Source organism: Flavobacterium panacagri, assembly GCF_030378165.1.
GTDB lineage: Bacteria > Bacteroidota > Bacteroidia > Flavobacteriales > Flavobacteriaceae > Flavobacterium > Flavobacterium panacagri.
In genome coordinates, this window is sequence record NZ_CP119766.1 from 2,825,904 (window position 1) to 3,287,276 (window position 461,373).

386 protein-coding genes and 2 pseudogenes are annotated in these 461,373 nt (G+C 33.1%); 173 read left to right on the top strand and 215 right to left on the bottom strand.

Annotation, left to right across the window (positions count from 1 at the left end; translation table 11 throughout):
• The first annotated feature begins 58 nt into the window (after positions 1-58).
• Positions 59-1,552: a catalase gene (locus P2W65_RS12605; RefSeq protein WP_289665990.1), complete on the top strand. Its 1,494-nt coding sequence runs from the start codon at positions 59-61 to the stop codon at positions 1,550-1,552.
• A gap of 195 nt (positions 1,553-1,747) precedes the next feature.
• On the opposite strand, the gene purU is transcribed toward P2W65_RS12605, so the two are convergent.
• The 4 genes from purU to P2W65_RS12625 form a co-directional block, all read right to left on the bottom strand.
• On the bottom strand, positions 1,748-2,602 hold the full coding sequence (purU, locus tag P2W65_RS12610; protein ID WP_289665991.1) for a formyltetrahydrofolate deformylase: 855 nt from the start codon (positions 2,600-2,602) through the stop codon (positions 1,748-1,750).
• Positions 2,603-2,722: 120 nt separating this feature from the next.
• Positions 2,723-3,442 (bottom strand): DUF4197 domain-containing protein, encoded by a 720-nt coding sequence (locus tag P2W65_RS12615; RefSeq protein WP_289665992.1) that lies wholly within the window; start codon positions 3,440-3,442, stop codon positions 2,723-2,725.
• A 410-nt stretch (positions 3,443-3,852) separates the two neighbouring features.
• Positions 3,853-4,203 (bottom strand): hypothetical protein, encoded by a 351-nt coding sequence (locus tag P2W65_RS12620; protein WP_289665994.1) that lies wholly within the window; start codon positions 4,201-4,203, stop codon positions 3,853-3,855.
• A 191-nt stretch (positions 4,204-4,394) separates the two neighbouring features.
• Positions 4,395-5,954 carry a L,D-transpeptidase family protein gene (locus P2W65_RS12625; protein ID WP_289665996.1) on the bottom strand — a complete coding sequence of 520 codons (1,560 nt, stop codon included), beginning with the start codon at positions 5,952-5,954 and terminating at the stop codon, positions 4,395-4,397.
• A gap of 293 nt (positions 5,955-6,247) precedes the next feature.
• Here P2W65_RS12625 and P2W65_RS12630 point away from each other — a divergent pair, with 293 nt between their 5' ends.
• The 5 genes from P2W65_RS12630 (at position 6,248) to P2W65_RS12650 (ending at position 14,542) form a co-directional block, all read left to right on the top strand.
• Positions 6,248-9,688 carry a methylmalonyl-CoA mutase family protein gene (locus P2W65_RS12630; RefSeq protein WP_289665997.1) on the top strand — a complete coding sequence of 1,147 codons (3,441 nt, stop codon included), beginning with the start codon at positions 6,248-6,250 and terminating at the stop codon, positions 9,686-9,688.
• 162 nt (positions 9,689-9,850) lie between these two features.
• Positions 9,851-11,092: a phage integrase SAM-like domain-containing protein gene (locus P2W65_RS12635; protein ID WP_289665999.1), complete on the top strand. Its 1,242-nt coding sequence runs from the start codon at positions 9,851-9,853 to the stop codon at positions 11,090-11,092.
• A gap of 433 nt (positions 11,093-11,525) precedes the next feature.
• Positions 11,526-11,834, top strand: coding sequence for a MerR family transcriptional regulator (locus P2W65_RS12640; protein ID WP_289666000.1), 309 nt, complete (start codon positions 11,526-11,528; stop codon positions 11,832-11,834).
• Positions 11,812-12,114 (top strand): helix-turn-helix domain-containing protein, encoded by a 303-nt coding sequence (locus P2W65_RS12645; protein WP_289666001.1) that lies wholly within the window; start codon positions 11,812-11,814, stop codon positions 12,112-12,114. Before P2W65_RS12640 ends, P2W65_RS12645 begins: the two co-directional genes overlap by 23 nt.
• Positions 12,115-12,118: 4 nt before the next feature.
• The gene (locus tag P2W65_RS12650) at positions 12,119-14,542 is read left to right on the top strand and encodes a hypothetical protein (RefSeq protein ID WP_289666002.1); all 2,424 of its coding nucleotides are present in this window, start codon (positions 12,119-12,121) and stop codon (positions 14,540-14,542) included.
• Between the two features lie 642 nt (positions 14,543-15,184).
• Here P2W65_RS12650 and P2W65_RS12655 read toward each other — a convergent pair.
• Both P2W65_RS12655 and P2W65_RS12660 read right to left on the bottom strand, forming a co-directional pair.
• Positions 15,185-16,111, bottom strand: a complete 927-nt coding sequence (locus tag P2W65_RS12655) for a hypothetical protein (protein WP_289666003.1) — start codon at positions 16,109-16,111, stop codon at positions 15,185-15,187.
• A gap of 7 nt (positions 16,112-16,118) precedes the next feature.
• Positions 16,119-20,489 (bottom strand): hypothetical protein, encoded by a 4,371-nt coding sequence (locus P2W65_RS12660; RefSeq protein ID WP_289666004.1) that lies wholly within the window; start codon positions 20,487-20,489, stop codon positions 16,119-16,121.
• Positions 20,490-20,747: 258 nt separating this feature from the next.
• Here P2W65_RS12660 and P2W65_RS12665 point away from each other — a divergent pair, with 258 nt between their 5' ends.
• The 5 genes from P2W65_RS12665 (at position 20,748) to P2W65_RS12685 (ending at position 26,467) form a co-directional block, all read left to right on the top strand.
• The gene (locus P2W65_RS12665) at positions 20,748-21,731 is read left to right on the top strand and encodes a DUF4238 domain-containing protein (RefSeq protein ID WP_289666005.1); all 984 of its coding nucleotides are present in this window, start codon (positions 20,748-20,750) and stop codon (positions 21,729-21,731) included.
• 139 nt (positions 21,732-21,870) lie between these two features.
• Positions 21,871-22,983, top strand: a complete 1,113-nt coding sequence (locus tag P2W65_RS12670; RefSeq protein ID WP_289666006.1) for a ComEC/Rec2 family competence protein — start codon at positions 21,871-21,873, stop codon at positions 22,981-22,983.
• Positions 22,976-24,082, top strand: coding sequence for a trypsin-like serine peptidase (locus tag P2W65_RS12675; protein WP_289666008.1), 1,107 nt, complete (start codon positions 22,976-22,978; stop codon positions 24,080-24,082). Before P2W65_RS12670 ends, P2W65_RS12675 begins: the two co-directional genes overlap by 8 nt.
• Positions 24,072-24,575, top strand: coding sequence for a hypothetical protein (locus P2W65_RS12680; protein WP_289666010.1), 504 nt, complete (start codon positions 24,072-24,074; stop codon positions 24,573-24,575). Before P2W65_RS12675 ends, P2W65_RS12680 begins: the two co-directional genes overlap by 11 nt.
• Positions 24,563-26,467, top strand: coding sequence for an AAA family ATPase (locus tag P2W65_RS12685; RefSeq protein WP_289666011.1), 1,905 nt, complete (start codon positions 24,563-24,565; stop codon positions 26,465-26,467). Before P2W65_RS12680 ends, P2W65_RS12685 begins: the two co-directional genes overlap by 13 nt.
• Before the next feature lie 91 nt (positions 26,468-26,558).
• Here P2W65_RS12685 and P2W65_RS12690 read toward each other — a convergent pair whose 3' ends face one another.
• On the bottom strand, positions 26,559-26,888 hold the full coding sequence (locus P2W65_RS12690) for a hypothetical protein (RefSeq protein ID WP_289666012.1): 330 nt from the start codon (positions 26,886-26,888) through the stop codon (positions 26,559-26,561).
• Between the two features lie 167 nt (positions 26,889-27,055).
• Between P2W65_RS12690 and P2W65_RS12695 the strand changes: the two genes are divergently transcribed.
• Together P2W65_RS12695 and P2W65_RS12700 are read left to right on the top strand one after the other, a co-directional pair.
• Positions 27,056-27,940, top strand: a complete 885-nt coding sequence (locus P2W65_RS12695; RefSeq protein ID WP_289666013.1) for a hypothetical protein — start codon at positions 27,056-27,058, stop codon at positions 27,938-27,940.
• A 288-nt stretch (positions 27,941-28,228) separates the two neighbouring features.
• Positions 28,229-29,410: an IS3 family transposase gene (locus tag P2W65_RS12700; RefSeq protein WP_289666014.1), complete on the top strand. Its 1,182-nt coding sequence runs from the start codon at positions 28,229-28,231 to the stop codon at positions 29,408-29,410.
• 717 nt (positions 29,411-30,127) lie between these two features.
• Here P2W65_RS12700 and P2W65_RS12705 read toward each other — a convergent pair.
• Positions 30,128-30,634 (bottom strand): hypothetical protein, encoded by a 507-nt coding sequence (locus tag P2W65_RS12705; protein ID WP_289666016.1) that lies wholly within the window; start codon positions 30,632-30,634, stop codon positions 30,128-30,130.
• Positions 30,635-30,845: 211 nt separating this feature from the next.
• Positions 30,846-31,160 carry a hypothetical protein gene (locus tag P2W65_RS12710; protein ID WP_289666017.1) on the bottom strand — a complete coding sequence of 105 codons (315 nt, stop codon included), beginning with the start codon at positions 31,158-31,160 and terminating at the stop codon, positions 30,846-30,848.
• A gap of 207 nt (positions 31,161-31,367) precedes the next feature.
• Here P2W65_RS12710 and P2W65_RS12715 point away from each other — a divergent pair, with 207 nt between their 5' ends.
• A complete protein-coding gene (locus tag P2W65_RS12715) occupies positions 31,368-31,787 on the top strand; it encodes a helix-turn-helix domain-containing protein (RefSeq protein WP_289666018.1) in 420 nt (139 codons plus the stop codon).
• 257 nt (positions 31,788-32,044) lie between these two features.
• Here P2W65_RS12715 and P2W65_RS12720 read toward each other — a convergent pair whose 3' ends face one another.
• From P2W65_RS12720 to P2W65_RS12735, 4 genes are all read right to left on the bottom strand, one after another.
• Entirely contained in the window at positions 32,045-32,431 is a 387-nt protein-coding gene (locus P2W65_RS12720; RefSeq protein WP_091491492.1) for a secretion protein, read from the bottom strand.
• Positions 32,432-32,828: 397 nt separating this feature from the next.
• Positions 32,829-33,230 carry a T9SS type A sorting domain-containing protein gene (locus P2W65_RS12725; protein WP_289666019.1) on the bottom strand — a complete coding sequence of 134 codons (402 nt, stop codon included), beginning with the start codon at positions 33,228-33,230 and terminating at the stop codon, positions 32,829-32,831.
• Positions 33,231-33,764: 534 nt separating this feature from the next.
• Complete coding sequence (locus tag P2W65_RS12730; RefSeq protein ID WP_289666020.1) at positions 33,765-34,166, bottom strand: T9SS type A sorting domain-containing protein; 402 nt, start codon at positions 34,164-34,166, stop codon at positions 33,765-33,767.
• Between the two features lie 663 nt (positions 34,167-34,829).
• Positions 34,830-35,195, bottom strand: coding sequence for a T9SS type A sorting domain-containing protein (locus P2W65_RS12735; protein WP_179007282.1), 366 nt, complete (start codon positions 35,193-35,195; stop codon positions 34,830-34,832).
• A gap of 449 nt (positions 35,196-35,644) precedes the next feature.
• On the opposite strand from P2W65_RS12735, the gene P2W65_RS12740 reads away from it, so the two are divergent.
• The 4 genes from P2W65_RS12740 to P2W65_RS12755 all read left to right on the top strand — a co-directional run bounded on the left by P2W65_RS12740 (position 35,645) and on the right by P2W65_RS12755 (position 40,403).
• On the top strand, positions 35,645-36,517 hold the full coding sequence (locus P2W65_RS12740) for an AraC family transcriptional regulator (protein WP_289666021.1): 873 nt from the start codon (positions 35,645-35,647) through the stop codon (positions 36,515-36,517).
• A 107-nt stretch (positions 36,518-36,624) separates the two neighbouring features.
• Positions 36,625-38,658 carry a M13 family metallopeptidase gene (locus P2W65_RS12745; RefSeq protein WP_289666022.1) on the top strand — a complete coding sequence of 678 codons (2,034 nt, stop codon included), beginning with the start codon at positions 36,625-36,627 and terminating at the stop codon, positions 38,656-38,658.
• A 274-nt stretch (positions 38,659-38,932) separates the two neighbouring features.
• Positions 38,933-39,802, top strand: a complete 870-nt coding sequence (locus tag P2W65_RS12750) for an alpha/beta hydrolase (RefSeq protein WP_289666023.1) — start codon at positions 38,933-38,935, stop codon at positions 39,800-39,802.
• A gap of 91 nt (positions 39,803-39,893) precedes the next feature.
• A complete protein-coding gene (locus P2W65_RS12755) occupies positions 39,894-40,403 on the top strand; it encodes a hypothetical protein (RefSeq protein WP_289666024.1) in 510 nt (169 codons plus the stop codon).
• 68 nt (positions 40,404-40,471) lie between these two features.
• On the opposite strand, the gene P2W65_RS12760 is transcribed toward P2W65_RS12755, so the two are convergent.
• From P2W65_RS12760 to P2W65_RS12770, 3 genes are all read right to left on the bottom strand, one after another.
• Positions 40,472-42,250, bottom strand: a complete 1,779-nt coding sequence (locus P2W65_RS12760; protein WP_289666025.1) for a T9SS type A sorting domain-containing protein — start codon at positions 42,248-42,250, stop codon at positions 40,472-40,474.
• Positions 42,251-42,392: 142 nt separating this feature from the next.
• Positions 42,393-43,361, bottom strand: coding sequence for a TerC family protein (locus P2W65_RS12765; RefSeq protein ID WP_289666027.1), 969 nt, complete (start codon positions 43,359-43,361; stop codon positions 42,393-42,395).
• Positions 43,362-43,686: 325 nt separating this feature from the next.
• Positions 43,687-44,703, bottom strand: a complete 1,017-nt coding sequence (locus P2W65_RS12770) for a glutamine synthetase beta-grasp domain-containing protein (protein ID WP_012024410.1) — start codon at positions 44,701-44,703, stop codon at positions 43,687-43,689.
• Between the two features lie 428 nt (positions 44,704-45,131).
• On the opposite strand from P2W65_RS12770, the gene P2W65_RS12775 reads away from it, so the two are divergent.
• The 4 genes from P2W65_RS12775 (at position 45,132) to P2W65_RS12790 (ending at position 50,908) form a co-directional block, all read left to right on the top strand.
• Positions 45,132-47,321, top strand: coding sequence for a glutamine synthetase III family protein (locus P2W65_RS12775; protein WP_289666029.1), 2,190 nt, complete (start codon positions 45,132-45,134; stop codon positions 47,319-47,321).
• Positions 47,322-47,535: 214 nt separating this feature from the next.
• Positions 47,536-48,803, top strand: a protein-coding gene (locus P2W65_RS12780; RefSeq protein WP_289658758.1) for an IS3 family transposase whose coding sequence is annotated in 2 segments (ribosomal slippage) — positions 47,536-47,875 and positions 47,875-48,803 — 1,269 coding nt in all. Because the reading frame shifts where the segments join, the coding sequence is not laid out codon by codon here.
• Positions 48,804-49,262: 459 nt separating this feature from the next.
• Positions 49,263-50,441, top strand: coding sequence for an AIR synthase related protein (locus P2W65_RS12785; protein WP_289666031.1), 1,179 nt, complete (start codon positions 49,263-49,265; stop codon positions 50,439-50,441).
• 110 nt (positions 50,442-50,551) lie between these two features.
• Positions 50,552-50,908, top strand: coding sequence for a hypothetical protein (locus tag P2W65_RS12790; RefSeq protein ID WP_289666033.1), 357 nt, complete (start codon positions 50,552-50,554; stop codon positions 50,906-50,908).
• Positions 50,909-50,965: 57 nt separating this feature from the next.
• Here the strand turns inward: P2W65_RS12790 and P2W65_RS12795 are convergent, their stop codons facing one another.
• Positions 50,966-51,586, bottom strand: coding sequence for a M949_RS01915 family surface polysaccharide biosynthesis protein (locus P2W65_RS12795; protein WP_289666034.1), 621 nt, complete (start codon positions 51,584-51,586; stop codon positions 50,966-50,968).
• Between the two features lie 128 nt (positions 51,587-51,714).
• Here P2W65_RS12795 and P2W65_RS12800 point away from each other — a divergent pair, with 128 nt between their 5' ends.
• The 4 genes from P2W65_RS12800 (at position 51,715) to P2W65_RS12815 (ending at position 57,326) form a co-directional block, all read left to right on the top strand.
• Entirely contained in the window at positions 51,715-54,000 is a 2,286-nt protein-coding gene (locus tag P2W65_RS12800) for a GH92 family glycosyl hydrolase (RefSeq protein WP_289666036.1), read from the top strand.
• Positions 54,001-54,049: 49 nt separating this feature from the next.
• The gene (locus P2W65_RS12805; RefSeq protein ID WP_434783365.1) at positions 54,050-56,353 is read left to right on the top strand and encodes a GH92 family glycosyl hydrolase; all 2,304 of its coding nucleotides are present in this window, start codon (positions 54,050-54,052) and stop codon (positions 56,351-56,353) included.
• 28 nt (positions 56,354-56,381) lie between these two features.
• On the top strand, positions 56,382-56,744 hold the full coding sequence (locus P2W65_RS12810; protein WP_289666037.1) for a hypothetical protein: 363 nt from the start codon (positions 56,382-56,384) through the stop codon (positions 56,742-56,744).
• A gap of 138 nt (positions 56,745-56,882) precedes the next feature.
• Positions 56,883-57,326: a hypothetical protein gene (locus tag P2W65_RS12815; RefSeq protein WP_289666038.1), complete on the top strand. Its 444-nt coding sequence runs from the start codon at positions 56,883-56,885 to the stop codon at positions 57,324-57,326.
• 103 nt (positions 57,327-57,429) lie between these two features.
• Here P2W65_RS12815 and P2W65_RS12820 read toward each other — a convergent pair whose 3' ends face one another.
• The 14 genes from P2W65_RS12820 to P2W65_RS12885 all read right to left on the bottom strand — a co-directional run bounded on the left by P2W65_RS12820 (position 57,430) and on the right by P2W65_RS12885 (position 70,498).
• Positions 57,430-59,286, bottom strand: a complete 1,857-nt coding sequence (locus P2W65_RS12820; RefSeq protein ID WP_289666039.1) for a M61 family metallopeptidase — start codon at positions 59,284-59,286, stop codon at positions 57,430-57,432.
• Between the two features lie 111 nt (positions 59,287-59,397).
• Positions 59,398-59,676: a DUF2805 domain-containing protein gene (locus P2W65_RS12825; protein ID WP_289666040.1), complete on the bottom strand. Its 279-nt coding sequence runs from the start codon at positions 59,674-59,676 to the stop codon at positions 59,398-59,400.
• A 121-nt stretch (positions 59,677-59,797) separates the two neighbouring features.
• Entirely contained in the window at positions 59,798-60,625 is an 828-nt protein-coding gene (locus tag P2W65_RS12830) for a sterol desaturase family protein (protein WP_289666041.1), read from the bottom strand.
• Between the two features lie 136 nt (positions 60,626-60,761).
• Complete coding sequence (gene aqpZ, locus P2W65_RS12835; protein WP_289666042.1) at positions 60,762-61,484, bottom strand: aquaporin Z; 723 nt, start codon at positions 61,482-61,484, stop codon at positions 60,762-60,764.
• A gap of 28 nt (positions 61,485-61,512) precedes the next feature.
• Complete coding sequence (locus P2W65_RS12840) at positions 61,513-61,869, bottom strand: DoxX family protein (protein WP_179007327.1); 357 nt, start codon at positions 61,867-61,869, stop codon at positions 61,513-61,515.
• Between the two features lie 87 nt (positions 61,870-61,956).
• Positions 61,957-62,856, bottom strand: a complete 900-nt coding sequence (locus P2W65_RS12845; protein ID WP_289666043.1) for an EamA family transporter — start codon at positions 62,854-62,856, stop codon at positions 61,957-61,959.
• 209 nt (positions 62,857-63,065) lie between these two features.
• The gene (locus P2W65_RS12850) at positions 63,066-64,202 is read right to left on the bottom strand and encodes a peptidylprolyl isomerase (protein WP_289666044.1); all 1,137 of its coding nucleotides are present in this window, start codon (positions 64,200-64,202) and stop codon (positions 63,066-63,068) included.
• Between the two features lie 36 nt (positions 64,203-64,238).
• Entirely contained in the window at positions 64,239-65,318 is a 1,080-nt protein-coding gene (locus P2W65_RS12855; protein WP_289666045.1) for a peptidylprolyl isomerase, read from the bottom strand.
• Positions 65,319-65,333: 15 nt separating this feature from the next.
• Positions 65,334-65,990 carry a gliding motility-associated peptidyl-prolyl isomerase GldI gene (gldI, locus tag P2W65_RS12860; RefSeq protein WP_289666046.1) on the bottom strand — a complete coding sequence of 219 codons (657 nt, stop codon included), beginning with the start codon at positions 65,988-65,990 and terminating at the stop codon, positions 65,334-65,336.
• Between the two features lie 7 nt (positions 65,991-65,997).
• Positions 65,998-67,002: a DHH family phosphoesterase gene (locus P2W65_RS12865; RefSeq protein ID WP_289666048.1), complete on the bottom strand. Its 1,005-nt coding sequence runs from the start codon at positions 67,000-67,002 to the stop codon at positions 65,998-66,000.
• A gap of 363 nt (positions 67,003-67,365) precedes the next feature.
• Positions 67,366-68,610: a voltage-gated chloride channel family protein gene (locus P2W65_RS12870; RefSeq protein ID WP_289666049.1), complete on the bottom strand. Its 1,245-nt coding sequence runs from the start codon at positions 68,608-68,610 to the stop codon at positions 67,366-67,368.
• A gap of 126 nt (positions 68,611-68,736) precedes the next feature.
• On the bottom strand, positions 68,737-69,117 hold the full coding sequence (locus P2W65_RS12875) for a RidA family protein (RefSeq protein WP_289666050.1): 381 nt from the start codon (positions 69,115-69,117) through the stop codon (positions 68,737-68,739).
• Between the two features lie 150 nt (positions 69,118-69,267).
• Positions 69,268-69,573, bottom strand: coding sequence for a chaperone modulator CbpM (locus P2W65_RS12880; protein WP_289666052.1), 306 nt, complete (start codon positions 69,571-69,573; stop codon positions 69,268-69,270).
• Positions 69,563-70,498 carry a J domain-containing protein gene (locus P2W65_RS12885; RefSeq protein ID WP_289666053.1) on the bottom strand — a complete coding sequence of 312 codons (936 nt, stop codon included), beginning with the start codon at positions 70,496-70,498 and terminating at the stop codon, positions 69,563-69,565. The genes P2W65_RS12880 and P2W65_RS12885 overlap by 11 nt, the downstream gene beginning before the upstream one ends.
• A 288-nt stretch (positions 70,499-70,786) precedes the next feature.
• On the opposite strand from P2W65_RS12885, the gene P2W65_RS12890 reads away from it, so the two are divergent.
• Positions 70,787-71,500: a hypothetical protein gene (locus P2W65_RS12890; RefSeq protein ID WP_289666054.1), complete on the top strand. Its 714-nt coding sequence runs from the start codon at positions 70,787-70,789 to the stop codon at positions 71,498-71,500.
• Between the two features lie 48 nt (positions 71,501-71,548).
• Here the strand turns inward: P2W65_RS12890 and P2W65_RS12895 are convergent, their stop codons facing one another.
• From P2W65_RS12895 to P2W65_RS12905, 3 genes are all read right to left on the bottom strand, one after another.
• On the bottom strand, positions 71,549-72,796 hold the full coding sequence (locus P2W65_RS12895; RefSeq protein WP_289666055.1) for an MFS transporter: 1,248 nt from the start codon (positions 72,794-72,796) through the stop codon (positions 71,549-71,551).
• 18 nt (positions 72,797-72,814) lie between these two features.
• Positions 72,815-74,551, bottom strand: coding sequence for a thiamine pyrophosphate-dependent enzyme (locus P2W65_RS12900; protein ID WP_289666057.1), 1,737 nt, complete (start codon positions 74,549-74,551; stop codon positions 72,815-72,817).
• Between the two features lie 300 nt (positions 74,552-74,851).
• Positions 74,852-75,379, bottom strand: a complete 528-nt coding sequence (locus P2W65_RS12905; RefSeq protein WP_289666059.1) for a hypothetical protein — start codon at positions 75,377-75,379, stop codon at positions 74,852-74,854.
• A gap of 230 nt (positions 75,380-75,609) precedes the next feature.
• On the opposite strand from P2W65_RS12905, the gene guaA reads away from it, so the two are divergent.
• The 4 genes from guaA to P2W65_RS12925 all read left to right on the top strand — a co-directional run bounded on the left by guaA (position 75,610) and on the right by P2W65_RS12925 (position 81,678).
• Positions 75,610-77,139: a glutamine-hydrolyzing GMP synthase gene (guaA, locus tag P2W65_RS12910; protein ID WP_012024443.1), complete on the top strand. Its 1,530-nt coding sequence runs from the start codon at positions 75,610-75,612 to the stop codon at positions 77,137-77,139.
• 63 nt (positions 77,140-77,202) lie between these two features.
• A complete protein-coding gene (locus tag P2W65_RS12915) occupies positions 77,203-79,119 on the top strand; it encodes a LysM peptidoglycan-binding domain-containing protein (RefSeq protein ID WP_289666061.1) in 1,917 nt (638 codons plus the stop codon).
• 94 nt (positions 79,120-79,213) lie between these two features.
• Positions 79,214-81,277 carry a PBP1 and LysM peptidoglycan-binding domain-containing protein gene (locus P2W65_RS12920; protein ID WP_289666062.1) on the top strand — a complete coding sequence of 688 codons (2,064 nt, stop codon included), beginning with the start codon at positions 79,214-79,216 and terminating at the stop codon, positions 81,275-81,277.
• Positions 81,277-81,678, top strand: coding sequence for an OsmC family protein (locus tag P2W65_RS12925; protein ID WP_289666064.1), 402 nt, complete (start codon positions 81,277-81,279; stop codon positions 81,676-81,678). The genes P2W65_RS12920 and P2W65_RS12925 overlap by 1 nt, the downstream gene beginning before the upstream one ends.
• A gap of 344 nt (positions 81,679-82,022) precedes the next feature.
• Here the strand turns inward: P2W65_RS12925 and P2W65_RS12930 are convergent, their stop codons facing one another.
• The 4 genes from P2W65_RS12930 to P2W65_RS12945 form a co-directional block, all read right to left on the bottom strand.
• The gene (locus P2W65_RS12930) at positions 82,023-83,360 is read right to left on the bottom strand and encodes a Gfo/Idh/MocA family protein (RefSeq protein WP_289666193.1); all 1,338 of its coding nucleotides are present in this window, start codon (positions 83,358-83,360) and stop codon (positions 82,023-82,025) included.
• A 209-nt stretch (positions 83,361-83,569) separates the two neighbouring features.
• Positions 83,570-84,892 (bottom strand): DUF3472 domain-containing protein, encoded by a 1,323-nt coding sequence (locus P2W65_RS12935; protein ID WP_289666066.1) that lies wholly within the window; start codon positions 84,890-84,892, stop codon positions 83,570-83,572.
• Positions 84,893-84,982: 90 nt separating this feature from the next.
• A complete protein-coding gene (locus P2W65_RS12940; RefSeq protein ID WP_289666067.1) occupies positions 84,983-86,680 on the bottom strand; it encodes a RagB/SusD family nutrient uptake outer membrane protein in 1,698 nt (565 codons plus the stop codon).
• A gap of 10 nt (positions 86,681-86,690) precedes the next feature.
• Positions 86,691-89,771 (bottom strand): SusC/RagA family TonB-linked outer membrane protein, encoded by a 3,081-nt coding sequence (locus P2W65_RS12945; RefSeq protein ID WP_289666068.1) that lies wholly within the window; start codon positions 89,769-89,771, stop codon positions 86,691-86,693.
• 643 nt (positions 89,772-90,414) lie between these two features.
• Here P2W65_RS12945 and P2W65_RS12950 point away from each other — a divergent pair.
• Positions 90,415-91,065 (top strand): sugar-binding protein, encoded by a 651-nt coding sequence (locus P2W65_RS12950; protein ID WP_289666069.1) that lies wholly within the window; start codon positions 90,415-90,417, stop codon positions 91,063-91,065.
• 15 nt (positions 91,066-91,080) lie between these two features.
• Here the strand turns inward: P2W65_RS12950 and P2W65_RS12955 are convergent, their stop codons facing one another.
• The gene (locus tag P2W65_RS12955; protein ID WP_289666071.1) at positions 91,081-92,121 is read right to left on the bottom strand and encodes a LacI family DNA-binding transcriptional regulator; all 1,041 of its coding nucleotides are present in this window, start codon (positions 92,119-92,121) and stop codon (positions 91,081-91,083) included.
• 233 nt (positions 92,122-92,354) lie between these two features.
• Between P2W65_RS12955 and P2W65_RS12960 the strand changes: the two genes are divergently transcribed.
• The 10 genes from P2W65_RS12960 to P2W65_RS13005 all read left to right on the top strand — a co-directional run bounded on the left by P2W65_RS12960 (position 92,355) and on the right by P2W65_RS13005 (position 104,834).
• A complete protein-coding gene (locus tag P2W65_RS12960) occupies positions 92,355-93,446 on the top strand; it encodes a mevalonate kinase family protein (protein ID WP_289666072.1) in 1,092 nt (363 codons plus the stop codon).
• Positions 93,447-93,452: 6 nt separating this feature from the next.
• Positions 93,453-94,334 (top strand): sugar phosphate nucleotidyltransferase, encoded by an 882-nt coding sequence (locus tag P2W65_RS12965; RefSeq protein WP_289666073.1) that lies wholly within the window; start codon positions 93,453-93,455, stop codon positions 94,332-94,334.
• 165 nt (positions 94,335-94,499) lie between these two features.
• A complete protein-coding gene (locus tag P2W65_RS12970; RefSeq protein ID WP_289666075.1) occupies positions 94,500-95,879 on the top strand; it encodes a sugar MFS transporter in 1,380 nt (459 codons plus the stop codon).
• 24 nt (positions 95,880-95,903) lie between these two features.
• Entirely contained in the window at positions 95,904-97,832 is a 1,929-nt protein-coding gene (nagB, locus tag P2W65_RS12975; protein ID WP_289666077.1) for a glucosamine-6-phosphate deaminase, read from the top strand.
• Positions 97,833-98,169: 337 nt separating this feature from the next.
• Positions 98,170-98,400 carry a DUF3820 family protein gene (locus tag P2W65_RS12980; RefSeq protein ID WP_008462478.1) on the top strand — a complete coding sequence of 77 codons (231 nt, stop codon included), beginning with the start codon at positions 98,170-98,172 and terminating at the stop codon, positions 98,398-98,400.
• A gap of 222 nt (positions 98,401-98,622) precedes the next feature.
• Positions 98,623-100,236: a CTP synthase gene (gene pyrG, locus P2W65_RS12985; protein ID WP_289666078.1), complete on the top strand. Its 1,614-nt coding sequence runs from the start codon at positions 98,623-98,625 to the stop codon at positions 100,234-100,236.
• 78 nt (positions 100,237-100,314) lie between these two features.
• Positions 100,315-102,237, top strand: coding sequence for a membrane protein insertase YidC (gene yidC / locus P2W65_RS12990; RefSeq protein WP_289666079.1), 1,923 nt, complete (start codon positions 100,315-100,317; stop codon positions 102,235-102,237).
• A gap of 90 nt (positions 102,238-102,327) precedes the next feature.
• The gene (locus P2W65_RS12995) at positions 102,328-103,053 is read left to right on the top strand and encodes a toxin-antitoxin system YwqK family antitoxin (protein ID WP_179007433.1); all 726 of its coding nucleotides are present in this window, start codon (positions 102,328-102,330) and stop codon (positions 103,051-103,053) included.
• 131 nt (positions 103,054-103,184) lie between these two features.
• Positions 103,185-104,237: a tetratricopeptide repeat protein gene (locus tag P2W65_RS13000; RefSeq protein WP_289666080.1), complete on the top strand. Its 1,053-nt coding sequence runs from the start codon at positions 103,185-103,187 to the stop codon at positions 104,235-104,237.
• 39 nt (positions 104,238-104,276) lie between these two features.
• The gene (locus P2W65_RS13005) at positions 104,277-104,834 is read left to right on the top strand and encodes a DUF4956 domain-containing protein (protein WP_289666081.1); all 558 of its coding nucleotides are present in this window, start codon (positions 104,277-104,279) and stop codon (positions 104,832-104,834) included.
• Here P2W65_RS13005 and P2W65_RS13010 read toward each other — a convergent pair.
• A complete protein-coding gene (locus P2W65_RS13010) occupies positions 104,831-106,708 on the bottom strand; it encodes a PEP/pyruvate-binding domain-containing protein (protein ID WP_289666083.1) in 1,878 nt (625 codons plus the stop codon). The two genes, P2W65_RS13005 and P2W65_RS13010, sit on opposite strands and share 4 nt — an antisense overlap.
• Before the next feature lie 143 nt (positions 106,709-106,851).
• Here P2W65_RS13010 and mnmA point away from each other — a divergent pair, with 143 nt between their 5' ends.
• From mnmA to P2W65_RS13030, 4 genes are read left to right on the top strand one after another with little or no spacing between them, the layout of a single operon-like run.
• Positions 106,852-108,039: a tRNA 2-thiouridine(34) synthase MnmA gene (gene mnmA / locus P2W65_RS13015; RefSeq protein WP_289666085.1), complete on the top strand. Its 1,188-nt coding sequence runs from the start codon at positions 106,852-106,854 to the stop codon at positions 108,037-108,039.
• A 41-nt stretch (positions 108,040-108,080) separates the two neighbouring features.
• Positions 108,081-109,688: a S8 family serine peptidase gene (locus tag P2W65_RS13020; RefSeq protein WP_289666086.1), complete on the top strand. Its 1,608-nt coding sequence runs from the start codon at positions 108,081-108,083 to the stop codon at positions 109,686-109,688.
• Between the two features lie 8 nt (positions 109,689-109,696).
• Positions 109,697-110,641 carry an NAD(P)H-dependent flavin oxidoreductase gene (locus tag P2W65_RS13025; RefSeq protein ID WP_289666088.1) on the top strand — a complete coding sequence of 315 codons (945 nt, stop codon included), beginning with the start codon at positions 109,697-109,699 and terminating at the stop codon, positions 110,639-110,641.
• Positions 110,642-110,660: 19 nt separating this feature from the next.
• Positions 110,661-111,071 carry a hypothetical protein gene (locus P2W65_RS13030; RefSeq protein WP_289666091.1) on the top strand — a complete coding sequence of 137 codons (411 nt, stop codon included), beginning with the start codon at positions 110,661-110,663 and terminating at the stop codon, positions 111,069-111,071.
• A 159-nt stretch (positions 111,072-111,230) separates the two neighbouring features.
• On the opposite strand, the gene P2W65_RS13035 is transcribed toward P2W65_RS13030, so the two are convergent.
• Positions 111,231-111,668 (bottom strand): DUF4268 domain-containing protein, encoded by a 438-nt coding sequence (locus tag P2W65_RS13035; protein ID WP_289666092.1) that lies wholly within the window; start codon positions 111,666-111,668, stop codon positions 111,231-111,233.
• Positions 111,669-111,760: 92 nt separating this feature from the next.
• Between P2W65_RS13035 and P2W65_RS13040 the strand changes: the two genes are divergently transcribed.
• A complete protein-coding gene (locus tag P2W65_RS13040; protein ID WP_289666093.1) occupies positions 111,761-112,411 on the top strand; it encodes an NUDIX hydrolase in 651 nt (216 codons plus the stop codon).
• A gap of 126 nt (positions 112,412-112,537) precedes the next feature.
• Positions 112,538-113,347, top strand: a complete 810-nt coding sequence (locus P2W65_RS13045) for a lysophospholipid acyltransferase family protein (RefSeq protein ID WP_289666095.1) — start codon at positions 112,538-112,540, stop codon at positions 113,345-113,347.
• Between the two features lie 182 nt (positions 113,348-113,529).
• Here P2W65_RS13045 and P2W65_RS13050 read toward each other — a convergent pair whose 3' ends face one another.
• Complete coding sequence (locus P2W65_RS13050) at positions 113,530-114,162, bottom strand: DUF8845 family protein (RefSeq protein WP_289666097.1); 633 nt, start codon at positions 114,160-114,162, stop codon at positions 113,530-113,532.
• Between the two features lie 8 nt (positions 114,163-114,170).
• Positions 114,171-114,665, bottom strand: coding sequence for an RNA polymerase sigma factor (locus P2W65_RS13055; RefSeq protein ID WP_289666099.1), 495 nt, complete (start codon positions 114,663-114,665; stop codon positions 114,171-114,173).
• A 155-nt stretch (positions 114,666-114,820) separates the two neighbouring features.
• Between P2W65_RS13055 and P2W65_RS13060 the strand changes: the two genes are divergently transcribed.
• Complete coding sequence (locus P2W65_RS13060; protein WP_289666100.1) at positions 114,821-117,586, top strand: carboxypeptidase-like regulatory domain-containing protein; 2,766 nt, start codon at positions 114,821-114,823, stop codon at positions 117,584-117,586.
• A gap of 4 nt (positions 117,587-117,590) precedes the next feature.
• A complete protein-coding gene (locus P2W65_RS13065; protein WP_289666102.1) occupies positions 117,591-122,123 on the top strand; it encodes a TonB-dependent receptor plug domain-containing protein in 4,533 nt (1,510 codons plus the stop codon).
• A 68-nt stretch (positions 122,124-122,191) separates the two neighbouring features.
• Here the strand turns inward: P2W65_RS13065 and P2W65_RS13070 are convergent, their stop codons facing one another.
• Complete coding sequence (locus tag P2W65_RS13070; protein WP_289666103.1) at positions 122,192-123,253, bottom strand: DUF3810 domain-containing protein; 1,062 nt, start codon at positions 123,251-123,253, stop codon at positions 122,192-122,194.
• 207 nt (positions 123,254-123,460) lie between these two features.
• Here P2W65_RS13070 and P2W65_RS13075 point away from each other — a divergent pair, with 207 nt between their 5' ends.
• Entirely contained in the window at positions 123,461-124,927 is a 1,467-nt protein-coding gene (locus tag P2W65_RS13075) for an aminoacyl-histidine dipeptidase (protein WP_289666105.1), read from the top strand.
• Between the two features lie 123 nt (positions 124,928-125,050).
• On the opposite strand, the gene P2W65_RS13080 is transcribed toward P2W65_RS13075, so the two are convergent.
• The 3 genes from P2W65_RS13080 to P2W65_RS13090 form a co-directional block, all read right to left on the bottom strand.
• A complete protein-coding gene (locus P2W65_RS13080; protein WP_179007504.1) occupies positions 125,051-125,824 on the bottom strand; it encodes a carboxypeptidase-like regulatory domain-containing protein in 774 nt (257 codons plus the stop codon).
• Between the two features lie 250 nt (positions 125,825-126,074).
• Positions 126,075-127,982: a DEAD/DEAH box helicase gene (locus tag P2W65_RS13085; RefSeq protein WP_179007507.1), complete on the bottom strand. Its 1,908-nt coding sequence runs from the start codon at positions 127,980-127,982 to the stop codon at positions 126,075-126,077.
• A gap of 204 nt (positions 127,983-128,186) precedes the next feature.
• Positions 128,187-128,765, bottom strand: coding sequence for a non-canonical purine NTP diphosphatase (locus P2W65_RS13090; RefSeq protein ID WP_289666108.1), 579 nt, complete (start codon positions 128,763-128,765; stop codon positions 128,187-128,189).
• Between the two features lie 76 nt (positions 128,766-128,841).
• Between P2W65_RS13090 and P2W65_RS13095 the strand changes: the two genes are divergently transcribed.
• Positions 128,842-130,620, top strand: a complete 1,779-nt coding sequence (locus P2W65_RS13095) for an ABC transporter ATP-binding protein (RefSeq protein ID WP_289666110.1) — start codon at positions 128,842-128,844, stop codon at positions 130,618-130,620.
• Here P2W65_RS13095 and P2W65_RS13100 read toward each other — a convergent pair.
• A complete protein-coding gene (locus P2W65_RS13100; protein WP_289666111.1) occupies positions 130,601-130,984 on the bottom strand; it encodes a ribosomal maturation YjgA family protein in 384 nt (127 codons plus the stop codon). The genes P2W65_RS13095 and P2W65_RS13100 overlap by 20 nt on opposite strands.
• A gap of 196 nt (positions 130,985-131,180) precedes the next feature.
• Between P2W65_RS13100 and P2W65_RS13105 the strand changes: the two genes are divergently transcribed.
• The 5 genes from P2W65_RS13105 to P2W65_RS13125 all read left to right on the top strand — a co-directional run bounded on the left by P2W65_RS13105 (position 131,181) and on the right by P2W65_RS13125 (position 135,135).
• Positions 131,181-132,359 carry a glycoside hydrolase family 88 protein gene (locus P2W65_RS13105; RefSeq protein WP_289666112.1) on the top strand — a complete coding sequence of 393 codons (1,179 nt, stop codon included), beginning with the start codon at positions 131,181-131,183 and terminating at the stop codon, positions 132,357-132,359.
• Between the two features lie 87 nt (positions 132,360-132,446).
• The gene (locus P2W65_RS13110; protein WP_289666113.1) at positions 132,447-133,226 is read left to right on the top strand and encodes a hypothetical protein; all 780 of its coding nucleotides are present in this window, start codon (positions 132,447-132,449) and stop codon (positions 133,224-133,226) included.
• A complete protein-coding gene (locus P2W65_RS13115; RefSeq protein ID WP_289666115.1) occupies positions 133,226-133,954 on the top strand; it encodes a hypothetical protein in 729 nt (242 codons plus the stop codon). The genes P2W65_RS13110 and P2W65_RS13115 overlap by 1 nt, the downstream gene beginning before the upstream one ends.
• 87 nt (positions 133,955-134,041) lie before the next feature.
• Positions 134,042-134,449: a hypothetical protein gene (locus P2W65_RS13120; RefSeq protein ID WP_289666116.1), complete on the top strand. Its 408-nt coding sequence runs from the start codon at positions 134,042-134,044 to the stop codon at positions 134,447-134,449.
• Between the two features lie 254 nt (positions 134,450-134,703).
• Entirely contained in the window at positions 134,704-135,135 is a 432-nt protein-coding gene (locus P2W65_RS13125; protein WP_289666117.1) for a hypothetical protein, read from the top strand.
• A gap of 53 nt (positions 135,136-135,188) precedes the next feature.
• Here P2W65_RS13125 and P2W65_RS13130 read toward each other — a convergent pair whose 3' ends face one another.
• Together P2W65_RS13130 and P2W65_RS13135 are read right to left on the bottom strand one after the other, a co-directional pair.
• On the bottom strand, positions 135,189-136,703 hold the full coding sequence (locus tag P2W65_RS13130; RefSeq protein ID WP_289666118.1) for an FMN-binding glutamate synthase family protein: 1,515 nt from the start codon (positions 136,701-136,703) through the stop codon (positions 135,189-135,191).
• A 36-nt stretch (positions 136,704-136,739) separates the two neighbouring features.
• The gene (locus P2W65_RS13135; RefSeq protein ID WP_289666120.1) at positions 136,740-137,519 is read right to left on the bottom strand and encodes an NYN domain-containing protein; all 780 of its coding nucleotides are present in this window, start codon (positions 137,517-137,519) and stop codon (positions 136,740-136,742) included.
• A 202-nt stretch (positions 137,520-137,721) separates the two neighbouring features.
• Between P2W65_RS13135 and P2W65_RS13140 the strand changes: the two genes are divergently transcribed.
• The 6 genes from P2W65_RS13140 to P2W65_RS13165 all read left to right on the top strand — a co-directional run bounded on the left by P2W65_RS13140 (position 137,722) and on the right by P2W65_RS13165 (position 143,159).
• Positions 137,722-138,171: an RrF2 family transcriptional regulator gene (locus P2W65_RS13140; protein WP_289666122.1), complete on the top strand. Its 450-nt coding sequence runs from the start codon at positions 137,722-137,724 to the stop codon at positions 138,169-138,171.
• 25 nt (positions 138,172-138,196) lie between these two features.
• Positions 138,197-138,721, top strand: coding sequence for a plastocyanin/azurin family copper-binding protein (locus P2W65_RS13145; protein ID WP_289666124.1), 525 nt, complete (start codon positions 138,197-138,199; stop codon positions 138,719-138,721).
• Positions 138,722-138,838: 117 nt separating this feature from the next.
• Positions 138,839-139,570 carry an iron-sulfur cluster repair di-iron protein gene (gene ric, locus P2W65_RS13150; RefSeq protein ID WP_289666125.1) on the top strand — a complete coding sequence of 244 codons (732 nt, stop codon included), beginning with the start codon at positions 138,839-138,841 and terminating at the stop codon, positions 139,568-139,570.
• Positions 139,571-139,753: 183 nt separating this feature from the next.
• Positions 139,754-140,977 (top strand): hypothetical protein, encoded by a 1,224-nt coding sequence (locus tag P2W65_RS13155; RefSeq protein ID WP_289666127.1) that lies wholly within the window; start codon positions 139,754-139,756, stop codon positions 140,975-140,977.
• Between the two features lie 313 nt (positions 140,978-141,290).
• The gene (capB, locus tag P2W65_RS13160) at positions 141,291-142,550 is read left to right on the top strand and encodes a cysteate-C-fatty acyltransferase (protein WP_289666128.1); all 1,260 of its coding nucleotides are present in this window, start codon (positions 141,291-141,293) and stop codon (positions 142,548-142,550) included.
• Between the two features lie 123 nt (positions 142,551-142,673).
• The gene (locus P2W65_RS13165) at positions 142,674-143,159 is read left to right on the top strand and encodes a hypothetical protein (protein WP_289666129.1); all 486 of its coding nucleotides are present in this window, start codon (positions 142,674-142,676) and stop codon (positions 143,157-143,159) included.
• Between the two features lie 349 nt (positions 143,160-143,508).
• Here the strand turns inward: P2W65_RS13165 and P2W65_RS13170 are convergent, their stop codons facing one another.
• Together P2W65_RS13170 and P2W65_RS13175 are read right to left on the bottom strand one after the other, a co-directional pair.
• Positions 143,509-144,627: a GTP cyclohydrolase gene (locus tag P2W65_RS13170; RefSeq protein WP_289666130.1), complete on the bottom strand. Its 1,119-nt coding sequence runs from the start codon at positions 144,625-144,627 to the stop codon at positions 143,509-143,511.
• Positions 144,628-144,674: 47 nt separating this feature from the next.
• Complete coding sequence (locus P2W65_RS13175; protein WP_289666132.1) at positions 144,675-145,643, bottom strand: transporter; 969 nt, start codon at positions 145,641-145,643, stop codon at positions 144,675-144,677.
• A gap of 123 nt (positions 145,644-145,766) precedes the next feature.
• Here P2W65_RS13175 and P2W65_RS13180 point away from each other — a divergent pair, with 123 nt between their 5' ends.
• The 6 genes from P2W65_RS13180 (at position 145,767) to P2W65_RS13205 (ending at position 153,686) form a co-directional block, all read left to right on the top strand.
• Positions 145,767-146,063 (top strand): DUF4834 family protein, encoded by a 297-nt coding sequence (locus P2W65_RS13180; protein ID WP_289666133.1) that lies wholly within the window; start codon positions 145,767-145,769, stop codon positions 146,061-146,063.
• A gap of 49 nt (positions 146,064-146,112) precedes the next feature.
• The gene (locus P2W65_RS13185) at positions 146,113-148,551 is read left to right on the top strand and encodes a YfhO family protein (protein WP_289666134.1); all 2,439 of its coding nucleotides are present in this window, start codon (positions 146,113-146,115) and stop codon (positions 148,549-148,551) included.
• Between the two features lie 65 nt (positions 148,552-148,616).
• Entirely contained in the window at positions 148,617-149,903 is a 1,287-nt protein-coding gene (locus P2W65_RS13190; RefSeq protein ID WP_289666135.1) for a glycosyltransferase family 4 protein, read from the top strand.
• Between the two features lie 39 nt (positions 149,904-149,942).
• Positions 149,943-151,412 (top strand): oligosaccharide flippase family protein, encoded by a 1,470-nt coding sequence (locus P2W65_RS13195; RefSeq protein ID WP_289666136.1) that lies wholly within the window; start codon positions 149,943-149,945, stop codon positions 151,410-151,412.
• A 95-nt stretch (positions 151,413-151,507) separates the two neighbouring features.
• Positions 151,508-153,157 carry a mechanosensitive ion channel family protein gene (locus tag P2W65_RS13200; protein ID WP_289666137.1) on the top strand — a complete coding sequence of 550 codons (1,650 nt, stop codon included), beginning with the start codon at positions 151,508-151,510 and terminating at the stop codon, positions 153,155-153,157.
• A gap of 229 nt (positions 153,158-153,386) precedes the next feature.
• Positions 153,387-153,686, top strand: coding sequence for a hypothetical protein (locus P2W65_RS13205; RefSeq protein WP_167365388.1), 300 nt, complete (start codon positions 153,387-153,389; stop codon positions 153,684-153,686).
• A gap of 84 nt (positions 153,687-153,770) precedes the next feature.
• Here the strand turns inward: P2W65_RS13205 and uvrA are convergent, their stop codons facing one another.
• A complete protein-coding gene (gene uvrA / locus P2W65_RS13210; RefSeq protein ID WP_289666139.1) occupies positions 153,771-156,566 on the bottom strand; it encodes an excinuclease ABC subunit UvrA in 2,796 nt (931 codons plus the stop codon).
• 541 nt (positions 156,567-157,107) lie between these two features.
• Here uvrA and P2W65_RS13215 point away from each other — a divergent pair.
• From P2W65_RS13215 to P2W65_RS13225, 3 genes are all read left to right on the top strand, one after another.
• The gene (locus tag P2W65_RS13215; protein WP_179007575.1) at positions 157,108-157,692 is read left to right on the top strand and encodes an RNA polymerase sigma factor; all 585 of its coding nucleotides are present in this window, start codon (positions 157,108-157,110) and stop codon (positions 157,690-157,692) included.
• Positions 157,693-157,741: 49 nt separating this feature from the next.
• Positions 157,742-157,885, top strand: coding sequence for a hypothetical protein (locus tag P2W65_RS13220; RefSeq protein ID WP_179007577.1), 144 nt, complete (start codon positions 157,742-157,744; stop codon positions 157,883-157,885).
• Between the two features lie 599 nt (positions 157,886-158,484).
• Positions 158,485-159,549: a tetratricopeptide repeat protein gene (locus tag P2W65_RS13225; protein ID WP_289666140.1), complete on the top strand. Its 1,065-nt coding sequence runs from the start codon at positions 158,485-158,487 to the stop codon at positions 159,547-159,549.
• A gap of 58 nt (positions 159,550-159,607) precedes the next feature.
• Here the strand turns inward: P2W65_RS13225 and P2W65_RS13230 are convergent, their stop codons facing one another.
• Complete coding sequence (locus tag P2W65_RS13230) at positions 159,608-160,270, bottom strand: endonuclease III domain-containing protein (protein WP_198857072.1); 663 nt, start codon at positions 160,268-160,270, stop codon at positions 159,608-159,610.
• A gap of 309 nt (positions 160,271-160,579) precedes the next feature.
• Between P2W65_RS13230 and bcp the strand changes: the two genes are divergently transcribed.
• A complete protein-coding gene (gene bcp / locus P2W65_RS13235; RefSeq protein ID WP_289666141.1) occupies positions 160,580-161,032 on the top strand; it encodes a thioredoxin-dependent thiol peroxidase in 453 nt (150 codons plus the stop codon).
• Between the two features lie 271 nt (positions 161,033-161,303).
• On the opposite strand, the gene P2W65_RS13240 is transcribed toward bcp, so the two are convergent.
• Complete coding sequence (locus tag P2W65_RS13240) at positions 161,304-162,764, bottom strand: TonB-dependent receptor (RefSeq protein WP_179007585.1); 1,461 nt, start codon at positions 162,762-162,764, stop codon at positions 161,304-161,306.
• A gap of 89 nt (positions 162,765-162,853) precedes the next feature.
• Here P2W65_RS13240 and P2W65_RS13245 point away from each other — a divergent pair, with 89 nt between their 5' ends.
• From P2W65_RS13245 to P2W65_RS13255, 3 genes are read left to right on the top strand one after another with little or no spacing between them, the layout of a single operon-like run.
• Complete coding sequence (locus P2W65_RS13245; RefSeq protein ID WP_289657893.1) at positions 162,854-163,618, top strand: MBL fold metallo-hydrolase; 765 nt, start codon at positions 162,854-162,856, stop codon at positions 163,616-163,618.
• Between the two features lie 12 nt (positions 163,619-163,630).
• Positions 163,631-164,134, top strand: coding sequence for a hypothetical protein (locus P2W65_RS13250; RefSeq protein WP_091491319.1), 504 nt, complete (start codon positions 163,631-163,633; stop codon positions 164,132-164,134).
• A gap of 47 nt (positions 164,135-164,181) precedes the next feature.
• Entirely contained in the window at positions 164,182-164,616 is a 435-nt protein-coding gene (locus P2W65_RS13255; protein ID WP_289657898.1) for a hypothetical protein, read from the top strand.
• Positions 164,617-164,660: 44 nt separating this feature from the next.
• Here P2W65_RS13255 and P2W65_RS13260 read toward each other — a convergent pair whose 3' ends face one another.
• The 5 genes from P2W65_RS13260 to P2W65_RS13280 all read right to left on the bottom strand — a co-directional run bounded on the left by P2W65_RS13260 (position 164,661) and on the right by P2W65_RS13280 (position 169,744).
• Positions 164,661-165,296, bottom strand: a complete 636-nt coding sequence (locus tag P2W65_RS13260) for a tetratricopeptide repeat protein (RefSeq protein ID WP_289657900.1) — start codon at positions 165,294-165,296, stop codon at positions 164,661-164,663.
• A 36-nt stretch (positions 165,297-165,332) separates the two neighbouring features.
• On the bottom strand, positions 165,333-165,977 hold the full coding sequence (locus P2W65_RS13265) for an alpha/beta hydrolase (protein ID WP_289657902.1): 645 nt from the start codon (positions 165,975-165,977) through the stop codon (positions 165,333-165,335).
• Between the two features lie 110 nt (positions 165,978-166,087).
• Complete coding sequence (locus P2W65_RS13270; RefSeq protein WP_179007593.1) at positions 166,088-166,414, bottom strand: hypothetical protein; 327 nt, start codon at positions 166,412-166,414, stop codon at positions 166,088-166,090.
• A 4-nt stretch (positions 166,415-166,418) separates the two neighbouring features.
• Complete coding sequence (locus tag P2W65_RS13275) at positions 166,419-167,669, bottom strand: dihydroorotase (RefSeq protein WP_289657906.1); 1,251 nt, start codon at positions 167,667-167,669, stop codon at positions 166,419-166,421.
• A 146-nt stretch (positions 167,670-167,815) separates the two neighbouring features.
• Positions 167,816-169,744, bottom strand: a complete 1,929-nt coding sequence (locus P2W65_RS13280; protein ID WP_289657908.1) for a BatA domain-containing protein — start codon at positions 169,742-169,744, stop codon at positions 167,816-167,818.
• A gap of 314 nt (positions 169,745-170,058) precedes the next feature.
• Here P2W65_RS13280 and P2W65_RS13285 point away from each other — a divergent pair, with 314 nt between their 5' ends.
• Positions 170,059-171,171, top strand: coding sequence for a lactonase family protein (locus P2W65_RS13285; RefSeq protein WP_289657910.1), 1,113 nt, complete (start codon positions 170,059-170,061; stop codon positions 171,169-171,171).
• A gap of 140 nt (positions 171,172-171,311) precedes the next feature.
• On the opposite strand, the gene P2W65_RS13290 is transcribed toward P2W65_RS13285, so the two are convergent.
• The 5 genes and pseudogenes from P2W65_RS13290 to P2W65_RS13310 all read right to left on the bottom strand — a co-directional run.
• Complete coding sequence (locus P2W65_RS13290; protein WP_289657911.1) at positions 171,312-172,661, bottom strand: DEAD/DEAH box helicase; 1,350 nt, start codon at positions 172,659-172,661, stop codon at positions 171,312-171,314.
• A gap of 167 nt (positions 172,662-172,828) precedes the next feature.
• Positions 172,829-173,593: a TIGR02757 family protein gene (locus P2W65_RS13295; RefSeq protein ID WP_289657913.1), complete on the bottom strand. Its 765-nt coding sequence runs from the start codon at positions 173,591-173,593 to the stop codon at positions 172,829-172,831.
• Entirely contained in the window at positions 173,586-175,286 is a 1,701-nt protein-coding gene (locus P2W65_RS13300) for an LIC_10190 family membrane protein (RefSeq protein ID WP_289657915.1), read from the bottom strand. The genes P2W65_RS13295 and P2W65_RS13300 overlap by 8 nt, the downstream gene beginning before the upstream one ends.
• A 2-nt stretch (positions 175,287-175,288) precedes the next feature.
• Positions 175,289-175,735 (bottom strand): annotated as a pseudogene (locus P2W65_RS13305) (ABC transporter ATP-binding protein); the annotation flags it as partial.
• A 207-nt stretch (positions 175,736-175,942) separates the two neighbouring features.
• Positions 175,943-176,167 (bottom strand): annotated as a pseudogene (locus P2W65_RS13310) (ATP-binding cassette domain-containing protein); the annotation flags it as partial.
• Positions 176,168-176,281: 114 nt separating this feature from the next.
• Here P2W65_RS13310 and P2W65_RS13315 point away from each other — a divergent pair.
• Entirely contained in the window at positions 176,282-177,001 is a 720-nt protein-coding gene (locus P2W65_RS13315; protein ID WP_289657917.1) for a phosphodiester glycosidase family protein, read from the top strand.
• Between the two features lie 92 nt (positions 177,002-177,093).
• Complete coding sequence (locus tag P2W65_RS13320; RefSeq protein ID WP_289657919.1) at positions 177,094-177,378, top strand: hypothetical protein; 285 nt, start codon at positions 177,094-177,096, stop codon at positions 177,376-177,378.
• A gap of 41 nt (positions 177,379-177,419) precedes the next feature.
• Here P2W65_RS13320 and P2W65_RS13325 read toward each other — a convergent pair whose 3' ends face one another.
• The 7 genes from P2W65_RS13325 to P2W65_RS13355 form a co-directional block, all read right to left on the bottom strand.
• Positions 177,420-180,275: a T9SS type A sorting domain-containing protein gene (locus P2W65_RS13325; protein WP_289657921.1), complete on the bottom strand. Its 2,856-nt coding sequence runs from the start codon at positions 180,273-180,275 to the stop codon at positions 177,420-177,422.
• Between the two features lie 284 nt (positions 180,276-180,559).
• Positions 180,560-180,865, bottom strand: coding sequence for a DUF6787 family protein (locus P2W65_RS13330; protein WP_289657923.1), 306 nt, complete (start codon positions 180,863-180,865; stop codon positions 180,560-180,562).
• A gap of 33 nt (positions 180,866-180,898) precedes the next feature.
• A complete protein-coding gene (locus P2W65_RS13335; RefSeq protein ID WP_289657925.1) occupies positions 180,899-181,333 on the bottom strand; it encodes a DUF6146 family protein in 435 nt (144 codons plus the stop codon).
• A gap of 205 nt (positions 181,334-181,538) precedes the next feature.
• Positions 181,539-182,102: a DUF937 domain-containing protein gene (locus P2W65_RS13340; RefSeq protein WP_289657927.1), complete on the bottom strand. Its 564-nt coding sequence runs from the start codon at positions 182,100-182,102 to the stop codon at positions 181,539-181,541.
• Between the two features lie 102 nt (positions 182,103-182,204).
• On the bottom strand, positions 182,205-183,155 hold the full coding sequence (locus P2W65_RS13345; RefSeq protein ID WP_091491293.1) for a D-2-hydroxyacid dehydrogenase: 951 nt from the start codon (positions 183,153-183,155) through the stop codon (positions 182,205-182,207).
• A 97-nt stretch (positions 183,156-183,252) separates the two neighbouring features.
• Entirely contained in the window at positions 183,253-184,323 is a 1,071-nt protein-coding gene (gene serC / locus P2W65_RS13350; protein WP_289657930.1) for a 3-phosphoserine/phosphohydroxythreonine transaminase, read from the bottom strand.
• A 93-nt stretch (positions 184,324-184,416) separates the two neighbouring features.
• Complete coding sequence (locus tag P2W65_RS13355) at positions 184,417-185,490, bottom strand: acyl-CoA reductase (RefSeq protein ID WP_289657932.1); 1,074 nt, start codon at positions 185,488-185,490, stop codon at positions 184,417-184,419.
• Positions 185,491-185,639: 149 nt separating this feature from the next.
• Here P2W65_RS13355 and P2W65_RS13360 point away from each other — a divergent pair, with 149 nt between their 5' ends.
• A complete protein-coding gene (locus tag P2W65_RS13360; RefSeq protein ID WP_179007620.1) occupies positions 185,640-185,990 on the top strand; it encodes a 4Fe-4S dicluster domain-containing protein in 351 nt (116 codons plus the stop codon).
• Between the two features lie 169 nt (positions 185,991-186,159).
• Positions 186,160-187,317, top strand: coding sequence for a peptidase associated/transthyretin-like domain-containing protein (locus P2W65_RS13365; RefSeq protein ID WP_289657936.1), 1,158 nt, complete (start codon positions 186,160-186,162; stop codon positions 187,315-187,317).
• An 89-nt stretch (positions 187,318-187,406) separates the two neighbouring features.
• Here the strand turns inward: P2W65_RS13365 and P2W65_RS13370 are convergent, their stop codons facing one another.
• Positions 187,407-190,109, bottom strand: coding sequence for a TonB-dependent receptor (locus P2W65_RS13370; RefSeq protein ID WP_289657938.1), 2,703 nt, complete (start codon positions 190,107-190,109; stop codon positions 187,407-187,409).
• 293 nt (positions 190,110-190,402) lie between these two features.
• On the opposite strand from P2W65_RS13370, the gene ychF reads away from it, so the two are divergent.
• From ychF to P2W65_RS13415, 9 genes are all read left to right on the top strand, one after another.
• Entirely contained in the window at positions 190,403-191,497 is a 1,095-nt protein-coding gene (ychF, locus tag P2W65_RS13375; RefSeq protein WP_289657940.1) for a redox-regulated ATPase YchF, read from the top strand.
• A gap of 363 nt (positions 191,498-191,860) precedes the next feature.
• A complete protein-coding gene (locus P2W65_RS13380; RefSeq protein ID WP_289657942.1) occupies positions 191,861-192,538 on the top strand; it encodes a TIGR02117 family protein in 678 nt (225 codons plus the stop codon).
• A 7-nt stretch (positions 192,539-192,545) separates the two neighbouring features.
• Positions 192,546-193,220: a hypothetical protein gene (locus tag P2W65_RS13385; protein ID WP_289657944.1), complete on the top strand. Its 675-nt coding sequence runs from the start codon at positions 192,546-192,548 to the stop codon at positions 193,218-193,220.
• Between the two features lie 156 nt (positions 193,221-193,376).
• Positions 193,377-194,336, top strand: coding sequence for a YihY/virulence factor BrkB family protein (locus P2W65_RS13390; RefSeq protein WP_289657946.1), 960 nt, complete (start codon positions 193,377-193,379; stop codon positions 194,334-194,336).
• The gene (locus tag P2W65_RS13395; protein ID WP_289657948.1) at positions 194,333-194,857 is read left to right on the top strand and encodes an NADPH-dependent FMN reductase; all 525 of its coding nucleotides are present in this window, start codon (positions 194,333-194,335) and stop codon (positions 194,855-194,857) included. The genes P2W65_RS13390 and P2W65_RS13395 overlap by 4 nt, the downstream gene beginning before the upstream one ends.
• Entirely contained in the window at positions 194,858-195,838 is a 981-nt protein-coding gene (locus tag P2W65_RS13400; protein ID WP_289657950.1) for a transglutaminase domain-containing protein, read from the top strand.
• A 75-nt stretch (positions 195,839-195,913) separates the two neighbouring features.
• The gene (pncB, locus tag P2W65_RS13405; RefSeq protein WP_179007638.1) at positions 195,914-197,089 is read left to right on the top strand and encodes a nicotinate phosphoribosyltransferase; all 1,176 of its coding nucleotides are present in this window, start codon (positions 195,914-195,916) and stop codon (positions 197,087-197,089) included.
• A gap of 163 nt (positions 197,090-197,252) precedes the next feature.
• Positions 197,253-199,121 carry a DNA topoisomerase IV subunit B gene (locus P2W65_RS13410; RefSeq protein WP_289657953.1) on the top strand — a complete coding sequence of 623 codons (1,869 nt, stop codon included), beginning with the start codon at positions 197,253-197,255 and terminating at the stop codon, positions 199,119-199,121.
• 140 nt (positions 199,122-199,261) lie between these two features.
• On the top strand, positions 199,262-201,982 hold the full coding sequence (locus tag P2W65_RS13415; RefSeq protein ID WP_289657955.1) for a DNA gyrase/topoisomerase IV subunit A: 2,721 nt from the start codon (positions 199,262-199,264) through the stop codon (positions 201,980-201,982).
• Between the two features lie 61 nt (positions 201,983-202,043).
• On the opposite strand, the gene P2W65_RS13420 is transcribed toward P2W65_RS13415, so the two are convergent.
• Positions 202,044-204,500, bottom strand: a complete 2,457-nt coding sequence (locus tag P2W65_RS13420; RefSeq protein WP_289657958.1) for an AAA family ATPase — start codon at positions 204,498-204,500, stop codon at positions 202,044-202,046.
• 5 nt (positions 204,501-204,505) lie between these two features.
• Positions 204,506-205,558 carry a PKD domain-containing protein gene (locus P2W65_RS13425; RefSeq protein ID WP_289657960.1) on the bottom strand — a complete coding sequence of 351 codons (1,053 nt, stop codon included), beginning with the start codon at positions 205,556-205,558 and terminating at the stop codon, positions 204,506-204,508.
• Between the two features lie 215 nt (positions 205,559-205,773).
• Between P2W65_RS13425 and P2W65_RS13430 the strand changes: the two genes are divergently transcribed.
• Entirely contained in the window at positions 205,774-207,441 is a 1,668-nt protein-coding gene (locus P2W65_RS13430; protein ID WP_289657962.1) for a hypothetical protein, read from the top strand.
• Positions 207,442-207,505: 64 nt separating this feature from the next.
• Here P2W65_RS13430 and P2W65_RS13435 read toward each other — a convergent pair whose 3' ends face one another.
• The 8 genes from P2W65_RS13435 to P2W65_RS13470 all read right to left on the bottom strand — a co-directional run bounded on the left by P2W65_RS13435 (position 207,506) and on the right by P2W65_RS13470 (position 215,616).
• On the bottom strand, positions 207,506-209,290 hold the full coding sequence (locus P2W65_RS13435) for a cytochrome-c peroxidase (protein ID WP_289657964.1): 1,785 nt from the start codon (positions 209,288-209,290) through the stop codon (positions 207,506-207,508).
• A 68-nt stretch (positions 209,291-209,358) separates the two neighbouring features.
• Positions 209,359-210,837, bottom strand: coding sequence for a PhoX family protein (locus P2W65_RS13440; protein ID WP_289657966.1), 1,479 nt, complete (start codon positions 210,835-210,837; stop codon positions 209,359-209,361).
• A 157-nt stretch (positions 210,838-210,994) separates the two neighbouring features.
• Positions 210,995-211,630 carry a 3'-5' exonuclease gene (locus P2W65_RS13445; RefSeq protein ID WP_289657968.1) on the bottom strand — a complete coding sequence of 212 codons (636 nt, stop codon included), beginning with the start codon at positions 211,628-211,630 and terminating at the stop codon, positions 210,995-210,997.
• Positions 211,631-211,632: 2 nt separating this feature from the next.
• On the bottom strand, positions 211,633-213,552 hold the full coding sequence (locus P2W65_RS13450) for a DUF294 nucleotidyltransferase-like domain-containing protein (RefSeq protein WP_289657970.1): 1,920 nt from the start codon (positions 213,550-213,552) through the stop codon (positions 211,633-211,635).
• A 145-nt stretch (positions 213,553-213,697) separates the two neighbouring features.
• The gene (locus P2W65_RS13455; RefSeq protein WP_289657972.1) at positions 213,698-214,069 is read right to left on the bottom strand and encodes a DNA topoisomerase IV; all 372 of its coding nucleotides are present in this window, start codon (positions 214,067-214,069) and stop codon (positions 213,698-213,700) included.
• Positions 214,070-214,204: 135 nt separating this feature from the next.
• Entirely contained in the window at positions 214,205-214,669 is a 465-nt protein-coding gene (locus P2W65_RS13460; protein WP_289657974.1) for a hypothetical protein, read from the bottom strand.
• A gap of 9 nt (positions 214,670-214,678) precedes the next feature.
• Positions 214,679-215,254, bottom strand: a complete 576-nt coding sequence (locus P2W65_RS13465; protein ID WP_289657976.1) for a DUF1572 family protein — start codon at positions 215,252-215,254, stop codon at positions 214,679-214,681.
• Positions 215,255-215,271: 17 nt separating this feature from the next.
• A complete protein-coding gene (locus P2W65_RS13470; protein ID WP_289657978.1) occupies positions 215,272-215,616 on the bottom strand; it encodes a winged helix-turn-helix transcriptional regulator in 345 nt (114 codons plus the stop codon).
• Positions 215,617-215,746: 130 nt separating this feature from the next.
• Between P2W65_RS13470 and P2W65_RS13475 the strand changes: the two genes are divergently transcribed.
• Positions 215,747-216,550, top strand: a complete 804-nt coding sequence (locus P2W65_RS13475) for a DNA alkylation repair protein (protein ID WP_289657980.1) — start codon at positions 215,747-215,749, stop codon at positions 216,548-216,550.
• A 65-nt stretch (positions 216,551-216,615) separates the two neighbouring features.
• Here the strand turns inward: P2W65_RS13475 and P2W65_RS13480 are convergent, their stop codons facing one another.
• From P2W65_RS13480 to murQ, 5 genes are all read right to left on the bottom strand, one after another.
• Complete coding sequence (locus P2W65_RS13480) at positions 216,616-217,188, bottom strand: pentapeptide repeat-containing protein (RefSeq protein WP_289657983.1); 573 nt, start codon at positions 217,186-217,188, stop codon at positions 216,616-216,618.
• Positions 217,176-217,490 carry a type II toxin-antitoxin system RelE/ParE family toxin gene (locus P2W65_RS13485; RefSeq protein WP_289657985.1) on the bottom strand — a complete coding sequence of 105 codons (315 nt, stop codon included), beginning with the start codon at positions 217,488-217,490 and terminating at the stop codon, positions 217,176-217,178. Before P2W65_RS13485 ends, P2W65_RS13480 begins: the two co-directional genes overlap by 13 nt.
• On the bottom strand, positions 217,475-217,705 hold the full coding sequence (locus P2W65_RS13490; protein ID WP_289657987.1) for a hypothetical protein: 231 nt from the start codon (positions 217,703-217,705) through the stop codon (positions 217,475-217,477). The genes P2W65_RS13485 and P2W65_RS13490 overlap by 16 nt, the downstream gene beginning before the upstream one ends.
• Positions 217,706-217,732: 27 nt before the next feature.
• Positions 217,733-217,954: a DUF6095 family protein gene (locus P2W65_RS13495; RefSeq protein WP_276174345.1), complete on the bottom strand. Its 222-nt coding sequence runs from the start codon at positions 217,952-217,954 to the stop codon at positions 217,733-217,735.
• A gap of 194 nt (positions 217,955-218,148) precedes the next feature.
• Positions 218,149-218,961: an N-acetylmuramic acid 6-phosphate etherase gene (gene murQ, locus P2W65_RS13500; RefSeq protein WP_289657991.1), complete on the bottom strand. Its 813-nt coding sequence runs from the start codon at positions 218,959-218,961 to the stop codon at positions 218,149-218,151.
• A gap of 169 nt (positions 218,962-219,130) precedes the next feature.
• Here murQ and P2W65_RS13505 point away from each other — a divergent pair, with 169 nt between their 5' ends.
• From P2W65_RS13505 to P2W65_RS13515, 3 genes are all read left to right on the top strand, one after another.
• Positions 219,131-220,267 (top strand): helix-turn-helix domain-containing protein, encoded by a 1,137-nt coding sequence (locus P2W65_RS13505; protein WP_289657993.1) that lies wholly within the window; start codon positions 219,131-219,133, stop codon positions 220,265-220,267.
• Positions 220,268-220,336: 69 nt separating this feature from the next.
• Positions 220,337-221,482: a helix-turn-helix domain-containing protein gene (locus P2W65_RS13510; RefSeq protein ID WP_289657995.1), complete on the top strand. Its 1,146-nt coding sequence runs from the start codon at positions 220,337-220,339 to the stop codon at positions 221,480-221,482.
• A gap of 159 nt (positions 221,483-221,641) precedes the next feature.
• Positions 221,642-224,026, top strand: coding sequence for a TonB-dependent receptor (locus tag P2W65_RS13515; protein ID WP_289657997.1), 2,385 nt, complete (start codon positions 221,642-221,644; stop codon positions 224,024-224,026).
• 210 nt (positions 224,027-224,236) lie between these two features.
• Here P2W65_RS13515 and P2W65_RS13520 read toward each other — a convergent pair whose 3' ends face one another.
• Positions 224,237-224,905 (bottom strand): ZIP family metal transporter, encoded by a 669-nt coding sequence (locus P2W65_RS13520; RefSeq protein ID WP_289657999.1) that lies wholly within the window; start codon positions 224,903-224,905, stop codon positions 224,237-224,239.
• Between the two features lie 63 nt (positions 224,906-224,968).
• Positions 224,969-225,733, bottom strand: a complete 765-nt coding sequence (locus tag P2W65_RS13525; RefSeq protein WP_289658001.1) for a class I SAM-dependent methyltransferase — start codon at positions 225,731-225,733, stop codon at positions 224,969-224,971.
• 150 nt (positions 225,734-225,883) lie between these two features.
• On the opposite strand from P2W65_RS13525, the gene P2W65_RS13530 reads away from it, so the two are divergent.
• From P2W65_RS13530 to P2W65_RS13540, 3 genes are all read left to right on the top strand, one after another.
• A complete protein-coding gene (locus P2W65_RS13530) occupies positions 225,884-227,041 on the top strand; it encodes a THUMP domain-containing class I SAM-dependent RNA methyltransferase (protein ID WP_289658003.1) in 1,158 nt (385 codons plus the stop codon).
• 146 nt (positions 227,042-227,187) lie between these two features.
• Positions 227,188-227,424 (top strand): hypothetical protein, encoded by a 237-nt coding sequence (locus P2W65_RS13535; protein ID WP_289658005.1) that lies wholly within the window; start codon positions 227,188-227,190, stop codon positions 227,422-227,424.
• Between the two features lie 19 nt (positions 227,425-227,443).
• The gene (locus tag P2W65_RS13540; protein ID WP_289658006.1) at positions 227,444-228,136 is read left to right on the top strand and encodes an aspartate/glutamate racemase family protein; all 693 of its coding nucleotides are present in this window, start codon (positions 227,444-227,446) and stop codon (positions 228,134-228,136) included.
• An 80-nt stretch (positions 228,137-228,216) separates the two neighbouring features.
• Here the strand turns inward: P2W65_RS13540 and P2W65_RS13545 are convergent, their stop codons facing one another.
• The 3 genes from P2W65_RS13545 to rlmD are packed head-to-tail and all read right to left on the bottom strand — an operon-like array spanning position 228,217 to position 230,922.
• Complete coding sequence (locus P2W65_RS13545; RefSeq protein ID WP_289658009.1) at positions 228,217-229,005, bottom strand: DUF6048 family protein; 789 nt, start codon at positions 229,003-229,005, stop codon at positions 228,217-228,219.
• Entirely contained in the window at positions 228,977-229,501 is a 525-nt protein-coding gene (locus tag P2W65_RS13550) for a DUF6452 family protein (protein ID WP_289658010.1), read from the bottom strand. Before P2W65_RS13550 ends, P2W65_RS13545 begins: the two co-directional genes overlap by 29 nt.
• 8 nt (positions 229,502-229,509) lie before the next feature.
• On the bottom strand, positions 229,510-230,922 hold the full coding sequence (gene rlmD, locus P2W65_RS13555) for a 23S rRNA (uracil(1939)-C(5))-methyltransferase RlmD (protein ID WP_289658012.1): 1,413 nt from the start codon (positions 230,920-230,922) through the stop codon (positions 229,510-229,512).
• Between the two features lie 334 nt (positions 230,923-231,256).
• On the opposite strand from rlmD, the gene P2W65_RS13560 reads away from it, so the two are divergent.
• Positions 231,257-232,132: a sensor histidine kinase gene (locus P2W65_RS13560; protein WP_289658015.1), complete on the top strand. Its 876-nt coding sequence runs from the start codon at positions 231,257-231,259 to the stop codon at positions 232,130-232,132.
• Positions 232,133-232,183: 51 nt separating this feature from the next.
• On the opposite strand, the gene P2W65_RS13565 is transcribed toward P2W65_RS13560, so the two are convergent.
• The 4 genes from P2W65_RS13565 to epsC all read right to left on the bottom strand — a co-directional run bounded on the left by P2W65_RS13565 (position 232,184) and on the right by epsC (position 235,468).
• Positions 232,184-232,582, bottom strand: coding sequence for a hypothetical protein (locus P2W65_RS13565; protein WP_289658017.1), 399 nt, complete (start codon positions 232,580-232,582; stop codon positions 232,184-232,186).
• A 91-nt stretch (positions 232,583-232,673) separates the two neighbouring features.
• Positions 232,674-233,660 (bottom strand): aldo/keto reductase, encoded by a 987-nt coding sequence (locus P2W65_RS13570; RefSeq protein ID WP_289658019.1) that lies wholly within the window; start codon positions 233,658-233,660, stop codon positions 232,674-232,676.
• Positions 233,661-233,787: 127 nt separating this feature from the next.
• Positions 233,788-234,675, bottom strand: a complete 888-nt coding sequence (cysM, locus tag P2W65_RS13575; protein WP_289658021.1) for a cysteine synthase CysM — start codon at positions 234,673-234,675, stop codon at positions 233,788-233,790.
• Between the two features lies 1 nt (position 234,676).
• Positions 234,677-235,468 (bottom strand): serine O-acetyltransferase EpsC, encoded by a 792-nt coding sequence (gene epsC, locus P2W65_RS13580; RefSeq protein ID WP_289666195.1) that lies wholly within the window; start codon positions 235,466-235,468, stop codon positions 234,677-234,679.
• 190 nt (positions 235,469-235,658) lie between these two features.
• On the opposite strand from epsC, the gene P2W65_RS13585 reads away from it, so the two are divergent.
• Positions 235,659-236,360: a DUF1003 domain-containing protein gene (locus P2W65_RS13585; RefSeq protein WP_289658023.1), complete on the top strand. Its 702-nt coding sequence runs from the start codon at positions 235,659-235,661 to the stop codon at positions 236,358-236,360.
• A 156-nt stretch (positions 236,361-236,516) separates the two neighbouring features.
• Here P2W65_RS13585 and P2W65_RS13590 read toward each other — a convergent pair whose 3' ends face one another.
• Complete coding sequence (locus tag P2W65_RS13590) at positions 236,517-236,795, bottom strand: DUF2752 domain-containing protein (RefSeq protein WP_289658025.1); 279 nt, start codon at positions 236,793-236,795, stop codon at positions 236,517-236,519.
• 106 nt (positions 236,796-236,901) lie between these two features.
• Between P2W65_RS13590 and P2W65_RS13595 the strand changes: the two genes are divergently transcribed.
• Complete coding sequence (locus tag P2W65_RS13595) at positions 236,902-237,075, top strand: hypothetical protein (RefSeq protein ID WP_184164488.1); 174 nt, start codon at positions 236,902-236,904, stop codon at positions 237,073-237,075.
• A 1-nt stretch (position 237,076) separates the two neighbouring features.
• On the top strand, positions 237,077-237,628 hold the full coding sequence (locus tag P2W65_RS13600; RefSeq protein ID WP_289658029.1) for a DUF8465 domain-containing protein: 552 nt from the start codon (positions 237,077-237,079) through the stop codon (positions 237,626-237,628).
• Positions 237,629-237,773: 145 nt separating this feature from the next.
• Here the strand turns inward: P2W65_RS13600 and P2W65_RS13605 are convergent, their stop codons facing one another.
• Positions 237,774-238,775, bottom strand: a complete 1,002-nt coding sequence (locus P2W65_RS13605; protein WP_289658031.1) for a hypothetical protein — start codon at positions 238,773-238,775, stop codon at positions 237,774-237,776.
• Between the two features lie 87 nt (positions 238,776-238,862).
• Here P2W65_RS13605 and P2W65_RS13610 point away from each other — a divergent pair, with 87 nt between their 5' ends.
• Positions 238,863-239,987: a cysteine desulfurase family protein gene (locus tag P2W65_RS13610; RefSeq protein ID WP_289658033.1), complete on the top strand. Its 1,125-nt coding sequence runs from the start codon at positions 238,863-238,865 to the stop codon at positions 239,985-239,987.
• Between the two features lie 55 nt (positions 239,988-240,042).
• Here the strand turns inward: P2W65_RS13610 and P2W65_RS13615 are convergent, their stop codons facing one another.
• Complete coding sequence (locus P2W65_RS13615) at positions 240,043-240,603, bottom strand: L-threonylcarbamoyladenylate synthase (protein ID WP_289658035.1); 561 nt, start codon at positions 240,601-240,603, stop codon at positions 240,043-240,045.
• 20 nt (positions 240,604-240,623) lie between these two features.
• Positions 240,624-241,586 carry a WaaS/CpsH family glycosyltransferase gene (locus P2W65_RS13620; RefSeq protein ID WP_289658038.1) on the bottom strand — a complete coding sequence of 321 codons (963 nt, stop codon included), beginning with the start codon at positions 241,584-241,586 and terminating at the stop codon, positions 240,624-240,626.
• A 60-nt stretch (positions 241,587-241,646) separates the two neighbouring features.
• Here P2W65_RS13620 and P2W65_RS13625 point away from each other — a divergent pair, with 60 nt between their 5' ends.
• Positions 241,647-242,414 carry a lipopolysaccharide kinase InaA family protein gene (locus tag P2W65_RS13625; RefSeq protein WP_289658040.1) on the top strand — a complete coding sequence of 256 codons (768 nt, stop codon included), beginning with the start codon at positions 241,647-241,649 and terminating at the stop codon, positions 242,412-242,414.
• Here the strand turns inward: P2W65_RS13625 and P2W65_RS13630 are convergent.
• The gene (locus P2W65_RS13630) at positions 242,395-243,168 is read right to left on the bottom strand and encodes a glycosyltransferase family 2 protein (RefSeq protein WP_289658042.1); all 774 of its coding nucleotides are present in this window, start codon (positions 243,166-243,168) and stop codon (positions 242,395-242,397) included. The two genes, P2W65_RS13625 and P2W65_RS13630, sit on opposite strands and share 20 nt — an antisense overlap.
• Before the next feature lie 159 nt (positions 243,169-243,327).
• Here P2W65_RS13630 and P2W65_RS13635 point away from each other — a divergent pair, with 159 nt between their 5' ends.
• Positions 243,328-244,074: a glycosyltransferase family 2 protein gene (locus P2W65_RS13635; protein ID WP_289658044.1), complete on the top strand. Its 747-nt coding sequence runs from the start codon at positions 243,328-243,330 to the stop codon at positions 244,072-244,074.
• Between the two features lie 80 nt (positions 244,075-244,154).
• On the opposite strand, the gene P2W65_RS13640 is transcribed toward P2W65_RS13635, so the two are convergent.
• Positions 244,155-244,970 carry a 2,3,4,5-tetrahydropyridine-2,6-dicarboxylate N-succinyltransferase gene (locus P2W65_RS13640; protein WP_289658046.1) on the bottom strand — a complete coding sequence of 272 codons (816 nt, stop codon included), beginning with the start codon at positions 244,968-244,970 and terminating at the stop codon, positions 244,155-244,157.
• 306 nt (positions 244,971-245,276) lie between these two features.
• On the opposite strand from P2W65_RS13640, the gene P2W65_RS13645 reads away from it, so the two are divergent.
• From P2W65_RS13645 to P2W65_RS13665, 5 genes are all read left to right on the top strand, one after another.
• A complete protein-coding gene (locus P2W65_RS13645; protein WP_091491209.1) occupies positions 245,277-245,906 on the top strand; it encodes a PAS domain-containing protein in 630 nt (209 codons plus the stop codon).
• Between the two features lie 138 nt (positions 245,907-246,044).
• On the top strand, positions 246,045-246,278 hold the full coding sequence (locus tag P2W65_RS13650; RefSeq protein WP_289658048.1) for a hypothetical protein: 234 nt from the start codon (positions 246,045-246,047) through the stop codon (positions 246,276-246,278).
• Positions 246,268-246,549: a type II toxin-antitoxin system RelE/ParE family toxin gene (locus P2W65_RS13655; protein ID WP_289658050.1), complete on the top strand. Its 282-nt coding sequence runs from the start codon at positions 246,268-246,270 to the stop codon at positions 246,547-246,549. The genes P2W65_RS13650 and P2W65_RS13655 overlap by 11 nt, the downstream gene beginning before the upstream one ends.
• A gap of 44 nt (positions 246,550-246,593) precedes the next feature.
• Positions 246,594-247,007: a Holliday junction resolvase RuvX gene (gene ruvX, locus P2W65_RS13660; RefSeq protein ID WP_289658053.1), complete on the top strand. Its 414-nt coding sequence runs from the start codon at positions 246,594-246,596 to the stop codon at positions 247,005-247,007.
• 126 nt (positions 247,008-247,133) lie between these two features.
• Positions 247,134-248,627, top strand: a complete 1,494-nt coding sequence (locus P2W65_RS13665) for a malate:quinone oxidoreductase (protein ID WP_289658055.1) — start codon at positions 247,134-247,136, stop codon at positions 248,625-248,627.
• 39 nt (positions 248,628-248,666) lie between these two features.
• On the opposite strand, the gene P2W65_RS13670 is transcribed toward P2W65_RS13665, so the two are convergent.
• On the bottom strand, positions 248,667-250,889 hold the full coding sequence (locus P2W65_RS13670; RefSeq protein ID WP_289658057.1) for an FUSC family protein: 2,223 nt from the start codon (positions 250,887-250,889) through the stop codon (positions 248,667-248,669).
• A gap of 201 nt (positions 250,890-251,090) precedes the next feature.
• Between P2W65_RS13670 and def the strand changes: the two genes are divergently transcribed.
• The 3 genes from def (at position 251,091) to mazG (ending at position 253,093) form a co-directional block, all read left to right on the top strand.
• Positions 251,091-251,681 (top strand): peptide deformylase, encoded by a 591-nt coding sequence (gene def / locus P2W65_RS13675; protein ID WP_109192716.1) that lies wholly within the window; start codon positions 251,091-251,093, stop codon positions 251,679-251,681.
• Between the two features lie 59 nt (positions 251,682-251,740).
• Entirely contained in the window at positions 251,741-252,226 is a 486-nt protein-coding gene (locus P2W65_RS13680; protein WP_289658061.1) for a DUF5606 family protein, read from the top strand.
• A gap of 96 nt (positions 252,227-252,322) precedes the next feature.
• A complete protein-coding gene (mazG, locus tag P2W65_RS13685; RefSeq protein WP_179004053.1) occupies positions 252,323-253,093 on the top strand; it encodes a nucleoside triphosphate pyrophosphohydrolase in 771 nt (256 codons plus the stop codon).
• Here mazG and P2W65_RS13690 read toward each other — a convergent pair.
• A complete protein-coding gene (locus tag P2W65_RS13690) occupies positions 253,090-253,773 on the bottom strand; it encodes a Crp/Fnr family transcriptional regulator (RefSeq protein ID WP_091491198.1) in 684 nt (227 codons plus the stop codon). The two genes, mazG and P2W65_RS13690, sit on opposite strands and share 4 nt — an antisense overlap.
• Before the next feature lie 203 nt (positions 253,774-253,976).
• On the opposite strand from P2W65_RS13690, the gene P2W65_RS13695 reads away from it, so the two are divergent.
• The 8 genes from P2W65_RS13695 to P2W65_RS13730 all read left to right on the top strand — a co-directional run bounded on the left by P2W65_RS13695 (position 253,977) and on the right by P2W65_RS13730 (position 262,721).
• A complete protein-coding gene (locus tag P2W65_RS13695; RefSeq protein ID WP_289658066.1) occupies positions 253,977-256,364 on the top strand; it encodes a heavy metal translocating P-type ATPase in 2,388 nt (795 codons plus the stop codon).
• A 114-nt stretch (positions 256,365-256,478) separates the two neighbouring features.
• A complete protein-coding gene (gene ccoS / locus P2W65_RS13700) occupies positions 256,479-256,670 on the top strand; it encodes a cbb3-type cytochrome oxidase assembly protein CcoS (protein ID WP_091491194.1) in 192 nt (63 codons plus the stop codon).
• Positions 256,671-256,672: 2 nt separating this feature from the next.
• Complete coding sequence (ccoN, locus tag P2W65_RS13705) at positions 256,673-258,859, top strand: cytochrome-c oxidase, cbb3-type subunit I (RefSeq protein WP_289658069.1); 2,187 nt, start codon at positions 256,673-256,675, stop codon at positions 258,857-258,859.
• Between the two features lie 7 nt (positions 258,860-258,866).
• The gene (locus P2W65_RS13710; RefSeq protein WP_091491191.1) at positions 258,867-259,061 is read left to right on the top strand and encodes a CcoQ/FixQ family Cbb3-type cytochrome c oxidase assembly chaperone; all 195 of its coding nucleotides are present in this window, start codon (positions 258,867-258,869) and stop codon (positions 259,059-259,061) included.
• Between the two features lie 2 nt (positions 259,062-259,063).
• Entirely contained in the window at positions 259,064-260,005 is a 942-nt protein-coding gene (locus tag P2W65_RS13715) for a cbb3-type cytochrome c oxidase N-terminal domain-containing protein (protein ID WP_289658072.1), read from the top strand.
• Between the two features lie 15 nt (positions 260,006-260,020).
• Positions 260,021-261,439: a cytochrome c oxidase accessory protein CcoG gene (gene ccoG / locus P2W65_RS13720; RefSeq protein WP_289658074.1), complete on the top strand. Its 1,419-nt coding sequence runs from the start codon at positions 260,021-260,023 to the stop codon at positions 261,437-261,439.
• Positions 261,440-261,452: 13 nt separating this feature from the next.
• Positions 261,453-261,902 carry a FixH family protein gene (locus P2W65_RS13725; RefSeq protein WP_289658076.1) on the top strand — a complete coding sequence of 150 codons (450 nt, stop codon included), beginning with the start codon at positions 261,453-261,455 and terminating at the stop codon, positions 261,900-261,902.
• Between the two features lie 117 nt (positions 261,903-262,019).
• Positions 262,020-262,721, top strand: a complete 702-nt coding sequence (locus P2W65_RS13730; RefSeq protein ID WP_289658078.1) for a sulfite exporter TauE/SafE family protein — start codon at positions 262,020-262,022, stop codon at positions 262,719-262,721.
• Positions 262,722-262,913: 192 nt separating this feature from the next.
• Here the strand turns inward: P2W65_RS13730 and hemN are convergent, their stop codons facing one another.
• From hemN to P2W65_RS13755, 5 genes are all read right to left on the bottom strand, one after another.
• The gene (gene hemN, locus P2W65_RS13735; protein ID WP_289658080.1) at positions 262,914-264,278 is read right to left on the bottom strand and encodes an oxygen-independent coproporphyrinogen III oxidase; all 1,365 of its coding nucleotides are present in this window, start codon (positions 264,276-264,278) and stop codon (positions 262,914-262,916) included.
• A 120-nt stretch (positions 264,279-264,398) separates the two neighbouring features.
• Positions 264,399-264,875 carry a hypothetical protein gene (locus P2W65_RS13740; protein ID WP_289658082.1) on the bottom strand — a complete coding sequence of 159 codons (477 nt, stop codon included), beginning with the start codon at positions 264,873-264,875 and terminating at the stop codon, positions 264,399-264,401.
• A gap of 99 nt (positions 264,876-264,974) precedes the next feature.
• Positions 264,975-265,322, bottom strand: a complete 348-nt coding sequence (locus P2W65_RS13745; RefSeq protein ID WP_289658084.1) for a hypothetical protein — start codon at positions 265,320-265,322, stop codon at positions 264,975-264,977.
• Positions 265,323-265,430: 108 nt separating this feature from the next.
• Positions 265,431-265,853, bottom strand: a complete 423-nt coding sequence (locus P2W65_RS13750) for a DoxX family protein (protein WP_289658086.1) — start codon at positions 265,851-265,853, stop codon at positions 265,431-265,433.
• Positions 265,854-265,975: 122 nt separating this feature from the next.
• Positions 265,976-267,604, bottom strand: a complete 1,629-nt coding sequence (locus P2W65_RS13755) for an acyl-CoA carboxylase subunit beta (protein ID WP_179004042.1) — start codon at positions 267,602-267,604, stop codon at positions 265,976-265,978.
• Positions 267,605-267,790: 186 nt separating this feature from the next.
• On the opposite strand from P2W65_RS13755, the gene P2W65_RS13760 reads away from it, so the two are divergent.
• From P2W65_RS13760 to P2W65_RS13775, 4 genes are all read left to right on the top strand, one after another.
• Entirely contained in the window at positions 267,791-268,381 is a 591-nt protein-coding gene (locus P2W65_RS13760; RefSeq protein WP_289658089.1) for a TetR/AcrR family transcriptional regulator, read from the top strand.
• A 69-nt stretch (positions 268,382-268,450) separates the two neighbouring features.
• Positions 268,451-268,909, top strand: a complete 459-nt coding sequence (locus tag P2W65_RS13765) for a hypothetical protein (protein ID WP_289658091.1) — start codon at positions 268,451-268,453, stop codon at positions 268,907-268,909.
• A gap of 2 nt (positions 268,910-268,911) precedes the next feature.
• Positions 268,912-269,220, top strand: a complete 309-nt coding sequence (locus P2W65_RS13770) for a DUF3817 domain-containing protein (RefSeq protein WP_289658093.1) — start codon at positions 268,912-268,914, stop codon at positions 269,218-269,220.
• A 7-nt stretch (positions 269,221-269,227) separates the two neighbouring features.
• Positions 269,228-269,434, top strand: a complete 207-nt coding sequence (locus tag P2W65_RS13775) for a hypothetical protein (RefSeq protein WP_289658095.1) — start codon at positions 269,228-269,230, stop codon at positions 269,432-269,434.
• Between the two features lie 53 nt (positions 269,435-269,487).
• On the opposite strand, the gene lpxD is transcribed toward P2W65_RS13775, so the two are convergent.
• The 4 genes from lpxD to prfB all read right to left on the bottom strand — a co-directional run bounded on the left by lpxD (position 269,488) and on the right by prfB (position 273,245).
• Positions 269,488-270,486, bottom strand: coding sequence for a UDP-3-O-(3-hydroxymyristoyl)glucosamine N-acyltransferase (gene lpxD, locus P2W65_RS13780; RefSeq protein ID WP_179004037.1), 999 nt, complete (start codon positions 270,484-270,486; stop codon positions 269,488-269,490).
• 329 nt (positions 270,487-270,815) lie between these two features.
• A complete protein-coding gene (gene msrB, locus P2W65_RS13785; protein WP_109192736.1) occupies positions 270,816-271,262 on the bottom strand; it encodes a peptide-methionine (R)-S-oxide reductase MsrB in 447 nt (148 codons plus the stop codon).
• Positions 271,263-271,291: 29 nt separating this feature from the next.
• Complete coding sequence (locus P2W65_RS13790) at positions 271,292-272,146, bottom strand: hypothetical protein (protein WP_289658099.1); 855 nt, start codon at positions 272,144-272,146, stop codon at positions 271,292-271,294.
• A protein-coding gene (prfB, locus tag P2W65_RS13795; RefSeq protein WP_179004035.1) for a peptide chain release factor 2 occupies positions 272,147-273,245 on the bottom strand; the annotation gives its coding sequence in 2 pieces (ribosomal slippage) (positions 272,147-273,181 and positions 273,183-273,245; 1,098 coding nt in all).
• Positions 273,246-273,396: 151 nt separating this feature from the next.
• On the opposite strand from prfB, the gene P2W65_RS13800 reads away from it, so the two are divergent.
• On the top strand, positions 273,397-274,416 hold the full coding sequence (locus P2W65_RS13800; protein ID WP_289658102.1) for a threonine aldolase family protein: 1,020 nt from the start codon (positions 273,397-273,399) through the stop codon (positions 274,414-274,416).
• A gap of 125 nt (positions 274,417-274,541) precedes the next feature.
• On the opposite strand, the gene P2W65_RS13805 is transcribed toward P2W65_RS13800, so the two are convergent.
• On the bottom strand, positions 274,542-274,889 hold the full coding sequence (locus P2W65_RS13805; protein ID WP_256871116.1) for a YbaB/EbfC family nucleoid-associated protein: 348 nt from the start codon (positions 274,887-274,889) through the stop codon (positions 274,542-274,544).
• 42 nt (positions 274,890-274,931) lie between these two features.
• Here P2W65_RS13805 and P2W65_RS13810 point away from each other — a divergent pair, with 42 nt between their 5' ends.
• The 3 genes from P2W65_RS13810 (at position 274,932) to P2W65_RS13820 (ending at position 279,422) form a co-directional block, all read left to right on the top strand.
• Positions 274,932-277,067 (top strand): S9 family peptidase, encoded by a 2,136-nt coding sequence (locus P2W65_RS13810; RefSeq protein ID WP_289658105.1) that lies wholly within the window; start codon positions 274,932-274,934, stop codon positions 277,065-277,067.
• 70 nt (positions 277,068-277,137) lie between these two features.
• Positions 277,138-278,178 (top strand): cysteate synthase, encoded by a 1,041-nt coding sequence (gene capA / locus P2W65_RS13815; RefSeq protein WP_109194804.1) that lies wholly within the window; start codon positions 277,138-277,140, stop codon positions 278,176-278,178.
• A gap of 326 nt (positions 278,179-278,504) precedes the next feature.
• On the top strand, positions 278,505-279,422 hold the full coding sequence (locus P2W65_RS13820; protein ID WP_289658109.1) for a LamG-like jellyroll fold domain-containing protein: 918 nt from the start codon (positions 278,505-278,507) through the stop codon (positions 279,420-279,422).
• A 112-nt stretch (positions 279,423-279,534) separates the two neighbouring features.
• Here P2W65_RS13820 and P2W65_RS13825 read toward each other — a convergent pair whose 3' ends face one another.
• Positions 279,535-279,738 (bottom strand): hypothetical protein, encoded by a 204-nt coding sequence (locus P2W65_RS13825; protein ID WP_289658112.1) that lies wholly within the window; start codon positions 279,736-279,738, stop codon positions 279,535-279,537.
• A gap of 282 nt (positions 279,739-280,020) precedes the next feature.
• Here P2W65_RS13825 and P2W65_RS13830 point away from each other — a divergent pair, with 282 nt between their 5' ends.
• Complete coding sequence (locus P2W65_RS13830) at positions 280,021-280,926, top strand: LamG domain-containing protein (RefSeq protein ID WP_289658114.1); 906 nt, start codon at positions 280,021-280,023, stop codon at positions 280,924-280,926.
• Positions 280,927-281,247: 321 nt separating this feature from the next.
• Here the strand turns inward: P2W65_RS13830 and P2W65_RS13835 are convergent, their stop codons facing one another.
• The 13 genes from P2W65_RS13835 to gcvT form a co-directional block, all read right to left on the bottom strand.
• Entirely contained in the window at positions 281,248-281,931 is a 684-nt protein-coding gene (locus tag P2W65_RS13835; protein ID WP_289658116.1) for a hypothetical protein, read from the bottom strand.
• A gap of 4 nt (positions 281,932-281,935) precedes the next feature.
• Positions 281,936-287,659: a fibronectin type III domain-containing protein gene (locus tag P2W65_RS13840; RefSeq protein WP_289658118.1), complete on the bottom strand. Its 5,724-nt coding sequence runs from the start codon at positions 287,657-287,659 to the stop codon at positions 281,936-281,938.
• A 42-nt stretch (positions 287,660-287,701) separates the two neighbouring features.
• On the bottom strand, positions 287,702-290,146 hold the full coding sequence (locus P2W65_RS13845; protein WP_289658120.1) for a synaptonemal complex protein 1: 2,445 nt from the start codon (positions 290,144-290,146) through the stop codon (positions 287,702-287,704).
• A gap of 96 nt (positions 290,147-290,242) precedes the next feature.
• The gene (locus P2W65_RS13850; protein ID WP_289658122.1) at positions 290,243-296,842 is read right to left on the bottom strand and encodes a T9SS type A sorting domain-containing protein; all 6,600 of its coding nucleotides are present in this window, start codon (positions 296,840-296,842) and stop codon (positions 290,243-290,245) included.
• A gap of 135 nt (positions 296,843-296,977) precedes the next feature.
• Entirely contained in the window at positions 296,978-298,384 is a 1,407-nt protein-coding gene (locus P2W65_RS13855) for a hypothetical protein (RefSeq protein ID WP_289658125.1), read from the bottom strand.
• A 9-nt stretch (positions 298,385-298,393) separates the two neighbouring features.
• Complete coding sequence (locus tag P2W65_RS13860) at positions 298,394-299,830, bottom strand: hypothetical protein (RefSeq protein ID WP_289658127.1); 1,437 nt, start codon at positions 299,828-299,830, stop codon at positions 298,394-298,396.
• 1 nt (position 299,831) lies between these two features.
• On the bottom strand, positions 299,832-301,184 hold the full coding sequence (locus tag P2W65_RS13865) for a hypothetical protein (RefSeq protein WP_289658129.1): 1,353 nt from the start codon (positions 301,182-301,184) through the stop codon (positions 299,832-299,834).
• An 8-nt stretch (positions 301,185-301,192) separates the two neighbouring features.
• Positions 301,193-302,599: a hypothetical protein gene (locus P2W65_RS13870; protein WP_289658131.1), complete on the bottom strand. Its 1,407-nt coding sequence runs from the start codon at positions 302,597-302,599 to the stop codon at positions 301,193-301,195.
• 3 nt (positions 302,600-302,602) lie between these two features.
• The gene (locus P2W65_RS13875; protein ID WP_289658133.1) at positions 302,603-304,678 is read right to left on the bottom strand and encodes a fibronectin type III domain-containing protein; all 2,076 of its coding nucleotides are present in this window, start codon (positions 304,676-304,678) and stop codon (positions 302,603-302,605) included.
• Between the two features lies 1 nt (position 304,679).
• Positions 304,680-309,401, bottom strand: a complete 4,722-nt coding sequence (locus P2W65_RS13880) for a hypothetical protein (RefSeq protein ID WP_289658135.1) — start codon at positions 309,399-309,401, stop codon at positions 304,680-304,682.
• 306 nt (positions 309,402-309,707) lie between these two features.
• A complete protein-coding gene (locus P2W65_RS13885; protein WP_026729302.1) occupies positions 309,708-310,421 on the bottom strand; it encodes a YebC/PmpR family DNA-binding transcriptional regulator in 714 nt (237 codons plus the stop codon).
• A 298-nt stretch (positions 310,422-310,719) separates the two neighbouring features.
• Entirely contained in the window at positions 310,720-312,756 is a 2,037-nt protein-coding gene (locus P2W65_RS13890; RefSeq protein WP_289658149.1) for a S41 family peptidase, read from the bottom strand.
• A 195-nt stretch (positions 312,757-312,951) separates the two neighbouring features.
• Positions 312,952-314,034 (bottom strand): glycine cleavage system aminomethyltransferase GcvT, encoded by a 1,083-nt coding sequence (gcvT, locus tag P2W65_RS13895; RefSeq protein WP_289658151.1) that lies wholly within the window; start codon positions 314,032-314,034, stop codon positions 312,952-312,954.
• A gap of 232 nt (positions 314,035-314,266) precedes the next feature.
• Here gcvT and P2W65_RS13900 point away from each other — a divergent pair, with 232 nt between their 5' ends.
• From P2W65_RS13900 to P2W65_RS13910, 3 genes are all read left to right on the top strand, one after another.
• Positions 314,267-315,112 carry an NAD(P)H-hydrate dehydratase gene (locus P2W65_RS13900; RefSeq protein WP_289658152.1) on the top strand — a complete coding sequence of 282 codons (846 nt, stop codon included), beginning with the start codon at positions 314,267-314,269 and terminating at the stop codon, positions 315,110-315,112.
• 163 nt (positions 315,113-315,275) lie between these two features.
• Positions 315,276-316,055, top strand: coding sequence for a HipA family kinase (locus tag P2W65_RS13905; RefSeq protein ID WP_289658154.1), 780 nt, complete (start codon positions 315,276-315,278; stop codon positions 316,053-316,055).
• Complete coding sequence (locus tag P2W65_RS13910) at positions 316,045-316,428, top strand: DUF3037 domain-containing protein (protein ID WP_250346941.1); 384 nt, start codon at positions 316,045-316,047, stop codon at positions 316,426-316,428. Before P2W65_RS13905 ends, P2W65_RS13910 begins: the two co-directional genes overlap by 11 nt.
• A 245-nt stretch (positions 316,429-316,673) precedes the next feature.
• Here P2W65_RS13910 and P2W65_RS13915 read toward each other — a convergent pair whose 3' ends face one another.
• Positions 316,674-317,792: a pectate lyase family protein gene (locus P2W65_RS13915; RefSeq protein ID WP_289658157.1), complete on the bottom strand. Its 1,119-nt coding sequence runs from the start codon at positions 317,790-317,792 to the stop codon at positions 316,674-316,676.
• A gap of 229 nt (positions 317,793-318,021) precedes the next feature.
• Between P2W65_RS13915 and P2W65_RS13920 the strand changes: the two genes are divergently transcribed.
• Positions 318,022-318,594, top strand: coding sequence for a Crp/Fnr family transcriptional regulator (locus P2W65_RS13920; RefSeq protein WP_289658159.1), 573 nt, complete (start codon positions 318,022-318,024; stop codon positions 318,592-318,594).
• Between the two features lie 336 nt (positions 318,595-318,930).
• Here P2W65_RS13920 and P2W65_RS13925 read toward each other — a convergent pair whose 3' ends face one another.
• From P2W65_RS13925 to P2W65_RS13935, 3 genes are all read right to left on the bottom strand, one after another.
• Complete coding sequence (locus P2W65_RS13925) at positions 318,931-319,440, bottom strand: GNAT family N-acetyltransferase (RefSeq protein ID WP_289658161.1); 510 nt, start codon at positions 319,438-319,440, stop codon at positions 318,931-318,933.
• A 551-nt stretch (positions 319,441-319,991) separates the two neighbouring features.
• A complete protein-coding gene (locus P2W65_RS13930; protein WP_289658163.1) occupies positions 319,992-320,510 on the bottom strand; it encodes a hypothetical protein in 519 nt (172 codons plus the stop codon).
• Positions 320,511-320,536: 26 nt separating this feature from the next.
• Positions 320,537-321,016, bottom strand: a complete 480-nt coding sequence (locus P2W65_RS13935) for a hypothetical protein (protein ID WP_289658165.1) — start codon at positions 321,014-321,016, stop codon at positions 320,537-320,539.
• A 425-nt stretch (positions 321,017-321,441) separates the two neighbouring features.
• Between P2W65_RS13935 and P2W65_RS13940 the strand changes: the two genes are divergently transcribed.
• The 3 genes from P2W65_RS13940 to P2W65_RS13950 all read left to right on the top strand — a co-directional run bounded on the left by P2W65_RS13940 (position 321,442) and on the right by P2W65_RS13950 (position 323,352).
• Positions 321,442-321,834: a helix-turn-helix domain-containing protein gene (locus tag P2W65_RS13940; RefSeq protein WP_289658167.1), complete on the top strand. Its 393-nt coding sequence runs from the start codon at positions 321,442-321,444 to the stop codon at positions 321,832-321,834.
• 139 nt (positions 321,835-321,973) lie between these two features.
• Positions 321,974-322,900, top strand: a complete 927-nt coding sequence (locus P2W65_RS13945; RefSeq protein ID WP_289658169.1) for a DUF6731 family protein — start codon at positions 321,974-321,976, stop codon at positions 322,898-322,900.
• On the top strand, positions 322,897-323,352 hold the full coding sequence (locus P2W65_RS13950) for a hypothetical protein (protein WP_289658171.1): 456 nt from the start codon (positions 322,897-322,899) through the stop codon (positions 323,350-323,352). Before P2W65_RS13945 ends, P2W65_RS13950 begins: the two co-directional genes overlap by 4 nt.
• Positions 323,353-323,446: 94 nt before the next feature.
• Here the strand turns inward: P2W65_RS13950 and P2W65_RS13955 are convergent, their stop codons facing one another.
• The 4 genes from P2W65_RS13955 to thrA all read right to left on the bottom strand — a co-directional run bounded on the left by P2W65_RS13955 (position 323,447) and on the right by thrA (position 329,957).
• Positions 323,447-324,652: a hypothetical protein gene (locus tag P2W65_RS13955; RefSeq protein WP_289658173.1), complete on the bottom strand. Its 1,206-nt coding sequence runs from the start codon at positions 324,650-324,652 to the stop codon at positions 323,447-323,449.
• Positions 324,653-324,828: 176 nt separating this feature from the next.
• A complete protein-coding gene (gene thrC, locus P2W65_RS13960) occupies positions 324,829-326,118 on the bottom strand; it encodes a threonine synthase (RefSeq protein WP_289658175.1) in 1,290 nt (429 codons plus the stop codon).
• A gap of 341 nt (positions 326,119-326,459) precedes the next feature.
• Positions 326,460-327,383: a homoserine kinase gene (locus P2W65_RS13965; protein ID WP_289658177.1), complete on the bottom strand. Its 924-nt coding sequence runs from the start codon at positions 327,381-327,383 to the stop codon at positions 326,460-326,462.
• 126 nt (positions 327,384-327,509) lie between these two features.
• Positions 327,510-329,957 carry a bifunctional aspartate kinase/homoserine dehydrogenase I gene (gene thrA, locus P2W65_RS13970; RefSeq protein ID WP_289658179.1) on the bottom strand — a complete coding sequence of 816 codons (2,448 nt, stop codon included), beginning with the start codon at positions 329,955-329,957 and terminating at the stop codon, positions 327,510-327,512.
• Positions 329,958-330,596: 639 nt separating this feature from the next.
• Here thrA and hutH point away from each other — a divergent pair.
• From hutH to P2W65_RS13985, 3 genes are read left to right on the top strand one after another with little or no spacing between them, the layout of a single operon-like run.
• Complete coding sequence (gene hutH / locus P2W65_RS13975) at positions 330,597-332,111, top strand: histidine ammonia-lyase (protein ID WP_289658181.1); 1,515 nt, start codon at positions 330,597-330,599, stop codon at positions 332,109-332,111.
• 48 nt (positions 332,112-332,159) lie between these two features.
• Positions 332,160-332,804: a DUF47 domain-containing protein gene (locus P2W65_RS13980; RefSeq protein WP_008462731.1), complete on the top strand. Its 645-nt coding sequence runs from the start codon at positions 332,160-332,162 to the stop codon at positions 332,802-332,804.
• A 30-nt stretch (positions 332,805-332,834) separates the two neighbouring features.
• Positions 332,835-334,175 carry an inorganic phosphate transporter gene (locus tag P2W65_RS13985; RefSeq protein WP_289658192.1) on the top strand — a complete coding sequence of 447 codons (1,341 nt, stop codon included), beginning with the start codon at positions 332,835-332,837 and terminating at the stop codon, positions 334,173-334,175.
• Positions 334,176-334,274: 99 nt separating this feature from the next.
• On the opposite strand, the gene P2W65_RS13990 is transcribed toward P2W65_RS13985, so the two are convergent.
• From P2W65_RS13990 to P2W65_RS14000, 3 genes are all read right to left on the bottom strand, one after another.
• Positions 334,275-334,796, bottom strand: coding sequence for a DUF421 domain-containing protein (locus P2W65_RS13990; protein ID WP_289658194.1), 522 nt, complete (start codon positions 334,794-334,796; stop codon positions 334,275-334,277).
• Between the two features lie 108 nt (positions 334,797-334,904).
• On the bottom strand, positions 334,905-336,272 hold the full coding sequence (rimK, locus tag P2W65_RS13995; RefSeq protein ID WP_289658196.1) for a 30S ribosomal protein S6--L-glutamate ligase: 1,368 nt from the start codon (positions 336,270-336,272) through the stop codon (positions 334,905-334,907).
• Between the two features lie 348 nt (positions 336,273-336,620).
• On the bottom strand, positions 336,621-339,167 hold the full coding sequence (locus P2W65_RS14000; protein WP_179003995.1) for an ATP-dependent Clp protease ATP-binding subunit: 2,547 nt from the start codon (positions 339,165-339,167) through the stop codon (positions 336,621-336,623).
• 257 nt (positions 339,168-339,424) lie between these two features.
• Here P2W65_RS14000 and gyrA point away from each other — a divergent pair, with 257 nt between their 5' ends.
• Together gyrA and P2W65_RS14010 are read left to right on the top strand one after the other, a co-directional pair.
• Positions 339,425-342,070: a DNA gyrase subunit A gene (gene gyrA / locus P2W65_RS14005; RefSeq protein WP_289658199.1), complete on the top strand. Its 2,646-nt coding sequence runs from the start codon at positions 339,425-339,427 to the stop codon at positions 342,068-342,070.
• Positions 342,071-342,107: 37 nt separating this feature from the next.
• Positions 342,108-343,376: a tetratricopeptide repeat protein gene (locus tag P2W65_RS14010; RefSeq protein WP_289658201.1), complete on the top strand. Its 1,269-nt coding sequence runs from the start codon at positions 342,108-342,110 to the stop codon at positions 343,374-343,376.
• Between the two features lie 65 nt (positions 343,377-343,441).
• Here the strand turns inward: P2W65_RS14010 and P2W65_RS14015 are convergent, their stop codons facing one another.
• The 7 genes from P2W65_RS14015 to P2W65_RS14045 form a co-directional block, all read right to left on the bottom strand.
• Positions 343,442-343,861 carry an OsmC family protein gene (locus P2W65_RS14015; protein ID WP_289658203.1) on the bottom strand — a complete coding sequence of 140 codons (420 nt, stop codon included), beginning with the start codon at positions 343,859-343,861 and terminating at the stop codon, positions 343,442-343,444.
• Positions 343,862-344,235: 374 nt separating this feature from the next.
• Positions 344,236-346,215, bottom strand: coding sequence for a DUF349 domain-containing protein (locus P2W65_RS14020; protein ID WP_289658205.1), 1,980 nt, complete (start codon positions 346,213-346,215; stop codon positions 344,236-344,238).
• Between the two features lie 250 nt (positions 346,216-346,465).
• A complete protein-coding gene (locus tag P2W65_RS14025) occupies positions 346,466-347,212 on the bottom strand; it encodes a lipid A phosphoethanolamine transferase (RefSeq protein WP_289658207.1) in 747 nt (248 codons plus the stop codon).
• 66 nt (positions 347,213-347,278) lie between these two features.
• Positions 347,279-348,031, bottom strand: coding sequence for a shikimate dehydrogenase family protein (locus P2W65_RS14030; protein ID WP_289658209.1), 753 nt, complete (start codon positions 348,029-348,031; stop codon positions 347,279-347,281).
• Positions 348,032-348,033: 2 nt separating this feature from the next.
• Entirely contained in the window at positions 348,034-349,428 is a 1,395-nt protein-coding gene (locus tag P2W65_RS14035) for a tetratricopeptide repeat protein (RefSeq protein WP_091491100.1), read from the bottom strand.
• A gap of 253 nt (positions 349,429-349,681) precedes the next feature.
• Complete coding sequence (locus tag P2W65_RS14040) at positions 349,682-350,875, bottom strand: aspartate aminotransferase family protein (RefSeq protein WP_289658213.1); 1,194 nt, start codon at positions 350,873-350,875, stop codon at positions 349,682-349,684.
• Positions 350,876-350,986: 111 nt separating this feature from the next.
• Positions 350,987-352,669: an OstA-like protein gene (locus P2W65_RS14045; RefSeq protein ID WP_289658215.1), complete on the bottom strand. Its 1,683-nt coding sequence runs from the start codon at positions 352,667-352,669 to the stop codon at positions 350,987-350,989.
• A gap of 288 nt (positions 352,670-352,957) precedes the next feature.
• On the opposite strand from P2W65_RS14045, the gene P2W65_RS14050 reads away from it, so the two are divergent.
• On the top strand, positions 352,958-354,826 hold the full coding sequence (locus tag P2W65_RS14050) for an alpha-amylase family glycosyl hydrolase (protein WP_289658217.1): 1,869 nt from the start codon (positions 352,958-352,960) through the stop codon (positions 354,824-354,826).
• Between the two features lie 68 nt (positions 354,827-354,894).
• Here P2W65_RS14050 and P2W65_RS14055 read toward each other — a convergent pair whose 3' ends face one another.
• The 8 genes from P2W65_RS14055 to rsfS all read right to left on the bottom strand — a co-directional run bounded on the left by P2W65_RS14055 (position 354,895) and on the right by rsfS (position 361,652).
• Positions 354,895-355,953 carry a glycoside hydrolase family 130 protein gene (locus P2W65_RS14055; protein ID WP_289658219.1) on the bottom strand — a complete coding sequence of 353 codons (1,059 nt, stop codon included), beginning with the start codon at positions 355,951-355,953 and terminating at the stop codon, positions 354,895-354,897.
• Between the two features lie 72 nt (positions 355,954-356,025).
• Positions 356,026-356,805: a superoxide dismutase gene (locus P2W65_RS14060; RefSeq protein ID WP_179003984.1), complete on the bottom strand. Its 780-nt coding sequence runs from the start codon at positions 356,803-356,805 to the stop codon at positions 356,026-356,028.
• A 7-nt stretch (positions 356,806-356,812) separates the two neighbouring features.
• Positions 356,813-357,082, bottom strand: a complete 270-nt coding sequence (locus P2W65_RS14065; RefSeq protein ID WP_179003983.1) for an acyl-CoA-binding protein — start codon at positions 357,080-357,082, stop codon at positions 356,813-356,815.
• Complete coding sequence (locus P2W65_RS14070) at positions 357,083-357,736, bottom strand: phosphatidylserine decarboxylase family protein (RefSeq protein WP_289658225.1); 654 nt, start codon at positions 357,734-357,736, stop codon at positions 357,083-357,085.
• The gene (locus P2W65_RS14075; protein WP_289658227.1) at positions 357,726-358,616 is read right to left on the bottom strand and encodes a phosphatidate cytidylyltransferase; all 891 of its coding nucleotides are present in this window, start codon (positions 358,614-358,616) and stop codon (positions 357,726-357,728) included. Before P2W65_RS14075 ends, P2W65_RS14070 begins: the two co-directional genes overlap by 11 nt.
• Before the next feature lies 1 nt (position 358,617).
• The gene (locus tag P2W65_RS14080; RefSeq protein ID WP_289658229.1) at positions 358,618-359,223 is read right to left on the bottom strand and encodes a lactate utilization protein B/C; all 606 of its coding nucleotides are present in this window, start codon (positions 359,221-359,223) and stop codon (positions 358,618-358,620) included.
• Positions 359,224-359,339: 116 nt separating this feature from the next.
• A complete protein-coding gene (gene ftsH, locus P2W65_RS14085) occupies positions 359,340-361,265 on the bottom strand; it encodes an ATP-dependent zinc metalloprotease FtsH (protein ID WP_289658231.1) in 1,926 nt (641 codons plus the stop codon).
• 15 nt (positions 361,266-361,280) lie between these two features.
• Positions 361,281-361,652 carry a ribosome silencing factor gene (gene rsfS / locus P2W65_RS14090; protein ID WP_007809313.1) on the bottom strand — a complete coding sequence of 124 codons (372 nt, stop codon included), beginning with the start codon at positions 361,650-361,652 and terminating at the stop codon, positions 361,281-361,283.
• Positions 361,653-361,747: 95 nt separating this feature from the next.
• Between rsfS and P2W65_RS14095 the strand changes: the two genes are divergently transcribed.
• Positions 361,748-362,476 (top strand): biotin--[acetyl-CoA-carboxylase] ligase, encoded by a 729-nt coding sequence (locus P2W65_RS14095; RefSeq protein ID WP_289658252.1) that lies wholly within the window; start codon positions 361,748-361,750, stop codon positions 362,474-362,476.
• Between the two features lie 310 nt (positions 362,477-362,786).
• Here P2W65_RS14095 and P2W65_RS14100 read toward each other — a convergent pair whose 3' ends face one another.
• Both P2W65_RS14100 and pyrE read right to left on the bottom strand, forming a co-directional pair.
• A complete protein-coding gene (locus P2W65_RS14100; protein WP_289658254.1) occupies positions 362,787-363,179 on the bottom strand; it encodes an SRPBCC family protein in 393 nt (130 codons plus the stop codon).
• A gap of 173 nt (positions 363,180-363,352) precedes the next feature.
• On the bottom strand, positions 363,353-363,997 hold the full coding sequence (pyrE, locus tag P2W65_RS14105) for an orotate phosphoribosyltransferase (protein WP_071637185.1): 645 nt from the start codon (positions 363,995-363,997) through the stop codon (positions 363,353-363,355).
• A 7-nt stretch (positions 363,998-364,004) separates the two neighbouring features.
• Between pyrE and P2W65_RS14110 the strand changes: the two genes are divergently transcribed.
• Positions 364,005-364,643: an NUDIX hydrolase gene (locus P2W65_RS14110; RefSeq protein ID WP_289658258.1), complete on the top strand. Its 639-nt coding sequence runs from the start codon at positions 364,005-364,007 to the stop codon at positions 364,641-364,643.
• A gap of 166 nt (positions 364,644-364,809) precedes the next feature.
• Here the strand turns inward: P2W65_RS14110 and P2W65_RS14115 are convergent, their stop codons facing one another.
• Positions 364,810-365,553: a DUF6882 domain-containing protein gene (locus tag P2W65_RS14115; RefSeq protein WP_289658260.1), complete on the bottom strand. Its 744-nt coding sequence runs from the start codon at positions 365,551-365,553 to the stop codon at positions 364,810-364,812.
• A gap of 185 nt (positions 365,554-365,738) precedes the next feature.
• Between P2W65_RS14115 and P2W65_RS14120 the strand changes: the two genes are divergently transcribed.
• The gene (locus P2W65_RS14120) at positions 365,739-366,158 is read left to right on the top strand and encodes a helix-turn-helix domain-containing protein (protein WP_289658262.1); all 420 of its coding nucleotides are present in this window, start codon (positions 365,739-365,741) and stop codon (positions 366,156-366,158) included.
• A 79-nt stretch (positions 366,159-366,237) separates the two neighbouring features.
• On the opposite strand, the gene P2W65_RS14125 is transcribed toward P2W65_RS14120, so the two are convergent.
• Together P2W65_RS14125 and P2W65_RS14130 are read right to left on the bottom strand one after the other, a co-directional pair.
• Complete coding sequence (locus tag P2W65_RS14125; protein WP_289658264.1) at positions 366,238-367,359, bottom strand: DUF4236 domain-containing protein; 1,122 nt, start codon at positions 367,357-367,359, stop codon at positions 366,238-366,240.
• A gap of 239 nt (positions 367,360-367,598) precedes the next feature.
• Positions 367,599-369,326 carry a M14 family metallopeptidase gene (locus P2W65_RS14130; RefSeq protein WP_289658266.1) on the bottom strand — a complete coding sequence of 576 codons (1,728 nt, stop codon included), beginning with the start codon at positions 369,324-369,326 and terminating at the stop codon, positions 367,599-367,601.
• Positions 369,327-369,566: 240 nt separating this feature from the next.
• On the opposite strand from P2W65_RS14130, the gene P2W65_RS14135 reads away from it, so the two are divergent.
• Both P2W65_RS14135 and P2W65_RS14140 read left to right on the top strand, forming a co-directional pair.
• A complete protein-coding gene (locus P2W65_RS14135; protein WP_289658268.1) occupies positions 369,567-370,931 on the top strand; it encodes a DEAD/DEAH box helicase in 1,365 nt (454 codons plus the stop codon).
• A 187-nt stretch (positions 370,932-371,118) separates the two neighbouring features.
• Positions 371,119-371,565, top strand: coding sequence for a hypothetical protein (locus P2W65_RS14140; RefSeq protein WP_289658270.1), 447 nt, complete (start codon positions 371,119-371,121; stop codon positions 371,563-371,565).
• 261 nt (positions 371,566-371,826) lie between these two features.
• Here the strand turns inward: P2W65_RS14140 and P2W65_RS14145 are convergent, their stop codons facing one another.
• From P2W65_RS14145 to P2W65_RS14165, 5 genes are all read right to left on the bottom strand, one after another.
• Positions 371,827-372,405 carry a PhnA domain-containing protein gene (locus P2W65_RS14145; RefSeq protein ID WP_289658272.1) on the bottom strand — a complete coding sequence of 193 codons (579 nt, stop codon included), beginning with the start codon at positions 372,403-372,405 and terminating at the stop codon, positions 371,827-371,829.
• 150 nt (positions 372,406-372,555) lie between these two features.
• Positions 372,556-373,017 (bottom strand): pantetheine-phosphate adenylyltransferase, encoded by a 462-nt coding sequence (gene coaD / locus P2W65_RS14150; RefSeq protein ID WP_091491061.1) that lies wholly within the window; start codon positions 373,015-373,017, stop codon positions 372,556-372,558.
• A 115-nt stretch (positions 373,018-373,132) separates the two neighbouring features.
• Positions 373,133-373,825, bottom strand: coding sequence for a DUF421 domain-containing protein (locus P2W65_RS14155; protein ID WP_289658276.1), 693 nt, complete (start codon positions 373,823-373,825; stop codon positions 373,133-373,135).
• Positions 373,826-373,870: 45 nt separating this feature from the next.
• Positions 373,871-374,524: a hypothetical protein gene (locus P2W65_RS14160; RefSeq protein ID WP_289658278.1), complete on the bottom strand. Its 654-nt coding sequence runs from the start codon at positions 374,522-374,524 to the stop codon at positions 373,871-373,873.
• Between the two features lie 99 nt (positions 374,525-374,623).
• Entirely contained in the window at positions 374,624-375,595 is a 972-nt protein-coding gene (locus tag P2W65_RS14165; protein ID WP_289658281.1) for a D-alanine--D-alanine ligase, read from the bottom strand.
• Positions 375,596-375,932: 337 nt separating this feature from the next.
• Between P2W65_RS14165 and P2W65_RS14170 the strand changes: the two genes are divergently transcribed.
• Positions 375,933-376,550, top strand: coding sequence for a PASTA domain-containing protein (locus P2W65_RS14170; RefSeq protein WP_289658283.1), 618 nt, complete (start codon positions 375,933-375,935; stop codon positions 376,548-376,550).
• Positions 376,540-377,583 (top strand): RluA family pseudouridine synthase, encoded by a 1,044-nt coding sequence (locus P2W65_RS14175; RefSeq protein ID WP_289658285.1) that lies wholly within the window; start codon positions 376,540-376,542, stop codon positions 377,581-377,583. Before P2W65_RS14170 ends, P2W65_RS14175 begins: the two co-directional genes overlap by 11 nt.
• 100 nt (positions 377,584-377,683) lie before the next feature.
• On the opposite strand, the gene P2W65_RS14180 is transcribed toward P2W65_RS14175, so the two are convergent.
• From P2W65_RS14180 to P2W65_RS14255, 16 genes are all read right to left on the bottom strand, one after another.
• Complete coding sequence (locus P2W65_RS14180) at positions 377,684-378,295, bottom strand: hypothetical protein (RefSeq protein WP_289658287.1); 612 nt, start codon at positions 378,293-378,295, stop codon at positions 377,684-377,686.
• 17 nt (positions 378,296-378,312) lie between these two features.
• Positions 378,313-379,536 carry an ATP-binding cassette domain-containing protein gene (locus P2W65_RS14185; RefSeq protein WP_289658289.1) on the bottom strand — a complete coding sequence of 408 codons (1,224 nt, stop codon included), beginning with the start codon at positions 379,534-379,536 and terminating at the stop codon, positions 378,313-378,315.
• Positions 379,537-379,553: 17 nt separating this feature from the next.
• The gene (locus P2W65_RS14190; RefSeq protein WP_289658291.1) at positions 379,554-380,405 is read right to left on the bottom strand and encodes a sulfurtransferase; all 852 of its coding nucleotides are present in this window, start codon (positions 380,403-380,405) and stop codon (positions 379,554-379,556) included.
• 20 nt (positions 380,406-380,425) lie between these two features.
• Positions 380,426-381,232, bottom strand: coding sequence for a hypothetical protein (locus P2W65_RS14195; protein ID WP_289658293.1), 807 nt, complete (start codon positions 381,230-381,232; stop codon positions 380,426-380,428).
• 79 nt (positions 381,233-381,311) lie between these two features.
• A complete protein-coding gene (locus P2W65_RS14200; RefSeq protein ID WP_289658296.1) occupies positions 381,312-382,175 on the bottom strand; it encodes a ThuA domain-containing protein in 864 nt (287 codons plus the stop codon).
• Positions 382,176-382,191: 16 nt separating this feature from the next.
• The gene (locus tag P2W65_RS14205) at positions 382,192-382,581 is read right to left on the bottom strand and encodes a DUF1398 domain-containing protein (RefSeq protein ID WP_289658299.1); all 390 of its coding nucleotides are present in this window, start codon (positions 382,579-382,581) and stop codon (positions 382,192-382,194) included.
• A 78-nt stretch (positions 382,582-382,659) separates the two neighbouring features.
• The gene (locus P2W65_RS14210) at positions 382,660-383,649 is read right to left on the bottom strand and encodes an alpha/beta fold hydrolase (protein ID WP_289658301.1); all 990 of its coding nucleotides are present in this window, start codon (positions 383,647-383,649) and stop codon (positions 382,660-382,662) included.
• Positions 383,650-383,753: 104 nt separating this feature from the next.
• Positions 383,754-384,596, bottom strand: a complete 843-nt coding sequence (locus P2W65_RS14215) for a maleylpyruvate isomerase N-terminal domain-containing protein (RefSeq protein WP_289658303.1) — start codon at positions 384,594-384,596, stop codon at positions 383,754-383,756.
• 5 nt (positions 384,597-384,601) lie between these two features.
• A complete protein-coding gene (locus P2W65_RS14220) occupies positions 384,602-385,465 on the bottom strand; it encodes a mechanosensitive ion channel family protein (protein WP_289658305.1) in 864 nt (287 codons plus the stop codon).
• A gap of 91 nt (positions 385,466-385,556) precedes the next feature.
• On the bottom strand, positions 385,557-385,994 hold the full coding sequence (locus P2W65_RS14225; RefSeq protein WP_057122622.1) for an acyl-CoA thioesterase: 438 nt from the start codon (positions 385,992-385,994) through the stop codon (positions 385,557-385,559).
• Positions 385,995-386,049: 55 nt separating this feature from the next.
• On the bottom strand, positions 386,050-386,511 hold the full coding sequence (locus P2W65_RS14230; RefSeq protein ID WP_289658311.1) for an SRPBCC family protein: 462 nt from the start codon (positions 386,509-386,511) through the stop codon (positions 386,050-386,052).
• Positions 386,512-386,597: 86 nt separating this feature from the next.
• Complete coding sequence (locus P2W65_RS14235) at positions 386,598-387,065, bottom strand: hypothetical protein (protein WP_289658312.1); 468 nt, start codon at positions 387,063-387,065, stop codon at positions 386,598-386,600.
• A 19-nt stretch (positions 387,066-387,084) separates the two neighbouring features.
• Positions 387,085-388,356 (bottom strand): Na+/H+ antiporter, encoded by a 1,272-nt coding sequence (locus P2W65_RS14240; RefSeq protein WP_289658313.1) that lies wholly within the window; start codon positions 388,354-388,356, stop codon positions 387,085-387,087.
• 88 nt (positions 388,357-388,444) lie between these two features.
• Positions 388,445-389,200 carry a DUF1796 family putative cysteine peptidase gene (locus P2W65_RS14245; protein ID WP_289658314.1) on the bottom strand — a complete coding sequence of 252 codons (756 nt, stop codon included), beginning with the start codon at positions 389,198-389,200 and terminating at the stop codon, positions 388,445-388,447.
• A gap of 222 nt (positions 389,201-389,422) precedes the next feature.
• The gene (locus tag P2W65_RS14250) at positions 389,423-390,163 is read right to left on the bottom strand and encodes a hypothetical protein (RefSeq protein WP_289658315.1); all 741 of its coding nucleotides are present in this window, start codon (positions 390,161-390,163) and stop codon (positions 389,423-389,425) included.
• A 65-nt stretch (positions 390,164-390,228) separates the two neighbouring features.
• Positions 390,229-391,716: a TlpA family protein disulfide reductase gene (locus P2W65_RS14255; RefSeq protein WP_289658316.1), complete on the bottom strand. Its 1,488-nt coding sequence runs from the start codon at positions 391,714-391,716 to the stop codon at positions 390,229-390,231.
• Positions 391,717-391,984: 268 nt separating this feature from the next.
• Here P2W65_RS14255 and dnaK point away from each other — a divergent pair, with 268 nt between their 5' ends.
• The 6 genes from dnaK (at position 391,985) to P2W65_RS14285 (ending at position 400,195) form a co-directional block, all read left to right on the top strand.
• Positions 391,985-393,868, top strand: coding sequence for a molecular chaperone DnaK (dnaK, locus tag P2W65_RS14260; protein ID WP_289658317.1), 1,884 nt, complete (start codon positions 391,985-391,987; stop codon positions 393,866-393,868).
• A gap of 555 nt (positions 393,869-394,423) precedes the next feature.
• Positions 394,424-395,680, top strand: a complete 1,257-nt coding sequence (locus P2W65_RS14265) for a site-specific integrase (RefSeq protein ID WP_289658318.1) — start codon at positions 394,424-394,426, stop codon at positions 395,678-395,680.
• Between the two features lie 980 nt (positions 395,681-396,660).
• Positions 396,661-397,683, top strand: coding sequence for a hypothetical protein (locus P2W65_RS14270; RefSeq protein WP_289658319.1), 1,023 nt, complete (start codon positions 396,661-396,663; stop codon positions 397,681-397,683).
• 254 nt (positions 397,684-397,937) lie between these two features.
• Entirely contained in the window at positions 397,938-398,864 is a 927-nt protein-coding gene (locus P2W65_RS14275; protein ID WP_289658321.1) for a DUF2806 domain-containing protein, read from the top strand.
• Positions 398,865-399,014: 150 nt separating this feature from the next.
• The gene (locus P2W65_RS14280) at positions 399,015-399,263 is read left to right on the top strand and encodes a hypothetical protein (RefSeq protein WP_289658322.1); all 249 of its coding nucleotides are present in this window, start codon (positions 399,015-399,017) and stop codon (positions 399,261-399,263) included.
• 71 nt (positions 399,264-399,334) lie between these two features.
• Positions 399,335-400,195: a hypothetical protein gene (locus tag P2W65_RS14285; RefSeq protein WP_289658324.1), complete on the top strand. Its 861-nt coding sequence runs from the start codon at positions 399,335-399,337 to the stop codon at positions 400,193-400,195.
• A 427-nt stretch (positions 400,196-400,622) separates the two neighbouring features.
• Here the strand turns inward: P2W65_RS14285 and P2W65_RS14290 are convergent, their stop codons facing one another.
• From P2W65_RS14290 to P2W65_RS14320, 7 genes are all read right to left on the bottom strand, one after another.
• Complete coding sequence (locus P2W65_RS14290; RefSeq protein ID WP_289658326.1) at positions 400,623-401,243, bottom strand: NADAR family anti-phage protein; 621 nt, start codon at positions 401,241-401,243, stop codon at positions 400,623-400,625.
• A gap of 20 nt (positions 401,244-401,263) precedes the next feature.
• Positions 401,264-402,322 (bottom strand): phosphoribosyltransferase-like anti-phage protein, encoded by a 1,059-nt coding sequence (locus P2W65_RS14295; RefSeq protein WP_289658328.1) that lies wholly within the window; start codon positions 402,320-402,322, stop codon positions 401,264-401,266.
• Between the two features lie 277 nt (positions 402,323-402,599).
• Complete coding sequence (locus P2W65_RS14300; protein ID WP_289658329.1) at positions 402,600-404,180, bottom strand: HD domain-containing protein; 1,581 nt, start codon at positions 404,178-404,180, stop codon at positions 402,600-402,602.
• 585 nt (positions 404,181-404,765) lie between these two features.
• On the bottom strand, positions 404,766-405,080 hold the full coding sequence (locus tag P2W65_RS14305; RefSeq protein WP_289658330.1) for a hypothetical protein: 315 nt from the start codon (positions 405,078-405,080) through the stop codon (positions 404,766-404,768).
• A gap of 199 nt (positions 405,081-405,279) precedes the next feature.
• Positions 405,280-408,222, bottom strand: coding sequence for a type I restriction enzyme HsdR N-terminal domain-containing protein (locus tag P2W65_RS14310; RefSeq protein ID WP_289658331.1), 2,943 nt, complete (start codon positions 408,220-408,222; stop codon positions 405,280-405,282).
• Between the two features lie 74 nt (positions 408,223-408,296).
• Positions 408,297-408,980 (bottom strand): hypothetical protein, encoded by a 684-nt coding sequence (locus P2W65_RS14315; RefSeq protein ID WP_289658332.1) that lies wholly within the window; start codon positions 408,978-408,980, stop codon positions 408,297-408,299.
• An 8-nt stretch (positions 408,981-408,988) separates the two neighbouring features.
• Complete coding sequence (locus P2W65_RS14320) at positions 408,989-409,384, bottom strand: archease (protein WP_289658333.1); 396 nt, start codon at positions 409,382-409,384, stop codon at positions 408,989-408,991.
• A 737-nt stretch (positions 409,385-410,121) separates the two neighbouring features.
• Here P2W65_RS14320 and P2W65_RS14325 point away from each other — a divergent pair.
• Together P2W65_RS14325 and P2W65_RS14330 are read left to right on the top strand one after the other, a co-directional pair.
• Positions 410,122-410,814, top strand: coding sequence for a HEPN domain-containing protein (locus P2W65_RS14325; RefSeq protein WP_289658334.1), 693 nt, complete (start codon positions 410,122-410,124; stop codon positions 410,812-410,814).
• 250 nt (positions 410,815-411,064) lie between these two features.
• Entirely contained in the window at positions 411,065-411,826 is a 762-nt protein-coding gene (locus tag P2W65_RS14330) for a Cthe_2314 family HEPN domain-containing protein (RefSeq protein ID WP_289658335.1), read from the top strand.
• 249 nt (positions 411,827-412,075) lie between these two features.
• Here the strand turns inward: P2W65_RS14330 and P2W65_RS14335 are convergent, their stop codons facing one another.
• The 4 genes from P2W65_RS14335 to P2W65_RS14350 form a co-directional block, all read right to left on the bottom strand.
• The gene (locus P2W65_RS14335; protein WP_289658338.1) at positions 412,076-414,595 is read right to left on the bottom strand and encodes an HD domain-containing protein; all 2,520 of its coding nucleotides are present in this window, start codon (positions 414,593-414,595) and stop codon (positions 412,076-412,078) included.
• Positions 414,596-414,747: 152 nt separating this feature from the next.
• Positions 414,748-415,068, bottom strand: coding sequence for a hypothetical protein (locus P2W65_RS14340; RefSeq protein WP_289658340.1), 321 nt, complete (start codon positions 415,066-415,068; stop codon positions 414,748-414,750).
• A 7-nt stretch (positions 415,069-415,075) separates the two neighbouring features.
• Positions 415,076-417,451 (bottom strand): hypothetical protein, encoded by a 2,376-nt coding sequence (locus P2W65_RS14345; protein WP_289658342.1) that lies wholly within the window; start codon positions 417,449-417,451, stop codon positions 415,076-415,078.
• 1,193 nt (positions 417,452-418,644) lie between these two features.
• On the bottom strand, positions 418,645-419,274 hold the full coding sequence (locus tag P2W65_RS14350) for a carboxypeptidase-like regulatory domain-containing protein (protein WP_289658344.1): 630 nt from the start codon (positions 419,272-419,274) through the stop codon (positions 418,645-418,647).
• A 153-nt stretch (positions 419,275-419,427) separates the two neighbouring features.
• On the opposite strand from P2W65_RS14350, the gene corA reads away from it, so the two are divergent.
• The 12 genes from corA (at position 419,428) to P2W65_RS14410 (ending at position 440,530) form a co-directional block, all read left to right on the top strand.
• Positions 419,428-420,501 (top strand): magnesium/cobalt transporter CorA, encoded by a 1,074-nt coding sequence (gene corA / locus P2W65_RS14355; protein WP_289658346.1) that lies wholly within the window; start codon positions 419,428-419,430, stop codon positions 420,499-420,501.
• A 66-nt stretch (positions 420,502-420,567) separates the two neighbouring features.
• Positions 420,568-422,661, top strand: coding sequence for a phosphate acetyltransferase (pta, locus tag P2W65_RS14360; protein WP_289658349.1), 2,094 nt, complete (start codon positions 420,568-420,570; stop codon positions 422,659-422,661).
• 223 nt (positions 422,662-422,884) lie between these two features.
• Positions 422,885-424,069 carry an acetate/propionate family kinase gene (locus P2W65_RS14365; protein ID WP_289658351.1) on the top strand — a complete coding sequence of 395 codons (1,185 nt, stop codon included), beginning with the start codon at positions 422,885-422,887 and terminating at the stop codon, positions 424,067-424,069.
• Positions 424,070-424,170: 101 nt separating this feature from the next.
• Positions 424,171-426,915 carry a helix-turn-helix and ligand-binding sensor domain-containing protein gene (locus tag P2W65_RS14370; RefSeq protein ID WP_289658353.1) on the top strand — a complete coding sequence of 915 codons (2,745 nt, stop codon included), beginning with the start codon at positions 424,171-424,173 and terminating at the stop codon, positions 426,913-426,915.
• Between the two features lie 244 nt (positions 426,916-427,159).
• Positions 427,160-430,189, top strand: a complete 3,030-nt coding sequence (locus P2W65_RS14375; RefSeq protein ID WP_289658355.1) for a SusC/RagA family TonB-linked outer membrane protein — start codon at positions 427,160-427,162, stop codon at positions 430,187-430,189.
• A 4-nt stretch (positions 430,190-430,193) separates the two neighbouring features.
• The gene (locus P2W65_RS14380) at positions 430,194-431,675 is read left to right on the top strand and encodes a RagB/SusD family nutrient uptake outer membrane protein (RefSeq protein ID WP_289658357.1); all 1,482 of its coding nucleotides are present in this window, start codon (positions 430,194-430,196) and stop codon (positions 431,673-431,675) included.
• Between the two features lie 72 nt (positions 431,676-431,747).
• Positions 431,748-433,121: a glucoamylase family protein gene (locus tag P2W65_RS14385; protein WP_289658360.1), complete on the top strand. Its 1,374-nt coding sequence runs from the start codon at positions 431,748-431,750 to the stop codon at positions 433,119-433,121.
• A gap of 98 nt (positions 433,122-433,219) precedes the next feature.
• Positions 433,220-433,843 carry a carboxylesterase family protein gene (locus P2W65_RS14390; RefSeq protein WP_289658362.1) on the top strand — a complete coding sequence of 208 codons (624 nt, stop codon included), beginning with the start codon at positions 433,220-433,222 and terminating at the stop codon, positions 433,841-433,843.
• 11 nt (positions 433,844-433,854) lie between these two features.
• Positions 433,855-436,155 (top strand): beta-glucosidase BglX, encoded by a 2,301-nt coding sequence (gene bglX / locus P2W65_RS14395; protein ID WP_289658364.1) that lies wholly within the window; start codon positions 433,855-433,857, stop codon positions 436,153-436,155.
• A gap of 92 nt (positions 436,156-436,247) precedes the next feature.
• A complete protein-coding gene (locus P2W65_RS14400) occupies positions 436,248-437,024 on the top strand; it encodes a glycerophosphodiester phosphodiesterase family protein (protein ID WP_289658366.1) in 777 nt (258 codons plus the stop codon).
• Positions 437,025-437,052: 28 nt separating this feature from the next.
• Positions 437,053-438,972 carry a discoidin domain-containing protein gene (locus P2W65_RS14405; RefSeq protein ID WP_289658368.1) on the top strand — a complete coding sequence of 640 codons (1,920 nt, stop codon included), beginning with the start codon at positions 437,053-437,055 and terminating at the stop codon, positions 438,970-438,972.
• A gap of 166 nt (positions 438,973-439,138) precedes the next feature.
• Complete coding sequence (locus P2W65_RS14410; RefSeq protein ID WP_289658370.1) at positions 439,139-440,530, top strand: M20/M25/M40 family metallo-hydrolase; 1,392 nt, start codon at positions 439,139-439,141, stop codon at positions 440,528-440,530.
• A gap of 186 nt (positions 440,531-440,716) precedes the next feature.
• Here P2W65_RS14410 and P2W65_RS14415 read toward each other — a convergent pair whose 3' ends face one another.
• From P2W65_RS14415 to P2W65_RS14485, 15 genes are all read right to left on the bottom strand, one after another.
• On the bottom strand, positions 440,717-441,022 hold the full coding sequence (locus P2W65_RS14415) for a hypothetical protein (RefSeq protein WP_179003317.1): 306 nt from the start codon (positions 441,020-441,022) through the stop codon (positions 440,717-440,719).
• Positions 441,023-441,027: 5 nt separating this feature from the next.
• Complete coding sequence (locus P2W65_RS14420; protein WP_179003318.1) at positions 441,028-441,480, bottom strand: hypothetical protein; 453 nt, start codon at positions 441,478-441,480, stop codon at positions 441,028-441,030.
• Between the two features lie 89 nt (positions 441,481-441,569).
• A complete protein-coding gene (locus tag P2W65_RS14425) occupies positions 441,570-442,244 on the bottom strand; it encodes a YiiX family permuted papain-like enzyme (protein WP_289658374.1) in 675 nt (224 codons plus the stop codon).
• 98 nt (positions 442,245-442,342) lie between these two features.
• Positions 442,343-443,248: a hypothetical protein gene (locus P2W65_RS14430; protein ID WP_289658376.1), complete on the bottom strand. Its 906-nt coding sequence runs from the start codon at positions 443,246-443,248 to the stop codon at positions 442,343-442,345.
• A gap of 19 nt (positions 443,249-443,267) precedes the next feature.
• The gene (gene kdsA / locus P2W65_RS14435; RefSeq protein ID WP_091497082.1) at positions 443,268-444,086 is read right to left on the bottom strand and encodes a 3-deoxy-8-phosphooctulonate synthase; all 819 of its coding nucleotides are present in this window, start codon (positions 444,084-444,086) and stop codon (positions 443,268-443,270) included.
• A gap of 848 nt (positions 444,087-444,934) precedes the next feature.
• Positions 444,935-445,387 (bottom strand): 2-dehydro-3-deoxyphosphooctonate aldolase, encoded by a 453-nt coding sequence (locus P2W65_RS14440; RefSeq protein ID WP_179003323.1) that lies wholly within the window; start codon positions 445,385-445,387, stop codon positions 444,935-444,937.
• Between the two features lie 16 nt (positions 445,388-445,403).
• Positions 445,404-446,087, bottom strand: a complete 684-nt coding sequence (locus P2W65_RS14445) for a lysoplasmalogenase (protein ID WP_289658382.1) — start codon at positions 446,085-446,087, stop codon at positions 445,404-445,406.
• Positions 446,088-446,096: 9 nt separating this feature from the next.
• Complete coding sequence (locus tag P2W65_RS14450; protein WP_289658384.1) at positions 446,097-447,368, bottom strand: sterol desaturase family protein; 1,272 nt, start codon at positions 447,366-447,368, stop codon at positions 446,097-446,099.
• A 64-nt stretch (positions 447,369-447,432) separates the two neighbouring features.
• Positions 447,433-447,708, bottom strand: a complete 276-nt coding sequence (locus P2W65_RS14455; protein WP_057118487.1) for an ATP-dependent Clp protease adaptor ClpS — start codon at positions 447,706-447,708, stop codon at positions 447,433-447,435.
• Between the two features lie 37 nt (positions 447,709-447,745).
• Entirely contained in the window at positions 447,746-448,579 is an 834-nt protein-coding gene (prmA, locus tag P2W65_RS14460) for a 50S ribosomal protein L11 methyltransferase (RefSeq protein ID WP_289658388.1), read from the bottom strand.
• Between the two features lie 188 nt (positions 448,580-448,767).
• On the bottom strand, positions 448,768-449,520 hold the full coding sequence (tpiA, locus tag P2W65_RS14465) for a triose-phosphate isomerase (RefSeq protein WP_179003327.1): 753 nt from the start codon (positions 449,518-449,520) through the stop codon (positions 448,768-448,770).
• A 107-nt stretch (positions 449,521-449,627) separates the two neighbouring features.
• A complete protein-coding gene (locus P2W65_RS14470; protein WP_091497065.1) occupies positions 449,628-450,125 on the bottom strand; it encodes a TlpA family protein disulfide reductase in 498 nt (165 codons plus the stop codon).
• Between the two features lie 330 nt (positions 450,126-450,455).
• Positions 450,456-451,124 (bottom strand): alpha/beta hydrolase, encoded by a 669-nt coding sequence (locus tag P2W65_RS14475; RefSeq protein WP_289658392.1) that lies wholly within the window; start codon positions 451,122-451,124, stop codon positions 450,456-450,458.
• A 146-nt stretch (positions 451,125-451,270) separates the two neighbouring features.
• Positions 451,271-452,371 (bottom strand): BT_3928 family protein, encoded by a 1,101-nt coding sequence (locus tag P2W65_RS14480; RefSeq protein WP_289658394.1) that lies wholly within the window; start codon positions 452,369-452,371, stop codon positions 451,271-451,273.
• 83 nt (positions 452,372-452,454) lie between these two features.
• Positions 452,455-452,997, bottom strand: coding sequence for a DUF1599 domain-containing protein (locus P2W65_RS14485; RefSeq protein ID WP_179003330.1), 543 nt, complete (start codon positions 452,995-452,997; stop codon positions 452,455-452,457).
• A 217-nt stretch (positions 452,998-453,214) separates the two neighbouring features.
• On the opposite strand from P2W65_RS14485, the gene folP reads away from it, so the two are divergent.
• From folP to P2W65_RS14500, 3 genes are read left to right on the top strand one after another with little or no spacing between them, the layout of a single operon-like run.
• Entirely contained in the window at positions 453,215-454,036 is an 822-nt protein-coding gene (gene folP / locus P2W65_RS14490) for a dihydropteroate synthase (RefSeq protein ID WP_289658396.1), read from the top strand.
• A 15-nt stretch (positions 454,037-454,051) separates the two neighbouring features.
• Positions 454,052-454,504: a hypothetical protein gene (locus P2W65_RS14495; protein WP_289658398.1), complete on the top strand. Its 453-nt coding sequence runs from the start codon at positions 454,052-454,054 to the stop codon at positions 454,502-454,504.
• 27 nt (positions 454,505-454,531) lie between these two features.
• Positions 454,532-455,164, top strand: coding sequence for a hypothetical protein (locus tag P2W65_RS14500; RefSeq protein ID WP_289658400.1), 633 nt, complete (start codon positions 454,532-454,534; stop codon positions 455,162-455,164).
• Between the two features lie 49 nt (positions 455,165-455,213).
• Here P2W65_RS14500 and rlmH read toward each other — a convergent pair whose 3' ends face one another.
• The 8 genes from rlmH to P2W65_RS14540 form a co-directional block, all read right to left on the bottom strand.
• Positions 455,214-455,687, bottom strand: a complete 474-nt coding sequence (gene rlmH, locus P2W65_RS14505; protein WP_289658402.1) for a 23S rRNA (pseudouridine(1915)-N(3))-methyltransferase RlmH — start codon at positions 455,685-455,687, stop codon at positions 455,214-455,216.
• Positions 455,688-455,920: 233 nt separating this feature from the next.
• Complete coding sequence (locus tag P2W65_RS14510; protein WP_289658404.1) at positions 455,921-456,223, bottom strand: antibiotic biosynthesis monooxygenase family protein; 303 nt, start codon at positions 456,221-456,223, stop codon at positions 455,921-455,923.
• Positions 456,224-456,396: 173 nt separating this feature from the next.
• Positions 456,397-457,812: an amidohydrolase family protein gene (locus P2W65_RS14515; protein ID WP_289658407.1), complete on the bottom strand. Its 1,416-nt coding sequence runs from the start codon at positions 457,810-457,812 to the stop codon at positions 456,397-456,399.
• Between the two features lie 220 nt (positions 457,813-458,032).
• Positions 458,033-458,317 (bottom strand): GNAT family N-acetyltransferase, encoded by a 285-nt coding sequence (locus tag P2W65_RS14520; protein WP_289658409.1) that lies wholly within the window; start codon positions 458,315-458,317, stop codon positions 458,033-458,035.
• Between the two features lie 5 nt (positions 458,318-458,322).
• On the bottom strand, positions 458,323-458,718 hold the full coding sequence (locus P2W65_RS14525; RefSeq protein WP_289658411.1) for an OsmC family protein: 396 nt from the start codon (positions 458,716-458,718) through the stop codon (positions 458,323-458,325).
• 3 nt (positions 458,719-458,721) lie between these two features.
• A complete protein-coding gene (locus tag P2W65_RS14530) occupies positions 458,722-459,603 on the bottom strand; it encodes a pirin family protein (protein WP_289658413.1) in 882 nt (293 codons plus the stop codon).
• 190 nt (positions 459,604-459,793) lie between these two features.
• Positions 459,794-460,138, bottom strand: coding sequence for a hypothetical protein (locus P2W65_RS14535; RefSeq protein ID WP_289658415.1), 345 nt, complete (start codon positions 460,136-460,138; stop codon positions 459,794-459,796).
• A gap of 36 nt (positions 460,139-460,174) precedes the next feature.
• A complete protein-coding gene (locus P2W65_RS14540) occupies positions 460,175-461,275 on the bottom strand; it encodes a DNA alkylation repair protein (protein ID WP_289658417.1) in 1,101 nt (366 codons plus the stop codon).
• Positions 461,276-461,373 lie beyond the last annotated feature (98 nt).

Consider the following 461,373-nt stretch of genomic DNA (forward strand, 5'->3'; position numbering starts at 1 on the left):
TTTATGAATATGCTAAAGATAAGTTTGTATATTTGGTAAAACATTAAAAATCAGCATTATGGAATCGAACAAAAAATTAACAACTGCCACTGGAACTCCCGTTCCGGACAATCAAAACATTCAGACTGCCGGCCCTCGCGGCCCCGTTTTATTACAAGATTTTTGGTTTTTAGAAAAGATGGCGCATTTTGACCGTGAAGTAATTCCAGAAAGAAGAATGCATGCCAAAGGATCTGGCGCGTACGGAACTTTTACTGTTACTCACGATATTACAAAATATACCAGAGCCGATCTCTTTTCTGAAATAGGAAAAAAGACTGAAATGTTTGCTAGATTTTCAACAGTAGCGGGCGAAAGAGGTGCTGCAGATGCAGAAAGAGATATCAGAGGTTTTGCTTTGAAGTTTTATACCAACGAAGGAAACTGGGATTTGGTAGGAAATAATACTCCTGTATTCTTTTTTCGCGATCCAATGAAATTTCCAGATCTGAACCATGCTGTAAAACGTGATCCAAAGACCAATTTAAGAAGTGCTGATAACAATTGGGACTTTTGGACATTATTACCAGAAGCTTTACATCAAGTGACCATTGTAATGAGTGATAGAGGAATTCCAAGATCATACAGACAAATGCATGGATTTGGAAGCCATACTTTTAGTTTTATAAACAGACAAAATGAGAGACATTATGTAAAATTTCATTTTGTAACACAACAAGGAATTGATAATCTTTCTGATGAAGAAGCAGCAAAACTAGTTGGAGGAGACCGTGAAAGCCATCAAAGAGATTTATTTGATGCGATTGAAGAAGGAAACTTTCCGAAATGGAAAATGTTTGTACAAATTATGACAGAAGAACAAGCAGAAAATTATCGTTTTCATCCTTTTGATTTAACGAAAGTTTGGTTGAAAAAAGATTTTCCATTGATTCCTGTGGGAGAATTTGAATTAAATAAAAATCCAGAGAACTATTTTGCGGAAGTAGAGCAGGCAGCGTTTAATCCGGCGCATGTTGTGCCAGGAATTAGTTTTTCGCCAGATAAAATGCTTCAGGCGCGTTTATTCTCTTACGGAGATGCACACCGATATCGCTTGGGAGTAAATAATTTTCAGATTCCTGTAAATGCTTCAAGATGCCCGTATAATACCTTCCACAGAGACGGCGCAATGCGTGTCGACGGAAATAACGGATCTAAAAAACACTACGAACCCAACAGTTTTGGCGAAATGGAGGAACAGCCAGAATTTAAAGAACCGCCTTTAAAACTTCATGGCGATGCTTGGGCGCATAATTTTAGAGATGATGATCAGGATTATTTCACACAGCCAGGATTATTGTTCAATTTATTAACTTCTGAGAAAAAACAATTGTTGTTTAAAAATACGGCAGCCCAAGTTGGCGGTGCTCAGAAATTTATTCAGGTTCGTCATATCAGGAACTGCTTTAAAGCCGATCCTGCGTACGGAGAAGGCGTAGCAAACGCTTTAGGAATGACTATGGCGGAAGTAGATGCCTTTGATGATCCTAGATTGGCAATTGTTGTTAGATAAGGTTCTGAGAGGCTAAGATACTAAGACGCTGAGATACTAAGCTGCTAAGCTTAGAGTTATTCAATAGTAAACCCGACAGGTTTTAAACCTGTCGGGTTTCTTATTTTTAGATTATAGTTGTCAGACTGAGCGAAGTCGAAGTCTTTGAGCTAAAGAAAAAAACTTAGTATCTCAGCATCTTAGAGTCTTAGCGACTTAAGAAAAAACCACTGTCTTATTACTATAAACCATTGTCTTTCTCTCGGCATGCAATTTTATTGCCCTTGCTAAAACAATACGTTCCAAATCACGTCCTTTCATGATAAAATCTTCTACAGAGTGAATATGTGAAACTCTTGCAATATCTTGTTCGATAATTGGCCCTTCGTCTAATTCTTCGGTTACATAATGACTTGTGGCACCAATGATTTTTACACCGCGTTTAAAAGCCGAATGATACGGTTTAGCTCCTGGAAAAGCAGGCAAGAAAGAATGGTGGATATTGATAATTCTATTTTCGTAAAGCGAAATCAATTTTGGTGTAATGATCTGCATATAGCGTGCTAAAACAATAAAATCGATATTGTATCTTTTTAATAACTCAATTTGTTTTGCTTCGCCTTCTTCTTTATTGTCTTTGGTGAAAGGAACCAAGTGATACGGAATTTCAAATTTCTCTGCAATAGATCGTAAGTCATCATGATTGCTTATAATAACTGGAATTTCAATATTCAATTCGCCAGCGCTGTAACGTCCTAAAATATCAAAAAGGCAGTGGTCGTATTTAGAAACAAACAAAGCCATTTTAGGTTTTTGTTCCTGACTGTATAAATCCCAAGACATATCGAATTTAGAAGCTAGAGTTTGGTCAAAATCTTCTTTAAAACCTTCAATTGTAATTTCAGAATTAGCAAATTCACATTCCAATCGCATAAAAAATACGTTTTGTTCTACGTCAACATGCTGGTCGATATAGGTAATGTTTCCGCCTACCTGAGCAATAAAAGTAGTGACAGATGCAATAATGTTTTTTTGGTCTTTACAGTGAATTAAAATGGTTATTTTTTGCATTTCAAGGTTTTTTTTTGGTTTAAGTTTAACCGCAAAGTTCGCGGAGGTTTACGCAAAGCACGCTAGTATTTTCTTTGCGACCATAGCGTAAATCTTTGCGAGCTTTGCGGTTAAAAAGTTTTATTTCCCGTCTTGCAGAGCAAAAACCTTTTGCAATAAAGGCGTTGTTCTGGCAGAAATGTTATTTCTTATTTCTTTTTCTTCAACAGCAATCATTTTAAAAACACCAGATAAGGCTTGATTGGTTGTATAATCAGTCAAATCTGGATTTACTTTTTTTACTAATGGAATCGTGTTGTATTTTGTTATAATATTTTTCCAAACCGCATCGGCTCCAACTTTTTCGAAAGAACTTTTAATTACAGGATTAAACTTTCCGTATAAAGCCGTTGTTGTGCTGTTTTGTAAGTAGCTTGTTGCAGCGCTGTCGTTTCCTAAAAGGATATTTTTAGCATCTGTAAAACTCATATTTTTAACAGCCGTAACAAAGATTGGTGTAGCTTCTTTAACCGCATCTTCAGCTGCGCGGTTCAGCATTTTGATTCCTTCATCGGCAAGTGAACTTAAACCTACTTTTCTTAAAGTAGCATCTACTTTTTGTAATTCTTCCGGCATTAATATTTTTACGGCTTCATTTTTATAAAACCCGTCAACAGCAGTTAATTTGCTAACTTGTTCTGTAATACCTTTGTTTAAAGCTTCTTTCAATCCTGAAGCAATATCCACAGTTCCTGTTGTTGGAAGCTGAGATGCTATTTGAGGCAGTTGATTTAAAGTCTGTTGAACCTGTGCGCAAGACGTTAGAGAAAATGTAACGGCTAATAGTAAAATCTTTTTCATTATTGGGGTTTTATTTAAGTTTCAAAAATAGTACTTATTCAAAAATAAAGCCACAATTTTATATGTTAGACTGCAACATTTTGTGTTAGAATTAACAAAATATTTCCAGTCTCAAAGATAAGCAGGTCAGTGGGATAGTATAAGTTTGATTTTAGGACAATATTTCCTAAATAGTATCATTTTTATAAATTCTGAATTCTGTTTTGAAGAAGTTTTTTTGTTGGTCTTAAAAATAATTTAAAAACGATGTGCTTTATAGTATAATTCGCTTTCAGTCTGTATAAAGGTTTTTAGCCACAAATTGCACAAATTTCCACAAATTAATTCGTGAAAATTTGTGCAATCTGTGTTTAAAATTAAGCTTTTCAGAGTCTCCGAATCAAAGCTATGCATTTCAAAACTATAGTGCTTTAGTTGTAAGATAATCTGGATCGTGGATTGTAAACGGGTTTGTTTGTATTTAAATCTTTTAAAATAGTATCGGTATAATCTTTACCGCCTTTAATTAGATAATAAAGCGATTTTAATACATAAATTGGGCCATACGGAAATATGCGCCAGCCCGCAGATAGATTGATAAAAAAATGTTTTAAAGCATATTTGAAAGTACTCTCGTTTGGACGGATAAAATAAATATTGGATTCCTTAATTCGTTTCACCATTTTAGAAATTATAAACGGAAAAATAATAAACTTTGCTCCTTGCTGAATTAAAACGTTTATTTCGAACATTGTTAGGCCTTCGATATTATTTGTTTTCATAATAGTTAATTTTTAAATATTATAAATCAGTGGTATAATTTGAGTGCAAAGATCTTAAGATCTGGAAAAGTTTTTTACCTGTAAACGGTTTTAAAATAATGAGTTAAGATTTTTTTATTCATAAACTAGATAAAAAAGTGAGAATTTATCTAAAGTAGATAAATTCTCACTAAGCATGAATAGAATTATTTTTATTGAGCGGCAACAGCGCTTTCGCCAGTTAACTCTTTATCTTTTTCGTATACATCCTGAAAGAAACCAATTTCTCCATTTTCATTTACTAAAGAAGTGAAATAGGTAATATAGATAGGTACTTTTTTCGACAATTTAAAGCTGTTTTCTACTTTTCCAGCCATTGCTTTGTCAATTTTGGCTTGTGTCCATTCTGGATAATCCTGTAACATTGCTACTGCTAATTCTTTAGCCATTTTTACATTAATGCAGCCATGGCTGAAGGTTCTTTTTTCGAAATCAAAAAGTGTTTTAGAAGGTGTATCGTGCATATAAATATCATCAGAATTTGGAAACATAAATTTTACCAATCCTAATGAGTTATCTGGACCTGGTTTTTGTCTTACTTGTCCGTTTACCATTTCCATATTTTTTTCAGCAAGATAATTTGGATCTGATGCTATTTTAGATCGTAATTCATTTTGAACAATGCTTTGTGGAACTGTCCAATAAGGACTGAAAACGATTCTGTCAATTTCTCCATTGAAAATAGTAGTTTTAGTTAGAGGAGCTCCGACAAAAACAGGTGAAGTTAACTGTATTTTTCCATTTTTAACGTATACCATTTCATAAGAAGGTACATTAACCAAGACATATTCATCGCTCGCTGCAATTTGAGCAGCAATGGCACGGCATCTTTCCATGTTCAATTTTAAAGTCTCCATTTTCTCAGAAAGCGGAATATTCATTTCTTTAATATGTTCTTCTGCAAGAATATAGTTAGGTTTAAAACCGTTGCGGACTTTGTATTTCATTACAGCGTCCATCAATTCACGGTCGTAAACATCACTTTTAGAATCCTGTTTCAAATCACCTAATAAATACAAACGAGTTCTAACTTGCGAAATAGTGCTGGAAACGGCATCTGGGCGCAAATCCTTATAAGGAGATTCTGCAGGGACAATAGGTTTCCATTTGTGTGAACGGTCTAATTTTTTGTATTTTTTCAAAACATCTTCCAGTTTGTAATATTGGTCGTATTCGACTTTCGCATCAAGATTTGTAGCTGCAGAAGACTCTTCAATAGTGCTGTAGTTCAAGAAATCTTTCAACATGTCATTATAAGACAATTTTTTCTTGTCTGCATTGCTTTTTTTAGTGTATACCACATAAAGAGAACTCAAAAGCATGTCGGCGTCTGTTTTAGAAAGATTGTTTTCTGACGAAGCATCAAAAAGCTTATCAATTTCATTTTGGTAAGGGATTACTAAATCGTTAGTTTTTTTTGCTTTCTCGTATAATACAGAACCAAATTCGTTGATTTCGTCTTCATCAAACCAAATACTTCCTAAAGTTCTGTTTTTATATAAGGACATTACATCTGATTTGTATTTTTTTAGATCAGAATACCTTTTAAAGAAATCATTAGCTTTCTCGATATTGGCTATATCAGTCTCATTGTTAAAAGCTAAAGTGGTCGAAGTTTTTTTATATGAAAGAGTATTGTTTTCAATTCTGTTATAAGAAGATACAAAGAAACTCAAACCTAAAATTACGGTGAATGAATAAAATGTTCTCATTTTTTTAAATTTTTACGTTTTTACTTTTTATGGGTAAGCTTTGGTAAAAATTTGGGGGCTTTTCTACATTGCTAAATTACTTTAGAGCACCTTAAAACATGTTTCCTGATTTTATTTAAATGTTGCGAAATTGCCATGTCTTTAAGCTTTCTTTAACTATATCAATTAGTTACGTAAATTGTTACCCTTTTGGTTCACGAAATCGATTTATTTTTGTTAAGATAAGCTTAGAGTGGTGATCGAATATTAAAATATTTTGTAAATTGCCTCCATAAAATTATCATATTCATAAAATGGAACAACAAATACCATATATTCCTAAAAATAAAGTAAGAATTGTCACTGCTGCTTCACTTTTTGACGGACATGATGCTGCGATCAATATTATGCGTCGTATCATCCAGTCTACAGGAGTTGAGGTAATTCATCTTGGTCATGATAGAAGCGTTGAAGAAGTGGTAAATACCGCTATTCAAGAAGATGCCAATGCTATTGCGATGACTTCTTACCAAGGAGGACATAATGAATACTTTAAATATATGTATGATCTGCTTCGCGAAAAAGGAGCAGGACACATTAAAATCTTTGGCGGCGGCGGCGGTGTCATTCTGCCAAGCGAAATCGAAGAATTACATGAATATGGTATTACCAGAATTTATTCTCCAGATGACGGACGTTCTTTAGGACTTCAGGGAATGATTAATGATTTGGTGCAACTTGCTGATTTTCCTATTGGAGACAAATTAAACGGAGAAATTGATCATATCGAAAGCAAAACGCCAACAGCCATTGCGCGTTTGATTTCTTCGGCAGAAAATTTTCCTGAAATTGCAAAAACAGCTTTTGATAAAATTCACGAAATTAATTCTAGTTCAAAAATTCCAGTTTTAGGAATTACAGGAACGGGTGGTGCCGGAAAATCATCTTTAGTAGATGAATTAGTTCGTCGTTTCTTAATTGATTTCCCAGAAAAAACAATCGGATTAATTTCTGTTGATCCTTCTAAGAGAAAAACAGGAGGAGCACTTTTAGGAGACAGAATCCGTATGAATGCCATAAATAATCCTCGTGTATATATGCGTTCGCTGGCAACACGTCAGTCGAATTTGGCTTTGTCTAAATATGTAGCCGAAGCGATTCAGGTTTTGAAAGCAGCAAAATACGATTTGATTATTTTAGAAACTTCAGGAATTGGTCAGTCTGATACGGAGATTATGGATCATTCTGATGTTTCTTTATATGTAATGACGCCAGAATTTGGAGCAGCAACACAATTGGAAAAAATCGACATGCTTGACTTTGCTGATTTAGTGGCTTTAAATAAATTCGATAAACGTGGAGCGCTGGATGCTTTGCGTGATGTAAAAAAACAATATCAGCGCAATCATAGTCTTTGGGATAAAAGTCCAGACGAAATGCCCGTTTTTGGAACGATCGCTTCGCAGTTCAATGACCCTGGAATGAACACGCTTTACAAAGCGATTATGGATAAAGTGGTAGAGAAAACTGATTCAGATTTGAAATCGACTTTTGAAATCACTAAAGAAATGAGCGAGAAAATCTTCGTTATTCCGCCGGGAAGAACACGTTATTTATCTGAAATCGCTGAGAATAACAGAAGTTATGATGAAACAGCCATTTCGCAGCAAAAAGTAGCTCAAAAATTATACGGAATTTTCAAAACCATTGAATCTGTTTCTGGAAAAGTTCCTCAAATCAATAAAGCGGGAATCGAAGATTCTTCTGTTTTAGCAGCAGGATTTCAAGAACACGATGAAAACAGAATCTTTTTAAATCTTTTACTCAATCAGTTTGATAAAGTAAAAATGGATTTAGATCCGTACAATTGGGAAATTATTCTGAATTGGGATGAAAAAGTGGCGAAATACAAAAATCCAGTTTACTCGTTTAAAGTTCGTGATAAAGAAATCAAGATTGCAACGCATTCTGAAAGTTTGTCCCATTTACAGATTCCGAAAATTGCTTTACCTAAATATGAAGGTTGGGGGGATATCTTGCGTTGGAATTTACAGGAAAATGTTCCTGGCGAATTTCCGTTTGCTTCGGGATTGTATCCGTTTAAACGGGAAGGAGAAGATCCGTCGAGAATGTTTGCGGGCGAGGGCGGACCAGAAAGAACCAACAAGCGTTTTCATTATGTAAGTGCTGGAATGCCTGCAAAACGTCTTTCAACTGCTTTTGACAGTGTAACTTTATACGGAAACGATCCAGATTTGCGTCCGGATATTTACGGAAAAATTGGAAATGCGGGAGTTTCAATCTGCTGTTTGGACGATGCCAAAAAATTGTATTCAGGTTTCGATTTGGTTCACGCTTTGACTTCGGTAAGTATGACCATTAATGGGCCTGCGCCAATGTTGTTAGGTTTCTTTATGAATGCGGCAATTGATCAGCAATGTGAGATTTACATTAAAGGAAATGATTTAGAAAAAGAAGTTGAAGCTAAGATCAACAAATTATATAAAGACAAAGGAATCAAAAGACCGAAATACCAAGGAGAACTTCCAGCAGGAAACAATGGTTTAGGTTTAATGCTTTTGGGTGTTACAGGAGATCAGGTTTTACCTTTGGATGTTTATAATGATATTAAAGCCAAAACGTTATCGCAGGTTCGCGGAACGGTTCAGGCTGATATTTTAAAAGAAGATCAGGCGCAAAACACTTGTATTTTCTCAACCGAATTTGCTTTGCGTTTAATGGGTGACGTTCAGGAATATTTTATTACTAAAAACGTTCGTAATTTCTATTCGGTTTCGATTTCAGGATATCATATTGCAGAGGCGGGAGCGAACCCAATTACGCAATTGGCGTTTACGCTTTCAAATGGTTTCACTTACGTGGAATATTATTTGAGCCGTGGCATGAACATCAACGATTTTGGGCCAAACTTATCGTTCTTCTTCTCGAATGGAGTAGATCCAGAATATTCAGTAATTGGTCGTGTGGCACGTAAAATTTGGGCAAAAGCCATGAAAAACAAATACGGAGCCAACGAAAGAGCGCAAATGCTGAAATATCATATTCAGACTTCCGGGCGTTCGTTACACGCACAGGAAATTGATTTCAACGATATCAGAACGACTTTACAGGCGTTGTACGCGATTTATGATAACTGTAATTCATTGCACACCAACGCTTACGACGAAGCGATTACAACACCTACAGAAGAATCGGTGCGACGTGCCATGGCGATTCAGTTGATTATTAATAAAGAATTAGGTTTAGCGAAAAACGAAAACCCAATTCAAGGTTCGTTCATTATCGAAGAATTAACCGATTTAGTGGAAGCGGCAGTTCTTCAAGAATTCGACAGAATCACAGAAAGAGGAGGAGTTCTAGGGGCAATGGAAACGATGTACCAAAGATCTAAAATCCAAGAAGAAAGTTTGTATTACGAAACTTTAAAACATAACGGAGATTTCCCAATTGTGGGAGTAAACACGTTCCTGAGTTCAAAAGGTTCGCCAACAGTTATTCCGGCTGAGGTTATTCGTGCCACAGAAGAAGAAAAACAATATCAGATTACGATGCTGGATAACTTGCATAATTTCCACGAAGCAAAAGTAAACGAACATTTAAATGCTTTACAACAAGCCGCTATTAAAAACGAAAACTTATTCGATTATTTAATGGAAGCCACAAAGGTTTGTTCTTTGGGGCAGATTACTTCGGCGTTGTTTGAAGTTGGTGGGCAGTATAGGAGGAATATGTAGTAAATAATATTTAGATAAATTCGTATGAGCATAAATGTAGTGTTTACAATGCTTAGTGAAATATCGGAGTTTGACTAAATTTATATTAATTTGCTTTTGGTTGTCTAAAGGTTGGCTAATAATCATTTATGGTTATCTTTGATGTCTTAAAATTTAAAGATTATGGCGACCTTAAAATACTTACTTCAAAGTAAAAGTGCAAATTCAAATATTTATGTTCGCTATTCGATAAGTAGAACTTCAGTTTTTAAACGGAAAACGGGTTTTGTAATTAATCCAAAAGATTGGAGCGAAGACAAATCGCAACCAATTCAAAAAAACGAGGAGTTAAAAGCTTTAAAGTCTAAATTAGATAAATTAGCCATTTTTATAAATGATGCTTATAATAATGCAATAAGTAAAGGTGTTGAATTTACGGGTTCATGGTTACAACTTCAAATAGATTTATTCAACAATAAAATCGTTGTTGTTGACTTGGATATATTAACTAATTCTATTGATGAATATATTGCTAGTAATGAAAATTTAAGAAGTGGTTCGATTAAAAATCTAGAAAATCTTAAAAAGTTTATTTCAAATTATGAAAACGATTATTTGAAAGGAAAGCATGTGCTCATTAGAGATATTGATTTGAATTTTATTGATACTTTTAAAAAGTATCATATTAGTAAAGGTCGTTCTGTAAATTACATAGGAACTTATATTTCAATCTTAAGAGCTGTTGTTAATAAGGCTTCATTAAGTGGTATTCCAACACATCCTCAGTTTAAACAAATTAAGGCTATTAAAGAAGTCAAAGAACCTGATGAAGTTATTATATTAAACGAAGCGGAACAAGAGCTAATAAAAAATGTACTTTTAGTGCGTGATGCTCATATTAATGCTAGAAAATGGCTTTTATTGGGTTGCTTAATTGGACAGAGGTCAAGTGATTTACTTAATATAACAGAAAAGAATATAACAGATATTAAGGGTATGAAAGTCATTGAATTGAAGCAACAGAAAACAGGAAAACTGGTTGCAATTCCGTTGCTTCCAGATGCTCTTGAAATAATCGAAAATGGAATGCCATATAAAATCAATTTAGAGCATTTTAATAAATACAGTAAAGAGGTGTGTAAAGAAGCTGGAATTAATGCAATTGTAAAAGGGAAGATGCGCATCGATGGTAAAAGAATATTAACGGCAGGATTTTACAAAAAATGGCAAGTTGTCAGTTCTCATGTTTGTCGACGTTCTTTTGCAACTAATTTTTACGGGAAAATCCCCACGCCAGTTTTGATGAATATTACTGGACATAGTACCGAAGGTATGTTTTTATCTTACATAGGGAAAACAACCTATGACAATGCATATCAAATGTTAGAATATTTTAATAAGCTCGAGATTGAAACAAATGCTTAAGCAACAAGAAGTGCTGAGAAAAGAATAAATGCAAGACTCTAAAAAACACATTAATAATGTTGAGTCGATTGTTATAAATTTTTAATAAATAATCTGAACCGTTATCATACATTATGATAGCGGTTTTTTTTTATCTGAATATGAAGTTTTTAAAATTACTCATTGATTAACTCGCGTTTGTGTTAGGAAAATACTTTCAATTTGTTTTTGCAATATTTGTATTTTTTGCTATTAACAAGTTTTATATGGTTAAAATATTAAAATTAATTATGTTTATTAAGTTTATTTTAAATGATAAATCGGTATAAGTGTTAAATAATTAATTTTCAAATATAAATCAGTGTTTTTTTAACAAATAACTGTTAAAATAGGTTTTCGCCAAGATAGATACTGCAAGGGATTCAACTAAGTATCCTTGTTAAATCTATTCATAATGAAAAAAAACGTTAAAGTTAACAGTAAAAAACAGCAGGTGCTGTTAGAGATTATTCTTAATGAATTACTCGTGGTAAAAGAAAAATTACACGTTCAACAAATCAAATCAAATGTGATTACTCAGAAACCTCAACAGGTCAACATCTTTGGACTTGCTGAATATTTAAATGAGTCGCCACAAGCAATTTTTTTAAAAGTCAAACGAAAAGAATTGCCCTACACAAAATTTAAAAATCAAACAATATTTAATGTTGATGAAATTGATCTGTTTTTGGAAATTACAAATGACAATAATACTAACTGCTAAAGATAAAAACATGGTACAAACTCAAATTATACTAAATGGAATAACAATTGAGCAGTTAGCAGAAGCTTTAGCGCCGTTGTTGCAAACTAAGATGATTAATTCACAACAGACATTCCCTGAAAATATTACTAGAAAACAGGCTTGCGCAATTCTTAATATAGGATTAGCCACTTTGTGGAAACATACTAAGGAAGGTAAATTAACCTCTTACGGAATTGGTAATAGAATTATGTATAAGCGTGACGAGGTTCTACAAGCGCTTAAACCTCTAAATGTTTAAATATATGGGATTTAATCAAGACAACTGTGAAAGCGTTAATAACGCTACTGTAGACATAATTGAAATATGGGAAAAAGACTTTAAAGAAAAAGTAAAACGTAAATTCAAAATTACAAAAGCAAAATTTACGATAGATGACGCATTATTAAAGGGTGCAGAGATTATTAGCAGGCGAGATGAATCTTTTTTGAAAGCACGTCACTATTTAACTGAAAATAACCCAGAAAATAATGCTTTAATTAAATATATGACGGCTTTTATTGAATATGATACTAAGCTAAACGAAAAGTATTATCCGTACGATATTGATGAACTTAATTTACTATATGAAAAAAACACAAAATTTGATGAAAAAGGTGCTAGAAAAAAAGTTTACAATCGGTTTAATATACTATCATATAAAAACTATGTGATTTTTATGGTGTTGAAACTAGACGGGCAATATGATGCCGATTTAGATGATGAAATCTTTCGTGTTACAACAAGTGATAACAGAGAATATAATCCGCTTACAAAAATACCAAAGCAATTACGTGCATTTTTACCTTTTCGAATTAAAGAATATGATATTAAAAGTGCATTTCCAACATTCATTGATATTGAGCTTGAATGCAATCATAGACACAATATTTATGAAGTGATTGGTAAAAAAGAATTTGCGATGGCATTTAATGCAAACAGTGCAGTTGGTGATGAAAAATGGTATCGAAAAAATGTAAATATACTTAAGAAAGTATATGGAAGTAATGCTACGTCTGTCTTAACAATGGAAAGATATCAAAATAAAGGAAAAGCATTTAGAGATTTTGCAAAGCTCGAAAGGCAATGTATTCATGAATTCATAGAGTTAAATAATATAGAAAGTTGTGTAAGATTACACGACGGTATTTTTGTAGTAGAAGGTACTAAGTGTAATATACTGAACATTGGAAAAGTTCAATTCGTAGAAAAAAAATGTCTTCCTCCCATAAAAAGAGAAGGCGTGCCTAATTTGTTTTATCATTTCAATGATAAAGGTCAAACCATTATTACACCAACATCTATTGCTGATTATTTTATACAAGAAAATTTTCAAAGAATATCAACTAAAGCAGATAGAATAATTATTTTCAAAAATACTAATAACGTAGTAGAGCCATTTAATGTAAACACTGATCTATTATCAACTTTAAAACTTGGAATTATTGAATGTGGACAACAACGAGATAAAGTTATGAGTGAGATTTCGATTAAATACGATCTTATGATTAAACCAGCGTTACGTCTTATTGATCCAAAAGAATTAAAACTTTACAGAGATTCGCGAAGTAAGTTTGGATTACCATTCAAAAATGGTTTCTATTTAATGGATAAATCAGCACAAATTGAGGTGAAAGATTATAGTGAAATTGACGGTTTTTTTCCAAAGCACAAAATACAGGAACATGAATTTAAGTATACTGATGAGGTTGGTATGTTTGAAAGGGTTGTGCAGAATGTAAGTGATAATGATACCTTAGCTTTTCATTCTATGTTAGGATATTTGGCTCAATCATATAAAGATTCGAGTTGCTGTCCAGCAATTATTTTAAGTGATAAAAATGCTGATAATGTTAACAGAAATGGAGGAAGAGGAAAAACTTTATTTTTGAAGGCATTACAACATGTTTTGCCTGTAATGATAAAAGGTGGTTTAGAGTTTGATCCAAAATATACACATGTTTTTGCTGATCTTGAATCAGAAATACAATTATATGTTGTGGACGATACAATAGCTGGTTTTAAATTTGAGCAAATTTATACTCAAATTACTGGAAGTTTAGTATGTCAAAGAAAGGGAGTTAAAGCAGAAACGATACCGTTTGATTTATCTCCAAAATTTGTTTTTACGACAAATTATTTAGTCGGTCACAACAAAGAAAATAACTCAACAAATAGACGTTTTATTGAGTATCAATTTAATAATCACTATAATCAAACTAACACGCCAAAGAAGGAATTTGAATGTACTCTATTTGAAGATTGGGATAAAAATGAATGGAATCGATTTTATTCTTTTATTTATCGTTGTGTTGCTGTTTACTATAAACATTCAATTATTTCTCCAGTTTACAATAAAGAGGATGACAATTATAATATACTTTTTAATGATGCTGTAAAACAGGAGGTGTTTGATGTTGTTATGAAAGAGGTTATGCGTAAGAATAATGAATTTACTGTAAGTGTTTTCTTGACTGAATATGGAAAACTAGATCATATACACACTAGTCCTAAATATTTTACAAATAAGAACACGAAGTTATATATTGATTCATGGTTTAATAAACAATTAAGTATTAACGATAGTATGAAATGTTGGACATACAGGAAAGATAAAAGAAAGTGGTTTCTCAAAGATAATATGTCATTGAATTCATTATTAGAAAAATTTGTTCAACACTCTGAATGATTGTAAAAATGTTATGTAATATTACTATTAACTTACATTGCCCTTTACATGTGTGAACCTTTGTATTAATTGATTTCTTACATTAATTACACTTAAAATATAATATTGACTTTAAAAATAAAAATGGTGATTATAGAAAACTTATATTTTGCATATTTAATTATGTTAATATAAGTTTTCGTTTTTATGTCATTACTGTAATTTTGTTTTTAATGTGTTTATTATTAGTTGTTTAGTATTTGTTTTTTGTGTAATGAGCTGTGTTTTTATTCCCTATCTTCATATAGTTACTCTTAATAAAAAAGGTAAAAGGAGAGGAAAAAAAATATAATATCAGTAAAAATAGCTTTCATCTGTAGATTATTATTCACTTTTATTTTTTCGATTTAAAGAATCATTTATTATAAGATAAATCTGGCTAATCGGAAGTGCTTGTAATAGTTCTTTTAACCTTTTTACAACTGTATAAGATTTCTTGTTTGGCATTATCCAAAAAATTATTATCAGTAATAAAATAAAAGACAATATAATTAATAGGTTAATTGTAAAGGGAGGAAGCTGACTCATTGCATTTTCATTTATTGTTGAGTCAAATTTATAGAGATATAAAAAAGATATCCGTTCCTACGCGTTCCGGAACGCCTAACCTAACAATTTTGAATGTGGAATTTTAAATCCTTCTTTGTCAAATGTTTTTTGACTTTCAATAAATTTTTCGTCATCTGGATTTAAATATTTTCTTAATGTATCTTCAGTTCCTTCGACTTCAAAATTTTGTCTGATTAATTTAGAAAATGCGGTATAATTTATTTCTCCATTTCTGCCTTTTGGCGCATCCAAGTATCCGTTTTGAGCAAGTGTGCCCAGGACAAAACCGATATGAGTTCTTTTGCCAGTCCATTTAATTTTTGGATTTATTTCTTTAGATTCTTTTATGTCCACTATCATATTTTGAATTTTGATTAGTTCGAGAATGAATTTATATCCGATCAAAAACAATGATAAAGGTAAATTACTTAGAGTTTTGAATCTTTTCAAATGAAATTCATTAAAGTAAAAACTTTCAATATATGTTGTTTTTATGTTTTCATTCTTAAAATCAAAATTGCTAAAAAGAGTCGATATCTTATTACCTATTAAAAGATCATCAAAATGTATTTTAGAGATATGTTTATAATATAAATCTTCAACCTCAGCATTATCTAATAAAAATGAAAAATATCTAGATTTTTTTTCATCAACATAAAAGTCAGACTTTAAAGTTTTTAATTGAATCTTGATGGCTTCAATATTAAATTTTATGAATGAATCAAAATTGTCAGGGTCTGATGTTGAGAGATTTAAGTAAATTTCACTTAGTGAATCTTGATAAAGTTTTTTTATTTCTTTAATTATCTCTTCTTGTCTTATTTGAATTGTTTCTAAACTTTTTTCATAATAATCCTGATTTTCATATTCCACAAGTACGTAATTTTCTACATAATCTATATCTTCGGAACCAGCCAAGATGATAAAATCGAAATAATAATTTTTCCCCAATGCTTTAATAAATGATTTAACTATTTTCATAAAATTGTTATTTTGCTACTCGAATGTTTGGATTTCCATAAATATGCATTGCTAATTTACCTTCGGGTACTATAAAAGCTGTTGAAATATTTTCCTTGTAGTCTCCCAGATCTAAATTAGCAATATGTACAGCTTCTGAAATCTTATACCCCTCATTAAAAGAATTCAGAAAGCTTTCCAACCAATAAGATGGAATAGTTATATCTAAACGCCAAAAAGGAGCAATTACGGCTTTATATCCAAGAGCAAGAATGTCATGACATAGTGAAGAAACACCCTGTGCAAAAAAATCTTCATTGACAACACCAGAATTGCAAATAAATAATATTGCTATTTCTCCATGTCCAAATAAATATTTTGTATCAATAATGGCACTTTTTGAATCATGATTTGTATAAATACCTTTAAAGTCCATGAATCCTAATTCGCCATGAGCTAAAAAAATATTTACATCTGTGTCAATTTTTTTCTTTAAGTGACGAGATGTTAGAATGTTTGTTTTCTGTTTTTCCAGTACAGGTTTTATATTTTTAAAACTTATGTTTATTGGGATATCTTCATCTTCAATTGGTATCCACGCGGTAGAGGTGAACTTTTCTTTTATTAAATATTCATTACTGTTTTTAATAAACCATTCTAATGAAATGATATTTGTAAAAGGAACCTTTGAGTTTAAAAAGTCACCTTTATTTATTATTAAATTTGATGAAAACTCTGAAAGATCAATTGAAGAACAAAAGAAAACTTCTTCATAATTTTCAGTAATCTCAAGGTCAGTGAATGCAAATGTTTTCAATGCATTTCGATAAGCATCATCTTGCGCTCCAAGATCAAAGTAATTGTTAGAACTGAAATAGAAGTCTTTCTTTGATTTTGACCACAGTTTCATTTGTTTGATATCCCATTTTTTTAATTCTTTCAATGAAATATTTTTTTCACTATTTATTGTTAAAACATAGATATTCGAGTTAAGATTAAATAGCCAAACCAAGAGATGATCTTTGGTTAGAATAACTTCTCCATTGATGTAAGTTAAATAATTATTTAATTTACTTATTATTTCTTTATCAGGTTCAGGTGTTGATTTTACAAGAGTATTAAAACCGTGATACTTGTTATTGAAAGTAAGATTGTTGTCGTTAATTACTATTCCACAAAGTAATACACCTTCAATGTCTTCTTCTTTTAATGCTTGTGATAGTAAATTTTTTGTTTGAAGTTCTAAGTGCTTAACTTCAAATTTAAAGTCATTTGAAGAATTTGTTTCAAAAACACTTATCAGTGAGTTTATTAGGTTTTTTTTATTGTTTTCTTCATCTCCAAAATGTTGCGCTAGAAGAGTTGAAACTATATTTGGGTCTATATTGTCTTCTAATTTTGATATAATATTTTCAAGTTGTTCATGAGATTTTATATGAAAATGCTCTTTGTAGCGCTTTAGATTATATAAATAATTTAACCAAGGTATAATACCGTTGTCTTTAAAAGATATTATCTCGTTTATCTTTTCATCAAGATATTGTAAAGACTCATCAACTATTTCAGGTTTCTTGCTTGCAATTTTAAAAATACCTAAATAGTAACTTAATTTAAATTTTTGTTGATCATATGCTTTTAGTTTGAGTTTATCAATTGTTTTGTTAAGGTTTTCCATCATTGGAAAAAAATTGAATGTTCTGTAGAATTTTAATGCATTGTGCAATAAATCATTTTGAACAGAATATGTAAAGGTTTTATATCTTGATAACGAAGTGTAATATAAAGCTCCATAAATAGATGCCTCATATGGACTATTTTGATAGATAAAACAATTGAATAGTAATCCCCAACCATAATAGTGTTTTTCTTCTTGTATTGAGATTACCAAAATTTCTTCGGAAAAATTTCTAGCTCGTTGATATTTGTTGTTAAAATTAAGTGTATCAATGAAGTTGTGACATAATGTAAAAAACTCATAGTCTAGTGAGTATTTATTTTTAAAAGCCTTTATAATTGTTATTTGTAAAAGAAAATCTTCGATCTTTTGATCAGTAATTTTTTCAGGCTTTAACGTGTAAAGAATATTTAAAGCAACGGAAATTATTTTTTCTTCTTCTTCTTTTGTAAGAAGGTTTTCGGGTATAGTAAAATCATATAACCTAAATAAATTGGAAGGTTTTGATTGGAAGATTTTGGTCAACAATACAAAGAATTCGTCGGGTTCACAGCTAACCAAATGAAATGGTTTATCTTCAGTGATATTCAGATATGAAATATTTGAAAATGATTTGTTTAGAGAATTTACCATATGTGCAAAACCTTCAATCTTACATTTTCGAATAATTTCTAATAAATCTGATTTGTAGACTGATATGTCGTATTCTGCATATGCTATTTGATTTAGAATGTTCGAAATGGAGTATTCTATAGATTCGTCGTATAATTCTTTAGTTCGCTTATCTAAATCGTAGTAGTATTTATTATTTAGGGCATTTTCAAGAATTACCAAACGATTAGCTATATGGTCTCCCTCGTCAATTTTGTCGATTGCCTCAGTTATTATTTTTGGAATAAAACCTTCTGGTGTAAGGTTAATTTCTTTCCAAATCATTCGCTCCCGAATAACACTAATTGGCGGAGCGAAGGATAGAAAATTTATAAAGTTGTTATTAAATTCATTTTCGTCTTTATAATAAGTTATCTCTGCATATTCTTTTTGTATAGGTTGGTTATTCTCGTAAGAAAACAACCCTCTTTTAAGACTTCCTGATTCTATGTAATTTGTTAATAATGAATAGTCAATAATTGATATTCCATTAATGTTGAGATTTGAAAATTTATTGTAGTTAGAAATTATTACAGGAACTATTTTTTTTTCCGAATAATAATCTGATAGGACTTCCATTTTTTCGACTAATGAAAATGTAGATTCAGAAATTTCCAAAATTGCATTATGTATTTCTTTTGACTCTATTGGAAAATCAAAACATTTTGTTTCTATTAGAATATAGTAATCTTGAAGTTCAAAAAATAGATTATTGTCAAGATTAATTAGGTTGTGTAAATGATTAATTTCGGTTTTTTTAAAATTGAATTTTATTTTCAGTGCTGTTAGCTCTTCCTCAATGTAATTTTTTAAAATTTGCGCTCTCTTTTTATTATCGTGATTTGCTTCGAGTAATATTTGCTCATATAAGAGTGTATAATTGGGTGCGGACAATGTTGAAATACAGAAATATATATCATTGTTAACATCAAATAAAGGTCTTCTCCAAAGATATGGTCGATCAGAACTAGAAGTTAAAGCTTTCAGAATCTTTCTTATCAATATTTCATCAAAATTTGTACATGTTTTTAAGTAAGTGATTAGATGATCTTTTCTAATTTTTGCTGGAGATTGATTAACGGATGTTTCTTTTGAACTTAAAGTTTTATTTTTAAATAAAATATAGGTTAATTCAACAATTGGAATTAAAGCGCTATTTAATTGCTCAAGAGTTAATCCGTCATAATATTCTAATTTTTGATTTTGGTAATGATAATATTTACTTAATAAATGTGTAGAGATTGACAAGTTTACATCTGTTTCATCAATTGATCCCGTCACTAAATTTATATAGTCTGAACTAATTTCGCAGTTTGTGATGCCAATCTTTTTTTTATTCAACTTTTTGTAAATATATGATAGTGGTAATCTTAATTCATAAAAGTTACTATGTGTTCTGATTTCAGATGCATGGTTTAGTAGTTTTATCCATTTTATTCCTGATATAATTTTTAATACTTCTGAGTTTTCACTTTCCTCTAAATTGCCATTTTCATAGATTAAAATTGCGTATGCGGATTCTATGTTTAAAAAAATATTTGCATAATTCCATATCAAATAGAAAAATTTTCCCAATTCTAAGTCAGTAAAACTAATACGCGGATAGTAATCTGTGTTAGTAGGATTCCATTTGTTGAATAGTGATATTAAATACCCCAAAATATCACCGCCTACTTCAATCATATGTTGCATTGAAACTTCTGAACCATCTTCTGAAATAAATTTTGAAAATTCAATATCACCTTGGTGAAAAGCTATTTTTCCTCCCATCAATTGTTGGGTAATTAAAGGTATGATCTCGAGATGATTTTTGTTAATGCTTTTAAAAAGAAAATCTAGTAATTCATTCTTTGTAAAATTCATTTCTAAAAAACTATCAAAAATGTAATTTTGAATTTCATTTGAAATCTTATTGCAATCTATAATAAAATTTATAATGCTTGTTTCATTTTTTGAAAATTCCTCTCCGTTTTCAGATATTATTTTTTCTGGGTTAAAATCTTCTGAAAAAGGATTTGCAAAATCATATTTTAGGATATTTAGAAGCTTCTCTGATATAGCGGACTCTGACATAATTTTTAAAGTTTTATCAAAATAGAAAATACCAATTTACATTTTATATTGTTTGTCATACTATTTTTATAAAAAAAGATTGGTGAAAGATGTTAGGAATTTGATAGATTTAGTAAATGAAATAATAAGTAAGATTTAAAAGTAAAACCAATTTATTATTTTGGTATTTTATAATTAGCAGATTGTAATCAAAAAGATTGTAAGAATAAAAAACGAAAAAACCGAGTATTGTGTAATTGTTATAATCCATCAATTAGTATGTCAGAATTAGTTAAACGACAACATTTTGTTCCTAGAACTTATCTTAAACACTTTGGAATTTTAAGAGGTAAAGAGTTTTTAATAAATGTACTGCCAAGTTCTGAAAATGATATGACTAAAGTATTTCAGACAAATATCAAGCGGATTGCTTTTGAAAATAATCTTTACACTATGCCAGGCGAAACAATTGAACAAAAAATGGCAATTGAAAAATTTTATGCAGATGAATTAGAACAACATTATGATAGGATTTATCAGATATTAGTTGACCCAACTAGAAATACAATAACTTCTGAGGAACGAGATTTAATTATCTCAACAGTTGTAACAATGTATTATAGAACTACAAAATGGGTTAACCTTAGTAAAAACCTGATGAGCAGAATTTTTTTTCAAATGTTTGAAATTTGTAAAGAAACTGGTAAAGATTACTTTATGTATGAAAATGAAAAAATTTCTATTGCAGGCAAGAGTCTTGAAGAGTTTTCAAAAGAATTTAATGATACCCGTCAACCTTTAATGATTTTAGAGCAATTAGAAACAGCTTATAAACTAATTGCTTTACGAACTAAATTTGATGCAATTGTTGTCGCTAAATTGAATAGTGAAAATTGTGAATATGTTACTAGTGATAATCCTGTCATTGCAAGCAATCCATCTGGCGAAAGATTAATCCCTTTTAATCACGAAAATTTATTATACTTACCTTTAGACTCTAAACATATGCTTATGCTAATCCCTGAAGTTGTAGAAGGTAATGAAAATAAAATTTTTAGAAAGTTATACAACGATTATAGAAGTAAATTCTCTAGGATAACTTCTAATTTTCAACAGATGGCAAATTCGGAAAATTTTATTTTCGGATCAGAAGCAAGTCTTCATTTGTATTTAAAAACGAAATCTCTAACGGAAGATCCCTTAACAGATAAACAAATTAGTGATCCCAATATTATTGAAAAAATTTTATCTCAAATAGATTAAAAAAGTTACCAAAAAAAGAATCATTTGTTTATCTAATACGGTTTTCCGTAATAAAAAGATATTAAATTCTTTTACATTTGAAAATATTTTTTTTACGCTTTTTTTTTATTAAAATTTAATTTTATTACTTCTGAATCCAATGATATTAAGTGAAACAATAGATCCTTTAACCAATATTATTAAAACTAAGATTCTAATTTTACCAGCACACCATGGTGACTGTTTTATTGTTAAAACATTTGATAAACAACAAAATGAATTTAACATTCTGATAGATGGGGGTACAGCAAAAACTTTTGAAGATGTTTTGAAGAAAGAACTTAAAAAGATTTCTTTTATAGACATTGTTGTTCTCACTCATATTGATTCAGATCATATTGCTGGATTAATAAAATTTGTTAAACATGCATTTTTTAAACCAAGTCAAATAGGTAAATATTGGTTTAATTCCAGAAATATAAAATTTATAAGCAAAGGTGATAATATCAGCAGTGGACAAGTTACAACGTTTGAGGAATTATTGATTGATAAAGGCGATATTAAAGACAAGTTGGAGGAAGAAATTATTATAGGAAGTAAACCAATGTTGCCGGAAGGAATCAGTATTGAGATCATTTCCCCTTCTAGAGAAATACTTGACAAATTGTATTTAAAATGGCCAGATTTAAGTAGTGAATATTTAAAAAAAATGGAAGATATAAGTATTTCTTCAACGGTTAAACCTTCTCAAATTGATCGTGGAACTCTACAAGATTTAGCATTACTAGATGATAGTCCTGATAAAGATATAATGGCTGATATTATTAATAGCTCGTCAATAGCTTTTATTTTGAAAACTTTTGACATGAGTATCTTGTTTCTTGGAGATGCACATCCTCATTTAATAGAACAGATTTTATCAGCTAAATATTCAATAGAAAATAAATTAGTGGTAGATTATGTTAAGATATCACATCATGGTAGCAAAAACAATACGACAAATGCTCTTTTGGATATGATAGACTGTGATAAATTTATAATCTCAACAAATGGAGGTAACTCAACTCATACCCATCCTGATAGAGAAACAATCGCCCGTATAATACATCATCCTGAAAGAGTAAAATCGAAGTATAATAAGCACCGTAAGATTTACTTGAATTATAAAATAGATGCTATTGAAAAAAAGGCAGGAAAATTCATATGCGATTCAGATAAGGAGGTTGGAAATTGGGAATTGGTTGAAAATACAAACATTTTAGAAAATGAATGAAGCAATTTTAAGTAATCTCTGTGTAAGAATAACAATTATAATCAATAATAAAGAAGTTAATCACGGTACGGGTACTTTAGTGAAAGGCAAAGAAGGCTTTTTTGTAATTACGGCGCACCATTGTATTTATGGTGATAAAAATGAATACGAAAATGTTAATATCGGAGAAATAATTATAGAAAAACAAACAGCTTTTAATGCCCCTTTTTATCGAATTGAAATTGATAGAATAACAGCATCAAATCCCAATGATGATTGGGTTATCATTAAAGTGAAATTACAAAATGAGGATGAATTGTATGCAAATGTAATGGTTTCGAATAGTTTTAACATTAATAATCCTGTGCATTTTTTGGGATTTCAATTTGTGAATAGGGAAGAATATAGGTCATTTAAAAGTAGAGTTCTCAACGAAATATCTGGTAAAGAATTTCGTATTACTTTAGCAGATCAGGATAATTTTAAAGGAGGTGCAGATGATGCAAAAGGGTTATCTGGGAGTGGAGCATTCATTTTAAATGATGGACGAATTTATCTTGTAGGACTTCTAAAAAAGGTAAAGGGGGATGAAGCATTTAATAATGATATTAAATGCTGTGCAATAACTGATATTGCACATGAGATTGGTCTTGATCTTATGGATATAAAAATAGATAATTCGATAGATAATTGGGGAAGTGATCAATTTGGCGAAATTATAGTTACAGATGTAAGAGATTTGATTGAAAAAATTAAAGCTGTTAATAGTAGTTTTTCTCAAACTAGGATAGATAGGCTTTGTCGTCAACTTGCATTAGGGAAATCAGAATTGGCAAATATTTTTGAACGCGATATGAGCGCAATAAAATATAGAATTTTCGAGGAATGTCAAGAGGTGTTGGAGAATTTTGTTGAAGAAAATTCAGGTGCTGTTTTATCAAATAATCAAATTGAGGATCTGATAGGTAGTTTTACGAATAAAGGAATTGAGATTATCAGAGTTAAATCGAAAAGGTATAGATATCCTAACCTAGATGATAATTTGATACGTCAGATTGTGTTGGATCTTATTAATGAATGTTACCTTTCTTTTGACAAACAAGGAATATATGAAAACTAGAAACTCAGCAAAGAAACGATTAATGTTTATTCAGAAAGAAGATTACAATTTTCTGGCATATAGCACAATAATATTATTGTATAAATTGAATTGTACATCTGAGTCTAATAGATTTAGAGATTTTAGAAAGATAGCCTATCTCGTTGATTTTATAAATGAAGGCGGAATACCTGATGACTTCTCACAAAAAGACCTAACAAATATTTATGTTAAGGCACAAATAAAGAAAAAACTAATGCATCATCTAGTTATAATTTTAAAAAATAAAAACTATATCAAGGTTTCCTTAAATGAATCTTCAAAAACCATTGATCTTTGGCTTAATAAAGAGGAAGTACCGACAGATTTTTTTGACGAGGTAATCTTTCAAAAAGAAATGCAGAATGTAAATGATTTGAAGAGTGTCATGACAGCAGGTATAAGAAGCATTACAATTAAGAAATTAGTAGAGAAGATTTTCAACAAAAATAATGTATTAACGTGGGAAGTTTAATTATTAAAAAGGTCAAATATTCAGGTGAAAAATACTCTTATGAATCTCCTGAATTACAAGAAGGAATTAATGTAATCCTTGGAGACAATGATTCTGGAAAAAGTACTTTTAGTTATTTTATTGAATATGCACTTGGCGGAAAAGTAAAACCTTTTGAAGATGATACTGATGGATCACGTTATTCATTAATTATAGAGGATGTAAATAATTTTGTGCAAATTGATGTTCTAATTGATCAAACTCCTTATTCCATTAAGAGATTCATTAATCACCAAGACATTTTTATAGATAATGGAGACATAATAGAGAAATTTCCCATTAATAGAAAACCAGGGATAGCTATTTTTTCTGATTGGCTATTAGGAAAACTTCATATTCCAGTATTTGAAATGTATCTTGGTGCCTCTCATTGGTATTTTAATTTTAATGATCTTTTTAGGCTACTTAACTACGATCAAAATACAGAACCAAGAAAGATTTATAAATCTCCAGTTGCTGAAAATTACATAGCAGATTCAATTATTATTAGAAAATCAATTTTCGAAATTCTTTTAGGAATTTCATCTGCGGAATACTTTAAAAAACTTGATATCGCAAAAGCGGCATTAAAAAAAAGGGATACTGCGAAAGCTTTATACGAAAATTATAAGGCAAATCATGAAATATATGAATCAAGTGATAAGCTCAATGAAATTAAAAATGAAATTTCCATTAATTTAAAAAATTTAGAACTTGAACGTGATTCATATTTAAGGAAAGAAACAAATGTTAATGACAAAATAGGAGAATTATCCGATATACAAGCAAAATTATTATCTCTCGAATTAAGAAACTCAGAAGATAGAGTATTTCTTAGCACGCTCCAAAATGAACAAACAAAAGTAAATCAGTTACATTATAATTTAGAACAAGAGATTTATCAGATTCAAAAAATTATTTTCACACATGACAAATTAGATTTGTTTTCAATGGAAGTATGTCCATTTTGTATGAATAAAAAAGATGTCGAAGAAGGTATTTGCATATGTGGATCAAAATTCAATGATGATGATTATGAAAAATTTGTTTACCACTCCAGTGAATATAAAGAGATTTTGTCTCATAAAGAGAAAAGTATTAATGCTATTACTCTGGCAAAAGAAGCTTATCAAAAAGATATAGATGAAAAAAATCAAAATATTCTCAATAATTTATTGCTTATAAAAGATTATACTAATAAGTTAAAAATAATAATTGAAACAGCGGAATTTGCTGGAAATACGACAATTGTAGATGGGTATAATGATAAAATTCTCAAGTTGAGAGAAACCTTATTACAAATAGACTTCAGCTTAAAAACAAGCTCTCAGTTGGCAGAACTCAAAAAAGATTTTGACGAAAAAAACAAAAAATTTGCAATCGTTCAAGAAGAATTGAAGAAGGCAAAAGCAGAATATGACAAGAATAATTTGAGTACAATTGAAGAATTCAATACTGTTTATAATGATTTATTATCTAAGTCTTCATATGAAAGCACTAGTGCTCATATTGATGAAGATTATATGCCATTTATAGATAACCGCGAATACAAAGCTAAAAGTGGTGATGTTCCTAAACGATTAATGTACTACTTTACAATTTTAAGCCTTGCGCTTAAGTTATCTTCTGTAAAACATCCTAGATTCTTATTAATTGATACTCCAGAAGATTCTGGAATAGATACAGATCATCTAAATCAAAATTTAGAGCTATTAGAATATGCTATTCACTTAGGTAAACAGAAAGATGGTAGGATAAACAGTTTCCAAGTAATTTTAACTACAGGATATGGTAAATTTCCAGATTCATTTGAAAAATATGTTGTAGAAAAATTTTCAACAAAAGAAAATAATTATATTTTAAAGCCTAATTGAATAATCGGTTATAAAATATAATTTCACTATAAATCTCATGTTTTTTTTTAGAATGTAACAAGTAATGTTATACCCTTCTATAGTGATAATATTAATGAGATCTATTTTTTAGGAGTAGATTATATTCTTCTAAGAGTTTTAAATATTTATTTTTCCAATATTCAGCTTGCGACTCATCAATTTGATAATCTGTTGTTGCTTCAGCTATGGCTTTATTAAATGGAGAAAATTCTTTTATTTCTTCTTTGAAATCATAATGAATAATCTTTCCTATTTCTAGTACTAAATCTAAAGAAACATTACTGTTTTCAAATAAAAGATACATCCATCGTCTACTTTTAGATAATCTTTTGGCTACTTCACTAATTGGAATTCCGCTATTATAAACTGCTTTCTTAATTATTTCTCCTCTATGTTGCATAATTCAAAGATGGATACTTTGTTGTGAAATTATTTTCACTAATATTGCACACATATGTGTATTAATTATTGTTTTTACTATATTTGTTTTAAAATATTATTCATTTGTGTGAAATAAATGTGCAAAAAAAATGGATTAATATTTAAACTTTTTAAAACAATATCAATATGAAAAACACATTACTATTATTTTCAATGACTTTTGCTTTTTTACAGCAAATCCAATCACAAACTTCACAGGAATTATTAGAAAAAAAACAAAACGAATGGAACTATAGTTATTGTGTAAACTGTGCAGAAAACCCATTTACATTTGATCAAACAATAATTAAATATTTTATTGCTAATGTCTATGATAAAGATAATAGAAATTCATTTGGAGCTAGTCGAGATGAAAATGATTCGGACGAAGAGTATAAAACTAAAGTTGCTGTTGCAAAAACAGCAATCATTTCTATGGAAGTTTTTACAGACTCTACTGCATCCAAAAAAATAGGGGTAGTGAAATTGAATCAAATTTTACCAACAGAGATTTTTGTAATGGTAGCTTCTAAAGAATATTATGGACAAAAAATGTTGAAATCCTTGAAAGATAAAAAAATATATGTGATAAATGATTATGCATTTGATTTTAGGGATTATCATTATACTAGCGGTGGATCGGTTGTTAAAAAATATACTGACCCCCAAGCTCTACAAAAAGAAAAATTAGCGGTTGCAAATTATCGTATAATGTTAAACAATGCAGTATCTACTGTTAATCAAATAGAATCCATACAGAAAAAACATACATATCAAAGAGTTAATCAATACGGGCACGTAATAGCGACTCACTATGACACTACTAAATTTACACAATTGGAGGTGGTATCGTATAAAAAATTACTGAAAAAATTAAAAGAACAACGTGAAAATGTAATTACAAAGAATAAGGAAAAAGTTGGAAATAAGTCATTGCAATATGATTTACTAGATATATCAGATTTTGGAAAGCAAACCAGAATAGAAGATGCTTATCAAACTTACATTAATGATTTTGGATATATCGAATAACTTTAGATTATTAGATTCAAACACCCATTACCATTGGGTGTTTTTTTTGCCTTAATCTGATATGACAAATTAATAATTATTTGTATAATTTTTGAATCAAACAAAAAAAAGAAAAAAAATAAAGATAATGATGTACATGTTCTATCATTTATTTTAAATCTGATAAGATTTTTTTAGGTGTAATTTAAATAGTATTTAAAAGCTAATGATTTGGTATTTAGTGTAATGTTTACTTTTAATAATTATATTTCTTAAATTCACATAAGAACTTAATTTGAATTTTAAGAAATGGAGAAGATAAGAGTTTTTGATAAGAATTTTAAAGAACAAGCAGTCAAATTAGGATTTGAAATAGGTCTCACAAAAGGAGCAAGAGAACTTGGTATTTATCCTTCCTACATGGGGAAATGGAGAAAGGATTTTCTTGAATTTGGTTCATCAAGTTTTTGCGGTCGTGGTTCAACAAAATTAAATCCGGAGCAAATAAAATTTTGTAAACTAAAGAGAAAGCTAAAAAATGAGCTTAAAGAGTCAGAACTTAAGCTTGAAATTTTTAAAAACGGAAGTAAATATATTTCGCAAGGAAGATTAATGCTTTATCAATTTATGGAAAATAATGCAGAAAAGTATACGATTGGGAAAATGTGTAAAGTTTTTGGAATCTCTTATCTGGCATATACGAAATGGAAAAATCAGGTTCTTTCTCCAAGGCAACGTAGAAATCAATTATTAAAGGAAGAAATAACTTCTATTTTTTATGAATATAAGGAGTTATATGGTGTTCCAAGAATTACGGCGGAACTCCAAAGTCGTGGATTTAAAGTGAAAGAGGGACGAATTTATATGTATATGAAACAACTAGGACTGGTTAGTAAAATTAGAAAAGATCGCAGACCTAAAACAAGTATATGTTATAATCCTTATGCTTTTCCTAATATCTTAAATCAAAAATTTAAAGTTGAAGATTCGTCTAAAGTTTGGGTCTCGGGCATAAGAAGAATAAAAACGGCAAGTGGACTCATAGCCTTAACAATTATTATGGATTTATTTGATAGGAAAATCATAGGATGGAATTTAAGTTCTAAAATGAGTACTCAAGAAACTACTCTTCCTGCGTGGCAAATGGCGGTTAAAAACAGAAAAATAAATAAGGAACTAATCTTCCACTCGGATCGGGGTGTTCAATATGCTAATAGAATTTTTACTGACGTTCTAGACTCTTATAATTGTGTTAGGAGAAGCATGAGTCGAAAAGGAAATCATACTGACAATTCAGTCTGCGAGAGTTTTTTTACTTCTTTTAAGGGTGAATTACTTGCGGGTACTAAGTTATTAACTAGAAAACAGATGAAAGGAGAAGTATACCAATACATTGAGAATTGGTATAATAAAAAAAGAAGACATTCATTTTTAGGCTATAAAACAATCGAAGAATTCAATCAAAATTATTTAGCACTAACCGATAAATAATATAAGGTTACTGAAGATTTTCTATTTTTTTCTCTATTAACGATTTCATATGTTTGTGAATATTTTACAATTATCTTTACCCAAACAATTTGATTAATTAGAAATTATAATTGATAATTTAACAAAGAAAATATTTGAAAGTTTTCAAGGTGAAATCTTATGATTATAACTATAGGGATTTGATATAAATTACAAATATTTAACTCTTTTTTATAGTTAGTTTTCTAATGGTTGACTAGAATATTAATTTGTATTAGTAAAATCAAGCATAAACAGCATAGAAGGAATATGTAAAAAATGCATTTTTGAATGTCCGAAATTATCGGACGTTTGCTCAATATGTAGAGCCTCTTAGAAATGAGAGGCTTTTTGTTTGAATGAATATTTAAATAAGGCCGAAGGCCTATAATCATCCAGCATTGGGCAACGCCCAATGTTTGCAATAGATTCCAATTAAGAAAGCCCTGAAAGGGCGTAAGCTATTAGATAAAGATAATGGCTATCGCCCTTTCAGGGCTTCGGTTTGTATTGGGTTTTGTGTAGAAGGGTGTTCGGGTGTTCAGGGCGTTCTCTAATAGGGCGTTGCCCTATTTTGGAGCTGTTAGCCTTTCAGGCTTTTTTATGTAGGCTTTTAATCAATGCGGGATCAAGACGCTTGTGCCATCAGAATAAATTAATTATGTAAGACATCCGTTGTGATTATAGATTGGTTAATTATCAAACAATTGACACCATATAAATTAGATTTTGGTTAACAACATCTTGAAAAAAAGCATTCAATTGTTTAAAAGAACCAATAAAATATTGGACAGTATAATCGTCCTGCTCTATATCATCAATATTAAAATATTCAAAAAAACTACCCTGATTTATTAAAAATGCTTCAAGGCTATTTCCTATATTCCATGTAGTGGTTAAATCTAAGTCTAATGGTAATGTTTCTAAAGAAGGCAAAACTTGATTATTTATAAATGTTATTACCTGAGGCAAATCGTTCAATGGTAAATAAACATTTAAATCTTCGTCAGTTAATCCTTCTAATGGCATGTCAGTTTCTAATTTATAATAATATTCACTGACCATAGCTTTATAGAGTTCTAATGCTAAATCTTTATTGACCGAATAAGCATAATACAAGATTGCCCCATAACTATCAAAATCTGTGTAAAATCCTGGTGCATCTGAATTGTCATAATCAACCTCTAATTCTATTCTTCTAGGCATTTTATATTCTATTTCTTAGTCGTTAAACAGGCGTAAAAATACAAACATATTTAAGAATTATTTTCATTATTCAATAACAACAAAAATCCTATTATCAAATATAGCCCGTGGTTTCAACCACGGGTACACAATACAGGTAAGACAATATGACGTTCCCGTGGTTGAAACCACGGGCTATGTGTATACCGTTTTCGAATAGTAAAGGATAAAATCATTCAACAACCTCCCCAACAAACCCCAAAAACTCCATTTCATCCATAGGAAACAAATGCAAAATTGTTTCTAAAACCAGAGAAACATTAATAGCAGCACTATTATCTTTCTTAGAAAAATTATGCATATCATTGTCGAGCGCGAGAATACATAATTTTAATAAATCGGTAATAAGGCAGCCGAGTTCTAAATAATTAACGACTTTAAATTGAACTGTATAAGAATTGGATTCATTTGTGGGTTTTAGCGTTGTAAAATACATAGCGGTTAATTGTTGTAGTTTTTGTAAAGTTTCGGTTTCGTTGGCTTTCATGATAATGTGGTTTTAGTTAGTATCTTGTTTTTTACTTCACAATTGGGCTTTTATAAAATTATTATAAGAAAAATTGTACTTTTGTTTGATTTGGCGAAGAAAGAAATAGAATTTTACTGTACCAAATCATTTTTATCTGTATCATACGGCAAAAAATCTGTTTTTTACATTTTACGAATTTTGACACTTTATTATTATCTTTGAATTATGAGCACACTAACAAAACCAAATCATATAGGACGAAAAATAAGCCGTATTCGTGAACTTCGTGATATGAAGCAGGAAGCTTTGGCGCAGGCTTTAGGAACAAACCAGCAGGCGATTTCGGCTATGGAAAACAGCGAAACCATTGATGACGAAAAATTGGTTGAGGTTGCAAAAGCGCTTGGTGTAACGGTTGAAGCCATCAAGAATTTTTCAGAAGACGGTATGATAAATTATTTTAATACTTTTAATGAATCAGTATCTGATAGTAGTTTTGGAAGTATTCATAATAATAAATGCACTTTCAATCCATTAGATAAATTAATGGAAACGGTAGAAGAAAATAAAAAGCTTTACGAGCGTTTGCTTCAGTCGGAAAAAGAAAAAATCGAATATTTAGAGAAACTGCTGAAAGAGAAATAGTCAGTCTTTTAAGAATATAGAAAACCTCTCAGAAATGAGAGGTTTTTTGCTATAAATCGTATATAAAAAAATCTGCTAAATCTGCGTGAGACAAAACACGAAATCTTTGTAGAGTTTCGAGTGTGATCTTTCCTTCGTCAAGATGACAAAACTATGCGCTTATTTATGGTAAAGAGTAGAAAACAAAACAAAAAAAGCAGTTCTCCTGGTAATAGAACTGCTTTTTAAAAACTTTTTTCTTTGGGGACAAAAAAGGCTTAGCGACGGAAAGATGGACTGTGATTAACAGTTTCTTCTAACTTCACTGCCTTTACTTTTTTTGCAGCAACTTTAATTTCGTGTTTCGAAACTTTGTCGTTTGCTTTTACTTCTAGAACATAAGTTCCAGCAGGAAAACTTTCCAAACTAATAGTTTTAGAAACTTCCAATTTGTTTGCTGCAGACTCTCCAGCATAAAGTAAATTGTGATTCTCATCAAAGATAGAGAAAGATGAATTTTCAACAGTGTCTAAAGTAAAACTCATTACTTTTCCGTTTCCTGTTTTAATGTTTAAAATAAAGTCACCTTTTCCATCAAGGGCATAGGTAAAAACAGTTGCTAAAAAAAAGGCAGCAACTAAACCGGCTTTGGTAAATTTTGTCATGTTTTTTTTTAAATGTTAATTACTAAATGTGGAACGAGCAAAACTACAAATACAAATTCAATTTTTAGCAATAAAAAGCCGTTTTCAAACACTTAAGTTGCTGAATTTTAAACTTTTTTGAGTTTTGTTTGAACTATGTACGTAAATACTGGGCTCGCGGTTTTTTGATTTTTGATGTTTTTTAGTATTTTTTTTAAACTTTTTTTCGCTTTAAAACGCAATCGTTTGAATTAGTAAGAATATATTTTCAGGATATTATTTTGTGTAAAAAATACATTTTATATAAAACAAAAAAAAACAGCTCCATAACCAACAATGAGCTGTTTTCTTTTCTTCAAACAATAAAATATTTTTAATCTTAACCTTATTTTATACCTTTTATGTGAAGTATAAAATTTTAACGTGCAGCCACGCTTGAATTTTTAGCAAAACCTGCTTTGTAAACAGATGAAATTGCAGTTCTAGATAATGAAGCATTATCATCGATTTTAATTTCATATTTTGCTTTTTTGATGCTGTCTTCAACTTCTAAAAAGTAAGTTCCTTCTGGAAATTCTTCTAAGCTGAAAGTTCTTAAAATTCCTTCTTTACCAGTAGCATTTTCAGAATAAATAAGAGTTCCTTCTTTGTCATAAATGGCTAAGTTCGCTTTCTGTGTTCTGTTAAGTGCGAAAGTGATCTGTTTTCCATTAGCTTTTAATACATGAAGATTAAATTCTCCATTTCCATCAATTGCGTAAGTGCTAATTCCTGTGAAAAGCAATGCCGCCGCTAAACTCAATTTTGCAATCTTTTTCATGGTACTTAGTTTTTAAATTATTAGTTCTAATTCTCTGATGCTAAATTACTTATGATATACATGAAAAAACGCAACTGTATTTTCCAATTTCTATGCTATATTCTCATTTACGAAACCGTTATAGGTTAAAACTTGAATTATTTTTAACGTTTTTGTTAATTCAGTTATTATTTTTTAATGTTTTGCTTGATTTTGAATTTACTTTGGGTTAAGAATTTATTTACATATAAGACTGTGTAGTTTAACCGCAAAGTACGCAATCCCGATAGCTATCGGGATACGCAAAGCACGCTAAGAATTATTATGGGCAGAGGTTTAAAAAAAACGAAAAAGTTCGCAAAGCTTTGTAAAAAAAACTTTGCGACTCGATAGCTATCGGGATTACGTAAAGCTTAGCGTACTTTGCGGTTAAAAAAAAAGCAAAAAAAAACAGCTCAGTAACCACAAAGAGCTGTTTTTAAAACTTTTGAAAGTTTTTAACTTACTAACTATCTAACCTCACTTTTTATACTGTATGAGAGTATAAAAACTTTTTTAGCGTACTGCTACGCTAGTATTTTTAAAATCTGCTTTGTTAACAGATGAAACTGCTTTTTGAGATAAAACAGTAACGGTGTCTGTTACAGCGATTTCATATTTTGCTTTTTTTGTATTGTCTTCAATTTCTAAAAAGTAAATTCCTTCTGGGAATTCCTCTAAGCTGAAAGTTCTTAAGATTCCTTCTTTACCTGAAGCAGTTTCAGAATAAATAAGAGATCCGTCTTTATCATATATAGATAAGTAAGCTTTCTGAGTCTGATTAAGACCAAAACTGATTAATTTTCCATTAGATTTGATCACGTGAAGATTAAAATCTTCCGCTCCATCAACTGCGTAAGTGCTTATTCCAGAAAAAAGCAACGCAGCTACTAAACTCATTTTTGCAATCTTTTTCATAATACTTAGTTTTTAAATTAATAGTTCTAATTCTCTGATGCTAAATTACTTCTGTTGTAAGTAAAAAAACGCAACTATATTTTCCTATTTATATGCTATATTTTCATTTACGAAACCGTTATATGTTAAAATTTGAGTTATTTTTTATCGTTTTTGCTGATTCGGTTATTATTTTTCAATGTTTTTCTTGATTTTTAGTTTACATTGGGTTAAAGATTTATTTGCAAATTGTAGGAAATTTTTAAGTTGTTGTCCCGATAGCTATCGGGACTGAGATACTAAGGTTCTAAGTTTTTTACCTGTATTGTGTATTTAACCGCAAAGGGCGCAAAGATTTTTTGCTTAAGATTGTGGATACAAACGCAAAGTTCGAAAAGCTTTCTCAATTCTAAGCTTTGCGAACTTTGCATTCTTTTAAAAAAAACTTTGCGTCCCGATAGCTATCGGGATTGCATAAATCTTCGCGTCTTTGCGGTTAAAAAAACTTTGCGGTTAAAATAAAAAAGTAAAGAGCAAAAAAAAACGGCTCAGTAACCACAAAGAGCCGTTTTTAAAACTTTTGAAAGTTTTTAACTTACTAACTATCTAACCTCACTTTTTATACTGTATTAGAGTATAAAATTTTAAGTGCCGTGAAGAATTGCACTTAACCTTAATATTTTCTTAGTAAAGAGAAGTAGTTCCTTTTGAAGACAAAATAGAACTTTTCGCATTTACAGTAATATCGTATTTTACTTTTTTGTAATTATCAGCAACTTCTAAAATATATTTTCCTTCTGGAAATTCTTCTAAACTGAAAGTTCTTAAAATTCCTTCTTTACCAGAAGCATTTTCAGAATATAGAACGTTACCATTAGTATCATATATACTGATAACTGCTTTTTGTAATTGATTAATTCCAAAAGCAATTACCTTGCCATTTCCTTTTAATACATGAAGATTTAACGCTTCATTTCCATCAATTGCATAAGTACTCATTCCTGTTAGAAGTACTGCACATACTAAACTTAATTTCATAATCTTTTTCATATTCTGTAGTATTTAAATTCTTAGTTCATTTTGTTGAGGCAAAGTTAGAGCAGCAGTTGTGTTATTTTAACAACTATATTTTCCAATTTATGTGCTATATTCTCATTTACGAAACCGTTATAGGTTAAAATTTGATTTAAATCTTATGTTTTTGTTAATTTGATTGTTTTTCTTCAAAGTTTTGTAATAATTGAATGCTTCTTAAAATTTCTATTTTTCTTACAAAAATTAACATATTTGTATTTATTCGGGTTTTAAATAGGATTATTGAAAAAAATGTGGAGAAAAAAAATGAGACATGAAAAAAAAGTCGGTTTTGGTGTGAATTTTTCAATGTTAAGAATGTTATTTTAATGTAAAATTCGCATTTACGAAACCGTTGTAGGTTAAAAATTAGATTATTTTAGGTGTTTTTGTTAATTTTGCTATTATTTTTTAAAGAAATTATCATGAAGACAATTGCCCCAGCTCTTGAAGTGATAACTAACTCATACGGAAGTTCTTTTACCTATACCAAACACGCCGAAAAGACCAATAGTAAAGCTCATTTATGGCATTATCATCCAGAGATTGAGTTGGTTTATGTAAATGGCGGGGCGGGCAAAAGACAAATAGGAAGTCATGTTTCTTATTATACCAATGGTAGTTTACTTTTAATAGGAGCCAATTTGCCCCATTGTGGATTTACAAATGAAAATACGGGAAATACAAATGAAACCGTAATTCATATTAAACCTGAATTTTTAGGGAACGATTTTTTTATTGCTCCTGAAATGAAAAAAGTTCAGAATATTTTGAATCAGGCCAAAGGCGGTATTGCTTTTGGCGGTGAAACAAAAAAAAGAATAGGAAAGAAAATCGAAATGATGGAGAACGAATCTCCATTTCAAAGATTACTTACGCTTTTAGGAATTTTAGATGAATTAGATTCTTCCACAGAGTCTACAGTATTAAATGCTGATGGTTTTTCATTAGAACTGCAGACTCAGGATAACGATCGTATGAATGTGGTTTTCAATTTTGTGAAAGATCATTTTCAGGAATCTATTTCAATAGACGAGGTTTCGAGTCTGGTAAGCATGACTACGCCTTCTTTTTGTCGTTATTTTAAAAAAATCTCCAATAAAACATTTACAGAGTTCGTGAATGAATATCGTTTGGTACATGCTTCTAAACTTTTGGCAGAGCAGCCAATAAGCATTAATGAGGTTTGTTATGAAAGCGGATTTAATAATTTCAGCCACTTCAGCAAATCGTTTAAACAATATACAGGAAAAAGTGCGTCGCAATATCGTCACGAACATAAGATTATTATAAAATAGTCATTCATTATAATGTTATAAAATTTATATTTACTCTCTTTTAGTTTGAGAAAACTAACAAAAGCGTGAATATGATAGATTTTAACCTAATCAAATTTTATAACTAAATGAATTTATTCAGAAAACCTATTGCATTCCTTATAATAGGAGTGACCTTTTTGAGCTGTAGTAAAAAAGAAACGGATTTTCCTGATCCGCTTATTACAAATCGCGACACAACGATAAGTCCAGCTGTTGATTTTTTCAATTATGCAAACAATGGCTGGTTTAAAAAAAATCCTATTTTAAATACTGACAGCAGCAACGGAATTGGGCGAATAGTTACGGATACTATTAATGAGCAAATTAAAAGTATCTGCGAAAATGCGGCTAAAGAAAAAAACACTAAAGGAAGCAACAAACAGAAAATTGGTGATTTTTATGCTTCTGGAATGGATACTCTTGCAATCGAAAAAGCGGGTTTAACTCCTTTAGACTCTCAATTCAAAAAGATAAACGATATTAAAGATGTTCCTGCATTGGTCAATGCAATTGGGTATTTGCACACTATTGGAGCAAATCCAGCATTCTCTTTTTATGTTTCTCAAGATGATAAAAATAGTGCAAAATTTGTTTTATATTTTGGGCAAGGCGGTCTTGGAATGAGGCAGAGAGATTATTATTTGGATGCTGATAAGAGAAACGTTGAAATTCGTAAACAATATGTATCGCATTTAGAAACAATGATGCAGTTTATGGGAGATGATAAAACTGCTGCCGTAAAAAATGCCGCTACTGTAATGAAGCTAGAAACGGAGCTTGCAAAATCTTCTAGAAAATTAGAGGCTTTACGTGATCCCATTGCCAATTACAATAAATTGACAGTAGATCAATTTAATAAAACTACACCAAATATTGACTGGAAAAAAATGCTTCCAGTCTTAGGTATCCCCAAAGCAGACACTGTAATTGTTGCGCAGCCTGAGTTTTTTAAGGCTTTAAGTGCAACGTTAAAAAGTTATTCTGTTGAGGAGTGGAAAACCTATTTGAAATGGAATCTTTTAAATAATTACGCTGCTTATCTGCCTAATAATATTGAAAAACAGAATTTCAAATTTTATTATACTATAATGAATGGTGTAAAAAACCAGAAACCAAGATGGAAGAGGGTTGTGGCAGAAACGGATGATTCGCTTGGCGAATTAATCGGACAAGTTTATGTTACGGATTATATGCCGAAGGGAGTGAAGGAAAAATTAGAAGAGATTGGAAATAATATCCGTGATGTTTTTGCTACGCATATCAAGAAATTAGATTGGATGAGCGATGCAACCAAACAGAAAGCATTGAATAAATTGAGTAAAATTGTAATGAAACTTGGGTATCCAGATAAATGGAAAGATATGAGCCAGCTTTCAGTTGACAGAAAATCATATTGTGGTAATGTTATGAATGCCAATATTTGGGATTATAAATATATGATTAATAGATATGGGAAGCCAGTTGATCGAAATGAGTGGGGAATGCAGCCTCACACTTATAATGCTTATTATAATCCAAGTAATAACGAAATTGTAATTCCAGCTTGTAATATAATTGTTCCTGGATATGAAGGACGTATGCCAGATGATGCTATTTTATACGGTATTATTGGAGGTTCTTTTTTTGGACATGAAATTACGCATGGTTTTGACGATCAAGGAAGTCAGTATGATGAAAAAGGAAATTTGAATAATTGGTGGACGGCTGAAGATTTGAAAAAATTTAAAGCAAAGACCAAGCTGATTGTTTCGCAGTATAATGCATTTACTGTTTTAGGTAAAAATGTGAACGGAGATGCTACGCAAGGTGAAAATATTGCAGATTTAGGAGGTGTTGTAATGGGGTATGAGGCATTTCAGAAAACCAAACAATTTAAAAATAAAGAAAAAATCAGCGGTTTGACACCAGAGCAGCGCTACTTTTTGGCTTATGCATATTCGTGGATGATTAACAGAAGAGATGAATCAAAAATTAACCAGATCATGACTGATGTGCATGCGCCCGAACAATTTAGAGTTAATGGTCCTTTGAGTAATATCCCTGAATTTTATAAAGCCTTTAATGTGAAAAAAGGAGATAAAATGTATCAGCCAGACAGTTTAAGAGTTGTAATTTGGTAATATTTTATGTTATAGATTAGCAGATTAAAATGAGTTTTTTAGCCGCGGATTCCCGAATTTTATTACTATTAATTCGTGAATTCGTGGCTGTTTTTTTTTGGACGATTCGAATTGATATGTATTAATATGCTAAAATTTACAAAATTCATTTAGAGCAAAAAAATAATCATAAAATTCATGAATTCGTGGCTGTCTTTTTTTGAAGCGAAGTCAGGTGGGATTATTCTGAAAAAAGGTATATTTACAAACCCTAATCAGAAAAAAATAGATCAAAATGAAGAAATTTAAAATGCTATTGTCTGCATTTTTGCTTTGTCTTACCACGATGACGTATGCGGCAAAAGTAGACACTTTACAAGTTGCGAGTACTGCAATGGGTAAAACTTACAAAGCGGCAGTAGTTTTGCCAAATTCTTATGCTAAAAGTAAAACTGCTTTTCCGGTAATGTATTTATTACACGGCGCTTATGGACATTTTAGCGACTGGTTAAAAAATACGCCAAACAAAAAATTGGTTCATAATCTGGCTGATCAATACAATATGATAATTGTAATGCCGGAAGGAGAAACTTTTAGTTTTTATTTGGACAGTCCTGTAAACAAAGAAAGTCAGTTTGAGACTTTTATTACACAGGAAGTGATTCAGAAAGTGGATAAAACCTATAAAACAATTGCCAATAAAAACGGAAGAGTGATTACAGGACTTTCTATGGGCGGACATGGTGCTTTATATTTGTCGGCTAGACATCCAGATTTGTTTTGTGCGGCCGGAAGTATGAGTGGAGCCGTAGATATGAGTACAATGCTCAACAGAGATTCGTCTGCTCAAATTGTGAAATTGATGCAGCCTGTTTTTGGAGATAAAAGTGGTAATACAGAATTGTATGAGCAAAATTCTGTGTTAAGAATGGCAGATAAATTAAAATCTAATAAACTTCCTTTGATTATAGATTGTGGTGTAGATGATTTTTTAATTGAACCCAACCGCGAATTACACAGACGATTAGTTTATAATAAAGTAGACCATGACTATACAGAACGTCCAGGGGCACATACTTGGGATTATTGGGAAAACTCACTTCCGTATCATGTTTTATTTTTCAATAAAATACTACTTAAAAATCAGGTAGCTCCGAAAAAATAAAGGTTTTTTTGTCTTAAAATAAGCTGAATTACTTTTTTTGGTTTAATTTTTGGAATACCTTTATAGTATAATCCTTAAAAAAATAAAAATTATGAAAAAGATACTTACACTATTCGCTGTTGTTGGAATGATGGCGTTTTCGAGTTGCTCGAATAATGATGATGATGTAGATTATGATACTATTGCAGAGGTTTATGAAAATGTTGCGCCAAACTATTATAATTTTACAAATGCTAATGGTTATGCTGTTACATTTAATTTCCCTAGTCCTATATATGATTCGGATGTAGTGCTAGTTTATCGTTTTGATGGTACAGATACTGGTGGTAGGCCAGTATGGCAAGCATTACCAGAAACTTATTATTTTGATAATGGAAGTAGAGATTTTTCTTTAAAATATGTTTTTACTTATAACTATGTAAATATTTATTTGGATGGAAATGATCAGGCAACTATTCCTTCAGACTATAGATTAAATCAAATTTTTAGAATTGTTGTAGTTCCTGCTAGTTTTGCAGCTTCAGTTGATAAAACTAATTATTTGGAAGTAATGAAAGCTGCTAAGTTAACTGAAAGTCAAGTACAGAAAATTAAGCTTTAATATTTGTAATGACACAATAAAAAAGGAAATCTTTAAGATTTCCTTTTTTATTTTAAATGAATGTGCTTTTATTGTTTTATAAAAGTTAATTTAGTACTACTTGTTGGAGTTGATTGAATATTTATAAAATATACTCCCATTGGTAAATTTGAAATGTCTATACTTATTAAATATGGAGTTATAAATGAGACATTATTTGAATTGACAGTTTCTCCCATGCTGTTAATAATGCTTACAAAAGTAGAGTCTGATCTGTAGGCAAATTTTTTATTTTCAATATTTATAATTGAGCTTGCTGGATTTGGGTACAAGCTTATTTCTGGATATTGATTTAATGAATTTAAATTTACCTCATTACTATATGATGTCGGTTCATATGAGTTTTCTCGAATTGTTAAGCGTCTATAGTTATAAGTTATAGGTGTTGACCAAGAAATTTCTCCACGTCTACTATTTGAAACAAGTAGAAGTGGTGCTGGTAGGTAATCTTTGGATGTTGCTCCGGTTATATTGATCCAATTACCGATGTTGCCAGAGTTGCTATCGATAGATTGGCTTTGCCATTGATATTTTAGGTATCCGTTTGTTTCAGGTGTTGCATCTGAGCCAATAATCAAACTTGGTGGATCAATAGTATTTGAGGGTGATATTATAAGAGTTTGATCACAACAAATCGTGTTATTTTTACGAATAGTTCGATATACTATTTTTAAAGTATTGCTTGCTCTTTTTATGTTTTGATAGGTAGCAATTCTTCTTAGTAAATAATAATTGTCCTCTGCTTCGTCTATATCTGTAGGAATAAAGGATTCTAAATTATATGCGTGATTACTATTTATAGTTATCCATTCATTTTTTGCAGTATTTATTTTTTTGTATTGCCATTCAAAGCTCTCAATACTTGTGGTAAGATCTCCTCTTTGAGGAGTGTGATTAGGATTTTGTAAGATGTTTAAATTAACTTGTCCGCCCTGTCTTGTTCCAAATATTTGTTTTGGATTGGTTGCCATAATTTCGAAATAACCTTTTGAATCTACAGGTGCATTAATGGAAATTTCGTTTGTGACTATTGGAGAAGGAACTACTGTAATAGTAATAGCATTACTTTTGTTGGGAAACGTATTTCCGTAAACGTAACCTAAGCTTCTTTGCACTGTGAAGTTTCCAGGTTCTGTTATGTAATCTACAGATAAGGTTTGGTTTATATTATCTAATTCTATAATATCTCCCTTGTATTCCCATTTAGCATTGATGCCATAAGGTTCGTTTTTGTAAGGGTTTAAAAATACTGATCCTTTGTATGGTTCTGGCTTGTCTCCTAACCTTATGGTTTGATTACAGCATAATGTGTTTGAAATATTTGCTGGGTTAGGAGCGTCAGCAGGAGGGTTTAAGGTTGTTCCTCCGGTCATAGTGGCATTTTTGATTACTGCTAAATTTGAACTTCTATATATGCTGCCTGTTGAGGTTTTGTATTCTGCAAAAATAAATCCACCAGTAGTTAGAAAATCATTCCAATACAAGTTTATTATAAAGCTTTTGTTTGCAACCTGTCCGCCGTTGAAAAGAAGGTTGCCGGTATCACCACCAGCAGCTACATTTGCATTTGTTATGCTTAAGTTTGTATAATATATTTTAAGTGTACCATAATCATTAACAGTCGCATTACTTGGAAATTGAACTTTAACTCCTAATGAGATAGTTGAGTTTGGAGTGGAAGCTAAATTAATAGGCCCGGAATTTACATTGCTTCCATTTACAGCAGTTGGTGTTAATGTGACAGTTTGTGAAAATAAAAATGTGTTAAATAATAAGGCGAAGATGAGAATTAAGTAATTCTTTTTCATAAATAAATTAGTTTAGATTAAAAGCCTAAAATAAGTATTTATATGTAATTTCTGCTTTTTTAAATGTTAATTGTGAGATAAATTATATAAAAAAAAGAAATCGTAAGATTTCCTTTTTTATGAATATATAAATCATGAATAATTACTCTTCGCTTGAATCATTTAAAACTTTTTCTTCTCCAAATTTTAGAGAAACCAAAATTCCAACTAAAAGAGAAAGTGCAATAAATCCTAAAGAAGCCCATTCTGGAACGTGGAAGAAATCATGTAATAACATTTTTAATCCAACGAAAGCTAAAATGGCTACCAAGCTGTATTCTAAATAACTGAATTTTGCCAGCATATTGGCCAAAAAGAAATACATAGAACGCAATCCAAGAATAGCAAAAATATTAGAGCTGAATACTAAAAATGGATCTTTAGTAATAGCAAGAATTGCAGGAACGCTGTCTACGGCAAATAAAACGTCCATCACTTCGATTACAATTAAAGCTACAAATAATGGAGTTGCTGCTTTTTTTGCAGTTTTGGTCGAAATGAAAAATTTCTCTCCATCCATTTCAGATGTAATCGGCATCACTTTTCCTAATGTTTTGTATACAAAAGAATCTTTGGGGTGAAAATCTTCTTCTTCTCCAGAAAAAAGCATTTTTATGGCAGTGAATATTAAGAAAGCGCCAAACAAATAAGTTGTCCAAGTAAATTTATTGATCAGCATTACGCCAAAGAAAATCATTAGACCGCGAAAAACTATGGCTCCTAATATTCCCCAGAATAATACACGATGCTGGTATTTCTGCGGAATTTTAAATGAAGCAAAAATAATAGCGATTACAAAAATATTGTCGACACTTAAAGAAAGTTCAATTAAATAACCTGTTATAAATTTCATTGAAGCCGCCATTGGCTCCAGTTTGTCTGGATTTTCTATATAATCAGTTGTGTATAGCCAGTAAATTACTCCTGAAAAAAGAAAAGATAAGGTAACCCAAACCAAAGTCCATTTGCTGGCTTCTTTAGTACTTATAATATGTGGTGTTTTGTTGAAGACACCAAGGTCTAAAGCAAGAATAAAAATTACAGCAAGTAAAAAGAGTGACCAGACTATCATAATTGTTTTTTTTAATGATATACAAAGATAAGTTTTGAACTTTAACTTAAAAATTAAATTTAGCTTTAAAGTTAAGTAATGTTTGTTATTTGTAAAATGTTAATTGTTATAGAGTTATGAGGTTTTTTCGACAAATGTCGAATCTTTAGTTTAGAAAGAAATAGATTTTATAATGTCATGAACTTTGTCAAAGTTTTAAACTTTGACAAAGTTGAAGGATGGCCTTTTTTTAATTAAAACCTGTCGGGTTTGGTTTAACAAGGCAAAAAAAAAGTGCCAACAATTTAATGCTGGCACTTTTTGAAGATATATTGTAAGCTTTGAATTATAGCGCTGATTTAACAGTTTTGATAATTCTAGCCGCAATTTTGTAAGGGTCTCCGTTTGAAGCTGGTCTTCTATCTTCCAACCATCCTTTCCATCCTTTTTGAACAGTCATCAAAGGAATTCTGATAGAACATCCTCTGTCTGAAACTCCATAAGAGAAATCGTGGATAGAAGCAGTTTCGTGTTTACCAGTTAAACGTTGGTCGTTGTAAGCTCCGTAAACCGCGATGTGCTCAGCAGTAACAGGACGGAAAGCTTCGCAAATTCTTTCGTAAGTTGCTTGGTCTCCACATGTTCTTAATACTTCGTTAGAGAAGTTAGCGTGCATTCCAGAACCATTCCAGTCTGTATCTCCTAGAGGTTTTGGGTGATATTCAATATAGTAACCATATTTCTCAGTCAAACGGTCTAATAAGTAACGAGCAACCCAGATTTCATCTCCAGCTTTTTTAGCTCCTTTAGCGAATAATTGGAATTCCCATTGTCCGCAAGCAACCTCTTGGTTGATTCCTTCAAAGTTAATTCCAGCAGCGATACATAAATCAGCGTGCTCTTCAACTAATTTTCTACCGTGAGTGTTTTTTCCACCTACTGAACAGTAGTACATCCCTTGTGGAGCAGGGTATCCTCCAACTGGGAAACCAAGTGGAAGTTGTGTTTTAGTATCCATGATGAAATACTCTTGCTCGAATCCAAACCAGAAATCATCATTATCATCATCAATTGTGGCTCTACCGTTAGATGGGTGCGGCGTTCCATCAGCATACATAACTTCAGACATTACTAACCATCCGTTAATACGTGTTGGATCTGGATAGATTGCAACAGGAACTAATAAACAGTCAGAAGATCCACCTTCAGCTTGTTTTGTTGACGAACCGTCAAATGACCAATTTCCAAGTTCTTCTAATGTTCCTTTGAAATTTTCGTGCTCTTCAACTTTAGTTTTACTTCTAAGATTTTGAGTTGGTTCATATCCGTCTAACCAAATGTACTCTAACTTAATTTTAGCCATAATAATATAAATTTATTTTTTTTGTTTTTTCGCTGGGTCAAATATAGATTTATTTTTTTAGTCCTAAAAATTAGGGGGCTATTTTGTTTTGTGAAGTATAATTTTTTAGAGAAGCGCAATTTTGTTGGGGGTATATTTTAAAAAAAGTAATTTTATATGCAATAAAAATATAAATTCGTAAAAATAAAGGGTGGTTTTTGAATTTTTAGGTTAAGGAATTGTGAAAAAATGTTTATTTAATGGATAGTATTGAGGTATTTTGTTATATTTCTTTACAACCTCTTCATTATTCTTTAAAAAAAGGAGTTTCTGTTGAGAAATCCTTTTAGAAAATTCTCCTTTACTAGTTAAAAATGGGCACTTTATTTGTTTATATTTGCAGATCATTTTTTATATGAAAAATAATACGAATTTTTAAAATTATAATCATGTCAACATTACGTTTCCAAGCTTTGCAAGAAGCTTCTAACAGAAAGCCGGTGCATTTTGAAGAAATTGGTCGAAAATCAAATCTTTTCGGATCAAATGTGTTTAACGAGAAAGCAATGAAGCAGTATTTAACTTCTGATGCTTTTAAAGGAGTAAGAGATGCGATTCAGCATGGAACTAAAATAGACAGAAAATTGGCAGATTATATTGCCATGGGTATGAAAGAATGGGCTCTGGCAAAAGGAGTTACGCATTATACACACTGGTTTCAGCCTTTAACAGGAACAACTGCAGAAAAACACGATGCTTTTTTTGAAACTTCTTATGACGGAAGTGATCCTGTAGAAAAATTTGGTGGCGCTCAATTGGTGCAGCAAGAACCAGATGCATCAAGTTTCCCGAATGGTGGAATCAGAAATACTTTTGAAGCCAGAGGTTATACAGCATGGGATCCAACATCGCCAGCCTTTATATATGGAACAACTTTATGTATTCCAACTGTTTTTATTGCTTATACAGGTGAAGCTTTAGACAACAAAATACCTTTATTAAGAGCATTATCTGCTATTGACGAAGCGGCTACAGAAGTTTGTAAATACTTTGACAAAAATGTAAAAAAGGTTACAGCAACATTAGGATGGGAGCAGGAATATTTCTTGATTGACAAAGCGTTGGCAAATTCTCGTCCTGACTTGATGATGACAGGAAGAACTTTATTAGGACATACTTCTGCAAAAGGACAACAATTAGACGATCACTATTTCGGATCGATTCCAACTCGTGCGCTTACTTATATGAGAGATTTAGAGCAGGAATGTATGTTGTTAGGAATTCCGGTAAAAACACGCCATAATGAGGTTGCGCCGAATCAGTTTGAGTTGGCTCCGATTTTTGAGGAGACAAACCTGGCTGTTGATCACAACTCTTTATTAATGGATGTAATGCAGAGAGTAGCAGAACGCCACGATTTTAAAGTATTATTTCACGAAAAACCATTTAAAGGTGTAAACGGTTCTGGAAAACACAATAACTGGTCACTGGCAACAGACACTGGAGTAAACTTGTTAAGTCCAAGTAAAACGCCAATGAGCAACTTACAGTTTTTGACTTTCTTTATTAATACAATTAAAGCAGTAAACGATAACGAAACTCTATTAAGAGCGTCTATTGCCACTGCAAGTAACGATCACAGATTAGGAGCAAACGAAGCACCGCCGGCAATTATGTCGGTATTTATTGGGGCACAATTGACAAAAGTTTTGTCTGAGTTAGAAAGTGTAACAACAGGAAAACTTTCGCCAGAAGAAAAAACAGACCTTAAGTTAAACGTTGTTGGGAAAATTCCAGATGTATTATTAGATAATACAGACAGAAACAGAACTTCTCCTTTTGCTTTTACAGGAAATAAATTTGAGTTCAGAGCTGTTGGTTCAAATTCAAATTGTTCTAATGCAATGACTACTTTAAATGCAATCGTAGCAAAACAGTTAATCGACTTTAAAAATGAAGTAGAGAATCTGATCGAAAATAAAGACATGAAAAAAGATGATGCGATCTTTAATGTCTTAAGAGAATATATCAAACAATCTAAAAAAATCCTTTTTGAAGGAGATGGTTACAGCGAAGCTTGGGAAAAAGAAGCTGTAAAAAGAGGTTTGAGTAACTTTAAAACAACTCCAGAAGCGATTAAAGCTAAGGTTTCTAAACAAGCATTAGACTTATTTGAACAGTTAGGAATCTTTAATCACGTTGAAGCGGAAGCACGTTACGAAATTGAATTAGAAGAATACACTAAAAAAATCCAGATTGAAGGAAGAGTGTTAGGAGACATTGCAAGAAATCATGTTATTCCTACTGCAATTCGCTATCAAAATACTTTAATTGAAAACGTAAAAGGCTTAAAAGAAATCTTTGGAAAAGAATTTGAAACTATTGCAAAAGAGCAGATTACTTTAATTAAAGAAATCTCTGGTCATATTGAAGGAATCAATTCTAAAGTATTGGCAATGACAAACGAAAGAAAAAAAGCCAATCAATTGACAGATGCTCAAAAAATGGCAGAAGCTTACTGCAATAAAGTGAAACCATATTTTGATGAAATCCGTAATCACTGTGATAAATTGGAATTATTAGTAGATGACGAAAGCTGGACATTAACTAAATACAGAGAGTTATTGTTTACAAAATAAACAATGTAGATTCATATTTATTGAAAAAGCTGTCTGAAAAGACAGCTTTTTTTTACGCTTCGGAGAAGTGTAATATTTATAGAAAACAAGGAATGATTACAATATAAAAGCTCCAGCGGAGCGACATATTTTTATACTCTTGATATGTCGCTCCACTGGAGCTTTTTTATTTGGTGTCTCGTCCTAAAAAAAGTTGACTATAATTAAATAAATTATGTCAATAGAAAGAGAAGAATTAAAAAAAGTATGCGCCCCTAAAATTTACAGTGAGGTCTTCAAAAAACAAGTTGTAAAAGAATTTGAACAGGGTTTGTTCACAAAAGCGGAACTTCGCCGACGTTATAATATTTCTGGAAACAGCTGCATACCGCGTTGGTTAAAAAAATATGGTAAATTTACATATCAAGATAAATTAACCATCGGACGTCCAATGAAAGACCCTCAATCTCAGCGTATAAAAGAACTTGAAGCACAATTGGCTAAAAAAGAGCAGGAATTATTAGTCTTTAAAAAATTTATTGAAATAGCCGAACGTGAGCTAAAAGTCGAAATTGTAAAAAAGTCTGGTTCCAAGCAGTCCAAGAAATAAATCATATCTACAGGATTAGTCCATGTGAAATATGCAGATTGTTTGGATATAGTAAGCAGGCTTATTATAAAAGAAAATCACTTTTATTAAAATCAGATTTAAACCAGGAGAATCTCAGATGTTTAATAATGTCCGTGCGCCAAAAACTTCCAAAAACCGGAGGCAGAAAATTATATTACATGCTTAGGGATGATTTAAAGAAGCATCAAATAAAAATTGGCAGAGACAAATTATTTGATTTTCTACGAGGAGAATATTTGTTAGTTCCTAAAGTTCGAAGATATTATAAGACAACAAATTCAAGGCATTGGATGCGCAAATATCCAAACTTAATTAAAGAAGCAGAGATTAACAGACCCGAACAGATTTGGGTTGCGGATATTACCTATCTTAGAACTAGAGAGAAAACACATTACCTGCATCTAATAACTGATGCTTATTCCAAGAAAATTGTCGGTTACAATTTATCAGATAATCTAATGGCGAGTTCCACATTGGAAGCCTTAAAAATGGCTGTTGCCAATAAAAATAAAGATAGTAATCTGATACATCATTCAGATAGAGGATTGCAATACTGCAGTAAAGAATATACGGAGTACTTAATTAAAAATAATATTCTAATAAGCATGACTCAAAGTTATGATCCTTATGAAAATGCAGTTGCAGAAAGAGTAAATGGTATTTTGAAAGAAGAATTTGGACTGTTTGAAACCTTTGAAGATTTTAAAGCCTTAAAAAAACAGGTTCAGGAATCTATCTTGTTTTACAATCAAATCAGAGTACATTTATCAATAAATATGCTTACTCCAAATCAGGCACATTTACAAAATCAAGTTAAATTGAAAACATGGAAAAAAATAAATCGGAACAAAAGAAATCTTGTTCCGATTTAATTAATTTTATAGTATATAATCTAGTCAACCTTTTTCAGGACAACTCATGGCTTATCTAAATTCTATACATATTTTACTCCGTTGGAGTTTTACAGAAAAAGATAAAATGAAAATAGAAAGTAAATTCCTGTTTTTATTTTTCGTGAATTTCGAAGTTCATCGGGATAGTCTTACAGTTTATCGAAAAGATGCTAAGTTGTTGAAAATATGTGTTTTCGCTTAGCAATCGTTTGGAGAAGTTTTCTAATTTTGATTCTGATTTTGAGACTAAATCAATTATTTCAAAGCAATTTTGAAAAGATAAAAATAGCAAGCCAAAAGCTTCATAACCAATTTTATTTAGGGAAATCGGCGGAAGAATCCATTCTGCCGATTTTTTTTATGAATCAAATAATCGAATAAGTCAAAGAATTAAAAAAAGGGATTATCTTTGCACCACATCAACACAAACTAATTTTCATGAGTTCAGATTCTAGCAAAAGGTACGCGCAAAGAGGTGTTTCGGCATCAAAAGAAGATGTGCACAACGCCATTAAAAATATTGACAAAGGTTTATTTCCGCAGGCTTTCTGCAAAATTGTTCCCGATTATTTAACGCAAGATGCAGAGCACTGTTTGATTATGCATGCTGACGGAGCAGGAACAAAATCATCTTTGGCTTATATGTATTGGAAAGAAACTGGAGATCTTTCTGTTTGGAAAGGAATTGCTCAGGACGCCTTAATCATGAATATTGATGATTTATTATGTGTTGGAGCAACTGATAATATCTTGCTTTCTTCGACTATTGGTAGAAATAAAAACTTAATTCCAGCTGAAGTTATCTCAGCAATCATCAATGGAACAGAAGAATTAATCAACGAATTAAAATCTTTTGGCGTAACCATTCATTCAACAGGAGGTGAAACGGCAGATGTTGGAGATGTGGTTCGTACTATTATTGTAGATTCTACAGTAACGGCTCGCATGAAACGTTCTGATGTGGTAGATAATGCAAATATTAAAGCAGGTGACGTAATTGTAGGTTTGGCATCTTTTGGACAGGCAACTTACGAGAAAAGTTATAATGGCGGAATGGGAAGCAATGGATTAACATCAGCACGTCATGATGTTTTCGGAAAATATCTGGCTAAAAAATACCCAGAAAGTTATGATGCAGCTGTTCCTGAAGAATTAATTTATTCAGGACAGGTAAATCTAACTGATGAAGTTGAGAACAGCCCAATCAATGCAGGTCAATTAGTGCTTTCTCCAACCAGAACTTACGCACCAATTATCAAGAAAATTTTAGATAAATATACTCCAGAAGATATTCACGGAATGGTACATTGCAGTGGAGGAGCACAGACAAAAATTCTTCATTTCGTACACAATTTACACATAATAAAAGATAATTTATTTCCAGTACCGCCATTGTTCAAATTAATCCAAGAGCAATCTAAAACCGATTGGAAAGAAATGTATCAGGTTTTCAACTGTGGTCACAGAATGGAATTATATGTTCCAGAAAATATTGCACAAGATATTATTGAAATTTCAAAATCATTCAATGTAGATGCGCAAATCGTAGGTAGAGTAGAAGCTTCAGATGCTAAAAAGCTTACTATTACGAGCGAATACGGAACATTTAATTATTAATTTTTAAGATACAAAGAGGCAAAGGTTCAAAGTTGCAAAGGTTTGATCTTTTGTTTGAAATAATCTAAGAGACACACAAAAGTGTGTCTCTATTTATAAATTTTAGAATTATGTACGAATTACTTTTTTGGAGATATCTAGACGAAATTTACCTGAACAATCAGGAAGTTTATGAAGCACTTATTGAAAAACAAGAAGTGGAAGGTTTGGCCGTTCTTCAAACAGAAGTAATTGTAAACAGAATCAATTCTATTTTTTCAGATTGGGAAAGAGTTGACGAAGACAGCTGGAAAAATCCAAAAGGAAAAGGAGCTTTTCAAGTCATCACAACTTCACAAAGCATAAAAATTGACTGCTACGGCACAGAAGGAAAAACCATGAATAAACTAGTAGATATCATGGAAGAATTCAAATGCCCGCTTTATGATCCGCAAGTTCCAGAACGTTACGATGAAATGAGTGAGTAGGTTTTTTGTTTCAAGTTTCAGGTTTCAAGTTTGAAGTTTTTGAAATAGGAATTTCAACTATCCATCTTTTAAAATCAAATTCTGTTCTTTTCTAAGTTTTACCACTAACTGATCAATAGATGTTTTGATTTTCTGCGGAAGCGTATTCCAATTTTGGTCTTTTTTGAAACTTCTGCAATAATCTAGATCACATTCCACCGCGCGAATTACATATTTTTTGTTTTTGTAAACTGTAATAATTTTTACGCGTCTTATTTCTCCATATTCCGTTTTACTTCCATAAACAATAACGGGATCAGTATAACCATCTCCATCAAGATCTGTAGTAGTGCAGTATTTTGTCCAGAACCAAATATTCGTTTCCTTCGGATCGTAATTTTCTAATAAATCGTTAATTCGCCATTTTTCTAAAAAACCTCCGTGATCATTGACCACACAAACGGCTTGAATTTTGGTATTTAAAGTATCTTTATTAGAAATCGTTTTTTGATTTTCGGCTAAAACCAATTCAAAAACACCACCTTTATCCTGAAATTCAAAAGCGCTGTAAATAGGAAAATCAGTTGTGTTTTCTAGTTCTCTTTCTTTAATCTCTTCTTTGGTCAGTTTTTGACTTTCTACTTTTTGAGCGAAACAGCCAATAGAATTCAGTAACAGAAATAACACTATTTTTTTCATTTAAGATTTTCTTTTAAGAAAGCTAAGATATTCAAATAGAATTTAAGTTTAAATTTTTAAAAAACATGATTTTATTGTAATTTTCTAACCAAAAGTTACATTTTTAAATTTCTAAAACTAATCCAACTATGAGGTTATTAATACTTTGTTTCTTGTTCTTTTACAGTCAGTTTATTAGTGCACAAAAAATTGTGACAACAGAAATTAATGAACCGGTAGATTTTGTATATCCATTAATAGGAAGCGATTCTAAACCTGGTCTTTCCAACGGAAATACTTATCCAGCAATTGCATTACCGTGGGGAATGAATTTTTGGACACCGCAAACAGGAAAAATGGGCGATGGCTGGATTTATACGTATGCATCAGATAAAATACGCGGTTTTAAACAGACACATGCACCATCTCCTTGGATGAATGATTACGGTCAGTTTTCGATTATGCCCGTTACTGGGAAACCTGTTTTCGATCAGGATCAAAGAGCAAGTTGGTTTTCGCACAAAGCAGAAACGGTGAAACCTTATTATTACAGCGTTTATCTAGCAGATTACGATGTAACAACCGAAATTACACCAACAGAAAGAGCGGCTTATTTTAAATTTACTTTTCCTCAAAATGATAAATCATATGTTGTAATCGATGCATTTGACAAAGGATCTTATGTAAAGGTTATTCCTAATGAGAAAAAAATAATTGGTTATTCTACTAAAAATAGCGGTGGAGTTCCTTCCAATTTTAAAAACTACTTTGTAATTCAGTTTGATGAGGCTTTTGAAGAAATCAATACTTTTAGCGATAAAACATTAAAAAAAGAACTAGAGTTAACTGCAGATCATACTGGTGCTGTCGTTGGTTTTAAAACTAAAAAAGGACAAGTTATTACCGCAAAAGTGGCTTCGTCTTTCATTAGTTTTGAGCAGGCAGAATTGAACCTAAAAGAAATTGGTTCTGAGAGCTTTGAGACAATCAAACAAAAAGGAAGAGAAATTTGGAATAAAAAACTAGGAACAATTATTACAGAAGGCGGATCATTAGAAAAAAATAAAGTTTTCTATTCGTGTTTGTACAGAACAATGCTTTTCCCAAGAAAGTTTTATGAATATGATAAAGAGGGAAAAATAGTGCATTACAGCCCATATAACGGAGAAGTTGTTCCAGGGTATATGTTTACAGATACAGGATTTTGGGATACATTTAGAGCGTTGTTTCCTTTGCTCAATATTTTGCAGCCAGAACTAAATTCGAATATTCAGGAAGGATTATTAAATGCTTATAAAGAAAGTGGCTGGCTGCCAGAATGGGGAAGTCCAGGTTTGCGAAACGTGATGATTGGAAACAATTCGGCATCGGTAGTGGCAGAAGCTTATCTGAAAAACAAAGAAAAATATAAGTATGACATTGAAACATTGTATCAAGCTTTAATTCACGGTGCAAACAATGAAGGGCCATTAAAAGCGGTTGGAAGATTTGGAGTTGATTATTATAATAAACTAGGCTATGTTCCTTATGATGTTTCTATAAACGAAAATGCGGCAAGAACTTTAGAATATGCTTACGATGATTTTTCTATTTATCAACTCGGAAAAGCATTAGGGAAACCTAAAAAAGAAATTGAGCTTTACAAAAAGAGAAGTTTAAACTATAAAAATCTTTTTGATCCAGAAACCAAATTAATGCGTGGTAAATTGGCAAACGGAAAATTCATGAGTCCGTTTAATCCGTTTAAATGGGGAGATGCTTTTACAGAAGGAAACAGCTGGCATTATACATGGTCGGTTTTTCATGATATTGACGGTTTGATTGATCTGATGGGAGGAAAAACTAAGTTTGTAGAAAAATTAGACGAAGTCTTTTCACTAGAACCTATTTTCGATGAAGATTATTATAAAGATGTAATCCATGAAATCCGAGAAATGCAGATTGCTAATATGGGACAATACGCACATGGAAACCAGCCAATTCAGCACATGATTTATTTATACGCTTACGCGGACGCGCCTTGGAAAACACAATACTGGGTTCGTGAAACTATGAATAGAATGTATAAACCCACTCCTGATGGTTATTGCGGAGATGAAGATAACGGACAGACTTCGGCTTGGTATGTATTTTCGGCATTAGGATTTTATCCAGTTTGTCCAACTTGTAACGAATATGTTGTGGGAACTCCTTTGTTTAAAAAAGTGACGATTAATCTGGAAAATGGGAAACAAATTGTAATTAATGCGCCAAAGAATAGCTTGGATAATAAATATATTCAGAAAACCTCGTTTAATGGAACTGAATATGATAAAAGCTATTTTACACATCAGGATTTAATGAATGGTGCGGTGATTGATTTTGAAATGAGTAATTCTGAAAATAAGACTGGAAAACCTAAAACAGCTCCGTTTTCACTTTCTAAAACAAAATAAATTAAACCTAAATATGAATAAAAGTAATCTTGCAAAGTTTTTTAAAAGCATGTTGTCTCTGTTTTTAATGTTGAGTTATTTTAATGAAGCTTATGCACAAAAAAAATCAGATAATCTTAAAAATCTAATTCAGTATGTTGATCCAATGATTGGAACGGCAAGAATGGGACATACTTATCCTGGTGCAACCGTACCTTTTGGAAGCGTACAGTTAAGCCCAGAAACCGATACGATTGCTTACAGCTTAAACGGAAAGTATAATGGCGAAGTTTATAAATATTGTGCTGGTTATCAGTATGAAGATAAAACAATCGTAGGGTTCAGCCACACGCATTTCAGCGGAACAGGACATTCTGATTTAGGTGATTTTTTAATTATGCCGACAACGGGAAAATTACAACTAAATCCAGGTGTTGCTTCGAAACCTTTATCAGGTTATAGATCGGCATTTTCACATGCAACAGAAAAAGCAGAACCAGCGTATTACAGCGTTTTTTTAGAAGATCATAAAATCAAAGCAGAATTGACGGCAACAACCCGCGTTGGAATGCATCAATATACTTTTCCAAAGTCTGATGACGCACATATCATTTTGGATTTAACTTCTGGAATTTACAACTATGACAAAAAGAATGTTTGGACTTTTGTTCGAATAGAAAATGACACTTTGATTACAGGCTATCGCCAGACCAATGGATGGGCTAGAACCCGAACTGTTTATTTTGCCATGTCTTTCAGTAAACCAATCAAAAGCTACGGACAAGCGGCACAGGAAAAAAGCGTGTACAGAGGTTTTTGGGGAAGATTTGACCAAACCAAAAATTTCCCAGAAATGGCAGGGCAAAACTTAAAATTGTTTTTTGATTTTGATACTAATGAAGCGGAAAAAATCAAAATAAAAATGGCTTTGTCTCCAGTGAGTTCTGCAGGAGCTTTAGAAAATATGAAAAAAGAAACTCCTGATTGGGATTTTGAAAAAGTAAAAAAACAAAGTCAGGAAATCTGGAACAAAGAACTGAATAAAATTCAGGTAGAAACAATTCAAAAAGAAGATTTGGTTAATTTCTACACTGCGATGTATCATGCATTTCTCGGCCCTACAGAATACATGGATTTAGACCGAAATTATAAAGGTTTGGACATGAATGTTCACAAAGCAGAAAACTTTACCAATTATACCAGTTATTCGCTTTGGGATACGTATCGTGCTTTGCATCCTTTCTTTAATATTGTCCAGGCAAGACGAAATGCAGATATGGTTAGTTCAATGCTGGCACATTCTGATCAGAGCGTACATAAAATGTTGCCAATCTGGGCGCATTATGCTAATGAAAACTGGTGTATGATTGGATATCATTCTGTTTCTGTTGTTGCAGATGCTATCGTAAAAGGCAATATTAGTTTTGATGCAGAAAAAGCACTTCAAGCTTGTGTCAATACGGCAAAAGTTCCGTATTACGACGGATTAGAATATTATATGAAACAAGGTTACGTTCCAGAAGACAAAAACGGAGCTTCGGTTTCTAAAACTTTAGAATATGCTTATGATGACTGGGCAATTGCGCAAGCAGCAAAGAAACTGGGGAAAACAGATATTTATAATGAATTCATTAAAAGAGCTGAAAACTATAAAAACGTTTATGACGCGAAAACGGGTTTTATGCGTCCAAAATTAGCTGATGGAACTTTTAAAAAAGAGTTTGATCCGCTTGATACGCATGGACAAGGTTTTATTGAAGGGAATTCGTGGAATTACAGTTTGTACGTTCCTCATAATCCATCAGAAATGATTAAGATGATGGGAGGAAACGATCATTTTAAAGTTCGTTTAGATTCGTTGTTCAATATGCATCTTCCGGATAAATATTTTGAAAATACAGAAGACATTACAAGAGACGGAATCATTGGAAATTACGTTCACGGAAACGAACCTTCTCACCACGTTGTATATTTATACAATTGGACAGATTCGCCATGGAAAGCGCAAGATAAAATCAGAATGATTTTGAAAAAAATGTATCGTAACGGAGCAGATGGTTTAGGCGGCAATGATGATTTTGGACAAATGAGTGCTTGGTATATTTTCAGTAGTTTAGGATTTTATCCTGTTGCACCAGGTTCTGATGAATATGCTTTGGGAAGTCCGCTGGTAAAGAAAGGAACTTTCAATTTAGAAAATGGAAAAAGCTTTGAAGTCGAAACGGTAAATCAGTCTGATAAAAATGTATTTGTGAGTAAAGTACTTTTGAATGGAAAACAATTGGATAGGCCATTTTTAAAACATGCAGATGTAATGAATGGTGGAAAAATTACATTTTATATGAGTGGAAAACCTAACAAAAAAGGATATTAGTTTTTTGACTTAATAAAAAGCTTTTAAAATGGAGAATATTATAATTGAAGATGTACTATTTTGGATGGATGGAGGGACGATAACTTTAAAAATGAAAAAAGATTCTTCAAATTTTTATGAGGTTGAATTTGTTCAAAAAATGATATTGGAGAAAGGAATAAGAAACCCTGATAAACGAGATCCCGGTAGTCTTTTGCTGAATAAAAAAGAAGTTGAAATTCGGTCTCCCTTAGAAAGACAGCTTCTTTTAGAAATTAAAATTGCTGAATTTGGGGCGGGGGTTGCTGTAAAAGAAAGAGATTCTATTAAAAGAGCAATATTGGAAGCCATAGATTTTGTGGAATCGGAAGATTACATAAACATTGCAAAAAAAGTAGGTCGCATAAAATGAAAAATACATATGAAAAATCTAACAGATTTTTAAAACCTGTTAGGTTTACTAAAAATAGTAATTAATATAATTTGTGAATTCGTGGCAAATAACAAAAAAACTTCACGAAATTTGCACTTCAAATAAAGACAAGTAAGTATGAAAATAAATTTAAAATCAGGAATTGATAAACTGCTTTTCGGAATGAAGCAGCATGATGTAACAGCGGCTTTAGGAAAACCTGATAAAAACTATAAAGACGAAGATGATAATGTGATTTTTGTATATAATGCCCACAAAATCAGATTGACATTTTATCAAGAAGAAGATCTGAAATTGGGATATCTAGTAGCTTCAAGTAATGATTTAGAAGTTTTCGGATTCAAATTAATCGGAAGAAAAATTGCTGATGTAAAAAAAGATTTAGCAACAAAAGGAATCACAAAATACAATCAGGAAACTTTTGATACTTTCGAAAACTATTTTAACGAAGACAACTGGTTTATCCTTCAAACAGAATTTGATGAGGTTGTAAAATTCGAAATAGGAGCAATCATAAATGATAAAGATGAATTTGACTGGAAATTTCCTGTAAAGAAATAATGTATCAAAATCTTTTTCAAGGTTTTAAACTTTAACAAAGTTCTTAGAATGTATAAAAAAAACCGACAATCACTTGTCGGTTTTTTTATGTCTTTAAAAGAAATTATCCTTTTAACCATGCATTTTTAAGTTTCTCTTTTGAAGCATCAGTAGCTTTAAAAGTTTCAGCTTCTTCGTAAGGTAATTTTACAGTTCCTTTTATAGTTTCTTCTTTAGTACCACGCTTAATTTTTAAAGTGATTGGATCATTTTCTTTCCAGTTTTCACTTTCAGTAATTAAATCATAAATGTTATCTAAATTGTATGATTTGTTGTTTACTGATAAAATTTTATCACCGCCTTTTAAGTTAAGGCTTTTGAAGAATTCAATTGATTCTGACTCTGGACGAACAGTAATTTCTTTTGTCGCTTTGTCGATAGTAATGTTTGGAATTTGCCCTTTAATGAATGGATTTCCTGGTTTTTTCTCAGTTGCTTTTCCTACACCAACTTTAGCTAGATAGAAATCGTAAGGAATTGGAGTTGTTCCTGCTACATATTTGTTTAGGAATTCACCCACTTCAGGATACGTTAAAGAAGTGATTTTAGCAAAAAGTTCCTCATCATTAAATGGTTTTTCAACACCATATTCGCTAGATAGTTTGTGCATTAAATCTAAAATACCTCTTTCTCCGTTGCTTTTCTCTCGAATGATGATATCAATACACATTCCGATTAAAGCTCCTTTTTGATATACATTTAAATATTGATCTTTATATGGCTGCTCTAATACATTTTTACTCATTACAGTAAATGACATCGTATCATTTAATTGTTTAGCCTGCTCAATTTTATCAGCGATACGAGTGTAGAATTCCGCTTCATCGATCAAGCCCTGATTGATTTGGAAAAGGTTTGCAAAATATTCAGTAACTCCTTCGTACATCCATAAATGCTCAGACATTTTTGGTGCATTATAATCAAAAAACTGAATTTCTTTTGAGTGAATAGTTAATGGTGTTACGATATGGAAGAATTCATGAGAAACTACATCTTTCATCGTTTCTACCAATTTTTCTTTAGGCATAGATTCTGGTAAAACTACTGTTGTAGCAGTTGGATGTTCTAAAGCTCCAAAACCATGTGCATCGTCTTTTGCCATGCTTGATAAATATACTAAAACACTATACTTTTTAGTAGCATTTACTGGACCTAAGAAGTTTTTCTGAGCAGTCATCATTGTTTTCATTTCCGGCGTGATGCTTTCTGCAGTATATTTTCCAGTTGGAGAATAAACAGCAATCAGAATATCCATTCCGTTTACATTAAATGTAGTGTAATCTGGTTTAGCATACATAATAGGGTTTTCTACCAAAACAGCATAACGAGAAGTTTTAAATACATCTGATGTATTGCTTGCATCTTCATCTGTCATTGAAGTCGCTCCCCAAAGCGTCTCTGGATGCGTAATAGTAACTTTGTAAGGAACATCTAGTTTGTCTTGAAAATATCCGACAAAACCATGTGTGTTTACCATGAAGTTTTTGCCAGCATCAATGTTTGTTCCCGCAGGAGAGAAAACATCATCGTTTCCAAATCCAGTTCCTTTTTCAGTATCGAATGTATCGTTTACTAAATAAGTAATTTTTTTTAAAGTTTTTGCATTTGAGATTGACCAAGAATTATCGTCAATTCTTTTTACCGTCAGAGCGTTTCCTTTAGCATCGAATGCTTTGAAATCTTCAGAGTATTTTCCGTAATTATCTGTAGAATAAGTTCCAGGAACAGTTTTAGGAATGCTGTAAACAATTTCATCTGTTTTAATGGCTGGAGGAGTAACAGTTACTAAAACTTTATCGTCTTTTACGTCAGTTAAATTAATGTTCACTTCTACCGTATTGCTTTTAGCGGCTCCAGTGCTACCTGTTTTACAGCTCCAAAAAGTTACCGCTAGAGCTAAGGTGTAAAGTATTTTCTTCATTTGTATATGTTTAGTTAATTGTATTTGTAACAAAAAGTATCGAAAAGTTACTAAAAAATTACATTAAATTAAAAAATAAAAAAAGCTCCTGAAAAACAAGAGCTTTAAATCTTAGTCGAATTTATTTTTTATATAATACTTTCCATCCAAATCTTCATCAAAATCATCTATTTTTATTGGTTTTGGTTTTGGTTTATTTGCAACTGCCTTCTTTTTCCACATCTCAAATTTTTCAGCAGGCATTTTCTTCTTCATGATTTCCAAGACTTCTTTTTCTGCTAATCCAAATTCTTTTTTAATAATTTCAAATGGATTTTTTTCTTCTAAAGCTAACGAAACAAGTTTCTCAGTTTGTTCGTAAGTTAATTCTTTGCGGCTACTCTTTTTCATCTCGTGAAAATTAATTCAAAATAGGGTGTTAATTATTAATAGATTGATTTTCAATTTCTGTATCAATATTAAAAAAAAAAATAATATGTTGGTTCAGTAGAGTCTAATTTTTTTAATGATTTTAACTGTTTTTGAAAGATCGTGATTTTTGAAATGGTATTTTTAACAGATTCTTCAATTCATTATTTTCTTCAGGCTTCATATGAGTATCTACGCCATAAACGAGCTGTTCTTTAGGTAATGAAGTAAAAGTTCCAAAAAGTCTGTCCCAAATGGAGAAAATATTCCCATAATTACTGTCGGTATAGGGAACAACATAATGATGATGTACCTTATGCATATTGGGGGAAACAATAAAATAACTAAGGAATGTATCTAATTTTTCAGGAAGAGAGATATTAGCATGATTAAACTGTGAAGCCACTACAGATAATGATTGATAAAGAAAAACCATCCACATTGGTGCACCAACGATTAAAACTCCAATAGTTGTAAATACAAAGCGAATAACACTTTCGCCGGGATGATGTCTATTGGCTGTTGTAGTATCAATCCAAGTATCTGTATGATGCACTAAGTGAAACTGCCACAAATATTTGAATTTATGTTCGACATAATGCGCTAGATAAGCACCAATTAAATCGAGAAGCAATAATCCTACTATAGCGTAAAGCCAGATTGGTATTGGAGAAATCCATTGTAAAAGCCCAAAATGATGTTCGATTGTCCATTCGGCTGTTTTGATCAGAATAAAGGCCAAAATGAAATTGACTATAATGGTAGTGAAGGTAAAGAAGAAATTTATTCCAGCATGCGGCCATTTCTTGTACTGCATTTTGAATAAAGGAAAAGAGTTTTCAATTAGCCAAAAAATGGTGATGCCGCCAACAAGAATCAAGCTTCTATGAGTGGATGGAATTGTACTGAAGTAAGAAATAATTTCGTTCATAAATACTAATATTTTTAGTTGAAACACTATTTTTCTTTTCGATTTTATCCAAAAAAAAAGAGAAAATCAAATATAAATATATCTGATTTTCTCTTTTAAAATAAATTATACAGTAATTTTTATTATGAACTAATTTTTATAAAACTATTTTTTCGGGTTCTCCTTCTTGCTGTAATAGATTTTTATAGATGAATCCTGCCACGATTGCACCCAAAATTGGAGCTGCCCAAAAAAGCCAGACTTGAGATAATGGTTCGCCTCCTGCAAAAACTGCCTGAGAAAGCGATCTTGCAGGATTTACAGAAGTATTTGTAATTGGAATACTGACTAAATGAATTACTGTTAGTGTTAAACCAATCGCAATACCACAAAAATTACTATTGGCAAATTTGTCTGTTGCGCCAAGAATAATTAAAATAAAGAACAAGGTAAGGACAAATTCTGCAATAAAAGCAGCCTGTAAAGAATAGCCGTCGGGAGAAAATGCTCCAAAACCATTTGATGCAAATGCTCCAGCTTTAGTGTTGTCAATTGCAAAACCAGCTTTTCCGGACGCAATAGTATACAATGTACCTGCGGCTGCAATTGCTCCAATACATTGAGCTATTATATACGGAACAAGATCTTTAATTGGAAATTTTCCTCCTGCCCATAATCCAAAAGAAACTGCGGGATTAAAATGCCCTCCAGAAATGTGTCCAACTGCATAGGCCATTGCTACTACTGTGAGACCAAAAGCAAGTGCAACACCAGCAAAACCGATTCCTAGTTCTGGATAACCAGCTGCAAAAATGGCACTTCCGCAACCACCAAAAACAAGCCAATAAGTTCCGAAAAACTCTGCAAATAATTTTTTCATAATAAAATAATTTAATGGTTAATGAATGTTAGTAAATATATTGGTAAGCCCAATAAATCAAAACTAATTGTAAAGGTAAACGTACAAATAAAATCCATCTTGGTAGACCAAAACCTGCTTTTTTATTTTGAAGCATATACACATTTGCAGGAAATACAGCTATTAATAAGGCTATAATTCCCCAAGCAGCAAAACTTCTTGTAAAAGGCAGGATTAGGAGGATGCCTAAAATTATTTCGGCAGCACCACTTAAAATATTTATTAATTTGGGGTTCTTAAATGCGGGAGGAATGATTTTAAGATACATTCCAGGTTTTCTAAAATGATTGATTCCTGCCAATATATAAAGCATAGCCATTAAATATAAATGCCAGGGTGAAGTCATGATATCTAATTGTTTATCACGAATTTATAAAAAAATTAACAATTATTGCATTACAAGAAAGTTTTTTTTGAAAATGCTTATTTTGGGTTATCTTTTTCGCTTGAAATTTACATTCATAATAATTATGGCAAGTATAATTAACACAATTCCAATCCATTGAGAAAAGACTACTTTTTCGTTTAGGAGAACAAATGCCATCATAACCGAAACAGGCAATTCTAGAGCAGAAACAATACTTCCTAATCCAATACCAGTTAAAGGAAAACCAAGATTCATTAACATTGGCGGAATAATAGTACCAAATAAGGACAGTACAATTCCCCATTTAAGAAAAATATCAAGATTAAAGGTTGTTTCCTGAGTGGCTAAAGCGAATGAAAATACAATAATTGAACCTCCCAAAAGCATATAAAGACTCCTCTGTGCAGACGAAATTTCGGTTGCGACACGATTGGCAGTAAACATAGTGGTGGTAAAAGAAGCAGCCGCTAAGATTCCCCAAACTAAACCGCGCCAATCTAATGAAATATCATTTTTCATAATATTGGTGGCTAAAACGGTTCCGAAAAGCACAATGAATACAGCAATGACCTTTTGCTTTGAAGGCAGTTTTTTTTCTAGAATCATTTCTAGCAAAACTCCCATCCAAACAGTCTGCATTAATAGAACGATTCCGATCGAAACAGGTATATATTTTACAGCCAAATAGTAAAATAAGCTTGTCATACCTAATGAAGTTCCTGCAAGCATTAAACTGAAAATATTTTTTGGAGTAGCTTTTATCGTTTTATTTTTGTTTTTGATTCTCTGAAAAAGATTGATTAAAAGAATACCTGTAATTCCGTAAATGAATTGTGAGGTTGTTACTTCTGCAGTTGTGTATCCTTCAGAATAGGCCATTTTTACAAAAGTAGCCAGCATTCCATACGTTGTAGCGCCTAAAGCAACGAAAAATACACCTTTTAAAATATTATTTTGTGGCGTCATGATTTATTTGATTTGAAAAATTAAGCCGGCAAAGGTAAGTCATTTTGTTTAGGATTTTATCGTACTATGTTGAGAATAATAATTTATTTGTAATAAAATTGAATTTAGAAGCTTTCGATTATGAATTCTGTAAAAAAGAAAAGCCATCAATTTTTTTCTTGATGGCTTCTATATTTTATAAAGAATTAGAATTTTTATCTTCTAAGTTATTAAGGCTGATTTTGATACGTTTCAATTTCGAAAATCAAAGTAGCATTTGGCGGAATTACACCTCCAGCGCCTTTTTCGCCATAAGCCAAGTTAGACGGAAGGAAGAAAGTAGCCTTTTCTCCATCTGTCATCATATCTAATGCCTCGATAAAACCAGGAATCATACCATCTTTTTTACCAACTGCAAAAGGAAATGCTTTATAACCACCTGCATTATCTCTGTTTGCATCATATTTTCCGTACGCTTTTGCTACTTCAGCCATACTGCTGTCAAAAAGAGTTCCATCTTCAAAGTATCCAGCATAGTGGAAAAAGATGTTAGAACCTTCCGCACCTTTAACACCAGTTCCTTTTTTAGTAATTACATATTTTAAACCAGAGGCAGTAGTAGTAGCTTTTGCTTTTGTTGCAGTAAAATAAGCTGCTTTTGCAGCAACTACTTTTTTAGCTTCTTCTTTCTTTAATTCTCCTTGTTTCATTTCATCACTAAAAACTTTTACAGCATCAAATTTCTTTGCTGCAGCACCTTTACGTGTGATGGTAATTTTAGTCATAATGTCATCTTGAACAATTTTATTTACATTGTCCATTCCAGAAACTACATGTCCAAAAATAGTATGTTTTCCATTTAGCCAAGGAGTATCTTTATGAGTGATGAAAAATTGGCTTCCGTTTGTAGCGGGGCCAGAATTTGCCATAGCTAGAACACCGCCTTTTTCAAATCTCAATTCATCTACAAATTCATCTTTAAATGCATAACCAGGATCTCCTGCTCCAGTTCCTTGAGGATCTCCTCCCTGAATCATGAAGTCGTTGATTACTCTATGGAATTTTAAACCATCAAAAAATGGTTTTCCTTTTAAGCGCTCTACTTTTACATAAGGGTTTTTTCCTTCTGCTAAAGTGATAAAGTTAGCCACTGTTACAGGTGCTTTTGTGTATTCTAAAGAAACTACAATATCTCCTTTTGAAGTAGAAATGGTTGCAAAAATCCCATCACCTGGATTGGTACTTGGTTTCGCAGCCGGTTTTGCAGTTGTAGTTGTTTTGGCAGCTGGTTTAGCAGCTGGTTTTTTTGTTTGTGCTTGAATATTTACTACTGCTAAGCAGAATAAAAATAAGAATTTAAACTTCATTACTTTTTAGATTTAAGTATATGATTATTAATTTATTTATGGTTTTTCCAATAATTGAACTTCGAAAATGATATTAGCATTTGGCGGAATTACGCCTCCTCCAGCACCAGTTTCTCCATAAGCTAAATGGCTTGGAATAAAAAGAATTGCTTTGTCGCCAATAGAAAGCTGTTCAAGACCTTCAATAAATCCAGGAATTAAACCCGTTTTGCTTCCAGCTGTAAATGGAATTGCACTATACGCTTTTGCTTCTGCTCTTGCAGCATCAAATTTGCCAAATTGTTTTGCTGTTTCTTCACTGCTGGTATCAAATAAAGTTCCGTTTTCAAGAAAACCTGTATAAGCCACGTATAATTGAGTTCCTATAGCAGGTTTTTTACCAGAACCTTTTTCAGTGATTACATATTCTAAACCACTTGCTGTTTTAGTTGCTTTTGCTTTAGAAGAAGCGTGAAAAGCTATTTTTTCTTTCTGAGCTTCAGCATATTTTGCCTGCTCTTTAGCGATATCAACAAAGTAATCGTGAAATACTTTTACGGCATCAAACTTTTTAGCAGCTTCTCCATTTCTAATAATAGTTACAGCAACAATATTGTCGCCTTGAACTACTTTGTTTACTACCTCTTGTGTTTTTTGATCTACTACATGACCAAAAATAGTGTGTTTATTGTCTAGCCACGGAGTTTCAACATGTGTAATAAAAAATTGGCTGCTGTTTGTTCCAGGGCCATTGTTTGCCATTGCCAGAACACCAGCTTTGTCAAATTTTAAATCTGAAAATTCATCTTTAAATTTATAACCTGTATCTCCAGAACCAGTGCCCAATGGATCTCCAGTTTGGATCATAAAATTTTCAATAACTCTATGGAATTTCAAGCCATCAAAAAAAGGTTTCTTTTTTAGGTTTTCATGTGTCACAAATTCGTTTTTACCTTCAGACAGAGTTACAAAGTTGGCTACAGTAATTGGTGCTTTTTTATAATCTAATTCTACGATGATGTGACCTTTCTTGGTTTCGATGTCGGCATATAAACCATCTGGCAGATTGCTGTGATCGTCTTTACAAGAATAAAATGAGCTAACGGCTATTAGTAATAATAAAATAATCTTTTTCATTTTAAGATATTGTTTTTATGGAGTTAATGTATCTTTTTTTGCTGGAGTGACAGGTTTTGGCACAATAGGTTTTGGCGCAGCGGTTTTTGGAGTTTGTGCTCCTGAAACTGTTGTCTGTGCAGCTGGATCTGGAACAAAATTTCTAAGTGTTACTGTAACGATTAAGGATTCGTTTGGACCAATTTTTTTGTTGTCTCCATGATAACCATAAGCACTGTGAGATGGAAATAAAAAGGTTACTGTCTCGTTTTTATGCATTCTTTTTATTCCATCACGTAATCCCATCATGATGTCTTGTTTGTCGACATAATAAGTTTGCGGGCCAAGATCTGAATCAGAATAAATAATGTTTCCTTTTATATCTTTTACTTCCATATTGAAGTAAGCGATATCACCTTTTCTAGGTGCTGCAGTTTCCGTTTCGTTTCTTTCTTCGTAATTAAACCAATACCCTTTTGGAGTGGCATAGTATTTCACTTTAGGATTACTTTTGATGATTTTTTTAATGACGTCTTCTTCGTTAGCCACTAATTTCTTATTACGATCAGCAGATTTTTTCATGAATGTTCCCGAAGCTCTTGAAATAGGTCTTCTGGCTTCCTCAGGATGTTTACAGCCAAGAAGCAAGACAGCAAAAAGTAAGCTGTAAATAGTAAGTTTTAGGTTGTTCATGATTGGGCTATAATTTTAGTTTTGTTACTAAATTTTCAAATTTCTTTACTGTTTCTTCCATTGAAGTTTCAGATCTTCCGCCAGCCGCATTGCTGTGGCCTCCGCCATTAAAATGGTCTCTCGCAAATTGATTCACATCAAAACCTCCTTGAGAACGGAATGAAATCTTGATGATTCCTTCGTCTTTATTTTCAATAAAAATAGCAGTAAAAACGATATCTTTTATACTTAAACCATAATTAACAATTCCTTCTGTATCTCCTTTAACATAATTAAAAGAATCAAGTTCTTCCTGTGTAAGAGTAGTGTAAGAAGTTTTATGTTCTTCAAAAATCTTCATATTCTGCAAAGCTCGGCCTAATAACTGTAATCTGCTGAAAGAGCTGTTGTCGAATAATAATACTGGAATCTGTGTGTTTTCAACTCCAAGATCAATTAATTCAGCTATAATTCTATGAGTGTTTCCTGTTGTGCCTGGGAAACGGAATGAGCCTGAATCTGTTAATATTCCTGTATAAATACAAGTGGCAATGGTTTTATCGATATCTTCTTTTTTGTCTAAGAAATTGATAAAGTTATACACCATTTCACAAGTTGATCCAAAAGAAGTATCAGAATACGTATAAACGGCATAATCATCAGGTTTTTGATGATGATCAATCATTATAAACGTTGCTGTAAGCTTTTTTAGTGTATGCTCCATTTCGCCTGTACGGTGAAATGCATTAAAATCGAGAGTAAAAATTAACTCTGCATCTTCTAAAATTTTGGTACAGTTTTCAGTATCTTTTTCAAATATTTTAACGGTTTCTGATCCTGGAAGCCAAGCTAGAAAGTTAGGGAAATCATTCGGCGCAATTACGGTTGCCTGATGATTGTTTTTTATTAAAAAATGATATAGTCCTAATGTCGAACCCATTGCATCACCATCTGGCCCTCTGTGCGGAATGATAACAATTTTCTTTGGGGTCGCGAGTAATGACTGAATTGCTTGAATGTCTTGTATTTTCATAGTTTGCGAATTTACATTTTTTTCATGTAATGCTGAAAATATTTTTAGTATTCGCTTTGAGTGGTCAGTGCTCAGATTTTTTAGTGTTCAGTTGAGTTTTATAGGTATTTAAAACAGTTTAGTATTGGAAATTAATTTTGTGTATTAAGTTTGAACGCTGATGAAACGGATTCGCTTTCGCGAAAACGCTGATGAAACGGATTTTTTATTTTAGGTTTTCAAATTCCGTAGGAATGCTCATTTTGTAGCAACGGATTTTAATCCGTTGAAAATAATTGGTTCTTATGCCAAAGTTCCATAGGAACGATCCATATGGATAGGAATTTGAATGTGGTTGTTCAGTCTAGTATTAGATTTGGAATTTCAAAAATTAGAATTTAATCTCTGATACAATTTGTATTTCGCACCTTTTACAATCTGTGATTTATAAATGCCAACAGAACCAGAAGAAAAATAAGCAATCGTACAACCAATGGCAATAAATAATCCTGGAGCAATCCCGAATAATTCTATTCCCATAATGGTGCAGGCGATAGGAGTGTGGGTTGCGCCAGAAAAAACTGCAACAAATCCGACTCCCGCTAAAAGGGCAATCGGCATGGGAATTACAAGGGATAAAGCACTGCCTAAAGTTGCCCCGACAAAGAACAAGGGAGTTACTTCTCCGCCTTTAAAACCAGCTCCTAAAGTGAATCCGGTAAATAATATTTTTAATAGAAAATCATACCATTCGTTTGGATTGGAAAAAGAATCAACAATTACGGGAACTCCTAATCCAGAGAATTTTGTGAATCCAAGGCCAGCAATTGCGATTGCTAAAACTGCGCCGCCAATTACAGGACGAAGCGGTGGGTATTTAATGTTTTTAGAAAAAAGAGAACCCCAGAAATGTGTGCTTCTTGAGAATAATAAGGCTGCAAATCCAGACAAAATTCCAACAATGAGTGTAAAAAGGATATTGTTTAAAGTAAGTTCAGGAACAACAGGTATGCTGTAGTGTGTATGTTTTATTTCCCAAAATTCTACAGTGAAATAAGCGGCATAAGCAACTAGAAAAGAAAGTAAAATGCTTTTGAAATTGATTTTACTAAAATATAAAACTTCCAGAGCAAAAATAGCGCCCGCTAAAGGTGTTCCAAATACAGAAGCAAAACCTGCGCTAATTCCGAGAATAATTAAAATTCTACGTTCTGAATTATCGAGTTTGAATATTTTTGTGAATTGGTCAGCAATGGCGCCTCCCATTTGTACGGCAGTTCCTTCTCGTCCAGCAGAACCTCCAAATAAATGCGTAAGCAAAGTTCCTAGAAGCACTAAAGGAGCCATTTTAAAGGGAATAACCTTTTTTGGAGATTCATATTCTTCCAGCAATAAATTATTTCCTTTTACTACCGATTCTCCCCAATAATAGTAACTCGCCCCAACCAGAAATCCACCAAAAGGCAAAAGCCAGACAATCCAATCGTGCTGTATTCTAAACTGTGTTACCCATTCTAAAGAAACTAGGAAGAAAGCAGAGGCAGATCCTGAAAATATACCAATTAAAGCACAGATAATAATCCATTTTGGAAGAGAAAGCAGGAATTGTTTTGAGTTTTGGGAAGTCATTTTAAATTTTGAGTATATTTTTTTGCCACGAATTACTTCGTCTATTCGCTGTCGCTCGAGTCACAAATTTAAAGAATTGAATTCTTTTAGTGCTAAATAATTCGTGAAATTCGTGGCAGAAAAATATTATACTACAGCAGTAAATTCGATTTCTACCAAATATTCTGGCGCAACTAATTTACTGATTCCGTAGAATCCTGTAGTTGGTTTAACATCTTTAAAAAAAGCAGAGTGGGCTCTGGCAACTTCTTCAAAAGTAGAAACGTCTGTTGTGAAAATTCTTGTTCTGATAACATCTTTCATGCTTACATTTAAATCTTCAAGAACTTTTTCAACTCGCTCTAAAATATTATAGGTTTGAGCATAAGCGTCATCAGCTTTTACTTTCTCGCCGTCGACAATTGCTACAGTTCCAGAAACTTCAACAATATTGCCAATTCTTACGGCACGGCAGTATCCCATTTTGTCTTCCCATGGAGATCCAGTTAGGATGTTTTCTCTTTTCATTTTTTATATTTTTCGAATTTGATTATTGGTTTTTATAAGAACAAATTCAGGTTAATTAAGATGTGGCAATTTAAGAATTATGCTTTTCCCAGCCATTAAAAAAAGCTTGAAATCAAGACGAAAATCAAGCTTTTTTGTGATATTAAAATGTTACTCTGTATCTTTTTCTTCGTACAAACGCAGTTTGTTGCTGACTACGTTTAGATTATACTGTAAGGTTTCAATTTTGTTTAACAAATGAGCAATAGCATCAATTCCTTCCAGATTAATTTTAAGGTCGTAATGCATACGAATCATTTTTTCTACCGTTGGAAGCTGTTCTGGTTCCAGAAATTCATCATTTTCTTCTGTAATGATTTGAATTAAACCATAATTATTGAGCTCGGTTATAAAAGTGTTTTCAATTTCGTGATACAAACAAAACTGTTTTATCTGGATTAGGTTTTTACTTTTCATGATTTCTTAGTTTTGCTAGTTCTTCAAATAATTCTTTCTCTTTATCTGATAATTTTGTAGGAATTTTTATGGAATAGGTGATGTATAAATCGCCAAATTCATTTTCTTTTTTATAAACTGGAAATCCCTTTCCTTTCAATTTTATTTTTGTCCCTGGCTGTGTTTCTGCAGGAACTTTAATTTTTACTTTTCCGTCAAATGTATTGATATATGTTTCTCCTCCTAGAATTGCAGTATATAAATCAAGCGATGCTTCGGTGTATAAATTATTGCCTTCACGTTTGAAATCAGAATTATTAGCAATTAAAAAAGTAATGTATAAATCACCGTTTGGCCCACCGTTCACTCCAGGCCCGCCATGATTTGGAATCTTAATAATCTGTCCGTTTTCAACACCTGCAGGAATCGTAATTCTAATATTTTTACCATTTACAGTTAAGTTTTGTTTGTGTGTTGTATAAGCGGCTTTTAAATCTAATTCTAATTCGGCATTAAAATCCTGTCCTCTATACTTTGACTGTGATCTGCTTCTTCCGCCACCGTACATGGAATTGAAGAAATCAGAAAAATCACTTCCAGAAAAATCACTTCCAGAAAAATCGCCTCCTTCAAAACCAGAAAAACCTTGTCCGCCGTTACTTTGCTGTCTAGAATATTGTTGCTGATCCGGGTCGTAGCCGGCTTTTTCAAATTCATCAGCATGTTTCCAATCTTTTCCGTATTTGTCGTATTTTTTTCGATTTTCAGGATTGCTTAGAACTTCATTAGCTTCATTAATTTCTTTGAATTTTTTTTCAGCTTCTTTATCATTCGGATTCAAATCAGGATGATATTTTCGAGCTAGTTTACGATATGCTTTTTTAATATCAGCTTCAGTTGCAGATTTTGTCACATCCAATACTTTATAATAATCGATATAATCCATTTTTTTTGCGGTTTTATCAAGGGTAAAATAAAGTCTTGAAGTTAAGAATAAGTTGTTAATTATCAAAATACTGAATGCTTTTGTAAAGACAGTTTTTGGAATTTAGCATTTTAAAATTTTGAATATTATTTTTTACAAATCAAAAAATCTTGGCAGGTTTTTTGATTCCAAAAATTAGCTTAATTTAATGTTATAAAAGTCCTAAAGTTGCACTGCCTAACTAAATTGTTTTATTTTTGTGATGCTGGACTATTAATTATAAAAGCCGATTCGATAAAAACGTATTCAATGAAGCATATTTTATTTTTCATATTATTTTTTACTGCATTGTCAGTATCAGCCCAAGGTGAGTTTAATTCTAAATTCAAGGCTATTCCAGCTCCAAAATTTAGTGCAAAACCTAAAAAAACTCCAATTCCTGAGGTTAAAGATCCGCAGGCTGATGTGAGCGATATACCAAGTATAAAAACACCCAATGTTTTTGAAAATACGACTATAACTCCAAAATCTAAATTTCAGATTGGAGAAGAAAAAAGCAAATTTACCATGTCGACTGAAACCGATTTTGCCAATCCAGGTGATCGTTATGTGGCAAAAATGGAAAAAGATTTAGACAAAGCCTTAAAAGATGCTGGATTAAAAGAAGGTCGTGGTGTTTTGATAAAGAAAAATATATCGCTAGGAGATTTTAAAACCAAGTCGGAATATTTTATTGTAAAGTTTCGTGATTTTGGTGCAATTGACGGAGATTTGGTAAAAATATCCTCAAATGATCTTGTTATTCGAGACCGACTTTTGTTAGATGCAAGTTATCAGTCAGTAAAAATCAATCTAGCCCAGGGTTTTAATAAATTAGATTTCGAAGCTTTAAATATAGGAACACTTGGAGGTAATACTGCAGAAATTCAGGTTTTAGATGATAAAGGCAACATAGTTACTAGCGATTATTGGGATAATCTAGCTGCTGGATTTAAAGCTTCAATAGTCGTTACAAAAGAATAAGATAAGACCAGTTTCTCGATCTTATCTTTATTAATCCTTGCTTTTGTTTTATGCAGTAATTTTATCAGGCTTTTCACCCTCGCCTGTTTCTTTCAGTAGAAAACTTATTAAAATAGCTATTGTGATTCCAACAATCCAAAAAAGGCCAGCTTGTTGAAAGTGATTTGTTTTATCCACTGTACTATGAAGCGTTTTACCAAATAAATGACTGAATAAAGGACTTAAAAGTGTTGTTACTCCAAAAGTTATAAAATTAATAGCTCCAGTAGCGCTTCCTTTTACATTATCAGGATTAGCTTCTTTAATTATGGAATAAGGAATCATGGCAGCTCCAGATGCTACACCTAATAAAAACATGCTGTATTTAGCTGGAAATATATTTGGAAAATATAGCAGCTGTAATAAGGCGAGAATCATCATTAAAGCACCAAATACTAAGACAGGTTTTCGTTTGTTTATCTTATCAGTAATATATCCTAATAACGGACACCCAAATACCCAGCCAAAAGCGACCATTGCGCTCGAAATTGTAGCGGTATGAAAGTCAAACGTACGGTCTTTCTGGAAAAAATCAACTGCCCATGTCATCGCGAATATAGTTGTTGGGGCAAACAAAAGTCCCGAAATAATACCACAAAACCAAGATTGTGGATTGCTAAAAACAATTTTATACGGTTCTAGCAGACTCTGTTTCTTTGCTGTATTTTTATCTACCGCATTTGCAGGAGTTATGAACCAAAGTCCAAAAGCTACAATGATTGTAAAAATTCCACTGAAGAGCCAAAAGTTATTGATATTCATACCTTCTTCGATCAAAGGACCTACAACAAATTGTCCTGCCGATCCTCCAAGCATCCCGAGACATTGTGTAAAACCAATTGCAGTGGCAAGTGATTTTGAAGAGAATCCTTTACTGGCAAGATATACGCAGCCTGGAAAAGCAAAAGCACATCCAGCACCTTGAAATAACCGACCAGTAACACCACTAAACTGATTAGAAATCATAAATAGCAAGCAGCCAATTCCTAAAATGAATGCTCCAGCAAAGAGAGAATATTTTGCTCCAAATCGATCCAAAGCGATCCCGGCTATTAAACTGCAGGTCGAATAAGTATAATAATAGGTTCCAATGATTTCTACTAACCTGATTTCATTAACAGAAAAACTCTGCGAAAGTTCTGGAAACATGACTGCCGGAGCAGATCGTATTACATAATCTAAAAAATAGAAAATCAAACCAAATATCCATGCAATTACATAGTATTTGGTGTACGATTTTGTGGTATTTATATCCATAATTATTTTTGATTAAGCTTAAATGCCTTCTTTTAAATGTTTGTAATTGGATTTAATGGTGTCTAAAACTTCTTCCATTTTACCACCCAGCATTAATCTTGTCATTGATTTTGCCATACCAATAACTTGTTCCCATTCAACTTTTGGAGGCATCGCCAGTGCATTCGGATTGGTGAAGATATTTAATAAGACAGGTCCGTTATGACGAAAAGCATTCTCAATTGCTCCTTGAACTTCTTCAGGTTTGTGAACATTTATGCCCTGAAATCCCATTGCCTGAGCAATTAAACCAAAATCAGGATTTACCATATCCGTTTCGTTATCGGGTAAACCATTCACTTCCATTTCGAGTTTTACCATTCCTAAAGCACGATTATTAAAAACAATAATTTTGATAGGAATATTGTATTGATGAATCGTTGCTAAATCGCCTAAGAGCATAGATAAACCTCCGTCGCCGCACATTGCGATGACTTGTCTTTCTGGATGTGCCAAAGATGCTCCAATCGCCATTGGCATTGCATTAGCCATTGATCCGTGATTAAAAGAACCTAGCATTTTTCGTTTTCCAGTTCCTTTAATAAAACGCGCTCCCCAAACGCAGGTCATTCCTGTATCTACAGTGAAAACTGCATCTTGAGAAGCCAATTTATCAATGATATGAGCCACATATTCGGGTTGGATAGTGTCTTCTCCGCCATTGTCATTAATATAGGTATTCATGTTTTCTTTTACGCTGGCATATAATTTAAGCTGTGCCTGTAAAAAACTATCATCGGTTTTAGATTCTAAAAGAGGTAATAAGGCTTCAATTGTATCGGCAACGTCGCCGCATAATCCCATGTAAAGATTGGCTCTTCTTCCTAAACGTTCCGTACTGGTATCAATCTGAATAATTTTGTTGTCGGAAGGCATGAATTTATCATACGGAAAATCAGTTCCTAATAATAGAACCAAATGGGACTCGTGCATACTATGATAAGCAGAGGGCTGACCCAGCAAACCAGTCATTCCTATTTCGTTGGGATTATCAGGCTGAATGCTCATTTTTCCTCTAAAAGAATATCCAACAGGAGCTTTGATATGATGTGATAATTGCACAACCTGATCGTGTGCTTTCTCAGCTCCAATACCACAGAATAAAGTTATTTTAGTGCTTTCGTTGATTACTTTTGCTAATTGCAGCAGTTCGTTGTTTGAAGGCCTAATGACAGGATTGCAATGAAAATACTGTGTTGAAATATTGCTATCAACTGCTTTTAATTGAGAAACATCTCCAGGCAAACCAATAACAGCAACGCCTTTTTTGCCTAAAGCATGTTGTATGGCTGTTTGTATAATACGAGGAGCTTGCTCGGCAGTCATAATCATTTGATTGTAGTAGCTGCAATCGTCGAAGAGTTTAATAGTATTGGTTTCTTGAAAATAATCCATTCCCATTTCACCTGTATTAATTGTAGAAGCGATTGCTAATAAAGGAACATGAGAGCGATGTGCATCATACAATCCGTTGATTAAATGAACGTGGCCAGGACCGCAGCTTCCAGCGCAAACCGCAAAACCATCTAATTCGGCTTCGGCTGCTGCGGCATAAGCTCCAACTTCTTCGTGCCGAACATGAATCCATTTTATCTTGCCACTCCTGCGAACTGCATCATTAAAATGATTTAAACTGTCGCCAGTGACCGCATAAACGCGTTTTACTCCAGCTTCTACCAACATGTCAACTAATTGTTCAGCAACTATTTTACTCATGATTATATTTTTAAAATTAATATTTCGATAGTATAAACATTGGCTTTGGTTTAGTTTACTTTCTTAATACTATATTTTAAATACATGTGGTTAGGATGTAAAAGTAATATTGGTATAGTTCTATAAATTTAAGGAAAAGATTTGTTTTAAAAGTTTCTAAAATGCTAAGATTCTGAGATGCTAAGTTTTTTTATTTTAACTTGTAAATGAAAAAGGTTCAGAAGAATAAAATCTATTCCTCTGAACCTCTATATTTAATAATCTTAGAACCTTAGTATCTTAGTGCCTTAGCATCTTAGATTAAAATGGATCTGCCGTAACTCTAAACTTCATGTCTGCTTTTACAGTAACATCTTTTGTTAAAGTTTCTTTTAAGGTTACCTGAGTTCTAATTTTGTAGCTGTCTGCTTTAATGTATTGATCTAATTTTTTATCGGTACAAATCAAATCGATTGAATTTGTAGAGACATTAATATTGTCTTGATAAGCCAATTCTATTTCATCCGAATTTGTGGTTGAAATAAAGATATGAACTGATTTTAAAAATGTAAAAGTTTTGTCAGAAGGATCGCTAATAGATAATTTTAGCGATCTGATTTTTACATCTTTTACTAAACTTGCTTTTGTTTTGTTGTTCTCAAATTCAGCCGAAGAATTGGTTGTAACTTCCGGAGTGATGATTTCCGAAGGCAGATTGATTGGGGAAGTACTCTGGATTTTAATCGAAGTTGAATTAGAAATGTTGAAGCTTAACAAATCATCAACCGTGTTACACGAGCTTAAAAAAATTGACAAGAAAACTGTCAAGGCAATAAATTTTGATTTCATAGTTAAATTTAATTGGGTTTTTCGTTAGATACGAAATAAAGTGGTTTTTGGATTTTTTGCGAAGATAATAAGTTGTTAAGATTCTAAGTAACTAAGTTTTTTCTTTTTTTTAATAAAAAATAAAACTCAGAATTTTAGTGACTTAACATCTTAAAAGCTCCGTTGAAAAAAAAAATATTTTTTTCAACGTTCCGATTTTTCAATTTCGAGAATAAAAAGTATTTTTGCGCATGCAACACAACGTACTTATTTTAGATTTCGGATCGCAATATACTCAGCTTATTGCGCGTAGAGTTCGCGAATTAAATATATTCTGCGAAATTTTTCCTTACAATCACATTCCAAGTGATTTATCAAGTTATAAAGCCGTAATTTTAGGAGGAAGCCCTTTCTCTGTTAGAGGAGAAGATGCGCCACATCCTGATTTATCGCAAATTAGAGGTAAAATGCCTTTACTTGCTGTTTGTTACGGAGCACAATATTTAGCACACTTTAGTGGTGGAGAAGTAGCCGCTTCAAACACAAGAGAATACGGAAGAGCAAACTTGTCTTATATTAAAGAAGGTGAAACTTTCTTTGAAGGAGTTTCAGAAAACAGCCAGGTTTGGATGAGCCATAGCGATAGTATCAAAGCGCTTCCAACAAATGCGGTAAAATTAGCAAGCACGCATGATGTAGAATATGCAGCTTACAAAATAGAAGGCGAAACTACTTATGCAATTCAATATCATCCAGAGGTTTATCATTCTACTGATGGAAAAAAGATGTTGGAAAATTTCTTGGTAAAAATTGCTGAAGTTCCTCAAAACTTTACTCCAAATGCTTTCGTTGATGAAATGGTAGCAGAATTAAAAGAAAAACTAGGAAACGATAAAGTAGTTCTTGGTTTATCTGGAGGAGTAGATTCTACTGTAGCAGCAGTTTTATTAAACAAAGCGATTGGACAAAATTTATATTGCATTTTCGTTAACAACGGACTTTTGCGTAAAAACGAATTCCAAAATGTATTAGATCAATACAAAGGAATGGGATTGAACGTAAAAGGTGTAGATGCTGGAGATCGTTTCCTTGGTGAATTAGCTGGAATCAGTGATCCAGAAACCAAACGTAAAACAATTGGTCGTGTATTTATCGAAGTTTTTGATGATGAATCACACTTGTTAGAAGATGTAAAATGGTTGGCTCAGGGAACAATTTATCCAGACGTTATTGAGTCTGTTTCGGTAAAAGGACCATCTGCAACTATTAAGTCACACCATAACGTGGGTGGATTGCCAGATTATATGAAATTAAAAATTGTAGAACCGCTTAGAATGTTGTTTAAAGACGAAGTTCGTAGAGTTGGTGCTACATTAGGAATAGATCCTGAATTATTAGGAAGACATCCTTTCCCAGGACCAGGATTATCAATCAGAATTTTAGGAGATATTACTCCGGAAAAAGTACAAATTTTGCAAGATGTTGATTCTGTATTTATTGAAGGATTAAAATCTTGGGGATTATACGATAAAGTTTGGCAGGCTGGAGCAATTTTGCTTCCTGTAAACTCTGTTGGAGTTATGGGCGATGAGCGTACTTACGAAAAAGTAGTAGCGCTTAGAGCTGTAGAATCAACAGATGGTATGACTGCTGACTGGGTTCACTTACCTTACGATTTCTTGATGAAAGTATCAAACGACATTATCAACAAGGTAAAAGGCGTGAATCGTGTTGTTTACGATATTAGTTCAAAACCACCAGCAACAATTGAGTGGGAATAGTAGCATATTTTAAAATTAAGGTCTTACATTTGTAAGGCCTTAATTTTTTATAACCTACTATTTATGAGAGAACTTTTAATAATTTCTCTTGTCTTTATTTTGTCTTTTAACAAAATAATTGCGCAAGATTCAATTATCGAGCACAAGATTCAAAAAGGTGAAACCGCTTATTTTATTGCCCAAAAGTATAAGGTTTCTTTAGATGAGATTTACAAACTCAACCCCGAATCGCAAAACGGAATCAAGGATAATCAAGTTTTAAAGATTCCAGTTCATCCCTCCCAACAAATTAGTACAGAAAAGCAGCAAACTCATATTGTTGCACCAAAAGAAACACTGTTTGGTTTATCAAAACAATATCATGTTTCGGTAGAAGCCATTCAAAATGCCAATCAGGAAATTCTTGCTGGCGGACTTCAAATCGGACAGGAATTAATTATTCCTCAAAATTCAGATTATTCCTCTAAACAAGAAAATGCTATTTCTTCAAAAACAATGCATCAGGTTGTGGCAAAAGAATCTTTGTTCAGTATTGCCAGACAATATAATGTATCGGTTCAGGATTTAGAAAATCTTAATAAAGACATTTTAATTAATGGATTGCAAATCGGACAAACCATTTCAATTCCTAATAAAAGAAAGACGTTGGATGGAAGAGTTCGTGTCATCAATCAGGAAACTGTTTTTCATGTTGTTGAGCCAAAGGAAACCAAGTTTTCAATTGCAAAGAAATATAGAATTTCAATCGATCAGTTAGAATCACAAAATCCTGAGATCGTAAACGGATTAATTGTTGGAAATAAATTAGCCATTAATACGAAAGGAATTCAGCCAGCAAACGAAAGCGAAGAACTAATGTTGGCTTTGGCTGAAAAACAAGTTGTGGTTGAAAAAACAAAAGCCAAAACAGTTGAAATTGAAGATTTGAAAGACCGTTTGGTTGTTCAGAAAGAAATGAATCAGAAAATCATAAAGATTAATGATTTGAAAGTGAATCTGAACGATATGAATGGTTCTAAAGAAAACTCGGTCGAAAAACTGCGTCTGGTTTTAGAAGCTAATAAAAATGTACAGGATGTTTTAATGGCAAAATTAGATTCACTCGTTACTTCTATGAACAATGATTTGAAAGAATTAAAGCGAATGGATATTTTGAATGTAGACGAATCAAAAAGATTAGAAAAACAATCTTTTGAGGGCATTAATAAAACCAATGAATTGTCTTCTCAATTAAAAAAAGAATTGGCAGAAAATCGAAAAGCATATGCCGGTTTAATGAATAAAGTAGAGAAAATTGCGGTTGAAGAAAATCAGGAATACAAAAAGAAAATCCGCGAAAGCGAGAAAAAATCGAATACAGAACCTTTGCAGCAACGTTTATCTTTAGAAGAAATTAAACGATATAAAATAGAGCAGGAGAAAGGCGATGCGCAAAATCAGCTTTTAATTGCTAAAATTGATTCATTAGACAATCAGAAAAAAATTGAGGTAAAAAGACATATCAGCAAAGCTTCTTATTACAGCATGGAAGCCCGAAAATTTGACGATAAATTGGCTTTGGTTAAACTGAAAAAATACCAGGACGAAGTGGTCAAAAAACAGAATAAAGATAATACTGTCGAAAATTCGAAAACAATTTCAGTAGAAGAAATGAGACAGGAATTGAAAGACAATCCGTTAAGACCTGATAAAACAGTAAAAGTAGAAGTTTATGATAATCTTAGAGAAGTTTCGAATGGGTATTACTTAGTTTTGGGTATATTTACAGACGCAGTTGAGCGAGATAAGCTTATTATGAAACTCATTGATTCTGGCGATTTTAATGCTAGTTTCTTTTTTAATATTAACAGTCTTTCGTACTATGTTTACAGCGATAAATTCGAAAACATGGAAGAAGTACTTTATAAATGCAAGAAAAAAGAAGAAGATGAGTTATATAAAGAAATCATAATTGCTAAAGTAGAAATCGATTTGAGATGATTTTTGAATGGAGAGACAAACGGCTCGAATTTTGCTTTGGAGTAAATCTGTGAGATATTTTTGAATTAGAAATTAAATTGTTTTAAGCCATATTATGAAATACTATTTAACATTATTCTCCCTTGTATTTTTTATTAGTTCAAGTGCTTTTTCGCAGGAAAAAGTAGTGAAGTATAAAGTATCAAGCGGCGAAACGATTAATCAGATTGCCCAAAAATTTAAGGTTACGCCTTATGATATTTACAAACTTAACCCAGATGCCAGAACGGGTTTAAGTGCAAATACAGTGTTGTTAATTCCAACTGCGGCAGGAGAAGTGAAAAAAGATGTTGCTGAAACCAAAACCGCGGTATCTTCTGGAAAAGATATTATTCATGAAGTACAGCCTAAAGAAACATTTTACAGCATTGAGCACAAATACGGAATTTCAGATGAAGCTTTAAAAGCGGCAAATCCATTTTTAGAAAAAACAGGTGTTCAAATTGGACAAAAACTGGTAATTCCTGCTAAAGGATCTGCTCCAAAATCGACAGCAAAACCTGCAAAAGAAAAAGGTGCTGAAAAATATGTGTATCATGATGTACAGCCAAAAGAAACCAAATTTGGTATTGCAAAACAATACAATATTACGGTTGACGAATTGGAAAAACGCAATCCAGATATTGTCGCAAATTTACCTGTTGGTTACAGATTGACCATTAAAGGAACTGCTCCAAAAACGGATAATGCTCCAGCAGAAACAATAAAACCTGCTGAAAATAAAAAGCCTGCTGAAACTTCTAAAAAGGCGGTAACTTATATGGATTATCAAGTGAAACCGAAAGAAACCTTGTATAGTTTATCACGTACTTTCCATTTGAGCCAAGATGAATTAACAGCGCTTAATCCGTCACTTTCTGAAGGTGTAAAGGAAGGAATGGTTTTAAAGGTTCCTACTGGATATTTAGCTCCAGTTGCGATTGTTGCAGCTCAGGTACCAGCTGAAACTTCAAGTAGTAAACCTGTAGAAAGTACAGGCGGCGGTATTAGAATTATCGATAAAGTGAAATCAACAGAAAATGATAATGTTGAGATTGTTGAATTAACTAAAAAGAGAGGCGCAAATGAGCGTAAAAAAGTAGTTTTATTGCTTCCGTTTAATTTAGCAAAAGTACAAAGTGATACTTCTGGAACGGCTAATAGAATTAAAAATGATAAGTTCTTAAATATGACTTTGGATTTTTATTCTGGTGCTATGATGGCAATCGATTCTGCTAAAACATTGAAACTTCCAATTGATGTTGCTATTTATGATTCTCAGGAAACTAAAACAAGTTCTAATGTTTCGGGATTAATTACTAAACTTCAAGACGCTGATGCAGTAATTGGACCATTTTATCAAAATAATGCCGAAGCTGCTGCAAATTCGCTTCGTTTGTATAACGTACCTGTGATTTCGCCATTATCAAAAGATAGCGCAAATCCAATTGATAATTTATACCAATCTATTCCTGCAAATGATGTAATCAGAAATTCGGTTTTTGATTATATGCGTTCTAAAAATGGAAATATTGTAGCAGTAGTTGATAAGAAAAAAGAATCGATTATCAACTATATCAAGCAAAATCAAAGAGGAGTTGCATTTGCCTCTTTAACCGAAACAGGTGGTTTGGATGCGGCGAATTTAAAAAGCTTATTGATACCAAATCGAATGAATTATGTAGTGATGGAAACTGGAAATACAGCAATGGTGAAAGCTACAATAAAGGCTTTACTCGATTCTCAAAAAACATGTCAGGTGCAATTGGTTATTTTGGAACCAAACAGTACATTAGATACAGATGAAATTAATTTTGATAATTTGGTTAAGCTGAAATTAATGTATCCATCTGTAACTCGTGAAAGCGACGAGCAATCGGTTTTAATTTATGAAAAACAATATCGTCTTAAAAACAAAGCCAATCCAACGACTTACGCAACAAGAGGATTTGATGTAACGTTTGACACAATGATGCGTTTAGTACAAGGGAAAACATTTCAGGAAACAGCTGATTTGATGACTACGCAGCAAGTAGACAATAAATTTCAATATTATAGAAAAGAAGATGGAGGACACGCTAACAAAGGGGTGTACATCTTATATTACGATAGTGACTTAACTTTAAAAGTAGCAAATTAATGACATCAAAAGTAACCTATTTAGGCGATTTAAGAACAAGTTCAATTCACGTGCAGTCAGGAAGCGAAATCATTTCTGATGCACCATTAGATAACAACGGAAAAGGAGAAGCTTTTTCTCCAACAGATACTGTGGCAAATGCTTTGGCAAGCTGTATGATGACGATTATGGGAATTAAAGCCCGTGATTTAGAAGTTGATTTTGTAGGTTCAACTGCTGAAGTAACAAAGATTATGAATGCTGAACCAAGAAGAATTGGCGCAATCGAAATTGTTTTTAGTATGAAAAGCAACGCCGATGAAAAAAGTAGAACAATTCTAGAACGCGCAGCAATGACTTGCCCAGTGTTTTTAAGTTTAAGCAGTGAAATCGAAAAGAAAATTAGTTTTAACTGGAACTAATTTTTAAATGAATATTATAAAGCAAGCTGTCTCGAAAAGACAGCTTTTTTTATAAGCTTCGGAGAAGCGTCATATTTATAGCAATTTTATTTACCACCTAGAATAAAGCTCCAGCGGAGCGACATATATTAAAGATTGTCAAAAAATATGTCGCTCCGCTGGAGCTTCGTGTTGTCACGTCTTTTCTTTGCTATAAATATGGCGCTTCTCCGAAGCTAATTTTCAAAATTAAACAGGGTGTTCAATATTTTGAACAGCCATTTTTATTTCATTGAATAACATAAAAACAGACAAGAGAGCGATTTTTTATTTCGCCCTCTTATCTTCTATAACTAACCAAATATTTATTCTGAAAATTCTAATTTTTTCAACTTATTCCATCCTCCACGAGTGAAATCTGGAATTTCAACAGGAGCAGAATTATTGTCTAATGAAATTTCGGTTAATGGACCCAAGCAAGACCATTCTGCCAAATCGTAAACATCCATATCTAAAGGAAGTCCTTTTTGGAGACAGTAAATCAATCTGTAATCCATGATAAAATCCATACCGCCGTGACCGCCAACTTTTTTAGCTTGTTCTTCGATTCCTTTTGTTATAGGATGTTTGTATTTTTCCATTAATGCTTTTTTCACTTCTTCAGGAACAAAAGAGTGTGCGTTTAATTTTTCGTGGTTTGGTTTAACATCATCACTTAATTCTTTTCCATCTAAAGCATAACCTTCTAAAGGATATTTATTTGCAAAACCTTTAGTGCCGCTCAATTGATACATTCTGCTGTACGGACGAGGAGAAGTTACATCGTGCTGAATCTGGATTGTTTTTCCATTTTCAGTACGTATCATAGTCATGGTATGATCTCCGTTTCTAAAATCTTTAATTTCTTTTCCAGATTTTTCTTTGATGTAAGCAGGATTTCCGACCGCTTTTGTATCCATAGAAACCAAGAAATTCATTTTGTCGCCACGGTGAATGTTTAAAGCCTGGCAAGCTGGTCCCATTCCGTGAGTAGCATATACATCACCTCGATGTTTGATGTTGTAATCCATTCTCCAGTTGTTCCAGTATTCTCCCCAGAAAGGCTGTAAACCATGAATATAAGAACCTTCAGCATGAAGAATTTCTCCAAAAACACCTTGTTGTGCCATGTTTAAAGTGGTCAATTCGAAAAAATCGTAGACACAGTTTTCTAACTGCATACAGTGTTTGCGAGTTTTTTCAGAAGTATCAATAAGTTCCCAGATTTCTTTCATTGTTAAAGCTCCCGGAACTTCAATAGCAACGTGTTTTCCGTCCTTCATAGCTTGAACACCAATGGATGCGTGATGAAGCCAGTCTGTCGCAACATAAACTAAATCTACGTTTGGTAAAGCCGTAACTTTTCTCCAGGCATTTTCGTCTCCGTAGAATTCTTGTGCTTTTGGAAATCCAGCTTTCGTTAAAATTTCATTTGATTTTGCTGTGTTTTCTTGTGTCATATCACATAACGCCACAATTTCAACACCTGGAATATGTGTCATACGTTCTACGGCTCCTGGACCGCGCATACCAAGTCCGATAAAAGCAACACGAACCGTTGGAATCGCTGGCGATGCCAAACGTAAAACATCGGTTTGACCTTTAGCGCGTGCTGGAGTTTTTGTTTTTATCATTTGAGCCGATGCAAATGTTCCCCACAACATAATGCATGCGACTAAAATGAAATTTAAATTACTGGTTTTCATAGTTAATTTGTTTTTAAATGTTTTGATAGTTTTTATACTATCGGAAATACTGAATTTTTTATTTTTTTGAATCTTTTACCATTAAGAAATTAAGTTCATAAAGCTTGGCTTAAATTACTTAATGTCTTAATGGTAAAAAGAAAATTAAGCCTAATTTTAAACATGTATTACGGTAAATTATTAAAATCTATTTCTGGTTTTTTATTGTTGAGAGGTCTTGTAAAGTTAGTTTTTGGTATTGTATAATGATTGAAAAAACCTCCATTTTTTAAATAGAAAAAGCCTTCTTCAGATCCACAGGCAAAATCCATACGATATTCTTTAACTCCTGTATTGTCATTGGTAAATCGAACAGTATTAATTTCTGTCCACTTTCCTTTTTCGTCGCAAACCCATTGATTGTTGAAGAACACTTTACGAGATAAATCGCCTTGTTCCGGAATAAAATTTTCTAAGAACGAGTGAAACCTCTTTAAATACGTATTGGTTTCTGGACGTTTAAAACTGGCAATTAGCATCCATTTGTTTGCTTCTGGAGCGAAAAAATACGCGGTATATGTTGTAGTATTATCTCCGTTTGGAAAACCTCTAAGTAAGAATTTATAAGTTGTACCTGCTTTCCAATTGTACTTTAAATAGCTTTGTCCGCCAGAACCTTCGTTTCCAAATTCTCCTGTATGCACATTTTCGCCTTTTTTAAGCATTTTGATTTTGTGTGATTCTGGAATACTGTTTGGGTCATCGGTACTAAATGGACTCCAAACCGAAAACAAAACTCTTCTTTCGGTTGGCGAGTTTACTTGAATTCCGAAATAACCTTCGCCAAAACCATTTGCCATAAAATAAGAACCAATTTTGTCTTCGTTTTCAGGAACGGTAATTTCATTGTAAAACCATTCTGCATTTATGTTTTCTGGAACAGGATAGTTTAAGTGAACAGATGGGCCGCGTCGTCCCCAATGATAAAAATTACCTTCGTTATTTGGAACATAAGAAATTTTTCCTTCGTAATCAGCGCTGGAAATTTTTAATCTATTGATGGATGGAAAACGATCCCCGCTTTTACTAATTCCTTTTATTTTCAGTGCCACATAACCTTCCTGATTGATTTTCCAATTTCCAATGACAACTGTTTTCTTTGAAGTATTGAAAGTAACTTTTTTGGCTTCATTAAGGATTGAAAATTCTATCTCCGATTTTCCGAAAACTTCCACAGATTCTTCTACAGCAATCTGAAAAGTTCCCGGTTTAAAAATTCTGAAATAAACAGTAAAGGTTTCGGCAGCATTTTTCCAATTCTCGATTCCGTTGTCTGTGATCGTGTTGTTGTCTTCTAAATGTTTAGAGCTGTATGCATTTCCTGCCAATGGTAAAGAAATCTCCGTTTTCGGATTTTTCAGAGCATTGTTTTCTATATCAGTTTCATTGTGATCTGCACAAGAAAAAGATACAAGTGAAAAGGCTAAAATCAGGTTAAATAAATTTTTCATTAGTAAGTATTGAATGATTAACTTTTTTTAAACCTCTCTAATCTTTACAACTAGAGAGGCTGTTAAAAACAATAAACAAATCTAAAACGATTATGGGTTTTGGGTCAAAGTACCCGGATAAGCATTAATTTCTGATTGCGGAATGTATTGCACTACTCTTAAACTTGTTGCTGGAACGTCATTCATTGGTAAATGCGGGCCAGGATAACGACGCGTCATAGTTTGTCCGTTTCGGTACACATCATAACCACGGTGTGCTTCAAAAGCCAATTCTAATTGACGTTCTTCATCAATTCTTTGTACAGCGTTTGTACTGTTTAAAGAAGTATAACTGCCGCCTATAATGGCTCTTTCACGAACCTTATTTAAATTGGTTAAGGCGTTGCTATAATCTCCTTTTTTGGCATAAGCTTCAGCAAGATTCAAATACATCTCGGCTAATCTTGAAATAATAGGAGAGTGTAAGTGTGAATCATTATCCTGAAGCGAACATTTTGTAATATAGTACATTGGGTAAACACGGTTCAAAAGCATCATGTAATCTTTTTCGCCAGTATATGTTTTTCCTTCGTACACAATTGAATATTGATTTTCTGCAGCATTTACAGTTGTCAAATTGTAATTTGTAGCTCCGATAGTTATGAAAAAAGAACCATCAGGATTACGTTTTAAAGGTTGCTGCATGTAGTTGTATCCTGTCTGTGTTCCTCCAGCATTAAAGACATCATAGATAAAACGGAAAGCTTCTGTTTTGTTTCCTGCAGCATCTGTAGCATATTGCGGATCAATAAAAGCCCAGCGTGCGTCATTTTTTCCTCCCGCTTTGCGAAGTAAATCTAGATATTTAGCGCTGGCATACATTTCTCCCCAGCCTTGCCCTTGAATGTTGGCATACATACCGCCAATTCCGTAATAGTGATCATAACCAGAGAATTCAGATGCAACTTGTTTTACTGCAAAAATAGTTTCTGTTTGTTCTGGAGCATCAGGTGCATAAGTATTGTATTTCATGAAACTCGCACGGCTTAATAAATTGTAGCGACCGCTCGCAATTACTTTATTTGAATATTCAATAGATTGGGTTGCATACTCTTGATTTGGCGATTCATAAGTACCGCTCATATACAAATAGATTCTAGAAAGCATTGCCTGAGCCGCTTCTTTTGTTGCGTAAGCGGCAGTCTTATTTACATTCATTAATGATTCTGCTTTTTTCAAATCATTGATTGCTTGGGTATAAGTGTCTTTTACAGTTGAACGGTCTGGCAAAGTCAAATTATTTAAATCTGCCGGAAGACCATTTACAATTGGAACCCCCAAATTAGTTTCAGGAGATTGCGCATAAGGTCTTCCATAAGTTTTACACAAATAGAAATAAATCATTCCTCTTAAATAATATGCTTCTCCCAATTGCTGATCTACAGCATCACTTTCTCCTTCTTTAATAATTTTAATTAAATCACTTGATTGTGAAATAATTTTATAACTGTTGTTCCAAAAAACAGATAAACGTCCGTTATTAGTAACATGTTGATAGGAAATAAAAGAATAAAAAGCATCAGTAGACGTTCCTCTAATCATAATATTGTCTCCAGGATATTCACCAACTCTGTGCATCACGTCAGACCAGCCTTTTAGCTGTGCATAACATCCGTTCAATAAAACTTCAATTGAAGCCTCTTTATCTTCCTGAATTTTATCTTGTGTATAAGAATTAAATGGCTCTCTGTCTAACTCACATGAAGACAGGAAACTAATTGCTGTAAATAATAGAAATATCTTTTTCATGATTTTGCTTTTAAAGAGTTAAGTTAAGTCCTAATACCACTTTTCTTGTTGAAGGATAGACCTGTGAGGCAACTCCAGAAATTACATTTTGTCCAGTTGCACTATTGTAATTAGGAGGAAGTTCAGGATCAACACCAGAATAATGTGTGATCGTAAATAAATTTTCTCCAGCGATGTACAATCTTAAATTTGAAATATAAAGACTTTCAATCGGCATGTTGTAACCTAAAGTAATGCTTCTCATTTTAAGGTAAGTTCCAGTTTCTAAGAAACGAGAAGAAGCTTTATTAGAGTTGCTTGGGTTGTTGTAAATAGCCTGCGGATGTGTTGCAATATCTCCAGGTTTTTCCCAACGGCTCCAGCCGCTATGTAAATTCATTTGATTACGGTCTGTATAAGCTCCATCCGAATCAAATTCTGCTCTAGCATAATTGTAAATTTCCCCGCCTACAGAGTAACTGAAAATAGCTGCGAAATCAAAACTTTTATAATTTAAATTAGTAGAAAATCCTCCAAAAAAATCAGGCGTATAGGCTCCTATTACTTTTTGGTTTTTAGAAGCCGCAGCATAATCATAAGTTTTAACACGAGCTCCGTTTGCATCTGTCGTCATCCATTGCGGTTTTCCATTTTCTGGGTCAACACCAGCCCATTCTGTTAAGTACCAGCTATCGACATCTAGTCCTGGCGTAAGCAGTTTTGAGGCAGAACCAGCAATACCACTTCCATCACCTACAATGATTTGTGTTTTACCACCATAAAGACTGGTCACTTTATTTTTGTTTGTTCCGATGTTCGCATCAACAGACCATTTGAAATTGTCGTTTTTAATGATGTCAACATTTATAGATGCTTCAAAACCTCTATTATTTACTGCTCCAACGTTTCTCCAAATACTGGTTACCCCAATTACACCTGGAAGCGGTACTTGGTATAAAAGATCAGAAGTATTTTTATTGTAATAATCTAAAGTAATATTGACGCGATTGAATAATCCGATATCCAAACCAATATCGCCCGTATACGTTTTTTCCCAGCTTAAATCAGGATTTCCCAATTGTGAAATTAAAGCGCCTGGATTTTCATTGTAACTTTGAGAGAAAGAATACAATGGCAGGTGCGGGTATAAGCTGTTTGGTCTGTTTCCTACCGAACCATAACTCGCTTTCAATTTTAGATTATTAATGAAATCGGCATGGAAAAAGCTTTCCTTATGAATGTTCCATCCACCGCTTACAGAAAAGAAATTTCCATATTGAGCATTTTTCCCAAAGTTTGAAGCTCCGTCACGACGGAAAGAAACTTGTGCCAAGTAACGGTCATCATAAGAATAATTCACATTAGACAATAAAGATTGAACTGCCCATTGCGATCTTCCACCACCTACTTTTTCTGGAACAGCGGCTGCATCAGCAACGATAATTCCCGGCGGAATTCCAGTTGCGATTCCGTTGCTGTATTTAGAGTTGTATTCGTTCCATTCATAACCTGCAACAGCATTAAAACTATGTTTGTCGAAAGTTTTATTAAATCTTAAAAGTTGGTTGCTATAAACTCTGTTATAATTACTGAAATAATCCTCAATTCGTCCTTTAACTGCTAATCCAGATGAAGATCTAGGATCAGAATAATACGTTGAAGTGTAATTTCCAAAAATGTAATTATTAACAGAAGCAAAGGTCAGCCAGTTTGTGAATTTAATATCAAAATCCATATTGGCACGAACTGTATAACTTTCAGATTCGCCATAATTCCATTGTAAATCATACAAATAATTAGAGCCCGTTGTATTTACCCAAGTTGGATTTGGAGCATTTCCAACCAAAGTACCATCCTCTAAATACGGGCTATCCCAAGGCATATTTCCGTACAATGCACCTACAGAATGCTGTTGGTCAAATGTAGTTTCTTTGGTTAAGTTTATTTGAGGGCGTAAAGTAAACCAGGTGTTAGGTTTGTACTCAAACTTCATTAAACCATTGTATTTTTTGTATTCATACCCTTTTACAGCGCCTGTTTCATCATAATATCCTAAAGAAACATAACTTTTAAAATTATCGCCACCTCCGCTGATAGACAAATTGTAGTCGTTCGCTATCCCTGTTTTGGAGCCATTGTTCCACCAATCGTAGTTTTTGTTTCTTAGTTCTGGAGTCCACCACCAAACATTTTTAAAATCTTCTTTGTTGGCGAAAGAATCATATAAATCATATAATTCAGCGCCATTCATAATACTGAAATTTCCGTTGTTGATTGTAGTCATTGCCGTTCTTGCAGAAAAACTAATAGAAGGTTTTCCTTTTTTACCGCTTTTGGTAGTGACAACAATAACTCCGTTTGCACCTTGAGAACCGTAAACGGCTGTAGAAGCGGCGTCTTTAAGAACAGTAAGGGTTTCAATATCTGCTGGATTCATATTTCCAGAACTGTTTCCAACAATTACGCCATCAATAACCCATAACGGATCTGTACTTCCGTTTACAGTCGTTCTACCGCGGATAATGATTTTCCCGACAGAGCCCGGCTGGCCTCCGCCTGTGTTTACAAAAACACCAGTAGCTTTTCCAGCCAGCATATTTTCTACAGCTGGAGTAGTAATATCAACGATTTTTTTGTTGTCTAAAGTTTGAAGAGATCCTGTTAAACTTTCTTTTTTTACTTTGCTGTATCCCACAACGACTACTTCATCCATTTGCTGTCCAGCTTCTTTCATTGTGATTTTTAATGAAGAATTACCTGCTGGAACTTCTTGTTCCTGCATTCCAAGGAAAGAAAACACTAAAATTGTGGAAGCATTTGGGACTTCGATAGCAAAACTACCATCCATATCGGTTTGAACACCGGTTTTACTTCCTTTAATCACAACATTAACTCCAGGGATTGGAGTTCCTTTTTCGTCTACAACTTTCCCTTTTACAATTTTTTGAAATGCCAATAAACTGGTTTTGTTTGAATCGATTTCACTAATTGGTGCTGCAGTCGCTGCTTGAATACTTAAAGACAACAATGAAAATAACGCCGTTTTTAAGCTTTTTTCAAGTACTGAATGCATTCTAAAAGTTCGAGACTTTTTAGCGAATACTTTTTTCATACTCTGGTTAGGTTTTGGTTAATAATTGAGTTTTTTGTTTAGTTGATTTTTTTCTTTTCTACAGATTAAAATTTTGGTTTTGTTGACGTTTTTGAATCACTTTTTTTAACTGAAAATGATCAAAAATTGATGCAAAAAACATCGTTTAAATTCTAATTGTTTGACGAAACTATAGATTAAAAAATTATAAAACAAGAAAAAACACAAAAAATGTGCTCGAACACATAAAATTTATGTTCTCGAGCACATTTTTTATGTTACTGATTTTTTTTGACGCAAAAAGTTGCTGATATTCTAAAATAAAATGTAAAATTGACAGTTGTCTGATTTAATCGGATTGTTAGCGGGAAGTTTTCTTTTTTAAGGAATATAAAGTGCTTTTTGTTTTTACTAATAATTCCGCAATTGTTTATTTCTAAATCTAAGAATTAATTAAGTATTTTCAAGATTAAAATGTATAAGTTTTTTCTTTCTCTAGTTTTTTAATTAGAGAATCAGGGGAAAACAAAATTAGATTTTATGAAAAAGTTTGTCTTATTTAGCGTTTTTAAAAAGAGTTACAAGTAAGAATTTTTTAAAAGGTAAAATAGAAACTTTAGAAACACGCTTTTTGCTTAAAAAAAATAAAATAAAAACCTAGAAAATGAGTTCAGATTTAAAAGCCTACAAAGTCAATTTCGTTAAACAAAATGAAAAAATAAACATTGAAAAACTAGATGCTGATTTTTGGGAAAAAGCAAATTGCCTGACCGATTTTTGTTCGCCTTGGAAAACAGAATCATTTTCGAAAATTGAATTTAGAGCCAGATGGAATGCTGCTTATTTGTATTTCAATTTTCAGGTTTTTGATTCTGAAATTTATATTGATCGAAAAGACAATTCTACAGACAGTATTTGCAATTCAGATCGTGTGGAGCTTTTTTTTAGAAAAGATGAAAAACTAAGTCCCTATTACTGTTTGGAAATGGATGTAGATACTCGTATTTTAGATTTTGAGGCTTATCCAAAATGGAATTTTGATTACGATTGGAAATGGCCAAAAGGGCATTTAGAAATTTATTCGTTTAAAAATCCTAATTCATTTACTGTTCAGGGAAAAATAAGCATGACTTCGCTTAAGGAATTAGATTTGATTCAAAACAATGTTATTGAAGCAGGAGTGTACCGAGCTAAATTCTCAAAAAATGAAAATTTAGAATACGAACCAACATGGATTTCCTGGGTTAATCCTAAAACGGAAGAACCAAATTTTCATATTCCTTCCTCTTTCGGAAAATTTATTCTAGAAGATTAAGTGCTAAAAAGAGAGTTAGTAAATATAGAAATCGGCATTTTCAACATTGATAATATCAATTGGCAGTAAAATGGTTTCGGGAATTTCTTTGCTGTATAAGAAATGTTCTGCCAATGTGCTTACGCCTAAATAAGCCTGTCTTTTTTGATTTTGATGAATCAAGAAATGCAGTAAGCCTTCGTTTAAGTAATTGACATTTTTTTCGATTAAGTCGTAACCAATCAAAGCTATTTTTTTGTCTTTTAAACTGGAAAGAGTTGTGGCAATTTGATACGCTTTTGAAGTTGTAATGAAAATGCCTTTTAAATCCGGATTTTCGTCCAAGAAGTTTAAAAATTTGCTTTCAACATTTGGGTGTTTCAGTTTTAGAGTGGTCAATGAAAAAGCATCTAGTTTTTTTTCTTCAAAATAACTTTTAAAACCTTTTTCTTTTTCCTGCATGTGGACGGCATTCTTCAAGCTTTCGTCAATATGGACAATTGCGATCTGGCCTTCAGATAAAATTAAGTTCATCAAACTGGCAGCAACTCGGCCGCTTTTATGAAGATCCTGACCGACAAAACATTTTACAGTATTGGATTCAATTTGATTATTGAAAGTATTGACAATTACATTGGACTCCTCGTAAACTTTAACCGCTTCAATGGTTTCTTTATGAAATACTGGCGCAATTAACACGGCATCAGGTTCAAGATTTAATACTGCGTCGTTAGCATTTACAAAAGATTTTTTGCTTTCTGGATTAAAATATTGAATGGTAATATTGACACTGTAAGGTTTAAATTCTTTTACAGCATCCTGAATCCCGTTGACACAAGGAAGCCAGTATGAATCTATTTCAGGATCAGGAAGGAGAACGCAGATTTTATAAATTTTGGTGTTTTTTAAATTTCGTGCTATTAAATTCGGTTCATAATCAATAACATTTAAGACCTCATTAATTTTTTCCAGCGCAGCAGGAGAAACCTTTCCTCTATTATGCAAAACCCTGTCGACAGTTCCTTTAGAAACGCCGGCCATTTGCGCAATGTCTTTAATAGTATATTTTTTATCCATATAAGCAAATATATAAATTACATTTAATTTTTCGGAATATACTTTGGATGAATTTTAAAAATGTGCTCGAGAACATTTTTTAGTGTGTTCGAGCACATTTTTTATTGATTTATTTGTTTTATCAAAATATAATCTATAGTTTCGTACAATCAAAACCCAAAATCAAAGTAAATTTACTAATCAAAACATACTTTAAAACACTGGTTTTTAGTATTATAATAGCTTGTTTTTAAATGAGAAAAATTACAGCTTCAGCGCCGGGGAGAACATGCCTTTTTGGAGATCATCAAGATTATTTAGGACTGCCTGTTATAGCCTGCGCTATAGATCGAAATATAAAATTAATTGCAAAGGAAAATCAGACCGATACATTTGTTCTCAATATGATTGATATTGACGAAATTCGGATTATTGATATTCATGCTGCATTCGAAAAATTAGAACCACGAGATTATTTTGCTTCAGCATTGCGTGTTTTGCGTAGATATGGCTGTAAACCCACTACAGGTTATACTATAACGATTACGGGAGATATTCCAATAAATTCAGGCACATCAAGTTCTTCTGCTTTATTAATGGCTTGGATTCGCTTTCTGATAGAGGCTTTTGGGATTGATCATGAAGTGACGCCAGATTTCCTTTCCAAATTAGGGTACGAATCGGAAGTTTTAGAGCATGGAGAACCTGGTGGTATGATGGATCATTTCAGCATTGGCGTTGGAAATATCGTGTATATTAATACTAAAAAACCTTTTTCATTTGATGTAATCGGAACCGAATTAAAAGGTTTGATAACGGGAGTTTCAGGAGTTCCAAAAGAGACAATTGGTTTAATCGGCGAGTTAAAAGGAAATGCTTTAATGGCCATTGATATCGTCAAACAAAATTATCCTGACTTTGATTTAAATACGTCTGAAGTTAAAGATTTGAATCAATATCGCAATTGCCTTCCAGACAGATTAATTCCTTATTTTGAAGCGGCAATTAAAAATTACCATTATACGAAAGAAGCATTAATTGAATTTGAAAAACCAGTTTTAGATCTTAAAAAAATTGGTGCTTTAATGAACGGTCATCATGAAGTATTACGTGATCTTCTCAAAATAACAGTTCCAAGAATTGATGCCATGATCAATGCCGCTTTGAAAGCCGGAGCATACGGCGCAAAGATCGTGGGTTCTGGCGGAGGTGGAAGTATTGTGGTTATTGCTGATCCTAAAAGTGAAGACGAGGTAATTGAAGCAATCTTAAAAGCTGGTGCTGAAGAGGCTTATGCTGTAAATGTAGATCCAGGAGTACGAATTATAGATAATATTGAAATTTAAAATACAATGCACGACAATTTAGTAATTCTAGCCGGCGGAGCTTCTTCTCGAATGAAAAAAGAAGCGGTTTTAGATAATTTATCTCCAGAAGAAATAGCGCAGGCTAATGAAAGAAGCAAAGGTTTAATTGGTGTCGGCGCAAGCGGAAGACCTCTGTTGGATTATCTTTTATGGAATGCCCAAAAAGCGGACTACAAAAACATTTATATTATTATAGGAGAACAAGGCGATTTGTTTAAAGAGTTTTACGGAAGCCAGATGAAAAATAATGATTTTCATGGTCTTAACGTTTCGTTTGCTGTTCAATATATTCCAGAAGGGAGAGTAAAACCATTTGGAACTGCCGATGCTTTGTTTCAAGCTGTAGAACAATATCCGGAGCTTAATTCTCAGTTTTACTCGGTTTGTAACAGTGATAATTTGTATTCGGCAGAAGCCTTGCGTGCTTTGAGAGAAACAGAAAGTCCGAATGCTTTTATAGGTTATGACCGCGATGCAATGGATTTTCCCTTAGAACGTATTTCCCGTTTTGCCATTGCAAAATTAGATCAGAATAATCAGTTGCTCGATATTTTAGAAAAACCTTCTAAAGATGTTTTAGAACAATACAAAGACTCAGAAGGTAAAATAAGAGTAAGTATGAACGCTTTTAAGTTTAATGGCAAAACATTGTATATTCATTTAAAGAATTGTCCTGTTCATCCAGAACGCGATGAAAAAGAATTGCCGACAGTACTTTTAAACTCCGTTAAGGAAAATCCGAATACTACGATCGGAATTCCGTTTTCAGAGCATGTTCCAGATTTAACGGCTAAAGAAGATATTGCCGATGTAAAAGCATATTTAGCAAAATATTACCCTGATTTAAACTGGAATAGCAAAAATTAACAAAACTTTCATATCTAAATTAGAAATTAAGGAAATTTAATGTACTACTTTTGTTTTGCAAAAAAAATGCAGATATTTGCATAAATTACGCATAAGGTAATTAAAGCGTTGATTCTAATTTAGATTTTGAAAGAACTAAATCTATAACTAATCAACCCGAAAATTATGACAAACATTCAAAGTACATTACAATTAGAAAGAAAAAACACCCTTGTTCCAATGGTGATTTTGACTTTATTGTTTTTTATCCTAGGATTTGTAACCTGGCTGAACGGGCCGCTAATTCCGTTTTTTGAATTGGCTTGCGAATTAACTTCTTCTCAAGCCTATTTCGTGACTTTCGCATTTTATATTGCCTATTTTGTAATGGCTATTCCATCTTCTTATATTATTGAAAAAGTGGGTTATAAGAATGGAATTTCCTTAGGATTATTGATAATTGCCGCTGGAGCATTTATGTTTTATCCTGCGGCTGCAAGTCGAACATTTCTCTTGTTTTTATTAGCCTTATTTGTAATGGGAACTGGTCTAGCGGTTTTGCAAACGGCTTCAAATCCTTATGTTGTGGTAATCGGCCCAAGAGAAAGCGCGGCAGCAAGAATCAGCGTTTTGGGTATTGCTAATAAATTGGCAGGATTTGTGGCGCCGATTGTGTTGACTGTTTTGGTCTTGTCTAATATGCAGGACTTCACGGCTGATAAAATCGCTTTGATGGATGAGGTTTCGAAAACAAATGCTCTAAATTCTCTTGCATTGCAATTACAAAGACCGTATCTTTATATGGGTTTGATTATTACGGTTTTAGCTTTATTGGTAAAATTTTCTCCTTTGCCGGAAATTGATTTAGATGAAGAAGGTAATGTATCAAATCTGAATATTTTTAAACAAATAAAAAACGCATTTAGACATCCGCAGCTAGTTTTAGGAGTAATCACTTTAATGTTGTATTTGTCTGCCGAAGTGTTGGCTGGAGATTCGATCGGAGGTTTTGGAAAACAGCTTGGCGTTTATGGAGACGAAGGGAATTTTTATTTGAAGCTAACTTCGTTTACCATGTCGGCAATGGTTGTTGGGTATATATTAGGGATTGTTTTAATACCCAGATATGTTTCGCAGGTTACGGCTTTAAAAGTGTCGGGCATACTTGGAATAATACTGGTTTTGACAATTGTTTTAATATCGCCTAAAATAATAATTGCATTTGCAGGAATTCAAAATATGCCAGTAGTTATTCTTTTAGTAGCATTGCTGGGATTAGCAAATGCTTTGTGCTGGCCGGCGATTTGGCCAATGGCTTTGCAGGATTTAGGAGGATATACCAAGATTGGAAGTGCGATTTTGATTATGGGAATCATTGGTGGTGCCGTTTTTCCATTATTCTATGGAATGATTACAGAAAGCATCAATTCGTCAATCGTTGCAAAAAATATGCAAAACGTTTCAAGGAGTGGCAATCAGATAGCTTATTTAATGTTATTGCCTTCATATATAATGATATTGTTTTATGCTGTAAAAGGACATAAATACAGGAAATGGAAAAGTTGAACAAAAAATAAAAATTAATATATCATGTTAAAAAGTAAAATCGACAAAGCAACAGGTTTCGAAAAACGATTCGAAAACATCAACACAGTTGTTTTTGAAAACTCCACAGAAGCTTCAAAAGAAGTAGCGCAGGAAATTGCAGCTTTAATCAGAGAAAAACAAAAAGAAGGCAAGCCTTGTATTTTAGGTTTGGCAACAGGTTCTTCTCCAAAAGGATTGTATGCTGAATTAGTACGTCTGCATAAAGAAGAAGGTTTGAGTTTCAAAAATGTAATCAGTTTTAACTTGGATGAATATTATCCAATGGAACCAAATTCAATCAACAGTTATGTTCGTTTTATGAAAGAACTTTTGTTTGATCATGTCGATATTTTACCTGAAAACGCTCATGTTCCAGACGGACTTTTGACAAAAGAACAAATCGCTGATTACTGTCACGAATATGAAGCTAAAATCGAAGCTTTAGGCGGAATTGATCTTCAGGTTCTTGGAATTGGAGGTAACGGACATATTGGTTTTAACGAATCTGGTTCGCTTCAAAACTCTAAAACTCGTTTGGTGGCACTAGATCATATTACAAGAGTTGCAGCAAGTAAAGATTTTTATGGTTTAAATAATACACCAAGAACTGCAATTACACTTGGAGTTAAAAAAATCATGGAAGCAAAAAGAGTGATCTTATTGGCTTGGGGAGAAGGAAAAGCAAATATTGTAAAAAAATCGGTTGAGGATGAAGTTACCAATAGAGTTCCTGCGTCATTTTTGCAAGAACATAACAATGCTGTTTTTATTTTAGATAAAGAAGCTTCTTCAAAATTAACTAGAATCAATAAACCTTGGTTGGTTGAAAAAATTGTTTGGACAGACAAGTTAACTCGTAAAGCAGTTTTAGGATTAGCATTAGATCTTAAAAAACCAATTTTAATGCTTACAGATGCAGATTATATCGAAAACGGTATGAGCGATTTGTTGGCAGATTCTGGCCCAGCTTACGATACTAATATTAAGATTTTTAATAAATTACAAAATACAATTACAGGTTGGCCAGGTGGAAAACCAAATTCTGATGATTCTAATCGTCCAGAAAGAGCAGAGCCAGCTAAAAAACGCGTATTGCTTTTCAGTCCGCATCCTGATGATGATATTATTAGTATGGGAGGAACTTTCATGCGTTTGCAAGAGCAAGGACATGAAGTGCACGTTGCTTACCAGACTTCTGGAAATATTGCGGTTGCTGATGATGAAGCACTTCGTTTTGCAAGATTCGTAATTGATTACAACGAGAAATTCGGAATCAAAAGCGAAGAAGCAGATAATATCTACAAAAAAGCAGAAGCATTTTTGCAAAACAAAAAGAACAGCGAAATTGATATCCCAGAAGTTCGTTACATCAAAGGTTTAATCAGAAAAGGAGAGGCGAGAGCGACAAGTTATTTTGTGGGTCTTCCAGATTCTCAAATTCACTTTATGGAATTGCCTTTCTATGAAACTGGTACAATTGAGAAAAAACCAATTGGGCAAGAAGATATTCAGTTGACAGTCGATTTAATTGAAAAAATTAAACCACACCAAATTTATGCTGCTGGAGATTTAGCAGATCCGCATGGAACGCATAAAGTTTGTTTGGATGCTATTTTTGAAGCGGTAAAAGTTTTAAAACCAAAAGAATTCATGAACGACTGCTGGTTATGGTTGTACCGTGGAGCTTGGCAGGAATGGGGAATTGACGAAGTTGAAATGGCGGTTCCAATGAGTCCTGATCAGGTTTTAGCAAAACGTCATGGAATCTTCAAACACCAGTCTCAAAAAGATGGAGTGGTTTTCCAAGGAACAGATGCAAGAGAGTTCTGGCAGAGAGCAGAAGACAGAAACCGCGAAACAGCTCAATTGTACCATCAGTTAGGTTTGGCAACTTATGCGGCAATGGAAGCTTTCGTGAGATGGCATTATTAAAAAGATGCTAAGATGCTAAGGTTTTGAGATTCTAAGTTTTTTTTCTTAGTATTTTAGAAGTAAGTAATTAGTTGAATAATATTTTTGAAGCAGGAAAGGAGAACGAACTATGTTCTTTTTTCTTGCTTCTTTTTTTAAGATACTAAGGTTCTAAGATTCTGAGGTTCTAAGTTTTTCAGTCTATGTCTGCATTTTTGTTGTAAACTGTAAACTGTGACCGAGACTGAAAACTATTTTTTAATCTGTGGCAAAAGAAAAATAAGTAATAGCTTTGCATAACGAAGCAAATGCAGAAGTCTATTTTCTATATTCTAGCTTCTTTCCTCTCTGAAAAAAAATGGATCAAGACAAAAAACAACTCATAAAATTAGCCCACACCAAAATGCCATTCGGTAAATACGAAGGAAAATATTTAATTGATTTACCTGAATATTACGTGGTTTGGTATCATAATAAAGGTTTTCCAAAAGGAGAGCTTGGTCAGCAGTTGCAATTGATTTATGAATTGAAATTGAATGGCTTGGAAGAGTTGATTCGAAATATCAAAAAACAATATCCAAAGCCTTAAAAAAGTATTTTTAAATTGTTAAGGTTATGGATTATTAATTGCGAATTTTTAGCTAAAATCATAAAATTCTTTCGTTTTATAAAGTCAAAACTTAAAACCTTCATTTAAATTAAAAGAACTCTAAAATTTTAAAAATTATCTCATTCTGGAATTGATAAATTGTCTAATTAAATTTGTACTTTTGCCAAGTTTTTTACACAACTACTTACAAACAACAGCAGAATGAATCAAACAAAATATATTTTTGTTACAGGAGGTGTGACCTCTTCATTAGGAAAAGGGATTATCGCGGCATCTTTGGCAAAATTGTTACAAGGAAGAGGATACCGTACAACTATTCAGAAATTTGATCCATACATTAACGTTGACCCAGGAACTTTGAATCCTTACGAGCACGGAGAATGTTATGTGACAGATGATGGAGCTGAAACTGACTTAGACTTAGGACACTACGAGCGTTTCTTGAACGTTCCTACTTCTCAGGCTAATAATGTTACTACAGGAAGAGTTTATCTTTCGGTTATTGAAAAAGAAAGAAGAGGAGAATTTTTAGGAAAAACTGTTCAAGTTGTTCCTCATATCACAAACGAAATCAAAGACAGAATGCAATTGCTGGGTAAATCTGGCGATTATGATATTGTAATTACTGAAATTGGCGGAACTGTAGGGGATATCGAATCTTTACCTTATATAGAATCTGTTCGTCAGTTGGTTTGGGAGTTAGGTGAAAATAACGGAATTGTGATTCATTTGACTTTAGTTCCTTATTTGGCTGCAGCAGGGGAATTAAAAACAAAACCAACGCAGCACTCTGTTAAAACTTTAATGGAAAGCGGTATTAAAGCAGATATTCTGGTTTGTAGAACTGAGCATGAATTGTCTCAGGAATTACGTCAGAAATTAGCTTTATTCTGTAATGTGAAGAAAGAAGCAGTTATTCAGTCAATTGATGCTTCTACTATATATGAAGTTCCAAATTTAATGCTTGAAGAAGGATTAGATGTTGTGGCTTTAAAGAAATTAGATTTACCTAAAAAAGCATCTCCAGATCTTAAAAACTGGAATACTTTCTTAAAAAGATTAAAAAGCCCAAAACAAACTGTAAACATTGGTTTGGTTGGGAAATATGTAGAAATGCAGGATTGTTACAAATCTATTTTAGAGGCGTTCATTCATGCAGGAGCTGCAAATGAAACTAAAGTAAACGTAATTTCTATTCATTCAGAGCATATTAATGCTGATAATGTAGAAGAGAAATTAGGAACTCTTGACGGAGTTTTAGTTGCTCCAGGTTTTGGAGAAAGAGGAATTGAAGGAAAAATTGAAGCAGTTCGTTACGTTCGTGAAAATAACATTCCTTTCTTCGGAATTTGTTTAGGAATGCAGATGTCTGTTATCGAATATTCTAGAAATATTTTAGGTCATAAAGAAGCGAATTCTACAGAGATGAACGATAAAACGCCTCATCCGGTTGTGAATTTAATGGAAGAACAGAAAAATGTAACCGATAAAGGAGGGACAATGCGTTTAGGTGCTTGGAAATGTGATATTAAACCAAACACTTTAGCGTACAAAATTTACGGAGAAAAAACTATTTCGGAGCGTCACCGCCACCGTTATGAGTACAATAATAAATATGCAGATGAATTGCAGAAAGCAGGCTTAAAAGCTTCTGGAGTAAATCCTGATACAGGTTTAGTTGAGATTGTTGAGCTTGAAAACCACCCATTTTTTATTGGGGTACAATACCACCCAGAATACAAAAGTACAGTTGCAAATCCGCACCCTATTTTTGTAAACTTTGTGGCAGCTGCAGTAAATGCGCATAAAAAATAATAATTCATTCTAAGAGGTGTAACTTTTAAATCAAACTAATTACTAATAACCTCAAACGAATAACTTTTTTAAAAAATAATGGAAGAAAAAAAATTAGACCTCAATTCGATCATTGGTTTTGTATTGATATTTGGAATCTTGATTTGGATTTTTTATCAAAATCAACCTTCTGAAAAAGAAATTGCTGCTGAAAAAGCCAAGAAAGAATTAGTAGCTAAACAAGAAGCACAAGCAAAAGCTGATAAAACTAAAACAGCATCACTACCAGTTGTTGCCGTAACTCCTGGAGATACAGTACAATTGGCTCAGTTGCAAAAAACTTTAGGAGGATTTGCTTATTCTGCAACGCTTCCTTCTGCAAAAGAAACTTTTACTACAATTGAAAACGAAAAGCTTAAGCTTAAAATCGCTAACAAAGGTGGTTACATTGTTGAAGCTACTTTAAAAGAATTTGAAAAGTTTAAAAAAGGTTCAGGTCAGTTAGTTGAATTAATTAAAAACAACAACTCCAACTTAAATTTACAGCTTCTTACTACAGATAATAGAACATTAAATTCTAAAGATTTGTATTTCGAACCAACATTAGAAAAAATTGGTGCAGACCAAGTTTTATCTATGCGTTTAAAAGCTGGAGCAAATGAGTTTTTGGAGTATAAATATATCTTGAAGCCAAATGATTACTTAGTTGGTTTTGATATTCGTTCTCAAGGTTTAAATAAAGTTTTAAATTCTGCTAAACCATTAAATTTAGAATGGGATTTAAAAACATACAGAAACGAGAAAAGTGTTTCTTACGAAAATCGTTTTGCTGAAATTAACTATAAATATGGAGATGCAAAATACAGTTATGTAAATAGTCATGGACAAGGAAAAGAAGAAACTCCTGAAAAACTAAGTTACGTAGCATTCAAACAGCATTTCTTTGCCACTATTTTATCTACAGAAAAACCATTTGAGACTTCAAAATTGCAGTCTGATGATTTAGTTAAAGATGAAAAGATAGATACTGTTTTTACTAAACAGTTTAGAGCCAATTTGCCTTTAGCGTTTTCAAACGGAGAGATCGATTACAAAATGAATTTGTATATGGGTCCTGTAGATTATAAAACATTAAAAGCTTACGATAAAAATTTCGATAAGATCATTCCTTTAGGATGGGGAATTTTTGGATGGATTAACAAATTAATCTTCATTCCATTATTCGGTTTCTTAAGTTCAACTATTGGATTATCATTAGGAATTGCGATTATCATTTTTACGATAATTATCAAATTGGCTATGTCGCCAATTACGTATAAATCATTCTTGTCTCAGGCTAAAATGAAAGTTTTAAGACCTGATATTGCAGAGTTGGGAGAAAAATTCAAAAAAGACCCAATGAAGAAACAACAGGAAACAATGAAACTGTACAACAAAGCAGGAGTAAACCCAATGGCAGGATGTATCCCGGCATTGATTCAGCTTCCGTTTATGTATGCTTCGTTCCAGTTTTTCCCTGCAGCGTTTGAATTAAGACAAAAAAGTTTCCTTTGGGCAGACGATTTATCCTCTTTTGACTCTGTCGTAAAATTACCTTTTAATATTCCATTGTACGGAGATCATATCAGTTTGTTCCCAATTCTGGCAGCAATTGCAATTTTCTTCTACATGAAGATGACTTCAGGAGATCAGCAAATGGCAGCGCCTCAGCAAGAAGGTATGCCGGATATGGCAAAAATGATGAAAATCATGATTTATGTTTCGCCATTAATGATGTTAATTTTCTTCAACAGTTACGGTGCTGGTTTGAGTTTGTATAACTTTATTTCAAACTTAATTACAATCGGAATTATGTTTGTTATTAAGAATTATATTGTAGACAGTGAAAAAATTCACGCTCAGATTCAAGAAAACAAACAAAGAGAGCCAAAGAAACCAAGTAAGTTCCAACAGCGTCTTCAAGAAGTAATGGAACAGCAGGAAGCTGCAAAAGCTCAAGCTCAGAACAAGAAAAAGAAATAATTCTAAATAAAAAAAATCTCGATTTATCGGGATTTTTTTTTGCCAATATAATTTATAATTCAGATTTTCGTTAAGCTTAAAAAATATACTATGATCTCTAAAAAAATCATTCTCGGATTACTGTTTCTAAATGCATTGGTTTTAAATGCACAAACAGATATTAATAAAGTTGATGCTGCCGGAAAAAAAGACGGACTTTGGAAAGGTACTTATGCCGAATCTAAGCGTCCGCGTTATGAAGGAACTTTTAATCACGGAAAAGAAACAGGTCTTTTTAAATTTTTTGATGATACTAAAAAAGGAGATGTAATCGCAACAAGAGATTTTAGTACCAATGACGGGAGCTCGTATACTATTTTTTATGACCAAAATAAAAACATAGTGAGCGAAGGAAAAGAAATTGGAAAATCTCGTGACGGAGAATGGAAATATTATCATAAAGCTTCAAAGGTTTTAATGACTTCTGAAAATTACAAAAACGGAAAGCTGGAAGGTTTGAAAACTATTTATTATCCCAATTCAAAAGTGGCAGAAGAGATGATGTATAAAAATGGTTTGAAAGAAGGAGCTTATAAAAAATTAGGGCAAGACGGAACACTTTTAGAAGAATCTACTTTTAAAAATAATGAATACAATGGTGATGCTGTTTTTTATGAATCAGATGCTTCAGTGGCATCTAAGGGGAAGTTTGTAAACGGTAAAAAAGCAGGAATCTGGCAGTTTTATCAAAAAGGGAAATTGATAAAAGAAGTAAATATGAGTGATCCTAAAAATACTAATAAAGCTTCTGAGAAAGGGCCAGCTCCTAAAAAATAATAGATGCAATAATTCTACCGAAAGGACTTAAATAATTTTTTTAAGTCCTTTTTTTGTGCTATCGTTTTTTTTTTTGATTTTGTTTTTATGTAAGTAAAATATAGTAAGTTTATAATCTAAATCAAACCTATATGAAAGTTAAAAGTCTACTATTTTTGTTCTTAATGTTTACAGGTATTTATGCACAAAATAAAGATGAAGCAGATAAACTTGTAGAATCTGGTATAGTTCTTCATGATAAAGGTGATTATGAAGGAGCAATTAAAAATTATAATAAAGCTTTAGAACTAGATAAAGACAATTTGTTTGCTTTAATTGAAAAATCTTTAACATTGAATTCTTTAAATAAATTTGATGAAGTTATAGCTATTTCAAAACATGCTATTGTAACTCATCCCGAAAGCGGACTTCAGAATGTTTACGTTAATTATGCTAATGCGTTAGATCATTTAAAGAAAAATGAAGAAGCATTAAAAATATACGAAGAAGGAATTCAGAGATTTCCAAATTATTATCAATTGTATTTTAATAAGGGGATTTGTTATGCGAATTCTAATAATAGTTCAGAAGCTCTTTCCTGCTTTCAAAAATCTTTGAGTATAAATCCAAAACATGCTGGTTCATTAAATGCTATCGGGATATTAGAGACAAATTCTAATAGAATTCCTGCTGTTATGGCCTTTTCAAGATTCTTAATTGTCGAACCGCAAACAAGCAGATCAAAGAAGAACTTTGAGAATTTAAAAAGCTTAATGATGAAAGGCGTGACTCAAACAGGTGAGAAAGCAGTAACAATTAATATCGATGCATCAACACTTCCAGATTCTACAGGAGTTAAAAAAGAAAATGATTTTTCTGCTGCAGATTTGATACTTTCTATGAGCGCAGGTTTAGACTTTGATAAAAAGAATGTAAAAAAAACAGATGCAGAGAATTTTATACGAAAGTTTGAGGTTATTTGTGCCTCATTAGAAGAGACAAAGAATGATAATACAGGCTTTTATTGGAACTTTTTAGCGCCATATTTCATCGAAATGAAAAATAAAAAGCTCATTGAGCCTTTTGCGTATATCGCGTATGTGGATTCAGGCGAGGAGGATGTTGCTAAATGGCATAAAAAGAATCAAGATAAATTGGATAAATTTTACGAGTGGTCCAAAAACTATAAATGGACTACTAATTAGTAAATTGTTTACATTTGAGTCATCAATTTATTCTAACCTATGGATTTAAACGAACTTTTAGGACGATTTCTTCTTTTGTTTTTTTCGATTTTGGTTTTGTATTTTTTCTCCAATAGAAAGGATAACGCCACTATAAATCCATTAATGGTTATTGTTGGTCTTTGTACTTTTTCGCTTTGTTATTTATTTACCAAAATTGAAATCGGAGTTGGAATAGGATTTGGATTATTCGCTATTTTTTCAATACTTCGTTTTAGAACACAGTCTTTTACCGTAAATGCGATAATTTTTCTTTTTGCGACGATTACATTGTCCATTTTAGATATAATGTATCCGTTTGAAAAGATTGAATTATTGCTTTTCTTTCAAATAATTATAATTGGGTTCTATATTGTCGCTTCAATTATTGTCAATAAAAAAGCTTCAAAATATCTGAATTCAGTCGATTTGAAAATGCCTCTTGACGATAATTTTTCTTTAAATTCAGAATACATCCGAAAATCAATTCAGCAGAAAATTAAAATTGAAGAATTTGATTTTAGAATTGTCTTAATTAACACTGCAACAAACGAAATAGATGTATTGGTTTTCTATTAATCGTTAAACGGACGAACCTGTTTGATATATAAATCTCTCTTTTCGCCAACGATTTTAAATTCGATATCAACAGGATGAAATTGGTTTTTACGCCAATAACGGTACATTTTTTCTTCAATTTTCCTGCTGACATTAAATAGGTTGCTCATTTCTTTTCGACTTAATAAAGGTTCATTATTATTCAAATTAGAATTGGAGGTGTAATCAATGTCAAAGTCTTTGTCGTCTTTTCCATCATTAAAATGATAAGCCACAAATTGTTCGCAGATTTCGCCTTTTTCTGGTTTTACAACAGAGTTTTCTCCTTTTTGAATATTAACTGTGATTCCTGGGAAGTTTTGTCTGAAAAGGTTTTTAGTAATAATAACACCATTGGCTAATTCGTCTGGAAAGGAACGATGCACTAAAACGCCCATTGCAATATTCTGCTGATCGATGCCAAAAAGTTCTCTTTCATTATACGAAGCTTCATTCCAAACGCTTGCCCAAACCTGTTTGATTGCCTTTTCGAAAGTTTTGATAGAATCTCCTAAAATTCCTGTTTTCGAATCATACAATCCTGCACCATTAAAATCGTCTAAATCTTCTGCATTGGTTGACGATCTAAACCTGAAATTTTTGAATTTAGCTTCTTTAAAAGCTAGATTTAATTTTGAAATTAATTCAGGATTAATTGGTTCTTTTTTAATGGCATCTCTAATTTTTTTCAGTTGATTGTTAATCCAAACTGTCGAGTCTTTTTTTGGAAAAGCTAAAAGTGCGGCAATTAATGGAGAAATTGAAGTTTTCTGAATGTGCTGTGTATAAAAATAAAAGGGAATGGCGTGAGCATTTTCTGGAACTTTAAACGAAATTTCTTTGGAAATTGCGATCAAATAAGCCATGTTTTGTGCTTTGGAACCAATGTAATTTACGCCTTTTTTTGGAATTTGAGATAAATCAACTAATTCGGTTATAGTGTTATCAATTAGGAGTTTTTTCTTTTTTCCAATTGTTTTTAGACTGATTTTTTTAGTTGTTTCCTTGATGTAAAAAGTATCAATGGCTATTTTTAATTCGACTTTTTTAGAAAGAAGACTTTTGATATTGTTGTCTTTTTCAATATCTGTATAAGCCATAATCGGAATCTTTCTGTTTTTACCTAAAAGAACCAAATGACTCAAAGGCGTTTGAAGTTCGTTTACAATAATTCCTCTTACATTTGGAAGAATATCGGGTGTTCCATTCAAAATGATGATTTCGTCCGGATTTGGTTTTACAGTTTCTAATTCTTTAAGATTGTATTTTTTGAGAATTCCGACATTTGTTCCTCGAACGACTTCCTGATATTTAATTTCTCCAAAAATATAATCCGATTTCACACACGGAATTTTAAATTTATTTTGCTGAAACCATTCCATCATTTGTGGATTATTCAAATAAAATTTTAATTTCATGCCGATAAAAGTGGAAGTTCTGACTAAATTGAAAAATCGTTCAATTAATGCAATCGGCATGTGGTCGGAAGCGGCAAGTTCAAAAATCCATTTATCAGTTCCTTTAATATGGTTTAGATTTCCGAGCAAAAAATCTCTGTCTTTTTGAGTATCGCTGTAGTTTTGATTATTAAAAATATCCAAATCAGAACTGTAGCCTAAATAATTGACAGCGAAATCAAAATGCAGTAAAATGAGACTGCTGTTGAAATAATACATTTTTTGCTTTCGGAGATCATACACAACTTTAACCGATTCGATATTGGAGAATTTATCAGACAAAGGTTTACCTCGAAATGCTTTGTAAGCCTCATAATCTGGAAGAGAAGAGACAAAACGCTGCGCACTTAAATTAGTTAGTACAAACAAGAAAAATAAGCTGTAAATGTATTTTTTCACGTTACATTGAATTGATGATTAAATGTAATTAAAAAAGCAATAAGTTTTATCTACTGCGGGATTACTTAAAGTAATGCAAACCTTTGTGAAATTTTCTATTATTTGGCGTACCTTTGCAACCTTAAAAAATCAAACATTTTAAAATGAAACGAGTAGTTGTTGGACTTTCAGGTGGAGTAGATTCTAGTGTTGCAGCATATTTATTGCAGCAGCAAGGGTACGAAGTTATTGGTCTTTTTATGAAGAATTGGCACGATGATTCGGTTACTATTTCAAACGAATGTCCTTGGCTGGAAGACAGTAACGATGCTCTGCTTGTTGCTGAAAAACTTGGCATACCGTTTCAAACTGTTGATTTGAGTGAAGAATACAAAGAAAAAATCGTGGACTATATGTTCAACGAATACGAAAAAGGAAGAACTCCAAATCCTGATGTGCTTTGTAACCGCGAAATCAAATTTGATGTGTTTATGAAAATCGCTTTAAGTCTTGGTGCAGATTATGTAGCAACAGGACATTACTGCCAAAAAAGCGAAATCGAAGTGGACGGAAAAACGGTTTATCAGTTGATTGCTGGAAATGACGTTAACAAAGATCAATCATATTTTTTATGCCAATTGTCGCAAGAACAATTATCAAAAGCGTTATTTCCTATTGGAGCTTTGACCAAACCAGAAGTACGCGAAATTGCTGCTGAAATGGAATTGGTTACAGCCGAAAAGAAAGATTCTCAAGGTTTATGTTTTATTGGAAAAGTTCGTCTTCCAGAATTTTTACAGCAAAAATTACAGCCAAAAGAAGGTAAAATTGTGCAGGTAGATAAAAACGATCCGATTTATACTGCTGTAAAATCAGCTGCACTTTCTTTGGAAGAAGAATTAAAATTAGAATCTCAAAAATTAGAATATCTTCCAACTATGGGAAAAGTAGTTGGGAAACATCAAGGTGCCCATTATTTTACCGTTGGACAAAGAAAAGGTCTAAACGTAGGAGGAACTACAGATCCTTTGTTTGTTATTGCTACAGATGTTGAAACGAATACTATTTATACTGGTTTATCGAGTTCACATCCTGGATTATTTAAAAAAGCCCTGTTCGTTGGAGAATCTGAAGTACATTGGATTAGAGAAGATTTAACACTGAAAGCTGGGGAGAAAATGGAAGTAATGGCGAGAATTCGTTACCGCCAGCCTTTGCAGAAAGCAGTTTTACACCAATTCGAAAATGGAATGTATGTAGAATTTGAAGAACCACAATCTGCTATTACAGAAGGACAATTTGTTGCTTGGTATTTAGGAAATGAATTAGCTGGTTCGGGAGTAATTTCTTAGCTTTATACTTTATTTGGAAGTGATTCCATAAAAAGTATGCTATGAGATATAACTTTACTTTTCTTTTAATACTTCTTTCATTTACTGTTTTTGCACAGGAAGAGGCTTGGGTTTACTTTAATGCTAAACCTAATGCACAATTATTCTTCAATAATCCGCTGGCAGAACTTTCTCAGAGAGCTTTAGATCGAAGAACGAATCAAAACATCGCTCTAGATATTACTGATGCACCTTTGGAAACTTCGTACATTGACCAAATTAAGGCAAGTACAGGAATAATGGTCATGGCACAGTCTAAATGGTTGAATGCGCTTCATATTCGCGGAACGCAAGCGAATGTCAATGCTTTAAAAACATTAGCCTTTGTTCAGAAAATCGAATTTGCAGACAGAACTTTAAACACTACGGCAAAAAAAGTTTCTGAAACTGCTATAAATCAGACGAAAAAACAATCAAAAACTGCTATCGATTATGCTTATGGTAATTCGGGTAATCAAATTCAGATGTTGAATGGTCAGGTTTTACATCAGCAGAATTATACTGGAGAAGGGAAAATTATTGCGGTTTTAGATGACGGCTTTCTTGGGGTGAATACGATTCAGCCTTTTGAAAATCTTAGAAATAATAATAAAATTCTAGGAGGTTATGATTATACTACACGAAATGCTAATTTTTACGCAGGAGGTAATCATGGAACTTCGGTACTTTCCACCATGGGAGGTTATAAAGAAAATGCTCTGATCGGAACAGCTCCAAATGCATCGTATTATCTTTTTATTACAGAAATTGATGCTTTGGAAAATCCTCTTGAAGAATCACTTTGGGTCGAAGCAGCAGAGAAGGCAGATGCTTTAGGGGTTGATATTATTACAACTTCACTGGGATATTTTAATATACGTGATGAAGTCAGGTACGATCATACTTACAGTGATATGAACGGAATTACAAATTTTATTTCGCGTGGTGCAGAGACAGCATTTAGTAAAGGAATTTTGGTTTTGGCATCAGCTGGAAATGAAGGGATTAAAACAGAAAAACATATTGGGTCTCCTGCCGATGCTGTTTCTGTATTGGCAGTTGGATCGGTTACGGCTTCTAAAGTAAAATCAGGATTTAGTTCAATTGGGCCAAGTTATGATGGCAGAATAAAACCTGATATTATGGCGCAAGGAACTCTGGCAGTAGTTTCTGATGTAAATGGAAATATTGGTACAGCAAATGGAACTTCTTTTTCGTGTCCCATCATGGCAGGAATGGTGGCTTGTTTATGGCAGGCTTTTCCATCCAAAACAAACAAAGAAATCAGGCAGATGATTTTAGCTTCTTCCGACCGATATTCAAATCCAGATAATAATTATGGTTACGGAATTCCTAATTTTGGAACTACTTTAAGTGCGGATAATTTTATAGCCGAAACTGCTTTTTCTGTGTATCCAAATCCTGTTAAAAATACCGTTACTTTTTCTTTTCTAAATGAAAGTAATACAGCATCAGTAACAATTTATTCGGTTTTAGGACAGAAATTGATAGAAGAAAAAATAAATAATTCAAATCCAGTTCTTTCTTTGCAGACCTTACAAAGCGGTCTTTACTTTTACAGTTTTGATGCCGAAAATCTGCATAAAACAGGAAAGATAGTCAAGCAATAATTTTCTTAATGAATAAAATCACACAGCTTTTTAATATAAAATATCCAATCATTCAAGGAGGAATGATTTGGAACAGCGGTTATAAGTTAGCTTCAGCAGTAAGTAATGCAGGAGGTTTAGGGCTCATTGGCGCAGGTTCGATGTATCCTGAGGTTTTAAGGGGACACATTCAGAAATGTAAAAAGACAACAGATAAACCTTTTGGAGTTAATATTCCGATGTTATATCCTAACATTGAAGAAATCATGAATATTGTAGTGGAAGAAGGCGTAAAAATCGTTTTTACTTCGGCTGGAAATCCTAAAACATGGACTTCATTTTTAAAAGAAAAAGGAATAACGGTTGTGCATGTTGTCAGCAGCAGTGTTTTTGCTTTAAAAGCGCAGGAAGCAGGCGTTGATGCTGTTGTAGCAGAAGGTTTTGAAGCTGGAGGTCATAACGGACGTGAAGAGACCACTACACTGACTTTAATTCCGATGGTGAAAGAAAAAATTAAAATTCCATTAATTGCCGCTGGAGGAATTGCAACCGGAAGAGGAATGCTGGCTGCAATGATTTTAGGTGCCGATGGAGTTCAGGTTGGAAGCCGCTTTGCCGCTTCTGTAGAATCTTCTGCACACAATAATTTTAAAGAAACGATAGTTAATACTCAAGAGGGAGGCACTCAATTGACATTGAAAGAATTAGCTCCTGTTCGATTGGTGAAAAATAAATTTTTTCATGATGTTCAGGCTTTGTATGAAAAATGTCCTTCTAAAGAAGATTTAGTACAGCTTTTAGGAAGAGCACGAGCCAAAAAAGGAATGTTTGAAGGAGATTTGGAAGAAGGAGAATTAGAAATTGGACAAATTTCAGGACTAATTCATGAAATCTTGCCAGTCGAACAAATTGTTAAACAAATGATCGCCGAATTTGAAGCTGCCAGCAAAGAAAAGGCTACATTTGAGTTTTAATTATCTGCAAGAAATATTTATGAATTCTCTACGCACTTATATAGTATTATTGTTTTTAGCTTTCGGATTGCAACAGGTTCAAAGTCAGTCTTATCATTTTAAAACTTCAGGTTTTAGTGTATTGCAGAAAAATGAAAGAGGAAAATGGGGACAATGGTCTAACCTAGATTTAGTAAATCTTTCTGTTGTTTTAGATACGGATAAACATAGAATTGTGGTGTATTCGCAGGAAATTCAGCTTTTCAATATTTTAGATTATATCGAAAGAGAAGAAAATGATACTGATATTGTATATTCTTTTATGTGCAAAGATAATGACGGACGAGAATGTAAGCTTTCAATCATTACCCGTAAAAAACAAGATTTTAGAAAACAGCTTTATATCAACTATGACGATCATATTATTGTTTATAATATTTTTACGGTATAAAAGTTTCTGAGATACTAAGATTCTAAGTCGCTAAGTCTTTTGAGCTTTTTAAAATAATAAACCCGACAGGTTTTTAAAACCTGTCGGGTTTGCTATATAAAAAAACTTAGCATCTCAGAATCTTAGTATCTCAGCCCCGATAGCTATCGGGGTAGCATCTTAGACTTCAACATCCTTAATAAATTCATCGTACTCTAAATAAAACATCTCAAGAGCATGCATGTTTTCGTTGAAAAAATCAAAAATTATATCCCATGTGTTTTTATTACTAAAACCAACTCCTGTTTTTTCAACCCAAATTCGGCTGATGGTTTTACCGCTTTCCAAAGTATAATTTTTTTCGAAAACCAAATCTTTAATGAATTCTTCTTCCAGAATACTTTTTAAAGTTTCCAGTTTTTCGAAGTAAGCCGTTCGTTTTTCGTCGCTTCTATGTTCAATGTCAATTAAAACCTGCGCTTTTTTATTGTCAACGTAAAATTTAAAAGAGAAGTCTTTTATTTTGGTATCATAAAGAACCCATTTTCTTGGATACTTTTCGGCAAAAGCTACCCAAAATTCTCTTTTAATTTTTTGTGATTCTTCTCTGCTGTACATTTTTTAAGGCTTTAATTTTAGAAAACTTGCGGTACTGCGTTTTCTGGAGTATATTTATGTTTTATTTGAAAGTACAAAAATAAGCTTTGATTATGAATTTTCAAGATTTTTTGAAATATGTTCCCAATATAATTCCAGTTAAACTGCCAGCAGTAGAATCACATTTGAAAATGGCGCCAAAAGAACGTATTGAAGGTTTAAAGAATCTTGATGTCAACGCATTAAATCCTAGAATGGCTGGTGTAATGATGCTGTTTTATCCCAAACAGGAAAAAACACATTTGGTTTTGATTGTTCGAAATACATACGAAGGCGTTCATTCAGCACAAATTGCTTTTCCAGGAGGAAAGTTTGAAAAAGATGATTTTAATTTTGAAAATACGGCTCTTAGAGAGACTCACGAAGAAATAGGAATTGAACGAGAGAAAATAGAAATCGTTAAAAACTTTTCTCCCATGTATATTCCGCCAAGTAATTTTCTAGTGCATCCGTTTTTAGGAATTGCAAGAGAAGAACTCTCATTTTATCCTGATATTAGAGAGGTTGCAGGAATTATTGAGCTTCCTCTGTCTGTTTTTTTAAATGACGAAATTATTATTGAAGCCAGATTATCAACTTCTTATGGCGCTAATATTTTAGTTCCTGCGTTTAATATTCAAAATCATGTGGTTTGGGGAGCAACGGCAATGATTTTGAGTGAATTGAGAGATGTATTGAAAATGACATTTGAAAAAGATATATAGAAATGTTTATTTAACAATTTGATATTCATTAGGATAACTTTAATTCCTAGAAAATGTTTAAAACTATTGCTGAAAGAATAATTTTTGTATGTTTGCGACCTAACAAAAAATAAGATACAAGTAGTTATGGGATTGTTTAAACGAAATCCTTTTGGGCATATATTATTCATCAAGAAATGGTTAATCCGTATTTTGGGTGCCATGACACACAGAAGATATAGAGGTTTTAATGATTTACAGATTGAAGGATCTGAAATTATTAAAAGTCTTCCAGATACTAATGTCTTATTTATATCCAATCATCAGACTTATTTTGCTGATGTTGTAGCAATGTTTCATGTGTTTAACGCAAGTTTAAGCGGACGTCAAGATAATATTAAGAACATTGGTTATCTGTGGCAGCCGAAAATGAATATTTATTACGTTGCCGCCAAAGAAACCATGCAGGCTGGTCTATTACCTAGAATTCTAGCTTATGTTGGAGCCATTACGGTAGAACGTACTTGGCGTGCAAAAGGTGTCGATGTCACTGAAAAAAGAGAAGTAAATCCGAACGATACTGAAAATATTAAAATAGCTCTTGCAGATGGATGGGTTATTACTTTTCCGCAGGGTACTACAAAATCATTTAAACCTGTTCGTAAAGGAACTGCTCATATTATCAAACAGCATAAACCAATTGTTATTCCAATAGTAATTGATGGTTTCCGCAGGTCTTTTGATAAAAAGGGTTTACGTCTTAAAAAGAAAAATATTCTTCAATCCTTCATTATAAAAGAACCGCTTCAGATCGATTATGAAAATGATACAATTGACGAAATTGTAGAAAAAGTAGAATACGCTATCGAACAGCACCAGTCATTTTTAAAAGTAATTCCTGCCGAAGAAATAAAAGCACAGGAGGAACTTAACAAATTGAGACAATGGGATTATTAGAGTTTTAGATTTTAGTCCCAAAGCCTCGGGATAGATTTTAAATTTGTTTCTAAATTTTCAGGCTGAGCGAAGTAGAGTCTTCGTTTATAAAGAGTTATAATCAAGTTGAGAAAACGCTGTATATTTGAGACTTAGAAAAAAATAGCATCTCAGTATTTCAGAACCTTAGCATCTCAAAAAAATTAAAAATCTATTTTCTTCAGCTCTTTGTAATTTGCATACAATCTTCTCAATAATGTTCCGTAGATAACTCTATAGAAACACCAGAACAATCCAAAGAAGCCTAAAATAACTAAGAATAAAAGACCTATCGTAACAAACATAGCTTTCCCGTTTGCGGCTAACTTTTCTCTAAAGAAATCCATATCTGGATTGTACACAAAAGCAATAAAAAAGCTAAATATGCTCGATACTATAAGCATTCCTAGATTATACCAAACGTAATACTGTACGGTTTTACGTGTTCTTAAAATAGCACTCATCAAAGACCGTGTAGCCACTGTAGTTGAAATAGTAGTGTAGTTTTTATAGAAAATATAGACAAAGATTAACCCCACCAAGCCATTGAAATAGTTTAAGTATTCAATTGTGATTATCATTTCAGGATGTTTTATTTTTCGTAAAAAGTCATCTGTATTGATAAAAAAGTTAGAAAGAGTCCAAAACGAAATCTCCAAAATACTGATAATTAAAATCCATTTTACAATAGAAGATGATTTTCTGTGAATCATCTTGTAGATTTCATTTTCAGAAATTTGTTGAAAAGAACTTGCGTTCTTTTGCCAGTCTTTTTTTAGTAAATCCAGTTCTTTCATAATAATTTTTAAGGATTTAGTATTTTTTTAAGTTTCCCTTTAATTCTGTTCATTTTCACACGTGCATTCACTTCACTGATTCCGAGGGTTTCAGCTATTTCTTGATAATCTTTGTCTTCTAAATACATAAAAACTAATGCTTTTTCGATGTCATTGAGCTGGTAAACGGCTTTGTACATCAATTTTATCTGTTCTTCTTCTTCATAGTTGTAATCAACATCTCTAACAAAATGCTGATGACTTTCATAATCTACGGTAGATATTGTTCTTTTGGTTTTTCGGTACAATGTAATCGCAGTATTTAAGGCTACGCGATACGTCCAAGTAGAAAATTTACTGTCTCCTCTAAATTTTGGATAAGCTTTCCAGAGCTGAATGGTTATTTCCTGAAACAAATCTTTGTGTGCGTCTTCGCTATCAGTATATAATCTACAAATCTTGTGGATTATATTCTGATTTGCCTGCAATTGCGCAACAAATGACTGTTCTAGATTTTCGCTCATATTTGTATTAGTAGTACTGCAACCAATTTTGTTACAGCTTTAAAAATAAAAAAAATATACGAAATAGAAATATTAGTATTATTCTTGTTTTTTTTTTTGATCGTTTCCAACCTTTTGCAAAAAATGGTTCTCTATATAAAAAACAGCCAGCCCAAATGAAAAAACTATTACTCTTACTTCTTATAACCACAGCCAGTTTTTCGCAAAAAATCTATAAAGGTAATGTAAGTGAACAAGGAACTCCCGTTCCAGGCGTATCTGTATGTGTAGTAAATACTTCGAGATGTACATTTACAGATTTTGATGGAAATTATTCTATAGAAGTGAAATATGGTGATAAACTCCGTATTAGCTATCTTGGAATGAAAACACAAATTATAACAATTGGGGCTAATATGAAGTTGGAAAGTGATAATAATGTTGCGCCAATAATAAGTGATGATTATTTAGAGAATTTAAAAAAGCCAAAAGATTCTATAAAAGCAACTCGATCTTCGGGCGATTATTATTTTGATCTTACTGATTACCTCTACAATCAGACTTTAATGAAAATCAATCGTGATAATTCGGGGGTTTATAATGCTAAAACATATCATGAATATTCGAAAGCAGCATTTCAGGTCAATCAGGAGTTTGTTTATTCCATGCCAATGCGTCTTCCAAAATATCAGAATCAATTTGCACAAGGCAGAAGCTTAAATGGCGATTTGACTTACCAATCACCTCAAACCAATGAAATTTTCAGCTGGGGTCCAGATGTCAGCACTTTACAATATTCTGCCAATCCTTCCGAGTATTATCCGCAGGGTGATATTATCAATAGAAATGCTACAAGCGGAAATCCATTACAGCTTTTTAATTCAAATAACTTTTTTCAGAATACGCAGGACAATAAAGTATCTTTTAGCGCACAAATTGAAAGTCCAAAGAGAAATACTTTTAAGATTGATTTTGGATATAAGACTGGAAATACTGTAATTCCGACGAGTCGTAATAATGAAATTACTACTTCTTTAAAGTATTCCAGAACGCTTTCTTACAATAGTACAATGGATGCGATTTTGTCATATAATGATTTTGAAAACAATTTCTCCAATTCAAATTTTGGAATAAATAAAGTCATTTTTGGGAATGCTGTTACTCCAATTCATTTTGATAATCATTTTGCTTCAACCTTATCAAATGGATTACAGAGAAGTTATGCTGCAAACGAGAACAATCCGTATTATTTGATAGAGAATAATTTAGATCAAAATAAAAGTAAAACAATTTCCTTCAATTTTAATCATATTTATTCCTATGATCATTATTCGAATACACTTAACACTAGCTTTCAATCGTCAGAAATTAAAAATAGAAGCGGTCAGGGATTTTATCTTGCGGCAATTAATACACCAAATTTTGACAAGAGATCTGAGGGATTTAGAAGCTTTTCTGTTTCGGATGTTCTTAGACGCAATTTTGGATATATGAAATTTATAGAATCTAAAATCGATTTTAGATTACAGCAAAGAGATTTAGATCGTACTTTTTACTCTAGTTTTATAGTACCATCGGATATTCCTAATAATGGATCAATTCATGATAAAATCGATGTTTTGCAAAAAAGATTTGAAATTTTGTACAACATAAATGGTGCATATTATTTTAGTAATGCTTTAGGATCGAATGAAGAGTTTATACTGAAAGCAGGTTCAAATTTAAATTATTCCTCTACTGTAAATAATAATCTTTTGTTCAACTATTCAGGTGCTGCCGAAATGAAAAGATTGTTTAATACTTCTTTGAATTTTACAGCGAGTCACACTTTCACACAGACAGAACCATCACTACAAAACAATAATCTGAATTTTAATTCTTTACAATATCAAGTAAGCCAATTTAAGCAGCTGAGAAATAATTTGGAGCTCATAACACCAAAGAATGCAATTCCAACAAAAGAGAATATTACAAATTTAACATTTTCATATAGAGCTGCTTATTACTGGAATTTTTATGTAGAATATTATTATAAAAATGTTCAAGATTTGTATGCGCCAGTTTCTAATCTTAATTCTTTTACTTGGTCTCCAGATGTAAATTACAAACAAAATGGACTTGAATTTGAAATTGAGAAACAGACAGAACGAAGCAGAGATTTTAATTATGGTTTCAATTTGAATTTTACGTATTACAAAAACAAAGTAACAAGCTTAAATAACAATCAAACCAGAATCCCATTTGCAGGTTTTGCAGATGTCAATAAAAACTATATTGTAGGACAGCCACTTGGAGTTCTTGTTGGAAGTGGGTATTTAAGAGATCAAAATCAAAATGTAATTGTTGATAATGATGGTTTTCCGATGGTAGATTCGCAGCAAAAGATTTTAGGAGACCCGAATCCAGATTTTGTGGTTGGCTTTTTTAATTCGTTTCGTTACAAAGATTTTAGTCTGAATCTTTCGTTCGACTGGAGTAAAGGCGGAGAAATCTGGAACGGAACGGAACAGACTTTAAATTATTACGGAAAATCGCAATTAACAGGAAATCAAAGAGCTGTTACAAATTATGTTTTTAATGGAGTTACACCATCTGGCGATGTAAATACCAAAACAGTTTCATTTTACGACAGCAATCTTCCCGTGGAACAAAACCGCTGGGTGCGATATGGTACTTCTGGTGTAGCCGAAGATGCTGTTCAAGATGCCAGTTATTTTAGGCTCAATTCCATCAATTTAGCGTATACAAGTGATTATGGCATTTTTAGAAATAAACTAATGTTTACCATTTCTGTTTTTATGAATAATGTTTTTGTTGTTGCCAAAAGTAAAACGGCATTTAGTAACAATGCGATGTTTGGTTCTATAGATACTAGCGGTTTAGAATATTTCAACTCGCCAATGATGAAAAGTTTCGGTTCTTCTTTAACTATAAAATTTTAAGATGATGAAAAATATACTCTCAATATTGTTTTTGCTGTTATTTACAACTCTTACAGCTCAAAACATAGAAGCCGACTGGAACTCTGTTTATAAAAATTCTAATACAGAAAAAGTATATGTGCAGTTAAATAATGTACTCTACAATCTTGGTGAAACTGTATTTTTTAAAGCATTTGTTACCGAAAACGACAATAGACCTAGTACATTAAGTGCCTATTTATATGTTGATATTTTTCAAGGCAATAAAAAAGTAATTAGCCAGAATTATGAAATAGAAAATGGCAGTGCCGTATGTTCCTATAAAATTCCACATGATGCCGCTGCTGGTTTGTACAAAATATTAGCGTATACTAAAATTCAAAACCAGTTAGCTGAAAATATTTTTGAGAAAACCTTTTTTGTTCAAAAAGTAGTCTCTCCAAGAATTTTGATGACTCTGGATTTTAAAAAGAAAGCTTACGGAAAAGGTGAAACTTGTGAGGCCGATTTTGTACTTAAAAATCTGGAAAATGAGCCAATTCGAAATTATGAATTTCGATACGATGTTTTTATTGCAGGAAAAAAAATCGATTCATTGAAAGGAAAAACGGATGATTTAGGGAAAGCTGTGGTTCAATTTAAATTACCGGAAAATTTAGATTCTAATGATGGAATTCTAAATGTAATGCTTGATTATGATAATTTTAAAGAATCGGTAACACGTTCGATCCCAATTAATTTAAACTTTGTTGATTTACAATTTTTAGCAGAAAGTGGGAATTTGGTTTTAAATGAACCATCATCGTTATGTTTTATTGCTAAAAATGAATTTGGACTTCCAATGGATGTTGCGGGATTTATTGAAGATGAAAGCGGAAATAAAATCACAGATTTTAAAAGTATTCATGATGGAATGGGAAATGTAATCCTAAAAACAGAAGGAACTAAAAAATATTTTGCTGTTGTAACTTCTCCTTTTAAATCGAATGAAAAAATTACGCTGCCAGTCGCAGAAGAAAATGTATTTACAATAAATGCTAAAAAGAATGCAGAAACAGTTTCGCTGCATATTTACGCTCCATTGAAAATTGAAGGTCAAGTTTTGGTTAGAAATCTTGCTCAAATTTGTAAAACAATTAATCTGAATCTAAAAAAAGGATGGAATACTATTGAAGTCAGTACAAAAGATTTTCCTGTTGGAATTCATTCTTTTTCTTTATTGATAAAAGAGAATGTTGTCGCCGAAAGATTGGTTTTCCTAAACTATCAAGATGGGCTAAAAATAGAAATTAAAACCGATAAAGAAACGTATTTGCCTAGAGAAAAAGTAAATGTTTCAATTGTGACAAAAGACAAAAATAATGCGCCTATTCCGTCAAGTTTAGCTGTTTCTGTAGTCGATTCAAAATTACTCACTTATATTGATGATAAACAGGATAATATTTTGTCTTGGCTGTTTCTTGGATTTGAATTAAAAGGCAAAATACATGAACCAAGATTTTATTTTGATGACAATAAAGCTCAGGAAATAAAAGAAGAAGCAATTGATTTGCTGTTGAATACACATGGCTGGAGAAAATACAATCAAGAGAATCTTCAAAATTTAATTTCAGAAGTAAAAAACAGCATCCTGCCAGAACAAAACAAAGGGATAGCAGGTTTTGTTACCAATCACAAAAAAAGAGGCGTTTCGAAAAAAGTACTTCTTTTTTCAGATACTGGTAAAGTCTTCGAAACAAAAAGTAATTCTGGTGGTTATTTTGTGTTTAATAAAGTTTCTTTTTCAAGCTTTGCTTATTTGGTCGTTGAAGGAAAAAGCAATAAACAATATGTGATAACAAATTCATATACAAATAGTAATGAATTTTTGGCAATGAAAGATACGCTTAAAAATAAAATACCTTTAGAAGTAAGTTTTAGGCCGGCCGAAACAAAAGAAACCATAACAGAAAGTGGTCAAATTAGAGGAACTCCAATCGTATTGTCATCAGATTCGGCTAATTTATCAGAAGTAGTAGTTGTAGGTTATGGAAGTACTAACAAAAAAATGATTTCTGGTGCTATTGTAAAAATAAACGCTGCAGATATCACTAATTCTTTAAGCGGAAGAGCAGCAGGAATTCAAATAACAGAATCTTCTGGACAGCCGGGATCTGCAGACAAAGTTAGAATTAGGGGATTAAGTTCAGTTTATGGAAGCAGAGCGGGAGGGCAACCTTTAATTGTTGTAGATGGAATTCCATACGTTAATAATGAAAATTCCTCTGTTTTTGGCAATTTATCGGTAAATTCAATAGAATCAGTTACAATTCTGAAAGATGCTTCGGCAACAGCGATTTATGGATCTTCTGGTAATTCAGGCGTAATTTTAATTACGACGAAAGGTAGAATGTTTCAAGGAAATATTCTTTTAGGAAAAAAACACAAATACTCTTTTCAGCAGATAAATAAAACTTCGGCTAAAGTGATAAGTGTAGCAGAAAGATTTTATGTGCCAAAATACCAATCTACAATCGTTGAAGAAAAAACAGATTTTAGAACTTGTATTTACTGGAATTCAATTATTCAGACAGATAAAAACGGTAGGGCCAATTTTGAATTTTATACTTCAGATGATAATACTTCTTTTAAAATTCTAGCAGAAGGAACATCTTATAAAGGTGATTTAGGCAAATCGGAAGCTGTTTTTGCTGTAAAAGAGTTAATTCAAACCGATGTAAAAGTGCCACTTTATGCTTCGCAGGAAGATGTAATTTTAGTACCGCTTTGGCTGAAAAATAATTCAGACAAGAACTTAAACTTAACGTATAAAGTTAATTTTTATGAACAAAAGGATTTAGTTGAACAAACCTCTTCTGTGGGACTAAAACCAAATGAAACAAAAAGTATTACTATCAAATTAATTGCGTCTAAAATTGGAAGAAATATACCATTGGGAATCGCCTTAACTGGAGACGATTATAAAATGACTGTTAGAAAAACAATTGATGTCTATTCAAAGGGATTCCCTGTAAATATTGATATTTCTGGGGTAAAATCTCAAACAGCAGCGTTTGAAATTCAAGATGCATTTCCAGGATCAATTACCAGTGATTTTAAATTGTTTTATAATCCATTTTCCGCCATTTTCAGTTCTCTTGAAGGAATGATGCGTGAACCTTACGGCTGTTTTGAGCAGGTTTCTTCCTCAAATTATCCTAATATTATGGCGATGCAATTGCTTAAGTTTAAAAACATGTCACCAGAATTTAAGGAACGTGCTTTGAAGTATTTAGAAGTTGGATATAAAAAGCTTAAGAATTACGAGTCCAAAGGTGGTGGTTTTGAATGGTATGGAGGCAATCCAGGCAATGAAGCATTGACTGCCTATGGGTTATTGCAATTTCATGAAATGAAAGAGTTTGTCAATGTAGATCAGAAAATGATTGACAGAACTATAGAATGGTTGAATTCCAGAAAAGATGATAAAGGCGGATTTAGTCAAAATCCGGGTAGATATGGTTTCTCAGGAATAAAAAGTACTGTGAATAATGCCTATATCGTTTATGTTTTATCTGAAATTGGAAAAATGGATATCGAAAAGCAGTATCAAACGGCTTTGGAAGAAGCTTTAAAAAGCAAAGATTTATACAGAATGGAACTAGCTGCTTTAGCCGCATTTAATTTGAATAAAATTCCAGAATACAAATCGCTTATGAGTTTGATAAAAGCCAAAATGGATAAACAAGTTTTTAATCATTTAGAAGCAGAACAAACCGTTATCAATAGTTACGGCAAATCGATGAATATAGAAATTGCTTCCTTGTATGCCATTGCTTTATTGAAAGAAAAAGAAATTACAGAGGAAGTCACAAAAACTTTAAATTTTATTCAATCTTCCAGAACATCTTATGGATTTGGTTCAACGCAAGCGACTGCTTTGGCATTAAAAGCAATTACAGAATTTAATAAACTTTATATTAATACAGTAGCGGTTAAACAAGCGGTAATGAGTTTTAATGATGAGACAATGGATTTATCTCAAAAGGATAAAAGTGGAAATTTAGCTTTAAATGATTTAAAAATAAAAGAAGGGAAAAATAAGTTTGATATTCAAATTCAGGAAGATAATATAATTCCTTATACTTTGCAGATTCAGTACAATACGTACACACCAATTAATTCTAAAGAATGTAAATTGTCTTTAAAAACAAACGTTTTACAAAACAAAGTAAAAATAAGCGAAACGCTTAGAGTTCAAATTGAAGTTGAAAATAAAACCGCAAAAGAAGTTTCAAATCCAATTGCAAGAATAGGAATTCCGGGTGGACTGACTCCAGAACCTTGGCAACTTAAAGAATTAGTAGAAAAAAATGCTGTGGATTATTATGAAATCTTTGGCAACGAATTGGTGTTTTATTTTAGAAAATTGAACGCTAGAGAAACCCGTAAAATTAATGTTGATTTTAAAGCTATTGTTCCAGGAGATTATAAAGGAATTGCTTCGTCAGCTTATTTATATTACGAAAAGGAACACAAAAATTGGAATAAAGGTTTAGAAATTGAGGTTTTACCTTAATTCAATAAGTTGAATATCCTAACAGGTTTTCAAAACCTGTTAGGTGTTTTTGATTTCAGATTGAAGAATTAAAGTTTTTTATCTCTATAATAATTAATCATCAAATCAATAAACTTGCTGTAGCTTTCCATTCCGTCTTTCTGATTGTTTGATTTTAAGAAATTATCATAGAGAAAATGGAAACCTTCGTCAATAAAAGTGTCGTATTTTTTCCAAAAATCTTCGCTTTCTTTATAGTTTTTCAAAATTCCGGGATGAACAGTTTTCTTTAATTGATTAAAAACGTTCTCATTTTTGTATTTCCAGATTCCTAAACAATAGCGTAAAACAAAACTGTATCCAGAATATTGGTAATATAAATTATCATTTTTAACTGAAGCCAAAACACCAATAAAGTTACACTCGTTTTCACTAGCGTATCCAATCTGATGTGCCATTTCATGCGAAGTGGTGACTGGAAAATTATACATTGGAAGTAAATAGTTTATCTGTGCTTCATTGGTAAATGGATTTAAATAACCTCCAAATCCCATATAAGTTAAAGGCAAGCTAAATAAAGATTTTTTTACGCTTAAAGTTTCATATTTGAAATATGGATATTCGTTTGCCAAATTATCATAACCGTTCAAAATCAGATCAAAAGATTCTTTTTGAGAATAAGGAAACACAATTTTTTCACTCTTATTCTTTGTAATGGCAAGTTGAATTTCATTTGTTTTTACTATTAGCCTTTTGGTAAAAGCATATAGATCAGCATCTGAATATTCTCTTTTAATTTCCATTTTTTCAAATAGAGGTTTGCGATAATAGTTGAAAGCCCAAAGAAGATGGAAGAAAAAATAAAAAACAGAAATTTTTCCTAAGATTGTTAAAAGATTGTCTTTCCAATCTGTCCTCCAATTTTTTCTGATTCTCCAAAACCATCCAATTATAGATAAAATTAAAAGTGCATAAATACAATCGCCAAGAGAGAAAGGAATTTTCCCCAAAGCTATTCTCGAAAAATGCGAAATTCTTAGAAAGAGATTATTGCTGTAAAAGCCTTCTACATAATCTGGAAAATACCTCAGAATTCTTAAAAAGATAATTTGAACTAAAAGAAATAAGGGAAGAATATATTTTGATTTCACAGTATAAATTTTGGATTCGTAAATATAATTACAATTTTGACTGATAAAAAAATGTTGGCGACGAATTGCACGATTTTTCACTAATTACCAGTTTAATGTAGCTTAGAGCCATTATAATTTGTGCTAATTCATATAATTCGCGGCTAAAAAAGCAATTAAACTTTGTAACTTTGAAGCGCTTAATTGTTAAACATCAAACAAAATATAATGAGTCAAGAAATAAGAAATCTGGAACCAAAAGCACTTTGGAATAAATTCGCAGATTTAAATGCTGTTCCGCGTCCATCAAAGAAAGAAGAGCGCGTAATTGAGTTTATGAAAAACTTTGGAAGCAGCTTAGGTCTGGAAACTTTTGAAGATGAAATTCGAAATGTAATTATCAGAAAGCCTGCAACTCCTGGTATGGAAAATCGTAAACCTATCGTAATGCAAGGACATTTGGATATGGTACACCAAAAAAATGCAGATACAGTTTTTGACTTCGATACTCAGGGAATCGATATGTATGTAGATGGAGACTGGGTTCGTGCTCGTGGCACAACACTTGGAGCCGATAATGGGTTAGGAGTAGCGACTATTATGGCAATTTTAGAAAGCAAAGATATTCCGCATCCTGCGATTGAAGCTTTGTTTACAATCGATGAAGAAACTGGAATGACAGGAGCTTTAAATCTTAAAGGAGGTATTTTACAAGGACAGATTTTATTAAACCTAGATACGGAAGAAGATGATGAAATTGATATCGGATGTGCAGGAGGAATCGATGTAACAGCTACAAGAACGTATCATGAAGAAGAAGTTCCAGAAGCTTCTGTTGGATATACGATTACGGTAAAAGGGCTAAACGGAGGACATTCAGGAATGGATATCCATAAAGGTTTAGGAAATGCCAATAAAATTATGAATCGTTTATTGTTTGATGCATTTGAAAACTTCGGTTTACAAATTGTTGAAATTAATGGAGGAAGTCTTCGAAATGCAATTCCGAGAGAAAGTGTTGCCAAAGTAATCATTTCTCAAATGTTTGATGAAGCATATGTTTATGATATGCAGGAAATTATTGCTGATATAAAAGCAGAATATAAAACAACTGAGCCCAATTTAACGATTGAAATTGTAAAAGGAGATTTACCTGAAAAAGTAATGGATCTTGGTGTTCAGGAAGGAATTATCAGAGCAATTTATGCGGCGCAGAATGGAGTATACAAAATGAGCGCTGATATGGCTGATTTGGTTGAAACTTCTAATAATATTGCTCGTGTAGTTATAAAAGATGGAGAAATTTTGGTTGGATGTTTAACACGTTCTTCTGTTGAATCTTCAAAATTTGATTTGGCTAATTCTTTACGTTCTGCTTTTGAATTAGTAGGATGCGAAGTAGAACTTTCTGGTTCTTATCCAGGATGGACTCCAAATGTAAATTCTGAGATTTTGGAAGTTTTAAAAGAGATTTACGAAAAGCAAAACGGAGAACAGCCTAAAGTTGTAGCTTGTCATGCAGGTTTAGAATGTGGAATTTTAGGCACTAATTATCCGGATATGGATATGATTTCTTTTGGGCCAACAATTCATGGAGCACATTCTCCAGATGAAAGAGCAAGTATTTCTTCTGCTCAGAAATATTGGAAATTTGTTTTAGAAATTCTTGAGAATATACCAGTTAAGAATTATTGATCAGTGGTCAGTTTTTTTAGTGATCAGTAATCTGGAAAACTTATAGTAAAAAAAGGAGTGATTTATCACTCCTTTTTTTTTGTATATACTGACCACTAAAATCTGACCACTGATCACTTAACTTTAGTTTCTTTTCAAAACTTTATACTGTTCATAACAAGCACTAATGGCATCCATAATCTGCAAATCATTTGCTGTTTGAATGAATGAGTCAGAATAGTTGCATCGATGCATGATTTCGGGGATTTCGTCTTTGCTGATCCCTAATAATACTGCAACGGTTTCACGATCGTATTTTGATTCTAAAAGTGTTCGTACAGTATCATCCTTTTTCATTTCCTTCAATTTCTTGAGCTCTTTACCATTTTTTCCGAAGAAATTATAAAGCATATCGGCGGGATTGAAGATGGATCCTAAGACTTTACCAAAAGCATTTGGAGCATATTCTCCTGCTTCATAACCTTGAGTAAGACCAGAAATACTGTAACGATAATTTTCTTTTGTTGGAATTAATTTAGAGTCAATTTCAAGATAACCTGTTAAGGTAAACGGAGCAATAATAACTTCTTCTAGAGCAATTGCTTTTTCGGTAAGCTGAATTCGTGTTACTTTGTTTTTGATCCAGTCATTTGTAACTCTAATTCTAAGAGATTGGAAACCAAGAATAGAAAAATGCAGTGTATCATTGACTTGCACATCAATTTCAAAATACCCTTTTTCGTCAGATTTTGCACCACGAACTTTGTTGGTATTAATAATGTTTACACCTGCTAAGGGCTGTTTGCTGTTGTCGTTAATAATGTAACCTGAAACTCTTTGGGGAACCGTTGGCTGCGTATCTTGCGCAAAACCAATGTTAGCCATAAGAATAAAAAAGAAAACTGCGAAATATTTCATATCCTGATTTAAAGCTCTAAAAGTAGTAAATCGGGATTAAATATCTCGCAGTCTTGGAATTTAATTATAAGAAAATTAACAAAGGCTGCAGTATTGTTTTTTTGTGTTAAATAAAAAGAGATGGGGAAGATTAAGTTATATTGTTTTGGATTGAAGAGCTCATCATAGCAAAAAAAATCTATGCATAAAAAAATCCCAAATTCCAATTATATCTGGAATTTGGGATTTTATATTTTAAGAAATTGAAATATTAATCTCTTCTTGGTCTTCTTGGTCTAGACGAATCACCAAAGCTTTCAGAACGTCTTGGAGCTCTGTCTGAGCCTCCGTTTTCGTTTCTTGGAGCAGAACTTCTAAAACCACCTTCTCTTCTTGGAGCTGATGAATTTCTATCACTTCTGAATCCGCCTTCGCGTGAACCTCCGTCTCTTGAAGAGTTTCTATCGCTTCTAAATCCGCCTTCACGTCTTGGAGCAAAATTTCCTTCTCTTCTGCCAGAATCACGTCTTCCACCACGGTTGTTGTGGTCACGTCTTCCACCGCCATCATTTTTAGAAATCTCAACATTAATACGACGACCTTCTAATTGTACGTTGTTTAAAACGTCCATTACTTTGTCTGTATGCTGTGGATCAGTATTGAAGAAAGAGAATCCTTCTTTTACGTCAACTTTAAAGATATCATCACGACCTAAGTCTAATGTTTCTTTCAAGTAATCTTTTAATGACATCCAGTCGAAGTTATCTCTAGAACCGATATTCACGAAATAACGAACTGCTCCGTTATTGTTGAATTCTCTTGGCTCAGAATCACCTCTTTCGCGTCTGTCTGAAGATTGAGTAGAAATATCTCTGTTCTTTTTGTAATAAGCAATGAAACGGTTAAATTCTACTGAAACCATTTTCTTAATCAATTCTTCTTTAGATAAATCTTCAAGAACATTGTTAATTGCTGGTAAGTAGTTGTCAATTTCGTGATCAACCTCAGTATCTTTAATTTTGTTCGCTAAGTGCAACAACTGAATTTCGCAGATTTCGATTCCAGAAGGAATAGTTTTTTCTTCGAATTTTTGTTTGATGATTCTCTCGATAGAAGAAATTTTACGTAACTCACTTTTTGTGACAATTACAATAGAAGTACCTAATTTTCCTGCTCTACCAGTACGACCAGAACGGTGGTTGTAAGTTTCAATCTCGTCAGGTAATTGGTAGTTCACAACGTGTGTTACGTTATCAACATCAATACCACGTGCAGCAACGTCAGTAGCAACAAGCATCTGAATTTGTCTTCCACGGAAAGATTTCATTACACCATCACGTTGCGCTTGAGATAAATCTCCGTGTAACGCAGCGGCGCTATATCCATCTTCAATTAACTTCTCAGCAATAGCTTGAGTGTCTCTTTTTGTACGACAGAAAACTACAGAGAAAATGTCTGGGTTAGCGTCAGCTAAACGTTTTAACGCTTCGTAACGATCACGAGCATTTACTAAGTAAAATTCGTGAGAAACTGTAGATGAACCAGAGTTTTTAGTTCCTACAGTGATTTCTAATGGTTCGCTCATGAATTGTTTTGCAATTCTGGCAACCTCTTGCGGCATAGTTGCAGAGAACAACCATGTGCTTTTTTCATCTGGAGTATCTGATAAAATAGATACAATGTCATCATAGAATCCCATGTTTAACATTTCGTCAGCCTCATCCAAAACACAGTAATCTATGTTTTTAATGTTCACTAAACCTCTGTTAATCATGTCTTGCATTCTTCCTGGAGTTGCCACAATAATTTGTGCTCCTCTTTTTATTTCTCTTGCTTGTTCTGTTATACTAGCTCCTCCGTAAACTGCTACCACATTAATACCTTTTTCGTATTTAGAGTAGTTTTTAAGTTCGTTAGTAATCTGTAAACATAACTCGCGTGTTGGCGATAAAACTAATGCTTGTGTATTTCTGTTGTCGGCATCAATTTTTTGAATTAGCGGAAAACCGAAAGCTGCCGTTTTCCCTGTCCCTGTTTGAGCCAACGCAACCATATCCGTGTCTTTTTCCAATAATAGGGGAATCGCCTTTTCCTGTACCTCTGACGGATTTTCAAATCCTAGATCTAAAATCGCCTTCAGTAACGATTCATTTAATCCTAATTGTTCAAATTTATTCATATGTGTTTTTAAAATAGGGTGCAAAATTACTGTTAATTATTCAGATAAACTAATGCAATTTCAAGAATTATGTATTTGTTATGATTTGATTATCAAAAAGTTACGATTTTGGTAAAATGATTTTTTATAAGAAATCAAGAATTTGTCCCAAAAACACGTCTTAAAATGTAAAAATTAAGTATTAAAATGTTGTATTTTAAACAATTATTTTGTGGTGTTCAGGAAATCAATTAGTTGCTTAACCGCTTTTCCGCGATGACCAATGGTGTTTTTTGTTTCCAAAGGCAGTTCTGCAAAGGTTTTGTCAAAATTTTCAGGTTTAAAAATTGGATCATATCCAAAACCATTTGTACCCGTTTTGCTTAATGTTATTTCGCCTTTTGCAATTCCTGTAAATAAATATTGTTTTCCGTTAAGATTTAAAGTGATAACGGTTTTAAATTGGGCGTTGCGATTTTCTTTGTCTTTTAATCCGTCCAAAAGTTTATTCATATTATCGTCAGCATTTTTCTGTTCGCCGGCATAACGTGCAGAATAAACTCCAGGTTTGCCATTTAAAGCATGAACTTCTAAACCTGTGTCATCTGCAAAACAATCATAACCATATTTCTGGGTTACATAATCTGCTTTTAAAATCGCATTTCCTTCAATGGTATCTGCAGTTTCTGGAATATCTTCCAAACAATTAATATCTTCTAAACTTAATATTTTAATGCTTTCAGGAAGCATACTTTGAATTTCGGCAATTTTATTTTTGTTGTTTGAAGCGAAAACGAGTTTCATAGCATTAAGTGTTTAAATGATTTTCAACACAAATTTAGAATTCTTATATTTGATATGTTAGCTAAAATTCAAATAAATGCAATTATCAGTACTTTATAAAAAAATCCTGCCTTTTGTAAAGCCTTACAGAAAAATGGTAATTGCGACTTTACTGCTTACGTTTTTAGGTTCCTTTGCAGCGCAGGTAAATGCTATTATTTTAAAATATACGGTTGATACAATTAATACTTTAATGGTGGCGCATGAACCATTATCAAAAGGATTTCATCTTTTGGGAATTATTAGCATCGTCCTATTGACAAAAGAGTTGGTTAATTCTGTTGTGCAATTTGGACAGAAATTCTATGGAGAAAAACTCCGCATCTTTATTACACGTGATATTTCTCAAACCATAGTCGAAAAAATCTTAAGCTACAGAATGGAGTTTTATACTTCTGATGAAAACGAAAGCGGTAAATTACAGACCAGAATTGATGCCGGAATCAGCAGTTTGACACGATTGGTTCAAAACTTCTTTATTGACATTCTACCTTTATTTGCCAATGCGTTTGTGGCTTTGGTTATTATGTTTTATGCTAATGTTTATGTGGGGTTGGTAAGTTTGTGTATTATTCCGATTTACTTTTATATTAGCCAGTTACAGGCAACGAAACTAAGCGGATTCAGAAGAAGAATGCGTAATTATCGCGAAACTAAGAATAACGGAATCATAAGTCTGATTGAATCTATAACGGTGATTAAATCTTTTGTGCGAGAATCTACAGAAGCCGATCGCCATGAAAAGATTCAGTATGAAATGACCGAAAATCAGTTGGAAACCCGAAAAACCAGTTTTATTTTCGAAAGCATTAAAAGTTTTGTGGAGCAAATTGGAGTTGTAATTATAATTATTCTGACCGCTTATTTTGTGTTGAATAATCAAATGACAATTGGCGCGATCATGTTTCATATTATGTTATTCAATAATGTTTCGTCTCCAATTAGACAATTGCACCGAATTTACGATGAAGTCAATGACGCTTTAATTTATTCTGAAGGTTTCTTTGATATTTTGGAAGCCGAAAAAGAAAAAGAAACCAGCGGTACTTATATTCCAGAAAAAATCGTCGGATTAATAGAAGTAAAAAATGTTGATTTTATTTATCCAAACGGAACTCAAGCTTTGTTTGATATTAATTTTACGGTTAAACCGAATGAAACTTCTGCTTTAGTTGGATTGAGTGGTGCAGGAAAAAGTACCATTATTAATTTACTGGATAAGTTTTATCTTCCATCGTCAGGGCAGATCTTTTTAGACGGAGTGGATTTAATAGATTACGATACCGATTTCCTTCGAAAAAATATAGGTTTGGTGCTTCAGAAAAACCATATTTTTAAAGGAACCGTTGCCGAAAATATTTTATACGGAAATCCTGAAGCTTCGCATGAAGAAGTCATTGAAGCGGCTAAACAAGCTTATATTCACGAACAAGTGATTCAATTGCCAAAAGGTTATGATTCTGATGCTCATTTGCTTTCGGGCGGACAGCAGCAGCGAATTGCAATTGCGAGATTGTTTCTCAAAAATCCGCCAATTATTTTCCTTGATGAACCAACAGCAAGTTTAGATGCGATTGCCACAGAGCAAATTAAAAAGTCTTTAGATGCTATCAAAAAAGATCGAACTGTAATAATAATATCGCATAGTATTTCCCAAATAATAGATGCGTCAAATATTATTGTTTTAGAAAAAGGAAGATGTGTCGAAAAAGGAACTCATGACGAATTATACGATAATAAAGGAACCTATTATCAAATTTTTATGGCAATGGCCAACAGTTTAAATATTGATAAAATCACGCAGACTTTCGATTAAGAAAATTCAAAGTAAATTTTTCTGCAATAAAAGCTACAAAGATTCCAAATGTATATGCAATAATATCTTCCCATAAAAATCCCTGTCCCAAAACATATCTTCCAAAAAGAGTTTTTCTGAGTTCTACCATCCATTCACCTTGATACAATTGTAAAAATTCAATTGCATAACAAATCAACAGAGAAAGTAATGCAATTAAGAAAGCATTTTTAAACGGAAGAAATATTCGAACTAAAAAATATATCATTATAGCATAAAGAAAATCGCCTATCCATAATGGAATGAAAGAGATTTTTCTAGAAAGAATTCCAAGGAAAATGATGGAGAAGAAAATTATGGTGTAGTAGATTCTTGGTTTTTTCAAGTTTAGAAAGGGTTTATTTAAAAGCAAATTTATATTAAAATATTGGTAACCGCTCTTTGTCAAAGTTTAAAACTTTGACAAAGAGAAAATTCAAAAGATGTGCATCAATAATCCAATTCTAGGCATCTAAAAATACAAAACCTAAATGGATTCACTTTATTTCCTAAATTTATCGATTAAACAAACTATCAACCACATGAATACAAAATTTTTCACTTTGATTACCGCTTTGTTTCTTTTAGGAAATCAAGGTTATTCTCAAAAAGACAAAACGTTTAATATTAAAAAACAGCTGGAATATTGTGCAGAACAAGCTTCTAAAACATTAAAAGTAATTCCAAATGACGGTACTTCGCCACGAACAGTTCCGAATGGAAGCAGAGAATGGAAATTTGTTGGTTATAAAGACTGGACAAGCGGATTCTGGCCGGGTGAATTATGGTTTTTGTATGAAGCGACGAAAGATAAAAAATGGGAAAAAGAAGCAGATAAGTTTAGTCGTTTTTTAACTCCTTTATCAGTCAGTAAAGCGGGTGATCACGATTTAGGTTTTCAGGTTTTTAATAGTTTTGGTAACGGTTACCGATTGACTAAAAATCCAGAATACAAAGAAATTATCCTGAAAACTGCTGATACTTTGGCGACACTTTTTAATCCAAAAGTGGGAACCATTCAGTCTTGGCCTCATAATAAAATGGGCGGTCACAATACAATTATTGATAATATGATGAATTTGGAACTTTTGTTTTGGGCATCTAAAAACGGTGGAAATAAAAAGTTGTATGATATTGCCGTAAAACATGCCGAAACTACCATGGCGAATCATTTTAGACCTGATAATACGTCTTATCACGTTATCATTTATGATTTTGAAACCGGTAAAAAAATAAAAGGAAGAACAGCTCAAGGATACAGCGATGATAGTATGTGGGCACGTGGTCAGGCATGGGCAATTTATGGTTTTACTATGACTTATAGAGAAACAAAAGATGATAAATTTTTAGACTTCGCTCATAAGTTAGCAAGAGTGTATTTGGATAAATTAACCACAGAAGATTTAGTTCCGTATTGGGATTTTAATGCACCAAATATTCCGAACGAATCTCGAGATGCTTCTGCTGCTGCAATTGTTTCTTCTGCGCTTTTAGAATTAAGTGACTATACAAAAGATAAAAATTTAAAAAATGAATATTTAGCAAAAGCGAAAAAAATGATCGTTTCACTTTCGGATCATTATCAGAGTCATGATGTCAATTCAGCATTTTTATTACATTCAACGGGACATAAACCAGCAGGAAGTGAGATAGATTGTTCTATAAATTACGCAGATTATTACTATCTAGAGGCATTATTAAGACTTCAGAAAATAAAATAGTTTGCGGTTTGAAACATTTGCAAAAGCTTTAAAAAAGTATATTTTTGTAGTAAAAATTTTGCAGTGTAAATGCTTAAAAAAAAGACTATGATTAGAAAAATTACCCAAATTCTATTGACCTTAACTATTTTACTGTCTTTATCAAGCTGTAGAGATACTAAACAAAAGATTCAGGCATTTGTAAATTCCTATAACAATTCGGCGGCTAATTATAGTAATGACATGATTACTTCGACCAAAGCAAAAGCATTTCTTGATCAAAAAAGAATTGAGATTACGATGGAGACTATGGTAGAACAGAATGAAAACAATAAATCTGTTTATGGACAGCTATTTCCAGCTTTTTTAAAGGAAATGTTTGCAACAGATAAAGACATCAGAGAATTAACTGATGAAGGTGTCGTAATTCAAATTGATTTTCTGGCAAGTGATAATACGTCGATTGCTGAATTCAAAATTGATAAAAAAGAGCTTGATGCACTCATTAAAAAGAATGCAGGAAAACCTAAAGTGTCATTGGAATCAGTAGCGTCTAATACTGATTCTCAGCTTCAGGAAATAATAGTTGTGATGAATAGAAGCATGCCAATAAAAAATGGCGATGGAAGTACGATTATAAAAATTTATCTGAACAAGGAAAATCAGCTTGTTTATCAGGTTGAAATGCCTCAGGATATTTTGGCATTGTTAAAAGATAAAGCAACAAATTCTTTGGTAAAAGAAAGCATCCTAAGGGAAGGTAATATTCAAAAAGTAGGTGCTATGATAAAGCCTTATAATATTAATGCTATAAAGTATGAGTATTTAGATGCTAAGGGGAAAATTGTTAACAGCTTAGTTTTAACAGAAAAAGATCTTAAGTTATAATGAGTGAAGAATCAACAAGCTGGAAAACTATTTTAAGCATTGTTTTTGTTGTAGTAAGTTTAGCAAGACTTATTTCAACCTGTTCAGACATGAATAGGAAAAATAATTCGAGGATTAATGATATCGATGTTAGTCCTTATATTATGACGCAAGAAAAAGCTGAATCTCTAGCGGAACAAAACAGAATAAATATTCAAATTGCGCAGTTTGAAAAGAATAGGCGTTCCAATAATTTGTTTTATAAAAATTATGTAGCATTAGATAGTCTTAGCCTATTGGAACTGGAAGATTATGGAGTTTGCAAACTAAAAAAAGATACGTTGGTTTTTATTGATATAAGAACACAATTAAATATCCCAAAAGAGTATTTTCTACAAAACAATCACGACGATTCTTTGCGTATAGCTATAAAATCTCCTAGAAATTTAACGATTTTTGTCCATGATTTTGAGACTAAAGAAAGTGTAGAAAACAGCTTTAAAAGCCTGAAGAGATATAGTAATCTTAAGAAATTTAAAATAGAAAATACTTTAGATATGGCTAAGGCTGTGTCGTATCAAATTTCTAAAGAAAACAAAAAGTATAATGGTTATGCTATAATTTTTCAAAATAAAGGAAGAGATTATATGACGTTTTTTGAATTTGAAAGTACGACACTTTCAGAGGATTTGATAAAAAATAAAGCATTCGATTTTTTAATTCAAAATGTAAAACAGAATAAAAAGTAACCGTTTTGAAGTAAAAGTTTTTTTAATTGAATTGTTAAAAAATGTCAATTTTAATCATTAAATTGGATGGAGTTAAAAAGTAAAATTATGAGAAAGAAAATAAGCCAGATTGCCTTTGCGATAATGATAGTGGTAATGCTTGTAAGCTGTAAAAATACCAAGCAGAAACTTCAAGAATATGTTGTTACCTATAATAAAAGCATTGCTCCTAGTTTTAGAGCTGATAATGTAACACTTACTACAGCAAGAGGTTATATTAATGATAGTAAAATTGAATTGCGCTTTGAAACCGATTTAGAACAAAGTGAAAAAAATAAAGTCGCTACGTCTATAGCATTTATAAGAATGATAAAATTGATGATTGAAAAAGATCAGATTCCAAGACAATTAATTGAAGAAGGTGTTCAATTTGATGTTTATTTTCTGGCAGATGATAATACTGTTTTAGCTAAGGAAGTGCTAACAGGAGAATCTCTTAAATATTTGTTGAAATAATATGACGGTCTTTGCTTCATTTAATTCTTACATATTAAAAGCCGCTTTAAATTTAATTTAAAGTGGCTTTTTTGTATCTGCCGTTTATTTTTAAGTGTAAAATAAACCTTTTATTCTTACAATTTTATCTCGTTTTGCTTTATAAATGTTTTGTATTCAAGTAATTAGAGGATGTTTTTTATCGATTAGATGTTGTTTTTATGTTATAAATTAATTATGTTTGAGTTAAAAAATAACTATAAAACCAATAATTTATGAAAAAAATTACCCAAATCGCATTCGTGCTAACCTTCGCATTATTTTTAATCAGCTGTAAAAACACCAAGCAGAAGATCCAAGAACATGTAAGCACCTACAATAATTCTTCTTCGATTAAAGGCCATGGAATTACCAGTACAGCAGCAAAAGCTTTTCTAAATGACAACAAGATTGAAATTAGAATCGAAACGAACTTAGAAGAAACAGATGAAAACAGAGCAGCCTACAAAGATTCATTTCCAGATCTATTAAGAGAAATGATTAAGAACGATCAAATCTCTACAGAATTAATTAATGAAGGAGTATCTTTTGATGTTTACTTTTTAGCTTACAATAATGCTATTTTAGCACAGCAGTTAGTAAACAAAGAAGAACTGGCGGTTTTAGAAGGAACAGCAGAACCAAATAAAGAAACAGCAAAATTGTAATTAGAAACAGATTTTAAAAAAGCCCCTTCAAGAATTTGAAGAGGCTTTTTTATTTAAGAGAACTGAGTAACATTTTTTAAATTATCAGGAAAATACATATCCGATAGATTAGCAAATTCGTCGCCTCTCATGAAGATGTTAATGTCTACATCAGCAAAACTGTTTTTTCCAGCGGCGGCTAAAAGTTCATTAGCAGAATGAAGTGTATTTTTATGAAAATGATATACTCGCTCAGATTTATCTGTTACAACCAAACCTTTCATCAGCATTTTGTTTTGAGTTGCAACTCCTGTCGGGCATTCGTTATTATGGCAACGAAGCGCTTGAATACAGCCTAAAGAAAACATAAAACCTCTCGCACTGTTACACATATCTGCACCAAGCGCTACGGCATGTAAAATAGAATAGCCCGAGATAATTTTTCCGCTTCCGATAATGCGCATTTTATCACGTATTCCTAAACGAACCAAAGTTTGATTAACAAAAATTAAAGCCGGCTCAAAAGGCATTCCAACACCATCAGCAAATTCTAAAGGGGCGGCACCTGTTCCGCCTTCAGCGCCATCAACTGTGATAAAATCAGGGTAAATATCTTCATTAATCATTTCTTGGCAGATGGCTTCAAATTCTGCTGTATTTCCAATACACAATTTAAAGCCAATTGGCTTTCCGTTTGACAAATCACGCAGTTGTTTAATGAAATGAATTAATCCTTTGGCATCAGAAAAGGCATGATGTCCAGGAGGAGAAAGAATCATGGTATGTGGCTGAACACCTCTAATTTTTGCAATTTGTTCTGTGTTTTTAGCGGCAGGTAAAACACCTCCATGACCTGGTTTTGCACCTTGAGAAAGTTTAATTTCAATCATTTTTACATTTGGAAGATTGGCTTTCTCTGCAAAATTTTCTGGACTGAAATTTCCTTCTGCATCACGGCATCCAAAATATCCTGTTCCAATCTGCCAGATAATGTCTCCGCCTCCTGCAAGGTGAAATTCGGTTAATCCGCCTTCTCCTGTGTTTTGGTAGAAATTTCCTTTTTTAGCACCAATATTGATAGCACGAACAGCATGTTCGCTTAACGATCCAAAACTCATGGCCGAAACATTAAATAAAGAAGCTGAGTAAGGTTGTTTACAGTCTTTTCCGCCAACTAAAACACGAGGTAATTCTTCGTTTACTTTTGCAGGGAAAATGGAATGTTTAATTCCTTCGTAATTTTCTGTATTTAAATTCAGTTGCGTTCCAAAAGGAGTGCTGGAATCAATATTTTTAGCTCTTTGATAAACTAGTGAACGCTGATTTCTAGAAAAAGGTTTTCCGTCTGTAGATCTTTCGATAAAATATTGCTGAATTTCTGGCGCAATCATTTCAAACAAATACCTGAAATAACCTAAAACAGGGAAGTTTCTTAAAATGGCATGTTTTTGCTGAGAGGCATTGTAAGCGCCTACAATTAGCAAAAGCGGAATAATAAATACGAGTAAATAACCTCTTCCAGTGTAATAATAAATTGCAAGAACAATTACAAACAATAAGAATCCGTAAATAAAGAATTTCTTTCTCATGTTTTTAAAGAATTAAATGGTAATAAATGCGATAATTTAGTTGAATCTTAAACGTACATAAACGTGTTTGATTCCTTTTTTGTCCGATTCTCTTTCATCAATTTCCAGAATATCAGTCAAAGATTTCAACATTGGAGTGAGCTTAGAAAAACCATAATTTCGGGGGTCAAATTCAGGTTTTTTCTTTACGATTAAGTTTCCAACGTCTCCAAGAAAAGCCCAGCCATCATCATCTTCTATATCTTCGATAGTGGCTTCGATAAGTTCAATGGTTTGTTTGTCAATTTTGTGTAATGCTTTTTCAGCAGGTTTTTCGACAGGTTTTTTGGTATCCGCAGCCGCGACTTTTGGTTTTTTCTTTTGAGTGGCTCCGTCTAAAACTTCAATATAAATAAATCGGTCACAGGCTACAATAAAAGAACTTGGAGTTTTCTTTTCTCCAATTCCAATTACTTTCATTCCAGATTCTCTTAAACGAACGGCGAGACGTGTAAAATCACTGTCACTTGAAACAATGCAGAATCCGTCTAATTTTCCAGAATACAACAAATCCATTGCATCAATAATTAAAGCAGAATCTGAAGAATTTTTTCCAACTGTATAACTATATTGCTGAATAGGAGTAATGGCGTGTTCAAGTAAAACACCTTTCCAGCCATTTGCATTGGGTTTTGTCCAATCGGCATAAATACGTTTGGTTGTTGGTGTTCCAAGCTTTGCAATTTCTTCCATCATGCCTTTTACATTACTATACGGAACGTTATCGGCATCGATAAGAACAGCCAATTTTAAATCTTTTGAGTTGCTTAAAGGCATTTTTTAGATATTAGAAATTATATACTTTCAAAGTTAAAATTAAAAATCATTTTTATATGAATTTGCGGAGGAATAAGTAGAATTATAACTATTAATTAGTTTCATTATAAATAAGGTTTTTTGGTAAGAAAACTAATTAAAGATAAATTTGTCTTTTATGTAAGATTTAAATACATTTGTAAAGAAATAATGTAAGGATTGTATGTTTTCAAAAGCTTGTGAATACGGAATTAGGGCTTCTATTTTTATTGCAACCAAATCTTCTGAAGGAGTTAGGGTTGGAATAAAAGATGTAGCAAAAGAAATAGATTCGCCGGAACCATTTACTGCGAAAATCATGCAGATTTTAACCAAAAATGGAATCATTCATTCGGCAAAAGGAGTAGGAGGAGGTTTTGAAGTTTCAAATCAAGCCTTGCGTTCTGTAAAATTGATTCAGATTGTAGATGCAATTGATGGTGACTCCATTTATAAAGGATGTGGAATTGGTTTAAAAGAATGTTCCGAAGTTCATCCTTGTCCTGTGCACAATCAATTTAAAAAAATACGGGAACTTCTTTTGGCAATGCTCACAACTACAACATTAGAAGAATTGGCACTTGGTGTAAACTCAGGAGATTTTCATTTAAAAATCTTCAATCAAAACAAATAGAATTTTATAATTTAAATACTTAATAATGAATAAGACGATTAAAATTTCGATGGTAATGCTAATGGGATTTTTAGCAGTAACTTCTTGCGGTAAAAAAGAAACAGCGCCAGCAGAATCTACAGAAGTTAATGAAACTTCTACAGAAGGTGAAGCAGCTCCAGTAACTTCAACGGAAGAAAATGTATTAGTTATTGAAGGAAATGACCAAATGCAGTTTAATGTAAACGAACTGAAAGCGGTTGCAGGAAAACCAATTAAATTGACTTTGAAACATGTTGGACAAATTGCGAAAGAAGTGATGGGGCATAATTTAGTTATTCTTCAAGAAGGAACAGATCAAGCGGCTTTTGCAGTAAAAGCAAATGATGCCAAAGCAACAGATTATATTCCGGAATCGGAAAAAGCTTCAATTATTGCTCATACTAAATTACTAGGAGGCGGAGAAGAAGATACAATCGAATTTACTATTGATAAAAAAGGAAGTTATCCTTTCGTGTGTTCTTTTCCTGGTCACGTTGCCCTAATGAAAGGCGTTTTAATTGTTGAATAGATAAATACTAAAAACTCCAATCTAAATTGAGGTTGGAGTTTTTTTAAAACACAATAAAAGACAATTTTATCTTTTATTGAAATAAATTGATTAATATTAAAAGTAATTTTTTGAAAGATGGAAAATTTAAAAGAAAAAACAATAGGATCATTTGTAGCTGAAGATTTTAGAACAGCAGCTGTTTTTTCCAAATACAGAATCGATTTTTGCTGTAAAGGAAACCGAACAGTAAATGAAGTCTGCGAAAAACAAAATATTGATGCAGCTACTTTATTAGAAAATATTCTGCAGGTTGCGCAATCTGAAAATAACGGAAGCATCGATTTTAATTCCTGGCCGTTAGATTTATTAGTCGATTATATCGAAAAAACACATCATCGTTATGTGGAAGAAAAAACGAATGTTTTAATTCCGTTTTTAGATAAATTGTGTAAAGTTCACGGTGCTAATCATCCTGAATTATTCCGAATTAATGAATTGTTTATTGGCTGTGCAGGAGAATTAGCGCAGCACATGAAAAAAGAAGAGTTGGTATTATTTCCTTTCGTTAAACGAATGGTAAAGACCAAAGAATCTGATGGCATTCTGCATCAGCCTTCTTTCGGAACTGTGTCAAATCCTATTGCCATGATGATGCATGAACATGATAATGAAGGCGAACGTTTTAGGGAAATTGCAGCATTGACGAATAATTATACACCGCCAGCAGATGCCTGTACTACTTACAGAGTCACTTTTTCAATGCTTAAAGAATTCGAACAAGATCTTCATAAACATATTCATTTAGAAAATAATATCTTATTTCCAAAAGCAGAAGTTTTAGAAAAAGACTTTGTTGAGGTAGAGTAAATGGTTAATTTAATTAATTCGAAAAACACTGATGATAGTCTTTTAAAATGATAATCGTTGGTGTTTTTTATTTAAAGAAATGTTTTTAAACAATATAAGTAATGTAAGAAATTATAAGTTTGCTTAAATGAACTTACATTGCTTATATGGTTTAATTGTAAGACTTGCTTAAAACGTAACAATATGAATTCCCAAAAAGTTTGGATTGTCTGCTGTTTTTTTAATTTTCTAATTGCTTGTTTTTTCGGATTAGTAATGCGGTTGATGTATCTTTTTCCGATTTATTTTCTAAACTATAGTTTTTTGCTTCATGCACATTCTCATGTTGCGATGTTGGGCTGGGTTTATTTGATGGTTTATGTTTTGGTTGTTCATTTTTTTATTCCAAAAGAAAAAAGTCAGAAACCAATTTACAACCGATTATTCTGGCTGACAGAGTTTTCGGTTATCGGAATGATGATTGCTTTTCCAATCCAAGGGTATGCTTTGTTTTCAATTATTTTTTCAACGATGCATATTTTACTGAGTTACATTTTTTGCTGTTTGGTTTGGAAAGATTGTTCTAGAGGAAAAACATTGGCACAAAAACTTTTATTTACTTCAATGCTTTTTATGATTCTGTCAACCTGCAGTGTTTGGTGTTTAGGACCTGCGGTAAATGCTTTAGGAAAACAAAGTGCTTTTTATCAAATTGCGATTCAGTTTTTTCTTCATTTTCAGTTTAATGGATGGTTTATTTTAGCGGTTTTAGCTTTGTTTTTGAAGCAGTTTCAAGATAAAATAGATGCGGTAAAGTGTAAGAAGTTTTACTTCGCACTAGTCGTTTCAACGCTTTTAACGGTTTCTTTTCCAATACGTTGGTTTGTAGGATACGATTTATTGAACTTTATAAACGCTTTTGGAGTTTTGGTTCAATTTTTAGCTTTTATTTATTTCTATAAATTGTTAAAACCTCAAATTAATCACTTTAAAAATAGTTTAGATAAAAATACAAAAGAGGTTTACAGTTTAGCTTTATACTCTTTGTTTTTGAAGGCCGGAATTCAGTTATTGACTATTTTTCCAAACCTTACCGAAGTTTCACATCAAATTCGATATTTTGTTATTGGATTTATTCATTTAACGACTTTAGGAATCATCACAGGTTTTTTATTTGGGATTTTACTTCAAAATAAAATGCTTTCGGCTAATTCATTAATCTTAAAAACAGGAATAAAGTGTTTTATTTTGGGGTATATCGCAACCGAAGTTTTGTTGTTTTTACAAGGCTGGCTTTTCTTTTTTGGAAAAGGGACAATGGTATACTATTATCAAAGTATTTTGATTTTTAGTCTTCTCTTAGTTTTAGGGTTGATTCTAATTATAAAATCTCTTATAAATAAAAAACAAGATCAGATTTCTGCCTAAAATCTTCTCTTGTTTTTATACTAATTCAAAATATTTAAAAACCTTAAAGTGTAGAATGCTTCCCTAAAGCATCTACGGCTTAAATCTGGCACAAAGATAAATCACAAAATTTTAAATAATTGTGATAAAAATCATAATTAAAGTATAATTGTCTATTTACATTTAGAATCTATGAAAGTATAAATCAGGGTAAATCTTGTTAAAATTTTTATGTTGAATATTTTTTAATAAAAATAAATGACACTCTGAATTTTAGAAGAATAATGATTATTTTTGCTCGCTGATTAAGTTAAAAAAATTACTACATTATATTATGGTAAAAGATTTATTCGAAAGAATTCAAGAAAATAAAGGTCCTTTAGGAAAATGGGCGTCACAAGCTGAGGGATATTATGTTTTCCCAAAATTAGAAGGTGAACTAGGACCAAGAATGCAGTTTCATGGAAAAGATATCCTGAACTGGAGTTTAAATGATTATTTAGGTTTAGCCAATCACCCAGAAGTTCGTCAAGCAGATACAGATGCAGCAATTCAGTTTGGAGCAGCTTATCCAATGGGAGCTCGTATGATGTCTGGACACACTACTTATCACGAACAATTAGAAAATGAATTGGCTGAATTCGTAATGAAAGAATCTGCTTATTTATTGAATTTTGGTTACCAAGGAATGGTTTCGATCATTGACGCTTTGGTTACTAAAAATGATATTATTGTTTATGATGTGGATTCACATGCTTGTATCATTGATGGTGTTCGTTTACATATGGGTAAACGTTTCACATACAAACACAATGATTTGGAAAGTATGGAGAAAAACTTGCAGCGTGCTACTAAAATGGCTCAAGAAACTGGAGGAGGAATTTTATTCATTACTGAAGGAGTTTTCGGAATGCGCGGGCAGCAGGGAAAATTGAAAGAAATTGCAGCTTTAAAACAAAAATACAATTTCAGGTTATTAGTTGATGATGCACACGGTTTTGGTACACTTGGTAAAACAGGAGCTGGAGCAGGTGAGGAGCAGGGAGTTCAAGATCAGATTGATGTTTACTTCTCTACTTTTGCAAAATCTATGGCCAATATTGGTGCTTTTGTAGCAGCTGATAAAACAGTTATTGATTATTTGAAATACAATTTACGTTCTCAAATGTTTGCTAAAGCTTTACCAATGATTCAGACAATTGGTTCTTTGAAACGTTTAGAGTTATTGCGTAAATCTTCAGCAATTAAAGACAAACTTTGGGAAAATGTAAATGCATTACAAAATGGTCTTAAAGAAAAAGGATTTAATATTGGAGATACAAATACATGTATTACACCAGTTTACTTGGAAGGAAGTATTCCTGAAGCAATGGTAATGGTAAACGATTTAAGAGAAAATTATGGTATTTTCCTTTCTATCGTTGTGTATCCAGTTATTCCTAAAGGAATTATTTTATTAAGAATGATCCCAACGGCTTCTCATACTTTAGCAGATATCGAAGAGACTTTAACTGCTTTTGAAGCAATTCGTGAAAAATTAGTTAACGGAACTTATAAAGAAATTGCAGAGCGTACTACTGTGGACGTTTCGTAATTATTTTAAAAATAAATTTTCCCACATGGGAATTATGTAAAAAAATCCATTCTTATACAGAATGGATTTTTTTTTATTTGAGCTAACTTTATTTTTATAATCAACAAAATAAAAAAGACAAGTATGAAAAAAGTGATAACAATAACGACTCTGATTTTGATAGTTCTTTCTTCCTGTAAAAAAGAAACTACTACGACGGAGCCGGTACAAATTACACCAAGCCCGCCAAAAGAAGCTGAAATTGTAGAACCCGCTGGAGATCAATGTTATGCTTGGAAATCGAATGGAAGTGTAATCGAAATGAGTTTTAATGTAAATTCCCATCAGGAAGTAAACGGAAAATTGAGCTATAATATAGTAGGAAAAGATAAAAACGAGGGAAGTTTAATTGGAAATATGAAAGGAGATACTTTAATCGCCGATTATACGTTTATGTCTGAAGGGGTTTCTTCTGTTAGAGAGGTTGCCTTTCTGCAAAAAGATGGTGCTTTTATTGAAGGTTACGGTGATGTAGTTGAAGCAAATAGTAAGTTTTCCTTTAAAGATAAAACCAAATTAAAATTTGATGCAAAAAATACTTTATCAAAAGTAGATTGCAAAGTAGAATAAAGATAAATGAAAGTGACTATGAAGTTAAAAACCATTCGTTTGGGGGCGAATGGTTTTTTTTGTTTTATGATTTAGAGGTTCTTTTCAGATTTAAGTTTACTTATATACTCACTTGAAACTCCATTCCAATAACACTTTATACATCTTTGATTTTCAAATTTATGATTACAATTTTCATATTCATACAAGAGATGTGCACATTCAGGACATAGATTTTTCATTGGCGAAGAGTCTTCATAAAATTCGCTTGTACATTCGTCACAAATAATTATTGTAAAGTTATTTTGATTCACATTAAGTATGTTTTGTGACTGATTACTAAAAAAACTGTTCACTGAACACTAATAAATTAAAGATTCTTCAAATAAGTCTTTCTCTGACAGTGAATAATCGGGTCAAAGTTTTTCCAAAGCAAATGAATAGCATTATTTTCTAATAACTCTGGAGTTCTAATACAGTTCTGGATTCCTTTTTCTGAAAATGTTTTAAAATACTCATCAAAAATAATAGCAGTAACTCCTTTGTTTTGGTATTCTGGGTGAACTCCAATAAGGTAAAAAACAACATCTTTACTATGTTTTCTAGCTTTTAACAATTGCAAAAAGCCAAACGGAAATAGTTTTCCTTTTATTTTTTGTAAAGCTTCGGTAAAACTAGGCATTACAATACTGAAAGCCACTAAATTATCATCTTTATCCACTACAAATTTGATGTATTCAGGATTAATGAAGCTAATGTATTTCTTTTTGAAGTACTCTTTTTGAATATCAGAAATAGCTACAAATGAAGCTAGTTTAGCATACGTTTCATTAAACAGATCAAACATTTTGTCTACATGGGGCATAATGTCTTTTGTTTTAGTAAAAGTAAGGGATTTAAGTTCGTAACGTTTTTTTATTAATGCTTGTGCTTTTTGGAAAAACTCCGGTTTTACATTCGAAAACGGAAATATACTTTCGATATATTGTTTCTCTACCTGAAATCCTAACTGCTCTAGGTGTGTTACATAATAGGGATAATTGTACCAAGTAATCATAGTTCCAACCTGATCATATCCTTCAGTCAAAAGGCCTACTTTGTCCAGATTAGAGAATCCCATTGGGCCTTCAGCGTGTTCTAAATTGTGTTTTCTTCCTAATTCAAAAACCTTGTTCAATAGAGCTTTTGTAACTTCAATATCATCAATCACATCAAACCATCCAAAACGTACTTTTCTTTTATGCTGATTGTTAACCTCAGACCAATTGATGATAGCAGTGATGCGACCAACAATTTTGTTGTCTCTGTATGCCAGATAAAAATAAGCTTCAGCATTATCAAAAGCAGGGTTTTTGGTCTTGTCAAAAGATTCTAATTCATCCGAAATAATTGGTGGCACCCAATATGGATTTTCTTTATACAATGAAAAAGGAAATTTGATGTATTCGGTTAATTCTTTTTTGCTTTTGGCTTCTTTAATTGTGATCATTAATATGGTATTGGTAGTCTCTTTAAGGAGTCTTTATTTATTACTATTTATTCGTATTTTGATTTACGTCTTCTTTCTTTTTCTTGATAATCGACACTCTTTTCGTTGTCAGGGTTCTTTTTAGCTCTATCTTTATTTTTTGCTTCAATCACTTTTTCTTTGTACCAGCCATCGTATCGCCATGATATTCCAACACCGCCATACAAAATAGAAGGCGTGTTTTTGAAGTTAGTACTTATAGAAGCATCAACCTGCATGTTGGAAGAAAGGAGATATGCAGCGCCGCCACGAATGATAGAATCACTGTAAAAGTCACTTTTGTATCCTTGGTTTTCAACGAAACCAGACCATCTGTCGTTAAATCCGTGGGTCAAAGTTAATACATATCCGTAACTTGGATAATCTGTACCAATATAATCTGCAATAATATTGGTTACAAAAACCCAAGAACCACCTCCAAACAAGTTTTGTGTTATTAAGGAAACTTTTGGAGAAATAGCACCGTCAGGCGAAAAATAATACGGATTATCTGCCCCAACAAAATTAGCTCCTGCAAAAACAGAAACAGCTGGAATCAATTCGCGCCATTGAAAATTACGATTGGCTTTATAGCTGTAAATGTTAACTTCTTTTTTATAGTTTTTGTAAGGATCATAAATTAAATATTTAGCTCCTAAAACAGTCTGTCTAAAATTATTTTTCTTGTAACTGGTGTAAGGAGTATCATAATTTGCCATTTGATACTGCACATCCAATACAAACTCTAGTTGTTCAAGAAAAGCGCCATAGCGAAGCGTAAAATCGGTGCCAAATCCGCTGGCATCATAATCTAATAAATCGTGTTTTTCTTTGATGCCGTAAACACCAAGCTCTGCTTGAATTACTGATTTTCCAACACCATAGGCAGACATTGTTTCACCTGGACGATTGGAATTGATGACATCAGTATATTGTGCAAAAAACAATTGTGGAATAAAAAAAAGTACCGGGGCGAGTAAGTTTTTAATTTTAAACATATAATTTTTTTTGGGTTAAAATATAATAACGCATATCAAATGTACATATTTTATTATTTATTTAAGATTCATATTTTATTTTTAAACAACGGATTTATTAATTTTGAAAAAAATTATAGAGTTATGCAAGAAGCGTCATTATCAAGTTTAAGATATATTATTGGGATTATTGCCTTTTATTATCTTATGAAATTTTTGGCTAGAATTTTTTTGCCTGTACTGGTAAAAAAGGCTGTTGAAAATGCAAGCGAAAATTTTCAGAGGCAGCAACAACAATACAATCAACAGAATCAAAATAATAGCTGGCAGAATACCAGCAGAAATAATAATGATGAAATAATCATTAATACTGCTAATGCTAAAAACCCGCGCGAAACCAAAAAAGTGGGAGAGTATGTTGATTACGAAGAAATAGATTAGATTTGTGTCCTGAAATATTAGGATTCATTTTAACCCAAACCAGCCAAAATTGAAAATAATAAATAAGTACTATCCGCATGCCCTTGTTATACTGGGCTTTATTCTCGTTTCATTAATTTATTTTTATCCAGTTCTGCAAGGAAAACAAATTTTCCAGTCAGATATTGCTCAATACACCGGAATGGCAAAAGAGCAGAATGACTTTAGAGCGATGGAAAATGCGGAACCTTATTGGACAAATTCTGCTTTTGGTGGTATGCCTACTTATCAGCTGGGAGCCAAGTATCCGTATGATTTTGTTGGAGAAATTGATGATGTGCTTCGTTTTCTTCCACGTCCTGCAGATTACTTGTTTCTATATTTCTTAGGCTTTTATGGTTTATTATTGGTTTTAAAAACAGATCCGTTAAAGGCTTTTATCGGCGCTATTGCATTTGGTTTTTCAACTTATCTAATTATCATTTTAGGAGTTGGTCATAATGCCAAAGCACATGCAATTGCATATATGCCTCTTGTGGTAGCTGGATTTATACTCGTCTTTCAGAAAAAGTACGTCTGGGGAGGTTTGCTCACTATGTTTGCCGTGGCATTAGAAGTTAATGCCAATCACTTCCAGATGACCTATTATCTATTAATTTTCTTGTTGATACTTTCAGGTTATTTTGCTTTTGAATTTATAAAAAATAAAGAATATAAACCGCTTTTAGTTTCAATCGGTACACTTGCCATTGCTGGTATTTTTGCTATTGGAGCGAATGCTGGAAATTTACTGGCGACAAGCGAATATGCTAAATTTAGTACACGAAGCAATAGTGAATTAACTTTCAATCCTGATGGAACAAGAAAGACAAATGAAAATGCTTTAAGCCGTGAATATATTACGGAATATAGTTATGGAATTGCAGAGAGTTTTAATCTTATTGCACCTAGGCTTTTTGGCGGGTCAAATCACGAAAATTTAGGAAAAGAAAGCAGGATGTACTGCTTTTTTACAGAGAGACGAGCTTCTGAAGCTGAAGCGAAGCAATATGCTTCAAGCATGCCTACTTATTGGGGAGATCAGCCTATTGTTGCTGCTCCGGCCTACATTGGAGCAGTAGTGTTTTTTCTTGCCGTTTTAGCACTTTTTATAGATGATAGAAAAATTAAGTATGTTTTTCTCGGAGGGGCTTTGTTTTCTTTAGTGCTTTCTTGGGGTAAAAACTTCCCTTTATTGACTGATTTCTTCATAGACTATATTCCTATGTATGATAAATTTAGGGCAGTATCGTCTATTCAAGTAATTTTAGAATTATGTTTCCCTGTTTTGGCAGTTATGGGAATTCAATCATTTTTTAAAGCCAAAGATGAACCTAAATTGCAACAGAAAGCATTAGTTCAAACAGGAGTTTTTGGACTTGGGGTAATTTTTATTTTAGTAATTGCCAAACAATTATTTAATTTTTCTGGAGCAAGTGATCAATATTTAATGCAAAGTTATGGGCCGGATTTTGTTGATGCACTAAAAGAAGACCGTGTAACGATGTACTATGCAGATTTACTGAGAACAGGTTTTCTAATTGTATTGACGTTTCTAATTCTATGGTTATTCATAAAAAATAAGCTTTCTCAGACTACAACTTTAATCATTGTGGGAATTGTAATGATTTTTGATTTGTTCTTTATTGATAAAAAATATGTTTCTGCTAAGGATTTTGTAAGTCCAGTTCAGATTGCGGCTCCTTTTCAGGAAACCGAAGCAGATTACAAAATTTTGGCTGATACAACACATTATAGGGTTTTTGAATTAAATGGTAATATGTCAAGTGCAAGAGCTTCTTATTTTCATAGTTCAATAGGTGGTTACCATGCAGCGAAACCTCGTAGAATGCAGCAGCTTTTTGATTACCAGATCGCTAAAAATAATCTTGAAATACTTAATATGCTAAATGTTAAGTATGTAATTCAGACAGATAAAGAAGGAAAGGATATTCCAACCATTAATCCAGATGCGAATGGAAATGCTTGGTTTGTGAGTTCTGTAAAATTGGTGAACAAAGCAGATGATGTAATGAAAGCGCTGAATACTTTAGACACGAAAAAAGTAGCTGTTTTTAATGTTCATGAACACGAATCTAAATTCCCAAATGCTCGTTTAAAGAAACCTTGGGATGCGACGGGGACAATTAATGTTGTAGAGTATAAGCCAAATTACATCAAATATAAATCAGAAAATGAAAAAGATGGTTTAGCTGTTTTTTCTGAAATATATTATAAAAATGGCTGGAGTGCTTATGTCGATGGTAAATTGACAGATCATTTCCCTGTTGATTATGTTTTAAGAGCAATGGAAATTCCTGGTGGAAAACATACTATAGAATTCAAATTTGAGCCTCAGGTTATTAAAACTGGAGGAACAATTACTTTAATTAGTTCAATTGGGATGGTATTGCTTTTAATTGGTGGAATTTATTTCGAAAAATTCTTTCGCAAAGATGCCCAAAAGTAATTAAGTCTTTTGCGAAACTTCGCGAACACTTTGTGAATCTCTGTGAAATTGAATATAAATCCTAAATGGAACAAAAAAAACTCTTAATAATTACCTATTACTTTCCACCAGCTGGTGGTCCAGGAGTACAGCGTTGGTTGAAATTTGTAAAATATCTGCCAGAATTTGATGTACAGCCAATTGTTTATGTTCCAGAAAATCCAACTTATCCTATTGTTGATGAAGGTTTGGTAAGTGAAATATCAGATAAGGTAATTGTTCTAAAGAATAAAATTTGGGAGCCTTATCAATTGGCTTCTGTTTTTTCAAAAAACAAAACAAAAAAAATCAGTTCTGGAATTTTTCCTCAGAAGAAAAAACAGACTTTTTTAGATAAAACATTTCTGTGGGTTCGCGGTAATCTTTTTATTCCAGATGCTCGTGTTTTTTGGGTAAAACCTTCTGTTGCTTATTTAGAAAAATATATTCAAGAAAATAATATTGATACAATTGTTACTTCTGGACCACCGCATAGTCTGCATTTAATTGGTTTAGAATTACAAAAAAAATTAAACGTAAAATGGTTTGCTGACTTTCGTGATCCTTGGACAACGATTGGTTATCATAAAGCGCTTCGTTTGTCTTCTTATGCAGAAAAGAAGCATAAAAATTTAGAGCATAAAGTTTTAAATGCTGCTGACGAAATTATTGTAACTAGTAAAACAACAAAAGCTGAATTCGAAGTCATTACAAACAGACCAATTACAGTTATTACAAATGGTTATGATGTTGAAACTGTCGAAAAACAAACTTTAGACCGTAAATTTACGTTAGCTCATATAGGCTCTTTTTTATCAGACAGAAACCCGACTTTTCTATGGGAAGTTTTGGTAGAATTACTTCAGGAAGTTCCAGAATTTAAATCTCACTTAGAAATTAAATTAATTGGAGCTGTAAGTCAGGAAGTATTAGATGCAATAAAAGAGCATCAATTAAATGATCATCTGAATTTAGTTGGATACGTTTCTCATAAAGAAGCAGTTGCCCATCAAAAAAAAACTCAGGTTTTACTTTTAATTGAAATTAATTCTGAGGATACCAAAAGCATTATTCCCGGAAAATTATTCGAGTATATGGTGTCAAACCGCCCAATAATAGCGATTGGACCACAAGGTTCAGATTTTGCAGATATTGTGACACAAACCAATACAGGAGTATTTTTTGATTATTCTGAAAAAGCCAAGTTAAAAAGTGTAATTTTGGACTTTTTTAATCAGTTTTTGGAAGGGAATTTGCAAGCGTACGGAATTGGTTTACAGCAATATTCCAGAAAAAATCTAACCAAACAATTAGCACAACTGATTAAGAAATAATCAATTGAAAATTTAAATTCTACAATCTAAACTCAAGAAATGGGTATTGTCTTAAATCAGTCTTTTAAAAATACTATAATTACATACATTGGTTTTGGTATCGGAGCCATAAATACATTATATCTTTACCCAGTTTTTCTTGGTGCAACTTATTACGCTTTAACCAATTATATTACTTCTGCAGCGAATGTGATCATGCCTTTGTTTGCAATTGGAATGCAGAATACTTTAGTAAAATTTTATTCACAGTATAAAACTGAAGAAGAAAGAGAACAGTTCCTTTCTTTTACGGCATTATTTCCAATCTTAATGTGTATTCCTTTAGGGCTAATTGGAATCTTTTTCTATGATGATATAACAGATTTTGTTTCTAAAGAAAACCCTGTAGTCCGTGAATTTATGCTTTTGATTCCGTTTATAGGAATCTGTATGGCGTATTTTGAAATCTTTTATGCTTGGGCAAGGGTACACATGCATTCGGTTTTTGGAAATTTTATAAAAGAAGTAGGTTTAAGGTTGCTTTCAACTTTTGCATTGATAGGTTTGTATTTTAACTGGATTAGTTTGGTTGAGTTTGTGTACGTCACAGCAGCTATATATTTTTTAGCTTTTATAGTAACAATGTTTTATGCGTTTTACATTAAGAAGCCGAATTTCCAGATTACAATTCCTGAAAATGTAAAAAGTGTAATGGAGTATACTTTCTATATTATTCTGTCTGGAAGTGTAGCCAATTTGCTTTTGGATGGCGACAAACTGATGCTGAATCAATATATGAAGATTGAGAATATTGCTTATTATTCTGTTGCAACTTACATTGCTTTGGTAATTTCAGTTCCAAGCCGTGCCATGCATCAAATTGTGTATCCAATTACGGCTAAATTGATGCATGATAACAAACATGACGAATTGAATCAGTTGTACAAAAAAACCTCTATCAATCTGCAGATTGTCGGCGGTTTTGTGATGCTTTGTATTTTTGTCAATATTAATCAATTGTACGAATTGGTTCCAAAAGAATACAGCGGTGGAATTCCAGTGGTTTTTATGATTGGTTTGTCTAAGTATTTTGATTTGATTTTGGGAAATAACAATGCTATCATTTTTAATACAAAATATTACCGAATGGTTTTGTATTTAGGTTTGATGCTAGTAGTTTTGACCGTCATTTTAAATATGATTTTTATCCCAATTTTTGGGATTTTTGGTTCGGCATTTGCGACACTTTTATCAATTACTTTATACAGTTTGGCTAAATTGCTTTTTGTGGTTAAAAAACTTCACTTGTATCCTTTTACGGAGCAGACAATTTATTCCATGCTTTTAACTTTTGCATTGTTTTTAGTTTTTTATTTCTGGGAATTTCCATTTTTTCAGTTAATTAGTATTGCTTTAAAATCGATTTTAGTTACCATTTTATATTTGTATTTGAATTATAAATTCAAAATTTCTCCAGACATCAATGGTGTTATTGATTCTATTTTTAAGAAGATCGGGATAAAAATTTAAAGCGTCACTGTAGGAAAAATAAAAGTAATTTAAAAAAGTAACTTTTTTGTTTTTATATTTGTTAGAAAGGATAACTAATTTATTTCTAGTAGAATATGAAAATAAAATTACTTAAGTTATTAGCTTTATTTCTTGTTTGGTTTTCTTGTTCGGTAATGTTGGGACAGAACAAAAATCTGAAGATTCCAGATTCATCGATAGTAAAACTTAAAGGTTATCCTGTAAGTCCTTTTAAAGACACGCTTTTTTATGTGTATAATAATGTGGGATCATTTCCTGCTAAAGAACGGGCGGAGTATATTTCCTCTAAAATTAAAAGACTTTATAATGAATCTTTTTTTGAAAAAGATTCTCTCAAAGTTATTCCTTCTGATGTTTCTTCAGATATTGTTTATAAGAATGATTTAGTACTAATGTCGGTTTTGGAATCTGATGCTAAAGCCGAAAATCAAACGGTATCTTTTATTGCCAATCGTAATTTAAAGATAATTAAAAGCGCTATAATTTATCAGAACGAGAATTACTCTCAGCTTCCTAAGCGTTTTGGATATACTGCTTTGTTGGTTTTAATTATTGGCTTGATCCTGTTTTTGGTTGGTAAAGTGTTTAATCTAATCAAAAAATATATTATTAGGAATAGAAAAAAATATTTTAAAGGCGTAAATTATAATACAATAAAAGTATTATCTCCAGAAAGACAGCAGATTCTATTTTTAAGATTTTTTGGTTTTGTAAAAATAGCCTCACTTGTACTTATTGTTTATTTATCTCTTCCGGTTTTATTCAGTATTTTTCCAGCAACAAAAGAATATACCACTACACTTCTTAGATGGATTTTAACGCCAGCTAAATCGGCTTTAATGGGATTTATTGGTTTTCTGCCAAGTCTATTTACCATCATCGTAATTGTGATTATTTTTAAGTATTCTTTAAAAGTCATAAAATTTTTCTTTTACGAAATAAAATCTGAAAACATAAAAATTGATGGATTTTACAGCGATTGGGCACTTCCAACATTTAATATCATTAGATTCTTGATGTATGCTTTTATGCTGGTCATTATTTTCCCGTATTTACCAGGTTCAGATTCTCCAATTTTCAAGGGAGTTTCAGTATTTGTGGGTGTTTTGTTTTCTCTTGGATCTTCAAATGCTATTGCCAATATGGTGGCAGGATTAGTAATTACTTATATGCGTCCGTTTAAAATTGGCGATTATATTAAAATTGGGGATGTAAGCGGAGAAGTTATTGAAAAGACAGCTTTGGTTACAAGAATCAGAACTCCAAAATTCGAAGATATAACGATTCCTAATGCAACGGTTTTATCCAGTACCTCTACAAATTATTCTGCAAATACTAAACATTCTACCAATGGTTTATTAATTCATACTACGGTAACAATAGGTTATGATGTTCCGTGGAAGGACATCTACGCTGCCTTAATTGAAGCTGCTTTGAATACCGAAATGATAGAAAAAGAACCAAAACCATTTGTACTTCAAACCAGTTTAGATGATTTTTATGTTTCTTATCAGATTAACGTTTATACGAAAGAACCAACTAAACAACCTAGGATTTATTCGTCATTGCATCAAAACATACAAGATTCTTTTAATGCTGCAGGCATAGAGATTATGTCACCACACTATAATGCTTTAAGAGATGGAAATGCGACCACACTTCCGCCAAATTACTTAAAAGAAGATTACGAAGCGCCCTCTTTTAATTTGAAGAACAAAAGTTAAGAAATTGAAAATGAGTTATTAAATAATAAATTTTAACATGTATTTATTTTGTAATTAATTAGATAAAAATTAACTTTAGACTGAAAATTTAATACTACTTACAAGAATTTGCAGAATTATTTCTAACAAAATCATTAAATGTAGGTATTTTTTTATTTTTTTAGTTTGAGTACTTTTGCAATAAAATGTGCAAGAAAAAGTTTATGGATTAATGTAGTATAGAATAATTATGAAAGACAATCATCTCAGCCAGGAACAAAGCATGCAAGTATTTTCAAATATGATATCAAACAAAGTTCATAATGGATTTACGTTAGAAGAAAGAAACGATGAATTCCTTTTCGCGGTTTTATCTAAAGGGGGAAAAGTAGTGAATCACAGTTTAAATTTCATGATTTTTTGTTTAACTCTAGGTTTATGGTCATTTGCTTGGCTGTATTTAACCTTTGAGGCATCAAAACAAAAAAAGATTTTAGTAGCTATTGACGAAGATGGTCTTCCTTTTGAGGAAAGATGCTTGGTAGCGTAAAGATTAAAAAGAGAAATAAAATAAGAAAAGCCATAAATACAAACTAATCAATTGTATTTATGGCTTTAAAATTTTTAGATCATTTTATAATTTATCTTTTAAATAAATTCCCGTTACCGATTCTTTTACTTTTACAATCTCTTCTGGAGTTCCAGATGCTAGTAAATGTCCTCCATTTTCTCCTCCTTCAGGGCCAAGATCCAAAATCCAGTCGGCACATTTGATTAAATCCAGATTATGTTCAATCACAATAATAGAATGTCCTTTTTCTATCAAAGCATCAAAAGAAGCCAATAATTTTTTAATGTCATGAAAATGAAGTCCAGTTGTTGGTTCATCAAATACAAATAATGCTTTGTCTTTTGTTGCCCCTTTCACTAGAAAAGAAGCTAGTTTAATACGCTGTGCTTCACCGCCTGAAAGAGTAGAAGAGGACTGTCCCAACTGTACGTATCCTAGACCAACATCTTGAAGAGGCTGTAATTTCTGAGTGATTTTAGATTGTTTATTTTTTTCAAAAAAAGTAATCGCATCATCAATCGTCATAGTTAGAACGTCGTTGATATTTTGATTATCAAAAGCCACTTCCAAAATCTCTTTTTTGAAACGTTTTCCTCCGCAAGTTTCGCATGGAAGCGAAACATCGGCCATAAAGACCATTTCGACGTTTATAGAGCCTTCTCCTTTACAGGTTTCGCATCGTCCGCCATCAACATTAAAAGAGAAATGTTTGGCCTGATATCCTCTTATTTTGGATAATTTTTCTTTTGCATATAAATCTCTAATATCATCATAAGCTTTGATGTAAGTTACAGGATTAGATCGCGAACTTCTACCAATTGGATTTTGGTCGACGTACTCGATATGTTTGATTTGAGAAAAAGAACCTTTCAGTTCACTGAACTGTCCTGCTTTTTCGGCAGCACTTTCCAGTTTTTTCTGCATTGCAGGAAATAATATTTTTTTAATTAAAGTACTTTTTCCACTTCCAGATACACCAGTTACAACGGTCAAAACATCTAATGGAAAAGTAATATCAATATTTTTTAAGTTGTTCTCGCGTGCGCCAACAATATCAATATGATTTTTAAATTTTCTTCGTTTTTTAGGAACAGAAATTTCTAAATTTCCATTAAGATATTGAGAAGTCAAGGAATCTGATTTTAAAATTTCATCATAAGTTCCTTGAGCTACTAGTTTTCCTCCAAAAGTTCCAGCTTCAGGGCCAATATCAATAATCATATCGGCTGCTTTCATGATATCTTCATCGTGCTCCACCACAATTACGGTATTTCCTAAATCGCGAAGGGAAAGTAATACTTTAATTAATCTTTCAGAATCTTTTGGGTGTAGACCAATACTTGGCTCATCCAAAATATACATCGATCCAACTAAACTACTGCCAAGAGAAGTAGCGAGGTTAATACGCTGCGATTCTCCTCCAGAAAGTGTTGCTGAATTTCTATTTAATGTAAGATAATCTAATCCAACTTCACTTAAAAAAGATAGACGATTATTAATTTCGATCATTAATCGTTTGGCAATCTGCTGTTCATAAACATTTAATTCGATGTTTTTAAAGAAATTAACTAAATGTTTTATTGGTAAATCAACCAGATCAGAAACTGTTTTACCGTTGATTTTTACGTATGAAGCCTCTTCACGTAAACGCTTGCCTTTACAGACATGACATTTGGTTTTACCGCGATAGCGTGATAACATGACGCGGTTTTGAATTTTGTAATTTTTCTCTTCTAATTCTCTAAAGAAATCATTTAATCCCTGAAAATATTGATTTCCTGTCCAGATTAAATCTTTTTGTTCTTCGGTTAACTGAAAATAAGGTTTGTGAATAGGGAAATCGAATTTATAAGCATGTTTTACAAATTCATCTTTGTACCAGCTCATGCTCTCACCTCGCCAAGGATAAATAGCACTTTCAAAAACCGATAAAGAAGTATTTGGAACAACCAGATCAGCATCAATTCCAATGATATTTCCATACCCTTCACAAGCTGGACAAGCTCCGTAAGGATTGTTGAAACTGAATAAATGAACGTTTGGTTCTAAAAAAGTGATTCCATCTAATTCAAAATTATTCGAATAAGAAAATCTTTTATTTCCATTTAATTCTTGTAAATAACAAATGCCTTTTCCTTCAAAAAATGCAGTCTGTACAGCATCTGCAAGACGATTATAAAATTCCTCTTCTTCTTTAACAACAATACGATCAATAATTAATAAGATATCTTTATTGTCAAACTGATGTAGGTCTGAAGCCGAAAATTCGTCCAAACGAATCATTTCATTATCAACTAAGATACGGGCAAAACCTTGTTGTAAAAGTATTTTTAGTTTATCTTCTAATTGTCTTCCTTCTTCGAGATGAATTGGAGCAAGCAAAAGCCATCTACTGTCAATCGGGAGGGTTTTGACATCTGCAATAACATCGGTTACCGTATTTTTTTTGACCTCTTGTCCAGAAATTGGAGAATAAGTACGACCGATTCGGGCAAACAAAAGTTTGATGTAATCGTATATTTCTGTAGATGTACCGACAGTAGAACGCGCATTGGTAGTGTTTACCTTTTGTTCAATTGCAATTGCAGGGGCAATTCCTTTAATATATTCTACTTTTGGTTTATCTAAACGGCCTAAAAACTGACGTGCATAGGATGATAAACTTTCTACATAACGTCTTTGTCCTTCGGCATATAAAGTATCAAATGCCAAACTTGATTTTCCAGATCCTGAAAGTCCTGTAATAACGACTAGTTTGTTTCTCGGAATGACCACATCTACATTTTTTAAATTATGTACTTGTGCTCCTTTTATTATAATATTTGATTTTGGGTCTATTTTCGAAAGATCAATTTGCATAAAAAAGTCAATTTTTACAAAAGTAATCAATTTTGAATTGGGTTTTGTTAAGGATATAGTTCCAAATTTTAACTATTTTATCATAAAAAGGAACATCCTTAGGAAGAATTTTTGATTAGAAATTTTGAAAAAACAACAGTATTTAAGGAAGTAACAGATCAAAATAAAACAATTAGGAAAAATAACAGCAGTCTTAAAATAAATTATTGAATAAAAAATTGTAATTTAAATCTAGATTTTAAAAGGTTTAATTAATAATTTACTGATTAATTTTTAGCGTTTAAAGCCTTATTTTTAAAGGGATTCTGCTCATTCTTTTTTTGTGGTTTTTTAGCCTTTTCAATGTAAAATTTAAGTTTAATTTACTTTAATAAATGTTTTACTTATAATTATTAGCAATTTTATTTGCTTTTTAGAACATTTATTTGTTAAATTTGGACACAATATTAACACAACTCAAAAAAAAGATTCGCCTATATAAAAAAACTACTTTTTAGAAAATTACTCCAAATTTTAAAATTAAAACTAAAAAGGTAGAATTATGGCTGATCTGCATACTCCAGACGCTCTATTAGTGAAAAATTATGTTGAAGGCAGTGAAGCTGCTCTTGCAACATTAATTAAAAGGCATGAATCTAAGATATATGGTTTCATATATTCTAAGATTGCTGATAGAGATATTTCAAATGATATTTTTCAAGATACATTTATTAAAGTAATCAAAACTTTAAAAAGCAATTCTTATAACGAAGAAGGTAAATTTCTGCCTTGGGTAATGCGTATTTCTCATAACCTGATCGTGGATCACTTCCGTAAGACTAAGAAAATGCCAATGTATAGAGAAACAGAAGAGTTTTCTATTTTCTCTATCATGTCAGACGATGCTTTGACTATAGAAGGCAAAATGATAGTGGATCAAGTTGAACTTGATTTAAAAAAGCTAATTGAAGAACTTCCAGAGGATCAAAAAGAAGTTTTGGTAATGCGTATGTATCAAGATATGAGTTTTAAAGAAATCTCAGAAATTACTGGTGTCAGCATCAATACAGCATTAGGAAGAATGCGTTATGCATTAATGAATTTGAGAAAAATAATTGAAAAACATCAAATTATTTTAACCAACTAATAATATTTTGGTAATAAGCTCGTTATACTACTATAAAACATTTTACAGTATGGCGAAAATTTACTCAAAAAAAGCATTAGCTTCTAAAAATCTTAAACCTAATAAAGAAGTAGTTTCTTTTATTTTAAACTATTCACAAGCTTTGACTGTAGTCAAAATTGAGGATAAAAGTTTCGAGATTATAGCTAATTAAACAGCCCACTGCTCCTGTCGGATGTTTAGTAAAATAAAACCAAATGGTCGTTTTGGTTGATAAGCTCACTATTTGTATCACACATACAAATAGTGAGCTTTTTTATGTAAAAAAAATCTTTAATTTATTTCTTCATACTCAAAATTTTTAAATTTCCCCTCGGTATAATTTTTTATAAGGTTTTTATATTAGTTTTTATAAGTTTTGTTAAAATTTAATATTTTGACTTGATTTTATATGTTTATTTAGTTTTTAATTCTATTTTAGTTAAAAACTAGTTTTTTATTCAGTAAAAATGCTATTACAGAGGTTTTTTCGTATTGTAATATAAGTCAGAGTTTTTTACTGAGAAGAGTAATGAATTAAAAATTAAATACTTAACCCAAAACCAAATTGTTTATGAAGAAAAATTACCCTACTTTATTTAGTTAAGTTTTTGCTCATTTGATTTTAAGCAGAGAATATTTGTGCCAGAAAATATTTTTTGCTGCTAGTATAGCCGTTGAAAATAATTTTTAAGCCAGTTTTAATTATTTCTCACTGCTACTACTTTAGAAATAAAAAGAAAATCATTTAACCAATCAAAACTTAACCGCAAAATGAAAAAGAACATTAGAATGCTATCCTGCTTATTACTAATAAGTGTAGGTATGTTTGCACAAAAAGACCGAATTAAAGAAGCGCAATCTTTGTATGATAAAGGAAAAAGCGAAGAATCTTTAGCTATTTTAAACAAAACAGAATATCTCATCTTAAATGCCTCAAACGAAGATAAATCGGATTACTATTTTTTAAAAGGAAATGTTTTAAAGGATTTAGCTTTAAAAAATGTCGATGCGGCCAATAATTTTACTTTAGCCTCTCAGGCTTATCAAGATGTGTTCCTATATGAGAATGAATCTGGTAAATTTAAATCGACTGTTAAGGCTAGTATGGCTTTAAAAGATATGAAAGCCGGCTTGGTCAATGGCGCAATGGCAGATTTTAAGGCTGGTAAATTCAAAGAAAGTGCCGATAAAAGTTATAAAGTGTATTTGTTTGATAAAAAAGACACACTAAACTTATGGAATGCTGCCTCTTCATCCATGAATGGAAAAGAGTATAGTGCGGCAATTACGTACTATGAATTATTAAAAAAGATCAATTTTACTGGAAAAGGAGTTCTGTATTTGGCTACTAACAAGAAAACAAAAGAAGAAGATGCTTTTATTTCTCCGAAAGCCAGAGAATATGCTATTCAACAGGGACTTTACGAAAAACCAAGAACAGAATCGGTTCCATCTAAAAAAGTGGAGGTTAATAATAATTTAGCTTATTCTTATCTAGAAAGAAAAGAGTATCAGAAAGCTGAGGCAGCCTATAATTACGTATTAGAATTAAATCCTAATTTTATAGATGCCTATATTAATCTAGCTTACTTGAAATTGCAGATTAAAAAAGATTTAACAGATGAAATTGCGGCTTTAGGAACTTCTAAGGCAGAAATGCAGAAATATGATAAGTTAAGCTCTGTAAAAGATGATGTAACAAGAAGTGCAATCCCATACTTGAAAAAGGTGTTGGCCATAGAACCTAAAAATCAAGATGCAACCAAAGTGTTATTAGGAGTTTATAGAGCTCTGGATATGACTGCCGAATACAATGCTTTGAAAGCAGGAATGTAGTTTTTTTAAGTTACAAAGATGCAGAGATACAAAGGCACAAAGTTTTTTTCTTTGTGCCTTATTTTTTTGAAACCGTTTTTTCCAGCTCTTCAATCAGAGATTTTTTTCCAACCGTTTTAGTAATAATATCTTTTTCTAAGCTCCAACCGCGTGCCGGCGAATATTCACGTCCGTACCAAATAATCTGAAGGTGTAAATCGTTCCACAAGTCTCTTGGAAACAGTCTTTTGGCATCTTTTTCTGTTTGTGCTACGTTTTTTCCATTCGATAAATTCCATCGGTACATTAATCTGTGAATGTGTGTGTCAACTGGAAATGCTGGAACTCCAAAAGCCTGAGACATTACTACGCTTGCCGTTTTATGACCAACAGCAGGCAAAGCTTCAAGAGCTTCAAAACTCTGCGGAACTTCTCCGTTATGTTTTTCAATCAAAATCTCAGATAAGCCGTGAATTCCCTTCGATTTCATTGGTGACAAGCCACATGGACGAATAATTTCTTTAATTTCCTCTATCGACATTTTAACCATATCATAAGGATTGTCGGCTTTTGCAAATAACAATGGCGTAATTTGATTGACACGTACATCAGTACATTGTGCAGACAGCAAAACTGCAATTAGAAGTGTATAAGGATCTTTGTGATCAAGAGGGACAGGTATAGTAGGATAGAGTTCTTTTAATTTGTCAATAACAAATTGCACACGAGCTTCTTTATTCATTTTAGTCTTTTTAATCCCGTAAAAATAGTATAATTTTGATGATGTGCCTAATCCGGCTTTTCGTTTCAACTCCTCATTGTGTTAGTAACATTTTTAAGTATTTAAAAGAGCTTCCGTTGGTCGCTTTTTAAATACAAAAAATGTAAACTACCACAATTCCGGGGTTTTCACTGCAATCCGGGGCATGAAAAAGTTATAAGTTAATAAATTATGGGTTAAGAGTAAAAAAAGCCTAAAATCTATACTCTTTATTCTATATTCTTTAAAAAAAATCTAAAATCAACAATCTAAAATCTAAAATAACAAGATATGACAACATTAAAAGCAGGAGATAAAGCACCCAATTTTTCAGGAACAGATCAGGATGGAAAAGCACATAAACTAGCAGATTACGCTGGGAAAAAGCTAGTAGTTTTCTTTTATCCAAAAGCAAGTACGCCGGGCTGTACCGCCGAAGCTTGTGATTTAAGAGATAATTTTGAGCGTTTTAAAGCCAATAACTACGAACTTTTAGGCGTAAGTGCTGATAGCCAGAAAGCACAATTAAAATTTAAAGATAAATACGAGTTTCCTTTCCCGTTAATTGCAGATGAAGATAAATCAGTGATAAATGATTTTGGAGTTTGGGGGCCAAAGAAATTTATGGGAAAAGAATACGACGGAATTCACAGAACTACTTTTGTAATCGACGAAAAAGGAATTATCGAGGAAGTAATCGAAAAAGTAAAAACAAAAGAACACACTTCGCAGATTTTGAAATAGAAGCTTTTTTGTTTCAGGTTTCAAGTTGAAAGACTTTGTCTATAGTTTTACCGCAAAGCACGCAAAGTTTTTTATTCAAGTTTGTGCGTAAACGCAAAGTCCGCAAAGCTTTATCAACACAAAGCTTTGCGGACTTTGCTTTTTATAAATCTTTCTTATCAAAAAAAAACTTAGCGTACTTTGCGTTAAAAATTCGTTCAGTTTAGAACCTGAAACTTGAAACAAAGAAAACTTGAAACAAAAAAAAGCCTCCATAAAGAGGCTTTTTGTATTATATATTTTGTTCTAATTCTTTCTGCGGATGATATCCAAAAAGATGATGTTCTTTGATGATTTCTGGAATTCCAGGAGGAAGCATTGGTTCCCAGCCCGTTTTTCCCTGATTAATCATTTTAAGAACTTCTCTAGAGAAAACATCAAGAATAGTCGGATCGTAATCTTCAATATCAACTACTTTTCCGTTGAATTTAAAGAACTTGTACAATTCTTTCATTCGCGGATGAACTTTTAAGTTGTTTGAATTCATTAATTCACCATTTTCATCTAGCATCGGATACAAGAAAACTTTCATATCACGATAGAATAATTTTCCGAAAGCTTCTAAGATTCCACCACTTAAATGACGATAATATTTCTCGTCAAAAATATCAACAAGGTTATTTACACCCATTGCCAGTCCCATACGAGCTTTAGTATAATTAGCAAAGTATTCAACCACTTTGTAATATTCCTGGAAATTCGAAATCATTACGGTTTGTCCAAGCGAACAAAGTAATTCGGCTCTATCCATAAAGTCACGTTCGTCAATTTCACCATCCGAACGTAAGTTAGAAAGTGTAATTTCAAAAACAACTAGTGTATTGTTTTTCTCAACCTTATTTTCTTTAAGAAACATTTCTAATGACTTCTCATACATGTCCATGTTTACTTTTGTAACCGGACGAAAACTTCCTCTTAAAGCCAAAAGGTTCTTTTTGTATAAGATTGCTGCAGGTAAAATGTTTTTCCCTTCAGGATTAAACATTACGGCATCTGTCATTCCGTTTTTAACCAACTGCAAACTCATCAAACGGTTGTCAACGTCAGCAAAACGCGGACCGGAAAAGTTAATGGTATCGATCTCTAATTGATCTTTGTCTAAGTGATCGTATAAGTAACGAAGTAATCGTTTTGGATCGTTGTATTTGTAAAAAGCACCGTAAATTAAGTTTACACCTAAAATTCCAAGTGTTTCTTGTTGTAATCTTGCGTCGGTTTCTTTAAAACGAATGTGAAGAATAATTTCGTTGTAGGCTTCGTCTGGTTCAATTTGGTATCGAATTCCAACCCAGCCGTGACCTTTGAATTGTTTGGCAAAATCTATTGTAGCAACCGTGTTAGCGTAACTGAAGAAAAGTTTTGTTGGGTGTTTTTCTCTGCTCAAACGTTCTTCGATAATCTGACCTTCATGTGTCAGCATTTTTTTCAAACGTTCTTCGGTAACATATCTACCGTCGTTTTCAGCACCATAAACAGCGTCACTAAAATCTTTGTCATAGGCAGACATTGCTTTTGCTATCGTTCCTGATGAACCTCCGGATCTGAAAAAATGTCTAACTGTCTCTTGTCCAGCGCCAATTTCAGCAAATGTTCCGTAAATATTCTCGTTTAAATTAATGCGTAAAGCTTTGTCTTTTATAGAAGGAATCTGTTCGATGACCTTGTCACCTTTGAGTTTTATTTCTGTACCCATTTTGTTTTAAATAGATTTGTTACAAAGTTAGTAAATTAGGAGTCTAATGAAAGAGAAATAATCTATTTTTGTAAAAAAATTAAGTTCAATTGAAGGTTTATTTTTTAGGTACAGGTACTTCTCAGGGTATTCCGATTATCGGGATCGATCATCCAGTTTGTAAAAGCACTGATGCTAAGGATAAAAGGCTTCGTGTATCCATCTGGATTACATGGGACGAACATTCTTATGTAATAGATTGCGGTCCTGATTTCAGACAGCAGATGCTTTCCTGCGGGTGCAGAAAACTGGATGCAATTCTTTTTACGCACGAGCATGCAGATCATACTGCGGGCTTAGATGATATTCGTCCATTTAATTTCAGACAAGGCGAAATTCCGATTTACGGACACCAGCGTGTTTTGGATAATTTAAGACGTCGTTTCGATTATGTTTTTGAAACGGTAAATAAATATCCCGGAGCGCCAAGCGTAAAAACGATCGAGGTTGAAAACAATATTCCGTTTGCGATTGGAGATAAAACGGCTATTCCAATAAATGTAATGCATGGTGAATTGCAGGTCTTTGGTTACCGAATAGACGATTTTGCCTATTTGACAGATGTAAAAACAATCGATTCAACCGAAACAGAAAAGCTTAAAGGTTTAAAAGTTTTGGTTGTAAATGCTTTACGTGTTGAACCTCATGATACTCATTTTAATCTTCAGGAAGCGCTTGATTTTATAAATCTTGTAAAGCCTGAAAAAGCTTATTTAACGCATATCAGCCACGTTTTAGGTTTTCATGAAGAAGTACAGAAACAACTTCCGGAAAATGTTTTTCTGGCTTACGATAATTTAGAAATTACCATTTAATTATACCACACAATGAAAAAATCCTTAATGCTTTATCTTTTTATTTTAGCCATTTTAATGAATGTTTTTACTTATGCATTTTACAGTGGAGAGGTAAAATTTGCGCAAAATAGATATGATAAAACTACTAAGAAGCTCAGAGATAGTATTAATCTAGTGAAAACGCAATTAGCAGAAGCTGATTATTTTTCTTTGGAACATAACGAAAATGCTCAAAACTACTTTGATAACAGTGCCTCAGGTGGAAAAGTAATTCTATACGAAAAACTAATTCCGGTTGTAACTGAAAAACTATTAGACTTTAATTCAAATCCAAAAGGAAATCCGTACACGGGACAAGACCAGATTGGACCGACTAAATTTATCATCAATAAGGTAAAAATTTTAAACCACAGATGGATTATTGCAGACTACAGCAATGGGGAGTTGTGGGGAGAAGTCTTATTAAAATACTTTGTGGATAACGACGATAATATTACCTTTGAAGTAAATCAAACTTGGTTATATCAAAAATAGGATTTTATAATCCTATTTTTTTTGCTCAATTTAAAACTATTAGGATTATGAAAAAGATTTTTTTGTTTTTGATTATTGCGAGTGCGTTTTCTTGTGGAAAAAAAGTTTCTCAGGAAAATAAAGAAAATAATAGCGTTCCAAAAGAGCCTCAAAAAGAAACTGTCATAGGCGGAGATTCTGATTCTCACGGCTGTAAAGCTTCTGCAGGTTACACTTGGTCTGAGTTGAAAAAAGAATGTATCCGAGTTTTTGAAAATGGCACAAGATTGAATCATGCTGAAGATGGAAAAACATATTCTACGGTTTCGTATGTAATTTTTGACGGAAATAAAGCAGAACTTTTCTTAGATACTCAAAAAGAATCCATCATTTTAGAAAGAAAATCCGAAGGTGATTCTTGGAAAAAAGATGATCTAGAATTAATTCCGTGGAAAGGATATGTTTTGAAGAAAGATGGGAAGATAATTTATACTGGAGAATAAACTTTAGTTTTCAGTCGGAGTCTCAGTAGGTAACTTAGAACTTTTCAAAGTTTTTTGTTTAATATTTGTTCTAGAAAAACATCTCTTTCGGAAACAATACCTAAATGTTTGTGGTAACGCAATCCTGAAGTTTCTGTCTGAGCATTTTCATTCGCTAATTTGGCAAATTCTTTTGCAATTTCTTTTTTTGAATTATGATAATTTAGAATTGCTAGGATTGAGAACACTTTGTATTTTTCTATAGGAAACAATAAACCAGATATTTTATCTTCTAAAATTTTTTCTACGTTTAGATATTCGTGAGTTAATTGATTTTTTATTATCAATTCTGAGTAACCTAAATAAGACCCAGTTTGTACGTTAGGATAAACTTCTTCAAAATCAATAGATTTTTTATAATACTGTAATGACTTTTCAATATTTTTTTCTAGTGAAAAAATCTCTCCAAAAGTATTATAGACAGAACTTTTATTAAAGTTATCATTTGGGTATTCATCAAGAATTTTTTGAAGTAATTCTTTAGCAATATTTAATAGTTCAGGTTCTTTAGTTTCAACCAGTACAATTGCTTGAATTTTTAGATATTGTGCGCGTCCATCTTTTCTTGCACGCGCCAATTTGCTGAAGAAATGTTCTTCATCTTCTTTTGTCCAAGTTTTTTTTCGATACCAATCTGACATGCCTTTTTTACTTAAAATTGTTGCTAAGACTCAAAACTATAAAGCTAACCAATTCTTAAAATCAAAGAAATTCTGCGGAGCAACACCATGTCCAACTGGATATTCTTTATAAGTAACCGGAATGTTTAGTTTTTCTAAAATCGCAGGAGTTTTTCTAGCCCATTCAATCGGAATAACTTGATCTACAGTCCCGTGGGAAGCAAATATTTTTAAGTTTGTAAAGTCATTATTTTCAAAACCTTCTTTGATGATTTCTTCATTAAAATAACCACTCATTGCCACAACTCTCTGGATTTTTTCAGGATATGAAAGAGCTGTTGCATAACTTAAAATAGATCCTTGGCTGAATCCGATTAAAGTTACATTGTTGGCGTCAATTGGATAATGTACTACTAATTCGTCAATAAAATTAGCAATAATATCTCTTGAAGTTTTTGCTTGTTCATTGTCAGAGAATTTGTTTTGATCTGCATCAAAGTTAATGGCGTACCACGCGTAAGCTCCGTATTGCAAATCGTAAGGTGCTCTTGCTGAAATTACATAATAATTATCAGGAAGTTCGGAGGCAAAAGAAAATAAATCGGCTTCGTTGCTTCCGTATCCGTGTAATAACAATAAAAGCGGGTTTTTGTCTAAAATTACTTTTGGTTCTTGTATTTTATATTCTAAAGATAGATTCATTTTTTTAGTGTTCAGTGTTCAGATTTTTAGTGTTCAGTTTGGGCTTTGTCAAAGTTTGAAACTTTGACAAAGTTTTGGAATTTGGATTTTTTTAATTGGAATCTAAAAATCTATCCAATTTTTTTAAACCATTTTTGAAATAATTCTCCCACTAAAGGAATCGGTTTCATTTGTCCTTGAATAGCATTAAAAATACCAAAAGTCCACAGAATAGAAATGCAGATCCACATGGGGAAAGTGATGTAAAAGCTATCGAAATTGCTAACGATTGCTCCAAAAGAAATAAAGGTTAAAGACAATCCTAAAGCCTGGCGGATATGAAAAGAAGCAAAACTGTTTTTGTTTTCAGAATTCATGCTCATGGCAATCAAAACACCAACAATCAGAATATAACTGGTAATGGCGATTGGTTTTCCTTCTTCGACTGAATTATTCATTGTATTATTTTGTAACAAGTTGATTTTGATTTAAAATCCCATAAACAGAACCTTTTATTTCTGTTCCTAAAAAGGCAGAATTTTTAGATTTTGAAAGAATGTTTTCTTTTGTAAAAGTTGATTTGTGTTCAGGCGTAAAAAGTGTCAGATTGGCTTTTGCACCTTCTTCGATTGTATTGTTTTCAAGACCGAAAATAGCTCTTGCTGAAGTTAGTTTTGCAATTACAGTTTCTAATGGTAAAACGGTTAATAATGCTCCAAAAGCACTTTCTAATCCAATCGTTCCGTTTTTAGCTGTATCAAACTCCATTTTCTTGAATTCAATATCAATCGGATTATGATCTGAAGTAATGGTGTCAATCGTTCCGTCAGCAACTCCGTTTAAAAGAGCTTGTCTATCCACTTCAGTGCGTAATGGCGGCGTTACTTTAAAACGCGTATCAAATCCGTCCAGTTTTTCATCTGTTAAAACTAAGTGATGAACAGAGGCACTACAAGTTACATTCAAACCTTTTGTTTTCGCTTCTCTAATCAATTCAACCGATTTTGCTGTAGAAATCGTTGGAATATGGAGTTTACCGCCTGTGTATTCTAATAAAAATAAGTTTCTTGAGATTTGCAGTTCTTCCGCAAGATTCGGAATTCCTTTTAGACCTAATCTGGTAGAAACAATTCCTTCGTTTGCCACACCGTTTCCTTTGATGTTTGGATCCTGTGAATAAGCAATAACCAAACCATCAAAATCCTGTACATATTGTAAAGCGATTTTCAGAATATTGGCGTTATCAATACTTTTGTTGTAATCTCCAAAAGCGATTGCACCGGCATTTTTCATATCAAAAAGTTCAGCCATATCTTTTCCTTCACTTACTTTTGTTAAAGCGCCGATTGGAAAAATTTCTGTTGCAAAACCATTTGCTTTATTTTTCACAAAACTTACCTGAGATTGATTGTCAATAATTGGTAAAGAGTTAGGCTGTAAACCAATTGCTGTAAATCCGCTTTTTGCCGCAACATTTAATCCGTTTGCAATGGTTTCTCTGTCTTCGTAACCTGGTTCTCCAAGAGAAACACTACTGTCAAACCAGCCTTGAGAAACGTGAAGATCTTCGAAACGTACAACTTCAGCATCGTCGTTTGGAAGCGAAACGCCTATTTTTTCTATTAAACCATCTGCAATTAAAAGATCAACGGTCTGATTGTGAAACGGACTTTTAGAGTCGATAATTTTGGCGCTTTTGATGATTATTTTCATATGTAGAGAAATTTATTTTTTATTAAAAGATTCCGCTTTGTCATTTCGACGAAGGAGAAATCTCACTAGATATTCCGTTCCAAATGTTCTCAGCATGTGTGATTTCTCCTTCGTCGAAATGACATACTAAACGAATAATTTGAAAATTATTTCACAAATTTTATAATTGCCATTTCTAATGCTAAAAATAACAGTGCAAAGATAACAAACCATTTCCAAATTTGGCTGTCAGTTCGCTCAGTTTGTAGGGTGTTAAAAATAGTTGATAGGGTATCGGCAGTTTTGAAATCTGAAACCACATTGGTGTTTACCTGACTCAGATCGCTTTCAGTTCTGTTGTAATTAAAACTAATGTTTTCGACCCATTCTTTTTTATCGAAAATTCCATAATTGCCAGCCGTTTCAGGGAAATCATTAAAAGTTAATTTAACTTTATTGTTTAAAATCTGCTGAACCGGAATAAAAGAATCTTCATTTCCTTTAACTTCCAGAATAGCATCTTTAGTCAAAAGAACATCCACAAAATAAGGCTGATTATTTCCAATGGTTAAAGCATTTACACCTGTTTTCTGATTGTTCTGTGCTATTTTATAAAACAATGGAACAATCAATGGCGATTGCTGAAAATTAGAATTAGTGCTATTTATAGGAGCTGTAAAAACTGTTATTCCTGCAACCTGATTCTGAACAGCAGTGACAAATGGAGTCTGATCTTCAAATGAAAGAACAGCAGGATAAGAACTTGAAACCGCAAATGAACTGTTCACTTTCGGATATTGAAAATTCGAGATTTTATTTTCAAAAACACCTGAAAACAAAGGATGATCGAAGTTGATTTTAGTGATTAATTTGCTGTTGGTTTCTAAATTCCCAAATTGAACTTTTCCAAAATTACTCAGTAAATTATTCAAATTAGAAAGGGAACTTTTCTCAGAAGGAATCACAACCAGATTGCCGCCTTTAGAAACAAACGCTTTTAAAGTGGTCTGTAAGGCTTGCGGAATATCAATTAATTCATTTAAGATAATTGTATTCTGCTTTTCTAAACTGTTGTAATCTAAAGTGCTAATGGAATAATTGTGATAATTGAATTCATCAGGAGTGTAGATTCTCGATAAGAAATTGCTTTTTTCAGGTTCTCCAATGCTGATAACATTTGTTTTTTTGTTTTTAGAAATACTGAAAAACAATTTATTATCATAAGTCAAACCATTATCTTCAATTGCTACATAGCCGTGAAAAGCTTCTTTTGGAATCGTGAAATTGATTTTCTTTTTCTTTGTGTCAAAATTGACAATCGTTTTGGCAATCAGTTTGTTTTGATTGTATAAAGCAGTTGAAACAGGTTTGAAATCTTCACCATAAGCGGATAAGTTTATACCAATTTCATAGAAGTTTTCCAAAGTCTGATTGATGTAAACACTGTCAATTGAAACGTTATTTTTTTGCTCCGCTTTAGGAACTATAAAGTATGGTTTTTCTTCAAAATCTATATTATGAATGTCTTTTTCTTTCAAACCAACTGCATCGGTGATAATAACAATATCTTTTTTATGCGCTGATTTATGTGCTTTGATTTTAGCTGTTATAGCTGAAAGATCAAATGGAGAAGCGCTGTATTTTAAGTTTTGTAAAGCACTTTTTGAAGATTTAATATCGGTATTCCAAAAATTTTCAGTGTTGGTTAAAAGTGAAAACTGCGTATTTTCGGGAGTATTTTCAAGCAATTCTTGAACCGCTCTTTTCAATAATTCGCCTTTTTTTCCTTTTGCCTGCATACTGAAGGAATTGTCCAGAACAATATACATTTCGTTTGAAGCATTTTTACTGTCAATAGCTTCAAAAAACGGTTGTGCAAAAGCTAAGATGATGCAGGTTAATAATAATAAACGAGTGGCTAATAAAAGCCTTTTCTTTATTTTAGAACTTTTACGAGTCTGAATGGCAAGTTCTTTTAAGAATCGAACATTGGTAAAATAGGAAGTTTTAAAACGTCTTAATTGAAATAAGTGAACCAAAATTGGAACGATCAATAAAAACAGAAAGTATAGAATTTCGGGATGTTTAAAATGCATTCTGGCTTCGATTTACTTCACTACGTTTTGTTTTTCGCGAAGATGCTCGTCAAAAATACGAATTAAAAATTATTTTAAACCATATAAGTTCATGTAAGAAATTATAAGCACTGTAGATGAATCGGAAAAAAAATACAGTTGAAACCATATAAGTTCATGTAAGAGATTATAAGTTGGGTTCTAAAAGCTAAGATGAACTTATATAACTTATATGGTTAATAATAAAAATGTAACTTTTGTAATTTCTTTTGTAACAATCAAGCGGTTTCAGAACAATATTATTCCTTATTTTAGCTGATTAAAAAAAACAAACTATGAAAAAAATATATTTAATCTTATTTTCAGCTTTATCCTTGACCACGGTAAAAGCTCAAAGTAAGTTCAACTTATTAGTGGGAACTTATACAAATACCTGTCAAAGCAACGGAATTTATGTTTATGAATTCGATAGTGCAACAGGTGCTTTTAAAGTAAAAAATTCCTCTGAAAATGTAATTAGTCCGAGTTATTTATCGGTTTCTGCAGACAATAAATTTATATATGCCGTAAACGAAAATGGAACTCAAAGTGCGGTTAGCGCATTTGGATATGATGCAGCTTCTGGTAAATTGAAATTTTTAAACTCAAATGCTTCTTTGGGAGCAGATCCTTGTCATTTAATTAATGATGATAAAAATGTAATTGTTGCCAATTATTCTGGTGGAAACATCGTTGTTTTTAAGAAAAATCCAGATGGAAGCATTACGGAAGTGCAGCAGTTAATCCAGCACGAAGGAAAAGGGCCAAACGCAGCGCGTCAGGAAAAAGCACATGTTCACATGGTAATGTTTTCTCCAGACAAAAAGTTCGTTTTGTCAAATGATTTAGGTTTAGATAAAATATTCATTTATAAATACAATCCAACTTCTAAAAACGAAATGCTGACATTAAAAGGAAGTGTTGACGTAAAACCAGGAAGTGGTCCAAGACATTTGACTTTTAGTAAAGACGGTAAATTTGTTTATTTGGTTCAAGAATTAGACGGAACATTAACAACATTAAGCTACGACAAAACAGGAAATTTAAAAGTAGTTGCTGAAACGAGTATTCTTCCAAAAGGATTTAAAGGCGGAACAGGAGCAGCAGCAATTAAAATTTCGCCGGATGGAAAGTTTTTATACGTTTCTGATCGTGTAGATGCAAACTCTATTTCAGTTTACAAAATCCAAAAAGATGGTTCTTTAGAGTTGGTAGAACAGCAAAGCACTTTAGGAAAAGGTCCAAGAGACTTCGCGATTGATCCAACAGGAAATTACCTTTTAGTTGGTCATCAATACACAAACGATATTGTAATTTTTAAAAGAGATAAAACCACAGGGAAAATTACTGATACTGGAAAAAGAATTGAATTGTGTTCGCCGGTAGGTTTGGTTTTTACGAAGATTTAAAAAGAAGTCGCTAAGTTACTAAGAGAAAAGACTCAAAGATTAGAAGTGAATAACACTTATCTTTGAGTCTTTTATTATTTAAAAACTAAGAAAAAAATCTTAGAACCTCAGTACCTTAGAATCTTAGCATCTAAAAAAGATTATTTTCCGTCTTTTTTCTTCTTAGCTCTTGTTTTCAACATATTTCTGTTAACAGAACCATGAGTTTTCTTTTTGGTTTTGGATGGACCTCCAAGATTAATTTTTTGGTTCTTTTTAGATTTTTCATGAAAAGCACCATCTCCTTCTAATTTCGGTTTCTTCATTAAAAACTTAATAGGCTGTCTGTCTTTTTCAGGGCCAATTAATTTATCTGAAATTTCCACTTCCTCTGGAAGAGCAGCGATTTTAAGTTCTTGATTCATTAAAACTTCTGCTTCAATTTTGTATTCTTCTTCACGAGGTGTTACAAAACTTATTGCAGTTCCTGTTGAGTCTGCACGGCCTGTACGACCAATTCTGTGCATGTATTGTTCTGGTAGTTCAGGAAGTTCGAAATTGATAACGTGCGAGATATTAGAAATATCCAAACCTCTTGCCATAATATCGGTAGTAATAAGTCCGCGAAGATTTCCTTCCTGAAATTCAGCCATTGCGCTCAAACGATAATTTTGAGATTTATTAGAGTGAATTACTCCAAACTGACCTTCAAATAGTTCTTCAATGCGCGTGTGAAGCATATCCGAAATCTTTTTATTGTTTACGAAAATCAGGATGCGTTCCATGCTTTCGTCTGTTTCCAATAAATGTTGAAGTAAATTTACTTTTGTATTAAAGTTTGGAACGTTGTATGTAATTTGTGTAATTTTTTCAAGTGGAGTTCCTGAAGTTGCCAAAGTAACTTCTTCAGGAAAATCAAAATAATCATTTAAAATTGCATCAACTTCATCCGTCATTGTTGCTGAGAAAAGAATATTTTGACGTTTGGTTTTCATCATTGCCAAAAGTGCCGTCAATTGCGTACGGAAACCCAAATTCAGCATTTCGTCAAATTCGTCGATAACTAGTTTTTGAGTTTCATCAAAACGAACAACAGCGTCTAAAGCTAAATCCATTGTTCTTCCAGGCGTTCCAACTAAAATATCAACTCCTTCGTAAACGGCTTTTTTCTGCGTATTGATGTTTACACCACCATAAATTCCTAAAGTTTTAACCGACATGTATTTTGTTAGTTTTTCTACTTCATCTACAACCTGAACAACTAATTCGCGGGTTGGAACCAGAATTACAATTTTAGGAGTATTAGTATGGGTAAACTTATATAATTTTAAAAGCGGTAGTAAATAAGCAAATGTTTTACCAGTTCCGGTTTGCGCAATTCCCATCATATCTCGTCCGGAAGTAATCACTGAAAAAGATTTTTCCTGAATAGGAGTTGGCGTAACAAACCCTAAATCGTCTATTGCTTTTTGTACTGATTTTGGAAGATTAAATTTTTCGAAAGTGCTCATTTGCTTTAAATTTTGTGCAAATGTACGTTAAATTCATGGTTTTTTGTTGAATTTATAATTTTAGATGTCGTATTGTCGCCTTTAGCGAAGTCCAAGAGTTCTTCCATTAGAGAGTAGCTTCGACTTCGCTCACCCTGACAAATTGCTATTTTTGCATTTTTTGTAGTTTAAAACCCTTCAAAAACGCCTAATCCAAATAGGGCAAAATCATATTTTACAGGATCATTGGCGTCCATTTCTCTTAATTTAGTGTCTAATTCCAATAAAGCTTTGGCATCATTTTGCTTTCGCGAAAGAATTCCAAGTTTGCGGGCAACATTTCCAGAATGAACATCCAACGGACAAGATAAAACAGCAGGCGAAATAGTCTTCCAAATTCCTAAATCGACTCCTTTCGCATCTTGACGAACCATCCATCGTAAATACATATTAATTCTTTTCGCTGCGGAATTATTTAAAGGATCCGAAATGTGTTTTTGAGTTCGGGCCAAATGATCTGTTTCGAAGAATATCTTTTTGAATTCGCTGATGCTCTTTTGTAAACTCTCTTTTTCCTGATTTTTAGCAAATACATTTTCCAATCCATTGTGGTTTTCATAGATGCTTTTTAAACCTTTTATAAAACCAGCAAAATCATTTCCGTTGAAAGTTCTGTGCACAAAAGTTTCTAGTTTTGCTAAATCTTCCTCACTATGAGACATCACGAAATCGTAAGGCGTGTTACCCATTAATTCCATCATTTTATGCGAATTTTTGATAATCATTTTGCGGTTTCCCCAAGCAATGGAAGCGCTTAAAAACCCTGCAATTTCGATATCTTCTTTTTGAGTAAAAAGATGCGGAATCTGAACAGGATCACTTTCAATAAAATCCTGATTATTATATTGAATGACTTTTTCGTCTAAGAATTCTTTTAGTTCTGTACTATTCATTTTTAGTAACTTCTTTGGAATAAAATCCGTCTTTTAAATTATTGGTGCGCATTTGCGGTCTATAATGAAAATATTTTTCAAAATATTCTATCTGCACTTTATTAATGCAAGGTAAATCGCCATTCCCATTTCCCCAGAAAAAATTATTATTTTGAGGAGAATTGTATTTTAAATTTCCTACTTGAATAGTTTCAAACGTGGTGCTGTTTTTTGAATTGGAATAAGGAAAGATAATATTTTGGCTGGAAAAATTACTGATTTCCATCAATGATTTGTTATTGGCAAATTTACTCAGATTTATGGAGAAAAATAGAACAATAACAACAGGAATTAAGGAAAACATTATTAGGATATTAATCACTCTGTTGTTTTTTATCATGCATATCAAACAGAAAAGAGAGAAAAATAAAATGTAATTAAGGAAAAATCGGTATTGCGGAGAGGTTATCAAAAGCAGAATCAATTGTATTACCATGACAAAATGAATACTCCAAAGGGCCTTTTCATTTTTAAATTTCAAAATAAAAAAAGGCACAATAAGAATCAGAAGAATACTGATTTTATTAAATACACCATTAAGTTTTGGCATTGTGATCCATCTAATGAATAAATCCCAAGAAGACATCAAATTATATTTTTCAGGAGTTATGAAATAGCCATAACATTTAAGTTGTTCATAGTAAAAGCTCTGAATGGAATTTGGTATAGCATAATCCATTGAAAGAGAAGTAAAAAGATTTGACGGAAAAGCTACTGTACCAGATATAGTCAAATTTTTTACAATAAATAAAGAGATTATAATGATTGAAAGTAAAGCAGGTTTTAATAATTCTTTGAATATCGATTTGAAATGAAATAGTAATAAGATAATAGGGAAAACAAAAAATGTTACAGTGGTGTTTTTTATGTAGAACAAAAAAAGTGCTAAAATAACCAACAGATTGAAAGTTTCACAAGTTAATTTTTTTAAGTTTTCTAAGAAGTAAAAAAAGAAAATAAACGAAAAAACATAAACTGGAATATCGGGAGAAGGTGCACTGATAAATTGAAAGAACAAAATATTAAATAGAGGAAACAATCCAATAATTAAATAATTTGAGTTGTTGTTTTTGAAATAGTCATTCAGTTTTTGAATAGCAAAAAGGTTTCCTAAAAGCAGACAAAAACCGCTTAAATCATTAAAATTTTTATATAAAAAAGAGAAATTAAAAGCACTTTGGGTAACGTGCCATCCGCTGGTTTGTCCTAGAAAAAGATGAAGGTTTGCGAGTCCTTTTACAAAACCATATTCATTAAGCCATTTTATGGTTTGAATGTAGTAAGATTCATTGTCAATGACAAAAGGAATAGAAGCGCATTGAGCTAAAATCAAAAATGTTATGATGATTAAAAAAGCTTTTAGAGCTTTATTTAATTGTGTCAATTCAATCCAAAACACCTTATAATGTTCGGTGATTGATTTTTGAAATCCAATGTATAATAAAATGTTAGTTAGCAGTAAGAAAACATGAAATTCAATGTTTATTCTCCCAAAAATAGCCCAAATACTCGCTAAAACCGTAACTAAGAATAGTCCGAAAATAGAAGTGATGACAAAGTTTTTGTTTTTTAACTGAAAAAATTTTTCTGTTAGAAAGCCTAAGTTTATTGTTGTAAAAAGAATATAGATCCAGCTGATTACAATTAAAACCATATTTAGGAGATAATTTGCCCATCTGACATTACTAATTTTCTGTCGGCCATATTAGCTAATTCTTCGTTGTGAGTCACAATAACAAAAGTCTGTCCGAATTCGTCTCTTAGCTGAAAGAATAACTGATGCAGGTTTTCGGCAGAATGAGTGTCCAGATTTCCTGAAGGTTCATCTGCAAAAATAACATCAGGTTTATTGATTAAAGCTCTAGCTACTGCAACGCGCTGTTGTTCTCCGCCCGAAAGTTCGCTTGGTTTATGATTGATACGATGGGAGAGTCCTAAAAAAGTAAGCAACTTTTTTGCTTCAGCTTCGGTTTCTGAAGTTTTTTTACCAGCAATATAAGCCGGAATACAAACGTTTTCTAAAGCTGTAAATTCAGGTAAAAGCTGATGAAACTGAAAAATAAAGCCTAGGTTTAAATTTCTGAAATCAGATAATATCCTGTCTTGTTTGCTTTTCTTTTTGAAATAACGGTTGTAGTAAAAAAGCATTGAAAATATAGGCAGAAATAAAACCACGCTTAACACTATTCTCAATGTGTCGTCAAAAATTTTAGTTCTAAAAAATAATAAATATACAGCCAGAAGTACAATATAAATAGATCCAGTCCAAGTAATTATTTGGAATGTTTTTTCTTCTTTCGAATTGCTTTTTTTGATGTCTTGCAATTCAAGAACATTTTTACCATTTATAGTTAAAGAAGAACCTGGAGTATAATCTGGTTTGTCTAGAGTACCTAAAATCTGGAGTAACGTAGTTTTTCCAGCGCCTGATGCACCAACAATAGAAACAATTTCGCCTTTCTTAATATGTAAATCAACTCCTTTTAAAACTTCAAGTTTATCGTAGAATTTATGTATGTTTTGTGCCTGTATCATTTAGTGAAACTGTTTTTACAAAGAAACGAAGAATCTAGCGATATAAAAATGAGTTCTAAAAGAATTTTATGAAGTAATAAATTTTTATATTTAGCTGAAAATAATAGTATAAAAATGAAATTCAGAATTGGTTTATTTGTGTTTGCAATGGCATTTAGTATTGTTTTTGTTTTTGCAAAACAAAGTAACAATGATTCTTTTTTAACTTATCAAGTAGATGTTAAAAAACAAAATTTGAAACTGTTTTGGAAAGATGAAAATAGTAAGCGCTTTGGAAGCATTGAAAATCTTAAACTTTGGACTGAAAAAAAGAGCTTAAAATTGGATTTTGCTATGAATGCTGGAATGTATGATGCCAATCATTCTCCGCAGGGACTTTATATTGAAAAGCAAAAAGTACTATCTCCTTTAGATACCAAAAATGCAGACGGAAATTTTTATTTAAAACCCAATGGCGTATTTTTTATCACAACTAAAAAAAACGCGGTAATTTGTACTACAGAGAATTTTAGGAATAATAAAGAAATAGAGTTTGCCACACAATCTGGTCCAATGTTGGTTATTGATGGTCAAATTCATGCTGCTTTTAAAGAAGGATCTAAAAATCTAAATATTAGGAACGGAGTAGGTATTTTGCCAAACGGAAATATAGTTTTTGTGTTATCTAAGAAAGAAGTTAATTTCTATGATTTTGCTAATTATTTTAAAAGTTTGGGGTGTAAAAATGCACTTTATCTTGACGGATTTGTATCACGTGCTTATCTTCCGTCACAAAACTGGATTCAAACCGATGGAGATTTTGGTGCATTATTGGCCGTCACAAAAAATGGATAGGAAAGTGGGAATTTAGAAATTAAATTTAATAAAGAGATAAATATCTTTTCTGAATTATTTCTAATTTCGATTAAACTCAAATAAGACTTAAAATGCAGGACTTAGAGGCTATAGAAGATAACAGAATGTCCAAATTGATTATAGGTTTAATTTTGGATGGAATTGGTATGCTGACTTATTCTGTTTTTGGATTGGGAGAATTTGGAGATATAATTTGGGCACCAATTGCAGGTGTTATTATGACTAGAATGTACAAAGGAAGAGTAGGGAAGGTCGCTGGATTTTTGACTTTCTTGGAAGAAATACTGCCCTTTACGGATATTATTCCTTCATTTACATTGACTTGGATTTATACCTATTTTTTTCAAAAGAAATAAAAAAAGACGGCTTTAAATAAACCGTCTTTGCTATTCTTGATTTATTGAACAATTATCTTCTTTATATATTTTGTTTTTTTAGTTTGCGGATCCGTCAATTTAATGATAAAAACTCCTTTAGAATGTAATTGAATAGTTTCCTGGGTATTTCCTCTAATTTTTTGTTTTAATAATTCTTTTCCAGAAATATCAAAGATTTTAAGGTCTGAAATTTCTGTTTCTTCATTATCAACATATACAGAAAATGTTCCGTTGCTAGGGATTGGCCATACACTGAATGAATCTTTTGTTGTTTTCGTTATTTCTTCAGTGCCTAAATGGACAGTTTGTCCGCTCACAATATTTACTTTACGTTTCATTGTGCCTCCTTCAGAATCGGTAACCGTAAATTCAAAAGAAGATAATCCGTTTGAAGCTGGAGTAAAAGCTACTATGTTTGTATTAAGTGTAGCGTTTCCATTTACCACATTTGAAATTGCATAAGAAACACCGCTGGTAAATCCTCTGGATAATTTTTGAATATTAATGTCAATTTTGGCACCTTGCGTAGTTTCGTAATGCGGTAATGACATCCATTGCAGGTATTTGTCCAGATTCGTGTATCCGTCTTGATCGGTGTCTGCATTTGCGTCTGAAAAATCTCCAATTGCAGAATTTACATTAGTTCCAATTATAGCTTCCCACCAATTAGGAAGTCCATCTTGATCAGTATCCCAGTTTGCATCTCGAACTACAGTTGGATATGTTTCAAATCCGCCAACATCAGCTTCATTATCAGGGAATCCAGGTTTGCCGGTTACACTTCCAACAGCAGAATAAGTCCCGTTTAAAGTTTCTGTGATGATTCTTTGGTCGTGATCATCAAATTCCGGTTGTGTACATCCAACATCAGAAAGTACAATTTTATAAGCATTTTTTGCAGATTGTGTGGTGACATAAGAAGGGAAAAACGGTGCATTTACAAAGTTTTCAAATGTTACAGTCACTCCAGAAGCTCTCCTTCCGGCAGTCTGATTGCTTTCGTCAAAATAACCTGGCATTACATTTCCGCTGAAATAGCATTGTTGTGTTCCAGTTCCTGCACCTTCATTTTGCTGATTAAAAGCAAAAAATGTTTTGGTTCCCGCTCCTGGTTTATAGTAATTGTTTACAAAATTAACCTCTTTCGTTCCGCCATCAGTTGATCTTGCTCCCCAGTTGTAAACGACATTATTGGTAATGTCCATTTTTCCAGCATAAGCACCGCTTCCGTCTAGTCCGCCACCAAGACTCCAGTTACGACCGTAACAATGTGCCAATAAGTTATGATGAAAACTTCCAATATCGCCTCCAATTGTAGCGGCATAACCGTGTTCTGTTCCAGCAGGATAATTTTGATGATTTGCTGCGTTTAATGCCTCAGAAATAAGTGTTCTTTGAAGGGTTATATTTTTGCCTGATCTAGAACTGAATGACTCATCAATTGTCCAGCTAATAGAGCAATGGTCAATAATACTGTTATCAGCACCAGTAAGTCCCATTCCGTCATAAGTAGGTCCTGCTCCAACACGAACTCTTAAATTTTGAACAACAGCATCATTTCCAGTAACTCCAAAAGGAGCAGATCGAATACAGATTCCTTTTCCTGGTGCCGTTTGTCCTGCAACTGTCACATAAGGCTGACTTAAAACCAAACGAGATTGCAGCTGAATAATCCCTGAAGTATTAAAAATAATTGTTCGTGGACCAATATCATTAGTTACAGCTTCACGGAAACTTCCTGGGCCGCTGTCATTTAAATTGGTTACGGCAACTACTTTTCCGCCACGTCCTCCACGGGCAAAACGTCCATATCCTTCAGCATCTGGAAAAGCAAGCTGTGCAGGACGAAAACGCCATACATTTCCTTTTTCAACTCCGTTGGCTAAAACTTCATCTACACGCCAGTAATAAGTTGCGCCAGTATATAATACGTTAACTTGGAAAGAATTATTGGCTAAAGCTTGGTTTCCTTTGTACTCTGGCGAAGATGGAGTTGCATTGTTGACAGCATTTTGATCTGTTCCAAAATAAATATTGTGAGAAACGGCATTTGCTGCGGCTGTCCATTGCAATAATTTTCCTCCTGAAGACAATTCAACATGTTCGTCATTCTGTTTCGGATTTGGATTGGTGGCTTGATAGAAAATATTAGGCGTATTAAGTTCGAAGCCATTAAATATAAAGTTTTTTACATTTTCTGTACCCGAGGTTTCTGCAGCTAGCAGGATTATGACATCATTTCCAGCTGTTGCTTGAAATTTTAAATAAGTAGATTTGGCATCGGCAGTTTTAAGTGCTCTTACAGACGGAATTAAATTATCTACAACCAAGTTTCCGTTAACAGAAATATCAATTGGACTAAAATTATTTCCAGTTGGACTATCTACATTATTGAAAAAAGCTAGTAGCGTATGTTCCCCAGTTGCTAGTCCGCTTATTTTAAGTTCTATTTGTGCACCTTGATTGGCAGTTGTTCCTTTAACGGTTAAACCGTCACTAATTAATCTTGCATAATAAGGAGCTTGGATTCCAGCTTTATACCAATTGGTTCCTAAGGCGTCTCCCTTATCTCCAACTCTTGTTACAGTAAAAGTAACACCGTTTTCGGTATAAGTGCTGGTATTTCCAGAAGCAATTACCCAAGCAGTATAATCGGGATCGTTAACTTCTGCTTTAGGTCTTCCTGACTGGTCAAAGTCAATTTTAACGATTGGATTTTGGGCAAAAATCTGGGGCATAGGCACGATGAGGCAGAGCATTGCCGTTATCACGGAAAGTTTTAAGTAATTTTTCAGCATTTCAATGGTGGTTTGGTTAGTAAGTAATAGTTTTAATTGTTTAAATAGCTGAATTTCAGTATTTAAATAATTTTTCATTATAGTAAAGTTTGTTATTGCCTAAAACAAAACTATCCTGCACCATCCTGTTCTGTATGATGATTTTTTAGAAAAATAATGTAAAAAAATGTAATGTGTTTTTTTAATGCTGAATTACTGAAATGTTCGCATTAGATGATTAAAGGGATTGCGTACGATAAAGACTATTTAGAAACAGAAAATTTCTAAAATTCAAGGAATTTGAAATAATTTAAAAAAAATATAAACAAGAATCTCTAAGCAGAACGGTTTGTTTAATGATAGAAGAAAATAATAGTCAAGAATTAATCTTTAAAAAGGAATCCAAGTCCCATTCTTTTGAGCATTTTTTTTTCGAAATTCCAAAAGAAACGGAATTGTCCAAAAATGGTCCCGATGGCAACTAATAAAACCTGATAAACAGGAAGAATGATTAATAAACGAATAAGAGTGAACCAAACGGCTCCTAAATCTTCTTTATGTATTCCCACCCAGTCACAAAAAGGTCTAGAAATCCATGCAGATGCCGATCCGGTGATGGCAAAAACAATAAGTATAATTATGGCTTGTAGGTTGGAAGTAATTCCCCAGCGTTTTTTAAGTCTGTTCATTATTTATTTATAATCATTACAAATATACTAACATTATCTTACTGGAACGTATCCCGCGAGTTTTTGTTTGTAAGTATTTTGAAAATAAATCATATAATTATAAATCAAGTAATTTACTTCGTATCCATAATGAATTTGTGGTTGGTAATCTATTCTCATTTCATATAAATTCGGATCGTATCGGTTGGGTTGTAAAACTCTAATGTTCCATTCCGTTACGTATTGCTGATTTTTGTTTTCCAGAAAAGACAAAGAGTGATAGTTTCTTGGAAAAGCTCTTGAGGCAAGCCAGTAATTAAAACCATTGTCTATTATGATAACTTCATATTCCAAAGAATCATTTGCTATTCTAATGGTATCTGACTGCTTTTTGTTTGATGCATTATCATTGTTTGCAATATTTTGCGAAGCGGTGGAGCAGGCAATTATTGTTGCTAAAACAACTAATATGGAAATGCATTTTTTCATGTTATAAATTTACAAAGAAATGCTGGGAAAAAGTTAAGAATTAACTTTTTTTAAGGTTATAGGGAGCTGGGATTCTGAAAATCTACGTTTTCAATTAAGCACAAAAAGCTGTTTATTTTATAAACAGCTTTTTGTGTGATTATGTTCTTAAAAAGCTAAGGATGAAATCCTTATTTTATGGGCGTCTCAGTACCTTAGGGCTTTTTTACTTACTTCCAAACAGTTTTCCGATAAATCCAGCAATACCGCCTTTACTTTTAGTAACTACTAAAACATCGGCTACATCTACTTTTCCGTCGTTGTTTTGGTCTAGTCCAAACTGCATTCCATATTTAGAAATAGTGTCCATAATTCCTGAAGCTTGTCCGCTATTTCCAGAAATGGAATTGATGATATCGGTGATCTGAAAACTATTGTCATTTGGATCTTTTGCCTTATTAACCAAAGAACCTAAAATCTGCGGAATTAAATTAGACGCCACTCCGTTTGAATCTGCACTGCTAAGTCCAAATTTTTGACCCAGACTGCCACTTAATTGCTGTTGGATCTGCTGTACCACAGGATTGGAACTGTCGATAGAAGAATTTCCATTAAATAATCCAGCAATTTGATCGGTTCCGCCTTCAGAAACAATTTTTTTTAATCCTTCAAAAATTGAATTACTTGTTTCACTGATTACGGCTTCGTTATGTTCGTTAGGAACAGCGTTGTTGTTTACCACTGCATCGCCTCCATATTGTTGTACTAATTGGGTTAATTGTTCAAACATGATTTTTAGGATTTAGATTAGAACTCAAATTTAAACAAAAAAAGAAAGGGATTTATTAAACAATGTTAATAAATCCCTCGCAAGTAATTTAATTATAGTTAATTAGCTTAACAAAGTAATGATTTGTGATGCTAATTCAGTGCCAATTCTATCTTGTGCTTCTCCTGTTGCAGCTCCAATATGCGGCGTCAAAGAGATTTTAGAGTGCATTAAAATTGCCATTTCTGGTTTTGGTTCGTTTTCGAAAACGTCTAAACCTGCAAAAGCAACTTTTCCAGAGTCCAAAGCTTTTACTAAAGCTACTTCGTCAATAACACCTCCACGAGCACAGTTTACAATTCCAACACCATCTTTTAAGATCTCAAATTCTTTCTCTCCAATGATGTATCCATTTTGAGCAGGAACGTGTAATGTAATGAAATCTGCTTCTTTAAATAAAGACTCTAAAGATTGAGAAACAATTTTAGTTGTAATAGATTGTCCGTCGAAAAATTCAACTTTTACATCAACCTCAGGGATAAAACTATCAGCGGCAATAACTTTCATTCCTAAACCAAGAGCCATTTTTGCAGTAGCTTGACCAATACGTCCGATACCAACAATACCAAGAGTTTTTCCTCTTAATTCAGTTCCGTTAGCATACGCTTTTTTCAAACCGTCAAAATTAGTATCTCCTTCAAGAGGCATGTTTCTGTTAGAATCATGTAAAAAACGAACACCGTTAAATAAGTGTCCAAATACTAATTCAGCAACAGATTCTGAAGATGAAGCAGGAGTATTGATTACATGGATTCCTTTGCTTTTTGCATAATCCACATCGATATTATCCATACCAACACCGCCACGTCCAATGATTTTAATTCCAGGACAAGCATCGATAATATCTTTACGAACTTTAGTTGCACTACGAACTAAAATTACGTCAATGTTGTTTTCGTTTATATAGTTAGCTACTTGTTCTTGAGCTACTTTTGTAGTGATCACTTCAAATCCACCTTTTTCTAAGGCTAGAATTCCACTTTTAGAAATTCCGTCATTTGCTAATACTTTCATTGTATGTATTTTGTTTGTTTGGTTAATCATTTAATTGATTAAACCAATTTTAATTTTTTTCTTTTTTTGTACTGTAAACTATGACTGCGACTGAAAACTAAACTTTAGTTTCCAATGCTTTCATTACATCAACTAAAACCTGAACGCTTTCAATTGGCATAGCGTTGTAGATAGAAGCTCTGTAACCACCAACAGAACGGTGTCCAGGCAATCCTGAAATTCCAGCTTCTTTCCATAAAGCATCAAATGTAGCAGTATGGTCAGGGTTTGTTAATAAGAAAGTTACGTTCATGTTAGAACGATCTTCTACATTAGCTGCACCTTTAAATAATGGGTTTCTGTCGATTTCAGCGTAAAGTAATTCCGCTTTAGCGTTGTTTAATTTTTCAACAGCAGCAATTCCACCTTTTTCTTTAATCCATTGTAAAGTTAAAAGAGAAACATAAACAGCAAATACAGATGGAGTATTGTACATACTTTCTGCTTTGATATGTTTAGCATAATCTAACATACTTGGAATTGTTCTTCCGTTTTTGCCTAAGATTTCTTCTTTAACCACAACTAAAGTTGTTCCAGCTGGCCCCATATTTTTTTGAGCACCTGCATAGATTAAGTCGAATTTAGAGAAATCTAATTCACGTGAAAAAATATCAGAACTCATGTCGCAAACAACAGGAACATTAGTTGCTGGAAATTCTTTCATTTGAGTTCCAAAGATAGTATTGTTGCTTGTGCAGTGGAAATAATCAGCATCAGCTGGAATTTCGTAACCTTTTGGAATATGTGTGTAATTGTCGTCTTTTGAAGAAGCAACAACAATAGTTTCACCGAAAAGTTTAGCTTCTTTTATTGCCGCAGTTGCCCACGTTCCTGAATCTAAATAAGCTGCTTTTCCGTTTTCTTTTAATAAATTATAAGGTGCCATTAAGAATGCTGTACTTGCACCACCTTGTAAAAATAAAGCCTGATAACCTTTTCCCTGAAGTCCTAATAATTCTAAAGCAAGGGAACGAGCTTCCTCCATAACTGCAACGAAATCTTTACTTCGGTGCGAGATTTCAAGGATAGATAAACCTGAATCATTAAAATTTAAAATTGCTTTTGATGCCTTCTCAAAAACTTCCTGAGGTAAAATACTTGGTCCTGCGCTGTAGTTGTGTTTTTTCATGGTTGTTGTTAATAGTCGAAAATTTTAAAGACGCAAATTTCGTCAATAAGAGCCGAAAAAGCGTTAAAATATTCGAAATAATTAAACAATTTATTACTTTGTTGTTAACAAAAACGTTATAGTATCGACATTATCTGCGTAATCCCACAATTGCGGTTTTTGCGTTTCGCCAAATGCAATGTTGTTTGGTGTTAAACGATTGCTTACAATACATTGAATTTGTTCCGAATCGTTTTCGAGACGTTTTTCCAATTCTTCTAGGTTTTCATAGTACTCATAAAAAACGCTCGAGATAGGAGAGGCGTAGCTTGCGTCTTCTTTTATAGTCAGAAAACCGTTATCTAATAACTTGAAATTACTCATTAAAAACACCGCTTTATTATAGTCATAATTATTAGCGTATTTTTCATAATGAATAACATCCTGATATTTGAACATAGCCTGAAAAAAGGCGTCAAATGAGTAGTCTTTTGGAACAAAAAGTTTCGATACATTACGGCATCCTAAACCAAAATATCTGAAAATATCTTCTCCTAAATTCTCTAATTCTTCAGTAGATTCTTTTCCGGTTAAAACGGCTGCTGAATTTCTGTTTTTACGAATGATTGAAGGCTTATCTTTAAAATAATATTCAAAATAACGAGCTGTATTATTACTTCCAGTTGCAATTACAGCATCAAAATTCTCCAGTTTTCCTTCTACAAAAGTGATTTTGTCTTTAAGGTTTTCATCGACAGCAATTAAATATTTTGCTAAAAAAGGCAATAAATGCTGATCGTTTGATGATGTTTTAATTAAAGCTTTGTTGCCCGTTATTACAACTGATAAAAAATCATGGAATCCGACAAGAGGAATATTTCCTGCTAATATCAAAGCAACTGTTTTCTCTTTTTTATCCGCCTGAGTAAATTCTTCTTTATATTTAGAAAGCCATTTTTCAAGGTTTTCTTCCGTTAAAGCTTCTGCCCAAGATTGTATCGAAAAATAAACTTGTTCTGGCGTGTACCATCCATTATGAGATTGCGATAAATGAATTAGTTTTTCAAAATCGTCAAAAAAGATATCGTTATATAAAACGCTGGATTTTTGTATGGATCCTATTTCGGAGAATTGACTTAAAAAATTTCCTAATTCAACAAAAACACTTTTTTTTGTTTCTAATGTCATAATGTTTGTTTATGAATTGTTTTGATTGTAATTTTGCACAAAAATAAGCATAATTAAGTCGAAAGTCAAAAGTCATCAAATCAAAAGCTATTCTTGTTTTTGTTTTGACTTTAGAACTTTAAGACTTTTAACTTTAAGACTAATATACGATGGCAATTATTATAACTGACGAATGCATCAACTGTGGGGCTTGCGAACCAGAGTGCCCAAATACAGCAATATATGAAGGAGCAGATGATTGGAGATATAAAGACGGAACAAGTCTTTCTGGAAAAATAGTTTTACCTGACGGAACTGAAGTAGATGCAGATGATGCGCAAACTCCAATTTCTGATGAGGTTTATTATATTGTACCTGGAAAATGTACAGAATGTAAAGGTTTTCATGATGAACCTCAATGTGCGGCAGTTTGTCCAGTTGACTGCTGTGTGCCAGATGATAATCACGTTGAAGACGAAGAAACTTTATTAGAAAGACAGGCTTTCCTGCATGGGGAATAAGAATTTCTTGTAAATAAAAATAGAATCCTGAGCTAAAAACTCGGGATTTTTTTTTACCCTGAAATCAGGTATTTATTAAAGTTAGTTTCTTGATAACTAATGTTTTATTTTTTGACTGTTGCTTTATTGTTAGAAAATTAATACTTTAGTTGAAAATTTAACAATGCCTATGAAGAAATTACTACTTTTATTTGTCGTTTTGCTCAGCTCCGTAAGTGTTTTGGCACAAAGTGAAGAATATTCTGTTGTTGTAAAAGATATCGAAACTTTATTGCCGATAGAAAATGTTACTGTGGTTATTCTAAAGACCAAACAGGTTTTAATGACAAATGAAGATGGAAAAGTCACTTTTGTTTTGAGCGGCGGTTCTAATGTAGAAGTTTCCGAAATGAACTATGAAAATCTTACAGTGCGCTGGGCTTCATTAAAAGAAAGTGGATTTGTAATTTATCTTAAAAACAAAAAAGAAAACTTAGACGAAGTAGTAGTTTCTCAGGAAAATCTTCAAAAAACACTTCAGAGAATTGTTTCAAATTCCAAAAAGAAAATAAGTATTTCACATCGTTTAAAAGTATATGTGAGAGAATTTTTTATGCTGGATAATCAATACTCGTATTATAATGATGGATTAGTAAACTTTCAATTCAATAAAAACAATACTACAACTTTATTGGTAGAACAGAATCGGTCTTATGGACTGTTGGAAACTGATATCAGTGCTGATTTAATGGGGTATAATTTGAATAATATAATGGAAAATTATTCAAATTTTAAATATTTTGAACCTTTACTGGATGCTAAGGCAAAGAAAGAATATGATTTTACAGTTAAAGGACATTCGAAGAATAAGGATTATTATGTAATGTCTGTTACGCCGCTGGACAAGGCAAAACAAGCTGTAGATAATTTTGAAATTATTTACGATCCAGAAAAGAAAATCGTTTTAGAGTTTACGATTTCTGTAACTCCGTCAAATCTGGATAAAATTGAAGAAAAGACTGGTGAAGGAGACAAAAACATTACCAAATCGTTTGTGAATGTGAGTTACCGTTTGGATGGAAACGATTATTATATGCTGAGTTCAAACGAAGAAATTGGCTATACACTTATTGGGAAAGAGAAATCTAAAAATATTCAAGTTAGAAACAGTTTTGTAACAACAGGTTTCAATAAGCAGAATTTTACTTATAATGAAAGTGATGTTTTTAAGGAGAAATCGCTTTTTAATAAAAAGAATAAAATCTTAACCAATTATTGGGATATATCTGGTTTTACAGCCACCGATGAAGAAAAAGCTATCATCGCTTCATTAGAATTTAAATTGTAATTAAATAAATAGAAAAAAAATCCTGAACGATATAAAGTTCAGGATTTTTTGTTTTGTCTAGTTGATTGAAGTCGAAGACCTTTTTAGATTTAGAAATTAAATCCAAGTCTCGCATAGTAATATGCTCCGTTGAACCCCATTTGAACAGCATCCCAATAACCTCCAGCTTCAACCCAGTCATCTTGCTGATCAGGATAGATGTTAAGCAAGTTATTGGCACCTATGCTTATTTTAGTTGATTTAGAAACTTTAAAGCCTAAAGTTAAATCGGTTACGATTTTCGCTCCATAAGTATCTGTAGCTGCTTTCTTTTGATTTGCAAATACCTGAGCATCTGTTTCTGATGGATCAGTTCTATAGTCTTCTGGATCTTCATCCATTTGGTAATCTAACAATTTTACCTCGCTGAATCTTGTAAAAGCCAACCCGGCATCAAACCATTTTCTGCCGTAATTTAGGTTTAAACCAAATTTATTTGGCGGAGCAGAAGCTAATAAAAAAGCTCTGTCACGTTCTCCAAAAAACGTTTTTTCGTCTAAATCACCATTTTTTACTTTGTCAATTTTCATATCGTTGATATTTCCAACTAAAGTGGCACCAAATCTATTTTCGTTAATGGTTTTCTTCCAAGCCAAAACAACATCAAGGCCTGTAGTTTTGGTATCAACACCATTTACAAAAAATTGTGCTTTGTCTACATTCATTCCTAAAGCTGTGGCATCAAAATAACCTGTTAATACAATTCTGTCTTTTACATTAATCATATATCCATCAACTGTTGCAGTGAAATCTCCAAAACTGGCAGTAAAACCTAAAGAGGCATTAACCGCTTTTTCTTCATTTAGTTTTTGGATTCCAAAAGCTCTTGTTATCGGGCTGTCATTCGGAGCCAGTAAAACTTCTGTTGCACCTCCAGAACTAAAGTTTGTAAAACGCAAATTATAGTAAATCTGTGCTAAAGAAGGCGCACGGAAACCAGTACTTACAGAACCTCTTAAATTAATCTTATCTGTCAATTTAAGTCTTGACGCTAATTTACCATTTACAGTGCTTCCGAAATCACTGTAGTTTTCATAACGCACGGCACCGCTCACCATCCAAGCTTCGGTGACGTCTAATTCTGCGTCTGTATAAAGAGAGAAGTTGGTACGGTCTTTATTTACTTCATTCGCTGGGCTGTATCCAGGGAAACCTTGTGAACCGCCTGGTCTCGGTTCTCCTGAAATTGGGTCAATTGGAGCACTTTGTGTAGTTGGATCTGTAATTGGAACTCCGTTTGTGTCGTAGGTTGCGTAAGAACCTTCTTCACCAGCAAAAATTTCAAATTGTTCTACTCTAAATTCAGCACCAAAAGCAAGGTTTAAACCTCCTAAAATGTCGCCGTAATTTTTTGATAAATCCAGATTGGTTGTGTTTTGAAGTAAACTATGTCCACCTGCATCAAATTCTGTAGGCGATCTTTCTTCAAGAGAAGCGTTTAGTGTGCCTTTTATATCGTAATGAAATTTGTTTTTTCCTAAAGTGTTACTGAAATCCCATTTCCATCCGCCGGAAGTTTCTGTTCTAATTCCTGCAGCAATAGAATTGTCATTTATTTTAGAAGTGATTCTAGGGGTAAATCCGCCTGGGTAGATAGCTTCAACAACTCTTTCTCCATCGTTTCTCGTAAAAGCATAAGCATCAGTATCTCTAAAATTACTTCCTCCAAAAGCATAAAATTGTGTTTTGTCTGAAATTGGAACGGCAAGATTTACAAATAAGTTTACGCCTTGAATTTCGGCTTCACCAAAACCTTTTCTAAAATCAAAACCTGGTCGTAATGTTTTGTTTTTATTTAAAAATTCACCTGTAACATTTACGAAACCTCCTTTAGTTCCAATAGGAGTTCCGTAATTTGCAGATACTTTAACAGAACCTCCATCAAAATCCTGATTTTTGCCAAATGAATTTCCATATCCTTTTTGGTCTAATCTGTATCCTTTAGTATTGGCAGTTCCTTCAGGAAAATCTCCTTTGGCATCCGTATTAAAAGCTCCATAGGTTATGGCACCCGTAAACTCTTTTACATTGTCATTTGTTACAATATTAATAACGCCTGCGATGGCATCAGAACCGTATTGAGCGGCGGCACCATCTCTTAATATTTCAATTCTTTTGATGGATGCGGCTGGAATGGCATTTAAATCTGTACCGGTATTACCACGTCCACGAGTTCCGAATAAATTAATAAGAGACGATTGATGTCTTCTTTTTCCATTAATCAAAACCAAAGTCTGATCTGGTCCCATACCTCTTAGTGAAGCTGGGTCAACGTGATCGGCACCGTCAGAACCAGATTGTTTATTGGCATTAAACGACGGAGCAACGTATTGTAAAAGTTCATTGATTTCAAGTTTACCGCTTTGTGTAGTCACATCTTTTACGTTGATTACATCAATAGGAACGGCTGAGTTCACAACTGTTCTTTTGGCATTTCTAGAACCAACGACTACAACATCATTTAATATTTGCCCGTCACTTTCGCTTAGTATAACGTCTACTTTGTCTCCAGAAACGGTTTTTTCAACAGTTGAAAATCCCATATAGCTAAAAACTAATGTGGCACCCTCTTTTATTTTTATTCTAAAACTGCCCTCAAAGTCGGTCGATACGCCATTTGATGTTCCTTTTTCGACAATATTAACACCAGGAAGTGGGTTTCCAGATTTGTCTTTTACAAGACCCGAGACCTCTTTTTGCGCAAAGAGAAATGCTGAATTCAGCAGAAATAGTAATAATGCAATCTTTTTCATGGTTATTGGTTTATTGATTTGTTTTTTGTTGATCAGTTTTATAAAATTAATGTTTTTTAACAAAAAATTAATAAATTGTTTAAAAATTTAGTCAAATAGCTTTAAAATTATATTATTGAACATTTTTACTTCGCGCAAGAGCTATTAAATCTTATATTTGCAAAATTTTAAAGCCAAAAAATATCATTTTGGCAGAAACAAGAAAAACGCGTAAAATCATAAGGCATTAAAATACAACGTTTAATGTTTTAGGCTCAAACAAAAAGCCGAATAAAATAAATAGAAACAAACAGATGAAAGCAGGAATTGTAGGATTGCCAAATGTTGGAAAATCAACATTATTTAATTGTTTATCTAATGCAAAAGCGCAGAGTGCTAACTTTCCGTTTTGTACAATCGAACCTAATATTGGTGTTGTAAACGTTCCAGATCCAAGAATCAATAAATTGGAAGAATTGGTAAAACCAGAGCGCGTTCAAATGGCAACTGTTGATATTGTAGATATCGCAGGTTTGGTAAAAGGAGCGAGTAAAGGTGAAGGTCTTGGAAATCAGTTCTTAGGAAACATTAGAGAGTGTAATGCTATTATTCACGTTTTACGTTGTTTTGACAATGATAATATTGTACACGTTGACGGAAATGTAAATCCAATTCGTGACAAAGAAACTATCGATATCGAATTGCAGTTAAAAGATTTAGAAACAATCGAAAAACGTTTAGAAAAAGTAAAACGCGCTGCAAAAACAGGAAATAAAGAAGCTCAGACTGAGGAGGCTTTATTAAATAGAATTAGAGAAGCTCTTTTGCAGGCTAAATCTGCTAGAACAATTATTCCTCAAAGCAATGATGAAGAAGTTCTAATGGAAGGTTTTCAATTAATTACAGCAAAACCAGTTTTGTACGTTTGTAATGTTGACGAAAGTTCTGCTGTAAACGGAAACAAATATGTTGATCAAGTTCGTGAATTAGTTAAAGACGAAGATGCTGAAGTAATTATTCTTTCAGTAGGAGCAGAGGCTGATATTACAGAATTAGAAAGCTACGAAGAGCGTCAAGTTTTCCTTGAAGACATGGGATTAACTGAGCCAGGAGCATCTGTTTTGATTCGTGCTGCTTATAAATTATTAAAACAACAAACTTACTTTACTGCTGGTGTAAAAGAAGTTCGTGCTTGGACAATCAATATTGGAGCTACTGCGCCTCAAGCAGCAGGAGTTATCCACACTGATTTCGAAAAAGGTTTCATTCGTGCAGAAGTTATCTCATACGAAGATTATGTTCAATACGGTTCTGAGGCAAAAGCAAAAGAAGCTGGGAAATTTAAAGTGGAAGGAAAAGAGTATGTTGTAAAAGATGGTGATGTAATGCACTTCCGTTTCAATGTTTAATTTTTTTTCTAGAGAATATAGAATAAAGAATATAGAATAAAGAATATAGAATAAAGAATATAGAGAATAGACTAAAAAACTGCTGGAGAGATTCAGCAGTTTTTTTATGTTCAAAAAGTAAAACACACCGTTTGTCATTTCGACTGAAAGGAGAAATCACACTCGTGAATCTGCAAAGAGAATCGTCAATCTTTGTCGAGTTTCTAGTGTGATTTCTCCTTTCAGTCGAAATGACAAATTAGTGCGCTTTCGCGAAAGCGAATCTATAAAATCAGTTTTCCATTTTCACAGTTGAAAATTTTTGGCTTAAAAATTGGTTACAGAAAAAATAACCAATTACTAATCTAAAATCAACCAATTAAAATGCTAAAAAAATCATTCAAAATTTTCGGCTGGACACTTTTCGGAATCTTTAGTTTTCTTGCTTTGTATGTTACAGCAGTTCTTATTATTTCAAAAATCGGAGTAAACTCAGATGTTGTTCAAGTCGAGGAGCAAAATGCAATTCCAATTTACATTCTTTCCAATGGCGTTCATACGGATATTGTTGTTCCAATTAAAAACGAAATCAAAGATTGGCGAAATGAAATTCAGTTTAATCAAACTCAATCCAGAGATTCTTTAATGAATTTTATTGCTTTTGGCTGGGGCGATAAAGGTTTTTATCTAGATACGCCGGAATGGTCAGACTTAAAAGCGAGCACAGCTCTAAAAGCGGCGTTTGGGGTGAGTTCTTCCGCCATGCATACTACATTTTTTAAACAGTTGAGAGAAGGTGAAGACTGCAAACGAATTCTGGTTTCAAAAGAAAATTACCAAAATTTAGTCCATTATATTTCTGATAGTTTTAATAATCCAGTTCATCCAGAATGGATTCAAGGTCACAGCTACGGAAAAAAAGATGCTTTTTATGAAGCCAAAGGAAGTTATAGTCTTTTTTATACTTGTAATACATGGGCAAATAATGCACTAAAAGCAGCGAATCAAAAAGCAAGTTTATGGACAGTTTATGATAAGGGAATTTTTTGTCATTATAAATGACCTTATCATGAAAAGAACATTTTTGATTATAATCATAACGATAGTAATTATTTCCTGCAAAAAAGCAGATGCTCTAGCTTGTGTAAATTGTATGTCTTTTTATTTTGAAAATCCACAGCCTGAAAAAGATTCCGAATTAGATCGTTTTCCAAATAGATTTAAAGGACTATATGCAAATAATGATTCAACTTTTATTAGAATTGAAGAAGATAGAATTTTGGAAGAATACTTCCGCAAATTTAAACTTCATAGACTTGCATTGGATTCGTTAAAGACAGAATATGATATTGTTGATGGCAAATTAATATCAAAAGATACAAAAGAAAAATATGATATGCTTTCAAAAGGCGATTCAATAGAATTAATACAAAAGCACATAGGTACTTTGTTTAGGTTTTCACTTTATCAAAAAGCAAAACGAATGGATGGTCAATTAATTCTGAGTAGAAAAGATTCTATATTTTGGGATATTCAAATTTTGTCACTTCAAAATAATACCATAAAATTTAAAAGATTTTATGAAGGACAGGATTTGAAAAAACTTGATTCTGTCACTAAGATAAAAGGGAAAATGCTCGATTCGATTTCATATTTAATCAAGCCAAGTAGAAGTGAGTTCAAAAAAATATTAAAAATTAAAAAGCTAGGTTACGATCGGGACTTTACAAAAGTCCTGAAATAAATAATATTCCGCCAGGAATAAGAAAAAATATTCTGTTAGGAATATCTCATCGGTAGACCTCGGATATATGGGAAAAATATAAAATTCCAATAAAAATCAAGAATTAACGAATTTTCATTATTGCGTAAATTTGAGTGAATATCAAAAAATCAGCAAATGAAAATCAAAAATATATTCTCCAAAACATGGTTTCTTTTAAAGAATACCTTTTTAGAATTTAATGATGATAATGCAATTAAACTTAGTGCTGCACTAGCGTACTATACCATATTTGCATTACCGCCTTTGTTAATTATTGTTATCACAATCTGTGGTGTCTTTTTTGGAGAAGAAGCGGTAACTGGCGAATTGTACGGACAAATAAACGGTTTGGTAGGTAATGGCGCGGCGACACAAATTCAGGAAGCTATCAAAAATGTGCAATTATCCGGAGATAATGTTTTTGCAACTGTATTTGGAGTTGTAATGTTGTTAATCGGAGCGTCGGGAGTTTTTGCCGAGATACAAAGTTCTATTAATTTTATTTGGGGACTCCGTGCAAAACCGGATAAAGGAATTAAGAAATTTATTCAAAACCGTTTGATGTCATTTTCTATGATTGCTTCTGTTGGTTTTTTAATGTTGGTCAGCCTTTTTATAAGTACAACTTTAGACTTGCTTAGTACGCGATTAAAAGTCTATTTCCCTGAGAGTACGGTTTATTTATTTTATGTAGTTAATATGATTATTGTACTGGCAAGTATCAGTACTCTTTTTGCTATTATTTTTAGAACATTGCCAGACGGGAAAATAAGATGGAAAGATGCTTTTATAGGATCAGGAGTTACTGCAGTACTTTTTATGATTGGTAAATTTGCCATTGGCTTTTATTTAGGCAGTTCAACAGTAGCTTCAGTTTACGGTGCGGCTGGTTCTGTGATAATAATTCTGGTTTGGGTTTATTATTCGGCAATAATTCTGTATTTTGGAGCTGAATTTACGAAGGTCTATGCTAAATCGTACGGAGGTAAAATTTATCCGAATGAATATTCAGTAGAAATAGCAAAAGAGATTTACGAAATTGACGAACCCAAAAAAGAACCAATAGAACAAACACTACAAAAAGAGAAGCCATGAAAATTATAGCATTTGGAGGAAGTAATAGTACGCAATCTATCAACAAACGTTTCGCGACTTATGCATCAAGTTTATTTGAAAATGCAGCTGTTGAGGTTTTAGATCTTAACGATTTTGCGATGCCAGTATTCAGTGTTGATTTGGAGAAAGAAATCGGACAGCATGAAGTGGCGAAAGCTTTTTTGAGTAAACTTAAAGAAGCTGATGTTTTAGTGGTTTCTATGGCAGAAAATAACGGAAATTATTCTGTTGCTTTCAAAAATGTTTTCGACTGGAGTTCCCGAATTGAAAAAGATGTTTTTCAGCACAAACCAATGTTGTTATTGGCTACTTCGCCAGGAGGAAGAGGCGGTGCATCTGTTTTAGGAATTGCACAAAATCTTTTTCCTCGTTATGGTGCAGAAATTAAAGGAAGTTTTTCATTGCCAGCATTTGGCTCGAATTTTGATTTACAACAGAATAAAATTTCTAACATTGAGTTAGATCAAGAACTGAAAGATATTATCAAATCAAATTTCTAAATGCCACAAAAAAAGATTGCCCTAATTTTATTTTTACTAAATATCTTTTTTATCAATTTTACTTTTTCTCAAAAGATTAGTGAAGTCGATAAAATAGTTGCTAAATACCCTAAAAGCTTTGACAGCACCGAAAAATTAGCAGAAAGAATCGAAAAAGATTTTGATTCGGATGCTGAACGCGCACGTGCTATTTACAGCTGGATTGCTTTCAATATAAAATACGATTATAATATGTATTTAAATCCTCCGAAAGTTCAGGGTTTCAGCTATTCTTCAGAAGCTGAAAAACAACAAAAAATCAAACAGCTCAACGATAATTTAATTCAAAAAGCTTTTAAATCTAAAAAAGCAGTTTGTGAAGGATTTACGGCTTTGTATCAGCATTTGGCTTCCTTGATGGATATTAAATGCGAAATAATCCGCGGTGATTCTAAAATTTCACCGAGAGATATTGGTCGTAAAAATACATCATCCAATCATGCCTGGAATATGGTTTTGATTGATAAAAAATGGAGATTGATTGATGTAACTTGGGGACAAGGTTATTATGACAGCAGTAAAGGCAGAATGGTAAACGATTTCAACCCGATTTATTTTGATACCGATCCAGATTACTTTTTTGCAAAACATTTTCCAGATTCAGGTACTTATTTAGGAAAGAGGTTAAGTAAAGAAGATTTTTTAAATGGGCCTTTAATTTATAATACTACAATTGAGAATGATTACAAAATCAAATCACCAGATTCGGGTATAATTGAAGCCAGAAATGGAGATAAAATTACATTTGAAATCAAAAATCTTTCGAAATCAAATCAGGTTTTTTACGTGAATAAAAAGAATCAGGCTGTGAAAGTGCAAAATCCGAAAGAGAAACGAGGCGGTTTGGAATTTCAAATTACAGTTGATAATAATGTTGGTGAATATATTACTGTTTTTGTAGATGGTAATAGTGTTGTTTCTTTTAAAATAGTTTCGAAATAAAAGATTAGAATTTAGATTTTTCTTCTTTTGTTAAAATTGCCGTACCTTAGCAAGAATGATCCGAATTTGAGCGTTATGGAGACAACTTTTCTGAAATCAATCTTAGATAATGATTTCTATAAATTTACGATGCAGCATGCTGTAATTAAACTTTTTCCAAAAGCAAAAGTTCGATACGGATTTATAAACCGAGGCAAACATATTTTTCCTGAGGGATTTGCAGCATTACTTCGAAATTCTGTTGATGCTTTGGCTGATCTTCGTTTAACAAAAGAAGAAAAGCATTATTTAGCACACTATTGTCCTTATTTGGATCCTACTTATTTAGACTTTCTGCAAGGTTACAGTTTTGATCCATCAGAAGTTCAGATTAGTCAGGAAGGTTCAGAAATAAAAGTTACTGTCGAAGGATTTTGGTACAGAACCATTTTATGGGAAGTCCCTTTGATGGCTTTGATCTCGGAGCTTTTTTATAAATCAAATCATTTAATTCGCCTGAATGATGAAGCAATAAAAAATCTTACTAAAGAGAAAATTGATAACTACAACAAACTTGGGGTTTCTATTTTAGAGTTTGGCACAAGACGCCGTCATTCTTACGAAGTACATGATTTAATAAATGAAACACTGCGAACAAACGGAGGGCATAGTTTTATTGGTACAAGTAATGTGCATTTTGCAATGGTCAATAACCGAAGACCTTTAGGTACGCATGCACACGAATGGTTTATGTTTCATGCAGCACAATATGGTTTTCAGGTGGCGAATTTTATAAGTCTAGAAAATTGGACAAAAGTTTACGGCGGTGATCTTGGAATCGCTTTAACAGATACTTATACTACAGAAATATTTTTCAATCAGTTTGATAAAAAATATTCAAAACTTTTTGACGGTGTTCGACACGATAGCGGCGATCCAATTGAATTTGCTCAAAAAGTGATTTCGCATTATACCAAAATGGGAATAGATCCAAAATCAAAAGTCATTGTTTTTTCGGATTCTCTCAATTATGATAAAGTAAAAAAGATTGCCGATTTTTGTCAGGACAAAATAAAAATGTCTTTTGGAATAGGAACAAATTTTACTAATGATGTCGGTCTTCCAGCTATGAACATGGTAATCAAATTAACGGATACAAAACCGGATAATATACATTGGCAGGGAGTGGTAAAACTTTCTGATGAAAAAAACAAAAACACGGGAACGCCCGAAATGATTGCTTTGGCGAAAGAAGTGCTGGGAATCAAATAGTATTTTTTTGCTGAAAAAGCAGTTTTTCCATAATTTTGGCGCCTTATTTATTTTAAAATCAATTTAAATAGATTTTAAACTGTTATTATTCATAACAAAAAAGAAATACGCTTTCATTTTTTGCTGAGAAATGGTACATTAGCAAAAAATCCTAAATTCATTTATGCTAGAGCAAAATCAATACAACGAAGATAATATTCGTTCACTCGATTGGAAGGAACATATTCGTATGCGTCCGGGTATGTACATCGGGAAATTAGGGGACGGATCATCACCGGATGATGGTATTTACATTCTTTTAAAAGAGGTTTTGGATAACTGTATCGACGAGTTCGTTATGGGAGCCGGAAAAACTATAGAAGTATCTATAAAAGATAAAACAGTTTCTGTTCGTGATTATGGGCGCGGAATTCCTTTAGGAAAAGTAGTCGACGTAGTTTCGAAAATGAATACCGGAGGAAAATACGATTCTAAAGCTTTCCAAAAATCAGTTGGTCTAAACGGTGTCGGAACAAAAGCAGTAAATGCGCTTTCGAATTATTTTCGTGTAGAATCGGTTCGTGATGACAAACAAAAAGGAGCGGAGTTCTCTGCTGGAAATTTAGTTTTAGAAGAAGATGTAATTGATACAACCAAACGTAAAGGAACAAAAGTAGTTTTTACGCCAGACGAAACAATCTTTAAAAATTATAAATTCCGTTTAGAGTATGTAATCAAAATGGTCAAAAACTATTGTTACTTAAACAATGGTTTGACTATTATTTTCAATGGCGAAAAGTACTATTCAGAAAACGGACTTCGTGATTTATTAGAAGAAACAATCAGTGAAGAAGATTTAGAATATCCGATTATCCATTTAAAAGATCATGATATTGAGGTTGCGTTAACACACAGTAAAACGCAGTACAGCGAAGAATATCACTCTTTTGTAAACGGTCAGAACACCACACAAGGAGGAACACACTTAGCGGCGTATCGTGAAGCGGTTGTAAAAACGATTCGTGAGTTTTACAATAAGAATTTCGAAGCATCAGACGTTCGTAAATCGATTGTGAGTGCGATTAGTATTAAAGTGATGGAGCCGGTTTTTGAGTCTCAGACCAAAACCAAATTAGGTTCTACCGATATGGGTTCTGATGATGGAACACCAGCAGTTTCTGTTCGTACGTTCGTAAATGATTTTATCAAAACAAAACTGGATAATTATCTTCATAAAAATCCAACAACTGCGGATGCTTTATTGCGTAAAATTCTTCAGGCAGAACGTGAGCGAAAAGAATTATCAGGAATTAGAAAACTGGCAACAGATCGTGCTAAAAAAGCGAATCTTCACAATAAAAAATTAAGAGACTGCAGAGCGCATCTTCCTGATACCAAAAACCCAAGAAACTTAGAAAGCACGCTTTTTATTACCGAGGGAGATTCGGCTTCCGGATCGATTACAAAGTCGCGTGATGTGAATACACAAGCAGTTTTCAGTTTGCGTGGTAAACCTTTGAATTCATACGGAATGACTAAAAAGATTGTGTATGAAAACGAGGAATTCAACTTATTACAGGCTGCACTTGATATTGAAGATGGTTTAGAAAAATTACGCTACAACAATATAGTAATCGCAACCGATGCCGATGTCGATGGAATGCACATTCGTTTACTTTTAATTACTTTCTTTTTACAGTTTTTCCCTGAGTTAATTAAAGAAGGACATTTATATATTTTACAGACACCACTTTTCAGGGTTCGAAACAAAAAAGAAACAATTTATTGTTATTCTGAAGAAGAAAGAAAAGACGCAATCGAAAAGCTAAAACCAAAACCAGAAATCACCCGATTTAAAGGTTTGGGAGAGATTTCGCCAGATGAGTTTAAAAACTTTATCGGAGATACAATTCGTCTTGATCCAGTTATGATGGATAAGCATACTTCGATTGAACAGTTACTATCTTTCTATATGGGGAAAAACACGCCAGACAGACAAGACTTTATTATCAAGAATTTGAAGGTGGAGATTGATGAGCTGGAGGAGGCTTAAAAAAATCTGTGACACTGTTGTGGAAATTTTAAGTAAAAAAAACGCAGTCAGTGTCTGCGATTTTTAATTGATGAAAAACCTAGTCACTGACTGGGGAATTTTAAAGAATTAAATTTTAGTATTTATACTGAAGAATATATATGAAAGACGAAGAAGACGATAACATCATTCCAAACGACGACGAGAATAATCAAGATGAAAACCTGATGGATGACAATCAGAATGGAGATGACGATGAGATTATCGACGTAGATGCCAAACATTTTGAGGGACAGCATTTTTACGAAAACCAGGAAGAAGAAGGCGAGGACGTTATTACCAAAGTAACTGGAATGTACAAAGACTGGTTCTTGGATTATGCTTCGTATGTAATTCTGGAACGTGCAGTTCCTGCAATCGAGGACGGATTCAAACCGGTTCAGCGTCGTATTATGCACTCTTTGAAAGAGTTGGATGACGGTCGTTATAACAAAGTTGCCAATGTTGTTGGTCACACTATGCAGTATCATCCACATGGAGATGCTAGTATTGGTGACGCCATGGTTCAAATTGGTCAAAAAGATTTATTGATTGATTGCCAAGGAAACTGGGGTAATATCTTAACAGGCGATGGAGCAGCTGCTTCGCGTTATATTGAGGCACGTTTATCCAAATTTGCTTTGGAGGTTTTATATTCTCCAAAAATTACTGATTGGGGTGTTTCGTATGATGGACGTCGTGCAGAACCAAACAATCTTCCTGTAAAATTCCCATTGCTTTTGGCACAGGGAGCAGAAGGTATTGCGGTTGGACTTTCTACAAAAGTACTTCCTCATAACTTTAATGAGTTAATTGATGCTTCGATCAAGATTTTAAAAGGAAAACCGTTTACGCTTTACCCAGACTTTATGACTGCCGGTATTGCCGACGTTTCGAATTATCATGATGGAATGCGTGGCGGACGTGTGCGTGTGCGTGCTAAGATTTCGCAGTTAGACAAAAATACATTGGTGATTACACAGATTCCGTTTTCAACCAATACATCGAGTTTAATTGATAGTATTTTGAAAGCCAATGAAAAAGGTAAAATCAAAATCAAAAAAATTGAGGACAATACTGCTGCCGATGTTGAGATTTTAATTCATCTTTTCCCAGGCGTTTCGCCAGACAAAACTATTGACGCTTTGTTTGCTTTTACAGCCTGTGAAACTTCTGTAGCGCCTTTAGGTTGTGTTATTGAAGACAATAAACCGCTATTTATAGGGGTTTCTGAAATGTTGAAAATTTCAACACACAGAACGGTTGATTTGCTTCGTCAGGAATTAGAAATTCAATTAGAAGAATTAAAAAATAAATGGCATTTCTCTACTTTAGAAAAAATCTTCATTCGTGAAGAAATGTATATTGATTTCAAATTGTACGGTGATAGAGAATCACTTTACAAATATTTATACGATCGTTTTGAGCCTTTCAAAAAATCATTCGTTAGAGAAATAAATGACGACGATTTACAGCGTTTGACTCAAATCCCAATGATTCGTATTACACGTTTCGACTCTGATAAAGCTGATGAATTGATTTCAAGGTTAGAAGAAGAAATGAAAGAAGTAGAGCATAATCTAGAACATTTAACAGATTTTGCAATTGCTTATTTTACCAAATTAAAAGAGAAATACGGAAAAGGACGCGAACGTCAGACAGAACTTCGTGTTTTTGATAACGTTGAGGCTACAAAAGTAGTTTTAAGAAACACAAAACTATACGTAAACCGTGAAGAAGGTTTCGTTGGAACGAGTTTAAAGAAAGATGAATATGTAGGCGATTGTTCTGATATTGATGATGTTATCGTGTTTTTACGAGACGGAACATTAATGATTACAAAAGTAGATGCCAAAACATTTATTGGAAAAGATATTATACACGCCGCCGTTTTTGATAAAAACGATAAACGTACCATTTACAATATGATGTATCGTGATGGAAAATCAGGGCCTTCATACATCAAACGTTTCAATGTTACTGGTGTAACACGTGATAAAGCTTATGATTTGACGAACGGAACAAATGGTTCGCAAGTGGTTTATTTCTCGCATAATCCAAACGGAGAAGCTGAGGTTGTAACTATTTTACTGCGTCAGGTTGGAACGATCAAGAAATTGAAATTTGATATTGATTTTGCTAAACTGGCTATTAAAGGTCGTGGTTCTAAAGGAAACTTAGTTACCAAATATCCAATCAAGAAAATTGAATTAAAGGAGAAAGGTATTTCAACGTTATTGCCAAGAAAAGTTTGGTTTGATGATACTGTAAAACGTTTAAATGTTGATGCAAGAGGAGAATTATTGGGCGAATTTAAACCAACAGACAAAATCTTAATTATTAGTCAGTCAGGAAAATTAAAGGTTATTATTCCAGAGTTATCAACTCACTTTGAAGAAGATATGATTGTACTGGAAAAATGGAAACCTAAAAAACCAATTTCTGCGATTTACTACGATGGAGAAAAAGAGCGTTATTTTCTGAAACGTTTCCTTGTAGAAAATGAAGGAAAAGAAGAAAGTTTTATTACAGATCATCCAAATTCGCAGTTGGAGATTGTTTCAACAGATTATCGTCCAGTTGCGCAATTGGTTTTTGCTAAAGTAAAAGGCGTCCAAAAAGATGATTTACATATTGACGTAGAAGACTTTATAGCTGTAAAAGGTTTTAAAGCACTTGGAAATCAATTAACAACAGATAAGCTAAAACAAGTAAACTTATTAGATCCGCTTCCTTATGAAGAACCAGTAGAAGAAGTCCCAGAAAGACCAGAAATATCAGAAGATGATCCTGTAGAAACAGAATTAGATGATGATGGCCAAATAGGTTTGGTTTTAGAATAAAAATAGAAAACGCTAAGAATTATTTCTTAGCGTTTTTTTGTTGTTTTTGAAATCGTTAATATTAATTTTCAATAATTGTAATTTCTCCTTTAATCCATTTTACTTCATTATTTTCAATAAGAACAGAAATGGTATCTCCGTTTTGTACTTCACCAGAAATTATTTTTTTGGCAAGAGGTCTTCTCAGATGGCTTCTTATAATGCTTTTTATTGGTCTTGCTCCATACTGGGCATTAAACCCATTTTCGACAAGATAAAGTTTAGCTTCCATCGGTATATTGACTGAAATATTGATGTTTTTCAATAAATCTGTAAACTCTTTTTTAAGATGTATTTCGAAGATTTTTAAGGCATTCTCTCTATTGATAGGAGCAAAAGGAACAATTTCGGTTAGACGTCCTAAAAATTCAGGTCTAAAATAATTCCCCATAATTTCCATTAGAGAATTTGAAGTTGGAATTTCGCTGTTATTGAAAGTTTGAACAATATGATCTGCGCCAATGTTTGAAGTAAAAAGAATAATAGCATTCGAAAAATCTCCTTCTTTTCCTAAGCGATCATGTAGTTTGCCTTCATCCATGATTTGAAGAAATATATCAAAAACAGAAGGGTGTGCTTTTTCAATTTCATCGAATAAGACAATCGAGTAAGGTTTTTGTCTAATCTTGTTTATTAATACTCCTCCCGCCTCGTATCCCACATATCCCGGAGGAGATCCAAGCAATAAAGCTACAGAATGTTCTTCCTTAAATTCAGACATGTCAAAACGGATAATAGCATTTTCATCCTGAAAAAGAAATTCGGCTAAACTTTTGGCTAATTCTGTTTTACCTGTGCCTGTTGGGCCAAGGAAAAAAAAAGACGCAATCGGCTGTCCTGCTTTGCTTAACCCTGATCTTGATTCTAAAATAGAACCTGAAACAGTTGCAATGCAATGATCTTGTCCAATGACTCTTAAACTTAAAGTCTCTTCAATTCTATTTAGTTTTCCAATCTCCTCATTCTTTAGTTTACCAGTAGGAATCCCCGTTTTCTTAGATATTATAAGTGATAAATCTATCGGTTCAATATGAGAACGTTTGTCTAATGCTTTTACTTCGAGATTACTTATTATGTTTTCAATATGTTTTATAATAGACTCTGAAGTTTCAAATTTCTTAGTACCATCCTTTTCATCAGTTGTTATTAAAAATGTAGTTTTATTTATTAAGTCAGCTAGAAACCAGTTGCATTCTTTCATTAACTGCTCTTCTGATAGTTCTGAATCGTTATTTTTTAAAACATTAAGTCTATCAAGAATTGATTTTTTTTCCTTTAAAAAAGTTTCTCCCGACGTTTTTAGAACAGACATCGTATGATCAATAAGGTTTATAGCCGATTCGGGAAGGCTTTTCTCTTTTAAATAGCGTCTTGATAATCTAATAGATTCTGAAATAGTTTCGTCGTCAATTTGTATTTTATGATGTTCCTGATAGATCTTTATAGCTTCACGAATCATTCGGAATAAATTTTCATCATTAGATTCTTCCAGTTTTACAATTTCAAACATTCCTGAAAGTCCTTGTTCTTTTTCGATTCTTTTCGAAAATTCATCAATTGTTGTCGTGGCAATAATATTTAATCCTTTTGACATTTCACCCTTTAGAATATTAGACACACCAGAATTACCATCGTTTTTGTCCAATAAAGTATGAATTTCTTCAATAATAAGAATGTTTTTTGGAAATTGCTGTAATTCCTGAATACAGTTCTTTAAGCGATCTTCAATTTCGCCTTTGTATGATGCTCCAGCAATAAGCGAAGGTAAATCAAGTTCAAAAAGCTGCGTTTTATTTAGGACTTCTGGAACTTGATTATCTATTATATTTTGGATTAAAGTATTAATCAGAATTGTTTTTCCAATACCGTGATCGCCAATTAACAAGACATTTGGTTTGGAAAAACGACATAGAATTTCTTTGATCATATTTAACTCCGTTTCGCGTGCAATTGCTAGAATTCGTTTCTTCTTTTCGATATTTCTATGAATGCAATATTTACTCAAAAAGCCTTTTTTTATTTCTTGCTTAGAAATAATTTCATTTTGTGGAATTATTTCTTTTTCTTCCAAAAGCTCATTTCTGGAAATTGGATAAGACTTCATCTGATCAAAACTAAAACCCACGCCGGGAGAACTTAAAGCAATAATAATAGCATACAGACTTATTTCATCTTCATTTAGTGCAATCCTTAGAGATTCGGCTTCTTTTATAATATCATCAATCAAATCACTAGGTTCAGCATCGAGAACATTAGTCGTTTTTGGTTCTTCTTCCATTCGTACCTCTGCCCATTCATCCAGATAATAAACATCTTTACCCATTTGTTCAAGACGTTTTAAAAGCGATAAGTCTCTATTTAAAATTGCTTTTAAGAGATGTGGTGCAGAATAGAATTTATTGGAGTTATTCTTAGCAATTTTTTTAGCAATTTCAAAAGCAGTCAGTAATTCTGTACTGAAGATATTTTCTTGTTCCATAGTAATTAATCTTTAACCCAGATCATATATTTTTTCACCTTGTAATTAATAGACAGTCCTTTTACACAATTAGTAATCTTGTCTTTATTAAGGCGAATAGATTCTATTTTTATTTTTTTCCCTTTAATACCGGAACAAAGCTGTGCAAATGTCAATAGGTCTCTATCATTTTTAACGACGGGAACTTCAAGGTCATCACATAAAAAGTCAGTAAAATCATCTTTTACTTTACTGCCTTCGGCGACTTTGTTTAATAAAATTTCGAATTGATCTTCAGATATTTTGGGAGCTTTTTTGATATTTTCAATAGTATCCTTTTGTGTTTTGGCTCTTGGCGCCACAGGAACATATTGCAACATATCTTCGAGCGGATCTTTTTTAACAGAACCTCTGGGCAAAGAGAAAGATTCTGCATTTTTTTCATAAACATACGAAGTCACATCCAATGGATTTGTTTTTTTAATTACTCTTGGATGTACATAAATCACTTTTTTAGCCACACGACTAAAATCACCATTAATAACAAGAGTTATAGTTTTTTCTCCTGGAGTTGAAAAAGTATAAACAGGATTTGAAGAGGTTTCTATAATACCCCTTCCTTCGCCAAATCCCCATTCCCAGGTTTTAGCTTCTGGAGAAATTGAACTAAAATACGTAGACTGTCCTACCGTAATCGTTTTAGAAGCAATGATTTGCGGAGTTCCTAATTTGTCGAGAAGATATTTATCTGTTAAAACCAGTTCCCGTGTATGAGTGCATTCGCCATTTATGGTAAGTGTTACAATATATTTTCCTGGATTTTTATAGGTATGAAAAGTATGTCTCCGAATATCTGCAGTTGATCCGTCTCCAAAATCCCATTTCCACGATTTTGCATTATGAGTTCGGTCATAAAATTCGATAGGTTCTTCACTTTGCGAATGATCAGATAATATATAGTACTTAACATCATCACAATCGACATGTTTAAAAAATTGTATTAGAAAAGATACAATTGCTATAAGTAGAATAATACTAAAAAAAAGTACAATTCTGTTGTCTATTTTTTTAATCTTCATTTTGGCAGGTATATATGACAAAGACAAAAATAGGGTTATTTATTTTAATATTATATGTAAAATCTTATAAAAAAATAAAATAATATTTTATATTTGTAAATATATACCTATTTAGTGGCACTGGTCGCAAAATGAGAAATACCACTTCTATCTCATTTTCCAGTTATAAAGAATCTAATTCGGACATTCAATTTTCTAAACATTAATACTAAAAAATGAAGCAGTTATTTGTTCTGTTGCTTGTTGCGATATGCTTAGGATGTACAGGGAAAAAGTACATTTCACAAATTCCTTTTAAGTACAATTACTCATTAGAGTTACTGAAAAAGGAATCAGAGATGGAAGAAAAAGGTTTAAAGAATAAAACCATAGTAAATGATAATTCTGAGAATCTAAGTGATGAAGTTTTGTATCTGAAGGAAAAATATTCAATTGTACTGGCTGTTATGCCCAATAAGATCACAAATTATAAGCTTTATTCTTATTTCGATTCCTGGATTAACACTCCTTATAAAGAGAAAAGTTTTTCTAAAAACGGAATTGATTGTTCTTATTTTTTGCAGTCTCTGTACAGTGATGTTTATAAGGTAACGTTACCCAAAGTTTACGCAGATGTTAAGAACATTCATCAAAAAGAAGTTTTTTATTACTATTTAAAACAGATGAGGTGCTTTTATGATAATCTTGAGATACAGGTTGAAGAAGGATACAATGTTCCTTTTGAGCACTTGGATATCGAAAATATTATCAATCGCAATTATACCAACCTTAGCGGTATAATGCAGGAAGTAAATGAGTTTTATTCGGATCACTTTTATACGTTAAAAGGAGAATTAAAATATAAACCTATTAAAGATTATGGTCGGGAATATTCTTGTTTTGAAGAAGTTACGAAAGAAAATGGAAAGCATATTATTTGGGTAAAGTTGGTTTTTCCTGAATCGCTGGTACCTCAAATTATAGATAATATTTCATTTGTAGTAAATTGCTTTCCAGTAATCAATAAAAGAAAGCATACAATCAGGAAATCTCTTGACGGTTTCTTGTCTTATGTAGCACTCGAAACGGGTAATAATATCTATTTAGATTTAGATTCTGTTATTGATTCATCTGAGGATCACTACGAAATAAAAGAGTTTAATGAAGGTATTTTAGAAGAGGGCTGTGCAGTTTTAAGAACGGGTGGAGTATCGCGATTCGATTCAAGAAGCGCTTCCGAATTATTGCAAAATGTTCTAGATCTTCTAAAGGATGAGAGTTCCTCTTTTGCTGGTATTGGTAAAGATTTTATAAATAGTTCTTTGGTCGAAATCAACCAATTGCTTGCCTCTGTTCAGCAACAAGCCAAGGAAAAAGATTTTTCTAAAACTAATGATCCTTATTTAATGATTAAACCTAAAAATGATGGATCTGAAGGAAAGAATTTTGCTATAAACTATTGGTCAACCTGTGCCGAAGAAGGAAATGATATCAAAGCAGGTACAATGTTAGAATGCAAAGACACCTTTTTTATAAGTAAAGACGTGACCCTAATGACCAACACAGTTGGAGGTGTAAATAAACAGACCAATAAAGACAGAATCCTCGCTTATAGAAATGCCTTATTAACCCGTGGCAGAATTGTAACTTTTGCCGATATTAAAGCTTTTGGATTTAATCATTTTAAAGGTTCAATAGATGATATTCGAATTGAAAAAGGTACTCGGAAAGAGATTTCTGTAAAAGCTGGTTTTAGCCGAACAGTTGATATTTATATCAAGACAAATCCTGAAGAAAAACAACATTTATCCAATTCGGAGTGGGAGTATTTGTGTGATAGCTTTTTGAAAAACCTTAAAAGTAAATCCTCAAATGTCTATCCATACCGCATGTTTATAGATTAGAAATAGAAAACGCCGAAAAATATATTTTTCGGCGTTTTTGTTGAATTGAGGTTTTATTTTGGTTTTACTGGTATTTTTTATCCGTAAGTGTTTTCATAAAAGCAACAAGCGCTTTTTCTTCTTTGACAGTCAAATTCAGTTTATCGAAAGGCAGTGTTTGATTTTCTACTTCGTAACCCAAACCAATTCCGCCTCCTTTATTGTAGAAAGAAACGACTTCTTCCAGCGTTTTAAAAACTCCATTATGCATATACGGAGCTGTAACAGCCGAATTTCTAACCGTTGGCGTTTTAAAAGCGCCAACTAATTGTGGCATTTGATTGTATATATAACGTCCTTTGTCTGGGCTTAATTTCTTTCCAGAAGCTTCACTTGGAGTTCCAATAACTTCGTGTTCGGTTTTGGAATAACTTGGCGGAACTGTTCCATTAAATAAAGGTGTAAAATGGCAAGTAGCACATTTTGCCTTTCCCATAAACAAATTCATTCCCTCAATTTCTTCGTTGTTTAAGGCATTTTTGTTTCCACGTATGTATTCATCAAATCTCGAATCGAAAGCATTTAAAGAACGGACATAACTGGCAATGGCATTTTGAATCTGCCAGGCTTCTGTTTTTGCGTTTTTTGGATAGGCTTTTTTAAAGAGCGCAACATATTCTTTGTCTTGCTGAATTTTGGCATGAATGTTTTCCATTGAGCCGTGCATTTCATCTTTATTCTGAATCACATCAACACTCTGTTTTTCTAAATCCAATTGGCGCATATCCCAAAATTGGGCATTCTGTAGAGAGGCATAGGTTAGAGTAGGAGTATTTCGTGGTAAATTCATTCCAGTCAAGGATACGTTGGTTTTTAAGCCGTCTGTAAAAGCCTTTTCAGGATTATGGCAGGTTGCACAGCTTCGGTCATTGTTTTTGGAAAGACCTTTATCATAAAATAATTTTTCTCCTAAAACCGCTTTTTCTTTGGTATAATTATATTCTTCAGAAAGTACAAAAGCATTTACATCAAAAGCATCTTTGTCAAATAAAGTTTCAATTGTGGGTTTTAGCGGACTGTTTTTCTTTACATTTTTGATATTTTCTTCTTTCTGAAAAGCTTTTAAATTTTTAGAAATCGGATTGAGGTATTCGCTAATAAAAACAGCACGATTAAAAGCATTGAAATTAGTATTATCAGTACAATACTTTTGTGCTTTTTTAGTGATTTCTTTTAAAGCAGATAATGATTTATTATTAGCATTAATTTTTTCAAGTGTTTCTGGAATAGAAATTAAGCTTTCTCCTGCTTCCGGAATTGAAGACTGTAAAATTGGACTATCAAAACCGGTTATTCCCAAAGCAATAACTCTGAAAACATTCTGCTGAATGGCATCCAAAACATAATCGTCACTAATAGTAATGACTTCAAAAGTACTTTCAAGCTGTTTAATATTTGCTTTAAAAATATTCAATTCGCGTATTAAATCTTCTTTGTTTTTGCTGTCATATTCCGGATAAATCATTTCTTCCATTACCTGAAAACCATGAGGCTCAAAAGATCTGTTTTCTTCCAGTTCCATTTCGTCCAAAGCAGGGCCGTTCATAAATCTGGCAGTTTCAGGAATAAAATATTCAATTGCCCATTCGACTTTCTTATAAGCCAGACGTGATTTTTTAAATTGAGCTATAATTTCTTTCTGCGGTGAATTGTTGGATACAAGTTTATGAAACTGAACAATTTCATTATTCAGTTTACTTAAATCAACAAGAAGTTCTTGTTTAATGGTTGGTTTCGAAGCTTCATTTTCTTTGCAGGAAAAGAACAGACAAAGTGCAAAGAATAAAAAAGTAAAGTGCTTTAATTTCATAATAGTATTATAATAGCAACAACCCTTATCGAAAAATAAGGGTTGTTTTAATGATTTGAATGAAATTATTATCGTTGTACGTTTCTAATAATTACAGTTTGTCCGCCCTCTCTATTGCTTTGAGTTCCCGAACCGTCAGCATTTTCAAAGTCTTTATTCTGCCAAGTGTGAGGATGGATATTTACCGTGAACGTATCAGGAACACCAATGATATCTGAAATATCTTCCATAGCACCATATTCCCAGCTTCCAAATTTCATTTCTCCAGATTGGTTGTAAAGCGTATTCCAAGCTACATCTGTTCTTTTGTGGTTCATATTTAACCACGCTTTGTTCTGTTTTGTAGCGATATTATATTGCCAGATATAAGAATCGTGTTTAGCATCGGCATAATAACTGTCGCCATCTTCCTGAATGTAAACGAAGTTTTCAGTTACACATAAGTTATCCGGATTGATAATTCCAGTTCCTGGAGTACTGTCGCCTTCAACAGCTAATTCTAGAGTTCCTTTCAATGGATCTGAAGCATCCAATTTTAGTTTATAAACTCTTCCCCACATCGTATATCCGTCAACTGGAGCATTGTTTGTTGCCTGACCTGTAGCTGTAAAGTAAATTTCTCTATTATTGTTTGCACTTCCTTTTCTGTAATCTACATCTTCAACTCTTGAAAAACGAATCGCTTTTAAGTCATTAACGGTTGTATTGATTACAGCTCCTGTTAGATTTTTAGCATTTGGAATTTCAACAAATTCAACTGGATAAGAATTGTTTAATGTAATAGTCGTTTCAACCTGATTTCCGTCAGTTCTTTTTAAAGCGTATAATTTTCCGTTAGATAAATCTCCAACTGTACTTACATACATGATCAACTGACCAGCACTTACGTGAGAAGTTGCATATGATTGATCTTCTCCAATTAAAATCACTGTTTTTCCTGGATAAGCTTCTTTTGGAAGTGGAACAGCGTTTTCCATACTAGCTTTTCCTAAAGCAGGTAAAACCCTGTCTTTTCTGGCTTTATCTGAAGCTAATCCTAACGGATTAATTCCGTGAACCATACTTTCCTGACCACTTTCTCCTGCAGTTAAAAACATAGGGCCAAATCCGTGAATTTCTGGAGTTGCCAAAGTTGCAGAACACAAACGTGTTAAACCTCCAACACCATCAACGATGTAATCGCCTTTTACAGGTTTGAATGTTTTATCTAAATATACTCTGGAAACAGACTGAATAATTTCGTGATTGGTAATCATAATGTAACCATCTCCGTTTGGATCTCTCATTAATCCCGCACCATCTGGCTGTGGCCCGTATTTAAAGGTAGGAGATTGTGGAAGAACATCTGTACTTGCAATTAAAGTGCTGATTTTTAGGTTTTCAAAACCAGGCATTGCGTATACAAACGCAGGAATTTTAGATTGTGAAGTAAAATCGATGTTGGCATTAACATCGTTTTTCGAATCTTTGTCATCATTTTGGCAGCTTACTAAGGAAAGGCTTGCTATTCCAAATAAAGCAATAGATTTAAGAAGGTTAGTTTTCATAATTGTTTCTGTTTTTTTTTTGATAGAACAAAGCTATCTCTCTAAAACAAAATACAGGTTATGTTAATTTTTTCTTAATGCTAATAATTGTAAGTCTTGTATTATGAAATCGTAAATTTAAGATTGTGAATGTAAATTTAAGACTCTTAAAAAAATCTTAAAGAGGTTTAAAAAGCTGATTCAAATTGGTTGCTTTCTTCTCTTTTAGCTTCTTTACAATCTTAAGAAATGCAATTGCAGTTATATAAGCATCGCCTAAAGCAGTATGTCTGTCTTTTTTTGAAATATCAAATTTATCAGCTAAATCATCCAAAGTGTAATGATCTTTTCGTTCAAATAAATGCGACTGAATCAAAGTCTTTTTATATAAATAAGCAGTGTCTAAAGTTTTATTGGTTAATTGAGGAAGTCCGTTTCTTTCCAAAGCTTTATTAATCATGGTAACATCAAAAATAGTATGATGTGCAATAATAATAGAATCTCCCAGAAACTCTAAAAACTGTTGTAAAGCTTCGAGTTCTGTGGGACGTTTTACCAGCAGATCTTTTAAAATACCATGAATTTGTGCTGTAGTTTTGTCATAATGTTCTTGTTCAAGATAGACTTCAAAGCTATTCTGAACATTAATAATTCCGTTTTGAAGAACTAGTGCGCCAATGCATAACATTCGGTCGTTATCGTAATCAAAACCAGTAGTTTCAGTATCTAAAACCACAAAACGAGTTTCTTCGATTGTGACGCTTTCATCAAAGAAATTATGTTCTTCTTTTTTCCAAAAATTGAATAAACTCATTATTATACCAGATTTGAGATATTAAAACGTACTGAAATTAATTCCTGAAGCTCTTTAATGGTTTTAAAAGTACGTTTCAGTTTAATCTTTTCCATTTTCGTTAAAGATTCCAATTCGATAAACTGACCCGAATCATGATGTAATAATCCTTGTTTGGTTCTGAATTTTAATAAGGCTTTAAACGAATACGAACACGATAAATACAATTCTCTGTTATTAGGTTCCAGTTCAGCCAATTTTTCAAAACGTTCTGCCGTATTACTTATTCCTTTTACCGAATGAGATAAAATTAAAAGACGTGCGGCGTCGGTTAAAGGCATTAAAGCTCTTCGTTTAATGTCAAAGTTGTCTTTGTTAGCCCCGTCTTGTTCCACCAAAAATTGTCTGAAGAAACCAGTAGGAGAAGGACTTTGCAAAGCACCACTCACCAAATGCATATAAAAAATCGGATTCGCTTTTACGTTTTCAAAAATAGAATCAGATAATTCGTTTACGATTTCAGAATCGCCATACGTTTTGCTGTAATCAAAGAAAATGAACGACAGTAAAACTTCATTTTTACCAGGATTGGTGATCCAGTGATGCACCTGAGCTTTCCAGTCGTCAAGGCTCATACACCATTTTGGACTCGACGCCATCATATCGGCCGGGCAGTAATCGTAGCCAATTTCAAAAAGACCTTTATTAACAAGTCCGGCAAATTTTAGGAAATAGATTCTGGTTTCATCCCTAAAAACTTCGTTTACATTTTCATATACAATAGCATTATCCTGATCGGTGTGAAGCATTTGTTCACCACGTCCCTGACTTCCAAGTGCCAGCCAGGCAAATTTTACAGGAGGCGGACTGCTCATTTTTTCGATACAAATTTCGATAACGCGAGTTGTACAGGCTTCATTCAGTTCAGTAATGATTTTAGTAATCAAAGTCATTGGAATATTTTGATCGAGATAACCCTGAAGCAACTGCATGATTTGGTTGCGAATCGGCTTTATTTCCTTAATTTTTTTGGTACGTTTTAACGCTTTTATCAAAACGGCAGGATTGTTTCCAAGCGCCACCATAACGTCATGCTTCGATAAAATTCCGACTGCTTTGGTATTTACCGTTCCGTCTTTCGTTAAACATAAATGACTGATATTACTTTTCATCATCGCCATTTGTGCTTCGGTAACCGTCATTTTTTTAGGATATGTAATTACCGGTTTTGTCATTATCGTTTCGGCAGTCGTCGTAATCGGAAAATCGCCGGTAACAATTTTATTTCGAAGATCTTTATCGGTCAAAATACCAATCGGAAGCATTTCATCTACAATCAAAATCGCTCCAACTTTCTTTTTACTCATAATCTTAGCAATTTCCTTAACTGTTGTTGAAGGACTGCAGGTTACGATTTTTTTAGAATATTTTATCGGCGTTAAATCAAAGGAATGATTGTTAGAATGCAGATTTTCATTCAACAGATCATCACCATATAATTTGTCTTTATGAATATCAGAATACGGATTTCGCGTATTAGAAGCATAACTTTCAATCAGGAAATTACCAACATTTCGGTTTTCCAATGCGTAAGGTTTAAAAACAGCAATCGGAATAGCGTATAAAATACTTTCTTCATGCGCTACCGCTTCCATAATATAGTTTTCCTGCGCTAAAAGCGGGCGAAGCCCAAAAATATCGCCTTCATCACACATATCCAGAACGGTATTTTTAGTGCTTTTTTTCAAAGCAACTGCACCTTTATGTACCACATAAAACGAATCGTGTGTTTTATCGTTTTCAGCAAAAATTACCGAATCTTTTTCTTTATATATAATTGAAATCTGTTCAGACAGCTTTTCTAAATCTTTCTGATGCAAAAAATTAAACGGCGGATATCCTTTTAAAAAGTCAGCAACTCTCTGCGAAATGGTATTTTTCATGTGGCTAGATTAAAGTCCTAAAGTACTATTTAAAATAGAAATGTAAAAGAAACACATTATAATAATTTGCCACAAAGGCACAAAGTCCCAAAGAAATAAATCCTTGGCGTCTTTGTGCCTTTGTGGCAAAAAAAACTTATATAATTTAATAGACTCTATGAACAGTACCGCGTTGCTTTTCTTCAGAGCCAACCAAGCCAAATTCAAAAGTATAAGAATCTTTAGAAGTCGTTAAAATCTTCATGCTGATAGCTTTTTCTTCCGCCATGTTTTTTGGATGTTTTTTCTGTAGCACATATTCGCAATCACTTACCCAGCGAATGGTTGCTGTATCTGTTTTCCCTTCAAAAGTTTCGATTTCAATATCCTCTTTGCGTTCAAAAAAAGTCGTTTTTTTAACGCCGTTTACTTCTGTTTCAAATTTGAATTTTCCGGTTTTAAAATCTTTGCAGTTGTGTTCTGTATTATAGCATGAAACTAAAGTTAGAACAGGAAATAAGAATAGTATTTTTTTCATTTTAATTAAGTTGTTTTTTAGGAGCTAATCCCGCTTTCCATTTTAATCTTTTTATTTTTAAAGAAAAAATAAAAAGGATTTCCATTGCAATCGGGGCTAGGGCATTAGGATAACAAGAAACACTTGTATTATAATCTAGACTTTTTGAATATAAAATTCTTTGAGTTTTTTAGATTCTTTCACTTCTTCTCTCATTTCCTCTTTAGATTCGCTTTTTGAAGCTTTTGGCCAAATATGAAAACCTCCTTTTGTCATTGCTAGAGCTTGTTGAAAAATGTTTGGCGAAAAATCAGCAAAAAAACTCAAGTCTTCAGGATTATCCCAAAGCCCCCAAATGCCGTTTTCGTCTATATCTCCAGCATAATTAATGATATGTGTTGGATAAGTTTTGACCATTTTCAGTTTAAATTGTTCCAAATTATAAGAACCGTTCCATCGAAATGAGTCCACATCATCAATTCCGGAACCGGTAATAATTGAATTCGCAAAACTTAATTCAATAGACATTTTATGTTGTGAAGGTGAATTAGAGTAACAATAAAATCCTTCCCATTCGCCACTAGGCAGAAAATGATGCGTTTCGTTATCTTTTGATTTCATGTTTGGGGATTATTTCAATCTTTTTAATTCCTCATCGGTAAAGTTCTTGATTTCTTTTTCTTTGGCAAACTTTTCAGCATTATAATTTCCGGATTTATTCTTCGGAATCGATAAACTATTCCATTCGCTGTTTTTTAATTGTTTGGCATAAAAAACAATCTGACCAAGATGATACGGATAATGTGCCAATTGACGATTGATGGCTTCAATTACCGTATGACCTTCATTTCGAATATAAATAATTTCCGAAAGCTGTTCGGGTTTTAAACTTTCTAAAGCATTTTCGAGACAATTCCAACCTTTGTTCCAGACTTCCAGAACTTCTTCTTTAGATTGTAAATCGTTTTCAAATTCGGCATCGCGGTTTCGCCATTCTTTTTCACCGTCAGAAGTTAAGAAATTCGTCCATCGCGATAGCATATTGCCAGAAATGTGTTTTATAATGGTTGCAATGCTGTTGGTATCATCATTAAACGAAACAAAAAGCTGTGAAGGCTCAAGCTGATCAATCGCTTTTTCACCAAGCATTTTATAATACAAAAATTGCTTTTTGGCACTTTCTAAATAAGATTCATCCGTTTTCATGGTGCAAAGATTTTGGATTATAGCTCAACTTTATTTTCAGAAATCAATATTTTCCCCCAATCGTTTAGTTTCCAGAGAATTTCTACTAATTGTTTTCCTGTTTCGGTCAGAGAATATTCAACTCGTGGCGGAAGTTCATTAAAAGATTGTTTTATCAATATGCCATCTTCGACCATTTCGCTTAATTGCTGGTTTAAAACCCGTCGATCGACTTTTGCAATGCCTTTTAAAAATTCGCTTGGTCTTTTTTTACCTTCATTAATCTGCCATACAATAGGAATTTTCCATTTTCCGCTAATGGTGTTTACAGCAATTTCTAATGGACAAATTTTATTTTCAGTACTTCGTTCCTTTGTTTGCATAAAATTGACTTTTATATCCCTATGGGATAAAAATATGCGGTATTGCCAGTGTTATCAAGCTTTCCGATATTTACAAAAATAATCAAAATTTTAAGGATAATAGAGGATTGATTGTGTCAAATTAAAAACTATGAACGAAATAAAACGTAAAGGAGCGCGATCGACAAAAGATATTCCGACTTCAGTTTTAGAACAGCTAAATAAAGGTGAAATCGAAACAGCCAATCTGGTTGAATGGCTTGCTGTGAATCAAACTAAACTTTTAGAAAATGTTTTGAAAGAGTCTGACCGAATGGACTATCTGGAACCTATTTTAACAGATATCAGAAATTTGAAAAAACAAACCGTAAATACTATAAATGAAGCAATAGGAACAGGAATACTGACCGAATCAATTCTTAATAAGGATACTGAGATACTTTCGATAATCTCGAAACATAAATCGGATTTGGTTCGATGTTGGTCTGCTTATACAATTGGAAAAAAAGAAGAGTTGACAATTGAAGAAATGTTACAGCAAATTCAGTTTCTGTCAGCCGATAAACATTTTGGTGTCAGAGAAATTTCATGGCTGGCAATTCGCTCCAGTATTATAAAGAATTTAGAGGAAAGCCTTGAAATATTATTAAGTTGGACTTCCAGTGAAGATGAAAATATCAGACGTTTTGCAACTGAATCAATAAGACCGAGAGGAGTTTGGTGCGAACATATTGAACAATTGAAAAAAGAACCGGAATTAGGTTTAAAGATTTTAAACGCCTTAAAGTCTGATTCTTCTAAATATGTGCAGGATAGTGTAGGGAACTGGCTTAATGATACCAGTAAAACAAGACCCGATTTTGTAAAGGATTTAAGTGAAAAATGGAAAACCGAAAGTCCGACAAAAGAAACGCTCTACATTATTAAAAAAGCATTGCGGACAATTGAGAAATAAGTTTTTAAGCCACGAATTCAAGAATTATTTTTAGATAAAATTCGTGAATTCGTGGCTTAAAAAAACTATACAATTTTAATGTCATATTTATCCAAAAGCCCAACAATTCCCTCTGTAGAAAATTGCGCTTTTTTCATCGGATTGAATTCGGGATCAATTTTGTAATTATACGCCGTTTTGAAATTGACTCCGGCTAGTTGTGTTTCGTTAAAAATAGCACCATCAAGATCGCAATTGTCAAAAAGAGAACTCGTTAAGTTGGTTCCAATAAAAGTGACTTCTCTTACCGAAGAATTGATAAACTTGGTTTTAGGCATTTTTTTATTCGAAAACAAAGCATAATCCAAAGCACAATCTTCAAAATAAACCTGAAATAAGAAATCGTCACATTCATTAAAAGCGATTCCAAGAAGTTTGCAGTTTTTAAAAGTAACATTCTTTAAACTCGTTCCTGCTAAACTTGTCATAGACAAATTACAGTCGATAAATTCGCAGTCTAAAAAAGTGTTGGAACCAAAATTACTGCTCGAAAAATCACAGTTTTTAAACACACAATCTTCAAACTCCCGATTGTTTATTTTTTTGTCGATGTAAACAACTTTCTCGAATGTTTTCTGAATGTGAATTAGACTTTCCATGAATATTTTTTAGGTTTTTGTGCATTGTGACGAACTCGAAGTATGTAGATACTTTCTTTCGTTATTTGATAAGAAACAGCATAATCGTAAACAGAATAAACTCTAAAACTCCCATCATTATTGGTTTTTTGTTTATCAAGTTTATAGATTTCAGGTTGTGTTTTTAGTATTTCAGTACTATCAAAAATAGTATTGACCACTTTGTCAGCAATAGTGAGGGATTTGCTTTCAAAGAAAATGTAAAAATGAATGTCTTCTAACTGGTTTAAAGCATTGCTTGACCAAATTATTTCCTTCCCCATTTTTTTGCAATTTCTTTAGCTTCATCTTCGGTATAAAAATTGCCTTTTTTTATATTATCTAAGGCACTTTCAATATCCATATTATAAGATGCATCTGAATCAATTGTGGTATTATTTATTGATTGTAAAAGATGCTTTAGTTTTTCAACAAAAGAAGGATCTTTTACTTTATCAATTTCTTGATGAATCCAGTTTATTTCTGCTTGTATATCCATAACAAAGAATTTTAGTAAAGATACAAATTAGTCATTAAATATACCTTTCATAATAATTTTCAATCCCAAAAAGATTAAAAACATTGAGCTAAGGCAAGCCACAATTCCAATTCCTAAAACAAGGTAATGCCAATTCGTATGCTGATTCATAAAAGCATTATAAATCATTGATGGCCCCAAAAACATCAAAGGCAGAGCGCCCGTTAGATATTTAACTCCTTTTCGTAGTAATTCTTTATTTGTTGCCATGTTTTTAGTTTCAGGTTTCAGGTTTTTTTAGTTTCAAGTTGCTGGACTTGTATTTAACCGCAAAGTTCGCAAAGTTTTTTTACATTGAAAACTTTAAATAAAACACAAAGTTCGCAAAGCTTAAGAAAAAACATTGCGAACCTTGCGTAAATCTTGGCGAACCTTGCGGTTAAACTACCAAGTAGTAAAATTCTTTACTTATTATAATTATCAACAGCATTTCTCACGCTGCCATATTTTTTTAATAATTCTGAAGCTTCCTCGTAAGAAACGGGAATTTCATCCATAATCATTTTTACACCACGGTCAACCAGTTTGATATTGCTTAACTGCATATCGACCATTTTGTTTCCTCTCACTTTTCCAAGCTGAATCATGGCAGCGGTTGAAATCATATTTAGAACTAGTTTCTGAGCTGTTCCTGCTTTCATTCTGGAACTTCCGGTAATAAATTCCGGGCCAACGACAACTTCAATAGGAAATTGAGCTGTTAAAGCCAACGGACTTCCTGCATTACAAGTAATACAACCCGTAATAATATTGTTTTGATTACAAGCTTCTAAACCGCTGATAACATAAGGAGTTGTTCCAGAAGCAGCAATTCCAATTACGACATCATTAGAATCAATATTATGATTTTGAAGATCGATCCAGGCATTTGTAGTACTGTCTTCTGCATTTTCTACTGCACGTCTTATGGCTGTATCTCCTCCCGCAATGATACCATTTACCAAATCAAACGGAACTCCAAACGTAGGAGGACATTCTGATGCGTCAACAACACCAAGTCGGCCCGAAGTTCCTGCACCTATATAGAATAATCGGCCTCCTAATTTTAATTTAGAGACGATCTGCGGAATTAAAGCTTCTATTTGTGGCAAAGCTTTTTCCACCGCATAAGGAACAGTTTTATCTTCTTGATTAATGTTTGATAACAATTCATGAACAGACATTTTTTCTAAATGTTCATATTTTGAAGATTGTTCCGTAGTTTTCGTAAATGTCATTTTATCATTATTTAGACTCGCCAAAATTAATATATTTTATCCCAATCTTGCAAAGTTCAAAGGTTTATAATCTTCATTTTATTTGTTTTTTTGTTATTAGAGACGATTTTTTATAGCCATTGTTACACCGGCTAAAATATTATATTTGTTTATTATTTTAACTAAATAAATGGACAAATTAGATTTATTACAGGGAATAGCTCGAATTTCGGTTTTCGTTTCTTTATTGCTTGCCTTTTTTTTACTCACTGTAAAAACCGAAAATAAACTGGCAAATCGGTTGTTTGCTTTCTTTTTTATTTTCTCCGCAATTGATCTCAGCGGTTTTTTTATGTATTTGTATACCGAAGATCACAGAAGTCTAGAAATTTTCAGATCAACTTTCTGCTTGTTGGCAATGCCTATATTTTACCTGTATGTATTGGCTGTCTGTTATTCTGATTTTAAGTTAAAATGGAAACATTTATGGCATGTATTGCCTTTTGTTGTTGTCAATTTAATTTTTATTCCGAGAATATACATGCGTATTAACGAAGGAAGTTTTATAGGTGTTCTCAATCAGATGTCGGAGATTTATTTTATTCAAGTCTTGATTGAATTTCAATATGCATTTTATATCATCAGTGTTTTTCTGATTTTGAAGAAGTACAAAGAAATCTATTTAGAAAATTATACCAATGCAAGTATAGCAACATATAAATGGCTTTTTCAGATGACTTGTGTTTTTCTGGCAGCGCATTCTATTGTAGCTCTAAAAAATATAATACGCTATAGTGGTTTCAGAGAGATATTTCTTTGGGCTAATGTCTTGGTAGGCAGTATTGCTTTATTTGTAACCTGCTGGTTTATCATGAAGGCGTTAAATCATCCTGAACTTTTTAGAGGAGTTAATTCTAAGTTGAAATTGACTAAAGATATCCTGCCTGATGTCGAGGAAAAATCAGAATCTGTAAATGTGCAGAATGATTTGATTAATACTCAAATTGTTTCATTGAAAAAATATATGAGCGAAAAAGAACCTTTTCTGGATCCCTCGTTGACTATACAAGAATTAGCAAATCAAATTAATATACCAGTTCGTGATTTGTCTATTTTGATTAACCATCATATGAAACAGCATTTTTTTGATTTTGTGAATGAATATCGTATTCAGAAAGCGATGTCTATTTTAAAAGACCCGTCTAAAAATGAGTTTACAGTTCTAGAAATCCTTTACGAAGTAGGCTTTAACTCCAAATCTTCTTTTAATACTTCTTTCAAAAAATACACCAATCTAACTCCGACAGCTTACAGAAATGCTTCCTAATAAAGTCTTGCCTCTGTAAATACGAAGAAAGACTAAAATAGTATATTTGTTGAATAACCTATAGAAAGAATGATGAATATAGACGGCCTTTTGAATGTTATGAGCTGGATTTCAGTTTTTGTTTCGTTATTACTAGCATTCTTTTTACTCACTGTAAAGACCAAAAATAAGTTGGCAAACAGGCTTTTCGCTTTGTATTTGCTGTTTTTTGCAATTGATAATATTGGGATTTTTATTAGTGATGATTTTGTGAAATCCCATTTTAATTTGGAATTTTTCAGATGGACTACTTGCGCTTTGACACTTCCGGTTTTCTATTTGTACATCGTATCAGTTTGTTTTACGGATTTTCGCTTAAAAACCAGACATTTACTTCATGCAATTCCATTTATTATTACAAATGTGGCATTTACTACAAGACTCTACCTTTTGAGTGATGCTGAAAAAAGACAGTTTTATGACCATCGCAGTCAAATGCCAGAATTGTACGGTTTTCAGTTAATGTTAGGTTTTCAGATTGTAATTTATAGTATTGCGGTTTTTTTTGTTTTAAAGAAATATAGAGAACTCTATCAGGAAAATTATGCGAATCCTAAAACTTCTATTTTCAAATGGTTGTTTCAGTTAGCTGCCGTAGTTTTTGCTTTGTATTATTTATCGATGGCAAAAAATAGTCTGCGATATACAGATTTCAATTCACTATGGATTTGGGCCAATGTTATGATGCAGTTTTTGGCCTTAGTAGTGACCTGCTGGTTCGTTTTGAATGCGTTGAATTATCCAGAGCTTTTTAGAGGTATCGATTCAAAATTAGAACTGACAAAAGATATGCTGCATAAGCATAATGAAACGGTTCAAATAAAAGAGAATCAAAATGAAGCGATTGCTGCACAAATAGCCGTATTGAAACAATATATGAATGAAAAAGAGCCATTTCTTGATCCGTCGCTTACCATTCAGGAACTTTCGAATCAGATTGATATTCCTGTTCGGGATTTGTCCATTTTGATTAATCATCATATCAATCAGCATTTTTTTGATTTTGTGAATGAATACCGTATTCAAAAAGCCATGAGTATCTTGAAAAATCCTTTAAAAAATGATTTGACTATTTTAGAAATTTTATACGAAGTAGGTTTTAATTCGAAATCATCTTTTAATACCTATTTTAAAAAATATACCAATTTAACGCCGACAGCTTATAGAAACACTTGAAAATAAAGGTTTTGTAAAAAGTCGAACTTCAACTCTAATAAAGTCGAACCAATTTCTTTAGCAGAAAATGGTTCGACTTTTTTTTCTCGGTCGAAATCCGAAAATTTCTAAGGCAACTTTGCTTCAAATTAATCGAAACAAGTTTAAAAATTAGAAATCATGAAAAAAGTAACTCTTTTAATCTTTTTAGTATTGCCTTTATTTTGTTTGGCACAGTCATTTAAGTTAAAAGGAAAAATAGCCAGTGAAAAAACACCTTTAGAATGGGCAGATGTTTCAATCTTAAATTCAGAAGGGAAAATTATTGATGGAACGACAACTCAAAAAGAAGGGGTTTTCGAAATGAATCTTAAAAAAGGTTCGTACCTGATAGAAATAACCCTTTTAGGATTTTCCGATTACAGAAAAGAAATCACTGTTGAGAAAGACATAGATTTAGGCACAATTATTATGATTGGAACGGCAACAAATTTAGGAGAAGTTGTAATTCAGTCTAGAAAAAAGACAATCGAACAAAAAATAGATCGATTGGTTTATAATCCAGAAAATAATGCAACAACTGCTGGAGGCGATGCTTTAAGCGCGATAAATACGGCGCCTGGAGTTGTAGTAAAGAATAATGCCATCAACATATTGGGAAAAGGAGTTTCGAGAGTTATGATTGATGGAAGAATGGTGGAATTAACGGGAGAAGAACTGAATAATTTCCTAAAATCTATTTCGGCAAGCGATATTAAAAATATTGAAATCATAAGTAATCCATCTGCAAAATATGAAGCTGAAGGAGATGGAGGATTGATTAATGTGGTGATGAAAAAAGGAGCTCGCAATTCATGGAAAAACACCACTACGGCTTCATATGATCAAAATAAGTACGGAATTTATGCTTTAAGAAATAATTTCTTTTATAATAAAGATAAGTTTCGATTTTCGGCTAGTATTAATGGAAAAGCAGGCTATAGAAATCTAGAAGAAACGCTTGATATGTATTTTGTTGAAGGGCCTTCGAAAATGAAAGCTGTAACAAAATTTAATGAAGAAAGCCTATCTGGAAAATTGGCTTTAGATTATGATTTTTCAGAGAAAACGACAATTGGTTTTCAGATTTTAAAAGATAAAAGTAATCCAGATTTCGATTCAAATATTCGAATTAATAACTATAATGCTCAAAATGAACTAAGTAATTATATTCTTAATGAAAGCTTTTTAGACAGAAAATCTGGTAATCAGACTTATAATTTGCATTTAATTACAAAACTCGATTCTTTAAACCGTAAACTATCTTTTGATGCTGATTATTTTAGTTATAATTCAAAATTTGACAGAGATTTTATTGCCGATAATTATGAAGCAGACGGAACTTTTGTTGATGTAAATCAGTCAGGTAGAAATCTTTCGAGTCAGAATATTGATAATGTGAGTTTCAAGGCAGATATGGAACATCCGCTTAAAGCATTGAATTTATCTTATGGAGCAAAAGTGAGTTTTACAAAAAGTAATAGTGATGTGGCTTTTTACAATACGATTACAGGAACTCCGGAATTAGATCCTAATCAGACCAATCAATTTAGGTATACAGAAAATAATCAGGCGGTTTATATAAACGGAGATAAAAAAATCAATGAGAAATGGAATTTTCAATTGGGATTACGTTTAGAAAATACACAGACAAAAGGTTTTTCTGAAACGTTGAATCAAGAAACCATCAATAATTATTTCAAGTTGTTTCCAACCTTTTTTGCTTCTTATGAGAAAAATGAAAATAATAGATTTAGTTTCAATTATGGAAAGAGAATTCGCAGACCTGGTTTCTCGATGCTGAATCCGTTTCGAGTTTATATTAGCAGTAATAGTTATTCAGAGGGAAATCCGTTTTTGAAACCATCTTTTAGTGATAATTTTGAATTAGCACATTCCTATAAAAAAATCTTGAGAACCAGTATTTTCCTGAATGCAATTACAGATGGTTATGGCGTAATATTTACCTCAAATCCAGAGACGATGACACAGATTATTTCGAGAGAGAATTATTTTAAAGGTCTTAATTACGGAATTGGAGAGACTTATTCGGTAAGTTTTGCAGATTGGTGGGAAAGTGAGAATTCATTGTATCTTTTAGGTTCAGATATTAAATTTATAAAAGATATCAATGCAACGCCTGTAAACGGTCTTCAGCTAGATTTTTCAACGAACAATTCCTTTTCATTAGGTAAAACAACAAAACTGCAGCTTGATTTCAGTTATACATCGCCTTATAAAAGTGGCTTGTATGATACAGGTTATACGTCGAGTTTAAATATTGGATTTAAACAAGATTTGCTGAATAAAGCAATGCAGATTTCCTTTTTGATAAATGATATTTTCTATACTTCTTATTTGAAAAATGATGTTTCGATTGTAAATGGAGTAAAACAAGTTTACAGTCAAAAAGAAAGTAATCGATTTGCTCGTTTAACGGTGGTTTACAATTTTGGAAATAATAAAATCAATGTAAAAGAACGCGCTTTTGGAAATCAGGATGAGAAGAAGAGAACGGGGAATTAAATTAGATAATTAGTCAATTTGATAATTAGATAATGATTTATCCTAACAGTCCCGAAGCTTCGGGACTGTTAGGTATTTTTTTATCCGTTTTTTTGCGTGAGGGATAGGAGGAAGCTACCGAAGTAGCCCGGATAGCCCGACCGAATTTGCGAAAGGCGCACATAAGCGGTTTGTTAAATAGCGCCTTTTGTAAATTTGGGCACGCCCAAATTATAAAAAGAATGCTAATAAAATTCCGAGAACAATCATGGATACTTTGGCAATGTTGAATTTGTGTCCTTCACTGCTTTCAAAGATAATTGTAGAGGATATATGAAATAGAATTCCGATTACAATGGCTGTAATTTCCGTGTAATAATCGTTTAAAAAAGATAAATATTCGGAGGCAATTGTACCAAGCGGTGTCATGATGGCAAAAACCAGCATAAAAGCAAAAATAGCTTTTTTGTTTAAGTCGGCATTGATGAAAAATGTTGTCAGAATTACGGCAATCGGTAAATGATGAATGGCAATTCCGATGGCTAAATCATGATGATGACTTACAGGAAAACCTTCTAAAAAGGCATGAATACACAAACTAATAAAAAGAAGCCACGGAATCTGAGACATTTTTGCATGTCCGTGAACGTGTCCGTGTTCGGCTCCTTTGGAGAAAAATTCTAAAATTATCTGAAACAGGATTCCGACCATGATAAAGATTCCTATTTTATGATTGTGAGAAGCATAAACTTCCGGAAGTAAATGCATCACAGTTAGAGACAATAAAAAAGAACCGCTGAAAGCCAGTAGTAATTTTAAATTGGTTTTGCTTTTGGGTTTAATAAACAAAGCCACACTATATCCTAAAAGTACAGAAAGTAAGGGTAGTAGATAATTCATTTAGTTAAGTTGCTATCTAAAAAGTAAATGGTTGTTTTTTAATGATATAAAAGCGATACTAATTTACTTAAAAATCATGATTAATCTTTCGCTTTCGGTTTTATGGAATTTTTTGAGTTTGTAATCTCCAAAAATGTCGAGAAGATAAATTCCCGCTTCCTCCATTAATTCCTGAAAATCTTTTAAAGTTAAGGCTTTTACTTTTTCTGTAAAATGATATTTTCTGCCTTTGTCTTCAAAATCAATTTGTTTGAAAATATGACCGTCTTCGACATATCTTTTGATGTGGAAATCAATTTCGTCAACGGTTTTGGTTTCTTCGGGAACCAGATTTTCGATTACGTTGGCTACGTTCATAAAATCGATAACGGCAAAACCATATTCTGAAAGGCTTTCTTTAATTGCTTTTAAAGTGGTCAGGTTGTCATCGTAGTTTTCAAAATAACCAAAGCTGGTAAACAAATTGAAAATGGCATCGAACTTTTCTTCAAAAGGTTCGCGCATGTCGTGCACTTTAAAATGCAGGGTTTCGTTGCTGTTTTTGCTGGCTTCGGTAATACTGTTTTCAGACAAATCGGCGCCCAGAACATCAAAACCCAACTGATTTAAATAGATAGAATGACGACCTTTTCCGCAGGCTAAATCCAATACTTTTGCTTTTTCGGGCAAATTCAGATAGTGCGTTAAATTGTCCATGAAAACCTGAGCTTCACGATAATTACGATCCTTGTAAAGAATATGGTAATAAGGCGTATCAAACCATGAAGAATACCAGTTTTGATTGTCACCTTCCTGATTCGGAATTGATTCGTTATGCGTTACAGACATTTATTCTATTTCAATTAATTTAAAGTCCGGCAAATTTAGTGTATTTTTGCCGAAAAATAACTATTTAGCAACGATACATTGTTGCATTATGTGAGATGCATTATTTTTTGCATCTTTTAAATTTTAGTTTTTTTTAATTTAAAAGAAAAGATGGAAGAAAATTTTAAAATGATTGCCAAATGTTTTTTTGGCTTTGAAGAAATATTAGAAAAAGAACTACGTACACTTGGAGCTCAGGATGTTGAAAAAGGTGTGAGAATGGTGAGTTTTAAAGGAGATAAAGGTTTTATGTACAAAGCTAATTTATCTTTGCGTACGGCTCTTAAAATCTTAAAACCCATTTATTCTTTTAGAGCAAATAATGAACAGGCCTTATACAAAGGGATTTCGGGTTTAAATTGGTCTAAATACCTAAATGCGAATCAGACTTTTGTAATTGATACGACAGTTCATTCTACTTATTTCAATCATTCAGAATTTGTTTCTCAAAAATGTAAAGATGCTATCGTAGATCAGTTTAGAGAAAGAACAGGACAGCGCCCAAGTATTGATAAACAATATCCAGATTTACGAATTAATATTCATATTGACAAAGATCAGGTTTCTGTAGCCTTGGATACTTCTGGAGCTTCACTTCATCAGCGTGGTTACAGAACGGCTACAAATATTGCTCCAATTAACGAGGTTTTAGCAGCAGGAATTCTATTATTATCAGGATGGGATGGACAAAGCCATTTTCTAGATCCAATGTGTGGTTCCGGAACTTTCTTGGCAGAAGCAGCGATGATTGCGTGTAATATTCCGGCAAACATCAACAGAAAAGAATTTGCTTTTGAAAAATGGAAAGACTGGGACAATGATTTGTTTGATAAAATCATTGACAGTTTAATGAAAAAAACAAGAGAGTTTCATTATACTATAAAAGGTTTTGATAAAGCACCAAGTGCAGTAAGCAAAGCAAAAGATAATATTAGAAATGCCAATTTGGAAGATTATGTGACTATTCGTGAAGATAACTTTTTTGATAGCGAAAAAGAAACGGAAGGAAAACTTCACATTGTTTTCAATCCGCCGTATGATGAGCGTTTAGATATTCATATGGAACGTTTTTACGCAAGTATCGGCGATACATTAAAGAAAAATTATCCTGGTACAAATGCCTGGTTTATTACGGCAAACTTGGAAGCGTTGAAATTTGTAGGATTAAAGCCTTCCAGAAAAATCAAACTTTTTAACGCAAGTTTAGAAGCACGTTTGGTTAAATATGAAATGTACGAAGGAAGCAAGAGAACGAAATTTCAGGTCTAAGTTTCTAAGTTTCTGAGATTCTAAGAATTTTAGTCGACTGAAAAAGTATAAAGTACAATTTAAATAATTTAAGTTTCTGCTGTTTAGGTTCTAAAGAAAAAACTTAGCATCTTAGTATCTCAGAATCTTAGCAACTCTAAAAAAAAATGTCAAAACTACAAGTAAGAGCTTTTTTATATCAATTAGGATGTTTTGCAGTCCTATTTTTAGCGTTCCGATTTTTAATCGCCGCTTATACTGGGCTAACTGGAATCTGGATTCCGTTGACTGCTTTTGTAATTGGAACTATTATTGGGCCGAAATTTCAAGCAGCAAGAACTAAAGACGGAGAGAAGCTTTTTATGAAATGGCTTTTTATAAAAGGAATTAAAGAAATAGGCTAATTAAAATCTAATATAATTTATGAGGAAAATTGGACTTATCGGCGGCATCAGTTGGGTTTCGACATCAGATTATTACACTTTAATTAATAAAGGAATAAATGAAAAACTCGGCGGATTGAATTTCTCCGAATGTCTGATTTACTCGTTTAATTATGCCGATATCAAAAAGAATAACGACGCCAACGATTGGGATTCGACTTTTAATATGCTTTTCAAAGGCTGTGAATTTCTAAAATCGGGTGGGGCAGAAGCGATTGTTTTATGTGCAAATACGATGCATTTAATAGCCGATAAACTGCAAGAAGCGATTGATCTTCCGGTTATTCATATTGCTGAAGAAACAGCCAAAGCGATTCAGAAAAAAGAAATTAGAAAAGTTGGATTGTTGGGAACAAAGTTTACCATGGAACTGGATTTCTTTAAAGATAAGCTTTTTCAAAAAGGAATTGAAACCATAATTCCAGTTTCTGAAGAAGATAAGGATTTTATTCACTGGACTATTTTTGAAGAATTAGGCAGAGGAATTGTAACCGAGGAAACAAAGAATCGTTATTTGGAAATTGCCAATAAATTAATTCAGAATGGTGCTGAAGGAATAATTTTGGGCTGTACAGAGATTCCTTTAATAATTAAAGAAGGAGATCTTAAGGTTCCTATTTTTGATACTACTTTGATTCATACACAAGCAGCAATTAATTTTCAATTATCATAAAAAAAAGCTCAAATTCGAACTTGTTTGAATTTGAGCTTTTTTTAATCTTAGTGTCTTAGAATCTCAGCATCTTAAAAAAACTATTTCTTTTTAGGAGCAGCTTTCTTTTCAGGAGCCATTATTTTTTTCTTGTAAATCGGAATGAAATAAGAAACGGTGTAATTGAATCCTACTCCAAAACTTCCATCATAAGTTCTGTTGAATCCAGGGATATAAAGATTGTCAAATCCGCTTGGTTTTTTGTTTGTAGCCAAAAGTTTTAACTGTACGCCAAAACCAACAAATACATTATCGAAAACCTCAGCTTTTAATCCCATAACTACTTCCAGCCAACTAGCAGAAAGCCCACTGTATTTTTGGTTTACTTCTAATGAAGGCTGTTCGCCCCAATATGGATTGGGATTGTATATTTTATAACTGTTCAAATCTTGGCTGAAAGCACTAAAACCTCCACGTAAACCAATTGTGATTTGGTTTTCCATGTCAAGCCAGTTTTCATAAAAATTATAATCAAATCCAGCTTTTAGGTAACTTCCTGATGCAGAAGAATTTAATCGATCATCATCTGTAGTTTTATTTTCATAACCTAATTCTGCTGCCAGATAATACTTTTTAGTTAGTCTCCAGTCTCCAACAAATTCCACCCCTTTATAATCTTTATCATAAAAACCACGAGTAAGTTTATACAAGTCGACCCCAACACGAAGCCCATAGCGATCAGTTTTGATAACGCTGTCTTTTTTAATTTCTTGAATCTTAGGTTTTGCAGTTTCAGTTTTCGGTTTAGGAGCATTTGTTTCCTGAGCTTGCCCTAGAAACATTGATAGCAAAAAGCAAAAACTAAAAAACGATGTTAATGTGTGTTTCATCTTCTGATACAATGTTTCTATTTAATACATTAATACTTAGCATCCAGTTAATGCCATCAGGATCAGTACGAACTACTGGAATCGCCTGATCCAAAGTAAAGTTCATTTTAAAACCACATGCTCGTGAAACATAAATGTTTTCACGAGTATATGTAAAAGTTAGAATATCCGTATTTCTACTTGTCGCCCCGGCGTTATAGGTAAACTCATAGGTAGTAGTATTAGCATCTGTTCTTAACGGAATTGAAATTTTACTTGTATTTACATAATACTGAGTACTATCCGTTGCACTTTCATTAAAAATGATTGGATTTGTCTCATCTTTTCCTTTTACTGTCATATTAACAACGGGAGCAGGAGTTGTAGGGTCAATATCTTTGTAGAATGTAATAACCAATCTTGGAGTTGTTGGTGTATTAGCATCGCATATATCATCTTTCTCACAGCTGGATAAGCCGAAAGTAAAAATTAGTAAAATTGAAACGAGTTTTTTCATGTATATTTTTATCGAAGTTCTAAAAGTACAACATTTTCAACGTGATGTGTCTGCGGAAACATATCTACAGGTCGTACGCGCGTAACTTTGTATTTTTCATCCATTAAAGCCAAATCACGAGCCTGGGTCGCAGAATTGCAGCTTACATAAACGACTCTTTTTGGAGCAATTTTTAAGATTTGTTCTACTACATCTTTATGCATTCCGTCACGTGGAGGATCTGTAATGATAACATCAGGTTTGCCGTGCTGTGCAATAAAGGCTTCGTTGAAAACGACTTTCATGTCTCCAACAAAAAACTCACAATTGGTGATATTATTGCGTTCTGCGTTGGCTTTTGCATCAAGGATTGCCTCAGGAACACTTTCTACACCAATTACTTTTTTTGCCTTTTTAGAAACGAATTGTGCAATTGTACCCGTTCCAGTATATAAATCATAAACGGTTTCGTTTCCTGTAAGGTCAGCAAAATCTCTTGTGATTTTGTATAACTCGTATGCCTGATCTGAATTGGTTTGGTAGAAAGATTTAGCATTAATGCTGAATTTTAGCCCTTCCATTTCTTCTAGAATGTAATTTCTTCCTTTGTACAGAATAACATCCTGATCGTAAATGGTATCATTTGGTTTTCCGTTTACGACATATTGTAATGAAGTGATCTGTGGAAATTTCTCGTATAAATGATCCAAGATTAATTCTCTATTTTCTTTGTCTTCTTCAAAAAATTGAATTAAAACCATGATTTCTCCTGTAGAAACGGTTCGAATCATTACGGTTCTCAACAATCCAGAATGCTCTCTAGGATTGAAAAATGCTAAATTATGCTCGTTTGCAAAAGTGCGTATTTCATTACGAATGGCATTTGAAGGATCTTCCTGTAAATGACATTTGTTAATGTCAAGAATTTTGTCCCACATTTTTGGAATATGAAATCCTAAAGCATTTCTGTTACCTAAATCTTCTGTGCTTCCTATTTCTTTTTCAGTTAACCATCGGCTGTTAGAAAAAGAAAATTCCATTTTATTTCTATAGAAAAACTGTTTATCAGAACCCAAAATATCTTCGAATTCTGGAAGTTCAATTTTTCCTATTCTTTGTAAGTGATTTTTAACTTCATTTTGCTTAAATGCAAGCTGCTGGCTGTATTTCATATTCTGCCATTTGCATCCGCCGCATACTCCAAAATGCTCACAGATTGGATCTACTCTGTAATCTGATAATTCGTGAAATTTTACGGCTTTACCTTCGTAATACGCCTTTCTTTTTTTGAATGTTTGTACGTCAACCACATCTCCAGGCACTACATTCGGAATAAATATTACTTTACCGTCAGGTGCTTTGGCTACTGAAACTCCTTTTGCACCAGCATCAAGAACTTGAATTTGATGAAAGACAACTTTGTCTGTATTTTTTCTTCCCATAGCGCAAAAATAAGCCTTTGAAAACTTTTACAAATTTAATTTTACAAATTTTTTAGAAATTCATCAAAAAATTAGTTTAATCGAGGATAAAAGCTAATTTTGTTTTGTAAGAAACCCCACTAAAAATACAAGTTTAACCTACTATTATTGCCTCCTTTTTATGAAGTTGTACCACAAACTCTCGAAGATCAGCTTTCTTAAAAAAAGTTATGCTTTTAAGTTCCTTTTTGTTGCTTTTATAGGTATTCATATCCCTTTAATTGGAATTTTATTTTTTGTACTGTATTTTAAGCATAGTATTTCGCCTACTTCAATTCTGATCTTTTCGTTAATTATGACATTACTTGCTACGGCAATTACACTTTTGGTTTTAAATAAATTAATTACGCCAATAAAAAAAGCTTCGAAAGCATTGGATGATTATAGAAGTTCAAGAAAGATGTCTGTTCTTCCGACAGAATATACCGATGAGGCTGGATTACTTTTGTGTAATATTCAGGAATCAATTTATGAAGCGGAGAGTTTTATAAATGAAAAACAAGATTTGGTTTATATGCTTTCGCATGATTTAAAAAACTTTGCAGGAAATCCGCAAGGATTAGCCAGATTAATAATCAGTGAGAATCCTTCCGAATCTGTTGTAAACCTTGCTGAATTAATCTGCGAATCAACTGATCTTCAGTTTCGATATATAGAAAATTTTATAAAACTGCTAAAAGAACAGGATGAAGTCGTTAAAGTAAATCCTGAAATAAAAACAGTTCTATTTCCTAATATTCTTCCGTTTATCAATGAACAGGTTGAACAGCGTTTATTTGACAAAAATATAAAGCTGAATTTAGTTTTGGAATGTGTTGAAGCTAAACTTAAAATTGATGAAGGACTCCTGATTCAGGTTTTAGTTAATCTAATTAGTAACGCGGTTAAGTTTTCTTACTTTGACAGTGAAATTAAAGTCCGAATTTATTCTGAAGACTCTAAATTAATTTTGACAGTAAAAGATAGCGGTATTGGTTTTGATAAACATCAAATAGAAGAATTATTTAAAAAATTCACTAAAATGAGCCGACTTGGAACGGCAAATGAAAGTTCTACGGGAATTGGATTGTATTTATGCAAAAAAATAATAGAACGTAACAAAGGCCGATTGAGCGCATCCAGCGACGGAAAAAACAGGGGAGCTGAATTCAGAATTGAATTTGATATTTAATAAATAAAGGTTACTAAGATTTTAGAATCCTAGTAACCTAAGTTTTTTTTATTAATGTGTAATATTGTTGTAAATTAAAGTCGGTTTTTCATTCACGCATTCGATACCTGTTGGAGGAGGCATCATAACGCAGTCAAGAGCATAATAAACTCCCCATTTTGCATCAAACTTTCCCTGAGCTTCCTTGTACTTATCAATTTTTTGCTGCAAAACAGAAACGTTTACAGTTTTATTATAGATAATGTATCCTGAACAAAGAGATGCGCCAAATTTCACAAACGTCCATTCCTCTGGATTGGTGCAGGATTTCGAGTTAATTTGAGAATAATCTATAATTTCCTGATACATTTTATCAAGTCTTGCTTGTTCTTCCTCTCTTGAGCTTTCATCTTTGCTGCAAGAAGTTATAATCAGAAAAATTGCAAATAACAAATAAGATAATTTCTTCATGTTTTTATGGTTTATTGGTTAGTATTTTTATAACTAGATTCAATAAACCATAAAAGGTTGCGTGTTTATGAGAGAAAAAACTTAAATAAACTTACCAAAGCTGATGTACAGCAGGTTTTATAAGGTTATTGTAAATTTTATTCATTTCTGAAATCTGTTCTACAGTTAATTTAGGAGTATCATAAACCGATAAATTAGATAAAACATGATTTACTTTTGACGCACCTGGAATGATACAGCTGATTTCGTTAAAACTTAAAATCCACTGTAATGCTATTGGAGCAAGATTTTGAGCTTCTGGAAATAATGCTTTCAAAGCTTCAACTGCTTTTAATCCTAAATCATAATCAATTCCTGAAAATGTTTCGCCTTTATCAAAAGCTTCTCCGTTACGGTTAAAATTACGGTGGTCTTGAGGCTCAAAAGTTGTTTTCTCGCTGAATGTTCCTGTTAGAAGTCCGCTGGCTAATGGAACTCTGGCAATAACTCCAATATCTTTCTTTTTTGCTTCTGAAAAAAACAATTCAGAAGGACGCTGACGGAAAAGATTGAAAATAATCTGAACCGTTGTTACATTCGAATATTCGATTGCTTTTAAAGCTTCTTCTACTTTTTCAACGCTCACACCAAGATTAAGGATTTTTCCCTGTTCTTTTAATCGGTCAAAAAGTTCAAATATTTCAGGGCGATAATATACTTCTGTTGGCGGACAGTGCAGCTGAATTAAATCTAATGTTTCTAATCCAGTTCGTTTTAAACTGTCTTCCACAAATTTTTGAAGTACTTTTGGTGTATAGCCTTCATTTACATGTGGATTGATTTGGCGTCCGCATTTTGTAGCCACAAAAATGCGTTCTGATCGGGATCGAACTACTCGTCCAACGGCAGTTTCGCTCAATCCATTTTCATAAACATCAGCAGTATCGATAAAGTTTACACCATTATCTATGGCAGTATTCAAAAGTTCGTCAGCTGTTTTATTATCAAAACCCGATCCCCATTTTCCTCCAACCTGCCAAGTACCAAGTGAGATTTCAGAGATATTAAAGTTTGTTTTTCCTAGTTTTCTGTAGTTCATTTTTTTTCTTTTTAGTTACAAAGAATCAAAGAGACAAAGTGACAAAGATTTTTTGTTGAAAAGATTCAAAGTTTTTTAATCAGTTTAAAAACCTTTGTCACTTTGTCTCTTTGCAACTTTGAACCTTTTAGTCAAATAAATCCGAAGACAAGTAGCGATCACCTCTATCACAGATAACGGCAACGACAACTCCAGATTCTAATTTTTCGGCAATTTTTAAGGCTACTGCAACAGAACCTCCGCTGCTCATTCCTGCAAAAACGCCTTCTTCTAATGCTAATCTTTTGGTCATTTCTCGGGCTTCTTCTTCGCTTACATCAACAACCGTATCTACTTTAGAGGCATCAAAAATTTTCGGAAGATATTCTTGCGGCCATTTACGGATTCCAGGAATTTGAGAGCCATCGCTTGGCTGCGCACCAATGATTTGAACATTTGGATTTTTTTCCTTTAAATAAGTCGAAGTTCCTATGATGGTTCCTGTTGTTCCCATTGCAGATACGAAGTGAGTTACAGTTCCTTCAGTATCGTTCCATATTTCTGGCCCAGTTGTTTTATAATGTGCTTTCCAGTTATCGTCATTAGCAAACTGATTTAGCATTAAATAACCACCTTGTTCGACTTTTTTATCTGCATAATCACGTGAACCGATAATTCCTTCGCTTGCAGGTGTTAGAATTACGGTAGCGCCGTAAGCACGCATAGTTTGTGTACGTTCTTTTGTTGAATCTTCAGGTAAAACCAATTCGATTTCTATACCAAATAATTGCGCAATCATGGCAAGTGCAATTCCAGTATTACCGCTGGTTGCTTCAATTAATTTATCTCCTTTTTTGATTTCGCCTCTTTCTAAGGCGGCGGCAATCATATTGTATGCAGCTCTGTCTTTTACGCTTCCTCCAGGATTGTTTCCTTCTAGTTTAAGTAAAAGTTTTACATTTTTATTTTGAACCAAATTGACAGTTTCCATCAAAGGAGTATTCCCAATTAGGTTTAATAATTTCTGTGGACTCATTTTATTTTTTTTCTTTTATTTTAACTTCAGTAGTAGTGGTATTTAATACAATAGAATCTTCAGGAATAGATTTAGTCACCCATGCATTTCCGCCTACAATACTATTTTTTCCAATTACAGTTTCGCCTCCTAAAATTGTAGCATTAGCATAAATGCAGACATTAGCCTCGACTGTTGGATGTCTTTTTGCATTTTTCATTTCTTTGCTTACGCTTAACGCACCCAGCGTAACCCCTTGATAGATTTTTACATGTTTTTTAATCACAGTTGTTTCACCAATAACAATTCCTGTAGCATGATCAATAAAGAAAGGCGATGCAATATTAGCACCAGCATGAATATCAGTTCCTGTAATCCTATGTGCGTATTCGCTCATTAAACGGGAAAAAAGAAGTAAATCCAGATGATATAATTCGTGGCTTAATCTATAAATCGCAATGGCGTAGAAGCCAGGGTATCCTAAATAAACTTCATCGATACTGTTTGATGCAGGATCGTTTTCTAAAATATATGCAGCATCTTGATTCAATTTTTCTAAAACTCCTGGAAGTTTTTCAAGAAATCGATCCCAAATCGATTCGCATAGATTTTCAGGTTTCTTGCAAGCCAAAACAGCAATTTCCTTAAAACGAAATTCGAGTTCATCAATGCTGTCATCTAAGGCTGCATTAGAATCAAAAAGAGTATAAAAAAGTTTTTCTGTAAAGTCTTCGGTTTTGGTTTTAATGCCATAATTGATATGCGAATGACTTTTTAAAGCCCTTATATTTTGTATGATAGTGTCTTTTGTCACAATGGTAAAAATGAATGAATAATTTTGGAACGTTAAAAGTAAGGCGTTTTTTGGAAATAAAGTCACGATTTAACTAAAGAAATTTTCTTCAGAAAGGCTCATTTGTGATAAAAAACGAATTAGAAACTGTTCTTTTTTATGCAATTCTTAAGAAGTTAATTGCGTAAATTAGCTTTCAAAACAAATTAAAATGAAAAACAGCCAGACATTTAAAAGCGCCATTTCGGGACTTTCTTTTGCTGATAGCGAGAAAGTTTATGGTAAATCGATTCATGACCCTATTTTGGGGTTAATTAAAAAAGAATTTCCAAGTTTTAATGATGATGATTGTATCGCCGTTAATGAATTAAATGTCTATCGTCAAAAATATATTTCAAATTATCTTTCAACAGAAATCGGGGCACTTTCGGCAATGGAGAAAAATGTTATTTCTTCATTAAAAGAAGATAAGTCGATTGTCAGCATCGTTGAAGATGAAGAAGAAACCCGTAATTTAGGACAAAGGGTGGCAGATAAAGTAGCCGATTTTGGCGGCAGCTGGACTTTTATTATTTCTTTTGTTGTTTTTATTACCATTTGGATTGGTTCGAATGTTTATATTTTTTTAAATAAAGGTTTTGATCCATACCCGTTTATTCTTTTAAATTTAATTCTTTCCTGCGTTGCCGCTTTGCAGGCTCCGGTAATTATGATGAGCCAAAATCGTCAGGAAGAAAAAGACAGAAATCGAGCTAAAAAAGATTATATGATTAATCTAAAATCGGAATTAGAGATTAGAATGATTCATGATAAAATAGATCATTTAATTATGCATCAGCAGCAAGAATTAATCGAAATTCAGAAAGTACAAATCGAAATGATGAATGATATTCTGGATCAGATTAAGAGATAAATGTTAATGAAAATTTCAATCTTTTTAAATTCCAAATCCCAATATCAATCTCAAAAATGAATATCAATTTAAAATATTCTAAAAGAAGTCAAACAAATATGTAAAAAGAAGCAAATTTAAAAAAAAGGAGCGAAGCGACCTTTAGAAAATCTAAAATCAAAAGTGTTTGAAGTAATATCCTCCAAGCATAAAAATGAAGTTTAGAACTGCTATTCTCCAAATGATTTTTTTATAATTTCTTGACTTATCAAAAAAATGAAGAGCTGCAAAAGCAAAGAGTAAAAGACAGGAATATAGCGCTGGATACATTTTAAAAGCTGCTAAAAACTGCCCTTGAAAAAGTAAGAATAATGACCGCTGAAAACCACAGCCCAGACAATCAAAACCGAAGATGGTTTTGAAAAGGCAAGGGATCATATATTTCTCTAAAGTCATGGTAGATCTTTTTGCAATTTTACTAAAAAAATACGACAAACCTTTGAAATAGAATAGAAGTACTATTTGAAAGTTTTATACTTTTGAAATCTTAAACTTTGAATTAATGAAAGCTTTTAAAATAATAATAATGATTCTTGCAATTTCGGTAGCGCTATATGAGCAGGTTTCAGAAGAAAAAAATATTTACATCATGATTGTTGCAATTGTGGTTTTTATGTTTGGAATGATGCAGCTGAGCGCTAAAACCCCAAGTAAAAATAACGATAAAGAAGAGTAGGATGCTGGTAAAAGGAGATAAGGTTTCTGTATTGGATGAAGCTATTAATGGAACAGTAGTTTCTGTGAAAAATAATGAGATTTTGATTGAAACTGAAGATGGATTTTTGATGACATTTTTAGTCAATGAATTACTTAAGATTCAAGATTCCAGTAATTTAATGAATTCTATTAAAAGAATTAATTTAGATGAAGTGTCAAAAGAGAAAACAGAACCCAAACCAAGAAGTTTTGTTAAAGAAAAGAAGGAAAAACGAGATGTAGGAGTTCCAGAATTTGATTTGCATATTGAAAAATTAGTACCAAATAAACGTGGGATGTCCAATTATGATATTTTGACACTGCAGACAGAAACGGCAAAAAGACATATCGAATTTGCGATTCGAAACCGCATTCCTAAAATTGTTTTTATCCATGGTGTAGGTGAAGGAATTTTGAAAGCGGAATTGGATTTTCTATTAGGAAGATACGACGGAATAGATTTTCAGGATGCCAATTATCAAAAATATGGACTTGGAGCAACTGAAGTTTATTTTAGGCAAAACAATAAATAAAATAAAATTTAACCTTTTTAAATCGGTTGTTTTTGAAAATAAAAACGTCTGTTTTTCGAAACTGATTTTAGTATTTAATCAGATAGAAAAACAGACGTTTTTTTGTAGGAATCTAAGAGTTGTTTATAGAATGAAAAACTCTTTTTTACAGGTTAGTTTCAAACCTTCCAAGGAAGAACTCAGTTGGAAGTTTAAAGTTGCTTTTACCTTTTAACATCGTCACATTTCTTAAAGTAACCGTATGGTAGTAAGTGTTTCCTACCAATGTTGTGGTTACTTCTATTATACCGCTTTTTTCAGCTTCGCCAGTTTGTCCTGTCCAATCTTCTCCAATTGCTGGACTCGCTGGAAAGGTAGTGTTGCAAAAATAACTTGAAGAAAAAGAACCACTGTCTTTTGCTACAGCTTTGTAATATAATTTGTTTGTAGTTGTGGTCTGATTTATTAGACCAGTTCTAGGTTTTCCAGTAGCAGTAACTTCGTTTTTTATTAATTCAGGATCAAGATTATCAAGCATAATAAAAAATGCAGCACTAAAATTATATACTCGATTTAGACCGTTGTTTGTACAACGCCCAGCAGTTTCGCTGTCAAATACTAAACTTGCAGGAACATTCGTAGTAGTGCTGAATGTACCAAATGGGTATGTTGGATACGTTTGAGGTTTTGAGCCAGAAATATCGAAAGTGATATTTTTAAAGCTAATATCGTGGTTGTAACCAGTAAGCTTTGTGCTTCCATCAGCAGCAAGAACTGGATCTTTTTGTGTTGTATTGATAACAATTTTTCCAGAAGTAGCAATCCATTCATCCGTTACTTTAGGTGTACTAGGTGGAATAATTCCGCAAATATTATCGGATACTAATGCACCATCGTATGCTCTGTAAATAGCACGATAGGTTCCCTTTCCTCCAGTAGGAATGTCATATTCGTACTCACCTGTATCTTCTTTTAAGCCAGCATTTGCAGGCATTTGAAGTAAAAAAGCCTCCTGAGATTTTAATTTATACAATAAAGTGACATCATTATTTTGAGTACAGCTAGTAGGATCAACACTTTCGAAGTTTATTTCTTGAACAGTTAAATCTCCGTCATCACATCCATTCAGTAAAAAAGCAAATAATATAAGGGAAGCGTATTTTTTCATCGTAAAATTTATTTGGGTCAAAAATAGTGAAAAAAATGGCAAATGATATTGAAGATTTGACAATTGATATTTCTTAACTTTGCAGTAATGAAAAAAGTATATCTAGATAATGCCTCAACAACAGCAATGCGTCCCGAAGTAATTCAGGAAATGACTAGAGTAATGCAAGAGGATTTTGGTAATCCGTCGTCTACACATAGTTTTGGACGCAATGGTAAAACAATATTAGAACTTTCAAGAAAAAGTATTGCCAAACATTTAAATTGTACGGCTCAAGAAATTATTTTTACTTCTGGAGGAACTGAAGCCGATAACTGGATTTTGCGTTCAGCTGTTGAAGATTTAAAAGTAGAGCGAATAATTACTTCAAGAATAGAGCATCACGCTGTTTTGCATACTGTTTGGGCACTTCAAGAAGAATACAATATCCAAGTTGATTATGTAAATGTAAATCCAGATGGAAGTTTGGATTTGACCCATTTGTCTAATTTACTTTCAGATGAAAAAAAGACATTGGTTAGTCTAATGCATGTTAACAACGAAACGGGAACCATTTTAGATTTGGATCGTGTTGGAGTTATCTGCAAACAGTATAATGCTTTATTTCATTCTGATACAGTTCAGTCTATCGGAAAAACTGAAATTGATCTGCAAAAAACTCCTGTTGATTTTATTTTGGCTAGTGCACATAAATTTCATGGTCCAAAAGGAATAGGATTTGCTTTTGTTCGAAAAAACTCTGGTTTACAGCCTTTGTTTTTTGGCGGAGAACAGGAAAAAGGACTTCGTGCAGGAACAGAACCGGTTCATCAAATTGCTGGGATGGCAAAAGCCTTGTCTATTTCTTATGAAAAACTGGAGGAAGAAAGAGCTTATATTTCCGATATCAAAAATTATCTTATTGAGCAGTTGGAAATTCATTTTCCCGATTTTAGGATTAACGGAAAAAAAGATGACTTTTATAATATCATCAATATTATTTTGCCTTTTTCATCCGATAAAACTTCAATGCTGCTATTTAGTTTAGACATGAAAGGAATTGCGGTTTCTAGAGGAAGCGCATGCCAGTCGGGAAGTATTAAACCTTCACATGTTTTAAACGAAATGCTTTCGGAAGCCGATTTAAAACTGCCTAATCTCCGAATTTCATTCAGCCATTATAATACCAAAGAAGATATTGATTGGCTTATTGAGAGTTTAAAGGTTGTTTAAAGTTTCAGGTTTCAGGTTTCACGTTCTGTACAAAACTTGAAACCTGAAACAAAAACTATTTACGAATCACTTTTACTTGAGAATCATTCGTTAATTTAATGATCGTAGAAGATTTTCCGTTGATTTTGTCTTGGTATAAGTTTACGACATAATCTACACCATTGATTATTTCGGGACTAATATCTTTAAAAGCAATTGGTGTTGGCTGTCCAGAAATATTTGCAGAAGTCGATACCAAAGGTTTTTTCATTCTCTCCATTAATTTGTAACAGAAAGGTTCTTTAACCAATCGAACTCCAAGAGATTTATCTGCTGCAATAATATTTGGAGCTACATTTCTAGCATCATCAAGAATTAATGTGGTTGGTTTATCTGATAAATCCCAAATTTGCCAAGCAACGTCGGGAATGTTTTTAAAAACATTGTACATCATTTTTTCTCCATTCATCAAAACAATCATGCTTTGTGTTTCCGCACGCTGTTTCAATTTGTAGATTTTAGCAACAGCTTCAGCATTAGTAGCATCACACCCAATTCCCCAAACAGTGTCTGTAGGATAAAGAATGATACCGCCATCTTTAATAACTTCGTATGCTTTTATTATTTCTTCGTTCATTTTTTTGTTTTTTTGTCTGCTTATTCGTTGTTTTTTAAATCAAAAACCGTCTCAATCCAATTTTCTAAAGTATATTTTTTATAAATATCTTCTGGGATTGGTTCGTAAGGAGAGATGAAAAAATCAGCGTCAAATTCTATATTTTCTTCGTCAATGACTAATATGTTTTTGGGATTGTAGAAGTCGTAATTAACTATATTCGGATTGGTTGTAATTAATTTTTTTTGCAATCCGATACTTTCAAAAACTCTAAAAGTTAGTCCGTTTTGTTCTTTACGATGAATGTCTAAAAGAAATTTAGAATCATCTACATATTTATTGACATCATCAATGTGAATGTATTTTGAAATGAATTCGATATTAGGATTGTTACCTTTATTCTTCTTATCATAAATAATAATTTTAGAGGTAATTCCTTTTTTGTTCAGTTCATCGGCTATCTTAGCTATAGTTTTAAATCGATTGTCTTTAGAGCTAATATTAAAAACATCATATTTAAAAGCTTTTTCTGGATTTAATTCAGATTCGCTGTAAATATAATTGGTGATAAATTTTAAATTATACTTTTCAGAATCTTCTTTTTCGAATGAATAGACTTCGTCAAAATTAGGAAGAATCGGAATTATTTTAGGGCAGCGGTAAATATTGTCATTAAAATAAGCAATCGATTTTTTGGTATATTTTTTAAACTTTAAAATCTCTTTTGGATCAATAAAATCGCCTTTAATCGTTAGAACGACGTCTTGTGTTTCTCCAAGCGCTTCTAAACGGTTATTTATTTCTTTTCCGAAATGAATATTCTTAATATTTTTTTTAAATAATGCTTTAAGGAAAAAATTATAAATACGATATGAGAAATTAGGGTATTTGTACTTAAAAGTATTAAAATCAATATGGTTCACAGTATGGCCTCTTTTTTCTAGAGCTGTAACTATATTATGGTTGTATCCCCAATTATCATGACTAATTATTGTAATTCGCATTTATGAATAATTTTATATTATAAGTTCGTAAAACTAATTAAATTTGCCGAAACAATTTTTATGATTTTCAGATTAAATCAGGAATATGAGAAATCCAAACATATTCTTCTAGGGTATATTAATTCTTTTGAATCTAAAGGGCAGGATTTTATTGTTGGACAACGAAATAAAATAAAGCTCTTTGATTTAGACGATAAAAAAATTAATGTTAAGTCTTTTAAAATACCGCATTTAATAAATAAAATTGCCTACAAATATTTTAGAAAATCAAAAGCAAGACGTTCATTTGAGTTTGCAAATAAACTAATTGAATTTGGAGTTGGAACGCCAAAACCAATAGCATTTGCCGAATTTTATTCTTTCTTAGGATTGGATAAAAGTTATTATATATGCGAACAATTAGATTGTGATTTGACTTATAGAGAGCTGATAGAGGTTGAAAACTATCCAGATCACGACACTATTTTAAGACAGTTTACAAGATTTAGTTTCAACTTACATGAAAAAGGAATAGAGTTTTTAGATCATTCTCCTGGAAATACTTTAATTAAAAAAAATGCAGAAGGCAATTACGATTATTTTCTAGTAGATTTAAATCGAATGAAGTTTCATAACAGCATGACTTTTGAAATGCGAATGAAAAACCTTAGCAGATTAACTCCTTTAAAGGAAATGATAGAGGTTATGAGTAATGAATATGCTAAGTTATACAAAGAAGAATCTGAGCAAAAAATCTTTGATACACTTTGGAAATATACTTCAGATTTTCAAGAAGGTTTTTACAGAAAAAAAAGAATCAAAAAGAAACTTAAATTTTGGAAGAAGTAAGTTCTTTTAATTTTATATATCGAATATAAACGCTGTAAGCATTGAGATAGCAAATTATGATTCCTTTTATACCGTCTAAAAAGCCTAAACGGATTATAAATTGGTATAAAAATTTATAGGAAGGATGTAAAAACGGCATTAAAAAAGTGGATTTTTGTCCTTTCTTAAACTTTTCGATCGCTTTTAACGTACCGTAGTTTATCATTTTTAATTTGTAATCGTGATAATTTTTATAAGAGTAATGAATGATTTTGTTTTTCGTTTTCTCTATTGTTCCGTTTACCAGCAGTTTTTCATGAACTAATTTTTCTTCTACATAACTGCATTTCGATTTATCAAAAAGCCTGAATATCTTATCTGTCTGCCAGCCGCTGAATAGAAGGTTTTTATTTTTGAACTTGAAGATTCTGTATGTTAAATAAGCACTTGCTGATTTAGGATTTTGTAATATTGAAATAATCTCAGATTTTAGTTCAGGTGTTACTCTTTCATCCGCATCAATAAAAAGTACCCAATTGTAAGAAGCTTGTTGAAGTGCAAAATTACGCTGCGTTGTAAAATTTTCGAATTTGTTTTGAATAAGGATAACGTTTTTAAAACTGTTTACAATTGCAACTGTTTTATCGTTACTAAACGAATCTACTACAATAATTTCATCTGCAAAATCTAAATTTTCAAGTAATGATTTTATGTGTAATTCCTCATTTAAGGTTATTATTAATGCAGATAACTTTTGTTTACTAGAAAAAATCATTGGGTGGTACTTGTTATTTTTCTAATGAATAACATTCGTTTGAATTTATATTGTGAGCTAAATTACAAACTATTTTTAGAAGTACACAATCGTGGGAAGAATAAGAATAAAGTAAAATAAAAAATTATATTTTTGTGTTCAAATAAATTAAAATTTAGCATGGCAATAAGCGGATTGGTTATTACTTTCAATGAAGAAAAAAATATAGGAAAATGTATAGATGCTCTATTTAAGGTTTGTGATGAAGTTATTATCGTAGATTCTTTTAGTAAGGATCGTACAGTAGAAATAGCTACAGAAAAAGGGGCTCAAGTTATTCAGCAGGAGTTTTTAGGAGACGGACCCCAGCGTACGCACGGATTGCCTTTTTGCAAAAACGACTGGATTTTAAATCTGGACGCAGATGAATTCTTGGATAAAGATGCAGCTGAATTCATTCTTACCAAAAAGTATTTGGAAGGAAATTACGATGCCTTTAGTTTTAGAGTAAAAAACTTTTTAGGAAATAAATTAATTGATTTTTCAGGATGGTACCCTGATCATAAGGTTCGTTTCTTTAATAAACAAACAGCTCATCCATCAGATTCTAAGGTGCACCAGAAAGTTGTAACTCAAAACGAGAAAAAGGTCTCAGTACATATTTTACATTACGGCTGGGATTCTTTGGATCAAATTATTGCCAAAAAAAATCAATATTCAGGATGGCATGCACAGCAATTGTATGATCAAGGGAAACGAGTAAATGCGTTTAAACCTGTTCTTAACGGATCTGTTGCTTTTATCCGATGTTACTTTTTTAAGAAAGGATTTCTTAATGGTGTAGATGGTTTGTCCATTGCAATGATTCAAGCTTTTTTCTCTTATATGAAATATGCGAAGCTTATAAAGCTTCAGAAAAAAGAGTAAATAAAAAAATCCAAATTCCAGTCATATTATAGAAAGGAATTTGGATTTTAAAAATTGAAAATTTCTATTACTTATCGATATTAAACAGCAACATCGTACTCACGAAGTGCATTGTTTAAAGAAGTTTTTAAGTCTGTAGATGGTTTACGAGTACCAATGATTAAGGCGCAAGGAACTTGATATTCTCCTGCAGCGAATTTTTTAGTATAACTTCCAGGAATAACTACTGAACGAGCAGGAACAAAACCTTTCATTTCAACTGGCTCGTCACCTGTAACATCAATAATTTTAGTAGAAGCAGTTAAACATACGTTAGCACCAAGAACAGCTTCTTTTCCAACGTGAACACCCTCCACAACGATACAACGAGAACCGATGAATGCACCATCTTCGATAATTACTGGAGCAGCTTGTAATGGCTCAAGAACACCACCAATACCAACACCACCGCTTAAGTGTACGTTTTTACCAATTTGTGCACAGCTTCCAACAGTTGCCCAAGTGTCAACCATCGTTCCTTCGTCAACATAAGCACCAATGTTTACGTAACTTGGCATTAAGATAACACCACTTGAAATATAAGCACCATAACGAGCAACAGCATTTGGTACTACACGAATTCCTTTTGCAGCATAATCTCTCTTAAGTAACATTTTATCGTGATATTCGAAAATACCAGATTCCCATGTTTCCATTTTTTGGATTGGGAAATACATAACCACTGCTTTCTTAACCCATTCGTTAACCTGCCATTTGTCACCAACTGGTTCAGCAACGCGTAATTTTCCAGCGTCTACCAATTCGATCACTTCTCTAATAGCATCTGTAGTTGCAGTTTCTTGTAATAAAGCTCTATTTTCCCAAGCTTGTTCAATTATAGTCTGTAAAGAATTCATACGTTTAAATTTTTGGCAAAGATAGCGTATTTGTAGAAAAGCAGAAAAGCAAAACGACTTGAATATGTTACAGATTTAACTTTTTGTTTCTTATTTGTAAACTCTCTAGAGTTTTAGTCCCGAAGCTTCGGGAGTAGATTTTGGAATTTGAAATTTTTGAATTGGATTTTATTTTTTTAACTACCGCTAAAAGTTTTTTTTGTGTCAAAATATGACAAAAGTCAGATTTTCTATTTTTTCTTCTCTCTAATTTCGCATCATTGAAAAACATTCCATTCAATACATTAATCATATAAGCAGTAAAATATGAATCAAGAAAATCACCTTCAGAACAGAGTCATAATTGACAAAGAGGTAACTTGGGATAAAACACAAGTTATTATGAGTAAAACAAATGCATTTGGTATTATCGAATACGCCAACGAAGTGTTTGTAGACGTTTGCGGTTATGAAGATTACGAATTAATGGGACAGCCCCATAACATTATTCGTCACCCAGATATGCCAAAAGTTATTTTTAAAGTGCTTTGGGAAAATCTAAAACAAGGGAAAAACTTTCATGCTATTGTAAAGAATTTAGCAAAGTCTGGAAGATATTACTGGGTTATTACGGATTTTGAAATTGCCCGAGACGAAAATGATGTGATTGTAAATTATTTTGCCAGAAGACAATCTGTGCCACAAGAGGTAATTGCAATGCATATTGAGCCCTTATACAAAAAACTATTGCAAATTGAAGCGGCAAGCGGCGTTGAATTCAGCGAAAAATACTTAATCGGATTTTTAGAAGAAAAGAAGAGAAGTTACGTTGAATATATTAAGGAGCTGATTTTCGAAAACGAAAAAGCACAGTCTAAATTTGCGAATTACAATGCAGAAGAGGATGGAGAAGAGGAAGAGCATAGAGGTTTTTTCGGCCGTTTATTCGGAAGATAAATTTGAGTTATTTTTTAGGTTTGAATATTTGGATAGAGTCCGTCTTGAGTTTTTTCGAGGCGGATTTTTTGCTTTTACGTCCAATTTAAAAAACATGAATTTAAAAAGGTTTATATTTGTATGTAAAATGGAAGTATTATGGAAGCGATTAGATTAGAGTTTCAGCCAGAGATTAGAGAGAAAGTGCTTAAGTTATTAAGTAGATTTTCACCTAATGAATTGACAATTATTGAAGAAGATTCTGATTTCGAAAATGATAAAGAAAAAGTGCATGCAGCTTATACTAAATTAAAAAGTGGTAATGAAAAGTTGTATTCAATAGATGAAGTTGATTCTATTTTAGATAATACATTTTCGGAATATGATAATTAAAATTTCGAATGAATTTTTAAAATTATTAAAAGAACAAGTTCATTATATTTATAAAGATAAACCCAAGGCAGCTCTAAAGTTTAGGAAAGATTTGCTTAGAAATATTAAAAAAGATTTAAAACATCCTTTTCTCTTTAAAAAATCTAGATACTTTGAGGATGAAAATATTAGAGATTATGTTTTTAAAGGTTACGTTTCTGTTTATGAGGTTGATGTCGAGAATAATATTGTCGTCGTTTTCGGTTTTATAAAATATAAAGACACTCTTTAAAGGATTATAATTTTACTTTCTATCTTTTACAAAAATTTCAAAACATGCCAAGAATTCTCTCCATAGATTACGGACAAAAACGAACAGGAATTGCTGTTACAGACGAAATGCAAATTATTGCATCAGGTTTGACTACAATTCCAACACATACCTTGACTGATTTTTTAAAAGATTATTTTGCAAAAGAAAAGGTCGAAGCTGTTCTAATTGGCGAACCTAAACAAATGAATGGCCAGCCTTCAGAAAGTGCTTCTGTAATTAATGGATTTGCAAAACATTTTTCGAACATTTTTCCCGATATGAAAGTAATTAGGGTAGATGAGCGTTTTACATCTAAAATGGCATTTCAAACCATGATCGACAGTGGTTTAAATAAAAAGCAGCGCCAGAACAAAGCTTTAATAGACGAAATTTCGGCTACAATTCTGCTTCAAGATTATCTTTCCTCAAAAAAATAACACTCTTCGTCGGATTTTTTGTTTATAATTTAATGGTTTTTAGAAAATCCTAACTTTTATCTTGTAAAAATTAGTTTTTTTTTGCAATTAAAAAAGTACCTTTGCACTTTAAATAAAAATACTGTTATGCCTGACGAAACCATACGTTCAAATAGTGATGTAGTACTCATTGGCGCTGGAATAATGAGTGCCACTCTTGGAGTAATTTTGAAAGAATTACAACCGGATATAAAAATTGAAATTTACGAAAGATTAGATGTTGCCGCAGCAGAAAGCTCAGATGCTTGGAATAATGCAGGAACAGGACACTCCGCTTTTTGTGAACTAAATTATACTCCAGAAAAGGCAGATGGCAGTATAGATCCTAAAAAAGCAATAAGTATTGCTGAATCATTTGAGATTTCTCGCCAGTTTTGGTCGTATTTAGTACAGCAGAACAAAGTGCCTTCTCCAGAAAATTTTATTAAAAGTGTCCCTCATATGAGTTTTGTGTGGGGAGATAAAAATGTAGATTATTTAAAAAAGAGATTTGAAGTACTTCAAAGTAATCCGATCTTTTCTGATATGACTTTCAGCACCGATTTTGAACAGCTTCAAAAGTGGATGCCGTTGGTAATGGAAGGACGTACTGCTGATGAAAAGTTAGCAGCCACACATATGGAAATTGGTACCGATGTCAATTTTGGTGCTTTAACCAGAAGCATGTTTAGTTACTTAGAAAAACTGGATGGTGTTTCTTTATTTTTTAATCACGAAGTTAAAAAACTGAGACAACGCGAAGATAAATGCTGGAGAATAAAAATTAAAGATTTATCAACTGGAAAAATTCGTAAAGCATACACTCAGTTTGTTTTTATTGGTGCAGGTGGAGGTTCTTTGCCTTTATTAGAAAAAGCAAATGTGCCAGAAGGAAATGGTTACGGCGGTTTTCCAGTAAGTGGACAATGGCTGAAATGTACTAATCCAGAAGTTATTGCAAAGCACCAGGCAAAGGTATATGGAAAAGCAAGTGTTGGAGCACCTCCAATGTCTGTTCCTCATATTGATACCCGAGTAATTGATGGAGAAAAAGCATTGCTTTTTGGGCCGTTTGCAGGGTTTTCTACGCGTTTCTTGAAAAATGGTTCTTATTTAGATTTGCCAATGTCAATTAAACGTAACAATTTAATTCCGATGTTAGCTGCTGGATACCATAATATTCCTTTGACTAAATATTTGATTGAGCAGGTTCGTCAGTCTCCAAAAGACAGAATGAAAGCTTTACGTGAATATTTGCCGACAGCTCGTTCTAAAGATTGGAAACTGGAAAAAGCAGGACAGCGTGTTCAGGTAATCAAAAAAGATGAAAAAGAAGGCGGTGTTTTAGAATTCGGTACAGAAGTAATTAATACACACGATGGAAGTTTAGCTGTTTTATTAGGTGCTTCGCCAGGTGCTTCTACAGCAGTAGGAATTATGGTGGATTTGATCGGCAGATGTTTTGCTAATCAAATTAAAACACCAGAATGGGAAGCGAAATTGAAAACAATGATTCCTTCTTATGGTCAGACTTTGAATGATAAGCCAGAACTTTTAGCAGAGCTTAGAAAACATACAGCAGAAGTTTTAAAAATAAAATAAGCTTCTTTTAAATTAGATTAAAAAGCAAATCCAGATGAATTAATCTGGATTTGTTGCTTTTAGATCGGTTGTGTTTTTTAGGATTTTTTCCGCGAGGTTACTCATCCAGATTAACTGCTCGATAACCATTGAAGCTTCCTGCATTTTGGCCTGACGGGTTTCTTTATCCAATTCATCATCTTCTGCTAATCGGGTAAAGTTTTTTCGCTTTAATTCTTCAAATTGCAGCGTCACATCTTCTTTTTCAAAAAAGGTATCCGTCAAAATTGTTTCGTTTCTTAAAACGGCAATAGAATGATCTAAATTGGCTAAAATGGTTTTGATGATATAATTAAAAGAATCTGAAGCCGATGTAGTCTGATGTGATTGAATATAAGTGGATAGCGAAGCCAAAGCAGATAATAATGAGTGATTTAAAACCACTAATTTATTAACCAAAGGCATCGTTTTCTGTTTCGATTTCGGTTCCTGCATCATACGCTGGAAAGAAGTCATTAAATTTCCAATTTCCACAAAAGCATTTTTCCTAGCTAATCTGTAAGCCGTCGGAACTTCTCCTTTTTTATTATAAAAATCGGCAATCTCTTTGAGGTAGTTTCTATTGGCTCGAATGGAGTTTTCGATATGAATCGGCGTATTGATAAATTCCCAAGCAGGCCATAAAAACTGATTGGCAATAAAGGCTAATATCGCTCCAGCAAGAGAATCCAATATTCTGAATTGTATTACTTCGTTGATGTCTGGCGTTAGAATTCCGTAAATAAAAACCACATACATTGTCACAAAAGTGGCACTGATTTTATAGTTAATCTGGGTAAACGAAATCCCTAAAAGCATACAAATAATAGAGAAAATGCTGAGCGCAACATGGTTCTGAATGAAAGATACAATTCCGAAAGCTAAAATCCCTCCTAAAACAGTTCCGAACATTCTATGGTAGGATCGCTCTTTTGTCAATCCGTATCCTGGACGCATGATGACCACTATCGTGAGCAGAATCCAATAAACATTTTGAAAAGGAAGTAGCTGTCCAAGGAAAAAACCAATTAAAATGGTGATGGTTAATCGTAACGAATGTCTGAAAATCGAAGAAGAATAAGATAAATTTTCAATTAAAGTTCGAAGCGGATAATATTGAGGAGTTAAGAATTTCTCCAGTTCTTTGTCTTTATCTTTTAGTTTGTAAGACTGCATGGCCAAAGAAAGTGCACGCTGAATAATTTTGATTTTACCAACTTGATTTTTGGCGTATTTCAGCATATTGGTCAGCATCAAAACACCTTCGGCAGCATCTTCTTTTCCTAATGTTTTTTCATAATCAAAAATAGCAAATTCCAAAGCATCCAATTCGTTTTTCAAATCTTGTTTATCGACGTAAACACTAATATGGTTCACATTTTTGGATAGCTTTTTTAAGGTAGAAGCCAGTTTGTAAGCGACATTTTGATAAGTTCTTAAAACATCAGGATGTTTCGCAAATTTTTCATGAAGTTTACTATGGTCAAAAGAAGTATAAAGCGCCAGTTCCTGAATTTCAACCAAAGTAATAAAGACCAAAAGCATTTTCCTGTTTTGACTCGTGGTTCCAGATGCATTTTGATTTCCAATGAGCATTTTTCGTAGATCTTCATGAATAAGATTCAATTCGACCTGCACAGCCAATTGTTTTTCAATAATCGCTTGTCTATTGGCTTCCGGACTCCATAAATCGCCTCTTAGTTTTAAATACTTGGCAGTAAGTTTGATTCCTTCTGCAATTTGCAATTCAACATATTTATAAGGTTGTACAAAATGAAATACCAATGATACAATTAGGTATAAAATTCCTCCAATAAATATAAAACCAGAATATTCAAAAGCTTCGACTCCTTCGTGTAAATGTCCAAAAGAAAGTGAAATGGATAATAGAGCCGAGAATGAAATTAAAGTCGCACGCTGTCCATAAACCGAAATCATCGAACAGGCAAATAATAGAAACCCTAAAAAAGGATAAAATAATACAGGATAAGGATAAGCAAGATTGACTAAAAGATTTACTCCCGATACTATAAAGGAAGCAGCAATTAATCCTTTTATTTTATGAATTAAAGAACTCGGAATATCACTAGGGTACGTATAAAAAGCACCCAAAGCGATTGTAAAACCAATTTCAAAATGACCTAGAAAATTTAAAACTAAAACAGGAACAACAGAAGCAATAGTTACTTTAGAGGCATTCAAAAAGGATGTGCTGTTTGTAAATTTTGAAATTTTATCAATCATAGAAAGCGGTTTACTAGCAAAGGTAAGAATTGTAAGAGTGATTTTGGCACAATTATAGCTGAGATTTTCCACGGTGAGGAAAAAATATAACATAATAGACTAATAGAATTATTCATTGACTATTTTTTACTATTTTTGCCAGCTGAAATATCAGAACTTTAATTCTGTTTTTGCAGCACCTAAAAACAAAAATAAAAACAAATGATTTTACCAATTGTAGGATACGGTGATCCTGTTTTAAGAAAAGTAGGGCAGGACATTACGCCAGAATATCCAAACCTAAAAGAAACGATCGCAAATATGTACGAGACTATGTATAATGCGTACGGAGTTGGGCTTGCTGCACCGCAGGTTGGACTACCGATTCGTTTGTTTGTTATTGATACAACACCTTTTAGTGATGACGAGGATTTACCTTCAGAAGAACAAAAAGATTTGAAAGGCTTTAAAAAGACTTTTATTAATGCTAAAATTGTTAAAGAAGAAGGAGAAGAGTGGGGTTTTAATGAAGGATGTTTGAGTATTCCAGATGTGCGTGAGGATGTTTACAGAAAACCAACGGTTACAATTGAATATTGTGAAGAGGATTTTGTAATGAAGACTGAAGTATTCGACGGTTTAATTGCTAGAGTTATTCAGCACGAATACGATCATATTGAGGGAATTTTATTTACAGATAAAATTTCGTCTCTTAAAAAACGTTTGATCCAAAAGAAGCTTAAAAATATTACTGAAGGAAAAACGTTTCAGGAATATAGGATGAAGTTTTTTGCGGCCAAAAAAGGAAGATAAGTTTTCTAACTACTTAGAAACAAAAAATAAATCAAATTCTTAATACAAATTTTAATAAAATGAATTTAACGAAAATTTTAGCCATTTCAGGAAAACCAGGTTTATATGAATTGAAAGTTCAAACTCGTACAGGTTTTGTGGCGGAATCATTAATTGATGGGAAGAAGATTACTGTAAATCTAAAAAGCAATGTAAGTTTATTGTCTGAAATTTCGATTTATACTTATGAAGGCGAAAAACCATTAACTGAAGTAATGCAGCAAATTGCCGTTAAAGAGAACAAAGGACAAGCGATTTCTCATAAAGAAGACAATGCTACTTTAGCTGCTTATTTTAAAGAAATTCTTCCAACTTACGACGAAGAAAGAGTATATCCTTCAGATATTAAAAAAGTATTAAACTGGTACAATACGCTTCAAGCGAAAGGATTAGTAACAGATTTAGCTCCTGCTGTTGAAGAAGCTAAAGAAGAAGCTCCAGTTGCTGAAGAAAAACCTAAAAAAGCTCCAGCTGCTAAAAAAGCAAAAGCTAAAAAAGAAGAATAGTAGTTTTTCTTTCAATATAAATCAATCCTGTTGAGATGTTTCTTGACAGGATTTTTTAATTTTACCAAATAAGCTTTAAATTTAAAAGACTTCAAAATGAATAGAGAAAACCAGTTAAAAGCGTTTGAAAGATTATTAAACATTATGGATGAACTTCGTGAACAATGTCCATGGGATAAAAAACAAACGCTGCAGACCTTAAGACATTTAACAATCGAAGAGACCTACGAACTGGGAGATGCTATTCTGGACAATGATTTGAATGAAGTTAAAAAAGAATTAGGCGATCTACTTCTTCATATTGTTTTTTATGCTAAAATAGGAAGTGAAACTAATGATTTTGATATTGCCGATGTCTGTAACGAAATCTGCGAAAAGTTGATTCACCGTCATCCTCATATTTATGGAGATGTCAAAGTGGAAAATGAAGAAGAAGTCAAACAAAACTGGGAAAAACTAAAATTGAAAGAAGGTAAAAAATCAGTTTTAGAAGGAGTTCCGAGAAGCCTTCCCGCTTTGGTTAAAGCAAGCAGAATTCAGGATAAAGTAAAAGGAGTAGGTTTTGATTGGGAAGAACCGCATCAAGTTTGGGATAAAGTACAGGAAGAATTACAAGAATTGCAAGACGAAGTAAATTCTGGAAATCAAGATAAAATTGAAGACGAATTTGGAGACGTTTTGTTCTCGATGATTAATTACGCTCGATTTTTAAAGGTAAATCCAGAAGATGCATTGGAAAGAACCAATAAAAAATTCATTAAACGCTTTCAATACTTAGAAAGTAAAGCAGGCGAATTAGGAAAATCTTTATCAGATATGACACTTAGTGAAATGGATGTTTTCTGGAACGAAGCTAAGAAACTTTAGTTTTCGGCTAGTTTTTTTAAAGCACGAACATTTTTAAGCATAATCTTTTTACCGACCAATTCAATCAATTCTGATTTGTTAAAATCAGATAATAAACGAATACAGCTTTCGGTTGCAGTACCAATAATTCCTGCAAGTTCCTCTCTCGTTAGTTGAACTTTCAGGGTTTTGTCTGTATCTTCTCCAAAAGCTTCGTGTAATTGAAGTAAAGTTTCAGCCAATCTTTGTTTCACTGTTTTCTGAACTAACGCAATTTTTTCATTTTCAGATTCTTTTAAATCTTCGCAGACAGACTGCATCATATTTAAAGAAAACTGATTATTGCTGTTAAAGAAATTGATGATTTCGGCTTTCGGAATAAAACAAACTTCCATGTCTGCAATCGCTTTTGCCGTTAAGTTTGCCGGCTCATTGCTAATCATCGAACGCTGTCCAAGAAGTTCTCCAGATTTAACCAATTTTACGATTTGGTCTTTTCCGTTTGCACTCAATTTGGAGAGTTTACCAACACCATCTTTCACACAAAATACTCCATTGGTAACTTCGCCTTCTTCAAAAATGGCTTCACCTTTTTTAATTTTGTAAGTGGTTTTACTGCTGGCTAATTTTATAACTTCTTCTTTGTTAAGGGCTTTTAAAGAGCTAAGCTGGCGTACAATGCATTGATCACATTTATTCATGACAATATTTGTTTGGGACAAAATTAAAAATATTTAAGAGTTTTAGCCATTATTATATCGTAAAATTATTATAAATTAGAATTGTTGCTATTTTGAATGCTCTTAGTCAGGTTTAATTGGAATTCAATTTAGGTATAACATGACAATTATCATCTTAATAATTGTGCTTTAATTGGAAATTTGTCGCAAATAAAAACAAGTTTATGAGGGAGCAAAGTTGTTTTCATTGTGGTTTAACTATTGAACAAAATGAAGAAATTGATTTCGATGATAAAAAGTTTTGTTGTGCCGGCTGTAAAACAGTGTATGAAATTTTCAGCAGCAACGATTTAACCTCTTATTATGATTTCGAAAAATCGCCTGGTGCCACACCACAGGACATTGCAGGAAAATACGATTTTTTAGATAACGAAGCCATACTTTCAAAAGTATTGGAGTTTCAGGAAGGAAATACTTCGATTGTTTCCTTAAATATTCCCCATATCCATTGCAGTTCTTGTATTTGGATTTTAGAAAACCTAAACCGATTGCAGCCTGGAATTAGTATTTCTCAGGTTAATTTCCATGAAAAAAGAGTTCGAATTACGTTCAATTCAGATACAGTTTCTTTAAAAGAAATCGTGTATATGTTGAGTTCAATTGGTTACGAGCCTTACATCAGTTTAGAAAATTACGAAACAGGAAAAACAAAAGTAGACAGAAGTTTAACCTATAAATTGGGCGTCGCTTTTTTCTGTTTTGGTAATATCATGCTGCTTTCGTTTCCGGAGTATTTCGAAATGAAAGAATTCTGGTTAGATAGCTACAAACCGTTCTTCCGATTATTAATATTTCTTTTAGCACTGCCAAGTTTTTTATATTCAGCAAGCGGATATTATGTTTCGGCGTATCACAGTATCAGAACTCGAATGCTGAATATTGATATTCCTATTGCGCTGGGAATTATCGTAATGTTCATTCGAAGTACTTATGATATGCTTATGGATCACGGGCCTGGGTTCTTCGATAGTTTAGCCAGTCTGGTGTTTTTTATGCTGCTTGGTAAAATGTTTCAGATTAAAACGTACAGTTTCTTAAGTTTCGAAAGAGATTTTAAATCCTATTTTCCAATTGCTGTAACCAAAATAAATAAAGACGCTTCAGAAGATAATGTTGCCATTTACGATGTTGTTAAAGGTGATCGTTTATTGATTCGTAATCAGGAATTGATTCCGGTTGATGGAATTTTAATCAGCGAAAGCGCCGATATTGATTATAGTTTCGTGACAGGAGAAGCTGTTCCGATTACCAAGAAATCTGGAGATAAAGTTTTTGCAGGCGGTAAGCAGATTGGAAAAGTAATCGAAATGGAAGTTTTGCATTCGGTTTCTCAAAGTTATTTAACCCAACTGTGGAGTAACGAAATTTTTCAGAAAAAAGTAGATCAGAAACACAAGACCATTACAGATGCAATAAGCCGTTATTTTACCCCTATTTTATTGCTGATTGCATTTGCTGGTTTTGGTTATTGGATTTCTATAGATGCCAATATTGCTTTTAATGTTTTTACAGCGGTTTTAATTGTGGCTTGTCCATGTGCATTGGCACTAACGGCTCCGTTTACTTTTGGTAATATTTTGAGAATTTTAGGAAAGAAGAAATTCTATTTGAAAAATGCTGTCGTAATTGAGCAGCTTGCAAAAGTGGATACAATCGTTTTTGATAAAACGGGAACGATTACAACCAACAAAAAATCAAATATATTGTATGAAGGAAATACTATTTCAGATGAAAATAGTGTTCTGATTAAGAATGTTTTACGTGCTTCAAATCACCCTTTAAGCAGAATGCTGTATGACTTTTTGCCCGAAACAAAAAGGATTAATGTTTTTGAATTTCAGGAGATTACTGGAAAAGGGATTTTGGCTGTTGCCGAAAATAAAGAAATTAAAATTGGTTCAGGGCAATTTGTGGATAATTTGGTTTCTGATGGTTCCGAAATTGAAAAAACGGCTTTGCATATTAAAATTGATGGAATTTATTTCGGAAGATTTGTTTTTCAAAACCAGTATAGAGAAGGATTGGAAATACTTTTTTCAAAACTGAATAAAGACTACGAAATCAAAGTACTTTCTGGAGATAATGATGGAGAAAGAGCCAATCTTGAAGCTATTCTGCCCAAAAATACCGAACTAGTATTCAATCAAAAACCAGATCAGAAACTCGAATTTATAAAAAAACTTCAGGAAAACGGCAGGAATGTTATGATGGTAGGAGATGGTTTGAATGATGCTGGAGCATTGGCACAAAGTAATGTCGGAATTTCGATTTCAGAGAATGTAAATGTCTTTTCACCCGCTTGCGATGCCATTTTAGACGCTTCAGAATTCTCACGTTTAAATTACTTTTTAAAGCTTTCTCATAAGGCGATTTTTATCATCAAGATGAGTTTTGGCTTATCATTGCTCTACAACGTTGTGGGACTGACTTTTGCGGTTACTGGAAACCTGCTTCCGATAGTTGCAGCAATCATTATGCCGTTGAGTACAATTACCATTGTCAGCTTCGTTACTTTTATGTCTAACTATTTCATTAAGAGTAATTTAGAATAATTTTAAATAATTCAAAAGATATTTTTTTTATTTTTATTATTCTTCTCTGAGCATGATAATTATCATATTTTAAACGCCGATTGCCTAGTAATTTTGTTAACATAAATTTACGGTATGAGTGTTATTTATCTTTTAATTTCAGTAAGTATTTTCGTAGCAATTTGTTTCTTTATTGCTTTCATTATTGCTGTCAAATCTGGCCAGTACGACGACGATTATACACCTTCAGTCAGAATTCTTTTTGACGATGAGACCAAAATTATTTCCCAAAATAATAATTCACCAATCGAAGAAAAACAAGTATAATTATGGAAATGGAACAGTTTTATTACGACAACAAAATTGTAAAAAAATTCATTTACGCCACAATACTCTTTGGAGTTGTGGGTATGTTAGTGGGGCTTACCCTTGCGGTAATGTACCTTTTTCCCAACATCACAGATGGGATCTCGTGGCTTAGCTACGGCCGTTTAAGACCATTACACACCAACGCTGTTATTTTTGCCTTTGTGGGTAATGCCTTCTTTGCCGGAATGTATTATTCTATGCAGAGATTGCTAAAAGCCAGAATGTTTAGTGATTTTTTAAGTAATCTGCATTTCTGGGGCTGGCAGTTAATTATTGTTGCTGCAGCGATTACACTTCCTTTAGGTTATACTTCTTCTAAAGAATATGCAGAATTAGAATGGCCAATTGATATTGCAATCGCGTTAATCTGGGTGGTAATGGGTATCAATATGATTGGTACCATGTTGCGCCGTAGAGAGCGTCACTTGTATGTAGCAATCTGGTTTTATCTAGCAACATTTGTAACAGTAGCGGTATTACACATTTTTAACAATATTGAAATTCCGGTTTCAGCTTTAAAAAGTTATTCTGTTTATGCTGGAGTTCAGGATGCATTAGTGCAGTGGTGGTATGGACACAATGCGGTAGCTTTCTTCTTGACTACTCCGTTTTTAGGATTAATGTACTATTTTGTGCCAAAGATTGCCAACAGACCTGTTTACTCTTATAGATTATCAATTATCCACTTTTGGTCTTTAATCTTTATCTATATCTGGGCTGGACCTCACCATTTATTATATTCTGCATTGCCAAACTGGGCTCAGAATTTAGGAGTAGCTTTCTCAGTAATGCTAATTGCTCCATCTTGGGGAGGTATGATTAATGGACTTTTAACGCTAAGAGGTGCTTGGGATAAAGTTCGTGAAGAACCAGTTTTAAAATTCTTTGTAGTAGCAATTACAGGATACGGAATGGCAACGTTTGAAGGGCCGATGCTTTCTCTTAAAAATGTAAATGCTATTGCGCACTATACAGATTGGATCGTTGCCCACGTACACGTTGGAGCTTTAGCTTGGAATGGTTTTATGTCATTTGCGATTATATATTGGTTGATTCCACGAATGACAAAAACAGATTTGTTCTCTAAGAAATTGGCAAACTTCCATTTCTGGATTGGTACTTTAGGGATTATCGTTTATACAATTCCGTTATATGTAGCTGGTTTTCAACAAGCTTCTATGTGGAAACAATTTAATCCAGACGGAACTTTAACTTACGGAAACTTCCTTGAAACTGTAACGGCTATTATGCCAATGTATTGGATGAGAGCTATTGGTGGTACTTTGTACTTAGTTGGTATGCTGACATTGGTTTATAACATTATCATGACAGTTAAAAAAGGTTCCCCAGTAGAAGATGAATTAGCTCAGGCTCCTGCTTTACAAAGAATCAGTAGCGGAAGAGTAAGAGGAGAGAAATTCCACTCTTGGTTAGAAAGAAAACCAATTCAATTGACAATCTTGGCTACAATCGCGATTTTAATTGGAGGTATTATTCAGATTGTACCAACGATTATGGTGAAATCAAATATTCCGACTATTTCAAGTGTAAAACCTTATACGCCATTGGAATTAGAAGGACGTGATTTATACATTAGAGAAGGTTGTGTGGGTTGTCACTCACAGTCAGTTCGTCCATTCAGAAGTGAAGTAGAACGTTACGGAGTACAGTCAAAAGCGGGAGAGTTTGTTTACGATCATCCATTCTTATGGGGATCAAAACGTACGGGACCGGATTTATTAAGAGTTGGTGGTAAATACAATGATAACTGGCACTTCAATCACATGTGGAATCCGCAAAGTACATCTGCAGGATCAATTATGCCAGGGTACAAATGGTTATTTGACAACAAACCTCTAGATATTTCTTTAACACAAAAGAAAATGCAAGCCATGATTTCTTTAGGTGTTCCTTACAGTGCAGAAGAAGTTGCAAATGCACAAAAAGCGTTGAGAGATCAAGCAGTTAAAATTGAAAAAAGCTTAGAAAGCGATCCTGACTTTGTAAAAAGTTATGAAGACAGCAAGAAAAAAGCGGCTGCAAAAGGAGAGCAATTCGTTCCAATGAACGAAAGAGAAATCGTTGCTTTGATTGCTTACATTCAAAGACTTGGTACTGATATTAAAGTAAAAGAAACTACTAAATAACAGCATTATGTTCGAACAAATAAAACACAATATGGAAACAATATCGGGTGTAGAATTATACCCGATTATTTCCCTCTTGATTTTCTTCTTCTTCTTTGTAGGATTAGGCTTTTGGGTATTCTCTTATAGAAAAGATAAAATTCAGGAAATGAGTAGTATTCCTTTAGATGAAGGGCTTGTTGTAATTACAAAAGAGATATAAAAATGAAAAAGTTTTTCCCAGTATATGTTAGAGTACCGTTGATTTTCTTCATCGTCTTTGGTTTGATGGAGTATTTCGTAGACTCAGGTGACAGAGCAGCATTTATAAAATACCCAATGGTGTCGCTGTTTTTATTTGTCTTCTTGTTCATTTTAATTGCAATTGAGATTACGCTTAGTGCTGTAAATCGTGTCATGTATCAATTAATGACACCAGAAGAAAAAGCGCAAAAAGAATATGAAGAAAGCCTTAGTTTCAAAGAGAGCACTTGGTTTAAAGATTTAATGCAGAAATTAACTAAAACATCTCCAATTGAAAAAGAAGGCGAGTTGTTAATGGATCATGATTATGACGGAATCAAAGAGCTTGACAATAATTTACCGCCTTGGTGGGTGTATTTGTTCTACATCTGTATCATTTTCGGAGTTATTTATGTAATTCGTTATGATGTTTTAGGAGCTGACAATCAAGAAATGGAGCTGAAAAAAGAAATGGCTCAGGCGAAAATTGATGTTGAAGAATACCTGAAAACTGCTCCAGATTTAATGGATGAAAAAACGGTTGTTTTGCTTACTGATGAAGCAAGTTTAGCAGTAGGAAAAGAAATCTTTACCACAAACTGTGCAGCTTGTCATAGAGCAGATGCAGGAGGGCAGATTGGACCAAACTTGACAGATGATAAATGGATTTTAGGAGGTGGAATTAAGAATTTATTCCACACCATTACAAACGGAGGCCGAGATGGTAAAGGGATGATTTCATGGAAAGGAACCTTAAAACCAAAAGAAATCCAGAAAGTTGCGAGTTACATTTTGTCTTTACAAGGCAGTAATCCAAAAGATCCGAAAGAACCGGAAGGAGAGGTTTGGGTAGATGAAAGTGCCCCAATCAACGATGCAACAGCCGTTGCACCCAAAATAGATACCACAGCAGTTAAAAAATAATTAGAATACAATATCATGTCAAATTTACCAGACGAAGCGTTTAGAGATACCATTGGAACTATAGATGAAGGTGGTAAACGGAAATTTATTTTCCCTAAAAAACCGTCTGGTAAATTTTACGATTACCGCAAAATTGTCAGCTATGTTTTATTGGCAATTCTATTCATAAATCCGTTTATTAAAGTAAATGGAAACCAATTTATGATGTTCAACGTTTTAGAACGTCGTTTTAATATTTTTGGATTTCCTTTCTGGCCTCAGGATTTTTACCTCTTTGTAATTTCAATGCTTATCGGCGTTGTATTTGTACTCTTGTTTACAGTTGTTTTTGGAAGGATTTTTTGTGGCTGGATTTGTCCGCAGACTATTTTCCTCGAATTGGTTTTCCGCCGAATAGAATATTGGATTGATGGAGATCGTGGTGCGCAATCCCGTTTGGCAAGGCAAGAATGGAACGCGGAGAAAATTAGAAAAAGACTTCTTAAATGGACTATTTTCTTTGTGATTTCTTTTCTTATTGCCAATGTGTTTCTGGCTTATTTAGTTGGAAGCGACAAATTGTTTTTAATGATAGAACAAGGTCCAATTGAGCAGGCAAGTAATTTTATTGCACTTCTTATTTTTACAGGTGTTTTTTATTTTGTTTTTGTTTGGTTCCGTGAACAGGTTTGTATCATTGCTTGTCCCTACGGAAGGTTACAAGGAGTTCTTTTAGATAATAAATCAATTAATGTTGCTTATGATTTTGTACGTGGAGAAAAAGAAGAAGGACGTGCAAAATTCAAAAAAAATGAAGATCGGGCATTAACAGGAAAAGGAGATTGTATTGATTGTCTGCAATGTGTTCATGTCTGTCCAATGGGAATTGACATTAGAAATGGAACACAGTTAGAATGTACCAATTGTACAGCCTGTATCGATGAGTGTGATCATATAATGGAATCGGTTGGATTGCCAAAAGGACTTATTCGATATGCTTCTGAAGATGAAATTGCTAAAAAAGAACCTTTCAAATTTACTGCAAGAATGAAAGGATACACTGCAGTTCTCTTTATTTTATTGAGTATTTTTGTTGGAATGCTATTTTTAAGAACTGATGTTCAGGCAGTTGTTTTACGTCTTCCCGGACAATTATTTCAGCATAACGGAGATAAAATAAGTAATGTTTACACCTATAAAATTGTAAACAAAACGATGAAAGATTACAACGATATTCATTTTGAGCTAATTGATCAAAAAGGCGAAATTAAGAATGTTGGAAAAAGACATTTTAAAGTAGCTAAAGAAGGAATTTCTCAAGGAACATTATTTATAGAAATAAAAGAAGTTTTATTAGAAAGTGATAAAACAAAAGTAAAAATAGGAGTTTACAATGGTTCTGAACTCATAGAAACAACCACAACAAATTTCTTAGGACCACGCAGTTTTAATTAAAAATTATAGTATTATGAAAATTAATTGGGGTACCGCAATTGTCATCGCATTTGGATTGTTTATGACATTTATATTGTATTTTGTTTTTGAAGTACAGTCAAATTCTAAATACGATAATGATTTGGTCGTCGAAGAATACTACAAACACGACACACATTTTCAGGAAGAAATGGCTCGAATTCAGAATGCACACGATTTACAGCACAAACCATCTATCAAATATACAGATAACGGCGTAGCTGTAACTTTTCCTGCTGGATTTGAAAGTGATAAAGTACAAGGCAATATTTTGTTATACAGACCTTCAAACAAAAAATTTGATTTCAATACTAAAATTGCTTTAACCAATTCTTCTATACTCATTCCACAGAAAAAATTAATAAAAGGACGCTGGGATGTTAATATGGAATGGCAGTATGAAGGCAAAAAATATTTAACTAAAGAAGTGATTTACGTCAATTAATTTAGGTTCTAAAGATTTGATCCGCTAGGATCAATTCATCGGTAGAAAAAAAATATCCATAGATAAATTGTCCTGTAGGGACACGTTATGAGGATTTGCAATTAAAAATTAATTAATATGTTGTTTTCAGCATTCATATTAGGTCTTATCAGTAGTCTGCACTGTGTTGGCATGTGTGGGCCTATTGCCATGATGCTTCCTGTTGACAGACAAAATGAAGCCAAAAAAGTAACGCAGATTTTGACTTATCATTTTGGAAGATTAACTGCTTACGCTACAATCGGATTAATTTTCGGATTGTTAGGAAGAGGTTTTTTTCTTGCGGGATTACAGCAGAAAATGTCGATTATTATTGGTGTAATTATGATTATTGTAGTCTTGATTCCAGAGAAAAAATTTGCGAATTATAATTTTTCAAAACCAGTTTATAAAATCATTTCTAAAATTAAATCAAACCTTGGAGCTCAATTTAAAAATAAGAGTTATAAATCTCTTTTTACAATTGGTCTCTTAAACGGATTTCTGCCTTGCGGGATGGTTTATGTTGCGCTGTTTGGAGCAATTGCAATGCAAAGCGCTGGTTTTGGGATTCTTTATATGCTCTTATTTGGAATCGGAACGATCCCATTAATGACCATTGTAGTGTATGTAAATTCATTACTAAAATTGCCTTTCAGAAATAAAATCCAAAAGGCAATTCCATATGTGGCTGTAATTATTGGAGTTTTGTTTATTCTTAGAGGATTAGGACTTGGAATTCCATATATTTCTCCTTCTAATATGAGTTTATTTGTACAGCAGACTCCTAACTGCCATTAAACATTGAGTATAATTTTTAACACATAGAAACATAGATTTCATTATCGCTAAAAAGGTATTTCCCTTATTGAAATAAAACAATAGCTATGTGTGAGAAATATATTTCTCTGTATTATTCTTTATTCACACTAAAAAACTATGTTTCTATGTGTTTAATATTTTTTGGACACAAATGATTAAATCTTAATTTATTTATACAGTCATCGAAAACAAGTTGGTTTCCGGTGACTTTCTTTTTAGATGTAAATCGAAAGCCATACAAATATTACGTACAAAAGGCCTTCCTTCTTCTGTGATTTTAATTGAATTTTCTTCAATAACAATTAAACCATCATTTTCTATTTCTTGTAAAGCAATTAAAACTTCAGGAAGTTCTGAGAAATTTAAAGATTCTTTTGTCCAGGAAGTCTGCAGTTCGCAAGTTAAATTCAGAATGTGTTTTCTAATAATTAAATCTTCTTCATTTAAAATATGTCCTTTTACAACTGGTAGTTTATCCCATTCTAATAATTGGTAATAATCTTCTAGATTTTTAGTGTTTTGGGCAAAACTATACCAGCTGTCACTAATCGAAGAAACGCCTAAACCAATCATTACTTGTGTTTTTGAAGCACTATATCCCATAAAATTTCGATGTAAATTACCATTATGAGCGGCTTTATATAAACTATCAGCTTCTAAAGCAAAATGATCCATTCCTATTTCATGATAACCGTTTTGCGAAAGCAATTTTTTTCCTGTTTCATAAAGCTGTCTTTTTTCGGCATCTTTTGGCAGGTTTTCGTCGTTAAAGCCACGTTGTCCGTTTCCTTTTATCCACGGCACATGAGCGTAACTGTAAAAAGCCAATCGATCTGGTTTTAAAGAATTTGTTTTTTCAACCGTATCTATAACATCTTCGATAGTTTGAAATGGAAGCCCAAAAATTATGTCATGACCTATAGAAGTATAACCAATTTCCTTGGCCCAAAAAGTGACTTTAGCAACATTATGAAACGGCTGAATTCGGTTAATGGCTTGCTGTACTTTTGCAGCATAATCCTGAACTCCAAAACTCACTCGGCGAAAGCCTAAATCATATAATTTTTTTAATTGTTCGTGAGTAGTATTATTGGGATGTCCTTCAAAACTAAATTCATGGTTTTCAGCTTTTACAGCATAACTGAATATTCCATTAATCAGCAATTCTAGGTTTTCTTTAGAAAAGAATGTAGGTGTTCCGCCTCCTAAATGAATTTCTTTAATAACAGGTTTTTCGGGAAGTATTTTACAGTACAAATACCACTCTTTTAAAAGTGCTTTAATGTAAGTTTCTTCAACAGAATGATTTTTGGTAATTCGTTTGTTACATCCGCAGAAAGTACACATGCTTTCACAGAAAGGCAGATGAATATATAAACTAATTCCGTTTTTTGAATTGCTTTCAGAAAATGATTTTTGTAAAGAAGTGATCCATTTTTCAGTTGTGAAATCAGCTTCGTTCCAATACGGAACTGTCGGATAACTTGTATATCTTGGACCAGGGACATTGTATTTTTGTGTCAAAGAGATTTTCATAATGACGGATTTAGTTTACCTCAAAATTAAAACTTCGATGACCGACATAAAATGACAAATATCATATAAAAGACAAAAAAAAGAGGCTCAATATTGAACCTCTTTAGCTGAATTAAATAACTAACGTGAAATAGAATCTTGGATGATTTTATGCCATTTTTTCGCAAACTGATGATCTTGATACACGCTTATTTGTTTAATGCGGTCATCATCAAAATCATAGAATGGAATTGTAATCTTTTTAGATGTTTCTTTATCTTGAAATTCGAAATCAATTTTAATAATCGTATCCGAATTTGCATCTGTAGTCGGAATCAATTTGCAAGAACTAATTGTGTTTAAATCGACAAATATAGATTCCTGCTGATTTGGATTGAAGTTCATTAAAATGAACTTGTTATTTTTTTGATCCAATGTCAAAGTTTTATTATTAATTGATTCTGTTAAATCAAAACTCTCTGGATTAGAAGGATTGAATCTCTTCTTAATATTTAAGATTCTCGATTTACTGGCAGCGCTTGAGCGAGCAGAAAAATATACTGGAATTGCGACAATAATTAAAATCACAATACCCATAATGGTTGTTGTAGTTTCCATGATGTTTTTAATGAAATAAATAAAATGATGTAAACCCGCATTCAATTAGAAAATGGTTGCAGTTTGAAGAATTAATCTTCGGCTAAAATCAAGTTTTATTTACCAGAAAAAATGGAAAGCATAGAGTATGACTAAAACCTTTTTACTTTGGGTTGTAAATAGTTTAGTGTATGCTGTGACAGTAGTAACAGTTTGATGCTGTGGGATAAGCGGTAAAAATGAATCCAAGCATTTTAGTATCCCAGACGAATAGCTTTTGATGTTTGCTGCAAATTGATAACTGCCTTGCGGCTGAATAAATGCAGACGAATCTCCAGTCTCTCTACAGAAATTGGTATCCGTTTTTTGTGTATCATTTATATGCACAGAAGCCGTGTCTGCTTGATAAGCAAACAAACCTGCAATCAAAAGTGCAATAAATATAACGGTTTTACGAATCCAATTCATGTCGGCGAATTTAAGTCATAAAACACAATTAATGAAATTTTATAGAATTAATTAACAAACAAAAATTATCCTCAGCTTTTTATGGAAAAAAACTGAGGATTTATAAGTTTATTGTTGCATTTTGAAATAATAATCTGCAGAATGTTTACCGCTTCCATAAAACAAGAAGAAGATGCAGACTAACAAAACCACTATAGCTAGAAGTAAGCTTTCGGAGTGCATTTTGCCCATGAAATTTACGAGAACAGCACCAAATAAAATAGGCAATTGAGCCGCAATTGCCAAACGGGTTAATAGTCCAAAAATAATCATTATACCACCAATCATATGAGCAGGAGCAATGTAATGCAGCATAAACATTCCTCCTCCAAATTTATCAATAGGGGAAATTAAATCATGCAGGTACTGAATATTGGTGACAAACGAGACACCTTTCATAAATAAAAATCCACCCAAAACAATACGTACTAGATCAACTGGTAAATAAGTGTGCGAGTTCGCCCATTTATTCAAACTTTTTACATTTTCCATGATGTTGTGTGATTAAAAATTGTATATAAAGTTACTAATTTTTGATCATATATGTATTTTAAACAGTCTTAAAATAAGTTTTTCGCTTTTTATTTAACGTATCGTTGTGAATTATTTAATTGTTAAACCTGAATTACACCCAGGTTAAATGGTTTTTGAATAGGAGCATGGTTCGCAGCTTCGATTCCCATTGATATCCAGGTTCTAGTATCTAATGGATCTATGATAGCATCTGTCCAAAGTCTTGATGCTGCATAATAGGGAGAAGTCTGCTCGTCGTAGCGCGCTTTTATTTTATTGAAAAGTTCTGTTTCTTTAGCTTCATCAATGATTTCTCCTTTCGCTTTAAGCGAAGAAGCTTCAATTTGTGCTAAAACTTTTGCGGCTTGAGTACCACCCATTACGGCTAATTCTGCACTTGGCCATGCAAAAATTAATCTTGGGTCATACGCTTTGCCACACATGGCATAATTTCCTGCTCCGTATGAATTTCCGACAATAACAGTAAATTTTGGTACTACAGAATTACTTACGGCATTTACCATTTTAGCACCGTCTTTAATAATACCGCCATGTTCCGATTTTGAACCAACCATAAATCCGGTTACGTCTTGTAAAAACACCAACGGAATTTTCTTTTGATTACAATTGGCAATAAAACGAGTCGCTTTATCGGCACTGTCAGAATAGATTACACCGCCAAACTGCATTTCGCCTTTTTTCGTTTTGACCACTTTACGCTGATTGGCTACAATTCCAACTGCCCAACCATCAATTCTGGCATAACCAGTTATAAGAGATTGTCCATAACCGTCTTTGTAAGCTTCAAATTCTGAATTATCAACCAAACGTTTGATGATTTCCATCATGTCATATTGTTCCGTTCTGGCTTTTGGAAGAATTCCGTAAATATCGTTTGGTTCTAAAGCTGGTTTTTCCGCTTTGATTCGGCTGTAGCCTGCTTTGTCAAAATCACCAATTTTATCTACAATATTTTTGATTTTGTCTAATGCGTCTTTATCATCTTTCGCTTTATAATCGGTTACGCCTGAAATTTCACAGTGAGTTGTGGCACCGCCTAAAGTTTCATTATCAATAGTTTCTCCAATTGCTGCTTTTACCAAATAACTTCCCGCAAGGAAAATACTTCCCGTTTTGTCTACAATCAAAGCTTCATCACTCATAATTGGCAGATAAGCACCGCCTGCAACACAGCTTCCCATGACGGCAGCAATCTGTGTAATTCCCATACTGCTCATTTGAGCGTTGTTTCTAAAGATACGTCCAAAATGTTCTTTATCTGGAAAAATTTCATCCTGCATTGGCAGATAAACTCCTGCGCTGTCTACAAGATAAATAATAGGAAGTCGGTTTTCCATAGCAATTTCCTGTGCACGAAGGTTTTTCTTTCCTGTTATTGGAAACCATGCGCCGGCTTTTACGGTAGCATCATTAGCAACAACAATACATTGTTTCCCTTTGATGTAACCAATTTTCACCACCACACCGCCAGATGGACATCCGCCGTGTTCTGGATACATTCCTTCTCCAGCAAAACCGCCAATTTCAATACTTTTAGAATTTTCGTCCAATAAATAAGCGATTCTTTCACGAGCCGTCATTTTACCTTCGGCATGCAGTTTTTCGATACGTTTTTCGCCTCCGCCTAATTTTACTTTAGCAAATTTTTGTTTTAATTCAGAAAGGAGCAGTTTATTGTGATCTTCGTTTTTATTGAAGTTTAAATCCATGATATAGTATTGATTTTACAAAATAATGTTGGCTAATTTACAAAATCAATTGAAATAAATGAGTGGCTTTAGGAATTAAGAAATAGTTTGTAAATGTTTTTTTGATGTATTTTTCAAAATAGGCAGTAGAAGTATAAATCAATTATTTTTCTTTATTTTGCCATTTCATACTAATTAGTATTTTTTATGTCAAAAGCGGCAAATACGAGACTGAACATTCTTCATAAAGCCTTTGAGTTGATTTATACCAAAGGCTATCAAACTACAAGTATTGATGAAATCATTGCCACTACACAGGTTACGAAAGGAGCTTTTTATTACCATTTTAAAACAAAAGACGAAATGGGAGTTGCTATTATTGAAGAAATTCTGAAGCCAACTATGCAGGAACATTTCATAAAACCAACAGAAGCTTCTCAAAATCCAATTGAAGATTTTTATAATATGATTTCGTATTTACTGCTCGAAGATCCTTTTCTGCAGGTAAAATATGGTTGTCCAGTTGGCAATCTTACGCAGGAAATGGCGCCATGGAATAACAGATTCAGTGAAGCTTTAGCGGAATTGGTTGATCTATGGAAAAAGACGATCATAGATTCAATCGAAAGAGGAAAAGAGTCGGGTTTAATCCGTAAAGATGTCGCGGGAGAGCAAGTGGCATTTTTTATCTTATCAGGCTATTGGGGAATACGAAATTTTGGAAAACTCCAAAATGATAATTCGTCGTATCTCGTTTATTTAAAAGAACTTAAGAGCTATTTGAATGGCTTGAAGTAAAATTATTTTTCAAAAACATACTAATTAGTATGTTTTTAAATATATTTGCATTGTCTAAATCAAAAAACAATGTATCAAACACTTTTAGTCGGCCATTCTTTTATGCGATGGCTTGTATTGTTAAGCTTATTGTATTCTATTTTTATTGCTTACAAAGGTTATTCTCAAAAACTTCCTTTTACTAAGAAAGCTAATTTATTAAGGCATTGGACGGCTACTATTGCTCATATCCAGCTTCTTTTTGGAATATTGGTTTATCTGCAGAGCCCGATTGTGAAATATTTTTGGAGAAATTATAAAGAAGAATTTCAAAATCTGGATGCTTCATTTTTTGGACTAATTCACATTGTTTTGATGTTAGTTGCTATAATCATCATCACAATTGGTTCCGCTTTAGCGAAAAGGAAACTTTCAGATCAACAGAAATTCAAAACGATGTTAGTTTGGTTTTCTATTGCCTTAATCATCATTTTTATTGCCATTCCTTGGCCATTTTCACCTCTTGCGAATCGACCTTATTTTAGATAATTATGAAAAATTTATTTCAAACAAATACCGGACGTTTAAGAATTATTGGGTTTCTTGAAGGCACATCACTTTTGATTTTACTTTTTATAGCAATGCCAATGAAATATATTTTTGAAATGCCGTTTCTAACAAGACCTGTAGGAACCATTCATGGCGCTCTGTTTTTGCTTTTTATATTTAATGCTTTAAGTGTTGGAGTAGAGCAGAATTGGAAATTTAGGGATACAACTTGGAAAGTGCTTTTGGCTTGTGTAATTCCATTTGGTACTTTTTACATTGATTATAGAATTCTAAGTAAAATTCAAAATTAGTGAAGTTATGATTTTTGTATTCAAAACAAACGTTGACAGCATTTCTAAAGTGAAAAAAGTTACGCCAAAACTAAATCAGTTATTTCCCAATTCAAAATGGAATTTTGATCTAGAAGATTGTGATTATATTCTACGATTTGAGTGTAAAGATGATATTATCGAAAAGGTAATTTTCTTAATGAAAGTAATTGGCTTTGAATGTGAAGTATTATAAAAACAAAAAAACATCCGTAGAAGCGGATGTTTTTTATATAAATTATAATTGAATTATTTTTTAGGTGCACAAACCATTCGTTTTAACATTGCCCATTGTTTTAGGGCATCACGAGCTTCAACTGCAGGATAACCCAGCATTGTTTTTCCAGCAGGAACGTCTCCAGTTACACCAGATCCTGCGCCAATGACAGCTCCGTCTCCAATAGTGGTGTGATCTTTTATAGAAGCGCTTCCGCCAATAATAACACCGTTTCCTAAAGTTACAGAACCTGCTAAACCACTGTTTCCAGCCATAATACAGAACTTTCCAAGTTTGCTGTTATGTCCAATTTGAACTAAATTATCTATTTTACAGCCATCTCCTAAAATTGTAGAACTGAATTTTCCGCGGTCAACACATGAATTTGCGCCAATTTCAACTCCGTTTCCAATGATTACATTTCCAATTTGCGGTATCTTTACTAGTCCTTTTTCACTGCAAGGGCGAAATCCGAAACCATCTGCTCCAATGGTTGCGTTTGGATGAATGATACAATCACTTCCAACATGACAACGCTCTCGAATCACTGTTCCAGACCAGATAATAGTGTTTTTCCCAACTGTGGATTCGTCTAAAATAGTGACATTTGGATAGATTACTGCATTGGCACCAATTTCGACTTTTGGCCCAATATAGCAGCCAGCACCTATTTTGGCACCTTCGCCAATTACAGCGGTTTCATCTATAGTAGCTGTTCTGTGGATATTGTTATGAAAAATTGGAGTCGGCGGAGCAAAAAGAGCAAGAATTTGGGACATTGCCAAATCGGCATTTTTTACTTTTATAAAAGCACGATTTTCTCCAGGTTCAATCGAAATGTCTTCGTTGACTACAGCAATGGATGCATTAGAAGTCGACCAGTATTTTTCATATTTTTTATTTCCAATAAATGAGATTTCTGAAGTCGTTGCTTTTTCTAATTGTTCTGTGGCGTTTATGGTTTGTGAAGTACTGCCGCAAATTACGCCATTAATAACTTCATTAATTTCTTGAATTGAATAGAATCTCATTGACAAATTTAATAGATTGTGGGTTATTTTTTGCCAAATAAAATGAATTACATTCTAATTACCTAATTAATTTTTTCGGTTTCTTAATAAAAAAATAAAATAATAATGTAATTTTTGAAAAATTAACATTTAAAATATTAATTTAATGAGAGTTTTTTAAGGTGTTGAATGGCTGTGACTTAGATTTTGAGTAAAATCAATTCGAAATTTAGAAGAAAAAATAAATTATTTAATTGTTAAGTGATGGCTTACATTTGTTTTGTTAAATCACTTAATTGTTGATAGTTATAAAAAAAGCGATTCACTTTTAAGGAATCGCTTTCTGTAAATTATTCTTTAATTTTTGATAAAGAAACTGCGTTTATACAGTAACGTAAACCACTTGGTGGTGGGCCATCTGGAAAAATATGTCCCAAATGTGCGTCGCATACGTTGCATACCACTTCAACACGAACCATTCCGTAAGATCTGTCAGCATGATATGCGATAGCATTTTCTTTGATTGGCTGTGTGAAAGAAGGCCATCCTGTTCCTGATTCAAATTTTTCACTTGCATCAAAAAGAACAGTTCCGCAGCACTTGCATTCGTAAATGCCAGGATCAAATAAACTGCATAATTCAGAGCTAAAAGATCTTTCGGTGCCTTTTAGACGTGTTACCTGAAATTCTTCTGGAGTTAAGATTTGTTTCCATTCTTCCTCCGTTTTTTCCACTCTTTTTTCAGGAGCTGGATTTCCTTTATTTGTAAAATGAATTACATCTGCCCATTTTATCATAACTATTTTTTTTAGTAAATATGAAAAGTTTAATTGTCAAAAGGGTAATTTTTATAACGCTTATATTCTCCGGTTTCGCAATTTATTTTAACTACATACTGTTTTAGATTTCTAGGAACTAAATCATTAGGAAGCGTTCCTGATTCAGTTTCTTCGCCAAATACATAATAACTATCTTTTGGGCCAACTTCAATTCCATTAATTGTAGTAGATCTAAAAACCTGATTTTTCCTTTTTTCTTTTAGGATTCGTTCGGCATCTTCTATTTTTATATTGCTCTTTTTTGCAAAACCATAATATCCAGCACTATCAGATACACTTATCTTTTTAATATGTTTGGATATTTCAGGGTTTATCCAGCCGTTTTCCCTGAAAAGTATTGGACTTAGCAGAAGCTCATTGTTAATTGTAGGATTGTCAGAAAATCGGCAGTCATGGCTTCCGACATATCCTGTCATTCCATAATGTAAGTAAGCGTAATGATGGTATCCCGAAATGTAATAATGTAATTTGTTTTGTGTAGTAACTACAATCGTATCAGTTTTTAAAAATGATTTGTAAGGAATATTAATTGATTGGTATTCGTTGGAAGAAGTTTTTTTATTAAACCCATTTTTAATTATTGTGTCATGGATAAATTTCCCTTCTCTTATGATCTGGAATTTAAGAATACTGATTTCGCTTTTCTTGAATTTTGCAAATTGAATCTCAGGTTGTTCAGTAATAAATTTGATGGAATCACATTCTTTTGAGAATGTGATTCCATCAATTTCGGCTTGTTTTTTACGGCTATTTAATGACCAAAAGAACCATCCAATTATTATTGCTAATAATATAAATACTGTGCCTGTAACTACTAAACAACCTTTGATGTATTTGTTCATTTATTCCTCTTCTTTCTGTCCCATCATCATTAAATAGGCTTTAAGGAAAGCGTCAATATTTCCGTTCATTACGCCATCGACATCGCTGGTTTCGTAACCTGTACGAACGTCTTTTACCAATTTGTAAGGCTGCATTACGTAATTACGAATCTGAGATCCCCATTCGATTTTCATTTTTCCAGCTTCAATATCAGCACGCTGCGCTTGTTGTTTCTTTAACTCAATTTCATACAATTGAGAACGAAGCATTTGCATAGCACGCTGTCTGTTATCTTGCTGAGAACGTGTTTCAGAACACTGAATCTGGATTCCAGTTGGTTTGTGAACCAATTGTACTTTTGTTTCGACCTTATTTACGTTTTGTCCACCAGCTCCACTCGAACGAGAAGTTGTAATTTCGATATCGGCAGGATTAATGTCGATTTCGATACTGTCGTCAACTAATGGATAAACGTAAACCGATACGAATGATGTATGACGTTTGGCATTACTGTCAAAAGGTGAAATACGTACCAAACGGTGAACTCCGTTTTCTCCTTTTAAATATCCAAAAGAATAATCGCCTTCAAATTCTAGAGTTACGGTTTTAATTCCCGCAACGTCACCTTCTTGAAAGTTCAGTTCTTTTATTTTGTAGCCATAACTCTCTCCCCACATCATGTACATGCGCATCAGCATTCCAGCCCAGTCGCAACTTTCAGTTCCACCGGCTCCAGCAGTGATTTGAACTACAGCGCTTAAGCTGTCTCCTTCGTCAGAAAGCATGTTTTTGAATTCAATGTTTTCAATGTGCGATTGTGCGGCATTGTATTGTTCATCTAGTTCATCAACAGTAAGTTCTCCTTCTTTGTAGAAATCATAAGCCAGCTGTAATTCTTCTGTTAAAGAAACGGCTTTGTCATAATCTTCGATCCATTTTTTCTTGTTTCGAAGATTTTTTACAATGTTTTCGGCTTCTTTAGGATTGTTCCAGAAGTCGGGTGCAAACGTTTTTTCTTCTTCGTTGGCAATTTCGATTAGCTTGGCATCGACGTCAAAGATACCTCCTCAACGCACCAAGGCGCTCCACAATACCTTTTACTTGTTCGGCTGTTGTCATAAATTAATTAATAGGTTTTATATGTTTTTTATCAAAATTACGTTAATTTGGTCTATAGAAACGAGCGAGTTAAATTTTACTAAAACTTGCTGAGAATAACTATAAGTAATACGTAATTTTGCATACAAAAATAAGATATAGTTTTTAGAATATGGAAATAAATTTAATCAGCGATACCATAACCAAGCCTACTTATGAGATGCTGCAGTATATGTTTAACGCCCATGTTGGTGACGATGTATACAAACAAGACCCAACGGTGATTGAATTAGAAAACAGAACGGCTGAATTTTTTGGTATGGAAGCTGGCCTTTTTTTTCCGTCTGGAACTATGGCTAATCAAACTGCGATTAAACTGCATACGCAGCCGGGAGAGCAATTAATTGCAGATAAATATGCTCATGTTTATCATTATGAAGGAGGAGGAGTCTCTTTTAACAGCGGGGTTTCCTGTTGTTTAGTTGATGGGAATCGTGGGATGATAACAGCGGCACAAGTTGCAGCGGCAATAAACGATCCAGAATTTTATCATAGTCCGTTAACCAGTTTGGTTTGTGTCGAAAATACAACCAATAAAGGAGGTGGTGCTTGTTATGAATTAGAAGATTTAAGAGAGATAAAAAAAGTTTGTGACGCCAATAACCTGAAATTCCACATGGATGGCGCTAGAATCTGGAATGCTTTGGTGGCAAAAAGACAAAATCCCAGAGAATTTGGAGCTATTTTCGATACCATTTCGGTTTGTTTGTCAAAAGGATTAGGAGCTCCAATTGGTTCTGTATTGCTTGGAAGTAAAGCTGATATCTACAGAGCGTTGAGAATCAGGAAGATATTGGGAGGAGGAATGCGTCAGGTTGGGTATTTAGCGGCTGCTGGATTATATGCTTTAGCTCACAATATTGAAAGACTAGCTGAGGATCATCGTCGTGCGAAAGAAATAGCTAAGGTTTTAAGTACGAAACCTTGGATCGCATCAATAGAACCTGTAGAAACTAATATTTTAATTTTTTCATTAGCTGAAGGTTACAGTGATCAATTATTGATTGAAAAATTAAAGCAGAAAAATATATTAATAAGCTCACTTGGGTATAATAAACTTAGAATTGTAACGCATTTAGATTATAAAGAAGTAATGCATACTTATGTAATTGATACACTTTCCAAGTTTTAGACAAAGTGACAAAGTGACAAAGGTTCAAAGTAACAAAACTTACAAAAAAAGACGCATATTGCGTCTTTTTTGTTTTTTGAGTAAGAAGAAACCTTTGTCCCTTTGTAACTCTGTATCTTTGCCTCTTATTTAAACAAATTATCCATCCCAGGAATAGAAGGCATATCCATTCTTGCAACGGCGTCTAATTCTCTTTCATTAACATTTGTTGCTTTTTCAATTGCTTTGTTTAGAGTAACAATTAAATAATCTTCTAATTGCTCTTTATCTTCTAAAATAGAATCGTCAATAGAAATTGATTTTATTTTTCTGCTTGCAGTGATAGTAACTTTTAATAATCCGTCAGCGCTTTGTTCATCAATCAAAACTGTATCCAAACGCTTTTTTGTATCTTCAATTTTTTGTTGGGTCTCTTTAAGTTTACCCATCATTCCCATTAAATCCATTTTTGTTGATTTTTTAAATTGTTTCAGACAAAATTAGTATATTGCTGTGTTAATTCAATAGAATATTTTATGAAAAAATTAATTTTGTTCTGTTGGCTTTATGCTATTTTTGCGACTTCATATTTAAAAATTAATGCTCAATCAATGCAAAATGATATATCGGCTCCAAAGGCCAAAATAATTCCAAAAACATTAAAAAAACATAAAGAATCCAGGATTGACAATTACTTCTGGCTGAATGATAGAGAAAATTCAGAAGTAATTGATTACCTAAATCAGGAGAATGCTTACTATGAAAATATGACTTCTCATACAAAATCTTTAAAAGATAATTTGTTTGAAGAAATGAAAGGAAGAATCAAAGAAGATGATTCTTCGGTTCCTTATTTTTATAATGGATATTTCTATATTACCCGTTTTGAAACAGGGCAGGATTATCCCATTTTTGCCAGAAAAAAAGGAAGTCTTGCGGCAACAGAAGAAATTCTTTTTAACTGTAATGAGATGGCAAAAGGACATGCTTATTTCAAATTAGGAGGTTTAAGTATTAGTCCGGATAATAAATTTGCCAGTTTTGGGGTAGATATTGTCGGAAGAAGAATTTATACCATTCAGATTAAAAATTTAGAAACTGGTGAAATTTTAGCTGATAAAATAGAAAATGTTACAGGAGCTTCAGTTTGGGCAAATGACAACAATACTATTTTTTATGTGAGACAAGATCAGGTGACGCTGAGAGCTGATAAAGTTTTTAAACATAAATTAAATACAGCTTCAGAAAAAGATGTTTTGGTTTTTGATGAAGTTGATGATACTTTTAATGTATCAATCAGTAAAGAAAAGTCAAGAAAATATATCGTTATTGGTTCTGGAAGTACTTTAACAACAGAATACAGAATATTAAATTCAAATAATCCGGACGGAGAATTTGTTGTTTTTCAACCACGAGTTCGCGGATTAGAATATAGTATTTCGCACTATGAAGATTCGTTTTATATTTTGACGAATAAAGATAAAGCGACCAATTTTAAATTAATGAAAACGCCTGAAGATAAAACGGGAAAGAAAAACTGGGTAGATCTTATTCCGCACAGAGAAGATGTTTTATTGGAAGATATTGAAATATTTAAAAATTATTTAGTTGTAGAGGAACGTTCTAATGGTTTAAATCATATCCGAATTATGCCTTGGAATGGTGAACCAGATTATTATCTTCCTTTTGGCAGTGAGACGTATAACGCATACACTACAACTAATGTTGATTTTGATACCGATATTTTACGTTATAGCTATCAGTCATTGGCAACACCATCTTCTGTAATTGATTTTAATATGAAAACTAAAACCAAAGAAATCTTGAAAGAACAAGAGGTTTTAGGTGGGAAGTTTGATAAAAAAAATTATATCGAAGAAAGAGTTTGGGTAACAGCCAGAGATGGAGTAAAAGTCCCAATTTCGATGGTTTATAGAAAAGGACTAGAGAAAAATGGTAAAAATCCGTTATTGCTTTATGCCTACGGTTCGTACGGAATCACGATGGATACTTATTTCTCTTCGACAAGATTATCGCTTCTAGACCGCGGATTTGTTTACGCTATTGCGCATATTCGTGGAGGAGAAGATTTGGGAAGACAATGGTATGAAGATGGAAAACTGTTAAAAAAGAAAAATACCTTTACAGATTTCATTGATTGCTCTAAATTTGTAATAGACCAAAAGTACACTTCTTCTGATCATTTGTATGCAGAAGGGGGATCGGCAGGAGGTCTTTTAATGGGAGTGATTGTAAATGAAGCTCCTGAATTGTATAACGGAGTCATAGCTCAGGTGCCTTTTGTAGACGTAATTACCACAATGCTGGATGACAGCATTCCGCTTACAACTGGAGAGTATGATGAATGGGGAAACCCAAACAAAAAAGAATATTATGATTATATGTTGTCGTATTCACCTTACGATAATGTAAAAGCACAGGAATATCCTAATATGTATGTGTCTACAGGATTACACGATTCGCAGGTACAATATTGGGAGCCAGCTAAATGGGTTGCAAAATTGCGAGATTTAAAAACAAATAATAAACTTTTATTTTTAGATACGAACATGGACGCAGGTCATGGCGGGGCTTCGGGACGTTTTGAGGCTTTGAAAGACTTAGCAAAAGAATTTAGTTTTTTATTAGATTTAGAAAAAATTAAAAGCTAATTAGATTTTTTTTGTTAAATTTGCAACCTATCAAGGTTAATTAAAAATGCCCTTGATTAACTATTTTTTTATGAAAGAAGAAATAACCGCTTATAATAATGTTTTAGAGTTAATAGGTAACACCCCGCTTATTAAACTAAATAAAATTACCGAAGAGTTAGAAGGAAATTTCTACGCAAAGGTAGAAGCTTTCAATCCAGGTCATTCCTCAAAAGATAGAATAGCATTGTATATTATTGAAGAGGCCGAAAAAAGAGGAATTCTATCACCAGGAGATACCATTATCGAAACCACATCTGGAAATACAGGATTTAGTTTGGCAATGGTAAGCATTATTAAAGGTTACAATTGTATTTTAGCAGTAAGTTCAAAATCGTCTAAAGACAAAATTGACATGCTGCGCAGTTTAGGAGCTAAAGTATATGTCTGTCCCGCTCACGTTTCTGCAGATGATGAAAGATCATACTATAATGTAGCAAAACGTTTACACGAAGAAACAAAAGGTTCAGTTTACATTAATCAATATTTTAACCAATTGAATATTGATGCTCACTACAACACTACAGGTCCAGAAATCTGGGAACAGACAAAAGGACAGATCACACACTTAATTGCTTGCAGCGGAACAGGAGGAACTATATCTGGAACTGCAAAATTCTTAAAAGAAAAAAATCCAAATATTAGAATACTAGGAGTTGATGCTTTTGGTTCTGTATTGAAAAAATACCACGAAACAAAAGAATTTGACAGCAAAGAGATTTATCCATATCGTATAGAAGGTTTAGGTAAAAATTTAATCCCATCGGCTACAGATTTTGATATTATTGATAAATTCATGAAAGTAACCGACGAAGAGAGTGCGCACTCAGCAAGAGAAATCACTCGTAAAGAAGGTTTATTTGTTGGATATACTTCTGGAGCAGTAATGCAGGCTATAAAGCAATATGCTGAAGAAGGCGAATTTACAAAAGACAGTAATATTATCGCTATTTTCCCAGATCACGGTTCTCGTTACATGAGTAAAGTATTCAGCGATGACTGGATGAACGAACAAGGTTTCTTTGATAGTGTTAACGAAGAAGAAGCGCAAAAAATTGAATTCGTAAAGTAACTAGTTACTTTTTTAAATATCAAACTCCATTCGTATTTACGAATGGAGTTTTTTTATGACCTAAAATTTAAAATAAAATATTAGGTATTTTATTAAAATAGCGTATTTATACGTAAGAAATTAGTAAGTTGATTAAATTTTGACTTGTATTTTAGTAATATCGTTAAAAGTGTAAAAATGTATTTTGACGATATAAAATATCCGAAATTGTTTATTTTAACGAGTATTTCTGTAGGTTGTCGGAAATATTTCCGCTCCAATTCATAATAATCTAGTTTAGCAGTATTAAAATAACCTTAGTTGTTTAATCCCTAAAATCTATTATTATGAAAAAATTACTACTCACAGTTTTGTTTGTAAGTTATTTGAATGTTACTGCTCAAACACCGATTCAGGAATTTAACTTTAATGGTACTTTAAATAATACCGCCAACACCACTTCATTTATGGGAATCGATAATTTCGTTGCCGACAGGGCAGGGGAACTTAGAGGAGCCCAAAGATTAAACAATAAAGCGCTAGAAGCTGTAATAGACAATTTGCCACAAGGTAAGAGTGCTAGAACAGTTAGTATCTGGGTGAAATTCAATGATATTTCAAACGCAAATTATATTTGGGGATACGGAAATGCTTATAATGCACAATACTGCGGTTTATTACAGCAGGGAACTTCTTCGTCTAACTCCGATTTGAGTTTGGCGGCTTGGGGAGCTTCTAATGATGTGATTGTTTCTACTCCGTTAGAAAAATATGTTTGGTACAATTATACAATTACTTATGAAGGAGTAACTTCCAAAATCTATCGTGACGGAAAGCTGTTGAAATATCTTGAAGGAATGACAAGAGCTACAAACGGTACTATTTTTAGATTAGGCGAAATTAATACTACTATTGGGATTAATGCGGATATAGATGATTTAAAAATCTACAATGTAGCTTTAACTCCAGAACAGGTAAAAGATCTTTATGAAAGCGGAAAACCAGTTGTTGCTGTAGCAGCTGCTCCAACTGTGGAATTGAAAACGTCTAAAACTGTCGCTGCAAACGGTAAAACGGCGGCTAAACCGGCAAGTGGAAAAATAATAACTACAAGTGATGTTAGTGGTGCTGTAAAAAATATTGAAGTCTACTCACAAGGTCAAAAAATAGAAGGAAGTAATGCAATGAATATTAATGATCTGCCAGAGGGAACTTATTTGCTAAAAATTACTAGTTCTCCAGCCAAAAAGATTACTTCAAAATAACAGTTTTTACTTAGTTTTTAATTTTAGTTAGTTTGTATTGTTGCGAAAGCAATGTAATTTTTTGAAATAGTAATCAAAAAAACCTTCTGAAGCTCAGAAGGTTTTTTATTGATTATCTTTTTTTCTGCTGGCCTGGAGCATATGCTTTGGCGCTTTGGCTTCCTGAAGCTTTTTTAGCTTGTCCTGGCGGGATTTTTTTTCCTGTAGTTGCTGGTGTCGCAGTATGGGTGTGCGTGCTGCAACTTATAACACTTAATACTAAAAATAAAAGTACTAAAACAATAACTGCGATTCTAGTGATTTTTGATGTCTGCATTTGGGGTAATTGATTGTTAATTCTCGTGACGACAAATATAAATTTTAAAGTAGAATTAATGAAATAACAGTCCAAAAAGTCTGATTTTTGAAATTTGTGAGAATTATGCATTTATATGTAGGAATTCCTTGGTAATGCTGAATTAAAATTATAGTTTTAACAAAATTTGTAAAAATTCAATTAGAGTTTTAATAGGCTGAAGTATTGTAGTTTAAATTCTTTGAAAAAAGAAGATTTTCATTCAAATACATTGAAAAATATACTTTTAATATCTTTTTATATATGAAAAAATTATTACTCTCTTTAATGTTTGTAAGTTTTTTGAATACAAATGCACAAAATCCAGTGCAGGAATTTACTTTTAATGGGAATATGAATAGTGCTGATAACACCATTTCATTTTTAGGAACTCCTGTTTTTGTAAATGATAGGATGGGAACTCCTAAAAGTGCTTTACGACTTACGAATAAAGCATATCAAGCAGTAGTTGGAGATCTTCCGCAGGATAATAAACCAAAGACTTTTTCTGTTTGGGTAAAGTTTAATGCGGTCACTGCAGCTAATTATATTTTGGGTTATGGAACAGCTGTAAATGGACAATATTTTGGACTGATACAACAACCGGCTGTTTCTGGTAATTCCGATTTAAGTTTGGTAGGCTGGGGTGATACGAACAATGTAGTGGTGTCTGTACCACTTGTAAAAGAGACTTGGTATTTTTATAGTGTTACTTATGATGGAAATGTATCAAAAATATATCGTAATGGAGAATTGCTAAAATCTCTAGAAGGTATACAACGTTCAGCAAAAGGGTATATTTTAAATATTGGAAAACTGAATACGGCAACCAGTATTAATGCGGATATTGATGATCTTAGATTATATACTGTTGCTATGACAGATGAACAGGTGAGAGAAGCTTATAACAGTTCTAAACCAGCTGTTTCGACACCAGAACCGCAAGCAGCGTCTTCAGTAAAAAAGGCGGTTACGGCTCCAGCAAAAACTTCGGCTCCAGCTCCAGCAGCACCTGTTATAGCTTCTTCAAATGAAGCTAATAAAGGCGGTAAAAATATCGAGGTTTTCTCGCAAGGCAAAAAACTAATAGGAACTGATGCTTCTAACATTGCTGATTTGCCAGAAGGAACTTATTTGATTAAAGTGACGAATGGAGCTCCTCAAAAATAATTTTTGAATTTTATATAAGCAAAAAGCCTTCTGAAATTTCAGAAGGCTTTTTGTTTTTAGCTTAATACGCTAATTACAATGAATAGAACTACGAGTGCTATTATGGCGTATCTTGTGATTTTTGAGGTTTGCATTTTGTGATTGTTTTTTAATTATTCTTTTTCAAAGATATGTAATTGATTGGCAGTATCTGAAGCATAAATTTTATTTTCATTTACTTGTAAATCTTTGAATATTCTCTTTTGTGTGATTCATGATGTCAAATCGAAGGATTTATACAGTAGCGAGGGATTCTAAATAGCTATTAGATACTTTTTATCATTACAGATTATACTTTGGCTCAATTGTTTTTAATCTTTCTTTTAATCTTTCATAGTAAGGTATCCACTCATCCAATCTATATTGTTTGTCATAATAGATACTATCCACGAATTTTATTTTTTCTGAAAAATTAATGTCATTACATAATTTGGAAATAATAAGTCCTTGCCAAAAATATTCAGGGCCATTACTTGCCAAAATATCTGACCATAATTTTCCAGCTTCTTGTAGATTATTCATTTTCTTAAGAATATTAGGAATATAAGAGTATTCTTTGTAATAGCTAAATCCAGTATTTTCAAAAAATGAAATAATACTATTACAAAACAAATTACATGCTTCGTTAGTTTGAATAGGATTCTTTTGAGTATTATATTCAATTTTACCCGGCGATTTAATAGTAGAAAAAAATAAACCTCCTTCTATATATGACGATAAGTCCATGTTAGGTAGTCCTATCTCTAAAATATTGTTTGATACCTCTGGTAGCCACATGTAAGATCCGAACTCATGGTATCCTTGTGATTTCCAGTTGAATCCACAGATAATAGCCGCATTATCTATGTGTTTTACAAATAGAGATGAATTTGCTTGATCTCTTTGTTCAAACTGATTGTCGTTAAAGAAAGGCTCTATTAGTGATAATATAAGTCTAACTTGTTCATTTAGTTTTTTTTCTGACATAAAATTATTTTATTGATGCAATAGATATAATTTCAGTATTTGAGACGCTAGTTGTTCCATGATCATAGATTTTTATTATTTTATTCTTCGACACAGGAATAAGTGTATTCGCAGCTATGTATTCTGTACCATTATAAAATACACTAAATTTTACATTCATTGTCTTTGTTCCATTTAATATAGCTCCAAATCCTTCTTTCTGTCTATCTGTATAATCAGTTGTTTTACTTAGCTTATTCTCTACGATAACAATATCTTCTATAAGTTGTGTGATCAGATTTTTCTTTACGAATAGAATATCCGCTTTCATAAATCCTCCACTTGTAGTAAGTGCTACTTCTTTTAAAATAGTATAACTTTCTAAATCTGATATCCCCAATGTGGATTTCAAACTAATAAATAACTTACTACTCTTATTCTCAAGTTCTGTGGCAATATTATTACTTAATTCTGTTCCTTTTTGCGAATACCCTTTAAACTCTTCAATTCTTTGGCTTCTTCTTAACCATTTTTCTACCAATTCGTTCAGACCTGATTCACTAAGCATCGCACCTAAATCGACAACATCGGCTCCTTCAAGTTTGTGGTTTACAAAACCACGTACATACCTTTCATTATCTGTATTATTTATGAATGTTTTAAAGATATCGTCGTTATTTACATCGTCCAAAAATTTCTTCAAGGCAGTGCTTTCGTCATTATCTGTAAACATTGCAATCAGTTTTTGTACATTATCTTTTTGCTTATTAAATATACTAAGATAGTTATAATTAACTCTTACATATTTAGATTCTTTCTCCTGTAGAGTTAGATTTTCCCATGAGGACAAAATACTACGGTTTAAATTGGCTATATTATTTTGAATGGTATTATTATTTCCTGCACCGTTTATATCTTTTAGGAAATTCAGTAGTTTTGGATTGTCCATAAGCAATAAATAATCCATAACTTCATTTACATTTGTTTTGGTTAAACCTTCACATAGTTTGGTTATACCAGCATTTGGGCCAGTCTTTGCAATTAATTGCTCAAATTTTTTACATGTAGCTTGATCCTGTTTAGTACAAGCTGTACAGTTTGATGTATTTGGATTTTTTACAGTGGCAAGTACACTTGCTAATGTTAAACCTTGATTTGGATCGAATTTACATACAAATTCATATATGTCTTGTGCTAGATTCTCTGCGGGTTCTTTGAAATAACAAATAATATTGTCTCCTTTTATATAACTTAAAATATCAATATTTCCTACTTTAGTTATCCCAACTTTACTCTGAAAAATAGAACCTGCTTTTCCTTCTACTAATGTTTCTACTTCATTTAACATTGTTTCGCTAATTGCTCGTACATTTGGCTCAACGACTTCAGTAATAGCTTTTGATGTAGCTTCTTTTACTGTAGCTAGTTCAATTTTTACTACAAATTTATCTGCTGCTTTTACCATAGGCATTTGATGACTAGCAAAAAACAACATTGTACCAGCTGTAGTTTTTCTAATGAAAGAGCTGATGCTAGACTTTGCAAAATTGTTTTTTATTGCAACTCTCTCTAGAACGTTTGTGATTTTTTGAGTTACTCTAGTTCCCCAATTTTGATTCGTTGCATACACAGAAAGTGCTTTAAATGGAATAGCAAGAATTGCGCCTTTTAAAGCTGCATATGCGCTTTCGCTTATTTCTATTTGGCTTAAACTTTTACCGCTTTGGATCTGTTTTATTATATTATCTCCAAAACTATAGATAGTGGTTGCTAAAATTATATTTTTGTCATTTATCAGAGTATTAGTAGCACAAGCTAAAGTAGCATTGGCCATTGATAGAGTTTCTGGTTCTTCTCCTTCTTCTTTTAAAATTCTATTGATTCCATATTGCAAAGCCAAATCAACAGAAGCTCCTACAAGACATTTTTTTAGTGATTCTTGTGAATAATATTGAGCCAAACTTTCTGTAAGTGTTTGTAAACCAACAGCTGTTCCAGCTTCAGCTATAGCGATTCCAGCCATAGGCGCTAAAATAGCTCCTAGATAGAAATTACCAACATCTGGTGTATATTGTCCTCGACGAAGTGATACATCTGTTAAAGAACAATAGTTTCCTTCTGTAAGTTTTGAAGTTGTATTACCAGCTTTTTCCAGTGCTATTTCTACTTTAAGATCTCCAGAGGCAGTTATGTTATTTGTGCCCATGTAAAGCCAAAAATCTTTTATTTCATGATCTAATAAAACTTTATTGTTTGACTTTATTAAATATGGTTTTGCATTATATCCTGAATTAGCATTGAAATAGCTATGGATCTCAGTACTATTTTCTCCTACAGTAAACTTTCGATATTTAAAGTCATCTGCGGAATTTCCACTTTCGCTACGATTCACTGAACCTTGATTTGTTAAAGCAAGGGCTTCGTAAGTAAGAAGAAAATCAGATTCTGAACTCTTCATATAGTTAGCTATAACCTGTAAACGTTCCTTACATAAAGCTTCACTGTCACTTGGGCAGGTATTATGTAGTAAAACATATTTTGAAGTATCTAAGCTAGGATTTTCATATTCTTCTTTAGATAATTTTCTAATAACAAAATAATAATAACATTCATTCCTAATAAGTAATAAAAATGGTTTGTCCGCATTTGCATCACTATAAGCATTTGTGTAAGACATTCCAGATCCTTCTTGTACATAAACACCTCCTTCTTTTGGATCGAAGTTATAAGTCTTTCCATTTGATTTAAAAGAAAATAATGTTCCATTTGAATTTGGATATTTTTGAAGATCACTAATTGATGGAACATTCAATGCATCTTGTCCAGCTATATTAATATTTATGGAATTAGCATCAGAATCTCTAAATCTAAATGGTTTATGATTTGGCATTAAGAAATTATTCCTGTCCGAAATTTGCGCCCCCGAAGAACTCTTCTGAAACCCATAAAATTTCCAACCACCACTATGAATAATATCCCAATCGTTGTGTGATAATACAGTACCAGTTCCATAATCCATTAAAAGATCTGTTTTCCCTGATTCTCCTGAATTTGAGAAAGGGTGTTTTAGACCGAAAATTCCGTGGCCTAGTTCGTGTGCCGCGGTTCTTAAGTCTCCACTATTGAACACAAAGGCATACTGACCACCAAGAGGCATAAAACCTTTGTAAGCATTTTGACCAGCTTTTCCAGTGTATAAAACATAATACGTTTTATCATTGTATTTAAAATCGGTATTAGATTCTATTTGACCGATAATGCTGTTTTGATCATCTGTATAAACATTAAAAATGTCACTATCTCCACATTTAATTTCATTTGGCAGTGTACCAATAGTTACCTTTTGTGTCGTTACCTCAAACTGAATTCCGACTTTATTGTAGATGTCGTTTAGGTATTTTTTTGCTACACTAGCATCTGGTGTATTTGCACCGTTAATACTGATAAATGTTACATTTATTGCCGCTTTTTTAGTTAAATCCCAAACGTTTACTTTACCTGCAATTTCAGATTTACCTTGGACTGTTTTAGTAGAATCCTGCGGATTTTTTTCTTCTTTGCCTTTTACTGTCGCAATAATGCTGTATTTACCGAATTCAAATTTTTTGGTCAGTTTTATTTCAGCCTGTGTCTCATTTTTCCATTCAAAATCGACTTTTTCTCCTGCGCTGGTTTTAAAAATAATATCCTTTTGGGATTTACCATTTTTAAAAGTAGCTTCAGCATAAACAACTTCTTGGTGTTTGCTGAATAAATCAGATACGGCTTTATAATCTACGTTATAATTGCCTCCTGCAGCCATAGGGATTGTTTCGTAAGTCTGTAAGATCTTTGGCGCTCCATTTGCCGGCATCTTGTCATAGGCATACTTATTACTAACAGTCTCGGTAAGGCTGTTGGAGAATTTAATCACTACGTCTTTCGATGATATTTGAGTGACTTCACCGCTGCTCGACACGCCATTTGTATTTGAAGCAACTGCTTTTCCGCCATCAGCTCCTTGTGAAATAGTAGGTTCTCCTTTTCCATTTGCAGGAATTGTCACTGTTTTACCATCTTTATCGGTAAAGACGCGCTCATAAGGTGATTTTGCTAGTGTCGTAACTGCTCCATTTTCTCCTTTTATAGTTACAGTTCCATCAGGATTTAAGGTTGCCGATTTCACAACATAATCTAATGTTCCTTCTACAGGCTTACCATCGCTTCCAAATACATCGGTAAGAATTTGATCACCATCAACCATCCCTTTCCATTCAGCATCATAAGAAGCAATAATCTCCCCAGAAATCAATTTAAAATCGGTATTTAAGCCAATATTGTTAAATGTGATTCGGATGCGGGTGTTTTCTCCAATGCTTCCTTTAGATTCTCCGTTTTCGTCTTTTCCAGCGAGTGCATCAGCAGCGTCAATTAGTTTTCTGAATTTTTCAAGGAAAGGGAAGGTTACATAACCGTCTCCAGAAAAAGTTCCGTTGCTTCCTGTAGCATGAAGTACTACTACAGGGAAATCTCCTGCTGCAATTACATCATTTGGAAAAAGTGTTGCTAACGGACTAGTATTGGCTAAATCGGCAGGATCTGGTTTTATACCACAGCCTTGAAAAGCAATTTCGTCTCTAACCAGAGTTTGAAATTCTTTGACTGTACTGTGAGTATATTTTCCAACATCACAAGAGGCACCAACGCTATATTCGTAAGTTGTATTTGGTTTTAAATTACTAATGGTAACTGATTCTCTCGGAGTCACGATTTTATACCATTCTGAATCGGCATTTTTTTCGCGATAGTTTACTTGATAATCAAAATTATCAAGGTTTCCTGACCAAGTTACTTTTGCCTGATTTTCACTGATTCCTTCTACATTTATTGCAAGCGGAGCGGTACAGAATACTTCGTAATCGAAAGAATAAATTTCGCTGAATCCATTATTTTTAAATACACCAACTTCTTCTGCACCCAAAAGTGCTTTTGCTTTTACTCTCCAAGCATATCTTTTTCCTGGAATTAATTGCGGTTCAGATACGCCATATTGCAGCGTAGTTGATCGTGTAGTGGTTGTAAATAGAGGAGGTGAGTAGGCAAATGCGTTTTGTATAGGTGTGTATTTGTCCCAGATTTCTACTAATGAAAACTCATATTCAACATTACTTACGTTAATTTGTCTTGGAGTCCAGCTGAATACAATGTTCTGAATATTCTGCTGCATTATTGAAGCATTGTTCAAAGGCAGATTTAGAAACGGCGGATCGTTCTGGAAAATGACAGTTGTTACGCTGGTTTTCTTCGAAAGCTTTTTGTTCGTCGCAAAGTCATATACCTCAACAGAAAACGTATAAATACCTTCTGGAAGCGCCTGTGCATATTGGTTCGGATTTATGCCAAGAAGGTTTTGATATTGAAAGTAAGGTGCTAAATCTACATTAGTCAACTGAAGCGGTACTCCTCCTTCTAGGAAAAGATCATGCGCTCCGACTACAAAATCGTTGGTCATTAAAGAAATAGACTGCCCTTGGAAATAACATTTCAGTCGGATTTGACGATTAGAAATAGTTAAATCGTTTAAAGCAATCTGCACTTTAATGGGACTATTTATGGTAGACGCATCGGCATAATTGCTTAAGTAAATCGGTGAAGGCTGTGTGATCTGCGTACTAATGGTAACTGGATAGGTTTGCGCTATACCAGAAACTATTGCCGAAAGCCAAAACCCAAGGGTTAAGAATAGTTGAAATTGTAGTTTTTTTAGCATTTGGGTGTATTTATAACTATTATACTTTAAAATCTTTTTCTCTTAATATTTTAATTCGATTGAATCGTTTACAGCTTTCTCTACTGCCAGTTGGTGATAAAACGGAATTATTTTTTCTTCTAACTGTCTGCTGATTTCTTTGTCTTCTTTTTTATCCTTATTTAATTCAAAGAAATTGCTGGCTTCCTGTTTACTGAAAGCAGCCATTGATTCGTTATTTTGTAATTCGTTTTGTGGTAATTTGGCCAATAAAGCAAATTCTTTCATCATCCATCTGTGGTTGATTAATTGTTTTTCTGCTGTTTTGCTTCTTTCTACCAATTTTTGATACCTCTCTTTAGCCACCTTATCTTTAGCTTCTTCGCTGTTTACACCATGCATTTTGTCTGTATTGACACGACCGATTGCAGCAGTATAAACTTGTTCGATATGCTGGTCTTTAGCAGCGATTTCACGATTTAATTTCTGAATAATATCATACAGTGCATTGTTGTATTGAGAGACCATTTCCTTATTAGTATTATATTCATCCAGATAATCCAATACTTTTTCTTTGAATTCTTTATCTTCCAAAGTCATTCTAGCGACGTCTAAACGTTTATCCAGTTTCTGTAATTCTGTTTCAGGCAAAGGCCTTAAAGCATTTTGAAGCTGTTCGAGTTTATTGATAATCTCGCTTTTTGTTCCTTCTAAAACAATATCGTTGGAAGAAACTTTCAGTCTGGTTTCTGGAGTTTCTTCTTCAGTTACTGGTTTTTCTTCAACTCGTTTTGGACGGAGTTTTATTTTGTCAAAAGAATAGGTATAAGACAAGGTTGCGGTTAAATCATTGTTTCGAACAGTTTGAGAACTGCTGAAAAGTGTAATAACGTTTAAGCCCATGTTATGTTTTTGCATATAAATGTAAGTACCATTTAAGCGAATATTAAAAACATCATTGACTTTATCTCCATTACTAAAACTGCTGTTGTAGCTAGTAGAGAAAGAAGTGTTTAGTTTCTTTTCGTAAAATTGTTTTGTAGCACCAATTGTTGGCCCTAAAATTAAATTATCGCCAACATCCAGTTTTCCGATAGTACTATTAAAAGAAGCTGTAAGATTTAGGTCTTGCTGCGGATAACCTAAAATATAGGAAAGTCCAGTGTTGTAATAGGTACTTGCACCGCCAGCAACCGTTTTTCCTTGTTGCTGATTTACGGCATCCTGCATGCTGAAATTCGCACTAAAAGCCTGTTTTCTAGTTTTATCATTCTTTAAAAGATAATTAATGGTAAGCGCGGCATTCTGATTGACTTGTCTGAAATTTAAAGTATCTAAAAACTCATATTGATTGGTTTGATTAATGTAATCAAATTGATTGCGGCTATTGGTGTACGATTGAAAATTAGAATAATTAAGATTAAAATTTAATTTTTGATTGGCTCTAAAATCTGCACTGATAGAGGAAACCAATCTCTTCATCTGACTTTGTTTTTGTTTGTCCAAATTGTCTTTTTGTAAACCTAAATTCAGGTTTAAGCTCAATTTGTCTTGGTATAAAGTCTGTGAAGCATTTACAGTAACATTTTCTAAATCATTATTAAAATAATACCCTCCAAGTGTTCTGTAGTTTGGATCAATACGTTCGTAACCTAAACCTAAAGTTCCTTTTCCTGCAGGATAAACCAATTGTCCTTTTAGTGCTTTGTAACTTGTAGTTGTTGGGTTTGATTTTAAAAGCAAAGAAGAAATATTCTGAGCTTTGGTGTTTCCAGTCTCTCTTGTGTCTTCTGTAATACTGCTGTTTGCAAATTCGGTTTGTACTTGTAATTTCTGAAATAATTTAAAAGAAGTTTCAAAACTAATTGCAGCATTTTCTTTTGGCGAAACACCCAATTCAAATGGAATAGGAATGGATAGAGAATTTACCTCATCTTTTGCTTTAAAAATGGTAAGTCCAAGATTAATTTTTTCCAGAGCATATTGTGTTTTAAATCCGTAACCCATCCTTTTATAAGTTGGAACAAGTTCTGTATTGATAGCGTCGTATTCACTGCTTCGTAGTAAACGCCCATACATTGCACTAATTTTGAATTTTCCCTGTGGCGTCAGATCAACTCCCAAACCTGTAAACTGATGTCCAGCTAAAGTATAAGGCGAAAAAGTCATGCTCACGTCTCCAATGTGTCCGGTAATCCATTTATAAGATGGATGAATACTCAGACGGTTCATGAGCACTGGTCTATTGTAGCCAAACTTTTGATTGGTGTATGAAAATGAAAACGGGATATTGTACAAACTGGCAATATTTACATTGATGTTTCCGTTCAAGAAATAGGTAAAAGGATCTCTGGCGGCGTTTCCGGAATAAAATACTCCATTGGCCGAAGCACCTCCAGAAACGTTTATTAATTTGGCTTTTCCTAATTCTTCAACATTGAAATTCTGAGCAAAAGTGACAGTATTACACAATAATATGCTGAAAAATAATATTCTTTTTAAATTCATTATGATAAATTCAAGGCAATGAAATAGGGAAGGAGTGACCTTTTATTTCGAACTGTTTTATTTAAAAAATTGACTTTTTGATCTGTTGTTTCGAACTTATTGTATAATTAGTTTTCTGAGTTTTGTTCCCTGCTGTGATTCAAACAATACAAAATAAATCCCCGATGAAAGTCCGCTTAAACTAAAATTGAACGAATAAGCATCTTGTCCATTTCCATTTTTGGAAGCAATTACAACATTATTATTAAGGTTATAAACTTTTACGCTTGCCGGCATTACTTTATCCAATGTGGCATCAACAGTAAATATTCCGTTTGATGGATTCGGATAAATTTTTATATCGAATTTTTTCTGTAAATCAGTATCGTCTGGATCTTCGTATTCGCCTTCTGTTACTACAATCGTTTTAGTCTGATAAGCTGTGCATCGACCCTTTTGCGTATTTATGGTAATATCATATTCACCAGCTTTAGTAAAACTCATTTCGGCATAATCTCCATTATTAGTTGTAATAACAGCTTCAGCAGGCAGTTTCCATTCCACTTTATCAGCCTTTGGATTACTGATATCGATAATGATAAATTTCTCATTTACGAACACTTGAGATGACATAGCAAACTCAGCGCTGATATCAGATTCCTGACTTGAAATATTGATGGTATCTGTTGCCTGACAGCCTAATTTATTGGTTACAACAAGTGTATAGTTGGCTGGTTCGGAAACTGTAATAATTGGGTTCGTACTTTTGAAACCTTTGTCAGAAGTCCAAGCATAAGTTGCTTTATCATCGTCTATAGTACCATTTATGGTAAGACTTTGTTTGTAACATAATGTCACATCTTCACCTAAGTAAATAACATCTTTTGGCGGATTTACAATTGTATATTTTCTTAGAATAATACAGCCTCTAGCATCTGTAATTTCCAATGAATAATCGCCTGCAGCTGCATTACTTAATTTATTCGTTTTTTCACCTGTATTCCACAGATAAATATATGGAGCTGTACCTGCAATTGGTGTTACGGTAATAGTTGCATCAGAACCTTCATAACAAGTTGGGATTTTGATTACTTCGGCAGCATCTAAATGAGCAGGCGCAGTTAAAGTGATCGATTTTGTAATGCTGCATCCGTGATTATCTGTCACAACAACAGAATAATTCCCTGGTTTTACATTCTGAATACTTGCCGTTTTTGCTCCATTATTCCAAGAATAACTGTATGGCAGTGTTCCTCCAGTTGGAGTTGCATCTATTGTCCAGTCTTCGAAATCCCCGCAGCGTACATAATCAGCAGTCAATACATTAGTAAGAACTTCTGGTTCGGTTACAATTAGAGTTTGGCTTGTTGCTAAGTTTCCATTAGAATCCTTTGCAATTACATAATAAGAACCTTTTCCAATATTGGTTAAAATAGTACTTGTAGACAGAACATTAGTATTACCGCTTTCAAACCATTGATACGTATAATTTTCTCCAGGTTTCAATAGACCTCCAGTTGTAGTAGGTCTTAAACTTCCGTTTTTATCTCCATTACATAAAACAACATTTTGTACGCTAATTGTAGTTTCCAATAAAGGTGGTTCAGTAACTTCGATTAAAGGAGAACTAAGAGTACATGCTTTAGCATCAGTAACTGTGATGTAATATTTACCAGCAGCTAAATTTACAGCGTTAGCATTCGTTTGATTTATAGCTGAACCGTCCGCTTTAAACCAATTGTAAGTATAATTTCCATTGGCACCTTGAGCAGTTGTACTTATTGCCCCGTTATTTAAACCTTTTCCTGTTGCAGGAACAGATACAATATTGATAATCTCTAAAGCAGTTGGTGATGTAATTTTTACTGTTGCATCTGTACTTGCGCACTGCTGTGTATCTTGTACCTGAAGTGTATATTCGCCATCTGCTAAACCAGTAATAATAGTTGAAGCTGCATTTGCAAAATTGGTCCAGTCTTGAACTAATGTACCATTGTTAAAGTATCTGTATCTAAAAATTCCGTTTCCTCCTGCAGCAGTAATGGTAATGGTTCCGTTACTGTCTCCTAAACATTTTACAGGTTCTTGAACGGTACTGAATGTTACAAGATCTGGCTGTATAACAGTAAGTGGAGCAGTAGTAACTTCGATCGCTTTTGTATCTTTTACTACAGCATAATAATTTCCAATTTTTACATTAAGTAATTCTGCATTATGTTCGTTTGGTAATAAAACATTGTTTCTGTACCATGAAATTGTTTTGGTACCAAAACCTCCATTTACAACAGCTTTTAAAATTCCGTTATTAGACTCAAAACAAGTAAGAACTTGAGTCTGACTGATGGTTATTGTTAAAGGATTATCTGTAAAATCAAAATCGGTATATTTGGTACATCCTGTATCATCCTGAACAGATACATAATAATGATCTTTGATAAGACCAGTAAAATCTACCATTTTTGCCGAAGTATTTGAGATTGTTTCTAAAACAGTTTCATTTCCAAGAGCATCTTTTTTATAAAGTTTGTACTCGTAATTTGTTTTTCCTCCTTTAATTTCAAAATGTAAAGCACCGTCGTTTCCATTTGCAGCAGTTGGATTTTGATACGTCATTCTATCAATTTCAAAACCAAAATCTGCCGGCTGACTAATTATTATATCACTTAATAAACCTACGCAATGTGTCGCATCATTTGCATTATAATTTGCATCACGAACTTCTACAGCATAAACTCCTTCAAACAAAGCATTTAATGATGTTGGAGTAAAGTTTTCATAAAGATTTGTAGCAGGATTTTTCTTTTTCCATATATAAGTATACTCTGGAGTTCCATTTACAATAAAAGGAGTTCCGCCAGTAACAGTAACAGCAATTGAGCCGTCTTGTCCGCCATAACAGCTTACATCTATTTTTGAAGCCAAGTTAACGATAACTGGAGTTGGCTGTTGAAATAGGACGTCAATAGTATTAGAATCTACTCCTGCAATATCTGTGGCTGTAAGGCTGTAATCTCCGTCTGCGATATTGGTAAAATTTGCAATATTTCCAGTTATTGTTGTGATAGCTCCGGTAGCTTTATTTCTGAATGTATAGGTATAACTTCTACTTGCTTGACTCTGATTGTAAGAAGCTCCTCCAGTCGCAGTAGCATTTAATGAACCCAATAATCCATTACATTTTGCTTGCGAATGTGTTTCTGTCAATGCAGGTCTTGTTGGCTGAGGTACGATGTAAGTATCTCCAGTTGGACAGCCTTTAGAATCTGTTACCAATAGAGTATAAATATCAGCAGGAACATTGTTTAAAGTTGGACTATTAGTTCCAACAACTGTTCCTAAACTATTTTTCCACTGATAAGTATATCCTGGAGTTCCGCCCAATACCGTAACCACAACTTTTCCTGTAGAAAGTCCAAAACCAGTTGTTGGAGTAATAACAGAATTTGTGATATGTACAGACTCAGCTGGCTCTGTGATTTCGATAACTTGCTCACCAGTCTGACAGCCATTTGCATCTATAACTTTTACGATATAACTTCCTTTTAACAGGCCAGAGATAACTCCAGTTTGATTGTTTATGGTACCGCCGTTTGAAACAATAGTGTAAGGTTTTGTACTGTCAGAATTTTTTGTTCCTCCTGTGATATTTAATGTAATGGTACCATTATTACCTCCATGGCAAGAAACATGCTGCGGTGTATAACTAAAAGCTAATACATCAGGCTCTGTGATGGTAAATGTATTGATACCAAAGAGATCATTATCGTGTTGGTCTTTTACACTAATTGTATAATTTCCTGCTTCTAAATTTGAAGCTTTTGAGCTTGTTGATGTAGTACCTACTACTTCAGTTGAGGTATGTTTTTTTCCGTTGCTATTGTTCAGCCATTCAAAAGAGTATCCTTTTACACCCCCTTTTACAACTATATTATATTCTGCCGATGCATCTCCATTACATAAAATATTTGTGTTTGGAGTTTGAGTTAAACTGTCAACTTCTAATTTATCTGGCTCAGTTATAATATAGGTTTGCTCGAATGTACAAAGTTTTGAGTCGGTTATGATTACAGTGTAAGAATCTGCCCCAATTCCGGTCAATACTTGGCTTGTTTTTCCTGTCATTATTGTTTTTCCAATTCCTTTATACCATTGATAAGTATAGGAAGGTGTTCCATCTATAGCGGTAATTTGAATGCTTCCGTTTTCTCTGCCGTATCCATTAGCATTTATTTTTGTAAAAGAAGATATCTTTAAAGGTTCTTGCGGTTGGGTTATTATAATTGTAGCTCCAGGAAAAATACAGCCATTAGCATCTTTAATGCTATAGGTATAACTTCCAGCGGTTAATTGAGCTGGGTCTACAATTCTTGAGGCATCATCAACATCTATCCAAGTAACTGTATATGCTCCTGTTCCACCAGTAATATTTAGTGTAATTGTTCCATTATTGCCATTAAAACAACTAACATCGGTTTTGGTCACTGTAGATGCAATGGCAGGTCTTTGTGTTAATTCTGCAATTTCAAGTTCTCTCGAAACATTTACATTATCAGTTACAATAACTTTGTAAAATCCAGCATATAGATTTACGGCCTTATTTGTTGTTTGAGAAGAAAGTATGGCATATGCATCTGATGCATTTTCTTTATAAAACCATTGATAGGTATATTGATTCGGACTTATTGGAGTACCGCCAGACGCAAGAACTTCGATACTTCCATTATTCCCTCCATAGCAGTTTACATCAGTTTTATTAACAAAAGCAACTGCCAATGCTTTTAGAGTAATTGTTTGAACGGCTGTTGTACAGTTATTAGCGTCTTTAACAGATACTTCATAGACACCTTCTCCTAATCCAGTTACAGGACTTGTTGTATATGATGTACTAATATTGTTTTTCTTTAAAATATAAGTATAGCTGCCTGTTCCTCCAATTGCATTAATAGTAATTTCACCATTATTTGCACTTAACAATGTTGGCTGTTTTTGTCCAATACTTGATATTAAAATTTGACTTTTTTGACTTATTGTAATATTCTGCGGACTTGGAAATGTACATCCGTTTTGATCTGTAATTAAATAAGAATAGGTACCAGCTGGTAATTGTGTAGCGGTTACATTTTTCGAAGCATCATTAACATCTTTCCAGACAACAGTATATGGTGAAATTCCTCCTTTAATGCTAAGTGTAATAGTTCCATTGCTTTCTTCATAACAAATGACATCTGTAAAAGTTGATGTTGCCGAAAGTGCTTCTGAAGGTTCGTTTGTAATAGTAAAAGTTCTATCAACCTTGGTATTATCATCGCTGACTTCTACTCGATAAGATCCTGCACCAGCTCCTGTTATTTCGTGGGTTATCATGCCTGGAATTTCTGTGCCGTTTTTATACCATTTGTATTTATAGCCGTTTAAAATAGTTGTTCCACCGCTTACAGTTATAGATAAAGAACCTGTTTCTGCGCCAAAACATTTAATGTTTTGTTGCGTATAATTTTTTATGTTTAGGGCTTCTAATGTAATTGGTCCAAGGATTTTTTGGCATCCTGATGATGAGGTAATAGTTACGTAGTAGGTTCCAGTTGATAAACCGTTTATTTGACTTACATTTCCACGGGTAAATGCGGTGTCACCAACTTTTGACCAATTAAAAGTATAATTTATAGTGGTTGAAGGATAGTTCCCTCCGCTTAAATTAATTATGTTTATAACACCATCATTATTTGCAACCGTTGGCTGATTAAAAGAAAAATCTGCTTTCAGTTCAGCTGCTGGCTCGTCTATTAAAGCATTACCTGTTATTGTACATCCATCATCCGTAATTGTATAGCTATAATTTCCGGCTATATCCGTTAATGTTCTTCCATTATCTGTAATCACCCCTGCAGTAGTTTTATTAGTCCACTCAACTATATATCCTGTTGAAACACCTGTTATATTGAGTGTGATACTGCCTTTTCCATTTTTACAAGTGGCGAATTTTGTGTCTGGATTAGCTTTAATTTCATCTCTTTCAGTTATAGTAATTACATCAGATTCTCCTTTGTTATTAAATTTATCAATAACAACTAATTTATACACTCCTTTACCTAAATTCGTAGCTTTCTCTCCTATTTGATTATCTTCAAAATTGCCAATAGAATTTCTCTTCTGCCATTGATAAGTGTACAAAGGTCCTCCGTTATCAAATGGAATTCCATTAGTTAGTCCTTGTTGTGTTAATTCTGCCTTCTCGCCAAAACATTTGATATGGACATCATTAATTTTGTTTACAATGATCGCTGGTTGCTTGGTGATAGTAAAACTTGGCTGTAAAGGAGCAACGCAGCTTTTAGAATCTTGTATAGTTGCAGTATAAGTACCTTCATCTAATCCGGTTATAGTGACCTTATATTTGTTAGATTCATAATTAATGGAATAATTATCAGGACTTAAAGTATAACCAGCAGTTCCTTTTTTAAGTGTAACTGTATAGGGATTACCGTTAGTAGCTGGTGTTCCGCCTGAAATAGTAAATATGATTTTACCATCAGCTGGATTATCTGGATTTGGAGCTGAAATATTAGATTTTATTTCAGAAACTTTTATAACTTCAATTGCCGCAGGATTTGTAAACGTTACTTTTCTAGCACCATTATTCAATGCACCTATTGCAGCTTCTTGGGAGTATCCCACAATACTTATGAAAAGAAATAATTTAAGTAGATGTTTTTTCATATATTTTTATTTGGAGCTTTATGTTTTTTCAAGCAAATCCTTGGAATGCTTTTATATCTTTATTAATAACAGATTTAAAAATCCGGTTTGATCTATTTTTAGTATATCACTGTGTATGTTAGTAAACATTAATTTTTAAATGTTCTTTTCGATGCAGTCTTTGCTGTCAGTCACTTTTATTTTGTTTTCTGCATTAGGATTAAGATTTCTAATATGATAAAAATCATCACCCTCTTTAGTTGGAGTAGGTGTTACTAGATTGTTATCTACATAAAATTTATAAGTACCTGTTCCGCCACTAACTTTCATTTTTACTTCGACAAGATCATTATTACATAAGGGATCAACCAACGGTTCTATAACAAACTTGACAGGTTCAGGATTTTGATATAGAAAAGGTGCTCCCATGGTAAGTGTTCCTTTTTTTACTCCATTAACAGCAGACTGGTATTCGATTACATATTCTCTATTTTCAAGATTGGTGTTTGCTGGTATGTTAAAAGCATATTTATACCAGTTCGTTCCAGCGTCGTAGGTTAAAGTAGTAACTTCTGGCTGTTCTAGCATAGGCGTAACTTGTGCCGGTCTCGGATAAGGAATTAAATGCAGTATAGCTAAAGTTTCACCAGTTTCTAATTGTCTGTCAAAATAGGCAACCAAATTTGTTACATCATCTTTGTAACAGGTTGGGTTTTCAAATGTCCTATGTTTTAAGATTACAGTTCCAGGTTTATAATTGATACGATAAGCATCAGTAAAAGAGCGATCTGAATATCCCAGTCTAAAATCAATAGGACCAAAGTGATTGACATGATTCTCACCTAATAAATTCTGAATGGTAAAACTTGGATTAGTTGTATAATTATAACTATCAGGAACATCAATCCAAGTCACTTTGTTATCTAAAGAGTACTGCCAATGATATGCAGCAATTGGAAACCTATTGGTTGCAGGTCCAGGCGTTACAGCAAAAAAATCTACTTGCTGGCCGGCAATATATTCAGGGATACCAGAAGGATTAACTTTTGAAATTGATAATCCATTTGGCCTGAATTTACCTAGACGCACTGTTCCCAAACAAATCATTACATTTGGCCCAATAGAATAACCTCCTGCGTTACCACCTTTTATTCCATTTTCAATTCCATATTCATTGTAATTTCTTCCATTATAATTAATACCTTTTTCAGATATATTTTGATCCACTATTAAATTACAAGGTGTAGAGCCACTACTACCACAATAACAATTCGCACTTAATGACAAATTATATGTGGCTAGGGCTGGTACTGTATAAGTTTTGGTTGTAGCAGTAGGCTGCATAACTTCGCTCACTATAGTTGTATAAGGATAAGACATTTTTAGATACCATGTGTAAGATCCAGGTTCACACCTTGTAGCGGTAGGCGGAACTACAACACCTCCACAATTGTTATTGTTTCTTGTATATTGCACTTCAACGGTATAAGTAAGACCAGTTAAAGTCTGTCCAAAACCTTTCAATGTTAGTAGGATTATAAAAAGAATGTAAAGTTTTTTCATATTGGGGGATTAATTTTTTTCAATACAGCCATTGCTGTCAGTTACTTTTATATTATTATTTGCTGTGGGAATTAAACCTCTTATGTGGTAATACCCATCTTGTTCTTTTTCTGGTTCTGGATTGGTCTGTTGTACATCATCAACATAAAACATATAATCTCCGGTACCACCTTGTACATCAATTGTTATTTCGACGGTTTGATCTGCGCATAGAGGATTATTGGCCTCATTAATGTCAAAGGAAATAGGTTCTGGTTCTGTGTAAATAATGTTATCTGTCTCTGGTGAAAAAGAAAAACCTTTACTGGCATTGTTTTCAAAAGCCTGATATCTTATTTGATATGTTGCTCCGGGGTTTAAACCTCTAAAATTCGACAAGGTATAAGTAAAAATGTTTGAGGTTTTTTCATCAAATGTCTTAACGACACCATTTCTTGTATCACCTTCAGTGAAAAAAGGATAGGAGATGGGTGGAGTCGAATCGGGTAAATTTGTGACAGGGTTTACTGCTTTTAGTTGAAAGAAACGAAGTTCTTCGCCTGTTTTTAAATTTCTGTCAAATGTTAAAGTTATTTCACGAATATTATCTCCATAACAAAGAGGAGGTAAATTATACTCAAGTTTAGTAATAAGAGGTGCACAAGCAGAATAAATTAGAGGAAATTCTAAACCATTTGCGAAAACCATTGAATTGTAACCCATTCTAAAATAAATGGTTTTACCGATATAGTCTAAATGATTACTGCCTAAAATATCAGAAATTGTAAAATCTGGATTCGAAACGTGAAATTCGACTGGAACATCTCGCCAAGTGTTTTTATTATCTAAAGAATATTGCCAATTGTATACTTCCATCGGGAATCCTTGAGGATAAGCGAACACACCAAATTGTTCATTAGCACAAATAGTTTTAGTACCGCCAGCAGGATCTCTGTTTGGAGGTAAGAATAATGAAACATTAGGTTTAAAACTTTGGACATAGAAATTACCTGCATAAGTTGTTATTAACTGATGATTCTTACTAGGGTTTATTAAATCGTCAAATTCTATATTTTGATCACCAGTATCTACAGAATATAATGTCCGTCCATAAGCATTGTAAATTGAAACATCTATAAAATAGTCTATAAATGAATTTTCTGCCAATACATTTTTAAAATTTATATAGGTTAATTGAGGCCCGCTGGTTCTTTTAAAATAATAACCTAATGCATTATCAATGTAGCTATTTCCACTATTATCACTGCTGTTCATTTTAATTAATCTACTGCTGTTGCCATTTAGTCCCCAAGCCAGATATTCTTGCGAAAATGAGGGATAAGTTGAAAGGTATTCTTGCCTTTTCTCATCAGTAGGCTGACGCTCGTAAGCAATAACGATATCATAAGTCTGCCCAAATGAATGAGAAACAAAAACGAATAAAAGCAGTAAAAATAATTTTTTCATATTATACCTTTTTTTCAAAGCAATCGTTAGTATCAACTATTCTAATATCATTTGCTGCTGCAGGATTTAAACCTGTTATATAATAAAATCCATTGTTTTGATTTTTTGCAGCGTTTACTTTTTTACCATCTACATAAAACTCATAACTTTTTGTGCCACCTATTACTTCTATTGCTACTTCTACAAGTTCATTATTACATTTTGGATTATCTGCTTTTATAATTTTAAATTTTACAGGCTCATATTCTTCATAAGTAAAATTTTGTGCTTTAGGAGATATAGAAACTCCTCGTGTAACATTATCTTGAAATGCCTGATATTTTACTTGATACATTGACTTATCAGTTAACCCTTTAAAATTGCTTAAAGTGTAGGTAAAAACGTTAGGTGTCTTTTCTTCAAACTTTTTAATTAAACCATTGTTAGGGTCACCTTCAACAGTAAATGGAAAAGATACAGGTGGAGTTCCATCAGGAACATTTGTTGTTGGATCTACAGCTAATAACTGAAAATATCTTAATTCTTCCTGTGCATATAAATTTCTACTAAATGTAACAGTGACATTAGGTACATTATCCCCATAACAAAGAGGTCGTGAATATTCTATTTTACTTACGATAGGAGCGCACGGAGAATATAAAATGCCAATAGGTGTTACATTTCCATAGGCAATTCTGAGATAAATAGTTTGATTAAAATAGTTATCATGTGTAGCAGGTAACAGTTCGTTAATAGAAAATCTGGTAGTAGCAACATCATTAGTTTTTATGCCGTTAATATAAGCTGGAACATCTACCCAGCTTGCTTTATTATCTACAGAGTACTGCCAATGATAAACTTCTGGAGGAAAATCGGAATTACCAGAAATAAGTTCAGTAGGAAAAGCAGCCAGATTTACCTGACCACCAGCACAAATTGAATTAGGATTGGCAGTGTCAAGATTTTTAATAGCAACATTGGGTTGAAAACCATCAATTGCAAATCTTTGATAGCCTTTACAATCCCAGATGGTTACACTTTTGGCTTTTATTAATTCAACAAGACTAAAAGTTTTACTTAAAGTAGGATCGCAGCTTGGAGATGAAGTACAATCATATGCCCAAACTTTAAAATCAAATCTAGTAGGGTTTGTTTTAATAGTATAGGGTTTATACGAGATATTTGGAGGATATTGTGAAGCATTTGTAGTTTCTCTTAAACTAACTGATGGAGTAGCCTGTATGTCTAACTGCCATCCATGTACTCCATCGGTACAACGGGCACCTTGGGAGCTATATGAATAACTAAAGGAATAGGTCTGTGTCTGTCCTTTAATGGTTAATAATAAAATTAATATTGTAATAAACTTTTTCATATTTTAATCTATTTCTCCATACAATTATTACTGTCTGTGATGGTAATATTATGTATAGATGTACTGCTTGTCGGTAATTCAATTTGCTGAAAACCTGAACGTGTTTCAACAGTTTTTCCATTTACAATGGATGTTGTCACTGTTGTTGTATTTGTAAATCGAGTTTTTGTCTGTCCTCCATCCAAAGAATAATAGTAGTATTCTCCTGAACCTCCACGAGCAGTTATTTTAACAATGCCTGAGCCATTATAACATACCGGATTCGATGCTTCTAATTCAAAAGTTAAGGGAGCAGGATCTTTAAAGGTAAAATTCTCAGAAGCTGGCGAATCTACAATTGCCATGTTTTTGTCATTTTTAAACGCTTGATATTCTACTTTATAAATGGCATTATTTTCTAAACCATTTAAATTTGATATGGTATAAGTAAAAGTATTTGGTGTATTTTCTTGAAAACTTGTTATTAATCCATTGTTTGGATTTCCTTCTCCATAAGAAGGGTAGGGTACAAAAATGTTCTGAGGTAGTCCAGTTACGGGATCTAGACCTACATCTACTCTTTTTATTTGAAAATAACGCAATTGCTCCCCAGACTCTAAGTTCCTGTTGAAAGTTAAGACAACATTTGGTATCTCACCTCCGGTGCATAAAGGAGCAGCGTATGCTATATTGGTTACTTCCGGCGAACAATGATGATAATCTATACTTATAGGTTGATTGTCATTAAACTCAGTTGTATTACTATATTTTGCACCAATTTTTATTAATATATTGCCTTTATTTAAAGCAGGATTTCTTTCCAAATCTCTTTCTATAAGTTTTTCAATTTTAAATTGCGTATTAAGTCCACTAAATTCTATATTAGGGTTGCTCCAGCTTTGTCCTCCATCTAAGCTATAATACCAATAGTATTCTGCATTTGCAGGGTAATCATTTTGGGGTGATGAAGAATAACCAGTTGGTGTAGCAGTTAGTCTCACTTCATCTCCAAAACATATATTAGTAGTAGATGCTTGAATCTGCATATGAGGTTTTCCTGATTTTATGGTAATGTATCCCGAAATAGGACTATTGTTATAAGGTTCTTTTGCTATAAATCCAGCTTCTCCACCTGCATATACAACATCTTCTAATGTATAATTATCAAATTCAGCATATTGAACACCTCCTTGTCCATAATTGGGCAAAATATAAAATCGATATTCACTTGCAACAGGTATTTCAAAAGTTTCTTCTATAGTACTTCCCGTAAATTCACTTTGTATTTCCGTACGATATTCTCCGTTATATTTTACCTCAAGCCACCATCTAAAATTACCAAGGTAAGATTCAGATTTGATTGTGATCGTATAGTACTTTTGAGCAAAAGAGCCAGTACTACAGATGAGTAATAATAATAACAAGAGTTTCTTCATATCTTAAAATTTCACCGTGTAAAAATCCATTTTCGACATTCTACCATCCTTAGCTACTGCTCTAATACCGTATTTGTAATTAGTATTTATGGTAATTGTCGGATCAGACAAACGCTTTGTTTTTCCTGTAACGATTTGAATTAACTGTAAAGCATCTTTATCAGAAGATTTATAGATTTCAAAGCTTTCTACCTCATTGGAATAATCCCAAGACAAATCAATTGTATTAATTGTTTTATTTACTTGTGCAAAAAATCCTTTAACAGGAGGAAGCAGGGAGTATTTAGGAATAAATAAATTTAGAAATGGCGAAGGAATTGAAACTAAATTGCTTTCATCTTTTGCATATATGGCATAGGAATAAGTGTTCCCTTCTATGGCATTCTTATCCTGATATTTTTCTTCTTTATTTTTAGTTTCCAAAATTAAACTCCAATCCTGCTGGTCATTCTCTCTTCGGTATAATTGATGAACGGCTACATCATCACTTGAACTATTGGCCCATTCTAGAAAAACAGCTCCATCTTTTATTTCATATTTTGTAAATACAGGCGAAGCGGGAGGAATTAAATCGGGCTTTTTTAATATTAAAGGCTCTGAAAAAACAGACATATTATAACGATAATCGACTGCAATAATCTTATAATAAACTTTACTATTTAATGTTTTGATAACAACTTTATCCTCAAAAGTATTTGGTTCGCTTGGGCTTATAGTTAATTGGCTGTATTCTTCATCAGGATTGTATGCTTTATAAATTCTGTAACCTAACATATCTTTTTCCCTGTTAGGTGTCCAAGTTAATTTAACAACACCTAAACTGTCTATTGTCCCTTTTAAGCCAATCGGTTTAGCAGGAGGAATAGAATCTACAGGCTGTACCAACATTGGAAAAGAGGTTCTGCTATTTCCATTTTTTCCTACGGCAGTCAGCGTAAAATAATTGCTTGGCAGTAATTTATTGTAAACAACATTTCTAGATTTAGGTGAAATGTTTTTCACAACAGTGGTATATTTTCCACCATCCTCATCAGAACGGTTAAGTTCAAATCCAGTAATTTCATTATTTCCCTCTTCAGGAAATTCCCAGATTAAGTTTACGGTTGTATCGTCTTTAAATTCTTTTACAGTAAGATGAGGCACGTATTTTAGTAATTCTTTACCTTTCCCAGAAACAATATCTGAGTAAGGGCCAAGTTCTCCAAAAGACGAAATACCTTGAATTCTATAACTGTATGCGGTATTATTAGCAATAGAATCAATATAAAATATTCTATTATTATTTGAATTTTCCTGACTTAAACTGGTGTAAGGTTTGTCAGTAATTCTCTTGAAATTTTGCTTATCTGTTGATCTTTCAATGTAATAACTGCCATAAGCATGTGATAAAATCTTAAAATTCCAGCTCAGCATAGCACTTTTATCTGTAAAATTGGCTGTAAAATCTATCGGTTTAGGCATTGGTTCATAATCTTTTAAACCAACAAATACACCACTGTATAAAATCTTCATTTCAGTTTCAGGCACATTTGAACTGACTCTGTAAATGTATTTCTCATTAGGTTTAACTGTATTATCTTCAATACCTAATCCCGCTTTTTTGGCGATTTGAAAATCTTTATCAGCACTGTACAATGCAAATGTAAATCTTTGCTGTGTTTCTTCTGATAGGTTTACGATTGCCTCCATATTATCAGCTCCTGTAACTGCAAAGTCTTCACCATAAAGTGCCTGTGCTACAATAGCCGCATCGTCATTTGTTTCAATGATTTTTTCCCATGCTTCAATAGGTTCCGGTTTTAGCACTTTTGCCAAAACCACTTTTTCAGGATTTGCAAGGGTTTTTTTATCTCTTGTAACTGTAATTCTTTCGATTAAATACCCATATCGGTTTAGTTTTTTCCAAGCAATAGGATCATTAACAGCCCAACGTAATAAAATTTTATCTTTTTGAACTCTTGCTATAAGTTGTATACCTATTTCTTTATTGTCTTGTACGGTATCTTTTGCCTGTTTATCCTGTGCATTAGATATTCCAGTTGCAATAAAGAAGAGAATAAGTAAAAATTTAAAATTCATATTAATTTGATTTGTTGAATGTAAAAATTGAGCTTGTTCCAGATTGTCCTCCTGGTAATGTATAAACCAATTTTATGTTATAAAGTCCTTTTTTAATGTATGGAAATTCTCCATTGATGATATAATCATATTTAGCAATCATAGCCTGATTAGCTGTGTTGTAATATTTATTGACAATTTTATATCTTAAATCACGGAAATCATTTTTATAATAGAATGGTAAATTATAACGATATGGCAAATACTCTTTCAGCATAAAACTATTAGGATTGTTTAAAATGTAATCCTGATACCATACTAATGTTTCAACACCTTTCGTTGGAGGAATTCCTAACAAGGCTGTATTTCTATCAAATTTTAAATCATTTTCTAAAGGATATCCTTTATAGATTAATGGATAGATTTCTTCTTTATAATAAGTATCATCTAATACAGCTTCGGTATTTACCAATGGAACATTTAATGTTTTAGCATTTCCAATCAATTCTATTTCATCAAATGGTTCTGTCGAATTATTGTGTGATTGAAGTGCATGAACATCCATGTAAATAATTTCTACCAATGTCTGTTTTGGCTTTTTTGCGGCCATTTTCTCTTGAAAACTATTGTACTGGCTAGTATTGAAATTATATTGTAATAACTCAACGCCATCGCCACCGACAACTGTTTCAGCTAGTTTATTGTCCTTAACATCTACATTAGCATCTGCTCCTAAATCTTGTTTGGTATAACTTTCTGTTAAATTTCCGTTGGCATCTGTTTTGGTTTCCAAGGTCATTAAGGTTAAATTATACGGTTTTGCTGTTTGTAAAGCAGGGATATCAATACTTACCTTTTTAAGTGAACTATCATAAGTTAATGCTGCAGTATCTGTTTTGGTTCCCGTTTTATAAAATGCTTTTTGAGACTGTCCAGGTTTTAATTCAAACAAATAAGTTTGTCCTTGTTTTAAAACTACATAAGCCTTCTTACTTTCATTTTGGTAAACATATTTTTGATCAAAAACAGGGTAGCAATAAGCAATATTACTCACAGGAATATTGTTTGGAGCAGCTCCCGTAGAGAAATTTCTAGTTTCTGTTTCCATAGCAATTTGTCCTTGATCGGTTATGGTTTTCCAAGCGCCATTTGTATATTCCTGAAAACTTACTTTTACAGTTAAGACCAAATCTGAATGCTGTGGTAAAACTTCAACAGAGTTAAAACTAGCCAAATCACCTCTTTCATTCCAACTTACACTTCCGGCTACTGGTACACCATCTTTTTTAATAGTATATTCTTCAAGTTTTAATCGGTATGTTTTTGTGCCCTGATCATCTTCAATTTTAAAGTTTTTGTCAACTGGCATATTAAAACCAACTTGCGGAACAGTAAATACGTCTACGTCTTTGGTACCTTCTGAAGGTTTAATATCAGCAATTGATTTTAAGCCATCTAAAGGATTAGCATTTATAAATTCACATTGTTTTCCAAACTCGACTTTAAATCTAAAACTTCCTCGCACCATGCCACCGAGCAAATCAAATGAACCGGCCATATAACCCCGAATCCAGAGGGGATTTGGTAATTTGGCCTGCAGTAAAACGGCACCGCCACCTTTTATGATGGATATTTTTTTCTTTACAAAGAATAATTTTACATTGATTCCAAGTTCTCCTTGCATGTAAGCATAAGACTGGCCATTAGCATACCATCCGTTAAGACCAATCTGCCCTGATCCTTTACATGCGGCTTCACCATAGTCTTTTACCATAATGTCAAAACCGAATCCGCAATCGAAACTAGCATAAAACATTAAGAAACTGATATTTCCTGTACTTAAGCTAAAATCAGAACCAAATGCGAAACCTTTACCATTTCCAATACTATTTTCGTCTCGCATATAATCGAGTGTAGCGACATCTACACCTAATAATTTGGCAACAATTGGAGGAGGAGGAGGGCTGGCAGGAATATCATCTCCAAGCATAAAGTAACCTCCAGCTTCTACAGCAAGAGATCCAATGGCAAGTTTTATTCCTAATCGATCCGTAGGTGTACCCATACGAATGTACCATTTGTCTGGAGCGAAGTGTAAAACTGCCCATCCAGCTCTGTTTCCAGAAGCTCGTCCTTTAATAAAACCTCCTGGAGTATCGATATATAAATCAAAAGATCCATGAAGAGTTTTTAGTCTAAAGTCATATTCTATCGCGGCAAAGGCATTAATTCCCATTGAAGTTTGTACTTCATTAGGATAAAAATCTTGAGCGGCTTTCGATAAATTGGATGTTTTTAGAGCCTCAACAGCTACTTTTGAAAGTAACGCTTCACTTTCTGTAACGGCTTTTAAAGCACTTGTTAATTCTTCAGGAATAGGTATTTTAAATGGCTGCATTACGTGGCCTTCTCCGTAGATACTGATCCTGTTTATACCACCATGTGTATTAAATGCAATTTCAAAACCACAGCCTCCCCAAAAAGCATCGGCAGTTGCAGTTCCTGCAAATTTGATCATGGCTTTTACACCAAGACCAGAATCAGCGTCGGGTACATAATTAGATCCAGAGGCAACAAATCTATTACTGAATCCATCTTTTTTCATTTTATAATATGCACCACCGCCAAAACCTTTGAAAGTGATGGCTCCAGCAGGAATATTAAGATTGTCGACCATGGCATCAACATACCAGTATCTAAAAGTAGTTGACCCGAAAATAGCATTGGCTTCTACTTTTATACCTCCTGTAAAGTCGGCACCAAGCATTCCTTTAAAACCATTTCCGTAAATAGGATCATTGTCCAAAATGGTAATACTTCCTTTAAACTTTACCCCTCCAAGATCGGCAGCAAGCGAGATGGTTTCAAATTTAAGATGGTCGTATTTCCACTTTTGAATCCCTTCTTCTTTGCCGAATTTCCCAACGACATAAAATTTAGTCTGGCCATTAAACTGATTTTCCATCAAGTTAACGGCAATGTCGACTTTTAAACTGGCACTTTCATCAGTGGAGACTAAAGCAATTTCATTAATGGTTACAGGGAAATTGCTGACAGTCGAACCATCATTTTGTACATTTTTATATCCAAAATAATCTGCGCTAATATATGGAGAAACGGTCTGCAGCATTAAGTTTTGAAAGATCAGTCCTTTAAAAGATACTGTTTCTTTCTTTTCGCCAGTAGCAGATGTATCGTTGGAAGTTGTTTTTTCTAACGCAATTGCTTCTTGGGCAGTAATAGGTTTACTGCTTGCATTTAGTGATAGCGTACCGTATAGAACTGCTTTAGGTAAAAATTTACCTTCCTTTACCTTTATTTCAACGTAGGAGTTTTTTTCTATAACCGCTGTTCCTTTAAATGCTTGGAAGCAGAGACCATTAGATACAGACGCATTTAAAAGATATTCATCATTTAATGGATCTATTATGGCTTTATAAGCGAGTTCAGATCTTGTATTTCCGGCACATTTAGAGCCTTGGCTAGAAACAGGTAAAAGGATATCACCGCCAAATCCAGCGGCAACTAATGAGTTTGCTCTTAGCGTCAAACTGATATCATTAACAGAAATCTGCCATCCAGACGCATTTCCTTCGTCAAGACTTAAGATGTTACTTGCGGTAAAGGTACCAGAGACTCCTACTCGGTCTATTAATAAGTTACTGGCTTCAAATGTTAGTCTTTTATCACTTCCTTTTTTCTTAAACTCTTCAGGGAGAATTACTTTTAGGGATTTAACGAATAAACCTCTCCATAAATTTTCGTTTCCAGGAACGAGATAATCTTTTTCATAATCCTTTGGCCAGACTACAGAAGTAGAGTTTCTAATGTCACTAAAGTCTAATACAGCAGTATTTAACTCAAAACATAAACTTTTTTTAGAAGATGCTAATTTAAATTTAGGAAGAGAAAGTTCTACTAAAATATCGTTCCAGTTGGTAACTACAGTTTTAAAACTTGCGGTTACTCTCTTAGGACTGGGAATTATATTATATTGCTCATCAACAGGTTCAAGTACATTTCTTGAAAATTCATAATCAGCCGTAATACCAAGTTCTTTGAAACCATTACAGTCAATAGTAACATATGTTTTGTTTTCAATGTTACCAGTTTTCATGTCCATTCCTCCTTTTAAGATCAGAAGTGAACTCTCTCCAAACATCTTTATCGGAAAATCGCCTAACAAAACTAAATTAGTGTCTCCAACTAGACCTCCTTTATGAGATAGCTTGATATTATTGGCGCCAAAGAACAACTCCTTCATCTTACCGCTAGAATCACCTTGTGGTATAATAATTCGAACAAAAGCAGTTAATTCAGTATATGTAGGTGTGAATTTCGCACTGCTGATTCCAAGCATATATTGAATACCTCCAATTGTTTTCTTGATACCAAGAGGAAGCATCGATAATTTTTTGGGTTCAAGAAAATCGGTAACATTGCTGTTTTTTTCGATTTCTTCGAAAGTAGCTTTTGCTTTATTTAAATTGTCATTGGTCTCCTGAGTTACGGGGTAATTTTTCTGAATATAACTATCAGTAAATTCGCTTTCAGAATTTTGACGGTATTGAAAAGGTTGAGAAGCTAAATTAAGCGCACTGTTTGAAATAACGTTATTTGCTGGAAGAGACTTCTTCTTATTACTTATTGTATCAAGATAAGTATGAGAAAAACTATTAAAACTTACAAGAAATAAAACGAGACTTAATACAAAAGAGGAAAACTTTGAAGTAATTTTTTTCAATTTATAGTAGGTTTGGTTATGTTTTTTTTGGGAAAAGGGGATCAACTATAGATATGATTTTTAAGAGAAAAGTTTTGTTTTTGTATACAAATTCGGTTTCTAATCTTTTAAAAATCAAGTAGTTTAAAGAGTAAAGTTTCTATTCATATTTAATATTTTTTAGTTAGTTTAAAACGTAATAGACTGTTAAAATTTTGCCAAAAGTAAAAATTAAATTAAATAAATCCTTATGGTTTTCCACATTTTAGAAAAAAAAAGCTCCAGAATTATCTGGAGCTCAAATATTTTTAGTATATTAATAATATACTATTCCTCTTTCATCGTATGATAAACGTTCATTACGTCATCATCTTCTTCGATTTTTTCGATTAATTTTTCAACATCAGCGATTTGAGCTTCAGTTAATTCTTTTGTGATTTGCGGAATACGTTCAAAACCAGAAGACAAAATTTCAAGACCTCTGTTTTCTAATTCTTTCTGTAAAGCACCAAAACTTCCAAAAGGAGCATAGATTAAGATTCCGTCTTCATCTTCAAAAACCTCTTCAGCACCAAAATCGATTAATTCTAGTTCTAATTCTTCAGCATCAAGACCATTGTTAGCAATTCTGAAATTACAAGTATGGTCAAACATAAATTCAACAGAACCTTGAGTTCCCATTGTTCCGTTACATTTGTTAAAGTAGCTTCTAATGTTTGCAACTGTTCTGTTATTGTTGTCAGAAGCAGTTTCAATTAAGATCGCAATTCCATGAGGAGCATATCCTTCAAACAAAATTTCTTTATAGTTAGCGGTATCTTTATTACTGGCATTTTTAATCGCGCGCTCCACATTGTCCTTAGGCATGTTGGCGGCTTTCGCATTTTGTATAACAGCTCTTAATCTAGAATTAGCGTCTGGGTTTGGCCCGCCTTCTTTAACAGCCATTACGATATCTTTACCAATTCTGGTAAATGTTTTGGCCATTGCTGACCAACGTTTCATTTTTCTTCCTTTTCTAAATTCGAATGCTCTTCCCATTTCTAATTTTTAGTTTTGTGATGCAAAAATACGGTTATTCCTTATTTTTCCAAAAACAAAATTGCTCTTTTTTTGTTTCAGGTTTCAGGTTGAATGGCTTGTGCTGTTTTTTACCGCAAAGTTCGCAAAGGTTTTTTATTTAAGGTTACGCTTATAAACACAAAGTTCGCAAAGCTAAATGGATAAAGCTTTGCGAACTCTTTTATTTTATAAATTAACTTAAAAAACTCTTAGCGAACTTTGTGCAAAAAAAAACTTCTCTTGAGATTAAACTTGAAACTTGAAACTTGAAACAAATCTATTTAGCCCCTCCATTAAATTCATTAATAATATTGACAGCTTCATTCAGATAGGGATTCGTTTTAAGGTTATCCATTTGGTCTTGATTAATCGTTTTGTCTGTTGGGAAAGCCCCCAGTAAAAGCTGATTGACGCTCGAATTGTAAACATCCAGCGGGTTATTTTCATCATTAAAAGTATTAATCTCTGTCCAAAGTGCGTTTAATGTCTTTTTTTGTTTAAAAACCGCATCTAAAGTCATTGGAACTTCGGCTTTTGGAGTATTGACAAGCTGATCAATTTTAAGGTTGATCTTTTTTATGTTTTTAAAGAAATAATTATCAGAAAGTCGTGCAGAACTGTTTTTAGCAATTTTATCAATCAGATTTCGTTTAACATAAGTTTTATATTTTAAAAACGGCTGAAGACTATCATTTTTAATTGCAGTGGGAAAATCACTTTCTTTTTGATAAATATCTTCATAAAATTCTGGCAGGACAACATCAGGTGTCACGCCAACATATTGATGACTTTTTCCCGTAATGCGGTAAAACTTATTAATAGTAATTTTCAAGAAATCTGTATTTTTTGTTTCATCAAGAGGTAAAATAGTCTGCATTGTAGCTTTTCCAAGAGTACTACTTCCTAATAATAAAGCACGATTATAATCCTGCATAATAGAAGAGAAAAATTCACTTGCCGAAGCAGTATTACTATTAATAAGAACCACAATTGGCCCTCTGTAAATAACACCTTTAATAGGATCATTAATAACCGATTTTTCTTGATGATTATCTACTACAATCGAAAGAGGACCATAGTCCACAAACATGCCAGCTAGTTTTATGGCTTCTTCCATAGAACCTCCTCCGTTATCAATTAAGTCAATGACTAGTCCTTTAATATTGTCACGTTCCAGTTTTATAACTTCACGGGCAACATCATCAGCACATCCTTTACGGCTGTTCCCATCTAAATCAGCATAAAAACTCGGAATTTTGATATACCCAATTTTACTGTCTTTACCGATTATAAAACTGAATACCGAATTTTCTTCGTCTTTCATGACCTTTTTTTCGATATAAACATCAAAACTTTTCCCCGAATTACGTTTCAAAGTAAGGGTGATATGTTTATTAGCTTCAGATAAAATCATAGTCGAAATGGATTCCAATGAAGCACAGGAAACTTGAAGTGTCTCTTTTTGATTGGAAATAGAAATAATCTGATCGCCTTTTTTTACTTGCCCAGTTTGATACGCAGGCCCTTTTGGATCTACTTCATCAATAATAATTTCGTTTTTGTCATTAAGATTAACCGTCATGCCAAGCGATAAATGTTCTTTGGATAAAGAAGCCATAAAGCTGTTTTTAGAATCATCACTAAAATAAGCAGTATGCGGATCAAAATAAGTACAAAAGAAATTATACAGTTTTTCCTCCTGTTTGCTGTCAGTATCTAATAAAGTGGAAAAACGACAGATTTCATTAGTAAGAATTTTGTCTTTAGAAACCTGTTCGATTGATTTGAAATTGGCCTTAATAGAATCTAAATTATCACTGGTTTCGGCAATATCATCTAATATTTGATAACGCAGTTTTTTGATCCAGACTTTTTCCAAATCTTCCTTTTTCAAATAGAAGGCAAAAGATTTTTTATAGAAACGAATTGTATCTTTTTTTGCATAGTCAATTGGGATGGTCTTAATTTTTTCAAGGACTTTTTTAGTTCGCAAAAGACCATTAACGTATACCGCTTTAATATCAGTGAGAAAGTTGCAGTCGTTCTTTAGAATTAAATCATCAAGATTATAACGGTATTTTTTTGCCAGTTCATCATATTCGCTTTTATAGAAAATATTGCGTGAAGGATCCAGTTCGTTAATGAGATTGTCAAAAACAAATACAGAAAGGCTGTCATCAACAGGTTTAGGTCTAAGATGTTCAGCTTGAATAAGCGCATTTATTTTGTTTATTATTTCACAAGTTTCTGCGCTGTTCTGACCAAAAAAGATAGTTGATGTCAGCAAAAAAAGGAGTAGTGAAATTTTTTTCATAAACGGAAATTCAGTGTTCATGATTAAAGTTACACTAATTTTTTTACAAATTATAGTATTTTATTGAAATATCGACGACCAAAAGTTTTTCTCCATGAAATACATATATCCATAGTTTTATCCATATATTTGGAGTACAGCACAAAAAAAATGCATTACAAACGTAATGCATTCTTTGTATATAGGTTTAAAAAATTATTTCTTGTAAAAAGGCAGTTTTACCACTTTTGCAGGAACATCATTTTTTCTAATTCTAATAAAAATATCGCTGTCAACAGCACTGTTCGCTACAGTAACATAACCTAAACCAATCCCTTTGTTCATAGTAGGTGACATAGTTCCAGAAGTTACAATTCCAATTACAGCTCCAGAACCATCAACAATTTCGTAATCGTGTCTTGGCACTGCGCGCTCCTGCATTTCAAAAGCAACCAGTTTTCTAGTAACTCCAGCTTCTTTTTGTTTTTTAAGAGCCTCAGAATTAGTAAAATCTTTAGTGAATTTTGTAATCCATCCTAAACCAGCTTCCAGCGGAGAAGTCGTATCATTGATATCATTTCCGTACAAACAGAATCCCATTTCTAAACGTAAAGTATCACGAGCGGCAAGACCAATTGGCTTAATTCCGTAAGAAGCACCAGCCTCAAAAACTTTGTTCCAAACCTGTTCTACCTCATCATTTTTGCAGTAAATTTCAAATCCTCCAGAACCAGTATAACCAGTAGCTGAAATGATTACGTGTTCAATTCCAGCAAAATCACCCACTTCAAAATTGTAGTAAGCAATAGCTGACAAATCTACAGAAGTCAAAGCCTGCATAGCCTCAACTGCTTTTGGCCCCTGAATTGCTAAAAGAGAATAATCATCAGAAAGGTTTTTCATTTCAACACCCAAATCATTGTGAGATGAAATCCAGTTCCAGTCTTTTTCAATGTTAGAAGCATTTACAACCAGTAAATACTGCTCTTCTTTCATTTTATAAATAATCAAATCATCCACAATGCCGCCTTCATTATTAGGAAGACAAGAATATTGCGCTCTTCCAATAGTCAAAGTTGAAGCATCATTTGAAGTCACTTTTTGAATCAAAGCCAAAGCATTTGGACCCGTCAGCAAAAATTCACCCATATGCGAAACGTCAAAAACGCCCACACCATTACGAACCGTTTCATGTTCAGCATTAACCCCTTCATAAGTAATAGGCATGTTATAACCAGCAAAAGGAAGGATTTTTGCTCCTAAACCTTCATGTATGTGCGTAAGCGCAGTATTTTTCATTGTGTTGTTTTATAAAATTGTTCTGCAAATCTATTCAAAAAATATCTAATTTGAATGGCTTAAATTATAAATTTCGCAATAATTAGGAGCTATTTCCTGCTATCCGCTATATCTTTTTGTTTTTAAAGAAAAAACAAAAAGGATGTCGCTACTATCAGGGCTAGGGGTGACCGTTAAAAAGAGATATTAGTGATTTCAATTTTTTGTAACTTTAATGTATAAAAGAAGCCAGATGAAGTCTCCGTATTTAATCACAAAAGAAGAAATCTTAAAGATATATAAACCCGTAAATCCTCACGCACACAAAGGAACACAAGGCCACGCCGTGATTATTGCCGGAAGTTATGGAAAAGTTGGAGCAGCAGTTTTGGCTTCAAAATCCTGCTTAAAATCAGGATGCGGATTGGTAACGACTTTTATACCCAAATGCGGTTATCAAATCCTTCAAATTTCGATTCCAGAAGTAATGACGGTTACTGATGAAAATACCAATTTCATTACCAACATTCATGTACCATTGATTCCTCAAGCCATAGGGATTGGTCCAGGAATCGGACAGGAGCTGGGTACACAGAAAGCGTTATTTGAATTTTTAAGAACCAACAAAGTTCCTTTAGTCCTCGATGCAGATGCTTTAAATATTATTTCGCAGAATTTATCATGGCTAGAATTAGTTCCTGAAGACACAATATTGACACCTCATCCAAAAGAATTAGAACGTTTAATTGGCAAATGGAATTCAGAGTCCGAAAAATTTCAAAAAACAATCGCTTTATCAGAAAAATATAAAGTCATTGTGGTCATGAAAGGCGCGCCGACATTTATCATCAACAGAAATTCAGTCTACGAAAACACCACAGGAAACGCAGCTTTGGCAACAGCAGGAAGTGGTGATACCTTAACCGGAATCCTAACAAGTCTTTTAGCACAAGGTTATGAACCCAAATATGCCTCAAAATTTGGAGTCTATCTCCACGGATTAACGGCAGATCTGGCTTTGCCGAAAACAGGTTATGAGTCTTTTACAGCTTCTACAATTATTAAGTATTTAGGAAAAGCCTTTTTGAGTTTGGTTTAACCGCAAAGAGCGCAAAGGTTTACGCAAAGGACGCAAACATTTTTATCTTAATGCAGAATTTGCGAGATTAAAAAAAACTCTGCTCCCGATAGTTATCGGGATTGTGTAAACCTTTGCTCCCGATAGCTATCGGGATTGCGGTTAAAATCATTAAGTTTGTAATATGAAAAATTTCGACTTAAGAACAGTAAATGTCATGCGTTATATAACGCCGCTGCGTGAAGGCGGTTCTTTACCCGCTTTAGCAGAAGCCGATGACGACTTCAAATATGTATTAAAATTCAGAGGAGCTGGACACGGCGTAAAAGCTCTTATAGCCGAATTAGTCGGCGGACAAATTGCAAAAGCCCTAAAATTACAATTACCGGAATTGGTTTTCGCCAATCTAGACGAAGCTTTTGGAAGAACCGAAGCAGACGAAGAAATTCAGGATTTATTGCAAGGAAGTCAGGGATTAAATCTCGCGCTTCACTTTTTATCCGGAGCTATTACTTTTGATCCTGCCGTAACGACTGTAGATGCTAAATTAGCCTCACAAATTGTTTGGCTGGACGCCTATATTACCAATGTTGACCGAACTTTCAAAAACACCAATATGCTGATCTGGCATAAAGAATTATGGCTGATTGATCACGGAGCTTGTTTGTATTTCCATCACTCTTGGAACAATTGGGAACAGCATGCTAAAAGTCCGTTTGCCTTGATAAAAGACCACGTTTTATTGCCACAGGCCTCGCTTTTAAAAGAAGTTGATGCCGAATTTAAAGTCATTTTAACGCCAGAAATTTTAGAAGAAATTGTAAATACAATTCCAGTTGATTGGTTGCAATGGGAAGATGCAGACGAAACGCCAGAAGGATTACGAAATGTATACCTGCAGTTTTTAAAGACAAGATTAGAGAATTCAGAAATATTTGTAAATCAGGCTCAAAATGCAAGATAATCATTTATACGAATATGCTGTGATTCGTGTTGTGCCAAGGGTAGAACGCGAAGAATTCCTGAATATCGGAATCATTTTATTCTGCAAAAAAGCCAAGTTTATAAAGGTTCTTTTTCATTTAAATAAAGAAAAAATCCAAGCTCTTTCGGCTGACTTTGATATCGAACAATTAGAATGCAATCTAACATCATTAGTAAAAATAGCCAACGGAGCCAAAGATGGCGGACCAATTGCCGAGTTTGAGATTCCAGAACGTTTTCGCTGGTTAACCGCAATTAGAAGTTCAGCAATCCAAACTTCGAGACCTCACCCAGGATTAACTCAGGATTTGGAAAAAACCGTGCAACGTTTGTTTGAAGAGTTAGTACTTTAAAAAGTGGCAAAGGTTCGGAGAGGCAAAGTGACAAAGGTTTTTATTTAACCGCAAAGAACACAAGGGTTTTGGCTAATGAGATTTTTTATAAAACGCAAAAGTTCGCAAAGCTTTGTGTTAATCTTTGCGAACCTTAGCGTAACTCTTTGCGTTCTTTGCGGTTAAATAAAAAACCACGAACTGCATTTATCGCAATCCGTGGTTTTAGAAACTAAACTAACTCACTATTTGCTATCCGGAGTCAATTAAAAAGAGCCACAGATATTACCGCCCAAAGTTGCTCCTGCATTGGCAGAAACATCAGCTTTTACAGCTGTTTTATTCAGTTTTACGATTGTGTATGGTGGAGTAAAAGCAGTACCGCTTCCAGCTTGATTGCCTGATACATTTGTAAATACGTTATCTGTAGCAGTAACGGCAGTATAACCGCTCATTAAATCGATTGGATTTTTTACCCCTTCAAAAACATTGCTTTCCACGCGAATACTAGCTTCAAAACCAGCAGCAATGCATTTATTGCTTACAGTACTATTAAAGAAACTGTTTACAATATGTACTTTTCCAAAACGAACTCTTGGCATTCTTTCTTTACAGCCTGGAGCCCACCAGCATCTTGCAAAAGTGATTCTCAATTTGCCACGGTCACCAGTAGCACCGTCGCTAGAACCAATTAAGTTAGAAAATCTATGATCGTCTGTTCCTCCAGAACCTCCAGCTTTTGGCGCTTTTAAGTAACCGAATTTCGTATAAGAAACCGTAATATAATCTGATTTGTTTTTGATGTCGAAGTTTCCATCAACACCATCTCTAAATTCGCAGTGATCCACCCATACATTGGTACATTCGTCCAAAATAGCATTGTCCCAGCCATCAGTATCATAAGCGCCTGGTCCTTCAAAAATTAGGTTTCGAATAATGATGTTTTTACATCTTTTAATGTTGATGATTCCCGAAGCATCTTTCGTCTGATTGGTAGAAACCAATTTAGCTCCGTTTGCACCATAAATCGTTTTTCCAGTCTGATCTTGGAAAGATAATCTTGTTGTAACGGTAATAGTTCCAGAAACTTTAATCACTTTTACAGAACTGCTTTCAATTGCCGATTTCAATTGAGCGTAAGTAGTAACAGTAGTTTCTGCTGCAGAACCTCCACCCGTTGTATTTCCGTTTTGAGAAGCCCAGCCTGGAACTTCAGCGCAGTTTCCAATTTTTGCGGTTGTGTTTGTCGACACAGGCTCAATTGCAGCTTCACTTGTTGGGTCAATACTTGCTTCAGTGTTTGAAGCAATTTCTTCAGAATTACAAGCTGTAAATCCGAAAGCCAATGTTAATAGAAACATTGAAATTGTTGTTTTAATTTTCATAAGATAAGTTTGGGGTTTATAAAATTTTTAACGATGCAAATCTGCTTAATAATTAGAAGATAAAAGTTGAACAAGTTCAAACTTTTGTAAAAAAATATACTAAATATGTTTTTTTAACAGTTGTTAATTTACAAAAATGCATAAATAGTGTACTTTTACGTAATCGATTACATTATTTAAGCCCCTAATAAATAATGAATTGAGACAAACCCCAACAAAAAACCACAATATGTACAACCTACTAAGAAAGAGCATTGAGCGAAAAATTCCGCTCACTGACGAAGAATGGGACATAATTGTCTCTAAAGCCGAGCTCATAAAGCTCAAAAAGAATCAATTTCTACAGATTCAAGATTCCAACAACAGTTATGAAGGTTTTATTTTGAAAGGCTCATTCAAGACCTACATTTTAAATGAAAACGGAACAGAAAGCGTTATTTTCTTTTCATTTGAAAACGAATGGATGTGTGATCTGGGAAGTTTCTACCATCAAAAACCAACCACTTATAATATCAAAGCTATTGAAGAAAGCGAGATATTGGTGATTAGTAAAATCAGGAAAGCACAATTGTTTGAGAAAATTCCAAAACTAATGCAGTTTCACGTTTTAATGATCGAAAGAGCCAATGTTGCTATCCAGCAGCGGCTTTTAGATGTTTTAAACAAAACGTCGAAACAGCGTTATTTGGACTTTAAAGAACGTTATCCGCAGAAGATAAGTTCGATAAACAATAAGAACCTGTCATCGTATTTGGGCGTTTCACACGAGTTTTTATCGAAGATTAAGAGAACGGTTTCTTAATTTAGAGGTTCAAAGGTTCAGAGAGACAAAGTGACAAAGGTTTTTTCACGCAGATTTTTCATAAATCTGTTCAGATCTGCAAAATCTGCGTGAAACAAAATATCTTAACACATTAATAGCAAATAAAAAGTTTACATTCTTTTTAGATAAAGTTCTATCTAATATGTCATTTCGAACGAGAAATCTCCGTAAGTAACTCCGCAAAGTATATCGCCAATCTTTGTCGAGCTTCTCGCGGAGATTTCTCGTTCCTCGAAATGACATACTGTGTGTTAACTTGGAATAAAAAACTTTGCGAACCTTTACGCAACTCTTTGCGTTCTTTGCGGTTAAACTCTACGTAAGCCTTTTCTCCAAATAAATAAACTCCAAAGGTTCTTCAGAAACCGTAATATGAATACCGCTTTCAGGAAAGGCTTCTCTTTTGCCTGTATCAACATAACCGTGGCGTTTGTACCAGGCAATAAGTTCTTCCCGAACCGAAATAACGGTCATAATAATACTCGATAATCCTAAAGATTTTGCATGATTTTCGGCTTCAGCCAAAAGCTTTTTCCCGATTCCGCTGTTTTGAAGTTCCGGCGAAACCGTCAGCATTCCTAAATACAATTGGTTTTCTTTTTCAACCAATAAAACCGAACCAATAATTTTGTCGTTTTCTGTAAATTTCAGAATGGTATTTTTAGGATCCAGAAAGATTTGGGTCATTTCTTGTTCATCAGTTCTTTTTCCTTCCAGTAAATGAGCTTCGGTTGTCCAGCCTTTTTTAGAAGATTCTCCTCTGTAGGCTGAGTTGATTAAGGTTGTTAATGCAGGAATGTCTTCGCGTAATGCTTTTGTAATCATGGTAAGCGTTCTGTGATAGGGTATGTTTTAAACGAATTGTTTCCAGTTTTAATTGGAGAAACAAAATTACATTAGAAAAATGGCTTTCAGCAGAATTATCGTTTAATATTCTTTGGTTTTCGATTTATCAAATAACAATAGGTAAGGTGAGAGGATAAAACTAATGCCAAGCCAATGTTCCAATAAATCTCAAAGTAGGCAAAAGCATTATACAAACAAAAAATAGAATTTTTGACTTCATCTACAATTTGAAAATGAAGAGGAAAAACAAATAAAAAAAGCATCAGAAAAATAGATAGAACAGTAAGACGTCCATATTTTATTTTATAATAGTCTACTACGCCGTAAGATAACATTTGCATGACTAGTATAATTAGAAAAAATCCTTCCATAATTCTTTATTTAAGCTTTTATATACGATTTATATTTTTCTTACTTTCAAAAATTTATTAAATGTAAGGAAATATTTAAATAAAAAATATTGAAGAATATCGAATTGAAATTCTTATTATTTCTAATTCTTTATAGATGTTTTTTTGTGAATTGATTGTTTAATCAGTTTTAGAGGAATTAGTATTCAAATTTTCTAAAAACTGTATAGGATCACTTAAAAACTTTGTTGCATTTGAAATTTGAATACTTTTAAAAATGTCTTCTAATTTTGGTTGAAAAATTTCTCCTTTTAAATCAATCAAAATCAAGCGATTTTTTTCGTAAAGGTTTAAAATGGATTGTAAAACAGCAGAAATGTTAGAAGCTTTTCTTAAATCAATTCGAAATTGAAAACTTTCAATTTTTGATTTATCATCGCTTAAACAAATACAAGCATCATTATCTTCCTCCTTATTTCCATTTCCTTTCCAGTTTAAATAAGTCTCATTTCCCCAATTCGCTTTAGGAATAATTTGATCAAGTTCAGAAATAATCGAAGGAATGTCGCCATTAAAATTTGTCCAAAAAGAATCCGTATCTGGTAAATATTCTGTTTTATTATTTTTAAAAATACATTCGTAATTACTATCAATTGAATCTTCTGGAACTACGAGTAAAAGATATTGCCAAATTGCCATTTTTATAATGGTATTAAAATTTAATACTATTCAAATATTCCCCAAATACGTTTGTCGTCAACAATCGCATTTGGATTCTCTTTTATTCTTTCTGAAAAAAGATCAAAGCTTCCATAATTGCTCCTCATTTTATAAACAATTAATTTGCCGGCATCATTTATAATTATTTTCCAAACTCTTCTTTCGTTTATTTTAACAGCTGTTCTTCTGACTTCAGTAATCTTAGACAACGAATGTTTTGCTACAGGATCTTTTCTCGTTATTTTGTACAAATAGTTTTCGTCAAAATAAAAAACAGAACGGTTTAGAAAAAAATACTCTAAACCATATAAAATCATAACTGGACGAGCCGATATTCTTGTTAATGTATTAAAATCCAGATTGGTTCTTTTCTTAAATTCATTTGCTCTTTTTTCTTGGATGTAATCTATAAAAGACAGGATTCTTTTATAATTTAAAATTGCCAAAACAAGCAGAGCTAAAACAACAATAATTTTAATGTTCATGTAAAATGTAAATTGAAGATTGAAATATTCGAATCAAACATAATGAAACAATTTAATTTTATAAAGGCAAAAACACAAATTCCGACTAAAAAAATGAAACACAGTTTTGTAAAGATTTTATATTTGTTGGGAGCTAAAAAATGAATTGCCTACAGCTTTAGCTGTAGGAATAAAGTTGTATTAGAAAATGGCTTTAGCCAAAACTGTTGCGGTCTTTGGCTAAAGCCGAATTTAGTATGAGAATAGCAAACCTCCAGCTAAAGCTGGAGGCAACTTATTTTACTATTGTAAATAAATATTGGTTTGTAAATTGTAAGTTTGACAAACAATAGTTTATAAAGATTATGAAAAGCGTATCTTACAAAAACACCTCTGTTTTTTACCGAAATTAATTTTCGTTTAAGAATTTTAAATATCTTTGAATTATGAGTACAGCAATAAAACCAAAACATATCGGCAGAAATATAAGCCGTATCAGAGAGCTTAAAGATATGAAACAGGAAGCACTGGCGCAGGCTTTAGGTACAAACCAGCAGGCGATTTCGGCTATTGAAAACAGCGAAACTGTAGATGAGAAAAAACTAATTGAGATTGCAAAAGCTCTTGATGTTTCTGTTGAAGCGATTGAAAACTTTTCAGATGAAGGTGTTATAAATTACTTTAATAGTTTTAATAATAATGTTGTTACGACAGGTAGTATTTTTGCAACAAATTGTACTTTTAATCCTTTAGATAAAGTTGTAGAACTTTACGAACGTTTGGTGCAAGCTGAAAAAGATAAAGTGGAGTATTTGGAGAAATTATTGAACGGGAAATAAATATTTTTTGAAGATATATTAAAATGAGAAGAGACCTTTGATGAGGTCTCTTTTTGTGTTACTGAGTCTGTAGAATAATATTTAAAAATCGATATATTTTGCGTAAATTGCTCAACTCAAAATATATAATAATTGTAATATGGCAACAAAGAAGAAGAAAATTGAATTTTTTAAAGTTAAGGTTTTAACTATGGAAGATTTACCAAGTGAAATTTCATTTGCTGAAATTTTAATGATTGAAGTATTACAAAATGTATCTTTGACTGTTAAAGGAAAAGATGTCGAACTTAAAATATTAAGAAATACTGAAAATTATATTGTCGGTTTGTTAGAAACAAATCGTGATGTAAACGTTCCTCCTAAAAAGCATAAAGCTAACAGAACATTTTCTCGTATTGGTTTAGAAGTTGAAGAAGGATTAGCGTATGCTAACGTTTTTCTTTATGACAAACGACGCAATATTTTAATGTATGAAGCTAATAAATCAGGTTGCTATGTGGAACACTTTGTTGATTTTATTTACTTAGCACTTCAAGAATCGGAATCCGAATTATTTAAAACTTTCTTAGTGAAATTTGAGGTTATTCTGACTCATGATGAATATAATAGGATTTTGAATTTTGGGTTTCATAAATCTATTGAGGTTGAAATAGCAAAGCCAGATCGAATTGTTGCAGATTTTGAACATCAAAATAATGCATTATTTAATGCTATTGAAAGTGGTCGTCAACTAAACTCATCAAAAGTTTTTGCTAAATTTGAGGTTGAAGGACGTCCAAATAAAGGAGAAGGATTAGCAACTTTAAGTATTAGGGATGTTTTGGATAATGCTGCAAGATTAATGCAAGGGCGTAATAATGAAAATGTAAAAAAAGTTATCGTTTCAGGTTATGAAGCAGGCTCTAAAAAATTAAAAAAAATTGATTTAGTAGCTGACCGTTACTTTAAATTTATTACGTTAGATGAGCCAAGAGAACATACAGATTTATTAGAAAACCAACGTGCTCAAGAAATTATGCAGCTTCATATTAGTTGTGAAGCTGATTTTGATAGAATGTTTTTATGAATAGAAGTATTGCATATTGGATAGAAAAATTACTTGGTTATATTTGTGGTTTAATTTTTATAATTTTATCTTACAAATACAACGATATTTTTTCGTTTGTATTAGATGCAACTTTTTTAGATAAAGTAATTTCAATATCATCCACATTATTTGGATTTTTATTAGCGATTTTGACACTTATTTTACAAGGAAATAGTCCGACTGTAAGTGCTATGAAACGTCATGGGAGCTATAATAGATTGATAAATTTCAATAAATCTACCGTAATTTCAGCACTAATTACTTGTGCGTTATCTCTTTTAATATCATTCTGTACTTCAATAATTAATCATGTATTTCCTGAAATGTTAAACTTTTTAGCATCTTTAAATTTGGGGATATTTGTTAGTATTGTTGTAAATACTTTACTTTTTACATTGATTTTTTATAAGATAGTGATTGCAGATCAATAATTTTTTTTACTAATTAAACTTTAAATTTATTATCCCGCTCGTGGACGTTTCAATTAGTTTTGAATTTCTTTGGTTTTATGAGCAATATGCTTTTTTATTTGTCATAATGTAATGCTATTATCTCAAGTAAAACTTTTTTATTTTCATCCTGAGGAAGTCTAAATACATAGCTAAATGAAGATTCTCCTTTTTGTCCATTTGAGCTAATGTAGTATTCGTGATTTGTAACTTCACTTTTAATTGTGCTTAACACGTTACTGAAGTCTTTATTCGTAACAAATAGAATTAAAGCGGTTTTTGAATCGCGCCACGTCAAGTACCTATCGAATAATTGAGAAATTGCCTTTAAAAACTCTGAAGTTCCGTGCCAAAATTTGCATTCTGCAACAAACAAATTACTATTATCATTGGCATATTTAAGTATAATATCTGTCTTTCCTCCACGATTAAATGTTTCTCCTGTAGCGGTTGTTCCTTCATACCTTGTTTCTAGAAATAGTAATATTTGATCTCTTAGAGCTTCTTCATCTTTACCCTGATATATCGAAGGCTTTTTTTCCATGCTTTTACCAACATCATATATTACTTTCAAAATATCATTATACGTATTTATTGCCATGCTCGGCTCACTCGAAAACTCCTTATTTTTGGATACTTTAGGTTGTGGAATATCTTTTTTAGTAATAGTTGGAATTGTAAAAACGTATTCAGTGTCTTTATTAACGTTAACATTTATAGCAGCAAAAAAATCATTTTCCTGTTTGAATTTATTTTTTTCATTTTGAAATGCTGATTTTACAGCATTTTCAAAACTACCTTTTATAGATTGGACATTATTATTAATTCTCTCTAAATTATCAAATGCATAAGAGTAGGCTTCGAATTTTACTCTATTAAATTCTCTAACGTCTTGTTTATAAATTGAAAATGAAAATGATACTAGATTATTTTTCACATTTATGTCATAGCTTGTATAAGTTGTTGGATTTGGTTGAACAAAAAATAATTCTTCACTTCCAGTAAATTGATAACTCACGTTAAAGTAATACACTTCAGCATCGAAATATCTCCCCCAATCATCTCTTACTTTCTCTATTTCTTTTTTCGGTTCTGAAACTGATTCAGTTTCAAGATAAATCTTTAATGGTTCAAGTCTATATTTTTCGATTAAATATTCAATAAATTCATCCTCATCGATTTTAAGGATATAATCTTTTCCCTTAGATAATATTTCTTCCCTTATTCTGCCAAAATGTTGACTTGGGAAATCCAACCAAGAAATACCTGAAAATGATTTCATTCTTTTAAATTTAATACAATAAGGTGTTGATAATTAAGTTCTCTCGTTCTTCAAATATAAGTGTTTTTCATTGCTAATTTTTACGGATTTCCGTAGTCGATATATTTTTAGGGTAGTGCAAATAAAAAAGCGAGTAAAATTTTTTTACTCGCTTTAATAATTTATTATGTGTTTTTTTATCCCAAGAAGCTCTTCAACTCCTCATAAGTCCCAATCCTCACACTAAATTTCTCCTCATTAATAACACTCTCAATTTGAGCAGGAATCGGAAGCGTAATTCCTAAAGCAGGTTCAACAACATCCAAAAACTTAATAGGATGCGCCGTTTCTAAGAAGATACCAATCGCATTAGGATGTTTCTCCAATTCTTTTTTCAAACCTAAATAACCAACAGCGCCGTGCGGTTCTGCGATATAACCATCTGTGTTATAAATGTTTTTTAGAGCAACTAAAGTTTCTTCATCCGTATAGCTATAAGAAGAAAAGTCTTTTTCGAAAGCTTTTAAATCATTGTTGTATAATTCCTGAATTCTAATAAAGTTGCTTGGATTTCCAACGTCCATGGCGTTAGAGATTGTTGCTTTAGAAGGTTTAGGGTCGTAATTTCCGTTTTCTAAGAATCTTGGTACCGTGTCGTTTACGTTTGTAGAAGCAACGAAATGTTCAATAGGTAAACCTAATTTCTTTGCCATAATTCCGGCGCAGATATTCCCGAAGTTACCGCTTGGACAAGAGAAAACCAAAGGTTTGTTTTGGCTTTTCAACGCTTTGTAAGCAAAGAAGAAATAAAACATTTGCGGTAACCAGCGCGCAATATTAATAGAGTTGGCAGAAGTCAGGTTTTTATGCGCCAAAGTTTCGTCTAAAAACGCTTTTTTTACCATATCCTGACAATCGTCAAAAACACCGTCAACTTCAAGTGCTTTAATGTTTTGCCCTAAAGTAGTCAATTGTTTTTCCTGAATATCGCTCACTTTTCCAGACGGATATAAAATGACAACATCAACACCGTCAACGCCTAAAAATCCGCTGGCAACGGCTCCGCCTGTATCTCCAGAAGTCGCTACTAAAACGGTATTTTTAGCGTCTTTTTTATCTTTATTAAAATAACCCAAACAACGCGACATAAAACGTGCTCCAACGTCTTTAAAAGCCATTGTAGGCCCATGAAATAATTCTAACGAATAGATTCCGTTTTCGACTTTCACCACCGGAAAATCAAAAACTAAAGTCTCGGCAATGATTTCTTTTAATTTTTCTGCAGGTATTTCATCGCCAACAAATTGTTTGATCGCTTCGTAAGCGATTTCTTCGTGGCTTAAACTTTCGATTTTATCAAAAAAAGAAGGATCAAGAGGTGTAATACTTTCCGGGAAATATAATCCTTTGTCAGTGGCTAATCCTTGTATAACAGCTTCCTGAAAAGAAACTTTTGGGGCATTATGGTTTAAACTGTAGTATTTCATTATTTTAGATTTTTGACTTTAGATTTTAGATTTTTTGGAACGTAAATCCCAGAGCTAAAATTCCAAATTCCAATGGTTTGTGTTTATTTAACCGCAAAGAGCGCAAGGAATTGGTTTCTTTTGAAAACGCAGAGTTCGCAAAGCTTTGTGGTTATTTAAATATTGTTTTTTTATTCTAATAGTTAATTAAGCGTATTTTTTGTCATTTCGAGGAACGAGAAATCGCACTCGGAAATCCGCATAGAAATTCGCCAATCTTAGTCGACAAACTAGTGTGATTCCTCGTTCCTCGGAATGACAAACTTTATCTGATATTCTTTTTACTTAATACATTTCACATTTTACAAAATGCGAACACCATCTGGATTAATTTTCGAAACGTGAATTTCATACGGTAAATTCATTTTTTCGTAAACGTCGCTCATGGCTTTTGCTATTTTTTCGGCGGTCTCTTTTCCTTTGCTTAAAGCGAAAATCGAGGGGCCAGAACCTGAGATCCCGGAACCTAAAGCACCGTTTTCATAAGCCGTTTGTTTGATTAAATCAAATCCTGGAATTAAAACGCTACGAACTGGTTCAACGATTTCGTCGTGAAGTGATCTTCCAATTAAATCATAATCTTTAGTGTAAAGACCAGCAACCAATCCGCCTACATTTCCCCATTGCATGATAGCGCTTTTTAGAGAAACGTTCTGTTTTAAAACCGAACGGGCATCAGACGTTTTTAACTCAATCTGCGGATGAACCACAGTTGCGTACAATTCTTCAGGACTGTCAATTCTAATGATATCCAAAGGCGAATAACTTCTAACCAAAGTAAAAGCGCCTAAAAGGGCAGGAGCAACATTGTCGGCATGTGCGTTGCCGCTGGCTAATTTCTCACCCTGCATTGCAAACTGAACCAAATCTTTACGAGAATAAGGTCTTCCTAATAATTCATTAATTCCGAAAACCGCTCCGGCAGAACTTGCCGCACTGCTTCCGATGCCGCTTCCGGCTTTGATGTTTTTATAAATTTCGATTTCAAATCCGAAATCCAATTCGTCTAAAGTTTCCAGCATTGCCAAAGCCGCAACTCCAGAAACGTTTTTCTCGGTTTCCAAAGGCAAATCGGCACCGACAATTTTAGTGATTCGAACTCCTTTTTGATCGACTTTTCGAACAATCATTTCATCGCCCGCATTGTCTAAGCAAAGTCCCAATACGTCAAATCCGCAGGAGAGATTGGCAATTGTAGCGGGACAGAATAATTTTATTTCTTTCATTTTTTTGGTTTTTGCCACGAAGGCACAAAGTCACAAAGTTTATTTTTATAGTTTCTGAGATACTAAGTTTCTAAGATGCTAAGTATAAAAAAAACTTAGAAGCTTAGCGGCTTAGTGTCTTAGCGGCTAAACATTACCTATTCGAATAACGTCTGCAAAAATTCCTGATGCTGTAACCGCTGCTCCAGCTCCAGCTCCTTTGATCAATAAAGGCTGATCTACGTAACGATCTGTGTAGAACAATACGATATTGTCTTTTCCTTCTAAATTATAGAAAGGATGATCTTTTGGAATAAACTGTAAACCAACGCTTGCTTTTCCGTTTTCGAATTGCGCTACGTATTTCAATCTTGAATCTTTGGCTAAAGCTTCGTTGTAAATACCTTCAAAATGAGAAGCGTGTTTGATTAACGAAGCAAAAAAGTCTTCGTTGTTTGTTGTTGCTAAACAGTCTGCAGGTAAAAACGATTCGTTTGCAATCGCGTCGATGTCCATTTCATAACCACTTTCGCGAATTAGAATCAGGATCTTACGAGCTACGTCGATACCGCTTAAGTCGATTTTTGGATCTGGTTCTGTGAAACCTTGAACGCCGGCTTCTTTTACCACATCGTGGAAAGAATTGTCTTTGTCAAAATTGTTGAAAATGAAATTCAAACTTCCAGATAAAACTGCTTGAATTTTATGCACTTTATCGCCAGATGCAATCAGATTTTTTACCGTATCTATAATTGGCAATCCCGCACCAACATTCGTTTCAAATAAAAACGGAGCGTTATATTGACGAGATAAGCTTTTTAGTTTTTTATAATTGTCGTAAGCAGATGAACAAGCAATTTTGTTGCAAGTTACAACGGCAATACTTTCTTTTAAGAATTTCTCGTAAGCTTCCGAAACTGTTGCATTTGCTGTAATATCCACAAAAATGCTGTTACGTAAATTCAGTTCTTTGGCGCGTTTGATGAAGGTTTCAATATCGGCATTTTGTCCTTCGCTTAAAGCGGTATCCCAATTTTTTAAAGAAATTCCGTCTTCGTCAAAAAGCATTTTTCTTGAGTTCGATAAAGCGATAACGCGGACATTAATCTTTAAATTGTCTTTTAAGAATTTCTTTTGGCTGTGAATCTGTTCGATGAATTTTTCTCCCACATTTCCAACTCCCATTACGAATAAATTCAGCTGTTTTGTGTTTTCTTCGAAGAAATTTTCATGCAGTGTATTCAACGCTTTTTTAACATCTCTTTCGTTGATTACAGTGGAAATATTTCTTTCAGAAGCACCTTGTGCAATCGCACGAATGTTTACGTTGTTTTTTCCTAAAGTGCTGAACATTCTACCGCTTAAACCTTGGTGATTTTTCATGTTTTCACCCACCAAAGCAATAATGCAAAGATCTTTTTCTACATAACAAGGGTCGATTTTGTTCTGAGAAATTTCGATTTCGAATGCTCTATTGATCGCGGCTTCGGCATTATCTGCATCCGAATTTAAAATTCCGATACAAATGGAATGCTCAGAAGAAGCCTGAGTAATAAAAATGACATTGATTTTTTCTTGAGATAATACTTCAAACAAACGTCTTGAAGAACCTGCAACTCCAATCATTCCTGGGCCTTCAAGGGTCAAAAGCGAAATGTGATCAATATGGCTGATTCCTTTTACGACAGTATCTTTTGAAAGAACAGTATCAGAAATTAAAGTTCCTACCGCTTCAGGTTCAAAAGTATTTTTGATTAAAATTGGAATGTTTTTTCTTAAAACCGGCTGAATTGTTGGCGGATACAAAACCTTGGCACCAAAATGCGACAACTCCATTGCTTCCTGATAAGAGATATTCGCAATTGGCTGTGCTTGTTTTACAATTTTTGGATTTGCAGTAAACATTCCGTTTACATCAGTCCAGATTTCCAATTGTGCTGCATCTAAAGCTCCTGCAATAATTGCTGCAGTATAATCTGATCCTCCGCGTCCTAAAGTCGAAGTGATTCCGTCTAAAGTCTGCGCGATAAATCCAGGTAAAATATTGATTCTAGATTTGTTTTCGGCAAAATATTCTTGAATTAGTTTATTTGAAACTTCAAAGTTTACCGCAGCTTTTCCGAAATTATTGTCTGTTTTGATCAATTCACGGCTGTCTTTGTAAACAGCATCTTTGTCAATTTGCTGATATGCCTGAGCAATAATAAATGACGAAAGCAATTCTCCAAAACTTAATATAGTGTCGGCAGTTCTTGGAGATAATTCTCCTAATAAGAAACAGCCGTCCAATAAAGTCTCTAAGTGATTGATAATTCTTTTTACATGACTTAAAAGACTGCTTTGCTCACTTACCGGAATTAATTCTTTAAGTGTGTCGAGATGTTTTTTCTCGATTTCAGCAACAACTTCTCTAAAGCTTTCATCGTTTGCCGCCGCTTTTGCTGCTGCAGACTGCAATAAATCGGTTACTTTGCTTAAAGCGGATACGACTACAACTAATTGATCCTGTTTTGCTTTCTGATTGACAATGTCAAGAACGAGTTTTATATTTTGAGCATTGGCCACCGAAGTTCCGCCAAATTTTAATACTTTCATTTTTTGATATTTTTTAATAAGGTGCAAAGATTTTAAGTAACAAAGGTTCAAAGGTTATTAACTGTGAACTGAAACTGAAAACTGCGACTTTTTTTTCTTTGTAAATGTTTTTTATGTATCCAATAACTCTCTTCTTTCAAGAAAAAAGTATAGATAACCTGGATTATATGTAAAAATGTATACCCCTAAGGGGTAGTAGTTGTTGTAGTAGAAATAATGGTAGCAGCAATTGCAACTCTAGTTGGAGTTGTCATTGTAGATTGATATTTTGTGCTGTTACTTTTCATTTTTGATTTTTCAAAAGTACAGATTTTTATAAGAGTTAAAAACCTAAAAAGGCTTTTTGCGAATATTTTAATAATTCAAATCCCAATAATTCATTATTGAGCATTTGTTAAAATTAAACAGGCTAAATTGAGGTTTTGACATATTTGGTATTCTATTTTTTATTGTTTTTCTTTTATAAAGAGTTGAATTCTAATTAAAAAATGATGAAAAAGCCATAAGAAAAGAGAAGTTTAGCTTTGAGAATAAATTAAAAGCATAGAATGGCTTTTGTTGAAATTTTAATTATTGTGATAAATTGTTGCTTTTTAATATTGATTTGTTGAATTTTGACGTCTTAAATTGAAAAACATCATGAGAGAAATCCATTATATAAGTACTGAAACGATTACTTTAGAAACACTACACGAGATTTTATCCAATAATAAAATGCTTGAATTATCGGAAGAAGCTAAAGTAAATGTGCAGAAATGCCGTGATTATTTAGATAAAAAAATGGAATCACATACAGCGCCCATTTATGGTATCAATACTGGTTTTGGTTCGTTGTATAGTGTGAAAATCTCAAATGAGAATTTATCTAAGCTTCAAGAAAACTTAGTGAAATCTCACGCTTGTGGAACTGGAGAAGAAGTTCCGTCTGAAATTGTGAAAATGATGCTTTTGCTGAAAATTCAATCTTTAAGCTACGGACATTCCGGAGTGCAATTGAAGACTTTAGAGCGTTTGGTTGATTTTTATAATAATGATATTCTGCCAATCATTTATACTCAAGGTTCACTTGGAGCTTCGGGAGATTTAGCGCCTTTAGCTCATATGTCATTACCTTTAATTGGAGAAGGAGTAGTGCTTTTTGAAGGGAAGAAAACAGCTTCTGCTGAAGTTTTAAAACATTTTAACTGGGAACCAATTGTTTTACAGTCCAAAGAAGGATTGGCTTTGTTGAATGGAACGCAGTTTATGAGTGCTTATGGAGCTCATATTTTGATTAAAGCTTATAAATATTCGTATTTGGCAGATTTAATTGGAACTATTTCTTTGGAAGGTTTTGATGGAAGAATCGAACCATTCAACGAATTGATTCATTATATACGTCCGCACAAAGGTCAGATTATAACAGCACAAAGAATTACTGAATTCTTAGAGGGAAGTGAAATTATTGCTCAAGAAAAGAAACATGTTCAGGATCCGTATTCTTTCCGCTGTATGCCTCAGGTTCACGGAGCTTCAAAAGATGCGATTGATTATGTTCGAAAAGTATTCAAAACCGAAATCAATTCGGTTACTGATAATCCAAATATATTCATAGAAGCCGATCAGATTATTTCTGGCGGGAATTTCCATGGACAGCCTTTAGCTTTAGCTTTAGATTTTATGGCAATTGCTTTGGCGGAATTAGGAAGTATTTCTGAAAGAAGAACCTATCAATTAATTTCCGGATTGCGTAATCTTCCAGCATTTTTGGTCGATAATCCAGGGCTAAATTCTGGTTTAATGATTCCACAATATACTGCAGCCAGTATTGCAAGTCAAAATAAACAATTGGCAACTCCAGCAAGTATTGATAGTATTGTTTCCAGTAACGGACAAGAAGATCATGTGAGCATGGGAGCCAACGGAGCTACAAAAGCCTTACGAATTTTAGATAATTTAGAGCGTATTTTGGCGATAGAATTGTTGAATGCTTCACAGGCAATTGCGTACAGAGAACCGCTAAAATCAAGCGATTTTATCGAAATGTTCTTAAGCAGTTACCGCGAAGTGGTGCCTCTGGTAAAAGAAGACAGAATCTTACATAATGACATAGAAAACACGGTGTTATTCCTAGAGAGTTTCCAAATAGAAAACGATTTGTTAACAATGGCTTAACATTGCAAAATATTATTGAAGTAATTTTGCACTATCAAAAATAAAACAATGTCAATAAACAGTATTTTCCAATTTTTAGTGCCGAAAGACAAAAAATTCTTTCCACTTTTTGAAGAGGCTTCTAGCAATTTAATTGAATTAGCTTCTAACTTACACGAAGCTGTAAATTTACCATTAAAAGAAAGAGAAATTCTTTTTCAAAAAATTGACGAATTAGAACAAAAAGGAGAAGACATTACCCGTCAGACTAACCTTGAGTTAAGCAGAAACTTTATTACTCCATTTGATAGAGAAGATATTCACACGTTAATTACTTCAATTGACAACGTTGCAGATTATCTTCACGGTGCATCTAGCCGTATGAGATTGTATCAAGTTGATAAGATTACAAAATCTATCAGAAAGATGACAGAAATCAACCTTGAAGCTTGTCAAAACATTGACAGTGCAGTAAAAGAGTTGAGAAACTTACAGAATTTTAAAGTTATTAAAGATGCGTGTGCTAGAATTAACAAACTAGAAAACAAATCGGATAACGTTTATAACAAAGCAGTTTTTGAAATTTTTGAAAACGAAACAGACGCTAAAAATATCATTAAATATAAAGAAGTGTTATCTGTTTTAGAATCAGCAACAGACAAATGTAAGAGTGTTGCGAACATACTAGAATCTATTTCTGTAAAACATTCTTAATTCAATTTTTCATTCTGAAGTTATAATCTTATGACTATACTTATATTAATTATAGTACTTGCCTTAATTTTTGATTACATCAATGGTTTTCATGATGCGGCAAATGCTATAGCGACTGTTGTTGCAACAAAGGTTTTGACACCTTTTCAGGCGGTAGTCTGGGCAGCATTTTTTAACTTTCTAGCGTATTGGGTTTTTGGATTTGGTGTTGCGGATACTGTTGCTAAAACAGCGGATACAATGCAAATTGATCTGGTGGTGATTTTAGCTGGTGTAATTGCGGCTATATGCTGGAACTTATTGACTTGGTGGTTAGGAATTCCTTCAAGTTCTTCACATACTCTTATCGGTGGTTTTGCTGGTGCGGCGGTAGCACATGCCATTGCAATTCATGGTTTTTCAGGTTATGTTGGAGCAGACGGAGCAACACATCATTGGTACGATATAGTGAGTTGGTATAAGGCTGGAAAAGATGGCGGAGTGCCTTCTGGAGTTATTATCATTATTGCTTTTATTGTTTTAGCGCCTTTGTTGGGAGCTTTGGCATCCTATTTAATCTCTATTTGGTTGTTAAATGCATCTCGTAAAAGTATTGGGCCAAAAATATTTACTATTGCATTAATGATTGCAACTATTTGGTTTGTTTACGTGCAAATGATTCCTTATGAGGAAATTATAAAAGATGGGCATAAACCTCGTTTTGCTTCTTCAGTTTTTTGGAGTGTTGCTTTAGAGCCTCATAATATAAAATGGCTTTTGGTTGCATTTATTGTATTGACGGTAAGTGGTTTTTGTTTGATTTTTAGCAGTTTGAATCTTCATCAAGCAGATGCTGCTTTGAAAAAAATGCAATTACTATCTTCTGCGGCTTTTAGTTTAGGACATGGAGGAAATGATTCGCAAAAAGTAATGGGTATTATCGCAGCAGCGGTTGTTGTTTATATTAATACAAATCCAGGTGTTCACATGGATCCTTGGTTAGATGTAGTTCTTCCTTCTGAAGACGGAGCTTTTAAAATGCCACCTTGGATTCCGTTAGCATGTTATTCTGCCATTGCAGCAGGAACTTTAAGTGGTGGATGGAAAATTGTGAAAACAATGGGATCTAAAATTACAAAAGTAAGTTCGTTTGAAGGAGTTGCCGCTGAAACAGCTGGTGCTTTGACACTTTACTTTACAGAACACTTAAAAATTCCGGTAAGTACAACACATACTATCACAGGATCTATTATTGGAGTTGGATTAACAAAACGTGTTTCTGCCGTAAGATGGGGAGTTACCGTTAGTTTAATCTGGGCTTGGATCTTAACTATTCCAATTTCAGCTTTATTGGCAGGTTTGGTTTATTTTATTCTAAGTGTATTTATTTAGTAAAATGATTATGGTAAAATGTTAGATCTGAATCGCATTTTTATCTAGATATTTAAAAGCCGATTTCTTTTTGAAATCGGCTTTTTTGTTTTTGTAATATTATAAATTTTGTAGATTCTTGCGATTGTGTTTTCGTTTGTAATGTGTCTGTTTAAGATGCTTTTGATCTGCAGAAATTATACTTATTGTTCCGTCAATTTCCAGCATGGCAAGTTTGACATCGGTAAGGTGTTCTAAACCATGTTCTCGTACCGCTTCTTTTAATTCGTCATGCGAGATGTCTAATCTGCTTAAGGCTTTGAAATCTAGTTTTCCATCATGGATTAAAACTTCAGGTTTGTCAAGTAATAAATTGCTTATAGTTTTAGAGTTGCGGGTTAATTTTTTAATTGCAAAATTGATTACGAATAAAACCAGTGCTGCAACCAATCCGCCAAGAAGGCTCGTATCTGGGCCAACCATTGCATTTTGAACTGAGTTGCTAATTAGTAAAATTAGAATAATATCGGCAGTGTTTAATTGTGAAAGTTCTTTTTTGCCGAATATTCGTAAAGCAATCGTCATGAAAAAATAGACAGCTGCACTTCTGATGATTATATCTAAATAAGGAAATTGAATCATTTTACTATTTTTGTTTTATTAAAGTTAAATAAAAAAGCTTTGCCAAAGTTTTAAACTTCGGCAAAGCTTCTAAATTATGAATCGATAATTAAGTTTAAATGAACTTAGTTATAATTTGAAATTCTTTTCAATCGCTCTAATCATTTCTCCAGCAACATCTTTATTGGTTGCACCTTCGATGCCTTCTAGGCCTGGAGAAGAGTTTACTTCTAATAATAAAGGACCTTTGGAAGAACGGATAATATCAACACCAGCCACTTTTAAATCCATTGCTTTTGCTGCTTTAATGGCGATCTTTTTTTCTTCTGGAGTTACTTTTATCACAGATGCGGTTCCGCCCAAATGAATATTAGCTCTGAATTCGCCTGGCATGGCTTCACGCTGAATTGCGGCAACCACTTTTCCGTCAATCACAAAACAACGAATATCTTTTCCGTTAGCTTCTTTGATGAATTCCTGAACTAAAATGTTAGCATTTAAACTTTTGAATGCATTGATAACACTTTCTGCGGCTTTTTTAGTTTCAGCTAGAACAACCCCTTTTCCTTGTGTGCCTTCTAATAATTTTACAATTAGAGGCGAACCTCCAACCATCTTGATTAAGTTGTCTGTATCAAGCGGAGAATTAGCAAATCCTGTAGTTGGAATATCTATGCCGCTGTTTAGTAATAGCTGTAAAGAATATAATTTATCTCTCGATTGCGTAATTGCTGTAGCTGAATTCAGAACAAAAACCTTCAAAGCTTCAAACTGACGCGTTAAAGCACAGCCATAAAAAGTAATGCTTGGTCTGATTCTCGGGATAATAGCATCAAACTCGTTTAGGATTTTTCCGCCTCTGTAGTGAATTTCAGGTTTTTTGGCGTCCAATTTCATATAGCATTCTTTGATATTTAAGAAATGCATTTCGTGCCCGCGCATTTCGCCGGCTTCCATGATTCTTTTGTTGCTGTATAATTCAGGATTGCTGGCTAAAAGGCCAATTCGTAAACCTGTTTTTGCTTTTTCTGAATTTTGATATAATTCTTTAAGGGATTCAGGAGTAGGCTGTCCTAAAAGGTATTTTTGCTCTGGATCAACCAAAACCCTTCCACTCATGGCTTCGCGTCCTAAAAGCATTCTAAATCCCATAGAATCGCGGTTAGTCAAAGTCATTTCGATTGGCCATTTAGTATCGCCAATTTTTAAACTGGTTTGAATCACATAACGATGTTCTCTAAAACCGCTTGAGCTTTTAACGATTCGTTTGTCAACCAAAGGTGCTTCACAATGAATAATAGTTTTAATATTATTCTGAATTGGATTAATGTCGAATTTAACCCAATTGGCATCATTTTTTATAAAAGGAGCTATGTTTAAAGCGTGCATTGCCGAAGTTTTAGCGCCGGAATCAACACGAGCTTTGATTGTCGGGATTCCAAGTTCTGGAAATGAGCACCATTCTTCACTGCCTAAAATGACTTTGTTTTGAAGCATATGTTTTTATTTAGTTTTATGATCTGTTGGCTGTAATTATTTTAAACGCATAGAAGCATAGTATTTGAAACTGCGTAAAAGGCGTTTCACTTGTATAAATTCACATAGTTTGCTATGTGTTAGAAACTAGTTTCTTTCGATTTTCCTTTCTTTAGTAAAGTAAAAATCTATGTTTCTATGTGTTTAAATGTTTTTTTTAATTTCACTACCCAACAGGTTTTGTTATAGAATTTAAATCCAAAAATAGCTATTTGCTTTTATTAAAGATAGTGATTTTTACAAAAAAAATACCCGTTAAGTTAGGAAAACGTAACGGGTAGGTTATTTCTGTTATAAATTTTAACTAATTTATTGATTCGTCGGCTCTTCGGCTTTGTGGATTTCAACTGATAATTCTTGAGAATCATCTTTTAAGTCCATTAAGATTTCATCGCCTGAATGTATTTTTGAAGTGATGATTTCTTCAGCTAACAAATCTTCAACATATTTCTGGATTGCTCTTTTCAGCGGTCGAGCTCCAAACTGCTTATCAAAACCTTTTTCAGCAATAAATGCTTTTGCTTTTTCTGTTAAGCTTAGTTTGTATCCTAACTCTGCAATACGAGAATATAGTTTTTTCAATTCGATTTCGATAATCAAATCGATATCAGCTTTTTCTAGTGCGTTGAATACAATTACGTCATCAATTCTGTTTAAGAATTCAGGAGCAAAAGTTTTCTTCAATGCATTTTCGATAATGCTTTTTGAATTTTCATCAGCTTGAGCTGTTCTTGCAGCAGTACCAAATCCAACACCTTGTCCGAAATCTTTTAACTGACGAGCACCAACGTTAGATGTCATGATGATGATCGTGTTTTTAAAGTCAATTTTACGACCTAAACTATCAGTCAAATATCCGTCATCTAAAACCTGAAGCATCATATTGAATACATCTGGGTGTGCTTTTTCGATCTCATCTAAAAGTACCACACAGTATGGTTTTCTGCGAACTTTTTCAGTTAATTGACCGCCTTCTTCGTACCCGACATATCCTGGAGGCGCTCCAACTAAACGAGAAATCGCAAATTTCTCCATGTATTCACTCATGTCAATACGAACTAAAGCATCTTCAGAATCAAATAATTCTTTTGCTAATACTTTAGCTAATTGTGTTTTACCAACACCAGTCTGACCTAAGAATATGAATGAACCAATTGGTTTATTAGGGTCTTTAAGTCCGGCTCTGTTGCGTTGAATAGAACGTGCAATTTTAAGAACTGCTTCGTTTTGACCAATTACTTTGTTCTGAATTAATTCAGGTAATTGAGCTAATTTATTGCTTTCTGTCTGTGCAATTCTATTAACAGGAATTCCAGTCATCATCGAAACAACATCGGCTACATTATCTTCTGTAACTTCAATTCGGTTGTTTTTAGAATCTTCTTCCCATTGTTCTTGTGCGATAGCTAAATCTTTTTCGATACGTTTTTCATCGTCGCGAAGTTTTGCTGCTTCTTCATATTTTTGTTTTTTAACAACCATATTTTTAAGCTCACGAACTTCTTCCAATTGACGCTCTAAATCCAAAATCTGTTTTGGAACATCAATGTTGGTGATATGAACACGTGATCCGGCTTCGTCCATAGCATCAATAGCTTTGTCTGGTAAGAAACGCTCAGACATATATCTGTTCGTTAATTTAACGCAGGCTTCGATAGCTTCTGGAGTATAAGTTACGTTATGGTGATCTTCGTATTTGTCTTTTACGTTGTTCAAAATAGCGATCGTTTCTTCAACAGATGTTGGTTCAACAATAACTTTTTGGAAACGTCTTTCTAAAGCACCGTCTTTCTCAATATATTGTCTGTACTCATCAAGAGTAGTAGCACCAATACATTGAATTTCTCCTCTAGCTAAAGCAGGTTTGAACATGTTTGAAGCATCAAGTGAACCTGTCGCTCCTCCAGCACCTACAATAGTATGGATTTCATCAATAAAAAGAATAATATCATCGTTTTTCTCCAGCTCGTTCATTACGGCTTTCATTCTTTCTTCAAACTGTCCTCTGTATTTTGTTCCAGCAACTAAACTTGCTAGATCTAGAGTTACAACACGTTTGTTGAAAAGGATACGAGATACTTTCTTTTGAATAATACGTAAGGCAAGTCCTTCTGCGATAGCAGATTTACCAACCCCAGGTTCTCCAATAAGAAGTGGATTGTTCTTTTTTCTACGGCTTAGAATTTGTGAAACACGTTCAATTTCTTTTTCGCGTCCTACAACTGGATCTAGTTTTCCTTCTTCGGCCATTTCTGTTAAATCTCTCCCAAAATTATCTAAAACTGGAGTCTTAGATTTTTTGTTTGACTTATTGGCGGGATTATTAAAACTACTTTCTTTTAGACTGTCATCTTGTCCTGAATCGTCATTATACGATTCGTTTCTTGGCAAGTTTTCTAAGAATTCTTCTTCGTTTGGAGTCATATTTAAATACTGTTCTTTAGCTACATCATAATCTATTTTTAGTTTATTCAGTAACTTGGTTGTTGGATCGTTTTCGTTGCGTAAGATACATAACAGCAGGTGTGCCGTGCTTATTGATGAACTTTGAAATACTTTTGCTTCAAGAAAAGTGGTCTTCAGGGCTCTTTCGGCCTGTCGGGTAAGATGAAGGTTTTTCTTTTCTGCATTTACTTCAACGCTCAGGTTAGCAGGGCTCAGTATTTCTACCTTTCTGCGTAAATGATCTAAATCGACTGCTAGGTTATTAAGTATATGAATAGCTTTTCCGTTACCATCTCTTAAAATGCCCAGCATGAGATGTTCAGTACCAATAAAGTCGTGGCCCAAACGTAGTGCCTCTTCCTTACTATACGTAATAACATCTTTTACTCTTGGTGAAAAATTATCATCCATAATATATAATTGGTATTGTAAATTTAGTGAATTACTGTTTTAAAAACAAAAACCGTACCTGTCAAGATCTCCTGACAGCTAATAGACGAAAAAAAAGAGAATAAAAGCGTTAAAAAACGCTTAATTTATTAACTAAAAGCCAAAATAAAGTTGTTAATAAATCATTTAAATAAGTGTAAGGAAATAGCTGAAAAAATTTTAAAAAAACGTATCTTGGCACGCTTTGAAACTATTATAATTATTTAATATAACAACTTATGTCTGAAGGAGAAAAGTTAATTCCTATTAACATTGAAGATGAAATGAAATCAGCTTACATCGATTATTCGATGTCTGTAATTGTATCAAGAGCACTTCCTGATGTTAGAGATGGCTTGAAACCAGTGCATCGAAGAGTTCTTTATGGAATGTATGATTTGGGAGTAACTTCAAGATCTGCCCATAAAAAATCTGCAAGAATCGTGGGAGAGGTTCTGGGTAAGTACCACCCGCACGGAGATACCTCTGTTTACGACGCAATGGTTCGTATGGCTCAAGAGTGGAGTATGCGATATTTATTAGTTGATGGTCAAGGTAACTTTGGATCTGTCGATGGAGATAGTCCAGCAGCAATGCGTTATACTGAGGCTAGAATGCGCAAAATTTCTGAGGAAATTATGGCGGATATCGAAAAAGAAACTGTTGATTTTCAGCTAAATTTTGACGATACCTTATATGAACCAAAAGTAATGCCTACAAAAGTTCCTACTTTATTAGTAAATGGAGCAACAGGTATTGCAGTTGGTATGGCAACTAATATGCCACCACACAATTTAACTGAAGTTATCAATGGTACTTTAGCGTACTTAGATAATAATGATATTGAAGTTGACGAATTAATGACGCATATTAAAGCACCAGATTTTCCAACTGGTGGTGTAATATATGGTTATGAAGGTGTTCGTGAAGCTTTTAAAACCGGTAGAGGACGTATTGTAATGCGTGCGAAAGTTGGTTTTGAAGAAGTGGATGGAAGAGAATGTATCATTGTTACAGAAATCCCTTATCAAGTTAACAAAGCCGAAATGATTAAACGTACGGCTGATTTAGTTAACGAGAAAAAAATTGAAGGTATTGCGAATATCCGTGACGAATCGGATAGAAATGGTATGCGTATCGTTTACATCTTAAAACGTGATGCTACGCCAAACGTAGTTTTAAATACCTTATATAAGTATACTTCATTACAATCTTCTTTTAGTGTAAATAACATTGCATTAGTAAAAGGTCGCCCACAAATGTTGAATCTGAAAGATATGATTCATTATTTTATTGAGCACCGTCACGAAGTAGTCGTTAGAAGAACGCAGTTTGAATTGCGTAAAGCAGAAGAAAGAGCTCATATTTTAGAAGGTTTAATCATTGCTTCTGATAATATTGATGAAGTAATTGCGTTAATTAGAGGATCTAAAAATACTGATGAGGCAAGAGAAAAATTAATCGAAAGATTTAAGCTTTCTGATATTCAAGCTCGTGCAATTGTTGAAATGCGTTTACGTCAGTTAACAGGTCTGGAGCAGGATAAGTTAAGAGCTGAGTATGATGAATTGATGAAATTAATTGAGCATTTAAAAGCTTTATTAGCAGACATTAATTTAAGAACAGATTTAATTAAAGAAGAGCTGACTGAAATTCGCGACAAATACGGTGATGATCGTCGTTCTCAAATTGAATATTCTGGAGGAGATGTAAGTATAGAAGATTTGATTGCTGATGAGAATGTAGTTATTACAATTTCACATGCTGGTTACATCAAACGTACAAACCTTACAGAATACAAAACACAAAATAGAGGTGGAGTTGGACAGAAAAGTGCTGGAACAAGAGATCAAGATTTCTTGGAGCATATGTTCGTAGCGACAAACCACCAATATATGATGTTCTTTACACAGAAAGGAAAATGTTTCTGGATGCGTGTTTATGAAATTCCTGAAGGAAGTAAAACAGCAAAAGGTAGAGCAATCCAAAACTTAGTAAACATTGAAAGTGATGATAAGGTAAAAGCTTTCATTTGTACGCAAGATTTAAAAGATAAAGATTATATCAATACGCATAATCTTGTAATGGTGACAAAACAAGGTCAGGTAAAGAAAACTTCTTTGGAGAAATATTCTAAACCAAGAGCGAATGGAGTTGCGGCTATTACAATTAAAGAAGGTGATGAATTAATCGGAGCACAGTTAACGAACGGAGAAAGCCAAATTATTATGGCTGTTAAGTCTGGTAAATTGGTTCGTTTTGAGGAGACTAAAACACGTCCGATGGGAAGAACTGCTTCTGGAGTTCGTGGAATTACTTTAAAAGACGAAACCGACGAAGTAATCGGAATGGTTACAGTTGATAAAAATGATATTACTGAATCTCAAATCTTAGTGGTAACTGAAAATGGATATGGAAAACGTACCAAATTAGTTGACGAAGATGGAGAAGATGTTTATAGAATTACAAACCGTGGAGGTAAGGGTGTTAAGACTCTTAATATTACGGAGAAAACAGGTAAATTAATTTCTATCAATGCAGTTACAGATGCAGATGATTTAATGATTATCAATAAATCTGGATTGACTATCAGAATGGCAATTGAAGATTTACGTGTTATGGGACGTGCGACTCAAGGTGTTAGATTAATTAACCTTAAAGGAAAAGATTCTATCGCTGCCGTAACTAAAGTAATGAAGGATGATGTTGAAGAAGTAGTTGTGGATGAAGATGGAAATGTAATTGAGTCTGCAATTGAAAGAGTGAAGCCAGATTTAGAAGTTCTAGAAGATGATGGAACTGTTGAAGATGACGACGATTCTGATGATGAAGTAATTGATGACGAAGATGACGCAGATTCTGAAGAAGAAGAGTCAGAAGAATAATCAAATTATATAAAAAATTAAATACAAATAAATCACTATGAAAAGTAAATATGTAATACTAGCATCAGCATTACTGATCTCTGTAGCTACGTTTGCTCAAAAAGATCAAATTAAAAACGCTGAAAAGGCATTAAAAGGCGGTGACGCTCAAGGAGCAATTACAATCCTGAAAGATGCTGAAAATTTAGTAGTAAATGCTAAAGATACAGAACAGGCACAATTTTATTTTGTTCAAGGAAATGCTTATTTAGATCTAGCAAACAAAAAAGTTGAAGAAAGTAAAAACTTAATTGCAGCAGCTGAAAGCTATAAAAAATTAATTGAAGTTGAAAAAGCTTCAGGAAAACAAAAATTTTCTACTCAGGCAGCTACTTCCATTACTAATATTAAAGGTCAGTTGATTAACTCTGCAATTGCAGATACTCAAGCGAATAAACATGTAGACGGAGCAAAAAAATTGTATGACGCTTATGCTTTAGATAAAAAAGATACAATTAATTTATATTATGCTGCTTCAACTGCTGTGAATGCACAAGATTTTGATTTGGCTTTACCAATGTATGAAGAGTTGAAAAAATTGAACTATTCAGGAAAAGGAACTTTATATTTGGCTGTTAACAAAGCGAACAGTAATGAAGATAACTTTGCCAATGCAAAAGATAGAGATCTAGCTATAAAATTAGGAACACATGAAAAACCTAAAACAGAAGCAATTCCTTCGAAAAGAGGAGAAATCTACAAAAATTTAGCATTAATCTTAGTTCAAAAAGGACGTACTGAAGAAGCTAAAAAAGCAATCGCAGATGCTAGAAAAGCAAATCCTGAAGATACTTCTTTGATCTTAACTGAAGCTAACTTATACTTAGAGACTAAAGATTTTGACATGTACAAAAAATTGGTTGGAGAAGCTTTAGAGAAAGATCCAAACAATGCTGATTTAGTATTCAATTTAGGAGTAATTAGTGCAGGTGCAAAAAACAGTGCAGATGCAGAGAAATATTACTTAAAAGCGATTGAAATCAATCCTAACTACACAAATGCGTATTTGAACCTTGCTGCTTTAAAATTAGAAGCTGAGAAACCAATCATTGATGAAATGAATAAGTTAGGTACTTCTGCTAAAGATATGAAGCGTTATGATGTATTGAAAGCGCAGAGAGAAAATGTTTTTAAAGGTGTAATTCCTTATCTTAAAAAAGCGAATGAATTAGATCCTAAAAACGAAGATGTTTCTAAAACATTATTAGGAGTTTACAGTGCTCTTGAAATGACTGCTGAAGCTAAAGCATTAAAAGCTAAAATGTAATAAGTTATTCTTAAGCATAAAAAAAACCATTCGATTTTGAATGGTTTTTTTATGCTTAATTTTTTTTAGCTAATTAATTCAGCCGATAATGTAATTGTAGTGTTTAATAATTTAGAAATCGGACAGATTTCTTTTGCTTTATTGGCTGTAGCTTTAAACTCTTCTGCTGAAATTGAAGGGACTTTTCCTTTTAAATCTAAATGAATTAAAGTGATTGAACCGTCTTCAAAAGTCACTGTTGCTTCTGTAGTTAAATCATCAGCTGTAAATCCGCCTTCGTTTAATAAAAAACTTAATTGCATTGTAAAACAGCCAGAATGCGCTGCTGCAACTAGTTCTTCTGGGTTTGTGCCAACACCATCAGCAAATCTTGTCTTGAAAGAGAGTTGTGCATTATCTAAAGTGGTACTTTGAGTACTAATAGTTCCTGTTCCTTCCATACCGGTTCCTTTCCAGTTGGCGTGTGCTTTTCGTGTAAATTTCATTTGTGTGGTATTAAAATTAATAAAATGTTGTATTGTTTAATTATCAAATGATAATGTGGTAAATCAAATATAATCAATATTTTACAGAATTGTTTTATAGAATTTAACTAGAATGTTAAGTTTTTTGGATTTTTGTTTGGAGTGGGTTTTTACCGCAAAGCACGCAGAGTTTTTTTTGTATTTCGTATTATTTAAGAAAGAAAAGTTCGCAAAGTTTTACGTAGATAAAGCTTTGCGAACTTTTTATTTACCAACATAACCACTTAATAAAATAAATCTTTGCGTGCTTTGCGGTAAAAGAAACATTTTAGATATAAAAAAAGGTGTAATGAATATTTTCACTACACCTTCTATGATTTGCTTTAACTCAGTTCTTATTCCTGACCTAAGTTTCTTAGTTGTTTCAGTTTATCTTTCCAAACTTCAAGGCTTTCTTTGTGAATAGCGATGTTTTTGCGAACTTCTGTTACAATAGAGTTCTCTTTTTTAGCATTTTTAGTATTAGTGAAAAACTGAATATTGTTTTCTAATTGGAAAATTTCATTTTGAACTTCTTCAATTTTACGCATAATAAAGATTTTTTCATTATCTAATTTACGAGTATCATTGCTATCTGATAAAGAATCAATACGATTTGCAAAACGCATCATTTCGGATTCTTTTTTGCTTAAGCTTAATTTTTCGAAAAGAGCATCTAGAATTTTATTGAATTTTCCTTCTATATGGCGTCTTGAAAAAGGCACTTTTCCAAATCCTTTCCAAGTTTCAATATGTGCTTTTATAGCGTCTAAATCTGTTTTGTGGTCTCCAGTTAGCTGAAAAGCTCTTAACGTGTCTAAGTAAGCTTTTTTGTTATCAAAAGCGGCTACTTCTTCGCTGTTTTCTTCAGATTTATGTTCTTTTAATTTGTCGAAATAATGATTGCAGGCATCTTTAAATTCTTTCCAGATTTTATCTGAATATTTTTTAGGAACGTGGCCAATTTGTTTCCATTCTTCCTGAATTTGTTTCATTACAGGAGTTGTAGATTGAAAATCGGTACTTTCTTGCAATTCTTTTGCTTTGGCTACAAGAGCAAGCTTTTTATTTAAATTGTCATTTTGATCTTTCTTAATGTCTTTATAGAAAGAATTTTTGAAAGCATTAAAGTTTCTAACAGCGGTTTTAAATGCTGCCCAAGTCTCTTCGTTTACTTCTGACGGAACTTTCCCAGCAGCAAAAAACTCATTTCTTAATTCTTCTACTTTTTGAATTTGTACAAGCCATTGCGAGTGAGAATTTACTTTTTCGGTACCTAAAACCTCAATTTTAGAAATGATTTCTTTCTTAATCTCAAGATTTTGCTGTTCGTTAGCTCTTTGGTTTTCAAACAAAACTTCTCTCTTGTCGTGTATCTTTTTAGTTAGCTCGCTAAATTGATTCCAAATTGCATCACGGTGTTCTTTAGAAACCGGCCCGATATCTTCTTTCCAAATTCTGTGTAAATCCTGTAACTCACGGAAAGATTTGTTTACATCTGTATCGTTCACTAATTCTTCGACACGTGCAATGATTTTTTGTTTTAATTCTAAGTTGTGTTTAAAGTCTAAATCTCTCGCTTCACGATCTAAATGAAGATAATCATAGAAATTCTCGACATGGAAATGGTAATTGTTCCAAACATGGTTGTATTTGTCTTTTGGAATTGCACCAGCATTTTTCCATCTTTCTCTTAATTCATTAAAATGCTTAAGAGTATCTTTTATATTTTCCTGTGGATTAATAAGCTCTTTTAATTCCTCAACTATTGCCAGACGAGTTTCTAAATTTGTTTTTAGATTAGTTTGTAAATGCTTGAAATGAACATTTCTTTTATCTCTAAAAATATTATAATATTCGTCAAATTTTGATTTTAAAGGTAAGTGGTATTCAAATTCTTCATTTGGATCTGTGTTAGAAGCCAGAAACTCTTCTTTCTTTTCCTCCAAAAGATGATGATATTGCAGTAAGAAAGCTTTTTTGATTTCTTCAATATGATCTTTTACGGACATTACTTTGTCTGTATTAACCAGTTTTTTTAATTCATCTACAAGAGCATCTAAAGAAAATGTATTATAATCCTGCATTGGAATATCATGACGTTCTTTTAAAGTCTCGTCTTCACTTTCGGCTGCATTTGAATTGGTGATCACATCCAATGCTTCTTGATGCGCATTTTCAGTAGTATCATCGCTATTTTGAGTTTCTGAAGTTGAATTCTCAACTAAAGTTTCAGGATCAGATATTTCAATTGCATCATTTGCTGTAGCATCATTGCTCTCGATTCCTGATTTTCCGTCTGCATCATGCAGGTTATCATTCTTTTCTTCTAACATCTTTAAAATGTATAAGGTTTTTATTTTAAACAGAGCGAAAGATAGTAAAGGTGTTTCTAAATACAAAATAAATCGCTTGATTATGCTGTATTTTAAGACGAAATTCCTATTCTTTGCACTTATTAGCTGTTATGTTGAATAGCTTTTGATTGAATAACTGAGGTATCCATAAATTCAAAATCTGCATTCTTTTTTTGATTATTACTGTAAAAATATAAATTAGTAAGGTTCTATTGATTTTTTTCTTTGACTAGAAAAGAATCAAAACGCCCATTTCAATTCCAAAATTGTAGGTTCTGTTTGTACCAAATCCTGCACTGGGGTGTATGTAGATTAAATTTGTAGGTGTTATTTTTCTTCCGAATTCAACGAAAGCATTGTTTTGAAAACCTTCAATCATAGAATTATATCTAAAAGCGACATCTCCTGCGACCCAATTTTTTCCAAAAAAATGAAGAACAACATTTTCAAAGACGGTAACACTGATGTCGTTTCTATCATTTTGACCAGCAAAACTTCCTTGATATTCTAGAGTTGACAACCATAGAAATTTTTTCTCAAATAAATATTTCCCATAAACTACGGCAGGCATTGCTACCCATTTTCCAGTTCCAAAATTTGGATCTGCCGCAGTATTGGCATACACTCTTGCTCTTACTGCAATTCCATTTGTATTTTTCATGTAAGGAATATAGCTTATTCCCATACCAACGTCTCCAATTGCTGTTTTGTTTAAAGAATTGGTATTTGCAGAAATTAATGGAAGATCAAAACGTAAATTCCAAGCTTTATTTCCAATTGGAAGCAGAACACGTAATTGAGTAGTATTAAAAGAGCCGTTGTCGGTATCTAAATACTCATCAAAAAGAATTATGGTCTTTAGGAAATAATGGTAACGCGGCTCTGAGAAAGGACTTTGTAAGGTATCATTTTCTTGAGCAGAAAGGAGATTGTGAAATAAAAAAAATAAAATGCTAAATACTTGTATTTTTATCATAACCACCTGTTAATAAGTGATTTAAAAATACAAAAAATACATTAACATTTTATTTTTTACTTCTTTTTATTTGTTCCAGATTTTCCAAGCTTTTTCTGCCTGAAAAATCAGCATGTCGTGACCGTTTTTTATCACTGCACCTCTTTCTTTTGCCAATTTTAGAAAAGTAGTTTCGGCCGGATTGTAAATTAAGTCGTAAGCAATATGTTTTTCTGTAAAAAACTCATACGGCAAGTTTGGACAAGCGTCAATATTTGGGCTTGTTCCAACTGGCGTACAGTTAATTATGATTTGGAAATTATCAAAAGTAGTGGCATTGATCAAATCGTAATCGATAATATTTTCTTTGGCTTCTCTGGAAACAAAAGTATACGGAATACCCAATTCATCTAGAGCAAAAGCAACACCTTTAGAAGCACCGCCTGTTCCCAGAATAAGCGCTTTTTTATGATGTGGTTCTAAAAGCGGTTCTAAAGACTTTTTAAATCCGTAATAATCGGTATTGTAGCCTTTTAATTTGCCACTTTTAGTGAATTTTATAGTATTAACAGCACCAATTAAAGAAGCTTTTCGTGATAATTTATCTAAAAATGGAATAACTTGTTCTTTGTATGGAATAGTGACATTTAATCCTTTTAAATCTGGATTATTTTTAATTAATTCAGTGAAATAATTAATTTCTGAAATGTCAAAATTCTCATAGCTGTTACCAGCAAAAACTTCATTATTAAATTTTTCTGTAAAATAACCTTTTGAAAAAGAATAACTAATGTTACGCCCTAATAATCCAAAACGTCTTCTTAATAAAATATCAACCATTCTTATTTACGATGTTTTTCTATGTAATTTTTTACTGTTTTTTTTGACCAAACCACAGGAAATAAATCTTCAATTAAGATATAGTTATCAAAATTAAGACGTAAGCCATTGCTTAAGTGGAATTTAGCTTTTGTGGTGTCTTGAATCATAAAGTACAATCCAGCCAAACGATATTCGATTTCGTTTTCCTCAGGAAAATATTCCGACGCTTGTAACAAAGTCTGAATAGCACTTTCGAATTCTCCTAAAAACTGCAGAATATCAACCCAGTATAACCAAGTATCTAATGCATAATCTCCAAACTCAACCGCTTTTCTAAAACCGAATTCGGCTTCTTCAAAGAAATTCATGTGTTTGTTGATTGTTGCATATCTTTTCCAGTACAAACGATTCTGATTGTCAATTGCCAAAGCTTTATTGACAAAGAACAATGCTTTTTGATAGTTTTTCTGACGAAGGTGAAAATCTGTTATCGCAATCCATCCTTTATCTAAAAGAGGATCTTCATGAACAGTCTGGTTGTAGTATTGAATTGCTTTCGCTAAATTTCCTAGTTTCTCGTAACATTTTCCAATTCGAAGAAGAGCGTAAGATGTTGCGTCGTCCAGTTCTATTGTTCTGTTATAGCTTTCAATTGCTTCGTTGTATTTTTTCAGACGTTCATAGGCTTTCGCTTTTTCCATAAAAGCCCCTAAGAATTCGTCATCAATCAACGTTGCATAATCAAATGCTCGAATTGCATTTTCGTATTCTTTTACGCCATAATGAAGACGTCCAAGCTGATGCCATGCAATTTCACTGTACGGATTTCTGTTGATATATTCGTTAAGATATACAATAGCTTCCTGATTTTGATCTAAAAACTCAAAACAATACACTACGTTATAAAGCGCAGATTGATCTTCTAGGTCTTCTTCAAGACATTTGATAAAATTCTCTTTTGCCAGCTCGAGATTATCCATAAAAAGATATTCCATTCCAATTAAGTTATACACATCAGCATAATCGTCAGTGTACTGCAACGCGATTTTTAACAGTTCGACTGCTTTCTCGTGTTGATCTCTTTTGGAACAAATATTAGCTTTTTGGATGTAGATTTCCTCGTTGTTAGGTTCAATTGCGTACAGCTCGTTCAAAAGCTTTTCGGCCAGATCGAGTTTGTCATCATAAACCAGCATTTCTACTTGTACTAATTTTAAGCCTGTAGATTTTGGATGTTGGTCTAATGCAAGTTTTAAGGCCTTTTTTGCTAAATTAGCCTTACCTATATCTAAATAATGAAGAATGATTTCTTCGAATTCTTCAGAATCAAAAAAGAGTACTTTGTTCGTTTTTAACATCGACTCAAATTTGGATAGGGATAGGTTATAATCTTCTTCTTCGTTGCTTAATTGCATACTTCGTATATTTGAAATTAGCCTGATATAAATTTAGGCAACCATATAATTGCTGTAAGGATAAGAAATTAATTGTTTTGAACAATTTAATTAACAATATATGGCGTTTTTTATTCGATTTTGGGAAGAAATCTCTCTTGTTGTCAAGAGATTAGCTTCGATTTTGTCTATTTTCTATTAATGCTGAAAATGTCTTAATGAAATTAATTTCCAGATAAAACAATATTATTCTTTTGAAAAAATCTGAAGTTCTTTATTTAGTATTCTTTTTCATTATTTCATCCATTACTCCTAAAATGATAGAACAGCCTTCGCGAATTTCATCTTCTGAAATAGTAAGTGGAGGTGTAATTCGTATCGCACATCCTTCAAATAAAAGCCAGAATAATATCAATCCTTTGTCTTGACAATTTAGAATGACTTCGTTGGTAATTTCAGCAGATTCTGTCATCGCAGCCAGCATTAATCCTTTTCCTCTAACTTCTGTTATCAAAGGATGTACCAAAAGCGATCTGAAGAGTTTTTCCTTCTCCAGAGTTTCTGCTATTAAATTTGTTTCAGTTAATTCCTGCAAAGTAGCTAAACAGGCTGACGCAATGACAGGGTGACCACCAAAAGTGGTAATATGACCTAGTTTTGGATTTTCGGTTAAAAGATCCATTCTTTCTGCAGATGCGGTGAAAGCCCCAACAGGCATTCCGCCTCCCATTCCTTTACCCATTACTACGATGTCTGGAACGACATCATAATTCTGAAAACCAAATAGTTTTCCTGTTCTTCCAAAGCCTGGCTGGATTTCGTCGACAATCATTAAAGCACCCACTTCTTCGCAGCGTTTTTTGACTTTTTGAAGGAAGTTATTTTCGGGTTGAATAAAACCAGCACCGCCTTGAATAGTTTCTAAAAGAATGGCTGCTGTTCGAGTCGTTATTTTTTGTAAATCTTCTTCGTTATTGAAAGTGATAAAATCTACATCGGGAAGCAAAGGTCTAAATGCTTGTTTTCGTTCTTCAAACCCCATAACACTCATGGAACCCATAGTATTTCCATGATAGGCGTTATGACATGAAATTAGCTGACTTCTTCCAGTGGTTCTTTTGGCTAATTTTAGGGCTCCTTCAATAGCTTCTGTCCCCGAATTAACTAAATAAGTTTTATTAAGTGATTCAGGCAGAAGCGAAGCCATCATTTTGCAATATTGAACGGCTGGACTCTGCGAATATTCTCCATAAACCATTACATGAGAATATTTGTCCAATTGATCTTTTATCGCCTGATTTACTCTTGGATGCTGATGCCCAAGCGTGCAAGCTGAAACTCCGGCAACGAAATCTAAATATTTTTTATCGTTTGTGTCGTATATGTAAGAGCCAATAGCATGCGAAACTTCCATTCCGAGTGGGTAAGGAGAAGTTTGTGCTTGGTATTTTATAAAATCTGGATTCATTTTTTTTAAAGCTTCTAAGTTACTAAGATGCTGAGATGCTAAGTCAAGTCTCGGTTTTCGGTCTCAGTATTCAGTTGTTTAGGGACTGAAAACTGTGACTGCGACCGAAAACTATTTTTTCTTAGGTGTTATTGCAGGTTTTACAGCGGGTTTCTTCTTGTCGTAATCTAAAGTTTCCTTCCTGACTTTCATTGGGACATTTTTGCCTTTTTCTTCTTCCTCTTTCCCTTCTTTGATCAGTTTTTCATTCATTTCATTTTCTTCTGCGGTGAAAATATCGTCTTTGGACTTTATTCTTTCATCGCCCCGCCATATCATTCCTCTCAGCTTTCGTGCATTTTCAGGAAGTTCGTCTTCGGGGAACATATCACCATCCACATTGTTAAAAAGGGTAAGCGTTTCAATTTTATTATTTTCCAAAATCAAATTGATTTTACTGCTTACACTTTTATCAATTCCAACAAGTTCGTTTTGATCATTCCGGCTGTAATAAATAACTTCTGTATTTTTAATTATATCGACATCATGTAGTTTTCCATCCCGAAATTTTCCAAACAAATTGAGCCCCTTGACTTGATTATATCCGGCTCCGAGCGTATCTTTTGAGATGAGAAAAGTATTATTTAAAACTTTTAACGAATCTAATTTTCGGGTATTATTATCACCAATTAGATGCATGACATCACCAGTAATCTGATTTTCTGCATTCCAAAGAATCGGGTTTCCAATCAATTTAGTTAAGGCTATTTTAGAATCTGAATGTATGGAATCACATTTTCCGCTCATATCGATTTTAAAGAAACGAACATTTTTATAGGCTCTTAAAATTCTTTCGCCTTCTTTTCCAGTAACCATTAATTTTTGGCCATGAATATAAACTGAGTCATTTTCAACTAAGTTAATGGCAACGGCTCTTTTAGTGACAAACATAGAATCTTTTAACTTGAAAAGCTCTGCGTAATGTCCTTTTACAATTCCTTTGTTAATAGAATCCGTAATTTTGACATTTCGTGTCGCCGATGCAAATTCGGTATTTCGGTTATAAAATAAACTGTCTCCTTCTATACGCCGATCGTCATATTTGATATACGATTTTCGGAGAAAATGGGCTAAGTTTTTCTTTGTGTCGTAAAAACCTTTTTCGGTATAAATGTAATTTTCTTTACTTGTAATAGTAGAAGGCCCAAGCAGATAAGTATGACCTGAATTGCTGTAATAATCCAAATGATTTGACTTGATTACATATTTAGGATTGGTAATAACTACTTCTGTGAGAAACTGAAACTTCTTTTGTTCGGCATAATATCTTCCGGATTTGCTTACCAAAGTATTATCCTTGTTTACAATCGTTCCTTTGGTGTTATAGAAAGCTTCCTGAACATTTCTGTCAAAATTAATCGTGTCAGTGCGTAAAGTAGCATCAGGTGAAGTTAAAACGGCATCTCCTGTTGCAAAAGCTTTTTTTGCATTCCCGCTATACTCAGCGTATTTACTGTTTAAGAATAAAGTATCACCCTGTACTAATTGTACATTTCCAAAAGCTTTTAAATAATTCTCTTTTTGAAAAAAATAAGCTTTGTTGCAGGTAAGTACAACACCGTCATGATTTATTTTTACGTTTCCAGTTAGCAACAGAGCATCTGGTGCATTAACCTGATCTACATCAGAATAATCAGCATTCTCGATGACGATTGTTTTAGGAGTTTGTGCAGGTTTTTTTTTTGCTTGCGCGAAAGTGAATTGAACGCTTAAAAAAGACAGACAAATAAATATGAAAAAGAGTGATTTCTTCAACTGATTAAATTTTTGTCAAATTTATGAAAAAGGTTAGAACCTGTGGTGGATATTAGCATTAATTTATAATAAGTCATTAACAAGAAAATTGGAGTGAGAGTCATTATTTTATTTTTCAACAAAACCTTGAACTCTCACGTTGTAGTTGTGTTATTTTAGTTCGAAAACGATGTAAATGGAAAAGAAATGCTTTGATTTTTAAAAAATGAGTTATTTTTAGAGACTTGTTCTGATGCCTTTATTGAGGTGTTTAGAATTTAAAACGCTATATTTAGATTAACCCAATATATGATAAGCAAAAGATTAATTACAGCTGGAATTACATTAACTGTACTGTTTTCAGCATGTAAAACACAAGATTTAAAAATGAGTACAGCAAAAGAAGAGACTGCAGCAGAAAAGAAAGTAGTAGTTTATCAAGTTTTTACACGCCTTTTTGGAAATAAAAATCAAACCAATAAACCTTGGGGAACCATCGAAGAAAATGGAGTTGGAAAATTTAACGATTTTACAGATAAAGCACTTCACGAAATAAAAGATTTAGGTGTTACCTATATTTGGTATACTGGCGTACCTCATCATGCGCTGGTACGTGATTATACAGCGTATGGAATTTCAAATGATGATCCTGAAGTCGTAAAAGGAAGAGCAGGTTCTCCTTACGCCGTAAAAGATTATTACAATGTAAATCCCGATTTGGCTGTTGATCCAGCCAAACGTCTTGAAGAATTTGAAGCCTTAATAAAACGTACTCATAATGCAGGTTTAAAAGTAATTATTGATATTGTTCCCAATCATATTGCACGAAAATATGAAGGTAAATCCAATCCTGTTGGCGTAAAAGACTTTGGGGCAGATGATGATGTTTCGGTGGAATACAAAAGGGACAATAATTTCTACTATATACCAAGAGAACATTTTGAAATTCCTGATGGAGATATTCCATTAAACGGAGAAAAAAATCCGCTTGTTGATGGAAAATTTGATGAAAATCCTGCAAAATGGACAGGAAATGGTTCTCGTAAAGTAAAACCAGATCAAAACGATTGGTATGAAACTGTTAAAGTGAATTATGGCGTTCGTCCTGATGGCAGTAAAGACTTTCCAGAACTTCCAGCTGGATTTGATCAAAAATCGTACAAAGAACATTTTGCTTTTTGGCAGGAGAAAGACGTACCAGATTCTTGGAAAAAGTTTAGAGATATCGCTTTGTATTGGACAGCGAAAGGAGTCGACGGATTTCGCTATGATATGGCCGAAATGGTTCCTTATGAATTTTGGAGTTATATGAACTCTTCAATTAAAATGAAGAATCCAAATGCTTTTTTATTGGCAGAAGTTTATAATCCGAATGAATACCGCAATTACATCCGTTTAGGGAAAATGGATTATCTCTATGATAAAGTAGAAACTTACGATAAGCTGAAAGATATTATTCAGGGAAAATCTTCTCCAGATGAGTTAAATGATATTCAAAAAAGAATGACAGATATTGAACATCATATGCTTCATTTTTTGGATAATCATGACGAACAGCGTTTGGCTTCGCCAGAATTTGCAGGGAGTCCAGAAAGAGGAAAACCTTTAATGGTAGTTTCGGCAACATTGAGCACTTCGCCAACTATGATTTATTTTGGACAAGAAGTAGGGGAGGCTGGAAATGAAGATGCCGGTTTTGGTAAACGCTCCAGAACCTCTATTTTTGATTATATCGGTGTTCCAAATCATCAGCGTTGGATGAATGAAGGAAAGTTTGATGGAGGACAACTTTCTGAATCTGAAAAACAACTTCGTGATTTTTACAAACGTTTATTGAATTTTACAATCAACAGTAGTGCTTTGATGGGAAGCTTTGAAGAAATTCAATCTGCAAACCGTCAAAATACGAATTATGATGCGTTGTTGTATTCTTATGTTCGCTGGTCAGAAAAACAAAAACTAATTGTAATTGCTAATTTTTCTTCAGAAAAAGAAAGTGAATTTGAATTAAAAATACCTTCTTCTGTGATTTCAAAATGGAATCTAAAAGATGGTTCTTATGTGCTTGTAGATAAATTATATTCTGTCAGTAAAACTTATCTTAATGTGAAAAATGGTGAAGGTTTAGCACGAGTTAAAATAAAACCTTCTGAATCGTTTATTTATGAAGTAAATTAAATCAATATATTTTTTTAAACTAAAACTTGCTTGGAGACTTATTGTTAGATCTAAGCAAGTTTTTTGTTCTAAACTTCTTTTAAAAATGTGAGAATTTCTTTGATTGAAAACTGCGCTCCGCAGACAAATTCGTCAGAAGCGCCATAATAAACAGTCAGTGTATCACCGTCAGGTTCTATAATATGGCCATTTGTAAATACCACATTTCCGAAAAATCCGCTCAATTCATAATCTGTTGAGGGAAACATAATAGGAGCTTCGGTTCTTGAAATGACTTTGGCAGGATTTTCTAAATCTAAGAGAAAAGCGCCCAGACAATATTGATGAGCTTCATTTGCGCCATGATAAATCTCGAGCCAGCCTTTTTCTGTTTTAATAGGTGCTGCACCGGCGCCAACTCTTTTACTGTCCCAATTTCCTTTTCTGGTTTTAATAATACATTGATGATTTCCCCAATGAAGACCATCGGGAGATGAAGCAATCCAAATGTAATTTCCGCCAATATCTACACTGCTTGGACGGTGTAAGGCATAAAACAACCCATTTATTTTTTCTTCAAAAATAGCGCAGTCTTTATTATGAGGAGGGAAGATCAGTCCGTGTTTCTGGAAATTTTTCCAGTCGGTTGTCGTGCGTAAACCTACACCAACGCCATTGCTGGATACAGAAGTAAAAGTTAAATAATATTTTCCTTCAATAAGAGAGACACGGCAGTCTTCAATTCCGAAAGTTTCCAATATTCCTTCGCCTATTAAATAAGGATAGTTTTCAGGTTCATAGAAATGTTTTCCATCTTTGCTACACAGTAAGCGAATGTGTGATAAAGTGGTCAAGTAATCGATTCCTTGATAGTTAATTACTCTTGCGTCAGTTGCTGTAAGTTCGGGATGATCTTTTAGAATTTCTATGATTTCGATTAAACCATTTTCTGTAAGTATTGGAAAAGAAATACTATTTTCAGCTTGTTTTGGTCTCTCAGCAACTCTTACGGCCAGCCAGATTTTGTTTTCAAATTGAAATACACCGGGATTTAAAAGACAGGTAATCTCTAATCCTTCTCTGCTTGGAGGTAAATCTGATGGCGATAATAAAGGGTTTTCTAAAAAACGATTTGCAATATCTTTCATGTTATTCGTGTTTAGAGTTACCCTTAAGGTATAAAAAAAAGCTGATACTTTGTTTGGTATCAGCTTTTTGTTTTATACTTTTTTGACCTTTTTAAGCGCTTCTACATAATATTCGTTCACTTTTTCCCAATTAATATGGTCATAAAAAGCGTCAATATAACTTCCCTTTCTGTTTTGATAATCCAGATAATACGCATGTTCCCAAAGATCAATTCCTAAAATTGGTGTTCCTGGAATCAGAGCATTTTTCATTAAAGGATTATCTTGGTCTTGTGTCGTGGTAATCTGTAATTTTCCATAACGATCTACTACTAACCAAACCCATCCCGAACCGAATTGTTTCTCAGATTGTGCTTTAAATTGATTGGTTAGGTTGTTAAAAGAACCAAACTCTTTATTAATAGACCCTGAAAGCGTATCTTTTGGAGTTTGCTCTTTTGGAGTTAAAATATTAAAATAAAGTGTGTGATTGTAATAGCCTCCAGCGTTTTGACGAAGTTTAGCGTTATTTAAATCCATCTTTTTTAAAATATCCTCAATTGGCATATTTTCAAATTCTGTAGAAACAATTTCTTTATTGAAATTGTTTGTGTACGAAAGATAGTGTTTAGAATAATGCGTTTCCATGGTCAGTGATCTTATTGCAGGAGAAAGACCATCATAAGCAAAAGGCAGTTTGGTCATTTCAAAAGAACCGGGATCAGCTTTAACTTCATTAGGTGAGCCTATAGTGATTTTCTCTTCTTTTGTTGGAAGGGGAACCTCAACTACTTCTGTCAGCTTGTCTTCTTTACAGGAAAATAATAGTAAAAATGAAGCTAAAGCAGTAAAAAGAACAACGTTTTTCTTCATAATGTTTTTATTTTGATGTTAATGAATTAATGATCTCAATGTAATTTTCTTTCGCTTCGTCTACAGATATATGACTAATCTGCATCCAAGCATTGGTTTTGAAAGCATCTCTCAGATCAAAATTTTCAGATTGATTGTAGACCGCAGTTCCAAAAGTAGCCTGTTTATAAAACGCGTAAAGCCTTAACTGCACATCTTGTGGCAGTGAAGCCTGAGTCATTGTCATAGCAATTTCTACAGCTTCAGCAAAACGAATATCTAAATCTTTATCAGCCATTTATGCCTTTGTAGCAATAATTGTTTTTCCGCCAATCGCTTTTTGGTTTAATTCAACGTTGATTGGTGTACCTAAAGGTAAAAATAAATCTACTCTTGATCCAAATTTAATAAAACCAGCATCTGTTCCTTGAACAACCTGCATTCCTTCTTTAGCATAATTTACAATTCTACGGGCTAGTGCACCAGCAATTTGTCTGTATAAAATAGCGCCAAAAGTTTCGTTTTCAATAACAACTGTAGTTCTTTCATTTTCTTCACTAGCTTTTGGATGCCAAGCTACAAGGAATTTTCCAGGGTGGTATTTGCTGAATTTAATGATACCATCCATTGCGTAACGCGTTACGTGTACATTGATTGGCGACATAAAAATTGAAACCTGCAAACGTTTATCTTTAAAATATTCTCCTTCATAAACTTCCTCGATAACCACAACTTTTCCATCAACAGGAGCCAGAATATGATCACTGTTTCTAATTGCAATTCTTTTAGGGTTTCTAAAGAATTGTAAAATAATGATCAGAATTACAAGCGCTGCAATTTGAACAAGCATTCTAAGCCAATTGATATCTATAAATCTTTCAGCAATTAAAAGTACAGCTACAGTAAATACAGTACCTAGTAAAATGGACGGGCCTCCTTCTTTATGAAACATAATATAAAATTTGATAAAATAAAAATATAATGGGTGCTACAAATATAACACTATCTAATCGATCTAAGATACCTCCATGTCCAGGCATTATCGAACCGCTGTCTTTTACACCTGCAATTCTTTTAAATTTGGACTCAATCAAATCTCCAATAGTGCCAAAAACACTAACAATTAAAGCAATGATTGTCCAAATTAAAATAGACATATTGCTAAACTCAGGTTTAGGTTGAATGTAAAATTTAGAGATTAAAAATCCTGCTAAAGCAGCAAAAACTACACCGCCAAGAAAACCTTCAACTGTTTTTTTAGGAGAAACACGTTCAAATAATTTATGCTTTCCCATTGATTTCCCAACCAAATAAGCAAAAGTATCATTGGTCCAGATTAAAACAAATAATCCAATGATGATTTTCGGATTGTAATCGTTTGTTCCAAATGAGATTTTAACAATAAATATAAATGGAAGTGTAATGTATCCTAATAAATAGAGGTATTTAGAAGAAGTGCTTATCTTTTGAACAGAGTCATAAAATAAGAATATGATGCATTTAATAGAAACCACAATTGTAATCGCAAGAAGAATTAGATCCAGCTGTTTAATATTGGTTTCTAAACTTATGTTTGTGTTAAATGAATCGTTAAGGTATTTAGTTGTTTGTTTATTATAATGGCTTACAAGAATTGTAGAGGTATAAATCACTAAACCAAAGAGTATGGAAAATACTTTGTTTAGATTTACAATATTCGAAAATTCGTAAATTGTAATGATTAGGAAAACACCAAAAAGGACAATGAAGCTTTCAGTTGAAAACAGTATCGAACTAAGTAATAGAGCGATATAAACAGCACCAGAAATGGTTCTCTTCAGTGTTTCGTTCATCTTAAAGGTCTTCTAAAAGCAATAAATAAAGATTTTTAGCAACACTTCCGTATTGCGTAAAGTCTTCTTCTTTTGCTTTTTCGAAATATTTTATTGTAGTGATGTTAGTAGGTATGTCTCTGTCGTACTTACGCTTTATAGCACTTAAACCATCACTCTTCATTGGAAGAATCTGACTTGTTGTAGCTATAATAACAATATTCGCAGGTAATTCGTTTGGTTTATTTTGTCGAATTTGTTTAGATGAAAATAGAATAGAACCTTCGTCTGCTATTAGATTTTCACAGCTTGCTAATAAGAATTTAGGTTTAGAAGGTGCAATGTAAAATAGTTTATTTTCGTCTAATAAACCAAATAGAGCAGGTTCATAGCATAAAACTTCTTGTTCAAACCAGTCATTTTCTTCTAAAATGTTTTCAAACTGTTCAGTAACCTCACTTTTGTTTTCACAGTACAAGAATTTACCTCCATTTTTCTTAAAATTGAAAATAAATTGTTCGTCTAAAGATAAATGACTGTTTTGGGCAGAGGTGCCTGCATATTCGCTTTCGTTCTCTTCATCAGAAGGGGCTTCACTCGAGCCAAATATTTTTTTGAAAAAATTCATTTTTTATATGAAATGCTTTACATGTTAGTTGAAAACGTTCAAAGATAAAAAAATCTTAATTCAAAAGGCTATTTTGAATTAAGATTTTAAAAAATTATTACGTTTTTCGTAATTATTTATGAAACTACTTCTTCTAGATTTTTATCAAAAGTTCGTTTTCCAAATATGTTTTCTAAGTCATCTTTAAAGATTACTTCTTTTTCAATCAGAATATCAGCAAGTTGGTTTAACTTGTCTTTGTTTTCTTCTAATATATGAATCGCTCTCTGGTATTGTCCTTCGATTAATTCTGAAATTTCAGCGTCAATGATTTTTGCTGTTTCATCAGAATATGGTTTAGAGAAGTTATACTCGCTTTGTCCAGTTGAGTCGTAGTAAGTAACGTTTCCAATTTTATCGTTCAATCCGTAAATTGTTACCATTGCACGAGCTTGACGTGTTACTTTTTCTAAATCGCTCAAAGCACCAGTAGAAATTCTGTCAAAAGTTACTTTTTCAGCAGCTCTTCCGCCCATTGTAGCACACATTTCGTCTAACATTTGATCTGTTCTCACGATTTGTCTTTCTTCTGGTAAATACCAAGCAGCACCTAAACTCTGTCCACGAGGAACGATAGTTACTTTAATAAGAGGTGCAGCGTGCTCTAACATCCAGCTTACAGTAGCGTGACCAGCTTCGTGAATTGCAATTGCTCTTTTCTCTTCGGGAGTGATGATTTTGTTTTTCTTTTCAAGACCACCAATAATTCTATCTACAGCATCAAGGAAATCTTGTCTGTCTACAGCTGGTTTGTTGTTACGAGCAGCAATAAGTGCAGCTTCATTACAAACGTTAGCGATATCAGCACCAGAGAAACCAGGAGTTTGTTTTGCTAAGAAATCTAAGTCAAGACCTTCTACTTTTTTGATAGGAGCTAAGTGAACTTTAAAAATTTCAGCTCTTTCTCTAATGTCTGGTAAGTCTACAAAAATTTGTCTGTCAAAACGTCCAGCACGCATTAAAGCTTTGTCTAAAACATCGGCTCTGTTGGTTGCAGCCAGAACAATTACGTTTGAGTTTGTACCAAAACCATCCATTTCTGTTAGTAATTGGTTCAAAGTGTTTTCTCTTTCGTCATTTCCGCCAGACATATTACTTTTTCCTCTCGCTCTACCAACAGCATCAATCTCGTCAATGAAAATGATAGCAGGAGATTTTTCTTTGGCTTGTTTGAACAAATCACGTACACGTGAAGCACCAACTCCAACAAACATCTCTACGAAATCAGAACCTGATAAAGAGAAGAAAGGTACTTGAGCTTCACCAGCAACCGCTTTTGCCAATAAAGTTTTACCAGTTCCCGGAGGTCCTACCAATAAGGCTCCTTTTGGAATTTTACCTCCAAGGTTTGTATATTTTTCTGGATTTTTAAGGAATTCAACAATTTCTTGAATTTCTTCTTTAGCACCTTCTAGACCAGCTACATCTTTAAATGTGGTTTTAATGTCTGTTTTCTCATCAAACAATTTTGCTTTAGATTTTCCAATATTGAAAATCTGTCCACCTCCGCCAGCGCCTCCGCCAGACATTTTACGCATGATGAAAATCCATACACCCACAATGATGATGATAGGAAGTAAGCTGATTAAAATATCGCTCCAGTTATTTTTTTGAAGGAAATTAAAATCTTTTAGTTTTCCTTCATTAACTGCTTTTTCTAGTTTCGTCTGAAAAATTTGATCATTACCAATTTCCAAAGTATAATGTGGACCTTTGTTTGGTTGTTTGAAAATATCTTCGGCAACTTTTTTATTCGCTGGATCTTTAAGAGCAGCGGCATTTAAATATACTTCAGCTTCAGCCTTATTGTACACAATAACTTTATCAATCTGGCCTTTTTCTAATAAGGTGTTGAATTTAGAAGAAGTTAATTGTGCAGGCTCGCTTAAGCTAGATCCTCCTGTAGCAAAACTTATAAATAAAAAAACTAAAAGTATTGCGGTGTATATTAACCAAGGACTTATTTTAAATTTATTCGGATTTGGATTATTATCTTTAGCCATTTAGTGAAAGTTTCTTTAGTATTTGTTCTCGATTGTAGTTATTTTGGCATCGCCCCAAAGGCTTTCGATGTTGTAATACTCGCGGATATGCTTTTGGAAAACGTGTACAACAATGTGTACATAATCCATTAAAACCCATTCTGCGTTATCTGTTCCTTCTACGTGCCAAGGTTTATCTTTTAAGTCTTTTGATACTGTTTTTTGAATTGAGTTTACGATGGCGTTAACTTGGGTATTTGAGCTACCGTTGCAAATTACAAAATAGTCGCACACAGCAGTATCTATCTCTCTTAAGTCAAGAATATCGATATCATTTCCTTTTACTTCCTCAATCCCTTTGATTATGTTCGCCAGTAGAACATCATTATTAATCGTCTTTTTCGCCATGAATTATTTTATATGTGAATTTGTAAAGTTACCAAATTTTGTGATTATTTTTGATCCTTAACAAAATATTAAATTAAGTTATTCAAATTATTTTAATGAAACTAATCAAACTCGATGCCATAGATTCAACAAATGATTTCCTGAAAGCCTTATCAAGTCAGGATGAACTGGAGAATTTCACAACGGTAACAGCTGAAAATCAGACAAAAGGAAAAGGCCAAATGGGTGGGAAGTGGAAGGCTGAAGCTGGTAAAAACTTAATTATGAGTGTATTGGTGAAGGATTTTCTGTTTGACAATGAAAAGGTTTTTGATTTGAGTGTTGTGGTTTCTTTAGCTGTCAGTGAAGTCTTAAAATTTTTAAATATTCCTGATATCTGTATAAAATGGCCAAACGACATTCTGTCATATAATAAGAAATTAGTTGGCATATTAATCGAAAACACCATAAAAAGCGATGGCAGGATCGTGTCAGTTGTTGGAATCGGAATCAATGTCAACCAAACTAATTATAGTGAATTACCAAATGCGTCTTCCCTTGCTGTAATTTCTGGTAAATTTTTTGAAAAAGAAGAGATTGCTTTTCTGATTGTAGAAAAAATAAAAGAAAATATCGCACTATGGCAGACTTCTTCTTCAATTTTATGGGATCAGTATTTTAATTCTTTATTTAAAAAAGGAATTCCAATGCCTTTTAAAAACTTAAATGATCAAAATTTTATGGGAATCATTCAAGGCGTTTCTCCTATTGGAAAACTGCAGGTTTTGTTAGAAGATGATTCTATTGCAGAGTTTGAGATTAAGGAGGTAAAGATGCTTTACTAAGAGTTACAAAGGGACAGAGAAACAAAGTTACAAAGGTTTTCTGTAGATACTCACTACAATGCGGTTAATGTATTTATGTAATCTCGCAAAGGCGATAAGTTGTAAAGTTCTATAAATTAATCTGTATAAATCTTTTTAAATCTGCGTGAAAATTCTGTGTGTTTGCGGGGAATAAATCTGCTCAATCTGCTTAATCTGCGAGAGAAAAAACTCTTTGCCTTAGCGCCTTTGTGGCAATTAAGGCAAAAAAAAGCCCGATCTTTAAATCAGGCTTTCAATGTTATAATTCGCAATTAATAATTTAGTATTATTAAAGTTTGTTCATATTGTTTGCTAAAGTTTCAATAAACTTGCCAATAGGCCCTTTAACCATCATGGCCATCATAGCGTTGAATTCACCTTCAAAAAACAATTGAACAGCACTTTCTGAATCAGAAACACTATCAATATTTGAAGTCAACGTAAACGGAAGTTTATCACTTGCAGCACCCAAAACAATTTTATTTGGAGCTACTTTGGCTTTCATTTTTAATTTGATTTCAGGCATTCCTTTTAATCCAAAAATAAAAGAGTCTTCACCAGTCACTTCAAATTTAGCAATGTTATCCGGCATTAATTTTTCAAAATTCTTAACATCAGTCAATTGATCGAATAAATCTTGAGCTGATTTCTGAACAGTAACTTTTGGACTTTCTAAGTTCATATTGTTTTTTGTTTTTTTATTTTTTACCGCAAATGCTTTACCGCAAATGTTTTTTTACCGCAAAGGACGCAAGGTCTTTTTTGTTTTACTTTGACTTTATTTAAGTTCGCAAAGCTGAAACTTTGAAATAAATTCCAAAATAAGAGCAGTGCTACTTTTAGAAAATCTAAAATCTATTCCTGTCCCCACGTTGATGGACTTTCGTTCCATTCCAGTAAAGTCGATTGCTGATCTTCTGTAATGTATTGTTTTTGAACTGCTAAGTCTAATAAGTTTTCGTAGTTGCTTAAAGTAAATAAATCAATATTTGCTTCTTTGAAATTTTCTTCTGCAACACCAAAACCGTAAGTAAAAATAGCTGCCATTCCTTTAATGTTTGCACCCTCGCTTCTTAAAGCTTCCACAGCCATCAAACTGCTTTTTCCTGTGCTGATTAAATCTTCAACAACAACAACATTTTGTCCTTTTTGTAAAAAACCTTCTACTTGGTTTTGTCTACCATGTTTTTTTGGCTCTGGACGTACATATACGAACGGAAGACCTAAACTTTCGGCAACCAAAATTCCAACTCCAATGGCTCCAGTAGCGACACCAGCGATTACATCAGGTTTTCCAAATTGTTTTTCGATGTTTTTGGCAAATTCATCACGAACATAGTTTCTGATGCTCGGAAATGAAAGAATTAACCTATTATCACAGTAAATAGGAGATTTCCAACCAGAAGCCCATGTAAAAGGATTTTCGGGATTCAATTTAATTGCATTTATTTGCAAAAGCAATTCGGCTGTTTTTTCGGCAGTATCTTTATTAAAAATCATAGTACAAATGTATAAAGTTTTTGTAAACGACAAACCACTTTTTTTGACAAATGAAATCTCGAAAGAAACAGATTTCCAATTGTTCTTGTTGGAGAGTATTGATATCGAACAGCTTATCATAAAAATTTTTCAAAATAAAATTCAAAAAGCCATTCTATATCATCCCGACGAAAGTGAAATGATGAAAACCCTTAAAGCTAAAATTCCCGTGAATAAAGCGGGTGGAGGCTTTGTCTACAATAAGAAAGGCGAGGTTCTGTTTATCTTTAGAAACGGAAAATGGGACTTGCCAAAAGGCGGTATCGAAAAAGGGGAAGACATCGAAGCGACGGCTATGCGTGAGGTAGAGGAGGAGACAGGAGTAAACCAGCTTCGTATTACGAATAAACTTCAAAAAACCTATCATATCTTCAAACGCAACGGAAAATACAAATTAAAAATCACGCATTGGTTCGAAATGTTTTCTGATTTTGAAGGAACACCACACGGTCAAATCGAAGAAGGAATCGAAAAAGTAGCGTGGTTAAACCCAGAACAAATCAAAGAAGCACTTAAAAACTCCTACGAAAACATTAAATTGTTATTCGAAGAAGATAAAAAAGTTCCAGTAGATTTCAAGACCAAAAAAGAAAACTTAGAATCTTAGTCCTCAGCATCTTTAAAATAAGGGCGTGCCACCAATAAAAAAAAGACCTAATCAACTTTGCGTTCATTGGGTCTTTTTTTTATTGCTGTCGGGCTATCCGCGCTACTTCGGTAGCCAGCTTCTATCCCTCACGCGGGCAATCGGTTCTAAAAGATTGTTTAGAATCTTAAGAATTATTACCGTTCAGATTTGTCAAAAGATTATCTTCATTAAAAATAGCATTAATTACATTTCCATTTTTTGCTGCTTTAACTTCATTTCCATTCGAAGTCAATTCGTAACCTTTTTGAGAAAGATAATGGGTAAAAGCATTTTTATGATTCTGAATTTCAAATGTCGAAATCAATTCTGGGAAAACCGTTAAAATTCTAGAGAATTCCTCACTTTCAACATTGTCAATTGCATCAGATTTAATCGTAACCACCATGGTTCCCTGACCATAATTTCCAAGATAATAACCGCTTCCATCAAACATTTCAGTGGCAATCATTCCAATCAAATGTAAATCATTAGGAACAGCGTCGAATTTGCCAACAGTCAATAAATCGATATTATTTTCTTCTCCATATTGTTTTAATAAAAGCGCCTGTTTCATAACAGATTCTGCATAACCGCCCGCTTTATTTTCCCAAAGCCAAAGCCAGGTTTCAGAAGAATGCGAAAAAGAACCCAGAACCTGCATTGGAAAAGTGAGATTATCTCCAAAAGTTATTTCTTCGGCATCCATATTAACATTCCAGGAAAGCCCGCCTGTTATTTCAAAAAGATTTCTTTGTTTTTCTAAAGCCAAAGCGCCATATTTTTCTAAAAAATCATTCTCAGACACAAAATGTTTACCGCCATTTTGCTGCTTGTTAGTTGATTCAGTATTTTCTTCTTTCTTTTTAAAAAGATTATTAAATAGTCCCATTTTTTTATGATTTTTTAGAATTTTAAAATTGATGTTTTCAAATATAGGACTTTTAATATAAGTCAGAAAAACATTAATTAAATTAAAACCATTAATTAGTCTGGCACTTTTATACAATTTTATGTTTTTAGCTATTTCATGTGGCAAAAATCGTATTTTTGTTTAACAAGTAATACTTTTGAATTATGAGCACATTTGCAAAACCAAGCCATATAGGAAGAAAAATAAGCCGTATTCGTGAACTTCGTGATATGAAGCAAGAAGCTTTGGCTCAGGCTTTAGGAACAAACCAACAGGCTATATCTGCTTTAGAAAACAGCGAAACGATTGATGATGAAAAGCTAAAACAAATTGCAAAAGCTCTAGGAGTAAGTGTTGAAGCTCTTAAGAATTTTTCAGACGAAGCGGCAATTAATTATTTCAATAATTTTTATGATAATAGTGCGCAAGGACAAATATTAAATAACTCTTGCAGTAATCTTACTTTTAATCCTTTGGAAAAGTTGATTGAAGTTTACGAAGAAAATAAAAAGCTTTACGAACGTTTGATTCAGGCTGAAAAAGATAAAGTGGAGTATTTAGAGAAGATATTGAAGGATAAATAAGTTTTTTTGTTCTTTCTGGAATTTAAAAAAGCCTAATAAATTTGTTTTTATTAGGCTTTTTGATTTGGTTTATTTGAAATTAATTAAGATGTTTTAAAGACTTTATTGTCGATTGGTAATCTCTAAAGGCTTTGCCAAACTCTTCGGTAAATTCATAATTACTAAATTCGTATTCTTCATTTAATCCAGTATTTGTTCTAAGTTTAATTTCTCCATAACGTACTACAGGAATTTGATAATTTCCTTTAAATCTTTTGTCGGGCGTTCCATTTTTATTAACTTTTGCCCAAGTTCGATCAATTATTTTAGAGTCTTTAGGAATAGAACCGGTTTCAGTAAATCTTACAAAGCTTTGACTAAAAATTAGTTCATCAATTCCAATTAAAGCAAAATTTGTATTGTTAGAATACATAACGATAAAACTTGGATAGAAATATAAATCTGCACCATTGGCATTCTGAAAATATAGAGCATTAAAATCTGATTTTACATCTGGAAGCGATTTTATGGCAAATCGAACATCTCGCTTCCTTACTAAAGTACTTGCAGAAGATCTGGTCGCAACTCTATCCTGATAATGTGCGCTTGTAACATCCCAAATTTTTTGAGAAGTTATTAATTTCTTAAACGCTTCTACAAGAACTTTATACTGATTCATAATTTCCGCATCAAATTCTATATCAAGTTTAACAAAACTATTTGCTATTTGTGCTTTTGTTTGAGTTACAACTTCTTTCTTTGTTTGTATATCTATTTTGATATTTTGAGGAATATTTTTTTTAACTAAGCCATAAACTAAAAGATAGCTTAAGCCAAGTTTTAATTTTGAAGTTTTCAGTGAAGTTTGGATTTTTAGTAAATCTTTTTTTAAGTCTTTTCTTTGTTGATTTGCTAAAATGATTGCTTCTTTAATTCCTTGCATATTCTGACTTGTAATTTCATGAATATCAGAACTGAAAATATTATTGGAGAGTTCTAATGTTTCATTGTAGATTTCTGCATTAAAATTTGAATTTGATGAAGACAATCTTTGTCTGTTGGTAATTCCTAATACTGGAATACTGGTATTTAAATAACTTCCAGAACTTCCAAAAGTCATATTTGCTCCTCTAACGCCTATTGAGGTTGAAATACCCTTTTTGCTAACATTAAGATGAACTCCCGGAATAATTTTAATACGTTTACGAAAACTCCAAGCCATAATTTTTTACTTTTTGAATTAATGAATATTCAAAAATATAAACATGCAATGTGGGAAAATTACGGAAATCCATAATCTATAATAGAAGCTTGAATTTTAAATCACTTATCAATTTTGATATTCAACTTTGACAACGATTTAAACGCACAGCTTTGCGTTCTTATCGCAAACAAAACCCAATTAAATAAAAAAAACTTAGTGCACTTTGCGTTAAAAAAAAAATCAGACATAAAAAAAATCTACAAAACACGATAAACAGGATACTGCAAATGCGCCTTTTCATAATAAACAGAATGTTTGTAAATCCAATCCAACTGCGCTTCTGAATTTTTAGCAAAAGAAGAATCGTTTTGTTTTTTAGCTTCTAATTCTGCTTTTAGAGACGGGTTTTCTTTTAAAAGTTGTCCAGCCGTATCTTCAAAAATATATTCAGAATAATGTTCTTTTTGCTGTAAAATAGGATCGAAGAAATTCCAGTTAAAGAACGAATCAACACCTTCTGGCTCAAAAGCTTCTACAAGATATTTTACACCTTTTTGGTTGGTTGGAACAATGTAATCTCCTTTGGCGAAAGCCATTTTAACGATTTTAGAGGTTACGGTTGTGTTTCTATGTAAATAATGTCCTTCATAAGCAGATGGAACGGTTTTAAAATCGGCAATTCTATAACTTTCGACTTCTATAATCGTGTCGTTTTGAATTGGTTTAAATGAGATATTATTGTTTTTCAAAAGGTCAATAATATTCCAATAACCTCTTGGAATAATATAAGCCGTTGGAATCACCACTTCTTTAACCGATTTAAATTCTTTGATGTACGGAACGTCTTTTTTATACGGTTTTGTTCTGTCGTAATACAAACGATTTCCGGTTGTGGCTTCGCTTTTTTTGTAACCCGCTTCATATCCTAAAAACGAAAAAGTGGTTGCTTTTGTGCTGTCCAATTCCCATTTTAAAGTGTATGCTTTTTTAGGTTGGTATTGCTCTAAATTCTTTATTCTTAAATCTTTTATCTTTAAATAATTCGCATCAGTAAAATCCAAAGTCGATTTCATGTATTCGTATGTCATTTTAACACGTTCGGCATATTTTTTCAGCATGTGCGTTTCGACCACAAAACCAATCGTATTGAACAGCGAAGTATAACCCGTTGTATATCGCGGACTGTCTACAAACTGCCCAAAACCTTTGTCTGGTGTATCTTTAAACGAATCGACATAAGGCGTAGTTTCAATTTTCTTTTTCTGAAGATCTTTTACCAAAGCTGGCATCATTTCGTTATTCATAAAATCTCCCAAAACTGTTCCAAGTTTGTTGTGCTGCGTCATGATGTATGTCAGTTTATATTGATAATCAGAACCGTTGCTCACATGATTATCAATAAAAACATCGGCATTTATTTTCTGGAAAATCTCCACAAAACTCTTAGTATTTCGTGTGTCCGATTTCATCATATCACGATTCAAATCATAGTTTCTCGCATTTCCTCTAAAACCATAAACTTCAGGGCCATCCTGATTGGCGCGTGTTGTCGAATTTCGGTTTAAAGCCCCGCCAATATTATAAACAGGAATCGTAACCAAAACAGTGTTTTTTGGTGCTTTCATTTTTCCTGTTGCCAAATCTCTGTAAAACTGCATAGTAGCATCGATTCCGTCAGGTTCTCCTGCATGGATTCCGTTATTGACAAATAGAACTGCTTTTGTTTTTTGTATTTTATCAAAATCAAATTCTTTGTCAGGATTAAAGGTAATCATGTGCAAAGGTTCGCCAGAATCGGTCAGTCCCATTTCTTTCATTTGAATGGTTGGAAAATCATTCGCCAGCATTTTAAAATAAGCAATCGTTTCAGCGTATGAAGCCGATTGATTTCCGTTTCCTTTCTCAAAAAAAGTATCGTATTTTTTATTATTCTGAGCGAAAATAGCAATGCTGAAAAGCGAAAGGAGAAATGTGAAAAGTTTCATGATTTTGATTTTAATGCGAATCAAATATAAGTTTTTTACTTCAAGTTTCAGGTTTCAAGTGGATATGCTTTGAAGTTATTTTTCTCTCGCAGATTTTGCAGATTTTGCGGATTTTTTATTTTAATATTTAGGATTTAATCTGCTTAATCTGCAAAATCTGCGGGAAACAAAATTAAACAGCATTCAAATCTGAACATTAAAAACTGTAAACTGCCAACTATTTTTCTCTACTTTTGCAGAATGAATAAAAAACACCATTCCAACGATATACTTTCGAATTTAGGCATTGAAAACCTAAACGAAATGCAGGAAACTGCAAAAGAGGTCATTCTTCACGATAATAACACTTTATTACTTTCTCCAACAGGATCTGGAAAAACATTAGCATTTTTACTTCCCGTTTTAGAATTATTACAGCCTGAAATCTTATCGGTTCAATGTTTGATTTTGGTTCCGTCGCGTGAATTGGGGCTTCAGATTGAACAAGTTTGGAAGAAAATGGGAACGCAGTACAAAGTCAATATTTGTTACGGCGGCCATTCGATTGAAACCGAAATGAAAAACTTAAGCAATCCGCCGGCAGTTTTAATTGGAACGCCTGGAAGAATTGCAGATCATATAGACAGAGAAACTTTTAGAACAGATAAAATTCAGACTTTAATTTTAGACGAGTTTGATAAATCGCTTCAATTAGGGTTTCACGAACAAATGTCTTTCATTATTGGGAGATTACCGAAAGTGAATAAAAGAGTTTTGGTTTCGGCAACTTCAGATATTGAGATTCCAAAATATACACGAGTTGTAAACCCAACCGTTTTGGATTTTATTCCAGAAGAAGAGGAAAAAGAAAACCTTTCGATGAAAATGGTGCTTTCGCCAGCCAAAGATAAATTACAGAGTTTGTTCAATTTGATTTGTTCTTTACAATCAGAATCGGCTATTATTTTCTGTAATCACCGAGATGCTGCAGAACGTATCAGCGATACTTTAAACGAAAAAGGAATCTATTCGGTTTATTATCACGGCGGCATGGATCAGGATGAACGTGAAAGAGCTTTAATTCAGTTTAGAAACGGAAGCGTTACCTATTTGGTTACAACAGATTTGGCGGCCAGAGGATTGGATATTCCGGAAATGAAACACGTTATTCATTATCATCTGCCTTTAAAAGAAGACGAGTTTACGCATCGTAACGGTCGGACAGCCCGTATGCAGGCAACAGGAACGGCCTATATTATCATTCACGAAAGTGAAAAACAATTCGATTACATTGATTATGAAATGGAGGTTTTAGATGTTGAAGGAAATGTTTCATTGCCAAAACCACCGCAATTTCAAACGATCTACATCAGTGGCGGAAAGAAAACGAAACTAAATAAATTTGATATTGTAGGTTTCTTTTCGCAAAAAGGAAAACTAGAAAAAGACGATTTAGGTTTAATTGAAGTAAAAGATTTTGTTTCGTTTGCAGCGGTTAAATACAATAAAGTAAAAGACCTTTTGAAAAACATCAAAGAGGAGAAAATGAAAGGCAAGAAGTTTAAAATCGAAGTTGCCCGAAATGTGATCAAGAAAGCAGAGGAGGAGAAAAGAGGAAAGTACTGATTTGTAGTTACAATAGCTATCGGAATCGGAATTTAGATTTTTAAAATTTATCTATCTGTATTTCAGTATTTTATAATTGTGTAACTAAGTTTTACAATTTTATGTTAAAAAAATAATGGTTTGATAGGTGTTTTTTCAATATTTCTATGTTTTTTTGCTACAGAAAATTGTAAACCCCAAATTCATTATGAAAAACATTATTACCCTTGCTGCTATGTTCTTTAGCTTCGTTTCGTTTGCACAAGTTAAGGTTCTTGAAACTGTTCCTGTTGAGAAATTAGGGAAAGTAAACAACAATTACATTCAAAAAGTTGGAGATGAGTACACGGTGTATTACACTATTATCCAAAGTGATGAGGATTCTTCAAACCTAAGAAAATTTTCATTCAAAAACATCGATAATGCATATAACAACCTTTATAACATTATTGTTGGAGGATTTACAGCAACACCTTTGTATGATATCAAATTAGAGTTACCAAACAATTACATTTGGTTACATTATACAGGAAATGTTGTTCCAGACAAAGCAACAGTACAATTTATGGTTTCAAGCAAAGAAAGAGATGCAGATACCAACAACGTTTCTGAGCCATTCGTAAAAGACCAAATCAGTAAATTATTCCAGAAATAATTTTCTTCGAGAAATAAATATTAAAAAGCCCGTTCTGTTTTATGAACGGGCTTTTTTTATGTTTCAAGTTTTATATACTTTATGGGTAGATTTACCGCAAAGGGCGCTAAGTTTTTTTATTTGTGAGGCTTTTAAAAAGCGCAAAGTTCGCAAAGCTTTGCGTTAACAAAACCTTGCGAACTTCGCGTAAATCTTTGCGTGCTTCGCGGTTAAACTAAAATCTTAGAATCTTAGCCACTTAGAACCTCAGCATCTTTTAAATTATATCTTCTTAACGTACTGTGTAATAATCACAATCTGCTGTCCATCTACTTTTCCTTCGATATATTCAGCGTTTTCGTGGTCTAAACGAATGTTTCTCACAGCAGTTCCTTGTTTGGCAACCATGCTTGATCCTTTTACTTTAAGATCTTTAATTAAAACAACAGAATCTCCGTGTTGTAGTACTACGCCGTTGCTGTCACGGTGAACCAATTTATTTTCGTCATCTTCTCCTTCGCCTGTTGCTTTTGCCCACTCGAGAATATCTTCTTCCAGATACATCATGTCAAGCAATTCTTGAGGCCATCCTGCAGCGCGCATACGACTTAACATTCTCCAAGCTACAACTTGAACGGGAATATTTTCATTCCACATGCTGTCGTTTAGGCATCTCCAGTGATTTAAATCTACGTTGTCGGGATTTTCAATTTGGTCAATACAAGTGTTACAGGCAAATACAGATTCATCAAGGCCTCCTTTTCTAGTTGGCAGTACTTGATAAACTTTTAAATTCTCTTCAGCACCACAAAGCTCGCATTTAGCGCCACTTCGTTTGCTCAATTCTCTTTCGATACTCATTTTTTGGTGTTTATTTTGAAAATGCGAAATTACTTATAATTTGCTTCGCTTGCAAGTTTATGTTTGGGTTTGAAAATTCTTAAAAAACCGTTTGAAAGTTCTATTCTTTTGAAGCACAAAATCTATGTATTTCAAGAACCTTTTTATGTTTTATTTTTCTTTTACCCTAACGGCTTTTGGAACCAATTGTTCATATTCACCACCATGACGCAATACATCGCGTACAATGCTTGAACTGATAAAAGAGGTACTTGCGGCAGTCAACAAGAAAACGGTTTCGATTTTCGAAAGTTTTCTATTCGTATGTGCAATGGCTTTTTCGAATTCGAAATCGGCTGGGTTGCGAAGACCTCTTAAAATAAAATTGGCTTTTTCTTTTTTAGCTAAATCAATTGTTAGTCCTTCGTAGGTAATAACAGAAACTTTTGGTTCGTCTTTGAAGGTTTCTTCAATAAAGCGTTTTCTTTCTTCTAAGGAAAACATGTATTTTTTTTCGGCATTGACACCAATCGCAATTACAATTTCATCAAATAAAGGAATTCCTCTTTTGATAATGTCTTCGTGTCCAAGTGTAATAGGGTCAAATGATCCTGGGAATATAGCTTTTCGCATTTTTTTTTAGTTTCTAAGGTTCTGAGATGCTAACATTCTAAGTTTTATTAGGATTGTGCAGCATCTTATTTTTTCTTTTTTTTGGAATTTGGTATTTTATTTTTGGAATTTAAATCTACGTTATTCTTTTGGTATTGATGGAAGGAACCCATTCGTCTTTATGGCAGTCTTTACAAGTGGAAGTTCCTTTTTTTAATTTTTCAGTATTACCGCAAAAGGAACAGGAATACACTCCGTCTTCTGGAATAATTTTATTTTTTTTCTCAAAAAGCAAAGGCAGAATTGGTAATCCGTAGCCAACGTCTTTGTCTTCATAATAAAAAACACTGATTTCGCCACTGGTTTCAATAAAAGCGTGTTTTACTTGTCCTAAATGCTCAATTGATTTGATTCGTAATTCTGCGAAAAATTCGTCTTGTGCCAAAGTTTCTTTCCTAAAACTCGTTATAGAAAACTTTCCGTCGTTAATCAGACATTCGGTTTTGCCTTCTATAAATTCCTCGAATTTTTTGCTTTTTCCGGTAAGCCAAGTGACGGTTCTGTACAAAATGATTATAGTAGTAAAAACAATGGCTGCTGGAAGAATTCCAACATCTTCATAAAACATCGGATCGCCTGCTGCAGAACCTAATGCAATGATAATTACAGTTTCAAAAATGGATAATTGTTTTACACCTCGTTTTCCTGCCAGTTTTAATGTCAGTAACAAAATCGTAAACATAACAGTCGAACGAAAAATCACTTCCAGAAGAAAACTTTCTGGTAAGCTGTTAAAAAATAATCTATCCCATTCGAATATTTGGTTCATTTTTTTTGAGGTGCTAAGTTGCTAAGGTTCTGAGATACTGAGTTTTTATTTTGTGACTGGAATTTTGTATTCCGGTTTTTGTATTTCTAATGGATATTTTGCTCGCCTGATTTTTAGTATTTCATTATTTTCATAAAGCTGGATGATTGCTTTTTTTGAATAAGAAACTTTTCGATCAGAGTAGTTTTCATTTTTATCCAAATCATCTACTTCATAAGGCAGATAAGCATCAAAATCATTATGTGTTGTAAAAATACTGTCGGTTGTTATTTTGTCTATTTTCATAGTTGAATAATAACCGTTTGAGAATTTTAAATTATAGACATCTCCAACTTCTGGTTTTTTTATTAAAACAGCGGTTTCATTATTGTTCTTAATATAAACGTTTATGCTGTAAACAATAGCTAAAAATATTATAATACTTCCAGAAAACATCCAGACTGCACTTTCTAATTTTTCATTTCGTAATTTTTCTTGTGCGCCTGAAGATAAATCATCATAATCAAATAAACTTTGGCATTTATCACATTGTATATTTACATATTTTCCAACAGGAAAAAGAGGAATCGTTGTAATATGAGTATACCTTTTGTATATACTAAAATGTAGCGTATTGAAATTGCTACATTCAGGACATTTTTCATTTGAAATTATCCCGTTTTTTACATTTGAATCTCGAGTTCCAACTAGAAAGAGCATATTTTATTTAAGGTTCAGAGAGGCAAAATTTAAATTTTTCTATAAAAAAATAAGGTTCTGAAATCTTAATATCTTAGAATCTCAGAACCTTAGTATCTTTTAAGCTAAAGCTAACTCAATTGCATTTGTAAACAAATCTTCCAGAGAAATTCCTGCTGCTTTTGCTTGTTGCGGAATCAAACTTTCTGTTGTTAAACCTGGAATAGTATTCATTTCAAGCATGTGAGGTTCGTCGTTTACTATGATGAATTCACTTCTGGAGAAACCTTTCATTTTTAAAACTTCGTAAGCGCGTTTTGCTGTATCACTTACTTTTTTAGTTAATTCGTCAGAGATTCTTGCTGGCGTGATTTCTTGTGATTTTCCTTCGTACTTGGCTTCGTAATCAAAGAAATCATTGTCTGATACAATTTCGGTAATTGGTAAAACTTTGATTTCGCCTTTGTAGTTAATTACGCCGACAGAAACCTCAGTTCCGTCAAGGAAACTTTCGATGATGATTTCGTTGTCTTCTTTGTAAGCTACTTCAATAGCAATTGGAAGTTCAGCCTCAGTTTTTACTTTTGAAATTCCGAAACTTGAACCTGCTTTGTTTGGTTTTACGAAACAAGGCAATCCTACTTTTTTAACGATTTCAGTTGTATTGATTTCGTCTCCTTTGTTCAAATAATAAGAAACTGCAGTTTTGATTCCGTATGGTTTTAAAACCGATAATAAATCTCTTTTATTGAATGTTAGAGCCGATTGGTAATAATCGCAAGAAGATTGCGGCATTCCGATTAATTCAAAATAAGCCTGCATTAATCCGTCTTCACCTGGAGTTCCATGAATGGCGTTGAAAACACAGTCAAAAGTGATTTTATCGCCATTTACCGTTACAGAAAAATCATTTTTATCGATTGGGAATTCGGCATCTTTATCGTCTACATAAACCCATTTTTCTTTGAAAATATGAATTCGGAATCCGTTGTATTTTGTTTTGTCAAGATATTGATACACGACATTCCCGCTTATTAAAGATATTTTGTATTCGCTGGAATAGCCGCCCATGATGATGGCAATGTTTTTCATGTTTTTGTTTCAGGTTTTAATTTGTTTCAAGTTTCAGGTTTCAGGTTTCAAGTTTTGTTACGATTGTGAAAACTGATTGTTGAATCTTTTTTATTGAGTATATGATTTTTTAATAAATAACGTTCTTATGAAACCAAGAGTTCTAGCCCTGATAGAAGCGACATCCTTTTGTGCCGGGGTTCGGCGCAAAAGATACAGCGGATAGCAGGAAACAGCTCCAAAAAATTGAAATCAGGAATTTTAAAAAATCCAAATCCCAAAGTTCTTTGTTTTAAACAAAATTATCATTTTTTTTGAAACGAAATACTTTATCTTTGTCGCTATTAAAAATAAATTTATGAGTTTACGAAAGTATTTAACAAGCCGAGTTTTTTTCTTGCAATTGCTTGCAGCCGCAGCTATTATCGCGGTAATTGGTTATTTATTTATGCATTGGTTGACTTTTACGACCGATCACGGACACGAAATCGAGGTTCCGAATTTGTCTAAATTAACTGAGGAGCAAGTTGAAAATAAATTGGACGAATTGGATTTAGATTACGTTCTATTGGATAGTGTTGATTACAGAAGTGAATACCCAAAATATAGTGTTGTAGAACAGGATCCGCTTCCAGGAACAAAGGTTAAAGTGGGCAGAAAAATTTATATTAAAATCAATGCATCTGGATTCTCATCTGTTAAAATTCCTGATTTAATTGAAAAAACATATCGTGAGGCAGTACCAACGTTGAAAGCGTTAGGACTTGAGCCAGGAACGATTACGTATATTCCGAATCTTGGAAAAGATATGGTTTTGGAAATGCGTTTAAAAGGAAGAAACTTAAAAGTAGGAGACCGTGTTTTGAAAGCGTCTAAAATCGATTTGGTTTTAGGTGACGGAAAAGCAAGTTATGTAGATGATAGCCAGGCAGACAGTACTGCAGTGCCTGTAGAAACCCCACAAGATGAACAATAATATTGAAGAAAATTTAGATCTGGAAGACGAATTATTTGAGCATTACAGATTTGAAGTCCCAAAAGGTCAGGCGTTTTTACGTATTGACAAATATTTAATGTATTTGATTCCGAATGCCACACGAAATAAGATTCAAAACGCGGCAACTAATGGAAATATCTTTGTAAATGATATTCCGGTAAAATCAAATTACAAAGTAAAACCTCTTGATGTGATTACGGTTATGCTGTCGCATCCGCCGTTTGAAAATCATATTCTTCCTGAGGATATTCCGCTGAATATTGTGTATGAAGATGATGCTCTTTTATTGATTAATAAAGAGCCGGGAATGGTTGTACATCCAGGTCACGGAAATTATACCGGAACTTTGGTAAATGCTTTGGCGCATCATTTTGATAATCTGCCAATGAACAGCAGTGAACGTCCTGGTTTGGTGCACCGAATTGATAAGGATACTTCCGGGCTTTTGGTGGTTGCCAAAACAGAAGCTGCGATGACGCATTTGGCAAAACAGTTTGAAGCTAAAACTACTGAGCGTGAATATATCGCTTTGGTTTGGGGGAATGTTACTGAAGAAAGCGGTACTATTGAAGGAAACCTTGCCAGACATTTAAAAGACCGTATGCAAATGGCGGTTTTTGATGATCCTGAAATAGGAAAACCAGCGATTACACATTATAAAGTTTTGGAACGTTTTGGTTATGTGACTTTGATTTCTTGTAAACTGGAAACTGGAAGAACCCACCAGATTCGCGCGCACATGAAGCATATTGGACATCCGTTGTTTAATGATGAACGTTACGGTGGTCATTTAATTTTGAAAGGAACTACGTTTACGAAATACAAACAGTTTATAGAAAATTGTTTTAAAGCTTTGCCTCGTCAGGCGCTGCATGCAAAAACGCTTGGATTTGTTCATCCGAATACGGGAGAATTAATGCGTTTTGATACGGAGTTGCCAGACGATTTTAAAGAATGTATCGAAAAATGGCGTAACTATGTGAAGTCGCATAATACGGATGAAGAAAATTAAAATTGGATAATTTCTTAAACACAAATTCCACTAATTTGCACAGATTAATTTCGTGTAAATTAGTGGAATTTGTGTTTTAATTATAGTTGTTCTATTTTATTTAAATAGTTTTAATTTTTAGGTCTATTATTTTTACTTCTCCGTTGGTTATAAAACCTAATTTTCCTGTTTGGCTTAGGTTTTTATTTTCTAAAGAACATTCTAAGGAAGTTTTATTGTCTATTGAAAATAATAATTGGTTGTTTTGAACTTTAATTTTTACAGAATACCATTTGTTGTTTTGCAGTTCAATAGGTTTGCTGAAAAGGCTTTTTCCACCTCTTTTACCATATTCGTTACTGTTTATGTCATAAACACCTTTTCCAATTACGATATTTTGATCTATTTGATAAAGATAGGTCCTGATGTAATTTCCTTTTTCTAAATTCAACATGACTTCGAATAAAGATTCCTTGGTCATATTGGCTTTAAATTCTATTTCATAGTTTTTTGGCAGTTTCTTTTTTGATTCTAAAACACCCCATTCTGAAGGAGATCCAGTTCCGATAATGGTGTCATTTTTTAAAATCCATTCTTTTGAATTGATTCTCCAATCTGACTTTAATTTTGAAGATGTATTAAGAGTATATTCTTTTTTTACTGTTGAAATTGTACCTGAGCAGGAAAACAATAACAGCTGTAAAAGAAACACTATAGAAATCTGGTTTCTCATTTTAATTTATGTAAATATTATTTTAGTTGTCCAGTCGAACCTGTTTCAGCTGGTAGAAGTTCAAATACTGAAGTAGGAGCGAGGCCTTGTTCGATTCTATGTGAAACGTACAAAATAGATACGTTTGTTTCTTGTTTAATGGTATTGATTAACTGAATTACTAAATCTACGTTTTCATCATCTAAACCTTCTACAGGTTCGTCTAAGATTAATAAAGGCGGGTGTTTTAAAACGGCACGAACAATTAATCCAACTCTTTGCTGACCGATAGAAAGATCAATGAAACGTTTTTTACGTAAATGTGTCATTTCGATTACTTCCAGCCATTGCGTTACGATATTTTTTTGGTGTGTTGTAGGTTCTGTATAAAGTCCGATTTGGTCAAAGAAACCTGAAAGAATCATTTGTTCCAACGTATGTCCTTTTTGAAACAAATCCATCATTGCAGTGGTATAAATTCCGATTTGTTTTTTGATGTCCCAAACGCTTTCTCCAGTTCCTTTTTTTCTTCCGAACAAAAATAAATCCTGCCCAAAACCTTTTGGATTATCTCCTGTGATTAAGGATAAAATAGTACTTTTTCCGGAACCGTTAGGCCCAATTAACTGCCAGAATTCGCCTTGTTTGATCGTCCAGGAAATGTTGTCGAGAATCTTTCTTTCTTCATAACTTACCGAAACATTTTCTAGTCTGATTAATTCATCGTCAGGAAAAGTATGGATTTCAGTTGCTTTTGGAATTGCCGTTGTGTTTAATGTTTTGAAATGATTTTCACTTTTTACAAACGGATGCAGTTCGAATGTGTTGTCTTTGATCTGCGCTTTGTTGGGAACAAATTCCAATACATCAACTGTACGGTTTAAAAGCTGGATAATGGCAATATCATTGGTTAGATCTTTTAAAGAATCGGCTAGTATGACTCTTGAAGCCTGATCTAAATGATCAAAAGGATTATCGAAAATAATGAAATCTGGTTTTTGATTGATGCAGTATTTCAAAAACTCTTTTTTGCGTTCGCCTGAAGAAAACGTTCTTAGCTGTCTGTTTGAAGTAGTTGAAGCTTCAACGCTGTCGTATTGAAATTCTTTTTCGATGAATTTTTCGATGGCAATATCAGAAAACAGTATTCCTTTTTGAGTGTTAAAAATGGCTAATTCTCCAGTTGCTTCTCCGTTTAATATGTTGTCTATTAGCTTTTTTTTATTTACCTGATTAGATAAAAGTATATCCCAGTGTTGCATTGTAATTTTATAAAGTATTATTTATTCTCTTTTAGTGCCATTTCACGCTCGTTTCTAGACCATTCGCTCCATGATCCCACATATAATTTCGGAATTGGAAGTCCAGCGTAATCCATCGCTAATAAGGTGTGACAGGCTGTAACTCCTGATCCGCAATGTACAATTATGTTTTCGTCTTTTTTATCTCCAATTACAGATTTGTATTTTTGAGCTAATTCTTGAGAAGACTTAAAGAATCCGCTTTCATCTAAATTTTCAGTTAGCGGAATATTAACTGCTCCGGGAATATGTCCTGCAATTAAATCCAATGGTTCTGTAAGTCCGTCGAATCTGTTTTTATCCCGAACATCAATGACAAGATTTTGATCGTTTTTACGAGCTTTTTCGACTTCTTCTATACTGGCTAATGGTAACTTCCATTCTTTAATTGGGTATGTTGTTTTCTGATATGTTTCAGTTCCAGAATTTGTTGGAAAGTCATTTTGTAATGCTGCTTGGTAACCACCATTTAAAACCTGAATTTTTTCGTGTCCAGCGGCACGCATCATCCACCAGAATCTTGCAGCGAAATTAGAACCATTTTTATCATCGTAAACAATAATATGATCTGATGGCGAAATTCCTAATTTTGAAAGTGTTTCTGTAAATTGTTCTATAGTTGGCAATGGATGTCTGCCTCCATTTGCTGGATTTTCCGGAATAGAAGCCAAATCCAGATTTAGATCTACAAAACGAGCGCCTTTTAAATGCTCTTTTAGATAAACTTCAAAAGCATTTGAACCCGCTCTGGCATCAATTAAAATAATTTCAGAAAGAGTGAGCTGGCTTAATTCTTCAGCGGAAATTATTGGAGAAAGAGTAGTAGACATTTTTATTGTTTTTTAAATTGTTAATCGGCGAAAGCCTGACCATAAAAAATTAAAAAAGTATTGCTTTTTTTGTCGTATCGTAAACATTCCCAATTATTGTAAACGGCACTGGTAGCAAAACAAAGCGTATTCGCTAGGTTTGTTTTTGACACATTTTTGGCGAAACATCCATCTTTTAATATAAAATTTTCATCTTTTGATATATCTGTAATTTTAAGATATGAAGATTCTAAATAAGACTCTATGCTTTTTTCAAGATAATCTTCATTGCTAATCAAAAATTCATTTGCAAATTGATAATCTAATGTTCCAAAAGAGTAGAAATTACAATTGGCATCTTTTAGACCATTTATGACTTTTATATCCTTATACAATTCAGCATACGTTGAAGATTTTTCATTGTAGAGCAGAATTGAAATTTTTTCATTCTTTTTGTCATAAACTATAAATGCAACGTCATTGCTGTTTTCTTGAAACAAGCTTCCTTTTGCAATAGAGAGTAATTCATAATTGTGATTCTTCTTGAAATAAGATTGTTGTTCTGCGTCTATTTCTTCAATCAATTTATTATGAATATTAAAAAAAATCTTTTTTTCAGAAAGTTGTTTTAAGCTTTCTTTTTCTCTTTGTATACGATCGTTGTCTTGAGGATTATCAAACGTAGAAACTTGATAATTTACGCTTTCAGATTCCTTTTTTTTATTAATTATTTGTGGTGATGTTTCTTTTTGTTGATTGTCTTCTTTATTTATTTTATTCTCCTGCTGTTTTGAGTTGCAAGAGATTATTAGTAATGTAAAAAGAATTAGGGCAATTTTATTTTTCATTCAATTTAAATCTTAGTGACGGTATTTATAATAGTATTTATTAAGGAATTATAGTAAATAAAGACTATTTGAAGAGTCTTCACTGAACCTGTTTTTTTGAATTACCAAGCCAAAGCAATGCGTTCAAAATCATTTGGCTTTGTGTTTTATTTTCAAACGTGTACGATAATGTTTTGTTAGTTCCGCCTTCATAATCAATGTCGTTATGTCCCATGTTTACGTACAGCATTTTGTATTTTTTATTCGTCCATACAACAGGATAATAACCGCTGTGCCAAATTTCATGTGCTTTTGGCCCAGTTCCTAACGGAAAACTAGATTGGTCTATAGCTAGTAAAATTTCAATGTCAGGATTTTTAGTTAAGTCGTTAGACCAGCGATACCATTCGTTTGGAGCTGAACTAAAAGTCTTAGGAAGATTTTTAGTAACAGGATGCTGATTTTCTACGCGTAAAACCGCCGAAGTAGGTCTCCAGGTATTACTACCATATTCGTCGGAACCTAAAAAAATATTATGATACCAATTCCAATCCTGATTATAACTCGAATTATTCAAAGCGAAAGCAGCAAAATGAAATCCGATAAAACCACCGCCATTTTCCATATATTTTTGAAAAGCTTCTCGTTGTTCTTTCTTTTCAGGTCGTGTGTCCAGAAACAAAACAACCTTATATTGTGCTAAAAATTTTGCGTTTAGATTATCCCAATTGCTGGTTGAATCGTATTGAAAATGATTTTCTTGAGCTAATTTCGGAAAATATTTATTGGCTTCATGAACAAAGCTGATATGCGCCTGATCATTTTTAGCGGTATAAAAAGCAATGACTTTAAATTTTGGTTTTTCTTTTTTGTTTTGAGAAAATCCAAGGAAAGAAATTGCTAATGCAAAGATGTAAATACTTCTTCTAAAAGTGGTTTGGAGGTTTTGGTTAGAAATAATCATGAAATAAAATCAAAAATTAGCTTGGAATTTTTTCGATCAAAATTTCATTTTCAGCTTTGTCAAAATAAGTGCAGGTCATTTCGACGATATCTACACGCCATTTTGCAATTCCGCATTGAGCACAATGATTACAAAAAGTCATATAATCGGTTTCGCCATGCTGATGTTTTACTAAAAGTTCTATAAAAAGTTCTTTGTTTGGAAAATCGGCTACTTTAATTTCAGGATATTTTTCTTCGGCCTCAGCGGTATAATTATTTAAGCCGTAATAAACAACGCTTCCATCATGAACGTAAGTATCATATCCTTTTACACCTAAAATAATTAAATCCTGAATGTAATTTGGAAAATCTGCACCGGATTTTACTTTTGAGTGAGCTTCTTTTATTTGGTCTATTGTAAACATATTTATATAGTTTTTTAGGTTAGGTTTTTTTAGCCACGAATTTTATTAAAATAATTTGTGAATTCGTGGCTAATGAAATTATTTCAAAAATACGATTAATGCTTTTATAAATGAATCAAAAGATTCAATATGTGGTAAATGTCCGGTGTTCGGAATTTCTACCAGTTTTGAATTCGGAATTGCTTTTTGCGTTTTTTTACCTAATTCGGCATAATTTCCCATTGTTTTTTGAACTTCGGCAGCAACTAAAGGTTTTCCTAAAGCGGTTTTATCTCTAGTTCCAATTATTAAAAGTGTTGGACTTTTAATGTTTTTAAATTCATATAAAACAGGCTGAGTAAAAATCATGTCGTAAAGAAGGGCGGAATTCCAAGCAACTTTATTATAATCGGGAGCAGTTGTCCAACCCGCGCCGAGTTCTGCCCATTTTTGATAATCGGCATTCCATTTACCATCGTAATAATTCGCCATTTGATACTTTTTAATACCCTCATAATTTTGTTTCAGTTCCGATTCGTACCACCAGTCAACAGGTTTATAAGGCACAATTAATTTCCAGTCTTCTAAACCAATTGGGTTTTCTAAAACTAATTTTTCTGTCGTTTCAGGATATAATAAAGCAAAACGAGTTGCCAGCATTCCGCCCATAGAATGGCCTAAAATGGTGGTTTTTTGAATTCCTAAATGGTCTAAAAGTTTTTTGATGTTTTGAGCTAATTGCTGAAAAGTATATTGAAAATGATCTGGTTTTGTTGATTTTCCAAAACCAATCTGATCCGGAACAATGACACGAAATCCTTCTTTTGTCAATGTTTTTATAGTAGTTTCCCAATAAGCGCCGTTGAAGTTTTTTCCATGAAGCAGTACAATGTTTTTGTTATTGTAATTATCAGGTTTGATATCCATATAAGCCATCTTAAGTGCCTGACGCTGATTGCTTAATTCTAAAAAATGAACAGGAAAAGGATATTCGTAATTCGTTAGATTAATATCTAATTGTTTGATTTTCTGCTCTTGTGCCAAACAAAAAACAGGCAATAAAAGTATGAGGAGTTTTAAGTTTTTCATTTAAAAACGGTTTTTTATTAAGGAACATAAAATTACCGCTATGCATTTTTAAAACCAAAAAATACACTCTTAAAGTTATTACAAAAAAGTGATTGAGTTAACAATTAAGCCATTACAGCAACTATGTTAAGGGCAATGCAACCAAGATCTTTGTCACCGATAATTTCCACTTTTTCCAGTGCTTCAATTGGCGACATTCCTTTCGAAAATAAAAGCCATGCATCTTGTGGATTAATTTTGACAGTTGAAGTAGGACTGTTTTCTATAGAATCAATAAATTCCCAATTATTTTCTTTTTTAATGATGTTCCATTGTCCGCCAATTTCTGTTGTTGCAATTAGACACACAATTGTACCATTTGGAGCTTGTGTGTTTCTATAGGTATGCGGTAAAGCCTGAACAAAAGTCTCTATAAACGGATTAAACAATTCTTTGGTCATCAAAGCGGGTTTTCCTACAGCATCTCTAATCTGTTGTTGATGGAGGAACTTTTCGGTATATTCTCTTGCAATATGAAACCAGTTTAACGAAGTTTCCTGTCCGGCCCAAGCCACTGAAAATATTGCATTTTCAAATGAGTTTAATGTTTGTAAATGATCCGAATATTCTTTTCCTGTGCTCTCCAGTAAATCAATCAGTACATTAGGACTCAGTCTTTTTGTAGCATTCGTCCAAGTCATATTCAGCTGGTTTAAGAAATCGACTAAGTCTTGATAAGAATTAATATTTTCTGGATTTTCTCCAAAATAATGATCTCTGGAAATAGATAATCCTCTTAAATTTCCGTCTAATAAATGGGATGCAATATCTTTAACCTTCCATTTTTTTGCTACAGTTTGGGCATTCCATTCTTCTTCTGTTAATGATTTTAAAAGATCGATTAATAAAGTGTCCAGAATAGGGAAGAGATGTAAAGTCTGAATCGGAATTATTTCTGAAGATTTCATTTATTTTATTTTTGATCAGGGATTTTGAAATCGCTATTTTTTAAAGTTACAACGCGCTGTGGGTATGGAATATCAATATTATTTTCGTCAAATCTTTTTTTGATGCTTTGCAGTAAATCACAATACATTACAAAACCGTCTGTAGAATTTTTTGCCCAAGCCCAAGCTTTTAGATTGACGCTCGAATCGGCTAAAGCCACTACGCGTGCAACTACCAAAGGAGTTTTTTCTTTTTTGGCTTCAGCAGTTCGGGTATCAATAAAAAGGGGATGTTTGGCTATTTCATCTTTCATTATCTCCAATGCTTTTTCCATGTCAGAATCGTAACCAATCCCGATTTCGATTATTTTACAGCATTTGGTATCATGCATATTGGTATTGACAATAATCTGTGCACTGATTACAGAATTCGGGATTATAATTCGGTTGTTTTCGGCATCTTTCAAAACAACCTGTCGCAGATTTATATCTTCGACGGTTCCAACAAAATTATTGATAGTAATTTTATCATTGATTTTAAAAGGTTTGAAAATCACTAAAAAAATACCGCTTACAATGTTACTCAACGCTTGCTGGGAAGCCAGACCGGCAACAAGAGAAATAACGCCGGCACCCGCTAAAAACGAATGTCCGATGATTTTAAATTCAGGAATCTGAATTAGCGCAAAAGCAAATCCAAGAATATAAATTATCGTTATGACTAAATGTTTTAAGAATTTAAAACAAGTCGCATCATAATCTTTATCGAATTGTTTTCTGTATAAAAGATAACGGAGTGCTCTGTCTGTAACTGCACCAAGAATAATAGTGGTAATTGCAATTATGGCAATGATAATACCGATTCTAAAGTCTTTTATATAGTCAGTCATATTTTCTGATTTTAAGAAAAAAAATCCAAAAAACAACTGATCAAATATTGCTTTTTGGATTTTATAAAGTTAAGATAAAATTCTTTGTTTTTTAGAGTCCTACGAAATCATCGCTTTTCGGAAAAATACTTAAAGCCTGAATAGCGATTTCAGGAGTTGGAGAAGCCAGTTTACGCAGTTTAGTGTCCATCCAGGCTCCGTCAACCGTAATAGTGGCACAAAGGGTATCATCTTCTCTTCTAAACTCGTGAATGATTGACCAGCGCGAAGCATCGGCTTTCATTTTTGATGTTTTGGTATGGATGAAGATCTTATCCGAAAGTTTTAATTCTTTCCTGAAAACACATTCTTCTCTAAATAAAACAGGCCCAAAACCTTGCGTCTGCATTACTTTTAGAGTAAGTCCCAGTTCTTCAAGGATTTCGATACGATGCTGTGCACCAAAATCGTAATAAGCACTGTGACGAACGTGAAAATTTGGGTCAAGATCTGACCATCGAAAAGATATTTCTTTTGTAAATGAAGCCATTTTGTAATTGTAATTTTAATTTGAAACCGAAATTACGAATAAAAAACGAGTTTTGTTAAGGTGTCATTTTTGATAATTCAATCTCTAGTTTATCAAAATTCTCTTCATTCTTATCCACAACATAAGGTTTTAACTTTTGGCATTCTTCTTCTGTTTCAAAAAGCATTTTAAAAACCAATTTTGTCTCATTTTCAGAAATAGCTTCAAAGGTCGTCAGGATTTGAAAAAGTGGTTTTGAGTGACGTTTCCAAGCAATAAGATTCGGTTTTTCTATTTTGATGAATTCAACATCATTTTCATAATTTCCTTTTTCTGGACCATGCATGGTAAAAGTCCATTTTCCGCCTTCGCAAAAATTAAATTCATGAAAAGTATTAGTAAAACCTTTTGGTCCCCACCAATTTTTCAAATGTTCTGGAGTACTCCAAGCCTTAAAAACAAGTTCCTGTGGAAAATTTAAAACTCTCGTAGTAACAATTTCTGAATCTGGTGTGGTGAAAAGAATCTCTGAAGCCATTTTTAAAAATTTTTAATTTGATTGTCAAAGGTTTGGTAAAGGTAGTTCTATTTTTGATAAAGAATTAAAGAGTTGATTTTCAAATTTTAGATTGTTTCCAGATTATCCCATTCGTACTCTATTTTGTTGACTTTTAAATAGTATGGAATTAATAATAAAATTTCCAGTCTTAAAGAAAAATGCCCATTTCCTACACTAAAAGGAAGTATAAAAAGTGAAGCAATACAAATTGCAATTCCGACAACAGCATCTATTTTGGCAATCATAATAGCATTAGGTTTTTCGAACCAAAGAGAGTAGGCGGCAAATGCTTTTAAAAGCATAACGGAAATAATAAAGAGCCCTGTTCCAGAATAAGCTCTGTCGGCTGAAAATCCGTAAAGAGATAAATTTACGCTTGGGACAAAAAGATTTGTAATGAGCGAACCTACAGCGCAAACGCCCATGATCATAAAAATCCAGCAGAATACTTTTATCCACCAAGGCAATAATTTACGTCTTATTACAACTGGTTTATCAAATTCATCAAATTTACTTTTTAGTTCTTCTTCCATGGTTTTGTTTTTGGTTAGTTTAAGATTGTATTTGTTCTGGTTTAGAGTTTAATTTTTTGACAATCCAAGGAAGGGTAAGTCCTTGTCCGATAAGGGTAAAAAGTACAACGGCTACAGAAATAAAGATAATGGCATTTCTTTCCGGAAACGGAGTTCCATTTTCTAGAAATCTAGGAAGCCCAATGGCGATGGCAAGAGATACTATGCCCCGCATTCCCGACCAGCCTAAAATGATGCTGTTTTTGAAATCCAGAAGAGCATCTTCGCTGATTTTTCTTTTTCCTTTACGAATTTTTTTGAAGCCTTTCTGAAGGTTGATTTTTTGAAGAAATATTCTGATAAACCTAATTAGTAATGCAACAATGGTAATGATAAATGCGTAACCAATGTAAGGCAGTATCATATTGTCATCAATATCTTTTAATACGTATCTAAAATTAAGCCCAATTAAGATAAAAATTAATCCGTTTAGCAAAAAGATAATAATGTCCCAAAGGTTTCGCGAGCTATTTTTTAAGCTCTCAGGGAATATCTTTTTACTAAAACGGGCAATGGCTAATCCTGAAATTACAACAGCGATTACTCCAGAAACATGCAGATGTTCTGCAATTAAATAGGTTACAAAAGGCATTAAAAGCATAAAACTAATAGTGACATTTGAATTTTTATGCACTTTTTTCAAAATAACGGACAAAATTTTGGACATTACAAAACCGACTAGAAACCCGCCTCCTAATAATATTATAAATTGCAATGTTGCCTGCCAGATTATAAAAGCAGATCCCATTACGGCGGCAACTGCAAAGCGATAAGCAACTAATGCTGATGCATCGTTTATCAAACTTTCGCCTTCTAAAATGGTTATGGTTTTATGTGAAATATCAAGTCCTTTTGTGATGCTTATAGCGGCAACAGCGTCGGTTGCAGAAAGAATTGCTCCCAATACAAAAGCGAGAGGCCAAGTTATATTAGGAATCAAATAATGGGCAACAACAGCGATCCAAAAGGTGGTAAGAAAAACCAAAGTTATCGCTAAAGTACTAATGGTGCTGATGTTTGTTTTGAAATCTTTTGGCGAAATATTAAACGAAGCATCATACAGAAGTGGAGGAAGGAACAATAAAAAAATAATCTCGGGATTAATCTCTATTTCATTCATTGTTGGAATAAAACCAATTCCAACTCCTACAATTACTAGTAGAATAGGGTAAGGTAATTTGGCTTTATCAGCAAAGGCAGATAATCCGATAACTATGGCGAGTATAAATATAATGATGCTGTAGTTTTCCATTCTAAAAGCTATGTTTTTTTTAGATTATAATTGAGTAGAACGAAAAGTAATTCTCCTTTTAAACTGCTATTTGTAATGTTTTAATTTGTTATTGATTATTGCCTTTTAGATAAGAAATAAAACTTCTACGAATATCAATTTTTGTAATGATTTCATCCCATAAATGAGTATTTCCAAGCCAGAAATCTGGATTTCTATTTTCATCTATACCATTGATATGTATATCATTGAATTCATATTCAATTAGTTCAAGTTTCTCTGATATTTTTTTCTTAGTGCATTTAATAGGCGTAGTGATTCCATCTATTTCTTGATTATGTCTTATATTAATATGTGTAATTTTTCCTGAGTAGATATTCCCCATTTTTTTTAAAAAATCAAAAAAGTCATCATGACTTTCATCTCGTCGAGAGATAAAACAAATTTGATTAGCCTTTAATAATTTTTGATTTACTTTTTCAAATCTTTTTTTCATTATGTTATTGAAGGAATTATTGTCATCTCCAATATTTTTGTAATGAATAGAAGTAATGTTGTTCTTAACATCAAGATACCAATTTGAGTTTTGTTGATGTTCTGAAAATTCAGTAAAAAAATCAGTAAATTTTGATTGATACAAATGAATAACAGTTTCTAAAGAATAATGCATCATCCAATCTAAAGGATTCGCACATAATCTTAAGTCGTGATTTTTTAAGTAATGTGCGGGACGACAAGCATCTCCAATGCTAAAAATGGCATCAAATACAAACTCTTTTTTTTTGTTAGTAGTATATTTTCTTTTCAAAACAATAAAACCGTAAGGCAGAAATGTTTTTAAGGTCTTTATTATTTTTTTTTTCATTTATCCTTATATTTTTTCCTTTTTGCAAAATTTGACTTGAAAAAAAACTGACTGGCAGAAAATTAATTTTTTCAATTTTACGAAAAGATTATATAAAATGTTTTTTAGCGAATATAAACGTATTAAGTTTTAAAAAAATCAATCGCTTTATTTATTTTGATTTTTGAGTATTGATATACTTTAAATCCTTGTTTTATTGAGAAAATATAATAAAAGAACCTGTTAATTTAAATCGGTAATAGAAGTTTCTTCAAAAAAAAGAGGTTTCTTTTTTATTTTTGTTGTTTTAGATGTTGTAGGTTCATCTTCTGTCATGGTATTGGTTTCACTTGTTATTGATTCTTCTTTTTCAAAATCATAAATATGGCTGGAAACTTGGCCAGCACCTCTAAAGTATGTCTCCATGTGAGTAAGGACAAGTCCGCTTTCCAAATATTTAAATGCACTTAAAAAAGTACCGCTCGCTCCATCGCCATATAGATTGATATGTAGTTCACCTTTTTCAATCTTGATTTCTTCGGTATCATATAATTTATAATCATGATCATTATATTCTACTGGCATGGTAACGTCAGAAACTTTATCTAAACGATATGTTTTATCTGAGTTCTGTAAAAGAATCAGCATAGGTCTTTTGGCAGTCTTGACATCTTTGTGTTTTAAAACAATTGCAATATCTTTTAGATCATCATTGTTTAAATCGCCATGAGTTTCATACTGAATTTCGTAAATATCAAGTTTTGGAAGGAAATCAGATGCTTTTTTTCCTGTTTTGGAATAGGTAATATCTGCTTCTTCAGGATCATTTTCTTCGTACTCTTCGCCATTTTCTTCAAATTCTTTTTTGGCTGGAAGGCTGTCGATAACTGCAACATTATCTGAAGTGGTTTTGTTGTCTTTTTTGCAAGATTGTATGGTGAAAACAAGTAAAAAAGACAGTGTATATAGGATTCTGTTTTTCATTGATTTGGACTTTTAGTATTTTTCAAATATAAATTATTTCTTGTAAGATTTCTAAGTGCAAATGTCTATTTGTTTTCAGTCAGCTGTTTTTCTAAATTTTGAATCTGTGATCCACCGCTTAGTTTTTTGTTTAAAATAGCCCCATTTTCATCCACTAGAAAATGCCACGGAATAGCAAAAGATTCACTGCCAAATATATTTCGTAAATCACCATCTAATTTTTCATTTGCTCTAATATGATATCCTTCTAAGTTGTAAAAATGAGTCATGTCGCGCCATTGTTTATCCTTGTTTTCTTTGTCTATCGAAATGTAAACCATGGTAATATTTTTCGATTTCAGCAAGTCGTACAATTTTGGATTATCTTTAAATTCAGCTTTACACGGACCGCACCAAGTTGCCCAAACGTCGATATAAAATGGTTTTCCGTTCAGATTCTTTACGAGATCTTTTACGGAGTTTAGGACATCAGTATTTTCTACAAATTTTACTTTTTCATTTAAAGGTTCCTCTTTTTTCTTGTGAAAAGAAAGAATAGGAATAATTACAGGTTCTAGAAAATGGATATAAGAACTTGAAGGATATTCTTTTTTAAATTGTTCAAAAAGTTTTATAAGTTCTTGTTCGTAATTATTATTGATTGCTTCGTAATAAATATAAGCAGCAAAATAATATTCCAACTGCTTTCCAGATAAATATTTTTTTGCATTATCAATATTATGCGTATGAATAAGTCCTTTTTTATGAAATTCAGTAAGAATTACAGTATCTATGTTCTCTAAAATTAATTCATTATAACGTAAATAATTTTCAGCATAAAAATAAAACCACGGAGATTTTAAAAGCTCTGGATTGCTTACTGGATTTGATTTGAAAATTGTGGCCCAAAGTTCTGTGTACTGACTTTTATTTAAAGTATTCTTGTTTCGGGATTCATTTAAATAGTTAATAAAAGCGAAACTTCCCTGTGCTCCTTTATAGAAATAATCTCTGTCTGTTTCGACGAGACGGTAAAAATCTTTAGAAATGACTTTTTCTTTCAAAAGATCTTTAAAGCCTTGTAGTTCATTTATGTTGCTTTCTTCCAGTTTTTGTTTGATTACAGATGGAATGCTGTCTTTGCTGTATTTTCTGGATTCGAGTTCAAAATGTCCGCCTACAATCATATTTCTGTTCAGAATTTGATTGTATAATTGCTGTCCTTTTGCATTTTTAGATTCAACAGTAAATGGATTTTTAGCATCTTCAGTGTTAATATGAACTTTATAAGTCATGCCGGGCTCAATTATTAAAGTTCCATATGATTTGTATTTGTAAGATAAATCAATAAAACAGGTTTGATTTAGTTTGAGATTGATTTGAAAATTGCCTGAAGAATCCGGCTGGACAGAATCTGTAAAACCGAAATAATCAATGCCGCCAATTGGCAAAGTATATTCTATTATTTCAGGAATTTTTCCGTTTATATTTCCTAAGATTTGAATACTATTTTTGTTCTGGGCTATAACTAATCCAGGAAACAGAACGAATAAAACTAAATGGAACCATTTCATTTTTTCAATTTTAAGGATTTTAAAAGGATCTCAAATATAATTTTTTTTGAGAGAAATTAAACAGTATTATTGGGTTAATTAGTAAATAATGACATGTAAAACAGCGATATGCCAAGAATGTCAGGTTCTAAAAATGCCATGTTGGCAGATGATTTTTAATGAGTCAACATGAAAACTGACAATTTTATTTAGTTTTTTATATTGGCACAAAGATTGACTTATGCCACCTGAGTTAATAAAATTAAATCAAAAATTAAATATATAAAAAATGGGTAAAATAATCGGAATTGACTTAGGTACGACGAACTCTTGTGTTTCTGTAATGGAAGGTAACGAAGCAGTTGTTATCCCTAACGCAGAAGGAAAAAGAACTACACCATCTATCATCGCTTTTGTTGAAGGTGGAGAGATTAAAGTAGGTGATCCTGCAAAAAGACAAGCAGTAACGAATCCTACAAAAACGATTGCTTCTATTAAACGTTTTATGGGACACACTTTTGCTGAAACTCAAGATGAGGCAAAAAGAGTTCCTTACAGTGTTGTAAAAGGGGACAACAATACGCCACGTGTGGATATTGATGGTCGTTTATACACTGCTCAAGAATTGTCTGCAATGACACTTCAAAAAATGAAAAAAACTGCTGAAGACTATTTAGGTCAAACAGTAACTGAAGCAGTTATTACAGTTCCTGCTTACTTTAACGATGCGCAACGTCAGGCTACAAAAGAAGCTGGTGAAATCGCTGGTCTTAAAGTTATGCGTATCATCAACGAGCCAACTGCTGCTGCACTTGCTTACGGATTAGATAAAAAAGGAAACGATCAAAAAATTGCTGTTTACGATTTAGGTGGAGGTACTTTTGATATCTCTGTTCTTGAATTAGGAGACGGTGTATTTGAAGTATTATCTACAAATGGTGATACTCACTTAGGTGGTGATGACTTTGACCAAGTTATTATTGACTGGTTAGCTGACGAATTCAAAACTGAAGAAGGAATTGATTTACGTTTAGACCCAATGTCATTACAGCGTTTAAAAGAAGCTGCTGAGAAAGCTAAGATTGAATTATCATCTTCTGCTGAAACAGAAATCAACTTACCTTACGTAACTGCTACTGCTTCTGGACCAAAACACTTAGTGAAAAAATTATCTAGAGCTAAATTTGAGCAATTATCTGATTCTTTAGTAAAACGTTCTATGGAGCCAGTTGCTAAAGCATTAAAAGATGCAGGTTTATCTACATCTGATATCGACGAAGTAATCCTTGTAGGAGGTTCTACTCGTATGCCAAGAATCGCTGACGAAGTTGAAAAATTCTTCGGTAAAAAAGCTTCTAAAGGTGTTAACCCTGATGAGGTTGTGGCTATTGGAGCTGCTATTCAAGGTGGAGTTTTATCTGGAGACGTAAAAGATGTATTGTTACTTGACGTAACACCTCTTTCTTTAGGTATCGAAACTATGGGTGGTGTATTGACTAAATTAATCGAGTCTAACACAACTATCCCAACTAAAAAATCTCAAGTATTCTCTACTGCTGCTGATTCTCAACCATCTGTTGAAATCCACGTATTACAAGGAGAAAGAGCAATGGCTGCTGATAACAAAACTATCGGTCGTTTCCACTTAGATGGTATTCCACCAGCACCAAGAGGAGTTCCTCAAATCGAAGTAACTTTCGATATCGATGCTAATGGTATCATCAAAGTTTCTGCAACTGATAAAGGAACTGGAAAATCTCACGATATCCGTATCGAAGCTTCTTCTGGATTAACAGCTGAAGAAATCGAAAAAATGAAAAAAGATGCTGAAGCTAACGCTGATGCTGACAGAATTGCAAAAGAAAGAGCTGAGAAATTGAACGAAGCTGACAGTACTATTTTCCAAACTGAATCTCAATTGAAAGAGTTAGGAGATAAATTGACAGACGATCAAAAAACAGCTATCGAATACGCTTTAACTGAATTGAGAATGGCTCACCAATCTCAAGATCTTGATGCAATCCAAAAAGGATTAGACAATGTAAATGCAGCTTGGAAAACAGCTACAGAAGCAATGTACGCTCAAGGTGGTGAAGGACAGCAAGCTGCTCCACAACAAGAGCAGTCTTCTGGAGATAACGTGGAAGACGTTGAATTCGAAGAGGTCAAATAGATTTGATTAATATCGATTAACATCGGTTAATAATAAGTGCTAAACCGCTGTAAACTTAATGTTTACGGCGGTTTTTCTTTTTTCTTTTTTATTGTTTCTGCTCTTTTTTAATCGTTTTTCATCATATATTTGTACCACATTTGCACCGGCACTTAAGTGGAGACAAAGTGTCTCTTATGTATACTTATTGTACCTTAATAAAGGGAAATAGGCGATGAAAAAAGAAAAATAAAGAATGTCTTTTTGCGGGGAAAAATTCCTTCAGTTAATCTTGGAACCCGCCTTGTAGTGATTGACCGCAAAATCATGCCCTAGATGTTTGCCATTTACAACAGACTTACTGCCGGAATCTAAAAGTGCACTGAAGAAAAAATTATACAGACTTGAAAAAGAGGACTGCTATTCCATTAGCGAAATAGCTGAGAGATTTCAGATATCTGAAGGTTTGGTCTACATCCATATCCGGAAATATTCAATACCAATCAGACAGAGCGGAAAGTATGTATATGCTCCAAAAATGGAAATTGATAACTTGTATAACAGAAATGATTTTGTATGAAACAATTACTGAAAACCAAGGCGACTGTGCGTCTTCGAAAAGCAGAAAACAAAAATGAATGGTATGTTTACATAGAAAGCTATCCTGTTGAGGTTTCTGGAAAGAAAACTTCCCAAAGAATCCGTGAATATATAAGTAGATCCGTGACAACAGTGGAGTGGGACAAAAAAAGAACCGCCCGAACAGACGCAGAGGGAACAAAATCCTACAAACCAAAGCGCAACGATAACGGAATAATAATGTGCAGAAGCGATAGCGACCGTGAAATAATGCTGTATGCTGACGGAATCCGTAAAGTTCGACAGAAAGAATATGATAATAGAGATCTATACAGTGATGCTGAGAGTGTATTAGTTGAACAGAAAGAAAAAAGGAAGGAGGATTTTATTAAATACATTGCAGCTTTGGCGGCTAAAAGACACGCTCGAAGTTCAAAATCTGTACAGATCAATTGGAATCGTACCAAAGAATTTTTAAAAAGCTATTCAGGAGGCAGCCTTATATTTTCTAAGATTGACTACAGAATGGCACATGATTTTAAACTGTTTTTATTAGCTGCTCCTCTAGAAGGAAATAGAAAAGGAACTATTTCCAGCAATACTGCGGGAGCTTATTTTTCCATATTTAAAGCGGCTTTGAAACAGGCTTTTATCGACGGATATTTAACGGTTGACTTATCTTCAAAAATAAAAGGCATCCCGGAACAGGAATCAAGACGTGAATATCTGACCATTGAAGAATTGAATGTACTGGCATCAACAGCATGTGAAAAAGATGTTCTTAAAAGAGCATCACTTTTCTCAGCGCTTACAGGACTGAGACATTCCGACATTCAGAAGCTCCGCTGGAAAGAGATAAGTTTGGAAGAGGGTATTGCCAGACTTCACTTCACGCAGAAAAAGACAAAGAGTGTTGAATATATGCCTATTGCTGAGCAGGCTCTTCAGCTCTGCGGAGAACCGAGGCTTCCCCGGCAGCTTGTTTTTGAGGATTTGACAGACATATCGTGGATTTCACGCCCTCTGAAAAAATGGGTTGAATCTGCAGGCATTAAAAAAAATATTACCTTCCACTGCTTCCGCCATACATTTGCAACATTGCAGCTATCAAGCGGGACAGACATTTATACGGTCAGTAAAATGCTGGGTCATACCAACCTAAAAACTACTGAAATCTATGCAAAAGTGGTTGATGAGAAGAAAAACAGAGCTTCGCAGGCAATACAATTGGAATCTTTAAAGAAAAAAGAGTAATAAAAAATAAAGTATTTCGAAAAACATATTGCAGTTTATCTGTCTGTTTTTTTAGTCTGCGTTTTTATCGGCATAATCGGAAGACTGGTGCTGCTGGGAAAAGATGCTGATAGAGCAGGATTCGAACTTTAAGCTTGGAACCTATTTATTTCGTACGTTTGTTGTTTTTTTAAACAGTGGTACCACGATTTTGTCGAGTGGATGAACTTTAATCGTTCAAACACTTTTTAAGTACGCAAGTTTATTGTAATAAGCATTATAATTCTGTTTATGTATTTAAGAAATGTACTTTTTTTCTTATATATTTAAAAGAAAAACGTGAAGATATTTTTGCAGGGTTCTGTCGCATCTGTCAAAATCAAATTTAAGTGATATAATAGTTAGCCCGCCAATAGCCGTGGACGGGGAATGGCTGCAGGTAATGGTGGTGGAATCCAAGAATTTTGGGTATGTGAATGCGAAGTTTGTGTATAAGCTGTAGCCTTGTATCTGATGAAGAAAGCCTATATGTAATATAAAATTATTCATTAAGGCTGATGATATATTTTTTTTGATTTTGGCTGGCAGTCGTTACGATTCTTAAGAGCGTTTGAATTATTGGAAAAAAAACTGATTTTCTAAATGAGAGTGCTATCGTTTTGAATCTTTCCTGTCATTTTTTCGTTATACAAAGCAATTGAACCAGAAACCTTTATTGTTGATAACTCGTTTAGGAAGAGAAGCAGCGCGTGCTTTTAGGCATATAAACAAACGAAAACAAATATATCAGTGATAATTAGTTTTCAAAATTATTTACAATCAGAGAATAAGAAACATGAAATCAGTTATGCCACCAGAAATGCTTCCTTTTTTTGGTTGATAAATCGTTCTTTGACCCAGCTAAAAAACTATCTATCTTTGGAATAGCATTACTTATCGTTTACTCTACAATAGCAATCATTTTCCTGTTATTAATGACAGTTAAATTAAAAATTATTTTTATGTCAGGAATTAATAATATTACCAAGTCCTTGACTGAGACTTTAAAGCAGTCAGATTTAAAAGGTTTAACTGCTGAATATGGTGAAGTATTTCTTGATTCATTTTTAGCTGAAGGAATAGCAAAAGACATTCCAATTCTAAATTCTATAATTGCAGCTTTTAAAACCACTGCAAGTGTAAAAGATATGCTGTTTGCCAAGAAGATTGTGCGCTTTCTTACCCAGATAAATGATATCCCGGAAGAAGAGAGGGAGAAGATGATAAACGAAATTGATGGATCTCAAAAAAACAGGATAAAAATAGGAGAGAAGCTTTTATATATTCTGGATAAATGCGATGACCATGAAAAAGCAGAATTAGTGGGCATACTCTTTAAGGCATTTTTACAGAATAAAATAAGTTACAGCGATTTTTTGCTCTGCAATCTTGTTATTGAAAAGTGCATAATCAGCGAGCTGGAAGTATTTGTCTTGGATGAAGTTATTGAATACAATGTGGAGGAATATTCCGAATATCTTAACTGGGGGCTCGTCAATTTCGCCCCTTTCAACATAGATATACAGAAGGTAAACGGTTCTTCATATCAGCCCGAATACGAATTGAAAGGGAAGAAATTGTCATTAACCACCAGTAATGCCGGAAATATCTTAAGGGATACACTGAAAAAGCAGATTACGCAATCAGTTCTTGGAGAAGAGCTATGCATGCTGCCTGTAAATGATGTAGAAGAGTATTTACGCACAATATTAGCTAAATACGAGAACGATGACACCTACGGTATGTTATGGCAGGTTCGAATGGTGTGTGCAGCCCAGCTGTGCAGGAATGCAAACGTCAGTTATGAAGAATATGAGAAGTTTATAAAGTTGATTGTAGCAGATAATTTAGGACAGTTAAAGTTTTTTGAAAATTATATCAGCAGATATGCAAGACGTATGTTGCGTGAAAATATTGTATTCGATCGACAGAAATGGCAGAACTTTTACAGTAAGCTGTTTACTGCCAAGGGACACGTTTTGTAAATCAATCTAGGTAATGTTCATGAAAATTTATATATCATTGTGTTTCAACTAAATTTGTAAAAAAAACTCTTTTAAAATAAATTATTGGTATTCATTTAAACCTCTTTTCCACTAATCAAATTTCTTATATTTGAGTTTGTTAGGTAGATGTTTTTATAAGTAGATGTTTTTATGTGGTACATTAGTACTTGTTGCTTAACAATAAATTTAGACTTGATAGATTAATAGTTTGTTCCAATTTAAGAAATAAAGAAATGGGAGGAATTACATTATTTGAAGGGAAGCCGATTGAAAAATTAATCGAAGTTATCAGCCAGGGTATCGGAACTCTGTACAGACCTCGGGCAATAAGGAAAGAAGCCGATGCAGAAGCGTATAAATTGGTGGTTCTGGAGAAAGCCAAAGCCAAAGCCGCTGCAGAGAAAAGCCTTGTTGAATTTGAAATGCTCGGTGTAATGGAACAGAAAATTTTATATCGTGAGCAGAAGAAACAATTGAATCTTGAAAAGATTATTGAAATTGCTGCCGAGCAGATAAATCAGGATTCGCAGGTTAATTCTGAAAAGGTGGATTTCGACTGGACGACAAGATTTTTTAATCTCGCAGAAGATATTTCAAATGAACAGATGCAGGAGCTGTGGGGAAAAATACTCTCGGGAGAAGTAAAAAAGCCAGGTTCGTTTTCGTTAAGGACTTTGGAGCTTTTAAAGAATATTTCTAAAAATGAGGCTGAAATTTTTACAAAATTTGTCCAGTTAAACGTAAGGCACAGCAGGGGGCACTTTATTCCTTACATTGACCAGAATACCTTTGAGGAGTATTTTAATATTTCCTATTCAGAAATTCTGCTGATGTATGAAATAGGACTGCTTTCAAGCGGACCTAATATTGGGCTGCATTTTCCAGCTTTAGAGTTTCCCAGCTTAATGTTGTATGAATTCGGAACTACGGGAATACAGGTAACCACTGCCGCACACGACAGACCAAACAGCGTCGCTATATTGTCTCTTACGCAAATCGGATTAGAGCTTGCTGCGCTGATACGTTTTGAAAGAAATGAACAGAATATAAAGTATCTCTGCAAAGCTCTAACTACTCCCTACACCAAAATTATACTCGGAGAATTAGTGAAAGAGGCGGGGCAGGTAAAGCTAAAAAATGTATTTGAATATAAGCCTTAAACAATATGATATTAATGATCAAATATTATATGATTGTTTTATATTTTAAAGTTTTAAAATATAAAAGAGTCAGGGGGGTATAGGATGAAGAGTTTTTAGAAGTGAAAATGTATAGAGTAAGAATTAATCGATGATAAAATTAATTTGAGTGTGAGAGGAATCGTAAGGTATGTGAATTCACAAAAAGGGTTGTGCGCTATTGAAACAGAAACAAATAACTTTACAATCTTTGAAGATTTTGATGAAGGTTTAGAAGTTGGAGATATTGTCATGGGCAATTTGGAAAATCTGGGAGGAGAAACGCTATATAATAAGACACAGGGAATAGAAGTTGATGGCTGTATTGAAAATTTCGGCTGTAGCAAGGATCAGTTAGAAACTCAGCTTAAGTTGAAATAAAGCAAAAAAATACCTACTAAGAGTTTTTGAGTAATCGGGTTGTTATATTGACGATTAAAATCTATAGATAAATGAAAGAAGTATCAAGAAACATCCCTGCAGAAGTAAAAAGAATTCTTAGAAAAGAGGTCAATTATGGCTGTCCTATTGAATCTTGTGGCAGCCCTTTTCTAAGTTATCATCATTTTAATCCTCCCTGGCATATTGAGAATCATCACAACCCAGAAGGCATGATTGCATTATGTCTGCATCATCATAAAGCAGCTGATAATGGGGCTTACACTAATACACAATTAGAAGAATGTAAAAAGAAACCATTTTTATCTGGAAATGATATGCTGCTAGGAGAGATAGCTTTGAAAAGAGAAAATATTTTATTCGATGTCGGAGGCAATTATTATTTGGGAGCATCTGAAATTCATCTTCGTAAAAATGAAAAGCTGATTTGGCTAGAATTTGACGAGAAGGGACACATTATGATTAATCTTGAGATCAAAGATAAGGGTGGTGAGCCAATTTTTTCCATGATAAATAATGACTGGATAATATCAACCTCTTTAAAAGACATTGAGAGTCCGCCTGCCATGAAAATGGTCAAGTTCAGCGATAATGAAAAAAATATTAGATTGAGCATTGAATACAAGATCTATTCATTAGAAAGTTTTATAAGGGAATACCAGACTATAATCGACATAAGAAGAATTTATGAAATTGTGCAATCTCTGCCCAAAAATGATATAGTTATTTGTAAAGTAAGAGGTCTTCTGCAGTATCCTTTTCATATTCATTTTAAAGATGGCCAGACCAATTTTAGAAATCTTAAAGGTCCCTTTACTATTAACGGCATCTTTAAGCTTGCGGAAGATGCTACAATGGAATACTTTGAAATTAAAGACGCCTTTACAATCGGTGATGGCACTCTGATAAAATAAAGGTACTGCTTTTTGGTGCAAGGCTTACGGCTGTATTTTTTTAGTCTTAATCTCAGTCTTCTATTACAAAGCTTTTTTTAGTTAGTTAGTTAGTTAGTTAGTTAGTTAGTTAGTTATTGGTTTTCTCTCTGGTTTTTTATATGTGATTTTCTTTATTTTGATTTTGACCGGTGATAGTGCAGTTGGTAGGAAAGATGATTTATATAAGAAGGAAAATGATCTGACTTACTCTTTGAGATTTTATAGAAAGCAGCGGTTAATGTTAATTGCATTTTTTAATCTGGTAGGATTTAAGGCTTTTTTAGAAAGTAAAAAAGCCTGAGAAATTTAGATTTCCAGGCTTTTTGCTGTTTGATGCTTTTTGCATCAATTATTTTCTTAAATAGAAGATTTTGATTTTTAACCAGACAAAGTTTAATCAGTTAAATTATGCATAATCCAAATCAAATAACAGATGGTTCTCGTATTCAACCAGTGGATTGCATACCGTATCAATTTCCGACCCGTAAAGATTGAATCCGTGTATATTCAAGGGCTCAACGCAGTTGATGCAGTTGTCGTTAAAAACATACTCTGATCTTAATTGCATCAACAGCCTGCCTAGTGCATTTTTTCCCTTTAGTTTGCCATTTCCCTCAGGAACGACAGCCCAATCTTTATCCTTATTGGATAATTCAACGATAGGCGCATTGCCGGTCCTTTCCAATAGTTTGTAAAACTTCTCAGAGTTTTGCGATAACTTAACTTTTAAAACCCAATACATGATGTCGTATTTCACCATTTCCCAGTCCTGTCTGGTATAAGAATTGAATTTGCGGCTGACCATTTTAGCGGTCATCGGACTATTCTGAACGATGATTTCTTCCTGGATGTGGGGAAACAGAGGATATCGGCATGCCTGGTATAATGCTTCGGCGGAGGGTATAATTATATCATTAACGCGTAAAGAATAACCGGGTGCCATATTGGACAGCCCCCCGAATTCTTCTTTAGTGCTTTTAAAAGATATAACATCAGAACTATTATATGTTCTTTCAGATATTTTCATACTGCAAATTAAGGAAAAAATTAATTAATACCCCTATTTCTCAAGCAAAATAATGGAATCCAGTCATGGCCGGGGACATCCCACCAAAATACAACGGGACATGTATTGGAAATATTTCTCCACGTGAAAAATAAAGTGCCGGTCCCTAGGGTGCGATGCGATTTTACGGTGTCTCCCAGAGGCCTTTTTCTTGGATCGGGATTTACTTTCTTTATTTTTTTGATCAGATCCAGGCCTTTTTCCAAAACTATGCTTTCAAAACGCACTCTGTTTTCCGGACTTGAAAAAAAAGTTTCTTCAAAAGGCAGGTTTGCCGGTCTAAAAGGGGCAATTTTTGAGTTTTCCGCTTCAAGTGATGCCAAATACTCCAATACCTCTTTTGACTGTTTTTCGATAGGATAGATACAATTGAGCTTTTGTTTTTCTGCAACCCATTTAGTTTTAAGCTGATTTTCAATTTTGTAGTCAAACCCGACAAGCAGAAAATTTTGAATTTTATCGTCAAACTGCTTCATTAGGCCCCATTCCATATTTTCATACCCAAGCTGGTGATAGCAGAACAGGCTTATGGCAATGGTCTTCTGCTTATTCAATACCTCATCCAGATTATTGTTTTCAGAAAACCAGTTATGCAGATCTTTATAAATTGTTCCGCCCGTTGCCAAAACATCGTCAAAGTAGATGTAATGTTTTTTGGGCTGATCTATTAATAATTCATAATTTACTCCGAACCGTTCATCAAGAATCTGCTTCACTATTGCAATGATCTCCTTTTGGCTTTTTTCAGCCTTTTGAGTATCGATGAAATGTGTATTGTTGATAAATTCCTGCATGGTGGCATACTTGTAGAAAGTCTGGAATCTGACCAGACGTTTTTCAAGCAGTTCCGACGCTTTGCTTTTGGAGATGTATATTTCAGGCAGAAAATGAAGCAACTCGGAAAGGACAAATTCCGCACTGTCATCAAATTGGCCCGCCCAATCCATTATATGTTCTACCGACATCCTATAGTCGGTCTCAGGGGTATCGCAATGGTAGTCCTGTAAAATCTTAAATATCCTTTCGGCGGTTTCCTGCATTTATGTTAGTTTTCAATAAAATATAAATGTATAATATTGTTCTTTATGGTACAAGAAAGAAAATTCAATATGTTGAAATTACAAAAGAAATTTAGACTCGTGCCAGCTTTCTGCTCAGTAAAACATAAGCATTCCATTTGAAATTATCATTTGAACTGATCTAGCATTAAATCCGGGGAAATTGCATTAATTCAGAAGCTTAAAAATTATATAGGCAACTGCATTAATATCCCATAACTTAAAGGCCTTCCTGTTTTTTTTGCTTTCGGATTCGGAATCAGGTATTTGCATACTTTTCCAGCTCAGAAAGTTCAGATGAAACACTGTCCAGAATAGTTTTCTTTTTCCTTTCGAAATCATTGGAACTTGTAAATGTCCTTCTTAAGTAGATCCTAACCATTACAACATTCATATTCATCAGCGAGAATTCTTTACTTACATTTTCCCATTGCGCATTAAACTGATAACTCCCTTTGCTTTTTTGCGCAATTATGATACATTTTATATCCGAATCCTTGAAGGTCTTATTTTCATAAATATCAGTAGTTGCAAATATATCCTCTGTAACAAAAGGTTTTAATTTTTCATTTATAGCTTCCTTTATTTTTTCTATTTTATCAAAGTCATCGAAGTTGTCTTTAGTCAATATAATTTTTGCCTGATAAACCCGCTTGAATAATTTTCTCTCCAACAATTCTTCAAGAACCTCTTTTTCAGAGTCCCTAATAGTCACATCCGTTTTTGCAGTGTCATTCAAAAAAACTTCATCACTGTTTTTAATGTAAAAATCCATTAACTCCTGTATCGTTTTACTCTTATTCAAAAGCTTGGTACCTAATGTTTTACTTGATGCGCTCGCATAAGCGAGCATTGTATTGGCCGATCTGTTTGTTTTATGGAAATACACCTGGTTATATAGGTGGGTTCTGGATTGGATAAATCTCAGCATGGAATCCAATCCGCTTTCCTTATACGCTAGATATACATTATCATGAGCATCTTTACTAGCCATAAATGAAGCGAAAATCCTATTGATATCGTAGATACCGTAGGTCACTCCGGAGAAATAGCTATCCCTTAAAAGGTAATCCATCCTATCGGCATCAATTGGAAATGATGTGATGATGCGGGAAAAGAAAGAGGTGTAATTATTCTCTTTTGAATCGATAAACTCATCCAGATTTTCAAAATCAGGTTCAATCAATTTTACGATCCTTTCAGCAGATAGGCTTTCAATTACAATCTTGGCCGAGGGTGAAAATTTATGTTCATCGGTTATGTGCTTTGTCTTTAATTCGTCAATAAGAATAAAAATAAATGCGCATGAAATGATTTCATGCTCCACTTTATTTTTATTGGCCGCAATCAGCTTTTCAAAACCTAAATAATAATTTTTGAGCACAGTTGAGTCTTCCACAATCTTTAGAAAAGCATCCTTACTTATTGCGAATTTATCGAAAAGATGTGATAGCGGGCCATGCCCGATATCATGCAGAAGAGCAGCCAATCTTAATTCTTGATAAAAAAACTCCTCCCGATCCTCTAGATTATTAAGATTATAGAAGCTGCTCTGTCCTTTAATGGAATACTTTTCTTTTTTTTTCTGCCCGGTTGCAAAGTTTTCCTTGCAGGAATCAAATATTTTTCCTGCTAAATGCATTACTCCTATAGAGTGTTCAAATCGTGTATGATTTGCCGAGGGAAAGACATAATATAAAAAAGTGTTCTGCTTCACTTTTCGTAACCTGGTGAAGATGGGATGTTTTATAATCCATTTTTCAATTTCTGAAAGTTTGATATCGCCGTGTAAAGGATCAAGAATACTTCCATAGTAATTATCTCTGTAATTGTAAATCATAATATTGCATTTAATATAAATCGTTGTTTTTCTGAAAAAGCAGCTCTAATTGCCCGTATAAATTAATAAGTCTTTTTATTCCTCTCAGCCATGATCGCTGGAATTTTTTTCAGGAATATTTTACTAAGTTCCTGGGCTTTGCAGCATATGGCAAAAAAATGGAGACAGATTAATCTGCGAATTTTCTTCATCTTGCGAAGCAAGCTGCCTGTAATTGGGACTGATTTTATTTTTGCTGCAAGATTGCGCGTAAAAATAAATACTTTTTCAGGGCTGGAATAGAGGGTTTATACTTGATTTTTCATTATAATTAAAGGATTTTTCTAGTTTTTATGGGAACCTAGCAAGGGTTTTAATTTTTTGGCCAGTTCAATTTCAAATATCCCGATTAAGGTCTTCAGCTCTTCGTCGAGAACTATGTAGTTTAATTTTAGATTGCCATACAGAAAGGTGTCGTACCAATAGGTCAGCTGAAGGCTTCCAGTCTTGCCATTTACAGAATGACCCAAATGGTTGACGAATCTGTAATGGAATTTATCCTTCACTTTACCCACATAAAGAGTCCCTTTGGATTCTCTTTGGATTTTAGGTACCTGCAATTTTTCTATTTTCAATAAGTCCGTTTATGCTTGCAAGTGCCTGCTGCAAAGTTTCATTTTTTAGTTTTGATGTATCGAAGCTGAACCAATATAAGACCGGTTTGTTTTTTGGCAAACTGTCATATAGGTCTTTAAATTCTGTGCATTTTGAAAACGTCTGGGTCTGTCTGAAGTTCTCAGCAAGGTAACTGCTGTCAATATCGATCGATTTGACCTCCAGGTCATTTTTTGCAAGAGCATCAAGATATGCGGTCAATTTATTGATCTGGTTGTTAACGATGTTTTGTATGGTTTCTTTCATGCTCTTCGTTAAATTTATTTTTTGTCATTTGCAGTTTCCAAAGCCTTCTTGTGCTTACTGTTTCCGTTTTGGTTTTACCCTTTCGCCGGAGTTAAGCTTTTGACTGTAACTTCTACATTGATGATAGAAATGTGGCAATACAGAAAATCAGGATTATTGGCAGTGAATATTCTGCTGCTGCGTTTTTTTATTTTAGAATTTAGCGCTCATACTTTTTTAGTATGTCATCGATGTCACTTTCAAGCATTTTGTATAGCCAGCTTCTTATGACGCAATTTTCCTCGAGTTTTGAAGCGCTTATTCCCTCGAATATCTGCACGTTATATCGATATGAATCTTGGACCTTAAGGATCAGTTCCATTGAGAAATGCTTTACACATATGATTCCTTGTTCGGCAAATGCCTTTTCTTCCTCTTGGAAACCTTTGAAATAAATACCGAAATCACCTGAATCAGAATGGCGGTAGCCAAAACCACCCCACTGCAGGATGTCATCATCCTTAAGGTAAACAATGTACTCGTGCGGCATGGTATTGTAGAATTCAAAAGAATCTTTTAAAGTCGGAAAATTGTATTCCACAAATTCCTTGTAACAGGATTCCAGGTGCCTGAAAAAGCTTGCGGTATATTCCTTGGCCTGACTTTCACTGAACTGGACCGTCCGCATGCGGTTGGAATTCTGCATCCTACTATGATGGTACGTTTCTTTTGTTTCCTTTAGGGATACATCGGCAAGCGGCAGATAGTGTGCGTCAATCTGACGGTAGCCCTTCTTAAGCAGCAGATCCACTATCTTTGAAAGCCCCTCAAATGGCGGAACATGGCCCTTTGTTGTGAATTTAGGAATCGGAAGGTTTTCCGATATGGTTCGTTCAATAATCTCCGCCAGTTCCTCCCGTGCAATATTTTTATATCTGTAATGCTCTCTGATCTTAAAGAGATTTAACCTGTTTTTCAGATCCAAAAGGTCAATAGGGTAAATCTGCTCATATCGGGGCATGTAATAATCTTCTATTTTGTAGCTGTAGTTCAATTTTTCATGATAGTGATACACTATGGCCGCCAGCTGCTCGAAAAGAAGCGTATCTGAGCTGAAAGTAGGGATGGATTCTTTGCCGATTATTTCCCGAAGCTGGCTGAAAATAGACTGTGTTACAATTGTCTCATTGTCTTCCACCAATAGAGAGATATTGCTTGTTCTGTATGATTTGGCGCCCGTCTGTAAAAAAGGATTGTTTTTGTATGGAGCTTCAAAAGGATTACGGAGGTTAAGATGTACCACATTGTCAATGCTTTTTTCCGATAGTGGAAATAAGGCATAGCCATCGCCTTTGATGAGGTCTTCCGGCAGTATAATACCGATTTCTCCTGCTGTATGGGGAGTAAACTTTTCCTTGAAAGCGGAAAAATTTTCGTCCAGATAAGAATTATAGGCAGAAAGGTAGGACAGGCATTTGTCTTTCTTAAATGAAACCAGTGTACTTTTATGGGAGTGGGAAGCATTTTCAATGTAAAAGTCAATTGCGCTTTTGCCAATATGGTTTTGATAGAAATGGGTGAGGACATCATAAAAGTCGCCATTGCTTTTTTTATCCAGTTTATAAATTTGGAAGCAGATGGCGTAATCGCGGATTTTCGAGTAGTAGAATGATACATTATAAGAATCCTCATTGTTGGATCTGATCAGGATATTTCGGGTGAACAGGTCTTCCGGTATTTTTTGGTCCAGAGCATAGTTTAGCCTCTCAATGATATGGTTGACATCTATACCGTCATTATTATGAACTTCCGTATGCGAGTAGGTATAATCCAGCAGCAGGTTTGCAATTGCGCAAAGCGTTCTTGTTCCGGCCTCAAAGCCAATCTCTGTTTCTTGAAGGGTCTGTTTGAGGTATTTTGCAATAAGTTCCCTGTCGCTGATCTTTTCAGGAATCTGTTTTTCCGCATAGACTTCGCAGAATATCTTTAAAAAGAATCCGTTCCTTAATTCGGGAAAGAGTTTATCGGAAATGTCACCTTTGAAACCAAATTCCGTCTGATACAGGGGAAGAATGGCCGCTAATTCCTCATCAGTGAAATCAGTCAAATGATAGCCCGGGTTTTTCAAGCTGCTGTTAAATCTATGGAAGCTGTCCGCTTCCTGATAAAGCTGCGTAGGCTTATTTTTGATTTTAAGGACGGTGTCCCATATATTGGTTTTGCAGCTGATAATTATCTTTATTTTATCAACATGTTTTGCAATTAGAGCCATTTCACTTAATTCTTGGGCAATGCTGGAATTGGTGCTTTCATCAACGGCATCGATGAATATGAGGACGGTTTTGCCTGCATAACGTCCCATTTCATCAAGTTTTTTCAGAGCAACATCTTTTTCAATCCTGCTTGAAAAAGCTAAATTGAGGTCCTGGGCAATGCACTCTGTGGGAGAAGTGATGATGGCACAGTTATAGAAGAATACAAAGAAGTCCTCCAGTTTCTGCAGGGCGAGAGAGCACATAGCATTGGTTTTGCCTACTCCAGCATCGCCCACCAGACCAAATACGGAATCACCAGAAGCCACAAAGGTTTCAAATACATCCCCCAGATCTTTTCGCTGTACGTAAAGTTTTTTGATAAATTTGGCATAGCGGCTGTCGGAATCGCCGATGATCATGCCCATGCGGTCATTAACCTGCAGTTCACAGAAGGCCCTCAGATTTTCAGGAGACATGGCAATGAAGTTTTTCAAAGCCTCATATCTGAGCTTTAAATCCTCATCTGAAGACAATGAGCATTCATTTCTCCAGAAAGCCGATTTTTCTGAAATGCAGCCCGATAGCTCTTCTTTGGTAATGGAATCATATATTTTAGTCAAGGCTCCGTTTGAGACTATGGTGAAAGGCGCTATTTCATCCAGCAGCCTTGCATAGGAAATTCCCTGATCCCGATCCGCATCCGTAAGCTGTTTGGACTCCGCTTTTACTTCAATGACAAAAAGATTTCTGCCATGCCTTTTAATGAGCATATCAGATCTGCCTGTTGCATGCTTGTTTCTTCCAAGACGAATGGTAAAGGAATCTTCAAAGGTTATTTCTGAAGGATCTATTCCTAAATCCTTTAAATAGGGCAGCAGGATTCTGCCTGTAATGTCAAATTCACTCATAGATTTTTAAATCTGGTTAAGTCTTTGCGGGCGGGCAATGCGTCTTTCAATTGCGTTTTGTGGCGTCTTCTGGATCACAAACTGTGATGGATAAGTTTAATGCCGAATGCCTCGCAGCTTTCCCTGTAATGCTGCAGAATTGACCCATGAGTGGTATACAGCATGTGTATTGAAGGAGGATCAGCATTGATGGCTGGTGCTGGCCAGTTGGTAAAAGTGGTAGGCTCTGCATAACCAACGAATGAAAGTTCTCTCCTAAAGCCCAGCAATTCCCTGATGGTGCTTTTCTCCAATGTCGTGTTTTTGCATTCAATTGCAATGAGGATCTCTTCGGGTTCAGGTCTGATCTGCACACCTGTTGCTATCAGGGCAATGTCAAGTTCATGATAGTCACCGCGCTGCTTTATCAGAGTATTCGCTCTTCTGCTTCTGCTAATAGTAGAGAAATAGATGTCGGTGAAGAGCTCTGCGACAGGACGACCACCCTGTGAAATTTCGAAATAAGGATAGTTGCGGTTGATTGGGCCGCCTTTCTGTTTAAGATGCAAAAAGGTTCCAGTGCCGGCAAGCGTTACCGTTAAATTTTCATCGACTGCGAGCCTTTCTATAACTTCCGCCAGCACAGACGCCTCATAGAGTTTTCCGGTCAGATCTGTAATATTTAAGAGGCTAAGTGTACGGGCTGGTGTAATATTCGCATGTCTGTTGAGCACGTCTGCAATATTGTCTTTTATCTCATCGATTTCTGCTGTAGTCATCTTTGCTATTATATGTTTTTTAGTATACTTTCACGAACCATACCGAGCATATGGTAAACCTCAGAATAGTTGGGAAGGCGGGACAGGTCATACGGCTCCGATTCGCCAGGTAGCTCGGCCATAATTCCTTCTATTTTTTCACCATTGAGATTTTTATTGATCTTTGCAATTATTCCACCGTAATTTTCATTAGAGTTGTTTCTGAAAAGCTCAATGGTCTCAGAAAGAAAATCTACAAGCAGACGTTCGGGATCAGGGCCTTTTGGATAGTAGCTCCGCTCAGGGTCGTACTCAAATTTTTCTTGCAGCCTTTTGTTGGCCTGTTCTGCAATAAAGAAAAAACCGTTGCGTTCCAGCTGGTTTGTTAAAAATAATCTTAGTTCTATGGCTTCTTCTGGTTTCATTTCTAAATAGTCTCAGGTTTTTAAATTACTTCAAATCAAAGTGCCGTATGATGGGCAGCAAATCAAGTGCATAATCAATGAATAATCTTAAAAGCAAAATTTAAAATTGTAATTAAGGATTTTGACAAGATATATGATGATTAAAACGGCTCCAAACGGGCTATATAGCTACGCATCTAAAATATAACTTTTATTGATACATTAAAAATAATGATTGCTAGAAAAATTCTTTGGAAGATTATAAATAAGGTTGATTCTTATAAAGGCCAGTTGAAAAAGATGCTTTATAATTTTACCGCATATAATCGTATCAATTAACAAAGAAAGAAGAGTATTATGCTGGAAAGAAAATAAACTGCATGCCTGCATTGAATAAATAAATTTATAAAAGCAAGATGGTTAATTATTCCTGAATTGGCTAAAACAATAAAGGGAGCCACTGCTTTTTCAAATGATAATATTTTAATTCTTTAATTAGCCATAATTCTCATGAATAAAATGCAGTATTGTTTTATGGAAAATCTTTTCAAAATAGTAATTATATACCGTTTCAGGATCAAAGATCCTTAATTTCCGGAAGGCATACAGTTATCTCAGATGTATTGTTTAGGTTCGGCCTTGTATTAAAAGCTTATAAATGGAATTATTTTTAACTGCGCAGAATTACTGCGTACTTTTGAAGTAGCTTTGGCCACAGATAAGTATAATCGATTTTCTAAAGTATAAAATGTAATGTTATGGGAAGACCTTTTGATTTTATGGAAAAGTTATCCGCTGGATACACGTTTGTCGACCTCGGATACCGGGATTATATTGCTGCCCGCTTTTTGCTGAATAACGATTTCATAGTTCAGGGATTGGCACTTGCCAGTACAGCAGTAGAAAAATATCTTAAAGCTGTAATCGTATTTAACCTTCAGGAAAAAGAATGGTACAATTATCATTTTGACAGATTTGAGAAACTCAAAAATCTGCTGGGTAAAGTTAACCGTGATGTAACCGAAGAGTTCGATTCCCTTTTCGTGGCAATACTTGAAAAAGCATTTAAGATCAGATATTATGATAAACTTGAAAAGCCGATTTATATAGGGTTTTATATCAATCAATTTATAGGGGAACTAGATTACACAATCAACTATTTGGAAACGTTCATTTTTAATACTCAAAGTGCCGGACAATCCATGACCGATTATAGTAAAGCAGTCAGAAATAAAGATTCAGGTCTCTATTATAATAATTTTGTGCTAAATAATAAGAATAAGAAAGATTTTATGGAAAAACCTGACAAAGGATTTTCCTTATACCTTAGCATAGGCCCAGTGATCCAAAAAGAAGAAATTACAAAAGGGGGAAGTACAAGAAATAGTTATGACGGACGAATAGCGGAATTCAGGGAGTTTGGATCGGATTTGATAATGGACCAGCTGTGACGGTAAAAGTGTCAGCTGAAAAAAAACAGTGCTAAGAGAGTGCAGATGGAATGAATTAAATCCGAAGGCAAATCATCAGGTAAAGTCTCTTTTGAAAAATATCGGCCCAATGACAAGCCAGTTTTATATTACGGACGATTTGTTCCCCCAGTTAGCCTCCACTGTGGCGAGAGATCAGAAAAATTTGGCTGGTGCGGTAACAAACAATCCAGAGTACTATAACATTACAAGCCACTATAAAAAATGCTAAATGGAAATAACAGAATTTAACGACAAATTAGTTAAAGAATTTTTTGAAATTGTCAACCGCACAATGGAAGAGGTTCATGAACATCCAGATTACAGCCGGTCTGGAAACAATCATCATTTATTAAGCCCTGAAGGAAAATATGCCAATAAAGTTTTTGGCATTTATTTGAAAATTAAAGAAATTAAAGAAGATTTGAGAAAAATAGAAATTTTTCTCCGCCGTTTTCCATTAAAAAAATTTTATGAAGAAAATGAAATTTCTCATCTAGATTATATTAAATACCATACCGAAGTTTTCTATCACAAATCAAATACTCTCCTAGATTTGTTCAAATTATTTACAAATGAAGTATATGAACTTGGCTATTCAGAAAAAAAATGCACTTGGAACAATTTAATGAAATCGGAAGCGGTTAAAGACTCATTATCAATAAAAGTAATAGAATATTATCATAAAAGTTTTGAACACATTATCGAAGCCAGAAATTTGAATACGCACCGCGGAATATTCAAAGATTCCAAAAAAGATGATATAGAAGCTCCAATGATGATTTATAAAAATTCAGAAAAATTTAATTTGGAATTAAATGAAGTATTCAGAAAAATGATGCCCAAATTTTTATTGGAGTATAAAATCAAAAAATACAAAAATGAAAGATTATTGTTCATTAAAAGCGGAAATAATGCAGCGGAACAATATATCAATTTTTTTATGAACGTAACTCTCCCAGAATTTTTGAACAGGGCTAAAGCGAAGCAGTAGCGGCTTCTACGCCACTTCTTGCGCAATTTAGGAAATCAGCACTGACCCCGTTTTTACTCATTTCTGTCCAGGACAAAATAACAGTTTTGGAGGACGAAGACGTGGCAATGGGGTATTTTTAATACAATGCTTTAGCATATGCAAATACATAATTCCTATTGCTTTTACACTTAGCTTATAATTAGGTTTTTAAGTGGGATTTGTGACTTAAATAAAGAATTTAGCTGTACTTTGGTTTTAAACCATTAGTTAATCTAAATCATAGTCTGTTTTGCTCTCGTAAAAAGCATCTATGAAATTTTTTAACGTAGTTTTTTGATCCTTATCCAGATTCAGCATGTCTAAGGCTCCTTTATGAAGCGCTTTGCCTATAATATAATTCAATTCATTTTTCATGACATAATCAAAGTCATTCCTTGTAATGTTTGGTACAATGTTACGCGAATTGATATTTACAACAATGCTTTCAATTTCAAATATGGAAGCAGAGTACGGAAAATTAAATAAGAAATCCTGTATTAGAACATTGCGGACAAACAATTCTTTTCTTTTCTTATCTTTGTAACGGTACATATATGTTTCACCTTTCTCGAATGGAAGGTACAATTCATTTTTTCTTCCTTCAAAAATATTGATTTCTTTTTCAAAAATAGATGTTGAGCAATTTTCAGTATGTCCCAATTCTACCAAATCGGATAAGGTTAATTTGTCAAAGAGGCAGGAAGTATCATCGTCCATGATACAGGAGTAGATTTTGTATTGAAAATCCTTATGGACAATTACGGCAATCCATCTTAATTCGCGGTCCAATTTTTCAATTACATCATTAACATCCGAATCGGTAAACTTTATGCCGTTTAAAAAACGTTCTTCCATTTCGGCATCAACAAGCGGAATAGACATATATTTTATATTATTATCAATAATGAAGTCGTCCATTTCCAGTACAGTATTTTCATCAACTTTTTGTAATCCGTCATCGTCATTGTAACAGTACAATTCTCCTTCGAAATCTAAATCATCAATTTTTAAAGCATAATTTTTTTTCTCTTTTATGATTATTTGGCCCTCAATGTTCTTAAGGTAATTACTTAAATTAATTTCCACAAAATCCGAAGAAAATGGAGTTCGGATCGAATTAATTATTTCAGTAGCGACTTGAGTCTGTTTGTTGATTAATTCTATTGAAACACCATCGGTTAAAAAGTATCTCTTCATGAAATCATGAACATTGTCAAACTTATTGGAGAAGACTTTAATGAAAGCATTATAGTTTAAAATCACTTCAGTTCCATCAAAATTGAAATCATCAATCTGGGTAAGTGACGTATATTCATTATTTTTTTCCAGTTCAATTGTTATCTTATGCCTGGATTTAAATTTTCTTGTGATCACTTTAACATTATCTGAAAGCATAAAGCACGACAAAAATCCAATCCCGTAATTTCCGATCGGATTATATTTAAAATTTCTCAATTTAAAATCCCAGGAATTGTAGTATGAAACGCCTATGTTCAAAAAATGGTCTTTAATAATTTCCATTGACATTCCCATGCCATTGTCTTTAATAATGACCATGTCTTTGATTGGATCCAGTATTATTTTAATTTTTGGATAGAATCTCTCATTTCCGAACTCATAACTTTCTTCCTCTATTTCTTGCCTAACTTTGCAGGAGTCAAATGAATTTTGAATTAATTCTCGTAAACCTAAGTTTTTGTTGCCATAAATTTTTTCTCCCATCAGCAAATTGCTAATAGCCTTATAATCTAGCGTCATTTTATAGTCAGAAAAACTGAAGCCGTTGGGTTTTATATTAATTTCTGGAGATGGATTGTAAAGTAAGTTATACTGGCTGGACATTTTGTTGACTAAGTCCATGGAATGAGTTAGTTCGTCCTTTACCCAGTCAATGTACGATAATATTTTCCGGTGTATGTTAGCATTTTCTGATGTTCCGTGAAATACGATTTTCTTCTGATTGGTAACTTTATCAAATTCAATTTTTTCTGTATTGGAAATAATAAAATGCTGCTTCCATTCCGATTCACTTTGCCCGACAGGATTGATTGATTTAAACAAAGTGTATGGAGTTCTGCTTGAGTCGATGTCAAGGATATCAGCTAATCTTAAAATACAGGCTATATACTGTGAATTGAAATGGTACCGGCCTTTAATCTCTCTCTGCGTTAAAGACGATTTTAGCCAGTCGAAATTTTGTGTATGACTTTCACATATTGAAGCTAGTTCGCCAACAAAATTTTGGCTTGAAAGGTCTGGTATGCGGAAATGATCTTTAAGAACTTCATGTATGAATTTCGCAGAAAGAGATGAATGGAATTTTCGGACATATTCTTTGAGCGCCGCTTCTTCGTCATTCCCCATTACTTTCTTCATGGATGAATATTTAATGTCGGAAAATACCAATTGGTCACTTTTAATTAAATCAATATCTTCCTGACTGACTGCCATCCCTACATCATGTAGTAATGCAGAATATACTAAAAGGACAATTTCTAACTCATCCAAAAGAGAAATATCATGAATCAGTTTAGCCATATATTCCATAATTCTGAAAGAATGCTGTGTGTTGTGCAGCGTGTAGTTATCAAAAATCGTAGGTATACGATCATCTAACAAATTACAAACCTTATTGTATACAGCCTTAATTTCCGGTAAAAATTCACTATTCTGAAGATGTTTAATTAATATTAAATCTTCTATAGCTATCCTTGAGTCTAATTTTAATTTATTGTTTTGTACCTGCATATTTTTTAATGTTCTATAAGCGTATGGGCTAAATGGCAAGAGTAATTTATTATGGATATTAATTTAAAATTATTGGCAGTTCGCTTTATATCCTTATTGATGAGTGTAGATTCCATTTGGGAAGTATGTTCACAATTATGGAAACCTCAGGATTAAAAATCTTCATCTTCAATTATAGTTTCATCCTCTTTTAATATATTTGAATTAAAAGAATCAAATATATCGTCAAGAGTTTCCTTTATCAATTTTATTTTTGAGTCCTGTGAAAGTAAGGAGAGAGAATCGACATATCGTATTTCCAGCTTGGTATCCAATTCAAGTAAAGCTGTTAGTTTCAAAATCAAAGGATTTAAGTCGATATCTCCATTGGTAGTTAAATCGACTGATGGGAAGGAAAGGGTCCCGTCCTGTGGATCGAAATTAATTGTGATTTTATCCTGTTCAATTATATTTGATACAATTATGTTGTTCATAGCTTGATTATTGTATTATTTTTTTGATATTATACTTTCTGGCTCTTTGTTCAAAAATATACTGGCCACCGTCCAGTACATTGCAGATTTCTTTTTGATGGTCTTTTTCCTCTAATACGAATTGCTCGTATTCGATTATGTTTTCATTATTAGTGCACATTATGACGTTTTCCGCATCACCATATACCACAATAGATGGATTATGGGTGACTAGGAAGATCTGCTTTTTAAATTTTAAAATTCTGATCAGATTGATAAGTTTGTCAGTAATGAATTTGTTTCCCAGATTATCTTCAGGCTGATCAATAAAAATTATTTTTGAAATGCCGCTTCGCAGAATTGTTTCCAGATATTTCTCGGAATTGTAGCCAGGCGAATTGTTTTTAGAGGTGCTTTCCTCGGAATATTTGAGATATTCGGTTGGCTTATCGAATGATTCTAGTATGCTTTTAATGTTAGTATAGGTTTTTTTTGAAAGGTTTTCGGCAGAATTTTCGTTTAAGTTTTTTATTTTCACTGCGCCTAATGCTAGTTTAATAAGGGCTTCATATAAATTCAGGCTGTTGTTTACACCGCTTATGCCATCAAAGACTTTCTCTTTTAGAATTTCAGTGCTTTCAACTTCCAGCACTACGGTAACTTCATCGTTAATGGCAATTTCCTGAACTCCTCCATAACTGTAATTTTCGAAATGGATACAATGGTCACGAATCTGCAGAGCAATGTCAAATGCCTCGGAAATATTATTTTTAAGGATTGCAAGCCTTTGATTGGATGCTTCTTTTTCCCTTCCTTTTAAATCCAAATTTGCATTTTTGCTTACAATGACATTCTTAACTTCTTCAATAAAATTTTCTTTTTTGCTGTATTCGTTTTTTAAATTCTCAAATATACCTTTCTTATTTTCTACTAATTCTTTAAAAGCCTTAATTATTTTTTGTTCTTCGACTGTAAACGTCCAGTTCTCATTAACCTCGAATTTTTCAGCATTTTCAAGAAGTACGTTGATGATATCATCCGAGCTTTTGAACGAGTCCGTCATGCTTTCAATCTTTTGAATACTTTTGAAAATGTAGCTCGAATCAAGAATAGAAGTGATATCTTTATCGTGAAAAGTGAAATTTGAGTTTAAAACATCATATAATTTACTATACAGTGAAGTAAGTTCATCAATAATATTAATTAAATCTTGTTTTTTAGTTTTGAAAAACTCTAAAGCTGTCTTATAGTTTTCAATTTCTCCCGATTCATTAATCAAATCTTTTAATGATTTATTTTCAAAATAATTTACAATGTCGCCCTGATTGATGTAAATGATATCGTGAGTATTATAACTGATCATATTCTTGTAGTCATTATCCAAAAAGCTTTTGACATTCGCATTGCTGATATTTATACCGTATTTTTCGATCTGGCTCTTTCTGTTATTTATTTTCTTCCCCAAGATATTAAAAAGCAGGCTTTTGCCGCTTGAACGGCCCCCAATAATTGCATTTAGGTTTGGGCTGAAGGTTATTGTTGTATCTTTAATAATTGGACTGTCGGTAAATTCAATGCTGTGCAGGAAATTGTCAAATCTCTGTAAGACTTCTACTTCTGAAAATTTCTTTATCCTGGAACTTGGATCAATGAATGCAAATCTGATGGATTCAAATGTAGGTTTTCCTTTTATACAGTAAAACTGGTGGTCATCCCCATCCTTATTAGTGCATGGATATTTATTACAGTTATGATTGTCTGAAAAATTGATATACGGGATATCATCTTTTTCCTTAAAATCCAGTGTTTTGATTCTATCGAAACCTTCGTTATATCTTTGTCTGGCACTTTCTTTCACTTTTTCAAACGCACTCGGCATAAGAAGCACCATCTGCTGGCATAGTTTCAGGTCATAACTCATGTAGGGATCCAATATGCTCTTTGTATTCCCTGCATGCGGTATGAAGAAGAAATTTAAATCATTGAATAAGTCATATAGGTCATCTATAACAATCTTTCTGTCGGTCAATACGCAATTTTTCTTGGCATACAAATCTTCTATTTTTTGCGAGATTGTCTGAACGCTCTCAAAATTGTCATTTTCGAAAATGATGACACTGTGGTAGGTAATCGATTTGCCTGATTCTGGCACTTCAATATCAAACTCGCATCCAATTAAGAGCTTTGGATCTCCCACGGCGTAATTGTCGTAATAAACTTTGTAAGCATCAATATTTATAATATTGTGGTCAGTTAATGAAAATAACTTTACATCGTTCTCAATTAATTTTTGCTTGAGGACAAGTATATCAAAATTTCCTTGATAGTCATTAGTTTTAGTTTTTTTACTAAAATCAGTATGGATATGTAAATCGACCTTAAACCAATCAGAATATTTTTTCATTATTTTAATAGTACGTTAGTAAATTCTTTATGCAAATATTGAATTTCAGCATTTAAAATTTTTATGGAAAACCATAATATGAACAAGTAATTTCAAACTTATAGATTACGGTTAACATAATCATAAGTATTAATACTTGTTTTTTGATATCAAGGATAAGATTTGGTATCGTCCAGATTTTTTTAATTTGATATCTCACTAAAATTTATAATCAAAATATTAGGATTATTTTGCTTTAACCTCTTTAGCATTTTCCATTATGAAGCTTTCTTGATATTGACTGCTTTCTCTTTTAATAATTACAGATGGCTATAAAATGGATAGCTTATTAAATCCCCCGTGATTTGGAATTTTTAAGCTCAGCATTGAACATGCTTGAGGTTAATAGTGAGGAAGGTTTTTGATTTGTTCTACGTGGGTGTCGATTCCTATGTAGAAGCAGCTGTGAACTTTTTCTGAAAGATAAAAGTATAAAATCTATTAAATTTTTTCATTCGAAACGGATAAAGAGGTAGCCAAGATAGCGCCCGCTGTCTGCTGCATGTACATAACGGAGTGTGCTTTCTCTCCATGCGCCCTTCGGAACTTATAGCACTCCTAATCCTTTATCGAGCGTTTTTCCCTTGCTTTAATTTATAAGTATTTCGAGTTAGTTATGTTTTTATTTTTTATTTTGAACAGTGAGGAGAGATTGATGAGAATAGTAGGTTGCTTATTTAATATATTACTATTTAATTTTGTTATCAAGACATTAGCCCTAGAGTATATAAAGTTTCGAACCTAAGCTTGTAAGGATTTTATTTTACTGGATTTCTGTTTTTTAAAATGCAATGTGCCACAAATCTGCCATTAAAATTTGAGCAGTTTTGAAGATGATCAAATTAAATTTCTGATAATAAGTTTGTTGAAAAACTGGAATGTAAATAGTATTTAAAGTTTTGATTTTTAATTAAGTAAATCTTTTTTTGATTGGGAAACTTTTGAGATCCAATGAGTGGACAAATCTTTAATTTAGTAGTCTTTTTACTCGTTATTTTGCAGATTTATTTGTACCTTATTTGTACCATTGCTTTGTAATGTGCCGTTATATATAGGTTTGTTACTTTTGAAGAAGTAAAATAATTCTTTAGTATTAAGAAATTAGTACAAAGTATTAAGATAGAAAACCGAGTCAGAAATGGCTCGGTTTTTTTTTAATCTTCATTTTCTGATTTGATTTTCGAAATAATTATAACTCCTGGAGTTGGCACGTGTGTTAGTTTTATTATGATTTTATGTTTTTTTCTAAGTCTGAATTCTCTAGTTTCGTAACCTATAGATTTGCATATTAATACATCTCTTTTTTTTCCTTTAATCGTAAATTCACCATTAAAATCCGTTGTAACAAAAGTTCTAGTTCCTTTTACATTTACTTCCACACCAGGAACTGGCATGTTGGTTTCCGTATCATATATGGTTCCTATATACTCGACGATAGGATTTTTGCTATCCTGCTGATTTGTTGTTTGTTCTATTCTAGGTCTTCCTTGTGCTCTTGCAGTGTGATTTCCTAGACCCAATAAAGCAATAAAAGTTGCCGCTGCAATTACCCAAATCGATTTTTTCTCTTTAGGAAATATATAACCTCTTTCAACCTGAGAAAGTCTAAAACGGCCACATGAATTTTTATTGTAAGCAGCAATAATTTCCTTGTCTGAAGATTTTGTAAAATCAATCACATTTTGTTGACATACACTGCAAAATTTTCCTTTTTCTGCATGTGACATTTCCTTCCAATTTTCATGGCATGGTTCCGGAATGGAGATTTTTATTTTATGATTCATCTTTGGCGCTTATTAATTAACAAAATTCATAACTTAGATTTTATAAAAGTAATTTTTTTTTAATTTTCTATTTTAGAATTTCTCATCAAACTGATAATTGTCATTTCTTCTTCGAATTCTTTTTCGTAATATTACTATTGTAAATTTTTTTGAATGAGAAAGATCAAATACAAGAAAGGACGTAAGCTGCAACACATTACATTAGAGTACACAGGCACACACAAAGAGCACGAAACCGAAATGCAGCTTTTTGTATATGATGATGAAGATGTTGTTGAATATGATAAGTTTACGGTTCTTGCCTTGAATTCTTGTTTTGATTATACTAAAAACAATTGGTTAAATGTTCATGGTTTAAATGACATTGGTTTGCTTAAAACAATTGGGGCACATTTTAAATTGGATGATTTCCTCTTAGCTGATATTTTAAACACAACCAAAAGAACCAAATTAGAAGAACAGCAGAATGTCTTATTCTTCAATATAAAATCCCTTTTACCTTCTGAATATTCAGATAATATCAGTGTTGAGCAGATTAGTTTTATTCTAAAAGAAGGTATTCTAATTTCATTTCAGGAAAAACGAAGCGATTTTTTTACACACATTCGCGAGCGTCTTCGTACGCATGCGGGAATTGTACGAACTAAAAAAGTAGATTATCTCTTGTATTTGCTTTTAGATGCCGTTATGGAAAATTTCTATATTACGCTGGAAGATGAAGAAGATAAGATTGAAGAATTAATCAATATAACTAAAAAAGAAGCTAAACCGGTAATTTTAGAAAAAATTGAAAACCATCGTGATAATTTAAACTTTTTAAAACGTTCGATTGTGCCGTTGCGAGATTCATTATATTATCTGAAAACGATTAAAGATGATGATGAAAATAACGGTCTTATACAGAGAGAAACGTTTAATTTCTTTGTAAGACTTCATCAGAAAAGTTTAGAGCTCTTAGAACAGATAGAATCGGATATGAGTGCATTGGAGAGTGCTTCTAATTTTTATTTCTCAGAACAAAGCCGAAAAATGAACGAAATCATGAAAACGCTGACAATCATTTCGGCCATCTTTATCCCGCTTACTTTTATTGTTGGAGTGTACGGAATGAACTTTGAATACATGCCAGAACTCAAAATGAGAAATGGCTATTTTGTGGTAATGGGCATAATGCTTTTACTAGTTGTAGCTTTGATTGTTTATTTCAAAAAAAGGCGCTGGTTTTAACGTTTGTTTCTGTAAAAAAAGAATGATTTCTATTAAATTTGTTATTTAGAATAAATATAAATAATTATGAGTAAAGCAATATATATAGCCACTAGTGATCACAATAGTGGTAAATCAATTATTACACTCGGTTTGATGAGTATCTTAATTGGTAAAACGGCCAAAGTAGGATATTTTAGACCTATCATTGAAGATTTTGTTGATGGCGAGGTAGATAATCATATTCAAACTGTTTTGTCTTATTTTAACCTTGATATTCAATTTGAAGATGCTTATGCAATTACGAAAAGCAGATTAATCAAGAAAAAGAATAAAGGAAAAATAGGAGAGGTTTTGGATTTAATTATTGAAAAATACAAAAAGCTCGAAGAACGATTTGATTTTGTTTTAGTTGAAGGAACAAGTTTTACAGGAGAAGGGACTTCAATTGAATTAGATTTGAATGTTTTAATTGCCAAAAATCTTGGAATTCCAACCATAATTATAGGGTCGGGAGTTGGAAAAACTTTAGAAGAATTAGTAGATAGTTTGTACTTGGTTTACGATTCATTTAAAGTAAAAGAGGTAGAAGTTTTATCTGTTTTTGCTAATAAAGTACAACCCGAAAATATAGAATTGGTTACCAAAAGCCTTCAGAAAAGTCTTCCTCCAAATGTTTTAGTTAATACGATTCCGCTCATATCAAGTTTGAATAATCCAACGATGCAGGAAATTGTAAACGAATTGGATGCAAAAGTTTTATTTGGAGAAAATTATCTGAATAACGAGATCGGTCATTACAGTGTTGGAGCGATGCAGTTGCATAACTATTTGGTGCATCTGCATAATAATGCTTTAGTAATTACTCCTGGAGATCGCTCAGATATTATTTTGGGAGCTTTGCAAGCAAATGAATCGGCTAATTATCCAACGATTTCAGGAATTATCCTAACAGGAAATATTGTTCCTGAAGAAAGTATTTTAAAACTTATTGAAGGACTTTCTGCCATTGTACCCATTATAGCTGTTGATGGTGGAACTTATCACATTACAAACAAAATTGGATCGATTAAATCGGAGATTTATGCCAACAACACGCATAAGATTGAAACTTCAATAACTACTTTTGAGAAATATGTCAATAACGATGCTTTATCAGAAAGATTAATCACTTTCCAAGCAGAAGGTATGACGCCGAAAATGTTTCAATACAACATGGTTAAAAGAGCGAAACAGCACCGAAAACATATTGTGCTTCCAGAAGGAAATGACGATCGAATTATTACGGCTGCTTCAAGATTATTAGACATGGATGTAGTCGATATTTCGATTATTGGAGATAAAAAACAAATAGAAAATAAGGTTGTAGAACTTGGAATTACATTCGATTTTTCTAAAGTAAATATCATTAATCCGATAGAATCTGAGTTTTACGAAGATTATGCAAATACATATTATGAGTTGAGAAAAGCCAAAAACGTAAGCATTACAATGGCAAGAGATTTAATGGAAGATGTATCGTATTTCGGAACCATGATGGTGTACAAAGGCCACGCAGACGGAATGGTTTCTGGAGCGGCTCATACGACACAGCATACGATTTTACCAGCGCTGCAATTCATTAAAACCAAGCCAAATTCATCTGTTGTTTCTTCAGTATTTTTTATGTGTTTGGAAGACCGTGTTTCTGTTTTTGGAGATTGTGCCATCAATCCAAATCCAACTGCAGAACAATTGGCAGAAATAGCTATTTCATCAGCAGAATCAAGTGCTGCTTTTGGAATTGAACCAAAAATTGCCATGCTTTCATATTCTTCTGGAGCTTCTGGAAAAGGAGATGAAGTAGAAAAAGTTCGAACTGCAACCGAAATTGTAAAAGAAAAAAGACCTGATTTAAAGATTGAAGGCCCAATTCAGTATGATGCTGCGGTTGATTTAAGTGTCGGAAAAAGCAAAATGCCAGATTCTGAAGTAGCAGGACAAGCAAGTGTATTAATTTTCCCTGATTTAAATACAGGAAACAATACTTATAAAGCTGTTCAAAGAGAAACCGGAGCTTTGGCGATTGGTCCAATGTTACAAGGTTTAAATAAACCCGTAAACGATTTAAGTCGTGGCTGTACTGTAGATGACATCATCAATACAGTTGTCATTACAGCGATTCAGGCACAAGGAATGTAAATTCATTAACAATTAAAAAATAGAACGCGGATAAGACAGATTCGCTATCGCGAAAACACAGATTTGCACAGATTTTATTTTGATGAAATGAAAAATACGTTTTAATCCGCGTCTTTACGAAGTAAATCAGGGTCATCTGCGTTCTAATTCAACAATAAAATTTCTGTCTTCGAGAAGAAAACTTAGCATCTCAGAGACTCAGTATCTTAGCAACTTAAAAAAAATGAAAATACTTATAATAAACTCAGGAAGTTCCTCAATTAAATATCAATTAATGGTTATGCCGACAAACGAAGTAATTTGTAGCGGTATGATTGACAGAATTGGTTTAGAAACTTCAAATATAACCTTTAAAACAGCTTCCAATTCATTGGAAGAAATACTACCAATGCCAACACACAAAGTAGGTTTACAGAAAGTTTCGGATTTGCTTTTAGATCCAGAAAAAGGAGTGATTAAAACGACTTCGGAGATTGCAGCAGTTGGACATAGGGTAGTTCATGGAGGAAGTTATTTTTCTGATACGACCATCATTACAGAAGAAGTTAAAGAAAAAATTAAAGAGCTTTCAGAGTTGGCGCCTTTGCATAATCCCGCACATTTGGTTGGAATAAACGTTGCTGAAGAAATCTTTTCAGATGCCAAACAAGTGGCTGTTTTTGATACCGCTTTTCACCAGACCATTCCAGTTGAAGCACATAAATATGCGATTCCGAATTTCCTTTTAACTGAGCATAAAGTTCGTGTTTATGGTTTTCATGGAACAAGCCATAAATATGTTTCAGAAAAGGCTATTAATTACTTAGATAAGAATTCTAAAATCATTACGATTCACTTAGGCAACGGTTGCAGTATGAGCGCTGTAAAAGATGGAAAAAGTATTGATACCACAATGGGATTTTCGCCATCAAATGGTTTAATTATGGGAACTCGCGCTGGGGATATTGATCAGTCGGTTATCTTTTATTTAGTGAAAAATCTTGGCTACACTCCAGACGAAGTGAATTCTATTTTGCTAAAACAAAGCGGAATGCTTGGTTTAACAGGTTACAGCGACTTAAGAGATATCGAATCTAAAGCTCAAGAAGGAGATAAAGACTGCAAACTAGCCTTATTGATGAATGCGTATAGAATTCGAAAAACAATTGGTGCTTATGCGGCAGCTTTAAACGGTTTGGATGCTATCATATTTACAGCAGGAATTGGCGAGAATTCGTCATTTATGCGTAATTTAATCTGTACCGATATGGATTATTTCGGAATTCAAATTGACGCAGGAAAAAATCAAATTCGTTCTAAAGAATTGAGAGAAATCAACTCAGAAAACTCAATTGTAAAAGTGTTGGTTGTTCCTACTGATGAAGAGTATGAAATCGCCAATCAGGTTTTTCAGTTGCTTGAAAATTAAATATTAATTCTAATAGTTCAAAAAGCTTCTCCATCGAGAAGCTTTTTTACTTTTTAGAAATTAAATTTTTGTGAGTATCTTTGAGTTTTAATCTGAACATATTGAAATCGATACTTTTAAAATCAGTTTTCTTCTTTTTCATCGCTTTACAACTTCAAGCACAAGAATTACTTCCTTTCGTAGAAAATTACAGCAAATCCGATTATCAGGGAGATAATCAAATTTGGAATGTAGTTCAGGGAAATGATGATGCGATGTATTTTGCTAACAATCACTATTTGCTTCGCTATGATGGAGTAAAATGGGAAAAATATACACTACCGAACAAAACTATTATCAGATCCATTCTTATTGAAGGCGATAAAATATATTCTGGTTCGTATAAAGAGTTTGGCTACTGGTACCGAAAAGACGGAACTATGCATTATGTTTCGATTACCAAAAATCTAAGATTATTTGATGAAAGGGATAATGAAGAAATCTGGAAAATTTTCAGATTTAATGGTTCGCTTTATTTTCAATCCTTTAATGATGTCTTTATTTATAATGGAAAGACAATCAAGAAAATTAAATTTCCTTTTCTTATTTCGTACTGTTTTGCTGTAGATAAAAATCTATACGTGGCTTCTGTTCAGGACGGAATTTTTAAAATGAACGATAAGTATATTTCAAATCCTAAAGGATGGAATGTTCTTAAAAAGACAGTCGTTCATGCTATCGAAAAACATGAAAACAAGACCTATATATTTACTCAGAAAAAAGGTGTTTTTGTCGTAGATAAAGATGGCTTAAAAAGCTGGGACAATCCGATAAATGAAACTTTGAAATCGGCTACAATAAATGTTGCTAAATTTATAAAAGGAGAAAAATTAGTTATTGGAACAGGGAATCGAGGCATTATTATTTTAGATCTCAAAAACAATACCTATAAAAATATTGAACGAGATAATGTTTTGATGAATAACTCAGTGCTGAGTTTAGGATTTGATAAAGAAAATGATCTTTGGGTTGGGTTGGATAACGGAATTGCACATGTTGAGGTCAATTCACCGATTTCTTTCTTTTATGACAATTCGGGACTTTTAGGTTCTGTTTATTCTGTTGCAACTATTAATAAAGGTTATTTAATCGCGTCTAATCACGGAATATTCGAATACAGTTCAGGAAAATTTAATATGATGCCCAATACACAAGGTCAGGGCTGGAATATTTCATTAATAAACGGGAAGTATATTATTGGTCATAATGATGGTACTTTCTCTTATGAAAATGGTTTGCTGACCAAGATAAATGGAGTTAGTGGAGGCTGGAATATGTCCAAGAGCAGTATTAATGATACCTATTTTCAGTCTACCTATAGCGGTATTCTGGTTTATGATAATCCTTCAGATCTTTCACATTATAAGATTATCAAAGAACTTGCAAAACCTATAAAATATGTAGCGCAGAATAAAAAAAATGAAATTTGGGCTGCTGATAATTATCGCGGTTTGTATCGTGTTGTATTAGATGATAATTATAATACTTTGAAAGTTGAAAATGTCACACAGCAAAGTAAAATAATAAACGATTTTGGGATCAAGATTTTTGAATTCAGAAAAGAAATCCTTTTTCTGATTAATAATGTTTGGTATACTTATAACTCGATTGCAGGTAAATTGGAAGAAAACGAGCTGTTTAATGAAAATTTTAAAAATGTAACAGACATTGTTTCTATAGACGAAGATCACTTTATGGTTTTGCAAAATGGCATATTATACCATATTTATGTTGAAGGAAATAAGTTTATCTGGAATATTATTCAAGAGAAATATTATAAAGGAAAACTCATCAATGAAAATTTAAGAATCTTTAAGAAAGATAATTATTACTTGTTTAATCTTGACGACGGATTTATTTCGCTTAAGCTAAAATATGAGAATAAACAAAACTCTAAAATAGAAATTGAAGCATTCAGCAATAATGTTTTAGTTCCGAATGAATCCAAAATTAAATTCAATACCGAATTAAGAATAAATGCCATTTCGGGAATTTATGGAGCAAGTAAGCCTAATTTATTTTATAAGTTAGATAAAGGGAAAGACTTTTTTTCAATTTCTGACGGATTGATTATTCTAAACAATTTAAGTAGCGGGAATCATTCTGTAGAGATATTTAAGCATGACGGAGCAACTTATGAAAAAGTTTCTGTTTACAAATTTAAAGTAGCAGAGCCTTGGTATTTCTCTTTTTGGATGATCCTTCTTTATTTATTTGTAATCGGTGCGGTCCTATTTTTCTATTACAGATGGAATAAATTTAGATATACTCAAAAATTAAAGCTACAGGCTGAAGAATTAAAACATCAGAGAGAAATCCTGGAAATGGAATTGAAAAAAGAAAATGAGCTCAATCTTCAGGAATACGAAAAACATATTTTAGAATTAGAGCTTCAAAGTAAATCTTCTGAAGTAGCAGGCAAATCGTTATCAATTGCGAAGCAGACAGAAATGATTGATAAAATTCAAGGAATTCTAGAAACGGAAAAAGATTTTTCTAAACTAAAAAGCGAAATTAAAAAAGCAATAAAGATTAATGAAGTAAATAAGCACGAATGGGAAATATTTGAAACCAATTTGAATCAGATCCATAATGAGTTTATCATCAATCTTTCTAAAAAATATCCACACTTGACTCCAAAAGATATTAAGCTTTGTGTTTATCTTAAAATGAACCTTTCTTCTAAGGAAATTGCTCCTATGATGAACATCTCTTTTAGAGGTGTAGAATTGCATAGATATCGTCTCAGAAAGAAATTAAACCTCACACAAGACGAAAACCTGTCGAAGTTTTTATTAAGTCTGTAAGATTTGATTTTATTTTTTGCAGATATTATATTTTTAGATATCTATTATTACATATTTCTAATACATCATTACTACATCATAACGTTATGTTAAAGAAAATTTACTAATGTTTATTTTGTTGATAATCAATTATATAATCTTAAAATTTAACATAATGATGTAGCTGTGTTGTAGTGGTAATTGATGTACTACAACGTTGTAATTGTTTAATTTGGCTCTACTAACTTAAACGATTACGTACTGTATGAAAAATTTTATTTTTAGCTTTTTAGCACTCTTGTTGCTGCCTACATATATGATGGGACAGGCACAAGCAATTAAAGGAAAAGTAGTAGACAGTAGCGGAATGGGAGTTCCGGGAGCCATTATTAGTGCTTCAGAATCCAGAGCTTCTGCTGATGCTGACTTCGATGGTAATTTTACCATTAATGCTAAAGTTGGAGAAATCCTAAAAATCTCTATGCTTGGTTTCGATGCTGTTTCTGTACCAGCAACAGCAGGTCAAATGACTATTACATTAAAAGAAGCAGGTGATACTGCTTTAAAAGAAGTCGTGGTTATTGGTTATGGTACAAGAAAGAAAATTGATAATACTTCAGCAATTACTTCATTAAAAGCAGAAGATGTTACTAAAACAAAAGTATTAAACGCTTCTCAGGCTATTCAAGGTAAAGCAGCTGGGGTACAGGTTACTTCTTCAGATGCTCCAGGAAGTACGCCTTCTGTAGTGATTAGAGGTTTAGGTACTGCATTAGGAGGTAGAAATCCTTTATATATTGTTGATGGAATGCCAACAGAAAACATCAATAATATTAATACAAATGATATTACTTCTTATGAAATCCTTAAAGACGCTTCTTCTCTGGCTATTTATGGTACAAGAGCGGCAAACGGGGTTATCATTATTACTACTAAAAAAGGTAAAGGTGACAAAGTTTCTGTAGAAGTTGAAAGCTTTGGCGGTATCAGAACGCCACTTAAAAAAGTGAAAATGGCTGATGCGAATCAATATGCAAGCTATACTAACGCAGCTTTAGGAACAAACAGATTCTCTACAAATCAGCCGATTAATACAAATTGGTTTGATGAAATTACAAGAACTGGAACTTACACTCAAAATAATATTTCTATTTCTGGTGCTACAGAAAATGTGAAATACTTTTTTAGTGCAGGAAACTATCAAGAAAAAGCGGTTCTAAACGGTTTAGATTACAGCCGTACAAATTTTAGAAATAATAATGAATTTAAACTTTCTAAAAAGATCACTTTAAATCAGAACTTTAGCTTCACTTCAGCTAATTCTACACCAAAACCATTAAGCGCATTTACAAATGCATACAAACAATCATCAATTGTTCCTGTACGTTTTGCAAATGGTCAATACGGTGCGCCTTTTGCAGATGGAAATGGAGTAGCAAGTCCAACAGGAAATTCATTTAACAATGTTGGTAATCCTGTAGCACAATTAGATTTCTATAATGAAGAGCAAAGAAGTATTACACTTCAAGGCGGTTTGAAATTGGATTATGAAATCTTAGAAGGTTTAAAATTCACATCACAATTTAATGGTGAATATTACACTTGGAAAAATTACAATTTTGAGGATACTAAAAATGTTTGGCTAGCGGCTAATCCAACTCGTAAAGATGCTGATTATTCAAGCACAGATCCTATCAATTTATTGACTAGAGGTAGAGAGCAATATTTTAATTGGAACTTATCTAACTATTTAACTTATAATAAAGTATTTGCTAAAATTCACGATGTTGAATTAACTGCTGGTATTGAGACGTCTGTAAAAGGACCAAGAGAAAAATTAGTTATTACTAGAAAAAATGTAAGCCCAGATTCGAACTATTGGTCTTTATATAATGCAACAGATGCAAAAGGTGTAGATTATTCTGGAACTGTTACGAATTTACAAGATATCGTATTTAACGAAAGTAAATTGGCTTCTTATTTTGGACGTGTTCAATACAAATTAATGGACAGATATTTAGTAACTGGAACTATTAGACGTGATGGATCTTCAAACTTTGCAAAAGATTACCGTTGGGGAACTTTCCCATCTGTAGGTCTTGGATGGATTATGACTAAAGAAAGTTTCTTGTCAGATATTAAAGGAGTTGATTTAATTAAATTAAGAGGTAGTTGGGGTAAATTAGGAAACCAAAATGTACCATTAAACAGCCAGAGTTATAATTCTGGATTAAACAGTTATTTAGGAGGTTCAATTTTATATGAAGGATCAAGCATTACCTCTCAAATTGATCCAGCTTTAACATGGGAAATTACAGAAGAGTCTTCTGCGGGTATTGATTTCGAATTTTTAGACAGCAGGTTAAAAGGATCATTTGATGTTTATAACAAAAACACAGACAATGTAATTTTATATGTAAAACCTTATCCAACTTCAGGAATCACAACAGCTTCTCCTTCGCACGTGGGTGAAGTTTCAAACAAAGGTTATGAAATCTCTTTACGTTGGGATGATAAAATTACTGAAGATTTAAGCTACTGGGTTGGAGGTAACTTCTCTCACAATAAAAATGAACTTACTAGTTTAAAAGATGTTTCGTTATCTCAAGTTATTGGAGGTAATTTAGGAAATGGTCAGGATACTAAATTGTTATACAACAACTCTGTTGGTCAGCCATTAGGTAGTTTTTACCTTTATGAATATGCAGGTGTAGATCCAGCAAATGGAAATATGCTTTATTATAATGCTGCAGGAAATAAAGTAACTCAGGATGCTTTATCTGCAACAGAAGATAAAAAATATGTAGGTTCGATTTTACCAAAAGTAAACTATGGAGTTTCTTTAGGATTAGTTTACAAAAACATTGATTTCTCTGTTGATGGATACGGTACTGGTGGAGCTAAAGTTTACAATGGTAAAAAAGCACAGCGTTTTGGAGGTGAAAACATAGAAGCTTCTATGACAAGCAATTATTGGACACCAACAAATACAACAGCACCAAATCCAAGACCATTTAATACTGTTCCTGTTGCTTCAACTTATTATATGGAGTCAGGTGATTTCTTTAGAATCAACAACATTACTGTAGGATATAAACTTCCTTTAAGCGGTGATCAATTTATTAGTTCTTGCAGAATTTATCTTAATGCAATCAACCCATTCATTACACAGAAATTTTCTGGATTCTCTCCTGAGCTAAATGCAGATGGAGATCCTTATAAACTTCAAGGTATTGAATTGGATGCTTATCCAACATTAAGATCATTTGTAATTGGTGCTAATTTAAAATTTTAATATTATGAAAAAGATATATATATCAATCTTCGTTTTAGCAGCATTTACTTTTACTGGATGTGCTGATGATTACCTAGATGTTAAACAAACAGAAACTATTTCTACAGATGATATCGAATTGTTTAACAATGACAACGGAGCAAAAACTTTTGTGACTTCAATCTACAGTAAATTCTTAGATTGGGATATGAGTTCATTCGGATGGATTGGATTAGCCAGTATTACATCTGATGATGCTGATAAAGGATCAACTCCAAGTGATACTGGTACAGATAAAGATGTTTTAGATGCCCTAACTTATAATGCATCAAATCCATCTGCTGAAAGTACTTTTAATGCAAACTATGACGGAATCAACAGATGTAACCAAGCATTAGCGATTCTTCCTAAATTAGATAAAGCTGATCCTGCATTAAGAGAAAGATTAATGGCGGAGGCAAAATTTTTAAGAGCTTTTATGTATTTTACTTTAGTGAAATGTTATGGAGGTGTGCCAATTGTAGATCATGTATCTAGTCTTCCATTATCTGCAGAAGATAAAGCCATGCAGTTAACTCGTAAAACAGCTGCTGAAGTTTATGCTTTTATTGAAAAAGATCTTACTGAAGCTGCTGCAGTTTTACCAAATAAATCGCAGTATGCTGATGCTGAAAAAGCAAGAGCATCAAAAGGAGCTTGTTATGCTTTGTTGGCAAAAGTTAGTTTGTATCAGAAAAAATGGCAAAGTGTTGTTGATAATTGCAACTTGGTTACAGGATATATTATTTCTCCAGATTATGCTAAAATGTTCAGGCTTGAAGGAGAAAATGACGGAGAGTCTATTTTTGAAATAAACGGAAATGGTGCAGTACCAGCTCGTGGAATTCAAGGATATTCTAATACTCAAGGTGTTCGTGATGCATGGGGATGGGGATTCAATCAGCCTTCTCAAAGTTTGGTAAATGCTTATGAAACTGGAGATGTTAGAAAAGATGCAACTATCATTTTTAGAGGAACAACTTTATATGACGGAAGAGTAATTCCTCAAATATATGATAAAGATGGTAATGTAGATACTACGCTTAATCCGAGATATAACTTTAAGGCTTATTCTTCTGCTTACACAAGTGCATGGGAAACAGATGCTAACATTAAATATTTAAGATACGGAGAAGTATTATTAATGAAAGCGGAAGCTTTAAATGAATTAAATCAAACTTCAGAAGCAATTTCATTATTAAACATAATCAGACACAGAGCTGGTTTAGGTGATACTCCAGCAACTTCTCAAGCGGCGGTTAGAACTGCAATCTGGAAGGAAAGAAGAGTTGAATTAGCATTCGAATTTGACAGATTCTTCGACTTAGTGAGAACTGGTCAGGCAAAAGATGCTTTTACAGCAGACGGAAAAGTATTTACAGTAGGTAAAAATGAATTGTTCCCAATTCCAGCATCATTTATTTTGATTGCTGAGGGAATGTCTTCTCAAAACCCTGGATATAATTAATTATTCTTTATATCACTTCCTTCTAGTTTCTAGAAGGAAGTGATTATTTATTACAATCTCAAAATCTTTATAATGATTAGAATTTCAGTTTTATTTTTAGCTTTTACTTTTTTTGGTTGCGGTAATACCGATAAATCAAAAAAGGATGTACAGGAAAATACTTCTGTTGTTGCTGCATTAACAGATGAACAGCTATTAGATGCTGTTCAAAAACAAACTTTTAAGTACTTCTGGGATTATGCTGAACCAAATTCTGGATTGGCCAGAGAGCGTTACCATCCTGACGGAAATTATCCTGAAAACGATTCAAATATTGTAACAACAGGCGGTTCAGGTTTTGGATTAATGGCTTTGGTTTCAGGAATGTCTCAAGGATATATTACAAAAGAACAAGGAGTTGAAAGACTAAACAAAATTGCAGATTTTTTAGGCAAAGCAGATCGTTTTCATGGAGCATGGTCACATTGGATCGACGGAAATACAGGAAAAGTAAAACCTTTTGGAACCAAGGATAACGGTGGTGATTTGGTAGAAACCTCATTTTTGGTTGCAGGAATGATTACAGTTCGTGAATATCTTAAAGATGGTTCTGAAAAAGAGAAAGCAGTTGCTCAAAAATTTGATGCACTTTGGAAAGGTGTAGACTGGCAATGGTATACTAATCATAAGAATGTTTTGTATTGGCATTGGTCGCCAAATTATGCCTGGCAGATGAACTTTCCTCTACAAGGATATAATGAATGCCTGATTACTTATGTAATGGCGGCATCTTCACCAACTCATTCAATTGATGCAAAAGCGTATCATGAAGGATGGGCAAGAGGCGGAGAAATAGTTTCTCCAAAAACAAAATACAATCTGCCTTTAATTTTAAAGCATAATGGTGCTGAAGAATTTGGCGGGCCTTTATTCTGGGCGCATTATTCTTACGTTGGTTTAGATCCAAATCAATTAAGTGATAAATATGCTAATTATTGGGATTTAAATGTAAATCAGACCAAAATCAATTATCAGTATTGTGTTGAAAACCCTAACAAAATTCCTGGATACGGCCCAGAATATTGGGGATTAACAGCATCTTATTCTAGAAATCCTGATGGTTCTATTGGATATAATGCACATATGCCAAGCAATGATCAAGGCGTGATTTCGCCTACTGCAGCAATCAGTTCAATTGTTTATACGCCAAAAGAGTCTATGACTTTTATCCGCAATTTATACGAAAATCATAAAAAAGAAACTTGGGGAGATGCGGGATTCTACGATGCACTTAGTTTAGGAAATAAATGGGTTGCAAAACGTTATCTGGCAATTGATCAAGGGCCTGAAGTAGTGATGATTGAAAATTACAGAACAGGTCTTTTATGGAAATTATTCATGAATGCACCTGAGGTAAAACAAGGTTTAACAAAACTTGGATTTAAATCTGGGAAATACGGAATCTAAGAATTCACATGAAATACAAATTAGCTTTTTTATCTCTTTTATTTTCTTTTTTCGGCTTTAGCCAAAGCGAAACAACTGGGAAAATTAATACCGTCATAATGTCAAAGTATGAACTTGGTTATGTTTTGCATAAACCAAAAAATACTAAAGAGAAAAAGCCTTTGATTGTTTTTATTTCTGGTGATGGAGAAAAAGGAACCGATCTTGAAAAAGTGAAAGTTCATGGTCCTTTAAAATATTTAAAAACACACCAATTGGATGCTTACGTTCTGGCTCCGCAGTGCAAAGAAGATGAAAATTGGGATATAGAGTCGATTTATCAGCTGATTCTAAAAATTCAGAAAGAGAATAAAATCGATTCAGAAAGAATATATGTTACTGGTTTGAGCTCAGGAGGTTGGGCTTCTTGGAATTTGGCTTTTGCACATCCGGATCTATTTGCAGCAAACGTACCTGTCGCTGGTTTTGTAGATTTAATTCAGTTAGAACACGCTTGTGAAATAGCCAATATTCCAACCAGAATTTTCCACGGACTATTGGACGATGTAGTAAATGTAAATTATGCCATCACGATTTACAAAGAATTGAAAAAATGTAATGCAAAAGATGTTAAGCTGACCATTTTTGATGATGCAAATCATGACAGCTGGACAAGAGTTTATGATAATCAAGAAATCTATGACTGGATGTTCCAGCAGAAAAAAACGAATACAAACAAATAAATAAATTAGGAATGAAAAACAAATTAGTCTTACTTTTTTTAGGATGCGCTGTTTTGGGTTATGCTCAGAAAAAGCCTTCTAAAAATACAGTGAAAATTAAACCCAAGTCTGAATTTGTGGCGGAATTAATGTCAAAAATGACATTGGAAGAAAAATTAGGGCAGTTAAATTTACCAACTTCGGGCGATATTACTACAGGGCAAGCAAACAGCTCAAATGTTGCAAAAAATATTGCTGAAGGTAAAGTGGGCGGTTTGTTCAATATAAAATCAGTTCAAAAAATTAAAGAAGTACAGAAAATTGCTGTTGAACAAAGCCGTTTAAAAATTCCATTGCTTTTTGGTATGGATGTTATTCACGGTTACGAGACAACATTCCCAATTTCGTTAGGATTATCTTGTACTTGGGATATGGCTTTAATTGAAAGAAGTGCGCAGATTGCAGCGAAAGAAGCAAGTGCAGACGGAATCAACTGGACATTCTCTCCAATGGTTGATGTGTCTCGCGATCCAAGATGGGGAAGAGTTTCTGAAGGTTCAGGAGAAGATCCGTATTTAGGAAGCCAAATTGCGAAAGCAATGGTTAACGGATATCAGCAGCACGATCTTTCTAAAAACAATTCAATTTTAGCTTGTGTAAAACACTTTGCATTATATGGTGCTCCAGAAGCTGGACGTGATTATAACACAGTTGATATGAGCCATATCAGAATGTTCAATGATTATTTCCCTCCTTACAAAGCAGCAGTTGATGCAGGTGTAGGTTCGGTTATGGCATCTTTTAACGAAGTGGACGGAATTCCAGCAACTGGAAACAAATGGTTAATGACTGACGTTTTAAGAAAACAATGGGGCTTTAAAGGTTTTGTGGTAACCGATTTTACAGGAATTCCCGAAATGATCGAACATGGAATGGGGAATCTTCAAGATGTTTCTGCTTTAGCATTAAACGCTGGAGTTGAAATGGATATGGTTGGAGAAGGTTTCTTAGGAACTTTAAAAAAATCTTTGGATGAAAAAAGAGTTTCAATCGAAACAATCGACAATGCTGTAAAATTGATTTTAGAAGCAAAATACGATTTAGGATTATTCCAAGATCCTTATAAATATTGTGATGAGAAAAGAGCTAAAACGGAGATCTTCACAACTGATAGCAGAAAAGAAGCGCGTCAGATTGCAGCGCAGTCTTTGGTTTTATTAAAAAACCAAAATCAGTTATTGCCTCTTAAAAAATCAGGGACAATTGGTTTAATCGGGCCGTTAGCAGATGCGAAAGAAAACATGCCGGGAACTTGGAGCGTAGCTACAAAAATGGAAAATGCGGTTTCATTATTAAGAGGAATCAAAGAAGTTGCTGGAGCAGGAACTAAGGTTTTGTATGCAAAAGGAAGCAACTTAGATTACGATGAAACGTTTGAAACTAATGCAACCATGTTCGGGAAAACATTACATCGTGATGCTCGTTCAAAAGAAGAAATGTTAGCAGAAGCTTTAAAAGTTGCGGAACAGTCAGATGTAATTGTGGCAGCTTTAGGAGAATCTGCAGAAATGAGTGGAGAATCTAGCAGTCGTACCAACTTAGAAATTCCACAAGCGCAGAAAGATTTATTAAACGCTTTATTGAAAACAGGAAAACCAGTTGTTTTAGTTTTATTTGATGGACGTCCGTTAGTTATTACTGACGAAGAGAAATCAGTTCCAGCTATTTTAAATGCTTGGTTCGCAGGAACAGAAGCAGGTTACGCTATCGCTGATGTTTTATTTGGAGATGTAAATCCATCTGGAAAATTGACTTCAACTTTCCCAAGAAGTGTTGGACAATTGCCAATTTATTATGCACACAAAAATACAGGAAGACCGCTTTCTAACACTGAAGGAAAATTCGAAAAATTCAGATCAAATTATATTGACGAAAGAAACGAGCCATTATTCCCATTCGGATTTGGATTAAGCTACACGACTTTCGATTATTCAAACTTGAAAATTTCTTCAGATAAAATGAATTCGACGGGAAAATTAAAAGTAACTGTTGATGTAACAAACACTGGAAATTTTGACGGAAAAGAAACAGTTCAATTATACATTAGAGATTTAGTTGGTTCTGTAACAAGACCAGTTAGAGAATTGAAAGGTTTCCAAAAAATAACTCTTAAAAAAGGAGAGAAACAAACAGTAAGTTTTGACATTACTGTAGAGGATTTAAAATTTTATAACTCTGATTTACAGTTCGTAGCAGAGCCTGGGCAGTTTGATATCTTCATTGGAGGTAATTCAAATGCCGATAAGAAAGTTAGTTTTGAGTTAACTAAATAGTTGGTTTATTGATTAGTAATTAGCCCTTCGCGTGTTTGGTTAGCGAAGGGCTTTTTTTCTGAAATAAAAAATCAATTTTAAAAAGGAATGAAATGAAGAATTTTAAAATAGTAAGTTCAGTTGTTTTTGTGCTTGTTTTTTCTTTTTGTAATGCACAGAAAAATGCGATTGTAGCACATCGTGGCGCGTGGAAAAAGAATAATCTGCCAGAAAACTCCATCGCATCATTAAGACATGCAATTGACTTAAAACTGCCAGGATCAGAGTTTGATGTTTGGAGAACCGCTGATGATTCGCTTGTGATCAATCATGATGCACATTACAATAAAATGCTGATTGAAGAAACGAATTACGCCGATTTAATCAAGTTTAAGCTTTCTAACGGAGAAAAACTTCCAACGCTTCACGAGTATATCTCAGAAGGAAAAAGAAACAATAAAAAGACTCTTTTAGTCTGTGAAATAAAACCATCAGAAATCAGTAAAGAAAGAGGACAAAAAACGGGTGTAGCAGCAGTCGAAACCATTAAAAAAATAAAAGCCGATAAAAACACCTGCTACATCAGTTTTGATTATGATATTCTAAAAGCAATCAGAAAAGTGGATGCTAAAACTTCACTGCAATATTTGGAAGGAAATAAATCTCCAAAAGAAGTGAAAGCAGCTAACATCAATGGTGTCGATTATCATTATTCAGTCTTTCAAAAACATCCAGAATGGATTCAGGAGGCAAAAGATAATAAAGTGATTTTGAATGCGTGGACTGTAAATGAAGCTGCAGATATGGATTGGCTTATAGAACACAAATTCAATTACATTACAACAAATGAGCCCGAACTTTTAAGCGAAAGATTAAAAATCAAAAAATAATCCTGAGCTTACTAACATCTATCAAACAATGAAAAAAAGATATAAACTGCCTGCATTGCCAATCTTATTTGTGATTCTTTTTAGTCACAGTCTTTTGGCACAAAAATTAGGTAAAACGGAATGGTTTGATCCTAATAAACCAGCAACTACATATTGTAATCCAATTAATATTGGCTACAATTATACCACTCACAATCACAATGGAATTCCAGAATCTCGTCGTTCAAGCGCTGATCCTGTTATTATAACTTACAAAGGAGAGTATTATTTATTTGCCACTAATCAAGCAGGTTTTTTCTGGAGCAAAGACATGTCAGATTGGAATTTTGTTTACGGAAGTTTTCAAAGACAGCCGGGAGACGATGATCAATGTGCTCCTGCAGCTTGGGTTGTAAATGATACCTTATTTTACGTAGGATCAACTTGGAAAAGAGACCATCCCATCTGGAAAACTGCCGATCCAAAATCAGGAAGATGGACACGTCACGTAGACAAAGCAATGCTTCCAACTTGGGATCCAGCGATTTTTCAGGATGATGACAAAAAGGTATATATGTATTATGGTTCAAGCGGAAAACTACCGCTTGTAGGTGTTGAGGTGGATTATAATACTTGGCTCCCAAAAGGTAATCAGGCAGATTACGCAATATTATATAAAGCAACAGAAGTAGAAGATATTCAAAAACCTTATGGACAGATTAAAGAAGTCGTTGGTTTAGATCCTTCTGCTCATGGTTGGGAACGTTTTGGACCAAATAATGATATGGAACCAGCACCTTGGGGAAATTTCATTGAAGGAGCCTGGATGACCAAACACAACGGAAAATACTATATGCAGTACGGTGCGCCAGCAACAGAATTTAAAGGGTATGCAAATGGTGTCCATGTTGGCGATAATCCGCTTGGGCCGTTTACCTATCAAAAACATAATCCAATGTCTTACAAACCAGGCGGATTTGTGATTGGAGCAGGACACGGAAATACTTTCGCAGATAATTACGGAAATTATTGGAACACTGGAACTTGTAAAATCTCAATCAAAGATCGTTTTGAGCGACGCATAGATATGTTTCCAGCTGGATTTGATAAAGATGATGTAATGTATTCTATTACTTCTTATGGCGATTTTCCAATCGTTTTGCCAACAAGTGAACGCGATCAAACAAAAGGCGCTTCATCGGGTTGGATGTTACTTTCGTATAAAAAGCCTGTAACGGTTTCTTCTTCTGAAGAATGTATGGAAGTAGAAACACACAGAATGGATAACGGTGGCAAAAAAGTCTATGAGAAATTCTGCTACGGCCCCGAGAATTTAACCGATGAAAATATTCAAACCTATTGGTCAGCTAAAACAAGTAATCCTGGTGAATGGCTTCAAATGGATTTAGGAAGACCAATGGAAGTAAAGGCGCTACAGATTAATTATGCAGATCATAAAGCGACGCAGTTCAATAAAGCAATGGATATTTATTACCAATATAAAATATTCATGTCTGATGATGCTCAAAACTGGACGTTGGTAGTAGATAAATCTAAAAATGATAAAGATGCACCACACGATTACGTAGAATTGACAAAGCCATTTAAAGCGCGTTATATCAAAATGGAAAATATCCATAACGCTTCTGGATTATTTGCCATTTCAGATTTCAGAGTTTTTGGAAACGGATTAGCTTCAAAACCAAAAGCAGTGGCTTCATTTAAAGTTGATAGAAACAAAGCAGATTCCAGAAACGCCATGATTTCTTGGAAAAAACAAAACGATGCCGTTGGTTACAATATTTATTACGGAATTACTCCAGATAAATTATATAATAGTATTATGGTTTATGGCGACAATACGTATGATTTTAGAGGTTTAGATAAAGGAACAAAATATTATTTCACTATTGAGCCTTTTAATGAAAATGGTATTGGTTCAAAAAATAAGATTATCGAAGTAAAATAGATTTTATTTTAGGAATATTAAAAAGCTCCGATTGCAAATTGAAGAATTTGTAATTGGAGCTTTTTTTTGAGAAAAGGTTGAAGAAAAAGCTTTCGAACTGTCTGAAATTTTGTTCCTTTGTGAATACGCCATTGGCAGAATAAACTCCAAAATTACTATAGAAACTATGAAAAAAACGATTCTTTTAACTGCTTTAGTTTTAAACGGATTGCTGTCATCTGCTCAGACAAATGACGAAAAAAACATCAAATTATTTTATAAAAAAGCTTTAACCGAAGCAAAATGCTACACTTGGTTAGAATATTTGTCTAATGATATTGGAGCTCGTTTATCTGGTTCTAAAGGCGCTGCTGAAGCGGTAGAATATACCAAAAGACAATTAGAAGCATTAGGTTTAGATAAAGTCTATCTTCAAGAAGTAATGGTGCCGCACTGGGTTCGTGGCGAGAAAGAAACTGCTTATATTTTAGACGGAAAAGTAAAAACAAATGTGCCAATCTGTGCTTTAGGAGGCTCTATTGCAACACCAAAAACGGGTCTTACAGCAGAAATAATTGAAGTTCAAGGCATAAAAGAACTAAACGAACTTGGAGCAGACAAAGTAAAAGGCAAAATTGTTTTTTTCAACAGGCCAATGAATCCTGAAAACATTGAAACTTTTACATCTTACGGAGCATGTGTTGACCAAAGATATGCTGGTGCAAAAGAAGCTGCAAAATTAGGAGCAGTTGGAACAATTGTACGTTCAATGAATTTACGTTTAGACGATTTTCCTCATACAGGAGCGCAAAGTTATGGCGATTTACCAAAGGAACAATATATTTCAACAGCAGCAATTAGTACAAATGGAGCGGAATTATTGAGTAAATCTTTAAAAGCAAATCCGTCTTTAAAATTTTATTTCAAGCAATCTTGTGAAACCTTACCAGATGTATTGTCGCATAACGTAATTGGAGAGTTAACAGGAAGTGTAAATCCTGACAATATTATGGTTGTAGGCGGTCACTTAGATTCTTGGGACTTAGCTGATGGTTCTCATGACGATGGAGCAGGAGTAGTGCAGAGTATGGAAGTAATCAGAATTCTTAAGAATTTAAATTACAAACCTAAAAATACGATTCGAGTGGTTTTATTCATGAATGAAGAAAACGGCGGAAAAGGCGGTGCTAAATATGAAGAAGTTTCCAAACAAAAGAACGAAAACCATATTTTTGCTTTAGAAAGTGATTCAGGCGGATTTTCTCCAAGAGGATTTTCTATTGAAGCTGATGATGCGAACTTGAAAAAAATACAAGGATTCAGAGACTTTTTTGAGCCTTATTTAGTACATAGTTTTACCATTGGACACGCAGGTTCAGATATCAGTCATTTAACGTCTAAAGCGATTGTAAAAGCAGGTTTAAAACCAGATTCACAACGTTATTTTGATTACCACCATGCAGCAAACGATAAATTTGATGCCATCAACAAAAGAGAGTTAGAATTGGGTGCTGCAACGATGACTTCTTTAGTTTATTTAATTGACCAAACCGGAATTGAATTGCCAAAAGCGAACTAAGATTTTTAAAATCGACATAGAAAATAGGCTGTCATTTTTGACAGCCTATTTTTTTATGCCAAAAACGATAAAGCATTTTTGGCATAAAAATTCCGTAGGAATGATTCATATTGTAGCAACGGATTTTAATCCGTTGTGAGATTATGTAGGCTGCAAAAAGTTCCAGCTGAACGATCAATATAATAATCAATTTTTCATGACAATTAAATAATACAAATAGGTTATTGGAATATTAGAAAGCAATAATAAAATCTTAATTCCAATTTCTTTTCGTTGTTGCGGTAAATGAATGAATCTATCTGTCAAATGAACAAACATGATGAGGTTTACAATTATTGCAAACAAAGCAAACGGCCAGGCAATAACCAAAACGTTTGGACTTTCATTTGAAACGATATAAAGCATAAATAGGACTGTACTGATAATAAATGTGCCAACAGTCAGTTCGATAGATTGTTTTTCTTTAAAAGGTTTATCCTGAATAGTTTTCATAGAAATTAAATTTTAAAAGTTTGTTGAATAGATGGAATTGGAACTAAAAGCATTTTCGAAAAGTCCAAATAATGAAACGGAAGTGCCTTTTTTCCTTTTTTGTATTGTTCAATGAAGTATTTAATTCGTTTTGGATAAAAGAGAGTTCCTGTTAAAATAACCATATACAAATACAAGCTTCTTTTTCCGTTTCCGAAAAGATAATACTGCATTCCGATTTCTTCATAAACCGAAACTCCTGTATTGGTCAGTACATGAATAATATCGTGATCTTCCAGTTTTTCCTGAATATCAAAATGATTGTTATAAAGAAAATTTCCCAACCCCAATCCTAAACTTTCTTGCGGATAATCCAACAATTTAGTTTTATCAATTTTCCAAGGTTCATTTTTCTTGAAATATTTTTGATACGGTTTTTTAGAAGATTCATAAAGTTTCTCAATCAAATAATCTCTCATAAATTGTATTTTTAAAAAGTTCTTTGAAATTCAAAGTTAATTGGTAAATAAAAAAGCTAGGAATAATGAGTCAGCTAGCTTTTTGCTATTTAGTAAGTGTCTATAACAGTTTTCAGTAAACTAGAATCGGAAAGGTCAGAAGGAGCAACGACTTTCTCTTCCAACGGAATATCATTGCCATAACGTTCTTTTAGTATTGTTTGAACCCTTGGATCAGTCAAATTAAATTCTTTCAATTCACGAAGTTTTGACAACTCAATTCCTGCTGCATTTTTATAAATTTTCCAAACCAACTCAGAGCAGTAAATCCTGTTGTCTGTCCATTCAAAATAAGCATCATATTCTTTACCATCAAACTGCTGACTGTAGTCTTTCATTTTTTGCAAAACTTCCGGTTTTAAAACAGTATCATTTTTTAATCTTTTAACCACATATTTACTGTCTCTTCCATGTTTGATCCAATCTTCAAGCGGTGTTAGTTTCACAGGCTGAACGGCTTCAAAAACAAACCATTTTCCGTCAATATCATAAATAATTCCACAATGCGAAAACTTAGAATTCGTTGCAATACGAACCGCCTCACATTGTTTAGATTCAGAAGTCTGAAAAATTATATCGCCATCTTTGTATTTACTAGCAACTTTCTTTTCCTGTTTATTTCCGGTAAACGGATTATTTGGAAAAACTTTTAGACTAATAAATAGAGCACACCCAAAACTGATGACGAATGTAATCAACGGAAATAAAAATTTCTTACTTTTCATAAAACACAATTTAAAGTACTTTGAGTTGCAAAGTAAATAATAAAAAAAATAGCTGCCAAATAAAATGACAGCTATTTTCTAAATTTATTTACGAAATATTAGATTCTAAAGATTCCTCCAACAGCAATAATTCTTTGAAAATAAGTAAAGTGCTGAGAAGCTTTATCTTCGTTGCTTGTAGTAGTTCTAATATCCTGCATATTGATATAACCTCCTTTTAACTCTCCTTGGATATAAAAATGTTTGAAAAAAGTAACGTTAAGACCCGCTTTTGCAGAAACACCGTAACCAGAAACATGAAAATCATCATGACGTTCTTTGCCCAAAAGAGTAGTATTGGTTTTTGGATACAAAACTCCAACTCCCAATCCTTCAGTTAAATTAATCTGAACTTTATCAATGTTTGGTAATCCAAACCATTTAGAAACATCATCAAATCTCGCAACTTCTGTGTTGATGTAGTTTAAACCATCAGTATGCTCATACATTAAAAAAGCCGGGCCGTTTGTGTTTATTTCACCATTTCCATAACCGCCTTCTTGAGCTCCTCCTTGAGACATATCAACAGGAGTATGGTTGTAATTACCATTGTAAATTGATGCAGGATCATCTGCAGGCAAATTGATGTTTCCGGTAACATTTGCAATTTGATTTTGTGCCATTACATATTTCATGTGGTCTACACCAATTGTAACACTGTAATGATCGCTAAAAAAGTAACCCAATCTTAAATTAGTTTGCGGAATTGTCATATTAGCCGGATTGATATAATCAACATGCCATCCTTTTGGTTTGTCATGCGCTTTCATATCTTCAACTGTAAAATTGTAATCTTTACCTCTAAAGTTTACATCAGATTTTGAGTAACTCTCTCTGTTACCACCCCACATCACAAAGAATTTTCCTTTGTTGTGCGCGGCGTATTTTTGTACTGGTATTTCTTCCTGAGCAAAAGTGTTTAGAGAAACACAAGTCAGTAAGAAAAATAAAATTTTTGTTTTCAAAGAACTTAAGTATTATAAATTAAAATGCGTTAATTGTTTTTCTAATAGCAACTAACTTGTTCATTAAACCTTCAAAATAGTCTAAGTGTAACATGTTAGCGCCATCACTTTTTGCATTTGCAGGATCAAAATGCGTTTCAATAAAGATTCCATCAACGCCAACAGCAATACCAGCTTTAGCAACGGTTTCAATCATATCAGGTCTTCCGCCTGTAACTCCTGCAGTCTGGTTTGGCTGTTGCAATGAATGCGTAACATCCAAAACAGTAGAAGCATATTGCTGCATAGTAGGAATGCCTCTAAAATCAACAATCATGTCTTGGTAGCCAAACATGGTACCGCGATCTGTAACCATAACATTTTCGTTATTACAGTCCAACACTTTTTGCACGGCATGTTTCATGCTTTCTGGACTCATAAATTGTCCTTTTTTCAAGTTTACTGTTTTTCCAGTATTTGCGGCTGCAACAACAAGATCAGTCTGGCGCACTAAGAAAGCAGGAATCTGTAAAACGTCTACATATTGCGCAGCCATATCGGCATCTTCGTTTGTATGAATGTCAGTAACAGTTGGAACGTGAAAAGTTTCAGATACTTTTCTTAAGATTTTTAAAGCTTTTTCGTCACCAATTCCAGAGAAACTGTCAATTCTAGAACGGTTTGCTTTTTTAAAAGATCCTTTAAACACATAAGGAATCTGAAGATTATCGGTAATACCAACTAATTTTTCAGCAATTCTCAGCGCCATTTCTTCTCCTTCAATGGCGCAAGGCCCCGCTAATAAAAAGAAATTTCCGCTGTCAGTATGTTTAATTTGTGGAATATGTTGTATGTTCATAAAATTTATTTTTTTGCACTGCAAAGGTAGTCATGATTTATGAATACCAGATTAAGATTTAAGATTATTTTATGAAGCCATTCCTGCTATTCGCTTCAATATTTTTCTCTAAAACTTTTTTTTCCAATGGCTGTTCAGGAGCTTCCTTCGGTCGCTCTGCCCAGCCAGGAAAAAATAAGTTTTAGAGAAAAATGATTTCCGCTGCTATCAGGGCTAGGACTTTAGTGGAATTACAATAATTCATCTAAAATCATATTTGATAATTTGGTTGCAATATTAGGATATCAAAAGAAAGTAGTAAATGATATTTATCATGTTTTATGATTCTCCAGCGTTCTTTATTTAAACCTCATTAAGAGCTATTTCTTTTAATTGAATTTGGAAAAATTAAGTTAAATTGTTAATCCCAGAAGATCTTTTGGCTAGAATATAAAACCTCCAAAAATAAATTTGTCCAATAAAAAACAAAATATTCAAGAAAATATTGATAAAAACTACAATTCGGATACGATCCATAAAGCCTTCAGAACCAAATGAAGTTAGTTCATAAAGACTAATTCTTCCAATAAATAGCGCTGGAAACGTAAATAAAAGATAAGTAATAAAAAATTTTAAAGCTATCTCTTTTTTGATTTTGAAAAGTTTCCACCCACAAATTGCAGTCACAAGAAGTACAAGGAATTTAATCGAATTAGAAATAATCTGTCCAGGAATAATGGTAGTGTTCCAGCCGGGAACTATTGATGATAAAGAATCCGAATTAATAAGGAGAATAGCTATATGATAAGGGAAAATACATATGCATAGTAATAAGAGTATTACAAAAGCAGATTTAGTATTAATCATAACTAATTCTGCTTCAATCTCAATCCCATAGGAACCATTAAAATCCCTTTTTCATAGATATTCAGATAAAGTTTAATCGGCTTTTTTTGCCCTTCCCAAGTCAATTCATAAACATTTAAAAATCCGGCACCCATATTACTTCTTTTGGTAGGGAACGGACAACAGGTTTCCAGTTTTGTATAGGTAATTTTTTCACCGCTAGGCCCAGCAAGAGCATTTAGAAAACGGTTTTCGTTTAAGGTCTCACTGTTTGTATTCTGGAAAAATAGATTAACAGGATAGTCAGGGTCATAACCGTATTTTTTGTCTTTAGCAAATTGAGTAATGACAAAAGTATTGTCCTTTTTTAAAACCAAATCAGGCGCATTGTCGTCTACATTTTTTAAAGTCGATTTGGTGCTTACGCAAGAAGAAAAGGTAATTAATAAAACAATAAAAAGAGTTATTTTTTTCATGAGGTAATACTATAAACTAAGATTCTTTTACTTTTTTTGGGTTTAGTTTTAAAATACCAAGCACAATCAGATATTGTGCCAGAAGGTAGGTAATCATTATAAAAAATGAACTTTTTGGAATAGGTGTATAAAACTTATTCACAGCCAATATACTATCTGAAATGATAAAGAAAAAAGCACCTAAAAACACCAATAGATTTCCTGGTCTTTCCCAAACCAAAAGCCCGTTAAAAGCAAACAAAAGCATAATTGAAATGACTGTGGCGTAAATAGAAACTGGAATTTCAAGATCGCCTAAATGTGGCATTAATAAAGACACCATTCCAATTAAATATGTAGCAATTAAGATGCTTCCAATTACAAAAAATGTTTTGTTTTGTTTTTTTCTCACTCTGTTCAGTTTGTTAAACAAGATACAGTAGAGAATATGTGCTATTAAAAAGGATACTAGACCTATAATGAAATAGATTTCCCCAAGATCAGTAAAAAGCAGGACAACATCTCCAATCCAAGAAAATAAAAGGGCAATCAATAAAGTATTCTGAGTTGGAAATTTTCGGTAAAAATAAACCGCAAACCCTAGAATAGGTATTAAAATAGGCTTTAAAAAAAGATCGAAACGTTCATGACCAAGCACCAGAATAGCTAGATAAACGATGCTGAAAGCTATAAAAAGTTTAAAAAATGAAGAGTTTCTCATAATAGGGGATTATGAATTATATATCGGTTTTGGTTGGTTTTTAAAATCATAACGAACAAAATATACTGTCGCTATAATTGATAGTATTGAATATGTAAAAATAATATAATTACCAATTGGAATTACATTATTTAAACCAAACCAGTCTCCATAATAGCTTATAATGCAGATTACGATGCCCAATCGTAAAATTTCCCACAAAACAGCAAACCTGTTTTTGTCCATTAACTCTGAATAACTGTAAATGGTAATGAAAATAAAAAAGCCATAAACAAAGATATTTGGAAGTCCAATCTTAGCGATATTATCAAAAAGAAAACTAACAAATAATAAGGTTATCAAAACTTGAGCAACAGACCAATATATTAATCTTTGAGAATTCTGCGTTCCGTATTTTTCAAAATCAAAAACATTTTCAATTTTATTTACCGGATATTTTTCTTCAAAGTTTTCAGGACGCCATCCAGTGGGTTTAAACCAAATCGTGAATTTGTCTTTCCATTTTGGGGCACGCCAGGCATCTTTTATAAGCAAAGTTAAATGTTGAAAATTAATCTTAATTGGATTCCAGGTATTAGCAGGCCTTGTGATTCCGAAAACTGGTGGAACGTCATCTAATTCTTCCTGAAAAGTGCCGAAAAGTTTATCCCAGAAAATAAAAATCTGAGAATGGTTTTTATCCAAATATTCAGGATTTATGGCATGATGCACTCTGTGATGAGATGGAGTAACCAAAATATGCTCTACAAACCCCATTTTTTTTATATGTTTGGTATGATACCAAAATTGTAAAAACAAATGAATAGGAAGCGTAATGGCAATTACAGAAGCTGGAACGCCCAACAAAGCGGCAGGAATTAACAAAAAAGTAAATAGATTGACCAAACTCGCAATGGGCTGACGAAGCGCACAGGATAAATTAAATTCTTCACTGCTGTGATGAATCGCATGTTTGTTCCAAAGAAAATTGATTTGATGTGCCAAACGATGACTCCAATAACCGTAGAAGTCAATGACAAAAAAAGCAATGAAGTAGGAGAGAACGTTTGCTTCTAAGTGCTGTAAAGCAATTTTTGAAACCAGCCATTCGTAGGAAAGAAAAGTAATACTTAAACCCAAAACATCTTTTACGGAATTTGTAATTCCAGAACTAATGCTGGATACGCTATCAATTAGAGGTGCCGTATCATTTTTAGTATAGATGCCGTATATTTTTTCGATGATAATTAAGGTCAAAAAAATAGGCATTGCAATAATCAATATCTTTCCATATTCCTCCATAAAAAAAGCATTCTATTTCATCCAAATATAGAATAAAATAGAATGCCTTTTGAATTATTTTCAACTAAACAATTTCAGCGCTCAGTCCTGCTTCTAAAAGTTGTGTACATTGTGGTTTTAATTTGTCAATCGGGCCTGTTTTTACAGTGCATTTCCCGTTGTAATGTACAATTAAAGAACACTGTTCAGCTTGTTCGGCTGTGTGGCTGCAAACACGCATAAGAGTGTCAATTACGTGATCAAAAGTGTTTACGTCATCATTGTAAACGATAATTTCGTTATTGAAACCCGTTGCTTCTTTCTCGCGAATTCTTTCTCTAACTTTTTCTTTAGTACTCATTTTGTTTAAGTTTTTGTACTGATTTGATTATCAATATCTAATTTACGTATTTTAATGATACCCAGTTGTTTCTTTGAATCTTTTTAACATAAGTTAAACCTTTCTCAACACAAGAAGCATCGATAAACGGAATATCTTCTTCGTAAAAACCACTGAATAATATAATTCCTTTTGGATTCAAAGCATCAACATAAGCCTGCATGTCGTTCAACAAAATATTTCTGTTGATATTGGCAATAATCAAATCATATTTTTTACCTGCCAATAAAGCAGCATCGCCCTCATAAACGCTGATGTGTTTACAATTATTGCGTTCGGCATTTTCAATAGAGTTTAAATAACACCAGTTGTCAATATCAATAGCATCAATAGGTGCTGCACCTTTCATTTCAGCCAAAATAGCCAAAATAGCAGTACCGCATCCCATATCAAGAGTCTTTAGGCCTTTAACATCCATTTCCAATAAATGCTGAATCATCATGTGGGTTGTTTCGTGATGACCTGTTCCAAAACTCATTTTGGGCTCGATTACAATATCAAATTCGGCATTCGTTTTTTCATGAAAAGGAGCACGAACATGGCATTTTCCATCAACATCAATAGGTTCAAAATTCTTTTCCCATTCCTCGTTCCAGTTTACCTGATCGATTTCTTCAATAGTATATTCAATCTTAAACTCTTCTGATTGTAAAATATAAATATCATCCAGAATATTCTCATCCCATAAATCTTTCTTCACAAAAGCCGAAATTCCGTTTTCCGTTTCTGTAAAACTTTCAAACGCTTTTTCGCCCAATTCTGCCACTAAAATTTCTGAACCCAATTCTTTTGGTTCAATAGTAAAATGATATCCTAAATAGATGTTTGACATAAATAAAATTTTTTGCAAAGGTAACAATACAAAGTAAAATCTATCAAGAAATGTAAAAGAACATTCCTAATTTAAGAATAATTTAAAACAAAAAAGTGTTCGCACGAGCGAACACTTTTTAATATGTAGAATTTCAAAATCTAAAATCTAAAATCTAAAATCTAAAATCTAAAATCTAAAATCTAAAATTAGATAGCTGTAACGATTGCTAAGAAATCATCTGCTTTTAAAGCAGCGCCTCCAATTAAACCACCGTCAACGTCTGGTTTAGAGAAAATTTCTTTAGCGTTTTCTGGTTTTACAGAACCACCGTATAAGATTGAAACTTCATCAGCGATTTCAGCTCCAAAAGCTTTACGGATAGTTTCTCTGATGAATTCGTGCATTTCTTGTGCTTGTTCTGGTGAAGCAGTTTCTCCAGTTCCGATAGCCCAAACTGGCTCATAAGCTAAAACCACTTTTGACCAAGATTCTTTTGTGATGTGGAATAATCCGTCACGTAATTGATTCTCAACAATATTGAAATGATTATCAGACTGACGGTCTTTTAATTCTTCTCCGAAGCAGAAAATAACAGTCATATCATGTTTTAAAGCAGTATCTACTTTGTTTGCGATTAAAGCATCTGTTTCGTGGAAAATAGCTCTACGCTCAGAGTGACCTAAAATTACAGTGTTAACACCAATGCTAGTTAACATATCAGCAGAAATTTCTCCCGTAAAAGCACCGCCTTCAGCTTGGTGAACATTTTGAGCAGAAACACCGATAGTGGTATTTTTTAATTTTGCAGCAGCTGCTTGTAAGTTTACAAATGTTGGAGCTACAATTACTTGTGCATTTGTTTTAGCTGGAATTTTAGCTACTAATTCATTTAATAATTCTTCAGTCTGTGCCGCATTTTTATGCATTTTCCAGTTTCCTGCAACAATCGATTTTCTCATTTTGGTAGTTTTTATTATTTTTTAATTTTTTGTTTTTGAAGGATGTCAAAATTGCAATTGTAATTGAATTTTGACATTGAAATTGTATTTGTTATTGTAATTGAAAATTATTTCAATGATTTTAAAGTTTCATCGATTTTAGCAAAATCAGTTTCGATAGCGCGGTAAAGGACAATTTTACCTGTTTTATCTACAACAATGTATCTTGGAATCCAGTCTAAATCGATCGCTTTTCCGAAAAGACCTTTCATTCCGTCATTCATCATATAATGATCACCTTTGTTTAATTCGTGTTTTTCGATTCCAGCTTTCCATTTGTCAGCTGTTTTATCAGCCGAAATGAATAAGTAAGATACATCAGGATTATTAGCTTGTAATTCTTTTAATTTTGGCATTGCTTTTACGCAATCACCACACCAGGAAGCCCAAACTTCAATCACTAAAGTTTTGCCTTTGTATTTTTTTAAGATGTTTTTAAAGGTAGTTTGGCTGTCGTCTGTTCCTAATAATTTTTCGGCTAAAGCTTCTTTGGAGAAAGCTGTTTTTTGAGCCTGAGAGCAAGAAAAGGTAATAAATGCAATTACTACTAAAGCAATTTGTTTCATATGTAAAATAAATTATTTTTAAAATTAAGTACTGAATTCACAAAGTTAAACAAACAATTTGAAAGCCAAATGGAGATTAACAAAATTTGAAGACTCGTTTGTTTTGTAACAATAAGTTAAATTTCGGTTAGAAAAACGAGAATGAAATCGTAATAGTAGAGGAGAAATTTGAATGATTTTCTAAACTTTACTTTTCGAATCAGAAAAAAAAGATTGTTTTTTTGATTTAAGGAATAAAATTGAGAGCAAAAAAACGTCAGATTTCAATAAAAAAGTCTCCAAATAAATTGAATCATTTGAAGACTTTATTGCTTGTATTTTCCACAATTTTTAATTCAGATTATAATTTCCATTTGCCCATTTTTTACTTGGAACAATCCATTCGTCTAAAGCTTTATATAAAAAACCATGTTTAAGATTGGTATTCAATTCTATTTCTTTAAAATGATTGACTTTCAGTTTTGAAGTTTCTTTGCGTTTGATTGCTGAAACACCATAAATATCTGATTTCTCGTAAATGGTTAGAATGTTACCACAGAAATTAATATCCGGAATTTCTTTTATGTCAACATCTCTGAAACATCCAATAAAAACAAAATTCATTTCTGGATTGGCCACAAAAGTCGAAACGTATTGGGCAATATAACCACCTTTAGAAGTTCCGATTACGGTAATTTTATTCGGAGCAATTCCTTGTTTTAGAAGTTTTTTGATTTGTTTTGTTATCTTTTCGGCGTAGTCGTATGCATTCGTATTTTTCTTTCTGATTTCGCTATAGACAACGAAACCGTCTTTTCGAAAAGAAGCTAAAATTTCATTGTATTCAGCTTTTCCATATTCTGGATGTGCAACATTCAAAGGATTTTCTTCTATAAACTTATTGTGAAGGAAAAAGATATAACGTTGGTCTTTTTTTAATGTTTCGGATTGGCTAAAACTTGTTTGAATTAAGAAAACAATTAGTAAAAAGGTCAGGAATGACTTTGAGATTTGTTTCATAGATTTTCTTGTTTTTTTAGAATAGCGATAATAAATATAGAAAATAAAATATCTAATTTAATATTTTTCTTACGTTGTATTTTGAATGAAAAAAGCGCCAAATTCTAATTGAATTGGCGCTTTTTAAATTTAGTATATTGAAAATCCTACAACTTCAAATCATCAACATCGTTGTAATGTACTTTTTGAACAATAGTTCCGTTTTGAACTACCACAATACTTGGATTTGCTCTTTCAACGGTTTTTAAAGCTGTTCCGTCGCAGAAATAGAATTCTGTATCCAAGTTATATTGTTTTTTAGCTTTTGCTATTTCATCTGCTCCGGAAGCAGTCATTCCAATCACTTTATATCCTTTAGCTTTTGCATCACCACTTACTTTTGCTAATTTTTTCATTCCTTCAGGATTTGATAAATTCAAATCGTAGGTAACAAAAATTAATAGTTTTGGCTCTTTTAACAACTCTTCTTTATAATCAGAATCGTCTTTTGTCATGGTGAAATCATGAATTGGAGGAACGTAACCTTCAGAAATTACCTTGTCTTTTCTATCAACGAAAGTCGCGCCTTCCGGGATATTCATTAAATCTTTCTCCGTAAATTCTTTTTCAACACCATTTACTTTGTAGATAAAAATCATTTCAACCACCGATTTTGGTGCACCTTCTGGAATTTCCATTCCTTTCTCAATGTTGGTTCCCACTTTATAAGGACGGAAATCCTTTATCGGATTGTGATTTAAAACCCAAACCGCCATAAATACACAAAGAATAATGCTGATTAATACAACGATATTGGTAATCATTTTTGAAAATAAAGGTTTTACCAATTTTTTATTGATGAACAAAATCAAAATAAAGAAAAGTAAAACAACATCTTTTGTGAAAGACTGCCAAGGTGTTAAGTGTAAAGCATCTCCAAAACAGCCACAATCTTTAACGACATCAAAATAAGCAGAGTAGAAGGTAAGGAATGTAAAGAAAACTATTAAAAGCAATAATGCCCAAATCGTTAATTTTGATTTGTAACCCACTAAAAGCATTACACCTAATACTACTTCCAGAATTACTAAAAAGATAGCTAATCCTAAAGCCAATGGCTCTAAAAATGGCATATTGAAAACGGGTTCGCTAAAATATTCTGCTAATTTATAAGAGAAACCAACTGGATCATTTAGCTTGATTAATCCAGAAATGATAAATAGGATGCCGACAAATAATCGGGAGAATTGGGTAATGATGTTTTTCATGGCTAATATTTAAATTTAGAAATGCAATAAAAAAATCCCAAATTCCAATCTTACTTGGATTTTGGAATTTAAAATATTGGATTTTATTTGTTTATTGGATTTAAAATTAAGGCAAAAACGGAGTAATTAATCATATCCTGATAATTCGCATCAATTCCTTCAGAAACTATCGTTTTTCCTTTGTTGTCTTCGATTTGTTTGACGCGAAGTAATTTCTGCAAAATCAAATCGGTTAAAGAGCTTACACGCATGTCGCGCCACGCTTCTCCATAATCGTGATTTTTGGCTTCCATCAAATCTTTAGTCAGTTTTACTTTAGCATCATATAATTCAGTTGCTTTTTCAACGTCCAAATCAGGTTGATCTACGACACCTAAATCTAACTGAATCAAAGCCATAATAGAATAATTGATGATTCCGATAAATTCTCCTTTTTCGTCTTCATCTACTTTACGGACTTCATTTTCCTGTAAACTTCTAATTCTTTGTGCTTTTATAAAAATCTGATCAGTAAGCGATGGTAATCTCAAAATTCTCCATGCACTGCCATAATCTGTCATTTTATTGATAAACAACGTACGGCAAACCGCGATAACATTATCAAACTCTTCGGAAGTATTCTTCATTTATATGCTGTATATTTGCTAAAATTTCTTCAAAAATAAGGATAATTTTTTAAGAGTTTCAATTTTCAGGTTTTCTTTGTTTCAAGTTTTTTCTAAACAAATTGTTAACGCTGAGAACTTGAAACTGAAAAAATGTTTCAGGTTTCAGGTTTCAAGTTCCCAAACTTGCGTAATCTGCATGAACTTGAAACTTTAAACAAATAAAACTTGAAACCAAATGTTTATTAACTGTAAAGGCGAACTTATAGATTTAACGATTCCGAAAGTAATGGGAATTCTAAACGTAACGCCAAATTCTTTCTTTGACGGAGGAAAATATAAAAATGAAGACGAGATTATTTCACAAGTTGATAAAATGCTTTCTGAAGGCGCCACATTCATAGATATTGGAGCGTATTCAAGCAAGCCAAGTGCTGAATTTGTTTCAGAACAAGAAGAAATCAATCGAATTGTTCCCGCAATAGAATTGATTTTAAAGCATTTTCCAGATGCATTATTGTCAATTGATACTTTTCGAGCAGAAGTTGCAAAAGCTAGCATCGAAAGTGGCGCAGCAATTATAAATGATATTGCAGCTGGCGAACTGGACGATAAAATGTTTGAAGTGATTGCCAAATACAACGTTCCATACATTATGATGCACATGCGCGGTAATCCGCAGACCATGCAGAGTTTGACGCAATATGAGGATATTGTAAAAGAAATGCTTTTTTATTTTTCTGAAAAAGTGCAAGAAGCAAGAGCTTTAGGAATCAACGATTTGATTTTAGATCCGGGTTTTGGTTTTGCCAAAACAACCGATCAAAATTATGAAGTGATGAAACAAATGGAACTTTTTAATTTATTAGAATTGCCAGTTTTAGCAGGAATTTCAAGAAAATCGATGATTTATAAGACACTTGATATTACACCGCAGGAAGCTTTAAATGGCACCACTTTTCTGAATACGATTGCTTTGATGAAAGGGGCAAAAATTCTTCGTGTTCATGATGTGAAGGAAGCTGTGGAATGTGTTACTTTGTTTGATAAGATTAATTAATTTATCGTTACAATTATGGAAAATCCTAATGTTTTAAATACTCTGAATGTACTTCAAAAAGTTGAAATAGATGAAAACAATGATATTCTATTTTATTTGGGAGATATACCTAGTTGGACTATAAATGAATTTAGACTAGGAATGAATGGTCCGGTTGACTTTTATGAAGTATTTAAAATAAATCTCAATTTGAATCATGCAGATAAGGTTAGTTTATATTGGAAAGCTCGTAGATTTGTTGGCGAAAAATTTCTTATAACTATCAATAAAGATAGGATGAATATCTGGAAAGGAGAGCTAGATGAGTATGAAGAACAGTGGAATTTTTTTGATGATTTGGATGAGGAAATTTTAATTTTGAATTATTCAAAGTATAATGTACCAAAAACTGTTGAAGATTGGAAAAATGATTATACTAAATTAGAAAAGAGATATTATTCATTGTTACAAGAAAAAATACAGAGTTGAATAATTTTTAAAAATGTTATTAATGATATGAAATACATTGCCTTAGCTATAATTTGTTTTTTGTTTTCCTGTGGAAAAAAAGAAGATGTATTGTTACCAAAATCAAATGTTACAATTGTAAAAGATGTACAAGATCATTCGCCTATTTATATCTTTTTTAAAACAGAAGGAAAAGATACAATCGCCGATTTAAACCGAAAAAGCGCCATAATATCTACGAATTGGATTGTGAATATAGACAAACGCCTTCCTTTGAAATTGGTAATTCCGCAAGTAATGAAAATGCAGGATAAAAAGCGTAATGAAAAAATGCATCAGAATGAAGAATCTGAAAACTATTATTCTTACGCCGATTCTATTGGAAAGAATTTAGCTTTTCTGCCTTTCACGAAAGTGTTTTATAAAATAGAAAGACCTGCTAAAGGAAGTTTTATAGTTTACTTTAAAAAAGGAAAACAACAAGTTTTTATGGGGAATCAGGAAATAAAAATAGCAGAAATATTAAAACAATTTTACAGTATAAAATTTGAAAGAGTACCGGATTTAGTCTTTTTGTTTGATAAAAATATGAGCTATGAAGAATATCTCCAATACAAGATTTTATTGCAAAAAGAGGTGACTTACAATCTCGATAAACTTCCAGTAGAGTACATTTTTTAAAACTGAACACTAATCCCGATAGCTATCGGGAGAGACTGAACACTATTTTCTACTGATGATGATAAGGTTCGTTTCGTAAAATCGTAAATCCGCGGTACAATTGTTCGATAAAAAATAAACGAACCATTTGATGCGAAAACGTCATTAGTGAAAGCGAAACTTTTCCCTGTGCTTTTTTATAAACGGTTTCAGAAAATCCGTAAGGCCCGCCAATTACATAAACCAAAGTTTTAACACCAGAATTCATTTTCTTTTGCAATTCTTCAGAGAAACCAACGCTTGAGAATGTTTTTCCGTTTTCATCCAATAAAATTAATTGGTCGGTTGGGGAAAGTTTCGATAAAATCAATTCGCCTTCTTTTTCCTTTTGCTGACTTTCAGATAAATTTTTTACGTTTTTGATGTCGGGAATAATCTCCAGATCAAATTTGATGTAAAAAGACAAACGTTTGGTATAATCGTCAATAAGAGTTTGAAGCGATTTGTTATCTGTTTTGCCAATGGCGATGAGTTTGATATTCATTGTTTTGTTTTCTTTTTTGCCACGAATTGCTCGAATTGGCACGAATTTAATTTAAACACATAGAGACATAGTTTCTCTTTGTCTGTAAAAGGCGTTTCACTTGCATCAATTCACATAGCTTCAATTGTAATCTATGTGTTAAAATCTAGATTTTTTCTAAATTCTTATATTCCTAATTTACTTTAAAATCTATGTTTCTATGTGTTTAATTTTTTTAGCACAAAGCATAGCTATTATTTTTTATTCTCAAAAACGGTTTCGAAATGTTCTACAATTGGAAATGGTTCGTAATAATGGTGTAGAATCTTTTTCCATTCTAAATACGCTTCAGAGGTTCTAAAACCTACTGTGTGGTCTTCAAGTGTATTCCAGTCCACCAGCAAGAGATATTTGTTTTCGACTTCAAGACACTTTTCCAAACGATGTCCTAAATAACCATCTATTGATGAAATGTATTGACTTGCTTTTGCAAAATCATCTTCAAATTGATTGACTAATTCTGGTTTTACATAAAGAAATGCTGCTTCTAGAATCATAGTAAATTATTTTATCTGCTTGATCAGCTAAATCTGCGGGAGAAAATTATACTCTCGCAGATTTAGCAGATTCAGCAGATTTTATTTTTATATTTTGGTTAAAAATAATCTGCAATTATCAGCTTAAATCTGTTTAAAATCTGCGTGAAACTTTTGACACAGATTTGTGAGTTTTAGTTTTTAGAAAACTTAGCTTCAAAAGTTTTAAAACGATTGTCTAAATCTTTAATCAATTGTTTTTTAACCGATTCGTCCTGAATAAAACTGTAATTGATGCTGTTGTAAACGTATTTTTTAATGGTTTCATAATTCACATCAGGGTATCTTTTTGCCAATAAAACATATTGCTCCGTCATATTGCTTCTTAAAATTCCCGCGTCGTCTGTGCTGATTACAATTGGTACATTAAAATCTTTATAAAGTGTAAACGGATGTCTGTTTTCTTTTACTTTCAAAATAAATTCGTTGCTTGCTAAATTGATTTCAATTGGGATGTTTTTTTGAGCCATATATTTCAATAAATCATACGAATTGGCTTCGTAAGCGATATCAACTCCGTGACCAATTCTGTTTGCGCCTGCTACATAAATCGCATCGTTGATGTGCCAAGTCAATTCTTCCGGCTGTACTAAACCTAAAGTCAATTCGCCGGCGTGAAGCGTATATTTTACGTCTGGAAACTTAGAGTGACAGTATTTAAACATAACCATGTGAAGCCAGTAATCTTTCATAGAAGTTTGCCCATGCTCCGGAGAAACGATATTTACACCAGCTGTCAATTTACTTTCGCTTGACGAAATAAAAGCAATTACTAGATTTTTGAATAAATCTACAGGTTCCATAAAACGAAGAACAAAGTTTTGGTAACGCATTGTGAAGTTCTCGTCATCCATTTTTAGGTCTTTGTGCAGTTTTGCTATGAAATTAGTATTGAAATCTTCAGCATATTTTTTAGCCTCTTTTTTCTGAAGTGATTTATACAATTCATCCAAAAGTTTTAGAACTGCTTTCTCGTCTTTTTGACTTGCAGCTTGGCGAAGTTTTGTGTTGAAATCAGTCAAATCGGAAACATTCATATCACACGGAATCGTAGATAATTGTGTTTCGATATAAAGTACATTTTCGGCAATAGCACGTTTTTTTAATTCCAGCATACCTTCTGCAAAATGACCTTTAATCGTAGGCTCAAATTTCATGAAAGAATCAAAAAACTGATCGTCAGAAGGTACAGAACCATTATAATCTTTAATCGACCAAGTCTGCATAACCTGTTGTTCGTAATAATCTAATTTTCCTTTATTTTTAAGAGAGGAGAAGTTTTCCCAGTTTCCTTGTGCAGGTTTGGTTTTCGAAACTGCCATAGTTTCTAAATTCAAATAAAAATCTTCTGCAATCGCTCTTTCTAAAAGCGGTTCTGCATAAACTGATCCTGAAAAATGATGGTGTAAATCGCCTCCTTTTGGCATTTGTTGAAAGAAAGCAGTTAGGAGCGCTTCGTTATTTCTGATTTTTTCTAAATAACTTTCAGCTGATTGAGAAAAGCCGATTTGTGCTATAAAAATGCAGAAAATTGTAATTATTCTTGTCATACTCTAAGATTAAATTACATGCAAATATACGACTTTCTGCGAAAATTTGAAAACCGAATTTCGTTACGTTGAATTTAACCGCAAAGAACGCAAGGTTTTTTTTCAAGCTTAACTTAATAGTAACGCAAAGTTCGCAAAGCTTTGTCTAAAAAAACTTTGCGAACTTTGCGTAATTCTTTGCGCGCTTTGCGGTTAAAAAAAACTCAGAACCTTAGCCCCTTCAAGAAAAAAGTACATCACGAATTTCTTCAACTTTATCAAAAACGCTTTTAGCAAAAGGACAAAGTGGGATAATTTTCAGATTGTTATTTCTGGCATATTCTACAGCTGCCATCACTAATTTTTTTCCAACGCCTTTACCATTGAATTCTGGACTAACTTCAGTATGGTCAATGATGAATTTAGAATCTCCAGCCCAGGTATAGGTCATTTTTCCAGCTTCTTTTCCGTCTTCTACAGCTTCAAAATAGCCTTTTTTTGTATCGTTTATTTGTTGAACTTCCATGATAATTATATTAGTGTGGTTTTAATTTCTATTGAATGTGTTAGTGTTTTATGAATCGGACAGATGTTGGCAATGGTTTCCAATCTTTGCCTTTGTGTTTCGTCAACTTCGCCAATTACTTCGATTTTTCTTGTAAATACCGATACACCTCTTTCAGAATCTCTTTCAAAATCAATTTTGACATCGATTTCTTCAACATTCCATTGTTTACGATTAATGTACATTCGTAAAGTGATAACAGTGCAGGAAGCCAATGAAGCGGCTAGAAGTTCTGTTGGATTTAAGCCTAAATTTTTTCCGCCCAATTCCTGAGGTTCATCAGAAATTAAAACATTATCGCTGGCTGATTTTATTTCTGTACGATACAAACGAGTATCTATTTTTGCTGAGATTGTATCCATAAATTATTTGATTCTTGGTTCAGGTAATGGCACAAATTCTGTTTCTCCGGGAACTTTTGGGAAAGTTTGTTCTGTCCAGTCTTTTTTAGCTTTTTCGATGAGGTTTTTGTCTGATGAAACGAAGTTCCAAAAGATAAAATGTTCTTCCGGAAACGGCTCTCCACCAAAAATGTAAACTGTAGAATTTTCGGCAATTTCAAATTCGCAAAGAGAAGCTTCAGTTGTAATTAAAATTTGTCTTGGATCGTATGTATGTTCACCATTTTTAATACTTCCTTCTAAAATATATAAACCGCTTTCGCCAAATAAATGGTTTCCAATATTGATTTTCTTAGCTTCTTTGCTTTTAATCTCAATAAAATAAAGCGGACTATAAACAGGAACCGGAGATTTTTTACCAAAAGCTTCACCGGCAATTAATTTGTACGAAACGCCATCTTCTTCCCAAGCCGGAATATCATCTGCTTCAACATGTGTAAAATTAGGCTCCATTTGCTCTAATTCTTTTGGAAGTGCCACCCAGATCTGTAATCCGTGAAGCATTTTGTCTGAATGTCTTAAATATTCAGGAGTTCTTTCGGAATGTACGATTCCTTTTCCAGCAGTCATCCAGTTTACAGCGCCTGGTTTTATTTCCAATTCTGTTCCTAAACTGTCGCGGTGCATAATGCTTCCTTCAAACAAAAATGTAAGCGTTGAAAGTCCAATATGCGGATGTGGCGGAACATCCATATTTTCATGATCACTTAAATGTGCAGGTCCCATATGGTCGATAAATACAAATGGCCCAACAGCTCTTTTTTCACGGAAAGGCAATAAACGACCTACCATAAAGTTGCCAATATTGGCAGCGCGTTCTTCGATAATTAAACTGATATTTGACATGTGGTATTATTTGATTTGAAAACAAAATTACAGTTGTGATAGAAATCTGTAACTTAATTTAGATTAAGAAAGCTTGTTTTTTGTATTTATAAAAATAAGGAAAATCGTTGAGTATGTATTAGTTTTAAATACAAGATTTAAGGATTTTAATGTATATGTGTTTTGTAGTCAGTATTTTAATGTTGTTTTGTTATTTGACTATTTCGATTTGTGTATATAAAAATACTTGTGCAGGCTCTGGATTTCCTTTTGTTGAAAAACCTTTAGGAACTCCAACTTTCTTTTTAAAATGCCCTTTGACTTTCAATTTTAAGGGCAAAGTTTTTCCATCCCAAATTTGATCAGCATCCAATAATTTGTCATTGGCTCTCTCGAGATAAATGTTCTTTTTATTGTTTCTATTCTCTATCTTCCATTGTGCACAAGGACAGCTTATGGCTGAATAATAAACAATTAAAGTCTCTTCGTTTTTAGTTTGAGAGCTGAAAATAAAAACAGAAAGAATTAAGTATAATATAAAGCTAAGTTTAATCATTAATTTTCTCAGATGCCACATAAGTTTTGGGTTAAGTTAATTAGTGAGTTCAAATTCTAAAACTTCACTTTCTGTTCCGTTAATTATAATCGATAATTGATGAATTCCAGTATAAAAAACTCTTGTTGTAATTAACTTAAAAGACTGATTTCTTTCAATCTTAATCATTTGATTTGGATGATAGATTTTCTCACTGATTTTAAAGACTTTTTTTGCCAGATGCCCTTTTGCTTTTTTGTAATGAACAGCGTATTCTAAACGAACCGTTTTTGGTTCTTCGTTTTTATTGTTTAAATGAAATTGAAACTGAAGATAATCGCCAATTTTTACAGTCGGTGTTTTAATTTCGAAAGACGAAAGTTCAATATTACTGCTTTCTAAACCATAATGACTCAGGATTTCTGGGTGTCCTTGTTTTAATAAAGTTCGGCATCCGTGTTTGATAATTCCATCAGTTTCTTTGCTATGGCCTTTCCATTTACAAGCAATTTCTAATACTATCTGCGGATTATCTTTGGCAATATCATTTAGATTATTGGCGACACTTCTTCGGACATATTCTGATGGATCATTTTTGAGATTCTCTAAAATTAGAAGAATAGAGGATGGATCTTTCTTCAAAAACGGAATCGCCATAGCCCAAGGCAATCTCGGACGTGAGCCTTCACTGGCTAAACGACGCACATGATGATTTTCGTGTAATGACCATTTGATCATTTCGTCAATCATTTGTTCTTTGTATTTTAAGATGAAAGGGCGAACGGCAAATTCACAACTGATAAACTGTGTTACAGAAACAAAGGCTTTTTTGGAAGTTTCAAAATCTTCTAAACCGTACATTTCAACATAATCTGCAAAGAAAATGAAGGCCAGATTACTGTCGGCAAAATTATTTTTTCTTAAGTTTTCTATGATTTTGTCAATTAAAGAAACGGCTTCAGGGAAATTTTGAGGTATAAACTGATGAAAAACAACAGTGGTATGTTTCATTCTTTCTTTCCATTCTTTTTGGGCGAAATTTCCATCAAAAATAGCTTCAATAAATTTTTGTTTATTGAAAGCCGGATAGACTTCAGCGACAGCCTGACTAAAATTTTGGTAAAAAGAAACCGAATAAATATCTTTAATTAATCCCATGATTTTTGTTTGAATAAACCTCAAAGATATTTAATTGATCTCTTATTAAGAGATTAAGTTTTGTTAAGAATTGTAACTTTATTTTCCTTAATATCTTA

What these genes read in the sequence shown, in the direction of transcription:
- ccoG (WP_289658074.1), top strand. Translation starts at nt 260,021, where the DNA reads ATGTCAAATTTACCAGACGAAGCGTTTAGAGATACCATTGGAACTATA.
- P2W65_RS14510 (WP_289658404.1), bottom strand. Translation starts at nt 456,223, where the DNA reads ATGATTCTAGAAGCAGCATTTCTTTATGTAAAACCAGAATTAGTCAAT.
- P2W65_RS13485 (WP_289657985.1), bottom strand. Translation starts at nt 217,490, where the DNA reads ATGGGGAAGGAAATAATTTGGTCAAGCAATGCTTTAAACCAGTTAGAA.
- tpiA (WP_179003327.1), bottom strand. Translation starts at nt 449,520, where the DNA reads ATGAGAAAATCGATTGTTGCAGGAAACTGGAAAATGCATAAAAATGCG.
- gcvT (WP_289658151.1), bottom strand. Translation starts at nt 314,034, where the DNA reads ATGAAAAATACTGCGCTTACGCACATACATGAAGGTTTAGGAGCAAAA.
- P2W65_RS12870 (WP_289666049.1), bottom strand. Translation starts at nt 68,610, where the DNA reads ATGACTTCCCAAAACTCAAAACAATTCCTGCTTTCTCTTCCAAAATGG.
- P2W65_RS14320 (WP_289658333.1), bottom strand. Translation starts at nt 409,384, where the DNA reads ATGAAACCAGAAGAAGCCATAGAACTAAGATTATTTTTAACAAACCAG.
- P2W65_RS12925 (WP_289666064.1), top strand. Translation starts at nt 81,277, where the DNA reads ATGACATCAAAAGTAACCTATTTAGGCGATTTAAGAACAAGTTCAATT.
- P2W65_RS14290 (WP_289658326.1), bottom strand. Translation starts at nt 401,243, where the DNA reads ATGAAAATATCTGAAAGAACATATAATAGTTCTGATGTTATATCTTTT.
- P2W65_RS13360 (WP_179007620.1), top strand. Translation starts at nt 185,640, where the DNA reads ATGGCAATTATTATAACTGACGAATGCATCAACTGTGGGGCTTGCGAA.
- P2W65_RS13855 (WP_289658125.1), bottom strand. Translation starts at nt 298,384, where the DNA reads ATGAAAAAACTTTACATTCTTTTTATAATCCTACTAACATTGAAAGGT.
- P2W65_RS14365 (WP_289658351.1), top strand. Translation starts at nt 422,885, where the DNA reads ATGAAAATACTTATAATAAACTCAGGAAGTTCCTCAATTAAATATCAA.
- P2W65_RS12770 (WP_012024410.1), bottom strand. Translation starts at nt 44,703, where the DNA reads ATGGCTAAAATTAAGTTAGAGTACATTTGGTTAGACGGATATGAACCA.
- P2W65_RS13765 (WP_289658091.1), top strand. Translation starts at nt 268,451, where the DNA reads ATGTATCAAACACTTTTAGTCGGCCATTCTTTTATGCGATGGCTTGTA.
- P2W65_RS14525 (WP_289658411.1), bottom strand. Translation starts at nt 458,718, where the DNA reads ATGGATACAATCTCAGCAAAAATAGATACTCGTTTGTATCGTACAGAA.
- P2W65_RS13495 (WP_276174345.1), bottom strand. Translation starts at nt 217,954, where the DNA reads ATGGCAACAAATAAAGAATTACTACGAAAAGGAGTTAAATATCTAACG.
- P2W65_RS12875 (WP_289666050.1), bottom strand. Translation starts at nt 69,117, where the DNA reads ATGAAAAGAGAAAACATCCTAACTGGATCTCCATGGGAAGACAAAATG.
- P2W65_RS13915 (WP_289658157.1), bottom strand. Translation starts at nt 317,792, where the DNA reads ATGAAAATTAAAACAACAATTTCAATGTTTCTATTAACATTGGCTTTC.
- P2W65_RS13440 (WP_289657966.1), bottom strand. Translation starts at nt 210,837, where the DNA reads ATGAAAACTAACCTTCTTAAATCTATTGCTTTATTTGGAATAGCAAGC.
- P2W65_RS13840 (WP_289658118.1), bottom strand. Translation starts at nt 287,659, where the DNA reads ATGCTAAAAAAACTACAATTTCAACTATTCTTAACCCTTGGGTTTTGG.
- P2W65_RS13695 (WP_289658066.1), top strand. Translation starts at nt 253,977, where the DNA reads ATGAGGGAGCAAAGTTGTTTTCATTGTGGTTTAACTATTGAACAAAAT.
- P2W65_RS13420 (WP_289657958.1), bottom strand. Translation starts at nt 204,500, where the DNA reads ATGGAACAAGAAAATATCTTCAGTACAGAATTACTGACTGCTTTTGAA.
- P2W65_RS12820 (WP_289666039.1), bottom strand. Translation starts at nt 59,286, where the DNA reads ATGAAGAAAATACTTTACACCTTAGCTCTAGCGGTAACTTTTTGGAGC.
- P2W65_RS12805 (WP_434783365.1), top strand. Translation starts at nt 54,050, where the DNA reads ATGTTGTCTCTGTTTTTAATGTTGAGTTATTTTAATGAAGCTTATGCA.
- P2W65_RS14405 (WP_289658368.1), top strand. Translation starts at nt 437,053, where the DNA reads ATGAAAAAAAGATATAAACTGCCTGCATTGCCAATCTTATTTGTGATT.
- P2W65_RS14500 (WP_289658400.1), top strand. Translation starts at nt 454,532, where the DNA reads ATGAAATACATTGCCTTAGCTATAATTTGTTTTTTGTTTTCCTGTGGA.
- P2W65_RS13830 (WP_289658114.1), top strand. Translation starts at nt 280,021, where the DNA reads ATGAAAAAATTATTACTCTCTTTAATGTTTGTAAGTTTTTTGAATACA.
- P2W65_RS14425 (WP_289658374.1), bottom strand. Translation starts at nt 442,244, where the DNA reads ATGAAAAGTAAGAAATTTTTATTTCCGTTGATTACATTCGTCATCAGT.
- purU (WP_289665991.1), bottom strand. Translation starts at nt 2,602, where the DNA reads ATGCAAAAAATAACCATTTTAATTCACTGTAAAGACCAAAAAAACATT.
- P2W65_RS12915 (WP_289666061.1), top strand. Translation starts at nt 77,203, where the DNA reads ATGAGAGAACTTTTAATAATTTCTCTTGTCTTTATTTTGTCTTTTAAC.
- P2W65_RS13980 (WP_008462731.1), top strand. Translation starts at nt 332,160, where the DNA reads ATGTCAATAAACAGTATTTTCCAATTTTTAGTGCCGAAAGACAAAAAA.
- P2W65_RS12825 (WP_289666040.1), bottom strand. Translation starts at nt 59,676, where the DNA reads ATGAAAAAGAGTAGCCGCAAAGAATTAACTTACGAACAAACTGAGAAA.
- P2W65_RS13870 (WP_289658131.1), bottom strand. Translation starts at nt 302,599, where the DNA reads ATGAAGAAACTCTTGTTATTATTATTACTCATCTGTAGTACTGGCTCT.
- hutH (WP_289658181.1), top strand. Translation starts at nt 330,597, where the DNA reads ATGAGAGAAATCCATTATATAAGTACTGAAACGATTACTTTAGAAACA.
- P2W65_RS12645 (WP_289666001.1), top strand. Translation starts at nt 11,812, where the DNA reads ATGACAATAATACTAACTGCTAAAGATAAAAACATGGTACAAACTCAA.
- P2W65_RS14135 (WP_289658268.1), top strand. Translation starts at nt 369,567, where the DNA reads ATGAATAAAAAACACCATTCCAACGATATACTTTCGAATTTAGGCATT.
- P2W65_RS12635 (WP_289665999.1), top strand. Translation starts at nt 9,851, where the DNA reads ATGGCGACCTTAAAATACTTACTTCAAAGTAAAAGTGCAAATTCAAAT.
- P2W65_RS13535 (WP_289658005.1), top strand. Translation starts at nt 227,188, where the DNA reads ATGTCAAAACTACAAGTAAGAGCTTTTTTATATCAATTAGGATGTTTT.
- P2W65_RS13110 (WP_289666113.1), top strand. Translation starts at nt 132,447, where the DNA reads ATGATTAGAAAAATTACCCAAATTCTATTGACCTTAACTATTTTACTG.
- ccoS (WP_091491194.1), top strand. Translation starts at nt 256,479, where the DNA reads ATGAGTGTTATTTATCTTTTAATTTCAGTAAGTATTTTCGTAGCAATT.
- P2W65_RS13545 (WP_289658009.1), bottom strand. Translation starts at nt 229,005, where the DNA reads ATGAAACACACATTAACATCGTTTTTTAGTTTTTGCTTTTTGCTATCA.
- P2W65_RS13045 (WP_289666095.1), top strand. Translation starts at nt 112,538, where the DNA reads ATGGGATTGTTTAAACGAAATCCTTTTGGGCATATATTATTCATCAAG.
- P2W65_RS12695 (WP_289666013.1), top strand. Translation starts at nt 27,056, where the DNA reads ATGAAAAACACATTACTATTATTTTCAATGACTTTTGCTTTTTTACAG.
- P2W65_RS14205 (WP_289658299.1), bottom strand. Translation starts at nt 382,581, where the DNA reads ATGTTTACAATAGACCAAATAAAAGAAGCTCACTCAAAAGTAAAATCC.
- P2W65_RS13665 (WP_289658055.1), top strand. Translation starts at nt 247,134, where the DNA reads ATGCCTGACGAAACCATACGTTCAAATAGTGATGTAGTACTCATTGGC.
- P2W65_RS13410 (WP_289657953.1), top strand. Translation starts at nt 197,253, where the DNA reads ATGCTAGAGCAAAATCAATACAACGAAGATAATATTCGTTCACTCGAT.
- P2W65_RS14160 (WP_289658278.1), bottom strand. Translation starts at nt 374,524, where the DNA reads ATGCTCTTTCTAGTTGGAACTCGAGATTCAAATGTAAAAAACGGGATA.
- P2W65_RS13630 (WP_289658042.1), bottom strand. Translation starts at nt 243,168, where the DNA reads ATGATTTTTTCTAGTAAACAAAAGTTATCTGCATTAATAATAACCTTA.
- P2W65_RS12980 (WP_008462478.1), top strand. Translation starts at nt 98,170, where the DNA reads ATGGATCAAGACAAAAAACAACTCATAAAATTAGCCCACACCAAAATG.
- P2W65_RS14485 (WP_179003330.1), bottom strand. Translation starts at nt 452,997, where the DNA reads ATGAAGAATACTTCCGAAGAGTTTGATAATGTTATCGCGGTTTGCCGT.
- P2W65_RS13520 (WP_289657999.1), bottom strand. Translation starts at nt 224,905, where the DNA reads ATGAATTATCTACTACCCTTACTTTCTGTACTTTTAGGATATAGTGTG.
- P2W65_RS13760 (WP_289658089.1), top strand. Translation starts at nt 267,791, where the DNA reads ATGTCAAAAGCGGCAAATACGAGACTGAACATTCTTCATAAAGCCTTT.
- P2W65_RS13670 (WP_289658057.1), bottom strand. Translation starts at nt 250,889, where the DNA reads ATGATTGATAAAATTTCAAAATTTACAAACAGCACATCCTTTTTGAAT.
- P2W65_RS14190 (WP_289658291.1), bottom strand. Translation starts at nt 380,405, where the DNA reads ATGTCTACTACTCTTTCTCCAATAATTTCCGCTGAAGAATTAAGCCAG.
- P2W65_RS14530 (WP_289658413.1), bottom strand. Translation starts at nt 459,603, where the DNA reads ATGTCAAATATCAGTTTAATTATCGAAGAACGCGCTGCCAATATTGGC.
- P2W65_RS14515 (WP_289658407.1), bottom strand. Translation starts at nt 457,812, where the DNA reads ATGACAAGAATAATTACAATTTTCTGCATTTTTATAGCACAAATCGGC.
- P2W65_RS13550 (WP_289658010.1), bottom strand. Translation starts at nt 229,501, where the DNA reads ATGAAAAAACTCGTTTCAATTTTACTAATTTTTACTTTCGGCTTATCC.
- P2W65_RS14415 (WP_179003317.1), bottom strand. Translation starts at nt 441,022, where the DNA reads ATGAAAACTATTCAGGATAAACCTTTTAAAGAAAAACAATCTATCGAA.
- P2W65_RS14420 (WP_179003318.1), bottom strand. Translation starts at nt 441,480, where the DNA reads ATGAGAGATTATTTGATTGAGAAACTTTATGAATCTTCTAAAAAACCG.
- P2W65_RS13220 (WP_179007577.1), top strand. Translation starts at nt 157,742, where the DNA reads ATGGCGAAAATTTACTCAAAAAAAGCATTAGCTTCTAAAAATCTTAAA.
- rlmD (WP_289658012.1), bottom strand. Translation starts at nt 230,922, where the DNA reads ATGGGAAGAAAAAATACAGACAAAGTTGTCTTTCATCAAATTCAAGTT.
- P2W65_RS13885 (WP_026729302.1), bottom strand. Translation starts at nt 310,421, where the DNA reads ATGGGAAGAGCATTCGAATTTAGAAAAGGAAGAAAAATGAAACGTTGG.
- aqpZ (WP_289666042.1), bottom strand. Translation starts at nt 61,484, where the DNA reads ATGAAAAAATTATTTGCAGAGTTTTTCGGAACTTATTGGCTTGTTTTT.
- P2W65_RS13155 (WP_289666127.1), top strand. Translation starts at nt 139,754, where the DNA reads ATGAATTCCCAAAAAGTTTGGATTGTCTGCTGTTTTTTTAATTTTCTA.
- P2W65_RS12885 (WP_289666053.1), bottom strand. Translation starts at nt 70,498, where the DNA reads ATGGATTATATCGATTATTATAAAGTATTGGATGTGACAAAATCTGCA.
- P2W65_RS14140 (WP_289658270.1), top strand. Translation starts at nt 371,119, where the DNA reads ATGAAAAACATTATTACCCTTGCTGCTATGTTCTTTAGCTTCGTTTCG.
- hemN (WP_289658080.1), bottom strand. Translation starts at nt 264,278, where the DNA reads ATGAAAATCTCTTTGACACAAAAATACAATGTCCCTGGTCCAAGATAT.
- P2W65_RS12935 (WP_289666066.1), bottom strand. Translation starts at nt 84,892, where the DNA reads ATGAAAAATTTATTTAACCTGATTTTAGCCTTTTCACTTGTATCTTTT.
- P2W65_RS13200 (WP_289666137.1), top strand. Translation starts at nt 151,508, where the DNA reads ATGAAAATAAAATTACTTAAGTTATTAGCTTTATTTCTTGTTTGGTTT.
- P2W65_RS12655 (WP_289666003.1), bottom strand. Translation starts at nt 16,111, where the DNA reads ATGAAAATAGTTAAATCATTTATTAAAGCATTGGGGAAAAATTATTAT.
- P2W65_RS14120 (WP_289658262.1), top strand. Translation starts at nt 365,739, where the DNA reads ATGAGCACATTTGCAAAACCAAGCCATATAGGAAGAAAAATAAGCCGT.
- P2W65_RS13250 (WP_091491319.1), top strand. Translation starts at nt 163,631, where the DNA reads ATGAAAAAATCCTTAATGCTTTATCTTTTTATTTTAGCCATTTTAATG.
- P2W65_RS13605 (WP_289658031.1), bottom strand. Translation starts at nt 238,775, where the DNA reads ATGAAAAAATACGCTTCCCTTATATTATTTGCTTTTTTACTGAATGGA.
- P2W65_RS13115 (WP_289666115.1), top strand. Translation starts at nt 133,226, where the DNA reads ATGAGTGAAGAATCAACAAGCTGGAAAACTATTTTAAGCATTGTTTTT.
- thrC (WP_289658175.1), bottom strand. Translation starts at nt 326,118, where the DNA reads ATGAAATACTACAGTTTAAACCATAATGCCCCAAAAGTTTCTTTTCAG.
- P2W65_RS13625 (WP_289658040.1), top strand. Translation starts at nt 241,647, where the DNA reads ATGATTTTCAGATTAAATCAGGAATATGAGAAATCCAAACATATTCTT.
- dnaK (WP_289658317.1), top strand. Translation starts at nt 391,985, where the DNA reads ATGGGTAAAATAATCGGAATTGACTTAGGTACGACGAACTCTTGTGTT.
- P2W65_RS12945 (WP_289666068.1), bottom strand. Translation starts at nt 89,771, where the DNA reads ATGAAAAAAGTATTCGCTAAAAAGTCTCGAACTTTTAGAATGCATTCA.
- P2W65_RS14050 (WP_289658217.1), top strand. Translation starts at nt 352,958, where the DNA reads ATGATAAGCAAAAGATTAATTACAGCTGGAATTACATTAACTGTACTG.
- P2W65_RS13600 (WP_289658029.1), top strand. Translation starts at nt 237,077, where the DNA reads ATGCTGGTAAAAGGAGATAAGGTTTCTGTATTGGATGAAGCTATTAAT.
- capA (WP_109194804.1), top strand. Translation starts at nt 277,138, where the DNA reads ATGAAAGAAGAAATAACCGCTTATAATAATGTTTTAGAGTTAATAGGT.
- P2W65_RS13850 (WP_289658122.1), bottom strand. Translation starts at nt 296,842, where the DNA reads ATGAAAAAACATCTACTTAAATTATTTCTTTTCATAAGTATTGTGGGA.
- P2W65_RS13510 (WP_289657995.1), top strand. Translation starts at nt 220,337, where the DNA reads ATGATGAATATAGACGGCCTTTTGAATGTTATGAGCTGGATTTCAGTT.
- P2W65_RS13725 (WP_289658076.1), top strand. Translation starts at nt 261,453, where the DNA reads ATGAAAATTAATTGGGGTACCGCAATTGTCATCGCATTTGGATTGTTT.
- P2W65_RS12650 (WP_289666002.1), top strand. Translation starts at nt 12,119, where the DNA reads ATGGGATTTAATCAAGACAACTGTGAAAGCGTTAATAACGCTACTGTA.
- P2W65_RS12900 (WP_289666057.1), bottom strand. Translation starts at nt 74,551, where the DNA reads ATGAGTAAAATAGTTGCTGAACAATTAGTTGACATGTTGGTAGAAGCT.
- P2W65_RS14450 (WP_289658384.1), bottom strand. Translation starts at nt 447,368, where the DNA reads ATGGAGGAATATGGAAAGATATTGATTATTGCAATGCCTATTTTTTTG.
- P2W65_RS13025 (WP_289666088.1), top strand. Translation starts at nt 109,697, where the DNA reads ATGAATAAAATCACACAGCTTTTTAATATAAAATATCCAATCATTCAA.
- P2W65_RS13935 (WP_289658165.1), bottom strand. Translation starts at nt 321,016, where the DNA reads ATGAACATTAAAATTATTGTTGTTTTAGCTCTGCTTGTTTTGGCAATT.
- P2W65_RS14440 (WP_179003323.1), bottom strand. Translation starts at nt 445,387, where the DNA reads ATGAAAAAAATAACTCTTTTTATTGTTTTATTAATTACCTTTTCTTCT.
- P2W65_RS13800 (WP_289658102.1), top strand. Translation starts at nt 273,397, where the DNA reads ATGGAAATAAATTTAATCAGCGATACCATAACCAAGCCTACTTATGAG.
- uvrA (WP_289666139.1), bottom strand. Translation starts at nt 156,566, where the DNA reads ATGCAAATTGATCTTTCGAAAATAGACCCAAAATCAAATATTATAATA.
- P2W65_RS14035 (WP_091491100.1), bottom strand. Translation starts at nt 349,428, where the DNA reads ATGCAATTAAGCAACGAAGAAGAAGATTATAACCTATCCCTATCCAAA.
- P2W65_RS12930 (WP_289666193.1), bottom strand. Translation starts at nt 83,360, where the DNA reads ATGTTGTGGGGAACATTTGCATCGGCTCAAATGATAAAAACAAAAACT.
- P2W65_RS13790 (WP_289658099.1), bottom strand. Translation starts at nt 272,146, where the DNA reads ATGAACAAATACATCAAAGGTTGTTTAGTAGTTACAGGCACAGTATTT.
- P2W65_RS13075 (WP_289666105.1), top strand. Translation starts at nt 123,461, where the DNA reads ATGAGTCAAGAAATAAGAAATCTGGAACCAAAAGCACTTTGGAATAAA.
- P2W65_RS13315 (WP_289657917.1), top strand. Translation starts at nt 176,282, where the DNA reads ATGAAATTCAGAATTGGTTTATTTGTGTTTGCAATGGCATTTAGTATT.
- P2W65_RS13060 (WP_289666100.1), top strand. Translation starts at nt 114,821, where the DNA reads ATGAAAAAACTATTACTCTTACTTCTTATAACCACAGCCAGTTTTTCG.
- P2W65_RS12785 (WP_289666031.1), top strand. Translation starts at nt 49,263, where the DNA reads ATGAGTTCAGATTCTAGCAAAAGGTACGCGCAAAGAGGTGTTTCGGCA.
- P2W65_RS14270 (WP_289658319.1), top strand. Translation starts at nt 396,661, where the DNA reads ATGTCAGGAATTAATAATATTACCAAGTCCTTGACTGAGACTTTAAAG.
- P2W65_RS13875 (WP_289658133.1), bottom strand. Translation starts at nt 304,678, where the DNA reads ATGAATTTTAAATTTTTACTTATTCTCTTCTTTATTGCAACTGGAATA.
- P2W65_RS13285 (WP_289657910.1), top strand. Translation starts at nt 170,059, where the DNA reads ATGAAAAAAATATATTTAATCTTATTTTCAGCTTTATCCTTGACCACG.
- P2W65_RS13845 (WP_289658120.1), bottom strand. Translation starts at nt 290,146, where the DNA reads ATGAATTTAAAAAGAATATTATTTTTCAGCATATTATTGTGTAATACT.
- guaA (WP_012024443.1), top strand. Translation starts at nt 75,610, where the DNA reads ATGCAACACAACGTACTTATTTTAGATTTCGGATCGCAATATACTCAG.
- P2W65_RS12620 (WP_289665994.1), bottom strand. Translation starts at nt 4,203, where the DNA reads ATGAAAACAAATAATATCGAAGGCCTAACAATGTTCGAAATAAACGTT.
- P2W65_RS13950 (WP_289658171.1), top strand. Translation starts at nt 322,897, where the DNA reads ATGAATAGAAGTATTGCATATTGGATAGAAAAATTACTTGGTTATATT.
- P2W65_RS13515 (WP_289657997.1), top strand. Translation starts at nt 221,642, where the DNA reads ATGAAAAAAGTAACTCTTTTAATCTTTTTAGTATTGCCTTTATTTTGT.
- P2W65_RS14350 (WP_289658344.1), bottom strand. Translation starts at nt 419,274, where the DNA reads ATGAATCATAAAATAAAAATCTCCATTCCGGAACCATGCCATGAAAAT.
- P2W65_RS12850 (WP_289666044.1), bottom strand. Translation starts at nt 64,202, where the DNA reads ATGAAGTTTAAATTCTTATTTTTATTCTGCTTAGCAGTAGTAAATATT.
- P2W65_RS13240 (WP_179007585.1), bottom strand. Translation starts at nt 162,764, where the DNA reads ATGGGTACAGAAATAAAACTCAAAGGTGACAAGGTCATCGAACAGATT.
- P2W65_RS12790 (WP_289666033.1), top strand. Translation starts at nt 50,552, where the DNA reads ATGTACGAATTACTTTTTTGGAGATATCTAGACGAAATTTACCTGAAC.
- P2W65_RS14345 (WP_289658342.1), bottom strand. Translation starts at nt 417,451, where the DNA reads ATGAAAAAATATTCTGATTGGTTTAAGGTCGATTTACATATCCATACT.
- P2W65_RS14330 (WP_289658335.1), top strand. Translation starts at nt 411,065, where the DNA reads ATGGAAATAACAGAATTTAACGACAAATTAGTTAAAGAATTTTTTGAA.
- P2W65_RS13730 (WP_289658078.1), top strand. Translation starts at nt 262,020, where the DNA reads ATGTTGTTTTCAGCATTCATATTAGGTCTTATCAGTAGTCTGCACTGT.
- P2W65_RS13525 (WP_289658001.1), bottom strand. Translation starts at nt 225,733, where the DNA reads ATGTCTGTAACGCATAACGAATCAATTCCGAATCAGGAAGGTGACAAT.
- P2W65_RS14240 (WP_289658313.1), bottom strand. Translation starts at nt 388,356, where the DNA reads ATGGAAAACTACAGCATCATTATATTTATACTCGCCATAGTTATCGGA.
- P2W65_RS13280 (WP_289657908.1), bottom strand. Translation starts at nt 169,744, where the DNA reads ATGCATTTTAAACATCCCGAAATTCTATACTTTCTGTTTTTATTGATC.
- P2W65_RS13750 (WP_289658086.1), bottom strand. Translation starts at nt 265,853, where the DNA reads ATGGAAAATGTAAAAAGTTTGAATAAATGGGCGAACTCGCACACTTAT.
- P2W65_RS12690 (WP_289666012.1), bottom strand. Translation starts at nt 26,888, where the DNA reads ATGCAACATAGAGGAGAAATAATTAAGAAAGCAGTTTATAATAGCGGA.
- P2W65_RS13425 (WP_289657960.1), bottom strand. Translation starts at nt 205,558, where the DNA reads ATGAAGATTAAAAAAATAGACAACAGAATTGTACTTTTTTTTAGTATT.
- P2W65_RS13890 (WP_289658149.1), bottom strand. Translation starts at nt 312,756, where the DNA reads ATGAAAAAAATTTCACTACTCCTTTTTTTGCTGACATCAACTATCTTT.
- P2W65_RS13445 (WP_289657968.1), bottom strand. Translation starts at nt 211,630, where the DNA reads ATGAGTTTATTCAATTTTTGGAAAAAAGAAGAACATAATTTCTTTGAT.
- P2W65_RS13300 (WP_289657915.1), bottom strand. Translation starts at nt 175,286, where the DNA reads ATGGTTTTAATTGTAATCAGCTGGATCTATATTCTTTTTACAACAATA.
- P2W65_RS14100 (WP_289658254.1), bottom strand. Translation starts at nt 363,179, where the DNA reads ATGAACTTAGAAAGTCCAAAAGTTACTGTTCAGAAATCAGCTCAAGAT.
- P2W65_RS13945 (WP_289658169.1), top strand. Translation starts at nt 321,974, where the DNA reads ATGGCAACAAAGAAGAAGAAAATTGAATTTTTTAAAGTTAAGGTTTTA.
- P2W65_RS13215 (WP_179007575.1), top strand. Translation starts at nt 157,108, where the DNA reads ATGGCTGATCTGCATACTCCAGACGCTCTATTAGTGAAAAATTATGTT.
- P2W65_RS12895 (WP_289666055.1), bottom strand. Translation starts at nt 72,796, where the DNA reads ATGGATATAAATACCACAAAATCGTACACCAAATACTATGTAATTGCA.
- P2W65_RS14480 (WP_289658394.1), bottom strand. Translation starts at nt 452,371, where the DNA reads ATGAAAAACATCATTACCCAATTCTCCCGATTATTTGTCGGCATCCTA.
- P2W65_RS13640 (WP_289658046.1), bottom strand. Translation starts at nt 244,970, where the DNA reads ATGAATTCTTTACAGACTATAATTGAACAAGCTTGGGAAAATAGAGCT.
- P2W65_RS14265 (WP_289658318.1), top strand. Translation starts at nt 394,424, where the DNA reads ATGAAACAATTACTGAAAACCAAGGCGACTGTGCGTCTTCGAAAAGCA.
- P2W65_RS12765 (WP_289666027.1), bottom strand. Translation starts at nt 43,361, where the DNA reads ATGATAGTCTGGTCACTCTTTTTACTTGCTGTAATTTTTATTCTTGCT.
- P2W65_RS14165 (WP_289658281.1), bottom strand. Translation starts at nt 375,595, where the DNA reads ATGAAAAACATTGCCATCATCATGGGCGGCTATTCCAGCGAATACAAA.
- P2W65_RS12735 (WP_179007282.1), bottom strand. Translation starts at nt 35,195, where the DNA reads ATGAAAAAGATTATGAAATTAAGTTTAGTATGTGCAGTACTTCTAACA.
- P2W65_RS12960 (WP_289666072.1), top strand. Translation starts at nt 92,355, where the DNA reads ATGAGAAAAATTACAGCTTCAGCGCCGGGGAGAACATGCCTTTTTGGA.
- P2W65_RS12760 (WP_289666025.1), bottom strand. Translation starts at nt 42,250, where the DNA reads ATGAAAAAGAATTACTTAATTCTCATCTTCGCCTTATTATTTAACACA.
- yidC (WP_289666079.1), top strand. Translation starts at nt 100,315, where the DNA reads ATGGAAGAAAAAAAATTAGACCTCAATTCGATCATTGGTTTTGTATTG.
- P2W65_RS12720 (WP_091491492.1), bottom strand. Translation starts at nt 32,431, where the DNA reads ATGACAAAATTTACCAAAGCCGGTTTAGTTGCTGCCTTTTTTTTAGCA.
- P2W65_RS13165 (WP_289666129.1), top strand. Translation starts at nt 142,674, where the DNA reads ATGAAAAAAGTGATAACAATAACGACTCTGATTTTGATAGTTCTTTCT.
- P2W65_RS12725 (WP_289666019.1), bottom strand. Translation starts at nt 33,230, where the DNA reads ATGAAAAAGATTGCAAAATTGAGTTTAGCGGCGGCATTGCTTTTCACA.
- msrB (WP_109192736.1), bottom strand. Translation starts at nt 271,262, where the DNA reads ATGATAAAATGGGCAGATGTAATTCATTTTACAAATAAAGGAAATCCA.
- P2W65_RS13265 (WP_289657902.1), bottom strand. Translation starts at nt 165,977, where the DNA reads ATGAATCTATCTTTAGAATATAAAATACAAGAACCAAAAGTAATTTTA.
- P2W65_RS14520 (WP_289658409.1), bottom strand. Translation starts at nt 458,317, where the DNA reads ATGGAAGTTCAACAAATAAACGATACAAAAAAAGGCTATTTTGAAGCT.
- P2W65_RS14170 (WP_289658283.1), top strand. Translation starts at nt 375,933, where the DNA reads ATGAGTTTACGAAAGTATTTAACAAGCCGAGTTTTTTTCTTGCAATTG.
- lpxD (WP_179004037.1), bottom strand. Translation starts at nt 270,486, where the DNA reads ATGAGATTCTATTCAATTCAAGAAATTAATGAAGTTATTAATGGCGTA.
- P2W65_RS13340 (WP_289657927.1), bottom strand. Translation starts at nt 182,102, where the DNA reads ATGTTTGAACAATTAACCCAATTAGTACAACAATATGGAGGCGATGCA.
- P2W65_RS12755 (WP_289666024.1), top strand. Translation starts at nt 39,894, where the DNA reads ATGAAAAAGATACTTACACTATTCGCTGTTGTTGGAATGATGGCGTTT.
- P2W65_RS12815 (WP_289666038.1), top strand. Translation starts at nt 56,883, where the DNA reads ATGAAAATAAATTTAAAATCAGGAATTGATAAACTGCTTTTCGGAATG.
- P2W65_RS13275 (WP_289657906.1), bottom strand. Translation starts at nt 167,669, where the DNA reads ATGAAAATAATCATCAAAAGCGCCAAAATTATCGACTCTAAAAGTCCG.
- P2W65_RS14285 (WP_289658324.1), top strand. Translation starts at nt 399,335, where the DNA reads ATGAAAGAAGTATCAAGAAACATCCCTGCAGAAGTAAAAAGAATTCTT.
- P2W65_RS13430 (WP_289657962.1), top strand. Translation starts at nt 205,774, where the DNA reads ATGAAGCAGTTATTTGTTCTGTTGCTTGTTGCGATATGCTTAGGATGT.
- P2W65_RS13135 (WP_289666120.1), bottom strand. Translation starts at nt 137,519, where the DNA reads ATGCCTTTAAGCAACTCAAAAGATTTAAAATTGGCTGTTCTTATCGAT.
- P2W65_RS14200 (WP_289658296.1), bottom strand. Translation starts at nt 382,175, where the DNA reads ATGATTATTTCTAACCAAAACCTCCAAACCACTTTTAGAAGAAGTATT.
- P2W65_RS14540 (WP_289658417.1), bottom strand. Translation starts at nt 461,275, where the DNA reads ATGGGATTAATTAAAGATATTTATTCGGTTTCTTTTTACCAAAATTTT.
- P2W65_RS13690 (WP_091491198.1), bottom strand. Translation starts at nt 253,773, where the DNA reads ATGAATAAATGTGATCAATGCATTGTACGCCAGCTTAGCTCTTTAAAA.
- P2W65_RS14185 (WP_289658289.1), bottom strand. Translation starts at nt 379,536, where the DNA reads ATGCAACACTGGGATATACTTTTATCTAATCAGGTAAATAAAAAAAAG.
- P2W65_RS12845 (WP_289666043.1), bottom strand. Translation starts at nt 62,856, where the DNA reads ATGACGCCACAAAATAATATTTTAAAAGGTGTATTTTTCGTTGCTTTA.
- P2W65_RS14335 (WP_289658338.1), bottom strand. Translation starts at nt 414,595, where the DNA reads ATGCAGGTACAAAACAATAAATTAAAATTAGACTCAAGGATAGCTATA.
- P2W65_RS13390 (WP_289657946.1), top strand. Translation starts at nt 193,377, where the DNA reads ATGAAAATCAAAAATATATTCTCCAAAACATGGTTTCTTTTAAAGAAT.
- bglX (WP_289658364.1), top strand. Translation starts at nt 433,855, where the DNA reads ATGAAAAACAAATTAGTCTTACTTTTTTTAGGATGCGCTGTTTTGGGT.
- P2W65_RS12700 (WP_289666014.1), top strand. Translation starts at nt 28,229, where the DNA reads ATGGAGAAGATAAGAGTTTTTGATAAGAATTTTAAAGAACAAGCAGTC.
- P2W65_RS13195 (WP_289666136.1), top strand. Translation starts at nt 149,943, where the DNA reads ATGGGTATTGTCTTAAATCAGTCTTTTAAAAATACTATAATTACATAC.
- capB (WP_289666128.1), top strand. Translation starts at nt 141,291, where the DNA reads ATGGTAAAAGATTTATTCGAAAGAATTCAAGAAAATAAAGGTCCTTTA.
- P2W65_RS14195 (WP_289658293.1), bottom strand. Translation starts at nt 381,232, where the DNA reads ATGAAAAATAAAATTGCCCTAATTCTTTTTACATTACTAATAATCTCT.
- P2W65_RS14055 (WP_289658219.1), bottom strand. Translation starts at nt 355,953, where the DNA reads ATGAAAGATATTGCAAATCGTTTTTTAGAAAACCCTTTATTATCGCCA.
- P2W65_RS13740 (WP_289658082.1), bottom strand. Translation starts at nt 264,875, where the DNA reads ATGGAAACTACAACAACCATTATGGGTATTGTGATTTTAATTATTGTC.
- P2W65_RS13290 (WP_289657911.1), bottom strand. Translation starts at nt 172,661, where the DNA reads ATGAGCACTTTCGAAAAATTTAATCTTCCAAAATCAGTACAAAAAGCA.
- P2W65_RS13035 (WP_289666092.1), bottom strand. Translation starts at nt 111,668, where the DNA reads ATGTACAGCAGAGAAGAATCACAAAAAATTAAAAGAGAATTTTGGGTA.
- P2W65_RS14250 (WP_289658315.1), bottom strand. Translation starts at nt 390,163, where the DNA reads ATGAAAAACAGAATCCTATATACACTGTCTTTTTTACTTGTTTTCACC.
- P2W65_RS13330 (WP_289657923.1), bottom strand. Translation starts at nt 180,865, where the DNA reads ATGAACAGACTTAAAAAACGCTGGGGAATTACTTCCAACCTACAAGCC.
- P2W65_RS13190 (WP_289666135.1), top strand. Translation starts at nt 148,617, where the DNA reads ATGGAACAAAAAAAACTCTTAATAATTACCTATTACTTTCCACCAGCT.
- P2W65_RS13865 (WP_289658129.1), bottom strand. Translation starts at nt 301,184, where the DNA reads ATGAAAAAGTTTATTACAATATTAATTTTATTATTAACCATTAAAGGA.
- corA (WP_289658346.1), top strand. Translation starts at nt 419,428, where the DNA reads ATGAGAAAGATCAAATACAAGAAAGGACGTAAGCTGCAACACATTACA.
- P2W65_RS13835 (WP_289658116.1), bottom strand. Translation starts at nt 281,931, where the DNA reads ATGTCAGAAAAAAAACTAAATGAACAAGTTAGACTTATATTATCACTA.
- P2W65_RS13455 (WP_289657972.1), bottom strand. Translation starts at nt 214,069, where the DNA reads ATGAAAAAAATACTATTCTTATTTCCTGTTCTAACTTTAGTTTCATGC.
- nagB (WP_289666077.1), top strand. Translation starts at nt 95,904, where the DNA reads ATGTTAAAAAGTAAAATCGACAAAGCAACAGGTTTCGAAAAACGATTC.
- P2W65_RS13900 (WP_289658152.1), top strand. Translation starts at nt 314,267, where the DNA reads ATGAAGTCTCCGTATTTAATCACAAAAGAAGAAATCTTAAAGATATAT.
- P2W65_RS14375 (WP_289658355.1), top strand. Translation starts at nt 427,160, where the DNA reads ATGAAAAATTTTATTTTTAGCTTTTTAGCACTCTTGTTGCTGCCTACA.
- P2W65_RS13325 (WP_289657921.1), bottom strand. Translation starts at nt 180,275, where the DNA reads ATGAAAAATTATTTAAATACTGAAATTCAGCTATTTAAACAATTAAAA.
- P2W65_RS13985 (WP_289658192.1), top strand. Translation starts at nt 332,835, where the DNA reads ATGACTATACTTATATTAATTATAGTACTTGCCTTAATTTTTGATTAC.
- P2W65_RS13435 (WP_289657964.1), bottom strand. Translation starts at nt 209,290, where the DNA reads ATGAAATTAAAGCACTTTACTTTTTTATTCTTTGCACTTTGTCTGTTC.
- P2W65_RS14095 (WP_289658252.1), top strand. Translation starts at nt 361,748, where the DNA reads ATGAAACTAATCAAACTCGATGCCATAGATTCAACAAATGATTTCCTG.
- P2W65_RS13540 (WP_289658006.1), top strand. Translation starts at nt 227,444, where the DNA reads ATGAGGAAAATTGGACTTATCGGCGGCATCAGTTGGGTTTCGACATCA.
- gldI (WP_289666046.1), bottom strand. Translation starts at nt 65,990, where the DNA reads ATGAACAACCTAAAACTTACTATTTACAGCTTACTTTTTGCTGTCTTG.
- P2W65_RS12965 (WP_289666073.1), top strand. Translation starts at nt 93,453, where the DNA reads ATGCACGACAATTTAGTAATTCTAGCCGGCGGAGCTTCTTCTCGAATG.
- P2W65_RS13465 (WP_289657976.1), bottom strand. Translation starts at nt 215,254, where the DNA reads ATGAAAACGGATGAATCTTATTTAGAAAGTGCCAAAAAGCAATTTTTG.
- P2W65_RS13400 (WP_289657950.1), top strand. Translation starts at nt 194,858, where the DNA reads ATGCCACAAAAAAAGATTGCCCTAATTTTATTTTTACTAAATATCTTT.
- P2W65_RS14455 (WP_057118487.1), bottom strand. Translation starts at nt 447,708, where the DNA reads ATGAGTACTAAAGAAAAAGTTAGAGAAAGAATTCGCGAGAAAGAAGCA.
- P2W65_RS13570 (WP_289658019.1), bottom strand. Translation starts at nt 233,660, where the DNA reads ATGAACTACAGAAAACTAGGAAAAACAAACTTTAATATCTCTGAAATC.
- P2W65_RS14390 (WP_289658362.1), top strand. Translation starts at nt 433,220, where the DNA reads ATGTCAAAGTATGAACTTGGTTATGTTTTGCATAAACCAAAAAATACT.
- P2W65_RS12675 (WP_289666008.1), top strand. Translation starts at nt 22,976, where the DNA reads ATGAATGAAGCAATTTTAAGTAATCTCTGTGTAAGAATAACAATTATA.
- P2W65_RS14125 (WP_289658264.1), bottom strand. Translation starts at nt 367,359, where the DNA reads ATGGCTTGGAGTTTTCGTAAACGTATTAAAATTATTCCGGGAGTTCAT.
- P2W65_RS13085 (WP_179007507.1), bottom strand. Translation starts at nt 127,982, where the DNA reads ATGAATAAATTTGAACAATTAGGATTAAATGAATCGTTACTGAAGGCG.
- P2W65_RS13620 (WP_289658038.1), bottom strand. Translation starts at nt 241,586, where the DNA reads ATGCGAATTACAATAATTAGTCATGATAATTGGGGATACAACCATAAT.
- P2W65_RS12950 (WP_289666069.1), top strand. Translation starts at nt 90,415, where the DNA reads ATGAGTTCAGATTTAAAAGCCTACAAAGTCAATTTCGTTAAACAAAAT.
- P2W65_RS13710 (WP_091491191.1), top strand. Translation starts at nt 258,867, where the DNA reads ATGTTCGAACAAATAAAACACAATATGGAAACAATATCGGGTGTAGAA.
- P2W65_RS14325 (WP_289658334.1), top strand. Translation starts at nt 410,122, where the DNA reads ATGGGAAGACCTTTTGATTTTATGGAAAAGTTATCCGCTGGATACACG.
- P2W65_RS13005 (WP_289666081.1), top strand. Translation starts at nt 104,277, where the DNA reads ATGGATTTAAACGAACTTTTAGGACGATTTCTTCTTTTGTTTTTTTCG.
- P2W65_RS12810 (WP_289666037.1), top strand. Translation starts at nt 56,382, where the DNA reads ATGGAGAATATTATAATTGAAGATGTACTATTTTGGATGGATGGAGGG.
- P2W65_RS14305 (WP_289658330.1), bottom strand. Translation starts at nt 405,080, where the DNA reads ATGAAAGAAACCATACAAAACATCGTTAACAACCAGATCAATAAATTG.
- pyrG (WP_289666078.1), top strand. Translation starts at nt 98,623, where the DNA reads ATGAATCAAACAAAATATATTTTTGTTACAGGAGGTGTGACCTCTTCA.
- P2W65_RS12670 (WP_289666006.1), top strand. Translation starts at nt 21,871, where the DNA reads ATGATATTAAGTGAAACAATAGATCCTTTAACCAATATTATTAAAACT.
- rlmH (WP_289658402.1), bottom strand. Translation starts at nt 455,687, where the DNA reads ATGAATATCAAACTCATCGCCATTGGCAAAACAGATAACAAATCGCTT.
- P2W65_RS12775 (WP_289666029.1), top strand. Translation starts at nt 45,132, where the DNA reads ATGTCAACATTACGTTTCCAAGCTTTGCAAGAAGCTTCTAACAGAAAG.
- P2W65_RS13585 (WP_289658023.1), top strand. Translation starts at nt 235,659, where the DNA reads ATGAAAAACAGCCAGACATTTAAAAGCGCCATTTCGGGACTTTCTTTT.
- P2W65_RS14470 (WP_091497065.1), bottom strand. Translation starts at nt 450,125, where the DNA reads ATGAAACAAATTGCTTTAGTAGTAATTGCATTTATTACCTTTTCTTGC.
- P2W65_RS14110 (WP_289658258.1), top strand. Translation starts at nt 364,005, where the DNA reads ATGTATAAAGTTTTTGTAAACGACAAACCACTTTTTTTGACAAATGAA.
- P2W65_RS12890 (WP_289666054.1), top strand. Translation starts at nt 70,787, where the DNA reads ATGAAGCATATTTTATTTTTCATATTATTTTTTACTGCATTGTCAGTA.
- P2W65_RS14155 (WP_289658276.1), bottom strand. Translation starts at nt 373,825, where the DNA reads ATGAACCAAATATTCGAATGGGATAGATTATTTTTTAACAGCTTACCA.
- gyrA (WP_289658199.1), top strand. Translation starts at nt 339,425, where the DNA reads ATGTCTGAAGGAGAAAAGTTAATTCCTATTAACATTGAAGATGAAATG.
- P2W65_RS14020 (WP_289658205.1), bottom strand. Translation starts at nt 346,215, where the DNA reads ATGTTAGAAGAAAAGAATGATAACCTGCATGATGCAGACGGAAAATCA.
- P2W65_RS14475 (WP_289658392.1), bottom strand. Translation starts at nt 451,124, where the DNA reads ATGAAACAAATCTCAAAGTCATTCCTGACCTTTTTACTAATTGTTTTC.
- P2W65_RS13770 (WP_289658093.1), top strand. Translation starts at nt 268,912, where the DNA reads ATGAAAAATTTATTTCAAACAAATACCGGACGTTTAAGAATTATTGGG.
- P2W65_RS12740 (WP_289666021.1), top strand. Translation starts at nt 35,645, where the DNA reads ATGAAGACAATTGCCCCAGCTCTTGAAGTGATAACTAACTCATACGGA.
- P2W65_RS13175 (WP_289666132.1), bottom strand. Translation starts at nt 145,643, where the DNA reads ATGTTTAAAATTAAAAACTTACTCGCCCCGGTACTTTTTTTTATTCCA.
- P2W65_RS12800 (WP_289666036.1), top strand. Translation starts at nt 51,715, where the DNA reads ATGAGGTTATTAATACTTTGTTTCTTGTTCTTTTACAGTCAGTTTATT.
- P2W65_RS14075 (WP_289658227.1), bottom strand. Translation starts at nt 358,616, where the DNA reads ATGAACGAAACACTGAAGAGAACCATTTCTGGTGCTGTTTATATCGCT.
- P2W65_RS13030 (WP_289666091.1), top strand. Translation starts at nt 110,661, where the DNA reads ATGAATTCTCTACGCACTTATATAGTATTATTGTTTTTAGCTTTCGGA.
- P2W65_RS13020 (WP_289666086.1), top strand. Translation starts at nt 108,081, where the DNA reads ATGAGATATAACTTTACTTTTCTTTTAATACTTCTTTCATTTACTGTT.
- P2W65_RS13260 (WP_289657900.1), bottom strand. Translation starts at nt 165,296, where the DNA reads ATGTCAGATTGGTATCGAAAAAAAACTTGGACAAAAGAAGATGAAGAA.
- ric (WP_289666125.1), top strand. Translation starts at nt 138,839, where the DNA reads ATGGAAAATTTAAAAGAAAAAACAATAGGATCATTTGTAGCTGAAGAT.
- P2W65_RS13105 (WP_289666112.1), top strand. Translation starts at nt 131,181, where the DNA reads ATGAATACAAAATTTTTCACTTTGATTACCGCTTTGTTTCTTTTAGGA.
- P2W65_RS12625 (WP_289665996.1), bottom strand. Translation starts at nt 5,954, where the DNA reads ATGAGAACATTTTATTCATTCACCGTAATTTTAGGTTTGAGTTTCTTT.
- P2W65_RS14225 (WP_057122622.1), bottom strand. Translation starts at nt 385,994, where the DNA reads ATGGCTTCATTTACAAAAGAAATATCTTTTCGATGGTCAGATCTTGAC.
- ccoN (WP_289658069.1), top strand. Translation starts at nt 256,673, where the DNA reads ATGGAAATGGAACAGTTTTATTACGACAACAAAATTGTAAAAAAATTC.
- P2W65_RS14300 (WP_289658329.1), bottom strand. Translation starts at nt 404,180, where the DNA reads ATGATTTACAATTACAGAGATAATTACTATGGAAGTATTCTTGATCCT.
- P2W65_RS14070 (WP_289658225.1), bottom strand. Translation starts at nt 357,736, where the DNA reads ATGTTTCATAAAGAAGGAGGCCCGTCCATTTTACTAGGTACTGTATTT.
- P2W65_RS12630 (WP_289665997.1), top strand. Translation starts at nt 6,248, where the DNA reads ATGGAACAACAAATACCATATATTCCTAAAAATAAAGTAAGAATTGTC.
- P2W65_RS13505 (WP_289657993.1), top strand. Translation starts at nt 219,131, where the DNA reads ATGGACAAATTAGATTTATTACAGGGAATAGCTCGAATTTCGGTTTTC.
- P2W65_RS13905 (WP_289658154.1), top strand. Translation starts at nt 315,276, where the DNA reads ATGAAAAATTTCGACTTAAGAACAGTAAATGTCATGCGTTATATAACG.
- P2W65_RS13610 (WP_289658033.1), top strand. Translation starts at nt 238,863, where the DNA reads ATGAAAAAAGTATATCTAGATAATGCCTCAACAACAGCAATGCGTCCC.
- P2W65_RS12940 (WP_289666067.1), bottom strand. Translation starts at nt 86,680, where the DNA reads ATGAAAAAGATATTTCTATTATTTACAGCAATTAGTTTCCTGTCTTCA.
- bcp (WP_289666141.1), top strand. Translation starts at nt 160,580, where the DNA reads ATGACAACATTAAAAGCAGGAGATAAAGCACCCAATTTTTCAGGAACA.
- P2W65_RS13650 (WP_289658048.1), top strand. Translation starts at nt 246,045, where the DNA reads ATGGAAGCGATTAGATTAGAGTTTCAGCCAGAGATTAGAGAGAAAGTG.
- P2W65_RS13380 (WP_289657942.1), top strand. Translation starts at nt 191,861, where the DNA reads ATGCTAAAAAAATCATTCAAAATTTTCGGCTGGACACTTTTCGGAATC.
- P2W65_RS12955 (WP_289666071.1), bottom strand. Translation starts at nt 92,121, where the DNA reads ATGGATAAAAAATATACTATTAAAGACATTGCGCAAATGGCCGGCGTT.
- P2W65_RS13920 (WP_289658159.1), top strand. Translation starts at nt 318,022, where the DNA reads ATGTACAACCTACTAAGAAAGAGCATTGAGCGAAAAATTCCGCTCACT.
- P2W65_RS13345 (WP_091491293.1), bottom strand. Translation starts at nt 183,155, where the DNA reads ATGAAAGTATTAGCAAATGACGGAATTTCTAAAAGTGGAATTCTAGCC.
- P2W65_RS13820 (WP_289658109.1), top strand. Translation starts at nt 278,505, where the DNA reads ATGAAAAAATTACTACTCACAGTTTTGTTTGTAAGTTATTTGAATGTT.
- pncB (WP_179007638.1), top strand. Translation starts at nt 195,914, where the DNA reads ATGGAGACAACTTTTCTGAAATCAATCTTAGATAATGATTTCTATAAA.
- P2W65_RS13460 (WP_289657974.1), bottom strand. Translation starts at nt 214,669, where the DNA reads ATGAAATCAAAAGATAACGAAACGCATCATTTTCTGCCTAGTGGCGAA.
- P2W65_RS14535 (WP_289658415.1), bottom strand. Translation starts at nt 460,138, where the DNA reads ATGATTAAACTTAGCTTTATATTATACTTAATTCTTTCTGTTTTTATT.
- P2W65_RS14235 (WP_289658312.1), bottom strand. Translation starts at nt 387,065, where the DNA reads ATGGAAGAAGAACTAAAAAGTAAATTTGATGAATTTGATAAACCAGTT.
- P2W65_RS13000 (WP_289666080.1), top strand. Translation starts at nt 103,185, where the DNA reads ATGAAAGTTAAAAGTCTACTATTTTTGTTCTTAATGTTTACAGGTATT.
- P2W65_RS13990 (WP_289658194.1), bottom strand. Translation starts at nt 334,796, where the DNA reads ATGATTCAATTTCCTTATTTAGATATAATCATCAGAAGTGCAGCTGTC.
- P2W65_RS12920 (WP_289666062.1), top strand. Translation starts at nt 79,214, where the DNA reads ATGAAATACTATTTAACATTATTCTCCCTTGTATTTTTTATTAGTTCA.
- P2W65_RS14040 (WP_289658213.1), bottom strand. Translation starts at nt 350,875, where the DNA reads ATGAATCCAGATTTTATAAAATACCAAGCACAAACTTCTCCTTACCCA.
- P2W65_RS12855 (WP_289666045.1), bottom strand. Translation starts at nt 65,318, where the DNA reads ATGAAAAAGATTATTTTATTATTACTAATAGCCGTTAGCTCATTTTAT.
- P2W65_RS13755 (WP_179004042.1), bottom strand. Translation starts at nt 267,604, where the DNA reads ATGGATTTAAACTTCAATAAAAACGAAGATCACAATAAACTGCTCCTT.
- P2W65_RS14410 (WP_289658370.1), top strand. Translation starts at nt 439,139, where the DNA reads ATGAAAAAAACGATTCTTTTAACTGCTTTAGTTTTAAACGGATTGCTG.
- P2W65_RS13810 (WP_289658105.1), top strand. Translation starts at nt 274,932, where the DNA reads ATGAAAAAATTAATTTTGTTCTGTTGGCTTTATGCTATTTTTGCGACT.
- kdsA (WP_091497082.1), bottom strand. Translation starts at nt 444,086, where the DNA reads ATGAACATACAACATATTCCACAAATTAAACATACTGACAGCGGAAAT.
- P2W65_RS13590 (WP_289658025.1), bottom strand. Translation starts at nt 236,795, where the DNA reads ATGACTTTAGAGAAATATATGATCCCTTGCCTTTTCAAAACCATCTTC.
- P2W65_RS13910 (WP_250346941.1), top strand. Translation starts at nt 316,045, where the DNA reads ATGCAAGATAATCATTTATACGAATATGCTGTGATTCGTGTTGTGCCA.
- P2W65_RS12640 (WP_289666000.1), top strand. Translation starts at nt 11,526, where the DNA reads ATGAAAAAAAACGTTAAAGTTAACAGTAAAAAACAGCAGGTGCTGTTA.
- P2W65_RS13395 (WP_289657948.1), top strand. Translation starts at nt 194,333, where the DNA reads ATGAAAATTATAGCATTTGGAGGAAGTAATAGTACGCAATCTATCAAC.
- P2W65_RS14215 (WP_289658303.1), bottom strand. Translation starts at nt 384,596, where the DNA reads ATGAAATCTTCAGAAATAATTCCGATTCAGACTTTACATCTCTTCCCT.
- P2W65_RS13320 (WP_289657919.1), top strand. Translation starts at nt 177,094, where the DNA reads ATGCAGGACTTAGAGGCTATAGAAGATAACAGAATGTCCAAATTGATT.
- P2W65_RS13470 (WP_289657978.1), bottom strand. Translation starts at nt 215,616, where the DNA reads ATGCAAACAAAGGAACGAAGTACTGAAAATAAAATTTGTCCATTAGAA.
- P2W65_RS13365 (WP_289657936.1), top strand. Translation starts at nt 186,160, where the DNA reads ATGAAGAAATTACTACTTTTATTTGTCGTTTTGCTCAGCTCCGTAAGT.
- P2W65_RS12880 (WP_289666052.1), bottom strand. Translation starts at nt 69,573, where the DNA reads ATGAAAAGTAAAAACCTAATCCAGATAAAACAGTTTTGTTTGTATCAC.
- P2W65_RS12905 (WP_289666059.1), bottom strand. Translation starts at nt 75,379, where the DNA reads ATGAAATCAAAATTTATTGCCTTGACAGTTTTCTTGTCAATTTTTTTA.
- P2W65_RS13130 (WP_289666118.1), bottom strand. Translation starts at nt 136,703, where the DNA reads ATGAGAAAGAAATTCTTTATTTACGGATTCTTATTGTTTGTAATTGTT.
- P2W65_RS12715 (WP_289666018.1), top strand. Translation starts at nt 31,368, where the DNA reads ATGAGCACACTAACAAAACCAAATCATATAGGACGAAAAATAAGCCGT.
- P2W65_RS12795 (WP_289666034.1), bottom strand. Translation starts at nt 51,586, where the DNA reads ATGAAAAAAATAGTGTTATTTCTGTTACTGAATTCTATTGGCTGTTTC.
- P2W65_RS13715 (WP_289658072.1), top strand. Translation starts at nt 259,064, where the DNA reads ATGAAAAAGTTTTTCCCAGTATATGTTAGAGTACCGTTGATTTTCTTC.
- P2W65_RS14000 (WP_179003995.1), bottom strand. Translation starts at nt 339,167, where the DNA reads ATGGATGATAATTTTTCACCAAGAGTAAAAGATGTTATTACGTATAGT.
- P2W65_RS14180 (WP_289658287.1), bottom strand. Translation starts at nt 378,295, where the DNA reads ATGAGAAACCAGATTTCTATAGTGTTTCTTTTACAGCTGTTATTGTTT.
- P2W65_RS14310 (WP_289658331.1), bottom strand. Translation starts at nt 408,222, where the DNA reads ATGAGTGAATTTGACATTACAGGCAGAATCCTGCTGCCCTATTTAAAG.
- P2W65_RS13080 (WP_179007504.1), bottom strand. Translation starts at nt 125,824, where the DNA reads ATGAAATATTTCGCAGTTTTCTTTTTTATTCTTATGGCTAACATTGGT.
- P2W65_RS12865 (WP_289666048.1), bottom strand. Translation starts at nt 67,002, where the DNA reads ATGAAAATACAAGACATTCAAGCAATTCAGTCATTACTCGCGACCCCA.
- P2W65_RS14060 (WP_179003984.1), bottom strand. Translation starts at nt 356,805, where the DNA reads ATGAAGAAAAACGTTGTTCTTTTTACTGCTTTAGCTTCATTTTTACTA.
- P2W65_RS14015 (WP_289658203.1), bottom strand. Translation starts at nt 343,861, where the DNA reads ATGAAATTTACACGAAAAGCACACGCCAACTGGAAAGGAACCGGTATG.
- P2W65_RS13125 (WP_289666117.1), top strand. Translation starts at nt 134,704, where the DNA reads ATGAAAAAAATTACCCAAATCGCATTCGTGCTAACCTTCGCATTATTT.
- P2W65_RS14030 (WP_289658209.1), bottom strand. Translation starts at nt 348,031, where the DNA reads ATGGTTGATATTTTATTAAGAAGACGTTTTGGATTATTAGGGCGTAAC.
- P2W65_RS13475 (WP_289657980.1), top strand. Translation starts at nt 215,747, where the DNA reads ATGAACGAAATAAAACGTAAAGGAGCGCGATCGACAAAAGATATTCCG.
- P2W65_RS12730 (WP_289666020.1), bottom strand. Translation starts at nt 34,166, where the DNA reads ATGAAAAAGATTGCAAAAATGAGTTTAGTAGCTGCGTTGCTTTTTTCT.
- coaD (WP_091491061.1), bottom strand. Translation starts at nt 373,017, where the DNA reads ATGCGAAAAGCTATATTCCCAGGATCATTTGACCCTATTACACTTGGA.
- P2W65_RS13680 (WP_289658061.1), top strand. Translation starts at nt 251,741, where the DNA reads ATGAATTTAACGAAAATTTTAGCCATTTCAGGAAAACCAGGTTTATAT.
- P2W65_RS14210 (WP_289658301.1), bottom strand. Translation starts at nt 383,649, where the DNA reads ATGAAAAACTTAAAACTCCTCATACTTTTATTGCCTGTTTTTTGTTTG.
- P2W65_RS14255 (WP_289658316.1), bottom strand. Translation starts at nt 391,716, where the DNA reads ATGAAATGGTTCCATTTAGTTTTATTCGTTCTGTTTCCTGGATTAGTT.
- P2W65_RS13955 (WP_289658173.1), bottom strand. Translation starts at nt 324,652, where the DNA reads ATGAAATCATTTTCAGGTATTTCTTGGTTGGATTTCCCAAGTCAACAT.
- mnmA (WP_289666085.1), top strand. Translation starts at nt 106,852, where the DNA reads ATGAAACGAGTAGTTGTTGGACTTTCAGGTGGAGTAGATTCTAGTGTT.
- P2W65_RS13140 (WP_289666122.1), top strand. Translation starts at nt 137,722, where the DNA reads ATGTTTTCAAAAGCTTGTGAATACGGAATTAGGGCTTCTATTTTTATT.
- P2W65_RS13415 (WP_289657955.1), top strand. Translation starts at nt 199,262, where the DNA reads ATGAAAGACGAAGAAGACGATAACATCATTCCAAACGACGACGAGAAT.
- P2W65_RS13180 (WP_289666133.1), top strand. Translation starts at nt 145,767, where the DNA reads ATGCAAGAAGCGTCATTATCAAGTTTAAGATATATTATTGGGATTATT.
- P2W65_RS12840 (WP_179007327.1), bottom strand. Translation starts at nt 61,869, where the DNA reads ATGACTTCACCCTGGCATTTATATTTAATGGCTATGCTTTATATATTG.
- pyrE (WP_071637185.1), bottom strand. Translation starts at nt 363,997, where the DNA reads ATGATTTTTAATAAAGATACTGCCGAAAAAACAGCCGAATTGCTTTTG.
- P2W65_RS14145 (WP_289658272.1), bottom strand. Translation starts at nt 372,405, where the DNA reads ATGAGTATCGAAAGAGAATTGAGCAAACGAAGTGGCGCTAAATGCGAG.
- P2W65_RS13860 (WP_289658127.1), bottom strand. Translation starts at nt 299,830, where the DNA reads ATGAAAAAATTATTTTTACTGCTTTTATTCGTTTTTGTTTCTCATTCA.
- P2W65_RS14385 (WP_289658360.1), top strand. Translation starts at nt 431,748, where the DNA reads ATGATTAGAATTTCAGTTTTATTTTTAGCTTTTACTTTTTTTGGTTGC.
- P2W65_RS13225 (WP_289666140.1), top strand. Translation starts at nt 158,485, where the DNA reads ATGAAAAAGAACATTAGAATGCTATCCTGCTTATTACTAATAAGTGTA.
- thrA (WP_289658179.1), bottom strand. Translation starts at nt 329,957, where the DNA reads ATGAAAGTATTAAAATTTGGCGGAACTTCGGTGGCCAATGCTCAAAAT.
- P2W65_RS14220 (WP_289658305.1), bottom strand. Translation starts at nt 385,465, where the DNA reads ATGACTGACTATATAAAAGACTTTAGAATCGGTATTATCATTGCCATA.
- murQ (WP_289657991.1), bottom strand. Translation starts at nt 218,961, where the DNA reads ATGACATTTACGAAAACTACGGAACAATCTTCAAAATATGAACATTTA.
- P2W65_RS12680 (WP_289666010.1), top strand. Translation starts at nt 24,072, where the DNA reads ATGAAAACTAGAAACTCAGCAAAGAAACGATTAATGTTTATTCAGAAA.
- serC (WP_289657930.1), bottom strand. Translation starts at nt 184,323, where the DNA reads ATGAAAAAACACAACTACAGCGCAGGACCAAGTATTTTACCTCAGGAA.
- P2W65_RS14380 (WP_289658357.1), top strand. Translation starts at nt 430,194, where the DNA reads ATGAAAAAGATATATATATCAATCTTCGTTTTAGCAGCATTTACTTTT.
- P2W65_RS13170 (WP_289666130.1), bottom strand. Translation starts at nt 144,627, where the DNA reads ATGATCACAATTAAAGAAGCCAAAAGCAAAAAAGAATTAACCGAATAC.
- P2W65_RS12750 (WP_289666023.1), top strand. Translation starts at nt 38,933, where the DNA reads ATGAAGAAATTTAAAATGCTATTGTCTGCATTTTTGCTTTGTCTTACC.
- ftsH (WP_289658231.1), bottom strand. Translation starts at nt 361,265, where the DNA reads ATGGCTAAAGATAATAATCCAAATCCGAATAAATTTAAAATAAGTCCT.
- P2W65_RS13370 (WP_289657938.1), bottom strand. Translation starts at nt 190,109, where the DNA reads ATGAAAAAGATTGCATTATTACTATTTCTGCTGAATTCAGCATTTCTC.
- P2W65_RS14445 (WP_289658382.1), bottom strand. Translation starts at nt 446,087, where the DNA reads ATGAGAAACTCTTCATTTTTTAAACTTTTTATAGCTTTCAGCATCGTT.
- P2W65_RS12605 (WP_289665990.1), top strand. Translation starts at nt 59, where the DNA reads ATGGAATCGAACAAAAAATTAACAACTGCCACTGGAACTCCCGTTCCG.
- P2W65_RS13480 (WP_289657983.1), bottom strand. Translation starts at nt 217,188, where the DNA reads ATGGAAAGTCTAATTCACATTCAGAAAACATTCGAGAAAGTTGTTTAC.
- P2W65_RS12970 (WP_289666075.1), top strand. Translation starts at nt 94,500, where the DNA reads ATGACAAACATTCAAAGTACATTACAATTAGAAAGAAAAAACACCCTT.
- prmA (WP_289658388.1), bottom strand. Translation starts at nt 448,579, where the DNA reads ATGTCAAACATCTATTTAGGATATCATTTTACTATTGAACCAAAAGAA.
- P2W65_RS13530 (WP_289658003.1), top strand. Translation starts at nt 225,884, where the DNA reads ATGGAAGAAAATTTTAAAATGATTGCCAAATGTTTTTTTGGCTTTGAA.
- P2W65_RS13775 (WP_289658095.1), top strand. Translation starts at nt 269,228, where the DNA reads ATGATTTTTGTATTCAAAACAAACGTTGACAGCATTTCTAAAGTGAAA.
- P2W65_RS12745 (WP_289666022.1), top strand. Translation starts at nt 36,625, where the DNA reads ATGAATTTATTCAGAAAACCTATTGCATTCCTTATAATAGGAGTGACC.
- def (WP_109192716.1), top strand. Translation starts at nt 251,091, where the DNA reads ATGATTTTACCAATTGTAGGATACGGTGATCCTGTTTTAAGAAAAGTA.
- P2W65_RS14175 (WP_289658285.1), top strand. Translation starts at nt 376,540, where the DNA reads ATGAACAATAATATTGAAGAAAATTTAGATCTGGAAGACGAATTATTT.
- P2W65_RS12615 (WP_289665992.1), bottom strand. Translation starts at nt 3,442, where the DNA reads ATGAAAAAGATTTTACTATTAGCCGTTACATTTTCTCTAACGTCTTGC.
- P2W65_RS14340 (WP_289658340.1), bottom strand. Translation starts at nt 415,068, where the DNA reads ATGAACAACATAATTGTATCAAATATAATTGAACAGGATAAAATCACA.
- P2W65_RS13205 (WP_167365388.1), top strand. Translation starts at nt 153,387, where the DNA reads ATGAAAGACAATCATCTCAGCCAGGAACAAAGCATGCAAGTATTTTCA.
- P2W65_RS13095 (WP_289666110.1), top strand. Translation starts at nt 128,842, where the DNA reads ATGCAATTATCAGTACTTTATAAAAAAATCCTGCCTTTTGTAAAGCCT.
- P2W65_RS14065 (WP_179003983.1), bottom strand. Translation starts at nt 357,082, where the DNA reads ATGGCTGATAAAGATTTAGATATTCGTTTTGCTGAAGCTGTAGAAATT.
- mazG (WP_179004053.1), top strand. Translation starts at nt 252,323, where the DNA reads ATGAATAGAGAAAACCAGTTAAAAGCGTTTGAAAGATTATTAAACATT.
- P2W65_RS13645 (WP_091491209.1), top strand. Translation starts at nt 245,277, where the DNA reads ATGAATCAAGAAAATCACCTTCAGAACAGAGTCATAATTGACAAAGAG.
- P2W65_RS13120 (WP_289666116.1), top strand. Translation starts at nt 134,042, where the DNA reads ATGAGAAAGAAAATAAGCCAGATTGCCTTTGCGATAATGATAGTGGTA.
- P2W65_RS13050 (WP_289666097.1), bottom strand. Translation starts at nt 114,162, where the DNA reads ATGAAAGAACTGGATTTACTAAAAAAAGACTGGCAAAAGAACGCAAGT.
- P2W65_RS14230 (WP_289658311.1), bottom strand. Translation starts at nt 386,511, where the DNA reads ATGGCTTCAGAGATTCTTTTCACCACACCAGATTCAGAAATTGTTACT.
- ruvX (WP_289658053.1), top strand. Translation starts at nt 246,594, where the DNA reads ATGCCAAGAATTCTCTCCATAGATTACGGACAAAAACGAACAGGAATT.
- P2W65_RS13335 (WP_289657925.1), bottom strand. Translation starts at nt 181,333, where the DNA reads ATGAAAAAATGCATTTCCATATTAGTTGTTTTAGCAACAATAATTGCC.
- P2W65_RS13490 (WP_289657987.1), bottom strand. Translation starts at nt 217,705, where the DNA reads ATGGATATACAAGCAGAAATAAACTGGATTCATCAAGAAATTGATAAA.
- P2W65_RS14245 (WP_289658314.1), bottom strand. Translation starts at nt 389,200, where the DNA reads ATGAAAAAAAAAATAATAAAGACCTTAAAAACATTTCTGCCTTACGGT.
- P2W65_RS13565 (WP_289658017.1), bottom strand. Translation starts at nt 232,582, where the DNA reads ATGAAGAAATTATCTTATTTGTTATTTGCAATTTTTCTGATTATAACT.
- cysM (WP_289658021.1), bottom strand. Translation starts at nt 234,675, where the DNA reads ATGAGTCCACAGAAATTATTAAACCTAATTGGGAATACTCCTTTGATG.
- P2W65_RS14495 (WP_289658398.1), top strand. Translation starts at nt 454,052, where the DNA reads ATGGAAAATCCTAATGTTTTAAATACTCTGAATGTACTTCAAAAAGTT.
- P2W65_RS12665 (WP_289666005.1), top strand. Translation starts at nt 20,748, where the DNA reads ATGTCAGAATTAGTTAAACGACAACATTTTGTTCCTAGAACTTATCTT.
- P2W65_RS13055 (WP_289666099.1), bottom strand. Translation starts at nt 114,665, where the DNA reads ATGAGCGAAAATCTAGAACAGTCATTTGTTGCGCAATTGCAGGCAAAT.
- P2W65_RS13090 (WP_289666108.1), bottom strand. Translation starts at nt 128,765, where the DNA reads ATGAAACTCGTTTTCGCTTCAAACAACAAAAATAAAATTGCCGAAATT.
- P2W65_RS12830 (WP_289666041.1), bottom strand. Translation starts at nt 60,625, where the DNA reads ATGAACGAAATTATTTCTTACTTCAGTACAATTCCATCCACTCATAGA.
- P2W65_RS13560 (WP_289658015.1), top strand. Translation starts at nt 231,257, where the DNA reads ATGACATTACTTGCTACGGCAATTACACTTTTGGTTTTAAATAAATTA.
- P2W65_RS12660 (WP_289666004.1), bottom strand. Translation starts at nt 20,489, where the DNA reads ATGTCAGAGTCCGCTATATCAGAGAAGCTTCTAAATATCCTAAAATAT.
- P2W65_RS12995 (WP_179007433.1), top strand. Translation starts at nt 102,328, where the DNA reads ATGATCTCTAAAAAAATCATTCTCGGATTACTGTTTCTAAATGCATTG.
- P2W65_RS13655 (WP_289658050.1), top strand. Translation starts at nt 246,268, where the DNA reads ATGATAATTAAAATTTCGAATGAATTTTTAAAATTATTAAAAGAACAA.
- P2W65_RS13450 (WP_289657970.1), bottom strand. Translation starts at nt 213,552, where the DNA reads ATGAAAAATACCATTTCGCAGAGAGTTGCTGACTTTTTAAAAGGATAT.
- rimK (WP_289658196.1), bottom strand. Translation starts at nt 336,272, where the DNA reads ATGCTTCAAAACAAAGTCATTTTAGGCAGTGAAGAATGGTGCTCATTT.
- P2W65_RS13635 (WP_289658044.1), top strand. Translation starts at nt 243,328, where the DNA reads ATGGCAATAAGCGGATTGGTTATTACTTTCAATGAAGAAAAAAATATA.
- P2W65_RS14275 (WP_289658321.1), top strand. Translation starts at nt 397,938, where the DNA reads ATGGGAGGAATTACATTATTTGAAGGGAAGCCGATTGAAAAATTAATC.
- P2W65_RS13930 (WP_289658163.1), bottom strand. Translation starts at nt 320,510, where the DNA reads ATGGCAATTTGGCAATATCTTTTACTCGTAGTTCCAGAAGATTCAATT.
- P2W65_RS13270 (WP_179007593.1), bottom strand. Translation starts at nt 166,414, where the DNA reads ATGAATAATTCAGTCGAAGAAGGAAAACCAATCGCCATTACCAGTTAT.
- P2W65_RS13940 (WP_289658167.1), top strand. Translation starts at nt 321,442, where the DNA reads ATGAGTACAGCAATAAAACCAAAACATATCGGCAGAAATATAAGCCGT.
- ychF (WP_289657940.1), top strand. Translation starts at nt 190,403, where the DNA reads ATGAAAGCAGGAATTGTAGGATTGCCAAATGTTGGAAAATCAACATTA.
- P2W65_RS13745 (WP_289658084.1), bottom strand. Translation starts at nt 265,322, where the DNA reads ATGAATTGGATTCGTAAAACCGTTATATTTATTGCACTTTTGATTGCA.
- P2W65_RS14315 (WP_289658332.1), bottom strand. Translation starts at nt 408,980, where the DNA reads ATGACTACAGCAGAAATCGATGAGATAAAAGACAATATTGCAGACGTG.
- folP (WP_289658396.1), top strand. Translation starts at nt 453,215, where the DNA reads ATGTTTATTAACTGTAAAGGCGAACTTATAGATTTAACGATTCCGAAA.
- P2W65_RS13355 (WP_289657932.1), bottom strand. Translation starts at nt 185,490, where the DNA reads ATGACATTAGAAACAAAAAAAAGTGTTTTTGTTGAATTAGGAAATTTT.
- P2W65_RS13825 (WP_289658112.1), bottom strand. Translation starts at nt 279,738, where the DNA reads ATGCAGACATCAAAAATCACTAGAATCGCAGTTATTGTTTTAGTACTT.
- P2W65_RS12710 (WP_289666017.1), bottom strand. Translation starts at nt 31,160, where the DNA reads ATGAAAGCCAACGAAACCGAAACTTTACAAAAACTACAACAATTAACC.
- P2W65_RS14115 (WP_289658260.1), bottom strand. Translation starts at nt 365,553, where the DNA reads ATGGGACTATTTAATAATCTTTTTAAAAAGAAAGAAGAAAATACTGAA.
- P2W65_RS13255 (WP_289657898.1), top strand. Translation starts at nt 164,182, where the DNA reads ATGAAAAAGATTTTTTTGTTTTTGATTATTGCGAGTGCGTTTTCTTGT.
- P2W65_RS13230 (WP_198857072.1), bottom strand. Translation starts at nt 160,270, where the DNA reads ATGAATAAAGAAGCTCGTGTGCAATTTGTTATTGACAAATTAAAAGAA.
- pta (WP_289658349.1), top strand. Translation starts at nt 420,568, where the DNA reads ATGAGTAAAGCAATATATATAGCCACTAGTGATCACAATAGTGGTAAA.
- P2W65_RS13145 (WP_289666124.1), top strand. Translation starts at nt 138,197, where the DNA reads ATGAATAAGACGATTAAAATTTCGATGGTAATGCTAATGGGATTTTTA.
- P2W65_RS12705 (WP_289666016.1), bottom strand. Translation starts at nt 30,634, where the DNA reads ATGCCTAGAAGAATAGAATTAGAGGTTGATTATGACAATTCAGATGCA.
- P2W65_RS13615 (WP_289658035.1), bottom strand. Translation starts at nt 240,603, where the DNA reads ATGAACGAAGAAATAATAAAAGCATACGAAGTTATTAAAGATGGCGGT.
- P2W65_RS13595 (WP_184164488.1), top strand. Translation starts at nt 236,902, where the DNA reads ATGAAAGCTTTTAAAATAATAATAATGATTCTTGCAATTTCGGTAGCG.
- P2W65_RS13065 (WP_289666102.1), top strand. Translation starts at nt 117,591, where the DNA reads ATGAAAAATATACTCTCAATATTGTTTTTGCTGTTATTTACAACTCTT.
- P2W65_RS14080 (WP_289658229.1), bottom strand. Translation starts at nt 359,223, where the DNA reads ATGAATTTTTTCAAAAAAATATTTGGCTCGAGTGAAGCCCCTTCTGAT.
- P2W65_RS13925 (WP_289658161.1), bottom strand. Translation starts at nt 319,440, where the DNA reads ATGATTACAAAAGCATTACGCGAAGACATTCCTGCATTAACAACCTTA.
- P2W65_RS13295 (WP_289657913.1), bottom strand. Translation starts at nt 173,593, where the DNA reads ATGAATAGTACAGAACTAAAAGAATTCTTAGACGAAAAAGTCATTCAA.
- P2W65_RS13965 (WP_289658177.1), bottom strand. Translation starts at nt 327,383, where the DNA reads ATGAAAGAAATAAAATTATTCTGTCCCGCTACAATTGCCAATCTCTCC.
- P2W65_RS14295 (WP_289658328.1), bottom strand. Translation starts at nt 402,322, where the DNA reads ATGCAGGAAACCGCCGAAAGGATATTTAAGATTTTACAGGACTACCAT.
- rsfS (WP_007809313.1), bottom strand. Translation starts at nt 361,652, where the DNA reads ATGGCGAAAAAGACGATTAATAATGATGTTCTACTGGCGAACATAATC.
- P2W65_RS14130 (WP_289658266.1), bottom strand. Translation starts at nt 369,326, where the DNA reads ATGAAACTTTTCACATTTCTCCTTTCGCTTTTCAGCATTGCTATTTTC.
- P2W65_RS14025 (WP_289658207.1), bottom strand. Translation starts at nt 347,212, where the DNA reads ATGATAAAAATACAAGTATTTAGCATTTTATTTTTTTTATTTCACAAT.
- P2W65_RS14400 (WP_289658366.1), top strand. Translation starts at nt 436,248, where the DNA reads ATGAAGAATTTTAAAATAGTAAGTTCAGTTGTTTTTGTGCTTGTTTTT.
- P2W65_RS13040 (WP_289666093.1), top strand. Translation starts at nt 111,761, where the DNA reads ATGAATTTTCAAGATTTTTTGAAATATGTTCCCAATATAATTCCAGTT.
- P2W65_RS14010 (WP_289658201.1), top strand. Translation starts at nt 342,108, where the DNA reads ATGAAAAGTAAATATGTAATACTAGCATCAGCATTACTGATCTCTGTA.
- P2W65_RS13385 (WP_289657944.1), top strand. Translation starts at nt 192,546, where the DNA reads ATGAAAAGAACATTTTTGATTATAATCATAACGATAGTAATTATTTCC.